Origin of the sequence: Mesorhizobium sp. B2-5-11 (assembly GCF_006440835.1) — a bacterium.
Taxonomy (GTDB): domain Bacteria; phylum Pseudomonadota; class Alphaproteobacteria; order Rhizobiales; family Rhizobiaceae; genus Mesorhizobium.
Window position 1 is genome coordinate 1 of sequence record NZ_VFUK01000003.1, and the last position, 455656, is coordinate 455656.

The 455656-nt window shown below is 63.6% G+C and carries 408 protein-coding genes, 4 tRNA genes, 2 other RNA genes, 7 pseudogenes and 2 riboswitches (1 of these 423 cut by a window edge); of the genes and pseudogenes, 257 read left to right on the forward strand and 164 right to left on the reverse strand.

The features are described 5' to 3' along the window. The 4 genes from cysT to FJ490_RS11050 all read right to left on the reverse strand — a co-directional run. Positions 1 to 666 (reverse strand): sulfate ABC transporter permease subunit CysT (gene cysT, locus FJ490_RS11025; protein WP_140767658.1); only part of this gene is annotated, 666 nt, incomplete at its 3' end. A gap of 21 nt (positions 667 to 687) precedes the next feature. Next, positions 688 to 1713: a sulfate ABC transporter substrate-binding protein gene (locus FJ490_RS11030; RefSeq protein WP_140521250.1), complete on the reverse strand. Its 1026-nt coding sequence runs from the start codon at positions 1711 to 1713 to the stop codon at positions 688 to 690. A gap of 560 nt (positions 1714 to 2273) precedes the next feature. Further along, entirely contained in the window at positions 2274 to 4367 is a 2094-nt protein-coding gene (gene pbpC, locus FJ490_RS11040) for a penicillin-binding protein 1C (RefSeq protein WP_140729203.1), read from the reverse strand. A 212-nt stretch (positions 4368 to 4579) separates the two neighbouring features. Further along, positions 4580 to 10078: an alpha-2-macroglobulin family protein gene (locus FJ490_RS11050; protein ID WP_140729202.1), complete on the reverse strand. Its 5499-nt coding sequence runs from the start codon at positions 10076 to 10078 to the stop codon at positions 4580 to 4582. Positions 10079 to 10351: 273 nt separating this feature from the next. On the opposite strand from FJ490_RS11050, the gene FJ490_RS11055 reads away from it, so the two are divergent. The 6 genes and pseudogenes from FJ490_RS11055 to FJ490_RS11080 all read left to right on the forward strand — a co-directional run. Then, on the forward strand, positions 10352 to 12277 hold the full coding sequence (locus FJ490_RS11055) for an autotransporter assembly complex family protein (protein ID WP_140656770.1): 1926 nt from the start codon (positions 10352 to 10354) through the stop codon (positions 12275 to 12277). Between the two features lie 2 nt (positions 12278 to 12279). After that, complete coding sequence (locus FJ490_RS11060) at positions 12280 to 18333, forward strand: translocation/assembly module TamB domain-containing protein (RefSeq protein WP_140729201.1); 6054 nt, start codon at positions 12280 to 12282, stop codon at positions 18331 to 18333. Between the two features lie 262 nt (positions 18334 to 18595). After that, positions 18596 to 20254, forward strand: coding sequence for an ABC transporter substrate-binding protein (locus tag FJ490_RS11065; RefSeq protein ID WP_140495085.1), 1659 nt, complete (start codon positions 18596 to 18598; stop codon positions 20252 to 20254). Positions 20255 to 20405: 151 nt separating this feature from the next. Beyond that, positions 20406 to 21440 (forward strand): ABC transporter permease, encoded by a 1035-nt coding sequence (locus tag FJ490_RS11070; RefSeq protein WP_140521245.1) that lies wholly within the window; start codon positions 20406 to 20408, stop codon positions 21438 to 21440. 12 nt (positions 21441 to 21452) lie between these two features. Further along, positions 21453 to 22610 carry an ABC transporter permease gene (locus tag FJ490_RS11075; RefSeq protein WP_140495091.1) on the forward strand — a complete coding sequence of 386 codons (1158 nt, stop codon included), beginning with the start codon at positions 21453 to 21455 and terminating at the stop codon, positions 22608 to 22610. Between the two features lie 53 nt (positions 22611 to 22663). After that, positions 22664 to 24865: pseudogene (locus FJ490_RS11080) on the forward strand (ABC transporter ATP-binding protein); the annotation flags it as partial. A 544-nt stretch (positions 24866 to 25409) separates the two neighbouring features. Here FJ490_RS11080 and FJ490_RS11085 read toward each other — a convergent pair. Together FJ490_RS11085 and FJ490_RS11090 are read right to left on the reverse strand one after the other, a co-directional pair. Continuing rightward, complete coding sequence (locus FJ490_RS11085; protein ID WP_140521244.1) at positions 25410 to 26000, reverse strand: transglycosylase SLT domain-containing protein; 591 nt, start codon at positions 25998 to 26000, stop codon at positions 25410 to 25412. Positions 26001 to 26016: 16 nt separating this feature from the next. After that, positions 26017 to 26220 carry a hypothetical protein gene (locus FJ490_RS11090; RefSeq protein WP_140516680.1) on the reverse strand — a complete coding sequence of 68 codons (204 nt, stop codon included), beginning with the start codon at positions 26218 to 26220 and terminating at the stop codon, positions 26017 to 26019. On the opposite strand from FJ490_RS11090, the gene FJ490_RS11095 reads away from it, so the two are divergent. Both FJ490_RS11095 and FJ490_RS11100 read left to right on the forward strand, forming a co-directional pair. Beyond that, the gene (locus tag FJ490_RS11095; protein WP_140729199.1) at positions 26219 to 27757 is read left to right on the forward strand and encodes a trimethylamine methyltransferase family protein; all 1539 of its coding nucleotides are present in this window, start codon (positions 26219 to 26221) and stop codon (positions 27755 to 27757) included. The two genes, FJ490_RS11090 and FJ490_RS11095, sit on opposite strands and share 2 nt — an antisense overlap. A 66-nt stretch (positions 27758 to 27823) precedes the next feature. After that, a complete protein-coding gene (locus FJ490_RS11100) occupies positions 27824 to 30250 on the forward strand; it encodes an FAD-dependent oxidoreductase (RefSeq protein ID WP_140685477.1) in 2427 nt (808 codons plus the stop codon). Positions 30251 to 30271: 21 nt separating this feature from the next. On the opposite strand, the gene FJ490_RS11105 is transcribed toward FJ490_RS11100, so the two are convergent. Then, the gene (locus FJ490_RS11105) at positions 30272 to 30664 is read right to left on the reverse strand and encodes a DoxX family protein (protein ID WP_140516674.1); all 393 of its coding nucleotides are present in this window, start codon (positions 30662 to 30664) and stop codon (positions 30272 to 30274) included. A gap of 200 nt (positions 30665 to 30864) precedes the next feature. On the opposite strand from FJ490_RS11105, the gene FJ490_RS11110 reads away from it, so the two are divergent. Continuing rightward, positions 30865 to 31353 carry a hypothetical protein gene (locus FJ490_RS11110; RefSeq protein ID WP_140495103.1) on the forward strand — a complete coding sequence of 163 codons (489 nt, stop codon included), beginning with the start codon at positions 30865 to 30867 and terminating at the stop codon, positions 31351 to 31353. 73 nt (positions 31354 to 31426) lie between these two features. On the opposite strand, the gene FJ490_RS11115 is transcribed toward FJ490_RS11110, so the two are convergent. Next, complete coding sequence (locus tag FJ490_RS11115; protein WP_140567426.1) at positions 31427 to 32203, reverse strand: VOC family protein; 777 nt, start codon at positions 32201 to 32203, stop codon at positions 31427 to 31429. A gap of 300 nt (positions 32204 to 32503) precedes the next feature. Here FJ490_RS11115 and FJ490_RS11120 point away from each other — a divergent pair, with 300 nt between their 5' ends. From FJ490_RS11120 to FJ490_RS11140, 5 genes are all read left to right on the forward strand, one after another. Beyond that, a complete protein-coding gene (locus FJ490_RS11120; protein WP_140495107.1) occupies positions 32504 to 33868 on the forward strand; it encodes an NAD(P)-dependent oxidoreductase in 1365 nt (454 codons plus the stop codon). Between the two features lie 2 nt (positions 33869 to 33870). Beyond that, on the forward strand, positions 33871 to 35184 hold the full coding sequence (gene preA / locus FJ490_RS11125) for an NAD-dependent dihydropyrimidine dehydrogenase subunit PreA (RefSeq protein ID WP_140495109.1): 1314 nt from the start codon (positions 33871 to 33873) through the stop codon (positions 35182 to 35184). 109 nt (positions 35185 to 35293) lie between these two features. After that, positions 35294 to 35812, forward strand: a complete 519-nt coding sequence (locus FJ490_RS11130; protein WP_140623098.1) for an Rrf2 family transcriptional regulator — start codon at positions 35294 to 35296, stop codon at positions 35810 to 35812. 11 nt (positions 35813 to 35823) lie between these two features. After that, positions 35824 to 36282: a carboxymuconolactone decarboxylase family protein gene (locus FJ490_RS11135; protein WP_140495113.1), complete on the forward strand. Its 459-nt coding sequence runs from the start codon at positions 35824 to 35826 to the stop codon at positions 36280 to 36282. Between the two features lie 69 nt (positions 36283 to 36351). Next, complete coding sequence (locus FJ490_RS11140; RefSeq protein ID WP_140516666.1) at positions 36352 to 36729, forward strand: DoxX family protein; 378 nt, start codon at positions 36352 to 36354, stop codon at positions 36727 to 36729. A 9-nt stretch (positions 36730 to 36738) separates the two neighbouring features. On the opposite strand, the gene FJ490_RS11145 is transcribed toward FJ490_RS11140, so the two are convergent. Then, positions 36739 to 37461 carry an SDR family oxidoreductase gene (locus FJ490_RS11145; protein WP_140729198.1) on the reverse strand — a complete coding sequence of 241 codons (723 nt, stop codon included), beginning with the start codon at positions 37459 to 37461 and terminating at the stop codon, positions 36739 to 36741. Then, positions 37458 to 38300 (reverse strand): SDR family NAD(P)-dependent oxidoreductase, encoded by an 843-nt coding sequence (locus FJ490_RS11150; RefSeq protein WP_140729197.1) that lies wholly within the window; start codon positions 38298 to 38300, stop codon positions 37458 to 37460. The genes FJ490_RS11145 and FJ490_RS11150 overlap by 4 nt, the downstream gene beginning before the upstream one ends. A 101-nt stretch (positions 38301 to 38401) precedes the next feature. On the opposite strand from FJ490_RS11150, the gene FJ490_RS11155 reads away from it, so the two are divergent. Next, complete coding sequence (locus FJ490_RS11155) at positions 38402 to 39274, forward strand: helix-turn-helix transcriptional regulator (protein ID WP_140729196.1); 873 nt, start codon at positions 38402 to 38404, stop codon at positions 39272 to 39274. Positions 39275 to 39289: 15 nt separating this feature from the next. Here FJ490_RS11155 and FJ490_RS11160 read toward each other — a convergent pair whose 3' ends face one another. Next, positions 39290 to 39925, reverse strand: coding sequence for a TetR family transcriptional regulator C-terminal domain-containing protein (locus FJ490_RS11160; RefSeq protein ID WP_140495120.1), 636 nt, complete (start codon positions 39923 to 39925; stop codon positions 39290 to 39292). A 227-nt stretch (positions 39926 to 40152) separates the two neighbouring features. Between FJ490_RS11160 and FJ490_RS11165 the strand changes: the two genes are divergently transcribed. From FJ490_RS11165 to hydA, 4 genes are all read left to right on the forward strand, one after another. Further along, positions 40153 to 41481, forward strand: a complete 1329-nt coding sequence (locus FJ490_RS11165) for an aspartate aminotransferase family protein (protein WP_140495122.1) — start codon at positions 40153 to 40155, stop codon at positions 41479 to 41481. A gap of 139 nt (positions 41482 to 41620) precedes the next feature. Then, positions 41621 to 42034 carry an endonuclease domain-containing protein gene (locus FJ490_RS11170; RefSeq protein WP_224680270.1) on the forward strand — a complete coding sequence of 138 codons (414 nt, stop codon included), beginning with the start codon at positions 41621 to 41623 and terminating at the stop codon, positions 42032 to 42034. Next, entirely contained in the window at positions 42035 to 43285 is a 1251-nt protein-coding gene (locus tag FJ490_RS11175) for a Zn-dependent hydrolase (RefSeq protein ID WP_140729195.1), read from the forward strand. It begins immediately after the preceding gene. Positions 43286 to 43349: 64 nt separating this feature from the next. After that, positions 43350 to 44801: a dihydropyrimidinase gene (hydA, locus tag FJ490_RS11180; protein WP_140729194.1), complete on the forward strand. Its 1452-nt coding sequence runs from the start codon at positions 43350 to 43352 to the stop codon at positions 44799 to 44801. Between the two features lie 328 nt (positions 44802 to 45129). On the opposite strand, the gene FJ490_RS11190 is transcribed toward hydA, so the two are convergent. Next, the gene (locus tag FJ490_RS11190; protein WP_140495129.1) at positions 45130 to 45534 is read right to left on the reverse strand and encodes a cupin domain-containing protein; all 405 of its coding nucleotides are present in this window, start codon (positions 45532 to 45534) and stop codon (positions 45130 to 45132) included. 130 nt (positions 45535 to 45664) lie between these two features. Between FJ490_RS11190 and FJ490_RS11195 the strand changes: the two genes are divergently transcribed. From FJ490_RS11195 to FJ490_RS11220, 5 genes are all read left to right on the forward strand, one after another. After that, entirely contained in the window at positions 45665 to 46456 is a 792-nt protein-coding gene (locus FJ490_RS11195) for an ABC transporter ATP-binding protein (RefSeq protein WP_140495131.1), read from the forward strand. 367 nt (positions 46457 to 46823) lie between these two features. After that, positions 46824 to 47702 carry an ABC transporter permease gene (locus tag FJ490_RS11205; RefSeq protein ID WP_140495135.1) on the forward strand — a complete coding sequence of 293 codons (879 nt, stop codon included), beginning with the start codon at positions 46824 to 46826 and terminating at the stop codon, positions 47700 to 47702. After that, a complete protein-coding gene (locus tag FJ490_RS11210; RefSeq protein WP_140580026.1) occupies positions 47699 to 48853 on the forward strand; it encodes an ABC transporter permease in 1155 nt (384 codons plus the stop codon). The genes FJ490_RS11205 and FJ490_RS11210 overlap by 4 nt, the downstream gene beginning before the upstream one ends. 38 nt (positions 48854 to 48891) lie before the next feature. Beyond that, positions 48892 to 49863, forward strand: coding sequence for an ABC transporter substrate-binding protein (locus FJ490_RS11215; protein WP_140729193.1), 972 nt, complete (start codon positions 48892 to 48894; stop codon positions 49861 to 49863). 182 nt (positions 49864 to 50045) lie between these two features. Then, entirely contained in the window at positions 50046 to 50495 is a 450-nt protein-coding gene (locus FJ490_RS11220; protein WP_140557483.1) for a CHRD domain-containing protein, read from the forward strand. An 87-nt stretch (positions 50496 to 50582) separates the two neighbouring features. Here FJ490_RS11220 and FJ490_RS11225 read toward each other — a convergent pair whose 3' ends face one another. From FJ490_RS11225 to FJ490_RS11235, 3 genes are all read right to left on the reverse strand, one after another. After that, on the reverse strand, positions 50583 to 52232 hold the full coding sequence (locus FJ490_RS11225; protein ID WP_140729192.1) for a thiamine pyrophosphate-binding protein: 1650 nt from the start codon (positions 52230 to 52232) through the stop codon (positions 50583 to 50585). Further along, the gene (locus FJ490_RS11230; protein ID WP_140516648.1) at positions 52229 to 53401 is read right to left on the reverse strand and encodes a CaiB/BaiF CoA-transferase family protein; all 1173 of its coding nucleotides are present in this window, start codon (positions 53399 to 53401) and stop codon (positions 52229 to 52231) included. Before FJ490_RS11230 ends, FJ490_RS11225 begins: the two co-directional genes overlap by 4 nt. A gap of 80 nt (positions 53402 to 53481) precedes the next feature. Beyond that, a complete protein-coding gene (locus FJ490_RS11235; protein ID WP_140521230.1) occupies positions 53482 to 54414 on the reverse strand; it encodes an alpha/beta hydrolase in 933 nt (310 codons plus the stop codon). 186 nt (positions 54415 to 54600) lie between these two features. On the opposite strand from FJ490_RS11235, the gene FJ490_RS11240 reads away from it, so the two are divergent. The 4 genes from FJ490_RS11240 to FJ490_RS11255 all read left to right on the forward strand — a co-directional run bounded on the left by FJ490_RS11240 (position 54601) and on the right by FJ490_RS11255 (position 59668). Continuing rightward, positions 54601 to 55608, forward strand: coding sequence for a ribonuclease (locus FJ490_RS11240; protein WP_140521229.1), 1008 nt, complete (start codon positions 54601 to 54603; stop codon positions 55606 to 55608). Positions 55609 to 55781: 173 nt separating this feature from the next. After that, positions 55782 to 57431 (forward strand): energy-dependent translational throttle protein EttA, encoded by a 1650-nt coding sequence (ettA, locus tag FJ490_RS11245; RefSeq protein ID WP_140567404.1) that lies wholly within the window; start codon positions 55782 to 55784, stop codon positions 57429 to 57431. 115 nt (positions 57432 to 57546) lie between these two features. Beyond that, the gene (gene tam, locus FJ490_RS11250) at positions 57547 to 58329 is read left to right on the forward strand and encodes a trans-aconitate 2-methyltransferase (protein WP_246681921.1); all 783 of its coding nucleotides are present in this window, start codon (positions 57547 to 57549) and stop codon (positions 58327 to 58329) included. A gap of 217 nt (positions 58330 to 58546) precedes the next feature. Next, positions 58547 to 59668, forward strand: a complete 1122-nt coding sequence (locus FJ490_RS11255) for a beta-ketoacyl-ACP synthase III (protein WP_140559509.1) — start codon at positions 58547 to 58549, stop codon at positions 59666 to 59668. A 15-nt stretch (positions 59669 to 59683) separates the two neighbouring features. Here FJ490_RS11255 and FJ490_RS11260 read toward each other — a convergent pair whose 3' ends face one another. After that, complete coding sequence (locus FJ490_RS11260) at positions 59684 to 60250, reverse strand: isoprenylcysteine carboxylmethyltransferase family protein (protein ID WP_140557515.1); 567 nt, start codon at positions 60248 to 60250, stop codon at positions 59684 to 59686. Positions 60251 to 60430: 180 nt separating this feature from the next. On the opposite strand from FJ490_RS11260, the gene FJ490_RS11265 reads away from it, so the two are divergent. Further along, entirely contained in the window at positions 60431 to 61057 is a 627-nt protein-coding gene (locus FJ490_RS11265; protein WP_140685479.1) for an MOSC domain-containing protein, read from the forward strand. Positions 61058 to 61105: 48 nt separating this feature from the next. Here FJ490_RS11265 and FJ490_RS11270 read toward each other — a convergent pair whose 3' ends face one another. The 4 genes from FJ490_RS11270 to tsaA form a co-directional block, all read right to left on the reverse strand. Then, on the reverse strand, positions 61106 to 61945 hold the full coding sequence (locus FJ490_RS11270; RefSeq protein WP_140559512.1) for an SDR family oxidoreductase: 840 nt from the start codon (positions 61943 to 61945) through the stop codon (positions 61106 to 61108). 135 nt (positions 61946 to 62080) lie between these two features. Then, entirely contained in the window at positions 62081 to 63037 is a 957-nt protein-coding gene (locus tag FJ490_RS11275; RefSeq protein ID WP_140559513.1) for an aminotransferase class IV, read from the reverse strand. 131 nt (positions 63038 to 63168) lie between these two features. Then, positions 63169 to 63483 (reverse strand): DUF2293 domain-containing protein, encoded by a 315-nt coding sequence (locus tag FJ490_RS11280; RefSeq protein WP_140495859.1) that lies wholly within the window; start codon positions 63481 to 63483, stop codon positions 63169 to 63171. Then, on the reverse strand, positions 63483 to 64004 hold the full coding sequence (tsaA, locus tag FJ490_RS11285; protein ID WP_140516630.1) for a tRNA (N6-threonylcarbamoyladenosine(37)-N6)-methyltransferase TrmO: 522 nt from the start codon (positions 64002 to 64004) through the stop codon (positions 63483 to 63485). Before tsaA ends, FJ490_RS11280 begins: the two co-directional genes overlap by 1 nt. 179 nt (positions 64005 to 64183) lie before the next feature. Between tsaA and FJ490_RS11290 the strand changes: the two genes are divergently transcribed. Both FJ490_RS11290 and metF read left to right on the forward strand, forming a co-directional pair. After that, positions 64184 to 65206, forward strand: coding sequence for a metalloregulator ArsR/SmtB family transcription factor (locus tag FJ490_RS11290; protein WP_140567399.1), 1023 nt, complete (start codon positions 64184 to 64186; stop codon positions 65204 to 65206). Next, positions 65206 to 66123, forward strand: coding sequence for a methylenetetrahydrofolate reductase [NAD(P)H] (metF, locus tag FJ490_RS11295; protein WP_140521221.1), 918 nt, complete (start codon positions 65206 to 65208; stop codon positions 66121 to 66123). Before FJ490_RS11290 ends, metF begins: the two co-directional genes overlap by 1 nt. A gap of 372 nt (positions 66124 to 66495) precedes the next feature. On the opposite strand, the gene FJ490_RS11300 is transcribed toward metF, so the two are convergent. Beyond that, positions 66496 to 67425, reverse strand: coding sequence for a DMT family transporter (locus tag FJ490_RS11300; protein ID WP_140567395.1), 930 nt, complete (start codon positions 67423 to 67425; stop codon positions 66496 to 66498). A 207-nt stretch (positions 67426 to 67632) separates the two neighbouring features. Here FJ490_RS11300 and FJ490_RS11305 point away from each other — a divergent pair, with 207 nt between their 5' ends. Continuing rightward, the gene (locus tag FJ490_RS11305; protein WP_140630895.1) at positions 67633 to 68853 is read left to right on the forward strand and encodes an alanine racemase; all 1221 of its coding nucleotides are present in this window, start codon (positions 67633 to 67635) and stop codon (positions 68851 to 68853) included. A gap of 45 nt (positions 68854 to 68898) precedes the next feature. Here the strand turns inward: FJ490_RS11305 and FJ490_RS11310 are convergent, their stop codons facing one another. Together FJ490_RS11310 and FJ490_RS11315 are read right to left on the reverse strand one after the other, a co-directional pair. After that, positions 68899 to 70077: a lytic murein transglycosylase gene (locus tag FJ490_RS11310; protein ID WP_140729190.1), complete on the reverse strand. Its 1179-nt coding sequence runs from the start codon at positions 70075 to 70077 to the stop codon at positions 68899 to 68901. A 185-nt stretch (positions 70078 to 70262) separates the two neighbouring features. Then, positions 70263 to 71057: a GH25 family lysozyme gene (locus FJ490_RS11315; protein ID WP_140516622.1), complete on the reverse strand. Its 795-nt coding sequence runs from the start codon at positions 71055 to 71057 to the stop codon at positions 70263 to 70265. Positions 71058 to 71373: 316 nt separating this feature from the next. On the opposite strand from FJ490_RS11315, the gene FJ490_RS11320 reads away from it, so the two are divergent. After that, positions 71374 to 72753 (forward strand): serine hydrolase, encoded by a 1380-nt coding sequence (locus FJ490_RS11320; protein WP_140729189.1) that lies wholly within the window; start codon positions 71374 to 71376, stop codon positions 72751 to 72753. A 4-nt stretch (positions 72754 to 72757) separates the two neighbouring features. On the opposite strand, the gene FJ490_RS11325 is transcribed toward FJ490_RS11320, so the two are convergent. Together FJ490_RS11325 and FJ490_RS11330 are read right to left on the reverse strand one after the other, a co-directional pair. Next, on the reverse strand, positions 72758 to 73423 hold the full coding sequence (locus FJ490_RS11325; RefSeq protein ID WP_140630900.1) for a class I SAM-dependent methyltransferase: 666 nt from the start codon (positions 73421 to 73423) through the stop codon (positions 72758 to 72760). Then, positions 73420 to 74667: a DUF3419 family protein gene (locus FJ490_RS11330; RefSeq protein ID WP_224680971.1), complete on the reverse strand. Its 1248-nt coding sequence runs from the start codon at positions 74665 to 74667 to the stop codon at positions 73420 to 73422. Before FJ490_RS11330 ends, FJ490_RS11325 begins: the two co-directional genes overlap by 4 nt. A 235-nt stretch (positions 74668 to 74902) precedes the next feature. Between FJ490_RS11330 and FJ490_RS11335 the strand changes: the two genes are divergently transcribed. The 5 genes from FJ490_RS11335 to rnpB all read left to right on the forward strand — a co-directional run bounded on the left by FJ490_RS11335 (position 74903) and on the right by rnpB (position 78139). Beyond that, on the forward strand, positions 74903 to 75112 hold the full coding sequence (locus FJ490_RS11335) for a hypothetical protein (RefSeq protein ID WP_140495184.1): 210 nt from the start codon (positions 74903 to 74905) through the stop codon (positions 75110 to 75112). A 153-nt stretch (positions 75113 to 75265) separates the two neighbouring features. Beyond that, complete coding sequence (locus FJ490_RS11340) at positions 75266 to 75985, forward strand: DnaJ family molecular chaperone (protein ID WP_140495186.1); 720 nt, start codon at positions 75266 to 75268, stop codon at positions 75983 to 75985. Then, a complete protein-coding gene (locus FJ490_RS11345) occupies positions 75982 to 76737 on the forward strand; it encodes an N-acetylmuramoyl-L-alanine amidase (RefSeq protein WP_140630903.1) in 756 nt (251 codons plus the stop codon). Before FJ490_RS11340 ends, FJ490_RS11345 begins: the two co-directional genes overlap by 4 nt. 210 nt (positions 76738 to 76947) lie before the next feature. Beyond that, on the forward strand, positions 76948 to 77664 hold the full coding sequence (locus FJ490_RS11350) for a lytic transglycosylase domain-containing protein (RefSeq protein WP_140630905.1): 717 nt from the start codon (positions 76948 to 76950) through the stop codon (positions 77662 to 77664). 65 nt (positions 77665 to 77729) lie between these two features. Next, an RNA gene (rnpB, locus tag FJ490_RS11355) (RNase P RNA component class A) lies at positions 77730 to 78139 on the forward strand. A gap of 168 nt (positions 78140 to 78307) precedes the next feature. Here the strand turns inward: rnpB and FJ490_RS11360 are convergent. Then, positions 78308 to 79423, reverse strand: a complete 1116-nt coding sequence (locus FJ490_RS11360) for a cystathionine gamma-lyase (protein ID WP_140729188.1) — start codon at positions 79421 to 79423, stop codon at positions 78308 to 78310. Positions 79424 to 79831: 408 nt separating this feature from the next. On the opposite strand from FJ490_RS11360, the gene mraZ reads away from it, so the two are divergent. From mraZ to FJ490_RS11475, 23 genes are all read left to right on the forward strand, one after another. Beyond that, positions 79832 to 80290, forward strand: coding sequence for a division/cell wall cluster transcriptional repressor MraZ (gene mraZ / locus FJ490_RS11365; RefSeq protein WP_140495198.1), 459 nt, complete (start codon positions 79832 to 79834; stop codon positions 80288 to 80290). Beyond that, the gene (gene rsmH / locus FJ490_RS11370) at positions 80287 to 81318 is read left to right on the forward strand and encodes a 16S rRNA (cytosine(1402)-N(4))-methyltransferase RsmH (RefSeq protein WP_140567380.1); all 1032 of its coding nucleotides are present in this window, start codon (positions 80287 to 80289) and stop codon (positions 81316 to 81318) included. Before mraZ ends, rsmH begins: the two co-directional genes overlap by 4 nt. 4 nt (positions 81319 to 81322) lie before the next feature. Then, positions 81323 to 81718: a hypothetical protein gene (locus FJ490_RS11375; protein WP_140495202.1), complete on the forward strand. Its 396-nt coding sequence runs from the start codon at positions 81323 to 81325 to the stop codon at positions 81716 to 81718. Beyond that, on the forward strand, positions 81715 to 83424 hold the full coding sequence (locus FJ490_RS11380) for a penicillin-binding protein 2 (protein ID WP_140630908.1): 1710 nt from the start codon (positions 81715 to 81717) through the stop codon (positions 83422 to 83424). The genes FJ490_RS11375 and FJ490_RS11380 overlap by 4 nt, the downstream gene beginning before the upstream one ends. Positions 83425 to 83478: 54 nt before the next feature. Continuing rightward, positions 83479 to 84933, forward strand: a complete 1455-nt coding sequence (locus FJ490_RS11385) for a UDP-N-acetylmuramoyl-L-alanyl-D-glutamate--2,6-diaminopimelate ligase (protein WP_140729187.1) — start codon at positions 83479 to 83481, stop codon at positions 84931 to 84933. Further along, positions 84930 to 86411, forward strand: coding sequence for a UDP-N-acetylmuramoylalanyl-D-glutamyl-2,6-diaminopimelate--D-alanyl-D-alanine ligase (locus FJ490_RS11390; RefSeq protein WP_140729186.1), 1482 nt, complete (start codon positions 84930 to 84932; stop codon positions 86409 to 86411). The genes FJ490_RS11385 and FJ490_RS11390 overlap by 4 nt, the downstream gene beginning before the upstream one ends. 24 nt (positions 86412 to 86435) lie before the next feature. Further along, entirely contained in the window at positions 86436 to 87518 is a 1083-nt protein-coding gene (mraY, locus tag FJ490_RS11395) for a phospho-N-acetylmuramoyl-pentapeptide-transferase (protein WP_140495211.1), read from the forward strand. 9 nt (positions 87519 to 87527) lie between these two features. After that, positions 87528 to 88928 (forward strand): UDP-N-acetylmuramoyl-L-alanine--D-glutamate ligase, encoded by a 1401-nt coding sequence (murD, locus tag FJ490_RS11400; RefSeq protein ID WP_140729185.1) that lies wholly within the window; start codon positions 87528 to 87530, stop codon positions 88926 to 88928. Then, positions 88928 to 90079 carry a putative lipid II flippase FtsW gene (ftsW, locus tag FJ490_RS11405; RefSeq protein ID WP_140516599.1) on the forward strand — a complete coding sequence of 384 codons (1152 nt, stop codon included), beginning with the start codon at positions 88928 to 88930 and terminating at the stop codon, positions 90077 to 90079. The genes murD and ftsW overlap by 1 nt, the downstream gene beginning before the upstream one ends. Before the next feature lies 1 nt (position 90080). Continuing rightward, positions 90081 to 91208, forward strand: coding sequence for an undecaprenyldiphospho-muramoylpentapeptide beta-N-acetylglucosaminyltransferase (gene murG / locus FJ490_RS11410; protein WP_140567372.1), 1128 nt, complete (start codon positions 90081 to 90083; stop codon positions 91206 to 91208). Beyond that, entirely contained in the window at positions 91205 to 92605 is a 1401-nt protein-coding gene (gene murC / locus FJ490_RS11415; protein WP_140495219.1) for a UDP-N-acetylmuramate--L-alanine ligase, read from the forward strand. The genes murG and murC overlap by 4 nt, the downstream gene beginning before the upstream one ends. Beyond that, a complete protein-coding gene (gene murB, locus FJ490_RS11420) occupies positions 92602 to 93567 on the forward strand; it encodes a UDP-N-acetylmuramate dehydrogenase (protein WP_140495221.1) in 966 nt (321 codons plus the stop codon). Before murC ends, murB begins: the two co-directional genes overlap by 4 nt. A 301-nt stretch (positions 93568 to 93868) precedes the next feature. Continuing rightward, positions 93869 to 94795, forward strand: coding sequence for a D-alanine--D-alanine ligase (locus FJ490_RS11425; RefSeq protein ID WP_140495223.1), 927 nt, complete (start codon positions 93869 to 93871; stop codon positions 94793 to 94795). Further along, a complete protein-coding gene (locus FJ490_RS11430; RefSeq protein WP_140495225.1) occupies positions 94783 to 95724 on the forward strand; it encodes a cell division protein FtsQ/DivIB in 942 nt (313 codons plus the stop codon). The genes FJ490_RS11425 and FJ490_RS11430 overlap by 13 nt, the downstream gene beginning before the upstream one ends. Next, positions 95721 to 97028, forward strand: coding sequence for a cell division protein FtsA (gene ftsA / locus FJ490_RS11435; protein WP_140553117.1), 1308 nt, complete (start codon positions 95721 to 95723; stop codon positions 97026 to 97028). The genes FJ490_RS11430 and ftsA overlap by 4 nt, the downstream gene beginning before the upstream one ends. Before the next feature lie 66 nt (positions 97029 to 97094). Next, positions 97095 to 98777 carry a cell division protein FtsZ gene (gene ftsZ / locus FJ490_RS11440; protein WP_140729184.1) on the forward strand — a complete coding sequence of 561 codons (1683 nt, stop codon included), beginning with the start codon at positions 97095 to 97097 and terminating at the stop codon, positions 98775 to 98777. A gap of 283 nt (positions 98778 to 99060) precedes the next feature. Further along, a complete protein-coding gene (gene lpxC / locus FJ490_RS11445; RefSeq protein ID WP_140580005.1) occupies positions 99061 to 100011 on the forward strand; it encodes a UDP-3-O-acyl-N-acetylglucosamine deacetylase in 951 nt (316 codons plus the stop codon). 262 nt (positions 100012 to 100273) lie between these two features. Further along, complete coding sequence (locus tag FJ490_RS11450) at positions 100274 to 101143, forward strand: outer membrane protein assembly factor BamD (protein ID WP_140495233.1); 870 nt, start codon at positions 100274 to 100276, stop codon at positions 101141 to 101143. A 13-nt stretch (positions 101144 to 101156) separates the two neighbouring features. Beyond that, positions 101157 to 102830, forward strand: coding sequence for a DNA repair protein RecN (gene recN, locus FJ490_RS11455; RefSeq protein WP_140495235.1), 1674 nt, complete (start codon positions 101157 to 101159; stop codon positions 102828 to 102830). 211 nt (positions 102831 to 103041) lie between these two features. After that, complete coding sequence (gene ligA / locus FJ490_RS11460; RefSeq protein WP_140521206.1) at positions 103042 to 105246, forward strand: NAD-dependent DNA ligase LigA; 2205 nt, start codon at positions 103042 to 103044, stop codon at positions 105244 to 105246. Next, the gene (locus FJ490_RS11465; RefSeq protein ID WP_140729204.1) at positions 105246 to 105938 is read left to right on the forward strand and encodes a TIGR02453 family protein; all 693 of its coding nucleotides are present in this window, start codon (positions 105246 to 105248) and stop codon (positions 105936 to 105938) included. Before ligA ends, FJ490_RS11465 begins: the two co-directional genes overlap by 1 nt. Before the next feature lie 104 nt (positions 105939 to 106042). After that, positions 106043 to 106771, forward strand: a complete 729-nt coding sequence (locus FJ490_RS11470) for an AzlC family ABC transporter permease (RefSeq protein ID WP_140495239.1) — start codon at positions 106043 to 106045, stop codon at positions 106769 to 106771. Continuing rightward, positions 106768 to 107064 carry an AzlD family protein gene (locus FJ490_RS11475; protein WP_140495242.1) on the forward strand — a complete coding sequence of 99 codons (297 nt, stop codon included), beginning with the start codon at positions 106768 to 106770 and terminating at the stop codon, positions 107062 to 107064. Before FJ490_RS11470 ends, FJ490_RS11475 begins: the two co-directional genes overlap by 4 nt. Positions 107065 to 107110: 46 nt before the next feature. On the opposite strand, the gene FJ490_RS11480 is transcribed toward FJ490_RS11475, so the two are convergent. From FJ490_RS11480 to FJ490_RS11490, 3 genes are all read right to left on the reverse strand, one after another. Further along, on the reverse strand, positions 107111 to 108955 hold the full coding sequence (locus tag FJ490_RS11480) for an aminopeptidase P family protein (RefSeq protein WP_140729183.1): 1845 nt from the start codon (positions 108953 to 108955) through the stop codon (positions 107111 to 107113). Between the two features lie 86 nt (positions 108956 to 109041). Then, positions 109042 to 109914 (reverse strand): 50S ribosomal protein L11 methyltransferase, encoded by an 873-nt coding sequence (locus FJ490_RS11485; protein WP_140729182.1) that lies wholly within the window; start codon positions 109912 to 109914, stop codon positions 109042 to 109044. Positions 109915 to 109923: 9 nt separating this feature from the next. Next, positions 109924 to 110502, reverse strand: coding sequence for an SCO family protein (locus tag FJ490_RS11490; protein WP_140495247.1), 579 nt, complete (start codon positions 110500 to 110502; stop codon positions 109924 to 109926). Positions 110503 to 110722: 220 nt separating this feature from the next. On the opposite strand from FJ490_RS11490, the gene FJ490_RS11495 reads away from it, so the two are divergent. The 3 genes from FJ490_RS11495 to FJ490_RS11505 all read left to right on the forward strand — a co-directional run bounded on the left by FJ490_RS11495 (position 110723) and on the right by FJ490_RS11505 (position 112727). Beyond that, complete coding sequence (locus tag FJ490_RS11495) at positions 110723 to 111226, forward strand: CreA family protein (protein WP_140630936.1); 504 nt, start codon at positions 110723 to 110725, stop codon at positions 111224 to 111226. Between the two features lie 85 nt (positions 111227 to 111311). Beyond that, positions 111312 to 111953: a DapH/DapD/GlmU-related protein gene (locus FJ490_RS11500; protein WP_140729181.1), complete on the forward strand. Its 642-nt coding sequence runs from the start codon at positions 111312 to 111314 to the stop codon at positions 111951 to 111953. A 333-nt stretch (positions 111954 to 112286) separates the two neighbouring features. Next, on the forward strand, positions 112287 to 112727 hold the full coding sequence (locus tag FJ490_RS11505) for a low affinity iron permease family protein (RefSeq protein WP_181165307.1): 441 nt from the start codon (positions 112287 to 112289) through the stop codon (positions 112725 to 112727). 79 nt (positions 112728 to 112806) lie between these two features. Here the strand turns inward: FJ490_RS11505 and FJ490_RS11510 are convergent, their stop codons facing one another. After that, positions 112807 to 113673: an SDR family NAD(P)-dependent oxidoreductase gene (locus FJ490_RS11510; RefSeq protein ID WP_140516569.1), complete on the reverse strand. Its 867-nt coding sequence runs from the start codon at positions 113671 to 113673 to the stop codon at positions 112807 to 112809. A gap of 158 nt (positions 113674 to 113831) precedes the next feature. Here FJ490_RS11510 and FJ490_RS11515 point away from each other — a divergent pair, with 158 nt between their 5' ends. Then, positions 113832 to 114113: a hypothetical protein gene (locus tag FJ490_RS11515; RefSeq protein ID WP_140521198.1), complete on the forward strand. Its 282-nt coding sequence runs from the start codon at positions 113832 to 113834 to the stop codon at positions 114111 to 114113. Positions 114114 to 114117: 4 nt separating this feature from the next. On the opposite strand, the gene FJ490_RS11520 is transcribed toward FJ490_RS11515, so the two are convergent. After that, on the reverse strand, positions 114118 to 114693 hold the full coding sequence (locus tag FJ490_RS11520) for a TMEM175 family protein (RefSeq protein ID WP_140495258.1): 576 nt from the start codon (positions 114691 to 114693) through the stop codon (positions 114118 to 114120). Between the two features lie 237 nt (positions 114694 to 114930). Here FJ490_RS11520 and FJ490_RS11525 point away from each other — a divergent pair, with 237 nt between their 5' ends. Continuing rightward, complete coding sequence (locus FJ490_RS11525; protein WP_140495260.1) at positions 114931 to 115335, forward strand: SH3 domain-containing protein; 405 nt, start codon at positions 114931 to 114933, stop codon at positions 115333 to 115335. A gap of 196 nt (positions 115336 to 115531) precedes the next feature. Continuing rightward, positions 115532 to 116740, forward strand: a complete 1209-nt coding sequence (locus FJ490_RS11530) for an MFS transporter (RefSeq protein WP_140675374.1) — start codon at positions 115532 to 115534, stop codon at positions 116738 to 116740. Between the two features lie 12 nt (positions 116741 to 116752). Here the strand turns inward: FJ490_RS11530 and FJ490_RS11535 are convergent, their stop codons facing one another. Both FJ490_RS11535 and FJ490_RS11540 read right to left on the reverse strand, forming a co-directional pair. Next, the gene (locus FJ490_RS11535) at positions 116753 to 118225 is read right to left on the reverse strand and encodes an MATE family efflux transporter (protein WP_140579999.1); all 1473 of its coding nucleotides are present in this window, start codon (positions 118223 to 118225) and stop codon (positions 116753 to 116755) included. A 167-nt stretch (positions 118226 to 118392) separates the two neighbouring features. Beyond that, entirely contained in the window at positions 118393 to 119883 is a 1491-nt protein-coding gene (locus tag FJ490_RS11540) for an esterase-like activity of phytase family protein (RefSeq protein WP_140656812.1), read from the reverse strand. A gap of 311 nt (positions 119884 to 120194) precedes the next feature. On the opposite strand from FJ490_RS11540, the pseudogene FJ490_RS11545 reads away from it, so the two are divergent. The 3 genes and pseudogenes from FJ490_RS11545 (at position 120195) to FJ490_RS11555 (ending at position 124608) form a co-directional block, all read left to right on the forward strand. Further along, a pseudogene (locus tag FJ490_RS11545) lies at positions 120195 to 122605 on the forward strand (FAD-dependent oxidoreductase). A gap of 12 nt (positions 122606 to 122617) precedes the next feature. Beyond that, on the forward strand, positions 122618 to 124171 hold the full coding sequence (locus FJ490_RS11550) for a trimethylamine methyltransferase family protein (RefSeq protein WP_140567339.1): 1554 nt from the start codon (positions 122618 to 122620) through the stop codon (positions 124169 to 124171). A gap of 122 nt (positions 124172 to 124293) precedes the next feature. Next, complete coding sequence (locus tag FJ490_RS11555) at positions 124294 to 124608, forward strand: hypothetical protein (protein WP_140495272.1); 315 nt, start codon at positions 124294 to 124296, stop codon at positions 124606 to 124608. A gap of 186 nt (positions 124609 to 124794) precedes the next feature. Here FJ490_RS11555 and FJ490_RS11560 read toward each other — a convergent pair whose 3' ends face one another. Continuing rightward, positions 124795 to 127479 carry a UvrD-helicase domain-containing protein gene (locus FJ490_RS11560; RefSeq protein ID WP_140516559.1) on the reverse strand — a complete coding sequence of 895 codons (2685 nt, stop codon included), beginning with the start codon at positions 127477 to 127479 and terminating at the stop codon, positions 124795 to 124797. 182 nt (positions 127480 to 127661) lie between these two features. On the opposite strand from FJ490_RS11560, the gene FJ490_RS11565 reads away from it, so the two are divergent. After that, a complete protein-coding gene (locus FJ490_RS11565) occupies positions 127662 to 129977 on the forward strand; it encodes a glucose/quinate/shikimate family membrane-bound PQQ-dependent dehydrogenase (RefSeq protein WP_140729180.1) in 2316 nt (771 codons plus the stop codon). 29 nt (positions 129978 to 130006) lie between these two features. Here FJ490_RS11565 and FJ490_RS11570 read toward each other — a convergent pair whose 3' ends face one another. Further along, positions 130007 to 130441, reverse strand: a complete 435-nt coding sequence (locus FJ490_RS11570; protein ID WP_140516555.1) for a hypothetical protein — start codon at positions 130439 to 130441, stop codon at positions 130007 to 130009. A gap of 9 nt (positions 130442 to 130450) precedes the next feature. Continuing rightward, positions 130451 to 130600, reverse strand: coding sequence for a hypothetical protein (locus tag FJ490_RS32655; protein ID WP_181165306.1), 150 nt, complete (start codon positions 130598 to 130600; stop codon positions 130451 to 130453). Between the two features lie 243 nt (positions 130601 to 130843). Between FJ490_RS32655 and FJ490_RS11575 the strand changes: the two genes are divergently transcribed. Further along, positions 130844 to 131740, forward strand: coding sequence for a dienelactone hydrolase family protein (locus FJ490_RS11575; protein ID WP_140729179.1), 897 nt, complete (start codon positions 130844 to 130846; stop codon positions 131738 to 131740). Between the two features lie 8 nt (positions 131741 to 131748). On the opposite strand, the gene FJ490_RS11580 is transcribed toward FJ490_RS11575, so the two are convergent. Beyond that, positions 131749 to 132648, reverse strand: a complete 900-nt coding sequence (locus FJ490_RS11580; RefSeq protein WP_140623152.1) for an EamA family transporter — start codon at positions 132646 to 132648, stop codon at positions 131749 to 131751. An 89-nt stretch (positions 132649 to 132737) separates the two neighbouring features. On the opposite strand from FJ490_RS11580, the gene FJ490_RS11585 reads away from it, so the two are divergent. Beyond that, entirely contained in the window at positions 132738 to 133217 is a 480-nt protein-coding gene (locus FJ490_RS11585; protein WP_140729178.1) for an Lrp/AsnC family transcriptional regulator, read from the forward strand. A 50-nt stretch (positions 133218 to 133267) separates the two neighbouring features. On the opposite strand, the gene FJ490_RS11590 is transcribed toward FJ490_RS11585, so the two are convergent. Further along, on the reverse strand, positions 133268 to 133465 hold the full coding sequence (locus FJ490_RS11590) for a hypothetical protein (protein ID WP_140495286.1): 198 nt from the start codon (positions 133463 to 133465) through the stop codon (positions 133268 to 133270). Positions 133466 to 133612: 147 nt separating this feature from the next. Further along, positions 133613 to 134098 carry a thioesterase family protein gene (locus FJ490_RS11595; RefSeq protein WP_140495288.1) on the reverse strand — a complete coding sequence of 162 codons (486 nt, stop codon included), beginning with the start codon at positions 134096 to 134098 and terminating at the stop codon, positions 133613 to 133615. 215 nt (positions 134099 to 134313) lie between these two features. Between FJ490_RS11595 and FJ490_RS11600 the strand changes: the two genes are divergently transcribed. Next, positions 134314 to 135729 (forward strand): FAD-linked oxidase C-terminal domain-containing protein, encoded by a 1416-nt coding sequence (locus FJ490_RS11600; protein ID WP_140630943.1) that lies wholly within the window; start codon positions 134314 to 134316, stop codon positions 135727 to 135729. A gap of 99 nt (positions 135730 to 135828) precedes the next feature. Next, entirely contained in the window at positions 135829 to 136350 is a 522-nt protein-coding gene (locus tag FJ490_RS11605; protein ID WP_140521184.1) for a hypothetical protein, read from the forward strand. A 112-nt stretch (positions 136351 to 136462) separates the two neighbouring features. Here the strand turns inward: FJ490_RS11605 and FJ490_RS11610 are convergent, their stop codons facing one another. Next, positions 136463 to 137446 carry a Dyp-type peroxidase gene (locus tag FJ490_RS11610; RefSeq protein ID WP_140516541.1) on the reverse strand — a complete coding sequence of 328 codons (984 nt, stop codon included), beginning with the start codon at positions 137444 to 137446 and terminating at the stop codon, positions 136463 to 136465. Between the two features lie 224 nt (positions 137447 to 137670). On the opposite strand from FJ490_RS11610, the gene FJ490_RS11615 reads away from it, so the two are divergent. After that, positions 137671 to 141543, forward strand: coding sequence for an AsmA family protein (locus FJ490_RS11615; RefSeq protein ID WP_140729177.1), 3873 nt, complete (start codon positions 137671 to 137673; stop codon positions 141541 to 141543). Between the two features lie 70 nt (positions 141544 to 141613). Here the strand turns inward: FJ490_RS11615 and FJ490_RS11620 are convergent, their stop codons facing one another. The 4 genes from FJ490_RS11620 to FJ490_RS11635 all read right to left on the reverse strand — a co-directional run bounded on the left by FJ490_RS11620 (position 141614) and on the right by FJ490_RS11635 (position 143838). Further along, positions 141614 to 142501, reverse strand: a complete 888-nt coding sequence (locus FJ490_RS11620; protein ID WP_140729176.1) for a sigma-70 family RNA polymerase sigma factor — start codon at positions 142499 to 142501, stop codon at positions 141614 to 141616. A gap of 33 nt (positions 142502 to 142534) precedes the next feature. After that, positions 142535 to 142840 carry a hypothetical protein gene (locus tag FJ490_RS11625; protein ID WP_140495300.1) on the reverse strand — a complete coding sequence of 102 codons (306 nt, stop codon included), beginning with the start codon at positions 142838 to 142840 and terminating at the stop codon, positions 142535 to 142537. Between the two features lie 267 nt (positions 142841 to 143107). Beyond that, positions 143108 to 143353 (reverse strand): DUF982 domain-containing protein, encoded by a 246-nt coding sequence (locus tag FJ490_RS11630; RefSeq protein ID WP_140495302.1) that lies wholly within the window; start codon positions 143351 to 143353, stop codon positions 143108 to 143110. Positions 143354 to 143367: 14 nt separating this feature from the next. Further along, positions 143368 to 143838 carry a MarR family winged helix-turn-helix transcriptional regulator gene (locus FJ490_RS11635; protein WP_140516535.1) on the reverse strand — a complete coding sequence of 157 codons (471 nt, stop codon included), beginning with the start codon at positions 143836 to 143838 and terminating at the stop codon, positions 143368 to 143370. Between the two features lie 148 nt (positions 143839 to 143986). Between FJ490_RS11635 and FJ490_RS11640 the strand changes: the two genes are divergently transcribed. Further along, complete coding sequence (locus FJ490_RS11640) at positions 143987 to 145780, forward strand: chloride channel protein (RefSeq protein WP_140579988.1); 1794 nt, start codon at positions 143987 to 143989, stop codon at positions 145778 to 145780. Positions 145781 to 145792: 12 nt separating this feature from the next. Here the strand turns inward: FJ490_RS11640 and FJ490_RS11645 are convergent, their stop codons facing one another. The 4 genes from FJ490_RS11645 to FJ490_RS11660 all read right to left on the reverse strand — a co-directional run bounded on the left by FJ490_RS11645 (position 145793) and on the right by FJ490_RS11660 (position 147606). Next, on the reverse strand, positions 145793 to 146014 hold the full coding sequence (locus tag FJ490_RS11645) for a ribbon-helix-helix domain-containing protein (RefSeq protein ID WP_140495308.1): 222 nt from the start codon (positions 146012 to 146014) through the stop codon (positions 145793 to 145795). A 7-nt stretch (positions 146015 to 146021) separates the two neighbouring features. Further along, on the reverse strand, positions 146022 to 146219 hold the full coding sequence (locus tag FJ490_RS11650; RefSeq protein ID WP_140495310.1) for a DUF4169 family protein: 198 nt from the start codon (positions 146217 to 146219) through the stop codon (positions 146022 to 146024). Positions 146220 to 146237: 18 nt separating this feature from the next. After that, positions 146238 to 146771, reverse strand: coding sequence for an SspB family protein (locus FJ490_RS11655; RefSeq protein ID WP_140495312.1), 534 nt, complete (start codon positions 146769 to 146771; stop codon positions 146238 to 146240). Positions 146772 to 146916: 145 nt separating this feature from the next. Next, positions 146917 to 147606, reverse strand: coding sequence for a TetR/AcrR family transcriptional regulator (locus tag FJ490_RS11660; protein WP_140495314.1), 690 nt, complete (start codon positions 147604 to 147606; stop codon positions 146917 to 146919). A 186-nt stretch (positions 147607 to 147792) separates the two neighbouring features. Here FJ490_RS11660 and FJ490_RS11665 point away from each other — a divergent pair, with 186 nt between their 5' ends. Further along, complete coding sequence (locus FJ490_RS11665) at positions 147793 to 148998, forward strand: multidrug effflux MFS transporter (protein WP_140516527.1); 1206 nt, start codon at positions 147793 to 147795, stop codon at positions 148996 to 148998. A 64-nt stretch (positions 148999 to 149062) separates the two neighbouring features. On the opposite strand, the gene FJ490_RS11670 is transcribed toward FJ490_RS11665, so the two are convergent. Continuing rightward, on the reverse strand, positions 149063 to 149614 hold the full coding sequence (locus tag FJ490_RS11670) for an AAA family ATPase (protein WP_140516525.1): 552 nt from the start codon (positions 149612 to 149614) through the stop codon (positions 149063 to 149065). A gap of 115 nt (positions 149615 to 149729) precedes the next feature. Next, positions 149730 to 150090, reverse strand: a transfer-messenger RNA (tmRNA) gene (gene ssrA, locus FJ490_RS11675). 167 nt (positions 150091 to 150257) lie between these two features. On the opposite strand from ssrA, the gene FJ490_RS11680 reads away from it, so the two are divergent. From FJ490_RS11680 to FJ490_RS11705, 6 genes are all read left to right on the forward strand, one after another. Continuing rightward, positions 150258 to 150569: a DUF2853 family protein gene (locus tag FJ490_RS11680; protein WP_140495320.1), complete on the forward strand. Its 312-nt coding sequence runs from the start codon at positions 150258 to 150260 to the stop codon at positions 150567 to 150569. A 303-nt stretch (positions 150570 to 150872) separates the two neighbouring features. Further along, a complete protein-coding gene (locus FJ490_RS11685) occupies positions 150873 to 151667 on the forward strand; it encodes a thymidylate synthase (RefSeq protein WP_140648961.1) in 795 nt (264 codons plus the stop codon). Between the two features lie 730 nt (positions 151668 to 152397). Beyond that, positions 152398 to 153192, forward strand: coding sequence for a molybdate ABC transporter substrate-binding protein (modA, locus tag FJ490_RS11690; RefSeq protein ID WP_140729175.1), 795 nt, complete (start codon positions 152398 to 152400; stop codon positions 153190 to 153192). A gap of 15 nt (positions 153193 to 153207) precedes the next feature. Next, positions 153208 to 153912, forward strand: coding sequence for a molybdate ABC transporter permease subunit (gene modB / locus FJ490_RS11695; RefSeq protein ID WP_140495324.1), 705 nt, complete (start codon positions 153208 to 153210; stop codon positions 153910 to 153912). Beyond that, on the forward strand, positions 153909 to 155021 hold the full coding sequence (gene modC, locus FJ490_RS11700) for a molybdenum ABC transporter ATP-binding protein (RefSeq protein WP_140729174.1): 1113 nt from the start codon (positions 153909 to 153911) through the stop codon (positions 155019 to 155021). Before modB ends, modC begins: the two co-directional genes overlap by 4 nt. A 92-nt stretch (positions 155022 to 155113) precedes the next feature. Then, positions 155114 to 155455: a winged helix-turn-helix domain-containing protein gene (locus FJ490_RS11705; protein ID WP_140559548.1), complete on the forward strand. Its 342-nt coding sequence runs from the start codon at positions 155114 to 155116 to the stop codon at positions 155453 to 155455. Between the two features lie 119 nt (positions 155456 to 155574). Here FJ490_RS11705 and cobF read toward each other — a convergent pair whose 3' ends face one another. Then, positions 155575 to 156339 (reverse strand): precorrin-6A synthase (deacetylating), encoded by a 765-nt coding sequence (gene cobF / locus FJ490_RS11710; RefSeq protein WP_140559549.1) that lies wholly within the window; start codon positions 156337 to 156339, stop codon positions 155575 to 155577. A gap of 124 nt (positions 156340 to 156463) precedes the next feature. Between cobF and FJ490_RS11715 the strand changes: the two genes are divergently transcribed. The 8 genes from FJ490_RS11715 to FJ490_RS11750 all read left to right on the forward strand — a co-directional run bounded on the left by FJ490_RS11715 (position 156464) and on the right by FJ490_RS11750 (position 162834). Next, the gene (locus FJ490_RS11715) at positions 156464 to 157474 is read left to right on the forward strand and encodes a DUF4424 domain-containing protein (protein WP_140630962.1); all 1011 of its coding nucleotides are present in this window, start codon (positions 156464 to 156466) and stop codon (positions 157472 to 157474) included. Further along, a complete protein-coding gene (locus FJ490_RS11720; RefSeq protein ID WP_140729173.1) occupies positions 157474 to 157992 on the forward strand; it encodes a dihydrofolate reductase in 519 nt (172 codons plus the stop codon). Before FJ490_RS11715 ends, FJ490_RS11720 begins: the two co-directional genes overlap by 1 nt. A gap of 166 nt (positions 157993 to 158158) precedes the next feature. Next, a complete protein-coding gene (gene hflK, locus FJ490_RS11725) occupies positions 158159 to 159280 on the forward strand; it encodes an FtsH protease activity modulator HflK (protein ID WP_140630967.1) in 1122 nt (373 codons plus the stop codon). Further along, on the forward strand, positions 159280 to 160248 hold the full coding sequence (locus FJ490_RS11730) for a protease modulator HflC (RefSeq protein WP_140521174.1): 969 nt from the start codon (positions 159280 to 159282) through the stop codon (positions 160246 to 160248). Before hflK ends, FJ490_RS11730 begins: the two co-directional genes overlap by 1 nt. A gap of 6 nt (positions 160249 to 160254) precedes the next feature. Beyond that, positions 160255 to 160443 (forward strand): DUF2065 domain-containing protein, encoded by a 189-nt coding sequence (locus FJ490_RS11735; RefSeq protein WP_140559552.1) that lies wholly within the window; start codon positions 160255 to 160257, stop codon positions 160441 to 160443. Positions 160444 to 160581: 138 nt separating this feature from the next. After that, the gene (locus FJ490_RS11740; RefSeq protein ID WP_140559553.1) at positions 160582 to 162096 is read left to right on the forward strand and encodes a DegQ family serine endoprotease; all 1515 of its coding nucleotides are present in this window, start codon (positions 160582 to 160584) and stop codon (positions 162094 to 162096) included. Positions 162097 to 162151: 55 nt separating this feature from the next. After that, positions 162152 to 162577 (forward strand): putative toxin-antitoxin system toxin component, PIN family, encoded by a 426-nt coding sequence (locus FJ490_RS11745; protein WP_140495343.1) that lies wholly within the window; start codon positions 162152 to 162154, stop codon positions 162575 to 162577. Beyond that, on the forward strand, positions 162574 to 162834 hold the full coding sequence (locus FJ490_RS11750) for a toxin-antitoxin system HicB family antitoxin (RefSeq protein WP_140495345.1): 261 nt from the start codon (positions 162574 to 162576) through the stop codon (positions 162832 to 162834). Before FJ490_RS11745 ends, FJ490_RS11750 begins: the two co-directional genes overlap by 4 nt. On the opposite strand, the pseudogene FJ490_RS11755 reads toward FJ490_RS11750, so the two are convergent. Beyond that, a pseudogene (locus FJ490_RS11755) lies at positions 162835 to 163101 on the reverse strand (GNAT family N-acetyltransferase); the annotation flags it as partial. 28 nt (positions 163102 to 163129) lie between these two features. After that, on the reverse strand, positions 163130 to 164017 hold the full coding sequence (gene serB / locus FJ490_RS11760) for a phosphoserine phosphatase SerB (protein WP_140559556.1): 888 nt from the start codon (positions 164015 to 164017) through the stop codon (positions 163130 to 163132). On the opposite strand from serB, the gene miaA reads away from it, so the two are divergent. After that, on the forward strand, positions 164001 to 164972 hold the full coding sequence (gene miaA / locus FJ490_RS11765) for a tRNA (adenosine(37)-N6)-dimethylallyltransferase MiaA (protein WP_140648739.1): 972 nt from the start codon (positions 164001 to 164003) through the stop codon (positions 164970 to 164972). The two genes, serB and miaA, sit on opposite strands and share 17 nt — an antisense overlap. Positions 164973 to 165078: 106 nt before the next feature. Next, positions 165079 to 165870, forward strand: a complete 792-nt coding sequence (locus FJ490_RS11770) for a GGDEF domain-containing protein (protein WP_140516501.1) — start codon at positions 165079 to 165081, stop codon at positions 165868 to 165870. Between the two features lie 221 nt (positions 165871 to 166091). On the opposite strand, the gene FJ490_RS11775 is transcribed toward FJ490_RS11770, so the two are convergent. After that, positions 166092 to 167924 carry an ATP-binding protein gene (locus FJ490_RS11775; RefSeq protein WP_140516706.1) on the reverse strand — a complete coding sequence of 611 codons (1833 nt, stop codon included), beginning with the start codon at positions 167922 to 167924 and terminating at the stop codon, positions 166092 to 166094. Positions 167925 to 168078: 154 nt separating this feature from the next. On the opposite strand from FJ490_RS11775, the gene FJ490_RS11780 reads away from it, so the two are divergent. Genes FJ490_RS11780 through FJ490_RS11790 form a run of 3 tightly spaced genes read left to right on the forward strand, consistent with a single transcriptional unit; the run spans position 168079 to position 169526 of the window. Next, the gene (locus tag FJ490_RS11780) at positions 168079 to 168642 is read left to right on the forward strand and encodes an XRE family transcriptional regulator (RefSeq protein ID WP_140579979.1); all 564 of its coding nucleotides are present in this window, start codon (positions 168079 to 168081) and stop codon (positions 168640 to 168642) included. Positions 168643 to 168646: 4 nt separating this feature from the next. Beyond that, positions 168647 to 168955, forward strand: coding sequence for a hypothetical protein (locus tag FJ490_RS11785; protein ID WP_140516495.1), 309 nt, complete (start codon positions 168647 to 168649; stop codon positions 168953 to 168955). Positions 168956 to 169004: 49 nt separating this feature from the next. Then, a complete protein-coding gene (locus FJ490_RS11790; protein WP_140656823.1) occupies positions 169005 to 169526 on the forward strand; it encodes a GNAT family N-acetyltransferase in 522 nt (173 codons plus the stop codon). 3 nt (positions 169527 to 169529) lie between these two features. Here the strand turns inward: FJ490_RS11790 and FJ490_RS11795 are convergent, their stop codons facing one another. Continuing rightward, entirely contained in the window at positions 169530 to 170417 is an 888-nt protein-coding gene (locus tag FJ490_RS11795) for a LysR family transcriptional regulator (RefSeq protein WP_140630982.1), read from the reverse strand. A 118-nt stretch (positions 170418 to 170535) separates the two neighbouring features. Here FJ490_RS11795 and FJ490_RS11800 point away from each other — a divergent pair, with 118 nt between their 5' ends. After that, complete coding sequence (locus FJ490_RS11800) at positions 170536 to 171687, forward strand: gamma-butyrobetaine dioxygenase (RefSeq protein ID WP_140656825.1); 1152 nt, start codon at positions 170536 to 170538, stop codon at positions 171685 to 171687. After that, positions 171684 to 172274, forward strand: coding sequence for an HD domain-containing protein (locus tag FJ490_RS11805; protein WP_140516488.1), 591 nt, complete (start codon positions 171684 to 171686; stop codon positions 172272 to 172274). The genes FJ490_RS11800 and FJ490_RS11805 overlap by 4 nt, the downstream gene beginning before the upstream one ends. Positions 172275 to 172347: 73 nt before the next feature. On the opposite strand, the gene FJ490_RS11810 is transcribed toward FJ490_RS11805, so the two are convergent. Next, the gene (locus FJ490_RS11810; RefSeq protein WP_140559561.1) at positions 172348 to 174150 is read right to left on the reverse strand and encodes an NAD(P)/FAD-dependent oxidoreductase; all 1803 of its coding nucleotides are present in this window, start codon (positions 174148 to 174150) and stop codon (positions 172348 to 172350) included. A 445-nt stretch (positions 174151 to 174595) separates the two neighbouring features. On the opposite strand from FJ490_RS11810, the gene FJ490_RS11815 reads away from it, so the two are divergent. From FJ490_RS11815 to FJ490_RS11855, 9 genes are all read left to right on the forward strand, one after another. Further along, complete coding sequence (locus FJ490_RS11815; protein WP_140664654.1) at positions 174596 to 176377, forward strand: acetolactate synthase 3 large subunit; 1782 nt, start codon at positions 174596 to 174598, stop codon at positions 176375 to 176377. Between the two features lie 82 nt (positions 176378 to 176459). Then, positions 176460 to 177032 (forward strand): acetolactate synthase small subunit, encoded by a 573-nt coding sequence (gene ilvN / locus FJ490_RS11820; protein ID WP_023676680.1) that lies wholly within the window; start codon positions 176460 to 176462, stop codon positions 177030 to 177032. A gap of 109 nt (positions 177033 to 177141) precedes the next feature. Then, positions 177142 to 177738: a LysE family translocator gene (locus FJ490_RS11825; protein WP_140516483.1), complete on the forward strand. Its 597-nt coding sequence runs from the start codon at positions 177142 to 177144 to the stop codon at positions 177736 to 177738. Between the two features lie 216 nt (positions 177739 to 177954). Then, entirely contained in the window at positions 177955 to 179241 is a 1287-nt protein-coding gene (locus FJ490_RS11830; protein WP_140728992.1) for an efflux RND transporter periplasmic adaptor subunit, read from the forward strand. Continuing rightward, positions 179238 to 182399: an efflux RND transporter permease subunit gene (locus FJ490_RS11835; protein WP_140554980.1), complete on the forward strand. Its 3162-nt coding sequence runs from the start codon at positions 179238 to 179240 to the stop codon at positions 182397 to 182399. The genes FJ490_RS11830 and FJ490_RS11835 overlap by 4 nt, the downstream gene beginning before the upstream one ends. 73 nt (positions 182400 to 182472) lie before the next feature. Further along, positions 182473 to 183096 (forward strand): nitrile hydratase subunit alpha, encoded by a 624-nt coding sequence (gene nthA / locus FJ490_RS11840; protein ID WP_140559564.1) that lies wholly within the window; start codon positions 182473 to 182475, stop codon positions 183094 to 183096. Further along, positions 183093 to 183752 carry a nitrile hydratase subunit beta gene (nthB, locus tag FJ490_RS11845; RefSeq protein ID WP_140728991.1) on the forward strand — a complete coding sequence of 220 codons (660 nt, stop codon included), beginning with the start codon at positions 183093 to 183095 and terminating at the stop codon, positions 183750 to 183752. The genes nthA and nthB overlap by 4 nt, the downstream gene beginning before the upstream one ends. Further along, positions 183739 to 184101, forward strand: a complete 363-nt coding sequence (locus FJ490_RS11850) for a nitrile hydratase accessory protein (RefSeq protein WP_181165305.1) — start codon at positions 183739 to 183741, stop codon at positions 184099 to 184101. Before nthB ends, FJ490_RS11850 begins: the two co-directional genes overlap by 14 nt. Positions 184102 to 184240: 139 nt before the next feature. Further along, positions 184241 to 185368 carry an ATP-dependent RecD-like DNA helicase gene (locus FJ490_RS11855; protein WP_140516474.1) on the forward strand — a complete coding sequence of 376 codons (1128 nt, stop codon included), beginning with the start codon at positions 184241 to 184243 and terminating at the stop codon, positions 185366 to 185368. On the opposite strand, the gene FJ490_RS11860 is transcribed toward FJ490_RS11855, so the two are convergent. Further along, the gene (locus tag FJ490_RS11860) at positions 185361 to 185762 is read right to left on the reverse strand and encodes an STAS/SEC14 domain-containing protein (RefSeq protein ID WP_140521265.1); all 402 of its coding nucleotides are present in this window, start codon (positions 185760 to 185762) and stop codon (positions 185361 to 185363) included. The two genes, FJ490_RS11855 and FJ490_RS11860, sit on opposite strands and share 8 nt — an antisense overlap. A 112-nt stretch (positions 185763 to 185874) precedes the next feature. On the opposite strand from FJ490_RS11860, the gene FJ490_RS11865 reads away from it, so the two are divergent. The 3 genes from FJ490_RS11865 to FJ490_RS11875 all read left to right on the forward strand — a co-directional run bounded on the left by FJ490_RS11865 (position 185875) and on the right by FJ490_RS11875 (position 189719). Further along, on the forward strand, positions 185875 to 186615 hold the full coding sequence (locus FJ490_RS11865) for a pyridoxine 5'-phosphate synthase (protein WP_140728990.1): 741 nt from the start codon (positions 185875 to 185877) through the stop codon (positions 186613 to 186615). Between the two features lie 103 nt (positions 186616 to 186718). Then, positions 186719 to 188638 carry a potassium transporter Kup gene (locus FJ490_RS11870; protein WP_140495382.1) on the forward strand — a complete coding sequence of 640 codons (1920 nt, stop codon included), beginning with the start codon at positions 186719 to 186721 and terminating at the stop codon, positions 188636 to 188638. Positions 188639 to 188678: 40 nt separating this feature from the next. Next, entirely contained in the window at positions 188679 to 189719 is a 1041-nt protein-coding gene (locus tag FJ490_RS11875) for an aldehyde reductase (RefSeq protein ID WP_140728989.1), read from the forward strand. Positions 189720 to 189761: 42 nt separating this feature from the next. Here the strand turns inward: FJ490_RS11875 and FJ490_RS11880 are convergent, their stop codons facing one another. Further along, positions 189762 to 190655: an SDR family oxidoreductase gene (locus FJ490_RS11880; protein ID WP_140728988.1), complete on the reverse strand. Its 894-nt coding sequence runs from the start codon at positions 190653 to 190655 to the stop codon at positions 189762 to 189764. 134 nt (positions 190656 to 190789) lie between these two features. Here FJ490_RS11880 and FJ490_RS11885 point away from each other — a divergent pair, with 134 nt between their 5' ends. Together FJ490_RS11885 and FJ490_RS33055 are read left to right on the forward strand one after the other, a co-directional pair. Beyond that, positions 190790 to 191200 carry a helix-turn-helix domain-containing protein gene (locus FJ490_RS11885; RefSeq protein WP_140728987.1) on the forward strand — a complete coding sequence of 137 codons (411 nt, stop codon included), beginning with the start codon at positions 190790 to 190792 and terminating at the stop codon, positions 191198 to 191200. Between the two features lie 71 nt (positions 191201 to 191271). After that, positions 191272 to 191432, forward strand: a pseudogene (locus FJ490_RS33055) (FAD-dependent monooxygenase); the annotation flags it as partial. Here FJ490_RS33055 and FJ490_RS11895 read toward each other — a convergent pair. After that, positions 191380 to 192117, reverse strand: a complete 738-nt coding sequence (locus FJ490_RS11895; protein WP_140728986.1) for a glutathione S-transferase family protein — start codon at positions 192115 to 192117, stop codon at positions 191380 to 191382. The pseudogene FJ490_RS33055 and the gene FJ490_RS11895 sit on opposite strands and share 53 nt — an antisense overlap. A 100-nt stretch (positions 192118 to 192217) precedes the next feature. On the opposite strand from FJ490_RS11895, the gene FJ490_RS11900 reads away from it, so the two are divergent. From FJ490_RS11900 to ilvC, 3 genes are all read left to right on the forward strand, one after another. Next, positions 192218 to 192676 carry a MarR family winged helix-turn-helix transcriptional regulator gene (locus tag FJ490_RS11900; protein ID WP_140516702.1) on the forward strand — a complete coding sequence of 153 codons (459 nt, stop codon included), beginning with the start codon at positions 192218 to 192220 and terminating at the stop codon, positions 192674 to 192676. 150 nt (positions 192677 to 192826) lie between these two features. Further along, positions 192827 to 193480 carry a TetR/AcrR family transcriptional regulator gene (locus FJ490_RS11905; protein ID WP_140516455.1) on the forward strand — a complete coding sequence of 218 codons (654 nt, stop codon included), beginning with the start codon at positions 192827 to 192829 and terminating at the stop codon, positions 193478 to 193480. A 25-nt stretch (positions 193481 to 193505) separates the two neighbouring features. Next, a complete protein-coding gene (gene ilvC, locus FJ490_RS11910) occupies positions 193506 to 194525 on the forward strand; it encodes a ketol-acid reductoisomerase (protein WP_140495398.1) in 1020 nt (339 codons plus the stop codon). 69 nt (positions 194526 to 194594) lie between these two features. Here the strand turns inward: ilvC and FJ490_RS11915 are convergent, their stop codons facing one another. Next, entirely contained in the window at positions 194595 to 195164 is a 570-nt protein-coding gene (locus tag FJ490_RS11915; protein WP_140495400.1) for a BA14K family protein, read from the reverse strand. Positions 195165 to 195352: 188 nt separating this feature from the next. Between FJ490_RS11915 and FJ490_RS11920 the strand changes: the two genes are divergently transcribed. The 3 genes and pseudogenes from FJ490_RS11920 to FJ490_RS11930 form a co-directional block, all read left to right on the forward strand. After that, the gene (locus FJ490_RS11920) at positions 195353 to 196465 is read left to right on the forward strand and encodes an endonuclease/exonuclease/phosphatase family protein (protein ID WP_140516451.1); all 1113 of its coding nucleotides are present in this window, start codon (positions 195353 to 195355) and stop codon (positions 196463 to 196465) included. Between the two features lie 3 nt (positions 196466 to 196468). Beyond that, positions 196469 to 197185: a hypothetical protein gene (locus FJ490_RS11925; protein ID WP_140516449.1), complete on the forward strand. Its 717-nt coding sequence runs from the start codon at positions 196469 to 196471 to the stop codon at positions 197183 to 197185. Between the two features lie 85 nt (positions 197186 to 197270). Continuing rightward, positions 197271 to 197519: pseudogene (locus FJ490_RS11930) on the forward strand (PIN domain-containing protein); the annotation flags it as partial. Positions 197520 to 197543: 24 nt separating this feature from the next. Here FJ490_RS11930 and FJ490_RS11935 read toward each other — a convergent pair. Genes FJ490_RS11935 through FJ490_RS11945 form a run of 3 tightly spaced genes read right to left on the reverse strand, consistent with a single transcriptional unit; the run spans position 197544 to position 200768 of the window. Beyond that, complete coding sequence (locus FJ490_RS11935) at positions 197544 to 198761, reverse strand: ABC transporter permease (protein ID WP_140521160.1); 1218 nt, start codon at positions 198759 to 198761, stop codon at positions 197544 to 197546. Between the two features lie 2 nt (positions 198762 to 198763). Further along, entirely contained in the window at positions 198764 to 199471 is a 708-nt protein-coding gene (locus FJ490_RS11940) for an ABC transporter ATP-binding protein (RefSeq protein WP_140564194.1), read from the reverse strand. Positions 199472 to 199475: 4 nt separating this feature from the next. Beyond that, positions 199476 to 200768 carry an efflux RND transporter periplasmic adaptor subunit gene (locus FJ490_RS11945; protein ID WP_140728985.1) on the reverse strand — a complete coding sequence of 431 codons (1293 nt, stop codon included), beginning with the start codon at positions 200766 to 200768 and terminating at the stop codon, positions 199476 to 199478. A 130-nt stretch (positions 200769 to 200898) separates the two neighbouring features. Here FJ490_RS11945 and FJ490_RS11950 point away from each other — a divergent pair, with 130 nt between their 5' ends. Beyond that, positions 200899 to 201831: a PhzF family phenazine biosynthesis protein gene (locus FJ490_RS11950; protein WP_140728984.1), complete on the forward strand. Its 933-nt coding sequence runs from the start codon at positions 200899 to 200901 to the stop codon at positions 201829 to 201831. Positions 201832 to 201938: 107 nt separating this feature from the next. After that, positions 201939 to 202014, forward strand: a tRNA-Lys gene (locus tag FJ490_RS11955). Positions 202015 to 202143: 129 nt separating this feature from the next. Here FJ490_RS11955 and FJ490_RS11960 read toward each other — a convergent pair. The 8 genes from FJ490_RS11960 to cbiE are packed head-to-tail and all read right to left on the reverse strand — an operon-like array spanning position 202144 to position 208772. After that, the gene (locus FJ490_RS11960) at positions 202144 to 202407 is read right to left on the reverse strand and encodes a hypothetical protein (RefSeq protein WP_140516441.1); all 264 of its coding nucleotides are present in this window, start codon (positions 202405 to 202407) and stop codon (positions 202144 to 202146) included. A gap of 39 nt (positions 202408 to 202446) precedes the next feature. Next, positions 202447 to 203457, reverse strand: a complete 1011-nt coding sequence (cobT, locus tag FJ490_RS11965; RefSeq protein WP_140728983.1) for a nicotinate-nucleotide--dimethylbenzimidazole phosphoribosyltransferase — start codon at positions 203455 to 203457, stop codon at positions 202447 to 202449. 24 nt (positions 203458 to 203481) lie between these two features. Further along, a complete protein-coding gene (gene cobS / locus FJ490_RS11970) occupies positions 203482 to 204258 on the reverse strand; it encodes an adenosylcobinamide-GDP ribazoletransferase (protein WP_140554992.1) in 777 nt (258 codons plus the stop codon). Positions 204259 to 204261: 3 nt separating this feature from the next. After that, positions 204262 to 205575: a cobyrinate a,c-diamide synthase gene (locus FJ490_RS11975; RefSeq protein WP_140728982.1), complete on the reverse strand. Its 1314-nt coding sequence runs from the start codon at positions 205573 to 205575 to the stop codon at positions 204262 to 204264. Then, positions 205572 to 206390: a uroporphyrinogen-III C-methyltransferase gene (gene cobA, locus FJ490_RS11980; RefSeq protein ID WP_140675303.1), complete on the reverse strand. Its 819-nt coding sequence runs from the start codon at positions 206388 to 206390 to the stop codon at positions 205572 to 205574. Before cobA ends, FJ490_RS11975 begins: the two co-directional genes overlap by 4 nt. Next, positions 206387 to 207151 (reverse strand): precorrin-4 C(11)-methyltransferase, encoded by a 765-nt coding sequence (cobM, locus tag FJ490_RS11985; protein WP_140495563.1) that lies wholly within the window; start codon positions 207149 to 207151, stop codon positions 206387 to 206389. Before cobM ends, cobA begins: the two co-directional genes overlap by 4 nt. Beyond that, complete coding sequence (locus FJ490_RS11990) at positions 207148 to 207534, reverse strand: cobalamin biosynthesis protein (RefSeq protein WP_140728981.1); 387 nt, start codon at positions 207532 to 207534, stop codon at positions 207148 to 207150. Before FJ490_RS11990 ends, cobM begins: the two co-directional genes overlap by 4 nt. Further along, positions 207531 to 208772, reverse strand: a complete 1242-nt coding sequence (cbiE, locus tag FJ490_RS11995; protein WP_140728980.1) for a precorrin-6y C5,15-methyltransferase (decarboxylating) subunit CbiE — start codon at positions 208770 to 208772, stop codon at positions 207531 to 207533. Before cbiE ends, FJ490_RS11990 begins: the two co-directional genes overlap by 4 nt. 1 nt (position 208773) lies before the next feature. Between cbiE and FJ490_RS12000 the strand changes: the two genes are divergently transcribed. After that, positions 208774 to 209535: a cobalt-precorrin-6A reductase gene (locus tag FJ490_RS12000; protein WP_140521150.1), complete on the forward strand. Its 762-nt coding sequence runs from the start codon at positions 208774 to 208776 to the stop codon at positions 209533 to 209535. Here the strand turns inward: FJ490_RS12000 and FJ490_RS12005 are convergent. The 8 genes and pseudogenes from FJ490_RS12005 to FJ490_RS12040 all read right to left on the reverse strand — a co-directional run bounded on the left by FJ490_RS12005 (position 209499) and on the right by FJ490_RS12040 (position 219881). After that, positions 209499 to 210263: a precorrin-3B C(17)-methyltransferase gene (locus tag FJ490_RS12005; protein ID WP_140521149.1), complete on the reverse strand. Its 765-nt coding sequence runs from the start codon at positions 210261 to 210263 to the stop codon at positions 209499 to 209501. The two genes, FJ490_RS12000 and FJ490_RS12005, sit on opposite strands and share 37 nt — an antisense overlap. Further along, the gene (locus tag FJ490_RS12010; protein ID WP_140521148.1) at positions 210260 to 211030 is read right to left on the reverse strand and encodes a precorrin-2 C(20)-methyltransferase; all 771 of its coding nucleotides are present in this window, start codon (positions 211028 to 211030) and stop codon (positions 210260 to 210262) included. Before FJ490_RS12010 ends, FJ490_RS12005 begins: the two co-directional genes overlap by 4 nt. After that, complete coding sequence (locus tag FJ490_RS12015) at positions 211027 to 211659, reverse strand: precorrin-8X methylmutase (RefSeq protein WP_140495569.1); 633 nt, start codon at positions 211657 to 211659, stop codon at positions 211027 to 211029. Before FJ490_RS12015 ends, FJ490_RS12010 begins: the two co-directional genes overlap by 4 nt. Further along, positions 211583 to 213152: pseudogene (cobG, locus tag FJ490_RS12020) on the reverse strand (precorrin-3B synthase). Before cobG ends, FJ490_RS12015 begins: the two are co-directional and overlap by 77 nt. Continuing rightward, positions 213149 to 216892, reverse strand: coding sequence for a cobaltochelatase subunit CobN (locus FJ490_RS12025; RefSeq protein ID WP_140579850.1), 3744 nt, complete (start codon positions 216890 to 216892; stop codon positions 213149 to 213151). The pseudogene cobG and the gene FJ490_RS12025 overlap by 4 nt, the downstream one beginning before the upstream one ends. Before the next feature lie 16 nt (positions 216893 to 216908). Further along, on the reverse strand, positions 216909 to 217961 hold the full coding sequence (cobW, locus tag FJ490_RS12030) for a cobalamin biosynthesis protein CobW (RefSeq protein ID WP_140495572.1): 1053 nt from the start codon (positions 217959 to 217961) through the stop codon (positions 216909 to 216911). A gap of 2 nt (positions 217962 to 217963) precedes the next feature. Beyond that, positions 217964 to 218410 carry a DUF1636 family protein gene (locus tag FJ490_RS12035; protein WP_140495573.1) on the reverse strand — a complete coding sequence of 149 codons (447 nt, stop codon included), beginning with the start codon at positions 218408 to 218410 and terminating at the stop codon, positions 217964 to 217966. 37 nt (positions 218411 to 218447) lie between these two features. After that, a riboswitch (cobalamin riboswitch) is annotated at positions 218448 to 218652 on the reverse strand. A 29-nt stretch (positions 218653 to 218681) separates the two neighbouring features. Beyond that, the gene (locus FJ490_RS12040) at positions 218682 to 219881 is read right to left on the reverse strand and encodes a winged helix-turn-helix domain-containing protein (protein WP_140495574.1); all 1200 of its coding nucleotides are present in this window, start codon (positions 219879 to 219881) and stop codon (positions 218682 to 218684) included. 333 nt (positions 219882 to 220214) lie between these two features. Here FJ490_RS12040 and FJ490_RS12045 point away from each other — a divergent pair, with 333 nt between their 5' ends. The 23 genes from FJ490_RS12045 to FJ490_RS12155 all read left to right on the forward strand — a co-directional run bounded on the left by FJ490_RS12045 (position 220215) and on the right by FJ490_RS12155 (position 245396). Beyond that, positions 220215 to 220580, forward strand: a complete 366-nt coding sequence (locus FJ490_RS12045) for an NADH-quinone oxidoreductase subunit A (protein ID WP_140495575.1) — start codon at positions 220215 to 220217, stop codon at positions 220578 to 220580. Then, positions 220571 to 221152 carry an NADH-quinone oxidoreductase subunit B gene (locus tag FJ490_RS12050; protein WP_140495576.1) on the forward strand — a complete coding sequence of 194 codons (582 nt, stop codon included), beginning with the start codon at positions 220571 to 220573 and terminating at the stop codon, positions 221150 to 221152. The genes FJ490_RS12045 and FJ490_RS12050 overlap by 10 nt, the downstream gene beginning before the upstream one ends. Positions 221153 to 221156: 4 nt before the next feature. Continuing rightward, positions 221157 to 221759, forward strand: coding sequence for an NADH-quinone oxidoreductase subunit C (locus tag FJ490_RS12055; protein WP_140495577.1), 603 nt, complete (start codon positions 221157 to 221159; stop codon positions 221757 to 221759). Further along, a complete protein-coding gene (locus FJ490_RS12060; RefSeq protein ID WP_140495578.1) occupies positions 221759 to 222949 on the forward strand; it encodes an NADH-quinone oxidoreductase subunit D in 1191 nt (396 codons plus the stop codon). The genes FJ490_RS12055 and FJ490_RS12060 overlap by 1 nt, the downstream gene beginning before the upstream one ends. Then, complete coding sequence (locus tag FJ490_RS12065) at positions 222950 to 224227, forward strand: NADH-quinone oxidoreductase subunit E (protein ID WP_140495579.1); 1278 nt, start codon at positions 222950 to 222952, stop codon at positions 224225 to 224227. A gap of 10 nt (positions 224228 to 224237) precedes the next feature. Continuing rightward, positions 224238 to 225542 (forward strand): NADH-quinone oxidoreductase subunit NuoF, encoded by a 1305-nt coding sequence (gene nuoF / locus FJ490_RS12070; RefSeq protein WP_140495580.1) that lies wholly within the window; start codon positions 224238 to 224240, stop codon positions 225540 to 225542. A gap of 75 nt (positions 225543 to 225617) precedes the next feature. Next, on the forward strand, positions 225618 to 226313 hold the full coding sequence (locus FJ490_RS12075) for an NADH-ubiquinone dehydrogenase (RefSeq protein WP_140495581.1): 696 nt from the start codon (positions 225618 to 225620) through the stop codon (positions 226311 to 226313). A gap of 73 nt (positions 226314 to 226386) precedes the next feature. Continuing rightward, entirely contained in the window at positions 226387 to 228468 is a 2082-nt protein-coding gene (nuoG, locus tag FJ490_RS12080; RefSeq protein WP_140521141.1) for an NADH-quinone oxidoreductase subunit NuoG, read from the forward strand. Positions 228469 to 228470: 2 nt separating this feature from the next. Next, on the forward strand, positions 228471 to 229514 hold the full coding sequence (gene nuoH / locus FJ490_RS12085; RefSeq protein ID WP_140553632.1) for an NADH-quinone oxidoreductase subunit NuoH: 1044 nt from the start codon (positions 228471 to 228473) through the stop codon (positions 229512 to 229514). Continuing rightward, positions 229514 to 230005 (forward strand): NADH-quinone oxidoreductase subunit NuoI, encoded by a 492-nt coding sequence (nuoI, locus tag FJ490_RS12090; protein WP_140495584.1) that lies wholly within the window; start codon positions 229514 to 229516, stop codon positions 230003 to 230005. The genes nuoH and nuoI overlap by 1 nt, the downstream gene beginning before the upstream one ends. Positions 230006 to 230231: 226 nt before the next feature. Further along, on the forward strand, positions 230232 to 230852 hold the full coding sequence (locus tag FJ490_RS12095; protein WP_140728978.1) for an NADH-quinone oxidoreductase subunit J: 621 nt from the start codon (positions 230232 to 230234) through the stop codon (positions 230850 to 230852). 1 nt (position 230853) lies between these two features. Further along, complete coding sequence (gene nuoK, locus FJ490_RS12100) at positions 230854 to 231162, forward strand: NADH-quinone oxidoreductase subunit NuoK (protein ID WP_019858930.1); 309 nt, start codon at positions 230854 to 230856, stop codon at positions 231160 to 231162. Between the two features lie 10 nt (positions 231163 to 231172). Then, positions 231173 to 233146 (forward strand): NADH-quinone oxidoreductase subunit L, encoded by a 1974-nt coding sequence (nuoL, locus tag FJ490_RS12105; protein ID WP_140767659.1) that lies wholly within the window; start codon positions 231173 to 231175, stop codon positions 233144 to 233146. After that, positions 233146 to 234651 carry an NADH-quinone oxidoreductase subunit M gene (locus tag FJ490_RS12110; RefSeq protein WP_140495587.1) on the forward strand — a complete coding sequence of 502 codons (1506 nt, stop codon included), beginning with the start codon at positions 233146 to 233148 and terminating at the stop codon, positions 234649 to 234651. Before nuoL ends, FJ490_RS12110 begins: the two co-directional genes overlap by 1 nt. A gap of 19 nt (positions 234652 to 234670) precedes the next feature. Beyond that, on the forward strand, positions 234671 to 236107 hold the full coding sequence (nuoN, locus tag FJ490_RS12115; protein ID WP_140495588.1) for an NADH-quinone oxidoreductase subunit NuoN: 1437 nt from the start codon (positions 234671 to 234673) through the stop codon (positions 236105 to 236107). A 4-nt stretch (positions 236108 to 236111) separates the two neighbouring features. Beyond that, positions 236112 to 236933 carry a biotin--[acetyl-CoA-carboxylase] ligase gene (locus FJ490_RS12120; RefSeq protein WP_140516406.1) on the forward strand — a complete coding sequence of 274 codons (822 nt, stop codon included), beginning with the start codon at positions 236112 to 236114 and terminating at the stop codon, positions 236931 to 236933. Between the two features lie 94 nt (positions 236934 to 237027). Next, complete coding sequence (locus tag FJ490_RS12125; RefSeq protein ID WP_140495590.1) at positions 237028 to 238698, forward strand: ribonuclease J; 1671 nt, start codon at positions 237028 to 237030, stop codon at positions 238696 to 238698. Positions 238699 to 238808: 110 nt separating this feature from the next. Further along, the gene (mce, locus tag FJ490_RS12130; protein ID WP_140495591.1) at positions 238809 to 239213 is read left to right on the forward strand and encodes a methylmalonyl-CoA epimerase; all 405 of its coding nucleotides are present in this window, start codon (positions 238809 to 238811) and stop codon (positions 239211 to 239213) included. Then, entirely contained in the window at positions 239210 to 239494 is a 285-nt protein-coding gene (locus FJ490_RS12135; RefSeq protein ID WP_140728977.1) for a DUF1467 family protein, read from the forward strand. Before mce ends, FJ490_RS12135 begins: the two co-directional genes overlap by 4 nt. 631 nt (positions 239495 to 240125) lie before the next feature. Continuing rightward, positions 240126 to 241454, forward strand: a complete 1329-nt coding sequence (gene proS, locus FJ490_RS12140; protein ID WP_140664608.1) for a proline--tRNA ligase — start codon at positions 240126 to 240128, stop codon at positions 241452 to 241454. Beyond that, a complete protein-coding gene (locus tag FJ490_RS12145) occupies positions 241451 to 242737 on the forward strand; it encodes a lipoprotein-releasing ABC transporter permease subunit (protein ID WP_140495594.1) in 1287 nt (428 codons plus the stop codon). The genes proS and FJ490_RS12145 overlap by 4 nt, the downstream gene beginning before the upstream one ends. Then, positions 242734 to 243417, forward strand: coding sequence for an ABC transporter ATP-binding protein (locus FJ490_RS12150; RefSeq protein ID WP_181165304.1), 684 nt, complete (start codon positions 242734 to 242736; stop codon positions 243415 to 243417). Before FJ490_RS12145 ends, FJ490_RS12150 begins: the two co-directional genes overlap by 4 nt. A 731-nt stretch (positions 243418 to 244148) precedes the next feature. Next, positions 244149 to 245396, forward strand: coding sequence for a site-2 protease family protein (locus FJ490_RS12155; RefSeq protein WP_140728976.1), 1248 nt, complete (start codon positions 244149 to 244151; stop codon positions 245394 to 245396). A gap of 16 nt (positions 245397 to 245412) precedes the next feature. Here the strand turns inward: FJ490_RS12155 and lipB are convergent, their stop codons facing one another. Further along, positions 245413 to 246156 carry a lipoyl(octanoyl) transferase LipB gene (gene lipB / locus FJ490_RS12160; RefSeq protein ID WP_140555005.1) on the reverse strand — a complete coding sequence of 248 codons (744 nt, stop codon included), beginning with the start codon at positions 246154 to 246156 and terminating at the stop codon, positions 245413 to 245415. Positions 246157 to 246336: 180 nt separating this feature from the next. Between lipB and FJ490_RS12165 the strand changes: the two genes are divergently transcribed. The 3 genes from FJ490_RS12165 (at position 246337) to FJ490_RS12175 (ending at position 248547) form a co-directional block, all read left to right on the forward strand. Further along, positions 246337 to 246421, forward strand: a tRNA-Leu gene (locus FJ490_RS12165). Between the two features lie 195 nt (positions 246422 to 246616). Next, positions 246617 to 248035 (forward strand): magnesium transporter, encoded by a 1419-nt coding sequence (gene mgtE / locus FJ490_RS12170; RefSeq protein WP_140728975.1) that lies wholly within the window; start codon positions 246617 to 246619, stop codon positions 248033 to 248035. Positions 248036 to 248160: 125 nt separating this feature from the next. Beyond that, positions 248161 to 248547 (forward strand): MerR family DNA-binding transcriptional regulator, encoded by a 387-nt coding sequence (locus FJ490_RS12175; protein ID WP_006203215.1) that lies wholly within the window; start codon positions 248161 to 248163, stop codon positions 248545 to 248547. A gap of 299 nt (positions 248548 to 248846) precedes the next feature. Here the strand turns inward: FJ490_RS12175 and FJ490_RS12185 are convergent, their stop codons facing one another. Next, positions 248847 to 249323: an isoprenylcysteine carboxylmethyltransferase family protein gene (locus FJ490_RS12185; RefSeq protein ID WP_140728974.1), complete on the reverse strand. Its 477-nt coding sequence runs from the start codon at positions 249321 to 249323 to the stop codon at positions 248847 to 248849. Further along, complete coding sequence (locus tag FJ490_RS12190) at positions 249320 to 250324, reverse strand: DUF1624 domain-containing protein (protein ID WP_140559586.1); 1005 nt, start codon at positions 250322 to 250324, stop codon at positions 249320 to 249322. Before FJ490_RS12190 ends, FJ490_RS12185 begins: the two co-directional genes overlap by 4 nt. Before the next feature lie 231 nt (positions 250325 to 250555). Between FJ490_RS12190 and FJ490_RS12195 the strand changes: the two genes are divergently transcribed. Continuing rightward, entirely contained in the window at positions 250556 to 251755 is a 1200-nt protein-coding gene (locus tag FJ490_RS12195) for an MFS transporter (RefSeq protein WP_140495600.1), read from the forward strand. 3 nt (positions 251756 to 251758) lie between these two features. Here FJ490_RS12195 and FJ490_RS12200 read toward each other — a convergent pair whose 3' ends face one another. Then, entirely contained in the window at positions 251759 to 252928 is a 1170-nt protein-coding gene (locus tag FJ490_RS12200) for an aromatic ring-hydroxylating dioxygenase subunit alpha (RefSeq protein ID WP_140728973.1), read from the reverse strand. Positions 252929 to 253062: 134 nt separating this feature from the next. Beyond that, positions 253063 to 253259, forward strand: a riboswitch (cobalamin riboswitch). Between the two features lie 35 nt (positions 253260 to 253294). On the opposite strand from FJ490_RS12200, the gene FJ490_RS12205 reads away from it, so the two are divergent. The 4 genes from FJ490_RS12205 to cobO are packed head-to-tail and all read left to right on the forward strand — an operon-like array spanning position 253295 to position 255411. Continuing rightward, complete coding sequence (locus tag FJ490_RS12205) at positions 253295 to 253474, forward strand: CbtB domain-containing protein (protein ID WP_140495602.1); 180 nt, start codon at positions 253295 to 253297, stop codon at positions 253472 to 253474. Between the two features lie 15 nt (positions 253475 to 253489). Then, complete coding sequence (locus FJ490_RS12210; RefSeq protein WP_140728972.1) at positions 253490 to 254287, forward strand: CbtA family protein; 798 nt, start codon at positions 253490 to 253492, stop codon at positions 254285 to 254287. Next, positions 254280 to 254795, forward strand: a complete 516-nt coding sequence (cobU, locus tag FJ490_RS12215; RefSeq protein ID WP_140521135.1) for a bifunctional adenosylcobinamide kinase/adenosylcobinamide-phosphate guanylyltransferase — start codon at positions 254280 to 254282, stop codon at positions 254793 to 254795. The genes FJ490_RS12210 and cobU overlap by 8 nt, the downstream gene beginning before the upstream one ends. A 1-nt stretch (position 254796) precedes the next feature. Next, a complete protein-coding gene (cobO, locus tag FJ490_RS12220; RefSeq protein WP_140495605.1) occupies positions 254797 to 255411 on the forward strand; it encodes a cob(I)yrinic acid a,c-diamide adenosyltransferase in 615 nt (204 codons plus the stop codon). Positions 255412 to 255741: 330 nt separating this feature from the next. Here the strand turns inward: cobO and cbiB are convergent, their stop codons facing one another. Next, on the reverse strand, positions 255742 to 256710 hold the full coding sequence (cbiB, locus tag FJ490_RS12225; RefSeq protein WP_140728971.1) for an adenosylcobinamide-phosphate synthase CbiB: 969 nt from the start codon (positions 256708 to 256710) through the stop codon (positions 255742 to 255744). Between cbiB and cobD the strand changes: the two genes are divergently transcribed. After that, positions 256709 to 257755, forward strand: coding sequence for a threonine-phosphate decarboxylase CobD (gene cobD, locus FJ490_RS12230; protein ID WP_140728970.1), 1047 nt, complete (start codon positions 256709 to 256711; stop codon positions 257753 to 257755). The two genes, cbiB and cobD, sit on opposite strands and share 2 nt — an antisense overlap. Beyond that, entirely contained in the window at positions 257752 to 258261 is a 510-nt protein-coding gene (locus tag FJ490_RS12235) for a tyrosine phosphatase family protein (RefSeq protein ID WP_140675264.1), read from the forward strand. Before cobD ends, FJ490_RS12235 begins: the two co-directional genes overlap by 4 nt. A 2-nt stretch (positions 258262 to 258263) precedes the next feature. Here FJ490_RS12235 and FJ490_RS12240 read toward each other — a convergent pair whose 3' ends face one another. After that, a complete protein-coding gene (locus FJ490_RS12240) occupies positions 258264 to 259067 on the reverse strand; it encodes a creatininase family protein (RefSeq protein ID WP_140728969.1) in 804 nt (267 codons plus the stop codon). Between the two features lie 54 nt (positions 259068 to 259121). Continuing rightward, entirely contained in the window at positions 259122 to 259505 is a 384-nt protein-coding gene (locus tag FJ490_RS12245) for a RidA family protein (RefSeq protein WP_140555017.1), read from the reverse strand. A 269-nt stretch (positions 259506 to 259774) separates the two neighbouring features. Between FJ490_RS12245 and FJ490_RS12250 the strand changes: the two genes are divergently transcribed. The 7 genes from FJ490_RS12250 (at position 259775) to FJ490_RS12280 (ending at position 266620) form a co-directional block, all read left to right on the forward strand. Next, complete coding sequence (locus tag FJ490_RS12250; RefSeq protein WP_140495611.1) at positions 259775 to 260779, forward strand: ABC transporter substrate-binding protein; 1005 nt, start codon at positions 259775 to 259777, stop codon at positions 260777 to 260779. Positions 260780 to 260790: 11 nt separating this feature from the next. Further along, entirely contained in the window at positions 260791 to 261621 is an 831-nt protein-coding gene (locus tag FJ490_RS12255) for an ABC transporter ATP-binding protein (RefSeq protein ID WP_140623229.1), read from the forward strand. Next, the gene (locus tag FJ490_RS12260) at positions 261608 to 262456 is read left to right on the forward strand and encodes an ABC transporter permease (RefSeq protein WP_140675258.1); all 849 of its coding nucleotides are present in this window, start codon (positions 261608 to 261610) and stop codon (positions 262454 to 262456) included. The genes FJ490_RS12255 and FJ490_RS12260 overlap by 14 nt, the downstream gene beginning before the upstream one ends. A gap of 4 nt (positions 262457 to 262460) precedes the next feature. Further along, positions 262461 to 263762, forward strand: a complete 1302-nt coding sequence (locus FJ490_RS12265; RefSeq protein WP_140728968.1) for a cytosine deaminase — start codon at positions 262461 to 262463, stop codon at positions 263760 to 263762. Continuing rightward, positions 263762 to 265165: an FAD-binding oxidoreductase gene (locus tag FJ490_RS12270; RefSeq protein ID WP_140728967.1), complete on the forward strand. Its 1404-nt coding sequence runs from the start codon at positions 263762 to 263764 to the stop codon at positions 265163 to 265165. The genes FJ490_RS12265 and FJ490_RS12270 overlap by 1 nt, the downstream gene beginning before the upstream one ends. Before the next feature lie 286 nt (positions 265166 to 265451). Next, positions 265452 to 266033 (forward strand): NAD(P)H-dependent oxidoreductase, encoded by a 582-nt coding sequence (locus FJ490_RS12275; RefSeq protein WP_140664585.1) that lies wholly within the window; start codon positions 265452 to 265454, stop codon positions 266031 to 266033. Continuing rightward, positions 266033 to 266620 (forward strand): NAD(P)H-dependent oxidoreductase, encoded by a 588-nt coding sequence (locus FJ490_RS12280; RefSeq protein ID WP_140728966.1) that lies wholly within the window; start codon positions 266033 to 266035, stop codon positions 266618 to 266620. Before FJ490_RS12275 ends, FJ490_RS12280 begins: the two co-directional genes overlap by 1 nt. 46 nt (positions 266621 to 266666) lie before the next feature. On the opposite strand, the gene FJ490_RS12285 is transcribed toward FJ490_RS12280, so the two are convergent. Genes FJ490_RS12285 through FJ490_RS12300 form a run of 4 tightly spaced genes read right to left on the reverse strand, consistent with a single transcriptional unit; the run spans position 266667 to position 273330 of the window. Next, positions 266667 to 269126 carry an FAD-dependent oxidoreductase gene (locus tag FJ490_RS12285; RefSeq protein WP_140728965.1) on the reverse strand — a complete coding sequence of 820 codons (2460 nt, stop codon included), beginning with the start codon at positions 269124 to 269126 and terminating at the stop codon, positions 266667 to 266669. Beyond that, the gene (locus FJ490_RS12290; protein ID WP_140728964.1) at positions 269123 to 270304 is read right to left on the reverse strand and encodes a pyridoxal phosphate-dependent aminotransferase; all 1182 of its coding nucleotides are present in this window, start codon (positions 270302 to 270304) and stop codon (positions 269123 to 269125) included. Before FJ490_RS12290 ends, FJ490_RS12285 begins: the two co-directional genes overlap by 4 nt. Beyond that, positions 270304 to 272757, reverse strand: a complete 2454-nt coding sequence (locus FJ490_RS12295; RefSeq protein WP_140728963.1) for an FAD-dependent oxidoreductase — start codon at positions 272755 to 272757, stop codon at positions 270304 to 270306. The genes FJ490_RS12290 and FJ490_RS12295 overlap by 1 nt, the downstream gene beginning before the upstream one ends. A 30-nt stretch (positions 272758 to 272787) precedes the next feature. Further along, on the reverse strand, positions 272788 to 273330 hold the full coding sequence (locus tag FJ490_RS12300) for an XRE family transcriptional regulator (protein WP_246672701.1): 543 nt from the start codon (positions 273328 to 273330) through the stop codon (positions 272788 to 272790). Between the two features lie 223 nt (positions 273331 to 273553). Between FJ490_RS12300 and FJ490_RS12305 the strand changes: the two genes are divergently transcribed. After that, entirely contained in the window at positions 273554 to 274258 is a 705-nt protein-coding gene (locus tag FJ490_RS12305; protein WP_140516370.1) for a nitroreductase, read from the forward strand. 24 nt (positions 274259 to 274282) lie between these two features. Here FJ490_RS12305 and FJ490_RS12310 read toward each other — a convergent pair whose 3' ends face one another. From FJ490_RS12310 to FJ490_RS12330, 5 genes are all read right to left on the reverse strand, one after another. Continuing rightward, on the reverse strand, positions 274283 to 275725 hold the full coding sequence (locus FJ490_RS12310; protein WP_140664577.1) for an MFS transporter: 1443 nt from the start codon (positions 275723 to 275725) through the stop codon (positions 274283 to 274285). Positions 275726 to 275885: 160 nt separating this feature from the next. Beyond that, positions 275886 to 276473: a sarcosine oxidase subunit gamma gene (locus FJ490_RS12315; RefSeq protein ID WP_140664574.1), complete on the reverse strand. Its 588-nt coding sequence runs from the start codon at positions 276471 to 276473 to the stop codon at positions 275886 to 275888. Then, positions 276466 to 279459 carry a sarcosine oxidase subunit alpha gene (locus FJ490_RS12320; protein WP_140728962.1) on the reverse strand — a complete coding sequence of 998 codons (2994 nt, stop codon included), beginning with the start codon at positions 279457 to 279459 and terminating at the stop codon, positions 276466 to 276468. Before FJ490_RS12320 ends, FJ490_RS12315 begins: the two co-directional genes overlap by 8 nt. After that, complete coding sequence (locus FJ490_RS12325; protein ID WP_140728961.1) at positions 279456 to 279752, reverse strand: sarcosine oxidase subunit delta; 297 nt, start codon at positions 279750 to 279752, stop codon at positions 279456 to 279458. Before FJ490_RS12325 ends, FJ490_RS12320 begins: the two co-directional genes overlap by 4 nt. Positions 279753 to 279806: 54 nt before the next feature. Then, the gene (locus FJ490_RS12330; RefSeq protein ID WP_140495627.1) at positions 279807 to 281066 is read right to left on the reverse strand and encodes a sarcosine oxidase subunit beta; all 1260 of its coding nucleotides are present in this window, start codon (positions 281064 to 281066) and stop codon (positions 279807 to 279809) included. 452 nt (positions 281067 to 281518) lie between these two features. Here FJ490_RS12330 and FJ490_RS12335 point away from each other — a divergent pair, with 452 nt between their 5' ends. The 15 genes from FJ490_RS12335 to FJ490_RS12405 all read left to right on the forward strand — a co-directional run bounded on the left by FJ490_RS12335 (position 281519) and on the right by FJ490_RS12405 (position 299448). Continuing rightward, on the forward strand, positions 281519 to 284008 hold the full coding sequence (locus FJ490_RS12335) for a mechanosensitive ion channel family protein (RefSeq protein ID WP_140728960.1): 2490 nt from the start codon (positions 281519 to 281521) through the stop codon (positions 284006 to 284008). A gap of 154 nt (positions 284009 to 284162) precedes the next feature. Further along, positions 284163 to 284426, forward strand: coding sequence for a hypothetical protein (locus FJ490_RS12340; protein WP_140521120.1), 264 nt, complete (start codon positions 284163 to 284165; stop codon positions 284424 to 284426). A gap of 205 nt (positions 284427 to 284631) precedes the next feature. Continuing rightward, entirely contained in the window at positions 284632 to 286065 is a 1434-nt protein-coding gene (locus FJ490_RS12345; RefSeq protein ID WP_140728959.1) for a UbiA family prenyltransferase, read from the forward strand. A gap of 2 nt (positions 286066 to 286067) precedes the next feature. Beyond that, complete coding sequence (locus FJ490_RS12350; protein WP_140656982.1) at positions 286068 to 287420, forward strand: FAD-binding oxidoreductase; 1353 nt, start codon at positions 286068 to 286070, stop codon at positions 287418 to 287420. A 123-nt stretch (positions 287421 to 287543) separates the two neighbouring features. Further along, a complete protein-coding gene (locus FJ490_RS12355; RefSeq protein WP_140521117.1) occupies positions 287544 to 287993 on the forward strand; it encodes an EamA family transporter in 450 nt (149 codons plus the stop codon). Beyond that, positions 287990 to 288997 (forward strand): NAD(P)-dependent oxidoreductase, encoded by a 1008-nt coding sequence (locus FJ490_RS12360; protein WP_140656984.1) that lies wholly within the window; start codon positions 287990 to 287992, stop codon positions 288995 to 288997. Before FJ490_RS12355 ends, FJ490_RS12360 begins: the two co-directional genes overlap by 4 nt. Before the next feature lie 104 nt (positions 288998 to 289101). Further along, positions 289102 to 290532 (forward strand): aspartate aminotransferase family protein, encoded by a 1431-nt coding sequence (locus FJ490_RS12365; RefSeq protein ID WP_181165308.1) that lies wholly within the window; start codon positions 289102 to 289104, stop codon positions 290530 to 290532. Between the two features lie 11 nt (positions 290533 to 290543). Then, positions 290544 to 291776 carry a DUF2029 domain-containing protein gene (locus FJ490_RS12370; RefSeq protein WP_140656988.1) on the forward strand — a complete coding sequence of 411 codons (1233 nt, stop codon included), beginning with the start codon at positions 290544 to 290546 and terminating at the stop codon, positions 291774 to 291776. Then, a complete protein-coding gene (locus tag FJ490_RS12375; RefSeq protein ID WP_140495635.1) occupies positions 291773 to 292531 on the forward strand; it encodes an FkbM family methyltransferase in 759 nt (252 codons plus the stop codon). The genes FJ490_RS12370 and FJ490_RS12375 overlap by 4 nt, the downstream gene beginning before the upstream one ends. A 148-nt stretch (positions 292532 to 292679) precedes the next feature. Continuing rightward, on the forward strand, positions 292680 to 295241 hold the full coding sequence (locus FJ490_RS12380) for an FAD-dependent oxidoreductase (protein WP_140521113.1): 2562 nt from the start codon (positions 292680 to 292682) through the stop codon (positions 295239 to 295241). 100 nt (positions 295242 to 295341) lie between these two features. After that, positions 295342 to 296187: a DUF1194 domain-containing protein gene (locus tag FJ490_RS12385; protein ID WP_140495637.1), complete on the forward strand. Its 846-nt coding sequence runs from the start codon at positions 295342 to 295344 to the stop codon at positions 296185 to 296187. A gap of 210 nt (positions 296188 to 296397) precedes the next feature. After that, positions 296398 to 296742: a peptidase inhibitor family I36 protein gene (locus tag FJ490_RS12390; RefSeq protein ID WP_140495638.1), complete on the forward strand. Its 345-nt coding sequence runs from the start codon at positions 296398 to 296400 to the stop codon at positions 296740 to 296742. Between the two features lie 140 nt (positions 296743 to 296882). Further along, positions 296883 to 297827: an ABC transporter substrate-binding protein gene (locus FJ490_RS12395; RefSeq protein WP_140555034.1), complete on the forward strand. Its 945-nt coding sequence runs from the start codon at positions 296883 to 296885 to the stop codon at positions 297825 to 297827. A 62-nt stretch (positions 297828 to 297889) separates the two neighbouring features. Beyond that, complete coding sequence (locus FJ490_RS12400; protein ID WP_140495640.1) at positions 297890 to 298666, forward strand: ABC transporter permease; 777 nt, start codon at positions 297890 to 297892, stop codon at positions 298664 to 298666. After that, positions 298663 to 299448, forward strand: coding sequence for an ABC transporter ATP-binding protein (locus tag FJ490_RS12405; protein WP_140685530.1), 786 nt, complete (start codon positions 298663 to 298665; stop codon positions 299446 to 299448). Before FJ490_RS12400 ends, FJ490_RS12405 begins: the two co-directional genes overlap by 4 nt. Positions 299449 to 299457: 9 nt before the next feature. On the opposite strand, the gene FJ490_RS12410 is transcribed toward FJ490_RS12405, so the two are convergent. From FJ490_RS12410 to FJ490_RS12420, 3 genes are all read right to left on the reverse strand, one after another. Then, complete coding sequence (locus FJ490_RS12410; RefSeq protein WP_140495642.1) at positions 299458 to 300459, reverse strand: GlxA family transcriptional regulator; 1002 nt, start codon at positions 300457 to 300459, stop codon at positions 299458 to 299460. A 271-nt stretch (positions 300460 to 300730) separates the two neighbouring features. After that, the gene (locus FJ490_RS33520) at positions 300731 to 300865 is read right to left on the reverse strand and encodes a hypothetical protein (RefSeq protein ID WP_127853696.1); all 135 of its coding nucleotides are present in this window, start codon (positions 300863 to 300865) and stop codon (positions 300731 to 300733) included. Positions 300866 to 301223: 358 nt separating this feature from the next. Next, positions 301224 to 301409, reverse strand: a complete 186-nt coding sequence (locus tag FJ490_RS12420) for a hypothetical protein (RefSeq protein WP_140495643.1) — start codon at positions 301407 to 301409, stop codon at positions 301224 to 301226. Positions 301410 to 301626: 217 nt separating this feature from the next. On the opposite strand from FJ490_RS12420, the gene FJ490_RS12425 reads away from it, so the two are divergent. Beyond that, positions 301627 to 302526 carry a LysR substrate-binding domain-containing protein gene (locus FJ490_RS12425; RefSeq protein ID WP_140495644.1) on the forward strand — a complete coding sequence of 300 codons (900 nt, stop codon included), beginning with the start codon at positions 301627 to 301629 and terminating at the stop codon, positions 302524 to 302526. Here the strand turns inward: FJ490_RS12425 and FJ490_RS12430 are convergent, their stop codons facing one another. Continuing rightward, the gene (locus FJ490_RS12430) at positions 302527 to 303507 is read right to left on the reverse strand and encodes an alpha/beta hydrolase (RefSeq protein WP_140728957.1); all 981 of its coding nucleotides are present in this window, start codon (positions 303505 to 303507) and stop codon (positions 302527 to 302529) included. A gap of 246 nt (positions 303508 to 303753) precedes the next feature. Further along, complete coding sequence (locus tag FJ490_RS33620; RefSeq protein ID WP_348640084.1) at positions 303754 to 304113, reverse strand: hypothetical protein; 360 nt, start codon at positions 304111 to 304113, stop codon at positions 303754 to 303756. Positions 304114 to 304245: 132 nt separating this feature from the next. Between FJ490_RS33620 and FJ490_RS12440 the strand changes: the two genes are divergently transcribed. Next, a complete protein-coding gene (locus FJ490_RS12440) occupies positions 304246 to 305274 on the forward strand; it encodes an acyltransferase (RefSeq protein WP_246672698.1) in 1029 nt (342 codons plus the stop codon). 41 nt (positions 305275 to 305315) lie between these two features. Here the strand turns inward: FJ490_RS12440 and FJ490_RS12445 are convergent, their stop codons facing one another. From FJ490_RS12445 to FJ490_RS12500, 11 genes are all read right to left on the reverse strand, one after another. Beyond that, complete coding sequence (locus FJ490_RS12445; protein WP_140728955.1) at positions 305316 to 307445, reverse strand: ASKHA domain-containing protein; 2130 nt, start codon at positions 307443 to 307445, stop codon at positions 305316 to 305318. Continuing rightward, a complete protein-coding gene (locus FJ490_RS12450; protein ID WP_140564154.1) occupies positions 307396 to 308370 on the reverse strand; it encodes a methyltetrahydrofolate cobalamin methyltransferase in 975 nt (324 codons plus the stop codon). The genes FJ490_RS12445 and FJ490_RS12450 overlap by 50 nt, the downstream gene beginning before the upstream one ends. Positions 308371 to 308451: 81 nt before the next feature. Beyond that, positions 308452 to 309543: a methylenetetrahydrofolate reductase gene (locus tag FJ490_RS12455; RefSeq protein ID WP_140675233.1), complete on the reverse strand. Its 1092-nt coding sequence runs from the start codon at positions 309541 to 309543 to the stop codon at positions 308452 to 308454. Beyond that, positions 309540 to 310163: a methylenetetrahydrofolate reductase C-terminal domain-containing protein gene (locus FJ490_RS12460; protein ID WP_140555039.1), complete on the reverse strand. Its 624-nt coding sequence runs from the start codon at positions 310161 to 310163 to the stop codon at positions 309540 to 309542. The genes FJ490_RS12455 and FJ490_RS12460 overlap by 4 nt, the downstream gene beginning before the upstream one ends. Continuing rightward, a complete protein-coding gene (locus tag FJ490_RS12465; protein WP_140555040.1) occupies positions 310156 to 310458 on the reverse strand; it encodes a virulence factor in 303 nt (100 codons plus the stop codon). Before FJ490_RS12465 ends, FJ490_RS12460 begins: the two co-directional genes overlap by 8 nt. Positions 310459 to 310600: 142 nt before the next feature. Continuing rightward, positions 310601 to 311131 (reverse strand): GNAT family N-acetyltransferase, encoded by a 531-nt coding sequence (locus tag FJ490_RS12470; protein WP_140728954.1) that lies wholly within the window; start codon positions 311129 to 311131, stop codon positions 310601 to 310603. Next, positions 311119 to 311385: a DUF6290 family protein gene (locus FJ490_RS12475; protein ID WP_140521108.1), complete on the reverse strand. Its 267-nt coding sequence runs from the start codon at positions 311383 to 311385 to the stop codon at positions 311119 to 311121. The genes FJ490_RS12470 and FJ490_RS12475 overlap by 13 nt, the downstream gene beginning before the upstream one ends. Positions 311386 to 311441: 56 nt before the next feature. After that, positions 311442 to 312224 carry a formyl transferase gene (locus FJ490_RS12480; RefSeq protein WP_140728953.1) on the reverse strand — a complete coding sequence of 261 codons (783 nt, stop codon included), beginning with the start codon at positions 312222 to 312224 and terminating at the stop codon, positions 311442 to 311444. Between the two features lie 93 nt (positions 312225 to 312317). Then, a complete protein-coding gene (locus FJ490_RS12485; protein ID WP_140728952.1) occupies positions 312318 to 312893 on the reverse strand; it encodes a DUF4893 domain-containing protein in 576 nt (191 codons plus the stop codon). 249 nt (positions 312894 to 313142) lie between these two features. Then, positions 313143 to 313769: a DUF1638 domain-containing protein gene (locus tag FJ490_RS12490; protein WP_140564151.1), complete on the reverse strand. Its 627-nt coding sequence runs from the start codon at positions 313767 to 313769 to the stop codon at positions 313143 to 313145. A 285-nt stretch (positions 313770 to 314054) separates the two neighbouring features. After that, complete coding sequence (locus FJ490_RS12500; RefSeq protein ID WP_140495658.1) at positions 314055 to 314753, reverse strand: B12-binding domain-containing protein; 699 nt, start codon at positions 314751 to 314753, stop codon at positions 314055 to 314057. A gap of 289 nt (positions 314754 to 315042) precedes the next feature. Here FJ490_RS12500 and FJ490_RS12505 point away from each other — a divergent pair, with 289 nt between their 5' ends. The 6 genes from FJ490_RS12505 to FJ490_RS32660 all read left to right on the forward strand — a co-directional run bounded on the left by FJ490_RS12505 (position 315043) and on the right by FJ490_RS32660 (position 321536). Continuing rightward, positions 315043 to 316617: a trimethylamine methyltransferase family protein gene (locus tag FJ490_RS12505; protein ID WP_140728951.1), complete on the forward strand. Its 1575-nt coding sequence runs from the start codon at positions 315043 to 315045 to the stop codon at positions 316615 to 316617. An 89-nt stretch (positions 316618 to 316706) separates the two neighbouring features. Next, positions 316707 to 317396 carry a 4Fe-4S dicluster domain-containing protein gene (locus FJ490_RS12510; protein WP_140728950.1) on the forward strand — a complete coding sequence of 230 codons (690 nt, stop codon included), beginning with the start codon at positions 316707 to 316709 and terminating at the stop codon, positions 317394 to 317396. A gap of 105 nt (positions 317397 to 317501) precedes the next feature. Continuing rightward, positions 317502 to 318239 (forward strand): dienelactone hydrolase family protein, encoded by a 738-nt coding sequence (locus FJ490_RS12515; RefSeq protein ID WP_140685536.1) that lies wholly within the window; start codon positions 317502 to 317504, stop codon positions 318237 to 318239. 146 nt (positions 318240 to 318385) lie between these two features. Then, complete coding sequence (locus FJ490_RS12520) at positions 318386 to 318946, forward strand: RNA polymerase sigma factor (protein ID WP_140495662.1); 561 nt, start codon at positions 318386 to 318388, stop codon at positions 318944 to 318946. Between the two features lie 2 nt (positions 318947 to 318948). After that, the gene (locus FJ490_RS12525; RefSeq protein ID WP_140728949.1) at positions 318949 to 321063 is read left to right on the forward strand and encodes a VWA domain-containing protein; all 2115 of its coding nucleotides are present in this window, start codon (positions 318949 to 318951) and stop codon (positions 321061 to 321063) included. Positions 321064 to 321272: 209 nt separating this feature from the next. Beyond that, positions 321273 to 321536, forward strand: coding sequence for a hypothetical protein (locus tag FJ490_RS32660; RefSeq protein ID WP_181165302.1), 264 nt, complete (start codon positions 321273 to 321275; stop codon positions 321534 to 321536). Positions 321537 to 321552: 16 nt separating this feature from the next. On the opposite strand, the gene bmt is transcribed toward FJ490_RS32660, so the two are convergent. Both bmt and FJ490_RS12540 read right to left on the reverse strand, forming a co-directional pair. Further along, the gene (gene bmt / locus FJ490_RS12535) at positions 321553 to 322575 is read right to left on the reverse strand and encodes a betaine--homocysteine S-methyltransferase (protein WP_181165301.1); all 1023 of its coding nucleotides are present in this window, start codon (positions 322573 to 322575) and stop codon (positions 321553 to 321555) included. Between the two features lie 115 nt (positions 322576 to 322690). Then, positions 322691 to 323548: a helix-turn-helix transcriptional regulator gene (locus FJ490_RS12540; RefSeq protein ID WP_140495665.1), complete on the reverse strand. Its 858-nt coding sequence runs from the start codon at positions 323546 to 323548 to the stop codon at positions 322691 to 322693. Positions 323549 to 323777: 229 nt separating this feature from the next. Here FJ490_RS12540 and FJ490_RS12545 point away from each other — a divergent pair, with 229 nt between their 5' ends. Then, positions 323778 to 324785: a fatty acid desaturase gene (locus tag FJ490_RS12545; protein WP_140648802.1), complete on the forward strand. Its 1008-nt coding sequence runs from the start codon at positions 323778 to 323780 to the stop codon at positions 324783 to 324785. Positions 324786 to 324876: 91 nt separating this feature from the next. Next, positions 324877 to 325707 (forward strand): PhnD/SsuA/transferrin family substrate-binding protein, encoded by an 831-nt coding sequence (locus FJ490_RS12550; protein ID WP_140675224.1) that lies wholly within the window; start codon positions 324877 to 324879, stop codon positions 325705 to 325707. Here FJ490_RS12550 and FJ490_RS12555 read toward each other — a convergent pair. The 4 genes from FJ490_RS12555 to FJ490_RS12570 form a co-directional block, all read right to left on the reverse strand. Beyond that, the gene (locus tag FJ490_RS12555) at positions 325672 to 327027 is read right to left on the reverse strand and encodes a Xaa-Pro peptidase family protein (protein WP_140728948.1); all 1356 of its coding nucleotides are present in this window, start codon (positions 327025 to 327027) and stop codon (positions 325672 to 325674) included. The genes FJ490_RS12550 and FJ490_RS12555 overlap by 36 nt on opposite strands. A gap of 9 nt (positions 327028 to 327036) precedes the next feature. Then, on the reverse strand, positions 327037 to 329619 hold the full coding sequence (locus FJ490_RS12560) for an FAD-dependent oxidoreductase (RefSeq protein ID WP_140728947.1): 2583 nt from the start codon (positions 329617 to 329619) through the stop codon (positions 327037 to 327039). Continuing rightward, entirely contained in the window at positions 329616 to 330101 is a 486-nt protein-coding gene (locus tag FJ490_RS12565) for a DUF559 domain-containing protein (RefSeq protein ID WP_140728946.1), read from the reverse strand. Before FJ490_RS12565 ends, FJ490_RS12560 begins: the two co-directional genes overlap by 4 nt. Before the next feature lie 164 nt (positions 330102 to 330265). Further along, positions 330266 to 331843, reverse strand: a complete 1578-nt coding sequence (locus FJ490_RS12570) for a trimethylamine methyltransferase family protein (protein WP_140521093.1) — start codon at positions 331841 to 331843, stop codon at positions 330266 to 330268. Positions 331844 to 332059: 216 nt separating this feature from the next. Between FJ490_RS12570 and FJ490_RS12575 the strand changes: the two genes are divergently transcribed. From FJ490_RS12575 to FJ490_RS12605, 7 genes are all read left to right on the forward strand, one after another. Continuing rightward, positions 332060 to 333949, forward strand: a complete 1890-nt coding sequence (locus tag FJ490_RS12575; RefSeq protein ID WP_140728945.1) for a phospholipase D-like domain-containing protein — start codon at positions 332060 to 332062, stop codon at positions 333947 to 333949. Between the two features lie 165 nt (positions 333950 to 334114). Next, positions 334115 to 335290 (forward strand): MFS transporter, encoded by a 1176-nt coding sequence (locus FJ490_RS12580; protein WP_140555057.1) that lies wholly within the window; start codon positions 334115 to 334117, stop codon positions 335288 to 335290. Between the two features lie 94 nt (positions 335291 to 335384). Beyond that, positions 335385 to 336545 carry an MFS transporter gene (locus FJ490_RS12585; protein WP_140728944.1) on the forward strand — a complete coding sequence of 387 codons (1161 nt, stop codon included), beginning with the start codon at positions 335385 to 335387 and terminating at the stop codon, positions 336543 to 336545. A gap of 104 nt (positions 336546 to 336649) precedes the next feature. Then, positions 336650 to 338710, forward strand: a complete 2061-nt coding sequence (locus FJ490_RS12590) for a prolyl oligopeptidase family protein (RefSeq protein ID WP_140728943.1) — start codon at positions 336650 to 336652, stop codon at positions 338708 to 338710. Between the two features lie 67 nt (positions 338711 to 338777). Continuing rightward, entirely contained in the window at positions 338778 to 338918 is a 141-nt protein-coding gene (locus FJ490_RS12595; protein ID WP_140495676.1) for a capsid protein, read from the forward strand. Between the two features lie 49 nt (positions 338919 to 338967). Continuing rightward, positions 338968 to 340347 (forward strand): aspartate aminotransferase family protein, encoded by a 1380-nt coding sequence (locus FJ490_RS12600; RefSeq protein WP_140559631.1) that lies wholly within the window; start codon positions 338968 to 338970, stop codon positions 340345 to 340347. A 122-nt stretch (positions 340348 to 340469) separates the two neighbouring features. Beyond that, positions 340470 to 341114, forward strand: coding sequence for a cytochrome c oxidase assembly factor Coa1 family protein (locus FJ490_RS12605; protein WP_140495678.1), 645 nt, complete (start codon positions 340470 to 340472; stop codon positions 341112 to 341114). A gap of 271 nt (positions 341115 to 341385) precedes the next feature. Here the strand turns inward: FJ490_RS12605 and mmsB are convergent, their stop codons facing one another. Then, a complete protein-coding gene (mmsB, locus tag FJ490_RS12610; protein WP_140728942.1) occupies positions 341386 to 342270 on the reverse strand; it encodes a 3-hydroxyisobutyrate dehydrogenase in 885 nt (294 codons plus the stop codon). A gap of 26 nt (positions 342271 to 342296) precedes the next feature. Further along, on the reverse strand, positions 342297 to 343463 hold the full coding sequence (locus FJ490_RS12615; RefSeq protein ID WP_140728941.1) for an isobutyryl-CoA dehydrogenase: 1167 nt from the start codon (positions 343461 to 343463) through the stop codon (positions 342297 to 342299). Between the two features lie 144 nt (positions 343464 to 343607). Between FJ490_RS12615 and FJ490_RS12620 the strand changes: the two genes are divergently transcribed. Next, positions 343608 to 344222, forward strand: coding sequence for a dimethylsulfonioproprionate lyase family protein (locus FJ490_RS12620; RefSeq protein WP_140495681.1), 615 nt, complete (start codon positions 343608 to 343610; stop codon positions 344220 to 344222). 3 nt (positions 344223 to 344225) lie between these two features. Beyond that, positions 344226 to 345701, forward strand: a complete 1476-nt coding sequence (locus tag FJ490_RS12625; protein WP_140728940.1) for a cobyric acid synthase — start codon at positions 344226 to 344228, stop codon at positions 345699 to 345701. Here the strand turns inward: FJ490_RS12625 and FJ490_RS12630 are convergent, their stop codons facing one another. The 4 genes from FJ490_RS12630 to FJ490_RS12645 form a co-directional block, all read right to left on the reverse strand. Continuing rightward, positions 345702 to 346118, reverse strand: coding sequence for a VOC family protein (locus tag FJ490_RS12630; protein WP_140648825.1), 417 nt, complete (start codon positions 346116 to 346118; stop codon positions 345702 to 345704). 85 nt (positions 346119 to 346203) lie between these two features. Next, positions 346204 to 347043, reverse strand: a complete 840-nt coding sequence (locus tag FJ490_RS12635; protein WP_140559635.1) for an AraC family transcriptional regulator — start codon at positions 347041 to 347043, stop codon at positions 346204 to 346206. 82 nt (positions 347044 to 347125) lie between these two features. After that, positions 347126 to 347296, reverse strand: coding sequence for a hypothetical protein (locus FJ490_RS12640; RefSeq protein ID WP_140728939.1), 171 nt, complete (start codon positions 347294 to 347296; stop codon positions 347126 to 347128). 56 nt (positions 347297 to 347352) lie between these two features. Continuing rightward, a complete protein-coding gene (locus tag FJ490_RS12645) occupies positions 347353 to 348138 on the reverse strand; it encodes a TSUP family transporter (protein WP_140517245.1) in 786 nt (261 codons plus the stop codon). A 185-nt stretch (positions 348139 to 348323) separates the two neighbouring features. Between FJ490_RS12645 and FJ490_RS12650 the strand changes: the two genes are divergently transcribed. Continuing rightward, complete coding sequence (locus FJ490_RS12650) at positions 348324 to 348755, forward strand: TerB family tellurite resistance protein (RefSeq protein ID WP_140495687.1); 432 nt, start codon at positions 348324 to 348326, stop codon at positions 348753 to 348755. Positions 348756 to 348850: 95 nt separating this feature from the next. On the opposite strand, the gene FJ490_RS12655 is transcribed toward FJ490_RS12650, so the two are convergent. The 5 genes from FJ490_RS12655 to FJ490_RS12680 all read right to left on the reverse strand — a co-directional run bounded on the left by FJ490_RS12655 (position 348851) and on the right by FJ490_RS12680 (position 355424). Next, positions 348851 to 350473, reverse strand: a complete 1623-nt coding sequence (locus tag FJ490_RS12655) for a dipeptide ABC transporter ATP-binding protein (protein WP_140517243.1) — start codon at positions 350471 to 350473, stop codon at positions 348851 to 348853. Next, on the reverse strand, positions 350470 to 351339 hold the full coding sequence (locus tag FJ490_RS12660) for an ABC transporter permease (RefSeq protein WP_140517241.1): 870 nt from the start codon (positions 351337 to 351339) through the stop codon (positions 350470 to 350472). Before FJ490_RS12660 ends, FJ490_RS12655 begins: the two co-directional genes overlap by 4 nt. After that, positions 351336 to 352283 (reverse strand): ABC transporter permease, encoded by a 948-nt coding sequence (locus FJ490_RS12665; RefSeq protein WP_140495690.1) that lies wholly within the window; start codon positions 352281 to 352283, stop codon positions 351336 to 351338. Before FJ490_RS12665 ends, FJ490_RS12660 begins: the two co-directional genes overlap by 4 nt. A gap of 229 nt (positions 352284 to 352512) precedes the next feature. Further along, positions 352513 to 353991, reverse strand: coding sequence for an ABC transporter substrate-binding protein (locus tag FJ490_RS12675; RefSeq protein WP_140728938.1), 1479 nt, complete (start codon positions 353989 to 353991; stop codon positions 352513 to 352515). 158 nt (positions 353992 to 354149) lie between these two features. Continuing rightward, complete coding sequence (locus FJ490_RS12680; protein WP_140728937.1) at positions 354150 to 355424, reverse strand: acetylornithine deacetylase/succinyl-diaminopimelate desuccinylase family protein; 1275 nt, start codon at positions 355422 to 355424, stop codon at positions 354150 to 354152. Between the two features lie 217 nt (positions 355425 to 355641). Between FJ490_RS12680 and FJ490_RS12685 the strand changes: the two genes are divergently transcribed. Further along, positions 355642 to 356070, forward strand: coding sequence for a L,D-transpeptidase (locus FJ490_RS12685; RefSeq protein ID WP_140728936.1), 429 nt, complete (start codon positions 355642 to 355644; stop codon positions 356068 to 356070). A 44-nt stretch (positions 356071 to 356114) separates the two neighbouring features. Here FJ490_RS12685 and FJ490_RS12690 read toward each other — a convergent pair whose 3' ends face one another. From FJ490_RS12690 to FJ490_RS12715, 6 genes are all read right to left on the reverse strand, one after another. Continuing rightward, a complete protein-coding gene (locus FJ490_RS12690) occupies positions 356115 to 357083 on the reverse strand; it encodes a lipid A biosynthesis lauroyl acyltransferase (protein ID WP_224519172.1) in 969 nt (322 codons plus the stop codon). Between the two features lie 12 nt (positions 357084 to 357095). Next, positions 357096 to 358124 carry a zinc-binding dehydrogenase gene (locus tag FJ490_RS12695; RefSeq protein WP_140517233.1) on the reverse strand — a complete coding sequence of 343 codons (1029 nt, stop codon included), beginning with the start codon at positions 358122 to 358124 and terminating at the stop codon, positions 357096 to 357098. Between the two features lie 37 nt (positions 358125 to 358161). Continuing rightward, complete coding sequence (locus tag FJ490_RS12700) at positions 358162 to 359433, reverse strand: beta-ketoacyl-ACP synthase (protein ID WP_140728935.1); 1272 nt, start codon at positions 359431 to 359433, stop codon at positions 358162 to 358164. 41 nt (positions 359434 to 359474) lie between these two features. Next, positions 359475 to 360662, reverse strand: coding sequence for a beta-ketoacyl-ACP synthase (locus FJ490_RS12705; RefSeq protein ID WP_140521073.1), 1188 nt, complete (start codon positions 360660 to 360662; stop codon positions 359475 to 359477). 17 nt (positions 360663 to 360679) lie between these two features. Then, positions 360680 to 360961, reverse strand: coding sequence for an acyl carrier protein (locus FJ490_RS12710; protein WP_010909964.1), 282 nt, complete (start codon positions 360959 to 360961; stop codon positions 360680 to 360682). A gap of 303 nt (positions 360962 to 361264) precedes the next feature. Further along, entirely contained in the window at positions 361265 to 361813 is a 549-nt protein-coding gene (locus tag FJ490_RS12715; RefSeq protein ID WP_140517227.1) for a histidine phosphatase family protein, read from the reverse strand. A gap of 263 nt (positions 361814 to 362076) precedes the next feature. Here FJ490_RS12715 and FJ490_RS12720 point away from each other — a divergent pair, with 263 nt between their 5' ends. The 3 genes from FJ490_RS12720 to FJ490_RS12730 all read left to right on the forward strand — a co-directional run bounded on the left by FJ490_RS12720 (position 362077) and on the right by FJ490_RS12730 (position 365821). Beyond that, positions 362077 to 363027, forward strand: coding sequence for an AEC family transporter (locus tag FJ490_RS12720; RefSeq protein WP_140564125.1), 951 nt, complete (start codon positions 362077 to 362079; stop codon positions 363025 to 363027). A gap of 228 nt (positions 363028 to 363255) precedes the next feature. Further along, positions 363256 to 364713 (forward strand): NAD-dependent succinate-semialdehyde dehydrogenase, encoded by a 1458-nt coding sequence (locus tag FJ490_RS12725; protein WP_140564124.1) that lies wholly within the window; start codon positions 363256 to 363258, stop codon positions 364711 to 364713. A gap of 85 nt (positions 364714 to 364798) precedes the next feature. Further along, positions 364799 to 365821, forward strand: coding sequence for an aldose epimerase family protein (locus tag FJ490_RS12730; RefSeq protein WP_140517222.1), 1023 nt, complete (start codon positions 364799 to 364801; stop codon positions 365819 to 365821). 3 nt (positions 365822 to 365824) lie between these two features. Here the strand turns inward: FJ490_RS12730 and FJ490_RS12735 are convergent, their stop codons facing one another. Next, entirely contained in the window at positions 365825 to 366745 is a 921-nt protein-coding gene (locus tag FJ490_RS12735; RefSeq protein WP_140495702.1) for a sugar kinase, read from the reverse strand. Between the two features lie 151 nt (positions 366746 to 366896). Here FJ490_RS12735 and FJ490_RS12740 point away from each other — a divergent pair, with 151 nt between their 5' ends. Together FJ490_RS12740 and FJ490_RS12745 are read left to right on the forward strand one after the other, a co-directional pair. Continuing rightward, positions 366897 to 367346 carry a FixH family protein gene (locus tag FJ490_RS12740; protein WP_140495703.1) on the forward strand — a complete coding sequence of 150 codons (450 nt, stop codon included), beginning with the start codon at positions 366897 to 366899 and terminating at the stop codon, positions 367344 to 367346. 7 nt (positions 367347 to 367353) lie between these two features. Then, positions 367354 to 368553, forward strand: coding sequence for a cytochrome c peroxidase (locus FJ490_RS12745; RefSeq protein ID WP_140656534.1), 1200 nt, complete (start codon positions 367354 to 367356; stop codon positions 368551 to 368553). A gap of 1 nt (position 368554) precedes the next feature. Here FJ490_RS12745 and FJ490_RS12750 read toward each other — a convergent pair whose 3' ends face one another. Beyond that, positions 368555 to 369007 carry an Lrp/AsnC ligand binding domain-containing protein gene (locus FJ490_RS12750; RefSeq protein ID WP_140728934.1) on the reverse strand — a complete coding sequence of 151 codons (453 nt, stop codon included), beginning with the start codon at positions 369005 to 369007 and terminating at the stop codon, positions 368555 to 368557. A 164-nt stretch (positions 369008 to 369171) separates the two neighbouring features. Between FJ490_RS12750 and putA the strand changes: the two genes are divergently transcribed. Next, a complete protein-coding gene (putA, locus tag FJ490_RS12755; protein WP_140728933.1) occupies positions 369172 to 372783 on the forward strand; it encodes a bifunctional proline dehydrogenase/L-glutamate gamma-semialdehyde dehydrogenase PutA in 3612 nt (1203 codons plus the stop codon). A 28-nt stretch (positions 372784 to 372811) separates the two neighbouring features. On the opposite strand, the gene FJ490_RS12760 is transcribed toward putA, so the two are convergent. The 3 genes from FJ490_RS12760 to FJ490_RS12770 all read right to left on the reverse strand — a co-directional run bounded on the left by FJ490_RS12760 (position 372812) and on the right by FJ490_RS12770 (position 375833). Beyond that, positions 372812 to 373126, reverse strand: coding sequence for an antibiotic biosynthesis monooxygenase (locus FJ490_RS12760; protein ID WP_023763446.1), 315 nt, complete (start codon positions 373124 to 373126; stop codon positions 372812 to 372814). A gap of 71 nt (positions 373127 to 373197) precedes the next feature. Then, positions 373198 to 373641: a hypothetical protein gene (locus FJ490_RS12765; protein WP_140495707.1), complete on the reverse strand. Its 444-nt coding sequence runs from the start codon at positions 373639 to 373641 to the stop codon at positions 373198 to 373200. Positions 373642 to 373643: 2 nt separating this feature from the next. After that, on the reverse strand, positions 373644 to 375833 hold the full coding sequence (locus FJ490_RS12770; RefSeq protein ID WP_140728932.1) for a TonB-dependent hemoglobin/transferrin/lactoferrin family receptor: 2190 nt from the start codon (positions 375831 to 375833) through the stop codon (positions 373644 to 373646). Between the two features lie 202 nt (positions 375834 to 376035). On the opposite strand from FJ490_RS12770, the gene hemP reads away from it, so the two are divergent. From hemP to FJ490_RS12795, 5 genes and pseudogenes are all read left to right on the forward strand, one after another. After that, complete coding sequence (gene hemP / locus FJ490_RS12775) at positions 376036 to 376242, forward strand: hemin uptake protein HemP (RefSeq protein WP_140555090.1); 207 nt, start codon at positions 376036 to 376038, stop codon at positions 376240 to 376242. 18 nt (positions 376243 to 376260) lie between these two features. Next, positions 376261 to 377323: pseudogene (locus tag FJ490_RS12780) on the forward strand (hemin-degrading factor). Positions 377324 to 377333: 10 nt separating this feature from the next. Beyond that, on the forward strand, positions 377334 to 378242 hold the full coding sequence (locus FJ490_RS12785) for a hemin ABC transporter substrate-binding protein (RefSeq protein WP_140555093.1): 909 nt from the start codon (positions 377334 to 377336) through the stop codon (positions 378240 to 378242). Positions 378243 to 378247: 5 nt separating this feature from the next. Further along, positions 378248 to 379348 carry an iron ABC transporter permease gene (locus tag FJ490_RS12790; RefSeq protein ID WP_140555095.1) on the forward strand — a complete coding sequence of 367 codons (1101 nt, stop codon included), beginning with the start codon at positions 378248 to 378250 and terminating at the stop codon, positions 379346 to 379348. Positions 379349 to 379357: 9 nt separating this feature from the next. Beyond that, positions 379358 to 380146, forward strand: coding sequence for a heme ABC transporter ATP-binding protein (locus tag FJ490_RS12795; RefSeq protein WP_140555097.1), 789 nt, complete (start codon positions 379358 to 379360; stop codon positions 380144 to 380146). Between the two features lie 60 nt (positions 380147 to 380206). Here FJ490_RS12795 and rirA read toward each other — a convergent pair whose 3' ends face one another. Next, entirely contained in the window at positions 380207 to 380668 is a 462-nt protein-coding gene (gene rirA, locus FJ490_RS12800; protein WP_140495713.1) for an iron-responsive transcriptional regulator RirA, read from the reverse strand. A gap of 398 nt (positions 380669 to 381066) precedes the next feature. On the opposite strand from rirA, the gene FJ490_RS12805 reads away from it, so the two are divergent. From FJ490_RS12805 to FJ490_RS12815, 3 genes are all read left to right on the forward strand, one after another. Then, positions 381067 to 382362, forward strand: coding sequence for a DUF445 domain-containing protein (locus FJ490_RS12805; RefSeq protein ID WP_140728931.1), 1296 nt, complete (start codon positions 381067 to 381069; stop codon positions 382360 to 382362). Between the two features lie 70 nt (positions 382363 to 382432). After that, positions 382433 to 382861 carry a phasin family protein gene (locus FJ490_RS12810; protein ID WP_140517196.1) on the forward strand — a complete coding sequence of 143 codons (429 nt, stop codon included), beginning with the start codon at positions 382433 to 382435 and terminating at the stop codon, positions 382859 to 382861. Positions 382862 to 383109: 248 nt separating this feature from the next. Beyond that, the gene (locus FJ490_RS12815; RefSeq protein WP_140728930.1) at positions 383110 to 383607 is read left to right on the forward strand and encodes a MaoC family dehydratase; all 498 of its coding nucleotides are present in this window, start codon (positions 383110 to 383112) and stop codon (positions 383605 to 383607) included. 35 nt (positions 383608 to 383642) lie between these two features. On the opposite strand, the gene cml is transcribed toward FJ490_RS12815, so the two are convergent. Beyond that, the gene (gene cml, locus FJ490_RS12820) at positions 383643 to 384845 is read right to left on the reverse strand and encodes a CmlA/FloR family chloramphenicol efflux MFS transporter (RefSeq protein ID WP_140728929.1); all 1203 of its coding nucleotides are present in this window, start codon (positions 384843 to 384845) and stop codon (positions 383643 to 383645) included. A 238-nt stretch (positions 384846 to 385083) separates the two neighbouring features. Next, a complete protein-coding gene (locus FJ490_RS12825) occupies positions 385084 to 386544 on the reverse strand; it encodes an MFS transporter (protein WP_140728928.1) in 1461 nt (486 codons plus the stop codon). Between the two features lie 136 nt (positions 386545 to 386680). On the opposite strand from FJ490_RS12825, the gene FJ490_RS12830 reads away from it, so the two are divergent. After that, positions 386681 to 387571, forward strand: a complete 891-nt coding sequence (locus tag FJ490_RS12830) for a LysR family transcriptional regulator (protein WP_140728927.1) — start codon at positions 386681 to 386683, stop codon at positions 387569 to 387571. A 23-nt stretch (positions 387572 to 387594) separates the two neighbouring features. Here FJ490_RS12830 and FJ490_RS12835 read toward each other — a convergent pair whose 3' ends face one another. After that, a complete protein-coding gene (locus FJ490_RS12835) occupies positions 387595 to 388995 on the reverse strand; it encodes a PLP-dependent aminotransferase family protein (RefSeq protein WP_140728926.1) in 1401 nt (466 codons plus the stop codon). A gap of 108 nt (positions 388996 to 389103) precedes the next feature. Here FJ490_RS12835 and FJ490_RS12840 point away from each other — a divergent pair, with 108 nt between their 5' ends. Continuing rightward, positions 389104 to 390003: a DMT family transporter gene (locus FJ490_RS12840; RefSeq protein ID WP_140555108.1), complete on the forward strand. Its 900-nt coding sequence runs from the start codon at positions 389104 to 389106 to the stop codon at positions 390001 to 390003. Here the strand turns inward: FJ490_RS12840 and FJ490_RS12845 are convergent. From FJ490_RS12845 to FJ490_RS12855, 3 genes are all read right to left on the reverse strand, one after another. Beyond that, complete coding sequence (locus tag FJ490_RS12845; protein ID WP_140495721.1) at positions 390000 to 391040, reverse strand: zinc-dependent alcohol dehydrogenase family protein; 1041 nt, start codon at positions 391038 to 391040, stop codon at positions 390000 to 390002. The genes FJ490_RS12840 and FJ490_RS12845 overlap by 4 nt on opposite strands. A 135-nt stretch (positions 391041 to 391175) precedes the next feature. Continuing rightward, entirely contained in the window at positions 391176 to 391826 is a 651-nt protein-coding gene (gene maiA / locus FJ490_RS12850; RefSeq protein WP_140623322.1) for a maleylacetoacetate isomerase, read from the reverse strand. 4 nt (positions 391827 to 391830) lie between these two features. Beyond that, positions 391831 to 392529: a fumarylacetoacetate hydrolase family protein gene (locus FJ490_RS12855; protein ID WP_140728925.1), complete on the reverse strand. Its 699-nt coding sequence runs from the start codon at positions 392527 to 392529 to the stop codon at positions 391831 to 391833. A 224-nt stretch (positions 392530 to 392753) separates the two neighbouring features. Here FJ490_RS12855 and FJ490_RS12860 point away from each other — a divergent pair, with 224 nt between their 5' ends. After that, on the forward strand, positions 392754 to 393437 hold the full coding sequence (locus tag FJ490_RS12860) for a response regulator transcription factor (RefSeq protein WP_140495724.1): 684 nt from the start codon (positions 392754 to 392756) through the stop codon (positions 393435 to 393437). A gap of 9 nt (positions 393438 to 393446) precedes the next feature. On the opposite strand, the gene FJ490_RS12865 is transcribed toward FJ490_RS12860, so the two are convergent. Next, on the reverse strand, positions 393447 to 394787 hold the full coding sequence (locus FJ490_RS12865; RefSeq protein ID WP_140495725.1) for a hybrid sensor histidine kinase/response regulator: 1341 nt from the start codon (positions 394785 to 394787) through the stop codon (positions 393447 to 393449). Positions 394788 to 394795: 8 nt separating this feature from the next. Further along, the gene (locus FJ490_RS12870; RefSeq protein ID WP_140656516.1) at positions 394796 to 395932 is read right to left on the reverse strand and encodes an FIST signal transduction protein; all 1137 of its coding nucleotides are present in this window, start codon (positions 395930 to 395932) and stop codon (positions 394796 to 394798) included. A gap of 304 nt (positions 395933 to 396236) precedes the next feature. Between FJ490_RS12870 and FJ490_RS12875 the strand changes: the two genes are divergently transcribed. From FJ490_RS12875 to FJ490_RS12895, 5 genes are all read left to right on the forward strand, one after another. Continuing rightward, the gene (locus FJ490_RS12875) at positions 396237 to 396725 is read left to right on the forward strand and encodes a (2Fe-2S)-binding protein (RefSeq protein WP_140495727.1); all 489 of its coding nucleotides are present in this window, start codon (positions 396237 to 396239) and stop codon (positions 396723 to 396725) included. 89 nt (positions 396726 to 396814) lie between these two features. Continuing rightward, positions 396815 to 399166, forward strand: coding sequence for a xanthine dehydrogenase family protein molybdopterin-binding subunit (locus tag FJ490_RS12880; protein WP_140555120.1), 2352 nt, complete (start codon positions 396815 to 396817; stop codon positions 399164 to 399166). A gap of 151 nt (positions 399167 to 399317) precedes the next feature. After that, positions 399318 to 400115, forward strand: a complete 798-nt coding sequence (locus tag FJ490_RS12885) for a xanthine dehydrogenase family protein subunit M (RefSeq protein ID WP_140555122.1) — start codon at positions 399318 to 399320, stop codon at positions 400113 to 400115. Positions 400116 to 400307: 192 nt separating this feature from the next. Continuing rightward, a complete protein-coding gene (locus tag FJ490_RS12890) occupies positions 400308 to 401330 on the forward strand; it encodes an acyltransferase (protein ID WP_140517169.1) in 1023 nt (340 codons plus the stop codon). A 239-nt stretch (positions 401331 to 401569) separates the two neighbouring features. Continuing rightward, positions 401570 to 402949: an OFA family MFS transporter gene (locus tag FJ490_RS12895; protein WP_140623331.1), complete on the forward strand. Its 1380-nt coding sequence runs from the start codon at positions 401570 to 401572 to the stop codon at positions 402947 to 402949. 155 nt (positions 402950 to 403104) lie between these two features. Here FJ490_RS12895 and FJ490_RS12905 read toward each other — a convergent pair whose 3' ends face one another. Both FJ490_RS12905 and FJ490_RS12910 read right to left on the reverse strand, forming a co-directional pair. Continuing rightward, on the reverse strand, positions 403105 to 403599 hold the full coding sequence (locus FJ490_RS12905; protein ID WP_140495733.1) for a GNAT family N-acetyltransferase: 495 nt from the start codon (positions 403597 to 403599) through the stop codon (positions 403105 to 403107). After that, positions 403596 to 404354, reverse strand: coding sequence for a copper homeostasis protein CutC (locus FJ490_RS12910; protein ID WP_140631159.1), 759 nt, complete (start codon positions 404352 to 404354; stop codon positions 403596 to 403598). Before FJ490_RS12910 ends, FJ490_RS12905 begins: the two co-directional genes overlap by 4 nt. A gap of 199 nt (positions 404355 to 404553) precedes the next feature. Between FJ490_RS12910 and FJ490_RS12915 the strand changes: the two genes are divergently transcribed. Both FJ490_RS12915 and FJ490_RS12925 read left to right on the forward strand, forming a co-directional pair. After that, the gene (locus tag FJ490_RS12915) at positions 404554 to 404982 is read left to right on the forward strand and encodes an SRPBCC domain-containing protein (protein ID WP_140495735.1); all 429 of its coding nucleotides are present in this window, start codon (positions 404554 to 404556) and stop codon (positions 404980 to 404982) included. A gap of 122 nt (positions 404983 to 405104) precedes the next feature. Next, positions 405105 to 405560 carry a carboxymuconolactone decarboxylase family protein gene (locus FJ490_RS12925; protein WP_140631160.1) on the forward strand — a complete coding sequence of 152 codons (456 nt, stop codon included), beginning with the start codon at positions 405105 to 405107 and terminating at the stop codon, positions 405558 to 405560. Between the two features lie 69 nt (positions 405561 to 405629). Here FJ490_RS12925 and FJ490_RS12930 read toward each other — a convergent pair whose 3' ends face one another. From FJ490_RS12930 to FJ490_RS12945, 4 genes are all read right to left on the reverse strand, one after another. Further along, complete coding sequence (locus tag FJ490_RS12930) at positions 405630 to 406076, reverse strand: hypothetical protein (protein WP_140521047.1); 447 nt, start codon at positions 406074 to 406076, stop codon at positions 405630 to 405632. Positions 406077 to 406305: 229 nt separating this feature from the next. Continuing rightward, positions 406306 to 406737 carry a cupin domain-containing protein gene (locus FJ490_RS12935; RefSeq protein WP_140495738.1) on the reverse strand — a complete coding sequence of 144 codons (432 nt, stop codon included), beginning with the start codon at positions 406735 to 406737 and terminating at the stop codon, positions 406306 to 406308. A 107-nt stretch (positions 406738 to 406844) separates the two neighbouring features. Continuing rightward, on the reverse strand, positions 406845 to 407195 hold the full coding sequence (locus FJ490_RS12940; RefSeq protein ID WP_140517162.1) for a RidA family protein: 351 nt from the start codon (positions 407193 to 407195) through the stop codon (positions 406845 to 406847). A gap of 70 nt (positions 407196 to 407265) precedes the next feature. Continuing rightward, positions 407266 to 408612, reverse strand: coding sequence for an FAD-binding oxidoreductase (locus tag FJ490_RS12945; RefSeq protein WP_246672745.1), 1347 nt, complete (start codon positions 408610 to 408612; stop codon positions 407266 to 407268). Positions 408613 to 408826: 214 nt separating this feature from the next. Here FJ490_RS12945 and FJ490_RS12950 point away from each other — a divergent pair, with 214 nt between their 5' ends. Together FJ490_RS12950 and FJ490_RS12955 are read left to right on the forward strand one after the other, a co-directional pair. Then, entirely contained in the window at positions 408827 to 409828 is a 1002-nt protein-coding gene (locus FJ490_RS12950) for an ornithine cyclodeaminase family protein (protein ID WP_181166218.1), read from the forward strand. Positions 409829 to 409970: 142 nt separating this feature from the next. Next, positions 409971 to 410975, forward strand: coding sequence for an aminotransferase class V-fold PLP-dependent enzyme (locus FJ490_RS12955; RefSeq protein ID WP_224519170.1), 1005 nt, complete (start codon positions 409971 to 409973; stop codon positions 410973 to 410975). A gap of 6 nt (positions 410976 to 410981) precedes the next feature. On the opposite strand, the gene FJ490_RS12960 is transcribed toward FJ490_RS12955, so the two are convergent. Continuing rightward, positions 410982 to 411986 (reverse strand): LysR substrate-binding domain-containing protein, encoded by a 1005-nt coding sequence (locus tag FJ490_RS12960; RefSeq protein ID WP_140495740.1) that lies wholly within the window; start codon positions 411984 to 411986, stop codon positions 410982 to 410984. 153 nt (positions 411987 to 412139) lie between these two features. Beyond that, positions 412140 to 413435 carry an amidase gene (locus FJ490_RS12965; RefSeq protein ID WP_181165332.1) on the reverse strand — a complete coding sequence of 432 codons (1296 nt, stop codon included), beginning with the start codon at positions 413433 to 413435 and terminating at the stop codon, positions 412140 to 412142. A 554-nt stretch (positions 413436 to 413989) separates the two neighbouring features. Here FJ490_RS12965 and FJ490_RS12970 point away from each other — a divergent pair. From FJ490_RS12970 to FJ490_RS12980, 3 genes are all read left to right on the forward strand, one after another. Next, the gene (locus tag FJ490_RS12970) at positions 413990 to 414775 is read left to right on the forward strand and encodes a transporter substrate-binding domain-containing protein (RefSeq protein WP_140495742.1); all 786 of its coding nucleotides are present in this window, start codon (positions 413990 to 413992) and stop codon (positions 414773 to 414775) included. A gap of 74 nt (positions 414776 to 414849) precedes the next feature. Next, positions 414850 to 415572 (forward strand): ABC transporter permease subunit, encoded by a 723-nt coding sequence (locus tag FJ490_RS12975; protein WP_140517154.1) that lies wholly within the window; start codon positions 414850 to 414852, stop codon positions 415570 to 415572. Position 415573: 1 nt separating this feature from the next. After that, positions 415574 to 416260, forward strand: a complete 687-nt coding sequence (locus tag FJ490_RS12980; RefSeq protein WP_140728922.1) for an ABC transporter permease subunit — start codon at positions 415574 to 415576, stop codon at positions 416258 to 416260. Positions 416261 to 416709: 449 nt separating this feature from the next. Here FJ490_RS12980 and FJ490_RS12985 read toward each other — a convergent pair. Beyond that, a tRNA-Asn gene (locus tag FJ490_RS12985) sits at positions 416710 to 416784 on the reverse strand. Positions 416785 to 417004: 220 nt separating this feature from the next. On the opposite strand from FJ490_RS12985, the gene FJ490_RS12990 reads away from it, so the two are divergent. Then, positions 417005 to 417265 carry a hypothetical protein gene (locus FJ490_RS12990; protein WP_140495745.1) on the forward strand — a complete coding sequence of 87 codons (261 nt, stop codon included), beginning with the start codon at positions 417005 to 417007 and terminating at the stop codon, positions 417263 to 417265. Between the two features lie 54 nt (positions 417266 to 417319). On the opposite strand, the gene FJ490_RS12995 is transcribed toward FJ490_RS12990, so the two are convergent. Beyond that, positions 417320 to 417571, reverse strand: coding sequence for a hypothetical protein (locus tag FJ490_RS12995; RefSeq protein ID WP_140495746.1), 252 nt, complete (start codon positions 417569 to 417571; stop codon positions 417320 to 417322). Positions 417572 to 417792: 221 nt separating this feature from the next. Here FJ490_RS12995 and FJ490_RS13000 point away from each other — a divergent pair. The 4 genes from FJ490_RS13000 to FJ490_RS13015 all read left to right on the forward strand — a co-directional run bounded on the left by FJ490_RS13000 (position 417793) and on the right by FJ490_RS13015 (position 421275). Beyond that, positions 417793 to 417866, forward strand: a tRNA-Cys gene (locus tag FJ490_RS13000). Between the two features lie 90 nt (positions 417867 to 417956). Further along, positions 417957 to 418625, forward strand: coding sequence for a protein-L-isoaspartate O-methyltransferase (locus FJ490_RS13005; RefSeq protein ID WP_140728997.1), 669 nt, complete (start codon positions 417957 to 417959; stop codon positions 418623 to 418625). 178 nt (positions 418626 to 418803) lie between these two features. Continuing rightward, entirely contained in the window at positions 418804 to 420183 is a 1380-nt protein-coding gene (locus FJ490_RS13010; protein ID WP_140495878.1) for a TolC family outer membrane protein, read from the forward strand. A gap of 258 nt (positions 420184 to 420441) precedes the next feature. After that, a complete protein-coding gene (locus tag FJ490_RS13015) occupies positions 420442 to 421275 on the forward strand; it encodes a PopZ family protein (protein WP_140728921.1) in 834 nt (277 codons plus the stop codon). 52 nt (positions 421276 to 421327) lie between these two features. Here FJ490_RS13015 and FJ490_RS13020 read toward each other — a convergent pair whose 3' ends face one another. After that, on the reverse strand, positions 421328 to 421969 hold the full coding sequence (locus FJ490_RS13020) for a VOC family protein (protein ID WP_140728920.1): 642 nt from the start codon (positions 421967 to 421969) through the stop codon (positions 421328 to 421330). Positions 421970 to 422301: 332 nt separating this feature from the next. Here FJ490_RS13020 and FJ490_RS13025 point away from each other — a divergent pair, with 332 nt between their 5' ends. From FJ490_RS13025 to FJ490_RS13040, 4 genes are all read left to right on the forward strand, one after another. Further along, entirely contained in the window at positions 422302 to 425085 is a 2784-nt protein-coding gene (locus tag FJ490_RS13025; protein WP_140728919.1) for a valine--tRNA ligase, read from the forward strand. A gap of 359 nt (positions 425086 to 425444) precedes the next feature. Next, positions 425445 to 426674: an OmpP1/FadL family transporter gene (locus FJ490_RS13030; RefSeq protein ID WP_140728918.1), complete on the forward strand. Its 1230-nt coding sequence runs from the start codon at positions 425445 to 425447 to the stop codon at positions 426672 to 426674. A gap of 307 nt (positions 426675 to 426981) precedes the next feature. Beyond that, positions 426982 to 428706, forward strand: coding sequence for a dihydroxy-acid dehydratase (gene ilvD, locus FJ490_RS13035; RefSeq protein WP_140495754.1), 1725 nt, complete (start codon positions 426982 to 426984; stop codon positions 428704 to 428706). Next, on the forward strand, positions 428693 to 429520 hold the full coding sequence (locus FJ490_RS13040; RefSeq protein ID WP_140517142.1) for a tetratricopeptide repeat protein: 828 nt from the start codon (positions 428693 to 428695) through the stop codon (positions 429518 to 429520). The genes ilvD and FJ490_RS13040 overlap by 14 nt, the downstream gene beginning before the upstream one ends. Before the next feature lie 36 nt (positions 429521 to 429556). On the opposite strand, the gene FJ490_RS13045 is transcribed toward FJ490_RS13040, so the two are convergent. The 4 genes from FJ490_RS13045 to erpA all read right to left on the reverse strand — a co-directional run bounded on the left by FJ490_RS13045 (position 429557) and on the right by erpA (position 431488). Further along, positions 429557 to 429874, reverse strand: coding sequence for a hypothetical protein (locus tag FJ490_RS13045; RefSeq protein WP_140564102.1), 318 nt, complete (start codon positions 429872 to 429874; stop codon positions 429557 to 429559). Between the two features lie 64 nt (positions 429875 to 429938). After that, positions 429939 to 430733: an exodeoxyribonuclease III gene (gene xth / locus FJ490_RS13050; RefSeq protein ID WP_140728917.1), complete on the reverse strand. Its 795-nt coding sequence runs from the start codon at positions 430731 to 430733 to the stop codon at positions 429939 to 429941. Positions 430734 to 430740: 7 nt separating this feature from the next. Then, positions 430741 to 431133 carry a VOC family protein gene (locus FJ490_RS13055; RefSeq protein WP_140495758.1) on the reverse strand — a complete coding sequence of 131 codons (393 nt, stop codon included), beginning with the start codon at positions 431131 to 431133 and terminating at the stop codon, positions 430741 to 430743. Positions 431134 to 431140: 7 nt separating this feature from the next. Continuing rightward, positions 431141 to 431488 carry an iron-sulfur cluster insertion protein ErpA gene (erpA, locus tag FJ490_RS13060; RefSeq protein ID WP_140495759.1) on the reverse strand — a complete coding sequence of 116 codons (348 nt, stop codon included), beginning with the start codon at positions 431486 to 431488 and terminating at the stop codon, positions 431141 to 431143. Between the two features lie 127 nt (positions 431489 to 431615). On the opposite strand from erpA, the gene FJ490_RS13065 reads away from it, so the two are divergent. From FJ490_RS13065 to FJ490_RS13130, 14 genes are all read left to right on the forward strand, one after another. After that, positions 431616 to 432830: a deoxyguanosinetriphosphate triphosphohydrolase gene (locus FJ490_RS13065; protein WP_140728916.1), complete on the forward strand. Its 1215-nt coding sequence runs from the start codon at positions 431616 to 431618 to the stop codon at positions 432828 to 432830. A 62-nt stretch (positions 432831 to 432892) separates the two neighbouring features. After that, entirely contained in the window at positions 432893 to 434650 is a 1758-nt protein-coding gene (argS, locus tag FJ490_RS13070) for an arginine--tRNA ligase (protein ID WP_140728915.1), read from the forward strand. A 103-nt stretch (positions 434651 to 434753) separates the two neighbouring features. Further along, positions 434754 to 438122 carry an SPOR domain-containing protein gene (locus tag FJ490_RS13075; RefSeq protein WP_140728914.1) on the forward strand — a complete coding sequence of 1123 codons (3369 nt, stop codon included), beginning with the start codon at positions 434754 to 434756 and terminating at the stop codon, positions 438120 to 438122. A gap of 125 nt (positions 438123 to 438247) precedes the next feature. Further along, positions 438248 to 439267, forward strand: a complete 1020-nt coding sequence (gene nagZ, locus FJ490_RS13080) for a beta-N-acetylhexosaminidase (protein ID WP_140728913.1) — start codon at positions 438248 to 438250, stop codon at positions 439265 to 439267. A 60-nt stretch (positions 439268 to 439327) separates the two neighbouring features. Beyond that, positions 439328 to 440131: a ScpA family protein gene (locus tag FJ490_RS13085; protein WP_140495879.1), complete on the forward strand. Its 804-nt coding sequence runs from the start codon at positions 439328 to 439330 to the stop codon at positions 440129 to 440131. Further along, positions 440128 to 440907, forward strand: a complete 780-nt coding sequence (gene scpB, locus FJ490_RS13090) for an SMC-Scp complex subunit ScpB (protein WP_140555278.1) — start codon at positions 440128 to 440130, stop codon at positions 440905 to 440907. Before FJ490_RS13085 ends, scpB begins: the two co-directional genes overlap by 4 nt. A gap of 179 nt (positions 440908 to 441086) precedes the next feature. Then, positions 441087 to 441308 (forward strand): twin-arginine translocase TatA/TatE family subunit, encoded by a 222-nt coding sequence (locus FJ490_RS13095; RefSeq protein WP_015317533.1) that lies wholly within the window; start codon positions 441087 to 441089, stop codon positions 441306 to 441308. A gap of 86 nt (positions 441309 to 441394) precedes the next feature. Continuing rightward, positions 441395 to 442138, forward strand: a complete 744-nt coding sequence (tatB, locus tag FJ490_RS13100; protein ID WP_140555280.1) for a Sec-independent protein translocase protein TatB — start codon at positions 441395 to 441397, stop codon at positions 442136 to 442138. Continuing rightward, positions 442135 to 442998, forward strand: coding sequence for a twin-arginine translocase subunit TatC (tatC, locus tag FJ490_RS13105; RefSeq protein WP_140495766.1), 864 nt, complete (start codon positions 442135 to 442137; stop codon positions 442996 to 442998). The genes tatB and tatC overlap by 4 nt, the downstream gene beginning before the upstream one ends. A 375-nt stretch (positions 442999 to 443373) precedes the next feature. After that, a complete protein-coding gene (gene serS, locus FJ490_RS13110) occupies positions 443374 to 444678 on the forward strand; it encodes a serine--tRNA ligase (RefSeq protein WP_140517124.1) in 1305 nt (434 codons plus the stop codon). Beyond that, positions 444678 to 445436 (forward strand): 5'/3'-nucleotidase SurE, encoded by a 759-nt coding sequence (surE, locus tag FJ490_RS13115; RefSeq protein ID WP_140517122.1) that lies wholly within the window; start codon positions 444678 to 444680, stop codon positions 445434 to 445436. Before serS ends, surE begins: the two co-directional genes overlap by 1 nt. Continuing rightward, a complete protein-coding gene (locus tag FJ490_RS13120; RefSeq protein ID WP_140495769.1) occupies positions 445433 to 446086 on the forward strand; it encodes a protein-L-isoaspartate(D-aspartate) O-methyltransferase in 654 nt (217 codons plus the stop codon). Before surE ends, FJ490_RS13120 begins: the two co-directional genes overlap by 4 nt. A gap of 177 nt (positions 446087 to 446263) precedes the next feature. Beyond that, a complete protein-coding gene (locus FJ490_RS13125; protein ID WP_140555282.1) occupies positions 446264 to 447793 on the forward strand; it encodes a LysM peptidoglycan-binding domain-containing M23 family metallopeptidase in 1530 nt (509 codons plus the stop codon). A gap of 436 nt (positions 447794 to 448229) precedes the next feature. Continuing rightward, complete coding sequence (locus tag FJ490_RS13130) at positions 448230 to 448535, forward strand: hypothetical protein (protein ID WP_140521031.1); 306 nt, start codon at positions 448230 to 448232, stop codon at positions 448533 to 448535. Between the two features lie 84 nt (positions 448536 to 448619). Here FJ490_RS13130 and FJ490_RS13135 read toward each other — a convergent pair whose 3' ends face one another. Beyond that, positions 448620 to 449495 (reverse strand): ATP-binding protein, encoded by an 876-nt coding sequence (locus FJ490_RS13135; RefSeq protein ID WP_140656488.1) that lies wholly within the window; start codon positions 449493 to 449495, stop codon positions 448620 to 448622. A gap of 287 nt (positions 449496 to 449782) precedes the next feature. Between FJ490_RS13135 and yajC the strand changes: the two genes are divergently transcribed. The 6 genes from yajC to FJ490_RS13165 form a co-directional block, all read left to right on the forward strand. Next, positions 449783 to 450121 carry a preprotein translocase subunit YajC gene (yajC, locus tag FJ490_RS13140; RefSeq protein ID WP_140495773.1) on the forward strand — a complete coding sequence of 113 codons (339 nt, stop codon included), beginning with the start codon at positions 449783 to 449785 and terminating at the stop codon, positions 450119 to 450121. A 76-nt stretch (positions 450122 to 450197) separates the two neighbouring features. Next, positions 450198 to 451244 (forward strand): hypothetical protein, encoded by a 1047-nt coding sequence (locus FJ490_RS13145; protein ID WP_140728912.1) that lies wholly within the window; start codon positions 450198 to 450200, stop codon positions 451242 to 451244. Between the two features lie 89 nt (positions 451245 to 451333). Continuing rightward, on the forward strand, positions 451334 to 453886 hold the full coding sequence (gene secDF, locus FJ490_RS13150; protein ID WP_140495775.1) for a protein translocase subunit SecDF: 2553 nt from the start codon (positions 451334 to 451336) through the stop codon (positions 453884 to 453886). Between the two features lie 29 nt (positions 453887 to 453915). Then, a complete protein-coding gene (locus FJ490_RS13155; RefSeq protein ID WP_140495776.1) occupies positions 453916 to 454305 on the forward strand; it encodes an Mth938-like domain-containing protein in 390 nt (129 codons plus the stop codon). A 25-nt stretch (positions 454306 to 454330) separates the two neighbouring features. Continuing rightward, entirely contained in the window at positions 454331 to 455146 is an 816-nt protein-coding gene (locus tag FJ490_RS13160; protein ID WP_140495880.1) for a phytoene/squalene synthase family protein, read from the forward strand. An 81-nt stretch (positions 455147 to 455227) separates the two neighbouring features. Beyond that, a protein-coding gene (locus FJ490_RS13165; protein WP_140517113.1) for a type II secretion system protein crosses the window boundary here: on the forward strand, positions 455228 to 455656 show its 5' portion. It continues 6 nt past the right edge of the window; the window shows 429 of its 435 coding nt (coding positions 1-429); its start codon is at positions 455228 to 455230; its stop codon lies off the right edge, out of view.

A 455656-nucleotide genomic window follows, 5' to 3' on the forward strand; every position in this document is an offset into this window, starting at 1 on the left:
CGAGCCGTATTCGCCGACGCCGCGCGCGAAGGCCAGCGCGAAACCGGTGACGATGGCCGGCGCCAGGCCCGGGAACAGCACCCGGGTGACGATCTGGAAGCGGCTGGCGCCGAGCGTGGCGGCGGCCTCCTCCACCTCCTTGTCGATCTCCTCCATGATCGGCTGCACGGTGCGCACGACGAAGGGCAGGCCGATGAAGACCAGCGCGATGACGATGCCGAGCGGGGTGTAGGCGACCTTGAGCCCAAGCGGCAGCAACAGTTTGCCGATCCAGCCATTGGGCGCGTAGAGCGTGGTCAGCGCGATGCCGGCCACCGCCGTCGGCAGCGCGAAGGGCAGGTCGACCATGGCATCGACGATGCGGCGGCCGGGAAAGCGGTAGCGCACCAGCACCCAGGCGACCAGCGTGCCGAACACGACATTGACGGCGGCCGCGACAAAGGCGGTGCCGAAGCTGATGCGGAGCGCGTTGATGGTGCGCCGGTCGGTGGCGATCGCCCAGAAATCGGTCCAGCCGAGCGCCGCAGAGCGCCAGACCAGCCCCGACAGCGGAATGAGGATGATGAGGGTAAGGTAGGCAAGCGAGAAGCCGAGCGTCAATCCGAAACCCGGAATGACGCTCGGCTGTCGAAACCGCCAACCCGCCCGAGCGGGTGCTGTGATCATATCGTCCTGAATATCGACTGCTTACTGGGGCTTGTAGATCTGGTCGAATATACCACCATCGCCGAAATGGTAAGGCTGTGCTTTCTTCCAGCCGCCGAATTGTGGGTCGTCGATGGTGACCAGCTTGATCGGCGGTAGCTTGGCCAGGTCCTCTGCCGACACCAGATCGGGCTTGGCCGGACGATAGTGGTTCTTGGCGATGATCGTCTGCGCTTCCTTGGAATAGAGCCAGCCCAGATAGGCTTCGGCGACCTTGCGCGTGCCCTTGGCATCGACATTGGCGTCGACCAAAGCGACCGGCGGCTCGGCCAGGATCGAGGTCGGGGGATAGACGATATCGAAATTTTCGGCACCGAACTCGTCGAGCGCTAGATAGGCCTCGTTTTCCCAGGCAATCAGCACGTCGCCCAGGCCCTTTTGCGCGAAGGTCACCGTCGAGCCGCGCGCACCGGTATCGAGCACCGGAGCGTTGGCATAGAGCTTGCCGACGAACTCCTTCGTCTTGGCCTCGTCGCCACCGTCATTGGCGTTGGCATAAGCCCAGGCGGCGAGATAGTTCCAGCGTGCGCCGCCCGATGTCTTCGGGTTGGGCGTAATCACCTGGACGCCGTCCTTGACCAGGTCGTTCCAGTCGTGGATGCCCTTGGGGTTTCCTTTGCGGACGAGGAAGATGATGGTCGAGGTGTAGGGTGCCGAATTGTTCTCGAATTTCGTGCGCCAGTCCGGATTGATCTTTTTCGACTTGGAGACGATGGCGTTGATATCGCCTTCGAGCGCCAGCGTCACCACGTCGGCGTCGAGGCCGTCGATCACGGCCCGGGCCTGTGCGCCCGATCCACCGTGCGACTGCTGTATGGTGACCGTTTCCCCTGTCTCGGCTTTCCAGTGAGCGGCGAAGGCCTCGTCATAAGCCTTGTAGAGCTCGCGTGTCGGATCGTACGACACGTTGAGAATGGTGGTATCGGCGAACGCGAAACCGAGCGTGCCGAACTGGACAGACGTGGCGACCAGTGCGCCGAGCAGTCTCCTGAAACGAGGTTTGGTCATTTCTGCCTCCGTTGAACCCACGTCAAATCTACCGAATTGGTAGAATTTAGATGCATTAAATGTTGCCTTTTTTGTCGTTTTGGAGAAAATCTTGGACCTGATTTCGCGGTGCGGAGAAACATTTTCCCTCAAACGTCCCCTTGGCGAATCCCCATCGACCTATCTAGGAACAAGCGGTGCCGAAGCAAGGCTGTGGCATTTGGTCGGCACGCTATCCGGCTGGACTGGGAAATCGAAGCGCTGCTTGGCGGAGGGATCGTGGTTCAGCGTGAAGGTGCCGCCATTCGCGTGCATAGTTCTTGAATCCGGCCGAGTGCATCGCGCCGAGCAGCAGCTTGCGGTTTGCCGTCGCTTCGCTTGCGGTACAGGAAAATTGTCCGTTCCGGCGTAACGGATATCCTGGCGGATCGAGGGGCCGGCAACGCGGACGAAGTCGGCGGGCAGGGCGTCGGCGCGGGCTGGGAGGAGATTGCGGGTAAAGGAACTGGCGTCGCGAGTATTGTCGCGAGGCGCCGTACCTCAGGCGAAGAAGCGCAATCCCCTGAATCGCTTGCGCAATCTTATTCAACAAACACCTTCACACTTGCCGCGCGTCCCGCCGCATCGATTACGGTCAAGGTCGAGTAGCCGGTGCCGTCCGGTTGCCATGTCGCGGTGCGCCGGCGGTCGATGCCGGTCAGCGGCTTGCCGTTGGCCAGCCAGCGGAACGGCGCGCGCCCGCCTTGCAGCTTCATTATCAGCGGCGAGGCGTCGGCCGAGTTGGTGGCGAGATCGACGCGGGCGCCGTCGGGCGGAAAGATAATGGTCGGCGCGGGCTCTGTGGGGGTCGAGGCCTGAACCAGCCCGTCGGACCCGGCGCCGAAGCGGGCAAGCGTCACAGGCAGGTCGTTACGTCGAGGAGTGAAGGCGCCGGGGGGCTTGCCCGGCAGCGGCACGGTGGCGAGACCCGAGCGGACAAAGCCCTCGAACAGAATTGGGGCTGCCGACACATAGCCGGACAGGCCAGGCACCGCGCCGGCATCGGCCCGGCCGACCCAGACGCCCAGCACGTAACGGCCGTCGAAGCCGACCGACCAGGCATCGCGGTAGCCATAGGAGGTGCCGGTCTTGTAGGCGATGCCGCGCTGCAATGCACCCTCGGGCGGCTTGACGCCCGACAGAATGTCCATGATTTGCCAGCTCGCCTGGTCATCGAGGATGGTCGCGGTGGTGCGCTCGGCATCGACCGGCTCGGTGCCATCATGCAGCGTGTGCGTCTTGCCGCCATTGGCGAGCCCTGTATAGAGCTGGACGAGATCGCGCAGCGTAATCCCAACGCCGCCAAGGCCGATGGCCAGGCCCGGCGCCTCGTTGACCGGCAGGATCGGGTTTACCCCAGCCTGGCGGAATCGGGCCGTCAGCCGCGCGGGACCGACCGCGTCGAGCACGCGGATCGCCGGCACGTTGAGCGACAGTTGCAGCGCCTCGCGGATGCTGACGTCGCCCTGATAGCCCATATCGAAATTCTTCGGCCGGTAGCCGCCGAAATCGGCCGGGCTGTCCTCGATCAGCATTTCCTGCGCCACCAGTCCCTGTTCGAAGGCAAGACCGTAGATGAATGGCTTCAGCGTCGAGCCCGGCGAACGCACGACCTTGGTCATGTCGATCCAGCCGGAGCGGCTGGCGTCGAAGAAATTGGCCGAGCCGACTTCGCCCAGAATATCGCCGGTGCGGGAATCGGCCAGCACCATGGCGACGGAGAGACGCGCCCCAAGCTTGGCGGCGGCGTCGCGCGCTACCTGTTCCAGCCCTTCCTGGACGCTCTTGCGGATCGTCAGCTTGAGCGGCTGGCCGGGAACCGCCTTGGGCAGCATCGCATAGGCGGCGTGCGCGGCGAGCGCCGGCAAGCTACGGCGCAGGCCAGACACATCGTCGAGCGCGGCGCGCGCGGCCTCGCGTTCGCCAAGCAGGCCAGCCGAGGCCATGCGGGACAGCACGCGGTCGCGGGCGGCGTGCGCGATCGCGAGGTTGCGGTCGGGCCGGCGCTTCTCCGGCAGCTGCGGCAGGGCGACGAGAAGCGCGGCTTCCGAGACGGTGAGCCGCTTCGGCTCCTTACCGAAATAGGCGAGCGAAGCGGCGCGCACGCCTTCGAGATTGCCGCCATAGGGCGCCAGCGTCAGATAGCGTTCGAGGATCTCGTGCTTGGACAGCCGCCGCTCGATCTGGATGGCGCGCAGCATCTGCTTGAGCTTGGAGCCGAGGCTGCGGCTGTCGCGCGGCTCGATCAGGCGGGCGAGTTGCATCGACAGCGTCGAGCCGCCGGACACGATGTGGCCACTGGTGGCGAACTGGCCGGCGGCGCGGGCAAGCGCCAGCACATCGACGCCTTCATGGTTCCAGAAGCGCTTGTCCTCATAGGTGACCAACATGTCGACGAACTGCTTGTCGACCTGGTCGAGGCGGGTTTCGAGCCGCCAATAGCCGTCAGGCGTGGCGAAGGCGCGCAAAAGCTGGCCGTCGCGGTCCTGGACTTCCGTCGAGACGGTAAGCTTTTCAGGAAGCGGAGGCGGGAAGGCGCGGTCGAGCTGCCACAGGGTAGCGGCGGAAACAGCAATAACAGCCACCAAGGAGGTGCTAGCGATAGCCGCGCGGCGCAGGAATTTTCTTGAGGGCATGGCGCTGCCCCTCATCCGCCTGCCGGCACCTTCTCCCCGCATAGTGGCGGGGAGAAGGGAGCTGTCGCAATCGTCGGCGCCTTTTCTGTAACGTTGAAAATTGGCGAAAGCCTTGGTGCAGGCCCCTTTCTCCCCGTCACTAAACGGGGAGAAGGTGCCGGCAGGGCAATGAGGGGCAGCGCAAACTTCACGTTCATGTCCGCCGCGACACCTTACGGCGCCTTGACCTCCATCATGCCGGTGGCGGTACGGGCCGAATATTGCGGCCGGTACATATCCTCCACCGTTGCGGCCGGATGGGCGTAGATGCCCGGCGTCACGGCGCGCACGACATAGGCGAGCGTCAGATTGTGGTCGTGGTCGCCGTCGCTGGGGTTGAAGGCGGCGACGAAACGGTCGTCGCGGAATTCCAGATGCGCGGCGTCGGTCTGCGCCAGCCAGGAGAAGTTCGACAATTGCGCGCTGGAGACCAGGCCGGGATTGTCGATCTCGAAGCCGGCCGGCAAAAGGTCGGTAATCAAAAGGCGCGAAGGCCAGTTGTTCTGTTCGTTGACCTTGAGTACGACGACATAGCGTTCGTTCTGGGTTGCCTCCGTCACATTGGCTTCGGTGCCGTCGAGCTTGTAGTAGGTGCGCTCGATAGTGAAGCCGTCACCTCCCGCCGGCAAGGGCTGTACCGGCGACGCCACGGTGGTGACGACGGCCTGCAGCGGGGTCTTGCCGGTGTTGGCGATGGTGAGCGGGCTGTCGGCCACATCGCTGCCGTTGATCTGGCTGGAATAGCCGCCGGAATGCGGTGCACCGTTGACGGAAAGCGTGATCGAATCATTGCCTTGTCTGAGGGCGCGGGCCGCCAGCAGCATCCAGGATTCATCCTGGGTGCTGGTCCAGCGGACCTCGGCGCGTTCCCTGGTCACCAGCTTGATCAGCTCCGGTACGACCGACGGCACCGGCTTCGATTCCGCCGCAAGCGCCAGCATTGCCGCCCCGTCGCGCAGCGCCGAGCCGTAGTCGGAGCGATAGTAGTCATAGGCTGTGCTCGACTTGGCGAGCCGCAGCGCCGTCTGGAAGGTCGCTTCCGAACGCTGGGCGTCGCCATAGAGCGCCAGGCTCGCCGCCAGCTGGGCGACAGCCATCGGGCTGGTGAAGGCCTCGAGCTGGGTGTCCGCGTAATAGCGCAGATCGCCGATCGAGGCCTTCTTGTTGCGGGCAAGCACGTAGAGCGCGTAAGCGATCTCGCTGCCGCGGTCCTGTACGCCCTGGTCGTAGCCGAGCGAGTTCTGCAGATTGCCCAGCGCCTGGTTCATGGCGAGCGCCGGTACATCGTATTTCTGCTCGCGCGCCCTGGTCAGGAAGTCGGTGACATAGGCGTCGAGCCACAGATCGCCGGAGCCCGGGCCCCACAGGCCGAAGCTGCCGCCCGAAGCCTGGTAGCTCAGCACCTTGTAGATCGCGTCCTGGATGCGGCCATGCAGGTCGGGATCGCTCTGCATGCCGACGCCCGAGGCCATTTCGTTGACATAGAGCAGGGGCATCGCCCGGCTGGTGGTTTGCTCGGCGCAACCATAGGGGTAGCGGTCGAGCGTCATCAGGAGCGAAGGCACATCGAAGGCCGCCGCCTGCGAAACGCCGACACTGACCGAAGCGCCGTCGAGCAGGCTTGCCGCCAAAAGCTCCTTGTCGACGCGCAGCGCGCCGCCATTGCCCTTGAGGTCGACCACCAAGCGGGTGGTGACCGGCAATTGCGCCGGACGCACCGGCACGTAGAGCGTCTGCTCGACCTTGGTGCCGTCGGCGTGCGCCAGCTTGATGGTGAGCGAGGCATTGCCTGCCGTCTGTGCGATCAGCGGCACGGTCAGGGTCTGGCGCTTGCCCTGCGCCAGCGTCAGTTTCTGGGGCAGGGGCTTGTCGCCCGTCGAGAGGTCCCCCGTCGTGTCGATCGACAGCGCATAGTCGCCGGCCGGACCGTCGGTGTCCGCAATGTCGAGCCGCATGACGGCGGCGTCGCCGGGCGCCAGGAAGCGCGGCAGGCCGGCGGTGATCACCACCGGATCGCGCACGATCACGTCCGACTGGGCGTGGCCGACCGCTTCCTTGGTCCAGGCGACGGCCATGACGCGAACCGTGCCGTTGAACTGCGGAATATCGAAGTCGACGCGTGCTTTGCCGTCGGCATCGAGCTGCACCGGGCCGGAGAAGAAGGCGACCAGCTTTTCGGTCGGCGGACTGCCCTGCGCCTGCATGTTGGCGCCGTCGCCGCCGGTCCTGAGCTTGCCCATAGTACCGAGAGAGCCGTCGATCAGGCCGCCGTAGAGATCACGGATTTCCATGCCCAGCATGCGCTGGCCGAAAAACCAATTCTCAGGATCCGGCGCCTTGTAGTTGGTCAGGTTGAGGATGCCGACATCGACGGCGGCGACAGTGACATAGGCGTTGCTGCCGGGCTCTACGCCGGCGACCGCGACCGGGATCGACAGCTGCTGGCGCGGCATGGTCTTGTCCGGCGGGGTAAGGGTGACGGCGAGCTTCTTCGAGCCCGGATCGACCTTCAGCCATTTCACGCCGATGGCGCGGGCCGGCATGCGGCTTTCCTGCGCGTCGCCAGGCCGGAACAGGGTTGCCGTGACATAGGCGCCGGCGCCCCAGTCGTCGCCGACCGGGATGTCGACCGTGCCGCCGCCGGCCGGCACCGATGCCGTGACGGTCTTCAACAGCTTGTCGGAACCGATGTTGACCAGAAGTTCGCCGGCAAAATGCGGCGAGACCTTGAGCCTGGCCACTTCGCCGGCGGCATAATTGCCCTTGTCGAGGGCGATCTCGAGACCATCAGGCGTTTCGGTGGTGGTGGAGGAGACATACCAGCCGCCATCGAACTCATAACTGGTCGCGGGTCCTTCCGGATCCGCTGTCTCGACCTCGAGCCGGTAGCGGCCCCAGTCGACCGGGATCGACACTGTCGCCTCGCCGTCGGCGCCAAGGTCGACTTGGCCATTGGCGATCGATTTGGTGAAGGTGACGGGTTCGTAATTCCATGAGTTGTTGGAGCGGTACCACTGGTAATTGCGCTCGACCTTGACCAGCGACCATTGCGCACCTTTCAGCGCCTCGCGCTGGCCGTCGGGGTCGACGGCGATCAGGCTGAATTTCGCCGTGCCGCCCTGCGGCACTTCATCATCGGCAAAGTCCGGCCGGATGCCGATCATGTGGCCTTGCGGGCGGATGCCGATATTAAGCGAGCGCTCGATTGCGCGGCCGCCGGTCTCACGCATACGGACCGTCACCTTGGCGTCGATGAGCTTCGTGGTCGACGGCAGTTGCTCGACGGAGACCGGGAAGGTCGCCTTGCCATCCTCGCCGACCACCGGAAGATCGGTGAACGGGGTGACGGTCGGTTCCGACGACTGCTCGTCGGCAAGGCCAAAGGAATAGCCGTTGAAGCGGTCCCAGTCACGCGCGGTCGACAGGGTCAGTTCGCCTTCGAGCGCGAGGCCAGCAGCCGGTGCGCCATAGAGAAAGCGGCCGTCGACGGTGATGTTGGCGGTTTCGCCCTGCGCGATCTCCTGCTTGTCGGCCTTCATGTCGAATTCGATGCGGTCCGGCACGAAATCCTCGACCAGGAACATCTGGCTGGCGACGGCCGGTTGCTTGGGATCGGTATAGATCGATACCGACCAGGTGCCGCGCATGGCGTTTGGCTGGAGCGGCAGATCGACGGCGTGCCCGCCGGCTGACGCGCCATCGCTGACGACGCGGCGATCCTCGACGCCGTCCGGGCGCGAGAAGATGAAGGTCAGCGGCAGGTTCTCGACCGCCTTGGCGGCGCCGTCACGGGCAAGAGCCGCAACATGCACCTCCTCGCCGGCGCGGTAGATGCCGCGCTCGGTCCAGGCGTAGATATCGAGCGCGCCCGGCGCTGCGCGTCCAGTGACGCCGCGGTCGGACAGGTCGAAACCGGCGCGGGCCATGTCGAGGAAGACAAAGTCGTTATCGCCCTGCCTGGCCATCAGCACGGCCGGCACCATGCCGCCGTCGCCGCGTGTTAGGCCGGGATTGAACACGGCATGACCATCGGCATCCGAAGTCGCGGTGCCGAGGATCTCGTTGTTGCGGGCAACCAGCGTCAGTTCGGCGCCCGCTATCGGCTTGGCGCTGCCCAGCGAACGGGCATAGACATTGAGCCCGTCCTGACCGGTATAGGTCGAGAGGCCGATGTCGGAAACGACGAACCATTGCGTGGCCATCGAGTTGTAGTCGTCGCTCTTCTCGCTGACAGCCTGGGCAGTCAGCACATAGACGCCGGGCTTGCGCCGCGGCAGCGCCTCGTCGACCGGGAAGGAGGTGGTGACCTCCTTGTTCAGGTCGTTGGCGATGTCGAGCTGGCCTTCCCAGACCGGCTCGCCCATCTGCTCGGAAATGTTTGAGATGTCGTAGCTGTCGAGCTGATGCAGGAACTGGTAGCCGGACAGAAGCTGGGCCAGCGAGCGGTCGCCGATGCGATAGAGCTTCATCTCGGCGGCGTTCATGTTGACAGTGACGACGGGGATGCCGCGGCGCGCGCCGGCCGGCAGCACGAAGCTGTCGCCGGTGAAGCGGGCCGAAGGCGCACGGTCCTGCACATAGATCGACAGCACGACGGGCGCGGCGGTCACTTCGCCGATGGCGGCCGGCAGGCCGGCGCGGAAGGTCACGTCATAATGCTGGCCGTGTTCCAGTCCTTCGACGCAAATCTGCTTGTCCTTGGCTTCAACGCCTTTGGGCGGCTGGTTGTCGACGGTGACGAATTGTGCGTAATCGACGCCGGTCTTGACCAGTTCCTCGGAGAATTGGGCGCAGATGCGCGGGGCGCTGGTGTCGGCATCGACGGTGTGGTCGATGACGCGGAAACCCTTGCGAGCCTTGAGATCAGAATAGTCGGCCTGGACCGCAGGCGAAGGTACCAGGGCAAGGCTGGCTTCATAGGCCTGCAGGGCGGGGCGATAGAGGTCGCGCTTGTCGAGGCCGGAGCCGATGAGCGCCAGCGTCTCCGCCCGCGTCCTGGCTGTACGCAGGAGCTTGTAGGCATTGAAGGCGGCCGACGTACCGTTTGCCGGCAAGGTGGAGGCCTCGGATGTGTTGGCCGCCGGCTGCACGGCAAGCGTTTCGCGCGCCAGGTTGAGCCAGAGCTGGCCATCGTCGGGCATGACAGAGACCGCGGCCTCGTATTTCTGCACGGCAGTGCGATGATCGCCGGTGAGCACCGCCTGCTCGGCCGCCGTGGTCAGCGCGGCCATGCCCTCGGTCGGCCTGTCATAGGCCGGGCCGAGCAGCCGGTTACGGTATTGCTGGGCCTGGTCAGCCATCCAGTTGGGGAAGAAGGCGAGTTCCGGCGGCGCGCCGATGTCGGGGTCGCCGTCGATATTGACGACCTTGCCCGCGACCGCGCCGTTGAAGGGCTTCAACTGGTTATAATCGGATTTGAGGAAGCACCATTTGGCCTTGGTGTTATAGGTGAAGGCGCGGCAGGCGGGATCGCCCAGGCAGGTGGTCTTGCATTGATCGAGCGTGACGTTCTGGTCGGACCGGAGGTCGAAACCGAAATAGTCGGAATTGTCGGTCGTTGCGACTCGCCGTGCTTCGGCCGCTTGCGCGACGTTACCCCAGGCCAAGACATTGGCCCAGGCGAAGAAGAGAAGGATCAGGAAAGACAGACGACGAGCCGCGCGCATTGCCATAACACCCTCCAGACAATTTGCAGACGTCCGGGCATGTTCAAGCTTCACTCAGGCTTGTCAACATGAGGACGCGGCAGGGTTCCGCCTGCCAACGGTTTCCTTTCCGGCCAACAGCCGGTAGTACCTCCATAGGACAGGGGATCACGCATTCTTGCGGCAATGCAAAAGGTGTGAATTCCAAGCCCGTCCTATTTCAGACAATTGGATTGTGGCCCCTTTACGAGCGCTTCAGAACTTCATTCCAATTTTAGGTTTGTAAAGTAGGTTGTCTTAATGCCGGCGTATGAAAGGCAGATGTCAGGGGGTACCGAGCCAAAGCGCGTGCTTTCGCGCGCGCTGCTTCTGGCCGTGATCTGCTGCTCGCTGATCGCCGGACTGGGACCGGCGGCCGCCTTCGAAATCTTCGGCATCAAGCTGTGGGGCTCATCGAGCGACGAGGATGCCGACATCGTCGATCCGATGCGCTACGCCGTGACCATCTCCGCGCCCGACGCCGACAAGGACCTGGTGAAAAAGCTCGAAAACGCCTCGGCGCTGAAGAGCGACGAAGACCATCCCGTCTCCGGCTCGCTCGGTCTGATGGCCAAGGCGCGTAGCGATCGAGAACAGCTTGTGGCGGCGCTCTACGCCGATGCCCGCTACGAAGGCGTCGTCACCATCACCATCGAGGGCAAGCCGCTGGACGAATTGCCGCCGGACGCCGAATTCAAGGGTCCGCAGCCCATTCCCGTGGCCGTCAACATCGCCGCGGGTCCCAAATTTACCCTCGGCGATATCCGGCTGGAGGGTGACGCCGCTGGATTGATGGGCGCCGACTACGGCCTGATATCAGGCGGCGACGCTGGGTCTGGCGCGGTGCTCAAGGCCGAGGCGCTGATCGTGCGCACGCTGAAGGAGCAGGGCAGGCCGCTGGCCGAGGTGACCAGCAGGCACATCGTCGCCGACCATGACACGTCGACCCTCGACGTGACGCTGACGGTTGCTGCCGGGCCAGTCGCCGGCTACGGCGCGACCACGGTGGAAGGCACCGAGAAGGTCGACCGCGACTTCACCGAATACATGACCGGGCTGAAACGTGGCCGGCAGTACTCGCCTCAGGAGATCGACGATGCGCGCGACAGGCTGCTGGCGCTCGAGGTCTTCAACAGCGTGACTTTCAAGGAGGCCGACAAGCTCGATGCCGAGGGCAACATTCCGATCGGTGTCCAGGTCAGCGAGCGCAAGCCGCGTTATTTCGGGCTGGGCGGCACCTTCTCGAATACGGAAGGGCTGGGGCTGGAGGGGTATTGGGGCCATCGCAACCTGTTCGGCCGGGCCGAGAAGCTGCGCATCGACGGAGCCATCAGCGGCATCGGCAGCAATGACCTGTCCGAATTGAACTACAATGCCGGCATCATGTTCGAGAAACCCGGCGTGATCGGGCCGGCATCTAAATTCTTCGCCGGCATCAAGACCGTGCTCGAACATCCCGACGCCTACGACCATTTCTCGGTCAAGGGCAACACCGGCCTGTCCTATGAACTGACCAAGAACCAAACCGTGTCGGCCGAGGTCGCGCTCGACTATTCACGCATCCACGATTCCTTTGGCAAACATAAATACCTGATCGCCAGCATCCCGCTGCAATATGTCTATGACAACAGGGACGTCAGGCTGAACCCGACCAAGGGTTTCAGGTTGCTGGCCTATGCCGAGCCGAGCTACGACATATTGAGCGGTGCCGCCTTCCTCAAGCTGAAGGGCGAGGGATCGGCCTATCAGTCGCTGGATACCGCTTCGAAATTCGTGCTGGCGGAACGTGTCGCACTTGGCTCGATCGTCGGCACCAGCCTGCAGAACGTGCCTGCCGACCGGCGTTTCTATTCCGGCGGCGGCGGCTCGGTGCGCGGCTATGCCTATCAGGGCATCGGCCCCAAGGATTTCACCGGCCAGCCGATCGGCGGCCTGTCCTTCTTCGAGACCTCGGTTGAAATGCGTATCGCCATCACCGACACGATCGGCATCGTGCCGTTCGTCGATGCCGGCACGGTATCGACCAAGTCGTTCCCCGATTTTTCCGACGTCAAGGTGGGCGCCGGCGTCGGCTTGCGCTATGTGACGCCATTCGGGCCGCTGCGTATCGACGCCGCCGTGCCGCTCAACCGCGACCCAGGCGACCCTCATTTCGGCATCTATGCCGGCATTGGCCAAGCGTTTTGAACATGAAGACGGTCTGGCGCATCCTTCGCATTTTTCTCTACACGCTGCTGATCGTGGTAGCAGGCGCCATCGGCGCGCTTTTCGTGCTGACCAAGACCGAGCGTGGACGCGACAATCTCGCCGGCATCATTTCGCGCCTGGCCTCGAGCGACGAGCGTAAGGTCACCGTCAGCGGCATCGACGGTATCTGGTCGGGCGCGCTCAGTGTCGACCATGTCGTGCTGGAGGACCGCGAGGGCGCCTGGCTGGTGGCGCGCAAGGTGGCCATCGACTGGTCGCCGCTGGCACTGTTGTCCAAAAACTTCAGCGCCGACCGCATCGCGGCGGAGCGCATCGAACTTGCGCGTCTGCCGGTGGCCGGCACGCAGCAGCCGGCGCAAGGCGGCGCGACGACGCTGCCGGTTTCCATTGATATCAAGCAGATCGACTTGCCGGAAGTCGCGCTTGGCCAACAACTGGCCGGCAGCGGCATCGCCGAACTCGCCGCCAAGGCCTCGGTGAAGGCCGACGCCGCACCGCTGTCGGTCGAGACGGTGCTCAACATTACCCGCCATGACGGCAAACAGGGCAATGTCGACGCGCAGATCCATTTCGCGCCAGCGGACAACAAGCTCGACCTCAACCTCAAGGCGTCGGAACCGGCCGGCGGCATCATCGCCAATCTGCTCAATCTGCCGGATACGCCGCCGGTCGACATCGTCGTCTCGGGCACCGGCCCGCTGGCCAACTGGAGTGGCGTCGGTACCTTCCTTGTCGATCATCGGATCGTAACCCAGCTCACCGGCCGCCATCAGCTCACCGACAAGGGTAACTATCTCGAAGCCAAGGGCGACGGCGATTTCGCCCGCTTCCTGCCGGAGAACCTGAAACCATTGTTTGCCGGTAAGACCAGCTTCGATATGGCGGGCACCGCCACGACGGCGGGCGGGATCAGTGTCGACCGGGCCAACATCGACAGTGATGCCGTGCACGGCACCGCGACCGGTATCGTCGATCCCGCCGGAGCCAGCGATCTTTCGGTCGAACTCGCCGCCAAGGGGCCACCCGTGGTGGTTAGCGTCGGCAGCAAGGCGCAGCCGATCACGCTGGCGATCAAGAATGCCACCGCCCGGGCGTTCGGCGACGGCAAGGCGCCGGTCGTCGATATCGGCGCCTCCTTCGTTTCGATCGTCGTCGGCGGCACGCGGCTAGACGACCTGGCGGCGCAGATACACTCCGACGGTTTCGACATCCAGAACCGCACCGGGCCGGTTACCGTCAAGCTTGGGGCCGGTGGCCTGAAAACCGACGTCGCGACGCTGGCGCCGCTGGTCACTGGCAAGGTCGATGTCGGCCTGGCTGGTTCCCTCAGCAAGGACGCCATTGTCATCGATCAGGGCACGCTCCGGTCCGATGCGCTCAATGCCTCGCTGACGGCGACCGTGGCGCTCGCCGACCTGTCGATGCAGCTCAAGATGAATGCCGATGCCGTGGCGACCGCCTTCCCGCAGCAGATCGCCTCGGTGCTCGGCGGGCGGGTGAAGTTCTCGGCCACAGCGTCGCGCGATCCGCAGGGCTCGTTCGCCGCCAACTCGATCGAACTCACGTCCGGTTCGCTCAGCGCCAGCGGTACCGCCAGCATGCAAGGTACCGACATCCTGGCCGATATCAAAGGCAGGCTGGGGGATGTTTCGGTGCTGTCGCCGACGGTCGGCGTCCCGGTCGAGGGCGGTGTCGATTTCGCCCTGTCGGCAAGCGGCGCCATGACCGCGCCGGATTTCACGGTTTCCGCCAACAGCGATAGCCTGACGGCCTCGGGCCGCACGGTGAAGTCGATCAAGCTGACCGCGAGCGGCAAGGCCGACATTGCTAGCCCTTCCGCCAATGTTTCGCTGACCGGCGCCGTCAACGACCAGCCGCTCGACATCAAGGCGGCGCTGGTGACGAGCGAAGGCAAGCGCTCGATCAATGGCTTTGCGGTGTCGCTGGGTGACAACAAGGTGTCGGGCGATCTGGCACTGGATGACAAGTTCATGCCGCTGGGCACGCTCATTCTTTCTGCGCCTGCAATCGATCAGCTTGCGGCGCTGGCCGGCCAGGCGGTGACCGGCGACATCAACGGCACCATTCGCTTTGCCAAGAGTGGCGACGCGCCCTCCGTTGCCATTGACGCGAAGAGCACGTCGATCGCGCGCGGTGAGGTGACGGCCAGCACAATCGCCGTCAATGCCTTGATTGCCAACTATCTCAAGGCGCCGGCGATTTCAGGCTCGATCAAGGCCGATGCTGTGACGTCAGGGACCACCCAAGTCGGCGGCATCATCGTCGATCTGAAGCGCGACGGAGACTGGACGAATTTTGCCGGCGGCGCCACCGTATCCGGTATTCCAGCGAAGGCGGCGGGGCGCGTGAAGATCGCCGATGGCGTCACCAGCGTCGAGATCGCCTCGGGCGAGGCTACGATTCGCGGCATCAAGGCGGCAATTGCCGAGCCATCTATGCTCAGCATCGCCGATGGCACCACCAGCATCGAAAAATTAGCGCTCGATGTCGGCGGCGGCTCGGTGGCGCTGTCCGGTACAGCCGGCCAGACGCTCGATCTCGCGGCAAAGGTCTCCGCCTTGCCGGCTGCCCTTGCCGACGGCTTTTCGCCCGGCCTCGATGCCGCTGGAACGCTTAATGGCAGCGCTGAGGTAACGGGCTCGCCGTCGGCTCCGGACGTCCGGTTCAATGTGCAACTGGCCGGTGTCGAAACAACCCAAACCCGCCAGACTGGGCTTGGGCAGCTCGCAGTCGACGCGGCCGGCAGCTACACCATGGCCGGCGGCGTCGTCCTCGACCACGCGACGCTCTCCGGTGACAAGGTTTCCGGTCAAGCCGCCGGCACGATCAATCCGAACGGCGCCAGCGATTTCGCCCTTGACCTCGTCTCATCCGGTCCAAGTCTGCCGCTCACGATCGGAAGCGCCGAGAGTCCCATCAAGATCGAGGTCCGGTCGCTGTCGGCAAAGGTGGCGGGCGAGAGCACGCGGGCCCGATTGGATATGTCCGCGATCCTGCCCTCGATCGCCACGAGACCGGCGAAGGTGGACGGGCTGAGCCTGGCATTGCACTCGGATGCGTTCGATCTGAAGAACCGCGCCGGGCCGGTTTCGGGCACAGTTTCGGTGGATAGGGTTGGGCTCGACAATCCCACCATCGCGCCGCTGATCGCCGGCAAGGTCACGGCCGCGCTCAGCGGGCGCCTGTCAGCCGACGCTGTCGCCATCGACAGCGGCTCGCTCAAAAGCGATGCGCTCAACAGTGAGGTCGCCGGCCTGGTGTCGCTGCGTGACGGCGCCATCGACCTCAAGCTGAAGGCGGATGCTCCATCGTCGGCCCTGCCGGCCGCAGCACGCGGCATGCTTGGCGAACGGGCGCAGTTGAGCGCCACGCTGAAGCGCGAGCCCAACGGTAATATCGCCATAGGCGGATTGACGCTGGCCTCCGGCGCGCTGACCGCACAGGGGCAGGCGAGCCTTGCCGACAATACGCTGGCCGCCGACATCAAGGGCGTGCTGAGCGATGTTTCGCTGCTGTCGAAGGATGCCAAAGGCGCTATCGCCTTTGCGCTGAATGCGCAGGGCCCGGCGACCGCGCCGGATCTGTCGCTGACCGTCGACAGCGACAAGCTTTCGGTGGCGTCGCGCGAGATCACCGGGCTCAGACTAACCGCCACCGGCAAAGCCGACGCGGCCAAGCCGGCGGCCAATGTGCAGCTGACAGGCAATGTCGCGGGCCAACCCTTGCAAGGCAGTGCGGTGCTGGCGACCGCGGACGGCAAGAGCGCCATCAATGGCCTGCTTTTGTCGCTGGGCCAAAACAGGATTTCCGGCGACCTGGCGCTGGACGACAAGTTCATACCCGAAGGCACGATCTCTCTCGACCTGCCCGATATAGGACCGCTTGCCGCACTGGCGCTGGAAAAAGCGGAAGGCGATGTGCGCGGCACGATTGCGTTCTCGAAGAACGGTGCCGCACCGCAGGTCGCCATCAAGGCTACGACCGCCTCGGTCACGCGCGGCGATCTTCAGGCGAAGGCCGTGTCGATCGACGCATTGATCGCCAATTACCTCGCCGCTCCGGTCATCTCCGGAAAAATCCATGCCGACACCGTCACGTCGGGCGGCACGGTGATCGGCGGCATCGATGTCGACCTGAAGCGTGACGGCGACTGGACCGGCTTTTCCGGCGGCGCGACGGTGAAAGGAATTCCGGCGAGGGCCGCGGGCCGCGTGAAGGCGGCAAACGGCACGACGACCATAGAGCTTGCTTCCGGCGAGGCGACCGTCCAAGGCATAAAGGCTGCCATCGCGCAGGCTTCGACCGTCACCATCGCCAATGGCACGACGACGCTGGACAGGCTGGTGCTCAACCTGGGCGGCGGCACGGCGACGGTGACCGGCAAGATCGGGCAGGCGCTCGACATCAACGCGGCGCTGGCGCGGGTGCCGATCTCGCTTGCCAACAGTTTTTCGCGGGGTCTCGATGCCGCCGGTTCGATTTCGGGCACGGTGAAGGTCACCGGGGCACCAGCCAGCCCCAGTGTGGCGTTCAACCTCGACGCTGCCGGCGTGCAGACCTCCCAGACCCGCGGCGCGGGGGTCGGTGCGGTGAGTGTCTCTTCCTCCGGCACCTTTGCCGGCAACAAGCTGACCTTCAACGCCAATGTCAGCGATGGGGCCGGCCTTGGTCTCAAGGGGGGCGGCACGGTGACGACATCAGGCACGCCGGCGCTCGCGCTCGACTTCAATGGCGCCGTGCCGTTCGGCATCCTCAGTCAGAAGCTCGCCGCGCAAGGCCTGTCGCTGACGGGGACCGCGAGTGTCAATGTGCAGGTACGCGGTCCCGCGACATCGCCGGTCATCGGCGGCAGCATCAGCACGTCGGGCGCCCGCCTGCTCGACGCGCGTTCCGGGCTTGCGGTCAACGACATCGCAGCCGAAATTTCCATCGGCAATGGCGTCGCCAGGATCAACCGGCTGACCGGGACGCTGTCGACGCGCGGCAGCCTGTCGGCCAGCGGCACGGTCGGTATCAATCCGGCGCAGGGGTTCCCGGCCGATCTGTCGATCAAGCTCACCGACGGCCGCTACACCGATGGGCGGGTGGTCACCGCCAATCTTGGCGGCGACCTGACGATCAAAGGGCCGCTGACGTCGGCGCCGGTGATTGCCGGCACCGTCAACCTTGCCAAGACCGTGATCACCGTTCCGGACAAATTGCCAGGTTCGCTTTCGGCGCTCGATGTCAAACACAAGAACGCGCCCGGCGCGGTGAGGGCGCAGGACAAGGCATTGCGCCCGGCCACGACCAGCGGCAAGACGGGTGGCAGCGGCCTTGTGCTGGATGTCACCGTCAACGCGCCGAACCAGATCTTCATCCAGGGCAGGGGCGTGGACGCCGAACTCGGCGGCTCGCTCAGGCTGACCGGTCCGGCCTCATCGCCGCAAGCGGTCGGCACTTTCACGCTGCAACGCGGGCGGCTGTCGATTCTCGGCAAGCGGCTGACCTTCACCGAGGGCACGGTCGGCTTTTCTGGCTCGCTGGTGCCCTATCTCAACCTGACCGCGACAACGACCACGAGCAGCGCAACCGTCACCATCGTGGTGTCGGGCGAGGCGACCAATCCGAAATTCACCTTCACCTCGGTGCCGGCGCTGCCCGAGGACGAGGTGCTGGCGCAACTGATCTTCGGGCGGTCCATGTCGAACCTGTCGCCGCTGCAGATCGCGCAACTGGCCGAAGCCGCCGGGCAACTCGCCGGTGTCGGCGGCTCGACGTCGCTGCTGGAAAACCTGCGCAGCGCGATCGGCGTCGACGATCTCGATGTCACCACCGACGAAAAGGGCGGCACGGCGGTTTCTGCCGGCAAGTACCTCAACGACCGCACCTATGTGACGATCCAGAAAGGCGACAAGCCGGGCTCGGGCAAGGCCACGATCGACCTCAACGTGGGACGTGGCGTCAAACTGCGCGGCGAGGCGACGGACGCCGGCGAAGCCAAGGGCGGCATCTTCTACGAGAAGGAATATTGAAGCGGAGACTTGGGCTGGCCCTCATCCTGGCGAGGGCTGGTCCTGTCGCAAACCGCGCCAATGTCTCAGTTTAATCGCCTGAAGAGATTTAGTGGAAATCCGTCGCGCACTAGCAATTTTGCGCCAAGACTGTCGCTATCACGCGAACCGCTCCCCCTCCAAAGTTGCACATTCGTCAATATGTTCCCAACCATGCCGTCTTTGACATCATGGCCTGGATGCGGAATGTTAATCGGCGGAAAGCCAACAATGGGAGTTAGTCATGACAATCTACAAGAGTAATGGCGATAGCGTTCCGGATCACATCCTGGCCATGGCCGAAGAGGCCAAGTCGGGTAAGGTCGATCGCCGCGAATTCCTCGCGCTCGCCAGCGTCTTCGGCGCTTCGACGGCCATGGCCTATGGCCTTCTGGGGCTCGCCGCCCCGACGCCGGCCAAGGCCGAGGACGTGCAGGGTAAGAAAGGCGGCGTGCTCAAGGTGGCAATGTCGGTCAAGGATCCCAAGGATCCGCGCACGGCCGACTGGTCGGAAATCTCCAATGCCGAGAGGCAGGCGCTCGAGCCGCTGGTGAAATACACCCACCAGTACACATTCGCGCCCTATCTCCTGGAAAGCTGGGACATCAATGACGACGCCACCGAGTACACGCTGCATGTGCGGCCGGGCGTCGAATGGAACAATGGTGACAAGTTCACCGCCGACGACGTGATCTACAATTTCACCCGCTGGGCCGACAAGGCCGCGGAAGGCAACTCCATGCCGGGCCGTCTCGGCAGCCTCGTCGATGACAAGACCAAGAAATTGCGCGAAGGGTCGGTCATCAAGGTCGACGACATGACCGTCAAGCTGAAGCTCACCAAACCCGATATCGCCATCATCCCCAACCTGACCGATTATCCGGCACTGGTGGTGCACAAGAGCTTCGACGAGAAGGGCGCCAACTTCAAGAACTGCCCGATCGGTACGGGTCCGTTCGAGCTCGTCTCCTACGACGTCGGCCAGAAGGTCGTCTACAAGCGCCGCGAGACCGGCAAGTGGTGGCAGGGCGAAGCCTTCCTCGATGGCGTCGAGTTCATCGATTACGGCACCGATCCGGCCGCAACGGTTTCGGCCTTCGAATCGGGCGAAGTTCAGACCAACCATGAGACGACCGCCGACTACGTCAAGATCATCGCAGACGTCGGCGCGCCGCCTTCCGAGGTCGTGACCGCCGCCACCGTGGTGTCGCGCTTCAACGTCAACGCCAAGCCTTATGGCGACCAGAAAGTGCGTCAGGCGATGTGTCTGGCCGTCGACAACTCGGTGGTGCTGCAGCTCGGCTACGGCAATGCCGGCACGCCGGCCGAGAACCACCATGTCGCGCCGATCCATCCCGAATATGTCGAGCTGCCCAAAATCAAGCGCGACATCGCCAAGGCCAAGCAGATGCTGACGGAAGCCGGCGTGATCGATTTCGAACACGAGCTGATCAGCAACGACGAGGACTACCACAAGAACACCACGGACGCGATCGCGGCCCAACTGCGCGAGGCTGGCATCAAGGTGAAGCGCACCGTGCTGCCGAGCTCGACCTTCTGGAACGACTGGACGAAATATCCGTTCTCGGAAACCAACTGGAACATGCGTCCACTTGGCATCCAGGTCATCGCCATCGCCTACCGCTCGGGTGAAGCCTGGAACGAGACGGCCTACGCCAATCCGGACTTCGACAAGAAGGTCAACGAGGCGCTCGGGATCGCCGACGCGGAGAAGCGCAAGGTGGTGATGAAGGACATCGAGCAGATGCTGCAGGATTCCGGCATCATCATCCAGCCTTACTGGCGCAAGCTCTACATCAACATCAAGCCCGAGGTGAAGAACCACTCGATGCACCCCACCTACGAGCACGACTTCGGCAAGGTCTGGCTCGATCAGGCGTGACCCACAGCCTGTCGGGAGCGGGGCGCCAGCGCGCCTTTCGCTCCCGCGGCATCGCCGCCGTTGCATTGGATGCAGCGGCGGCGTGACGTCACAAGGTTTTTGATACAGGGTTGAACCTATCTGACCCCAACCCGGCCGGCAGGGGGGTACAATGTTCTCATTCATCGCCAGACGCATCGGCACGATACTGCTCACGATGCTGTGCCTGACGCTGGTCGTCTTCTTCCTCGTCAATCTGGAACCCAACCTGAAGAAGCTGGCGATCAGCCAGACCGAGATGCACACCTCGGCCGAACAGCTGGAAAGCTGGCTGGTCAATCACGGCTACCGGCAGAACTTTTTCGTGCGCTACGGCCAGTGGCTCGGCGTCGTGCCCAAGCAGCCGGTAACCGATCCGGCGACCGGTAAGCCGGCGCAGCGCTTCTCTTTCTGCAATGATCCGGCCGAGCCGAAGTTCTCCGGCGTGCTCCAGGGTGATTTCGGCTGCTCGACCAAATTCAAGACCACGGTGGGGGCCAAGCTATTCCCTGCGCTCGGCGCCACGGGCATCCTGATGTTCTGTGTGCTGGCGGTGATGGTGCCGGTCTCGCTGCTGATCGGCATCCTGGCCGGCATGCGCGAGGGGTCGCGCACCGACCGGGTGCTGTCGGTCGCCTCGATCGCCTCGACGGCGACGCCCGAATATGTATCGGGCGTCATCTTTACCGTCATCTTCGCCTCCTGGCTTGGCTGGCTGAACGGATCCGCCGCATCGGCAAGCCAGGGCATCACCTTCTATAACTTCACGCTGCCGGTGATCACGCTGGCCATCTACGGCATCGGCTACATCGCGCGCATGACGCGTGCCTCGATGGTCGAGGTGATGACGCAGCAATATATCCGCACCGCCCGGCTGAAGGGTCTTTCCTTCAAAAGCGTGGTGGTCAAGCACGCGCTGCGCAACGCTCTGATCGCGCCCTTCACCGTGATCATGCTGCAGTTTCCGTGGCTGCTCACCGGCGTCGTCATCGTCGAGGTGATGTTCCGCTATCAGGGCTTCGGCTACACGCTGGTCGAGGCCGCAGGCAACAACGACATCGACCTTTTGCTCGGCTGCTCGCTGGTCTCGGTGTTCATCGTCCTGATCACGCAGCTCATTTCCGATGTCGGCTACGCGTTCCTCAATCCGCGCATTCGGGTCCAGTAGGGGAGACGGCGCATGCAAGCCCAATATATCGGCGCCTCCACCGTCGTCCTCGAAGTGCTCTGGCGCTTCTGGCCGGTCTGGCTCGCGCTTCTCATCGTCATGGGCGCGAGCTTCCTCTACAAGAAGAAGCTGGCTCTCTACGGCCAACTGTTCGACAGCGGCGTCGGCATAGCGGGGGTGGCCATCTGCCTGTTCTGGCTGTTCACGGCGATCTTCGCCTCGACCATCTCGCCTTTCGATCCGCTCGGCCAGATTCCCATCATGAAGGATACACTGCCCGGAGCCATCGAACCGCAATCGGGCCTCGCTTATCTATTCGGTGGCGACAAGCTCGCCCGCGATGTCTTTTCACGCATGGTCTATGGCAGCCAGATCGTCCTGATCATCGCGCCGGCGGCGACCGGCTTCGCGCTTATGGTCGGCATCACGCTCGGCCTGCCGGCCGGCTATTATGGCGGCAAGATCGATACCGTTTTGTCGTTCCTGGCCAATCTCGTGCTGGCCTTCCCGGTTATCCTGCTGTTCTACCTCCTGGTGACGCCGGGCATCATGGACACGCCGATCCCCTACGCGCTGGCCGGCGTTTTCTTCCTGTTCCCGATTATTTTCTTCTGCGTGCTGTTCTGGACGCGCTACAAGAACCGTTCCGACCGGATCTACATCCTGCTCGGACTGACGCTGGTGGTCGGCGGCTGGATCTATGCCGGCCTGGTGTTCGATGCCGACCCGCTGAAGATCGTGCATATCGATCCCAACCAGCTCAACATCTTCGTGGCGGTGGTGTTCGCCTCCAGCCCGGGCGTGTTCCGCATCGTGCGTGGCCTGACCATGGATATCAAGACGCGGGACTATGTGGCGGCGGCCCAGACGCGCGGTGAATCGCCATGGTACATCATGCTGTGGGAGATCCTGCCCAATGCGCGCGGACCGCTGATCGTCGATGCCTGCCTGCGCATCGGCTACACAACCATCCTGCTCGGCACGCTGGGCTATTTCGGCCTCGGGCTGGCGCCGGAAAGTCCCGACTGGGGCACTGCGATCAAGGATGCCAGCCGGCTGCTGCGTTCCTTCATCCACCCGGCACTGCCGCCGACGATCGCGCTGATGTCGTTCGTGCTGGGGCTAAACCTGCTCGCCGACTCCCTGCGCGAGCAATCGATGAAGGATTGATGGCGGGGTCCTCGACCCTACTTGCCCGGAAAAACCAAGGATTGGAGCGACCCATGAACGAGGCAGTTCGAAATCCGGCCAGGCCGAACAATGGGCCGATCATCGAGATCGAGAACCTGTCGATCTCCTTCTTCACCCGCAAGGGCGAGATACCGGCCGTGATGGATTTTTCCTGCACGGTCATGCCCGGCGAGGCGATGGGCATTGTCGGCGAATCCGGCTGCGGCAAGTCGACCGTGTCGCTCGGCATCATGCGTGATCTCTCCAACATCGGGAAGATCGTCGGCGGCAAGATCAAGTTCCAGGGCAAGGACATGGGCGAGCTCTCCGAGGAGGAGCTGCGCAGCATCCGTGGCAACAAGATCGCCATGATTTATCAGGAGCCGATGGCGAGCCTGAACCCGGCGATGAAGATCGGCCAGCAGCTAATGGAAGTGCCGTTGATCCACGACAAGGTGTCGAAGGAAGAGGCCTATAAACGTGCGCTCGAAATGGTGCGCTCAGTGAAGCTTCCCGATCCGGAACGCATGATGCGCTCCTATCCGCACCAGCTTTCCGGCGGCCAGCAGCAGCGCATCGTCATCGCCATGGCGCTGCTGTCGAAGCCGGCGTTGCTTCTCCTCGACGAGCCGACGACGGCGCTCGACGTGACGGTGGAGGCGGGTATCGTCGAACTGGTCAAGGGGCTGGGCGAGAAGTTCGGCACCTCGATGATCTTCGTGTCGCACAATCTTGGCCTGATCCTGGAGACCTGCGACCGCATCACGGTGATGTATTCGGGCGAGGCCGTCGAGACCGGCAAGATCAAGGACGTGTTCGACCGGATGCGCCATCCCTATACGCAGGGCCTTTTCCGCTCGATTCCACTGCCGGGCGCCGATAAGAACTCGCGGCCGCTGATCTCGATCCCCGGCCAGCTGCCCCTGCCGCATGAAAGGCCGAAGGGCTGTAATTTCGGTCCGCGCTGCCACCATTTCGTCGAGGGCGTCTGCAACGCCGCCGAAATCCCGATGATCGAAGTCGCGGGACATGAAGGTCATTTCTCGCGCTGCGTGCGCTTCAACGAAATTGATTGGGACGCCCTGCCGCCCGGCGCCAAAAAGGTCAATGAGAAGGTCGTGCCTGGCGCACCGGTACTCAAGATCGAGGACTTGAGAAAATACTACAAGGTTGGCGGCAGCGAGGTGTTCGGCTCAAGCGAGGGACGCGTCGTCAAGGCCAACGAGACGATTTCGTTTACGGCGCGCGAATCCGAAACCGTCGCCATTGTCGGCGAATCCGGGTGCGGAAAATCGACGCTGGCCAAAGTACTGCTCGGGCTCGAGACGGCGAGCTCCGGCAAGGTCACGCTCGCCAACAAGGAAATCCAGTCGACCGGCATCGAGAGCCGCAGCGTCGACACGGTGTCGTCGATCCAGATGGTGTTCCAGAACCCGTTCGATACGCTCAACCCCAGCCATTCGGTCGGCTCGCAGATCATCCGCACACTGGAAAAATTCAACGTCGGCAAGACCGTCGCCGACCGGCGCAAGCGCATGCTGGAATTGCTTGACCTGGTGAAGCTGCCGCGCGCCTTCGAGAGCCGCAAGCCGCGCCAGCTTTCGGGTGGCCAGAAGCAGCGCATCGGCGTGGCGCGCGCCTTTGCCGGCGATGCCAAGGTGGTGGTGGCCGACGAGCCGGTCTCGGCGCTCGACGTGTCGGTGCAGGCGGCGGTGACCGAGCTGCTGATGGACATCCAGCGCAAGAACAAGACGACGATGCTGTTCATCAGCCACGATTTGTCGGTCGTGCGCTATATCGCCGACCGGGTCGTCGTCATGTATCTCGGCTATATCGTCGAGCAAGGTACGACCGACCAGATCTTCGCGCCGCCCTATCATCCCTACACCGAGGCACTGCTTTCGGCGATCCCGATCGCCGACACCAGCGTGGTCAAGAAGCACATCGTGCTGGAGGGCGACATACCCTCGGCAATGAACCCGCCGACAGGCTGTCCATTCCAGACGCGCTGCGGCTACAAGAGACTGGTGCCGGATAATCTCTGCGAAACCAAGGTGCCGCCGGTAAAGAACCTGGGCGGCGGGCACATGAGCCTGTGCTGGCTCTCGGACGACGTTCTGGCGACGATGGAGCCAGTGATCAAGTTCGACAAGCAGCATGCCGACCATGAGGGCGTGCCGGACGACGCGCCGCATGGGGCCGGCCCGGGCTTTGCCGGTCAGCCACCCAACCGACCACATGGCAAGACCGCCAGTGCGGAAGCCAGCGCGGTGGGAGAGGACGCCGAGGAGACAGAAGCCGTGTGGCGAGCCCGCCGCCACGAGGTGCGCGACGAGGTCTCCGAAACAGGTGCACCGGCGACCGATGCCAACGCGACCTCCGCGCCTTTCAGGCCGAGAACGCTCGGCGAGGGCCGCCAGGCAGAGAATGCGCGTGTCGCACCAATTAGCGGCCGTGCGGCCAGACCAGGCGCGGCGCGTGATGGCGCGGCCGACAGGAACCGACCCGCCGGCATCTCCAAGCCTGCCAAGCCGGACGACTTGAAATTGATATCCGGCGTGGGTCCGAAGACGGAAGCCATCCTCAATGGCCTCGGTATCTTCACCTACGCTCAAATTGCCTCGTGGAAGAAGGCCGAACGGGAGTGGGTCGACGACCATTTGAGATTCCAGGGCCGCATCGAGCGCGAGGACTGGGTCAAGCAGGCGAAGGCGCTCGCCAAGGGCGGCGAGGCGGAATACATCAAGGTGTTCGGCAGGAAGCCGCGCTGACAGGCGCTGTCGTTGTAGCGGGAGCCCTTTAGCTGCCGCACTGCCTTAGCTGTTCGGCATAGTCGCGGGCCATCTTGTCGGTGGCCCGGGCATAGCTCTGGACGCCGGAATCGCCACGATTGCCGCGGCCATAGGCGGTCCAGCCGAGATAGTAGGCAAGGTAGAGATTGTAGGTGTCGTTGCGGGCGACGCCGTAGGTATCCGCTGTCTTGGAATGGTACCAGCCGACGAAATCGACGGCGTCGGCGAATTTGGTCCGGCGCGCCGCCCAGTTGCCGGTTTCGCTCTGATATTGCGACCAGGTGCCGTCCAGCGCCTGCGAGAAGCCGGTGGCCGACGAGACGTGCTTCCATGGGATGAAACCGAGCAGTTTGGTGCGTGGCGGCCGGGCGTTGCTCTTGAATCCCGATTCCTTGCGCACGGTCGCCATCAGCACGGGGACGGGCACGCCGTATTTCTGCTCGGCGCGTTCGGCGGCCGACTGCCAATTGTCGAACCAGCCGTCATTCTGGTCGAAGACGGCGCAGACATTGTTGATGTGGCTGGGGGCCGTCGCACAGGCCGAAAGTGCCAGCAGCATACCAACCGCTACAATTTTACTAAAACTCGACCTACGCATCGGCAGAGCAATAGGCTCAAATCATAAAGGGAATCTTGCTGCCCTCGTTAACGGGCCGCCGATGCGGGCGCTTCAGAAAAATGCCATATTGATCACCCGACATATCTTGTCGCTTTTCATAAATCGATGTTTCGAAAATGCCGCCTCGGTTAAAATCGCGCCCGCAAACGGCGTATTTCTGACAGCTGGCGCGGTTTGCCGAGGCTTTGATGCCTGGCATGAACGAACCAAGACGCAAGCGCGGCGCCGAGCGCACCAGCAACCGGGGACCAGGGCCTATCCCGCAGCTGCCGGCGAGGCGGGTGACCAATCCTTATCCGCCGATGGCCTTGCTGTCGCCCGACCAGATCGAGGCGATCCACCAGGCGTCGATCCACATATTGGAGAATTTCGGCATCGAGGTGATGAGCCCGCGGGCGCTCTCGCTGTTCGAGCAGGCCGGTGCCAGCGTGGACCACGCGTCCGCGAACGTGCGCATTGACCGCGGCATGGTCGACGAGGCGCTGAAGACGACGCGGTCCAATTATTCCCTTACACCGCGCAATCCGGCCAACGCCGTTCATCTCGGCGGCAACACAATCAATTTCACGCTCGTTGCGGGGCCGCCCAACGTGCACGACATGGCGCGGGGCCGCCGCCCCGGCAATTTGCGCGACTATGCGGACCTGACCCGGCTGGCACAGCATTTCAACTGCGTGCACATGCTCGGCAACCAGGTCTGCGCGCCGGTCGAATTGCCGGCCAATTCGCGCCATCTCGACACCTATTTCACCAATCTGACGCTGACCGACAAAAGCTTCCATGTCTCGGCGATCGGCCGGGGCAGGGCGCTGGACGGGATCGAGATGATGGCGATCGCGCGCGGGCTGACGCTGGACCAGTTGCGCGACGATCCCGGCATCGCCACCATCATCTCGGTCAACTCGCCGCGCCGTTTCGACGAGATGATGGCCGAGGGGCTGATGACGATGGCCGAATTCGGCCAGTCTGTGGCAGTGACGCCGTTCACGCTGATGGGCGCGATGAGCCCGGTGACGCTGGCGGGTGCGCTCGCGCAGCAGAATGCGGAAGCACTGTTCGGCGTAGTCCTGACGCAACTTGTGCGTCCGGGCGCGCCGGTCATGTATGGCGCCTTTACCTCCAATGTCGACATGAAGTCGGGCGCGCCGGCCTTCGGCACGCCTGAAAACACCAAGGCCAACATCGCGTCGGGGCAATTGGCACGGCGTTACGGGCTGCCCTACCGGACAACACCGGGCTCGGCCTCCAACGCCGCCGATGCGCAAGGCGCTTACGAGACGTTGATGGCGCTGTGGGGCGCTGTGCTCGGCCACGGCAACCTCGTCTATCACGCCGCCGGCTGGCAGGAGGGCGGGCTGACGGCGTCGTTCGAGAAATTCATCATCGACGTCGAAATGATCCAGCACATGATGGAGTTTTTGCGCCCGATCGTGGTCGACGAGGCCGAGCTTGCCGTCGAGGCGCTGGGCGCGGTGCCGACCGGCGGCCATTTCTTCGGCGAGCCGCACACGCTGGAACGTTATGCGACGGCCTTCTATCAGCCGATGCTTTCGAACTGGCAGAATTTTGAAGCCTGGCAGGAAGCCGGCGGCCTCGACGCAACCGCGCGCGCCACGCGGTTGTGGAAGAAGGCGCTCGAAGACTATGTCGAGCCGCCGATGGACGTCACCGTGCGCGAAGCGCTGGAGGCCTACGTGACCAAGCGCAAGGAAGAGATTGGGGCGGGCGAGCCGTGATGCGCCACGAACGTCCCGTTTTGAATCATCTAGCCCATCCAACTCACTGATATCAGAGAAGAACCCATGAAATCGCATGCAAAGGTCGTGGTCATTGGCGGCGGGGTTGTCGGGTGTTCCGTGCTGTTCCATCTCGCCCGCCATGGCTGGACCGACGTCGTGCTTCTGGAGCGAGACGAGCTGACTTCAGGCTCGACGTGGCACGCGGCCGGCGGCATGCACACGATCAATGGCGATCCCAACGTCGCCAAGCTGCAGAAATACACGATCAACCTCTACAAGGAGATCGAGGAGCTTTCCGGCCAGGCGACCGGCGTGCATCTGACCGGCGGCGTGCTGCTGGCGGCGACCGAGGCACGGCTCGACTGGCTGCGTGGCGTCGTCGCCAAGGGTCGCTATCTCGGCATCGATCTCGAAGAAATCTCGCCGAAAGAAGCGGCCGAACTGATGCCTCTGCTCGACCCCAAGCAGTTCGTCGGCGCTGTCCGCAACAAGGAGGACGGCCATCTCGATCCCTCCGGCGTCACCCATGCCTATGCCAAGGCTGCGCGTAAGCTGGGCGCCGAGGTCGAGCGCTTCACCAAGGTCGAGGACATCGTGCGGCGTCCCGACGGGCTGTGGCGCGTCATCACCAACAAGGGCGAGGTCGTGGCCGAGCATGTCGTCAACGCCGGTGGCCTTTGGGCGCGCGAGGTCGGCCGCATGGTCGGGCTCGAACTGCCGGTGCTGGCCATGGAGCACATGTACCTGATCACCGAGGACATGCCGGAGGTCGCCGCCTGGAACGCCAAGACCGGCACCGAGATCATCCACGCCGTCGATTTCGACGGCGAGCTCTATCTGCGCCAGGAGCGCGGCGGCATGCTGATGGGCACCTATGAGAAGGCCAACAAGGCATGGTCCGAGCACCAGACGCCGTGGAATTTCGGCCATGAATTGCTGGAGCCGGACATCGACCGCATCGCGCCGTCGCTGGAAGTCGGCTTCCGGCATTTCCCGGCCTTTCAGAACACCGGCATCAAGCAGATCATCAACGGACCCTTCACCTTCGCGCCTGACGGCAACCCGCTGGTCGGGCCGGTGCGCGGTTTGCCGGGCTTCTGGGTGGCCTGCGGCGTCATGGCCGGTTTCAGCCAGGGCGGCGGCGTTGGGCTCGCGCTGTCCAACTGGATGATCGAGGGCGATCCCGGCGCCGACATCTGGGCCATGGACGTGTCGCGCTATGGCGACTGGGCGACGATGGCCTACACCAACGCTAAGGTGCGCGAGAACTATTCCAGGCGCTTTTCGATACGCTTCCCCAATGAGGAATTGCCCGCCGGACGGCCGCTGAAGACCACGCCGGTCTATGACCTGCTGTCGGCCAAGGGCGCGCAATGGGGCGTGTCCTATGGGCTGGAAGTCCCGCTCTGGTACGCGCCCGAAGGCGTCAAGGACGAGTTCTCGTGGCGTCGCTCGAGCGATTTCGCGCATGTCGGCAGGGAGGTTGCAAACGTTCGCGGGGGCGTCGGCCTCGCCGAGATTTCGAATTTCGCCAAATACGGCGTGACAGGCGAGGGTGCTGCCGCATGGCTCGACCGGCTGCTCGCCTGCAAGCTGCCGAGGCCAGGCCGCATGACGCTGGCGCCTATGCTGAAGGAGGACGGCAAGCTCATCGGCGATTTCACGCTGGCCAATCTCGGCGGCGAGGAGTGGTTCATCGCCGGTTCCGGCATTGCCGAGCAGTACCATATGCGCTGGTTCGAAGAGCATCTGCCCGCTGATGGTTCTGTCCGCATCGAGGCTTCGGGCGCGAAACTCACCGGCCTTGCCGTCGCCGGGCCGAAGGCGCGGGACGTGCTGGCCAAGGTCACGCGGACGGATGTCTCGAACGCCGCCTTTCCCTTCATGGCCATCGGCAAGATGGATATCGGCATGGCGCCGTGCCTGGTAGGCCGCGTCAGCTACACCGGTGATCTCGGCTATGAAATCTGGGTGGCGCCGGAATATCAGCGCGCGGCGTTCCAGGCGCTGATGGCGGCGGGCGAGGAGTTCGGCATTGGTCTGTTCGGCTCCCGTGCGCTGAACGCACTGCGGCTGGAAAAGAACTATGGCTCGTGGGCGCGCGAATACCGGCCGATCTACGGACCGCTGGAGGCAGGGCTCGATCGCTTTGTCGCCTATGGCAAGGAAGCCGATTTCATAGGCAAGACCGGGGCGTTGGCAGAGCGCAGGCAGGGCGGCAAGCTCAGGCTGCGCGCCTTCATCGTCGAGGCTGCCGACGCCGATGTCATCGCCGACGAGCCGATCTGGTTCGGCGGCACGGTGCGTGGCTGGGTGACGTCAGGCGGCTATGCGCATCATTCAAGGAAATCGGTGGCCATGGGCTACGTGCCGAAGGAGATCGCCGAGGAGAGCGAAGGCTTCGAGATCGAAATCCTCGGCAAGCGCCACGCCGCACGCATGCAGCCGGTGCCGCTGTTCGACGCCAATTTGGAGCGGATGCGGGCGTGAACAATCCGCATCCGGCTCGCATCAGGCAGCGCGGCGATTGTCGAGCGCAAAGGCGCCAGGACCGGCGAAGAACAGATAGAGGAAGATGAAGCAGAACGAGATCGCCAAATCGCCGCCATTGTTGACCGGGAAGAAGCCGCGCGGCATGTGCGCCATGAAATAGGCGATCGCCATCTCGCCGGCCAGAAGGAAGGCGACTGGGCGGGTGAACAGCCCCAGCGCGAGCAGGATGCCGCCGGCGAACTCGAGAATGCCGGCTGTCAGCGTCAACCCGCTGAGGGCGTGGGGTTCGGCGCTTGCCGGGAAATTGAACAGCTTCTGGCTGCCATGCTCGATGAACTGCAGCGCAGTCATGATGCGCAGAACGCCGAGCGCCTGTGGCTGGTATCGGGCCAAGCCTTCGAAAAGCGCCATCTGAAACTCCGTTTTCGCCCTCCTGGCCCGACCTAGATTATCGCCCTGAAATGGACCATTCACTTCCCGCTACCTAACATCAACAATCGGTGATGCGAGACGTTCCGCAACGCGTCGATATTTTCTCCCTAAGGTTGCATTATTATCCCTATGGTTGTATCGATTTGTAGATAGTTGAAATCGTTTGGGGGTCTCTCGCCATGAAAAAAGTCGTCATCAGCTTTTTCGCAATCCTTGCAGGTACCAGCTTCGCGATGGCCGAGGATGCCGGCTGCGAGGCTTTCAAATGGCCGGTAACGCGCGAGCAGGCGCTGTTCGCCGCGCCTCCTTCTGCTGCGTCGGGGACGACGCTGGCGGTCGGCGCTGCCGCCGATCTGGTTCTGGTGCCGGCCGAGACGGCGGAATTCGCCCTCCCGCCGGAACGTGCCCCGGCGCCTGGCACGTTCGGCGCTGTCGCCAGCATGGTTGTGCCGCCGGAAGGGGGCATCCAGATAAGCCTGTCGGGCGAAGCCTGGATCGATGTCATTCAGGACGGCCATACCGTGAAATTGGCCGGCTACAGCGGGGTCAAGACCTGTCCGGACATTCGCAAGAGCGTTCGGTTCAAGCTTGCGCCCGGCCCGGCCACCGTCCAGTTCAGCGGTGCAAAAAAGGCAGGCCTGAAAGTCGCGGTGCTGACGCCGGAATAGCTCGGCGCCAGGCTGGGGGACGGCCTTCAATCCCTTGGTCAAAAGGCCGTCCTCCTGTGCGACGTTGAGCCCCTTACCGTCCGGGCGCCATCAAGGCGAAATGGGCGCCTTGCGGGTCCTGGCATTGCACGATCCAGCTGCCGCCGGGGACCTCCATCGGGCCCATCAGGATCTTGCCGCCATTGTCGGTCACCCGTTTTGCCGCCGCGTCGATGGCGGTTACGTTGAAATAAAACTGCCAGACCGGCACCGGGATCTGTTCGGGTTTGTTCATGATGCCGCCACCGGATTCGGGGCCGGCCGCGAAGGTTTGATAGGTTCCCATCGGCCCCATGTCGAAATCGCCGGCATTGGTCCATCCGAACTGGCTGGAATAGAAGTCGAACGCAGCCTTCCAGTCGGTTGTGTAAAGCTCGTGCCAGCCGATATGGCCCGGCGTGCTGGCCGGCACGACCGGCTGGTCGGGCCCGTTCGGCTGCAGGAACATGAAGGTCGCGCCTTGCGGATCGGCGACGACGGCAAAGCGGCCGACGCCCGGAATGTCGTCGGGCTGGCGATGAACGGCGCCGCCGGCTTTCTGCAGCGACGCCGTGGCAGCATCGACATCCCTGGTGTGGATATAGCCAAGCCAGGCGGGAGGCATGCCCATCTTGGCGGCATCCTCAGGCATCGTCATCAGCCCGCCGACGCCACGCTCGCCGACATTCATGACGATGTAGCGCGGCATGCCGGGAGCCTTGTCGAAGGCTTGCGCGGTCCAGCCGACCACCTTGGTATAGAACGCCTCGGCGGCGTCGAGGTCTGATGTCATCAATTCGTACCAGAAGAAGGGCATTGGGGATTTCGGCATCGTCGGTCTCCTCACCTTTTGCGTCGATCGTCCTTCGATCCATCATAGGACGATCTTCGAGACGGAAATCCGACAGCGGAGGAAAAATTGCGGCTCGACAGGCATGCCATGATTGCGGCCTGCCGCTTAGCGGACCGTCCTTCCTCGAAAGTTCGACATTCGCGCATTATGATATTAAACGTGAACCAAATTATCATGTTTTATTCGAGCCTTTTCAGAGGCTTATGTAGAAAATTGACCAATTGATAAAAAAATAAAACGTGCTAGCCTTCCCTAAAACGAAAACAAGGGGAACTGACGATGGCAGAAGGCCAGTTCAGGGAAGGCATTGCAGGCGGCCGGCTGCCTGCCGATCAGTATGCGGACAATTTTTCCGACCTGCATCCGCCGCTCGATCACCACGAGGCGCTGGTCGAAGCGGACCGCTGCTATTTCTGCTACGACGCGCCGTGCATGAACGCATGCCCGACCTCGATCGACATTCCGCTGTTCATCCGCCAGATCTCCACGGGCAATCCGATCGGCTCGGCCAAGACCATTTTCGACCAGAACATTCTGGGCGGCATGTGCGCCCGCGTCTGCCCGACCGAGACGCTGTGCGAGGAGGTCTGCGTGCGCGAAGTGGCGGAAGGCAAGCCGGTGCAGATCGGTCGGCTGCAGCGCTATGCCACCGATATCGCGATGAGCGAGAACAGGCAATTTTATCCACGTGCCGCACCGACAGGCAAGGCGGTCGCCGTGGTGGGCGCCGGGCCGGCCGGCCTTGCCGCCGCACATCGGCTCGCCCGCCATGGCCACGACGTCACAATCCTGGAAGCGCGCGCGAAGGCGGGCGGGCTCAACGAATACGGCATCGCCGCTTATAAGAGCGTCGACAATTTCGCCCAAGCCGAGGTCGAGTACGTCACCTCGATTGGCGGGATTGATATCCAGAACGGTAAGGCGCTCGGCCGCGACTATCAGCTCTCCGACCTGATCCGCAATTATGACGCGGTGTTTCTGGGCATGGGGCTCGGCGGCGTCAATGCGCTGCGCGCCGATGGCGAGGCCGCCGTGGGCGTCACCAACGCCGTCGAGTTCATCTCCGAGCTGCGCCAAGCCAGCGATCTCTCCGGCCTGCCGGTCGGCCGCCGCGTCGTCGTCATCGGCGGCGGCATGACGGCGATCGATGCCGCGGTGCAGTCGAAGCTGCTTGGCGCCGAGGAGGTGACGATCTGCTACCGGCGCGGCCAGGAACATATGAATGCTTCCGAATTCGAGCAGGACCTGGCGGCCGCCAACGGCGTCGTCATCCGACACTGGCTACAGCCGAAGCGGGTGATTGCCGAAGGCGGCAAGGTCAATGCCATCGAGCTTGAATACACCGCCATGAACGGCGACAGTCTTGCCGGCACCGGCGAGACGCTGACCCTCGTTGCCGACCAGGTGTTCAAGGCGATCGGACAGAGTTTCGTCCCCGCTGCGCTCAATGGCAGCGGTGCTGCGATCGAGCTCGAGGCCGGGCGCATCAAGGTCGATGCGGAAGGGCGCACCTCGCTGGCCAAGGTCTGGGCCGGCGGCGACTGCATATTCGGTGGCGACGACCTGACCGTCTCGGCCGTGGCGCAAGGGCGTGATGCGGCGGAATCCATTCACCGGGCACTGACCTCGAACGGGAGGGCATGAGCATGGCAGATATCAGGAATAATTTCGTCGGCATCAAATCGCCCAATCCGTTCTGGCTGGCCTCGGCGCCGCCGACCGACAAGGCCTACAATGTCGTGCGCGCCTTCAAGGCCGGTTGGGGCGGTGTCGTCTGGAAGACGCTGGGCGAAGAGGGCCCGCCGGTGGTCAACGTCAATGGCCCACGCTACGGCGCGATCTGGGGCGCCGACCGCCGTCTGCTCGGCCTCAACAACATCGAGCTGATCACCGACCGCGACTTGCAGACCAATCTGCGTGAGATGAAGCAGGTCAAGATGGAGTGGCCCGACCGGGCGCTGATCGCCTCGATCATGGTGCCTTGCGTCGAGGAAAGCTGGAAGGCGATCCTGCCGCTTGTCGAGGAAACCGGCGCCGACGGCATCGAGCTCAATTTCGGCTGCCCGCACGGCATGTCGGAGCGCGGCATGGGCGCCGCCGTCGGCCAGGTGCCGGAATATATCGAAATGGTTGTGCGCTGGTGCAAGCAGTACACGCGCATGCCCGTCATCACCAAGCTGACGCCCAACGTCACCGATATCCGCAAGCCGGCGCGAGCAGCACATGCCGGCGGCACCGACGCGGTGTCGCTGATCAACACCATCAACTCGATCACCGGCGTCGATCTCGACAGCTTCGCGCCGATGCCGACCATCGACGGCAAGGGCTCGCATGGCGGTTATTGCGGCCCTGCGGTGAAGCCGATCGCCATGAACATGGTGGCCGAGATCGCGCGCGACCCCGAAACGCAGGGGCTGCCGATCTCCGGCATTGGCGGTATCACCACCTGGCGCGACGCTGCCGAGTTCATGGCGCTCGGCGCCGGAAACGTGCAGGTGTGCACGGCCGCGATGACCTACGGTTTCAAGATCGTGCAGGAGATGATCGCCGGTCTCGAAAACTGGATGGACGAGAAGGGCCATCGCTCGCTCGACGACATCATCGGCCGTGCCACGCCCAATGTCACGGACTGGCAGTATCTCAACCTCAACTATGTCGCCAAGGCGCATATCGACCAGGATGCCTGCATCAAATGCGGCCGCTGCCACATCGCCTGCGAGGACACCTCGCATCAGGCGATCACCAGCATGGTCGACGGCGTCAGGCATTTCGAGGTGATCGAGGCCGAATGCGTCGGCTGCAATCTTTGCGTCAATGTCTGCCCGGTTGACAACTGCATCACCATGGAGCCGCTGGCCGCCGGGGTGATGGACCAGCGCACCGGCATGCCTGTGTCGCCGGTCTACGCCAACTGGACCACGCACCCGAACAACCCAATGGCCAAGGTGGCGGCGGAGTAGGGCGGAACAATCAAGGAAAAAGCGGCGTCCTCGGGCGCCGTTTTCATTTTGCTATTGTAGATAATAAAAATCCACGATATAGATTATCCATGAACAAGAGGCCAACACCATGAAGCTGGGCGATGGCGTCGAAGCGGCCATCCACTGCGCGGCGACGCTGGCGGGCGTCGATGGCGACAGCACCATGCCGGGTGCGGCCCTGGCGGAGGCGTTTGGCCTGTCGCCGAGCTATCTCCTGAAACATCTCAACATGCTCACCGCTGCGCGCATCCTGGAATCGGTTCCGGGACCAGCGGGCGGCTACCGGTTGGCGAAACCGGCCGAACGCATCACGCTGCTGGACATCGTGCTGGCGGTCGAAGGGCGCGAGCCGGCTTTCCGATGCGGCGAAATCCGCCAGCGCGGCCCGACGAAACTCGATGCATCGGCCTATGTCAGGCCGTGCGGCATCAATGCTGCGATGCTGAAGGCGGAGCGCGCCTATCGCGCGGCGCTGGCCGAGGTCAGGCTGTCCGACATCGTGGCGGACTTCATGAAAGGCGCCGATCCGCGGTCGGTCGCGGCAAGCTGCGCTTTCACCGAGCGCCACCAGCGGCAGCAGAAATCCAGTTCAACCAAGCAAACATGAAAGGAAAGATGATGAGACAGAGGCTCCAGTTCTTCGCCAAGGCGCCCGAGATCATGAAAGCGGTATCGGCGCTCAACAAGGCGGTCGACGAATGCGGGCTCGAGGAAAGCCTGCTGCACCTGATCAAGCTCAGGGCCTCACAGATCAATGGCTGCTCCTTCTGTGTCGAGATGCACAGCCGCGAGGCGAGGCGCGACGGCGAGACCGAACAGCGGCTTTATCTGGTTTCAGCCTGGAAGGAATCGCCGCTGTTTTCGGAGCGCGAGCGCGCCGCTTTGGCCTGGACCGAGGCCGTGACGCTGATCGCCAACAATGGTGTTTCGGACGAACTCTATGCCCGCACGCTGGAACATTTCTCGGAAGAGGAGTTGGTCAAGCTCTCCGTGGCGCTGGGCATGATCAATACCTGGAACCGGCTTTGCATTCCGTTCCACGCCATTCATCCGATGCCTGCCGCCAAGGCCGCCTGATTGTTCGATCACGATCGGAGCGCCGCCAAGGGAGGCGGCGCTCCCATTATTTCAAAGGGAGAGCGTTTGATGCTTGCCGATTTACCCGCCGCCTTGTTGGTTCTCGGCCGGCTGTTGCTTGGCGGCGGGTTTGTCTTCGCCGGCTTGCGCAACATCCAGAACGCGGGCTTCTTGACGGGGCTGATGGTCGCGCGCGGTGTGCCGCAGGCGCGGCTGGCACTTTGGGCCGGCATCGTGTTGCAGATCGTCGCCGGCGTGCTGGTGGTGACGGGCTTCTGGACCGCCACTGCCTGTGCGGTGCTGGTGCTGTTCCTGATCGTCGCCACGCCGATGTTCCACAATTTCTGGGATCATCAGGGACAGGAGCGTGCGTCGCGTATCAATGGTTTTGTTGGCAATGTCGCGCTGAGCGGCGGCTTCCTGACACTGATCGCCCAGTCGCTTTGACGGTTGCAGCTAGGCCGCGAACCGCAAACCACCATCGCAGGTTAATACCTGGCCGGTCATGAAGCCGTTGGAGACGAGGAAGGCTATGGCCGAGGCGACGTCCTCGGCGTGGCCGATGCGGCCGACCGGTGTCTTGCCGGCATAGTCGGCAAAGATCGCCTGCCGCTGCTCGTCCGGCAGAAAGTCCCACCAGGGTGTGTCGATGACGCCGGGCGCCACGACGTTGACGCGCAGCGGCTTCAGCTCGACGGCCAGGATCGGTGCCACCGTCAGGAGCATGCCATTGACGGCGCCGATGCCGGCGACGCCCGGCGTGGCGAGCTGGGCGGATACCGCCGAGATGAAGGTGACCGATCCTGATTTGTCCAGCGTTGGCAAGGCCGCCTGCAGGCAGGACAATTGCGGCCGCACCTTTTCGTCGACGCCGCCAGCGATATCGGCAAGGTCGAGTGTTTCGAACGGGCCAAGGCCCTTGCCGCCGCTCGCCGCCAGAACGAGATGGTCGAACGGGCCGATGCGCTCGAAGAATTGGCGCACCTCGTCGGGCTTGGCAGCATCGAACGCCGCTTTGTCAGCGGCGCCACCGAGACTTTTCCATGCGCTGACGAGCTTGTCCTGATTGCGCCCGGTGATGGTCACCTTCATGCCGGGGCCGAGCAGTTTGCGCGCCGTCGCCAGGCCGATGCCGGACGAGCCGCCGATGACGACTGTGTGTTCGATCTTGTCGGTCATGAATGTTGTTCCTTCTTTACTGTAGCCTGCCCGACTAGGTCGAGGCTCAAGTCGCGCAATTGTTGTCTTGCTCTGGCGTCGTAAGCCTGGGCGTCGGCGCGGGATTCGCGCAGGCCGTCGAAATAGAGGCCGCTGCGCGCTTCGAGCGCGGGGGAGGTGGCGAGATTGACAATGGCCTCGGCGCCGGTCTCCACCGAGCTCCATGGCGTGACGCCTGCCTGGCGGACCATCGTTGTGTTCATGTAGCTCGCCGGGTGCAGGGCGTTGACAGTAACCCCGCTGCCCTTGAGCTGCTCGGCGAGATCGATGGTGAACAGGATCTGCGCCAGCTTGCTCTGGCAGTAGGCGCGCACGCCGCTGTAGCCATGGGTAAGCATGACGTCGCTAAAGTCGATGGCCTGCTGGCCCGCCGAGGCGACGTTGACGATACGCGCCGGCGCGCTGGCCTTCAGCAGGGGCAGCAATTCCTCCGTAAGCAGGAAGCCGGCGAGATAGTTGACGGCGAAGCGCAGTTCATAGCCGTCGGCGCTGACCTGCCTTTTGGCGTTTTGGCCAGCCGTGCCGACGCCGGCATTGTTGATGAGGATGTCGAGCCGAGCGGTTTTTTCACGCACGGGCTCGGCGAGCCGGCGCACCTCGGCCAGCGAGGCGAGGTCGGCTGCGAAGAACTCGGCCTTGCCGCCGGCCACCTCGATGTCCGCGACCGCCGCCTTGCCGCGCGCTGCGTCGCGCCCGTGCACCAGCACCCGGGCGCCACCTGCGCCCAGCCGTTGCGCGACGACCCGGCCGACACCATCGGTCGAGCCGGTGATCAGGATTGTCTTGTCTTTCAGGTCCATGTTTGAGCCTCCATTCGTCGCTCCCGACAGAAGATGGGGCAGCGGGTGCGCGCCAAACAGTTCAAACTTTATCCTGGTATTGGTACTGCTATAATAGGATCATGGATGCTCCTTCTCATTCCGCTGAAGACAGCCGCCGGCGCGAGCTCGGCGCCTTCCTGCGCTCGCGCCGCGAGAGGCTTTCGCCACAGGCCGCCGGCATTGCCTGCGGCGCGCGGCGGCGCACGCCGGGCCTGCGGCGCGAGGAGGTGGCGATGATCGCCGGTGTCGGCACCACCTGGTACACCTGGCTGGAACAAGGCAGGGATGTCAGGCCCTCGGTGGAGGTGCTGGCGGCGCTCTGCGAGGCGCTGCGCCTCGACGCTGTCGAGAAGCGGCATTTGTTCATCCTCGCCGGCCGCCAGCAGCCGGAGCGTCGTGGGGCAACGCCCGAAAAGGTCGACGGGCCGTTGCTGCACATGCTGCAAAGTCTTGTGCTGCAACCCGCTTATGTGGTTGGCCGGCGCTGGGACGTGCTCGCCTGGAACCCGGCAGCCGTCGCGGTGTTCGGCGATTATGGCTTGCTGGAAGGCGACGCCCGCAACATCGTCCACATGGTGTTTACAAGCCCGCAGCACCGTCGCCTGCTCGTCGACTGGGAAGAGCTTGCTCGCGTGGTGCTCGCTTCGTTTCGCGCTGAAAGCGCCAAATATGTCGGTGATCCCGATTTCGACCGGCTGGTCGCGCTGATGATGCGCTCGAGCCCCGAGTTCCGCGATTGGTGGCCCCGACGTGACGTGGCGCGAAAGCTGACGGGTCTGAAGCACGTCCGCCATCCGACGGCCGGCGCCATGGCCTTCGAGCACATGAGCCTGTCGATCGACGATGGATCCGACATGCGGCTGGTCGTCTACACGCCGCTGGCCGAGCAGAACTCGATCGCCAAGCTGCAGAGCTTGCTTGATGCGCTGCCGGCCGAGCGGCGCAGCGCGTGAGCCTTCAGGGCAGGGTCAGGCCTTCGGCTTCAATCCGTCGAGGAACAATTGCTCCAGGAACCTCGCTGCGTCCTCGAAGCGGCCGTCGCCGCCACGGTTCGGGCCGAGCACGGCGCGGACCTGGACGTCGAAATCGGCATAGTGCTGGGTCGTCGCCCAGATCGAGAAGATCAGGTGCCAAGGATCCGTCCTGGCGATCTTGCCGGCGCGCATCCAGCCCTTGATGACGGTTGCCTTCTCGTCGACCAGCGTCTTCAGTTCGCCGGTCAGCAAGGGCATGATGCGTGGTGCGCCCTGCAGAATCTCGTTGGCGAACAGCCGGCTCTCGCGCGGAAAATCGCGCGCCATTTCAAGCTTGCGCCTGATGTAGCTCCTGAGCTCGGTCAGGGGATCGCCGATGTCGTCGAGTTCCCTGAGCGGCGCCAGCCATGTGTCGAGCAGGCGCTGCATCAGCGTCTCGTGAATGTCTTCCTTGCGGCGAAAGTAATAGAGCAGGTTGGGCTTCGACATCCCAGCGGCTTCGGCGATCTGGTCGATGGTCGAGCCGCGGAAGCCATTGGTGGAGAACACCTCGAGCGCGGCTTCGAGAATGAGTTCGCGCTTCTCCTGCTGGATGCGGGTGCGGCGAGGGGCTTCCGTGCTGGTGTTCACCGTTGCGCGCCCTCGTGTTGAAAGCGGTCTGGCCCAATTCTCTGGACCAGTTTTTCCCCGGCCTGTGGAACGCACTTCAGGAGCCGCATTTCCGCTAGTAATCCCTTGACCGCCGACAGGGCGGTGCTAACGTTTGTCCAATCGGTCAAAAATTTGCGTAGCACGAAAGCGCGGCAAAGACCAAGCGTTGGACGTACCGAAACAGGTTACAAGGGGAAGTCTTGGTCATGTCCAACCGGCTGAAAGTCACGCCGAACGATCTCAGTGCATTCTGGATGCCGTTCACGGCAAACCGGCAGTTCAAGCAGGCGCCGCGCATGTTCGTGTCCGCCAAGGACATGCACTACACGACCAGCGACGGCCGCAAGGTGCTGGACGGCACCGCCGGCCTCTGGTGCGTCAATGCCGGCCATTGCCGGCCCAAGATCACCGAGGCGATCCAGCAGCAGGCCGCCGAGCTCGACTACGCTCCGGCCTTCCAGATGGGCCACCCGATCGTGTTCGAACTGGCCAACCGCCTGGTCGACGTCGCGCCGAAGGGCATGGATCACGTGTTCTTCACCAATTCCGGTTCGGAATCGGTCGAGACCGCGTTGAAGATGGCGATCGCCTATCACCGCGTGAAGGGCGAGGGCTCGCGCACCCGCCTGATCGGACGCGAGCGCGGGTATCACGGCGTCAATTTCGGCGGCATTTCGGTCGGCGGCATCGTCACCAACCGCAAGATGTTCGGCACGCTGCTCGGCGGCGTCGACCATATGCCGCACACGCACCTGCCGGAGAAGAACGCCTTCTCCAAGGGCGTGCCGGAACATGGCGCGGAGCTGGCCAATGAGCTGGAGCGCATCGTGGCGCTGCATGACGCCTCGACCATCGCGGCCGTTATCGTCGAGCCGGTCGCCGGCTCCACCGGCGTCATCCTGCCGCCCAAGGGCTATTTGCAGAAGCTGCGCGAAATCTGCACCAAGCACGGCATCCTGTTGATCTTCGACGAGGTCATCACCGGTTTCGGCCGTCTTGGCGCGCCGTTCGCGGCCGACTATTTCGGCGTCACGCCTGATATCATGACCACCGCCAAGGGCGTCTCCAACGGCGTCATCCCGATGGGCGCGGTGTTCGTGAAGAAGGAAATCCACGACGCCTTCATGACCGGCCCCGAGCACATGATCGAGTTCTTCCACGGCTACACCTATTCCGGCAATCCGATCGCCTGCGCCGCGGCGCTCGGCACGCTCGACACCTACAAGGAAGAGGGCCTGCTCACACGCGGCGAGGAACTGGCGCCCTATTGGGAAGACGCGCTGCATTCGCTGAAGGGCGAGCCGCATGTCATCGATATCAGGAACATCGGCCTGATCGGTGCGATCGAGCTGGCGCCGATCGCCGGGCAGCCGACCAAGCGTGCCTTCTCGGCCTTCGTCAAGGCGTTCGAGCGCGGCGCGCTGATCCGCACTACCGGCGACATCATCGCGCTGTCGCCGCCGCTGATCATCACCAAGGGCCAGATCAACGAACTGATCGATCATGTGCGTGAGGTACTGAGGTCGATCGATTGAAGAACTGGGCGCGGATATCCCTCCCCCTCGAGGGGAGGGTGGCCGCGAAGCGGTCGGGTGGGGTCGGTGCGACGGGGTGCCGACCTGATCTGTTGCCGCGAGGCTGCCGTTGATGCCCCGCACTCGCGTGAGCTACGAAATGCGCCAAAAGGCGCGCGCGCTTCGAGTTCACGCAACCAGGGGTGAATCCTTGCTCTGGTATGAACTGCGCGAGCTGAAATCGGCCGGCATCAAGTTTCGTCGTCAGTGTCCGATCGGGCCTTATATCGTTGACTTTGCCTGCCTCGCCGTGAAGCTGATCGTTGAAGTTGATGGCGATCTGCACGAACACGAGAAGGGCAAGCGGCATGATGCCGTTCGTGATGCCTATCTGCGCTCGCTCGGCTTTGATGTCTTTCGCGTCGATGAGCCCGATGTCATAAACAACCCTTGGCATGTTGCGCAGGTGGTCAAAGGGAAGGTCGAGCGCATGTCCGGCGATCCCACCCGACCGCTTCGCGGCCACCCGCCCCTCGAGGGGGAGGGGAACGCCACGCAATTGGAGAGGTTTTGAATGGCCGCACCCGGCGAGAATCTGCGAATCAATTCAGACCGTTTGTGGGATTCCATCATGGAGATGGCGAAGATCGGCCCCGGCATTGCCGGTGGCAACAATCGCCAGACCGTGACCGACGAGGACGGCGAGGGCCGGCATCTGTTCAAGCGCTGGTGCGATGCCGCCGGGCTCGAAATGGGCATCGACGAGATGGGCACCATGTTTGCCAGGCGCGAAGGCGCCGATCCCAGCCTGCCGCCGGTCTATGTCGGCAGCCATCTCGACACGCAGCCGACCGGCGGCAAATATGACGGCGTGCTCGGCGTGCTCGGCGGCCTGGAGATCGTCCGCTCGCTCAATGATCTCGGCATCAAGACCAAACATCCGATCGTGGTCACGAACTGGACCAACGAGGAAGGCTCGCGCTTTGCCCCGGCGATGATGGCGTCCGGCGTATTCGCCGGTGTGCTCGACCAAGCCGACGTCTACGAGCATACGGACAAGAACGGCAAGAAATTCGGCGAGGAACTGGAGCGTATCGGCTGGAAGGGCACGGAGAAGGTCGGCGATCGCAAGATCCACGCGTTTTTCGAACTGCATATCGAGCAAGGGCCTATCCTCGAGGACGAAGGCATCGACATCGGCGTCGTCACCCATGGACAGGGGCTGAAATGGCTGCAGGTGACGCTTACCGGCAAGGAGGCGCATACCGGCTCGACGCCGATGCCCAAGCGCCGCAATGCCGGGCTCGGCATGGCGCGCGTGATCGAACTGGTGCACGAGATTGCCATGGACTACCAGCCGGACGCCGTCGGCGCGGTCGGCCACATGGAAGTCTATCCGAACTCGCGCAACATCATCGCCGGGCGCACGGTCTTCACCATCGACATCCGCTCGCCGGAGAAGGAAGTGCTCGACGCCATGGATGGGCGCATCCGCGAAGGCATCGACACGATATGCGAGGCGCTCGACATCCAGTACAAGATCGAGCAGGTCGGCCATTTCGATCCGGTCACCTTTGACAAGGGCTGCGTCAAGGCGATCCGTGATGCCGCCGACCGGCTCGGCTACACGCACCGCAACATCGTCTCGGGCGCGGGCCACGACGCCTGCTGGATCAACCGCGTCGCGCCGACCGCCATGGTGATGTGCCCCTGCGTCGACGGTCTCAGCCACAACGAGGCCGAGGAGATCTCCAAGGAATGGGCGGCGGCAGGAGCCGACGTGCTGTTCCATGCCGTGGTGGAGACAGCGGTCATCGTGGAGTAAGCTGGAAAGCTGGATTTCCAAACGCTGCTCGCAAGAAGCGCGAAGGAACAAGGGAACGAGAAAAATGACCAAAGTCATCAGAAACGGCACCATCGTTACCGCCGACCGCACATCGAAGGCCGACGTGCTGATGCAGCACGGCAAGATCGTCGCCATTGGCTCCGACCTGCACGGCGACCATGAGTTCGACGCCACCGGCTGTTATGTCATGCCAGGTGGTATCGATCCGCATACTCATCTCGAAATGCCGTTCATGGGCACCTATTCGGCCGACGATTTCGAGTCCGGCACGCGCGCGGCACTAGCCGGCGGCACGACGATGGTGGTCGATTTCTGCCTGCCGTCGCCGCAGCAGTCGCTGCTCGAGGCCTTGCAGATGTGGGACAACAAGACCTCGAAGGCGTCCTGCGATTATTCCTTCCACATGGCGATCACCTGGTGGGGCAAGCAGGTGTTCGACGAGATGGCCACCGTCGTCGACAAGGGCATCACCTCGTTCAAGCATTTCATGGCCTACAAGGGCGCGCTGATGGTGGACGACGACGAGATGTATGCGTCGTTCCAGCGCTGCGCCGAGCTCGGCGCGCTGCCGCTGGTGCATGCCGAGAATGGCGACGTGGTCGCGGCGCTCTCGCAGAAGCTGCTTGCCGCCGGCAACAATGGCCCGGAGGGGCACGCCTATTCGCGCCCGCCGGAAGTGGAAGGCGAGGCGACCAACCGCGCCATCATGATCGCCGACATGGCCGGCGTGCCGCTCTACGTCGTGCATGTTTCCTGCGAGCAGGCGCACGAGGCCATCCGCCGGGCGCGTCAGAAAGGCATGCGGGTGTTCGGCGAGCCACTGATCCAGCACCTGACGCTGGACGAGAGTGAGTATTTCGACAAGGACTGGGACCATGCGGCGCGCCGCGTGATGAGCCCACCCTTCCGCAACAAATTACACCAGGATTCGCTGTGGGCCGGCCTGCAGGCGGGATCGTTGCAGGTGGTGGCGACCGACCACTGCGCCTTCACCACGGACCAGAAGCGCTTCGGCGTCGGCAATTTCACCAAGATCCCGAACGGCACGGGCGGCCTCGAGGATCGCATGCCGGTGCTGTGGACCAGGGGCGTCAACACCGGGCGGCTGACGATGAACGAATTCGTCGCCGTAACCTCGACCAACATAGCCAAGATCCTCAACATGTACCCGAAAAAGGGCGCCATTGTCGAAGGCGCGGATGCCGACATCATCGTGTGGGATCCCAAGCGCAAGAAGATCATTTCTTCGAAGAAGCAGCAGTCGGTCATCGACTACAATGTCTTCGAAGGCGTCGAAGTGACAGGCCTGCCGCGCTATGTCTTCTCGCGTGGCGAATTGTCGATCGAGGAGACCGAGGTGAAGGCCAAGCCTGGCCATGGCCAGTTCGTTGGCCGCGAGCCGAACGCGGCGGTTAACCGGGCACTGTCGACCTGGAAGGAGATCACCGCGCCGCGCAAGGTGGAGCGGACAGGCATTCCGGCGACTGGGGTTTGAGCTTGCGCAGCTCGAAAAGCGCCAAGAAACTGATGATCGCCGACAAGGACGGCACCGTCTGCGGGGAAGTTTCCGGGTGCTGATGATTGCCGAAGTTGGTGCTGCCCCTCATCGCCCTGCCGGCACCTTCTCCCCGTATAGGGACGGGGAGAAGGGAACTGAACGCAATCTTGGCGCCCTTTCCGGCAACGCTGGAAATCGGCGAAATCCTTCGCGAAATCGTCCTTCTCCTCGTCCCTATACGGGGAGAAGTGCCCGGCAGGGCGATGAGGGGCAGCGCAAACCTCAAGCAATTGGCCGATGGGCGCTTAGCCCCGCAAGGCCGGCTTCAGGCGACCAATGCATCCAGTTCCGGCAGCAGGACGACGCTTTCCTGCTCTTTGGGATCGGTGCGGGCAATGACGGCCGAAGACGGGGCCCCACTCAGATTGGCGGGCAGATGCGGCACGCCGGCCGGAATGTAGAAGAGGTCGCCGGCTTTGGCGACGATGTGGTTCTCAAGCCGGTCGCCGTACCAGGTATGGACCTCGCCGGAGAGCACGTAGATCGCCGTTTCATGGTTCTCATGCAGATGCGCCTTAGCGCGGGCGCCGGGCGGCATGGTGAGCACATGCATGCAGATACCAGATGAGCCGACCGACTCGGTGGCGATACCGGCGAAATAGGTCAATCCCTGCTTGCCTTCATAAGAGCTTTCAGGGCGGATAAGATGGCAAGTGGGTTGAGGCGACATCGGGGAAACTCCGGGCGTCGAATGAGTGGAACAAGACCAATGGGACTGGGCGAGTGGAAAACAACATCGCGATAAAAGCAATCGGAATCGGGCCGGCACTAAAGGGGCAGGAACAGGCAGGCCGCGGCCGATGACGGGGATTTCGCCAGCCGTCGTCGCGGCAAGCAAGCTTGGCCTGACCTTCCAGACCAATGACGGGCCGGTACAGGCGCTGTCCAATGTCGACCTGACCATCGGCAAGGGTGAGTTCGTTTCCTTCATCGGGCCGTCGGGCTGCGGCAAGACGACCTTGCTGCGGGTCATCGCCGATCTTGAGAAGCCGACCTCGGGGACCATTTCGGTCAACGGCATGACAGCAGAACAGGCGCGCGAGAAACGCGCCTACGGCTATGTCTTCCAGGCCGCCGCCCTGTTTCCCTGGCGCACCATCGAGCGCAACGTCGCGCTGCCGCTGGAGATCATGGGTCTGTCCGGGGCGGAGCAGGGAGAGCGGATCAGGCGCACGCTCGATCTCGTCAACCTTTCCGGCTTCGAGAAGAAGTATCCTTGGCAGCTTTCCGGCGGCATGCAGCAGCGCGCCTCGATCGCTCGCGCGCTCGCCTTCGATGCCGACCTTCTGTTGATGGACGAGCCGTTCGGCGCGCTGGACGAGATCGTGCGCGACCATCTCAACGGGCAATTGCTGCAATTGTGGGCGCGCACCAACAAGACCATCTGCTTCGTCACGCACTCCATTCCCGAGGCGGTGTATTTATCGACGCGCATCGTCGTCATGTCGCCGCGTCCGGGCCGCGTCAGCGACGTCATCGAATCGACGCTGCCGAAGGAGCGGCCACTCGACATCCGCGAGACGCCGGAGTTCCTGGCGATCGCCGCACGGGTGCGAGACGGCTTAAGGGCAGGGCACAGCTATGATGATTGAGCGGGGGCAGGATGGACTGGCGGCAGCGCCCCGAAAGGCGCCTCCACCTCACGAAGGAGCGGCCACCTACGCCTTCGTCATTCTAGGGCGGAGTAGCCGCGAAGCGGCATACGTAGACCCTAGGATCCATGCCGTGACGCCTGCCGAAAGGCGCAAACAGTCGAGAATATTCGGCAGGCTAAGCGGCGCGGAGGGAGCCATATTCCGAATGGTCGCGGAGCGGAGAGGTAACGGCATGAATTCTAGGGTCTGCGCCGCGTCGCTTCGCTCCTTGCTTCGCCCTAGGATGACGAAGGCAAGGGCCCCCGACCTCCGCTTCGCTCCGGCCACCCTCTCCCCGGTGGGGAGAGGAGAAGGGCGGCGCTAGATGGACACCTTCCGCTCAAAGGTCATCCCGGTAACCTCCATCCTCGCCGGCGTGGTCGTACTCTGGTACGTCTTCGCCGTCATACTCAACACGCCGTTCCAGCGCGATCTCGACCAACGTGCCAACGAAACGCCCGGCACCGTCGAGTTCATCGGCAAGACGCTCTCGCAGCCGAAGCCGACGCTGCCGGCGCCGCACCAGGTGGCGGTGAACTTTTTCGAGAACACGTTCCTGCGCAACGTCACTTCGAACCGCAGCCTGGTCTACAATGCCTGGGTGACGCTGTCCTCGACGCTGCTGGGCTTTGCCTTCGGCACGGCGCTCGGCATCATCATCGCGGTGGGCATCGTACATGTGGCGACGCTCGACCGCAGCCTGATGCCATGGATCATCGCCTCGCAGACCATCCCGATCCTGGCGGTGGCGCCGATGATCATCGTGGTGCTGGCGGCGATCGGCATCACCGGCCTGATCCCGAAGGCGATGATTTCGACCTATCTGTCGTTCTTCCCGGTGACGGTTGGCATGGTGAAAGGCCTGCGCTCGCCCGAGATCATGCATCTCGACCTGATGCACACCTACAATGCCAGCCGTGCGCAGACCTTCTGGAAGCTGCGCGTGCCGGCCTCGGTGCCGTTCCTGTTCACCTCGATGAAGGTGGCGGTGGCGGCCAGTCTGGTCGGCGCCATTGTCGGCGAACTGCCGACGGGCGCCGTCGCCGGCATCGGCGCCAAGCTGCTCGCTGGCGCCTATTACAGCCAGTCCATCGACATCTGGTCGGCGCTTGTCGCGGGCTCGATCGTGGCCGCGCTGCTGGTCATGGTGGTCGGCATTGCCGGGCGCCTCGTCGACCGCGCCATGGGCGGGAGGCCGGCATGAACCGGCTGAAGCCTTCCTGGCAGGCTGTGCTGGCCATCGTGCTGTGCCTGATGGCGGTCGCACTCGGCGCCATGTCGAAGCCGGAAGCGGCGGCGCTAGCGGACCCGACAACCAGCGCCAACTATCCCTATCTCGGAACGAAGGGCCTGATGTTTGGCCTTGCCATGCTGACGGCCCTGGTCTCGATGATCAGGATTTCGCGCTTTGTGGAAGCGGTCGTACTGTTCGTCGGCGCCCACCTCGTCGCCTGGCTGCTGATCTCAGGTATCGCTGGTTTCGAAGGCACGGCACTGGCGCCGTATTTCGTGCTGCTCACGGCCGCCTGGCTGCTTGGCTGGCGCTGCGTCGCGGTGCTATCGGGACTGCACCCCACCGCAAGCTGGATGCGCACGGCGCTGCGCCTGATCATCCCCGCCATCTTCGGCGCCTGGATCCTGATCATCTGGGAAGCGGTGACGCGTGGCGCCGGCATCCCGTTCATCCTGTTGCCGCCGCCGAGCGCCATCGGCGCGCGCATCGCCAGTTCGCTGCCGATCCTTGGCGCCGATGTCCGGCAGACCATCTTCAAGGCTGTTATCTTCGGCTATATCGTGGGCAGCGGCGCCGGCTTTGTCACGGCCATTCTCGCCGACCGGGTGCCGTTCCTGCGGCGCGGCTTGCTGCCCATCGGCAACATGGTCTCGGCGCTGCCGATCATCGGCGTGGCGCCGATCATGGTGATGTGGTTCGGCTTCGACTGGCAGTCCAAGGCGGCTGTCGTCATCATCATGACCTTCTTCCCGATGCTGGTGAACACCGTCGCCGGTCTGGCCGCGTCCGGCCATATGGAGCGCGACCTGATGCGCACCTATGCGTCGGGCTACTGGCCGACGCTTATCAAGCTCAGGCTGCCGGCCGCCGCTCCCTTCATCTTCAACGCGCTGAAGATCAACTCGACGCTGGCGCTGATCGGCGCCATCGTCGCCGAGTTCTTCGGCACGCCTGTCGTCGGCATGGGCTTCCGCATCTCGACCGAAGTCGGACGGATGAACATCGACATGGTCTGGGCCGAAATCGCAGTTGCAGCCCTTGCGGGTTCGGTCTTTTATGGTGTGGTCGCTCTTGTCGAAAGAGCCGTCACGTTTTGGCATCCCTCTGTCCGTGGTGGATAGGGGCGGTGGGTTTGGGCACTAACTCCAGAGGGAAAAAAATGAGAAGACTGATTGTTCCTGTACTGGCCGGCGCGATGTCGCTGGCCGCGTTCCAGGCAATGGCCGCCGACAAGGTGACGTTGCAGCTGAAATGGGTCACGCAGGCCCAGTTTGCCGGTTATTACGTCGCCAAGGCGAAGGGCTTCTACGAGGCCGAGGGTCTCGACGTCGACATCAAGCCGGGCGGTCCCGACATTGCGCCCGAGCAGGTGATCGCCGGCGGCGGCGCCGATGTCATCGTCGACTGGATGGGCGGCGCGCTGGCAGCCCGCGAAAAGGGCGTGCCGCTGGTCAACATCGCCCAGCCGTTCAAGAAGGCCGGCATGGAACTGGTCTGCCCGAAAGACGGCCCGATCAAGACCGAAGCCGACTTCAAGGGCCACACGCTCGGCGTCTGGTTCTTCGGCAACGAATATCCGTTCTACGCCTGGATGAACAAGCTTGGCCTCAAGACCGATGGCGGCCCGGATGGCGTCACCGTTCTCAAGCAGAGCTTTGACGTGCAGCCGCTGATTCAGAAGCAGGCGGATTGCATCTCGGTCATGACCTATAATGAATATTGGCAGCTGATCGACGCCGGCTACAAGCCGGAGCAACTCACCGTGTTCAACTACTCGGCGATGGGCAACGACCTGCTCGAGGACGGGCTTTATGCGTCGGAGGATAAGCTCAAGGATCCGGCCTTCGAGGACAAGATGGTGCGTTTCGTGCGCGCCTCGATGAAGGGTTGGAAATACGCCGTCGACAACAATGACGAAGCGGCGGAGATCGTCATGGACGGCGGCGGCCAGGACGAGAACCACCAGAAGCGTATGATGAGCGAAGTCGCCAAGCTCATCGACAATGCCGACGGCAAGCTCGACCCGGCGACCTATGAGCGTACCGCCAAGGCGTTGCTCGACCAGAAGATCATCACCAAGGAGCCGAAGGGCGCCTATACCACCGCGATCACCGACAAGGCGATCAAGTAGGCCTCAACGGCCTCGTGACGGGGCTTGATGGACGATGTTGGAGGGGCGGGCGACCGCCCCTTTTTCATGCGGCCAAATCACAAAAGCGTGTGCCTGGATACATTGGGGCGGCCGAGCGTTGCGTCGGAGGCATGCGCGTGCGGGGAGCCACGGCGGATGCTACAGCCAATCGGAGGTTCTTCATGCGCACACAGACCGTCTTGCCGACGCTTTCGGCGCTGGCCATTTCGACCGCTTTCCTGTTCGCGTCGCCGGCCCTGGCCGACATGATGAAGTTCAAGGCGACGCTCGATGGCAGCCAGCAGAGCCCACCCGTTACCACCAAGGGCAAGGGAACCGCCACATTCACCTTTGACACCGCCAAGAAGAAACTCAGTTGGAACGTCAAATACTCCGGCCTCAGCGGGCCGGCGACGGCCGCACATATTCATGGCCCGGCCGCGAAGGGGGAAAATGCGGACCCCGTAATCCCGTTCAAAAAACTCAAGAGCCCGATCAAGGGATCGGCGACATTGACCGATACGCAGGTGACCGATCTGGAGGCCGGCAAGTATTACGTCAACATACACACCGCGGCCAACAAGGACGGCGAGATCCGCGGTCAGATCGAAAAGGCGGCGGCGTCGATGTAACGCGACGTCGCTCGGGGCGCGCGCCCGTATTTGCTTGCGAAAGCTTTGCGGGACAGCGCCGCCCTTTCTCCTGCCGGAAACCGACTTTCAGGCCTTGTCTCTTATTTGCGTCATCGTTCGGGTCGGGGTGATTGCCTCCGGATCGAGCCGGATTTCGACGATTGCCGGCTTGCCGCTGGCGCGAGCACGCTCGAAGGCAGGGGCGAAGTCGGCGGTTTTCTCCACCGTTTCGCCATGGCCACCATAGGCACGCGCCAGGGCGGCGAAGTCCGGATTCTTGAGGTCCGTGGCCACCACCCGCCCGGGGTATTCACGCTCCTGGTGCATGCGGATGGTGCCGTAGATGCCATTATTGACGACGATGACGATGATCGGCAACCCGTATTGTACGGCGGTGGCGAATTCCTGCCCGTTCATCAGGAAGCAGCCGTCGCCGGCGAAAGCGACTACGGTGCGATCCGGATAAAGCGCCTTGGCCGCTACCGCCGCCGGCGTTCCGTAACCCATCGAGCCTGAGGTCGGCGCGCCCTGTGTGGCAAAGCGGCGGAAGCGATGGAAGCGGTGCACCCACGTGGCGTAGTTGCCGGCGCCGTTGGTCAGGATGGCATCGTCGGGCAGCACCGTTTCGAGATAGGTCATGATCAGCCCCATCTGGACGGCGCCCGGACCGCTTTCCGGTGGGGTCGACCAGTCGAGATAAGCGGCATGGAGCTTTGCCGTCTCCGCCGCCCAGCCCGGCGATGCCGGTCCCTTCCGGTTGGCGAAGGCGCGCACGAAGGCGGCGGGCGAGGCGTTGATCGCAAGCGTTGGACGGTAGACGCGGCCTAGTTCGCCGGCATCGGGGTGGACATGGACCAGCGTCTGGTCAGGGTAGGGGCTCTTCAGCAGCGTATAGTCCGAGGACGGCATCTCGCCCATGCGGCCGCCGATCAGCAGCACCAGATCGGCCTGCTTGATTGCTGTCGCCAGCTTCGGGTTGATGCCGATGCCGACATCGCCGGCATAGTTCGGGTGCAGATGATCGAACAGCATCTGGCGGCGGAAGGAGCAGCCGACCGGTAGCGACCACGCCTCGGCGATGCGGGTGATTTCCTGAACAGCCTGGAAATCCCAACGTGTGCCGCCCAGGATCGCGATCGGTCGTTTGGCGGCATTGAGCAGCGCCTCGAACCGGTCGAGTTCGGCTTCGGCGGGGCTGGTCTCGACCGGGGTGTAGGCGATCGCGGCCGGTGCATCGACGACACTGGTCAGCATGTCTTCCGGCAGCGAGATGACGACGGGACCTGGGCGTCCGGAGGTCGCCACGGCAAAGGCGCGGGTGACGAATTCGGGAATACGCGACGCATCGTCGATCTCTACCACCCATTTTGCGATGTCGCCAAAGAACCTGACATAGTCCACTTCCTGGAAGGCCTCGCGCTGCTTGGCGTGGCTGGCGACCTGGCCGATGAACAGGATCACGGGAACTGAATCCTGCATGGCGATATGGATGCCGGCGGAGGCATTGGTGGCGCCGGGGCCGCGGGTGACGAAGCAGATACCGGGTTTGCCGGTCAGGCGGCCTTGGCAGTCGGCCATCATGGCGGCGCCACCCTCCTGGCGGCAGACGATGGTGCGGATCGCCGAATCGTGCAGCGCGTCGAGCACCGCGAGGTAGGATTCGCCTGGCACGCAGAAGATACGGTCGGTGCCGTTGGCCTCGAGCGCGTCGACGATCAATTGTCCGCCGGTTTTCATTTTGCTCTCTCCAGTTCGGCAAGGATTTCGTCAGTATGTTCGCCCAGGCGGGGCGAGGGGCGCTCATAGACGAGCGGTGTTTCGGACATGATCATCGGTGCGCGAACCGAGGGCAGAAGATTGCCATGGCCGTCGTCGAGATCGAGCCGCATGCCGCGCGCGATCGCCTGCGGGTCGGCGAACATCTGTCCGATCGTGTTGATCGGGCTCGCCGGCACGCTGGCCGCTTCCAGCTTGGCCAGCAGCGGGTCGCGATCCTTGGTCTTCAGCGCCTCGACGATCCGCTCGCGTAGCGCCGCCCGGTTGGCGACGCGGGCCGGATTGGTGGCGAAATCGGGATTGCCGGGCAATTCGTCCAGCCCGACCACCGCGCAGAACCTGGCGAACTGGCCGTCATTGCCGACCGCCAGGATGATGTGACCGTCCCGGACCGGCAGCACCTCGTAGGGCGCGATGTTCATATGCGCGTTGCCCATCTGCACAGGCGACTTGCCGGAGACGAGATAGTTGAGGTTCTGATTGCCGAGCGCCGAGATCTGGGTGTCGAACAATGCCATGTCGATGTGCTGGCCTTCGCCGGTTTTTTCGGCGTGGCGAAGGGCCGCCTGGATGGCGATGACGGAATAGAGGCCAGTGAAGATGTCGGAGATGGCGACGCCGGCCTTCTGCGGCTCGCGTCCCGCCTCGCCGGTGATCGACATCATGCCGGCCATGCCCTGGATGATGAAATCGTAGCCGGCGCGCGGCGCGTACGGACCGTCCTGGCCGAATCCGGTGATCGAGCAATAAACGAGGCGCGGATTGATCTTGCGCAGGCTGTCATAGTCGAGTCCGTATTTCTTCAAACCGCCAAGCTTGAAGTTTTCGATCAGCACGTCAGACGTTGCCACCAGCCGGCGCACGGTTTCGGCGCCCTCCGGTGTCGAAAAATCGATGGCGATGGAGCGCTTGCCGCGATTGCAGGAATGGTAATAGGCGGCCGACAGGTTCTCGCCATCCTTGCCCATGACGAAGGGCGGGCCCCATTTGCGGGTGTCGTCGCCGCCGTCCGGGCTTTCGACCTTGATGACGTCGGCGCCGAGATCGGCAAGCAACTGCCCGGCCCAGGGCCCGGCAAGGATGCGGGCGAGTTCGACGACGCGGACGCCTTTCAGCGGGGGCTCAGCCATAAATCACCAGAATTGGTCGGAACCGAAGCCTCTATCAACAGAGATTGCCGCTGTCACGGCTCTTGCAATGGGCCAACGCTTCATCGCGTCAGGATCGTCTCGGCCCATGCCGCGAAATCGTCCATGACGATGTCGCGATTCACCTCGTTCAGGCTTTCGTGGCGGGTCTCGCTGTAAACCTTTGAAACGAGATTCGAAAAGCCCATTTTGCGCATGCGTCCGGCAAGCTGGATGATCCCTTTGCCATAATCCGAGGCAGGGTCTTTTTCGCCCCCCACGACGCTGACGGGGAGGTCGCGCCGAACGCCGACGAAACCGGCGTCCCTGCCGCCATTGAGCGCCATCTGCACGACATCGCGCCACATCGACACCGAGGCGTCCCAGCCGCATAGCGGGTCGGCGATGTATTTGTCGACCTCGGCGGGATCGCGTGACAGCCAGTCGAACAAGGTGCGGTGGTTGGGCACCGCCTTACCCCAGGCCTGGAAGGTGAGTTTCGGCAGCAGGCGCGATGGGACGTCCGAGCCGAGCCGCATCCTTTCCCATGCAAGGATGCCGAGCGCCACCTGCCCGAGCAGGCCAGCTGAAAAATTGCCATTCCAGATGGCGGCGGCGTGAACGCGGTTCGAATGGGCCAGGAGAAAGTTCAGCGCCACGGACGCGCCCATCGAATGGCCGAACAGGATGACGGGCAGGCCCGGCTGCTCCCTGGCGATGAGATCATGGATGGCGCCGACATCGGCGATGACCTTGGCGGGGCCGTCCTCATGCGCGAACCTGCCCAGCGGTGCGTCGGGCGCCTTCGTTGCGCCATGGCCGCGATGATCGTGAACATAGACGCTAAAGCCGCGCGCGCCCAGGAAATCGGCAAAACGATCATAGCGCGCCGCATGTTCTGCCAGACCGTGATTGATCTGGATGACGGCGCGCGGATGGCCGTCGGCCTGCCGGACCAGAAGATTGAGGTCGGCGCCGGTCGGCGAACGGACCATGCGCTGCTGGCTGAATGACATTCAGTGATTTCCACCCTGGCCCGCCTCGGTGGCGCCGGCCTTGTTTGCGCCGGGGCCGGTTCAGCGTCAATCCGCCATTCCGGATTTCTCGCGATGATGTTTCTTGCGTCTGGCCGGTGGAATATCGCAATTCTGACATGGAGACAGCTTCAGTCTGTCGCCCACCTTTTTCATCCAGGGATTCCCATGCGCATTGCTGTTGTTTTCGGATTGGCCATGTTGGCGGCATCGTTAACGGGTGCGGCCCATGCCGACGTCAGGATGAGTGGCACCTTCGTTGCCGACGCCTCCTGTCCAGCGACGCAAGCCATCAAGAACGGCAAGAATCCCGGCAATGTCTCGACTGATGCCGGACAGAGCTATCAGCTGCTGGCGGGCAACAAGGATGCGCCGACGCACTATCTCATCCTGGTGCCGAGCGCAGATCCGGATCGGCGCTGGGTGAAGGTCAGTTGCGGACATCTCTCCGGCAGCAGCGCAGCAACGCTGCCGGCGACCCCCGGCGGGCAGGGCAAGCCTGCGGCGTCAGGAAAACCCGAATATGTCTTCGCGCTGAGCTGGCAGCCGGCTTTTTGCGAGACCAAGTCCAGCAAGAGCGAATGCAAGGCACAAAACCCGAATGAATTCGATGCCAGCAACTTCACCTTGCACGGCCTGTGGCCGCAGCCGAACGGGAACTTCTATTGCCAGGTACCGGCCAGCGACAAGGCCAACGACAGTCCGGCGCACTGGAAGGATCTTCCGCCTGTCAATTTGGACGCCGGCACGCGCACGGAACTCGACAAGGTGATGCCGGGCACTGCTTCGCAGTTGGAGCGGCATGAATGGATCAAGCACGGCACCTGCTACGGCAAGAACCAGCAGGAGTACTTTTCCGACGCACTCAGCCTGATGCGTGCGGTGAACGGCTCAGCGGTGCGCGATCTCTTCGCCAAGAACATCGGCGGCAAGCTGACGGCGGATCAGATCCGCGGCGCCTTCGACCAGGCCTTTGGCGCCGGCGCCGGCGATCGCGTGCGCGTCTCCTGCGTCATCGATCCGTCGAGCGGCCGGCGGCTGATCGGAGAGTTGACGCTTGGCCTTGCCGGTCCGATCGGCCCAAACAGCTCGCTCAAGGACCTGCTGCTGGCCTCGGTGCCGACCAACAAGGCCGGTTGCCCGACCGGAACCGTCGACGCAATCGGGTTCCAGTAGGTCCTGAGCTCATTCCAGCCGGCAGGCAGGCCGGGGCGCCAACGCCCGTTGTTGTGCGGCCTGTGATCGGTTCGATGCGGCGAAAGCGATTGCCGTTCGGCTCCGCATCGCCTACATAGCGGCCAACCTCCATTCAGATCGACAAATCAGTCAGTTTTTCAGGGAAAGCGCGCGTGGCACGCCAGTTCATCTATCACATGTCAGGCCTGTCAAAGGCCTACGGCACCAAGAAGGTGCTCGATAACGTTCATCTGTCCTTCTACCCGGACGCCAAGATCGGCATTCTCGGTCCTAACGGTTCGGGTAAGTCGACCATCCTGCGCATCATGGCCGGGCTCGACAAGGAGTTCCAGGGCGAGGCGTGGCTGGCCGAAGGCGCCACGGTCGGCTACCTGGCGCAGGAGCCGCAGCTCGACAACAGCAAGACCGTGCGTGAAAACGTCATGGACGGCGTCGGCAGGAAGACCGCCATCATCGAGCGCTACAACGAATTGATGATGAACTATTCCGACGAGACGGCGGACGAGTCGGCCAAGCTCCAGGACGAGATGGATCGGCTCAACCTTTGGGACCTCGAGCAGCAGGTCGAGATGGCGATGGACGCGCTGCAGTGCCCGCCGGCCGATTCCGAGGTGACCAATCTGTCAGGCGGCGAGCGCCGCCGCGTGGCGCTGTGCCGGCTGCTCCTGGAACAGCCCGACCTGCTTTTGCTCGACGAGCCGACCAACCATCTCGACGCCGAGACCACGGCGTGGCTGGAAAAGCACCTGCGCGACTATCCGGGCTCGGTGCTGATCATCACCCACGACCGCTACTTCCTCGACAACGTCACGGGATGGATCCTCGAGCTCGATCGCGGCCGCGGCATCCCTTACGAGGGCAACTACACCAAATATCTCGACGCCAAGGCCAAACGCTTGATCCAGGAAGGCCGCGAGGACGACGCCCGCCAGAAGTCGATCTGGCGCGAGCGCGAGTGGATCCAATCCTCGCCGAAGGCGCGCCAGACCAAGTCCAAGGCCCGTATCAAGGCCTATGAGGAACTGGTCGAGCAGTCGCAGAACCGCAAGCCGACCGACACGCAGATCGTCATTCCGTCGGGCGAGCGGCTCGGCAATGTCGTCATCGAGGTTGAAGGGCTTACCAAGGGCTTCGGCGATGAGCTTTTGATCGAGGACCTGTCGTTCAGGCTGCCGCCGGGCGGCATTGTCGGCGTCATCGGCCCGAACGGCGCCGGCAAGACGACGCTGTTCAAGACCTTCACTGGCCAGGAAAAGCCTGATGCGGGGTCGATCCGCATCGGCGAGACGGTCAAGCTCGGCTATGTCGACCAGAGCCGTGACGCGCTGGACCCGAACAAGACGGTGTGGGAAGAAATCTCCGGTGGCGCCGAAGTCATCAAGCTTGGCAAGCACGAGGTCAACAGCCGCGCCTATTGCTCGTCCTTCAACTTCCGTGGCGGCGATCAGCAGCAGAAGGTCGGCAACCTTTCGGGCGGCCAACGCAACCGAGTGCATCTGGCCAAGATGCTCAAAGGCGGCGGCAATGTGCTTTTGCTCGACGAACCGACCAACGACCTCGACACCGAGACGCTGAGCGCGCTCGAAGACGCGCTGGAAGCCTATGCCGGCTGCGCTGTCATCATCAGCCACGACCGCATGTTCCTCGATCGCATGGCGACCCACATGCTCGCCTTCGAGGGCGACGCGCATGTCGAATGGTTCGAAGGCAATTTCGAGGAGTATGAGAAGGACAAGGTTCGCCGCCTGGGCGCGGAGGCGGCGGCCCCGCACCGCATGACGCATAAGAGGCTGACGCGGTAAGGGCCGTTATTGCAGTGGCGGTTCCGGGTCGGCGACGACGGGATCGTCATCCAATTGGGATAGCCGGCTTGTCGCGCCGGTCATGGAAGGTGGCAACCGCCGCGAGGTCTTACCGTTGAACAGCCCAGCAAAGCCCGATTGGTCCGCCGCCCAATATTTGAAGTTCGAGGACGAGCGCACGCGTCCTGCGCGCGACTTGGTGGCGCAGGTGCCGTTCGACTTCCCCCGCAGGGTTGTCGACATAGGCTGCGGGCCGGGCAATTCGACGGAGCTTCTGGTCGCGCGCTGGCCGGATGCACAGGTGAGCGGCTTCGACACGTCTCCCGACATGATCGAGAAGGCTAGGGCACGCCTGCCCAATGTCAGCTTCGACCTTGCCGATGCCTCGACATGGGCGCCGGCTCAACCGGTCGATGTGATCTTCGCCAATGCCGTGTTCCAGTGGCTGCCGGAACATCCTGATGTCTTCCAGCGGCTGATGGGGTTTCTTGCGCCCGGCGGCGCGCTCGCCGTGCAGATGCCAGACAATATGGGCGAGGATTCCCACAGGCTGATGCGCGAGACCGCCGCCGAAATGCCGTTCGCAGCCAAGCTGAAAGGGGCGGCGCGCGCGCCGCTGCCGCCGGTGTCGTTCTATTATGATCTGTTGTCGCCACTCTCGGACCGGCTCGACATCTGGCACACGGTCTATAACCATCCGCTGGCCGACGCCGGGGCGATCGTGGAATGGGTGAAGTCGACGGGCTTGAAGCCTTTTGTCGACCCGCTCGATGCGGACGAGAAGATGCTGTTCCTCGAAAGCTACACGGCCAGGATCGCCAAGGCCTATAACAAGACCGCAAATGGCAAGGTGCTGTTGCGTTTCCCGCGCATTTTCATTGTCGCCAAGCGGGCTTGAACGACAACGTCGATGAGGAGCCGGGGCAGTTCGTGTGCAGCCGCGACGGTGCATGCTGGAACAACTCACAGACTAACACCAAACTGTGCGCATGGTGAGGGGACGTGGGAACCGGTTTAAGCTGGCATAAACCGGCTCAATGCGACAAGGGTTGCGCCGGGCCTCCCTTACGCCCACATCAAAGCCCCTGAACGCCTGCGGATGGGACGGACTGGACATGCATCGCGTCATCATCAGCGGTATCGGCGTCGAAATCCCCGAGCCAGAGATCAGCAATGAGGAACTGGTCGCCAGTTTCAACAGCTGGGTCGACACGGAAAACGCGCGCCGGTCGGGCACGGACCAGCCGCTGCTGCAGAAATCGGACAGCGACTTCATCGTCCACGCCTCGGGCGTGCGCAGCCGTCATGTGATCGAGCGCGAAGGCATACTCGACCCGACCCGTATGGCACCGCGCATTCCGGCGCGGCCGGACGATGCGCTGTCGCTGGAGGCCGAGTTCGGCATCGCTTCGGCCCGCAAGGCGCTTGACCATGCCGGGTTGCTGCCCTCCGATATCGACCTAGTGATCTGCTCGGCCTCGCACCACCAGCGGCCCTATCCGGCGATCGCCATCGAGATGCAGCAGGCCCTGGGCACCAAGGGGGCGGGCTTCGACATGGGGCTCGGCTGTTCCTCCGCCGCGGCAGCATTGCACATGGCGGTCAATCTCGTGCGTGCGGGCGCCCACAAGCGCATCCTAGTGACGACGCCCGAGATCATCACCGGCCATCTCAATTTCCGCGACCGGCAGACGCATTTCATCTTCGGCGACGCCTCGGTGTCGATGGTGGTCGAAGGGCTGGCACTCGGCGAGAAACGGCCGGGACGTTTCGAAGTGCTCGACACGCGCATCTGGACGCAGATGTCGAACAACATCCGCACCAATCTCGGCTACCACACCCGCACCGCACAGGACGATCCCTACAGGATCGATCTGGAGGGCAATCTGATCAAGCAGGTCGGCAACAAGGTGTTCAAGGAAGTCACCGTCGCCGGGCACAAATTCATCGTGGAGTTCCTGGCCGAGCACGGCCTGACGCCGCAGGCGGTGCGACGCTTCTGGCTGCACCAGGCCAATGCGCGCATGAACGCCATGATCCTGAAACTCTCATTCGGCCACGAGGTCGATCATGACCGCGCGCCCATGGTGCTGGAGCGTCTCGGCAACACGGCGGGCGCCGGCGCCATCGTCGCGCTGTCGGAGAACCATGCCGACATGAAGGCGGGCGACTTCGGGCTGATCTGCGCTTTCGGCGCGGGGTATTCGATCGGCGGCGCGCTGCTGCGGATGCTGTAGGACGCGCTTGCCGCTTCAGGCCGGCGAAAAGGGAACGAGCATCGGCACGCGGCGCGCGTAATCGTCATAGGCGGGCCCAAGCTCGCCGCGCAGGAAACTTTCCTCCAGCCTCGCCTTGATGACGATCCCGACAAGCAGCAGGGCGGCGCCCGCGACGCCCCATACCGTGCCCTTGACGGCCATGGTGGCGAGGACCGAAAGCAGCAGGCCGGTATAGATCGGATGACGGACAAGCGCGTAAGGGCCGGTGTCGATGATGCGATGATCGGCCTTGGCCGTTACCGTGCTGGACCACAGCCGGCCGAGATGCAGGCGGGCCCACCATGCACAGGCGATGCCGATGGCGATCAGGGCGACGCAAATCCAGGCTTGGGTGAGCGTCGGCGTCCAGAGCCGAAGCCGACCCACATAGCCGTGCGCCGGAACGAACAGCAGGACGGTACCGGCGAGCCAGAGAACCCGATATCGCGCCTCCGCCCTGAAATCCGCCCGCTTGCGCACGGGATCGGCCCATGATGCGGCAAGGATCCACGATACCAGCCAGAACAACCAGAGCGCGGCAACGGCGTGTCCCACCTGCATGACCCGAACCTCCTCCCGATCTGGCGCCATCGTCTATGCCCGCGGCGCGGCGGCAATGCGGCGCGCTGAGGACGGCAACGGCGTTTCCGGTAAGAAAGTCGTGATCGGCATCAAACGGCGTGATCGGATCATCAGCGCTTTCGACTGGACCGCATTGCGGAGGGCCTCTAGACGAGACTGATGCAGGAAACCAACCTCGACCTTTTTCCGGCGGACCTGACGGTCGACATCGTGCCGGGCCGCAAGCTGGCGGCAAGAGCGGCGGCGCTCTATGCCGCTCCGTTCGACCATTTCGAAACCAAGGCGGTCGAGGAATTGCAGTTGGGCTTCGACGGCATAGCGGGCGATTTTCATGCCGGGATAACGCGACGCTCCGGCGGGCGCGAACCCTGGTATCAGCGCGGCACCGAGATGCGCAACGAGAGACAATTGTCGCTGGTGTCGGCGGACGAACTCGCGCTGGTCGCCGAACGCATGGGCCTCAAGGAGATCAAGCCTGAGTGGATCGGCGCCAACGTGCTGATCGAAGGGATACCGCATCTTTCGATGCTGCCATCCGGCTCGCTGCTGTTCTTCAAGGGCGGCGTGACGGTCAAGATCGATGCCCAGAACAAGCCATGCCGCGTCGCCGGACACTCGATCTCCGAGCATGTCCGGGCGGCGGACCGCGACGCCACCGCGCTGCTCTTCCCGAAAGTCGCCAAGCGGCTGCGGGGCCTTGTCGCCTGGGTCGAGAAGCCCGGAATCGTCAGGTCCGGCGAGGAAATCTCCGTGCGGGTGCCCGAGCAGTGGATTTATCGCGCCTGACGAGGCAGCCTCGCCGCCGCTCGAAACGGCGTGGGCTGAGTGATCTGACTAGGCCTTGCGGTTCTTGTTGGCGCCTTGCGCCATGACGGAGACATGGTCCCACTTTTCCCAGGTGGCGATGCGGTTGGCGTATTCCTGTTTGATCATCGGCAGCCCGCCGTCGCCGAAGAATACCCTGAGAGGCGGCTCGGCCGCGTCGACGATGGCCAGCATCGCCGGTCCGGTGGCCTCGGGATCGCCGGCCACCGCGCGGCTGCGGCGCTCCGCCATGGCGGCGCGGACGGGCGCATAGGCGTCAAGCGCTTTCGAGACCTTTGCAGACGGACCGGCCCAGTCGGTGGAGAAGCCGCCGGGCTCGACCAGCGTGACATGGATGCCGAACTCGGCGACCTCGAGGCTCAGCGACTGGCTGAAAGCTTCCAGCGCCCATTTCGAGGCGTGGTAGAGGCCAAGCGAGGCGAAGGCATTGACGCCGCCGATCGAAGAGATCTGGATGATGTGGCCGGAGCGCTGCGCACGCATGATCGGCAAGGCGGCCTGGGTGACCCACAGCGCGCCGAACACATTGGTTTCGATCTGGTCGCGGGCTTCCTGCTCGCTGACCTCCTCGATGGCGCCGAAATGGCCATAGCCGGCATTGTTGACGACGACGTCGAGCCGGCCAAAGCGCTTGTGCGCCCCGGTGATTGCGGCATCGACGGCTTTCTTGTCGGTGACGTCGAGCTCTATCGCGGCGATGTTGTCGCCATATTTCTCGACGAGAGCGGCGAGTGTGCCGGCATCGCGGGCGGTTGCCGCGACGCGGTCGCCGCGGGCGAGCGCGGCCTCGGCCCAGACGCGGCCAAAACCTTTCGACGATCCGGTGATGAACCAAACCTTGTTTGTCATGATGAAGTCCTTGCCCGTGCAAGCTGGAATTTTTTCAGAGATAAGTGGAGGCCTCTCCGCTTTGTGCCATATACGGTGCGTCCCGCGACTTTCCAGAGGCGGTGGCGGAATTATTTGGACGGGAGCGGCGACCGGTCAGGGGTAGCGTACAGCGCTCGACCAGGCCGGATCCTTATGCTTGTCCCAATAGAGCGCCATCAGTCGGCCGGTAATCGCGCCGGGCCTGCCGTCCGCGACTGGGCTGCCGTCGATCATCGTGACCGGCATGATGCCGCCGGCGGTAGAGGTGATGAAGACCTCGTCGGCCTCGCGCAATGCCGCGACACTGACGTCCGCCGGGGTGGCGAAGAGGCCTTCCAGCGCACAGAGATCGAAGACAGTGCGGCGGGTTATGCCGGGTAGCACGCCGATCGCCGGCGTCGAGAGCTTGTTGTCCTTGATACAGAAGACGTTGAAGCCCGGACCTTCGGCGACATTGCCGTTGAAGTCGAGAATGAGCGCTGTCTCGGCGCCGCGGTCATAGGCATCGTAAAGGCCGCGCACCAGGTCGAGCCAGTGGTAGTTCTTGATCGCCGGGTCGATCGAGGCCGGCGGAATGCGCACCTTGTCGCTGATGGCGACATTGAGGCCGCGCTGTAACTGCTCGGGATTGGCGACCGAGCCGAACGGCACGGCAAACGCCATGAAGCGGTTGATCGCCTGGCGCGGATCGCGGCTGAAAGTAGGGGAAGCGCCGCGCGTGCACAGCATTTCGACATAGGCGGCGCTGTGTCCCGACAGTGCCACGCAATTGTGCAGGATCTCCGTCACGCCATCGCGGTCGAACGGGATCGTCATGCGCAATTTCTCCAGTCCGCCGAAGAAGCGGTCGAGATGCAGGTCAAGCCGGAAGAAGCAGCCGTTCCAGACATGCACCGTGTCGTAAGTGGCATCGGAATGCAGGAATCCCCAATCCAGCACCGAGATCTTGGCCTGCGACATCGGCAGGTACTGGCCGTCGAGGAAGGCGATGCCGTCGGGATAAGCATGCGGGTCGACGTGGCGGTCGCTCACCACAGGCAGCGGCCGTGTATCCTGTGCGGTCTGGCTCATCGGCACCTCCTTGCATCACAGGCTATCGGTGTCAGGCAGAGGGCATAGAGCCAGTCATCCGGCGTCGTTCGTCCTCGAAGTGAAAAGCTGCCAGCCATGCTACCGAGCGCCGTGCCGGACCGGCAACAGCTTCAATCATCCTCGTCGTCGGCGTCGAGCAGGCGGGTGGCGCGCCAGCGGGTAAGTACGACATTGGTCTGCTCGATGACGAAGAAACGCGCCGAGTCGCGGTCATAACCTTCGGCGAGCAGCTTTTCGTAGTCGGTATGGGCGTGGCGGATATGGGCAACCGTCGCCAGCCACACGGCAATGGTCGGCGGCAAGGTCTTCATGTGGACGGAGCCGGCATCCGCTCGGATCTTCTCCATATCGGCATAGGGCGCCAGCGGCAGAAGCGCGGTCAACGCCTTGGCGACGGCGCGCCGACGGCCGGTCGGCGCCTTCATCATTCGTCGCGCCCTTCGATGGTCGCCTCGGCAAAGGCATCGGTCGATGCGAAATAGGGTTTTATGTCGACCACCGGGGTGCCGTCGAGCACGTCGATGGCGTCGATCTCGATGCGCCCGGTGGCGAGGTCGAGCGCAACCAGTTTCGCCACATGCAGGCCGATCGGGTTCGGTCGGGCAGGGGAGCGCAGGCCGAATACGCCTTTTGCTTCAGCCGCATGGCGCGGTTTCTGCACGATCAGAGTCCGCGGCGCGTGGTGGAGCCACGACAGGATGACGAGATGGCTGGTGCGCTCCAGCCCTTGCAGGCCGGCGCGGTAGGGCGGGTCGATCGTCAGTGCTGCCGGCTGCCCGGTCTCGCGCGCCGCGCGCATGTTCTTGGGGCAGGTTTCGCGCGTCGTCCATGGTGAGGCGATACGGCCGATGAAGACGACGCCGCCATCCGCCGGCATCAGCGCCGGATCGATCTCGAGCCTTTTTTCACCCTCCCGCACCTCAAACATCTCACGCCGCCCGGTCATTTTATCCATCTTTTTGTTGACGCATGTCTTGCCCTGAAACCGCTACACATTTTTAGGCGCGACATGCACCGAGAAATCACGCCTGCGGCATTTTCTTGTCCGGAAGCGACATAGCGCTTGCAAGGCTGTGAAAATCGACATAAACATATGTTTATATCTTTTTCAAAGAGAATACGCTGATGCATGTCGCGCTCGACACCATGGTGGACACATTGAAGGCGGCGGCCGAATCGAGCCGCTTGCGCATACTGGCGCTGCTGTCGCGCGGTGATCTCACCGTGTCCGATCTTACCGAGATTCTCGGCCAGTCGCAGCCGCGCGTGTCGCGGCACCTGAAGCTGCTCCTGGAGGCCGGGCTGATCGGCCGTTACCAGGAGGGGTCGTGGGCTTTCTTCCGGCTGTCGGATACGGATTCCGCGCGCGACTTCGTGCTGCGGCTGGTCGCCGGCATTCGCGGCGCCGATCCGCAGGTCGAGCGCGATCTCGAGCGGCTGGCCTCGGTCAAGCGCAAGCGGCAGGACCGCGCGGCGGAGTATTTTTCGCAGAACGCGGCAAGCTGGGACCATATCCGCTCCCTGCACGTGCCTGACCGTGCGGTCGAGGCAGCGCTCATGAAGCTCGTCGGCAAGCGGCCGTTCCAGTCGATGCTCGATCTCGGCACCGGCACCGGACGCCTCTTGGAGATATTCTCGCCGCTCTACCGGCGCGGCATCGGCATCGACATGTCGCGCGAGATGCTGACCGTCGCGCGCGCCAACCTCGACAAGGCCGGCGTCTCCAATGCTCAGGTGCGGCAGGGCGACATCTTCTCGCCGCCGGTCGAGCGCGACGCCTTCGATCTCGTCACCATCCATCAGGTGCTGCATTATCTCGACGATCCTGCGCGCGCCGTCCATGAGGCGGCGCGGCTGCTGCGCCCTTCCGGACGGCTGGTGATCGTCGATTTCGCGCCGCATACCCTGGAATTCCTGCGCGACGAGCACGCGCATATGCGCCTCGGCTTTTCCGACCGGCAGATCGGCGAGTGGTTCTCCGAAGCGGGCCTTGATCTCGAAGATGCCCAGGAGTTCGAGCCGCGCGGCGGCACCGAGGCCAGGCTCACGGTCAAGCTCTGGCTTGGCCGCGACCGGCGCCTGCTGATCGCCGATCCTGCCAATGACAGCCAGCAGACCAAAGTGAGTTCGATAGGGGAAATCGCCTGATGAACCAGTTCCGCTTTTCCCGCCGCCCCGACATTGGCGACAAGGTCAGGGTTTCCTTCGAATTCTTCCCGCCAAAGTCCGACGAGATGGAAGCGAGGCTGTGGGACACGGTCACCCGACTGGAACCGCTGAAGCCGAAATTCGTCTCGGTGACCTATGGCGCCGGCGGTTCGACTCGGGAGCGCACGGCACGCACCGTAGGCCGCATCCTGAAGGAGACCAGCCTGACGCCGGCAGCGCACATGACCTGCGTCGACGCCCCGCGCCCTCAGGTCGATGCGGTGATCCAGGAATTCGCCGAGATGGGTGTGAAGCGGTTCGTCGCCCTGCGCGGTGATCCGGCCGCGGGCGTCGGCACCGCCTATCGTCCGCACCCGGACGGCTATGCCAATGGCGCCGAGCTGGTCGGTGCGCTGAAGAGCGCCGGCGATTTCGACATCTCGGTCTCGGCCTATCCGGAAAAGCATCCGGAAAGCCCCGACTTCGCCACCGACATCGACATGCTGAAGCGCAAGGTCGATAATGGCGCGACGCGGGCGATCACCCAGTTCTTCTTCGACAACGATCTCTACGAGCGCTATGTCGAGCGCGCGCGTCGAGCCGGCATCTACATTCCGATCGTGCCGGGCATCCTGCCGGTGCACAATTTCACCCAGGTCGCCAATTTCTCGGCGCGTTGCGGCGCGCTGGTGCCGGCATGGCTGGCCGAACGTTTCGACGGCCTGCAGAATGATCCGCAGACGCATGCGTTGGTCGCGTCGGCGGTGGCGGCCGAGCAGGTGCTGGACCTGGTCGAGCGGGGCGTGGGCGATTTCCACTTCTATACGATGAACCGGGCCGACCTCGTCTTTGCCGTCTGCCACATGATCGGCATCCGCTCGCATGAGGCGGAAGTGGCTGGCTCCGCAGCCGCCTGAACCGGGCTTGAGATGCAGAAAGGCCGGGTAAAAACCCGGCCTTTCAAACTGGTTGATTATTGGGTGCTGGTCTTCCCCGTTTTTGGCGGGTTCAGGGAAGAACGCCTATAATGAGGGCGCCGATGAATGCAAACGCAGCACAGATCATCAATGCGTTGATTGGCCTCGTAAGTCCCATGACATAGCCTCCTCTTAAAGAGCTATGCCCGGAGTCTAGGGTCATTTGTGCCACAGGCAAGCGGAAAATGTGCTGCATTGCGACGCGATTGTGGAGTTTGCGACCTCATTTTCGCCGTTAGGCGTTGAAACTTCTAGGCAAAAACCAGATACGAACCTGTGAATAAATTATGGCGGCTTCGTGTCGTTGGCATGTCATGGCAGCGCTACCCTGCGGATGAACAGGCGCCCGTCTATGATCACCAGGCCGAGACCGATCAGCATCATGCCGCCGATTTCGAACAATTCCAGCCGCTCGCCGAGGAACAGGAAACCGAGCAGCATGGCACTGACCGGCACGATCAGCGTCACCAGGGAGGCGTTGGTGGCGCCGGCCGAGGCGACGAGGTTGAAATAGAGGATATAGGCGAAGGCGGTGGACAGCAGCGCCAGCGCCAGCACCGCCGCCCAGACGGGCGGGGAGGCCGAGAATAGGCCGGCGGGACCGTGCGCAAGCAGCACGACCGGGATCATGATGATGGTCGAGGCGGTCAGCTGCCCGGTGGCAATGACCGGCGAGGGCACGCCCTTGAAGCGACGGGCGACCATCAGTGCGACGCCGTAGGACAACGATGCTCCGATCAGCGCGAATTTGGCCCAGACCGGGCCGCCGAGGCCGGCAACCAGGCCGGGGCCGATCATCACAGCCGTGCCGGCGACGCCAAGCGCAATGCCGGCCAGCTTGTTCCAGGAGAGCTTCTCGTCCGATGTCAGGGCGTTGGCGAGGATCAGCGTCCAGAACGGCGTGGTCGCATTGAGCACCGAGGCGACGCCGGCGCCAAGCTCGGTCTGGCCGGCGAAGATCAGCGAAAAAGGCACGACGTTGTTGGTGAAGGCCAGTAGGAAGAACAGTCCTGCATGAGGAAGGGCAAGGCGGGAGGATGGGCCGCGCAGGAAGAGATAGAGCTGTAAAGCGAGTGCCGCGATGGCGACGCGAAACAATACCAGCACCAGCGGGTGAAGCTCCGCCACGGCAATGCGGGCGAAGAAAAAGGAGCCGCCCCAGATCGCGCCGAGCAGCAGAAGCTGCGCCCACTCCTTGAGCGCCATCGGTCCGCGCGGTGCTGATGTCGCGGCTATTGCCATGTGATGCGTCCTCCCCGGACGGCCGAATGCAGGCAGCCAGACAGAAGCCATATCGGGTTCGCAGGCAAGAACCACCCGAAACCTGCCCGATGGCCTGTCTCCCCTGACAAAGCCTAGCGCCCTGCCGTCAGGCGCACGAGACACAGAATTGTTTTCATTGGCCGCTAGCTGGATTAATTGTGCGCAGGCTAGGTCAAGGATTCGTCCATGCAGCGATTCGAGAATGCCCGCGAGGCGGCACTGGCGCTTCGCCCGGACGATCCGGTCTACTGCTTCCGCCCGCAGGTGCTGAAGGCCGATGCCTTGCAGTTCATGGGCATGTTCGCCGGCAAGACGGCCTATGCGGTCAAGACCAATGGCGAGCAGATCGTGCTGAAGACGCTGGTCGAGGCCGGCGTCTCCGCTTTCGACGTGGCCTCGCCCGGCGAGTTCGCCGCCGTGCGCGCGGTCTCGGCCGATGCCGAGATGCTCTACATGCATCCTGTCAAGGCGCAGTCGGACATCAGGCTGGCGCTGGAGAAATACGGCATCCGCGTCATTGCGCTCGACCACGAGGACGAGATCACCAAACTGACGCGGGTGGTCAGGGCGCTCGACATCGACCCGGGCGCAATCAGCGTGTTCGTTCGAGTGCAGACCAAGGGCCATGCGGCCTACGAGCTGTCGAAGAAGTTCGGCGCCGGCCCGGCCTATGCGGTCGAGCTCGCCGAACGGCTGAACCGCACCGGCTACAAGGTCGGCCTGTGCTTCCATGTCGGCAGCCAGATCGAGGACCCCGACACCTACGAAAGGGCATTGGCTTCCGCCGACTGGGTGCGCAACCGGCTGACCTTCGACCTGGCCGGTCTCGATGTCGGCGGCGGTTTTCCGGCCGAATACGGGCATGATCCCAACCGCAAGCAAGTCGCGATGCCGTCGCTCGGCCAGATCATGTCGCGGCTTTCTGGAGACCTCAAGGAATACCAGTTCGACCAGATGCCGCTGGTGGCCGAGCCCGGCCGGGTGATCGTGGCGCGCTGCCTGTCGCTGATCGTGCGGGTGCTGTTGCGCAAGGGCAAGCGGCTCTACATCAATGACGGCATCTGGGCGTCGCTGTCGGATTCATGGACCGGCAAGATCACGCTGCCGGCACGCTTCATTCCCGATCCGGCGATCCGCACGCGCAATGGCGACGAGAAAACCATCGTGCCGTTCAAGGTCTGCGGCGCGACCTGCGATTCCGTCGACATATTGTCGCGGCCGTTCTGGCTGCCGGAAACCGTCGACACCGGCGATTGGATCGAGATCGGCCATATCGGTGCCTATTCGCTGTCGCTGAGAACCCGCTTCAACGGCTTTTATCCCGACACTTTCGTCGAGGTGGCGACGCCGTTCGACGAAGGCGACGCGCCGGTGGGATTGGCGAGTCTGGAGACGATGGCGGATTAAGTAGGGAGTAGGGAGTAGGGAAATGGCTCCGTCACTACTTACTACTCACAGCTTCGCTAAAAGCTCCGGCGTCGGCCAGCCGTCCACGGGCAATCCCAGCCGCGTCTGCTCCTTGCGGATCGCTTCGCGGGTGTTGGTGCCCAGGATCCCGTCGACCGTGCCAACATCATAGCCCTTGGCCTCCAGTTTGGTCTGCAAAGCCTTCATCTGCTCGTTGTTGAGGCCTGGTTCAGGATTGCGCGGGTCGATCGGTGGCGCGCCGGCAAGCCGCGCGGCAAGATTGGCCGCGGTCAGCGCGTAGGTGAAGGACTGGTTCCATTCGAGATAGACGTCGAAATTTTCGTAAGTGAGGAAGGCCGGCCCCTTGCGGCCCATGGGCAGCGCCAGCCCGGCCTTCAGGCCCTTGTCGACCAGCGGCGAGCCGTCGGGATTGGTAACACCCCTCTGCGTCCACTGTGTCAGCGGCAATTTGTTTGTGCGCCCGGTCTGTTCCCATGGCATCTCGTCGGGCACGCGCACTTCCTGGATCCAGGGCTCGTCGCGTTTCCAGCCGCGCGACAGCACCTTGTTGGCCGTCGTCATGATCACGTCCGGCACGCTGCCCCGCAGGTCGATCTTGCCGTCGCCGTCGCCGTCGACGCCACGCGCAAGATAATCCGAAGGCAGGATCTGCGTCTGGCCGATCTCTCCAGCCCAGGCGCCGTTGACGTCGGCCGGCAGCACGCCATGGTCGATCAATTCCAGCAGTGGCACCAACTGCTGCCGGAACAGCTGCGGGCGGCGGCAGTCATGGGAAAGCGTCACCAGCGCGCTGAGCGTATGGAAATCGCCCTGCACGGCGCCGAAATCGGTCTCCAGGGCCCAGAAGGCGGTGATGACCGGCGCCTGGACGCCGAACTGCTGGTCGGCGCGGGCGAAGATATCGGCATATTTCTTCATGTTCGCCGCGCCCTGCTTCAGCCGGTAGGCCGAGATCATCCGGTTGGAGAATTCGATGAAGGTCTGGGTGAAGACGCCCTGCGCACGGTCGCGCGCCAGGGCCCTCTCGTCGAAGCTGGCATCCTCGAGCGCTTCGAGGCCGACAGGGCCGACACCCGCCGCCTTGGCTTCCGCAGCCACGCCCTGCTTCCAGGTTTCGAAGTCGCCGCCACATTCCTGCGCCATTGCCGGCAAGGCCGTGGCGCACAGGAACAGCACCGCGAGGGCTTGGGGACGCAGTCGCATAAACTTCCTTTCGACATTCAGGATTCCGGGCGGCCTGGCTGTCCATCTGGATGCGCGTCGCCCCGGAACACCGGCGGCTGCACTCTTGGCCGCCGGCCGTGTCGAAAGCAGGCGGCAGGCCCGGTGTCAACGGGTGTTCTGCAGCAACCCTTCCTCCGGGCGGCTTGGCACCCGTTGACACGGTGTCAACGGGTGTTCTGCCTCAACCATTTGTCCCAGGCGGCTTGGCTGCCGTTGAAGACGTTTATATCGGACTTGCCGATCATGCCGGGAACGATGCCGGTTCCCGTATACTGCCAGAAGGTGAAGGGGTGGCTGCCATATTTCTGACGCGGGTGGCCGGCGACGGAGCGTAGCCAGTAGGGATAACCGCGGAAGGTCGACAGCTCGTTGTCTTCAAAGAAGTCTACCGACGTGTAGATGATCGGCTTCTTGCCGTAATGCCGCTCGACGATTTCGAGGAAGGTGGTCATCTCCGCGCGCACGGTGGCCGGGTCGGGGCGCAGCCTGCAGGTCGGCGATTTCGGGTTCCATTCCATGTCCAGCACCGGCGGCATGGCCGAACGGTCGACGGGGACGTTGCGGATGAACCAGCGCGCCTGTACCGCCGCCGGAGTGCAGAAATAGAAGAAATGATAGGCGGCACGAGGAACGCCGGCGGCTTTGGTGCGCGCCCAATGCTCGTTGAAATAATCATCGAAACGGTCGCCGCCCTCCGTCGCCTTGATGAAAGCGAAGGAAATACCGCTGGCCTTGGCGGTCGGCCAGTCGACCGAGGTCTGGTATTTTGAGACGTCGGTGCCGTGAACTGCGTAATTCCAGGGCGCGCCGCTGTCCCATTCATGCGGCTTGGAATCGGCGAAGCGGGGCGCGCGCACCGCAACCGAAGGGGTGCTGGATGGCGACAGTGGCGACAGATCCTCCACGGTCGAGCATGCGCCGAGCAGCGTCAGCATGAAAAGGGCCGCAAGACGGCGCATCGCAACTCCCGAGCCGGTTGCAGCCGGTCGCTGATGGGTCTGTGCACTGATGGCCGGCGCTTGGTCTGGCCCCCGCCGGACGATCGCCCCACAGCATCGCCCGGTATATCGCCAAAACGCGCATTTTTTCGGCGCGCTTTGATTTTGTTTCCTGCCGTGATCCCAAAAACGCGGCGCGCTGTTGGGCGACATGCACCTGTGATCGCCGATCATGGTTGATATCTGGTTGACGACGCTCGACAAGGCCCATGATTTTGCGGAAGCAATGGCGGCAAATCGATGACATGGATCGAGCCTGGATTCGGGGGCGGGAAAGATGCGGATCATTGCCAAGATCGTCAAACGGCTGCTCGGCCTGGTGGTGCTGGCGGTCGTGGCGCTGTTTGGGTGGCTTTATTTCGCGCCGCCCGAACTGATCCGGGTCGGCTCGGGCTATTCGGCAAAGATCGTCTGCTCCAACGTTTTCATCGCGGGGCGCGACGCCAACGAGGTGCTTGCCATCGACGTGCAGGCGCCCGGTCATCCCTTGCTCAAGCTGATGCGGGTCTCGGTCGACAAGAACCGGGGCACAGTCTCCGCCGGCCTGCTTGGCTTCCTCGGCAAGAGCATCGCGGTTTTCCGCGACGGGCTGGGCTGCGCCTCGGTTCCGGATGGCGATGTCGGCAAGGCGCGGCGCACGGCGATCCATGTCGAACCCTCGGCGGCAAGACAGGATGCGCTGTGGCCGGAAGGCGAGCGGGTCGAAGCCTCGCAGAACTCGGAGGTGGCGAAGATCGTCGACGATGCCGCCATGACCGGCGCCGGCATGCGCGCCGTGGTGGTGGTCAAGAACGGCCGCGTCATGGCGGAACGCTATGGCGAGGGCTTTTCCGCCCGAACGCCGTTGCTCGGCTGGTCGATGACCAAGACGGTCAATGCCGCCATGGTCGGCACGCTGGTCAAGAACGGCAAGATGGCGATGACCAACCAGGGCCTTTTCGCGCCGTGGAAGGCCGATGGCCGCGCCGCGATCAGCCTTGCCGACATGATGGCGATGTCGAGCGGGCTGGAATTCAACGAAGACTATGGCGACGTCGCCGACGTGACGCGCATGCTCTATCTCGAACCCGACATGGCGGGCTTTGCCGAAGCCAAGCCGCTCACGGGCGAGGGGGGCAAGGTGTTCTCCTATTCGAGCGGAACGGCGGTGATGCTGTCGCGGCTCTGGCAGGATGCGGTCGGCGACAAGGCCAAGGCGTTGACGTGGCCGCGCACCGCGCTGTTCGAGCCGCTGGGCATGCACAGCGCCGTGCTCGAGACCGACGAACAGGGCACGTTCGTCGGCTCATCCTATCTCTACGCCACCGCCCATGACTGGGCCCGCTTCGGCCAGTTCCTGCTGCAGGGCGGGGTCTGGAACGGCAACCAGATACTGCCGGCCGGTTTCGTCGACTGGATGCGCGAACCTGCGTCGGCCTCGAAAGTCTACAGCAAGGGGCAATTGTGGATCGAGGCGCCGGGCGACGAGGAAAACCCCGGTGCCGGCGTGGCGGCGGGCCTGCCCAAGGACACCTATTGGATGGAGGGACATGATGGGCAGACCGTCGCCATCATTCCATCCGAGCAATTAGTGGTGGTGCGGCTCGGCCTGACGCCGGCCAAGCTGGGCTACAGGCCGCAGACCATGGTCGGGGCATTGGTGAAGGTGCTGCGCTAGCCAATCAGCTGCTCGGCCGGACCACCGCCAGCCAGGCGTAGCCGCGATAAAGTGTGCGGAAACGGAAGGTTGCGCCGATTTTTCGCGATTCCGATTCCAGCACCTCGCGCAACATTTCACGGGGCGTGACGTGGAATTTTCTGAGCCAGCCGCGAAGCAGGGTCCGAAACCAGTCCGGCAGGCCTTCCTGCTGGCCGAAGTCGACGATGTGCAGGGAACCGCCCGGAGCGAGCGTTGCCAGCGCGGCGGAGACCGTCTTTTCCCAGCCTGCGATCATCGACAATGAATAGGACACGAAGACACGGTCGAAGCTGTCGCGGCCGAACAGCGCCTTTGCGTCGAACTCCGTGGCGTCGCCCCTTGCCAGCATGACGCGATCGGACAGGCCTTCGCGGGCAATCGCGGTGCCCGCGGTCTCCAGCATCTCTGCCGAAATGTCGAGGCCATAGAAGCGCGCGCCGGGAAAGCTGCGGGCGGCGAGGATGATGTTTCGCCCGGTGCCGCAGCCGAGCTCCAGCACCGTGCCGCCCGGCGGAACGTCCAGCCCTGATATCAGCCGGTCGCGGCCGAGCAGATAATATTTGCGGGTCAGGTCGTAGATGTGACGCTGCCAGCGGTAGACACCGTCCATCAGTTCGGCGTGATTGGTCGGCAGCTCGGTAGTGCTCATGAGGCGCGCTTCACGTACAGATGAAAGCCGCCATAGATTGCCGAGCGGTCGCGGGTGGAGAATTCGCGCGAGGCATCGCTCTCGTAGCTCCACTGGTCGAGCAGGGAAGCGGAGACGCGGCCCGGCAGCAGACTTGGCTCGGCCGCAGTGCGGAAGATGACACGCGCGCCGGCGGAGGCGGTGCGGGTGATTTCCGACCACAGCGCATTGAGCTGGTCGTCGGTCATCCAGTCCTGCGCGTCGAGCAGGATGAAACGGTCGACGGAACCCGCGTCCTTGCCTGCCAGGAATTCGATCAGATTGGCATGATGAATGGCGACGCGGTCTACATTGCCGCGAATGGCCTCATAGTTCTGCCTTTCAAGATAGGCGGGCAGGGCGGCTTCGCCGGGTTGGGGGTAGCGCCTGGCAAAGGCTTGCCAAGCGAAATAGTTGTTTTTCAATGGAAAATCGCAGGCGAGCTTTTCCAGCCGGGCTTTCAGCACACTGGCCATGGTACCGTCGCCGGACGTGATGAGAGAGTCATATTGCGCCGGCGGGATGCCGAGGCCGAACAGCGAGGCCTTGCGCGAGGTCGCCCATTTCAAAAGCGGCTTTTCGAACACCGGGGCCAGTTCCTGGTGGAAGAAGCGGCGCTGCTCGCCAATGTTCCTGGCCTGCATGATGCCGGCGGGGTCGACGCCGAAGAATTTAGCCGTGCGGTGGCCCATAGCGATGAACAGGCCAAGCAGGCCGGTCTGGTAGAAATTGCGGTCGAAGACGGCGATGCGCCTGATGCCGCGCCAGTTGCGGCGCTCCCAATAGTGGCGGCTGACCGGATCGAGATGCGGCGCGATGAAGCGGTCGTAAGCCTGAGAATTGTGGTTGTTGCCGGCGGCACCGAAGAAGCGAAACAGGTCGCCCTGCGAAGGCAGGTGGCGCACCGCCTCCAGCTTCATGCGGTTCAGGGCTATGTGAGCGGCATTGAGATCGACGGCGTCGATCCTGGCCGGCGACCGGGTGAGATAGGCCAGGATATTGCAACCGCCGGAGGCAATAGTGACGACGCGGTGGCCTTCGCCAAGCTGCATTGCGTCCATGTCGACATCGGGATCTTCCCAGATCTGCGGATAGACCAGGCCCGAAAACAGGAAGGCGAACAGCCGTTCGGAAATTCCTGCCTTCGACAGGGGGCGGTTCTGGTAGACGGCTTTTCCAACTTCCTTGCCACGGCGAAAGATCAGATCTGCGGAAACGTCCGTCATGGCAAGGTGATTCCCCATTTGCTTTGCCGCAAGCGGGTAACGCCCGGCTATGACAGGTGGATGACAGCGATCCGCACAGGGGAGCGCAAAGCTGTTTCACCCCCGGGGAGGCGCAAGGGGAGGATGCGAGCGATGTTACATGCGGAAACGCATCGTTACGAAACCCATGGCTGAGTGATGCATTTCCTTCTCGACCGTTCACTGCAACGTGAGCGTGTGTTGAAGGAGAGATATCATGAAAAAACTCATTCTTGCGTCGGTGTCCGCGCTTGCGCTGCTCGGCGTCGCTGCATGCAGCGACAGCGGCACGGGGACGGATAACACCACCACCCAGAGCACCAATCCGCCGGCCGAGCAGCCAATGAAACCTGCTGCGCCCGCGGATAATTCGACCAAGCCTGCCGAGCCGGCTCCGGCAACGCCCGCTCCTGCGCCCGCGCAGTAGTCATTAGTACCTGTGTTCTGGCGAGGGCCGGCGTCTTGCCGGCCCTTCGCCCAGGCGGGTAGTGGTTCCGACACGAGTTCGATTGTCGTCGGAGGTATGATGCCGGCCGTTATTGGCTTGATAGCGGGGACCGGTTGGCTCTAAGAAGCGGCCATGTCGATTTGGGACCGCCTCGGCGACTTCATCACGCGGATTTCGTCCTCAGCCTCGTCGGGCGTCGCCGACGTGGTCGAGGCTGTACGCACCGTTTTTTCCGGCGATGCGGATTTGCGCCGTCGCGTCGCTTTCTCGGTGGCGATGATTGCGCTCTCGGCCAAGATGGCCAAGGCCGACGGGGTCGTCACCCAGGACGAGATACGCGCCTTCCAGGAAATATTCGAGGTGCCGCCAAAGGAGACGCGCAACGTGGCGCGACTCTACGATCTGGCCAAACGTGACGTTGCCGGCTTCGAGACCTATGCCGAGCGCATGGCGCAGCTTTGTGGCTCCGGCCATTCGAACTGCATGATGCTGGAGGATATACTCGACGGCCTGTTCCACATTGCCAAGGCCGACGGGCTGATCCATGAGCGTGAAGGCCAGTTCCTGCACCGCATCGCCGAAATCTTCCGCATAGACGAGGTGCACTACGAGGCGATCCTTGCCAGGCACGTCAATCTTGGTGCGGCCGACCCCTATGTCGTGCTCGGCATCGAGCGCGGCAAGCCGTTCGAGGAGGTCAGGAAACGCTACCGCAAGCTGGTTTCCGACAATCATCCGGACCGGCTGATCGCGCGTGGCCTGCCGCAGGAATTCATCAAGATCGCGACGACGAGGCTCGCGGCGATCAACACCGCCTATGAGATGATCGAGCGGGGCCTGCGGCACGCATGAGCGGCTTCCTGCCCGACGAGCCGAGCGCCGAGGTCAGGGTATCGCCGAATTTCGGGCCACGGCGCGAGACGCTGAAGCCCGAGATGATCGTGCTGCACTATACCGGCATGCCGACAGGCGCCGGGGCCGAGGCGTGGCTGTGCGACCCGGCCAGCGAAGTCTCCTCGCACTATCTGGTGCATGAGAACGGCCATATCGTGCAGATGGTCCGGGAAAGCGACCGCGCCTGGCATGCTGGGAAGAGTTCGTGGTTCGGACGCACCGACATCAACTCCTGTTCCGTCGGCATCGAGATCGTCAATCCGGGACATTCACTGGGTTATCCCGATTTTCCCAAGCGGCAGATCGATGCGGTGATCGGCCTGTGCGCCGGAATAGCCCGCCGGCATGCGATTGCCCCCCCGCGGGTGCTGGCGCACTCCGACGTGGCGCCGGGGCGCAAGATCGATCCGGGCGAGAAGTTTCCTTGGCGGGCCCTGTTCGAGGGCGGCGTAGGCCATCTCGTGCCGGCAGCACCGATCAGGCGGGGCGCCGTGCTGAAGACCGGCGACGCCGGCGCCGATGTCGAGGCGCTGCAATCGATGCTGGCGCTCTACGGCTATGGAGTCGAAATAACGGGTGTTTTCGACCAGCAGACGCGGGTCGTGGTCGAGGCTTTCCAGCGTCATTTCCGGCCACGCCGGATCGATGGAGTGGCGGACGGATCGACGATGCGCACGCTTCAACGGCTGCTCGCTTCCCACCGAACTTGACCCTGGGTCAGGATGCCGTCCAAGTAATGCTTTTCCGACATTAAGTTACAAACTGTCACTTAAAGTGACTTGCCCCGCCTTCATTGCGCGCAATTCGGGCCTCAAAGGGCAATCCGTACAGTTTGTCGGGCGTCTAACCCCCGGATGGTCCGACATTAATCAAGCAATGCCGCGCGGAGATCTTCGCGCGTTCAGACAGAACAGGATCACATGCAGAAATTGACCGTTGTAACGGCAGCTCTTGCTGCCGGCGTAATGACTTTTGCCTTCGGGGCGGCGAGCGCCGCGCCGCTGAGCCCACGGGCCGATCAGGGCCTCGCCGCAGCGACCGCCAAGGGCAAGGCCATTTCGGCCAAAAGCAGCAAGGATGTGAAGGCGGCGAAGCGGTCTTCCGCGAAAGTGGAGAAGGCGAGCTGGACCAAGGCCAAGAAGCCGAGCACAAAACAGAAGACCAGACGAGACCGCAAGGCCCTCGACAAAACGACGACGGCATCGATCGGGATCAAGGAAGCAGTGGCCTCGACGGCAGCGGTGGCCAGTGGCGATCAGTATTCGGCCATCGTGGCGCGTTACGCCGCAAGCTATGGCGTGCCGGCGTCGCTCGCTCACGCCGTGATCAAGATCGAGAGCAACTATCGGCCGAACCTCGTCGGCGGCGCCGGCGAAATCGGCTTGATGCAGATCAAGCCGGCGACGGCGCGGATGATGGGCTATAGCGGCTCGGCCAATGGGCTCTTCAATCCGGACACCAACATCAAATACGGCATGAAGTATCTTGCCATGGCGCGGGATCTCGGCGGCGGCACGACGTGCGGCACGATCCTGAAATACAATGCCGGCCACGGCGCCACCCGAATGAACCCGGTCTCGGCGGCCTATTGCAGCAAGGTCAAGGTGCAACTGGCGGCTGTCGGGTCGCCGGCGTGACAAGAACCGGTCGTAACCGGCTTTTTTAGTTGCGTTTTGTGGCGTGAACCCCTTTATACGCCTGGCCAGCTGGCCGGGCGGCCGCACCAGCAAAAGCCGAAAGGCCGCGGGTGAGGAAAGTCCGGGCTCCATGGAGACACGGTGCCGGCTAATGGCCGGCGGGGGCGACCCCAGGGAAAGTGCCACAGAAAGCAAACCGCCACGACTTGGCTTTGCCGGGTCGGGGCAAGGGTGAAAGGGTGGGGTAAGAGCCCACCGCGCGACTGGCAACAGGAGCGGCACGGTAAACCCCACCGGGAGCAAGACCGAATAGGGGCGGTGCGAGGGGAAACCCTCGAGGGCTGTTTCCGGCTCACCGTCCGGGTAGGTTGCGTGAGGCGCATGGCAATATGCGCCCAAGATGAATGGCCGCCACGTTCTCGCGCCGCAAGGGGCGAGGGCCATACAGAACCCGGCTTATAGGCCAGCTGGCAGTTTTTAAGCTGCCCGAGAAAGTTCTTTGAGATCGGCAGGTTGCGCCCTCCGGCGCGCCTGTCGATTCAGGTCTTTTGATTGGTCGCCCGTGGACGCGATCGAAATTCTTCGCGTGCTGCACGGCCATCGCAATATCGAAGCCGAGGACCTTGGATCATAACCGATCCGGTCAGCCGCCGATCCTGTCCAGCGACGCCTCTATCGCCTTCCAGAGCTCTTCCACCGGCTCACAGCCTACAGAAAGGCGAACGAAGCCGGGCGATACCGCATCGCCTCGTTTCGAACGCCGCTCGGCGGAGGTGTGGACGCCGCCGAAGGATGTCGCGGCCTGCATCAATTCGCAGTTGTTGATGAAATCCTCGGCCTTCTGCTCCGAAGCGAGTTCGAAGGAAACAAGGAAGCCGAAGCGTTCCATCTGGGCACGGGCAAGATTGTGCGAAGGATCGCCTTCCAGGCCGGGATAGCGCAGGCCCGTGATCGCCGGGTGACCTTGCAGGCGCCGCGCGATCACTTCCGCCGAGGAGCACATGCGGTCGAAGCGCACGTCGAGCGTTTCGAGGCCACGATGCACAAGCCACGCTTCGAACGGCCCTGGAATGCCGCCGGACGTTTCGCGCCAATCCGTCACCGCGGCGATGATGTCGGCGTTGCGGCTCGCGACATGGCCGAACAGCACGTCGGAGTGGCCGTTGGGCGCCTTAGTGTCCGCGGCGATGACAATATCCGCGCCATGGTCGAGCGGGCGCTGGCCGAAAGGCGTCATGGTCGTATTATCAACGACAAGCTTTGCGCCCGCTTTGTGTGCGGCCGCGGCCACCGCCGCGATATCGCATATGTCCAGCCCCGGATTAGCGGGCGTCTCTACGAAAGCGAGACGATAGCCTTCGAAACCGCCATCGAGGAAGGTCGAGGTTGGCCTCACATCGTAGGCGATGCCGAGTGGTTTCAAGAAGCGTTCGGCCAGTGCCCTTGTCGTGTGATAGCCATCCGAAGGCAGAAGAATGCGGTCGCCGGTCTTGAGGACAGCGAAAAATGCCGCCGAAATCGCCGCCATTCCGGAAGGAAAGGCGACGCAGGGCGCGTCTTCCAGATGCGCCAGCATATGTTCTACCGCATCCCAGGTCGGATTGCTGAAACGGCCATACTGGTTGAAACCGGTGGCGTCGCCAGGCGCGTGAAAGATGGCAGCCATGGTGAGTGGCAGGGGGATGGAATCGCCGACGGCAAGTGCGTTGCGACGGAGGTGGGCAAGAGCCGCGGCGCGCGACCGTGCTGTTTCAGACATCGACATTCCAACCCTCTTGGTGACCCTGGACGTGTGGTGAGACGCTATGCCCGGCAACAGCTCGCGACAAGGCGCGTCCGGTTGGGCCAAGCGGCTCTAAACGCTTCGTTAGGCTTAATGATCCATAAAGACGAGACGTGTTTTCAAAGCCGCTTCCATCGGTCGCGACTGCATGTTGTGAAGCCTGTTCCCGTTGACGCCCATAACACCCCATGATATCCCATATCGATACCAAAGCCTTCGTTCCGCGTCAGAGTGAAGCGTACGCCAATCGGGCAGCCGCGGCGGCTGCGCGTTTGCCGGTTTTCGCCCCTGTCACGGAGGCGGGTTCAGGGCAGGGAACGCGTAGCGGTGGCGCGTGCAACACGACGAAGAGGGGTGCGGCGGCGCAAGCGGCCGTGACGTGTGATGGACCGGTTTCTGTCGAACACGGTGAGCAGGATCGATGCGAAGGGGCGGGTGTCCGTTCCTGCGCATTTTCGCGCCGTCGTTCAGAAACGCGGCTATTCGGATCTCTACGCGCTGCGTTGCCTGGATCTGCCGGCCATGGATGTCGGCGGGCCCGACCTGCTCGACCGCTACGAGCAGCGCATCGCGCTCGAGGATCCGTTCCAGCAGACGGCGGACGACATGTCGTTCTTCTGCCATGGCGACGGAACATTCCTGAAGCTGGACCAGGATGGTCGCATCACGATCAGCGACTTCATCCGCGAACATGCCGGCCTTTCGGCGGAAGTAGCCTTTGTCGGGCGCGGCAATTTCTTTCAGATCTGGGAGCCGGGACGGCTTGCGGCCTACGGAGCGCAGGCGCGGGCCCGGCTTTTGCAGCTTCGGCAGGGGACGAAGCCTGGGGAGCGACCGGAATGACGGTGGGCCACGGCGATGATATCAACGCCGTTGGCGGACCGGCCCGCCACATTCCGGTCCTCCTTGCCGAAGTGTTGCAGGCGCTCTCGCCAGCGGAAGGGGACGTCATCGTCGACGGCACGTTCGGCGCCGGCGGCTACACCAAGGCCATCCTGGCGGCCGGCGCGTCCGTGGTTGCCATTGATCGCGATCCGGATGCCATAGCGGCTGGTCGCAATCTCGAAGCCCAATCAGGCGGCCGCCTGCGATTGGTGCAGGCGCCATTCTCGATGCTGGACCAGCATGTCGAAAGTGCCGACGGCGTCGTGCTCGACATCGGCGTTTCCTCGATGCAGCTCGACCAGGCGGAGCGCGGGTTTTCGTTCCGCGTCGATGGGCCTCTCGACATGCGCATGGCGCAGGCGGGCCTCAGCGCCGCAGATGTCGTCAACAACTTCAAGCCGGGCGATCTTGCCCGCATCTTCGGCTTCCTCGGGGAGGAGCGCCACGCCGGGCGCATCGCGCGCATGATCGAAGCGCGTCGCGAAAAGCGTCCGTTCGAGCGCACGCTGGAGCTTGCCGACGCCATCGAGACGCATATCGGCCGGGCGCCGAAGGACAAGATCCATCCCGCCACCCGCGTCTTTCAGGCGCTGCGCATCTTCGTCAATGACGAGCTCGGTGAGTTGGCCAAGGCGCTGTTCGCCGCCGAGCGGGCGCTGAAGCCGGGCGGACGACTTGCCGTGGTGACATTCCATTCGCTGGAGGACCGCATCGTCAAGCGCTTCATTGCCGATCGCTCCGACGCCGCGAGCGGCTCGCGCCACATGCCGGAGGCACGGGCACGCAGTGCCACCTTCAGCAAGTCCGGCGGCGGCGTGACGCCGGGTGATGCCGAGACTGCGGCCAACCCGCGCGCCCGCTCGGCAAGGCTGCGCGCCGCCATCCGCACCGATGCGCCGGCGCGTGCCGTCGATTTTTCGATTTTCGGCCTTCCAAAACTTCCCGGCCCAAAACTTCCCGGCATCGAGCGGCCGGGGGAGAGGTAAGCACGTGTTTCGTTCCAGCGACATCGTCCTCATCGCCGTCATGGTCTCGGCGGCGGCCCTGACCTACAAAACCAAGCGCGAGGCCGAGGACCAATTGGCTGCAGTGCAGAAGATCCATGCTGAGATACGCTACGAGGAGGACACGATCGACCTGCTCAAGGCCGACTGGAGCCTGCTCACCCAGCCATCGCGGCTACAGAAGCTCGCCGAGCTCTACAAGTCGCAGCTTGAACTGGAGCCGGTCAGCGCGCACCAGATCGTCGGCCTCGGCGACCTGCCAGCCAAAACCCTCGACATCCAGGACATCCTGAACGGGCGCCAAGGCGGCATGGCAGACAATTCCGGCAACACACCCTCGGACGGCAAGGATCCCATCGTGACCGGAGGCATCGCCCAATGATCGGCAAACTGCTGAAACGTCGCCCCAGGGCCACCGAGGACGGTTCGATCGTGGTCGATGGCGCCCGCAAGGCGACCGGAGGCAAGGGCAAGGCGCGCATCGTCATGACGATGGCGGTGTTCTTCGGTATCTTCTCGATCATTTCCGGGCGGCTTGTCTATCTCGGCTTCCAGACCCCCGACATGTCGGGCGGCCCGCAGAGCCGGGTGACGGCCTCGCGACCCGACATTGTCGACCGCAACGGCGAGGTGCTGGCGACGGACATCAAGACGGCATCGCTGTTTGCAGAGCCGCGCCGCATCGTCGACGCCGACGAGGCGATCGAAAAGCTGTCGACGGTGCTGCCGGAGATCGATTACGAGCAGACCTACCATAAGCTGAAGAGCGGCGCCGGCTTCGTCTGGCTGCAGCGGCAGCTGACGCCCAAGCAGCAGGCCGACATCATGCAGCTCGGCATTCCCGGTTTCGGCTTCCGCACCGAGAAGCGCCGTTTCTACCCCAGTGGTGAAACCTCGTCCTACATTGTCGGCCTGACCAATATCGACAATCAAGGCATCTCCGGCATGGAGAAATATATCGACGAGCAGGGCCTGAGCGATCTGCAGGCGTCGGGCCTGGCGGTGGCGAAGGATCTCAAGCCGGTGAAGCTCTCGATCGATCTGCGCGTCCAGCATGTGGTGCGCGACGAGATTGCCGCCGGCCTGGAGCGCTATCGCGCCATGGGCGCGGGCGCCGTCGTGCTCAACGTCAAGACCGGCGAAGTGGTGGCCATGGCCTCGGTGCCGGATTTTGATCCGAACAATCCCTACAATGCACAAGACAAGGACCGGCTGAACCGGATGTCGGCGGGGCTCTATGAGATGGGCTCGACCTTCAAGAGCTTCACATCGGCCATGGCGCTCGATTCCGGCAAGGCGACGATGGCGAGCCGCTTCGACGCTTCGCATCCAATCCGGGTCGGCCATCAGGCCATTCACGATTTCCACGGCAAGAACCGCGTGCTGTCGTTGCCGGAGGTGTTCCTCTATTCATCCAACATCGGGTCGGCCAGGGAGGCCGAACTGGTCGGCATCGAGGCGCACCGCGAATTCCTGCATCGTCTTGGCATCTTGGACAAGATGCAGACCGAACTGCCGGAAGTCGCCCGTCCGACTGAACCGAAGGTCTGGAAACAGGTCAACTCGTTCACCATCGCCTTCGGTCATGGCGTGTCGACGACACCGTTGCAGGCGGCTGTCGGCTGCGCGGCGCTGATCAATGGCGGATATCTGATGGAGCCGACATTCCTGGTCCGCAGCCAGCAGGACGCGATGGCGGCGGCCAAGAAAGTGGTAGCCGACAAAACGGTCGAGGGCATGCGCTATCTCTACATGCTCAACGCCGAGAAGGGCTCGGCCAGAAATGCCAGGGTCCCCGGCTACCGCGTTGGCGGCAAGACCGGAACAGCCGAGAAGGTCATCAATGGCCGCTACTCGAAGGAGTTGAATTTCAATACGTTCGTCGCCGCATTCCCGATGGACGATCCGCAATATCTCGTGTTTACGATTGCCGATGCTCCGCACCCGGAAAAGCCGGGCATGACGGACGTCGCGGCCGCGAATGCCGGGGTCATGGCCGGCAATATCATCAGGCGTTCCGCGGCCATGCTTGGCGTGAAGCCAGATTTCAGCCATGAAAATGGTGCAACGCTGGTTTCCTATCAATGATTCTTAGGGCGCGCCGGCAACTGCGCGCTATTTTGTTGCGGTGAACGGAACTCGATGAAGCTCAAAAATCTAACCGGTATCCTGCCAGTCGAAGGAACAGCTTCCGTCGATCTGGAGGTTACCGGCATCTCTTCGGATTCCCGCCAGGTTAAACCCGGCGTCGTCTTTTTCGCGCTCGCTGGAAGCAAGGCGGATGGCGCCGTCTATGCCGCGGAGGCCGCCGCACGAGGGGCTGCCGCGATCGTCGCGGGCAAGGACAGCGCCCTTGGGGAACTGCCGGTTCCCGTGTTGACCGTCGATGACCCGCGCCTGGCGCTGGCCCTGAGCGCGGCCCGTTATTTCGGCAAACAGCCGCAGACGATGGTGGCCGTCACCGGCACCAGCGGCAAGACCTCGGTCGCCGCTTTCGTCAGGCAGATCTGGGAGCAGGCCGGCTTTGCCGCGGCCTCGATCGGCACCACCGGCGTGGTGGCGCCGGGCCGCAACGATTATGGCTCGCTGACGACGCCAGATCCCGTCGCCTTGCATCAGCTGTTGCTTGAACTGGCGGACGCCGGCGTCACCCATGCCTCCATGGAGGCCTCCAGCCATGGTCTCGACCAGCGCCGTCTCGACGGCGTCAGGCTGGCCGCCGGCGGCTTCACCAATCTCGGCCGCGACCACATGGACTACCATCCGACGGTCGAGGACTATCACCGGGCCAAGCTGCGTCTGTTTGATGCGCTGCTGCCGAAGGGCGCGCCGGCCGTGATCTTCGCCGACGATCCGTGGTCGGCGCCAACCATCCAGGCGGCGAAGGTCGCAAGGCTCGACGTGCTGACGGTCGGCCGCCACGGCGATTTCCTGACGCTGAAGCGGGTCGAGCATGAGCGCCACCGCCAGCGTGCCGAGGTCGAGGCCGACGGGATGCTCTACGAGATCGACCTGCCGCTGGCCGGCGATTTCCAGATAGCCAACGCGCTGGTTTCGGCCGGGCTTGCCATCTCCACGGGAACGCCAGTCGCCAAGGCCTTGAAGGCGTTGGAGAAACTCAAGGGCGCACCCGGCCGGCTCGACCTTGTCGGGACGACTGCAAACGGCGCGCCGGTCTATGTCGATTATGCGCATAAGCCGGACGCGCTGGAAAACGTGCTTGCCTCGGTGCGCCCGTTCACCACCGGCCGGGTCATCGTCGTGTTCGGCTGCGGCGGCGACCGCGATCGCGGTAAGCGGCCGATCATGGGCGAGATCGCGACGCGGCTCGCCGACGTCGTCATCGTCACCGACGACAATCCGCGCTCGGAAGTGCCGGAGACGATCCGGGCCGCGATCCTTGCCGCCGCTCCCGGCGCGATCGAGATCGGTGACCGGCGCGCGGCGATCCACGAGGCCGTTGCCATGTTGCATGCCGGGGACACGCTGATCGTGGCCGGCAAGGGTCATGAGGAAGGCCAGACGATCGGCACCGAGACCCTGCATTTCTCCGACCACGAAGAAGTCCGTGCCGCGCTGCTGGAGCGTGCCGCATGAATTTGCTGTGGACATCCGAGACGCTGGTCGCCGCCATGGACGGGCGACCGATCGGGCCGATGCCGGACGGCATATCGGGCATTTCGATCGACAGCCGCAGCCTTCAGCCGGGCGACGCTTTCTTCGCCATCAAGGGCGAGGCGATGGACGGCCATGATTTCGCGACCGCCGCCATCAAGGCCGGAGCCGGGGTGCTGGTCGTGGCCGAAGGCAAGCTGCCGTCGCTTGGCCGGCTGACGGCGCCGATGATCGTCGTCGAGGACGTGCTGGTGGCACTGGAAAAGCTCGGTGTCGCATCGCGCGATCGTTCCCAGGCCAGGATCATCGCGGTGACCGGTTCGGCGGGCAAAACGACCACCAAGGAAGCGCTGCGCCACGTGCTGTCGGCGGTCGGCAAGGTGCATGCCTCGGTGCAGTCGTTCAACAACCATTGGGGCGTGCCGCTCACCTTGGCGCGCATGCCGGCCGATTGCGACTATGCCGTGTTCGAGATCGGCATGAACCATCCCGACGAGATCAGGCCGCTGGTCAAGATGGTAAGGCCGCATGTCGCCATCGTCACCATGATCGCGGCCGCGCATCTCGGCTTCTTCCGAAATCTGGACGAGATCGCCAAGGCGAAGGCCGAGATTTTCGAAGGGCTGGAACCTGGCGGCGCGGCGATCCTCAACCGCGACGACGCGCGTTTCAAGCTTCTCGACAAGATGGCGCACGCCGCCGGCGTCGAGCATGTCTATGGGTTCGGCGAGAACGCGCGCTCAACCTTCAGACTGGTCAAATGCGAAGTCCATGCCGATCATTCCGACATTGCCGCCAGGATCGGCGGTCACGAGGTGACGGCTCGCATCGGCGCGCCCGGCCGCCACATGGTGCAGAACATTCTGGCAGTCCTCGGCGCGGCCCGTCTGGTCGGTGCCGATCTCGACAAGGTTGCCCTAGCGCTGGCCGATCTCTCGGCCGAGCGCGGCCGCGGCAAACGCTATGTGCTGCGTCATCCCGGTGGCTCGACTTCGAGCCATCCCGGTGGCCCGACTTCAAGCCACCCCGGTGGACCGATCACGCTGATCGACGAAAGCTACAACGCCAACCCCGCCTCGATGGCGGCCGCCATGGCGCTGCTCAACGCGACGCCGGTGACGGGCGAAGGCCGCCGCATCGCCGTGCTGGGCGATATGCTGGAGCTCGGCGAGTATTCGGCCAAGCTGCATGCTGCACTTGCCGGTCTCATCGTCGGCACCGGCACGCAGACCGTCTTTCTCGGCGGTCCGGAGATGCGGGCGCTGGCGGAAGCGCTGCCGGGCGAGATCAGGACAGAATACCGCGCCAACGTCGAGGAATTGAAGCCGGTTCTGTTTGCCGCACTGAAGCCAGGCGACGTGGTGATGATCAAATCGTCGAAGGGCATCGGCTTTGCAAAGCTGGTCGATGCGTTGCTGGGCAAGTTCCCGGCTGAAACGACAATCGGCAAACAGACCTAGGGTCAAGTCGGGGACGAAAAGCGCATGTTCACACTGCTCGTCGATTTCGCGGACAAGATCTCGGTCTTCAATGTCTTCCGCTACATCACCTTCCGTACCGGCGGGGCGCTGATCACCTCGGCGCTGATCGTCTTCATCTTCGGGCCGACCATCATCAATTCGCTCAGGTTGCGCCAGGGCAAGGGCCAACCGATCCGCGCCGACGGGCCACAGACCCATTTCAAGAAGGCCGGCACGCCGACCATGGGCGGACTGATGATCCTGTCCGGCATCATCGGCTCATCGTTGCTGTGGGCGAACCTGTCGAGCATCTATGTCTGGGTGGTGCTGTTGGTGACGCTGGGCTTCGGCTCGATAGGTTTCTACGACGACTATCTGAAGGTGACGAAGCAGTCGCATCTCGGCTTTTCCGGCAAGGCGCGGCTGGCGCTCGAATTCGTCATCGCCGGCATCGCCGCCTGGGCGATCATGCATAATGGCCAGGCGCCGTTCTCCTCGTCGCTGACATTCCCCTTTGCCAAGGAATTCCTGATCAATCTCGGCTGGTTCTTCGTTCCGTTCTCCTGCTTCGTCATCGTGGGAGCGGGCAATGCGGTGAACCTCACCGACGGCCTGGATGGCCTGGCGATCGTGCCGATCATGATCGCGGCGGCGTCCTTCGGCGTCATTGCCTATCTCTCCGGCAATGCCGTATTCGCCGAGTATCTGCAGATCCATTTCGTGCCCGGCACCGGCGAACTGGCTGTTGTGCTTGGTGCTGTCATCGGCGCCGGCCTCGGCTTTCTCTGGTTCAACGCGCCGCCGGCGGCGATCTTCATGGGCGACACCGGCTCGCTGGCCATGGGCGGGCTGATCGGCACCGTTGCGGTCGCCACCAAGCACGAGATCGTGCTGGTCATCGTCGGCGGTCTGTTCGTGGTCGAGATCCTGTCCGTCATCATCCAGGTCGGCTACTTCAAGATGACCGGCAAGCGTGTGTTCCTGATGGCGCCGATCCATCATCACTTCGAAAAGCTCGGCTGGACCGAAAGCCAGGTGGTGATCCGCTTCTGGATCATCGCCGTCATCCTGGCGCTGGTCGGCCTTTCCACCCTCAAGCTCAGATAGGCGCGCCCCGTGATTCCCGCCGCATCCTTTGCAGGCAAGCGTGTTTCGCTCTTCGGGCTCGGCGGCTCGGGGATCGCGACGGCACGCGCGTTGATCGAGGGCGGTGCAGAGGTGCTCGCCTGGGACGATAATCCAGGCAGTGTCGCCAAGGCGGCCGAAGCGGGTATTGCAACCGCCGACCTGCGTGGCGCCAACTGGGCCGGTTTCTCAGCTTTCGTGCTGTCGCCCGGCGTGCCGCTGACGCATCCCAAGCCGCACTGGACGGTGGAACTGGCGCGCGGTTCGGGTGTCGAGATCATCGGCGACGTCGAGCTTTTCTGCCGCGAGCGGACACTCGGCGCGCCAGCAGCCCCATTCATCGCCATCACCGGCACCAACGGCAAGTCGACGACCACGGCGCTGACGGCGCATATATTGAAGGCTTCCGGCCGCGACACGCAGATGGGCGGCAATATCGGCCGCGCCGTGATGACGCTCGATCCGCCGCAACCCGACCGGCACTATGTCGTCGAATGCTCGTCCTACCAGATCGACCTCGCACCATCGATCAATCCGACGGCCGGCATCCTGCTCAATTTGACGCCGGATCACCTCGACCGTCACGGCACCATGCAGCATTACGCTTCGATCAAGGAGCGGCTGGTTGCCGGCAGCGAGACCGCGATCGTCGGCATCGACGATTCCTGGTGTGCGCAGATTGCCGAACGGCTGGAGCGGGCGGGGCGGCACGTCATCCGCATTTCGAAGCGGCTGCCGCTGACCGACGGCTATTTCGCCGATGGCACCAATTTGATGGAAGCGGTGCATGGCCGCTACAGCCGGGTCGCCTTCCTCGAAGGCATCGGCTCGCTGCGCGGGCAGCACAATGCGCAAAACGCGCTTGCCGCGGTGGCCGCCTGCCTCAAGGTCGGGCTCGACCTCGGCGAGATCCAGTCCGGACTGGAAAGCTTTCCGGGCCTGGCGCATCGCATGGAGCAGGTCGGCCGCAAGGACCACGTGCTGTTCGTCAACGATTCCAAGGCGACCAACGCCGATGCGGCGGCACCCGCCCTGTCGAGCTTTTCACGCATCTACTGGATCGCCGGCGGCCTGCCCAAGGAAGGCGGCATCGAGCCGCTGCGCGGCTTCTTCCCGCGTATCGCCAAGGCCTATCTGATCGGCGAGGCAGCGCCGGCCTTTTCGGCGACGCTGGGCGAGGCGGTGCCGTATGAGATATCGGGCACGCTTGCAGCCGCGGTCGAGCATGCCGCGCATGATGCGGCCAAGGACGATGGCGGCGAGGCGGTGGTGCTGTTGTCGCCGGCCTGCGCCAGTTTCGACCAATTCAAGAATTTCGAGGTCCGCGGCGAAGCCTTCAGGCAAGCTGCGAATGCTATCGAGGGCGTCAAACCCATCGGAGGGGCACGATAATGCAGAGCCGTCTCGACAAAAGCCCGGTTGCGACCTGGTGGTGGACCATCGATCGCTGGTTCCTGGCGGCGTTCCTGTCGCTGATGGGGCTGGGCATAGTTTTGTCCTTCGCCGCAAGTCCCGCGGTCGCCGAACGCATCGGCCTCGACAGTTTCCATTTCGCGACCAGGCAGATCATCTTCACCGTGCCGGCGCTCGGCGTGATGCTGGCGGTGTCCTTCCTCGATTCCAGAGAAATCCGGCGCATGGCGCTGATCATGCTGTGCCTGATGCTGGTGCTGATGGTGGCGGTGCTCTACATCGGCGTCGAGGTGAAAGGCGCGCGGCGCTGGGTGTCGCTTGCCGGCCTGTCGATCCAGCCCTCGGAGTTTTTGAAACCCGCCTTTGTCATCATGTGCGCCTGGCTGTTCGCCGAACACAAGCGCCAGCCCGACATTCCGGGCAATCTCTTCGCCATGTTGCTCTTGGTACTGGTCGTATCGCTGCTGGTGGCGCAGCCGGACCTCGGCCAGACCATGCTGACGACCGGCACCTGGGGCATCATGTTCTTCATGGCGGGGCTGCCATGGCTGTGGATCGTCGTGCTCGGAGCGGCCGGCGTCGGCGGCGTCTTTGCCGCCTATACGGTATTTCCGCACGTCGCCCTGCGTATCGACAAGTTCCTCACTGGCGAAGGCGACACGTTCCAGGTCGATATGGGCCGCGACGCATTGATCAATGGCGGCTGGTTCGGCGTCGGGCCGGGCGAGGGCACCGTCAAGCGGGTCATCCCCGACAGCCATGCCGATTTCGTCTTTTCGGTCGCGGGCGAGGAATTCGGATTGATCATGTGTTTCTTCATCATGTCCATCTTCGCCTTCATCGTGCTGCGCGGCCTCAACACGGCGCTGAAGGAGCATGACGATTTCACCCGCTATGCGGTCGGCGGCCTCGTCACCGTGTTCGGCCTGCAGGCAGTCATCAACATGTGCGTCAACCTGCAGCTGGTGCCGGCCAAGGGCATGACGCTGCCGTTCATCTCCTATGGCGGCTCTTCGCAGATTGCCATCGCCATCTCGATGGGAATGGTGCTGGCGCTGACGCGCAAGCGACCGGAAAAGCGCAAGCAGGTGGGCTTTGCCTTGCCACAGCGCGCCATGCCGGCGGAGTGACATGGCCAGAGGCGTTATCCTTCTCTCGGCGGGCGGAACCGGCGGACATCTGTTTCCGGCCGAGGCACTGGCGCATGAGTTGAACGCGCGTGGCTGGACGGTGCATCTGGCGACCGACGACCGCGCTGAGCGCTTTGCCGGCCACTTCCCGGCCGCCGCCATCCACCCGATCCAGTCCGCGACGCTGGGCTCCAAAAATCCTGTTGCCCTGCTTGGCGCTTTCTGGAAAATCTGGCGCGGCGTGCGCCAGGCGTCCGCCATCATCGGCAGGATCAAGCCCGATACCGTGGTCGGCTTTGGCGGCTATCCGACCTTGCCGCCGCTCTACGCCGCGACGCGGCGCAAGGTGCCGACGCTGATCCACGAGCAGAACGCGGTGATGGGACGCGCCAACCGGGCGCTGGCCAGCCGCGTCGATGCGATTGCCGGTGGCTTCCTGCCGCAAGACGAAAGCGCCGTCGGCGCCAAGACGGTGACGACAGGCAATCCGGTCCGCCCACAGGTGCTCGAAGCCGCAAAGACCGCCTACGCCGCCTCGGCCGGGAACGATCCCTTCCGCCTGCTGGTGTTCGGCGGCAGCCAGGGCGCGCAGTTCTTCTCCGATGCGGTGCCGGCGGCCGTCGCCTTGCTCCCCGACGCACTCCGCAAGCGGCTGGTGATCACGCAGCAGGCTCGGGCCGATGATGTCGGGCGGGTGAAGGCGGCCTATGCAGCGCTCGGTGTCGTTGTCGAGGTCTCGCCCTTCTTCAGCGACATGGCGGCGCGTATAGCGGCCGCACAGCTGGTTATGTCGCGCTCCGGCGCGTCGACCGTCTCGGAAATCGCCGTCATCGGGCGACCGGCGCTGCTGGTGCCCTATCCCTATGCGCTCGATCACGACCAGGCCGCGAACGCAGCCGCTCTTGCGGCCGCCGGCGGTGGCGAGGTGGAGCCGCAATCCTCACTTTCGCCCGAGCGCATCGCGGCGTTGATCGGCGCCCTGATGGCCGAGCCCGAACGGCTCACGGCAATGGCTGCCGCGGCGAAGTCGGTCGGCAAACCGGATGCCGCACGGTTGCTCGCCGATCTCACAGAGGCTATTGCGTCCCGCAAAACCGTTTCGGATTTCAGGAAGGGGGCGCACCCATGAAGATGCCGCAGACCATAGGCCTCGTGCATTTCATCGGCATTGGCGGCATCGGCATGAGCGGCATCGCCGAAGTGTTGCACAATCTCGGCTACAAGGTGCAGGGGTCCGACCAGGCCGACAGCGCCAACGTGCAGCGGCTGCGCGACAAGGGGATCGAGTGCTTTGTCGGCCACAGGGAAGAAAACCTCGGCGATGCCGAAGTGGTGGTTGTCTCGACGGCTATCAAGAAATCCAACCCCGAACTGAAGGCGGCACGGGAGAAATTGCTGCCGATCGTGCGCCGCGCCGAAATGCTGGCCGAACTGATGCGCTTCCGCCAGGCAGTGGCGATCGGCGGCACGCACGGCAAGACGACGACGACCTCGATGGTAGCGACGCTGCTCGAAGCCGGCGGGCTCGACCCGACCGTCATCAATGGCGGCATCATCAACGCCTATGGCACCAATGCGCGCATGGGGGACGGCGAGTGGATGGTGGTCGAAGCCGACGAGAGCGACGGGACCTTCCTCAAGCTGCCGGCCGATATCGCCGTCGTCACCAATATCGATCCCGAACATCTCGATCACTACGGCAGTTTCGAGAAGGTGCGCGAAGCCTTCCGCCAGTTCGTCGAGAACGTGCCGTTCTACGGCTTCGGCGTCATGTGCACCGACCACCCGGAGGTGCAGGCGCTGGTCGGCCGAATCGAGGATCGCCGCGTCATCACCTATGGCGAGAACGCGCAGGCCGACGTGCGCTTCACCAACCATCGCATGGCCGGCGCGACCTCGGAATTCGACGTGGTGATCCGCGACCGCAAGGGACGCGGCCAGACGACGATATCGGATCTGCGCCTGCCGATGCCCGGCCGCCACAACGTTTCCAATGCGACGGCGGCGATCGCGGTGGCGCATGAGCTCGGCCTGTCGGCCGAGGCGATCAAGAAAGGCCTGTCGTCCTTCGCCGGCGTCAAGCGTCGCTTCACCCAAACCGGCTCCTGGAATGGCGTCGAAGTGTTCGACGATTACGGCCACCATCCGGTCGAGATCGCTGCGGTGCTGAAAGCCGCGCGCAGCGCCACCAAGGGCCGCGTCATCGCCATTGCCCAGCCGCACCGTTTTACCCGGCTGCATGATCTGTTCAATGAGTTCTCCGCCTGCTTCAACGACGCCGACACGGTGATGGTGGCGCCGGTCTACGCCGCCGGCGAGGAGCCGATCGAAGGCGTGACCTCGGATGCGCTGGTGTCGCGCATCCGCGCCGGGGGCCATCGCGACGCGCGCTACATCGAGGGTCCGGAAGCAATAGCGCCTGTTGTCCGTGATCTGGCCAGGCCCGGCGACTTCGTCGTCTTCCTCGGCGCCGGCAACATCACGCAATGGGCCTATGCGCTGCCCAAGGAGCTGGCCGTCTCATGATGCAGGGCCAGGCGCTGATCGACAGACTTGGCGGCCGGCTTGCCGGCCTGCGCGGCCGCATCACGCCGAATGCCGAGATGGACAAGATCACCTGGTTCCGCGCCGGAGGACTGGCCGAGGCGCTCTTTCAGCCAGCGGACGAGGCGGATCTCGCTGCTTTCCTGAAAGCGGTTCCCGAAGAGATACCGCTGACCATAGTCGGCGTCGGCTCGAACTTGCTTGTGCGCGATGGGGGTATTCCGGGTTTCGTCATAAGGCTGTCGGCCAAGGGGTTCGGTGAAACCGAAATTGTTTCGCCGACATCGATCAAGGCTGGCGCGGCCACGCCCGACAAGCGCATCGCCGCGGTGGCGCTGGAAGCCGGCATCGGCGGCTTCCATTTCTACCACGGCATACCGGGCGCCATCGGCGGGGCGCTGAGGATGAACGCCGGCGCCAATGGCGTCGAGACGCGCGAGCGCGTCGTCGAGGTGCGTGCGCTCGACCGCAAAGGCAACGTCCAGACGCTGAGCAATGCCGATATGGGCTATGCCTACCGGCACTCGTCGGCACCGTCCGGGCTGATCTTCACCTCGGCGATTTTCGAGGGCTTTGCCGAGGACAAGGCAGTGATCAAGGCGGCGATGGACGCGGTGCAGAACCATCGCGAGACGGTGCAGCCGATCCGCGAGAAGACCGGTGGCTCGACCTTCAAGAATCCTGAAGGCACCTCAGCCTGGAAAGAGATCGACAAGGCCGGGTGCCGCGGCCTGCTGATCGGCGGCGCGCAGATGTCGCCCATGCACTGCAATTTCATGATCAACACCGGGACAGCGACCGGCTACGAACTCGAATATCTCGGCGAAACGGTGCGCACGCGGGTGCTCGAACATTCCGGCATCCGGCTGCACTGGGAGATCAAGCGCATCGGGGACTTCCGCCCCGGACACGCCGTGCAGGAGTTTCTTGGACAGCTGCTCTAGCCGCGGTTGAAGTTCATGTGACGCATGAACTTCAACCGGTCCGGAACGACCGCGCAACCGTTGCTCCAAAGACTCAACAGCGCGGTTTTCGCATCCATTTTCTCAGAAAGTGAATCTCCCGGAATCATAAGCACTTGCCAGTGAATCAACTCTCTGATTCTCTGCTCCAAAGCGTTTCCTGATTTGAGTCGTTCGACGCGTTTCCCGCGTTTTCCGTCTGGGGGGCAACCTGCCGGGAGACTCGGACTCAATGTTGCGGAAATCTTGGTTTTTGATCCGCCGTGAGAGGGGATGACGGGGAATGAAAAACAAGCATGTGGCCGTCCTGCTGGGTGGTTTCTCGTCCGAGCGGCCCGTGTCCCTGTCTTCGGGGAAGGCCTGTGCCGATGTGCTTGAGACGGAAGGCTATCAAGTCACGCGCGTCGATGTCGGGCGCGACGTCGGCTCCGTGCTTGCCGATCTCAGGCCCGATGTCGCCTTCAATGCGCTGCATGGTCCTTTTGGCGAGGACGGCACCATTCAGGGCATTCTCGAATATCTCGGCATTCCCTACACCCATTCCGGCGTGCTCGCCTCGGCGCTTGCGATGAACAAGGAGCAGTCGAAGAAAGTCGTGAAATTGGCCGGTGTCCCCGTCGCCGAATCGAAGGTCGCCAATCGCTTCGCCATTCAGAACAACCATCCGATGAAGCCGCCTTATGTGGTGAAGCCGGTCAATGAGGGGTCGAGCTTCGGCGTCGTGATCGTGCATGAGGGGCAGTCGCATCCGCCGCAGGTCATCGGCTCGTCCGAGTGGAAATATGGCGATACCGTCATGGTCGAGCGTTACATCCATGGGCGCGAGCTGACCTGTGCCGTCATGGGCGACGTGGCGCTTGGCGTCTGCGAGATCATCCCGACGGGCCATTCGTTCTATGACTACGATTCAAAATATGTCGCGGGCGGATCAAAACACGAATGCCCCGCAAAAGTTTCACCGAATATTTACCAAAAAATACAGACACTGGCGCTCAAGGCTCACCAAGCTGTCGGCTGTCGGGGCGTTTCCCGGTCGGACTTCCGTTATGACGATCGTCACTCCGAAAATGGCGAGGTTGTATGGCTCGAGGTCAATACCCAGCCGGGCATGACGCCGACGTCTCTGGTGCCTGAAATCGCCGCCCAGGCAGGGCATTCGTTCGGCGATCTGTTGAGTTGGATGGTGGAGGACGCTTCGTGTCTGCGTTGAAATGGGGGCAGGGCAAGGGGAAGGGCGTGGCCGGGCCGGCGCTGTTCAGCCTGCCATTGTCGTTCGACCATTTCGTGCTGCCGCGCGTGCTTCGCCGCCCGGTGCGTATCCTGGCGCGTCTGGGCGAGGGCGAATTCCAGGCGCCGCGCTTCTCCGCCGCGATCATGTCGGCAGTGCTCATTGCTTCGAGCGGCGCCTATGGCGCCTATCTCGGCGGTCATGCCGACGGCATCGTCCAGAGCATCACTGCCCGGACCGGCTTTGCCGTCGACCAGGTCAAGGTGGTCGGCAATCGCCAGACGTCCGAGATCGATATTCTCGACAGGCTCGAGCTCGATGGCTGGACGTCGCTGATCGGCTTCGATGCCGAGGCGGCGCGGGAACGCATCGCCACCTTGCCCTGGATCGAGGTCGCCGCGGTGCGCAAGGTCTATCCGCACACGTTGGAGGTGCGCGTCGAGGAGCGTCAGGCGTTCGCGCTTTGGCAGCAGGGCAGCGATCTCTCCGTCATCGAAAAAGACGGTGCCGTTATCGCGCCGTTCTCGGGTGGCAAGCAGGTGCTGCTGCCATTGCTGATCGGAGCCGGCGCGCCGGCCAAGGCGCCGGAATTCCTGGCGAAGATCGAAAAATACCCGGATCTCGCGACCCGCATCAGGGGCTATGTCCGTGTCGGCGATCGGCGCTGGGACCTGAAGCTCGACAACGGCATCACTGTCAAGCTTCCCGAGGATGGCGAGGATCAGGCACTCGCCGAACTCGTCGGCATGGACCATGACAAGGGGCTGTTGTCGCGCGACATCGCTGCCGTCGACATGCGGCTGTCCGACCGGCTGGTCGTGCAACTGACGCCGGAGGCGGCGACCCAGCGCGAAGCCGCGCTCAACGAGAAGCCGAAAATGCTGAAGCGCAAGCCGGAGACGAAGATATGAGCTGGCTTGGCGGTTCAGGCGATGCCTCTTCGCGCCGCTCCGGCACCTTGACGGTACTGGATGTCGGTTCGAACAAGGTCTGCTGCATGGTGGCGAAGCTGAAGCCGTGCGATGACGGCAAGCTGCTGCGCGGACGCTCGCACCGCATCCAGGTGATCGGCATCGGCCATCAGAAGTCGCAGGGCGTCAAATCGGGCGTCGTCATCGATCTCGATCGTGCCGAACATGCCATTCGTCTCTCCGTCGACGCCGCCGAGCGCATGGCCGGGCTGACGGTCGATTCGCTGATCGTGAACATGACCGCCGGCCGGCTGAAGAGCGAAGCTTTCTCGGCAACCATCAATCTCGGCGGCCATGAGGCCGACGAGGCCGACATCAAGCGGGTGCTCGGTGCCGGCGCCAAGCAGGCGCTGAAGACCGAGCGCGAGGTGGTCCATTCGCTCCCCGTCGGCTTCTCGCTCGACGCTGAGCGCGGCGTGCGCGATCCGCGCGGCATGGTCGGCGACACGCTTGGCGTCGACATGCATGTGCTGACCGGCGACGCCGCTCCGATGCGCAACCTGGAGCTCTCCATCAACCGCTCGCATCTTTCGGTCGAGCGCATGGTGGCGACGCCCTATGCCAGCGGGCTGGCGGCATTGGTCGACGACGAGCTGGAACTGGGCGCCGCCTGCATCGATATGGGCGGCGGCACGACGACGATCTCGGTGTTTTCGGAAGGCAAGTTCGTCCATGGCGACGCCATCGCCATCGGCGGCAACCACGTCACGCTGGACATGGCCAAGGGACTGTCCACCTCGCTCGATGCCGCCGAACGGCTGAAGGTGATGCACGGTTCGGCGTTGCCCGGCAGCGCCGATGACCGCGACCTGGTCTCGATCCAGCCGATCGGCGACGAGGGCGAAGTGCCGCTCCAGATTCCGCGCTCCGTCATGACGCGTATCGTGCGCGCCCGCATCGACGAGACGCTCGAGCTTTTGCGCGACCGGCTGAACAAGTCCGGCTACGGCAATGCGGTGGGCAAGCGCGTGGTGCTGACCGGCGGCGCCAGCCAGCTTGCCGGCCTGCCGGAAGCGGCGCGCCGCATCCTGGGGCGCAATGTGCGCATCGGCCGCCCGCTCGGCGTGGCGGGCCTGCCCGAAGCGGCGAAGGGGCCGGCCTTCTCGGCGGCCGTCGGTTTGTTGATCTATCCGCAGATGGCGAGCTTCGAGAGCCATCCGGCGAAAGGAATTTCCGGTCTCAGGATGACTGGAACAGGCGGAAAACTGCATCGCATGAGTCAGTGGTTGAGAGACAGTTTCTAATTGACGGGGACAGCCCCATAAGTGGCCGCGGCGGCGAAGCGGCAGGAAAGGCAAAGGACGGAGACAATGACCATCAATCTGCAAAAGCCGGACATCACCGAGCTTAAGCCACGCATCACCGTGTTCGGCGTCGGCGGCGGCGGCGGCAACGCCGTCAACAACATGATCACCGCCGGTCTGCGCGGCGTCGAGTTCGTTGTCGCTAACACCGACGCGCAGGCGCTGACCATGTCGAAAGCCGACCGGCTGATCCAGCTCGGCGCGCATGTCACCGAGGGGCTGGGCGCCGGATCCCAGCCTGAAGTGGGCCGCGCGGCAGCGGAAGAATGCATCGACGAGATCATCGATCACCTGTCCAACACCCATATGTGCTTCGTCACCGCGGGCATGGGCGGCGGCACGGGCACGGGAGCGGCGCCGGTCGTGGCGCGCGCCGCCCGCGAGAAGGGCATCCTCACTGTCGGCGTCGTCACCAAGCCGTTCCATTTCGAAGGCCAGCGCCGCATGAAGACGGCGGATTTCGGCATCGAGGAGCTGCAGAAATGCGTCGACACGCTGATCGTCATCCCTAACCAGAACCTGTTCCGGCTGGCCAATGACAAGACCACCTTCGCCGACGCGTTCGCCATGGCCGACCAGGTTCTCTATTCGGGTGTAGCCTGCATCACCGACCTGATGGTCAAGGAAGGCCTGATCAATCTCGACTTCGCCGACGTTCGTTCGGTGATGCGCGAGATGGGCAAGGCGATGATGGGCACCGGTGAGGCCTCGGGCGAGGGCCGCGCGATGGCGGCCGCGGAAGCCGCGATCGCCAACCCGCTGCTCGACGAGACCTCGATGAAGGGCGCCAAGGGCCTGCTGATCTCGATCACCGGCGGCCGCGACCTGACGCTGTTCGAAGTCGACGAAGCGGCGACCCGCATCCGCGAGGAGGTCGACCAGGACGCCAACATCATCCTGGGCGCCACTTTCGACGAGGAGCTCGAAGGCGTCATCCGCGTCTCGGTTGTGGCCACCGGCATCGACAAGTCGGCGGCCGAAATCGCCGCCGCGCCGATCTCGATCCGCACCGCGCCGCAGAAGCCGGCCGCCCGCCCGGCCGTTGCCGCGGCGGAAAGCCGCCCCGCGCCGGTCCAGCAGGCTGCGTTCGAACCGCGCGCCGCCGATCCGGTCGCGGAAGCGATCCAACTGGCCGAAGCAAACGCCGCGGCGATGGCGCAAGCCCGTCCGGCGCCGGTTGCCCATGCGGATGATTTCCGTCCGCAGAGCAAGATCTTCCAGGCTCCGCCGGCGCAGCCGCAACCGATGGTGCAGCCCGTGGTCCAGCAGATCCAGCCGGCGCCTCAGCCGCGCGAGATCCTGCGCGAAGTCCAGCAGCCGGTCGCGATGGCTCCCCAGCGCATGCCGCGCGTCGAGGACTTTCCGCCTGTCGTGAAGGCCGAGGTCGACGCCAAGAGCCGCCCGGCCGACCATGAGAACAGCGGACCGATGGGGCTCTTGAAGCGTCTGACCAACGGCCTGACGCGCCGCGAGGAAGAGCCTGCACGCCTGCAGCCGGCGCAGCCGCGCGAGCCCAAGCTGCGTCAGGCCGCACCGGAAGTGCGCCGTCTGGCAAGCCAGGACGCGCAGCTCTACGCGCCTCGTCGCGGCCAGCTCGACGACCAAGGCCGCCTGACGCCGCAGGCCAGGGCGACTCAGGAGGACGACCAGCTGGAAATTCCGGCGTTCCTGCGTCGCCAGGCCAACTGAGCGGTTAACGGGCTGTAACAATTGTTAACAGGCAAGCAAGGAATTGCTTGCCTGTTAACGTTTAAAAGAATGCAAATTCAAGCACTTAAGAGGCTATCCATATGTCGGTTGCGGTTACAAAGAGTAAGAAACCGTGATTTGGACTATCCCTGACGGGACATTATCTTCGCTGCCTACCGTCGTCGGTTTGCCGGGATTTCGGGGGAAGTGACCTGGCCTGCCGATTTTTACAAGAGAGCCGCGCCCCTCGGGCTGGAGAAGCGGACCTAGGCATTTTGGGCTTATGGGGATTGTCTTGCACGACTATCAGACGACAGTGAAGACGCGCGCGTCGCTTACGGGCACCGGCGTTCACAGCGGCAAGGAAGTTTCCATCAGCTTTCTCCCGGCGGATGCCGAGACCGGCATCGTTTTCCAGCTTTTTAGTGAGAACGGGCAAGGTCGCGAGTTCCGCGCCCTGTTTTCCGAGATCGGCGCAACCGATCTGTGCACCATGCTCGGTGACCCCTCTGGCGAGCACATCGCCACGGTCGAGCACATCATGGCGGCGCTGTTCGGGCTCGGCATCGACAATGTCATCATCGAGATCGACGGCCATGAGGTCCCTATCCTCGACGGCAGCGCCATGGCGTTCGTCGAGGCCATAGACCAGGCCGGCATCGAAACGCTGTCGGTCAAGCGGCGCTACATCCGGATCGTCAAGCCGGTCCGCATCGAGAACGGCGCCTCCTGGGCTGAGTTCAGGCCCTATGACGGCACCCGCTTCGAGGTCGAGATCGATTTCGAAAGCCCGGCGATCGGCCGGCAGCTGTTCGCGTCCGACATCAATGCGGACATTTTCCGCCGCGACATCGCGCGCGCCCGCACCTTCGGCTTCATGAAGGACGTCGAGCGGCTGTGGGCCGCCGGCTATGCGCTGGGATCCTCGCTTGAGAATTCGCTGGTCATCGGTGACGACAACCGCGTCATCAACATGGGCGGCTTGCGCTACCCCAACGAGTTCGTACGCCATAAGACGCTGGACGCCATGGGCGACCTGGCACTGGCCGGGGCCCGCTTCATCGGCTGCTTCCGCTCCTATCGTGGCGGCCATAGGCTGAATGCGGCCGCCTTGCGGCGCGTGCTGTCGGACCGTACCGCGTTCGAGATCGTCGAAACGACCCGCCGCGAGCGCGGCCGTGCGGCCGAGATGAGCGCCGTCAACGCGCCTCTCTATGCGCCCTGGATGATCTGAGTCGCCGCCACTTTCCGGATACCATCGCAGCTCGCTGGTGTTGCATGAATGCATCATTTGCCGGCGAAATCGCAGGGATGCTCCGGCGCGGCCCGGCCGCCACAAAAATGTTCGATTGCCTAGACATAGCGTTGCCGGGCAAGGCGGTTATGGTTTATGGCTGCTGCCGTCGATAGTGCATGTCGCCTGGAAGTGGGGACCAGTTTTGGGGAAACGATATGCAACAGGCACTGAAATAACGCCGAAAGGGCGCAATCCAATCATGTTCTTCAAGCGAGTCGGTCAATTGAAAGCGCCGCAGCGGTCCGTTTTCCTGGCGCTTTCGGTGGTTGTTCCATCGCTCTTCCTGTCTGCTTGCATGTCGTCGGAAAAAGATATCGACCTGTCGACCTATGTCGATCAGACCGAGCCGGCCGACGTTCTCTACAACCAAGGGCTCGCCAATCTGAATGCCGGACGCCTCGACGAGGCGAGCAAGAAGTTCGACGCGGTCGACCGCCAGCATCCTTATTCGGAGTGGGCCCGCAAATCGATGGTGATGGGCGCGTTCGCCGACTATCGCAAGGGCAGCTACGACGAAGCGATCTCGTCGGCCAAGCGTTATCTGACGCTGTATCCGTCAACGGATGACGCGGCTTATGCGCAGTACATCATCGGCCTTAGCTACTACCGCCAGATCAAGGACGTGACGCAGGATCAGAAGGAAGCGCGCCAGACCGTGCAGACCATGCAGGATCTCGTGACGCGCTGGCCTAATTCAGAATATGTCGATGACGCCAAGGAAAAGATCCGCTTCGCCAACGACCAACTCGCCGGCAAGGAGATGCAGATCGGCCGCTATTATCTCGAACGCCGCGAATACATCGCCGCGGTCAAGCGCTTTCGCAATGTGGTCGAGAATTATTCCAACACCCGGCATGTCGAGGAGGCGCTGGCGCGCCTGACCGAGAGCTATTATGCGATGGGCCTGACTTCGGAGGCGCAGACCGCTGCCGCCGTTCTCGGCACCAATTATCCCGACAGCCCATGGTACAAGGATTCCTACAAGCTCCTGCAGAGCAACGGGCTTGCGCCGCGCGAGAATGCCGGCTCGTGGATATCCAAGGCCGGGAAACTGATCACCGGCGCCTGATGCAGGCGTAACGATGCTTTCCAGGCTGTCGATCCGCGATATCGTCCTGATCGAGAAGCTGGATATCGACTTCCAGCCCGGTCTCTCGGTGCTGACGGGCGAGACCGGCGCCGGAAAATCCATCCTGCTCGACGCTCTGTCCTTGGCGCTTGGGGCTCGCGGTGACGCTTCCCTGGTGCGCCACGGCGCGGCACAGGGCCAGGTGATTGCCGTGTTCGACGTGCCGCGCAACCATCCGGTGCGCGCGTTGCTTGCCGAGAATGCCATCGAGGACGACGGCGACATCATCCTGCGCCGCTTGCAGACTGTGGACGGCCGCACCCGCGTCTTCGTCAACGATCAGCCGTCCAGCGTGACGCTGATGCGCGACGTCGGCCGCGCGCTGGTCGAGATCCACGGCCAGCATGACGAACGCGCCCTTGTCGATCCCGGCGCGCATCGCGACGTGCTCGACGCCTTCGGCGGCCATCTCGGCGCCGTCCGGTCGGCGGCCGAGGCCTGGCGGCACTGGCGCGCCTGCGAGCAGGAGCTCTCGCGCCATCGTGCCAAGGTGGCGGCGGCGGCGCGCGAAGCGGACTACCTGCGCGCAGCGGTCACGGAGCTGACCAAGCTCGATCCGCAGCCGGGTGAGGAGACTGAGCTTGCCGACTTGCGCGCCCACATGATGCGGGCCGAGAAGATCGCCTCCGAAATCCACGACGCGCAGGACGTGCTTTCGGGTCCATCCTCGCCCTTGCCGCAACTGGCCAGCCTGCTCAGGCGGTTGCAGCGCAAGGCCGGCGAGGCCCCCGGGCTGCTCGACGAAGTGGTCAAGTCGCTGGATGAGGCGATGCTGTCGCTCGACGCGGCGCAGTCGGGTGTCGAGGCGGCTTTGCGCGCCACCGAATATGATCCACAGCGGCTGGAAAAGGCGGAAGAGCGATTGTTTTCGCTGCGCGCGGCATCGCGCAAGCACAGCGTTGCCGTCGATGATTTGGCGCAATTGCGCGACACGATGGTTGCCGATCTTGCCGATCTCGATGCCGGCGAGGAGCGCCTTCATGGGCTGGAAAAGCAGGCGGCCGCAGCGCGCGAAGCCTATGATATCGCCGCCGCGCAGTTGTCCTCGCTTCGCCATGCCGCGGCGGTCGGGCTGACCAAGGCGGTGATGGCCGAACTGCCGGCGCTTAAGCTCGAACGCGCCGCCTTCATCGTCGAGATGAAGAGCGAGGCCGAGAGCCGCATGGAAGAGGGCATCGACCAGATCGAGTTCTGGGTGCGCACCAATCCCGGCACGCGACCCGGGCCGATGATGAAGGTTGCTTCCGGCGGCGAGCTTTCGCGCTTCCTACTGGCGCTGAAGGTGGCGCTGGCCGACCGGGGCTCGGCGCCAACGCTGGTCTTCGATGAAATCGACACAGGGGTGGGCGGCGCCGTCGCGGATGCCATCGGCCAGCGGCTGGCAAGATTGTCCAGGCGCGTGCAGGTGCTCTCGGTCACCCATGCGCCGCAGGTGGCGGCCCGCGCGGCGACGCACTTCCTGATCTCCAAGTCCGGCAGCACCGACAAGGTCGCGACCGGCATCGCCGAAATGGACCGGGCGGCGCGCCAGGAAGAGATCGCGCGCATGCTGGCCGGCGCCACCATCACCGACGAAGCGCGCGCGGCCGCCGAGAGATTGCTGCGGGAGAATACGGCGGCTGCCTGAAAGCTCGTTTCCCGTGAAGGCGAGTCAGGATATGGCTGCATCCTGCTGTTCAGGAATGATTTTTTCGCAGGCCGGCTCCCTCCTGCCAAATCCTGATTTATAGTGGCGCCCAACCAAAGTGCGCTGCGCCTTGGTTATTGTTTTGTGCATGTCGTTGCCCCAAAATCGCACCATATTTTGGGCGGCGTGCATTGGTCAGGGAAGCCGTGCGATGTCTGAAAGACCAGTCGATTCACTCAGTGAGAGCGAAGCCGAAGCGGAGCTGAAGCGCCTGGCGCAGGAGATCGCGGAGCACGACCGCCGCTACCATACCGAGGACGCGCCTGTTATCACCGACGCCGCCTATGATGCGCTGACCCGGCGCAACTTCGCCATCGAGCAGCGCTTTCCCGCCCTGGTGCGCGAGGATTCGCCATCGCGCAGGGTCGGTGCCGCGCCGGCGGAAGGCTTTGCCAAGGTGCGCCATGCCGTGCCCATGCTCAGCCTCGCCAAGGCCTATACCGACGAGGACGTCGCAGATTTCATCGAACGCGGCCGGCGCTTCTTCGACCGCGACAAGGATCTCGACATCGCCTTCACGGCCGAACCGAAGATCGACGGCCTGTCGGCCTCGCTGCGTTACGAGAACGGCGTGTTCGTGCAGGGCGCAACGCGCGGCGATGGCGCTGTCGGCGAAGACATCACCGCCAATCTGAGGACCATCGCCGATATTCCCGGCAGGCTGAAAGGCTCGGGCTGGCCCGAAATCATCGAGATACGCGGCGAGGTCTACATGACCTATGCGGAATTCGAGGCGCTGAAGCAACGCTCGGCGGCCGCCGGCGGCCAGGACTATGTCAATCCGCGCAATACGGCGGCTGGGTCGCTGCGCCAGAAGGATCCATCGGTCACCGCCAGCCGGAACCTCAAATTCTTTGCCTATGCCTGGGGCTACACGACAGCCGACCCCGCTCCGACACAATACGATTCGGTGCAGAAATTCGCGGAATGGGGCTTCAAAGTCAGCCCGCTGATGGTGCGGGCGAGGTCGGTCGGCGAGCTGATCGCGCATTATCACCGCATCGAGGAACAGCGTTCTTCCTTGGGCTACGACATCGACGGCGTCGTCTACAAGGTCGACCAACTGGAGTTGCAGCGCCGGTGGGGCTTCGTCACCGGCGAACCGCGCTGGGCCATCGCGCACAAATTTCCGGCCGAACAGGCGATGACGACCGTGCAGAAGATCGATATCCAGGTCGGGCGCACCGGCACGCTGGCGCCGGTAGCGAGGCTTGCGCCCGTGACAGTCGGGGGCGTCGTGGTCGAGAACGTCACGCTGCACAACGAAGACTATATCAAGGGTTTCGACAGCAACGGCCAGCCGATCCGCGACGGCATCGACGTGCGCATCGGCGACACCGTGGTGATCCAGCGGGCAGGGGATGTCATCCCGCAGATCGTCAGTGTCGTCGTCGACAAGCGTCCGCCGGATGCCGTGCCTTACGAATTCCCACATACTTGCCCGATCTGCGGCTCGCCGGCGACGCGCGAAATCAACGAGAAGACCGGCAAGGAGGATTCCCGCAGGCGTTGCACGGGCGAACTGATCTGCCCCGCGCAAGCCGTGGAAGGGCTGCGCCACTTCGTGTCGCGCGGGGCCATGGATATCGAGGGACTAGGCGCGGAAAACATCGACCTGTTCTTCAATGCGGGCCTGGTCAAGACGGCCGCCGACATCTTCACGCTCAGGGATCGGCGTCCCGCCGTCACCAAGGCGCTGGCCGAGCGGCGCGAGGAGCAGGCGAGGCAGCGCGAGGCGGCGTCGGGCAAGACGCGCAAGAACGTGCGCAGCGTCGAGGACCGCAACTATGAAGGGTTGGACAAGCTCTTTGCGGCGATCGATTCGCGCCGCGAACCCGAGCTCGACCGCTTCATCTTTGCGCTTGGGATCCGCCATATCGGCGAAACGACGGCGGCCGTGCTTGCCCGGACGTTTTCGACAATCGAGGAACTGATCCGCGTCGGCAAGGAGACCGCGGCGGCTGACGATCCGCATAGTGTCTTCCCGTCGATCAACGGCATCGGCGATACGGTGATCAACGCGCTGGCCGATTTCTTCGGCAATGAGCGCAATGACGACGTGCTTGAGGCGTTGCTTAAACAGGTCAGGCCGAAGCCGTATGTCGTCACCGTCTCGGCCGACAGCGTGGTCGCGGGCAAGACCGTCGTGTTCACGGGCTCGCTGGAAAAGATGACGCGTTCCGAAGCCAAGGCGATGGCCGAACGGCTGGGCGCGAAGGTGGCGGGCTCGGTTTCGGCCAAGACCGATCTGGTGGTGGCGGGGCCCGGCGCCGGCTCGAAACTCAAGCTTGCCAGTGAACTCGGCATCGAGGTCATAGACGAGGACGCGTGGCTGCAGCGGATCGGCAAGGCATGATGTCAGGCGAATTCAAGGGGTTCGGCCAGAAGGCTATTCCGTTCCTGAAGGCACTTGATTTCCACCAGAGTCGCGAGTGGTTCGTAGAGAATCGCGACCTGTTCGAACAGGAATTGCGCGATCCGCTGGGCGATCTGGTGGAGACGCTCACACGCCGTTTCGGCGAGGCCGGGCTCGGCCTCAAGGGCGACCGCAAGAAATCACTGTTCCGGATCAACCGGGACGTGCGCTTCGCCAAGGACAAGCGGCCTTACAACCGGCATCTGTCGGCGATCCTGTCGCCCGACGGCACCAAGATGGAGCAGGGCGTGTTCTATGTCCACGTCGGGCTGGAACGCTGCTTCGCCGACATTGCCTGGTGGCAGCCCGCCCCGGAACTGTTGCTCGCCATGCGCAAGGCCATCGCGGCAAGGCCCGACAGGTTCCGCGCCCTGGTGGCCGCCTTGAAGAAGAATGGTCTTGAGTTCGAGACGGAGGGCCGCATGAAGCGCACGCCGCGGGGCTTCGAGCATGTCGGTGATTCCGATCTGGCCGAGGCCATCCGCAACCGTCATTTCTACGTCCAGCATGTCATCGATCCGGCGGGGATCCACACGGCGGCGCTGGTCGACGAGCTGGTCGATTTCACCATGCGCGCCAAGCCGCTGCTCGATTGGGGGAGGGCGATCGAGGGCAAGATGGCGCAGGGCTAGGATTGGTCCTGGCAATCATTTCCGCTGATTGTTGGGCTCAACCGAATTCGTGTGACAAGGCGGGCCACGCTACCTAGATCAGGCCATTCTCCTGGGAGTTATCCATGGTGTCGGATGCAATTTCCGAGAACGGCGCAAAGAGCGATTTCTGGCAAGGCGTGCGGCTTTCCATGCCGGTCGTTGTGGCGTCGGCGCCGTTCGGGGTGCTGTTCGGGGCGCTGGCCGTCGACAATGGCTTCTCGGTGTTCGAAGCCTTCCTGATGAGTGCGATGATTTTCGGCGGCGCCAGCCAGATGGTCGGCATCGAGCTGTTCGGCCAGCATGTCGCGCCGTGGCTGATCGTGCTGTCAATCTTCGCCGTCAATTTTCGCCACGTGCTCTATTCGGCCGGTATCGGCCGGCGCATAGCGCACTGGCCTGTGGTCAGCCAAGCGCTCGGCTTCTTCATCCTCACCGATCCGCAATTCGCCGTCGCCGAGGCGAGGGCGCAATCCGGCGAGACGGTCGGCTTCGCCTGGTATCTCGGGCTCGGCCTGCCGGTCTATGTATTCTGGGTGATCGAAAGCGCGCTCGGCGCGGTGTTCGGCAAGCTCATCCCCGACACGCATGCGCTGGGCATCGATTTCCTGCTGCCGATCTATTTCCTTGGCCTGGTGATGGGCTTCCGCAAGCGGCCGTTGTGGCTGCCGGTGGTCGTCGCCAGTGCTTGCGCCTCGATCGTCGCCTACAAGACGGTAGGTTCGCCCTGGCACGTCTCGATCGGCGCCATCGCCGGCATGCTGCTGGCCGTCATCCTGCCGCCCCACCACTCAGGCGTGAAGGCACGGCCATGAGCACGACGTTCTGGATCATCATCGCCGGCGCGATCGCCACTTATCTTACGCGCATCGGCGGACATCTGGTCATCTCGCGCTTCGACAATATCCATCCGCGCGTCGAGGCCGGCCTCAACGCGGTGCCGGCGGCGGTGCTGACGACATTGGTGGCGCCGGAACTGTTGAATGCCGGACCGGCGGAATGGGCGGCGTTGGTTGTCACCGCTGTGGTTTCGCTGCGCGGCGGGCTGATGGCGATGTTTTTGGCTGGTGCGGCGATGCTGATCCTGGCGCGGCAGTTCGTGGGGTAGAGTTCCGGGCGCGATCGTTCGAACGCTGGCGCCGCCTTAGACGTACTCAAATCTTAGCGCCATGCGGTAACGGCGCCGTTGCCTTTTCCAGCCAGGCCAGCGTCTCGCCGTCGAGCATCGGCCCGATCTCGGCCAGCACGCGGGCGTGGTAGGTGTCGAGCCAATGCAGCTCGTCGCGGGTCAACAAATCCGAGCGCACCAGCCTGACGTCGATCGGCGCCAGGGTCAGCGTCTCGAAACCGTGCATGGCGATGTCGCCGCCGTCGATCTGCTCGGCCGGCGTCACCAGGATGAGGTTCTCGATGCGGATGCCGTAAGAACCTTCCTTGTAATAGCCCGGCTCGTTGGACAGCATCATGCCTTCGAGCAGCTTTTCGGTGCCCGTGCGGGCGATGCGTTGCGGGCCTTCGTGCACCGCCAGATAAGAGCCGACGCCATGGCCGGTGCCGTGGGCGAAGTCGCAGCCGTGCTTCCACAGCGCCATGCGGGCGACGGCGTCGATTTCCGAGCCGCGCGTGCCGGCGGGGAAACGCAGCGTGGAAATGCCGATCATGCCTTTCAGCACGAGCGTGAAGCGTTCGCGCATTTCCTCGGTCGGCTGGCCGATCGGCACGGTGCGGGTGATGTCGGTGGTGCCGTCCTGATATTGGGCGCCGGAATCGAGCAGGAACAGCTCGCCGGCCTGGAGCTTGCGGCTGGTGGCGCGTGAGACGCGGTAGTGCATGATGGCGCCATTCGGGCCGGCGCCCGAAATGGTGTCGAAGGAGACGTCGCGCAGCGGCATTTGCGTTTCCTCGCCGGTCTGCCGGCGCGTCTCTTCCAGCCGGGTGACGACCGCGATCTCGTCGAGCGAGCCGGGCTTCTGGCGGTCGAGCCAGCACAAAAGCTTCGCCACCGCCGCGCCATCGCGCCGATGCGCGGCGCGCGAGCCGTTGATCTCGGCCTGGTTCTTGGTGGCGCGCGGGATGCGGGCCGGGTCGGGAGCGGCAATCACCTCGCCGCCATTGTCCTCGACCAGCATGCGCAGCCTGTCGGCGGCCAAAACGGGGTCTAGCGCGATTTTCGCGCCGCTCTTGGCCAGCGCCACGACCGCGGCCTCGAATTCACCGGGCTCATGGGGCTCGGCAAGCTGGGTGAGATACGCCGCAACCTGGCGCGAGAATTTTCGGCTGTCCATGAATAGCCGGTGCCGTCCGTCGGCGGCGAGGACAGCGAAGCCGAGCGCCAGCGGCGTGTGCGGTACGTCGCCGCCACGGATGTTGAAGGCCCAGGCGATCGAGGAGGGATCCGTCAGCACCGCATGGGTGGCGCCCTCCTTGCCGATCGCCGCCGCCAGCCGCGCCAGCTTGTCCTTGGCGAGCTCGCCGGCAAAACCGATGGGATGGAGTTCGACGGGAGCGACCGGTGCATCCGGCTGATCCTTCCAGACGATGTCGATCGGGTTCGTCTCGAGCGGCACCAGCACGGCGCCGGTCTTTTCGGCCGAGGCCTGCAGCGCCTTGACCTCGCCGATCGTGTGCAGCCATGGATCGAAGCCGACCCGCGCGCCCTTGCCAAGGTTGTCCTTGAGCCAATTTGCAGGCGGATTGTCGACCAGGCTCTCGATCGAGAAGATACTGAGATCAACCTCGCCGCGCACCTGCAGCGTGTAGCGTCCGTCGACGAAGATGAAGGCGCGGTCGCGCAGGATGATGGCAACGCCGGCGGAGCCGCTGAAGCCGGTCAGCCATTTTAGCCGCGCCGAGCGGTCGGCGACATATTCGCCCTGATGCTCGTCGGCGCGGGGAACGACAAATCCATCCAGGCCGTTTTCCGCCAGCCATTGGCGCAGCAGCGCCACGCGCGGTCTGCCGACGGCCGGATTGCCAGCGGAATCAAAGGTCTGGAACATGGTGACGTCTCCCTCGGATAGTGCCCGACCGTAGCGCATGGAGCTGGAAACCGGAATCGATTTCAGCAGGGCCAGACGGGGCTGCGTCACCGTTTGAGATGGATCGTCACCCAGCCTTCGCGGTGCAGCGTTCTGACATGGCGAAAGCTCTGGCCGACATAGGCGGAGATCACCGCATCGCGCTGCCGGTCGAGGATGCCTGACAGCACCAGCGAGCCGCCGAGGCTGATGTGTCGCGCCATTTCCGGCGCAAGCCGCATCAGCGGCCGCGCCAATATGTTGGCGACGATCAGGTCGAAGGGCGCACGCCTGGCAAAGATCGGATGGTGGAATCCGGGCGCGGTCACCGTGTCCACCAGCGCCTTGACGTGGTTGAGCCGCGCATTGGCGGCGGCAACGCTTACGGCCACCGGATCGATGTCGGTCGCCAGCACGGGAATATGGAAGAGCTTGGCCACAGCGATGGCCAGCACCGCGCTGCCGGTGCCGAGGTCGAGCGCGTTGCGCGGCCGCTCGCGCCGCGTCACCTTTTCCAGCATTTCCAGGCATCCGGCGGTGGTGCCGTGGTGGCCGGTGCCGAAGGCCAGCCCCGCTTCGATCTCGATGGCAAGCTCGCCACTGTGGCGTTTGCGGCGATCATGCGCGCCATGCACGAAGAAACGGCCGGCACGCACCGGTTTCAGCCCTTCCAGCGACCGCGCCACCCAGTCGATATCGGGCAAGGTCTCGCGCTCGACCGGCCTGGACAGGGCTAGCCCTGCCAGAACGTCCTTCACCCGCGCCTCGACCGCATCGACATCGCCGTCGGCATAGAGAGAGACTTCATGAATGTCCGCGTCCTCATCGACCTCCAGCACGGCTATCGGCAAGCCTTCGTCCTCAAAGGCGGCATCGAGGGCGGCGAAAATTCTGGTGGATTCGATCTTGCCGGCGGTGAAATGGAGCCGCGTCTGGGTCATGGATTCGCATCAGCCCTTGGCCGCGAGGCGTTTGAGCTTTTCCACCGCGGTGTCGGCGCTTTCGCCATAGGCGATCGTGCCGGCGAAATCGCCCTTGCCGTTGAGCAGCAGCACCGAGGCGGTATGGTCCATCGTGTAGTCGCCGTCGCCGGTGTCGACCTTCTTCCAGTAGATGCCGAAGGACTTCGCCATGGCGTGGACTTTGTCCGGGTCGCCCGATATGCCGGTGATGCGGTCAGAGAAATTGCTGACATAGGCGTTCATGACCGCGGGGGTGTCGCGCTCCGGATCGACCGAGACGAAATAGGCATGCAGGTTCTTGCCATCGTCACCAAGCGTCTTCAGCCAGCCGGACAGTTCGAACAGCGTGGTCGGGCAGACCTCTGGGCAATGGGTGAAGCCGAAGAAGACGACGCTGGGGTGGCCCCGGAAGGCGGCTTCGGTGATCGGCGCGCCTTTCTGGTCGACCAGCGTAAAGGCGGCACCGAAAGGCTCGCCGCCATAGTGGCCGCGATACCAGTCGAAGGTCAGCCAGCCTATGCCGGCCGCCATCAGGACGAGAATGCCGACCAGTATTGAGCGCATCATCAGTAGGATTCCGTCTTGTAATTTCATCGGCATGCCGGCCATGGCCAGGCAGCCCTTGGTTCGGCGAACAGTCTTAGCGGTTCGACCGGGTACACGCAAAGGTGCCGCGTTGACGCAACCGGCCGTGACCTATCCCGGCGTTTTGATCGGGACCGGCGGCTTGCAATGCAATGTCCTTCGCCCCACCTGAGACCGGCAAACTCGAACCTCGGAGGCTATCTTGCAACGACTGATTGGGCGAAATCTGATCGGCGGCGCTCTGGCCGCGTGCCTTGTCCTTGGCGCCGGTGCCGCAGTCGCCGATGAAGTCGGCAAGGTCGGCGTCGACTGGCTCGGCAACGACATCATCGTCGAAGCGATCAAGGACCCGAAGGTGGACGGCGTCACCTGCCACGTGTCCTATTTCGACCGCGGCATCATCGACCGCCTGCACAAGGGCAACTGGTTCGAGGATCCTTCCGATTCCTCGATTTCGTGCCGCCAGACCGGTCCGATCACCATCGGCGACATCGACATGAGCGAAGGCGGCGAGGAGGTGTTCAAGCAAGGCATCAGCCTGATCTGGAAGAAGCAGGTGGTGAACCGCATCTACGACAAGGCCAACGAGACGCTGATCTACCTCTCGCATTCGCGCCAGGTGCAGAACGGCTCGGCCAAAATGTCGGTCACCACCGTGCCACTCTACGGCCAGAACGTGGTGTGGACCAAGGGCAAACCGAAATAGATGGATCCGTTTTTCCGTGCAATTGACCCGACCGACAATTGCTCCCGACTTGCGGGAGCTATTGCCCTGACGTAAAGCCGCCCGTATGGACCGTTCCGAAAATCTCGTGCTGAAAGATCCTGAGCCGCGTATCCATCCGACGGCGGAGCTGAAAGCATGCAAGCTCGGTCGCTACGCCTCGATCGGCGAGCGGGTGGTGCTGCGCGAAGTGAGCGTCGGCGATTTTTCCTATTTCGAGCGGCACGCCGAGGCGATTTACACGAACATCGGCAAATTCTGCTCGATTGCCGCCAACAGCCGCATCAATGCGCTGGATCATCCGATCGAGCGGCTGACCCAGCACAAGGTCAGCTACCGGCCCAACGAATATTTCCGCTGGCTGGGCGTCGATGCCGCATTCCGCGAACGGCGCCAGGCGAAGGCCGTGAGCATCGGCCATGACGTGTGGATCGGCCACGGCGCCGTCATCATGCCCGGCCTCACCATCGGCAATGGCGCCGTCATCGGTGCCAATGCCGTCGTCACGCATGACGTGCCGCCCTATACGATCGTCGCCGGGGTGCCGGCCAAGCCGCTTCGGCCGCGTTTCGCAGCCGATGTCGCGGCGCGGATCGAGGCTCTCGCCTGGTGGGACTGGCCGGTCGAAAAGCTCGCCAGCGCCGTTCCCGACATGCAGGCCATGACCATCGAGACCTTCCTGGACCGCTGGGAAAATCACGCCGCGTGAGTGACGCCGGCGCGGCTGAAGAGCACGCGCATTTGCGCCAAAGGCGCGCTTCAGGGAACCACTGTGCGAGCGCTCCGGACTGAACCCCTTCCGTCATGCGGGGGTGGCGCAACGGAAGGGGCTGGAGGTAAACCGCTGTGAAGCGGAAGGAACAGGCCTGTTTTGCCTGCACCGTTACTGTGACACCAAACCGATAAAGTGTGTTGTCCTTCCGATTCCCTTGATGCGTGCATTCGATTGCGGCGGTTGTATTTCTTTCCGATGGGAACCCGATATGGCCGCCGGTTGTTCCTTCCGGCGTACCGCACGGCGCGGCGCTGTTTGAGGGACCCCATGATCGAGAAGCTCTTCACCAAAATCGCCAACCGGGTAGCCCACCTTGCGGGGCTGTCGCCGACATTCGCACTCTGCTGCCTGATCGTCATCATCTGGGCAGTAAGCGGCCCACTCTTCGCCTTCTCGGACACTTGGCAACTGGTGATCAACACCGGGACGACGATCATCACCTTCCTGATGGTGTTTCTCATCCAAAACACCCAGAATCGAGACGGCGCGGCAATCCAGGCCAAACTGGACGAGTTGATCCGGGTCAGCGAAGCCAAGAACACCTTCATCGGTATCGAGCATCTGACCGAAGCCGAGGTCCAGGAGATCCGTGCCAAATGCGAGCGGGCAGCGAAGCGGCATGACGAGAAAATCGCGGCCGTAGCTGCCAAGAAAGCCGTGGCGTCAAAGAGCAAACCGAAAAAGCAGGTGGCTCGAAGCACCGGCTGAAACCGGTTAACCCCCAAGGGTTCCGTCGTTGCTCGAATGCGACCCGATCCGAACACCGGCTCTCATTTTTCGGACATGCTCATTGCTTCATGAATGCCGCGAAGGCATCCTTGTGGTCGGGGTGCCAGCGCGACAGAGCAGGGCGGTTTTCGATGATGTCGCCGATCGCCCAGGCCATGCGTTTCTCATCCAGCGGACGCGTCACCTCGTTGTCAGGGCACAGGATGTAGAAGTCGCGCTTTGTCAGGGATTCCAGCATGAAATCAATGACCTGTTCGCCGGTCCAGGCGCCGGCCGGCTTCTCGGTCGCACCCTCGGTCAGGCCGGTATAGGTGAAGCCCGGGATCAGCAGATGCGCCGACAGATGGGCACCCGGTTCGTTGCGCAGGGCATGCGCCAGTCCCTCGGTAAAGGTCTTCACGCCGGCCTTGGAGACGTTGTAGGCAAGGTTTCCAGGCGGCGTGGTGATGCCTTGCTTGGAGCCGGTGTTGACGATCAGACCCGGCTGGCGGGCTCCCAGCATGCGGGGCACGAAGGCTTCGACGCCATGCACGACACCCCAGAAATTGATGTCCAGCAGCTGCTTCCAAGCGTCGCGGTTCTCCCACGGCTTGCCCGGGTTGTTGCCGACACCAGCATTGTTCATCAGCAGCGACACATTGCCGAAGGCGCCAAAGGCTCTTTCGGCGAGACGATCCACGTCTTGTGCCTTCGAAACGTCGGCGGCGACGGCCAGCACGGCATCGTCGCCGGCGATCGCGGAAACAACACGGGCCGCATCCTCAAGACGCGGGCCGGCGATATCGGCGAGCACGATCTTCATGCCCATGAGAGCCAGCCGCTTCGCGGCCGCAAGACCAATGCCGCTGGCAGCACCGGTAATGACGGCGGCATTGCCCGAACCAAGCGCGGGCAAAGCGGTCTGGAGTTCTGCGTCGGTCAGCATGGGCGGCGGATTCCTTCTTGCGATGGCGCCGAACTTAGCGCCGGAGCGGGCTGGCGCAAGCCTCCACGCGCCTGGCTGCGCTTCAGCAGCCTGCTGGGGCGGGTTGACCGGTCCAGCCGAGACTGCGCATGGTGCCTCGCAAAAAGGAGATTTCCCGATTGATGGACTGGATCGAAATCCTGAAGCAGCAGACCACCATTGGCGATCAGATGAGCCGCGAAGTGCCGCAGATGCTGGCAAACCCCGAGATCAACGAAGCACAGGTGAAGACGCTGTTTTCCGCCTTGGAAAAACAGGCGGATTTCGTCGAGAAGCTGCGCATGGCGCTGGAAAAGTTCGGCCATGACTTTGCGGTCATCAAGGCGGCGGAACGGCTGGAAGAGCGCTACGCCGATCTTGCCGCGTCGGTGGCCGAGAAGCTGAAAGCGATGCGCGAATAGATCCCTATTTTTCGATCACGCGTGCGAAACGCCGGTCCGGCACAAGCCAGACCAGGGCAACCAGTACATAGATCGCGACGCCGATCCACTGGCTGATGAAGGTCAGCGGGATGGCGCAGAGATAGGCGACAAGCGAGATCTTGCCCTTGCGGTCGTTGCCGATCGCCCTGGCAAAGGCCGTATCGTTGCCGTGCAATCGGTGAAGCGTCACGACGAGAATGAAGTAGGCGATGGCGCACAGCGCAAGATCGGCGCCGTAGACGGCGACCGGCACCGGCGCGAAATGGTTTTCGCCCATGAAGGCCGTCGTCACCGGCATCAGCGACAGCCAGAACAGGAGATTGAGGTTCGCCCACAACACGCGGCCGTCGACCCGCTGCACGGTGTGGAACATATTGTGCAAATTGTTCCAGTAAAGGCCGACGTTGATGAAGGACAGCACGTAGCTGAAGAAGATCGGCCATAGCGGCAGCAAGGCCGAGAGATCCTCGCCATGCGGCACCTTCAGTTCAAGCACCATGATGGTGATGATGATGGCCACGACGCCGTCGGTGAATGCCTCGACCCTGCCTTTGCCCATGATTTGCGCCCTATGTCCGGTGTCGATCGTTGAAGATGGTAAATCGTTAGCTGATGTTGTCAGGCCGATAAACGCCATCCGGGGAATTTCTCAACTATATCAGGGGAAACTCTCCCGCCAGGCCGGCTCGCGGCAATGGTTTGCTGTGGCAAATTGTTGACTTTTCTTGCCACAGTCCTCCATCGAAGACAGGCTCGGCTGAACCACATACGGCCGAGCGATCGAATGGAGTGACGGATGAGATTTCGATTTCTGCTCTGCCTCGCGACCATTCTGGCCGCCATCCTCGGCACGTCGGCCGCCGCGTTCGCCTACAGCGCCCACACCACCACCAACCTCAACGTGCGCTCCGGGCCCGGGTCGGGATATGCCAAGGTGGGGACGCTGCCAGCCGGCTACAGGGTGAACGTCACCGGCTGCCAACCGGGTTGGTGCAGAATCCATGGCGGCGGCTTCAGCGGCTGGGCCAGTTCCGGCTATCTCTCGCGGGCCCATGTCGTTCGCCCGCCGGTGATCATCGTGCGCCCGCCGCATGGTCCGCCGCACTGGCAGCATCGGCCGCACCGTCCTCCGCACCATCGCCCACCGCACAAACCGCGTCCCGGGAAGTGCAAGATCGCACCAGGTTTCTCCTGCAAATAACGGATTGCAGCGGGGTCACACGACAGGATGTCGTGACGGATCGGAACCATCGGCTCCGACACGAGCCTGTTCAGCCAACGGGTTTCCCGGTCCAGACAACGTCCGTCATGCTGTCAGGAGCCCGCCGGCCGGCCGGAACGTCGGGAGTAAGGGCGCGTTAAGGTCGCGATCCCTGAACCGATGAAGAGGTTTGGCCATGGCCATTCGTGACTTGGCGCATACGCGCAACGAAGCAGGCGGCGAGGCTCTCGCAATTCCGGTGGTTGCCACAATGATCGCCGTTCTGTTTGCCGGCAGCACGGTGCTGACGCCGCTGTACATCATCTACAAGCAGCAATTCGGCTTTTCACAGATCACGCTGACGCTGGTCTACGCGGTCTATGTCGTCGGCAATCTCGGCGCCCTGCTGATGTTGGGCGGCGCGTCGGATGTCGTTGGGCGCCGGCCTGCCGCTCTCGCGGCCATGATCGTCGCCGTCGCCAGCGCGCTTGTCTTTCTGTTCGCCAACAATGTCGTTCTGCTCGATGTGGCGCGCGTCCTGAGCGGGCTTGGCATCGGTGTCGGCGCGGGGACCGGAACGGCATGGATCGCCGAGCTTCTCCCCGGCGCTGACAAGGCGCGCGCCAGCGTCATTGCCACCAGCACCAATTTCCTGGGCCTCGGTTTCGGCGCACTCGTTTCGGGACTGTTGGCGCAGTATGAACCGTGGCCCTTGCGCCTGGTCTTCATCGTTTATCTGGCGGCGCTTGTGATCGTCTCCATCCTGGTCTGGCGTACACGCGAAACGGTGGCGGAGCCTGGCGGCCTCGGGCAGATTTCCATGCGGCCGCACTTTGCCGTGCCGGATGAAATCCGCGCGCGCTTCGTCGCGCCGGCGGTGACCGGTTTCGGCGCCATGGCGCTGGTCGGCTTCTATGCCGCGGTGGCGCCAAGCATCCTGGCGCAGCAACTGCATGAGACGAACCATGCTGTCGCCGGTGCGCTGTTCTTCGAATTGGCGATCGTCACCGCGCTCAGCATCGTAGCGCTGAAGCAAATGCGGAGCGGCAAGGCCATGCTGACCGCGCTGGCGTTGATGATTCCCAGCATCCTCATGGTGGTGGCGGCGCAGATGCTGGCGTCGATGGCGCTGATGATCGCCGCCACCGCCTGCTGCGGCGTGACGGCCGCACTCGGCTATCGTGGTAGCCTGCAGGTGGTGAACGAGATCGCACCGGAGGATCGCCGCGCCGAAGTGGTATCCAGCTTCTTCATTTGCTGCTTTATCGGCAATGCCTTGCCCGTCATCGGTATTGGCATCATCTCGACCTATGCCAGCCCCATCGCGGCCAGCCTGGCGTTCGCCGGCATGATCATCGTGTTTGCGCTGGTCGCGCTGGGCTTTGGGTTGAAAAACAGGCCTTGAGAGCGGCCAGCTTCAGCCGTTCGGCGTCTCTGGGGAAAAATGCGCGCGCTGGCGCGGCACGCCGAGCCCGGTGTCGGGCGGCTCGCCGGCGGCCGGCCGGTTCTCGATCATGTGCAGGGTGCGCCAGCCGCCGAGACGGTAGTAGGCCGCGGCCAGCAGCAGGGAGGTGATCGAGCCGGCCGGGAAACTCCACCACAGCGCTTCCTCGCCGATCACATCCCGCATGAAATAGGCAAAGCCGGTGCGCACGACCAGCACCGAGATCACCAGGATGACCAGCGGCGGCATCACGGCGCCCGTGGCGCGCACGGTGGCGAACAGCACGATGGTGACGCCGAACAGGATGAACGACCAGGACGCGACGTTGTTGATGTGAGCGGCGATGTCTATCGCCGCGCTGTCGCGGCTCAGGAACAGGCTGAGGATCGAGCGATCGAAGACCCATAGAAGTGCCACGAGAGCACCGGTCAGCACCAGGTTGAAGCCGACGCCTGACGCTGCGATGCGGCTGATGCGGTCCCAGCGGCCGGCGCCGACATTCTGCGCCGCCATCGAGGACACGGCCGCGCCGATGGCGAGCGCGGGCATCTGGATGTAGGTCCATAACTGCGCGGCGATGCCGTAGGCGGCGGCCACCTGCGAACCGTAGGAATTGACGATGCCCATCACCGTCAGGGCCGCGGCCGAAATCACGATCATCTGCAAACCCATCGGAACGCCCTTGAAGACGACGACGCGCAGCAAGGCGGGGTCCGGCCGCAGCAGCGCCAGATTGGCGCCGGCCAGACGCAGCGGATGCTTGCGGACATAGAGCACGATCAGGATGGCAATGACGCTCACTGTCTGGCCGACAAGCGTCGAGGTCGCCGAGCCGGCGATGCCGAGCTCGGGGAACGGCCCGATGCCGCGGATGAGCAGTGGGTTCAAGATGATGTCGAGCACGACGGCGAGCGCCATGAAAAAGAACGGCGTGCGCGAATCGCCGGCGCCGCGCAGCACCGTCATGACAAAGGACAGAAGGTTCATCATCGGCACGGCGACGAAGATGATGCGCAAATAGGAGCGCGCCAGCGGCAAGGCGTCGGGCGGTGTGCCGAGCGCGCCCAGAATGGTGTCGACCCAGATCCAGCCGCAGACGGCGAACAGCACCGAGACGAAGAAAAAGAAGGTGGCGCTGGTGCCGACGATGCGGCGTGCCTCGGGGAGATCGCGGGCGCCGACCGATTGCGCCACCAGTATGGTGGCCGCCATGCCGATGCCGAATACCGTGCCGAGGATGAGGAACAGCACCAGATTGGCATTCGAGGTGGCGGTAAGCGCGGATTCGCCGAGGAAGCGGCCGACCCAGACAGCGTTGACCGAGCCGTTGAGCGATTGCAGCACGTTGGAGCCGAGCACCGGCAGGGCGAACAGCAGGAGCGTGCGCGGAATGGGGCCGCTGGTCAGGTCACCGGTGCGCCGGCGCGCGGGCATCTTTTCATCCATGGCGGGCATCCGGCAAAGCTGGTTCTTTTGAGTCCGGCACGCAGGATACCGCAGGCCCGACCGGGATGCACCCTTGCGAAAGGAGCGACGGCGGGCAAGGCACGCCGTCGTGCATCCGATCAAGCTTGTCGGGCAGGAGGCGCCAGGCGGCGCCTGCTGCAAGATGCTTACTTCCTGGCGAGGCCGGGAAGCGTGACCTGATAGACAAGGAACATGGTGTCGACATCGGCGCCGTCCTCGGCCTTGTAGGGCGCGCCGACCTGGAAACCGTCCTGGGCGAGGAAATCGTTGTCGTTGGCGACGAACAGGAAATAGTCGTCGGGCAGCTTCGGATCGAGCACGCTCGCCAGCGACATCGCTTCCCACTTTTCCGAGAGGTTGTCCTTGTCGTTGGGCGCGCCATTGTGCAGCCCGAAGCGGGCAAGCTCGGCCTTGTCGTTGATGTCGATGAACGGCATCAGCCTTGCCGGCGTGACCGACGGATCGAGCACGCCCTTGCGCGCCACCGGCTTGTCGGCGGCATCGAAGGGACCGCCGGCGATGTCGGTCGCGCCGGAAAGGTCGACAATGTCGATCTTGCGATACAGCGACTCTTCGCCCTTCAGGCCCTGGCCATTGCCGCTGTCGCGCGCCAGCATCAGGAAAGCCGTGTCCGACAGCGCCACGATCTCGCTTTGCGCAGCCACCTTGGTCTTGCCCTTGGCGTCCTTGAACACCGGCAGCGGCACGACATATTCATGTGCCAGCTTGAGATGGGCAAGATCGGAGGCGTCATAGACCAGCGCCCTGGTGTTCTGGCGCGTCGAGGCCGAATCGCCGCCGTCCTGCCGGGTCGCCGACTGCAAAACCGCGATCACGAACTTGCCGTCCGGCGTCATTGCCATGCCTTCGAGGCCCTGATTGTTCTGGCGGCCGGTCTCAGGATCCTTTGGGTCGGGTTCGGCAGCACCTGGGCCCGGATTGTCGGAAGCAAAATTGGCCGTGCCGTGGCGCATCGGCACGAGCGCGGCCGGAGGCTGGGTCGCCGACATCAGACGGCCGTCGGCGGAGAAGCGGTAGATGTCGGGACCGTATTCGTCGGAGACGAGCATGGTGCCGTCGGGCAGCCGCACGATCGCCTCGTTGTCGAGCGCGAGCTTGCCATTGTCGGCCTGCGGCAGGACAGGCATGTCGCCGGCGGCGGGACGCACGCCGTTCAGCGGGTCGAGACCGGTGACGTCGGCACCCTTGTCGTCGGTCAGGAGCATGGTGTCGGCGAGCGTCGCCTTGACGCCGGTCTGCTCCTGGCCGGCCGCGGGCGCGGCACCTGGTGCCACCGGGGCGAACTCGATGTTGATCGTGTTGAGGCGCGGCCGGTAGTCGGTGGTACCGACGACGTTATAACCGCGGTCGGGCAGCAGCCACAGCGAGCCTCTGTAGGTGCCGGCATCATGCGTCCAGCCCGCGGTGTCGATCGACATGCCGGAGCCGGAGCCGAAGGTCTCGCCGAACCTGTCGCGCTGGCCGGCCGGGATGCGGCCAACCCCCACCAGCCCCTTGTTGACGAAACTGGCGCCGCCGACGCTGGCCGAGCTGTCGGCGAAGGCAGGCAGCGAAACGGCCGAGGCCACCAGCGCGGCGGCCAGCAGCCGCAACGAGAACGAGCGTAAATGCGTCATGGATATCCCCTTGATGACAAAGCGCCGGGACGGCGGAATTCCGAGGTTGCCTGGGGGCGGCGAGGCTGCCGCCCTGGAGGGCGGCTATGCCCTCGCCAAGCGGTCTAAGGCGCGAACATGATGCTTGCATGACAGTTGGTGACGCATTCGCGTCGGCCCGCCGCGACGCTGCTGGGGAAGTGCGGCCGCGCCAAAAAATCGATCGTTCCGAGACAGGTTCGACACCGTCCAGGAGCTGTTCGCAGTACTAGACACTCATGTACAGTACGTATATGGTTCCGGTTTCGAACAGTCCGTGGAGGAGGGAAGCCTTGAAGTCTCACTACCGCGCAGTCGTCATCGGGGGAGAGTGGTGGGCGCTTCGGTGCTCTATCACCTGGCGCGGTTCGGCTGGTCGGATGTGGCGCTGATCGAGCGCGCCGAACTGACGGCGGGCTCCACCTGGCATGCGGCGGCAGGGTTCCACGCGCTCAACGCCGATCCCAATGTCGCCGCGCTGCAGGATTACACCATCAACCTTTACCGCGAGATCGAGGCCGAATCCGGCCAGGACGTCGGGCTGCACATGACCGGCGGCGTCAACATAGCCAGCGATCCGGCGCGCTGGGAGTGGCTGAAATCGGCCTGGGCGGTATTCCAGTCGGTCGGCATCGAGACCGCCCGGCTGGTGACGCCTGACGAGATCAAGGCGATCTGCCCGATCGTCGACGTCACCGGCGTGCTTGGCGGCCTCTACGATTCCAACGAGGGCCATCTCGACCCTTACGGCACGACGCATGCGTATGTCGGTGCCGCCAAGAAGCGCGGCGCCGACGTGATCCTGCGCAACCGCGTGGTCGAGCTGAAGGCGCGGGCCGATGGCCATTGGGACGTGGTCACAGAGCAACGCACCATCACCACCGAGCATGTCGTGAATGCCGGCGGGTTGTGGGCCAAGCAACTCGGCCGCATGGCCGGGGTTGAACTGCCGGTGACGCCGATGGAGCACCATTATTTCGTCACCGAGGACATTCCGGAAGTCGCTGCCCTCGACAAGGAGATCGGCCTGGCCGTCGATCTCGACGGCTTTTCCTATCTGCGGCAGGAGCGCAAGGGCGTGCTGCTCGGCGTCTACGAGCAGAACCCGAAGCACTGGAACATGGACGGCGCGCCGTGGGATTACGGCATCGAGCTCATCCCCGAAGACATCGACCGCATCGGCCCGGAACTTGCCAAGGCGCATGAGCGCTTCCCTTGCCTGGCGACGGCAGGCATCCGCAAATGGGTCAACGGCGCCTTCACCTTCACCCCGGACGGCAATCCGATCGTCGGGCCGGTCCGCGGCCTGAAGAATTACTGGGTCGCCTGCGGCGTCATGGCCGGCTTCAGCCAGGGCGGCGGCGTCGGCAAGTCGCTGGCCGAGTGGATGATTTACGGCGAGCCGCAGGCCGACATTTTCGGCATGGACATCGCCCGCTACGGCGCCTTCGCCGCAAACCGGGAATATCTCAGGCAGACGACGCGACAGTTTTATTCTCGTCGTTTCGTCATGACCTTTCCCAACGAACGGCTGCCTGCGGGCCGGCCGCTGAAACGCCCCGGCGCCTATGACGGCATGAGTGCGGCGGGCTGCGAATGGACGGCTTCCTGGGGGCTGGAAATCCCCGCCTATTTCGCGCCGATGGGATTCCGCGAGGAGACGACGCTCAGGCGCTCCAACGCCTTCGACATCGTCGGTGACGAGGCGCTGCAAGTCCGGCGCGCCGCCGGCCTCATCGATATCTCGGCCTATGCGCGCTACGCGATCACGGGACCGGGCGCGGAGGCCTGGCTCGACAGGCTGCTGGCCTGCAGGCTGCCGAAGGCGGGACAGGCGAGGCTGGCGCCGATGCTCGGGCCGGACGGGCGGCTGAAGGGCGATCTCACCGTCTTCAACTGGGGCAATGGCGACTACTGGCTGATGGGCTCCTACTATCTGCGCGAATTCCACATGCGCTGGTTCGAAGCGCATATGGCTGAAGGCGTTTGCGTCACCGATATTTCAGATGCGATGTCGGGCTTTCTGGTCACCGGCCCCAATGCCAGAAAGATCGTCGAGCGCACGACGCACCAGGACATCTCCGCCAAAGCCTTGCCATTCATGGCATGCGGCGAATTCGACATCGGCATGGTGCGGGCAAGGATGGCTCGCCTCTCCATCGCCGGCGAACTCGGCTTCGAGATCAACTGCCCGGCCACCATGCATGCCACATTGCGCGAAACGCTGCTTGCCGCCGGCGAGGATCTCGGCCTCGCCGAGATTGGCTATTACGCACTCAACGCGCTTCGGCTGGAAAAGAGCTTCGGCATCTGGTCGCGTGAATTCACGCAAGGCTACACGCCCGGCCAGACAGGGCTCGACCGCTTCATTGCTTTCGACAAGGGCGATTTCATTGGCCGCGAGGCGGCGCTGAAGGAACGCAAGGCCGGTGTTGCACGACGGATCGTGACGCTGGAAGTCGATGCCATCGACGCGGACGCCAGCGGCTTCGAGCCGGTCTGGCACGGCGCTCGGCGCGTCGGCTTCGTCACCTCCGGCGGCTTTGGCTACACGATCGGCAAGAGCGTCGCGCTGGCGTTGGTGGATGACGATTTTGCCGAGGAAGGAACGGCGCTTTGCGTGCACATTGTCGGCACCGAGCGGCCGGCGCGTGTCATTCCGGCTTCGCCCTACGATCCCTTGGGCAAGGCGATGCGGCAATGAGGAGGTTTCCGGATGATCGATGACGCGGCACGCGAAGGCAGGCGCGAGCGCCGGCGAGGACGCATCGGCGAGGCCGGCAGCGAGAGCAGCCGCCGGCCCAATTACCGCTCTCTGAAGAACCCATTCCTGCCGCAGCCAATCTTTTCGGACGACCACGTCGCCTCGATCCACGACACGGCGCTGCGCGTGCTGGAGGAGCTGGGCATCAAGGTTCTGCTGCCGCAGGCGCGCGACCTGCTCGCTCGCGCCGGCGCCCTGATCGACCCCGAAACCGACATGGTGCGGATCGGCCGCGACATGGTGGCGGCCGCACTGGCCTCGGCGCCAAAATCGATCCAGACCCATGCCGGTGACCGCTCCCGCGATCTGACGCTGGAACTCGGGTCGATGACCTTCCTGGCAGGGTGCGGCGCGCCGAACGTCACTGACCTCGAACGCGGCCGCCGACCAGGCACACTGGCGGCCTTCGAGGAGTTCATCAAGCTGGTGCAGCATTTCGACGTGCTGCACATGCTGGGACCTTGCGTCGAGCCGCAGGACATCGACAACCGTTTTCGCCACTACGCCGTCAACCGGGCGCAACTGACCCTGTCGGACAAGCTTCCCTTCATCTTCGCGCGCGGCACCCCGCAGGTCGACGATAGTTTCGACATGATCAGGTTGGCGCGCGGGCTGTCCGAGGACGAGTTCCGCTCGGGCGCCCATTGCTACACCGTCATCAACACCAATTCGCCGCGCCAGCTCGACATCCCGATGGCGCAAGGCATCATCGACTTCGCCAGGGCGGGCCAGGTCCTGATCATCACGCCCTTCTGCCTGGCGGGTGCGATGGCCCCGATCACGGTGGCCGGCGCGCTGACGCTGCAGCATGCCGAGGCGCTGGCCGGGTTGACGCTGGCGCAGATCGTGCGGCCGGGCGCGCCTGTCGTCTACGGCTCCTTCTCCTCCAATGTCGACATGAAATCGGGCGCGCCGGCCTTCGGCACGCCGGAACATATCAAGGCGACGCTGGGGGCCGGCCAACTGGCGCGCTTCACCGGCCTGCCGTGGCGTTCGGGCGGCGGCAGCGCGGCCAACATCTCCGATGCGCAGGCGGCGCATGAGACGCAGTTTGCGCTGTGGGGCTCGGTGCTGGCGGGCGCCACCGTGTGCATCCATGCCGCCGGCTGGCTGGAGGGGGGGCTGAGCGTTTCCTTCGAAAAGCTGGTGACCGACATCGAGGCGTTGCAGACGGTGGCTGAACTGTGCGCCGCCACGCCCGGCGACGACGATGCCATCGGCTTCGAGGCAATCGCCGAAGTGCAGCCGGGCGGCCATTTCTTCTCGGCCGGCCACACCATGGCGCGCTACCGCACCGCTTTCTACGAGCCGCTGGTGGCCGACTGGTCGAATTTCGGCAACTGGACGCAGGCCGGTTCCAAGACCGCAACCGAACGCGCCACCGGTATCTGGAAGCGCATCCTCGCCGATTTCGAGCCGCCGGCGACGGCCATTGCCACGTCGGCTGTGCTCGATGATTTCATCGCGCGCCGCACCGAACAGGGCGGGGCGGCGCCGGTGTCGTGAGATAGCTTATTCCTCTCATCGTCCTGAATTGTGGGTGCGATCCGGAACCCGCTGCACCTCTCATGCATTCATGGCACGGCCGGTGCCTGCTCGCATTGCGAGCCATTGAGGAGGACGACCACATGGGTTTCGATCAGTACCACGAACCGCCCGAAGAATTGTCGCAGGAGGTGCGAACCTTCGCCCGCATGATCACCTCGCTGATCGAGGAAGCGGAAGCGATCTCCTGGTATGAACAGCGCATGTCGGTGGAGAAGGACCCGCAGGCCCGCGCCATCATGAAGAACGCGCAAGGCGAGGAGTTCAAGCATTTCGGCATGGACCTCGAATTCCTGCTGCGTCAGAAGCAGGACTGGCGCGCGGAACTGAAGGAAATCCTGTTTACGACCGGCGATATCGTCAAGGCTGGCGAGGCGGGCGAGAAGAAAGTGGACTGAGCGGTCCGGCCCGGGTGACTACCGAAAGTTCCGTTCACTTCGGACGTCCACGCCATTGGAATTCATTCCAATCAATTTTGGCTGTGAAATCGCAAATAGAATTAGGGTCAAAATCTACTTCGATTTTCACAAGAAAACCTCAGGATTTTTGACCAGCTCCTTACGCGAGTGAGTGTCCATTTTTTCTCACACAGCCGCGACAAACCCATCCAGCACGCGTTTCTGGCCGGCCTTGTCGAAGTCGATGGTCAGCTTGTTGCCTTCGATGGCCGCGATGTTGCCGTTGCCGAATTTCTGGTGGAAGACGCGGTCGCCGACGTTGAAGGGGGACGGCGTGTCGGCGACGGATTTGGCGACCAACTCGCCATCGATGGTGCGGCCCTTGATGCTCGTGCGGCCGGCGCCGTAGCCGCTGTCGGTCTCGCCATAGCCGATGCGCTCGATCTGGTGGCCGGAGCGCGAGCCCCAGTTGCGATCGGTCGCCTCGGTGCGGTTCTGCTGCGCCCGCTGCCAGCCCGGCGTGGCGTAGCTGTTGGCGAAGGCGCCGGATTTTTCGGCGCCGACATTGTCGAAGCGCGAGGCGCCATAGGGGTTCTGGCGGCCGCCCCGGCCGGAAGCGAACGAGCCGCCGCCATAGGAATTGCCGTAGCCGCCATAGGAGTTGCCGCTTTCGGCGACTTCGACATGGGTTTCAGGCAGTTCATCGAGGAAGCGGGAGGGAATCGTCGATTGCCACAGGCCGTGGATGCGGCGGTTGGAGACGAACCAGATGTGCAGGTTCTTCTTGGCACGGGTGACGCCGACATAGGCCAGCCGGCGCTCTTCCTCCAGGCCGGAACGGCCGCCTTCGTCCAGCGCGCGCTGGTGCGGGAACAGGCCTTCCTCCCAGCCCGGGAGAAAAACGGTCTCGAACTCGAGGCCTTTGGCCGAATGCAGCGTCATGATGTTGACGGCGTCGAGTTCGGCGTTCTGCTCGGCATCCATGACCAGAGCGACATGTTCGAGGAAGGAGCGCAGCGATTCATACTCCTCCATGGAGCGGATCAGCTCCTTGAGGTTTTCCAGCCGGCCGGGCGCCTCGACCGAACGGTCGTTCTTCCACATGTCGGTGTAGCCGCTCTCTTCCAGGATGGTCTCGGCGAGCTCAGTATGCGGCGTGGTTTCCAGCGCCTTCTGCCAGCGTTCGAAATTGGCGGCGACCTCGCGCAATGCGGCGCGCGGCTTGGGCTTCAATTCATCGCTCTCGGCGAGCTTGGCAGCGGCTTCCAGCATCGGTACACGCAGCGCGCGGGCCGTGTCGTGGATCTGACGGATGGTGGTTTCGCCGAGGCCGCGCTTGGGCACATTGACGATGCGCTCGAAGGCGAGATCATCGGCGCCTTGCGCGACGACGCGGAAGAAGGCAAGTGCGTCGCGGATCTCCATGCGCTCATAGAAGCGCGGGCCGCCAATGACGCGGTAGTTGAGACCGAGCGTGACGAAGCGGTCCTCGAACTCGCGCATCTGGAAGGACGCGCGCACCAGGATCGCCATGTCGTTGAGATTGTGCTTCTGGCGCTGATAAGCCTCGATCGTCTCGCCGACGGCGCGTGCTTCCTCCTCGGAATCCCAGGCGGCGTGGACGTTGACCTTGCCATCCTCGGGGTCGTCGCGATCGGTGAACAGCGTCTTGCCGAAGCGACCTTCATTGTGGGCGATGAGGTGCGAAGCGGCGCCGAGGATATGCGCGGTGGAACGATAATTGCGCTCCAGCCGGATGATGGTGGCGCCGGGAAAATCCTTGTCGAAGCGCAGGATGTTGTCGACCTCCGCGCCGCGCCAGCCATAGATCGACTGGTCGTCGTCGCCGACGCAGCAGATGTTTACTTTGTTTTCGCTCACGGGCTGTTCCGCGCCTGCCGGCGCGGGCCCGACCCCTCTTTTCTGCGCGCCTTCGGCGTCGCGGGAGGGGCCTCGCAAAGGCTCGGACGCCCGGTCGGGCTTGCGGCCTTCGGCCGAATGCAAATCCGTAGACGTCGCGCTACGTCCGCTATTTGGCCGCTGCGCCAGGAGCCGCAGCCACATGTATTGCGCGGTGTTGGTGTCCTGGTACTCGTCGACCAGGATGTATCTGAACCGCTTGTGATACTCCTTCAGCACGTCCGGATTGGCGCGGAAGATGCGGATAGGGTGGCAGAGCAGATCGCCGAAATCGCAGGCGTTCAGCGTCTGCAGGCGCTCCTGATAGGCCTTGTAGAGCTCGCGGCCCTTGCCGTTGGCGAAACTACGCGCATCGCCCTCGGCAATGTCGTCCGGGCCTTGCCCCTTGTTCTTCCAGCCGTCGATCATCTGCGCGAACTGCTTGGCCGGCCAGCGCTTGTCGTCGAGGCCCTCGGCCTGGATCAATTGCTTGATCAGCCGCACGACGTCGTCGGTGTCGAGAATGGTGAAGTCGGATTTCAGCCCGGCAAGCTCGGCGTGCCTGCGCAAGAGCTTGACGCCGATCGAGTGGAAGGTGCCGAGCCAGGGCATGCCCTCGACATTGCCTTCGCCGATCAGGATGCCTATGCGCTGCTTCATCTCGCGCGCGGCCTTGTTGGTGAAGGTCACGGCCAGGATCTGCGAGGGAAAGGCTTTTCCGGTCGCCAGGATGTGGGCGATGCGGGTGGTCAAGACGCGCGTCTTGCCGGTGCCGGCGCCGGCCAGCACCAGAACGGGACCTTCGGTGGTTTCCACCGCCAGCCGCTGCTCGGGGTTCAACCCCTTGAGATAGTCGGGCGCGTTGTTGTGGCCGCCGCGGGCAGCCATGGCGCGCGCGGCGATGCCCGACGGGGCGGTGGGCCGCGCATCGGGTTCATCGAAAAAGGGCATGTCTTCGGAAAAGCCGGACATCGCCCCCGAATGTAGTGATTCGGTGGAGAAAGACCAGAACTGTCTACGTTTTGTTCCACTCCTGATTGTTTCCGGCCTGCTTGACAGGCAGGGCGGGTGAGGGAAAGCTGCGCAAAGGGCAGGGAGGGGATCCTGTTGCCCACGGCCGCCTCGAGGCGCGCAACAGTCGAAGGAGTATCATCTTGGCTGTCACCATCACCTCCCTCATTCTCCTCCTCATCGGCCTCGCGCTTGGCGCCGGCGGCATCTGGTTGGCTTCACTGGGAGGCAGCTGGTACTACATCATATCAGGCATCGCCTTCCTCATCGCCGCATGGCTGCTCTACCGGCGCAGATCCACCGCGCTCTGGCTCTACGCCGCGATCGTGCTGGGCACGCTTGCCTGGGCGGTCTGGGAAATCGGCTTCGACTGGTGGGAACTCGGGCCCCGCGGCGGCATCATCGTGCTCGTCGCGCTGTGGCTGCTGACGCCGTGGGCGAGGCGGGGCCTTATTGGTCCCGATGGCCGCGCGCCGCTCATTCTCGCCGTGTTGGCGTCGCTGGCGGTCGCCGGCTATTCAATGACGACCGATCCCAAGGATATTGCCGGCAATCTCGACATCGACAAGGTGACCCCGGCGGCCGATCTCGGCGGCGACATACCTGCCGGCGAATGGCACTTCTACGGCCGCACGCCCTATGGCCAGCGCTATTCGCCGCTCGACCAGATCACGCCGGAGAACGTCGCCAACCTGCAGCCGGCCTGGACTTATCGCACCGGCGACGTGAAAGGTCCCGACGACGTCGGTGAGACCACCTATCAGGTGACGCCGCTGAAGATCGCCGATACGCTCTACATCTGCACGCCGCACAATTTCGCCATCGCCATCGACGCCGCCACGGGCAAGGAGAAGTGGCGCTACGATCCCCAGGTCAAGCTCGACAAGGACCGCCAGCACCAGACCTGCCGCGGCGTCTCCTATTACGCCGATGCCAAGATCGGTGCCGGGCAGCCTTGCGCCGCGCGTGTCTACCTGCCGACTTCGGATGCGCGGCTGATCGCACTCGACGCCGCCAACGGTCAGGTCTGTCAGGCGTTTGCCGAAGGCGGTACGCTGAACCTTCTGACCGGCATGCCTTATCCCAAGTCCGGCTATTACTATTCGACATCGGCGCCGCTGATATCAGGCGACAAGATCGTCGTCGGCGGCGCGGTCAACGACAATTATTCCACGCAGGAGCCCTCCGGCGTCATCCGCGCCTTCGATGCCTCCACGGGCGCGCTGATCTGGAACTGGGATTCCGGCAATCCCGAGCAGACCACGCCGCTAGCGGCAGGCCAGACCTACACCGCCAATTCGCCCAACATGTGGTCGACGCCGAGTGCCGACGAAAAGCTCGGCCTGCTCTACATACCGCTCGGCAACCAGACGCCGGACCAGCTCGGCGCCGGCCGCAGCGCCAATGTCGAGAAATTCTCCTCCTCGATCACCGCGCTCGACCTCAATACGGGGCAATTGAAATGGGTGCGCCAGACCGTGCATCATGACCTTTGGGACATGGATGTGCCGGCGCAGCCGAGCCTTGTCGACATCACCAAGACCGACGGAACGGTCGTGCCGGCGCTGGTCGGGCCGACCAAGCAGGGCGACCTCTACGTGCTCGACCGGCGCACCGGCGAGCCGGTCATCCCGGTCAAGGAAGTGCCGGCGCCCGGCGGCGCCATCGAAGGCGACTACACATCGCCCACGCAGCCGGTGTCGGACCTTTCCTTCAATCCGCCGCCGCTGACCGATGCCGACATGTGGGGCATCACCATGTTCGACCAGTTGGCGTGCCGGATTGCGTTGCACAGGCTGCGCTATGAGGGCCGCTACACGCCGCCATCGCTGCAGGGCACGCTGGTCTATCCCGGCAATTTCGGCGTCTTCAATTGGGGCGGCGTGGCGGTCGATCCGGCCCGGCAGGTGCTGTTCGGGATGCCGACCTATCTCGCCTTCACCTCCAGGCTTGTGCCCCGCGCGGACGTGCCTCCGCCAGGCGACGCCAAGGGCAGCGAGCAGGGGCTGAACCGAAATGACGGCGCTCCCTATGCGGTGGTGATGGGACCGTTCCTGTCGCCGCTCGGCATTCCGTGCCAGGCGCCGCCATGGGGCTATGTCGCCGGCGCCGACCTCAGGACCGGACAGATCGTTTACAAGCACAGGAACGGCACGGTCTATGACATGACGCCGCTGCCTTTGCCGCTGAAGGTCGGCGTGCCCGGCATTGGCGGGCCGATGATCACCGCCGGCGGGGTGGCTTTCCTCGGCGCCGCGGTCGACGACTACCTGCGCGCCTACGACCTGACCTCAGGCAGGCAGCTCTGGCAGGCGCGCCTGCCAGCCGGCGGGCAATCGACGCCGATGACCTATACGGTGGCTGACGGGCGCCAGTTCGTGGTCATCGTCGCCGGCGGCCATGGCTCGGTCGGCACCAAGCCCGGCGATTACGTGATGGCGTATGCGCTGCCGAAGTAGGAACGGGTGCGGTCTCGCAGGATCGCGCCCTAACTGATTCCGAGATGGCTCTTCAGGCTGGGTACCGAGCCGAGCACTTCATTGGTGAGATCAGGCCCGGCGGCGGCTTCGGCCTGCTGGATCAGCGTGGCGCCGGCCTGCCTGATCTGCGCCATGTCGAGGCCGGAAGCCTTGAGCGCGGCGACGCCGTTGATCAGTGCGCCGGCCTTTTCGCCGAGAACACCGCCCAGCGCGCCTTGCAGCGACGACAGCAGGCCACCACCGCCGGCCGCGCCGGCGGCCATGACGTCGTATTGGCGGGCGAGATCATCGGCGCCGGGAATCTTGGCGAAGAAACCCGAAACCTTGGTGCCTTCCGCCTCGTGCTCCAGCACCGAGAAGATGGTGCCGACGACTTTCTCGGTCGTTGCCTGGTCGAGGCCCGCCTTTTGCGAGACGGTGTTGACGATATCCTGGACGTTCATGGTCTCACCTCAAATTTGGGATTTCGGGTCTGGGCGGCGGTCCCGGCCGATGCGAAGCTCGATCATCGACCGCCTGCCTGCGTCCACAAGCCGGAAGCGTAATGCCTGAGCGGCAGCCAGGGCAAGGACGAACGCGCTGGTGAGGATAGGCACGATCATCGGCGGGTGTCCTTCTGGTCGGGACGGGATGGGACGGGCATCGGTAGCACGCAGCTTCCCTTACCATTGTGGCAGTGCCGGCAGGATTTATCGGCGATGACCAAAAAGTGATGGGGCGGGCGCCGGCGTTGCCGGCTTCACTGGCTGCGGCCGATGCTTGCCGCTGCGCTCATCCAGGCTGGACCGGGCCGGCCGCGCCCCTATCTAGCTCCGGTGTTGAAGCCTGAAGCCGAGGAATGCGCCATGACCAAAGCAGCCGCCAGACCAGCAAAGCTTGGGATCACCCAGGCGATGATCGACGCCTATGACGAATACACGCATCTGACACTCGATCGCCGCCGCTTCATGGAGCAACTGACCCGGCTTGCGGGATCCGGGGCGGCGGCCGCGGCGATCGCGCCGATGCTGGCTGCCAACTCTGCCCAAGCGGCCATCGTCGCCGAGAACGATCCCCGCGTGAAAGGCCAGGACATCACCTATCCCGGCGCCGGCGGCGAGATGAAGGGCTATCTGGTCAAGCCGGCGGACCAGGCGGGCAAGCTCGGCACCGTCATCGTCATCCACGAAAACAGGGGGCTCAACCCGCATATACGCGACGTCGCCCGGCGCGTGGCGCTGGAGGGGTTCGTGGCGCTCGCTCCGGATTTCCTATCGCCACTCGGCGGCACGCCCGCCGACGAGGACAAGGCGCGCGACATGTTCACCAAGCTGGATCCGGCGCAGACCGTCGCCAATGGCGTCGCGACGGTGGCTTTCCTCAAGGCCGACAAGGACGGCAACGGCAAGGTCGGTGTCGTCGGTTTCTGCTGGGGCGGCGGCACGGCCAACATGCTCGCCGTGAACGCGCCTGATCTGGCGGCAAGTGTCGCCTATTACGGCATGCAGCCGAAGGCCGCGGACGTTTCCAAGATAAAGGCGGCGCTGCTGCTGCACTATGCCGGATTGGACGAACGGACCAATGCCGGCATCGACGCCTTCAAGAAGGAACTCGATGCCGCGCATGTCGAATACACAGTCTATGTCTATGAAGGCGCCAATCACGCCTTCAACAATGACACTTCGGCAGCGCGCTATGACAAGAAGGCGGCTGATCTCGCCTGGGGCCGGACCGTCGCCTTCCTGAAGGAGAAACTGGCTTAGCGGAGGATCTACTGCGTGCTCGCAGGCCTATGCAAGGCGACGCCGGCCACCACCAGCGCAATACCGATGCAGTCGCTGATGCCGGGGATCTGGCGCAGCACGAGAATGCCGATCAGCGTCGCGGTGACTGGCAGCAGCGACAGCATCAGCGCGAAGCTCGACCGCGGCAGCCGCGCCATGGCGAGCTGGTCGCAGATATAGGGGATGACCGAGGAGCAGATGCCGACGCCGATGGCCGCCAGCAGCAGCGGCGCGGAGAAAAAGGCGGGCAACGCGTCGGTGAGGCCGATCGGCAGCACGACCAGGAAGGCCACGGCCATCGCGGCGCCGAGCCCGGCAATGCCGCCGCCGGCGCCTGAAGCGGCGACGCGGTGGCCAAGCACGATATAGCCCACAAACAGCGCGCCGTTGAGGAAGGCCCAGAACAGGCCGATAGGATCGCTGGACCATTTGACGTCGATCAGCAGCAAGGTGCCGGCCACGGCGACGGCAAGGGCAGCGAGATTGCGCGCGCTTCGGAGACCGACCAGCGCGACGCCGATGGTGCCGACGAATTCGATCGCGGCCACCAGCGAAATCGGCAGGCGGTCGAGCGCCAGATAGAAGGAGCAGTTCATCACTGCCAGACAGACGCCGAAGGCGAGCAGCAGCAGCCGTGTCGACCGATCGGCCTGGGCGAAGGTTCGCCACGGACGCGTCAGCGGCGCGAAGATCAACGCGGCGGTGGCGATGCGCAGCCAGGCCATGCCAAGCACGCTGATCTGCGCAAACAAAAGCACGGCGAAGGCAGGGCCGAGATAGTGGAACACGGCGCTGACGCAGAACCAGACATGCGGCGGCAGCGATGTCGGCAGGCTGGTAAAGGCCGCACCTGTGGGCGAGGTTTGGACTTGCGTCCGATCGTTCATCGGATCAGTATCGCAGGTATTTTTTCCGTCTGATATGGGCAGTGGTCGTTCAGGGACCTCGGTCGCTTTCCGGATGCAAGGAGTTTTTGATGAAGCGCCTTCGAAACGAAAATCTCGACCTCGACGCGGTCGATCTGAAGATACTGCGCCTGCTGGAAAAAGATGCGCGCGCCAGCACGGCCGAGCTGGCGCGCGCCGTCGGCCTGTCGGCGCCGAGCGTGTCCGAGCGCATCAAGCAGCTTCAGGAGAGCGGCGTCATCGAAGCCTATTGCGTGCGGATCAATCCGGCGGCGCTTGGCCTGAACCTGTCGGCATGGCTGCGCATCAGGCCGGTGCCGGGGCAGCTCGCCGTCGTGGCCGAGATCATCCGCGACCTACCCGAGATCGCGCAATGCGACCGGGTAACCGGCGAGGACTGTTTCATCGCGCTGGCGCATGTCGGCTCGGTGGTCGAACTCGAACGGGTGATCGACCGTATCATTCCCTACGCGATGACCAACACGGCGATCATCCAGTCTTCGCCGGTGGCGGCGCGCTCGCCGCTGGCGGCGATCAGGCGGCAGGGTTGAGGTCAAACGCCCGGAATGTCGTCAACGGAGTGGCCGCTCTACCCGCAGCGTCAGGCGTGGCCGCGCTTCATGCGGGCCTGCTTAAGGATGACGCGCCAGCGGATCATGTCGAAGGGGATCGGCTCATTGTTGTTGGCGATGTGGAAGATCTCGTTGTTGACGTTCTTCAGCGAGCGCCAGAAATCATAGTCGGTAATGCGCGGATCGGCGGCGAGCCTGTCCACCTCGACTTTGATATCGGTTTTCATGCACGTCCCCCGAATCGGCTATGCCCCGCCGCCCGTGTCGCTACTTCGATGCGGATCGTTTTCGAACGGCCCGCTGAGTCGCGCAACGGTCCAATCGGCTTGTTCCCGTTAAAACCTCGGTAAGGTTAACGCGGGCCCCGGGCGGGTTCAAGCCGTCTTGCGTTTGATGCCGATCGAGCGGCCTGCGCGTTCGGGCATCGGCAAGGCTGCGTGAGCGGCGCGCATCGCTTCGATCTTGGCCAGCACGTCGGCGGGAAAGGGGGCTACCTTGGGGCCGGACATGTCGACATGCAGTGCAAGCTGCTCGGACGTGGCGGCGAGCCAGCCGTCGGCATGGCGGATTTCCTGGTAGAACCGCAGCCGCTTCTCGTCATGGTCGATGAGCTGGAAGGAGACCGTGACCTTGTGGTCGAGATGCAGTTCCTGCACGTAGCAGACATGGACTTCGGCGGTGTAGATGGTGAGGCGACGGTTCTTGACATAATCCAGCCCCATGCCCATCGCCTCGAAGGCTTCATCCGAACAGCGGTCGAACAGGACGTTGTAGTAGGCCATGTTGAGATGGCCGTTATAATCGATCCAGTCCTTCTCGATAGCCATTGGCTGAGAAACAAAAGGGGCGGGGATCGGCATGGCAACTTCCTTGTTCTGGTGCTGGACAGAGCGTGGTTGTAAGAGCGGTTCATCGTTTCACGGAAACGTCGGACCGCCTCTTTGATACAATTCCCCAGGGAAAGCGCTAGGCGCTTTTCCGGGGAAAACCGCTTCACACTTTTCCTGGAATTGCGTTAGGCATCATCCATAAATGCATGACAAGCATGGACACTGGTCCATTCGCGGAGGAATTCATGGCCCTGAGCGACCTCAATCCGGTCGAGCGCAACGAAGAAGGCATCGCCGCCGTGCTCGGCATCCTCAAGCAGCGGTTTGGCGAGCGCTTTCAGACCGGCCAGGCGGTTCGCTCCCAGCATGCGCATACGACAACCTACATCCCGACGCAGGCGCCGGACGGCGTCGTCTTCCCGGAAACGACCGCCGAGGTACAGGAGATCGTGCGCGCCTGCGCCGCGCACCGCGTGCCGGTGATCGCCTTCGGCGTCGGCTCCTCGCTCGAAGGCCACACCAACGCGCCGGGCGGCGGCATCTCGGTCGACACTTCCCGGATGAACCGGATCCTCTCGGTCAATCCGCAGGATCTCGACTGCACGGTTGAGCCCGGGGTGACTCGCGAGGATCTCAACCGGCATCTGCGCGACACCGGCCTGTTTTTTCCAATCGATCCCGGCGCCAATGCCTCGCTGGGCGGCATGGCGGCGACACGGGCCTCAGGCACCAACGCGGTGCGCTACGGTACGATGCGCGAGAACGTGCTATCGCTGACGGCCGTCATGGCCGATGGCGAGGCGGTGACCACTGGCAAGCGGGCAAAAAAGAGCTCGGCCGGCTATGACCTGACACGGCTGGTGGTCGGCTCGGAAGGCACGCTCGGCATCATCACCTCGCTGACCTTGAGGCTGCAAGGGATTCCGCAGGCGATTTCCGGTGGTGTCTGCCCGTTTCCGAGCGTCGAAGCGGCTTGCAACGCCGTCATCGCGACGATCCAGATGGGCATTCCGGTGGCGCGCATCGAACTGGTCAACGCGCTGCAGATGCGGGCGATGAAGACATATTCCAAGCTCGACTATCCCGAAAGCCCGTGCCTGTTCGTCGAATTCCATGGCAGTGATGCCGGCGTTGCCGAGCAGGCCGAGACCTTCGGCATGATCGCCGAGGAGAATGGCGGCGGACCGTTCCTGTGGACCAGTGTCGCCGAGGAGCGCACCAAACTTTGGAAGGCCAGACATGACGCCTATTGGTCGTCGCTGACGCTGCGGCCAGGCGCCAAGGGCCTGTCGACCGACGTCTGCGTTCCGATCTCGCGTTTTGCCGAATGCGTCACCGAAACCGAGGCCGATATCGCCGAAATGGGGCTTGTCGCGCCGATCGTCGGCCATGCCGGCGACGGCAATTTCCACGTCCTGGTGCTGATGGACGTGAACGACCCGAAGGAAATCGCGCTGTCGGAAAAGTTCGTGGCGCGGCTCAACATGCGGGCCATCGCCATGGAGGGCACCTGCACCGGCGAGCACGGCATCGGCCAAGGCAAGATCGGCTTCCTGCGCCATGAGCTCGGCCACGGCGTCGACATCATGCGCACGATCAAGCAGGCGCTCGATCCGCTCGATATCATGAACCCGGGCAAGATCCTGCCGGCTGCCGAGTAGACGCCGTCATCGGCTCGTCTTGACCCCACCTCCAATCGGGCCGAGACTCCGTGTGCTGAAGGCCCAGAAGACGGGCAACCCAAGCGGAGGAGTGGTGTCATGGCGATTTCACGCAAGGAAGAAGCGCGCGCGCTGAGTGCCGACGAACACGAGCTGGTGGAAAAATCGCACCATCCGGCGGTCCAGGACCTTTCCGACGCCGATCTGTCCGGCCTCGTCAAACGCCTGCGGGAGCGGCGCGACAAGGCGCAGACCGAGGCGCGTCGACGCCGGCGCGAAATCCGGGGCAAGGGCACACCGAAAGGGGCTGTCGCTTCAAAGGCCGATGGCGGCTCTCAGTTGAAGCTTGCGGTGCTGGCGATGGCCATGCGGCGGTTGAATGGCGAGGCCGAACGGCGCCGCCAGTTGACGGCGCGCGTCTCATTGGTCGACAGCGCGCGCAAGGCGCTGGCCCTGAAGCAGAAAGCGCCGACGGATGGTCCAGCGTTCAACGCGCGCACTGCGCACAAGGGCATGCGAGCGGTGGCAAACCAGAGGACGCCGAATCTGGTTCGGCCGGCCGAGCTCGGCCGACAACGCAAAGCGGCCAAGGTGGCGCAGGCAAAGCGCGACGCGCGTTGAATTCGCACTGATGACGCCGATGATCGCGTGCTGATCTCCGCAGCACGCCGAAGCACGACAAACGCTTCTCCGCCGGCACGTGGTCGGTAGGCCGCTTTGCTGTGTGCGTCGTTTACCGAGTGGCCAACTTCTCTGGCGCTGCTTCGGCAAGCACCTGCAGCATCGGCCGTGTCGGTGCGAAGAATGTCGTGCCGGTGTGAGGGGTGGAGAAATCAAGCAGCCGGTCGTAGGCGCCGGGCGGATCGCCGACATACATGCGCTGCAGCATCTTCTCGATCACCCAGAGATATCTCGAATAGCCGATGAAGTAGGTGCCGAATTCCCGTTGCCCCGGCCGGCCGAACGGCATGTTGTCGCGCAATATGTCATGTTCGGTGCCGTCGGCATCCTCGATGGTGGCGAGCGACTTGTGCGATTTGCGCGGCGCTTCGTCATCATCGATTTCGATGTTGTCGATCTTGGTTCGGCCGATGATCGCCTCCTGCACGGGCGTGGGGATTCGCGCCCACGCCTGGAGATCGTGCAGGTATTTTTGAACGACGACATAGCTGCCGCCGGCAAAATCGGGATCTTCGTCGCCAACGAGCGCCGAGGCGGGCAGATCGAGGCCGGTGGGGTTGGCTGTGCCGTCGACGAAACCGAGCAGGTCGCGGGCATCGAAATAACGGAAGCCCGAGACTTCGTCGACGACGGTCACGCCGGGACCAAGCCTGTCCAGCAGGATACGCTCGAACTCGAAGCACATGTCGGGCCGCTCGGAGCGGATATGGAAGAGAAGGTCGCCCGGCGTCGTGGGCGCGGCGTGAACCGCACCCTTGATCGGCGCGAACCGCTTCAACTCCGCCGGCCGCCGGCCGGGGTTGAGCCGGTTCCATAGATCGTGGCCGATGCCGGCGATGCAGGACAGGCGGCCGCCGAGGTCGCGGAACCCGACAGTCTTGACCAGGTCGTCAAGGTCGCCGAGTACGGAACAAACCTTTCCGAGAACCGCCTGTTCATCGGCTATGGTGACGACAAGGAAAATCGCTGATTGCGAAAGCGGCGCATCGACGCTCTGCGCATCGATCGGCACACGGTCCCAGTTCTTCCCCGACATCCCCAATTCTCCGCTTTTCCAGGATTGTTTCAGACGATCCCGGATCGGAAAACGCCGCGACCGGAACAGGGCGAGGACGCCCAAAGCAAGGTATCGCGATCAAGAGCGACCGCGCAACATCGAACGCCGTCCATGGTTGTCGCCGACGACGATCGAATTGCCTCTTTATCGACACGCGGATGCAGGTAGAGTGCGGCTGATTTCAACCAAACCGTTCGGAACTGATGCTCGCACGCCTGTTCGTGATCTTTGGTGGCCTGTTCGTGCTGGTGCTGTGCGCGGCGCTGGTGGGGCCGTATTTTGTCGACTGGTCCGGCTATCGGGCGCAGTTCGAGCGCGAAGCGAGCGCCATTCTCGGCCGCAAGGTGACCGTGCAGGGCGACGCCACGGCGCGCTTGTTGCCGTTTCCGTCGGTAACCTTCTCCAATGTCGCCGTTGCCGGCGGCCCCGCCGGCCAGCCGGCGATGACCGTCGAGACGTTTTCGATGGATGCGGAACTGGCGCCGTTCCTGCGTGGCGAGGTGCTGATTTTCGACATGCGGCTGGTGCGGCCGAAAGCGACGATCGACATCGCCGCCAATGGTACCGTCGACTGGGCGATGCGGCCGTCCTCGCCCTTCAACCTCAACCAGATCTCGATCGAGAAGCTGACGGTGACGGAAGGGCAGATCGAGTTGCGTCATGCCGCCGGCGGACGCAGCCACACCATGTCCGAGATCAATTCGACCATTTCGGCCAAATCGCTGGCGGGCCCGTGGCGCATGGATGGCACGTTGAGGTTCGACGGCCTGCGCACGACGGTTGCCGCCACGACCGGCAAGGCCGAAGCCAACGGCCAGATGCGGTTTCGGCTCAAGGCCGATCCCGACGCCTATCCGCTGGTCATCGAAACCGACGGCAATGCCGGCATCGTCAACGGCGCCGCCATCTACTCCGGACAGTTCAAGATTTCCGGCGCCGATAAGAACTCAGCCCAGTTGCGGGGCACCGATGGCGAGACGGTGAAGGTCGGCACCGGCAAGTCCGATCCCGGCTTTCGGGTTAACGGCAAGTTCGCGCTCGATCACCAGAAGCTCGGCATCGATGAATTCCGCTTCGAGACCGGACCCCTCGACAATCCCTATACCGCCGACGGCAAGGCCTCGATCGATCTCGGCCAGAAGCCGAGCTTCGCCATCGAGGCCAATGGCGCGCAGGTGCAGTTCGACGAGGCCGTGGGTGCGGCGGCAGGCGCCGGCCTGACACTGGATCAGCGCATTGCCGGACTGGAACAGGCCTTGCTCGACCTGCCTAAGCCGACCATTCCCGGAACGGTCGAGGTCAGGTTGCCGGCCGTGGTGGCCGGTGACACCACGGTTCGCGACGTTCATCTTTCCGCCGAGCCGGTCGATGGCGGCTGGTCGGTGAAATCGCTCGCCGCGACACTGCCCGGCCGCGCCACGCTGGAGGCCGACGGCCTGCTCAGCGTCGAGAACCATTTCGGCTTCACCGGTTCGCTGCTGCTGGCCGTGGCGCAGCCTTCCGGCTTCGCTGCCTGGTTGTCCAAGGACGTCGACGAGGCGATCCGGCGTCTGCCCGCCGCCGGCTTCCGGGCTAAAGTCGATCTCTCCGAAAAGCGCCAGGCCTTCAGCGATCTCGAACTGGTCCTGGGCAAGGCGATGTTTTCCGGCCGCATCGATTCCAGCCAGCCCGACGACGGCAGGCCCTCGGTGCTGATGCGGCTGGAAGGCGGCGATCTCGATGTCGACGGGCTGGCGGCCTTCGCTTCGATCTTCATCAGTGACAAGGGCGCCAACCGATTTGCCGACCGCGACCTCGATTTCCAGATCAAGGCGGGACCGGTCAGTGCCGGAGGCTTGTCCGCCGACACGGTCGACACCGCGCTCAGGCTGCGCGACGGGCTGCTTGAGATCGACCGGCTGTCGGTGGGCGGGCTGGCTGGCGCGTCGATCAGCGCCACAGGCCGGATCAAGGATTTCCCAGCAAGCCCGACCGGCAAGCTTGACGCCTCCGTGGTCGCCGTCGACCTGAAGCCGCTGATAGACGTGGCGGCGCAGCACTATGCCGACAATGCCGTGCTCAAGGGACTGGCAAGCCGCGCCGCTGCTTATCCCGACCTGTTCCAGGACTCGCGCGTCGATCTTGTGGTGAGTGCTGCCGACAATGGCGACGGCACAACAGGGCTTGCTGTGAGCGGGCAAGGCAAGGCCGGCGGATCGTCCTTTTCCGCCTCGCTGTCGGGGAAGGGAGCGGTCGACAAGCTTCTTGAAGCGCCTGTGGCGCTGACCTTCAATGCCAGGAACCCCGACGCCACAGCGCTGCTGGCACTTTACGGCTTGCCGGCACTGCCGCTCGGCATGCTCGGCGAGGCAAGCACCGACATCCAGGCCAAGGGCACGCTGGGCGGCGGCCTTGCGACGAGCTTCAGCCTTGCCGGCAACGACTTCAACGCCGGTTTCGACGGCACCGTAGCCGACACGCCCCAAGGTCCGGTCGCGAAGGGCAAGGTCAGCCTCGATGCGGCCGACATCGAGCCCTGGCTGATGACATCGGGCATAGGCCTGCCGGGCATGGGGACAGGCACGTCGACGTCGCTCACCGCGCAGGCCGATTACGGCAACGGCCTACTGGTGCTCTCCGGCCTCAACGCCGCCATCAACGAAGCTGCGGTGTCGGGTGACGTGAACATCGACGTCAAGGAGGGGATTGACGGCAAGGATGGCGTGCCGCATCTGGCCGGCTCACTGGCGCTCGACGAACTTGATCTCGACCCGATGGCGGTGGCGCTGTTCGGCGATTCCGCGTTCACGGACAAGAGCGGAGACAATAAAGGCGGTGTGTGGCCGTCGGCCCCGTTCAGCCAGAAATCCAGCCTTCCATTCACGGCCGATCTCGACTTGACCACGGCTTCCCTTGCCGCAGGGCCATTCGCGACCGCCTATGACGCGGCCTTGTCGCTGAAGCTCGACCAGGAAGGCATCCGCGTGTCCGATCTCAAGGCGAAATTCCTTGGCGGTGCGCTGACCGGCCTGTTCGAATTGAAAAACAATGACGGCACTGGGCTTTTCACCGGCCAGATGAAGCTCGCGGACGCCGATCTGCCAGCCGTGCTGCCGGATGCCGGCATCGGCGGCAAGGGGGATGTCTCCGCGGCGTTTTCGACAAGCGGCAAATCGGTCGACGCGATGATCGCCGCTCTGTCGGGTTCGGGCACGGCGGCGCTGAAGGGCGTCACGGTCGCCGGCGTCAATCCCAATGCGTTCAGCACCTTCCTCGCCAAGGCGGACGCGATCGGCCGCGATATCGATGCAGCCAAGACCGCCGGCTTCGCGCCCGCTATCGCGGCAGATGGCAGTTTCGCGGCAAAGGATACCGACATCGCCTTCACCATTGCAGGTGGCACGCTGCGAGCGCCGCCGATCAGCCTCGAAAATCCTTCGGCGACCTTGTCCGCCGACATCACGGCGGACCTCAATGCCGATACGGTCTCCGCCAAGGGCGCGGTCACCTACCGGCCCGGCGACGAAGCGCTCGTCGGTTCCGAACCGGCGATGAATTTCAGCGTCGAGGGGCCGTTCGGCGCCGTCAAACGGCAGTTCGACAGCGAACCGCTGGCGCAGTTCCTGACCCAGCGCGCGCTCGAGAAGGAGCAGCAGCGGGTCGAGGCGATGCAGGCCGCGTTGCTGGAGAAGCAGCGGCTGCGGCGCGAAGTGCGTTACTACGCTGCGTTGCAGGACCAGCGCGACAAGGCGGCCGAGGAGCAGCGACAGCGGGAGGAGGCGGCGCGGCTGAAGGCCGAGGCCGACGCCAAGGCGAAAGCCGAGGCGGAAGCTCAGGCGCAGGCCGAAGCAGAGGCCAGGGCCAAGGCGGATGCCGAGGCAAAAGTCAAAGCCGAGGCGGATGCCAAGGCAAAGGCCGAGGAGGCGATGCGGACCTCCTCGCAGGAGAAGGCAAGGCTGGAAGCAGAGCGCAAGGGCGCCGAGCAGACGCCGAACCCGGAACCGGCGGCACCGCCGGTGGCCAATGACAATCCGCCTCCGGCCAAACCGCAGTTCAATCCGTCTACGATCGACAATTTGCTGAAGTCTTTGCAGTAGGGCAGTAGGGCAGTAGGGCAGTAGGGCAGTAGGGCAGTAGGGCAGTAGGCAGGGGATTTCCCTCGATCGTTCAAATAACGAGCAGTTCGGCGCTGTCGGCGACGTAGCGGGCGTGACGAAAATCGCGGATGGCGGCAAGCTTGCCCTCCTGCCAGACCAGCAGGATGAAATAGGCTGGTCGCGCAGCCGGATCGTTGCCGTCGTGAACGAGGACCACCGGCCTGTCCTCGACGAATCCCGGCACGAAACGCCAATCGCGGAGGCGGGAATAGTTGTGGAAATAGGTGGCCACTTCCTTGGGTCCGGTAAACCGCGTCCTGGCCACCAGCTCCAGGCGAACTTCATCGGCGAGCATGTCGCGCACGGCGTCGAAATCACGGGCGTTGAAGCGATCGATATAGGCTTCGAGCAACAGGCGTTCGGAGACGCCCAACCTGGGAACCGGCCGATCCTCGGGCTCGGCGGCGAGCTGGCGCAAGCGGCCGCGGCCACGATGCAGCGCCGCCTTGACGGCCGGGACGCTGGTGTCCAGCGCGGCGCTGATCTCTTGCAGCGAATAACCCAGAACGTCCATCATGATGACGCTGCTGCGCTGCGCGACGGGCAGGCGCATGAAGGTGTGCAGGCCGGCGGCAGCGGCCTGACGGTCGAAGGTGGCGTTGGCCGGGTCGACGATCATGTCCAGATCCTCATCGGAAAAGGCCTTTTCGCGGGCTCGCCGGCGCAGAAAATCGAGTGCCGTGTTGTGCGCGATGCGGAACAGCCAGCCCTCCGGATTTGCGATCTGGCCGGCGTTCGGCAAAGCCTCGAACGCCTTGGCCAGCGCTTCCTGCAACACGTCCTCGCCGTCGAAGACGGAACCCGTCATGCGCGCGCAATAGCGGTGCAGCTTTGGGCGCAAGTCCCCAAGCAGGCGTTCGATGAGCGCGCGGTGCCCGCCAGGAATGAGGATGTTCATACGCCCGCCGTTCTCCACATCGCTTGACCGCGCCTAGTGGTCCAGCATCCGGTAACTGCCCACTACCGTCATCGCCTCGCGATGCGGAGGCTCGATGCAGCGATCCCTGATGCCGTTCTGAAAAGTCGCGAATGCCGCTAGCCCCGGAAGGGTGCCGGCCTGCTCCTCGGTTGCCGCCTCGACCAGATGGAAGAAGGTACCGTCGCCGGACCGCCATGTCATGTAGCGAAACCCTTCGGGCGATTTATCCCGCAATTCCTGGAACACGGCCTTGACCAGCCGCTCGTTCTCGTCGACCAGCTCCGGTTTGGTCCTGTAACGTATCAAATGGTGTTTCATCTTGTCTGTTCCTTTGCCGGCCCTGCACCTTGCAGGTCGCTCATGTCCGAGACGAAGCGGCGGAGCCAAAGGATTCGGGGTTTCCGGAATTTTTTTATGCGGCCCCTTATGTCCCATCTTCCCTATGGTAGCCGGGCTTCGCAAAAGTTGAATGGACGACGGCGCGTTGCTGACGGCTGTCGCGATCTCATCGTGCGCTCACCGTCGATCGAGGACGGTATGTCGGGCCTGTGGTTGGGCCAACAACGCCCAGGACATGCGCGGCAGTTATTCGACCAGAATGCGCGCTTCCCTCGCGGCTTCGACAAAAGCATCCCTGGCGGTATCGGCCGATACGCCGCCGTTCATGGCCTGTCGGCACGCCCGCAGCGCAGCCTTATGCTTGATGCTTCCCGCATCGCGCCAGTGATTGGTAAGAAGGTCGAGAGCTTGTTCGGCATTGGACAGATTTCGAACGTCGCCAGTAACGCCTGTGGAAACCGGGACTGCCTTGGAAAACCAGATGTTGTACATGGCATAGCCTCCATTCAGCTAGGTTGCGAAACTTGTCTCTGGAGCGTGTCGCGGTCCTTTCGGGCGAGCACGCTCCTCAGCATGGGTTCGATGCGCGAAAGCTCGTCGAGATGCACGGCCGACAAGTCGGCGAGGCAGGCATCGGCCCGCTCGGTCAGTTGCAGCAGCACCTTGCGCTGGTCGTCCTTGTCCTGATCCCTGACGATCAGCCCGGCCTCGCACAGGCGGTTGACCAGTTCGACGGCGCTATGATGACGGATGCGCAAGCGTTCGGCGAGGTCGCCGATGGCTACCGGGCCTCCGCCCGGAAAACCCTTGATGGCGAGCAGTGCCTGATGCTGGCGCGATGTCAGACCGGCGTCTTCGGCCTGTAGCTGGCTGAATTCCAGGAAGCGGCGGATCAGATAGCGGAACTCCGACAGCCGCTGGTAGTCGGCCTGGCTGATGGCGGGGCGGGGTTTTTGCGGATGCGACATATCAGACATGTGTTGTCATTCCAGCCAAAGCTCAAACGATTTCGGGCCAAGTCCGCTTGAATATTTATATCGTATTACGATACATAGCCGCCGGCAAAGCCGTTTTGACGGTTTGCCGATCCTCCAACAGCGACACGCCACGGAAAGCAGGCAGGCAATGAAGACCGAACAGGGCAGTCCCGGACATCTGCGCGATTTCACCACCGACGCCAGGGTGTTGCTGATCGCTGGCATCGCGGTGGTGGTGGCGACGGCCGCGCTGTTTGCCGGCATCATCCTGCTGAAATTGATCCGGCTCGCCACCAACGTCGCCTATTTCGGTCAATTCACGCTCGCCGATCTGAGGCTGGAGGACACGCCGCTTGGCTATGCCGCCGTCGCCGTGCCGGTGATCGGCGCACTCATTATCGGCCTGATGGCGCGCTACGGCAGCGAGAAAATCCGTGGCCACGGCATTCCAGAAGCGATCGAAGCGATCCTGCTCGGGCGCTCGCGGCTGGACGCCAAGGTCGCAGTGCTGAAGCCGCTGTCGTCGGCGATCTCGATCGGCTCCGGTGGACCGTTCGGCGCCGAGGGCCCAATTATCATGACCGGCGGCGCCATCGGCTCGCTGATCGCGCAGATGCTGCCGGTCAGCGACAATGAGCGCAAGACGCTGCTGGTGGCGGGCGCCGCCGCGGGCATGACCACCGTGTTCGGAACGCCGATCGCCGCCATCATGCTGGCGGTGGAGCTGCTTCTGTTCGAATGGACGCCGCGCAGCTTCATTCCGGTGGCGGTGGCTGCCATCGTGGCGGAGGTCGAGCGCACCATGCTGCACATGCCGGGACCGATCTTTCCGTTTCAGGGCGGCATGGCGATTTCCTTTGCCGGTCTTGGCGGTTGGGTCCTGATCGGTATTGCGGCCGGCCTCCTGTCTGCCTTGCTGACGCAGATGGTCTATGCCTGCGAGGACGGTTTCCAGAAACTGCCGATCCACTGGATGTGGTGGCCGATGCTCGGCGGCCTCGTCGTCGGCATTGGCGGCCTGATCGAGCCGCAGGCGCTCGGCGTCGGCTACGACAACATATCCAACATGCTGGACGGCCGCACGATTGCGACGGCAGCACTCCTGTTGTTGGTGGTGAAAGCGGTCATCTGGTCGGTGGCGCTGGGCTCGGGAACGTCGGGCGGCGTGCTGGCGCCACTGCTGATCATGGGCGGCGCGATGGGCGCGGTGCTCGCCGGCTTCCTGCCGGCGGCCGATCCCGGCTTCTGGGCGCTGCTGGCGATGGCGGCGACCATGGGCGGCACGATGCGCGCGCCGCTGACGGCGACCTTCTTCGCGGTCGAATTGACCGGCAACACGCATGTGCTGGTGCCGCTGATCGCGGCCTGCGCCGCCGCCCATGCGGTGACGGTGCTTTTGATGAAACGTTCCATCCTGACCGAGAAGATCGCCAGGCGAGGGCATCATCTGGTGCGCGAATACCGGGTCGATCCGTTCGCGCTGACCAGGGTGCACGAAGTGATGACCACGCAGGTCCAGAGCGTGCCGGCGACGATGACGCTGCATGGCGCAGCGGCATTCCTGACTGCGCCGGAGACGCGTCATCCGAGCTTCCCGGTCATTGACGGCAACAGGCAGGTGCTCGGCCTCATCGATCCACCGGCGATTCTGCGCTGGCGGCGTGCCGGCAAGCACCGGACGACGACGCTCGGCGACTTGCTGGCCGGCAGCAAGGTGACGCTTGCCTATCCCGATGAATATCTGGAAGGCCTGTCGGACAAGCTCCTGACGGCCAACGTGTCGCATCTGCCGGTCGTGGCACGCGACGACGGAACGCTGGTCGGTTACGTCGGCTGGAAGGACCTGATGCGCGTCAGATCCAGGAAGCAGGCGGAAGAGCGCGATCGCACGGCCCTCCTGGGGTTCGGCACCCGCCGCGGGAAACAGGAAGGCACTGCCTGACGGAGCCAGGCGTCAGGCGCGGCCGCGCTTCGCCCAGGCCAGTACATGGATCCGGAGCGCCGAGGACAGATTGGTGTCACGCGGCCGGTTTTCGTCGACTTCCGCGACCAGCGCGGCAAGGGTCAGATTGCGCGCGGCGGCGATGGCGACAAGGTCGTCAAAAAACGGCTTTTCGAGCGAATAGCTGGTGCGGTGGCCACGGATCGTCACCGAGCGTTTTTCGACCGGGCTCACCTGGAGCTCATTTGGGGTCCGGATCGGGCGACGGTTGACGCCGATGGCCCGCGACGAAGAACTCGGCCTTTTCGGCAACCAGGCGGTCGCGTTCCTTCTCTGCCCCGGAGCGGCCGTACAGGGCGCGGTTCTGGCTGGCAGTGCGTTCCTTCTCCAGCCTTGCCTTCTGCTTGCGAGCCTGGCGCAGATTGACGATGTCGGCCATGACGCGCGACCCGAAGGCTTATTTCTTGCGGAAGGCGTCGAGCGAGACGACTTCGGCGCCCTTGGCGGCATCGGCATCGGCCGCCTTCTTCTCGGGTTCGGCGGCCTTCTTCTCCGCCTTCGGCTTTTTCTCGGAGACGATGGCGAGCGGTTCGGACGCCGGCTGGGAAGCTGGTTCGTCATCTGACTGGCCTTCGGTCTTGACGTCGAATTCGAGTTCGAAGTTAACCGACGGATCGTAGAAGCCGCGCACCGCCGAGAACGGGATTTCGAGTTTTTCCGGCACGTCCGAGAAGGAGAGCCCGACCTCGAAACCGGTCTCGGTGACCTTCAGGTCCCAATACTGGAACTGGATGACGATGGTCATCTGCTCCGGATAGCGCTCGCGCAGCCGCGAAGACACGCGCACGCCCGGCGCGCCGGTCAGGAAGGTGATGAAGAAATGATGGTTGCCGGGGAGGCCGGTGCGCGCGACCTCGGCCAGGACCTTGCGCATGACGCCGCGCAACGCCTCCTGGGCCAGAATGTCATAGCGGATGTGGTCGTCGGCCATGTGGCGGTCGGGTTCCGTTGAATCGTCCGCATAGCTGTAATCAAGCTTGAGCGCGGCGTAAACCGCATATAGACCGCCGCCGCGAGGAAGCGAGGACGATTGCCGAGATTTGATCGCGGAAGCCGGCTTGCGTCACCCGCAAATGTCACGCGTTGGCAAGCGCGGCGTGTTTCTTGACGCTGGTCGGGGAGGGGCGCTTGCCGAAAGCGCGCAGGAAGGTGCGCACGCCATTTGTCGCCGATTGCACGACCTCGTCCTCGGCCGGGGTGCCGCCGAGCATGAAGGTCGTCTGCAATTCAGCATTGACGAGGCCGAGGAACTGCCGCGCCGCGACGTCGGGGTCGTCGATCGCGAGGTAACCGCCATAGGCAAGGCGGGCGAAGCGGGCGGCGATTGCCGGCCAGGTCCGCCCCGGGCCCTGTTCGCGCCATTCGGCGAACAATTCAGGGTAGCGTTCGCCTTCGGTCTGGATCAGCTTGCGCAGGAATTTTCCGTCGCGGTTGCAGATGCAGTTCTGGTTCAGGCGCACGGCAAAGCCGATCAGATCCGCTTCCAGATCCCTCGGCTGGTCCGGGAACGTGGCGATGGTGGCGAAGATGCCGGCATTGCAGCGCTCGGTGAGATCGCGGACTACGGCGATGAAGAGCTTTTCCTTGTCGCCATGGTGGTTGTAGACGGTCTGGCGCGAGACACCCGCCTCGGCGGCGATCAGGTCGATATTGGCGCCGGCAAAGCCCTCGCGGCAGAACACGGAAGCGGCTGCGTCGACCACCGAGATGCGCTTGGCCTCGTGGCTGCGTGGCGGGAAACTGTCAGGAGAAACACCCGGTCTCATGAAAATCTATATAGAGGTGATTGACGATTTAGACAAGACTGTCTAAATTTGTGGACACGCTATAAGAGGTTCACCTCTGGACAGGCGAACAATTCGCTCTCGGAGAGTCGGAATCCCACGGGATCGAACGTCCTGGGGTCAGACGTCGCCTTGCGGCGGCAACCAGATTCGAAAGAAGCCAACATCATGAGTCCCAAATTCCTCCGCATCGCGGTCGTGCTCGGCCTGTTGTCCGCCATCGGGCCCTTCGCCATCGATATGTATCTGCCCGCATTGCCCTCGATCGGCGCGGATCTCAACGCCGGCACCGCAGCCGTGCAGATGAGCCTTTTGATCTTCTTCCTGTCGATGGGCTTCGGCCAGATCGTCGTCGGGCCGATCTCCGATATGGTCGGACGCAAGCTGCCGCTCTATGGCGGTCTTGCGCTGTTCATGGTCGGCGGCGTCGGTTCGGCATTGGCGCCGACCATCGAATGGCTGATCGCCTTCCGTTTCCTGCAGGGCCTTGGCGCCAGCGCCGGCATGGCCATTCCGCGCGCGATCGTGCGCGACCTGCACACTGGCAACGAAGCCGCCAAGCTGATGTCGTTGCTGATGCTGGTGTTCTCGGTATCGCCGATCCTGGCGCCGCTGACCGGCAGCCAGATCATCGAGAGTTTCGGCTGGCGCGCCGTGTTCTGGACCGTCACGGCCGCAGCGGTGCTAGCAACCATCCTGCTCGCGACCTCGCTCAAGGAGACGCGGCCGGCTGAAGAACGCGCCGGTTCTTCCTTTGGCACCGCCCTTTCAGGCTACCGTTTCCTGATGGGGGACCGCAATTTCCTCGGCCTGGTGGCGATCGCGGGCTTCGGCATTGCGAGCTTCTTCGTCTATCTGTCGAGCTCGTCCTTCATCCTGATCGACCATTACGGCCTGTCGCCTTCGGTCTATAGCGTGTTCTTCTCGATCAATGCCGTCGCCTTCATCGGCATGTCGCAGCTCACCGGCCTGCTTTCCGAGCGTTTCGGGCTCAAGCGGGTGGTGTGGGTGGCGGTGACCGGCTACGCCACGACGATGGTGGCACTGTTCGCTGTCATGGCTTCCGGTGTGGACCGGCTGGATGTGATGGCGGCGCTGCTGTTCGTCGGCTATGGCTTTCTCGGCCTGGTCATTCCGACCACCTCGGTATTGGCCATGGAGGAGCATGGCGAGATCGCGGGCACGGCTTCGGCGCTGATGGGCACGCTGCACTTCGCCATCGGTGCGCTCGCCATGGGTGTCGCGGGCATCTTTTTCGACGGCACGCCGTTGCCGATGGTCGCCGGCATCACGCTCTGCGCGGTGATCTCCTTCACCCTGGCCAAGATCACGCTCGGCCGTTCGCGCGAGGCCGTCGAAGCGCCGGCGGAGTAGGCAATCGCCAATAAATTGAAAGAGGCCGGGAAATTGAAAGAGGCCGGGGCGATCCCGGCCTTTTTCATGCCAATCCCGTTTCGTCCAGCATGAAGCGCAGCCGTGTCTCGACAGGCGCCAGGGGCAGCCGTACCAGTTCATAACCGAGTTCGGCATAGACGCCGACCAGCGCGTGACAGGTACGCTCGGCTTCGTCGAGCGTTTGCTTGCGTTCTTCATCCTGCGTGAAGATTTCGGGCCAAGGCGGGGCAACGAAGACACGAGGGTTGTAGCGGCAACGCTTCGCTGCGATGCCGACGTGATCGGGCACCGGCAGACCGCTGAGGCGGAGATAGCCCAGCGTGTCGGGCACGCCACGATCGAGGAAGACCGGTCCTTCCTGTTCGATCGCGGCTTGGTACGAGCGCATCTCCCAGGACAGCATCAATTCGGCAAACAATGCGCGATCGCTCCAAGGCAAAGCGGAGCCGCCAATGGCGGACTGGTCGCGAATGATGCCGCGTCCGGCCTCGACCGAGGTGGCGAACCCTGCACGGCGCAAGGCTTCGATCAGTGTGGTCTTGCCGGAGCCCGGACCGCCGGTCAGCACGAAGAATCGGTCGGAATTGTTTTGCATTTTTTACCCATGTCGAAGGAGGCACGCGGCTCCACTGCGTCGCCTCCCATGGGCCGAACGAAGTCTGGCCGGCGCGAGCGTGCCGTTGTGCGTGATGCCGATGAAAAAGGGGAGAAGTGGAGGTTTCTGTTGCCAGGTACCTCCGAACCCCGCCTAGAAGTGCGAACCCCTAGGGCTTGATTTGAAGCTATCGCACTGCATTAAGCAGCGAGACGTGCTTCCGCATAGTTGTCGTTGGCAACTATAAGTTTAGCCCGATGACGGTGGTACAATGCCGGGCAAAAGTACGATCTTTACACCTTCGTCGATCCTATTTCGCCCCCAGCAAAAGCCGCTCCGTCTTCCAGAGCGGTTTTTGGTGGAGGCGCCGGGTACCGCCCCCGGGTCCGAACGGCTTATTTCATCGCCAGTTTATCGCCATAGTCGGTCAAGCCGACGAAGCGAATATAGGGGTCCATCGCCAGAAATGAAAGACCGCAATGTGCTTTGTCCCTGTGTCAAAATGCGACGCGGCAGGGTTGACTTGGGAACGGTCTCAACCGAAGCTTTGCCGCGGTGAGGAGTTACCGACCGAGCGCACGAGTTGCGGAGCGCGCCACAGCCCTCATCGACCGGATCCGTGGCGCCGACGAGGGGAATTTTGATGGCCGACTATCTTGCAGACGTGAAGAAATACGACGCCGCGGCGAGTGCGGAAATTGTTGAGAAGATCGTCAAGCATCTGGGCATCGCGCTCAGGAACCGCGACTCCTCGCTGGTGTCCTGCACCGATCCCAAAGAACTCGAGCGCGTCCGGGAAAACTGGGTCGGCAAGAAGCTCGGCGTCGCCGATGCGGCGAAGGCAGATGCTGCGATCGAGAAGACCTGCAAGGCGATGGCCGCAGACAACACCAAGAATCGAGTGACTTTTTACTACCTCGTTGCCAAGGACCTGGGAAAGCTCGGTTCGCTCTGAGAATTCCGTGCTCGCGCGGCTGCTGAAGCGCGCCGCTGGTTTGTAACGGGCACGGCTTGTGCTGCCCCTCATCTGGCTGCCGCCATCTTCTCCCCGTATAGAGACGGGGAGAGGAATGCTGTCACCGATGGTTTCGCCAATTGCCGGGGTTGCAAGACGGACACCGAGGCTGCGGCCAGTTTGCTTGGATGTCGGCGCAGACGCCGAAACGGTGATGAGGCAAGCGTCGCCTGCGCCGTTTTGATGTGTTCGGCCGCCTGTCTAGCAGCTATAATGCTCGCACAATCGAATCGAGCCGAACCGATGCGCCAGTATCTCGACCTTCTGCAGCACGTGCTGGATCATGGCGCCGACCGCGGCGACCGCACGGGCACGGGCACGCGCTCCGTGTTCGGCTACCAGATGCGCTTCGATCTGGCGCGCGGCTTTCCCGCCACCACCACCAAGAAGCTGCACCTGAAATCGATCATTCATGAGCTTTTGTGGTTCCTGGCCGGCGAAACCAATATCAAATATCTGACCGACCATGGCGTTTCCATCTGGGACGAATGGGCTGACGAGAATGGCGACCTTGGCCCCGTCTATGGCAAGCAGTGGCGTTCCTGGCCGGACGGCCATGGCGGGTCGATCGATCAGATAACCAATCTTGTGAAAGAGATACGCCGCAATCCTCAATCGCGGCGGCTGATCGTTTCGGCCTGGAATCCGGCCGAGGTGGAGGCGATGGCGTTACCGCCATGCCATTGCCTGTTCCAGTTCTACGTCTCGGAAGGCCGGCTTTCCTGCCAGCTTTACCAGCGTTCCGGCGACATCTTCCTCGGCGTTCCGTTCAACATCGCCTCCTACGCCCTGCTGACGCTGATGGTGGCGCAGGTGACCGGCCTGAAGCCCGGTGATTTCGTCCATACGCTCGGCGACGCACATCTTTATTCGAACCATTTCGAGCAGGCGCGCGAGCAGCTGCGGCGCACGCCAAGAACGCTGCCGACCATGTGGATCAACCCTGAAGTGAAGGATCTCTTCGCCTTCCGCTTCGAGGATTTCCGGCTGGAAAATTATGTCGCCGACGCGACGATCAAGGCGCCGATCGCGGTCTGAACCGCCGGCGCAACCTTGCCGACCTGATGTCTCGAGGCCGTGGCGATGGTGGTGCCTCGCCGGTACGTCGTTTTGATATCTTTTCGACAAGATCGGTCGACCTTACCCTCAGGCCAGGAGATTTCCGGGGAGGCGTCCATGCGACTGCCAGCAGCGGTATTTGCGCTCGTCTTTGTCTTCGCTTTCAATGGCCGCGCATTTGCCGAGTGCGGGTGTGAATGCATCAACAACAGCATGAAGCCGTTCTGCGACGATCCAGCTGCGAAGCTGCCAAACTGTCCCCGCGCGACTTGCAAGCCCGCTGACGCAGAGGGGAATGACCTTCCCGCAAGCGCCATATCAAGCGAGACGCGGTATGTCTGCAAAGTGCGGATGGTGAAGACGCCGGAAGGCTCGTTTCGACACACACTTATCTGCATTTAGACATTGTCTCGCCTCTCCCAATAGATCACGGCGGCGACAGCTATGTCGCCCAAAAGTGACCGCGGTTTTGGGGGAACGACGCGCTTTAGAAGATTTCAGCCTTGGTTCCGTCGAGGGCAACGGGCGCCGATTTTCTTGTGACGTCTTCGTCTGCCTTTCGCTGTATCCGTGCTGGTCTATCGCAGGTCGCGATGACGCCGCGCATTCAATGGCGACGCTGGGCGAAAAACCTTTCCTTGTTATATTCATCCGGATATATCGGATGGCAGGCTTCGAGCAGGCCGGATGCCAACTCAGGGAGAGCTTCATGACGCGCAACGGTTTTGCAGTGGCGGCGGTCGCCATTGGTGGCTTCGCGGCGGCGTGGACGGCAGCAGTGCCGGCGGCGCGCGCGCAAGACGAGGTCGTGGTGTTTGCGGCCGCCAGCCTCAAGGACGCGCTCGACGCGGTCAACAAGGCCTGCGCGGCTGATGTCGGCGAAGCGGCGACCATCTCCTACGCGGCGAGTTCGGCGCTCGCCAAGCAGATCGAAAGCGGCGCGCCGGCGGACGTCTTCATCTCGGCCGATCTCGACTGGATGAAGTATCTTTCCGACAGGAAGCTGACCAAGCCCGATACCGAAGTGAAGCTGCTCGGCAACCAGATCGTGCTGGTGGCGCCGAAGGATTCGGGCGTTGAAGCCAAGATCGAAAAGGGTTTTGATCTGGCCAAGCTGGTCGGCGACGGCAAGCTCGCCATGGGCGACCTCAAGGCTGTGCCGGCTGGCAAATACGGCAAGGCCGCGCTTGAATCGCTCGGCGTCTGGTCCTCGGTCGAGGGCAAGGTGGCGCAGGCCGAGAATGTGCGTGCGGCACTCAAGCTGGTCTCGACGGGCGAAGCGGCTCTCGGCATCGTCTATGCCACGGACGCGCATGCCGAAAAGGGCGTCAAGGTGGTTGGTGTTTTCCCCGAGGATTCACATCCGCCGATCATCTATCCGGTTGCCCAAACGGCTGATACGAAGGACAAGGACACGCCTGCCTTCCTGAAGTGCCTGCGGACGGCAAAGGCCTCGGATCTATTCAAGGAGCAGGGTTTCACGGTCCTTGCGCCTGTCAACTAGGATAGCCACCTGCGCATGAACTGGCTGCTGGACCTCACTCCCGACGAATGGAATGCGGTCCGGCTGTCCATCAAGGTGGCGACAGTGGCGATGATCGCCAGCCTGCCGCCGGGCATAGCGATAGCGCTGCTCCTGGCGCGCGGCCGATTCTGGGGCAAGACGCTGCTCAACGGGCTGGTGCATCTGCCGCTGATCCTGCCGCCCGTGGTGACCGGCTATCTCCTGCTTCTGACCTTCGGCAAGCGCGGGCCGGCCGGCGCATTCCTGGCCGAGCATTTCGGCATCGTCTTTTCCTTTCGCTGGACGGGTGCGGCTCTTGCCTGCGGCGTCATGGGTTTTCCGCTGATGGTGCGGGCGATCCGATTGTCGATCGAGGCCGTCGACCGCAAGATGGAGGCGGCGGCCGGAACGCTCGGCGCCAGCCCGCCATGGGTGTTCGGCACCATCACCTTGCCGCTGATCCTGCCCGGGCTGATCGCCGGTGCCATCCTCTCCTTCGCCAAGGCGATGGGCGAGTTCGGAGCGACGATCACCTTCGTCTCCAACATCCCGAACGAGACGCAGACGCTGCCATCGGCAATCTACACATTCACCCAGGTGCCGGGCGGCGATGCCGGCGCGCTTCGGCTGACGCTGATCTCGATCGTCATCTCGATGGCCGCCCTGGTGGCCTCGGAAGTGTTGGCGCGGCGCGTCGGCCGGCGGATGGACATTGAATGACGGTCCTTGTCGACATCCGCCATCGGCTCGGCGATTTCCCCCTCGACATCCGCTTCGAGAGCGCCGGGCGGCTGACGGCGCTGTTCGGGCCCTCCGGCTCGGGCAAGACGACGCTGATCAATATGATTGCCGGGCTGATCCGGCCCGACCAGGGACGCATCGAGGTCGATGGCCGTGTGCTGGTCGACACGGCCAAGGGCATTTTCGTGCCGAAGCACAGGCGCCGGATCGGCATGGTGTTCCAGGACGCGCGTCTGTTTCCGCATATGAGCGTGGCGAGCAATTTGCGCTACGGCCGCTGGTTCACGCCGGCGGCGGAGCGTTATGCCGAGATCGACGCCGTCGTCGAATTGCTCGGCATCGAGCCGCTGCTGGCGCGGCGGCCGGCAAAGCTCTCGGGCGGCGAGAGGCAGCGCGTCGCGATCGGCCGGGCGCTGCTCGCCAGCCCCCGGCTGTTGCTGATGGACGAGCCGCTGGCCTCGCTCGACGAGGCGCGCAAGGCCGAAATCCTGCCCTACGTCGAGCGGCTGCGCGATGAGACGAAAATCCCGATCGTCTATGTCAGCCATTCGGTCGCCGAGGTGGCGCGGTTGGCGAGCGACGTGGTGATGCTGGCGCAAGGCAAGCTTGCCGCCAGCGGCCCGACCACGGCTGTCATGCAAAGGCTGGACCTTCTGCCGGCGGAGGAGCGCGGCGAGGGCGGCGCGGTGCTGGACACCAGCGTACTTCATCATGACGAGGTTTTCGGCATGACGGTGCTTGGCTCGAACGTCGGCGAGATACGCGTGCCCAAGCTGGCCGCGATGGTGGGCGCGCCGGTGCGCATACGCATCCGCGCTCGCGACGTCATGATCGCCACCGAACAGCCGTCGGGTCTCAGCGCGCTCAACATCCTGGCCGGCACGATCGTCGCGATCAGACCGGGCGAGGGGCCGACGGTCGAGATCGGTATCGACTGCAACGGCGCGACCGTGCTGGCACGGGTCACCGAACAGTCGCGGCAGGTTCTGAAGCTGCGGCTCGGCGGACAGGTCTTCGCCGTGATCAAGACGGTGAGTTTCGACCAGGCAAACACCGGGGGCGGGCTCCCCGCGGAGGCGGATGGCTGAGACGGCGAGTGGGTCTTTGCGCTATATCTATTTGGAATAGCGATGCCGCCAAAGACGCTCTAACATGGCAGGCGTGATCGCGGAGGAAGAAAATGCCGTCGCTGAGCTTGCGGATAAATCTCGACCCCGACGGGCGCATCGGGCCGGGCAAGATCGAATTGCTGGAGCAGATCGCCGCCTTCGGTTCGATCTCGGCCGCCGCGCGCGGCATGGAGATGTCCTACAAGCATGCGTGGGACTTGGTCGAGGACATGAACCGGGTGTTCGGCAAGCCGCTGGTGGCCGCGCAGACCGGCGGCCGCAAGGGCGGCGGCGCACAATTGACGGCGGTGGGCCTGGCCGTGGTCAGCCGCTTCCGCGCCATCGAACGCGCGGCGGCTTCGGCGGCCGCGACGCATATGGAGGCGTTGCAGGCGGAGATTGAGGAGGAGTAGGGCAGTAGGGCAGTAGGGCAGTAGGGCAGTAGGGCAGACCAACTCGGGCGCGTCGAATTTTTCGTGTGCTTTCTTGTGTTCCGGCTCCTGATGTCTCGTTCACTTACTGCCTTACTGCCCTACTCCCCTACCTTCCTCAGCACGTACGTATCCATGATCCAGCCCTTTTCTCTGCGGGCCTGCTCGCGGATTTTCTCGATTTCGGCGCCGACGTCGCGAAGGCGGCCGGAGACGATGATTTCGTCCGGCGTGCCGAGATAGGCGCCCCATTGGATGAAAAGATCCTGGTCGGCGAGCGTGTTGAAGGCGCATTTGCCGTCAAGCATGACGACGGCGCTGCCGGCATTTTGCGGCATACCTTCTTCCGTCAACCGGCGGCCGGTGGTGATCAGGATGGAATCGCCGATGCGGTTCAGCGCTGTCGCGTGGCTGGCGGCGAGCGCCTGGATGGCGGTGATGCCGGGAATAACCTCCAGTTCGAAGGCGACGTTGCCCCTGAGGCGTACGCGCTCCAGAATGCGCAGCGCGCTGTCGTAGAGCGAGGGGTCGCCCCAGATCAGGAAGGCGCCGCAACCATCCTCGGCGATCTCTTCGCGGATCAGGTCTTCATAGATGGCGGCGATTGCCTCGTGCCAGTCATCGACAGTCGAGCGATAGGAAGGCGCCGGTTCGGCCCGCACGGGCACGTCGAATTCCACGCGGCGTGAATTCGGGTTGGTGACGAAGCGGTCGCAGATGTGACGGCGCAGTTCGGCAAGATCGTTCTTCTTCGCACCCTTGTCGGGGATGAACAGCACGTCGGCCCGATTGAGGCCGTCTATGGCCTGCACGGTCATATGGTCGGGATTGCCGGCGCCGATGCCGATGACGAGAAGCTTGCGCATGAAGCGAACTCCTGCCCGATCGCAACCCTTTAGTCCAGACTGGCGTGGCGCGGATGCGGAAGGGCTTTGAAACGCCACGTTGAAACCGCTAGGGTCATCGCGACATTCTCGCCGAGGGGCTTTCATGTTGCGATATGTTCTGACGGCGGTGCTGGCCTTGTCGGCCGCACCCGCGTTCGCCAATGATTCCGTTGCCGAACTCGGCACCGGCGGCCTGGTGCTGTCGCGCAGCGATGCCGTGGCGATGCAGAGCGAGGACCTCTTCATCTCGCCGGAAAAGGTGACCGTGGATTACGTCTTCCACAACAACACCGATAAGGACGTCGACGCGATCGTCGCCTTCCCAATGCCCGACATCTCCGGCGATCCCGAGGAGATGCCGGCGATCCCCGAAAACCAGAGCGACAATTTCCTTGGCTTCGAGGTGACGATCGACGGCGTGGCGGCAAAGCCTGAGCTCGAGCAGAAGGCGCTCGCGCTCGGCATCGACATCGGTGCCGACCTGAAGGCGCAGAACGTGCCTTTCAACCCATTCGGCGAAGCGGCAAAGGCGGCGCTCGCGAAGCTGCCGCAAACGGTGGCGGACGACTGGGTCACCCGCGGCATCATCATCGAGGACACTGTCGATGACAGCCCTGGCGCGAAACCCAATTATGCACCGTTCTGGCAATTGCGCTCGACCTATTGGTGGCGCTCGACCTTTCCGGCCAACAAGGACGTCCACGTTTCCCACCGCTACAAACCGAGCGTCGGCGGCACCTCGTCGGTCAGCTTCTTCTACGACGGCAAGTTCCAGGGACAGTACGCCGCCTACAAGTCCCGCTACTGCATGGACGACACGTTCGAGAGCGCAGTGCGCAAGGCTGCCAAGAACGACCCCGACGGCTATCCAAAATATTACGAGAGCCGCATCGCCTACATCCTGACCACCGGCGGCAACTGGGCGGCCGGCAGCATCGGCAAGTTCAAGCTGACCGTCGACAAGGGCAATCCCAAAGCCCTGGTCTCGTTCTGCGGCGACAATGTCAGGAAGGTCGGGCCGACGAGTTTCGAGATGACGGCTGAGGACTTCTATCCAGAGCGCGACATCGACATCCTTATCCTCGATCCATCCGACAATGGGAACGGCAACTGATGCACGTGGCAATCTATGTCGCCATCGCCGAGAACGGCGTCATCGGGCGGGACGGGGGGCTGCCCTGGCGGCTTTCCACCGATCTCAAGCGCTTCAAGGCAGACACGATGGGCAAGCCTATCATCATGGGACGCAAGACCTATGAAGGCATCGGCCGGCCGCTGCCGGGCAGGCTGAACATCGTTGTCACCCGTGACAAGACCTGGCGCGCCGACGGCGTGGAGGTGGCGCATACGCTCAAGAACGCGATCCAGCTGGCTGATGTGCGTGGGCGCTGCATGAGCGGGGTGAACGAGGTCTGCGTCATCGGCGGCGGCGAAATCTATGCGCAGGCGCTGCCGCTGGCTGACCGGCTGCACGTCACCCATGTGCTGGCCGCTGTCGACGGCGACGCGCATTTCCCACCGATCGATTCGAAACGCTGGCGCGAAGTCACTTCGCAGGAGATACCAGCCGGCGAAAAGGACAGCCACGCGACGCGCTATACGGTTTACGAGCGACGCCGCGAGAGGCATTGAAAGAAAAAAGGCATTTAAAGACGACAAAGGGTCGCGACCGGCCCAAAACCGATGATGCTGGCAGAGCATCGCGTTGAAAGCATGCCGTGGCGTCCCTATAGAAGAACAAGACTGGATTTGCGCCGAAATTCCGGCGCTTGAGGGAATTCCAAGCGAAAGGACATTCATGCCCTGGAACGACAAAGGTGGCGGTGGCGGCGGCCCGTGGGGCGGCGGCGGCAACAATCAAGGACCCTGGGGGCAGGGACCGAAGGGGCCAAGCGGCCCGCAAGGCTCGCCTCCCGACCTCGAGGACATCATCCGCCGCGGCCAGGACAGGCTGCGGCGTGCGCTGCCCGGCGGTGGCGGCGCCAGTCCGGCCATATTCGGCCTGATCGGCGCGGCGCTGGTCGTGCTATGGGCGTTCCAGGCAATCTACACCGTGCAGCCCGACGAGGTCGCAGTCGAGCTGCGCTTCGGCAAGCCGAAGGCCGAGCTGTCGCAGCCCGGCCTGCATTTCCACTGGTGGCCGCTCGAAACCGTCGAAACGGCCAAGATTTCCGAGCAGCTCGTCGACATTGGCGGTGGCGCCTCCAGCGGCAACACGTCGGGGCTGATGCTTTCGGGCGACCAGAACATCGTCAACGTGCAGTTCTCGGTCGCCTACCAGGTCTCCGATCCCCGCGCCTATCTGTTCGACGTCTCCGACCCGGACGGCATGCTGAGGCAGGTCGCCGAGAGCGCGATGCGCGAGGCCGTCGGCCGCAGGCCGGCGCAGGACATCTTCCGTGACGACCGCCAAGGCATAGCGGCTTCGGTGCGCGAGATCATCCAGACCACGCTCGACGGCTACAAGGCCGGGCTTCAGGTCAACGCCATCTCGATCGAGGACGCGGCGCCGCCGCGTGAGGTCGCCGACGCCTTCGACGAGGTGCAGCGCGCCGAGCAGGACGAGGATAAGTTCGTCGAGCAGGCCAACCAGTACTCCAACCAGAAGCTCGGCCAGGCACGCGGCGAGGCCGCACAGGTCCGCGAAGACGCGGCCGCCTACAAGAACCGGGTGGTGCAGGAGGCCGAAGGTGAGGCCCAGCGCTTCATCTCCGTCTATGACGAATATGCCAAGGCGCCCGACGTGACGCGCAAGCGGCTTTACCTGGAAACGATGGAGAAGGTGCTGAAGGACTCCGGCAAGGTGATCGTCGAGCAAGGCAACGGGCAGGGGGTCGTCCCCTATCTGCCGCTGCCGGCATTGCAGCAGAAAGCGCCGGCTCCGGCCCCGCTTGGCGCGACGACGGGAGGTAACCAGTGATGGCCAACCGTCTTCCCGTCATCGTCGTCATCGCGGCGGTCATCCTGTTCCTGCTCTATTCGTCGGTCTTCGTGGTCAATGCGCGCCAGCAGGCACTGGTGCTGAGGTTCGGCGAGATCGTCGACGTCAAGACCGAACCCGGCATCTACTTCAAGGCGCCGTTCTCGTTCTTCGACGCAGACACGGTGCAGTTGATCGAGAACCGGGTGCTGCGCTTCGACCTCGACAACATCCGCGTCCAGGTCTCGGGCGGCAAGTTCTATGAGGTCGATGCCTTCATCGCCTACCGAATCTCGGATCCGCGTGTCTTCCGAGCCGCGGTATCAGGCCAGATCGAGCTCGCCGAAGCGCGGCTGAGGACGCGTCTCGACGCTGCCTTGCGCCGGGTCTACGGTCTGCGCGACTTCGAGGCCGCCCTTTCGGAGGAGCGCGCGGTGATGATGCGCGAAGTGCGCGATCAGCTACGGCCCGACGCCACCTCGCTCGGCCTGCAGATCGAGGATGTCCGCATCCGCCGCACCGACCTCACGGCCGAAGTCTCGCAGCAGACCTTCGATCGCATGAAGGCGGAACGTCTGGCTGAGGCCGAAAGGCTGAGGGCGCGCGGCAATGAGGCGGCGCAGCGCATCAAGGCCCGCGCCGACCGTGAGGTGGTCGAGATCATCGCGGAAGCGCAGAAGGAGTCCGAAATCCTGCGCGGCGAGGGCGAGGCGCAGCGCAGCGCCACCTTTGCCGAGGCTTATCAGCGCGATCCGGCGTTCTTCGATTTCTACCGGTCGATGAACGCCTATGGCACGGCGCTGGACAACACCGGCACGACAATGGTGCTGTCGCCGAATTCGGAGTTCTTCCGTTTCTTCCGCGACCCTGACGGAAAGGAGGCGCCGGCAAGGCCGGCGGCTCCGCAACCGGCACCTCCTGCCGCACCGGCGACCGCACCCGCAACTTCGCCCGGCACCGGCCAGTAGCGGCCGGTGCAGGATTTCTTGGCGGCAATAGGCCTGGTCCTCGTCATTGAGGGCTTGGTCTATGGCGGCTTTCCCGGTTTCGCCAGGAAACTGGCGGGCGAGGTGCTGTCATTGCCGGAGAATGCATTGCGGATTGCCGGGCTGGTGGCGATTGGCGCCGGCGTCGGTATCGTCTGGCTGGTCCGCGGCGGCTAGGGGGGTGTGCAAAAACGCGGGATTTACACTCTGCCAATAGCCATAGCCGCAAACGTGCCCTATTTCTTGCCATCATGGCGCGACACGGCGTTTCCGTCGAAGCGCTTTTCTCTTTCAGAAGTGCCGGGAGGCTTCTCGATGACATCCAACACCCTTTTGCGCGCGGTTCGACGCACGTTCGTCGCTGGCGCGGCAGCGCTTCTTCTGGGCACCGTGGCCGTTCCGGCCTTCGTGACGTCGACAATGGCCGCCGACGGGCCTGCTTCGGTGGCCGACCTGGCGCAAGGCCTGCTCGGCGCGGTGGTCAACATCTCGACGTCGCAGACGGTGAAGGGCACGGAAGGTCCGGGCGCGGTGCCGATGCCGCAGCTTCCCGAAGGCTCGCCGTTCCAGGATTTCTTCGACGATTTCTTCAAGAACCGTGGCGGCGACAAGGACAATGGCTCGCAGAAAGTGCAGTCGCTCGGCTCCGGTTTCGTCATCGACGCCGAGCAGGGCATCGTCGTCACCAACAACCATGTCATCGCCGATGCCGACGATATCGAGGTCAATTTCTCCGATGGAGTCACGCTGAAGGCGACGCTGGTCGGCACCGACACCAAGACCGATGTCGCGGTGCTCAAGGTCGATCCGAAGGGCCACAAGCTGACGGCGGTGAAGTTCGGCGATTCCACCAAGATGCGCGTCGGCGACTGGGTGATGGCGATCGGCAATCCGTTCGGCCTCGGCGGCACGGTCACGGTCGGCATCGTCTCGGCGCGTAACCGCGACATCAATTCAGGCCCCTATGACGATTTCATCCAGACCGATGCCGCGATCAACCGCGGCAATTCGGGCGGGCCGCTGTTCAACAGCGCCGGCGAGGTCATCGGCATCAACACGGCGATCATTTCGCCGTCCGGCGGCTCGATCGGCATCGGCTTCTCCATCCCCTCGCAGCTCGCATCGGGCGTTGTCGAGCAACTGCGCCAATATGGCGAAACGCGGCGCGGCTGGCTTGGCGTGCGCATCCAGCCGGTGACCGACGACATTGCCGAGAGCCTCGGCATGGCGACCGCCAAGGGTGCGCTGGTCGCCGGCGTCATCAAGGGTGGACCGGTCGACAACGGCACCATCCAGGCCGGCGACGTGATCATCAAGTTCGACGGCAAGGACATCCACGAAATGCGCGACCTGCCGCGTGTGGTCGCGGAGAGCCCGGTCGGCAAGGCGGTCGACGTGCTGATCGTGCGCAAGGGTGTCGAGCAAACGGTGAAGGTAACACTTGGCCGGCTCGAGGACAGCGAGAAGCTCGCCAGCGGCGAAAACGGCAACACCGACCAGGACAAAGGCGACAAGGCGCCGGCGGTTTCGACGGCCTCGGTGCTCGGCATGACCGTCGGCGAATTGAACGACGATACGCGCAAGAAGTTCAGCATCGCCGCCGATGTTTCGGGCGTCGTCATCACCGATGTCGCCAAGGATTCGGCCGCGGCTGAACGCGGCATCCAGCCGGGCGAGGTGATCACCGAAATTGCACAGGAATCGGTTGCCACGCCCAAGGATGTGATGGACCGGATCGGCGCGCTGAAGGAGCAGGGACGCAAGAACGCACTGTTGATGCTGGCGTCCAAGACCGGTGAGCTGAGGTTTGTGACGATCCGGATGGACTGAGGATCGCTAACGATGGTCATATTGTAACATCCCATGGGATGTACTATTTTGACTTGTGAGGCGGATCGTACTGGACACAAACGTTTTGACGGCAGGCTTGCGAAGCAGGAATGGCGCGTCTTTCGCCATCCTGCAGCTGATTGCGGATCGGCAAATTCGCCCATTAGTGACGACAGCGCTGTTTCTTGAATATGAAACCGTGCTGGCCAGACCCGAGCAGGTGGCGGCTCACGGGTTGTCCGCGCCGGATCTGGGCCGTTTGCTGGCCGGCTTTGCATTGCTGGCTGAGCCGGTCGAGCTGCACTTTCTCTGGCGGCCGCAATTGAACGATCCGAAGGATGAGATGGTGCTTGAAGCAGCGATCAACGGCCGGGCCGATGCGTTGGTGACTCACAATCGCCGGGACTTCCTAGCTGCGGCAGGCCGTTTTGATGTACTGCTTGTGAGCCCGGCCGAGTTCTTGGAAGGACTTCGTACATGAGCAAAGCGACTTATCCGCTGAAACTGCCACAGTCGGTTAAGGAAGCAGCCGCGCGCCTCGCGAAGGCCGATGGCGTGTCGCTCAATCAATGGATTGCGTCGGCTGTGGCGCAAAAGGTCGGGGCAATGGAAGCGGCAGCTGACTTCCTGCGTCGTCGTGCCGGCGACGCGTCACCGGGCGATTTCGCGAAAATGCTGGGGCGGGTCGCAGACAGATCGCCACAGTCCGGCGACGAATTTCCACCTGACAGGCATTGATCAGCGACGATTCTTCCGCCAATCCGCGCTCGTCAGCCTGTAGAACACATGCCTCTTCAGCTCCGGGTGGCTGTCGGGAATGCCGGGGTGGTCGAAGTTGGCCGAGGGATCGGCGGTCATGCCGAGGCGCTTCATGACGGCAGTGGAGCGGCGGTTGTTCTCGACCGCGAAGGAGACGATCTCGCCAAGGCCGAGTTTTTCGAAGCCGTAGGCCAGCCATGCCTCGGCAGCTTCCGTGACATAACCCTTGCCCCAGAATTCGGGCGCAGGATCAGGCGCTCGGTGCGCATTGGTTTCATTGGACGAACTCTTCCTGCCCGTAGCCTTGCAGATAGAGCAATGCGGTCAGGTCGCCATGGTCGATGCGAACCTTTGCCTGTGCAGCCACCATCGGTTTGGCATGCAGCGCAACACCGGTGCCGGCAAGGCGGATCATGTCGAGATCGTTGGCCCCGTCGCCGACAGCAATGGCATCGGCCGGGGTGAGGCCGAGACGCGCCGTGATCTCGATCAGCGCCTCGGCCTTGGCGGCGCGGCCGAGGATCGGCTCGCCGACCAACCCGGCAAAGAGGCCATCCTGTTCGAGCAGGCGGTTGGCGCGGTTTTCATGGAAGCCGAGCATGGCGGCGATGCGTGAGGTGAAGACCTCGAAGCCGCCCGAGACTAGCGCGGTCCAGGCGCCGTTGGCCCGCATCGTTTGCACCAGCGCGCGACCGCCGGAGGCCAATGTCAACCGGTTGGCAACGATCAGATCGACCACGGCCGCATCGAGCCCCTTGAGCAACGCCACGCGCTCGCGCAGGGCGGGCTCGAAGGCGACCTCGCCATTCATCGATCGTGCGGTGATCGCCGCGACGTGCTCCTTGACGCCAATCTCGTCGGCCAACTCGTCGATGCATTCCTGGTCGATCATGGTCGAATCCATGTCGGCGATGAGGATCTTCTTGCGGCGCGTTGCCGACTGCTGGACGATCACGTCGATCGGCTCGGCGGCCAGCGCCGCGCGCAGATTGGCGGCCGCCTCGTCGGCTTGTGCATTCGCCGGCAGTGCGAGATCGCAGGCAATGTCTTCGGCCATCCAGCGAACTGTGCTTGCGCCCACCGACCGTGAGGCCATATTCGCAAGCGATGGTGACAAGGCACGATCGGCGGGATGGGAAACAAGCGTGGCGACAAGCGGCATCGATAATTCCGGTGCGGATGCGGGCGAAGGCCGCGTGAAGAATGCGATCCTGATAGCCGGGCCGACCGCCAGCGGCAAGTCGGCGCTGGCGGTCGGCCTGGCCGAACGTATAGGCGGCGTGATCGTCAACACCGATTCCATGCAAGCCTATTCGGTTCTCGACGTGTTGACTGCCCGGCCGGAGGCGGCGGACCTCGCTCGGGCACCGCATTATCTCTATGGGCATGTCCATCCCGGCACCGCCTACTCGACCGGGGCGTGGCTGCGCGACGTGACGAGGCTGATCGAAGACGGCGCGCTCTCGCGGCGACCGATCTTCGTCGGCGGCACCGGCCTTTACTTTCGCGCCTTGGCCGAGGGCATTTCGGAAATGCCCGACATTCCGCGGCAGGTACGCGACCGTTGGCGCTACGAGTTGAAGGAGCAAGGCGCCGTCAAACTGCATGGCATCCTGCTGCGCGAGGATTCCAGGGCAGCCATGCAGTTGAAGCCAACGGACAGCCAGCGCATCGTGCGGGCGCTCGAAGTGCTCGACGCATCCGGCCGCTCGATCCTGGACTGGCAGGCCGCGCGGGGCCGGCCGCTCATCGACAGACAGACGGCCCGCTTCTTCGTCATCGAGCCGGACCGGGCCGCGCTGGTCGGACGCATCGAAAGGCGTTTCGACCAGATGCTGGCCAAGGGCGCACTGGACGAAGTCAGGCAACTCGCATCGCTTCGTCTCGATCCGCAATTGCCGGCGATGAAGGCGATCGGCGTTCGCGAACTGCAAGCGGCGATGGCCGGACAATCGGGTTTTCCCGAGGCGATTGAGCGCGCCAAGATCGCAACCAGGCAATATGCCAAGCGGCAGACGACCTGGTTTCGGCACCAGCTAGGACCGGAATGGCAAAGATTGCATCCTGGTGACGATATCGAAACCACGATCCAAACGCTTGTTGCTAATGCAACCTAGAAAGCCTTTCCTTCACGGAAAGGTTCTCGTTGTGGTTGTCCAAATTAACCCTCCGTAAGGCCCGCCATGCCATAAGGTCGATGGGCATTTTTCCATCGGGGAGCAGATGCGTTTCCACAAGGCGGAATCGGCGTTTTTCGTCTTTATCTTCGTGATCCTGGCCGCCGGCCTGGTGACGCTGCATGCCTATGGACTGCTGCAATCCTTTGCCACCGAACTGCACACGGCCTCCGGCCTGGACAAGGTCATCTACCTCAACAAGCTGCTTTTCGCGACGGGCGTGCTGCTCGCGACCGCGCTGTTCTTCGGCATCTTCTTCATCTACCCGCTGATCCGCAGGCAGGCGACGGAGGAAGGCAAGCTGCGCGCCATGACCGTGTCACTGAGCGCCCGCTCCGAGACGTTCGAACATGCGGCGCTGACAGATAGCCTGACCGGCATGCAGAACCGGCGCTATTTCGACGACGCGCTGAAGGAATATCTCGACGAGTTCAAGCGCATCGAGAAACCCGTCGGGCTGATGATCCTCGACCTTGATCATTTCAAGCAGGTCAACGATACACATGGCCACGACGTTGGCGACGAGGTACTCAAGGCCGTCGCCAGCTGTCTCAAGGACATGACGCGCTACCATGACGTGGTGGCGCGATTGGGTGGCGAGGAATTCGCCGTGGTCACGCCCAACATGGAGGCGGAATTGTTGTCGAAATTCGCCGAGCGTATCCGCAAGGCGATCGCCAACATGTCGGTTCTTTCGGGCAATGTCCGGCTCAAGATCACCACCAGCGTCGGCCTTGCCGTCTGGGACCGCAAGGAGACGGCGGAAGAATTCTATCGCCGCGCCGACCGCCAGCTCTACGAGGCCAAGAGGCAAGGCCGCAACCGCGTCTGCGCCTGAAATCCCGAAGAAGAATTCACGAGGCCGGTTGCCTGACGCGGCTTTTTCGACTTCCGGTGCTCACGGACTGAATGTCCGCTCCGCTCCGGCTTCTTGAAAACCACGCCATCAATCCGGCCTGATGAATTCCCTTTCGGGATTTGACCAAGCTGGTTCGATGATGTGAAGCCTTTGGAAGCTTGTGTGCGGCTTCCCGGCCGGTCGTCAGAGAGCTTGCAGGCTCAATCGTTCTGGGGGCGCATGCCGAAGGTGGCGGGCTTTAGGCCGTAGCGCATGTCGAAATCATCGTCCGATTGCACGCGTGCGGCCGGCGGCTTGCGGTAGTCGGGATCGCCGGCCTGGCGGCCAGAATCGACCACTTCGGCAAAGGCCATCGCCTGCTGCTGCGGCTTTGGAACGTTGCGAAGCCGTTCCACGATCGTCACCAGATCGACATCGTCTCCGGTTTTCGACGACATGGCTTGTTCGCGCTTTGCCGTGCCGGGGATCAGTTCAGCCGGCAGTCTCTCGAACTTCAGCCGCATCGTCGTCGCCACGCCTTCGCCGAAGGCGATCGCTTCGCGCTGGCCCATGGACGACAGGAAAGCAAGCGTGGAGGCGGACGAGTCGGCGATGGCCGAGCGGATGATCGCCTGGTCCTGCTCATTGGCGAGCCGCATGGCGAAAAAGGTCGAGCACTGCGACAGGATGGTCGGGTCGAGTTCGCCCGGGCGCTGGGTGACGACGCCGAGATAGCAGCCGTATTTGCGGCCTTCCTTGGCAATGCGCGACAGCGCGTGCCTTGTCGGCGCGAAGCCGAGGCGCGCATCGGCCGGCATGTAGCGATGCGCTTCTTCGCACAGCAATAGGAGCTGCAGCTTGCCCTCGCTCCACAGCGCAAGGTCGAACGCCAGGCGCGCCAGCACCGAACAGACGGAATTGACCACTTCGGACGGCATGCCGGCCATTTCGAAACAGGTCACCGGGCGGCCGTTATGCGGCACGCGGAAGATGTTGCCTATGGTCTCGTGGATGGTGTCCTCGATCAGGCGCGAGTTGAACATGAAACGGTAGCGCGGATCGGCTGCCGCCGATTCGATGCGAGTCTTCAGCGATTTGAGCGTCGGGCGCTCGTTCTTGCTTTCAAGCATGCCCATGCGCTCGTCAATCTGCTTGAGCAGATCGGCAATGCGGTAGGGCACTGGCGTATCGGCGGTCAGCGCATCGCTGCCGCGCCTGAGATAGGCGCCGGAATTGGGGTTGCGATAGAGGTTTTTGGCGAGCGGAATGAGGTCGCGCAGCGCATCGATCTCGTCGGGCACGGTCTCGCGGCCGCGAAACAGAACCTCGGCGAATTCCTCGAGCCGGAACATCCAGAACGGAAGGTCGAGCGTCTTGGAATCGACCTTGACGCAATATTCGGGCAGCGACGCGGCGAATTCATTGTGCGGATCGAGGATCAGGATGCGCAGATCCGGCCGCGCCGCGATCGATTTGCGCAGCAGCAGCGAGACGGCGGTGGACTTGCCGACACCGGTGGTGCCGACAATGGCAAAGTGGCGCGCCAGCGTGTCGTCGATGGCGATGTTGGCGGCGATCGCCTCGTCCTGCGACAGCGAGCCGATGGTGATCGAATGACGCCCGGCCAGATCGTAGACGGCCTGCAGGTCACGGCTGCGGATGCGGTGCGCGATGGCGCCGATATGGGGATAGGTGGTGATGCCGCGGTCGAAGATCGGCTTGGAGCCGGGCTCGGCGCCGTCGCGCACTTCGCCGATCAGCTCGATGCTGACCTCGATGGCGTTCTGGCCCTCGCTGTTCCAGGCGCGATCCGACTTGCCGATCGCATAGACCAGGCCGACGGTGCGCGTGCTGCCGAGATTGACCGAGATCATCTTGCCGACCGTCCACAGGCCGGTCACCGCGCCGTCGACGTCGTCCGCAAAGGCGCTGATAGTGGCGCGCGCACCGTCGCATTGCACGACATTGCCCAGGATGCGCCTGTCGTTCTGTTCGGCGTTGCGGCGCTCCTGCGATGTCGGTTCTCCGACCGAGGCTTCGCGTTCGACATACATGGACAGGCCAATCCCCATTTTCCCTCACGTCGAGCCTACAGGAACTGGGTTAAGGTCGAGTGTGGCCGGATGGTGTAGGGAGGATTAAGAAGCTGGTGAAAATTGTCGCGACAAGGCTCTTTTCCAGCTGTCGGATTTTCGCTATAATAAACGAATGAATGATATAGCGAACGATATCTCCTCCACAATCGGCAGACGGATACACGCCGAGAGGACGATACGGGAATGGTCCCTGGCCGAACTCGCCGAGCGCTCCGGCGTCTCCAAAGCCATGCTGAGCACGATCGAGCGCGGCATGACCAGCCCGACGGCAGCGCTCCTGGTGCGGATCGCCGCCGCCTTCGGCATGACGCTGTCGACCCTTATCGCACGCGCGGAATTGCAGGGCGGCGGCTTGCTGCGGGCGAGCGACCAGCCCGTTTGGCGGGATCCCGATACCGGCTATGTCAGGCGGCATCTTTCGCCGGCCGGCGACATGCCGCTCGAACTGATCAGGGTTCATCTGCCGGCGGGCGCCAAGGTCAGTTTGCCCGCGGCGTCCTACGCCTTCATCAAACAGCAGATATGGCTGATCTCCGGACGGCTGGAATTCATCGAGGGCGATCTGGTGCACAGGCTCGAGCCCGGCGACTGTCTGGCGCTCGGCGCGCCGTCGGACTGCACCTTCCATGCGCTCGAGGCGGGCGCCGACTATCTCGTCGCGCTGGTCAGGGCCTGACATCATGCCGAGACGTCCAAAGCGCTCCCACAATGGGGGACCGCCGCTCGACGACTACAAGGGGCCGCCATGGGGCAAGGGCGATCCTTATATTTTCCTGGCCTGGCAGGCCGCGCATGCCAAGGCGTGGAAAGCACCGAGCCGCGACGTCATGCTGATGCGCGTGGACAAGGCGGAACGGCTGGGACTTACCTATGAGGAATACACGCTCGAACTCCTCGAACGCGGACGCCACCTTCAGGAAGAGGACACCGAACGCATCGCCGCGATCAAGGCGGCGCGCAAGGGAAAGCGATTCAGCGCTTTCGATTGACGCCAGTTCGACCGTATCGATCCTTCCATCTCAGCCAGGCAGAACGAGCATGCATTCCATCGAGATCAGAATGTTGACGCAGGACGCGCGGACACAGGCGTTGCTTGGCGATCTTCTGGTCGAAACGGTTGCCGCGGGCGGGTCGGTGAGCTTCATGCATCCGCTGGCGCCGGAAACCGCCCGCAGGTTCTGGGACACGTCGCTGACGGCGGCCGCAAGAGGTGAGCGGGTGGTGCTTGGCGCGTGGGAGGCAGACACGCTGGTCGGCACGGTCACGCTGCTGCTCGACTGTCCGCCCAACCAGCCGCACCGGGCCGAAATCGCCAAGCTGATGACGCGCCCCGATTGTCGAGGCAAAGGCGTGGCGACCCGCCTGATGCAAGCGGCCGAGGCCCTTGCGGTGGAGAGGGGCCGCACACTTCTGGTTCTGGATACGGCGACCGAAGAGGGGGCGTCCGGGCTCTATGAGAGGCTGGGCTTCACGCTGACCGGGGACATACCGGACTATGCATTGAAGCCCCATGGCGGGCTGACCGGCACGCTCATCTACTGGAAGCGCATCGGCCGGTGAACGTCATGTCGGAGATGGCTCGCCGAGGCGCGACAGCAGCCATTGGCGGAAATCCTGCTCGGCACCGGTCAGTCGCGCGATCGGTGCCTTGGTCAGAAAATGCCCCGATGTGCTCGGGAGCTCGAAATCGGAAAGCCTGGCCAGGGCCTTGCTTTCGAGTGCCTCGTCAATCAGCGGCCGCGAGCCCAGAAGCACGCCCGCGCCGGCTCGCGCAGCCTCCATCGCAGCCACGAAGCTGTCGAAGCGATGCGAGCGCCTGGGGTGACCGGCCAATCCCGCCGCGGCGAACCATTCCGCCCACATCTCGCGCGCACCGGCGACCAGGAGCAGCGGCAGGGATGTCCAGTCGGCATCACTGGCCAAGGCCGGGGCGGCCACCGGCACAAGCCGCTCGGCGGTCAGCCTGTCGGCCAGGCGTCCGGGAAAGGATCCGTTGCCGAAACGGATGTCCAGCGCTGAGCCCGGCAGGTCATAGTCGGTCGGGCGATGGATCGTCACCAGGTCGACATGGATGCGCGGCAGCGCCTTGGCAAGGTCGGGCAGCTTCGGAACGAGCACCAGCAAAGCGAAAGAGATCGGCGCCCGCAAGGTGACGGTCTCGACGGCGCGGGGCTCGAACAGTTCCGCCGTGCTGCTGCCGATGGTGGCGAAGGCTGATTGGATGTGGGGCAAGTAGGCGGCGCCCTCCGGCAACAGTGCGACGCCCCGCGCCAGCCGTGAGAACAGACGCGTCTTCAGCCGATCCTCGAGGAGCCGGACATGCTGACTGACGGCCGCCTGGGTCAGGCCGAGTTCGGCGGCCGCCGCCGTAAAATTCGAAAGCCGCGCCGCTGCCTCGAAGCTGCGCAGCCAGTCGAGTGGGGGCAAGGTGGGGATGGTTCTCGCAGGCATTACGATTTTGCAGCCATTGACCGAAAAATGATAATTTCAATTGTACCTTTCGCTCGATCAACATGCAATCGAGGCCCCGCTGAGCGGACTGCGGGGCGCAATGGACAGGAACATCTCCATGTTGACCGATGCGCTGATAGGCGACGCAGGAAGAATGATCGAACTGGGCTGGAACGACGGCACACGCTGCCGGTTCCATGCCATGTGGCTTCGCGACAACGCACTCGACGACAAGACACGCAGCGCCGGCAACGGCCAGCGACTGATCACCATCCTCGATATTCCAGCCGAGACGCGGATCGGTGCCGCTTCGATCAAGGGCAATGCCGTGGAGATCAGATTCGTGCCCGAGAAGAAGACGGTCAGCTTTCCCGAGGCGTGGCTTCGAGCCAATGCCTATGATCGCGCCGAGGCCCGTCAGTCCGGATGGACCGCCGACGCGGTGCAGCGCTGGACAAGGGCGACGATGCAGAATTCGGTGCCGCGCGCCGGTTATCCGAAGGCAAGCCGCAGCCGCAGTGTGCTGCGGGAATGGCTCTTGGCGGTGAGGGCCTACGGTTTTGCAGTGATGGACGGACTGCCGGCCGAATCCGGCGCTCTGTGCAAGGTCTCCGACCTGTTCGGCTACATCAGGGAGACCAATTACGGGCGCTGGTTCGAAGTGCGCGCCGAGGTCAATCCGAACAATCTGGCCTACACCAATCTCGGCCTCCAGGCGCACACCGACAATCCTTATCGCGACCCGGTGCCGACGCTGCAGATCCTGTCCTGTATCGAGAACACGGTGGAGGGTGGTGAGTCCAGCGTGGTCGACGGGTTCGCCGTGGCGGCCGCCCTGCAGGCCGAGAACCCCGAAGGCTTCCGACTCCTGAGTTCGCATCCTGCCCGGTTCGAATATGCCGGATCGACCGGCGTGCGGCTGCAGGCGAAGCGGCCTATGATCGAACTCGGGCCGGACGGCGAACTGATCTGCATCCGCTTCAACAACCGCTCGCTGGCGCCGACCGTCGACGTGCCTTTCGCCGAGATGGATGCCTACTACGCCGCCTATCGCCGCTTTGCGGAGTTGATCGAGGATCCGGCCTTCGAAGTAACGTTCAAGCTCGAGCCGGGGCAAGCCTTCATCGTCGACAACACCCGCGTCATGCATGCGCGCAAAGCGTTTTCGGGAACCGGGAAACGCTGGCTGCAGGGCTGCTATGCCGACAAGGACGGCCTGCTGTCGACGTTGGCGGCGATCGAGCACGGTTTCAAGGAGGCGGCGGAATGAACCCACATGATCTGAACGCCGGCAACATCGTCGAATTCATCGCCGATATCTTCGAGCGCCGGGGAGCCGAATCCTATCTCGGCGAGCCGGTGACGATGTCCGAGCATATGCTGCAGGGCGCCTGGCTCGCAGAGCAGGATGGTGCGCCGGAAGAACTGGTGGCAGCAGCCCTGCTGCACGATATCGGCCACTACACCAGCGAGTTCGGTACCTATTCGCCCGATGACGTCGAGGACAAGCACCATGACGAGGCCGGCGGCGAGGTGCTGGCGCCGTTCTTCCCGCCGGTCATCGTCGAATGCGTCAGGCTGCATGTCTCGGCCAAGCGCTATCTCTGCGCCACCGACCCGACCTATTTCGACAAGCTGTCGCCGGCTTCGGTTCATACGCTGTCGTTGCAGGGCGGGCCGATGAGCCCGGACGAGGTGGCCGGGTTCCGCAAGAACCCGTTTCACGAAGAGGCGGTGCGCGTCCGCATCTGGGACGAGGGCGGCAAGGTCGCCGACATGAGGACGCGCACGTTTCGCGACTATGTGCCGTTGCTAGAACGCGTGGTGGCGCGGTTCGCGGCCGACCAGGCGGCGTAGCCGATCGCACCGATCAGGAAAGGGAGGCGCGGTCCAAAACCGCGCCTCCCTCGGTTTTTCGCCACGATCTGGCTTATCCCTTGTGGTGAACCTGCTGCAGCCCATAGACGGGCGTCGCAATGCCTTCCTGCCTGGCCTTCAACTGCAGCGACAGGAACTGCGAATAATGGCGCGACTGGTGCAGGTTACCGCCATGGAACCAGAGCGCCTCCTGCTGCGTCGGCTTCCACATGTTGCGCTGCTCACCTTCCCATGGGCCGGGATCCTTGGTGGTGTTCGAGCCGAGTCCCCAGCATTTGCCGACCTTGTCGGCAACCTCCTTTGAGATCAGCTCCGCCGCCCAGCCATTCATCGAGCCGTATCCGGTGGCGTAGACGATGACGTCCGCCGGCAGTTCGGTGCCATCGCTGAGCAGGACGGAATGTTCTTTGATCTCGGCCACATCGACGCCGCTCTTGAGCTTGATGGCGCCATCGATGATCAGCTGCGAAGCGCCGATATCGATGTAGTAGCCGGAGCCACGCCTGAGATATTTCATGAACAGGCCGGAGCCGTCGTCGCCCCAGTCGAGCATGAACCCCGCCTTTTCCAGGCCCTTGTAGAACGCCGCGTCGCGCTCCTTCATCTTCTCATAAAGCGGAATCTGGAACTCGTGCAGGATCTTGTAGGGCAGGGAGGCGAAGATGAGGTCGGCCTTGGCGGTGGTCATACCGTTCTGCACCGCCTGCTCCGAGTAGAGCGCGCCAAGCCCGATATCCATCAGCGTGTCGGATCTGACGATGTGGGTGGTCGATCGCTGCACCATGGTGACGTCGACGCCGGCTTCCCACAGTGCTGCGCAAATATCGTGCGCGGAATTGTTGGAGCCGATGACGACAACCTTCTTGCCGGCATATTGGTCGGGGCCGGGGTGCTTGGAGGAGTGGTGCTGATCGCCCTTGAAATTCTCCATGCCCTTGAACTTCGGCAGATTGGGACGGCCGGACATGCCGGTGGCCAGCACCAGCTGCTTCGGCTTCAGCGTGATGTCCTTGCCGTCGCGGTGGACGACAACCGTCCATTCCTTGTTCTCCTCGTCGTAGGAAGCGCTCTTGGCCTCGGTTGAGGACCAGTAATTCAGCTCCATCACCTTGGTGTACATTTCCAGCCAGTCGCCGATCTTGTCCTTGGGCGAGAAAACCGGCCAGTTCCGGGGAAAATCGATGTAGGGCAAATGGTCATACCAGACCGGGTCGTGCAGGCAGAGCGACTTGTAGCGCTTGCGCCAACTGTCGCCGGCACGTTCATTCTTCTCGATGATGATCGTCGGCACGCCGAGCTGGCGGAGCCGCGCGCCAAGCGCGATGCCGCCCTGGCCGCCGCCGATGATGACCGTATAGGGCTGCGTCTTGAAGCCAAGCTCGGCCGCTTCCTTTTCGCGCTCTTCCTTCCAGGTCGGGCGGTTCTTGCCGGAGCCGTGCTTGGCGCCCATCGGCCGGGCGAAGCCGGCCGGCTCTTCATGCCCTTTCAGCTCGACCATCGTGGTCAGCAGCGTCCAGATCTTGCCGTCCTTCAACCTGATATGGCCGAAGCCGCGCGCCACATCCGTCTCGAAGCTGATCCAGCCGTCGATCACCCCGTTCGCCTCGGTCGCGTCCTCGCCCCTGGCGATGGCGAAATGTGATGGCTTCGTCTTCGACAGCTGGCTTTCCAGCATGTCACGCACCTGATCGCGGCCTTCCATGGTCTTGATATTCCAGGTGAAGGTGACGAGGTCGCGCCAATAACAATCTTCCTGGAAGCATTCGACCGCCTTGTCGACGTCGCCGGCGGCAAGGGCCGCGCCAAATCGTTCGAGAAGGTCGGAAAGCTTCCTGTTCGGGGCCTTGTCGAGCATCAGTTTCCTCCGCGTTTTTGTTGATCGGCCTCGTTGCGAGCTGCCTTTGCCGAGCTTGGGGTCCGGCCTTGGACAGTATCGCGGCAAACCATGGGCCGCGTCACGTCGCCAAATAGTTCGCTTTGTTTTCAGAGGTTTGACCAGCGACCCGACGTCGAGCCGGGTCTAAATGACGGCGTGCGCGTGCTTCGTGCCATGCACCGGGCAAGCCGGCATGAAAGCGGAATCGACCCCATTGACGAACGGCTGCTTTCACCCTTATGGTTCGCCACCATGAAAAAGGCACTCATTCTCGTAGGAAGGCGCGTGGGCAAGGCGGTGTAACCGCCGGGCGAAAACCTCCCATGCGCAACACACAGGCTCCCTCGGGGGCCTTTTTTATTGCCTGAAACACGACTAAACGACCAGCAAATCGCCAGATGGCGGACAGTACGGGACCAAACCGATGAGCAACGGACAGAGCGAGCGGCGCGAAATGACTGGCGCCGAAATGGTGGTGCAGGCGCTGAAGGATAATGGCGTCAAGCATGTCTTCGGTTATCCGGGCGGCGCGGTTCTCCCGATCTATGACGAGATATTCCAGCAGGACGACGTCGAGCACATCCTGGTGAGGCACGAGCAGGGCGCCGGCCACGCCGCCGAGGGCTATGCGCGCTCGACCGGCAAGGCAGGCGTCATGCTGGTGACATCGGGTCCGGGCGCGACCAACGCGGTGACGCCTTTGCAGGACGCGCTGATGGATTCGATCCCGCTGGTGTGCCTGACCGGGCAGGTGCCGACCTCGCTGATCGGTTCGGACGCTTTCCAGGAGTGCGACACGGTCGGCATCACGCGCCCCTGCACCAAGCACAATTGGCTGGTCAAGGACGTTAACGAGCTTGCCGCAACCATTCATGAGGCCTTCCATGTCGCCACCACCGGCCGTCCCGGTCCTGTCGTGGTCGACATCCCGAAGGACGTGCAGTTCGCCAAGGGTTTTTATGTTTCTCCGCAAACCGCGCCGCGCACCAGCTATCAGCCGAAGGTGCAGGGCGACCTGGAGAAGGTCAAGGCGGCGGTCGAACTGCTGGCCGGTGCCAGGAAGCCGATCATCTACAGCGGCGGCGGCGTCATCAACTCCGGTCCGGAAGCGAGCCATCTGCTGCGCGAACTGGTCGACCTCACCGGTTTCCCGATCACCTCGACGTTGATGGGGCTCGGCGCCTATCCGGCATCGGGCAAGAACTGGCTCGGCATGCTCGGCATGCACGGCACCTACGAAGCCAACATGGCCATGCATGATTGCGACGTGATGATCTGCATCGGTGCGCGCTTCGACGACCGCATCACCGGCCGGCTCAACGCGTTCTCGCCGAACTCGAAGAAGATCCATATCGACATCGATCCGTCCTCGATCAACAAGAACGTCCACACCGACGTGCCCATTATCGGCGATGTCGGCCGGGTTCTGGAGGATCTCGTGCGGCTGTGGCGGGCAACCGCCAAGGCCGACAAGAAGGCGCTCTATCCCTGGTGGGAGCAGATCGCCAAATGGCGCGCGCGCGATTCGCTCGCGTACAAGATGAACAACGACGTGATCATGCCGCAATATGCCATCCAGCGGCTCTATGCCCTGACCAAGGACATGGACACCTACATCACGACGGAGGTCGGCCAGCACCAGATGTGGGCGGCCCAGCACTACCATTTCGAGAAGCCGAACCGCTGGATGACGTCCGGGGGGCTCGGCACGATGGGTTACGGCCTGCCGGCGGCACTGGGCGTGCAGATCGCGCATCCGAACGCGCTGGTCGTCGATATCGCCGGCGACGCTTCGGTGCAGATGACGATGCAAGAGATGAGTGCCGCGGTGCAGTTCGACGCGCCGATCAAAATCTTCATTCTCAACAACCAGTATATGGGCATGGTGCGGCAATGGCAGCAGCTGTTGCACGGCAACCGGCTGTCGCATTCCTACACCGAAGCCATGCCTGATTTCGTCAAGCTGGCCGAAGCCTATGGCGGCCACGGTATTCGCTGCGACAAGCCGGACGAGCTGGACGATGCCATCAAGGAGATGATCTCGGTCAGGAAGCCGGTGCTGTTCGACTGCCGCGTGGCGACGCTCGCCAACTGCTTCCCGATGATCCCGTCGGGCAAGGCGCACAATGAGATGCTCTTGCCGGACGAGGCGACGGACGAAGCGGTGGCCAACGCCATCGACGCCAAGGGCAGGGAACTGGTTTAGCAGCGGACAGAGGCAGGGCTGTCGCGAGAAGCCGTGCGTAAACAGAGACTAGATCCAAGAGTTTGAAGTCGAGATTCACATCATGAACGCACAGCTACAACCGACCGGCTCCGCCTATTTCATCGCCAAGGAAACGGAAAAGCCCGAGAACCACACGCTTTCAGTGCTGGTCGACAACGAGCCGGGCGTGCTTGCCCGGGTCATCGGCCTGTTTTCCGGGCGCGGCTACAACATCGAGAGCCTGACGGTCTCGGAAACCGAGCATGAGAAACATCTGTCGCGCATCACCATCGTGACGCGCGGCACGCCGCATGTGCTGGAGCAGATCAAGCACCAGCTCGAGCGCATCGTGCCGGTCCACCGCGTCGTCGACCTCACCGTGCGCTCGCAGGAGTTCGGCCAGGAGCGGCCGCTGGAGCGGGAACTGGCGCTGGTCAAGGTCGCCGGCACCGGCGAAGCCCGCGTCGAGGCGCTGCGGCTGGCTGACGCCTTCCGCGCCAGCGTCATCGACGCCAACACCGAGCATTTCATCTTCGAGATCACCGGCAAGGGCTCCAAGCTCGACCAGTTCATCGCCATCATGAAGCCACTCGGCCTGGTCGAAATCTGCCGCACCGGCGTGGCGGCGATGAACCGTGGCCCGCAGGGGATGTAGCACCGGTAAGTTTCTCCACAGCGTGACGACGGGACCGGCCACCGGCCGAGGGTGGCATTTGTGCGGTCGTTGGAAGAGACAATAATACTGGCTTATCTGGGAGGATATCATGTCGCTCGACGCATTCCTCGCCTTGCTTGTCTACGCCTTCGTGACCTCGATCACGCCCGGGCCTAACAATCTGATGCTGCTCGCCTCAGGTGTGAATTTCGGCCTGGTGAGGAGCGTGCCGCATATGTTCGGCATCAGCATCGGGTTTCTTGTCTTGCTGCTGGCGGTCGGCCTTGGTCTTGGCGCCGTGCTGACGGCGTTCCCGGCGCTGCACACCGCGCTCAAGATCGCCGGCGCCGCCTATCTGCTCTACCTTGCCTGGAAAATCGCCATGTCACGCTCGCTCAGCGGCAAAGGCGAGACGAAGGCGCGGCCGATGCGTTTCATCGAGGCGGCGGCGTTCCAGTGGGTCAATGCCAAGGCCTGGGTGATGGCGATCACCGCCATGGCCGTCTACTCCAATCCGGAGCATCCGTTCCTGTCGGTGGCGCTGATCTCGGTGGCCTTCACCATCGTCAACCTGCCGAGCGTTTCAGTGTGGGCGGGATTCGGCACGGCGCTGCGCGGTTTCCTGTCCGATCCAGTGCGGCTGAAATGGTTCAACATCGCCATGGGCGTGTTGCTGGCCGCGACGCTTTGGCCGATGCTGCGGTGAGTTGTCCAGGTTCGCGATCCGCCTTTTGCACGCGATCATGGTGGCCAGCCCATCCATTGTGCAGTGCACATTAAATCTTCGTAATGCCGTGTTTTGGCCCTTTTCCGCCAAAGCCCTGTCCTATTCTATTCAGCGAAATCGCGGCAGGGCGTCGTGATTTGAGCTAGAATACGACCACCTGGCTATGGCGTGTCGGACGGAGAGGGTCTTTTGTCGATGCGTGGAAAAGTCATTCTTTCATTGCTTGCGGTCGCCTGCGCAGGCGCGGCCTGGCTCTATCTGTCTCCCGATGCGCTGAGCAGGGCCCGGCAGATCATCGGTGTAAATCAGGTCGCGTCGGACAAGCCGGCGCCGGATAGCCAGGATCCGCAGGCAGGGGGCAAGCAGGCGGCTGGCGGCACTGGCGCCCGTTCGGCCTCGATCATCTCGGCCACGGCAACGACGGCCGATTTCCCGGTCCGGCGCTACGCCATCGGCTTCGTCTCCTCTCCCGCCGTGGTCAGCATCAACGCGCGCGTGTCCAGCCAGATCGTGTCGATCGACGTCAAGGACGGGCAGATGGTGAAAACCGGCGATCTCCTGTTTTCGCTGGATGACCGTGCCTTGAAGGCGCAGCTCGCCAAGGATCAGGCGACGCTCGCCAAGGATCAGGCGCTGCTTGCCAGTTCGAATTCCGATCTTCAGCGCGCCAAGGATCTTGTCGCCAAGCAGGCCGGTACGCAGCAGACCTACGACCAGGCCGTTGCCGCGCAGAAGGCGGCGGCAGCGACTGTCGATGCCGACAAGGCGACAATCGATGCAGACAATGTCCAGCTTGGCTTTGCCAGGATCACCGCGCCGATTTCCGGCAGGCTTGGCGCGGTCAACGTTGCCGTGGGCGATCTCGTGACCACGAGCAATGGCAGCAGCAGCACCTCGACCCCGCTCGTCACCATCACCCAGATGGATCCGCTGCAGGTGAACTTCAACCTGCCCGAAAGCAACCTTGCGCTGCTGCACAAGGCACTGGCAAAGCCACAGCAAGGGGCAGTGACCCTGACCCAGGACGGCGACCCGACACCCATTGGCAAGGGCACGCTCGATTTCGTCGATTCCAGCGTCGATACCGCTTCCGGCACCATCGCAACGCGAGCCAGCATACCCAACGCCGATCTGTCGCTGTGGCCGGGCCAATATGTGAATGTCGTGCTCGACGCCGGCATCATGCCGCAGATGACGTCCGTCCCCACGGTCGCGGTGCAGCCCAGCCAGAAGGGGCCGTTCGTCTATGTGGTCAAGCCTGACAACACAGTCGAAATGCGGCCGGTGCAAGTGGCGCTGACCGTGGGTCAGAGCGCCGCCATCAGCGATGGCCTGAAAAGCGGCGAGAAGGTTGTTATCGAAGGCCAGACGCGACTGAAGAACGGGGCTGCCGTGCACGAAGGCAACGCATCCGCCGGATCCGGCGACCAGACAGCACCCAAGATCGCGCAAGCGGACAAGGCCGGCGAGGCGGCCCAATGATCTCCGAGTTCTGCATTCGCAGGCCTGTCGCCACCCTCCTGATGTCGTTCGCCCTCGTTCTGGGCGGGCTGTTCGCCTACAAGTTCCTCCCGGTGGCCGCGCTGCCCAGTGCCGAATTCCCTGTCGTCAACGTCTCGGCTCAGCTACCCGGAGCCTCGCCGGAAACGATGGCAACGTCGGTGGCGACGCCGCTGATCAAGCAATTCGCCACCATTGCCGGAATCGATTCGATCTCGACCACCAACTCGCTCGGCCAGACCTCGATCGCCATCCAGTTCGTGCTCAACCGCGACATCGATGCCGCGGCCGCGGACGTGCAGGCAGCGATCGCGCGCACGCAAAGATCGCTGCCGCCGCAGATGACCTCGCCGCCGAGCTATCGCAAGGTCAATCCGGCCGACGCGCCGATCCTTTTGATGTCGCTGGTCAGCGATACGGTTCCGCTGACCGATCTCGATGCTTTCGCCGAAAACGTCATCTCGCCGTCGCTGTCGACCATCGACGGCGTGGCGCAGGTCTCCATCTTCGGCCAGCAGAAATATGCAGTCCGCATCCAGATCGACCCGACCGCGCTTGCCGCGCGCGGCATTTCGATCGACCAGCTGCAGGCGGCGATCGCATCCGCCAACTCCAACACCCCGCTGGGCGTTCTGAAGAACAACAAACAGCAGTTGACGATCACGGCCAATACGCAGCTGACCGACGCCGCCGGATTCTCCAACCTCATCATCGCCACCAAGAACGGTCATCCGGTGCGGCTGGGCGAGGTGACACGCGTCGTCGATTCGGTGCAGACCACGACGACTGCAAGCTGGTATGACGGCACGCGCGCGATCATCATGGCGGTGCAGCGCCAGCCCGACGCCAACACTGTCGACGTCGTCGACAAGGTCAAGGCGATGCTGCCGTCCTTCCAGGACCAGATGCCGGCCGCCGCCCAGATCAAGCTGCTCAACGACCGTTCGACCTCGATCCGCCAGGCCGTGGACGACGTGCAGTTCACGCTGCTGTTGACCATCGCGCTGGTGGTCATGGTGATCTTCGTGTTCCTGCGCCGCGTTACGGCGACCATCATCCCGGCCGTGGCGGTGCCGATCTCGTTGATCGCCACGCTCGGCGCGATGTTCCTGTTCGGCTTTTCCATCGACAACATTTCGCTGATGGGCCTGACGCTCGCGGTCGGCCTCGTCGTCGACGACGCTATCGTGATGCTGGAAAACATCTTCCGTCACATGGAGGAGGACGGATTGTCGGCTTTCGATGCGTCGCTGAAGGGCGCGCGCGAAATCGGCTTCACCATCATCTCGATTTCGATCTCGCTGGTGGCCGTGTTCATCCCGGTGCTTCTGATGGGCGGCGTCATCGGGCGCATCTTCAACGAGTTCGCCGTCGTGGTGACGGTCGCCATCCTGGCGTCGATGTTCGTGTCGCTGACGCTGACGCCGATGCTGTGCTCGCGGCTGCTGTCGGTGACCAAGGCCGACCGCGAGGCGCATGGCGATGGCCACAGGCGCGATTTCATCACCCGCGGCTACGACCGGATCCTGAGCTTCTGTCTGCGGCACACTTTCCTGGTGTTCCTGGTCTTCATAGGCACCGCGGCGGCGTCGGTGTGGCTGATCGAGGTCTCGCCGAAGGGCTTTTTCCCGCAGGAGGATATCGGCCAGATATCGGTGACGACCATTGCGCGCCAGGACATCTCGTTCGACGCCATGGCAAAGCTGCAGGGGCAGGTGGCCAGCGTGTTCTCGCATTCGCCCTATGTCGACCATGTTGCGTGGTCGGCGGGCAGCGGCAACAATGCGCTCAACCAGGGGCAGCTTTTCGTCCAGCTCAAGGGCAAGGACCAGCGGCCCAATATCGAGAAGGTGCTTGCGGATCTACGCAAGCAATTGGCCGGCGTCGCGGGCATCGAGACCTACATGCAGCCTGTGCAGAATCTGAGGCTGGGTTCGCGCTCGTCTGCCAGCGCCTACCAGCTCGTGGTTCAGGGCCTCGACACCGGCCAGACAGACATCTGGGCGCAGAAACTGAATGACGCGATGGCGGCCGATCATGCGACCTTCACCGACGTCACCAGCGATTTGCAGAACAATGCGCTGCAGGCGACGCTGGTGGTGGATCGCGACAAGGCGGCCCAGCTCGGCATCGACACCGACACGCTGCGCTCGGCGCTTTATGGCGGGTTCGGCACCGACCAGGTTTCGACGATCTTCGGCTCCGCCGACAGCTACGAAGTCATCACCGAGCTCGATCCCAAGATCGAGTGGTCGCCGGAGCGGATGCTGGCCATCCAGATGAGGACGGCGAGCGGCTCCCTGGTTCCGCTTGGCGCCTTCGCCCGGGTCGATCGCACGGCCGGCGCCTTGACGGTCAACCAGCTCGGCCAGCTTCCGGCCGTGACGATCTCCTATAATCTGCCGCAAGGCGTGGCGCTCGGCGACAGCGTGAGCCGCATCGACGCGCTCAAGGAGCAGATCGGCATGCCGGAGACGATCTCGACCAGCTTTGCCGGCACAGCCAAGACCTTCCAGGATTCGCTCGCCAACCAGGGCCTGCTGATCGGCGGCGCGATCCTGACCATCTATATCGTGCTTGGCATTCTCTATGAGAGCTTCATCCATCCGCTCACGATCCTCACAGGCTTGCCATCGGCTGTGCTGGGAGCGGTTGTCGCCTTGCGCTTCGCCGGCATGGACCTGTCCGTCATCGCGGTGATCGGCATCCTGATGCTGATCGGCATCGTCAAGAAGAACGGCATCATGATGGTCGACGTCGCGCTCGAATTGCGACGAGAAGGAATGTCGGCCACCGAGTCCATCCACAAGGCCTGCCTGATGCGGTTCCGGCCGATCATGATGACGACGCTGGCCGCCTTGATGGGCACGTTCCCGATCGCGCTCGGCACGGGCGCCAGCGCGGAGCTGCGCCAGCCGCTGGGCGTCGCCGTTGTCGGCGGTCTGCTCGCCTCGCAGGCGCTGACGCTGTTCGTCACACCGGTAATCTATGTCTACATGGAAAATTTCTCGGGCTGGCTGGTCGGGCTGATGCCGAAGCGCAAGCCCGAATTGCATCTGGTCGAAGCGGAGGATCAGCCTTCGCTGTTCGACGATGATGACGAAATCCGAGGCGAGCCGCAAAAGACGGCCGCGGAGTAGTGTATCCGCGTCGCGCCCACTGGCCCAAGTCGTCATGCTTGCGGCCGGCGGATCCCAGCCGTAGTTTATGACCATGTCCCACGATCATGACCACGACAACGAACTCGATCCGTTTGCCGCCCGCGTGCGCGCGCTGGAAACCATTCTCACCCGCAAGGGATTGATCGATCCGGCCGCGATCGATGTCATCGTCGATACCTACGAGACTAAGATCGGTCCCCGCAACGGCGCGAGGGTGGTGGCCAAGGCCTGGAGCGATCCCGCTTTTGCCGACTGGCTGAAGCGCGATGCTACGGCGGCGATCGGATCGCTGGGCTATACCGGCCGGCAAGGCGAGCACATGCAGGCGGTGTTCAACACCGAAGAGACTCACAATCTCGTCGTCTGCACGCTGTGCTCCTGCTATCCGTGGTCGGTGCTCGGCCTGCCGCCGGTCTGGTACAAGGCGCCGCCCTATCGCTCGCGCGCGGTCATCGATCCGCGCGGCGTGCTTGAGGAATTCGGGCTGACGCTGCCGGCCTCGACAAAGATACGCGTCTGGGATTCGACCGCGGAGTTACGCTATCTCGTCGTCCCGATGCGGCCTCAAGGAACCGAAGGCTGGAGTGAGGAGCGCTTGTCCGAATTGGTAAGCCGCGATGCGATGATCGGCACTGTGCTAGCCCAAAAACCGGAAAAAACGGGGGATCCGGCATGAACGGCCCGCAGGATGTCGGCGGACAGATGGGATTCGGGCCGGTGGCGCCGGAACGGGACGAGCCGTATTTCCATACCGACTGGGAGCGGCGGGCGCTCGGCGTGACGCTCACCGCCGGCGCCATGGGCGCCTGGAATATCGATGAGAGCCGGCATGCGCGGGAATCGCTGCATCCGGCCGACTATTATGCCTCCAGCTACTACCAGATCTGGATCAAGGCGCTGGAAACCCTGCTCAAGCGCCATGGTTTCGTCAGCGAGCGTGATCTCAAGGCAGGCGAGGCGATCGATGCGGCGGCGACGCCCAAAAGAGTGCTGAAGGCCGATGACGTTCCGGCCGTGCTGGCCAAGGGCGCTCCGTGCAACCGGCCGGTCGAAACGGCGCCGCGGTTCAGGGCCGGCGACCGCGTGCGGACCAGGAATTTCAATCCGACCGGCCACACCAGGCTGCCGCGCTACGCGCGTGGCAAGCATGGGAGGATCGAAGCGGTGCGCGACGGCTTTGTATTCCCGGACACCAACGCGCATGGGCAGGGCGAGAACCCGCAATGGGTCTATACGGTGGTTTTCGACGGAGCCGAGATCTGGGGCGACGGGGCCGATCCGACGCTGACCGTGTCCATCGATGCCTGGGAGAGCTATCTTGAACCGGCCTGAGGCGAACGGGCCTGCCGGTCTGCCCGCCGGCCTCGATGCGCCCGTCTTCGCCGAGCCCTGGCAGGCCGAAGCCTTCGCGATGACGGTGGCGCTGCACGACAAGGGCGTGTTTTCGTGGAGCGAGTGGGCGCAGGCACTGTCGGCCGAAGTGAAGAAACCCGGCGCCGGGGCTGACGGCCATGACTATTACGAACATTGGTTGGCGGCGCTGGAAGCGCTGCTGGCGTCGAAAGGATTGGCCGCCAAGCCCGATGTCGATGCAATGGCACGGGCCTGGGAGCGCGCCGCGCATGCCACGCCGCACGGCAAGCCGATCCTGCTGGAGAACGATCCGCACGCCGTCGGGTGATCGTGCGGACACGCCGCCCGTTCCCTTTACGTTCCCGTCCTCGCCTGATAGGCTGAAGCGCAGGGAGTTCGCCACCAGGCCGCGTCGATGGCGGTGGCGCTATCTTGTCTTTCTCTCGCGAATCCGGTCACACGATCAGATGGAATTTTCACCCCAACAGGACGAGGCGCTGCAGGCGGTCGCGCGCTGGCTCAAGGCCGGCAAGCCGCAATTGTTCCGGCTGTTCGGCTATGCCGGCACCGGCAAGACGACGCTGGCGCGCTATTTCGCCGAACATGTCGACGGCCAGGTGCAGTTCGCCGCCTTCACCGGCAAGGCGGCGCAGGTGCTGCGCTCCAAGGGCGCGGTCAATGCCCGCACCATCCATTCGCTGATCTACAGGCCCAAGGGGGAGGAATCGGTCGAAGACGAGGTGACTGGCAAGACGTCGATGTCGCCGACTTTTTCGCTCAACCGGCAGAGCCCGATCTCGCGTGCGAAACTGGTCATCATCGACGAATGCTCGATGGTCGACGAGCAGCTTGGCCGTGACCTCTTGAGCTTTGGCACGCCGATCCTGGTGCTGGGCGATCCCGGCCAGTTGCCGCCGATCTCGGGCGGTGGCTTCTTCACCGACCACGAGCCGGATTTCCTGCTCACCGAAATCCACCGGCAGGCGCGCGACAATCCGATCCTGCGGCTGGCGCTCGACGTGCGCGAGGGGCGCGAATTCATGCGCGGCGACTACGGCACGGCGCAGGTGATCGGCAAGGAAGACGTCAACCAGGACCTAGTGCTGAGGGCGGACCAGGTGCTGGTCGGCACCAACCGCACGCGCCGCCGCTACAACCAGCGCCTGCGCGAGCTCAAGGGGTTCAATGCCGACTATCCGCAGGCCGGCGACAAGCTGGTGTGCCTGCGCAACGACCCGGCCAAGGGCCTGCTCAACGGTTCGCTGTGGAAGGTGATGACCTCGTCGCGCGAGACGGTGAAACCTGGCATCAACCTCCTGGTGTCGCCCGAAGAGGATGATCCGGACCGCGGTGTCGCCAAGATCAAGCTGCTCAAGGCGGCGTTCGAGGATCCCGACGCCGATATCCCGTGGCAGCAGAAGAAGCGGTTCGATGATTTCGACTATGGCTATGCGCTGACCGTGCACAAGGCGCAGGGGTCGCAGTGGAACGAGATCGTGCTGTTCGACGAAAGCTGGGCGTTCAAGGAAACGCGCCAGCGCTGGCTTTACACCGCGATCACCCGGGCGGCCGAACGGTTGACGATCGTCAGGTAGCGGAGCCCAGTTGCCTGGCGCCGAGCCATTGCCAGGCATCGGCCTCGTCTTTGAAATGCCTGAGTTCGACCGGCGGCGGGGTAGGGAGGAAGTCTCGCGCCTGCGCCGTCCAGTCCGGCTCGCCGATCGCGGCACAACGGCCGATATGCTCTGCGGCCTGGACCGCGCCCTGTCGCAGCGTCTCGTCCGATATGTCGCTCCAGTCGACGCCGTCATGATCGATCACGCGCACCAGCACATCGATTCGCGGGTGAAGCGCGTAAGCCGCTTCGAGCAGGCCGAACAGGTTTTCCGCGTCGGCCGCCGAGACATGGCCGACGATATCGATGGCGAAGAGATCCTCACGGTCCGTATCGATGCGCCGGATTGCCGGCACGGCTTCGAGGAAATTCAAGGGATCGTATCCTTTCACAAACGTCATCCGATCTTCTGGAACACCGGAAACCCCCTATCTGTTCCCGTCAAAGGCGGTATAGATGCGCCGAAATCGAGCAGGATCCGAAGCCATGCCCGCAAAGCTTTCCGTCAATCTCAACGCCATCGCCATGCTGCGCAACCGGCGCGACCTGCCGTGGCCCGATGTGATCAGGCTTGGCCGCATCGCGCTTGCGGCGGGAGCGCATGGGCTGACGGTGCATCCTCGCCCGGACGAGCGCCATACCCGCCGTTCAGACCTGCCTGAGATCAGGGCCTTGATCGACGATGAGTTCCCGCGGGCCGAATTCAACATCGAGGGCCATCCGACCGAGGATTTCCTGGCTCTCGTGGAAAAGCATCAACCGGAACAGGTGACCCTGGTGCCTGACGATCCCTCCCAGGCAACCTCGGACCATGGCTGGAACTTCATCGCCGATGCAGCGTTCCTGACACCGATCGTGAGACGCCTGAAGAAGGGCGGTTTCCGGGTCTCGTTGTTCTCCGATGCGGATCCTGCCGGCATAAACGCCGCGCGCGATACCGGCGCCGACCGTATCGAGCTTTACACGGGACCTTATGGCAGTTGCCATGCCGATTCCGCCAAGGCGGCCAAGGAGCTGGAAAGACTGGGAAAAACCGCCGATGCGGCCTTTGTCGCGGGCCTTGAGTTCAATGCCGGGCACGATCTGACGGTGAGCAACCTGCCGGCCCTGGCGCGACGCGTTCCGGCATTGGCCGAAGTGTCGATCGGACATGGGTTGACAGCCGACGCGTTGGAGTATGGCATGGCCGGCACGGTGGGCCGATTTCTCAGGGCTTGCGGGTGGTAATGGTGGCAGCCTCGCGTGCAAAGCATGGCAGCCATAACGCGACGGTACTTGATATTGCATCGCAGCAAGCGTAGAGCACCGCCCGCTTATCGGAGTGTCGTTCATGGCCCTTGCCAACACTGGTAGTGAGGCAGAAACCGTCGAACAATCGAGCCATCCTGAGATCGAGCAGCACAGCACCAAGGTGTTGATGCTCGGCGCGCTCGGCGTTGTTTACGGCGATATCGGCACCAGCCCGATCTACGCGTTCCGCGAGGCGCTGGTGGCGTCGTCGGGCGGCGAAGTGGCCGACCGTGGCGACATTCTTGGCGTTCTCTCGCTGATCATCTGGTCACTGACGATCATCGTCACCATCAAATACATCATGTTCGTGCTGCGCGCCAACAACCGCGGCGAAGGCGGCGTGCTGTCGTTGATGGCATTGGCGCGCGGCAGTTTCCCGAAGCGCTCGGCGATCATCCTGGGCATCGGTATCGTCGGCGCCTCGCTGTTCTTCGGCGACGCCGTCATAACCCCGGCAATTTCGGTGCTCTCGGCGGTCGAGGGCATGAATGTCGTCACGCCGACCTTCCAGCCTTATGTCGTGCCGCTGACACTGGTCATCCTGGCGGTTCTGTTTTCGGTGCAGCGCTTCGGCACCGGCGGCGTGGCGCTGATCTTCGGCCCGATCACCGCGGTCTGGTTCCTGGCTATCGGCCTGTCCGGCCTCAACCATATCATCGCCGATCCGGAAATCCTGTGGGCGATCAGCCCGCACTATATCGTCGCCTTCCTGATCAATTCGCCCGATGTCGCCTTCGTCACCATCGGCGCCATCTTCCTTGCGGTCACCGGCGCCGAAGCGCTTTATGCCGATCTCGGCCATTTCGGCCGCAAGCCGATCGTGCTCGCCTGGCTGGCGATCGTGTTCCCTTGCCTGCTGCTCAACTATGCCGGCCAGGGCGCCTTCGTGCTGGCCAAGAACGGCGTGGTCGGACATCCCTTCTTCGAAATGAACGAAGGCTGGACGCTGATCCCGATGGTGGTGCTGGCGACCGCCGCGACGGTCATCGCCAGCCAGGCGGTGATTTCAGGCGCATTCTCGCTGACCAGGCAGGCGGTGCAGCTCAACATGCTGCCACGGCTGGAAATCCTGCACACGTCGGAAAAACAGTCCGGCCAGATCTACATGCCGCGCGTCAACCTGTTGCTGGCGCTGGTGGTGATGATGCTGGTGGTGGGCTTCGGCGAATCCAGCAGGCTGGCTTCGGCATACGGCATCTCGGTGACCGGCAACATGCTGGTGACCACCGTGCTGCTGTTTGTCGTCATGACCCGCATCTGGAAATGGCGGCTGTGGGTGGCTGTCGCGATGACAGCCTTGTTCGGTTTCATCGATGTCGGGTTCTTTGCTTCCAACATCGTCAAGGTGTTCGAAGGCGGCTGGGCCTCGCTGGCGGTGGCCTTCACCATCGTTCTGGCGATGTGGACCTGGGTGCGCGGCAGCCGTTATCTCTTCGACAAGACCCGCCGCAACGAGATCCCGCTCGATTTCCTGGCCGGCAATCTGTTGAAGAAAAAGCCGCAACTGGTATCCGGCACCGCGGTGTTCCTGACCAGCGATCCGCTCAGCGCGCCGACCGCGCTGATGCACAGCCTGAAGCACTACAAGGTGCTGCACGAGCAGAATGTGATCCTCTCGGTGGTGACCGCGCCGCAGCCGGTGGTGCCCGACAGCGACCGGGTCAAGATGGAGACGGTCAACGAGCTGTTCATGCGGGTGACGCTGACCTTCGGCTATATGGAGCAGCCCAACATCCCGCGCGCGCTGGCGATCTGCCGCAAGCAAGGCTGGAAGTTCGACATCATGACGACCTCCTTCTTCCTGTCCCGGCGCTCGCTGAAAGCCTCGCCCAATTCCGGCATGCCGGTGTGGCAAGACCGGCTGTTCATCGGGCTGGCGCGCACGGCGGCCGACGCCACTGAATATTTCCAGATACCGACCGGCCGTGTGGTAGAGATCGGCACGCAGGTGGCGATCTGACGGTCTCGATCGCCTTGGGCTGACGCTTCGGGGGACGGGCATGAGCGGCGAATTGGTGCTTGTGACCGGCGGATCTGGCTTTCTCGGCGCTCACTGTATCCTTGAATTGCTGAAGGCTGGCTACCGCGTGCGCACGACTGTGCGCTCGGCCAGGCGGCAAGCCGATGTCCTGGCCATGCTCAAGGCAGGTGGCGTCGAGCCGGATGACAGGCTCTCCTTTACAATCGCCGATCTCATGAGCGATGCCGGCTGGCCGCTAGCCGCTGCGGGCTGCGACTATGTCCTGCATGTCGCCTCGCCGTTCCCGCCCGGCGTGCCCAAGCATGATGACGAGCTGATCATTCCGGCCCGTGAAGGCGCGTTGCGGGTGCTGCGGGCGGCACGAGATGCCGGTGTCAGACGCGTCGTGCTGACGTCCTCCTTCGCGGCTGTCGGCTACGGCAAGATGCCGCCCGACGGCCGTCCGTTCACCGAGGAGAGCTGGACCGATCCGATGGGAAGGGTCAGCGCCTATGTGAAGTCGAAGACGCTCGCCGAGCGCGCGGCCTGGGATTTTATCGCCGCCGAGGCGGGCGGGTTGGAGCTTGCTGCCGTCAACCCCGTCGGCATCTTCGGGCCTGTGCTTGGCCCGGACCATTCGACCTCCACCGAATTTGTCCAACGCATGATGAATGGCGCCATGCCGGGGCTGCCGCGCCTGTCCTTCGGCGTCGTCGATGCACGCGACGTGGCGGACCTGCATGTCCGCGCCATGACCGATCCAGCTGCCAATGGCGAGCGCTTCCTGGCGGTCGCCGGCGATTTCATGACCGTGCGGGAAATCGCGCAAACCTTGAGAAAGCGGCTCGGCAATGCGGCGAAGCGCGTTTCGACCAGAGAGCTTCCCGATTGGCTGGTGCGCATGGTGGCACTGTTCAATCCGGAAGTCGCGCAGCTCGTGCCTGAGCTGGGCAAGGTCAAGAATGCCACCAATGCCAAGGCGGTGCGCATGCTCGGCTGGAAGCCACGTTCGCGCGAAGATGCGCTGGCGGCGACCGGAGAGAGCCTTATCCGGCATGGCCTGATCAAAACATCGAAGTAGGGGCGGCGGGAAGTCGAGAACAGACTTCCCGCCGCGTGGATTTCAACCGGCCAGGACAGCCTTGTTCGCCTCGAGGAATTGTCTCAACGTCCTTGGCGTCCTGCCGGAAAGCATCTCGATCGCATCCGTCACCATGGCGATGCGGCCGGCGCGCGTGTTGACGTCGAAGGAAACGATGACGCCGGCAAAATCCTCGGGAACGCCTGATGCCTTTACCCCTTCCGTCAGGACATCATCCGAAACCTGCATGACATCGAGCGGCTTGCCGGTGACTTCGCTGACGAGGGCGGCGATCTCGGCCGTCGTGTACGCTTGCGGGCCAGTCAGCGTGTAGGTTTTGCTGTCGGTCGAGCCGGAAGCGACACCGGCGGCGATCGCCGCTGCCATGTCGTCGCGTGCGCCATGGGCGATGCGGCCTTCGCCGGCGGACGTGTACCAGTGCCCCGAGGCGATCGCGTGCGGCAGCGCCATGAACAGGTTCTCCTGGTACCAGCCGTTGCGGAAGATCGTGTAGGGGATGCCGCTAGCCTTGATTGCCTGCTCGGTGCTGTAGTGGTCACCGGCAAACAGGACCGGCGACACCGGTTCCGGGTTGGGCATCGAGGTGTAGAGCAGATGCGAAACGCCGGCGTTTTTGGCCGCCGCGACTGCATTCTCGTGCTGCTTCAGGCGCTTGCCGTTTTTGAGATCGAGATCGCCGGTCGAAATGATCAACGCCTTGTCAGCACCCTTGAACGCGGTTTCCAGCGAAGCGGCGTCGTTGAAGTCTGCGGCCCTGACAACGACGCCGCGCACCGCCAAATCTGCCAGGCTTTCGGGATTGCGCGTGGTGGCGATGATCTTTGCAGGCGGAGTTTCATGCGCGTCTAGGAGATAGCGGATGACGCCGCGGCCAAGCTGGCCGGAGGCGCCGGTGACGAGAAGGGTTTTGGTCATCGGAGATCCTGATTTGTGCCGAAGCGGCGGGTGCTCTAGTGGTCTCAGAAAGAGACCAGCACTAAAATAGGAATTGACCTGTCGCCGTAAAGAAGGCAGTTTTTCGGGAGGTAGGCACATCCAGGGAACCAGCGATGGACGGCAAGGTCATCAATCTGAAGTCGAAGCTGGAGGTCTACAAAGCGATGAGCGGGGGCGGCAATTTTGCCGATTGTCCGGTTCGCAATGTCATCCACGGCGTCAGCGGCAAATGGAGTTCGCTGCTGATGATGGCGCTGGCCGAGAGGCCCTATCGGTTTGGCGAATTGCGCAGGCTGGTGCCTGACATCTCGCAGCGCATGCTGACCCAGACGCTCCACGATCTGCAGCGCGACGGCTATGTGCATCGCGAAGTGTTCCCAACCAAGCCGCCGAGCGTCGAGTACAGCCTGACCGATCTCGGACATTCGATGTTCGGCGCCTTGCACCAATTCATCCTATGGGCCGAACTCAACCATGATGCGGTGCGTGAAGCGCGCGCCGATTTCGATGCCGCCCAGGCATAAGCCGCGGGGCGGCGCCGCGACTTGATTTCACCCGGCCGCCGAAGGATTGTCCCGGCCTATTCGGCTTGGGGGCATTGGCGCTGCCCTTCATCCGGAACAGGCTGGTGGCGACGGTGGCGAAAATCCCCCGGCGCCGCAGTTCCTCGCCTCAATGGTGGCCGGCACGGTGGTCCATCCGTTCAGGCGAACTGGGCTGGCGGAAGCGCGCTGGCCGGATCGTTCTTGCGAATGACCGTCGAAAGATACGATCCCTTCGCCCGCAGGAAGGCATGCAGGCGCAGTGGATAGTCCTGCGCCACGGCATGCTTGACGGACGGGCGTCCACTCAATGCCTGGCGCCAGGCCTGGACGAGCGGTTTGCCGTCCAGAATGCCGAAATCGCCGATCCGGTCGAAGGTATCGATGTAGCGGAAGACAGGGCCGTAGACTGCGTCGACGAGCGAAAAGCGCCCGCCTTCGAACCATTGTCCAGTCCGGCCGGCTTCGCCCGCCAATTCGGTCTCCACACGATCGAACATTTCCGACAGCGTCCGAGACTCGGCAAGGAATCCTGCCTCGGTCGACGCCGAATAGAACCGGCCGACGGCGTTGAGGATGGCTGAGCCGTACTCGATCCAGGCACGATGCCGGGCACGGGCATAGGGGTCGGCCGGGTGGAGGGGATTGGCCTCAGTTTCTTCGAGGAATTCGAGGATGACGGCGGATTCGAAGATCACCGTCTCATCGTTCCCCCGCTGCACGCGCAGCAGCGGCACCTTGCCGAGCGGCGAGACCGCCTTGAACCAGTCAGGCTTGTTGGCGAGGTCGATGTCGACGCGCTCGAACGGCACGCCTTTTTCGGTCAGCGAGATCGCCGCACGCTGGACATAGGGGCAAAGGGGATGGCTGACGAGAATGAGGGTGTTGGCATGCTTCATCGGATTTGCCTCTCAATATCGATGCATTCGCATCTATCTAGATGCAAATGCATTGGTCGTCAAGCTTGATGCAATTGCATCTATCTCTTATGATGCCGTCATGATCGAGACAGCCATGCCATCGCCGGAGGCCATCAAGACCTGGGCACGCCTGATGCGGGTATCACGCCAGCTGGTGGAACGTGCCGAAGACGCGCTGAAGGAAGGCGGCCTGCCGCCGCTTGCCTGGTATGACGTGCTGCACGAACTCGCTGAGGCGGGCGAGGGCGGCTTGCGGCCGTTCCAGCTGATCGAACGAACCCTGTTCGCGCAGTATAATATTTCGCGGCTGCTGGCCCGACTTGAAGCCGATGGGTTTGTCGAGAAGCTGCCGGTGGCTGATGACGGCCGCGGCCAAACCGTCCGCATCACGGCCAAGGGACGAGAGACGCGCCGCCGTATGTGGGCCGTCTATGGCAGGTCGATCGCGGAGCTGGTTGGCGACAAGCTCTCGCCGCAAGAACTGAACACGGTATCGGCCTTGCTCGGGCGGTTGCGCGATCCGCCAGCCGGCGACTGAACATACGCGTTGCGCGGCTGCGGGGACACGGGAAAGACATTTCGTCATTTTGGCCTTGCGCCGATCTTCGGATTGCGCAATATGCCGAACCGTAACGTACGGTACTGAGCTCGGGCGATCTACGGCTCTACCATCAAACGGGAACAGAGCGTGTTGCAGGCAAATGCCGATATCGACAACGGCGAAGCGCTGACGGAGCGTCAGAAGGCGGTCCTGGATGCAGCGCTCCGCCTGCTGGTCGAAGAGGGCGACAATCTGACCATGACCGCAGTGGCGCGGCGGGCGAGCTGCTCCAAGGAAACGCTCTACAAATGGTTCGGCGACCGCGACGGACTGCTGACGGCGACGGTGCAATGGCAGGCCTCGAAGGTGCGGGTGACGGCGGTCGACGGCAGGGGGCTCGACCTTGCGTCGTTGGCCGCGAGCCTGGAGCGATTTGCTTCCGACTGGCTGAAGGTCATTTCCAGCGACACTTCGATCGCACTCAACCGGGTGGCGGTCGGCCATGCCGGTTCGGGCAAGGATGATCTTGGCGCGGTGGTGCTGGAGAACGGGCGCTTTGCCCTCGCCAAGCGCCTGAAGCCGGTGCTGGAGGCCGGCCGCCAGGCCGGGCTGCTCGATTTCTCGGACGCCGAGACGGCGTTCCGTACGTTTTTCGGGCTGGTCGCCCGCGACGTGCAGATCCGTCTCTTGCTTGGCGACCGGCTGGAATTGACTGAGGCGGCGATCGGCGGTGATGCCGTCCGCGCGACGCAGCAGTTTCTCGCTCTTTTCGGAGCAAAAACCGGGCCGCAAGGCCTCTGATCTTCAAACGGGAAGGAAGACAAAAATGCGCGTCTATTACGATCGTGATGCCGATCTCAACCTGATCAAGGGCAAGAAGGTCGCCATCATCGGCTATGGCAGCCAGGGCCGGGCGCATGCGCTCAACCTCAAGGATTCCGGCGCCAAGGAGATCGCCATCGGCCTCAAGGCCGGATCGGCGACCGCCAAGAAGGTCGAGGCCGACGGGCTCAAGGTGATGAGCGTGGCCGACGCCGCCAAATGGGCCGACCTGATGATGATGGCGACGCCCGACGAATTGCAGGCCGACATCTACAAAAACGAGATCGCGCCGAACATCCGCGACGGCGCGGCAATCGCCTTCGCGCATGGCCTCAACGTGCATTTCGGACTGATCGAGCCGAAGTCGACGGTCGACGTCGTCATGATCGCGCCGAAGGGGCCCGGCCATACGGTGCGCGGCGAATACCAGAAGGGCGGCGGCGTGCCGTGCCTGGTCGCCGTCAACCAGGATGCTTCGGGCAACGCACTCGACCTCGCGCTCTCCTACGCCTGCGGCGTCGGCGGCGGCCGTTCGGGTATCATCGAGACCAATTTCCGCGAGGAATGCGAGACCGATCTGTTCGGCGAGCAGGTCGTGCTGTGCGGCGGCCTGGTGGAGTTGATCCGCGCCGGGTTCGAGACGCTGGTGGAAGCCGGCTATGCGCCCGAAATGGCCTATTTCGAGTGCCTGCACGAGGTCAAGCTGATCGTCGACCTGATCTATGAAGGCGGCATCGCCAACATGAATTACTCGATCTCGAACACCGCCGAATGGGGCGAATATGTCTCGGGGCCGCGCATCATCACCGCAGAGACAAAGGCCGAGATGAAGCGGGTGCTGAAGGATATCCAGACCGGCAAGTTCACCTCGGAGTGGATGCAGGAATACCGTGCCGGCCTGTCGCGTTTCAAGGGCATCCGCCGCAACAACGACAGCCATCAGATCGAGGAAGTCGGCGCCAAGCTGCGCGCGATGATGCCGTGGATCTCCAAGAACAAGCTGGTCGACAAGGCGAAGAACTGAGCGATCCACGCTCCAAAAGAAACGGCGCCGCGCGGCGCCGTTTTTTATTGCAGGATTGTGCGGCCTGGCTCAGCGATAGGGCGAGTAGCACTGCTGGCGTGGGCCGTTATAGGGCTGGAAGGTGTTGTCGTAAGCGCGATACGAGCGGTATCTGTTGTAGCACCACCGGACATGGGCGCTCGACAGCCGGCCGGCGCGATAGTAGCGGCGCGGCGGTGCATCGTAGTAATTGTAGTTGTTGTACATGCTGCCGAGGCCGAGCCCCAAGCCAAGCCCCAGGATCGCGGCGCCGGCGCTGTCATCATAGTAGCGGCCGCGATAATGGTGGCGGCGCCAACGCCAATCATCGCCGCCGTTCCAGTGACGACCGCTCCAGTGACGGCCGCCCCAATCGCCGCGGTTCCAATTGCCGTGGTTCCACCCGCCCGACCGGCGCCATCTCCAGTCGTTGTTGAAGCTCCGGTTGTTGCCGCCGGCCCAGCTGTCACGCACAGGCGTGACCGTCGGCGCCGCGGTGCTGGCTGGGATCGACAGCTCCGGCTGAAGGATTGGTCCGGCAGCGGATGGTGCCGTGATGCCGGAGAAGATACCGAGCGCTATCAGCCCGGATTTGACTGTGGAAGAAAAGAGCGCGTTCATTGCACTTCTCCAAGAGAACAGGCCCCACGCCGACCCTGGGATGGGCCCACTGTGGGTCTTTGCGTCTGAACGGCGGATGAACGGAAAGGTTCCCTCAACCATGGCGCGAGGCGCGCCAGGATCAATCGATTCCAGCTGGTGGTTGCCCGGCCTTGTTTTCTGCCGCGCTTGCGGGCAAAGGTCATGATATGTCGCTGCGTCTTGCAACCTTCAATGTCGAGAACCTGATGAACAGGTTCGATTTCTCCGGATACCGCAACCAGCTCAACGAGGACCGGACGCTGGCTCTCTTCGATATCCAGAGCGAGGCCGAGTACAAGATGCTGGAGCAGGCCCGCGCCATCGCGCAGTCGGACGACATGCGGCAGCTGACGGCGCTGGCCATAGCGGCCACGCGCGCGGACATCATCTGCATGCAGGAGGTCGACAATATCGAAGCCCTCAAGGCGTTCGAATATGGCTATCTTTTCAAGATGGTGGGGCAGGGCTACCGCCAGAAGTACACCGCTGCCGGCAATGATTCGCGCGGCATCGACGTCGCCGTGATGATGCGCAGCGAGACCGCGCAGGGCCAGCCCATCGAATTCGTGCGCATGACCAGCCACGCCTATGTGACCTATGAACAGTTCGGGCTGCACACGCCGGAGCTGGCGGCGCTCGGCAACCAGCCCAATGAACGTATCTTCCGGCGCGACTGCCTGGAAGTGGACATTACCGTTGGCGGTTCGCCGCTGACACTCTATCTCGTGCACTTCAAGTCGATGGGCTCGCCCCGCAACGGGCTCGACGGGCGTGAAGCGACGATGCCGGTCCGCATCGCGGAGGCGCAGGCGGTGCGCCGGATCATCGAGGAGCGCTTCGGGGCGGATCATGCAGCCAACAAGCGCTGGGCGATCTGCGGCGACATGAACGATTACCGCCAGCGCGTGAAGATCGCCGGCGACGAATTCGACGGCTATCGTTTCGAGGTGGTCGACGAGAACCTGTCCTGCATCAACGTGCTGACGGCTGGCGGTTTTTGCGAAAACGTGGTCGAGAGGCGGCCGGAAATGAACCGCTGGACCTTCTACCACACGCGTGGGCCGCAAGAGCGGCATTTGTGCCAGCTCGATTATATCCTGCTGTCCAAGGGACTGGCGGCTAAGAACGCCACCGCCGTCCCGGACATCATCCGCAACGGCCAGCCCTGGCGCACGATCTTCCCCGCCGGCCAGGAAGTGGAGCGCTTTCCGCGCGCCGGCTGGGACCGGCCCAAGGCATCGGACCATTGTCCGGTGGCGATCACGCTGGACATGGCCTGAGCCGTGAGCTTCGACCTGCCGCGCAACGTTATTTTGCCGGTCGACGCCGTCGATGTCCGGCTCGACCCTGGCCCGCATCCTTTTTCGCTGGATAATGCCGAGGCGATCGCCGCGAACTGGCAGCATGAGATCGCGGCCAACCCCGCGCTCTTCGACGGCCCCGTGGTGCTGCTCTCGCGACTGGCCTGGCGCGACAATCGCCTCGTCGGCCGGTGCCACGCGGTCAACTACTCCACGTTCATGCTTTGGCGTAAACGGCGCGAGAATTCCGGCGCCGAGCACGCCTATGCCCATGCCATGCTTGTGGCCGGCGACAATGCGCTGGTGGCGATTCGCATGGCCGCCCACACCGTCACTGCCGGCCGCGTCTATTTCGCCGCCGGTTCATTTGAACCGGCGGATTTTCGCGATGGCCTCGTCGATGTCGATTTCAACATGATCCGCGAGGTGCGGGAAGAAACCGGCCTCGACATTTCAGGCGCCGCACGCGGCCTGCATTACCATGCCCTGTCGACGGAAAGCGGCACGGTGATCTTCCGCCGCTACCGGGTTCCCGAGCCCGCCGAGGAGATCGCGCGGCGCATCTCGGCCTTCGTCGCAACCGAGGCCGAACCGGAGATCGTGGGTCCGGTCATCATCCGCCACGCCGCCGACCTGCCGCACGGGCTGATGCCGCACATGAAGCCGCTGATCGAGTGGCATTTTGCGAACGCGGACTAAACCTTACCTTCCGTGCTGATCGCCAATGCCGGCATACGAAGGTCTGAGTGGCTGCCTGCAACCCCAAACATCGGGTGCGTGCGCGGACAATCGTCTCGATCAGGATGTGTTGCCACTGTTTGCAGGCCGCATTCTGCCTTTCGACCTCGACGCGTCGCGCGCCTATGCCGACCTCATGGTAAAGGCGAGAGCCTCAGGAAAGGCGATCGGCAATGCGGATGGCTACATCGCAGCCACGGCCGCAGCAAACGGTCTTACGGTCGCCACCCGCGACACCAGTCCATTCGCGGCCGCCGGATTGAATACCATCAATCCCTGGGAAACAGCGTCGTAGCCGCGCCTTTGCTTTCCAATCGCCTTATTCATGCCGCAGCGCGTCGATCGGGTCGAGCCTGGCGCCGCGCAGCGCCGGGAAGAAGCCGAAGACCATGCCGATCAGCGCGGAAAAGCCGACGGCGAGCAGGATGACTGCCGGGCTCGGCGCAAAGGGAATGGCCAGCGTCGCCGAGGCGAGACCGGCCAGCGAGAGCCCGATCAGGATGCCGATGATGCCGCCGAGCAGCGACAGCACCGTCGCCTCGACCAGGAACTGGATGAGGATGTGCTTTTCATGCGCGCCGATGGCGAGCCTGATGCCGATCTCGCGGGTGCGCTCGGTGACCGACACCAGCATGATGTTCATGATGCCGATGCCGCCGACCAGCAGGCTGACGCCGGCGACCGCGCCCAGCATCCCGGTCATGGTGGTGGTGGCGCTGGCCATGGCGTCGGCGATCTGGGTCATGTCGCGGATCGCGAAATCGCTTTCGCGGTCGGGCGTGAGGCGTCTGGCGTCGCGCAAAATATCCTCGACGCGCGGCTGCAGCTCGCTGGTGGGCGTGCGGTCGTCGGCGGCGACGTAGATGTTGTCGATGTTGCGGTTGCCGGCAATGCGCCGCTGATAGGCATGCAGCGGCATCAAGACGACATTGTCCTGGTCCTGGCCGAAGCCGGTATAGCCCTTCGGCTCGAGCAGGCCGATGATCTTGCAGGAGGTGCGGTTGACGCGGATGATTTCGCCCTCAGGGTCGCCAGCGCCGAAGAACTGCTGGCGCACCGTCTCGCCGATCAGGCATACGCCGGTGCCCGAGCGGGTCTCGGACTCACTGAACGAACGGCCTGAGACCAGTTTCCAGTCGCGAGCATCGAGATAGGCACTGTCGGTGCCGGTGACGCCGGAGGTCAGGCTCTCGGTACCGAAGATGACGCGGACCTGCTTCTGCGAGGCCGGCGAAATGGCGCGTGCGCCTGTCAGATGGGCAATGAGCGCGGCAAGATCCTTTTCGGTGAGCGGACGGACGACCTGGTCGAGCCCGCCCGGGCCGCCGGGACCGGCCGGGCGGCCGGAGCGCACAACCAGAAGATTGCTGCCGAGCTTGGCGATGTCGTCCTTGACCTTGGCGGTGGTGCCGGCGCCAATGGTGAGCATGGCGATGACCGCGGCGACGCCGATGACGATGCCGAGCAAGGTCAGGAACGAGCGCAGCATGTTGCGGCGGATCGAGCGTAAGGAGAGGCGGACGGTTTCCCAGAGCATTGTCAGGCCACCTCGACGGTCATGGTGTCGGAGGCGACATGGCCGTCGAGGAAGCGCACCGTGCGCTCGGCATATTCGGCGACGTCGGCCTCGTGGGTGACCATGGTGATGGTCAGGCCAAGCTCCTTGTTCAGTTGCGTCAGCAACTCCATGATCTCGTGCGTGCGGGCAGTGTCGAGATTGCCGGTCGGTTCGTCGGCGACGAGCAGCGTCGGCCTCGTGACGATGGCGCGCGCGATCGCCACGCGCTGTTGCTGGCCGCCGGAAAGCTCGGCCGGCGTGTGATGCTCGCGACCGACAAGGCCGACTTGCGCCAGCGCCTGCATGGCAAGATCGCGGCGCTCGCGGCCGGCCACGCCGCGATAGATCAGCGGCAGTTCGACATTTTCCGCCGCCGTGGTGCGCGCCAGCAGATTATAGCCCTGGAAGACGAAGCCGACATAGAGGTTGCGCAGCATGGCGCGGCGGTTGCGGTCGAGCCGGCCAGCATCGACGCCCATGAAGGAATAGGTGCCGGCGGTCGGCGTGTCGAGGCAGCCGATGATGTTCATCGCCGTCGATTTGCCGGAGCCGGACGGGCCCATGATGGCGACGAATTCGCCGCGCCGGATCGCCAGGTCGACGCCGGCCAGCGCGTGCACCTTGGCTTCGCCATGGCCGTAGCTCTTCCAGACCTTGTCGAAGGTGATGAGGGGGGCGCCCATCGCCACGGCGTCAGCTCCGCTGCTGCGAGGCCGTGATGACCTGCGCCCCCTCTGACAGGCCCGAGGTGATCTCGGTCAGCTCGCCGTCGGTCGAGCCGATCCTGACGTTGACCGGATGCGGACGGCCTTTCTCCAGCACGTAGAGCATGCGTAAGCCGTCGGTCGGCGGCGCTGCCGCCTGGCGCTGGCGATTGCCGCCGGGACGTCCCATGCGGCCGGTGAACAGGTCGCTCAGGTTCCAGCCGCGGGCGGCCTGCTGCGCAGGACGATAGCGGAAGGCGGAGGAGGGGACGGTCAGCACGTCCTTGGCCTGCCGGGTGACGACCGAAACAGTGGCGGTCATGCCGGGGCGCAGCAACAGCTCGCTGTTGTCGACCTCGAGCCGCGCATTGTAGGTGACGACGCCGTCGGTGGTGACCGAGGCGTAGGAGATGTCGCGGATCTCGGCGTCGAACGGCCGCTCCGGGAAGGCATCCACGGTGAAGCGGGCATGCTGGCCCGGCTTCACCGCGCCGATATCGGCTTCGTCGACCGCCGCCACCAGTTCCATGTTCCTGAGATCGGCGGCGATGATGAACAGCACCGGCGCCTGCAGCGATGAGGCGACCGTCTGGCCGGGGTCGACAGAGCGCGTCAGCACGATGCCGTCGATCGGCGCATAGATGGTGCTGTTGGCAAGGTCGGTCTGCTGCGATTTCAGGTCGGCGTTGGCGATGGCGAGATTGGCCTCGGCGCTATCGAGCGCTGCCTTCGAACGGTCGCGGGTCGCGGTCGCCGCTTCGAGCGACTGGTCGGTGGCCATGCCGCGCTTGGTGAGGGCGGCGGCGCGCACGAGCGCGCTTTCATTCTCGGCCAGCGTCACGGTGGCGTCCGCGACATTGGCGGCGGCCGCCTTGGCGGATGCCTCGGCGCGTTCGATCTGCACCTGCAGCTTGGCGGTGTCGAGCGCGGCCAGCACATCGCCCTTCTTGACCTGCTGGTTCTCGTTGACCGAGACTGAACGGATGATGCCCGAGAGCTGGCTGGAAATGTCGACCTGGGTGAGGGGCTGCAAGGTGCCGGTCGCCGAAACCTCGACAGTGAGGTCGGCCTTGGCGGCGGGCGCCGTCGTATAGTCGATCTTGACCGGCGAGCCGGCATACCACTGGTAGCCGGCAAAAGCCGCGACAAGGACGATCAGCGCCAGCAGCGCATAGAGCCAGCCGCGGCGGCGATTCTTGCGCCGCCCCGTCTGGTCGAGCCCGAGCGCGGTCTCGATGGCGGAATCCGATTCCGTCTTTGGCAGATTGACAATCTGGTCCACGCCGGACCCCCTGAAGCGCAATAAGTCCCTATGAGTGCACAGATCAGTGCTAATGGTTCGAATATCAAATTAAATTTCGCTCATGTTGGGATTGAGGCAGAAATTCGGATCAAAGCGGAAGGTTTGCTCCATGAGACGCGATTACTTGCTTTACGATGTGTTTACGACCGATCGGCTGGCCGGCAACCCGCTGGCGGTGGTGTTGGACAGCGGCGGACTGGACACGGCTGCGATGCAGGCCATCGCGCGAGAGTTCAACCTGTCGGAATCGGTGTTCGTGCTGCCGCCGGACAATCCCAAGCACCGCGCCCGCATCCGCATCTTCACGCCCGACTATGAAATGCCTTTCGCCGGCCACCCGACCGTGGGTTCGGCGATCGCGCTGGCCGAACTGGCCGATATCGCGCTCGCTGAAATGGCCGACAATGATGGCGCTGCGAGCATTTTCGTGCTGGAGGAAAACATCGGCCCGGTGCGCTGCGCCGTCAGCAAGCATGATGGCGCGACATTCGCCGAATTCGACCTGGCGAAGTTGCCGGAGCCGCTGAAGCTCGAAGCCGACCCGGTGGCGATCGGCGCCGCCCTTGGCCTGGCGCCGCACGAGATCGGTTTCGAGAATCACCGCGTCGCGTTCTGGTCGGCGGGCGTGCCCTACGTGACCATACCGGTGGCCAATCTGGAGGCGGCCGGCCGGATCCGGCTCGACAATCAGGCCTGGTCGGAACTGGCGCCGCGCAAGAGCGAATGGGCCTTTGCCAGTCCCTATGTCTATTGCCGAGAGACGGTGAACCACGAGAGCGCCTTCCATGTGCGCATGGTCGTGCCCGGCACGCCTTCCTACGAGGACCCGGCGACCGGCTCGGCGGCGGCGGCTTTCGCCGGCGCCGTCATGCATTTCGACGCTCCGACGGATGGCGTTTCGCAGCTGTGGATCGAACAGGGGCTGGAGATGGGGCGGCCCTCGCGTATCCGCCTGGAACTAAGTGTACAGGGCGGAAAACTGGTCTCGGCGCGCATCGGTGGCAACGCGGTCAAGGTGGCGGAAGGCAAGCTGTTCGTCTGACCATCTGCGTCACTTCGGCGATTTGTCGGGAAATGATTCCGGCAGGGCTGGACAGGACCGGCATCGGCGGCTATATGCCCGCCAACGCCGGTTTTTGCCGGCCGAGTGGGTGCGTAGCTCAGTTGGTAGAGCAGCTGACTCTTAATCAGCGGGTCCACAGTTCAATCCTGTGCGCACCCACCAAATTCTTCAAAGACTTGGTGGAAAGACCTGAATGGGCCGGTTCAATTGCCGCGCTCGTTCATCGGCTGCTTTCGCCGCCGGGCCGCCTTTGGCCAGGAGAGATGTAGGATTTTGTAGCTTGGTCAAAGACTACGATTGGCCGCGCCGAAAAACGCGGCTCAGAAACCTGCCGAACCGAAAAGCCATGCCGTTGTCCGCGCTCCGACCGTCGTCGGCATCAATGGCGGCCTTTCCGCCTGAGAAATCGCTGATGAGCCACCAGAAGAAAACCAGAAAAACAACGAGAATTGCGGTGTCGATCGGGCCGTAAGTTGAATATCCACTGTGCCGAAGCACACCAGCAAGCAGCACGGCGATAGTCATAGCAGCGGCAGCCGGGTGAAGCTTTTTCATCCACCAGATCTATTCGAGAATCGCTACAACCGGAAGATGTTACTTCTCCGACACGCCGGCCTCGGCAAAGCTCGCCATCCTCGCATGGCACTCCAGCGCCGAGCGGACGATGTTGACGGCGAGGCAAGCGCCGGAGCCTTCGCCGAGCCGCATGCCGAGGTCGAGCAGCGGCGGCAGGTCGAGCGCTTCGAGCAGGCCGCGGTGACCCGATTCAGCCGAGACGTGGGCGGCGATCGTATGAGCAAGGCCTGTGGAGTGCAGCTTTGCCAAAGGTGCTGCGGCTGCGGTGCAGACGAAGCCGTCAAGCAGCACCGGTATGCCCATGTGACGGGCGGCAAGCGTGGCGCCGAAGATGGCGGCGAGTTCGCGGCCGCCGAGCGCCGCGGCAACCCCCAGGGGGTCGGCAAGAATGGCGGCGTGGCGCTTCAAGCCCGATTCGATGGCAACCACCTTGCGCTCGAGGCCGGCATCGTCGACGCCGGTGCCGCGTCCGGTCCATTTTTCGGCATCGCCGCCGAACAGCGCCGCCGAGATCGCGGCGGCCGGCGTGGTGTTGCCGATACCCATCTCGCCGAAGCAGACGAGATCGAGATCATCAGTCATCGCATCGTAGCCGGCCGAGACGGCGGCAAGAAATGCCTTGTCGTCCATCGCCGGCGTTTGCGTGAAATCGCCGGTCGGATGGTCGAGATCGAGCGGAATGACGTCGAGTTCGGCGCCCGCGATGCGGGCGAGCTGGTTGATGGCCGCACCGCCGCCGGCGAAATTCGCCACCATCTGCACCGTGACTTCCGAAGGATAAGCCGACACGCCTTGCGCGGTAACGCCGTGGTTGCCGGCGAAGACGAAAACTTTCACCCGCTCGAGCCTAGGCATGTCGCGGCCCTGCCAGCGCGCCAGCCACGCGGCGATGGACTCAAGCCGGCCGAGGCTGCCCTGCGGCTTGGTCAACGTGTCCTGGCGGCGAGCGACCGCGCTCGCGGCGGCGTCATCGCCATCAGGCAGGTCGAGGCAAGCAGCGCGCAATTCATCTAGGGATTTGAAAGGCATGGAAGGAAATTCTCCGAAACAGAGTCAGGAAAGGGCTACGGAAGCGACGAGCAGCACCGCGATTTCGCTCACCTGTTGCATAGCGCCGATCGTGTCGCCGGTCTGGCCACCGATCTGGTTGAGGCAAAGCGCGTGGAAGGCGGCAAACAGCAGTCCGAGCAGGATAAGCGCCGCGATGGCGCCGCCAAGCCCGAGCAGGAGGAGCGGGATGGCGCCGAGCACGGCGCCGGCGAGGGCAATTTCCCGCGAGACGGTGCCGGCGCCGGCCGAGAGGCCATCGTCGCGCGCCGGGGGCAAGAGATGCATGAAGGCGCCGAATACGCCGCGCGAGGCCGCATGGGCGGCCAGGAGCGCGAAGAGAGCTTGTGTGGGATCGACGAATTCCGACAGCGCGCTCCAGCGGATGAGCAGCGACAGCGCCAGCGCCATGGCGCCGTAGGCGCCGATTCGGCTGTCGCGCATGATCTCCAGCTTTCGACCGCGCGTGTTGCCGCCGCCAAAACCGTCGGCGACATCGGACAGCCCGTCCTCGTGCAGGCAGCCGGTGGTGACCGCGGTTGCAACCAGGGCAAGGGCTGCCGCCGACCCGATGGCAAGGCCAAACCGTTCCGCCGTGGCAAAGACGATGGCGCCGATCAGGCCGACGACGAGGCCGGCGACCGGGGCGGCCCAGATCGCGGCGGCAAGGCTGCGGCCGCGAAAGTCGATGACGGGCAAGGGCAGCCTGGTGAAGAAGACCAGGCAGAGGGCAACATCGCTGGGGATTTGCCGGGGCGAAAGGGTGACCTTCGGGAACTTCATGCCTCAGCCCCTTGCGATGGCATGGAAGAAGGTGCCGCTGACTTGGCCGCGCCGGTAGCCCGAGGCGCCGATCGGATTGCCTTGCCCGTCTGCGAGGTCGGCCAGGGGCTCGTCATCGCCGGTCGCCGTCATCTGCGCATAGTGGAATTCGTGCCCACGGATCAACGCGCCCCGCGGGCCGAGCGGACAGTCGGCGCGCAGCCGTGCTTCGCGATAACCGAGGTTCATCTTGCGCTTGGCGAAGCTGGTTGAATGGCCGAGCAGGCCGAGCATTTTGTGTGTTTCGCCAGATGCATCTTCCAGAGCTTCGCCAAGCACCATGAAGCCACCGCACTCACCATGGATGGGCTTCGTCCCGGCAAACCTTGCCATTCCTCTCCGAAAATTCGCAGCAGCGGCGAGACGGCCGGCGTGAAGCTCGGGATAACCGCCGGGCAGCCAGCAGACGTCGCAGCTGTCGTCGGGCGCCTCGTCCGCGAGCGGCGAGAACGGAACCATCTCCGCGCCGGCCTTGCGCCAGTAGGCCGCGACGTGCGGATAGAGGAAGGTGAAGGCGGTATCCTCGGCAAGTGCGACGCGCTGGCCGGGCGGCTGCAGCGCATCGTCGAAGCTGCCGGGCTCCGGGGCGAGAGGTGTTGCCAGCGCCATGACGGCGTCGAGGTCGAGCGACTTTTCCGCCATGTCGGCCAACCGGTCGAGATGCGCCATCAGGTCATCATATTCACCGGCCTGGACGAGGCCGAGATGGCGTTCGGGCAGGTTCAAGGTGGGATCGCGCAGGATGGCGCCGACGACCGGCAGGCCGATCGCCTCGATGGCGTCGCCGGACAGCCGGCGGTGGCGCTCGCTGCCCAGCCGGTTGAGCACGACGCCCGCCATGCGAACCTCCGGATCATAGGTGGCGAACCCCTTGGCGACGGCCGCCGCCGTGGTCGACTGGCCGGAAACGTCCAGCACCAGCAGCACCGGCAGGCAGTAGAGCCGCGCGAGATCGGCCGCCGAACCGCTGCGGCCCGGCGCGGCCGGAATGCCGTCGAACAGGCCCATGGCGCTTTCGAGGATGACAAAATCGGCGTCGTCGGCGGCATTTACGGCCAGTGCGTTGAGCAGCGACGGCGACATCGCCCAGCTGTCAAGATTGACGCCGGACAGGCCGGTGGCGGCGGTGTGGAAGCCGGGATCGATGTAATCGGGGCCGGACTTGGCGCCGCGTACTTTCAGGCCGCGCCGGGTGAGTGCGCGTAAAATACCGATGGTGACGCTGGTCTTGCCCGAGCCGGAGCGCGGCGCGCCGATGATGATCGCGCGGGCGCTCACGACGCACCCGCCAGCGCCGCGCGCATGGCGACGATGCCGCCGACGACGATCAGCGCCGGTGCGGACAGGCCGGCGGCGGCGGCTTCCTCGGCGATGGTGGCCAGCGTGGCGACGACGATGCGCTCCTGCGGCGTCGTCGCGGCGACGATCACCGCCGCCGGCGTCGATGGCGCCAGCCCGCCGTCGAGCAATGCGGCCGATATCACAGGCAGATTGGCCATGCCCATGTAGACCACAACAGGCTGGCCGGTGCGCGCGATCGCGGCCCAGTCGAGATCGTCATCGGTGCCGGCGGCATGGCCGGTCGCCAGGATTACCGCCTTGTTGATGCCGCGCATGGTCGCGGGGATGCCGGTGGCGGCCAGCGCGCTGAGGCCCGAGGTGAGGCCGGGCAGGACGCGGAACGGGATGTTTTCCCGCGCCAGCGCCAGCGCCTCTTCGCCGCCACGGCCGAAAATATAGGGGTCGCCGCCCTTCAGCCTGACGACGCGGCGGCCCTGGCGCGCCAGCCGGACCAGCAGGGCGGTTATGTCGTCCTGTTTCATCGAGGGTTTTCCGCCGCGCTTGCCGGCAAAGAAAAGGTCGGCGTTTTCGGCAACCGCGACGACGTCCGGGGAGACCAGCGCATCGTAGACCAGCGCATCCGCCTCACTCAGCGCCGCCAGCACTTCCAGCGTCAGGCAGCCGGGATCGCCGGGGCCGGCGCCGGCGAGCCAGACATGGCCGGGCTCAAGCGTCCGCGGCTTGAAGTTCAGCCGGGCAAGCGCCTGTTGGAGCGCGGCGTTCTCGCCCTTATTTTTGGTGCTGTCGCTCACAATCCGTCCCGTCCGCGAAAACGCCGCTGGTAATGCGCGTCGTACAATGAACTCTCGCCAAAGCCTTCCGCCGCCAGCGAGCGGCCGACGAAGATGATGGCCGTACGCTCCATCGGGTCGGCGGCCAGTTGTGCCTCGATGGTTTCCAGCGTGCCGGTCAGCACGCGCTCGTCCGGCCAGGAGGCACGGAAGACGACCGCCACCGGGCAATCGCGGCCATAGAGCGGCGTCAGCTCGGCGACGATGCGATCGATGGCGTGGATGGCAAGATGAATGGCAAGCGTGGCGCCGGTGCGGCCGAAGCCGGCCAGCGTTTCGCCAGGCGGCATTTTTGAAGCGCGGCCGGAGACGCGGGTCAGCACCAGGCTCTGGGCGACTTCGGGAATGGTCAGCTCGCGCCGCAGAGCAGCCGCCGCGGCAGCGAAAGAGGGAACGCCCGGCGTCAGCGTGTAGGGAATGCCGTGCCTTTCCAGCCGGCGGATCTGTTCGGCAACCGCGCTCCATACCGACAGGTCACCGGAATGCAGCCGCGCGACATCATGGCCGGCCTTGTGGGCGGCCAGATATTCGGCCTCGATCTCGTCGAGCGACATCGGCGCGGTGTCGATCAGCTTCGTTCCCGGGGCGCAATGCTGCAGCAATTCGGGCGCCACGATCGAGCCGGCATGGAGGCAGACCGGGCAGCTTGCCAGCAGCCGCGCGCCGCGCAGGGTAATGAGGTCGGCGGCGCCCGGACCGGCGCCGATGAAATGCACGGTCATGCCGCGTCTCCGCTGATGGCGATGGCGCAGGTGACCGGGCCGAGCACGATGCGTGGTCCCAGCAGCCTGGCGCCTTCGCCGGCGACGGCCAGCGCCGATGCTTCGGAAACCGACGGTGTGCCGGCCAGATCCTGCGAGAGGCTGGAGTTGCTGAGCGCCTTCGTCGACGCTGCTTTAAGCGCTGCCTCATCGACAACGATGACGGGAAGGTTGAGTGTGCGACCTGCGGCAGCGATCGCCTGTTCATCTTTCTTGAGCGTGACGGTGGCGAGCGACGAGAGCGCCGTCATCGCCAGCCCGTGCGCTTCGAGCGTGGTTTCTATCGCGGCAAGCACGTCCTCGACGCTCACGCCCTTTCGGCTGCCGATGCCCGCGACCATCATGGCTTGATCCAACTCCATTGGGTAACCGGCATCGCCGGCCGCCAGGCCTGCATCGAACCGACAGGCGCGGCGCGGGATATGGCGATGCGGGTGAGATCGCCCCCGAGCTCGGTATGACGGGCAAGAAGCAGCATCTCCATTTCCAGCGTCACGGCATTGGCAACGAGGCGGCCGCCGGCGCGCAGCGCCTTGATGGCGGCGGCCAGCACGCCGGCGTCGCTGCCGCCGCCGCCAATGAAAATCGCATCTGGCGTATCGAGCCTTGCAAGCGCCTTGGGTGCGCTGCCTTCGACCACGATGAGGCCGGGAACGCCACAGGCAGCAGCGTTGTGGCTGATGCGGGCGGCGCGGATCGGGTCGGCTTCGATGGCAACAGTGCGCATCGAAGGGTGGGTGAGCATCCATTCGATGCCGATGGAACCGGAGCCGGCGCCAATATCCCACAGCAGTTCGCCGCGCCTCGGCGCCAGCGCCGACAGCGTGATGGCGCGGATGTCATGTTTGGTGATCTGGCCGTCATGGTCGAACAGATGATCGGCGAGGCCTGATGTCAAAGGCAGGATACGCGCATCCGGACCAGATTCAATTTCGAGCGCCAGTACATTGAGCGGATTGATGTTTTCGAGGTTGAACGCATCGGCGCGGGCCGAGCGCAGGTTCTCCTTTGGCCCGCCAAGCGCCTCCAGAACCGTCAGCCGCGAGGCGCCGAAATCAAGCTCGGTGAGCAGGCGGGCGATCGCCGCCGGTGCATCGGCATCGGATGTCAGGGCCAGGATGCGTGCGTTGGGTTGCAGCAATGGACGAATCAGGTCGACGGGGCGGCCATGCAGCGAGACGGTTTCGATGTCCTGCAGCGCCCAGCCAAGGCGAGCGGCCGCTAGCGAAATGGCCGACGGCGCGGGAATGACATGCATCTCCCTAGGCTTGACCTTGCGGGCCAGGGTGACGCCGACGCCGTGGAAAAAGGGATCGCCGGAGGCAAGGACGCAAACGCGCTTGCCGGCGAGCGCCAGCACGTCGTGCATCTCGGCATCGAAGGGAACCGGCCATGGGCGCGGATCGCCCTTGGCGAATGATGAAACGAGCGCAAGGTGCCGCTTGCCACCGAAGATGATTTCCGCATCGGCAATCCGCTGCTTGGCCTCGTCGCCGAGACCCGCTAAACCGTCCTCGCCGATGCCGACGATGGTGAGCCATTTCTGGTTGAGCTTGGCGCCGCGCGGACCCTTAGCAGGCATGATGACCCACCGCATTCTGATCCTCGGCGGAACCACCGAAGCCCGGCAACTGGCTGGAAAACTGGCAGCCGGTCACTCGGTGATGCTGTCGCTGGCGGGCCGCACCGAAAGCCCGGTGGCGCAGGGCGTGCCGGTACGCAGTGGAGGGTTTGGTGGCGCCGATGGTCTGGCCGTCTATCTCAAGGAGACAAGCATCGAGCTGCTGATCGACGCCACGCATCCCTACGCGGCGCGAATTTCCGCCAATGCCGCGCAGGCCGCGCGCATGGCCGGGGTGCCGATCGTCGCTCTGCGCCGTCCCGGCTGGGAGCCTGTCGAGGGCGATCGCTGGACGCAGGTCGATACGACAGGCGATGCCGTGCAGGCGCTTGGACCGGCGCCGCGCCGTGTATTCCTGGCTCTCGGCCGGCAGGAGGTCGCGGCTTTCGAAGCCGCGCCCCAGCACCACTATCTCATCCGCAGCGTCGATCCGGTCGAGCCGAAGCTGGCAGTGCCCGATGCCACCTATCTCCTGGCGCGCGGGCCGTTTCGCGAGGCGGAGGAACGCACGCTGCTCCAGCGGCACGGTATCGACATCGTTGTATCCAAGGACAGCGGCGGCACGGCGACTTATGGCAAGATCGCCGCGGCGCGGGCGCTTGGCCTCGACGTCGTCATGGTGCACAGGCCTGCGCTGCCGGAGGTTCCTTCGGCTGCGACCGTCGACCAGCTTGCCGACATGGTCGATCATCTTGTCGAGCCTGCCGCGGAGCGCGGCGTGTAGACCAGCGCCGGCCTGTTACCGCGCCTGATGATCCGGGTTTCCGGCGAACCGATGATGATGCAGGTTGCCATGTCCGCCTTGTCGGCATCGGCATCCGCCAGCAGGAACACCTCGATGCGCTCGTCAGGCCGGCCTGCGGCGCGGCCGAAGATGACGGGCGTGGTGCCCGGCAGAATGGCCTTCAGACATTCGAAGGCGCGGCCAAGCTGCCAGGGGCGCGCCTTGCTGATCGGATTGTAAAGCGCGATGACGAAGCCGGCGCCGGCGGCCGCCAGCAGGCGCAGTTCGATCAGGTCCCATGGCTTCAGATTGTCGGACAGCGAGATGGCGCAGAAATCATGGCCGAGCGGTGCCCCGATGCGGGCAGCGACAGCGAGCATGGCGGTGACGCCAGGCACGATTGCGAGGTCGATGGCGCGCCATTCGGAGGGGCCGGCTTCGATCGCCTCGCAGACGGCCGCCGCCATGGCGAAGACGCCTGGATCGCCCCCGGAGACGACGGCGACATTGTGACCTTCGGCCGCCTTCGCCAGCGCCTCGTTGGAGCGGGCAAGCTCTTCGCGATTGTCGGAGGCGATGCGGGTCTGGTCCGGGCGCAATTCCAGCCGGTCGAGATAGGGCTTGTAGCCGTAGAAGAAGCTTGCCTCGGCGACGGCGTGGCTCGCCTGCGGCGTCACCTGATCGGCGTTGCCGGGTCCGAGCCCGATGACCGTGAGGCGGCCGCTCATGCGCCACCCGCCGACGCGACAGGGCGTCCGGACCAGCCGGCAACGAGCACAATGGCGAAATAGGGCGCCTTGTCGTCCGGCTTGTCGGTGAGCCGCATCGAGACGCTGCCCGGCATGGTGCCGCGCTCGACATAGACGGCGCGTGTCAGCTTGCCGGTGGCCTCCAGCGCCCGCCGGATTTTGGGCAGGTTGCGGCCGACCTTCATGATAACGGCGGCATCGGTGTCGGCGAGGCGCCGGGTCAGTTCGAACTCGCTCATCGTGCCCGGCAGCACGGTCAGCACGTCGTCGCCCTGGACGATCGGCAGGCCGGTCGCCGACCAGCAGCCCGACATGGCGGTAACGCCGGGAATGACCTCGGTCGGAAAACGATGGGCGAGGCGCACATGCAGATGCATGTAGGAGCCATAGAAGAGCGGATCGCCTTCCGACAGCACGGCGACCATCCTACCGGCATCCAGATGACCGGCAACGGTCTCGGCGGACTCCTCGTAGAAGGCCGATATCTGCGCGCGGTAATCGTCGTGATCCTTGTCGATCTCCGTGGTCACGGGATAGAGCAACGGCAGTTCCAGCATGTCGGGCCGGAAGCGCGTTTCGACGATGGCGCGCGCATTGCTGTTGTTGCCGCGCTTGGCGAAATACGCCACCACATCGGCCTCGGCCAGCGCACGCGCGGCCTTCAGCGTCAACAGTTCCGGGTCGCCGGGACCGGTACCGACGCCGACCAGGCGGCCCCTCGAGCCGGTTTTGGGGAGCGCGTTCACAGGCCGGGCCTCGCGAGAGAATTGAGGGCTGCCGCGGTCATGGCGCTGCCGCCAAGCCTGCCGCGCACGATTGCATAGGGTACGCCGTAGGAATTCTGCGCCAGCGCGTCCTTCGATTCGGCGGCACCAACGAAGCCCACCGGCATGCCGATGATGGCGGCCGGTTTCGGCGCACCGTCGCGCAGCTTCTCCAGAAGATAGAAGAGTGCGGTCGGCGCATTGCCGATGGCCACCACCGAACCGGCGATGCGCTCGCCCCACAGGTCGATCGCGGCGGCAGAACGTGTGTTGCCGATCGTCCTGGCGATTTCATGCGTGCGCGGGTCGCGCAAGGTGCAGATCACCTCGTTGCCGGCAGGCAGGCGGGCGCGGGTGACGCCGTGCGAGACCATTTCGGCGTCGCAGAAGATCGGCGCGCCGGCGGCAAGCGCGGCCCGTGCGGCGGAAACGAAATCGCTGGAGAAGACAAAATTCTTGGCGGCTTCCACTTGGCCGCAGGCATGGATCATGCGGACCGCGACATCGGCCTCTGCTTCGGAAAAGCGCGCGAGATCAGCCTCGGCGCGGATGATGGCAAAGGAGCGTTCGTAGATCGCCGTGCCGTCGTGGATGTAGTCGTAGGCGACCATTGTCATTCCTGTCGATAAGCCTCTGCGATGCCGGCCGGCCCCAGCCTTGTCAGGCAGGCGGCGGCGGTCTCGCCCTGATAGCGTGCGCTGCGGATTGCCGCCGCGACGCGGCCGATGCCGCGCGCGGCGTCATAGCCCGGCCTGTAACCGGCAGGAAGGGCCTTTGCCGTCGCGTTCACGACAAGTCCGGCTCCATTTTCGCCGCCGACCACGGTCAGCGCCGCTGGGCCGGGATGCGCGCAACCCTTGGCGCAGCCAGAAACATGCAAGGTGAAGTCAAGACTATCGGCGTTTTCGGTGGCGATCGCCTCGGCAATGTCGCGCGTGGCGATGCGACCCGAGGCGCAAGCCGGCGCGCCGGGACAAGCAGCGATGCGCGTGCGCGGGTCGGTGGGGGCGGTGACGAAGCCGAGGGTGGCGGCTGTTTGCTGGAGGGAAGGATTGGCGGCTGGTGGCTGGCCGAGGAAGAGCAGGGCGCGGCCCGGGGCGAGGCGGATTTCTGACGTGCCGAGAGTGACGGCGCTTTGAGCGAGGGCGATGAGCCTTTCGGTGGGCATGCTGCCGTAGGGGAGACCGATGCCGAGAGTGGGGACGTCGCCGGCTAAGGGGAAAAGGCCGATAGGTTTGCGCGAGGCGCCCCCCTCTGTCCTGCCGGACATCTCCCCCTCGAGGGGGGAGATCGGCGGCTTCGACGTCGGCTTTTCTTTAGCAGCACCGGAAATTGGCGAAACCGTCGGTGACCACGTAATCTCCCCCCTTGAGGGGGAGATGTCCGGCAGGACAGAGGGGGGCGCCTCGCGCAAACTTGTCAGGCATAGCCAACCCGCCAGAGACACCAACTGCCGCTCCGACAAATCCCTTGCGTGAGCATCGCGGCCTTTCTCGGCGATCATCCTTAGAGCCGCGACGGCTATATCACGAGCCACACCTTCATCAGCAACCGCGAGCAGCCTTGCATTCCGCCCGTCACCGGCAACCGACACCCGCCAGCGGATTCCCGCCTCGGTGCTCGCCGCCTTCAGCCGCATGTCGGCCGTCACAGCATCCATCGTGAGTTGCCCGCCACCGTCGACAACGACCGAAACCTTCGGCCCGAGCCGCTGCGTCAGCCCGGCGTCCTCGACCGCTTCCCTGATCCGATCAGCCAGCGGCCTGGGGTCGGCGATCTCCTGCGGATCGATGCCGGCCAGTGGTCCGGTCTCCACTGGTACGCCAGTGCGGACCACAATGCCCAGCGCATCGACTTCCTTCGCCAGCAGGGTTGCACTTTGCGTGGTCAATCCGCGTATTTGCAAGCTGCCGCGCGCTGTCACTTCCATGATGCCGTTGCCGTGCCGCAGGGCGGATTCTGCCAGCCCGATCAGAAGCTTCGGCGACAATCCGCCAGAAGATGGGCCTCCGGCGACCGGGTTGAGCCGCACCAGCAGGCCGTCGCCGGTCTGCATCGGCGCCGAAAGGGCCGGGCAGGCGCCGCGGCGGGAGTAGGCGTTCATGCCGCCAACTCCCGTGCCTCGGCAATCAGTGCCGCGAGGTCGTCGTCGATCGAATTGCGCAAGGGATGCCAGAGGCCTCGCCGTCGCGCCGACAGGAGGCGTTCGGCAATGGCTTTCGCGGCGGCCGGGTTTTCGCGCAGGATGAAGGCGCGGACGCCCGCATCGCCGAGATAGGCATCGTGCACGGCGTCTATCAGCGCGCCCGGTATGGCCTGCGTGGTTTCGGCGAAGCCAACCAGCCGGTCGACGGTTTCGGCGAATTCCGAGGCGCCGCGAGGGCCGTGGCGCATCTGGCCCGCTATGAAGCGGGCGTTGACGGCGCGGGCGCGCACGACGCGCGTCACAGCCTCACTAAGTGAACGCGGCTTCGGCCTCTGCGGGTCCGTCGTGTCCAGCACGATAACGTCGGCATTCCTGCCAAGCGCTGCAAGGGCGGCTGAAAAGCCGCCGATAAAGGCGACATCGGCGGAGCCTTCGAGGATGTCGCGGCCGGGATCGTCGCCGGTGTGGACGAGAAGATCGGCCTCGGCGATGCGGTTCTCGAAAGCGCCGGGCGCGGCGATCCCTTCACCGCCGGCGCCGCCATAGGCATGCGATGTGGCATCGAGATAGGCGCGGCCGATTTCCTCGCGCGCCGCCCAGTCGCCGCTCGACAGGATTTCCTCGACGCCAGCGCCGTAAGTGCCAGGCGAGGTGCCAAAGATGCGCGGGCTGATCTTGCCCTCGGCGCGGGTCCTTGCGGCGAGCGGATTTTCCGAATCGTCCTCGTCGCGCGCGGCAACGGCGTTGGCAGCGGCATCGATCAGCGCGATCTGGGTCGGGAACATGTCGCGGAACAGGCCCGATATGCGCCAGGTGACGTCGACGCGCGGGTGGCCAAGCGCTGCCGGCGCCAACACCTCGATGCCGGTGACGCGGCCTGTGGCGGCATCCCATTGCGGGCGGCAGCCCATCAGCGAAAGCCCCTGCGCGATCTCCTCGCCGCCGGTGCGCAAAGACGCCGAACCCCAGAGGTCGATGATCAGCGAGCGCGGCCAGTCGCCATGCGATTGCATATAGGCGCGCACCACTTCCTCGGCGGCAGCCTTGCCGATGTCGTAAGCCGTCGGCGTCGGCATGGCGCGCGGGTCCGACGTGAACAGGTTGCGGCCGGTGGGCAGAACGTCGGAACGCCCGCGCGCGGGCGCGCCGGCCGGGCCCGCGGTGACATGACGACCGTCGAGCGCGGCAAGAAGGGCGGCCTTTTCGGCCTCGGCGCTTTGCCGGCGCATAAGGTCGGGCTCTTCGTCGGGCGCGCGGCCGTAGACATGCAGCCCATCCTTGATAGCGAAATCCTTCAGGTCGCAGAGCCAGGCATCGATGCGGCGCAGGGCCTCGTCCGGCGCGTCGGTGCGGGCAACGCCGGCCTCCGCGGCGAGGCCCGTCGTCTGCGCGGTTTCGACGATCAGACTGGCCAGACGGTCGCGGCGGCGGCGGTCGAGACCGTCAGCCTGGGCGTATTCGTCGACCAGCCGTTCGAGCCTGTGCTGGTTCTTGTCCAATCCGGCGCCGGTGAGCGGCGGCGGCAGATGGCCGAGCGTGACGGCGGCGATCCGCCGCTTCGCCTGCGCCGCCTCGCCGGGATTGGAGACGATAAAGGGATAGATGACGGGCAGGGGACCGGTGACGATCTCGGGGAAGCAGCTTTGCGAAAGCGCAACCGTCTTGCCCGGCAGCCATTCCAGCGTGCCATGCGCGCCAACATGGATGAGCGCATGGACGCCGAGCAATTTGCGCAGCCACAGGCCGAAGGCGAGCAATGCATGGCGCGGCGGCAGCGTCGGGTCGTGATAGTCGGCGCGGCGGTCGGCCGAGCGGCCGCGATCGGGGGCGAGGGCCACGGTGATGTTGCCGAAGGTCGCGGCGCGGAAGGGGAATTTGGCGGCGGGCAGCGCTTGAACACCCCCCTCTGTCCTGCCGGACATCTCCCCCGCAAGGGGGGAGATTGGCAGTTTAGACGCTGGAGCTACTCTTGCAACGTTGGAGATTGGCGAAGACAGAGATGACGGCGTAATCTCCCCCCTTGCGGGGGAGATGTCCGGCAGGACAGAGGGGGGTGCCTCGCGCAAACCTGTCTCGCCTTCGGCTTTGCCCCAAGCTGCTTCTACGGCAGCAATTGCTGCGCCCGGCAATTCCGTTGAGAAGGCAAGGTACTCATCCAACTCCAACCCAGCCTTGCTGCGCTCCAGCGCATCCAGCAACGCACGCGACGTTTGGGGAATTCCCTCAACTACATAGCCCTGTTCCTGGAGGTCGTGCAGCATCGCCAGCACGCTGGATGGCACATCCAACCCGACCGCATAGCCGGTGCGGCCGGGAGCGCTCGGGTAATCGGGGATCAGAATGGCGACCTTGCGCTCGGCGCGCGGCGTTTCCCGAAGCCTGATGAAGGCCGCGACCCGGTCCGCCACCTGTTCGACGCGATCGGGCTCCGGCCGGTTGGCAAAGGCGCGGTGGCCGAGCGCCGGGTCGGTCTCGCTTTCGCCCTTGAACGAAACGGCGCCGGCGAGGATGCGGCCGTCCAGTTCGGGCAGAACGACATGCATGGCGAGGTCGGCGGGGGCCAGCCCGCGCTGGTTCTTCTCCCATACGTCGCGGCGGGTGGTGGCGACGATGACCTGGAAGACGGGAACGCCGGCGCGGTCGAACAGGGTTTCGACGCCGGGTTCGGCGCCGGACGCGAAAGCGGTCGCGGTGATGATGGCGGCGGGCTTGGGCTGGGCAATCGCGGTTTCAACAAAAGCCAGAGATTCCGGGTCTTTCAGGCTGGAGACAAAGATCGGCACCGGCAGCATGCCGCGCTGCCGTAGCGCCTCGAAAAGCGCGTCGATGGGCGCGACATCGGCGGCGAGCAGCATCGAGCGGTAGAAGAGGATGGGAATCACGGGTGGGTTGACGTTGCCGGCGTCGAGTTCCGTCACACCCCCCTCTGTCCTACCGGACATCTCCCCCGCAAGGGGGGAGATTGCTCTTTCATCGACGATTTCGCCTATCGCGGATGGTCGAGATAAATCCCTGTCCAAGGGGACAGAAGAGGAGCCGGCCTTGATGACAGCCGATCTCCCCCCTTGCGGAGGAGATGTCCTGCCGGACAGAGGGGGGTGTGAAGGATCGTCAACATTCGATAAGTCCGGCTTCTCCACGACTCCGCGCCCCGGCTCATAAAACCCGGCTTTCGGCACGCTTACCGGCTCGGCAATCTCGCCATCAGACCCCGCCAACCGCGCCAGCCTGCGCACCAGCGCGCTCATATTGGCCGGGCCGCCCTGGCGGAAATAATTGAGCAGCCCGTCCAGTTCCTCGCGCGGCAGCGTCGAGGCTTCGATCAGCCTGATATCCTCGTCGTGGCTTTCACCGGGAAGTAGTGCCAGCTTTATGCCACGCTCACGGGCAACCACGGCCAACTGGTCGCAGCCGTAGCGCCACCACTCGTAACCGCCGAGAATACGCACCAGAATGACTTTGGCGTGACGGGCGACGCTGTCGATCCAGAGGTCGACGGACATGGGGTGGCGCAGGTCGCGCAGCGCGGCCAGCCGCATCGTGGGCAGCCGATCGGCGTCGCCTTTCCAGGCCGCTGCCAGTCCGGCCAGGTCGCTGTCCGTGAAGGACAGCGCCACCATTTCCGCCGGCGTCTGCCGCAGATCGACCGGCTCGGCGAGATCGTCGAGCGAGGCGGATGTGGTGGTGAGGATGTGCATCGCGGTCGGTGTTGCCTCAGCCGGCGAGGATATGCTCGATCGCCGGGCGGTTCAGCCCCTTGAGGCCGATGACGACCAGGCGCGAGCGGCGGTCGTCGTCAGCCGTCCAGGCGCGGTCATAATAATGATTGACGCGCGGACCGACCGCCTGCAGCAACAGCCGCATCGGCTTGCCGCCGACCTCGACGAAGCCTTTCACCCGCAGCACGTTCTCCTGTTCGGCGGCGGTCGCGACGCGCTTTGCCAGGTCGTCCGGGTTGGCGATCGAGGGGATGTCGACGATGAACGTATCGAAGTCGTCGTGCTCGTGGTCGAAGGCGCCGTCATGATGGGACTTGCGGTTCTCGATGTCGTCCTCGACGGCGAGGCCTAGCCCGAGCAGCACGGACGGATCGACCTTGCCATGAGCCGTCGGCACGACCTTCACGGCGCGGGCGGAGTGTTCGCCAATGATGGCGTTGGCGCGAGCCGAACCTGCGGCATCCATCAGGTCGCTCTTCGACAGGATGATGAGGTCGGCGCAGGCGATCTGGTCCTCGAACACCTCCTCGACGGGGTCGTCGTGGTCCAGTGTCTGGTCCTGCGCGCGTTGCGCCTGCAGGGCGTCCATGTCGTTGGCGACGCGCCCCTCGGCCAATGCCGGACCGTCGACCACGGCGATTACGCCGTCGACTGTCACCCGGCTCTTCACTGTCGGCCACTGGAAGGCCTGGACCAGCGGCTTGGGCAGAGCCAAGCCTGAGGTCTCGATCAGGATGTGGTCGACCTTCGGCGTCAGCGACAGGATCTGGTCGAGCGCCGGGACGAAATCGTCGGCGACGGTGCAGCAGATGCAGCCATTGGCCAGTTCGACGATGTTTTCCTCCGGGCAGGTGTCGATGCCGCAGCCCTTGAGGATCTCGCCGTCGATTCCGATGTCGCCGAATTCGTTGACGATGATGGCGATCCGCTTGCCGCCCGCGTTCTCCAGGAGATGGCGGACCAGCGTGGTCTTGCCGGCACCCAGGAAGCCGGTGACCACGGTACAGGGGACGCGGGAGAGAGTGGCGGCGGAAACTGCGGCGGTCATGATCAGTCCTTCAGCATGTCGAGGGGAGGAATGCGGGCGACGAGGCCGCGCTTGAGGGAATCCGGGCGACCACGCCACGGAATGAGGCCGTTGGTCGAAGCGGCGAAGAGTTTCGCGCCGGTGACGAGATCGGCGCCGCTGGCGATGTTCAGGTCGCCGAAGACATAACTCCAGCAGCCGTCGCGAAGAATCGCGGCACTGAGACGGCGCTTGCAGTTGCCGAGGCATTCGACGGTGCGGACACGGACATTGTCGGCCGTTGCGGCTTGGCGCGTATCTTGAGCCAAAACTTCGCCGGCGCGGGGATGGGCATCGGAACCGGTCTCGTCGCGGCAGGAAGCGCAGATGATGACAGTGACGCCGGCCAAGGCGTCGCTATCGCCAGACAAGTCGCTATCGCCAGACAAAATGTCCGCTGTTTCAGCCGGGAAACTGCTGTCGCGTTCCAAATTGGGCTCCTTGCCCGGAAAACCCGCCGGGCGATCGGATTCTTATGTCTCAGACGGCAGGTCTCCTGGCTCGCGGGTCATCGCCTTCGTGCCGCCTTCCCGGGACCGTCCCAGTGGTTTTCGGCCTTGGCTCGTCGCTTACAGTTGCGGGGACAGCCGCGGATTTGAAATCGAAATTTCGCACCGCATTCCCTCTTGGCTCCTCCCTTTGCCGAGAGGAGACCGTCTGGAATGGATTTAGGCTCTTGCAGGCGGCGGTGTCAACGCGCGTCTACGACACGGCAATGTCGGCGAGCGGCTGCCCAAGGTCGCCGGCGGGCGTAACCTCGATCCGTTCGAGGCCGAGCCAGCCCTGCATCTGCGTCAATTCCTGGAAGAGTTGCGCGGCGGTTTCAGGCGGCGCGCCGGGCTCGGCATAGGCCGCGTGGACGCGTAGCACGCTGGCCGGCCGGTCGGCCTTGAGGTCGACGCGCGCCACGATCCTGTCGCCGAGCAGGAACGGCAGGACGTAATAGCCGTATTGCCGTTTTTCGGCAGGGGTGTAGATTTCTATGCGGTAGTGGAAATCGAACAGCCGCTCCGTGCGCGAGCGCTCGAAAACGACCGGATCGAACGGCGCCAGCAAGGCGCGGGCCTCGATTTTTCGTGGAATACGAGCCTCCTTATGGAGGTAAGCCGGTTTGTTCCAGCCCTCGACACGCACCGGCACCAGCTCGCCTGTTTCAACCAGCTCCTCCAGCCGGCCCTTCATGTCGGCCGGCGACAGGCGGAAATAGTCGCGCAGGTCGCTTGCTGTCGCGACGCCATGAGCGCGGGCGGATATCCGCAGCAATTCCCGATGCGCGTCCTCGGCTGACGGCACCGGCAGATCGAGGATCGCCTGCGGCAGCACGCGCTCGGGCAGATCGTAGAAGCGTTCGAAGCCACGGCGGTGCGCGGTGGTGATGCGTCCTGCCCAGAACAGCCATTCGAAGGCATGCTTGGCGTGGCTCCAGCCCCACCAGCCGCCGGACCCTTTCTGGCCTTCGAGCGCGGAGGCGGCGATCGGGCCGCGCTCCGCGACCTCGCGGTAGATCTCTTCGATATAGGCGGCGTGCTCGCGGCCCCATTTGGCGAGACCCAGATACATTTCATCGCCACGCTCGGCGCGCTGCATGCGCCAACGCATCAGGGGATAGGTCTCGACCGGCAGGAAGGAAGCCTCGTGCGCCCAGTATTCGAAAACCGTGCGCTTGCGCGTGACGGCGGCGTTGTCGAGCAAGGCGAACGGGTAGGGGCCAAGGCGCGAGTAGAGCGGCATGTAGTGAGCGCGCACCACCGCGCTGACGGAATCGATCTGCAGCAGGCCGGTGCGCGAGAGCACGCGGGCGAAGTGGCGTCGGTCGGGCGTGCCGGCGGGGCGGGGATCAGTGAACCCTTGGGCGGCGAGCGCGATGCGCCGGGCCGTGGCAAGCGAGATCTTTTCCTTCATTCGGATGCGACTCTGATGGCTTGTTGAGCGTCGTTCGGACAGTTGATTCCGGCCATGCTAGCAGGGTTTTGGCGGCAACTCTGTCAGGAGAGAAAAGTGGAGTAAAAAGCGAAGGAAATCAGACAGGAGCGGATCGGACCAGTTTCTTCCCTTATGCCGTCCAGGCCAGTGTTTTGAACAAGGTTTGACTTGCTTCGCCGGAAGCGCTGCGCTAACCCTCGCCGCGTTGCAGCAAAGGCCCCTTAAAACGGTTCAGCGGTTAAACTGTCACGCTTCCGAAATGGGGTCTGGTGCTGTAATCAAAATGGATTGGCGCCAACGGAAAGCCGCAGCATGAACGCACTTCTCAGTTCGTACCTGCCCATCGTCCTGTTTATCGCAGTGGCGGCGGCTGTCGGCGTCGCGCTTATCGTGGCGCCGTTCCTGGTGGCCTACCGCAATCCCGACCCGGAAAAGCTTTCCGCCTACGAATGCGGGTTCAACTCGTTCGATGACGCCCGTATGAAGTTCGACATCCGCTTCTACCTGGTGTCGATCCTGTTCATCATCTTCGACCTGGAAGTGGCCTTCCTGTTTCCGTGGGCGGTGTCGTTCTCGAAAATCGGCATGCTCGGTTTCTGGTCGATGATGGTGTTTTTGGCGGTGCTGACCATCGGCTTTGCCTATGAATGGAAAAAAGGAGCGCTCGAATGGGATTGAGCGACAGTTCCGGCACGCTCGTCGCGCCGAAGCCCAAGGGTCTGATCGATCCCAATACCGGCAGGCCGGTTGGGTCCGATGATCCGTTCTTCCTCGAAATCAACAACGAACTCGCCGACAAGGGCTTTCTCGTCACCTCGACCGAGGCGCTGATCACCTGGGCGCGCAGCGGCTCGCTGATGTTCATGACCTTCGGCCTCGCCTGCTGCGCCGTCGAGATGATCCACACCTCGATGCCGCGTTACGATTCGGAGCGGTTCGGTGTTGCTCCTCGCGCGTCTCCGCGCCAGTCCGACATCATGATCGTTGCCGGCACGCTGACCAACAAGATGGCCCCGGCGCTGCGCAAGGTGTACGACCAGATGCCGGAGCCGCGCTACGTCATCTCGATGGGCTCCTGCGCCAATGGCGGCGGCTATTACCACTATTCCTATTCGGTGGTGCGCGGCTGCGACCGCATCGTGCCGGTCGACATCTATGTGCCCGGCTGTCCGCCGAGCGCCGAAGCGCTGCTCTATGGCATTCTTCTGCTGCAGAAGAAGATCCGCCGCACCGGCACGATCGAACGGTAAATCCATGGCCGCATCCCTGAGCGAACTGTCGACCTATCTCGGCGAAAAATTGATTGGCCGCGTCAATGAAGCAGTGTTCGCCTATGGCGAACTCACCATCCATGTCGAACCGCGCGATCTGATCGAAGTGGTGACTTTCCTGCGTGACGATCCGCGCTGCCAATTCATCTCGGTCATCGATGTCTGCGGCGCCGATTATCCGTCGCGGGCCAAGCGCTTCGACGTCGTCTATCACCTGTTGTCGCCGAAGCAGAACGTGCGTATCCGCATCAAGGTGCAGGCCGACGAGGAGACGATGGTGCCGTCGATCACCGGCGTCTATCCCGGCGCCGACTGGTTCGAGCGCGAGACCTACGATCTCTATGGCGTGCTGTTTTCGGGTCACCCCGATCTGCGGCGCATTCTCACCGATTACGGTTTCGACGGTCACCCGCTGCGCAAGGATTTCCCGCTGACCGGCTTCGTCGAGGTGCGTTACGACGACGAAGCCAAGCGCGTCATCTACGAGCCGGTGGAACTGAAGCAGGAATTCCGCAATTTCGATTTTCTGTCCCCATGGGAAGGCACCGATTACGTGCTGCCAGGGGATGAGAAGGCAAAGCAGTAATGGCTGAAACCTCCGTCCGCAATTTTAACATCAACTTCGGACCGCAACACCCTGCCGCGCATGGTGTTTTGAGATTGGTTCTGGAGTTGGACGGCGAAGTGGTCGATCGTGTCGATCCGCATATCGGGCTCTTGCATCGCGGCACCGAAAAGCTGATCGAGCACAAAACCTACCTGCAGGCAGTGCCTTATCTCGACCGGCTCGACTATTGCGCGCCGATGAACCAGGAGCATGCCTTCGCACTGGCCGCCGAGCGCCTGCTCGGCATCGAGGTGCCGAAGCGCGGTCAGCTGATCCGCGTGCTCTACTGCGAGATCGGCCGCATCATGTCGCACATCCTCAATGTGACGACGCAGGCGCTGGACGTCGGCGCGCTGACGCCGCCTCTGTGGGGCTTCGTCGAGCGCGAAAAGCTGATGGTGTTCTATGAGCGCGCCTCGGGTTCGCGCATGCATGCCGCCTATTTCCGTCCGGGCGGCGTTCACCAGGACCTGCCGCAGAAGCTGCTCGAGGACATCGGCAAGTGGATCGATCCGTTCCTGAAGTCGATCGACGACCTCGATCAGTTGCTGACCGGCAATCGCATCTTCAAGCAGCGCAATGTCGATATCGGCACGGTTTCGCTGGCCGACGCCTGGGCCTGGGGCTTTTCCGGCGTCATGGTGCGTGGCTCGGGCGCTGCCTGGGACCTGCGCAGATCGCAGCCCTATGAATGCTATTCGGAGCTCGATTTCGATATTCCGATCGGCAAGAACGGCGACTGTTTCGACCGTTACCTCGTGCGCATGGAAGAGATGCGCCAGTCGGCGAAGATCATGCGCCAGTGCATCGATCTCCTGCTCGGCAAGGAAAGCGCCGGGCCGGTGTCGAACCTCGACGGCAAGGTCGTGCCGCCAAAGCGCCAGGCGATGAAGCGCTCGATGGAAGCGCTGATCCACCACTTCAAGCTCTACACCGAGGGCTACCGCGTGCCGGCCGGCGAGGTCTATGCGGCGGTCGAGGCGCCCAAGGGCGAGTTCGGCGTCTATCTGGTCTCCGACGGCACCAACAAGCCTTATCGCTGCAAGCTGCGCGCGCCCGGTTTCGCGCATCTCCAGGCCATGGATTTCCTGTGCCGCGGTCACATGCTGGCCGACGTCACCGCCGTCCTCGGCTCCCTCGACATCGTGTTTGGTGAGGTCGATCGCTAAATGTCAGTCCGTCGTCTCGCAGAAGCCAGCGTCCAGCCAGCATCCTTCGCCTTCAACCGGGCGAACGCGGCCGCGGCCAAGCAATGGATCAAGAAGTACCCGAAGGGCCGGGAACAGTCTGCGATCATTCCACTGCTGATGCTGGCGCAGGAGCAGGAAGGCTGGGTCACCAAGGCGGCGATCGAGACGATTTCGGACATGCTCGGCATGCCGCGCATCCGCGGGCTCGAGGTCGCGACCTTCTACACGCAGTACCAGCTGAATCCTGTCGGCACGCGGGCGCACATCCAGGTTTGCGGCACCACGCCCTGCATGCTGCGCGGCTCGGAAGCGCTGATGGACGTGTGCCGCTCCAAGATCCACCATGACCAGTTCCACACCAACGACAAGGGAACGCTGTCGTGGGAAGAGGTCGAATGCCTCGGCGCCTGCGTCAACGCGCCGATGGTCATGATCTTCAAGGACACGTTCGAAGACCTGACGCCGGAACGGCTGGCCGAAATCATTGATCTCTACGATGCGGGCAAGGGGGCCTCGGTGACGCCGGGGCCGCAGAACGGCCGCACCGGCTCGGAGCCGGCCGCCGGCCTCACGACGCTGAAAAGCGAGAAGGCGATCCTCAAGTCGACCCGTGACAGGGAGGCCAGGGAAGCCGCCAAGGCCGCCAAGGCGGCACCCGACGCGATCATCGCGGCGCCGGTGCCAACGCCGGCCGCCACCCCTGTCGCGCCGTCCAATGCCAGCAAGCCGAAAACCGATGCGGCTGAAACCAGCCCGGCGCTGAAAACGCCGTCGCCGGCCAAGGTCGCGTCGGCAACGGAAAAAGCGGCGAGCGTCGCGGCTCCCCGCCACTCGGCGACAAACGCCAACAAGGCGGCGCCCGAGGTCGAGAAAGTTTTGAAGCCGCGCAGCGGCCCCCTGAACAAGGCTGAGCCGGCTTCCGCGTTCAAGTCGCCGGAAACCAAGCTTCCCGCCAAAGCGGCCAAGCCTTCGTTGGAAGACAAGAACCGGCCGGCCGGCATCGCCAGGCCGGCGCTGGTCGACGATCTCAAGCTGATCTCCGGCGTCGGCCCGAGGACCGAGAGCATCCTGCATTCGCTCGGTATCTTCACCTTCGCCCAGGTTGCGTCTTGGAAGAAGGCCGAACGGGAGTGGGTGGACAGCTATCTCTCCTTCCGCGGCCGCATCGAGCGAGACGACTGGGTCAAGCAGGCCAAGGCGCTCGCCAAGGGCGGCGTCGCCGAATATATCCGCGTCTTCGGCAAGAAGCCGGTCTGAGGGACGAACAATGCTTCAGGACAAAGACCGCATCTTCACCAACATCTACGGCCTCTTCGACAAGTCGCTGGCCGGCGCAATGGCGCGAGGCGCCTGGGACAACACGCCCAGCATCGTCGCCAAGGGGCGCGAGTGGATTGTCAACGAGATGAAGGCGTCGGGCCTGCGCGGCCGCGGCGGCGCCGGTTTCCCGACCGGCTTGAAATGGTCGTTCATGCCCAAGCAGAGTGACGGCCGGCCGAGCTATCTCGTCATCAATGCCGACGAATCCGAGCCCGGTACCTGCAAGGACCGCGACATTCTGCGCAACGATCCGCACACGCTGGTCGAAGGCGCCTTGCTCGCCGGCTTCGCCATGGGCGCGGTCGCGGCCTACATCTATGTGCGCGGCGAGTTCATCCGCGAGCGCGAGGCGCTGCAGCGTGCCATCGACGAGGCCTATGAGGCCAAGCTGATCGGCAAGGGCAACACTTCAGGCTACGATTTCGACGTCTATATGCACCATGGCGCCGGGGCTTATATCTGCGGCGAGGAGACGGCGCTGCTCGAAAGCCTCGAGGGAAAGAAGGGCCAGCCCAGGCTGAAGCCACCATTTCCGGCCAATGTCGGCCTTTATGGCTGCCCGACGACGGTCAACAACGTCGAATCGATCGCTGTGGCGCCGACGATCCTGCGTCGGGGCGCGGCCTGGTTCTCATCCTTCGGCCGGCCCAACAATGTCGGCACCAAGCTGTTCTGCGTCTCCGGCCACGTCAACAATCCGTGCACCGTCGAAGAGGCGATGTCGATCCCGTTCCGCGAGCTGATCGAGACGCATTGCGGCGGCATCCGTGGCGGCTGGGACAATCTTCTGGCGGTCATTCCTGGCGGCGCCTCGGTGCCGCTGGTGCCGGCCGAGCAGATCATCGATACGCCGATGGATTTCGACGCGCTGCGCGACCTCAAATCCGGCCTCGGCACGGCGGCCGTCATCGTCATGGACAAGTCGACCGATGTCGTCAAAGCCATCGCGCGGCTGTCCTACTTCTACAAGCATGAGAGCTGCGGCCAATGCACGCCGTGCCGTGAAGGCACCGGCTGGATGTGGCGGGTGATGGAACGGCTGGTGCGCGGCGAGGCGCAGAAGCGCGAGATCGACATGCTGCTCGACGTGACCAAGCAGGTCGAAGGCCACACGATCTGCGCGCTGGGCGACGCGGCCGCTTGGCCGATCCAGGGCCTGATGCGGCACTTCCGCGGCGAGGTGGAGCGGCGCATCGACGAGTTTTCGCGCAACGCGCACCGGGCCGAGCCGGTGTTGGTGGCGGCGGAATAGAGAAGCATTGAATGGCGATAGCCCGGAGCGAGAAGAACGGGGCGGGGCGAACGAAGAAACGACCAGGAGAATTCTATGGCGCCGTATTCGACACCCCACCCGTTGATGCCCAATTTGGACCAGATCGAGAAGATGAACCAGGACCTGACCAGGATGATGCCGAAGGAGATGGCCGGCGCCGTCAACCTTCTGGCGCACCCTGTCGCGGGCGCGGCGGCGATGTCGGCTCTGGGACTTGGGCTCGCCAACCACGCTTTCGGCGTCTGGTTGGGCGCGCTGTCGGGCGCAGCCGAGGCGTCGCAACGCCTCATGCAGCCGCTCATCGAGGATTTCGAGGCGCGCGTGGAACAATTCGAGGATGCGAGCCTTTCATCCACCAGAGCGCGGGCGACGGCCAAGACCCTGATTGCGGAGGCGCAGTCCTTCGCGCAGGAAGTCACCGACATTGCCGCCAGGGAGGCCGCCACCACGGTGCCGGCGGCACAGGCGGGGCGGTCAGCGGACGAGCTTTCGGATGTGCTGCTGCCCGAGGATTTCCGGCAGCCCAAGGCTATCGAGAGGCCGGCGAAGCCTTCGGATCTCAAGAAGATATCGGGCATCGGCCCGAAGCTGGAGACGGTGCTCAACGGGCTCGGCATATGGACGTTCCGCCAGATCGCCGACTGGTCGCCCGAAGAGATCGCCTGGGTCGACGACTACCTGTCGTTCAACGGCCGTATCGTGCGCGACGACTGGATTGCCCAGGCGGCTGTGCTGGCCGCGAAGAAGTGAGTGAAATGCCGGGCGCCGCGTCTGTCGCGCCCGGGAAATGAGATTGCGGGAAATCCGCAGAGGTTTGAGGCGAATGGCAAAGCTCAAGGTCGACGGGAAAGAAATCACTGTACCCGACCATTACACGCTGCTGCAGGCGGCAGAGGACGCGGGCGCGGAAGTGCCGCGCTTCTGCTTCCACGAGCGGTTGTCGATCGCCGGCAATTGCCGCATGTGCCTGATCGAGGTGAAGGGCGGGCCGCCCAAGCCGCAAGCGTCCTGCGCCATGGGCGTGCGCGACCTGCGTCCCGGTCCGAACGGAGAAGCGCCGGAAATCTTCACCAACACGCCGATGGTCAAGAAGGCCAGGGAAGGCGTGATGGAATTCCTGCTGATCAACCATCCGCTGGATTGCCCGATCTGCGACCAGGGCGGCGAATGCGACCTGCAGGACCAGGCGATGGCCTTCGGCGTTGATTCCTCGCGCTATCACGAGAACAAGCGCGCGGTCGAAGACAAGTATATCGGCCCGCTGGTCAAGACGGTGATGAACCGCTGCATCCACTGCACGCGCTGCGTTCGCTTCACCACCGAGGTTGCCGGCATTTCCGAACTCGGCCTGATCGGCCGCGGCGAGGATGCCGAGATCACCACCTATCTCGAGCAGGCGATGACCTCGGAGCTGCAGGGCAATGTCATCGACCTGTGCCCCGTCGGCGCGCTGACCTCCAAGCCTTTCGCCTTCCAGGCACGGCCGTGGGAACTGACCAAGACCGAATCCATCGACGTCATGGATGCCGTCGGCTCGGCGATCCGCGTCGACAGCCGCGGCCGCGAGGTGATGCGCATCCTGCCGCGCGTCAACGAGGCGGTGAACGAGGAGTGGATCTCCGACAAGACCCGCTTCATCTGGGACGGCCTGCGCACGCAGCGTCTCGACCGGCCCTATGTACGCAAGGACGGTAAGCTGGTCCCGGCGAGCTGGGCCGAGGCCTTCACGGCGATCAAGGACGCCGTGTCGAAGACTACGCCCGAGAAGATCGGCGCCATAGCGGGCGATCTTGCCGCGGTCGAGGAAATCTACGCGCTGAAGCTCCTGATGGCCGCACTCGGTTCGAAGAACATGGATTGCCGCCAGGACGGCGCCGCGCTCGACCCGTCGCTTGGCCGGGCAAGCTACATTTTCAACCCCACCATCGAAGGCATCGAACAGGCGGACGCGGTGCTGATCATCGGCGCCAATCCGCGCTTCGAAGCCTCGGTGCTCAACGCCCGCATCCGCAAGCGCTGGCGGGTCGGCAATCTGCCGGTCGGCGTCATCGGCGATGTCGGGGATACACGCTATGACTACGAACTGCTGGGCGCAGGACCGGAATCGCTCAAGGATCTGGCCGACGGTGATGGCAAGTTCTTCCAGGTGCTGAAGAAGGCCACGCATCCGCTCATCATCGTCGGCCAGGGCGCGCTGGCACGCCCCGATGGCGCGGCGGTGCTCGGCCAGGCAGCGAAGCTCGCCATGGCCGTGAACGCCGCGCGCGCGGACTGGAACGGCTTTGCCGTGCTGCACAATGCGGCTGGACGCGTCGGCGGCCTCGACCTTGGCTTCGTGCCGAGCGAGGGCGGCAGGAACGTCGCCGGCATGCTGGGCGAGACGGACGTGCTGTTCTTGCTGGGCGCCGACGAAATCGACATGGCAAAGACCGGCGGCGCTTTCGTGGTCTATGTGGGCACCCATGGCGATGCCGGCGCGCACCGCGCCAACGTCATCCTGCCGGGCGCTGCCTACACCGAGAAGTCGGGCACCTATGTCAACACGGAAGGGCGCGTGCAGCAGACCAACCGCGCCGGCTTCGCGCCGGGCGACGCGCGCGAGGATTGGGCCATCATCAGGGCATTGTCGGATGTACTGGGCAAGAAGTTGCCGTTTGATTCACTGCCGCAGCTGCGCGCTAAACTCTACGGCGAGTACCCGCATCTTGCCCGCATCGACCAGGTTGCTGCGGGCAATGCCGAGGATATCGCCAATGTGGCGAAGCTCAGCGGACGGCTGAACAAGGGCACGTTCACGTCGCCGGTCCAGGACTTCTACCTGACCAACCCGATCGCGCGGGCCTCTGCCGTGATGGCGGAGTGCTCTGCGCTGGCCAAGAGCGGCTTCAAGCAGGCGGCGGAATAAGCATGGACACCTTCTTCTCCTTTTACGTGCTGCCGGCGCTGATCATCGTGTTGAAGTCGGTCGTGCTGATCGTCGTGCTTCTCATCGCCGTCGCCTACCTGCTCTATGCCGACCGCAAGATCTGGGCGGCGGTGCAACTTCGCCGCGGCCCGAACGTCGTCGGCCCCTGGGGCACGCTGCAGGCCTTTGCCGATCTGTTGAAGTTCGTCTTCAAGGAGCCGGTGATCCCGTCCGGCGCCAACAAGGGCGTGTTTCTTTTGGCGCCGTTGGTATCGGCGGTTCTGGCGATCTCAGCCTGGGCGGTCATTCCGGTCAGCCAGGGCTGGGCCGTCGCCAACGTCAATGTCGGTATCCTCTATGTCTTCGCCATCTCCTCGCTCGAGGTCTATGGCGTGATCATGGGCGGCTGGGCGTCCAATTCGAAATATCCGTTCCTCGGGGCGCTGCGTTCGGCAGCACAAATGGTGTCCTACGAGGTCTCGATCGGCTTCGTCATCGTCACCGTGCTGCTTTGCGTCGGTTCGCTCAATCTGTCCGACATCGTGCTGTCGCAGCAGGATGGGCTCGGCACCAAGCTCGGCCTGCCCAACACGTTCCTCGACTGGCACTGGCTGTCGCTGTTGCCGATGTTCGTCATCTTCTTCATCTCGGCCCTGGCCGAGACGAATCGCCCGCCTTTCGACCTCGTCGAAGCCGAATCGGAACTGGTCGCCGGCCACATGGTCGAATATTCGTCGACGCCGTTCCTGCTGTTCTTCCTCGGCGAATACGTCGCCGTCGTGCTGATGTGCGCGTTGGCCACCATCCTGTTCCTCGGCGGCTGGCTGCCGCCGTTCGACTTCGCGCCCTTCACCTGGGTGCCGGGGGTGATCTGGTTCGTGCTCAAGATCTGCCTGATGTTCTTCATGTTCTCCATGGTGAAAGCGTTCGTGCCGCGTTACCGCTACGACCAGCTGATGCGGCTTGGCTGGAAGGTGTTCCTGCCGATCTCGCTGTTCATGGTGGTGCTGACCGCCGCCTTCCTCAAGATCACGGGGTTTGCGTGATGTCCGCTCTGTCCCAGGCCGCCAAATCGCTGCTGCTGAAGGATTTCGTCAGCGCCTTCTTCTTGTCGATGCGCCAGTTCTTCGCGCCGAAGGAGACGATCAATTATCCGCACGAGAAAGGGCCGGTGAGCCCACGCTTCCGGGGCGAGCATGCCTTGCGCCGTTATCCCAATGGCGAGGAACGCTGCATCGCCTGCAAATTGTGCGAGGCGATCTGTCCGGCGCAGGCCATCACCATCGAGGCCGGCCCGCGCCGCAACGACGGCACGCGCCGTACCGTGCGCTACGACATCGATATGGTGAAGTGCATCTATTGCGGCTTCTGCCAGGAAGCCTGCCCGGTCGACGCCATCGTCGAGGGGCCGAATTTCGAATTCGCGACCGAGACGCGCGAGGAACTCTACTACGACAAGGACAGACTGCTGGCGAATGGCGACCGGTGGGAGCGCGAACTGGCGCGCAACATCTCGCTGGACGCACCGTACCGCTGATATCGCATGGACAGGGGCGAGGGCCCTTGTCCGGGGATGACCCGAAGCATTTCAGGCAAGGTCATCCCTCAGGACTTCAGAGTTGCCCATGTTTCTTTGCGCCGGGTCTTTCAACCCGGTTGGAACATGGGCTAGGACAACGCGGCTTCGCACCGGAGGCGGAACGAAGCCACAGACAACAAACAGGACGAACGTCCTGTTTGGACAGGAACCCGGGGGAACCCCAATGCTGAGTGGACTAGAGGCGGCCTTTTTCTACCTCTTCGCCTTTGTCGCCGTGGCGTCGGCGTTCATGGTCATTTCGTCGCGCAACCCCGTGCATTCGGTGCTGTTCCTGATCCTGACCTTCTTCAACGCCGCCGGCCTGTTCATGCTGACAGGCGCCGAGTTCCTGGCGATGATCCTGCTCGTCGTCTATGTCGGCGCTGTCATGGTGCTGTTCCTGTTCGTCGTCATGATGCTCGACGTCGACTTCGCCGAGATGAAGGAGGGCGCTCTGCAATATGCGCCGATCGGCGCGCTGGTCGGACTGATCCTGGCGGCGGAACTGATCGTGGTGCTCGGCGGCTATACCTTCGCGCCGCAGCTCGCCTCGACGGTATCGAAGCCGATTCCCGATCTCGCGGCGCGCTCGAATACGGCAGCGCTCGGCGACATCCTCTATACGGACTACCTCTACTACTTCCAGATCTCGGGCCTCGTGCTGCTGGTGGCCATGATCGGTGCCATCGTTTTGACGCTGCGCCACAAGGAAGGGGTCAAGCGGCAGTCGATCACAGCCCAGGTCGCCCGCACGGCGGCGACGGGCATGGAAATCCGCAAGGTCAAGTCGGGCGAAGGAGTCTGAGATGGTCGTCGGCATCGCACATTATCTGACCGTATCGGCGATCCTTTTCACGCTCGGCGTGTTCGGCATCTTCCTGAACCGTAAGAACGTGATCGTCATCCTGATGTCGGTCGAGTTGATCCTGCTTGCGGTCAATATCAATTTCGTCGCCTTTTCGGCGGCTCTCGGCGACCTCGTCGGCCAGGTGTTCGCGCTGTTCGTGCTGACGGTCGCGGCGGCGGAGGCCGCCATCGGACTTGCCATTCTCGTCGTCTTCTTCCGCAACCGCGGCTCGATCGCGGTCGAAGACGTGAACATGATGAAGGGTTGACGGAACCACCATGTACCAGGCCATCGTCTTCCTTCCGCTGCTCGGCTTCCTGATCGTCGGCCTGTTCGGCACGTCGCTCGGCGCCAAGGCGTCCGAATACATCACCTCCGGCTTCCTGGTGATCGCGGCGGTGCTGTCGTGGGTTGCTTTCTTCACCGTCGGCTTCGGCCATGGCGAGGTGTTCACCGTGCCGGTGCTGCGCTGGATCCAGTCCGGCGGACTGGAGGCGTCCTGGGCGCTCAGGATCGACACTCTGACGTTGGTCATGCTGGTGGTGGTCAACACCGTGTCGGCGCTGGTCCATATCTACTCGATCGGCTACATGCACCACGATCCGAACCGGCCGCGTTTCTTTGCCTATCTGTCGCTGTTCACCTTCGCCATGCTGATGCTGGTGACGGCCGACAACCTCGTGCAGATGTTCTTCGGTTGGGAAGGGGTGGGCCTGGCGTCCTACCTGCTGATCGGCTTCTGGTACAAGAAGCCCTCGGCCAACGCCGCGGCCATCAAGGCCTTCGTCGTCAACCGCGTCGGCGATTTCGGCTTCGCGCTCGGCATCTTCGGCGTGTTCGTGCTGTTCGGCTCGGTCAATCTCGGCACCATCTTCGCCAATGCGGCGACGTTCATCCCGGCTGAAGGCGCCCCGCAAGGTGCTGCGGTGCTGACCTTCCTCGGTTATGCGCTGGATAAGCAGGCAGCGATGACGATCGTCTGCCTGCTGCTGTTCATGGGTGCCATGGGCAAGTCGGCGCAGGTGCCGCTGCACACCTGGCTGCCGGACGCCATGGAAGGCCCGACGCCGGTCTCGGCGCTCATCCATGCCGCCACCATGGTGACGGCCGGCGTGTTCATGCTGGCGCGGCTGTCGCCGCTGTTCGAGCTGTCGCATTCGGCGCTGACGGTGGTGACCTTCATCGGCGCCTTCACCGCCTTCTTCGCGGCGACCGTCGGCCTCGTCCAGAACGACATCAAGCGCGTCATCGCCTATTCGACCTGCTCGCAACTTGGCTACATGTTCGTGGCGCTCGGCGTCGGCGCCTATGGTGCGGCGATCTTCCACCTGTTCACGCATGCCTTCTTCAAGGCGCTGCTGTTCCTCGGCTCGGGCTCGGTCATCCATGCGGTTTCCGACGAGCAGGACATGCGCAAGATGGGCGGCCTGAGGACGCTGATCCCGACGACCTACTGGATGATGGTAATCGGCACCCTGGCGCTGACCGGCGTCGGCATTCCGGTCACCGTTATCGGCACCGCCGGGTTCTTCTCCAAGGATGCCATCATCGAGACGGCCTTTGCCGGGCATAATTCCGTGGCGGGCCTCGCCTTCGTGCTGCTGGTGATCGCCGCCGGCTTCACCTCCTTCTATTCCTGGCGGCTGATCTTCATGACCTTCCACGGCAGGCCGCGGGCGAGCCATGAGGTGATGCACCATGTCCATGAATCGCCGCCGGTGATGCTGGTGCCGCTGTTCGTGCTGGCGGCGGGCGCGCTGTTTGCCGGCATCATCTTCCACGGTGCCTTCATTGGCGAAGGCTATGCCGAATTCTGGAAGGCGTCGCTGTTCACACTGCCGGACAATCACATCCTGCACGACATTCACGAACTGCCGCTATGGGTCGAGCTGTCGCCGTTCATCGCCATGCTGATCGGCCTGGCGCTGGCGTGGAAGTTCTACATCCGCTCGCCGGAAATGCCGGTCAATCTGGCCGCCCAGCATCGCGGGCTCTATGCCTTCCTGCTCAACAAATGGTATTTCGACGAGCTCTATGACTTCCTCTTTGTGCGGCCGGCCAAACGCCTCGGTTCCTTCCTGTGGAAGACCGGCGACGGCACCGTCATCGATGGTCTCGGGCCTGACGGCATTTCGGCACGCGTCGTCGATGTCACCAACCGCGTCGTCAAGTTGCAGACCGGCTATCTCTATCACTATGCCTTCGCCATGCTGATCGGCGTTGCCGCATTCGTCACCTGGATGATGCTCTGATGACCGCTTGGCCAATTCTCTCGCTGGTCACCTTCCTGCCGTTGGTTGGTGTGCTGCTCATCCTGTTCATCAACGACGACAGCGAAAACGCACGCCGCAACATCCGCGCCATCGCGCTGCTGACGACGACGTTCACCTTCATCGTCTCGCTGTTCATCTGGACCGGCTTCGACAATTCGCAAGCCGGCTTCCAGTTCGTCGAGAAGGTCGCCTGGCTCGATTCCGGCATCTCCTACCATATGGGCGTCGACGGCATTTCGATGCTGTTCGTCATTCTGACCACATTCCTGATGCCGCTCTGTATCCTGGCGTCGTGGGAAGCGATCGAGAAGCGCGTCAAGGCCTACATGATCGCCTTCCTGCTGCTCGAAACGCTGATGATCGGCGTGTTCTGCGCGCTCGACATCGTGCTGTTCTACGTCTTCTTCGAAGCCGGCCTGATCCCGATGTTCATCATCATCGGCGTCTGGGGCGGCAAGCGCCGCGTCTATGCCTCCTTCAAGTTCTTCCTCTACACGCTCGCCGGCTCGGTGCTGATGCTGCTCGCCATCATGGCGATGTTCTACCAGTCCGGCACGACCGATATCCCGACGCTGTTGACGCACAATTTCCCCGCCAACATGCAGACATGGCTGTGGCTCGCCTTCTTCGCCTCCTTCGCGGTGAAGATGCCGATGTGGCCGGTGCATACCTGGCTGCCGGATGCGCATGTCGAGGCGCCGACAGCCGGTTCGGTGATCCTGGCCGCCATTCTGTTGAAGATGGGCGGATACGGCTTCCTGCGGTTCTCCTTGCCGATGTTCCCGCTGGCCTCCGAGATGTTCGCGCCGCTGGTCTTCGCACTTTCGGTCGTCGCCATCATCTACACCTCGCTGGTGGCGCTGATGCAGGAGGACATGAAGAAGCTGATCGCCTATTCGTCGGTCGCCCATATGGGCTTCGTGACCATGGGCATCTTCGCCATGAACCAGGAAGGCGTGCAGGGCGCGATCTTCCAGATGCTCAGCCACGGCCTGGTCTCGGGCGCGCTGTTCCTGTGCGTCGGCGTCATCTATGACCGCATGCACACGCGTGAGATCGCCGCCTATGGCGGCCTGGTCAACAACATGCCGAAATACGCCACCGTGTTCCTGATCTTCACCATGGCCAATGTCGGCCTGCCGGGCACGTCAGGCTTCGTCGGCGAGTTCCTGACCATGCTCGGCGTGTTCCGGGTCAATACCTGGGTGGCGTTCTTCGCTGCCACCGGCGTCATCCTGTCGGCCGCCTACGCGCTTTGGCTCTACCGCCGGGTGATCTTCGGCGCGCTGACCAAGGACAGCCTCAAGGGCCTGCTCGACCTGTCGACACGCGAGAAGGCGATCATCTATCCGCTGGTTGTGCTGGTCATCTTCTTCGGCGTCTATCCCGCTCCCGTCTTCGACGCGACGGCCCAGTCGGTCAAGTCGCTCGTCACCAATGTCACCGCATCCATCGGCGCCGCGCAGACCGCGGCGGCGAACTGACCCAGGGGTTTTGCGAACCATGACGCCGGACCTTCTCTCCAGCCTGTCGCTCTCGACGCCCGAGCTGATCCTTGCCATCGGCGCGCTCGCGCTGCTGATGGTCGGGGCCTATTCGCGCGCCAACACCGCCAACACCGTGACCGGCCTTGCCGTTGCCGTGCTGGTGATATCGGGCGCCTGGCTGATCTTCTCCACCGGGCAGGGCAGCGCCTACGGCAATGCCTTCATCCAGGATTCCTTTGCCCGCTTCATGAAGCTGCTGGCGCTGGTGGGCTCGGCGGTGACGCTGATCATGTCGATGCGCTTCGCCAGGGCGGAGCGGTTCGACAAGTTCGAATATCCGGTGCTGATCCTTCTGTGCACGCTCGGCATGATGCTGATGATCTCCGCCAACGGCATGATCGGGCTCTATCTCGGCCTCGAGCTTCAGTCGCTGGCGATCTATGTCTTGTGCGCGATCAACCGCGAGAACCTGCGCTCGACCGAGGCGGGCCTGAAGTACTTCGTCCTCGGCGCGCTGTCGTCGGGCATGCTGCTCTATGGCATCAGCCTGGTCTATGGTTATACCGGCAACACCGGGTTCCAGGAGATCGCGACGGCGCTGGGCGGCGGAGAGCGCCAGCTTGGCCTCGTCTTCGGCCTGGTCTTCGTGCTGGCCGGCCTCGCCTTCAAGATCTCGGCGGTGCCGTTCCACATGTGGACGCCCGACGTCTATGAGGGTGCGCCGACACCGGTGACGGCTTTCCTGGCGGCGGCACCCAAAATGGCGGCTATGGCGCTGATCGTGCGCGTCACCATGGGCGCGTTCAAGCCGATCGCTTCCGACTGGCAGCAGATCATCGTCTTCATCTCCATCGCCTCGATGGCGCTCGGCTCTTTCGCGGCGATCGGCCAGACCAACATCAAGCGCCTGATGGCCTACTCCTCGATCGGCCACATGGGCTACGCGCTGGTTGGCCTTGCCGCCAACAGCCAGGCCGGCGTGCGCGGCGTCGCGATCTACATGCTGATCTATCTGGTGATGACGCTCGGCACCTTCGCCTTCATTCTCGCCATGCGGCGCAAGGAAGGCAATGTCGAGCAGATCAGCGACCTGGCAGGCCTGTCCTCGACCAACCCGATCATGGCGACGATCCTGACCATCCTGATGTTCTCGCTGGCCGGCATCCCGCCGCTCGCCGGCTTCTGGGGGAAGTGGTACGTCTTTCTCGCCGCCATCAATGCCAACCTCTACGCGCTGGCGATCATCGGCGTGCTGGCCTCGGTAGTGGGCGCCTATTATTACCTGCGCATCATCAAGATCATGTGGTTCGACGAACCGGTCGGCGGCTTCGTGCCGATGGCCAGTGAATTGCGCCTCGTACTCGGTGTCTCCGGCGCTTTCGTGCTGTTCTATGTGCTGATCGGCGGTCCGATCGGCACCTATGCCGAAGCCGCCGCCAAGACATTCTTCTGACGGGATGGCATTTCGGCTGGCTCCAACCTCGGCGTCGGAAGGATTCCGGCTGGAGGCGCATGACAGCGTCGGCTCCACCAATGCGCTGGCGCTGGATCACGCCCGGGCCGGCGACCCCGGCAGATTGTGGGTCGTTTCCAAGAAACAGGAAAGCGGGCGCGGGCGGCGCGGCCGCGTCTGGGCGACACCCGAGGGCAATCTGGCGGCGACGCTGCTCGTCCTCACCGGGGGCGAGCTTCGCCTCGCCGCGACGCTCGGTTTCGTCGCCGGCCTGGCGCTGGCCGATGCGCTCGACGCCGTGGTGCCGGCGGGCCGGATCGCCATCGGCCTCGACGGCGGCAATGAAGGCAAGAACCGTTTCGAGCTGAAATGGCCGAACGACGTGCTCGCCTCCGGCGCCAAGCTCGCCGGCATCCTGCTGGAATCGGCCATGCTGGACGGCGGCCGTTTCGCGGTGGCGGTCGGCATCGGCGTCAATGTTGTGGCGTACCCTGAGGATTTGCCGTATCCCGCGACGTCGCTTCACGCACTGGGTGCGGCATGCGATGCCGAAACGCTGTTCCTGGCGCTGTCGGATGCCTGGAGCGAGAATGCCCGCCTGTGGGACGACGGGCGGGGACTTGCCGCCGTCAGGCGGCGCTGGCTGGCACGCGCGGCAGGGCTTGGCGGCGAGGTTGCTGTCAGAATTGACGGTAATGTGGTGCGCGGGGTGTTCGAGACCATTGACGAGGACTGCCGTTTCGTGATCCGCGACGATGAGGGCTCGGTTTTGACGATCGCCGCCGGCGATGTGCATTTCGGCGCGGTCGCATCCGCCCGGGTATAGTTTTGTTTTTGCGCAATTCCAGACGGAAAACCGTTACAGACTTTTCCCGGAATTGCTTCAATGGCTTGGCCTGAGGGCCAGGAAGGAAAAAATCATGGCGAAAGCGGAAAACGCCGAACTCGTCTTCGTGCCGCTGGGCGGCGTCGGCGAGATCGGTATGAACTTCGCTCTCTACGGCTATGGTCCGCCGAGCGCGCGCGAATGGATCGTCATCGACGTCGGCGTCACCTTTCCCGACGCGGCGCATCCGGGCGTCGACCTGATCCTGCCCGACACGCGCTTCATCGAAGAGAACATCGCCAATTTGCGCGGTATCGTGATCACCCACGCGCATGAGGACCACTATGGCGCGCTGCTGGATATCTGGCCGAGGCTCAAGGCGCCGGTGTGGATGACGCCGTTCAGCGCCGGGCTGCTGGAAGCCAAGCGCCAGGGCGAGCAGGGCGCGCCGAAGATCCCGCTGACCATCTACCGCGCGGGCGAAAAATTCACTGTCGGTCCGTTCGAAATCGAGGCGATCCCGGTCGCGCATTCGATTCCCGAACCGATGTCGCTGGCCATCACCTCGCCGGCAGGCACCGTCATCCACACCGGCGACTGGAAGATCGACCCGGCGCCGACGATCGGACCCAAGACCGACGAAGCACGGTTCCGCGCCTATGGCGACAAGGGCGTGCTGGCGCTGGTCTGCGATTCGACCAATGCTATGCGCGAAGGCGAATCGCCATCGGAAGTCGCGGTCGGCGAGGGGCTGAAAGGGGTTATCCAGGCCGCCAAGGGCCGCGTCGCCGTCACCACCTTCTCGTCCAATGTCGGCCGTATCGTTTCCATCGCCAAGGCGGCGCGCGATGCCGGCCGTCAGTGCCTGGTGCTCGGCCGGTCGCTGAAGCGCGTCATCGATGTCGCCGGCGAACTCGGCTACATGGACGGTCTGCCTGAGTTCATCGCCGAGGAGGATTTCGGCTTCATTCCGCGCGAAAACCTGGTCGTCATCTGCACCGGCAGCCAGGGCGAGCCGCTGGCGGCGCTTGCCAAGCTCTCGCGCGACGAGATGAAGTCGGTGTCGCTGACGGCCGGCGACACGGTGGTGTTTTCCTCGCGCACCATTCCCGGCAACGAGAAGGCGATCCTCGAAATTAAGAACCGCCTCGTCGATCTCGGCATCAAGATCATCGAGGACGGCGATGCGCTGGTTCATGTCTCCGGCCATCCGCGGCGCAGCGAATTGCGCAAGATGTATGAATGGGTACGGCCGCAGATCGGCGTTCCAGTGCATGGCGAGGCCGCGCATCTGGTGGCGCAGGGCTCGCTGATGTCGACGTCGGGCATCGGCCAGGTGGCGCAGGTGCGCGACGGCGACATGCTGCGGCTTGCTCCCGGCCCTGCCACGATCATCGACCAGGTGCCGTTCGGCCGCATCTACAAGGACGGCAGGTTGATCGGCACCGACCAGGCGATGGGCATTCGCGACCGTCGCAAACTGTCCTTTGCCGGCCATGTCGCGGTCAATGTGGTGCTGGACGAGAAGTATGAGCTCGCCGGCGATCCCGATCTGGTCGCAATCGGCGTCGCCGAGGCCGACGCCAGAGGCGAGACGCTGGAGGACCTGATGATCGATGCGGCAATCGGCGCGGTGGACTCCATCCCCCGTCAGCGCCGAAAAGACCTCGATCTGGTGCAGGAGGCGGTACGCCGTGCCGTACGTGGCGCCGCCAACGAAGCCTGGGGCAAGAAACCGCTGGTGACTGTATTTGTCACGCGGTGACGAATAGGGGAATAGGGGAATAAGGCAGTAGGGGAGTAGGGGAGAATGAGCCGTTGCTTTTCTTCTGTCTTGTTTCCCTACTCCCTTACTCCCCTAAAGCGGAGCGCTCTATGCTTGGACGCCTGAACCATGTCGCGCTTGCGGTGCCGGATCTGGCTGCGGCTGTCGCTTGCTATCGCGACACGCTAGGCGCCGAAGTGAGCGAACCACAGGCGCTGCCCGGGCATGGCGTCACCGTGGTGTTCGTCAATGTCGGCAACACCAAGATCGAGTTGCTGGAGCCGCTCGGCGAGGGTTCGCCGATCGCGGCTTTCCTCGAGAAGAACCCGTCGGGCGGCATGCACCATCTCTGCTATGAGGTCGACGATATCCTTACCGCGCGGGACCGGCTCCAGGCGGCCGGCGCCCGGGTTCTGGGCGACGGCAAGCCGAAGACCGGCGCGCATGGCAAGCCTGTGCTGTTCCTGCATCCGAAGGATTTCTTCGGCACGCTGATCGAACTGGAGCAACCATGAGCTGGGTTTCGTTCACCGCACTGTTTTTCGCGACCTGGTGGGTGGTGCTGTTTGCCGTTCTGCCGTTCAGCGTCAGGACGCAGGATGACGATCGTGACGTGACGCTGGGCACGGTGCCGAGCGCGCCGCGCGGACCACATATGCTGCGTGCGGTGACCCGCACCACCGTCGCCACGGCGGTGCTCATGGGCATTTTCTACGGCCTGACGCACGGGCTGGGATATAGCCTCAACGACATCCCGCACATCGTGCCGGAATTCGGCCAGGCCACGGCAAAATAGCAGCATTCAAACCGGCTCTTGCGCTTCGGGCGAGGTCATGCCGCCATTCGGCGCCGGCTCATCTGTTCAGGCTTCAAAAATCATGACGCAGGGTAAGGTGGTTTGGCAACGCATTGCGCTAAGCAGGTGATTGCACAAAAAAAATGCAAGGCACAAGGCCTTGCAATTTAAACGCGTCCGATCTGTTTCCGGTTTCCGGCGGCAGCGAGTAACCGCGCCTAGATCGCATCCTCCCAAGACTTTGACCGCGTAGGAGAACAGATTTTTCTCTGCTCTCTCGGTTATCGGGGCACATTAGCCCAACGGAAATGAAAATGTCACGAAGAATTTTGCCTTGAAACGGGCATTCTCGTGCTGCACTGCACAATAGTACGGCAGGCTTTGCTTGGGAAACCACCAGCCGGGCGTTTTATGCAACCGTGGCTCCTTCGATCGTCCAGCATTCGCGGCGCGCGCGAGGGGTGCTCAAAACGTTTTCATTCCGCGCGCCACGCCGTTCGAAAGCTGAATTTCCGATTTCCGGGTCGATGCGTCCGGGTTCCCATTGCGCCATGAAATGGCTATGAAGCCGGGGCAAGCAAGCCTGCGTCGCACCGATTCTGGCGCGGCCTCCTCATTCACGGACCAGTCCATGCGTTTGTCGCGCTATTTCCTGCCCATCCTCAAAGAGAATCCGCGCGAGGCGGAGATCGTCTCGCATCGGCTGATGCTGCGCGCCGGCATGATCCGCCAGCAGGGGCAGGGCAGTTTTTCCTGGCTGCCGCTGGGCAAACGGGTCCTGGACAAGGTCTGCCAGATCATCCGCGAGGAACAGAATCGCGCCGGCGCGCTGGAAATCCTGATGCCGACCATCCAGTCGGCCGACCTTTGGCGCGAAAGCGGCCGCTATAACGACTACGGCAAGGAGATGTTGCGCATCAAGGACCGCCAGGACCGCGACATGCTTTACGGCCCGACCAACGAGGAAATGGTCACCGAGATTTTCCGCGCCTATGTAAAGTCCTACAAGGACTTGCCGCTCAACCTCTACCACATCCAGTGGAAGTTCCGCGACGAGGTGCGGCCGCGCTTCGGCGTCATGCGCAGCCGGGAATTCCTGATGAAGGATGCCTACTCCTTCGATCTCGACTTCGAAGGCGCGAGAGCCGCCTACAACAGGATGTTCGTGTCCTATCTCCGGACCTTCACCCGCATGGGCCTACAGGCGATCCCGATGCGGGCCGACACCGGTCCGATCGGCGGCGATCTCAGCCATGAATTCATCATCCTGGCCGACACCGGCGAGAGCCAGGTGTTCTGCCATCGCGATTATCTGTCGCTCGGCGTGCCCGGAGCCAACACCGATTTCTCCAACGACGCCGAGATATCAGGCATCGTCAAGACCTGGACGACGCCTTACGCCGCGACCGACGAAATGCATGACGAAGCGGCCTGGGCTGAGGTTCCCGACAGCGACAAGGTTTCGGCGCGCGGCATCGAAGTCGGCCATATCTTCCATTTCGGCGAGAAATACTCCAAGCCGATGGGCGCCAAGGTGACCGGGCCCGACGGCAAGGATCATTTCGCTTCCGGCGGTTCCTACGGCATCGGCCCGTCGCGGCTGGTTGCGGCGATCATCGAAGCCAGCCATGACGAGAACGGCATCATCTGGCCGGAAGCGGTGGCGCCGTTCGACATCGGCCTGATCAACATGAAAGCCGGCGATGCCGATTGCGACCGCGTCTGCGATGAACTCAACGCAGCTTTCACTGCCGCCGGCAAGGATGTGCTCTATGACGACACCGACCAGCGGCCGGGCGGCAAGTTCGCCACCGCCGACCTGATCGGCCTGCCCTGGCAGGTGATCGTCGGACCGCGCGGCGTGGCCGCCGGCGAGGTCGAGATCAAGCACCGCAAGACCGGCGAGCGCGTGACGCTGCCGATCGCCGATGCGAAAAAACGCTTCGGTGCCGCCGCATGAGCGAGGCGGCGGCAGCGAGACCGGCAGGCGCCGGACCGTTTTCCATCTTCGAACGCACGGTGGCGTGGCGCTATCTGCGCTCGCGACGCAAGGAGACGGTGATCTCGGTCATCGCCTCGATCTCCTTCCTCGGCATCATGCTGGGAGTGGCGACGCTGATCGTGGTGATGGCCGTCATGAACGGGTTCAGGGCCGAGCTGCTCACCCGCATCCTCGGCGTAAACGGCCATCTGATCGTGCAGCCGCTGGATTCGCCGCTTGAGGACTATGCGCAGGTCGCCGGCCGCATCAACGGCGTGGCCGGCGTGAAATACGCCATTCCGCTGATCGACGGCCAGGTGCTGGCGCAAGGTAATGTCGGCGGCGGCTCCGGCGCGCTGGTGCGCGGCATCAGGGGCGAGGACCTGGGCAAGATTGCCATCGTCGCCAACAACATCAAGCAGGGCTCGATCGCCGATTTCGACACGGGCGAGGGCGTCGCCATCGGCAAGCGCATGGCGGAGAATCTCGGCCTAGCGCTCGGCGACACGATCACGCTGATCTCGCCGGACGGCGACGTGACGCCGCTCGGCACGACGCCGCGCATGAAAGGCTACAAGATCGCGGCGATCTTCGAAGTCGGCATGTCGGAATATGACGCCTCCATCGTCTACATGCCCTTTTCCGAGGCGCAGCTCTATTTCAACATGGATGGGCGAGCCCAGACGATCGAGATCTATGTCGACAATCCCGATGATGTCGACGCGCTGAAACCGAAGGTGGAAGAGGCGGCGCAGCGACCCATCGACCTCGTCGACTGGCGGCAGCGCAACGAGACCTTCTTTTCCGCCCTGCAGGTGGAGCGCAACGTCATGTTCATGATCCTGACCCTGATCGTTCTGGTGGCGGCGCTCAACATCATCTCCGGGCTGGTCATGCTGGTGAAGGACAAGGGGCACGACATCGCCATCCTGCGCACCATGGGCGCCTCGCGCGGCGCCATCCTGCGCATCTTCCTGATGACGGGCGCGGCGATCGGCGTCACCGGCACCATCGCCGGCGTGCTGCTCGGCGTGGTCATCTGCCTCAACATCGAATCGATCCGCGAGTTCTTTTCCTGGATGACGGGCAAGGTGCTGTTCAATCCGGAGCTCTATTTCCTCAGCCAGTTGCCGGCGAAGATGGATCCGCGCGAGACGACCTATGTCGTCATCATGGCGCTCGGCCTGTCCTTCCTGGCGACGTTGTTTCCGGCATGGCGGGCGGCCCGCCTCGATCCGGTCGAAGCGCTGAGGTACGAATGATGGCGCAGGCCATTATCGAGTTGAAGAGCGTCGAGCGGCACTATGTCCAGGGACCGCGCAAGCTCACCATTCTGAACGGCGCGGACTTCTCGCTGAAGCGCGGCGAGATGGTGGCACTGGTGGCGCCGTCCGGCACCGGCAAATCGACGCTGCTGCATACGGCAGGGCTCCTGGAGCGGCCCGATGCCGGCGACGTGATTCTCTCCGGCCGGGCCTGCGGCCGGCTATCCGACGACGAGCGCACCTCGATCCGCCGCAACGATGTCGGCTTCGTCTACCAGTTCCACCATCTGCTGCCGGAGTTTTCGGCGCTGGAAAACATCATGATGCCGCAGCTCATCAAAGGTCTGCCGCGCAAGGAGGCGGCCGAGCGCGCGGCGCAGCTGCTCGACTATATGCAGATCGGCAAGCGCGCATCGCACCGGCCGTCCGAACTGTCGGGCGGCGAGCAGCAGCGCGTGGCAATCGCACGCGCGGTCGCCAATGCGCCGCTGGTGCTGCTGGCGGACGAGCCCACCGGGAATCTCGACCCGGTCACTGCCTCCTATGTGTTCGAGGCGCTGGAGGCATTGGTGCGGCAATCCGGCCTCGCGGCGCTGATCGCCACCCACAATCACCAGCTGGCAGCGCGCATGGACCGGCGGGTCACCCTGGCCGAGGGCAAGGTGGTGCCGCTCTAAGGGGTACCTCGATGTCCGCTGCGAGATTGGGTTCAACCTTAACAACGTCCAGCGAGATTTCCGCGGGTTTAGTTTGCCTTCGGGGATACTGATCCCTCCGGGAGTCCTCTGGATCAGAACCGCCAGTGAGCCTTCAGTGCGATCAGGGCGGAAGAGATCGCGGTCATCACCAGGATGAGCAGCCAGGGTTACAAAGTTGCGCGAGAGGCGCCACCGGCGGCCTTGCCTCATGCGCTTTCGCCAGCGATCAGCTTGATTGGCGCCTTGGTGTTGCCTCACGTCATCACTCGGCAGTCGTAGCTTACCCACTATTGTCTCGACTGAGATTGAGGGCAGCAGGCGCTCATCCCATACGCTAACTGACGATAGCGTCGCCGACATCTTCCTGACCTGTTGATAGGTCCCGCGCCGTCAACCTTTTCTTAACCCTGCCGGTTTGATCGCTCGAAAATTCCGGCTGCGGACGGATGCCGCTCGTTGACTTTGAAACAAAATTAGAACAAATTGCGAACATATCAACAACAGGAGAGAGTTATGACCGATCTGGTTCAGGATGTCATCTCGCTGGTTTGCATGAGCACCTTCCTCATTTCCATGGCGATCTGGATCGGAGCCATGTGAGGTGACCGTCTCTGCAGTCGCTGTTCCGGCGGACGAAAGTCCGCTTTGCCGTTAAGCCTTTCTTGCCGCCCATGGCGCTAGGGTGTCGCTCCTGAAAGCAGGAGCGCCGCGTGTCGCCCATCGTCGCCGCCTTCCTCGTGGCCAGCAATCTCGGGCTGATTTTTCTCCTGATGAGCGTGCCGCTTGGTTTGCGCACAATCAGGCTCAGCCGCACGGTCGCGGCCGACCGGCAGCGTCTGTGGCAGGCGCTGTGGCCGCTCGGGAGCAATGCCGGCTGGTCCGGCGAAATCCTCTCGGCGGAGATGCTGGGCGAGGGAGTGGTCCGCACCAGAATGTCCTGGGAGGGCCGGGACGGCCTGCCGATCGAACGCAAGGCCCTGCTCGAGAATGTCGTGCATGGCAGGTGCTTTTCGATGCGCGTCATCGAGGACACGGCGCTCGATCCGTCTTTCTGGGCGCATTATCGGGAAACCGCGCAGTTGGTCTCGATTGGCGAGGCCACCCGGGTTACGCTCACCCAGACCGACCGTTACCGCGGCGTGGCCTTCCTGGCGTTCCGCTATTTCGCCATGCGCCGCGAACTCGCCAAGCTGGATGGCTGGGCCAGGACAGGGCGGTATCGCAAGGGCGGCTGGTTCGAACATCCGCTGAGTCAGCTCGGCTTCGCCGCTCTCTCGGCATTCATCCTGTGGCCGTTCTTCGGGCTTCACCGCGGCGGGCTTGCTCTGGCCGCGATCCTGACTTCCGTTGTCGCCCTGCACGAGCTCGGCCACATGGCGGCATTCCGCCTGATGGGCCACCGCAGGGCGCGCATGATCTTCATCCCGCTGCTCGGCGGCCTCGCCATTGGCGGCCGGCCCTATGACAGCCGTTTCGAAGTTGCGTTCGTGGCGCTGATGGGCGCTGGGTTCTCTGCTTTCCTGGTGCCGTTGGCGATGATGGGCAGCACGTTTGCAAGCGCGGAAGGGCACTGGCTTGCCGCGACATTGCTGGCGACACTGGCGGGCTGTGCTGCCCTGTTCAACATCGCCAATCTGGTGCCGGTGTGGAAATTCGATGGCGGCCAGGTGCTGCGCCAGATCTGCCCGGGGCCGGTCGCGCTGGCGCTGGCCTCCTTCTTCCTGCTCTCGGCGTTCCTGGCGCTTGGCTGGCGGGCCGGCTTTTCCATCGGCTTTCTGCTCGTGGCCGGCGCGGTCTTTGCAATCCTCAGCCTTCTGACAGCGGGCAGCGGGGTGAAGCCGCGCCACGAACTGAAGCCGATCCGCACGGCCGACCGTTTCGTCATCGCGGGCGCGCTGCTGGCGGTGTTCCTCATCCACGGTTATGGAGTGCTCTGGGCGTCGGCACGGCTGATCTGAGCTGTCCGGGAAGCGTTCAGCCGGCCTCGCGGGCTGTTTCCACGGGCAAGGCCGTGGCTGGGCCGAAGACATCCTCGAACGCTGATTTCAGCGCCAGGTCGAGATCGGCCATCGTCACCGGCAGCCCGAGATCGACGAGGCTGGTGACGCCGTGGTCCTGCACGCCGCACGGCACGATACCGCTGAAATGGCCGAGGTCCGGCTCGACATTGATGGCGATACCGTGAAAACTCACCCAGCGCCTGAGCCGAATGCCTATTGCCGCGATCTTGTCCTCGGCGGCAGAGCCGTCCGGCAGGGCAGGGCGATCGGGCCGTACCACCCAGACGCCGACGCGATCCTCACGGCGCTCGCCATTGACGTTGAAGGCGGCGAGCGTGCCGATGATCCATTGTTCGAGGGCGGCGACGAAGGCGCGCACATCCTCCCGGCGGCGTTTCAGGTCGAGCATGACGTAGGCGACGCGCTGGCCCGGCCCATGATAGGTGTATTCGCCGCCGCGGCCGGCCGAAAACACCGGGAACCGGTTGGCGTCGATCAGGTCCTCGCTGCGCGCACTCGTGCCGGCGGTATAGAGCGGCGGATGTTCGACCAGCCAGACCATCTCGCCGGCGGCCCCGCTGCGGATCGCTTCGGCGCGCGCCTCCATGAAGGCAAGCGCCTCGGGGTAGGCGGTGAGGCCGGGCTCGATCGCCCATTCGACGGGCGCCGAACCGGGCAAAGGCAGGAACGACGTGGCGATCTGGCTGCGTTCTGGCATGGGATGTCTCTTGTTGTACTCCATATGGCGATATCGGGCCGAAACGTCCAGTTCGCGGTGCATTTTGGCGCTTTGATCCGTTATGGCAATTCCCAGCGATTAAATGCTCGGGGCGCACTTGTTTCGCCGGAAACGATTTGCTACACGCCGCGAGCCGGTCGGTTCCGGCTCCTACCACGTGCGGTCGTGGCGGAATTGGTAGACGCGCAGCGTTGAGGTCGCTGTGGGGCAACCCGTGGAAGTTCGAGTCTTCTCGACCGCACCATTCTCTCTCCCCAGAATCTGATTTGTAGCGGCACCTCCAGCCCTACGGGCACCGCGCATTTCGTTTGATATTCCCGCGCGTTACGCCAGTTTCTTTTTGGGCGTCGGATTTTCCCGAAACCGGTTTCCACTTTCGGGTCCGATGTTCTAGACCTGAGATGCACCTTTTCCAGGATTGCAATGGCGGGAGGCGCTGGTGGAAGGCCAGGACGAACGGACGACCGGCGCTGGGGTCGCTGACGAACACCGCGCCGACATCTACGGTGAGGACGGCGCTGTCCTTTCGTCCTTTCTCGCCCAGATCGGCGCGGCGATCGCCGACCGCGATACGCTCACGCTCAAGCGTGAGGTCGACGACCTGCACCAGTCGGAAATGGGCGACCTGATCGAGGCGCTGCATCCCGACCAGCGGCGCGCCCTTGTCGAGCTTTTGGGGGCCGACTTCGATTTTTCCGCGCTGACCGAGGTCGACGAGGCGATCCGCATGGACATCGTCGACAATCTGCCCAACGCGCAGATTGCCCAGGCGGTGCAGGAACTCGATTCCGACGATGCGGTCTACATCCTCGAGGATCTCGAACCGGAGGACCAGGACGAGATCCTGTCGCAGCTGCCGTTTACCGAGCGCATCAGGCTACGTCGCTCGCTCGATTACCCCGAGGAGACCGCCGGGCGGCGCATGCAGACGGAGTTCGTCGCGGTGCCGCCGTTCTGGACGGTCGGCCAGACCATCGACTACATGCGCGAGGACAAGAACCTTCCCGACCGCTTCAGCCAGATCTTCGTCATCGATCCGAGCTTCAAGCTGCTTGGCGCCATAGACCTCGACCAGATCCTGCGCACCAAGCGCTCGGTCAAGGTCGAGGAGGTCATGCATGAGACGCGGCACGCCATTCCGGCCACGATGGACCAGGAAGAGGCCGCGCGGGAGTTCGAGCAATATGACCTTCTGTCGGCCGCCGTCGTCGACGAGAACGAGCGGTTGGTCGGCGTGCTGACCATCGACGACGTCGTCGACGTCATCCAGCAGGAAGCCGAGGAAGATCTCCTGCGCATGGGCGGCGTCGGCGACGAAGAGCTTTCCGACAGCATCTTTTCGACCTCGCGTTCGCGTGTGCCATGGCTGCTTGTCAATCTCCTGACCGCCTTCCTTGCGGCATCGGTGATCGGCCTGTTCGACCACACGATCGAGCGCATTGTGGCGCTCGCCGTGCTGATGCCGATCGTGGCCGGGATGGGCGGCAATGCCGGTTCGCAGACCATGACCGTCACCGTGCGGGCGCTGGCGACAAGGGATCTCGACATCTACAATGCCGGCCGCATCATTCGCCGCGAGATAGGCGTGGGCTTCATCAACGGCATGGTTTTCGCCATATTGATCGGCATCGTAGCCGCCGTCTGGTTCCGCGATGCCAATCTGGGCGGCATCATCGCCGCGGCCATGATCATCAACATGTTCGTTGCGGCCCTTGCCGGCATCCTGATCCCGCTGCTGCTCGACCGCTTCAAGGTCGATCCCGCGGTCGCTTCGGCGGTCTTTGTCACCACGGTCACCGACGTCGTTGGTTTCTTCGCCTTTCTCGGCCTTGCCACGTGGTGGTTCGGCGTCCATTGATCAGGCTCAATTGACTTTTACGTAAATGCCGTGCGAGGCTCGGCGACAGGCAGACTGCGGCCTATTCCGGCAGGTCTGCCGCGGACGGAGAGCAGCAATCGCCAATCTCCGGCTATGGGGCGAGAATGCGGGAATATTATTCGATCACCGAGCTGACGCGCGAATTCGACGTGTCGACACGGACGTTGCGCTTCTACGAGGACGAGGGCCTGGTGCAGCCGGTGCGGCGGGGCCGCACGCGGCTGTTTCGTCCATCCGACCGACACCTGATCCGGCAGATCATGCGCGGAAAACGGCTCGGCTTCTCGATCAACGAGATCCGCGAAATCATCCAGATGTACAAGGAACCGCCCGGCGAGGTCGGCCAGCTCAAGCTGATGATCAAGCGCATCGAGGAAAAGCGCGAGGATCTGAGGCAAAAGCGCCGCGACCTCGAGGAGACATTGGCAGAGCTGGACCAGGCAGAGGAATCCTGCGTCGAGCGGCTGGTCGAGCTCGGGGTTAATACGTAGCGGCCTTCCAGGCAGGACAATCGCTTTAGAGTCGGCGCCGCCCCTCATCGCCCTGTCGGGCACTTCTCCCCGTATAGTGACGGGGAGAAGGGGGCTGACCGTGATCTCGGTCTCTTTCCTGCAACGCTGGTGGCTGGCGAAACCGCTGATGACAGCGCCCCTCTCCCCGTCACTATACGGGGAGAGGATGCCGGCAGGCAGGTGAGGGGCGGCGCCGACATCGACAAATTGTTGGTCTCCGCCACAAATCGGAAACCGTTATCTTCCCGATATGGCTCTGGCAGCCGGCGTTCAGATGCTCAAATCCAGCGCCGCACTCTTTTGGCATAGTCGCGGTATTTTTTGCCGAACTTTGCCGACAGCATCTTTTCTTCCTTTTCCACCGCGACCTTCTGCGTGACGAAGGCAGCGACGAAGGCGAGCGGCAGGAACCAGACGATCCCGGAGATGAAGGCAACGCCGATCAACAGCAGCGTGTTGGCGAGGTACATCGGATTGCGGGTGATGCCGAAAGGACCCGTGGTGACCAAATGGTCCGGCACGGCGTTGGGGTTGAGCGTGGTCTTGGCCCGCGTCATGGTGCGGATGGCGGTGAACCAGAGTGCGGCGACGCCGAACAGCGCCACCCAGCCGGCCGCGTAGAGGAGGTCGCCCAGGAGGTCGCCGATCCAGGGCAGGGGAAAGAGCAGGCCGAGCGCGATGCTGATGGCGATGGCGGCGATGTAGATCAGCGGCGGCCACGGTATCAGCCCAGGTTTGGGCAGGGTCTCGGTCATTCGACACCTTCCTCCGTCATCTTGCTGTCGGTCTGGGCCGTGCAGGTGCCGGCGAGATCCGCCAGATGCGCTCTCCATTCGGCGGTCTGGTCGTTCTTGTAGAGCCGATCAAGCGTTGCCTCGCCCTCCAGCGTGTCCAGCATGCACCCACAATAGCTCGAACAGAACTTGCTGTCGCGCTGCTGCTCGCACGAGATCTGGCAGGTCTTGAGAAAGTTCACCTGCGGGGTTTCGACCTTGGCCGGCATTACTTGCGAGAACAACCAGACACTGCCGATCAGCAGCGGCTGGTGAATCAGGTAGAAGGCCAGGCTGTGCCGGCCGATGAAGCCCAGCGGGTTGGACCAGCGCCCGGGTGCCACATCTGCCAGGCGCGCCAAGGCGCCGAAGCCGGAGGCAAGCTTGGTCGCTCCGAGGCCCACAAGCACCGCACCGAACCACGGGAACAGCGGGACATAGTCGTTGGAGTGTGGGTTGACCGCGGAAAGGCCGACCCACCACAGCCAGGGGTGATCGAACGATTCCAGCCGAAAATAGAAGGGAATGGCGATGACCGCCGCGGCGATCGGCAGTGTGAGCAGCGCCGGCAGGCGCAGGAATGCCAGCCCGAGCAGGCTCGCCAGCGCGATCTGGTGCAGGATGCCGAAGAAGATCCACCCGTCCGGCGTGGCGATACGGGTGGCGACCGAAATGGCGATCGCCGCTCCGGCGACCATGGCGAAGCGTCTCCAGAAGCCGTTCCAGCGGATCTCTTTGCCATGGGCGAGATACAGGCTGACGCCGACCAGGAACAGGAAGGTCGAGGCGATGCAGCGAGCATAGAACTTCCACCAGCCGAAGGCGGTCAGGCCGGGATCGGTGTAGCCGAAGAATTCCAGGTCCCAGGTGAAATGGTAGCTCGCCATGGCGATCAGCGCGATGCCGCGCAGCATGTCGATGGCGACGATGCGCTTGGTCTTCGGCAACTCCGCGGCGGGCATGGTCGGCGTCTGGATGCTCATGGTCTCGCGATCTGATTCAGCCCCGCACGAGGACTATCACGGTTACGCCGGACAAAAGAAGGCCGTGAGCTTCGATACGGACGATCAGCCGGCGCTGCATCAGGCACCCCTTTAGGCCAGCACCGGAAAGCCTTTGACCGGCTTCGTTTTAACCGGGGCACGTCGGTTTCCTGTTACCGGTCGCGAAATGATGGCCGCAGATTTGGCTGGTGATTCTGCTTTGGGGAAGCAATGTCCACGCATGTGCGCCATCCGATCTGGCTACCGGCCCTCAAGGCCGCGGATGCCCGCACCTTCGCCTCGCTCTACGCGGTCGAATCCTTCGCTCGCGCCACGGTGTCGAGCGTCATCCCGATCCAGGCCTACGAGATCCTCCACAACGAGCAGATCGTCTCGATCCTCTACACCATAGTGGCGATGCTCGGCCTGTCCGTGACCTTGTTCATGCCGATGCTGATCCAGCGCTTCGCGCGGCGCTGGGTCTACACGGCGGGCGCCTGCCTGCTGGCGATCGGCTCGTTGTTCTTCGTCACGCATACGCTCGCAGGGCAATTGGCCGGCATGCTGTGCCGTGTCATGGGCGCCAGTGCGCTGTCGATCACGCTCAACCTCTACATCATGGACCACATCCGCAAGACCGATTTCATGCAGGCCGAATCGCTGCGCATGGCGTGGTCGATGTTTGCCTGGACGGGTGGGCCGACGCTCGGCATCTTTCTCTACACGCGCTTCGGCATCTATGCCGCGCATGGCGCGGTCGCCGTATTCGCCTTGGCCCTGCTGGCGTTGTTCTGGACCTACCGGCTCGGCGACAATCCCTCGATCCGGCCGGGCAAGACGCGCCCGGTCAACCCGCTGGCCAATATCGGCCGCTTCGTCGCGCAGCCGAGGCTGAGGCTGGCCTGGCTGATCGCCTTCGGCCGCTCCTGCTTCTGGACGACATTTTTCGTCTATGGTCCGCTGTTCATGGTCATCACCGGTGAGGGCGAACTTGCCGGCGGCATTCTGGTTTCGGCAGGCAACGCGCTTTTGTTCATGGCGATTTTCTGGGGCAAGGCCGGCAAGCGCTTCGGCGGCCGCAGGACCATGACTTTTGCCTATTTCGCCATGTCGGTGGTGCTGCTGGCGGCGGGTGCCGTCGGCGAAAGCGCGCCGCTCGTCACCGGCGCCTTCCTGCTGTGCGGCGCCTTCTTCACCATCGCGCTCGACGCGCTGGGCTCGACCGCCTTCATGCGCTCGGTCCGCTCTTATGAGCGGGCGCAGATGGCTGCGGTCTACCGCACTTATCTCGACTTTTCCGAACTGACGCCGCCGCTGGTCTACTCGGTGGTGCTGGCCTTTTTCGGACTGGGCTCGGTTTTCGTCACGCTCGGCCTGCTTGCGGCGGTCTGCGGTTATGTCACCTGGCGGTATCTGCCGAAGTCGCTGTGAAGCTTACGGCACAAGCGCAGCATGTCGTTCGCGTACCCAATCGTGGAAGCGGTGGAGGTCGTACTCCTCCGGCATCAGCACGCCGGCCTTATGGCGCATGGAGCGCAGCCCTTTCTGGTTGACCTCGCAGATCGCGGCATCCTCCTCCAGCACCTGGGTGCCGAATCCGACGATGTTGTCGATGTCGGTGGCGGCGAGCGCGTCGGGCGCGAACAGCCATTCGGCGGTCAATTCGGTCTGCTCGGGGCCAAGCGGCACCAGCCGTACGGACCTGACATAGTCGACGTGGCCGACGATGAACATCGAGGGCAGGCTGGTGGTGTAGGTCTGGCCGGCGGCGTGCTCGGCCGGCGTCAGGCCCGAAAAGACCGGCCCATGCGCCTGGCCGTCACGTGACCATGTTTCGGCACCCGCCCGCAGCCCGCCGGAAAATTCCGGCGCGTCATTGTCGGCATGGCGGGTCCATTCGGGGTCGTCATGCCGGCCCATCAGGCCCCGGCCGTAGATCGGCACCAGCCGCGACAGGTCCTTGTGGACGCCGGGGCAATGCAGGCACTCGTTGAAGTTTTCCCAGAAGATTTTCCAGTTGGAGTTCATCATTTTGCGCAGCACATGGCCCGATACCAGCGATTCCAGCGGCCAGTTACCGAGATCGCCGGAGGCCGGGTCGAAGGATGATTGCGCCGAGCCGGCGGCATCTTCCGCGAGATTGACGAAGACGAAGCCGCGCCAGACCGACAGCGCGACGCGATAGAGCGGATGGTCCGCCTTGTCGAAACCTTCGGGCAGCGTTTTCGACGGCACGCGCACGAGATCGCCGCGCAGCGAATAGGACCATGCGTGGTAGGGGCAGGTGATCAGCCGCGCCTTCAGCCGGCCCTCGCGTTCCTGGTAAAGCTGCGAGCCGCGATGCCGGCAGGTGTTGTGGAAGGCGCGCAGTTCGCCGGTATCGTCACGCAGCACGACGATCTCCTGGGTGCCGACACGGAAGGTGCGGAAAGCCAGCGGTTGGGCGAGATCAGCTTCACGGCAGACGAGCAGCCAGTTCCTGTACCAGATGGCGTCGAGGTCGCGCTGGTAGGCCGCCGCATCCCAATAGGCCGAGGACGGCAATGTCGGCTCGGCCCGGGTGAGGCCGTTATAGGGGGCGTGCTGGCTCTGGACGGGCTGCATGGCTGGCCTCCTGTGAGGATGGCAGCCGACACCCGGCCACGGAAATTGTCAATTGCAGCGGAGCAAGCGGCCGGACGGCGCTAAAGCGCTTGTCGCCGTCGGAATTTGGTTTGCCGGATGCGGCGATTTTCCCTATAGTCACCTTCGTCGTCGGTTCCGATTGGAGCCAAGAGGGAATGCGGTGCGGGCAGATTTGTTGCCCAATGCCGTGGCTGCCCCCGCAACTGTGTGCGGTAGTCCTCTCCATATGCCACTGAAGATTTTCTTCGGGAAGGTGGGGAAGGGCGCTGATCCGCGAGCCAGGAGACCTGCCGGCGACAGGAAACTGACTTCGATGCCCTCGGGTGGAGGGTGAAAGGACAAGACATGAATACCGCTTCCGTCTCCCTCGGCGCCTCCATCTCCTCGCAGTCGCGCCTCCTGCAGCTCGCGCTCGCGGCGCTGCTCGGCGTTTTCGTCGTAGGCTTTGTCGGTTTCTCGCATATCGACGCGGTCCACAATGCCGCGCACGACTATCGCCACTCGATGGCGTTTCCCTGCCACTGATAGGGATTTGACATCATGAACCTGTTTCGCAACGTCGTGTTCATCGCGGCGATCGCAGGGCTCGTGGCCGGTGTCGTTCTCGCCTGCATGCAGGCCTATGCCACCGTGCCGTTGATCCTGAAGGCGGAAGTCTACGAACAGGCCGGCGGCGGCCACCACCACGACCATACCGCACCGGCCCCGACCGACAACAACGCCATGAACTCTGCCGCCCCGGCGGGCAATGCCATGAGCTCCGCCGCGCCGGCAGCCGCTGAAGCTGTTCCGGCTGAAGAGGAAGGCTGGGCGCCGGCCGACGGCTTCGAGCGCTTCGCCTTCAGCGTGCTTGCCAACATCGTCACCGGCATCGGCTTCGCGCTGGTCCTGGTCGCGGTTTCGGAATTCGCCGGCGGCATCGGCAACTTGCGCCAGGGCGTGTTCTGGGGACTGGCCGGCTTTGCCGTGTTCACGCTGGCGCCGGGCCTCGGCCTGCCGCCGGAACTGCCGGCCATGCCTGCCGCCGAGCTTCTGCCACGCCAGATCTGGTGGACGGCGACGGTGGCGGCGACGGCGATCGGCCTTGCCCTGATCGCCTTCCGCAAATCACTGCCGCTGGCGATTCTGGGCGTGGTGTTGATCGTCGCGCCGCATATTGTCGGCGCGCCGCAGCCGGACAGTTTCGAGACGCCGATTCCGGAAGGCCTGCACCATCAGTTCGTGGTGGCGGTAACCGTGACCAATCTGGTGTTCTGGCTCGTGCTCGGCGCTGTCGTCGGCGTGGTGCGCGGACGCTTCACCGGCAGCGCGACGAGCCTGCGCGACAGCTTTGCCTGATCGCGGAAGACTGACCTTCATCATCGGCGGTGCGCGCTCCGGCAAGAGCGCGCACGCCGAAACGCTGATGACGGCCTTGCCTTCGCCATGGACCTACATCGCCACGGCGCAAGCCTATGACGACGAGATGCGGCAGCGCATCGCGTTGCACCGGTCGCGGCGCGGCGAGGGCTGGACGACCATCGATGCACCGCTTGGCCTTGTCGGTGCACTCGAGGCCCTACCGGAGGACCAGCCGGTCCTTGTCGACTGCCTGACGCTCTGGCTGACCAATCACATGCTGGCCGATCATGATGTAGAGGCCGAATGTCGGCGGCTGGCTGACATGCTGTCGCGGCCGCGCGGACCCTGGTTCGTGGTATCCAACGAGGTCGGGCAAGGCATCGTGCCCGACAATGCGCTGGGGCGCCGGTTCCGCGACGCCGCCGGCCGGCTCAACCAGCAGGTCGCGGCGATTGCCGAGACCGTGCTTTTGATGGTGGCGGGGCTGCCGCTCAAGGTGAAGTGACATGACCGACATCGACGAAAAGGACGAAGAGCGCCACCGCGCCAAGATGGCCAAGCGCAAGGCGGTCCAAGACGCCGAGGTGGCGAGCAAGACGGTCGAAAAGGGGCTGCTGATCGTCAACACCGGTCCCGGCAAAGGCAAGACCACGGCTGCCTTTGGCCTGGCGTTGCGCATGCTCGGCTATGGCAAGCGCGTCGGCGTCGTCCAGTTCATCAAGGGCAAATGGCATACGGGTGAGAAGGAGGCCTTCGCCGCCTTCGGCGACCGCGTCGTGTGGCACGCGATGGGCGAGGGGTTCACCTGGGAGACACAGGATCTGAAGCGCGACATCGCGGCGGCCGAGGCCGCCTGGGCCAAGGCGCTGGAGCTGATGGCCGATCCGTCGATCAGTCTCGTCGTGCTCGACGAACTCAACATCGCGCTGCGCTACGAGTATCTCGATCTGGACAAGGTGGTTGCCGCGCTGAAAGCGCGCCGCGAGGGCCTGCATGTCGTCGTCACCGGTCGCAACGCCAAGCCGGCGCTGGTCGAGGCGGCCGACCTGGTGACCGAGATGGGGCTGACCAAGCACCATTTCGCGGCGGGCGTGAAGGCGCAGCAGGGGGTGGAGTTTTGAGAGCTGTTGTCCCCTTTTGTGGATGAGCATTCAAGTCTGGTCGCCAAACGCTTCCAGCAGGGCTCACTTCCTTTTCCTCCGGAGGGGGAAAGGTGGGGCTGCGAAGCAGCGACGGATTGGGGGAAGGCGGTTATCGAACGCGCGGTCCGCAGACAGGCAGGCGCAACCCGGCGGGTGCGAGAAACGCGACTGCCGAGCTCGTCGACCCCCACTCCGTCTCGGCTTCGCCGAGCCACCTCTCCCCCGATCGACGGGGGAGAGGAAAGGCGCGAACCTGTTGCAGCCCGGCTCCCTTCCTCCCCTTCGAGAGAGAACTCACGGGGGGTGAGATCATGCCAGAATGACGATCGCCGAAAGCACGCCGAACAGCGCAATCAGCAAATAATCGGCGACGCGGTAGAGTTTCAGCGCCCGCCTTATGTCGATGCTGTCGGCTTCGCGCCGGCCGCCTTCGCCCATGAACGCGTCGTCGACAACGACGCCGCCATAGCTGCGCGGCCCGGCGAGCGCCAGGCCAAGTGCGCCGGCCATCGCCGCCTCCGGCCAGCCGGCATTGGGCGAGCGGTGTTTTTTCGCGTCGCGCCGCACCGCCTGCCATGCGGCTTTCGCGTCGGCGCCTTTCACCAGGAAAGCCGCCAACGTGATGAGCAACGCCGTCAGCCTCGACGCCGGCAGGTTGATCCAATCGTCGAAGCGTGCGGCTGCCCTGCCGAACGTTTCGTGGCGCGGCGTGCGATGGCCGATCATCGAATCGGCGGTGTTGGCGGCCTTGTAGGCGGCGCCGCCGGCGAGGCCGCCGACGCCCGTCCAGAAGGCGGGGGCAACGATGCCGTCGGAAAAATTCTCGGCCAGGCTCTCGATCGCCGCGCGGCAGACGCCGGCCCTGTCGAGGGTTTCGGGATCGCGGCCGACGATGCGCGAGACGGCGGCGCGGCCCATGTCGAGGCCGCCCGAGTCGAGCGCATCGGCGACGGCCTCGACATGCTCATAAAGGCTCCGCTGCGACAGGAACGATGTTGCCAGAAGGGCGGTGATGAACAGTCCCAGGGGAATGAACCAGAGCAGGATCTGCACGCACAGGCCAATTAGCGCCGGCACCAGCACGATGACCAGAAGCGCCTGGACACCACGTTGGCGACGCAGTGCGTCGGGATCAGTGGCGCGGTTGAGCCTGCGATCGAGAAAGGATATCAGCCTGCCAAACCACGTCACGGGATGGCCGATGGCGCGAAACAGCCAGTCGGGGTAGCCCAGCGCGGATTCGATGGCCAATGACAGGAAAGCGATCAGGACTGACATGAAGCTTCTTGAAGGAGCGGTGGACCATGGTGGAAGTCTCGGCCGGGCAAGGGCGCTTTTCCCCAACGCCCCCCAGCCTTTCGTCGACCTCTCGACCGGAATCAATCCGCACTCCTACCCGCTTTTGGAGCTGCCCGCCACCTCGCTGTCGCGATTGCCGGAAGCGGGGCGGGCGCGTGAGCTGACGGCGATCGCGGCCAGTAGCTATGGTGCGCCCTCGCCAGCCAATGTCGTCGCTGCGCCCGGTACGCAGATCCTGCTGCCGCGCGTGGCATCGCTGGTCGCGCCGGGCAGGGCGCTCGTTCTAGGGCCGACCTATGCCGAACATGCCCGCGCGGCGGCGATCGCGGGGCACGAGGTGACCGAAGTCAGCGATTTCGCTGATCTGGCGAATGCCGACCTTGCCGTCGTGGTCAACCCGAACAACCCGGATGGGCGCATCGTCGAGCGCGACCGGCTGCTGGCGCTGGCCGCCGGTTTGCGCGCCAAGGGCGGGCTGCTGGTCGTCGACGAGGCGTTCATGGATGTCGGCCCGCGCGAACACAGCCTTGCCGGCGATGTCGGCCAGGGCGGCATCGTCGTGCTGCGCTCTTTCGGCAAGTTTTTCGGGCTGGCCGGTTTGCGGCTTGGATTTGCGCTTGCCGACGCGCCGGCGGCCCAACGGCTGGAAACGCAATTCGGACCTTGGGCCGTCGCCGGCCCGGCGCTCGAATATGGCATTCGCGCACTTGCCGATATCGGCTGGCAGGACGCGATGCGCGCGTCGCTGGCGGAGGTATCGGCTCGGCTCGACGGGCTGTTCGGTCGTTTCGGCGTGCCTGCCGCGGGCGGCACCACATTGTTCCGCTATCTCAGGCTGTCGGATGCCGCCGGCTTGTTTTCTGTGCTTGGGGAACGCGGCATCCTGCTTCGCCATTTCACCGACCGCCCGCATGTCCTGCGGGCCGGCCTGCCGGGGAACGGGGAGGAGTGGCTGCGGCTTGAATCCGCCCTTGCCGAATGGGCGGCCCGGCGCGAGGATCGAGCGGAAGGTATCAAACCATGATCCATGTCTGCTCGCTGGCAAAGGTCGAGGAAACGGTGGCGAGGACCGGCGCCGAGCGGCTGCTGTCGCTGTTGGCCGCCGGCACCGATGTGCTCCGCCCGGCCTCGATCATGAGGGAAAACCATCTGCACCTGGTCATGCACGACATCGCGGCGGCGCAGGATGGCATGACCATGCCGGGCGAGGAGCATGTGCGCAATCTGCTCGATTTCGCGCGCCGCTGGGACCGCGCAAGGCCGATGGTCGTGCATTGCTATGCCGGCATCAGCCGCTCGACGGCCTCCGCCTATATCATCGCTGCCGCGCTGGCGCCGAAACGCGACGAGGCCGAGCTGGCCCGGACGTTGCGGACGCTGTCGCCTTCGGCGACGCCAAATCCGCGGCTGATCGCGGTGGCCGACGCGCTGCTTGGTCGAGGCGGCCGCATGATCGCGGCAATCGAAGCGATCGGGCGCGGCGCCGATGCCTTTGAAGGCACACCGTTCGAACTGAAGATCGATATGTAGGGCTACTTCAGCCAATCGGCGAGCTTCGCCTTGCGTACATCCCTAAGCAGGCTGACAAAACCATCAGCCTGATGTTCCGCTGTCAGCCGACCTTTTTCAGCCGTGGCAATGCTGGCGTCGCCGACCACGCCGTTCGGATTGAGATCGCTGGCGATCCAGGCGAAGGCGTGGGTGCCGGTGTGGCGCAGGAGCGAAAATTCCTGCTCCGCGTTGGCGACGTTGGAGACGAAATTGTCGGCCTTGGTCATGTCGACGAGATCCGGCCGGAAATGCAGCATCAGCGAGGTCTCGACGTCGCCGCCATGGATGCCGTGGCGGTCCTCGAGTTCGGTGTACATGCCGGCCGGGCGGCCGAAGCGTTGCCAACTGGTCTTCACCGCCAGCATCTTTTCGCGCACCCGCAATTCGCGCGTGACGATGCCCATGATCTCCTCGTTGCCGCCATGCGAGTTGACGACGACCAGCTTGCGCACGCCTGCCCGCGCAATCGACACGCCAAGCTCGGTCCAGGCGTCCGCCAGCGTCGTTGCCGGCAAAGTAAGCGTGCCCGGCGCGTGAAGATGCTCGTTCGATTTGCCCACCGCCTGGACCGGAAGGATGCGGATGTCGAGATCGTCGGGCAGGCGGGCGATCACCGTGTCGAGCATGCCGTTCATGATCGAGGTGTCGGTCGAGACAGGCAGATGCGGTCCATGCTGCTCGATCGCCGCCACCGGCAGCACAGCGATCGTCGCTTCGGGATCGATCGAGGCATATTCCGTGGTCCGATAGTCACCCCACCACACACGTCTTTTTGGTACGGTCATGTCATGCCTCTTCGATGAACGGTGAGACCTAGCGCGAGATACACGGCGTGTCGATCACCCGGCCGCGATGGCCTCGACCTCCACCTTGAATTCAGGCCGGGCAAACCCGCTGACGATCATCAGGGTCGAGGCCGGCGCGGGGTTCGAAAAAAGCCGGTCGCGGACATCCATATAGGGTCTCAGATGCGCGCGGTCGGTGACATAGGCGTTGATGCGAACGATATTGCCGAGCCCCAGCCCCGCCTCGCCGAGGATCGCGGCGATGTTCTTGAAGCAAAGCTCGGCCTGGGCGCCGGCGTCTTCGGGGATCTGGTCGTCCGCCGTGATCGCGACCTGGCCTGAACACAACACCAGCCGCTTGCCCGGGGGCACTTCGACGCCGTGACTGTAGCGGGCAAAAGGCGGCTTGATCGACTTCGGGGTGAGGAACTTGAACATGGCAATCTCCTGGATACCGCCAGCCTAAGACTGGATTCATCACAGCTTCAAGATGGCGGTGCATGTCGCCGGTGCGATTGTGGACAGGCGTTTAAAAAATAGGCACGATGCCTCCGGTGCAGCACGACCTTTCCGGCGTTCGCAGATGGCTGTGGTGCAGGCGGGCGGGTCCCGGCGCGAGACGCCGGTGGCATGTGTCTTGCTTCTTGAATCTCTGGTGTCGAGCCTGGCGCGTGGCGCGCCGGAGCAAACAAAGGGTGGTGGTGTCGATGTACGGAAAACTGAAGATGTCGGTAGCGGCGGTGGCCGTGCTTGCAGCGAGCACGCTTGGTGCCGCGGCAAATGAAAAAGTCACCTTCGGCACCAACTGGCTGGCCGAGCCGGAACATGGCGGCTACTACCAGGCCGTGGCCGACGGCACCTATGCCGCCTGCGGCCTCGACGTCACCATCATGCAGGGCGGCCCGCAGGTCAGCGGCCGGCCGATGCTCCTGGCCGGCAAGATCGATTTCTACATGGGCGGCAACCTGCTGTCGGCCTTCGACGCCGTCCAGCAAGGCATTCCGATGCGCGTGGTGGCGGCGGACTTCCAGAAGGATCCGCAGGTCATCATGTCCCATCCCGGCGAGGGGCTGGACAAATGGGAGGACCTGAAGAACGCCGAGCAGTACATTCTGGGTGACGAGGGCGCGCAGACCTTCTTCCAGTGGATGATCATCGAGCTCGGCTTCGACGCGGCCAAGCGCGTGCCCTACACCTACAACACTGCTCCCTTCCTCGCCAACAAGAAGTCGATCCAGCAAGGCTATGTCACGTCCGAGCCGTTCGCGGTCAAAAAGGAAGGCGGCTTCGTGCCCAACCAGTTCCTGCTCGCCGACTATGGCTGGGACACCTATTCGACGACGATCGAGGTGATGCAGGACACGATCGACAAGAAGCCGGAGGTGGTCCAGTGCTTCGTCGATGGCTCGGCCAAGGGCTGGTACAAATATCTCTACGGCGACAACAAGGCCGCCAACGACATGATCAAGAAAGACAATCCTGACATGACGGATGAGCAGATCGCTTTCTCGATCGAGCAGATGAAGAAGTTCGGCCTAGCCGATTCCGGCGACACCGAGAAGCTCGGCATCGGCGCCATGAACGAGGCGCGGATCAAGAGTTTTTACGACAAGATGGTCAAGGCCAAGGTCACGCCCGCCGGCATCGACATCACGAAAGCCTACACGCTGGCCTTCGTCAACAAGGGCGTCGGGCTCGAGCTGAAGAAATAGGCCGTCCCAGCATGATGCGGGAACAGGTAGCGCAGGCGCCGGCGAACGGGTCCGACACGGCTCCGGCATTGTTGGCGCTGCGGGGCGTCGGCAAGGTCTTTTCCAATGGCGTGACGGCGCTCGCCGACGTCGACCTGACGATCCGGGAAGGGGATTTCCTCAGCCTGCTCGGGCCGTCCGGCTGCGGCAAGTCGACGGCGCTGCGGCTGATCGCCGGCCTGTCAACGCCGACCTCCGGCATGCTCGACTGGCGTGCGGGCGGTTCGCTCGACCGCTCGAACATCGGCTTCGTGTTCCAGGAGCCGACATTGCTGCCCTGGGCCAGCGTTTTCGACAATGTCTGGCTGCCGCTCAGGCTGAAGGGCGTCAGCCGCGCCAAGGCGGCACCGGTGGTGACCGAGATGCTGGCAAGGGTTCATCTCACCGGTTTCGAGAACGCGGTGCCGCGCGAACTGTCGGGCGGCATGAAGATGCGCGTCTCGATCGCGCGGGCCCTGGTGACCAAACCGCGCGTGCTTTTGATGGATGAGCCGTTCGCGGCCCTCGACGAAATCACCCGCTTCAAGCTCAACAACGATCTGCTGGAGTTGTGGCAGGACGAGCGCTTCACCGTCGTCTTCGTCACGCATAGCGTCTTCGAAAGCGTGTTTTTGTCCAACAGGGTTGTCGTGATGGCGGCGCGGCCAGGCAGGATCTTCGACGAGCTTGCCATCGATGCGGCCTATCCGCGCGACGAGGCCTTTCGCACCTCCCCCGATTATGCAGCGCTGTGCCGGCAGACGTCCGACGTGCTGGCCAAGGCCATCAATTCAATTGCAGGCTCGCATCATGACGACCCTTGACGGTGCATTGAAACTCGACCCCGAGGAAGCACGCCGCGCGCGCCAGGAGCGGCTCGAGCGGATCGGCCGCTGGGTTCTGCCGCTGGCGATCATGATCCTGGCGATCTGGCTGTGGGACCGTATCTGCGTGTGGAATGAAATTCCGCAATACATCCTGCCGCGTCCCGGTGTGGTGCTGGCAACGCTCTACAACGACGCCGGCCTGCTGTTCTCCGCACTGCTGGTCACCTTGCGCATCACCTTCCTCAGTCTGCTCCTTGCCGTCATCGGCGGCGTCGGGCTGGCGGTGCTGTTCGCGCAGTCGAAATGGGTGGAGATGTCGTTCTTTCCCTTCGCCATCGTGCTGCAGGTGACGCCGATCGTGGCCATCTTCCCGCTGATCAACATCTATGTCGACAACCAGACGACCAAGCTTCTGCTCTGCGCCTGGATTGTCGCCTTCTTTCCGATCCTCTCCAACTCCACCCTCGGCCTGAACTCGGTCGACCGCAATCTGCGCGACCTGTTCAAGCTCAACGGCGCAACGCGCTGGCAGCAATTGCGCTATCTCAGGCTGCCGGCGGCGATGCCGTATTTTCTCGGCGGGCTGAAGATCGCCGGCGGCCTGTCGCTGATCGGCGCGGTGGTGGCCGAGTTCGTCGCCGGCGCCACCGGCCAGTCTTCGGGCCTCGCCTCGCGCATCATCGAGGCCGGCTACCGGCTGAACGCGCCCAGGCTGTTCGCGGCGCTGTTCCTGATCTCGCTGACCGGCATCCTGATCTTCCTCGTGCTGTCGCTGATTTCGCATCTCATCTTACGGCGCTGGCACGAGAGCGCGCTGAAGCAGGAGCGGTAGCGCCTTGATTCCGAACACAGGTTCATACCGGCTCGCCAACGCACGCGTTCATCGGTCCGTCACGCCTGGCCTTGCCGCGCCCTTCGACGGCGACGGTTTCGCACTTGCCGACATCGCGGTGGGCGACGGCAAGATTTCCAGCATTGCTGTTCCTGGCAGATCGAACGCACCTGCCGATGCGATCGACCTCGGCGGGCGGATTCTGCTGCCGTGCTTCATCGATTGCCACACCCATATCGACAAGGGCCATATCTGGCCGCGAAAACCCAATCCTGACGGCACTTTCATCGGGGCGCTGAATGCCACAGGTGCCGACCGCACTGACCGCTGGAGTGCCGAGGACGTGGCGCGGCGCATGGATTTCTCGCTGCGCTGCGCCTACGCGCATGGCACCAAAGCACTGCGCACGCATCTGGACAGTGTCCCGCCGCAGGAGGAAATCTCCTGGCCGGTGTTCGAGACGATGCGCGAGAGGTGGCGCGGCCGCATCGAGTTGCAGGGCGCCTGCCTGATTGGCGTCGAGGGCGTGCGCGACAAGAATTGGTTCGACAGGCTGGCCAAAAGGGTGGCCGCCGCCAAGGGCGTGCTTGGCGTCGTCACCTACATGGTGCCGGATCTGGAAGAACTGCTCGACCATGTCTTCTCCCAAGCCGTCAAGCATGGCCTCGATCTCGATTTCCATGCCGACGAGACCGACGACGTCGCGGCGATCTCGCTGAAGAAGATCGCCGAGGCGTCGCTGTGGAACGGCTTCGAGGGCAAGATCCTCGTCGGCCACTGCTGTTCGCTGGCGCGCCAGCCGGACCTCGACGTGCTGGACACTCTGGACAAGGTGGCGAAAGCCGGGCTGGCGATCGTCTCGCTGCCGATGTGCAATCTCTATCTGCAGGATCGGCGGCGCGATCAGACTACGCCGCGCTGGCGCGGGGTGACGCTGCTGCACGAGATGAAGGCGAGGGGCATTCCGGTCGCGGTCGCTTCCGACAACACGCGCGATCCCTTCTATGCCTATGGCGATCTCGACATGCTGGAGGTCTACCGCATGGCGACGCGCATCCTGCATTTCGATCATCCGGTCGCCGATTGGCCGCAGGCCGTCACGGCAACGCCGGCTGATGTGATGCGGCTCGATGGTTTCGGCACGCTTGCCGCCGGCGGGGATGCCGATTTCATTGTCTTCAAGGGCCGCAGCTGGACGGAATTGCTGTCGCGGCCCGAATCGGATCGCATCGTCGTGCGCGCCGGGCGCGCAATCGACCGGCAATTGCCCGACTATGCCGAACTCGACGAGCTGATGGTGGACTGATGGATATCGCCGCGCTGAAACGCGATCTCGACGGGATAAAACTCGACGACAATCCGGCCATCGTCCAGCAGAAAAGCCGCGATTTCTACTGGTACAGCCCGGTGCTGAAGCAGCAGCTCGATCACGTCACCGGCGACCTGGTCGTGACGCCCAAGAACGAGGCCGAGCTGATCCGCGTGCTCGCCGCCTGCCACCGGCATGGCGTGCCAGTGACGCCGCGCGGCAGCGGCACAGGCAATTACGGCCAGGCGATGCCGCTCTCGGGCGGCGTCGTGCTCAATCTCGCCGAGATGAACGAGATCAAGTCGATCGCGCCGGGGCGTGTGGTGACCGGGCCGGGCGCGGTGCTGGCCGACATCGACAAGGCAACGCGGGCGCATTCAGGGCAGGAACTGCGGCTCTCACCCTCGACCTACAACACCGCCTCGATCGGCGGCTTCATCGCCGGCGGTTCGGGCGGCGTCGGTTCGATCAATTTCGGCGGCTTGCGTGATTTCGGCAATGTGCTGCGCCTGCGCGTGGTAACCATGGAGGCCGAGCCGAGGGCGCTCGAACTCACCGGCGAGGATCTGCACAAGGTGACGCATGCATACGGCACCAACGGCATCATCATGGAAGTCGAAATGCCGCTGACCGCGGCCTATGAGTGGATCGACATCATTGTCGGCTTCGACGCCTTCATGAATGCGGCGCGCTACGCCAACGCGCTGGCCTGCCAGGACGGCATCCTGACCAAGCTGATCACGCCGATCGCGGCACCGGTGCCGCAGCTCTATTTCAAACGGCACCAGAAATTCCTGAAGGATGGGCAGAGCATCTGCGTCGTCATGGTGGCGCGGCATGGGCTGGACGCCTTTCTCGCTTTCACGCGGCGGGCTGGAGGCGAGGTGGTATTCAATGCCGCGACGGCGACGCCGGAGGAGAAAAAGGGTCTGCCGCCGGCCTATGAGCTGGCCTGGAACCACACAACGCTCAGAGCGCTGCGGGTCGACCCCGACATCACCTATCTGCAGTCGCTCTATCCCTTTCCCAACCAGCTGGCGCTGGTCGAGAAGATGGACGCGATGTTTCCGGGCGAAGTGTTCTCGCATCTGGAGTTCGTGCGGCTGGATGGCAACGTCACCTGCTTCGGCCTGCCGCTGGTCAAGTTCACCACCGAGGCGCGGCTCGACGAGATCATCCGCCTGCATGAGGAGAATGGCTGCCCGATCTTCAACCCGCATCGTTACACGCTGGAAGAGGGCGGCATGAAGCAGACCGATGCGGTGCAACTCGCCTTCAAGCGCCAGACCGATCCGCAAGGACTGCTCAATCCCGGCAAGATGATCGCCTGGGAAAACCCGGATTATGATTACCGTTCGGGACGAACTTTTCTGTTCAAGGGGCTGCAGAGGACGGGATGAGGAGAGGTTCGCGCTTGAACACCCCCCTCTGGCCTTCCGGCCCGGGCCCTTCGCTGTCGCTTCGGGCGTTCGTCGCTCGGAAAGCCAAGAAATCGGCTTCCCGTCCGCTGCGCGGACCACTCCTCACCCCCCTCAAGGGGGGAGATTGGCAGCTTAAGCGCTGCCGCCAACCTGCCGCGCTGACAATTGGCGAAAGCAAGGAGATAGTCCGATCTCCCCCCTTGCGGGGGAGATGCCCGGCAAGGCAGAGGGGGGTGCCTCGCGCTGACCCAGGCAATGCCTCGCCATGAACATCCTCGTCCTCCACGCCCATCCGGTCGAAACCAGCTTCAATGCCGGCCTGCACCGGACGATCGTCGAGCGACTGACGGCTGCCGGTCATGCGATTGACGACTGCGACCTCTATGCCGAGGATTTCGACCCGCGGCTCTCTCGCCAGGAACGGCTAGACTATCACAATCCGCGCGGCTCCGCCGACCCTGCGGCGCCGTATGTCGAGCGCCTGTTGCGTGCCGATGCGCTGGTGCTTTCCTATCCGGTCTGGAATTACGGCTTTCCGGCAATTCTGAAAGGGTTCTTCGACCGCGTCTTCCTGCCCGGCGTGTCGTTCAAGCTGGTCGACGGCAAGGCGCAGCCGTCGCTGCACAACATCGGGAAGATCGCGGCGGTCACCACCTATGGCGGCAGCCGGTTCCGCGCCATGCTGATGGGGGACCCGCCGCGCAAACTGGTCCAGCGCATGCTGCGCGCCACAGTCAAGCCGGGCGCTTCGGTTTCCTACCTGGCGCATTATTCGATGAACATTTCGAGCGACGAGACGCGCAAGGCGTTCTTGGCCAAGGTCACGGCCAGCATGGACAGATTCTGATGCGCGCGCTGGTGGTTTATTGCCATCCGGTGCCGGAGAGTTTTTGCGCCGCTATCCGCGACACCGCCGTGGAGGTGCTGACGCGAAAGGGCTGGGAGGTGCGGCTGCTCGACCTCTATGCCGAGAAGTTCGATCCGGTGATGAGCTGCGAGGAACGGCGTTTCTACAACACCCAGGCGCCGCAGGACCTTGCGCTGAAGCCGCATTTCGAGCTGCTCAACTGGGCCGAGGCAATCCTCTTCGTCTATCCGACCTGGTGGTACGGGCTGCCGGCGATGCTGAAGGGTTGGCTCGACCGGGTGTGGGCGACGGACGTCGCCTTCAAGCTGCCGGCCGGCAAGGGGCGGATCAAGTCGCTGATGCGGCATGTGACCAAGGTCGGCGTCATCACCACCTGCGGCGCGCCGACATGGTGGAGCGTCGTCGTCGGCCAGCCCGGGCGCAAAACCTTGCTGCGCGGCATGCGCGCGCTGTGCGCCACGCGCTGCCGGACTTTCTTCATGGCGCACTATCTGATGGACGCCTCGACGCCGAAGACGAGAGCCGCGTTTCTGGCGAAGGTGCGGGCGAAGCTGGAGCGGTTTTGAGGGGGCGAACTTCCCTTCTCCCACAAGGGGAGAAGGGAAAAACGCGCTACATCTTCACCCGTTCCGATTTCGGATCATACATCGGCTTCAGCGATGCCTCTGCCGCAAACCGCTCGCCGGCGATCTCGATCTCATAGGACGAGGCCAGCACATCCGCCTCGGTCTCGCCCTGGCAGGGCACATAGCCCAGCCCGATCGCGCCGCCGAGATGGTGGCCGTAATTGCCTGAGGTGATCGGACCGACGATCTTGCCGTCGCGCAGGATCGCCTCGTTGTGGAAGAGCAGCGGTTGCGGGTCCTTCAGCCGGAACTGGACCAGCCGGCGGCTCAATCCGGCTTCCTTCTTCTTCAACACCGCGTCGCGGCCGATGAAATCGCCCTTGGCCGTCTTCACCGCGAAGCCGAGGCCGGCTTCCAGCACATTGTCTTCGTCGGTGATGTCGTGACCGAAATGGCGGAAAGCCTTTTCGATGCGGCAGGAATCGAGCGTATGCAGCCCGCACAGCTTCAGGCCGACATCGGCGCCGGCCTGCTCGATGGCCTCGAAGACATGGGCCGCCTGGTCGGTCGAGACGTAGAGCTCCCAGCCGAGTTCGCCGACATAGGTGACACGGTGGGCGCGGGCGAGGCCCATGCCGATCTCGATCTCCTGGAACGTGCCGAATGGGTTGTTCTCGTTGGAGAAGTCGTTGGGGCTGACCTTCTGGATCAGTTTTCGCGCATCCGGGCCCATCAGGCAGAGTACGCTTTCGGCAGCGGTTACATCGGTGATGACGACGAACTCATCTGTCAGGTGCTTGCGCAGCCAGGCGAGGTCGCGCTGCAGCGCGGCGCCGGGCACGACGAGGAAATAGGCGGTGTCCGACAGGCGCGACACCGTGAGATCGCTCTCGATGCCGCCGCGCCGGTTGAGCATCTGCGTGTAGACGATCTTGCCCGGCGCTACGTCCATGTCATTGGCGCAGAGTTTTTGCAGGAAGGCGCAGGCGTCGCGGCCTTCGACGCGGATCTTGCCGAACGAGGTCATGTCGAACAGGCCGACCTTGTTGCGGACGGCGAGGTGCTCCTCGCGCTGGTTGTCGAACCAGTTCTGCCGCTTCCAGGAATAGCGGTACTCGCGCTCCTGTCCCTCGCGCGCGAACCAGTTGGCGCGCTCCCAGCCGGCGACCTCGCCGAACACGGCGCCGCGCGCCTTCAGATGCTCATGCAGGGGTGAACGGCGCACGCCGCGCGACGTCGCCATCTGGCGATAGGGGAAATGGTCGGCATAGAGCAGGCCGAGCGTTTCGGAGACGCGCTCCCTGAGGTAGCGGCGGTTCTTCTGGAACGGCTGGGCGCGGCGGATGTCGACTTCCCACAGGTCGAACGGTGCCTCGCCGTCGTTGATCCACTGCGCCAGCGCCATGCCGGCGCCGCCTGACGAGACGATGCCGATCGAATTGTAGCCGGTCGCCATCCAGTAGCCACGCAGTTCCGGCGCCTCGCCGAGATAGTAGCGGTCGTCGGGCGTAAAACTCTCGGGGCCGTTGAAGAAGGTGTGGATGCCGGCGGTCGCCAGCATCGGCATGCGGTTGACGCCCATTTCGAGGATGGGCTCGAAATGGTCCATGTCCTCGGGCAATTGGTCGAAGCAAAAGTCCTCGCGGATGCCGTCCATGCCCCAGGGCTTGGCGACCGGCTCGAAGGCGCCGAGCATCATCTTGCCGGCGTCTTCCTTGTAATAGGCGCACTCGTCGGGCACGCGCAGCACCGGCAGGCGGCTCAGCCCCGGGATCGGCTCGGTGACCAGGTAGAAATGCTCGCAGGCGTGCAGCGGGATGGTGACGCCGTTCTGGGCGCCCAGTTCGCGCGCCCACATGCCGGCGCAGTTGACGACGATGTCGGCCTCGATCGTGCCTTGCTCCTCGCCCTGCGCCCAGGACACGCCGGTGACGCGGCCGTCCCTGGTGTGGACCTTGGTGACCTTCACATTCTCCACGATGGTGGCGCCGCGTTGGCGCGCGCCCTTCGCCAGCGCCATGGCGATGTTGGCGGGGTCGCACTGGCCATCGAGCGGCAGATGCACGGCGCCGACGACGTCGGACACGTTGAGATGCGGGTACATCTCCTTGACTTCCCTGGGCGAAATCTCGCGCACGTCGACATCGAAGGCGCGGGCGAGTGACGCCTGACGGTAGATCTCGTGCTTGCGCTCCTCGGTCAGCGCGACGGTGATCGAGCCGACTTGGCGCATGCCGGTGCCGACCTCGGTCTCGGCTTCCAGCTTGACGTAGAGGTCGGCCGAATATTTCGCCAGCCGCGTCATGTTCTGCGAGCCGCGCAACTGGCCGATCAGGCCGGCGGCATGCCATGTCGTGCCCGAGGTCAGCTGCTTGCGCTCCAGAAGGACGATGTCGGTCCAGCCGAGCTTGGCCAGGTGATAGGCGACCGAGCAGCCCGAAACGCCGCCGCCGATGATGACGGCTCTTGCCTTGGCGGGAATGGTTCTGGGGGAAGGGGTGTTCATGCGGCCTCGCGGCGGTAGCTGGAGACAAAGCGGCGCAGCCGGAGCGCTGCTTCCCGCAAGACGGGTTCCGGCTGGCACAGGCTGACGCGGATATGGCCGGCCGCGGCCTCGCCGAAACTGGAGCCGGGCATGACGCCGACCTTCTCCTTGTCAAGGAAGGCGAAGGCGAATTTCTCGTCGTCGGATTCGACGGCCGATATGTCGAGCATGACATACATGCCGCCTTCGGAGCCGCGCACGCCGACATTGTTCATGCCGCGCACGGCGTCGAGCAGGACGGCGCGTCGCGCCGCATAGCGTTCGGCGATTTCCTTCACGCCATAACCCTTCTCCAGCGCCTCGGTGCAGGCGATCGAGATGAAGGCCGGCAGGCCGTAGGTCGTCACCAGATTGAGGTTGGTCAGCAGCGAGATCATCTCGCTCGGGCCGGTCAGCCAGCCCATGCGCCAGCCGGTCATGCCATGGCTTTTGGACATGGAATTGATGACCAGCGTGCGCTCGGCCATGCCGGGCAGGGAACGCGGCGAGATGTGCTCGCCACCGCCGAGCGTCCAGTAGACTTCGTCGGACAGCAGCCACAAATCGTGCTCGCGGCAGACCTCGGCCAGCTGTTCCAACCGTTCGCGCGAATAGACGGCTCCGGTCGGGTTGTTCGGCGTGTTGATCAGGATGGCGCGCGTATTCGGCCGAAGTGCCGCCCGGATCATGTCGGCGCGGGGCTGGAAACCGTCCTCGGCCGGCGTCTCGACAACCGTGAAGGTCGCGCCCGCGGCGCTGAAGGTGTTGGGGTAGGTCGCGTAGTATGGCGCGACCACGATGGCGTGGTCGCCCGGGTCGAGCACGGCCTGTACGGCGGCGTAGAGCGCCGCCTGGCCGCCCGGCGTGGCGATGACCTGGTCCGGCGTCGTCCCGACGCCCGTGCAGGCGACCGAAGCCGCCGCCATCGCCTTGCGCAGGCGCGGCAGGCCGGGCAACGGGGTATAGTGGTGATTGCTGCCGCGAACCGCGGTCACGCAAGCCTCGATTGTTTCGGAAGGCGTATCGAAATCGTGATCGCCGACCGACAGCATGATGATGTCCTCGCCGGCCTCCTTACGGGCCCATGCGGCGAAGTGGACTTCCCAGCCATCCTTGCCCGACGGCACGATGCCTGAAATGCGCGATGATGGTTTTGGCATCAGGCTCTCAACCTTTCGTTCTTCGGATCCCACAAGGGCTCATCGTTCTGCACGACCGCCTTGAAACGGTCGCCGAAGATCTCGATCTCCACGGCGGTGCCGGGCTCCGCCAGATCGGCACGCAGCATGCCGAGCGCGATCGACTTGCCAACGCGATGGCCCCAGCCGCCCGACGTCGTCTCGCCGACGATCTGGCCGTCATGCCACAGCGTCGACATGTAGGGCGCGTCGCAATCGCCGGGGTTTTCGACCACCAGCGTGACGAAGCGCTTCTTGACGCCCTGCTGCTTCTCGTTCTGGAGCGCCGCCTTGCCGCGGAACTCGGGCTTGTCCCATTTGACGAACCGCTCGAGCCCGCCTTGCAGGATCGAGTAGTCGGTCGAGAGGTCGCCTTTCCAGGTGCGATAGCCCTTTTCAAGCCGCAACGAATCCAGCGCGTACATGCCGAATGGTTTCAGGCCGTGCGGCTGTCCCGCCGCGCAGATGGTGTCGAAAACGGCGGCGGTGTCGTCGACCCTGGTGTGGATTTCCCAGCCGAGTTCGCCGGCGAAGGAGACGCGGACCAGCTTCGCCCAGCGCCCGGCGATCTTGGTTTCCTGATGCGTGAGCCACGGCAAGGTCAGGTCGGCCTCACAGACGGCGGCGAGGATTTCCCGCGACTTGGGTCCGGCCAGGATTTGGGTGGAGAATTCCTCGGTCCGGTCGATCAGCTTGAAAGTCGCATCCACGGGCATGTGCGATTTCAGCCATTCGAAATCATGCCATTGCGCCACCGCCGCTGTGATCAGCGTCATGGATTCCTCGCCGTGGCGCACCACCGACATTTCGGTGACGATGCGGCCCTTGTCGTCGGAGAAATAGACGAGACCGATGCGGCCGGGCTTCGGCACGAGGCCGGTCACTTGCCGGCTAAGCCATTCGGCGGCGCCCGGACCTTCGAGGTTGAAGCGCGAAAAACCCGGCAGGTCGAGGATGCCGGCGGCGTCGCGGACGGCCAGGCATTCCTCGCGCACGCGGTGCTGCCACGGCCCGTCGCGACGGAAGGTGAGCGTTGCTTCCTCCGAGACGTCGTCGCCATCCTGCGCATACCAGGTGGCGCGCTCCCAGCCATTATAGGCGTCGAAGCGCGCGCCGAACGCCTTCATGCGATCATGGATCGGCGACAATTTCCTGTCGCGTCCCGCCGGCCAGGCATGGCGCGGAAACTGGATGGCGTATTCGTTGCCGTAGATCTCCATGCCTTTGGCAACGCAGTAATCCGGAGCCGAAGCGAAGGACGTGAAGCGGCGCGGGTCGCAAGACCACATGTCCCATTCGGTCTGGCCTTGCGTGACCCATTCGGCCAACACCTTGCCTGCACCGCCGCCTTGCGCGATGCCGAAGGTGAAGACGCAGGCCTCGAACGCATTGGGGACGCCCGGCATCGGCCCGATCAGCGGATTGCCGTCCGGCGCATAGGGGATCGGGCCGTTGATGACCTTGGACAGGCCGGCGGTACCCAGGATCGGCACGCGGGCGACGGCGTCTGCCAGATAGTGTTCCAGCCGGTCGAGATCGTCGGGGAAAAGCTGGAAGGAAAAATCCTCCGGCATCGGGTCGTTGTGACCAGCCCAATGCGCGCGGCAATTGCGCTCATAGGGACCGAGATTCATGCCGTTCTTTTCCTGGCGCAGATAATAGGAGGTATCGACGTCGCGCAGCAGCGGCAACTTTCTGCCCTGTTCCTTCGACCATGCCGCGAGTTCGGGGATCTCCTCGAACAGGATATACTGATGGCTCATCACCATCATCGGCACCTCGCGGCCGAACATTTTTCCGACTTCGGCGGCACGGTAGCCGGCGGCGTTGACGACGATCTCACAGCGGATCTCGCCTTGGGGCGTCACGACCACCCACTCGTCCTTGTCGCGGCGCACGCCTGTCACCGGGCAGAAGCGTATGATCCGGGCACCCATGTCGCGCCCGCCCTTGGCCAGCGCCTGGGTCAGCTGCGCCGGATCTATGTCGCCGTCGCTCGGGTCGTAGAGGGCGCCTTTCAGCTCATGCGTTTTGATGAAGGGATAGCGGCGCTTGATCTCGTCCGTGCCGACGATATCGATGTCCATGCCCTGATAGCGGCCCATGCCCTTGGCGCGCTGGAACTCCTGCATGCGCTCTTGCGTGTGGGCAAGCCGCAGGGAGCCGGTGACATGGTAGTTCATGGGATAGTCGACGGCCTCGGCCAGCCCGCGATAGAGCTCGGTCGAATAGCGCTGCATGTTCATCAGCGACCAGGACGAGGAGAAGGTCGGCACGTTACCGGCGGCATGCCAGGTCGAGCCGGAGGTGAGTTCATTCTTTTCAAGGAGAACGCAGTCGGTCCAGCCCGCCTTGGCGAGATGGTAGAGCGAGGAGGCGCCGACGACACCGCCTCCGATGATCACCACGCGTGCCGTGCTCGGCAAACCGGCCATGTTCTTCTCCAACCCTTGGTCCAATTTCATTCAATAAACTGGCGGCGAAACCACCCAGATGACGACCGCCGGCTCCAATCCCGGATTGCGCCAGCGGAAAGGCTTGCCCTCGAAGCGAAAGGAATCGCCTTCGCCGAGCCGGTGCCATGTCCCCGATATTTCGATGTCGAACGTCCCCGACACGACATATCCAGCCTCTTCGGTTGGCCGGCGCGCCTCGCTCTTGAGCTCAGCGCCCGGCGCGAAGACGGAACGCAGCATCTCGAAGCTACCGCCGAGATCGGGCGACAGAAGCTCCTCCATGAGGCCGGATTCGCTTGTGCCAAGGGTGCGGCGGCTGCCGGCCCGCACGACCGCGCCGCGCTCGCCTTCGACAGGCACGTCGTGGCCGAAGAACAGGCTGACCGGCACGCCGAACAGTTCGCCGAAAGCCCGGAGATCACTGAGCGACGGTGTCGACAGGCCGCGTTCGACCTGGCTGACCCAGCCGACCGACCGGCCGAGTTTCAGGGCGATCTCGGCGAGCGTCAGCCCACGCGCCTTGCGCAGCGCCCTGATATCGCTGGCCAGCAATCGCTCGTAATTTCCCTGCAATGCTTTCGCTGTAGCTGGAGGCAAATCGCGCTCTCGTGAAAAAATCCCATCAAATTTCATGAGATGCCGGAGCGGTGAAAAAATCAAGCGGATTTTCACGGGTGCACAAGATTTGCTTGCGCGATTTTGGCGGTTCATGCAAAGGCTCGGCCGCGAGCGGCGAGTGGGGACGTCCGATCGGGACACAGGGTAAGGACGGCCCATGCTTGGAAAGAAGGCTCGAATCACGGTTGATGCCGAGATCGTCGACGACGCGATCGTATCGCGCCGGTCGGTGCGCGCTTTTCTGCCCGACATGGTCGACGACAACACGATCCGCGACATACTGGCGGTCGCGGCACGCGCCCCTTCCGGCACCAATATGCAGCCATGGCGGGTCTATGTCACCAAGGGTGACACCAAGCAGCGGATATCGGATGCCATCCTGAATTCCGGCATCCGTGCTGAAAAGGCCGATTGGGACGAATATCGCTATTATCCCACGCAGTTCTTCGAACCCTACCTGACCCGCCGCCGCGCCAACGGTTTCGGGCTCTACGGCGCGCTCGGCATCGGTCGCCGCGAGGTCGACAAGATGCGTGCCCAGCACGACCGCAACTTCGTCTTCTTCGACGCGCCGGTCGGCATGATCTTCACCATCGACCGCCGGCTTAACCAGGGTTCCTGGATCGACTACGGCATGTTCCTGCAGAACATCATGGTTGCCGCGCGGGGCAGGGGCTTGCACACCTGTCCGCAGGCGGCGTTCGCGCCCTATCACCGGCAGATCAGGCCGGTGCTCGGCATTCCCGACGAGGAGATCGTCGTCTGCGGCATGGCGCTCGGTTATGAAGATACGTCGAAGCCCGAAAACGCCTTCCGAACCGACCGCGTGCCGCTGGAGGAATGGGTGACGTTCAGCGAGTAGGCCGCTGCTGCGCTGCGACATCCGCTATTCCGTGTTCATCTGGGCGCCATGGCCGCTGACATGGGCGCCATCCTGCGGCGTCAGCTTGAGATAGGCTGATAGCGCGCACAGCGTGATGACACCCTCGATTACGAACAATATCCGGAAGTGATTGGCGACGGCCGGGCCGCCGCCGGCCAGAAACGATAGTGCAGCGGCGGCGAGGCCGACGCTGATCGCCACCGCCAGTTGCCACAATATGTAATAGAGCGCGCTGAAGCGGGCGAGCTGCTCGGGCGCGATGTCGGAATAGGCAAGGTTGCCGGTCGACGCCCATTGCGCGGAGCGGAAGACGCCGAAGATGAAGATGTAGGCAAGCACGATCCACACCGGCGTGGTCGCCTGCATCAGGGCAAAGCCCGCAACCATGGCCGCGACGACGGGCGTGTTGAAAACCAGCACGCGGCGGAAACCGAAGCGGTTGAGCAGGCGAGGCATGAAGACACGCATGACCACCGACCCGACCGCGGCGACGAAGGTCAGCGATCCCGCCTGCACGGCGCTCATGCCGAAGCCGAGCTGGAACATCAGCGGCAGCAGGAAGACGACGGAGCTGAGGCCGATCGTGTCCAGACCGCCGCCGGTCAGGAAGGAGATGCGGAAGGTGCGGATGCGCAGGAGCTTGAGGTCGAGCAAGGGATTGCGCACGCGCAGGCAATAGAACGAGGCGACCGTCAGGATGACCAGCGCCAGGGCAAGCTCGGCCGCGATCACGCCGGCGGCCGCATCTTTCGCCGCCAGCGAATCCATGCCGAAGACAAGCAGGACCATGCCGCTGCCGACCAGCAGGAAGCCCGGGAAATCGAACGGTGTGCGCACGGGTTTGGTCACCGTCGGAAACAGCGAGGCGGCAAGGACAGCCGCGGCCAGCGCGAAGGGCACGTTGATGAAGAAGATCCAGCGCCAGGAAATGTAAGTGGTCAGCGCGCCGCCGACGAGCGGACCGACGAGCGGGCCGGACTGGCCGGCCAGCGAGATATACATGTTGATCTTCAGCGTCCGGCTTCGAGGGAAGGTCGACAGGATGACGACCTGACCGAGCGTGCCCATCAGCGCGCCGCCGAAGCCCTGCAGCGCGCGGGCGCCGACCAGCGTCCAGATGTTGTCGGACAGGCCGCACAGCGCCGACGAGGCGGCGAATACCAGCAGCGCAAAGCAGTAGACGTTGCGCAGGCCGAAGCGGTCGGCAGCCCAACCGCCGAGCGGCATCGAGATGATCAGGCTGGCGACGTAGACCGTGATCAGCAGGCCAAGCTGGCTCGGTGGGCGGCCAAGGCTTTCGCTGATGCCGGGCAGCGCCGTCACCACGACATTCTGGTCGAGGCTGGTCATGAACACGCCGCAGGCGACCGTCAGCGGCAGCAGGAGCAGGGCTCTGGCTGGCACATCGGCGCGATCGGTGGCGCCGGCGGATATTTCTGCGGTCATGGAGATATTCGAACCAAACGGATGCGCGGATTCTGGAGACGGGTTTTGTTACCCTTCGGACCGGCTTGACGGCCATGTCATGCCAGTATGACGGCCGCCGGCGCATTGCTGTAGCGTCAGAGCCGGCCGGCCTTGATGCCAGAATTCGTCGACCCCGAGCCTACTGTACCTCGTAGCCGACTTCCTCGCTGGCGTGACACAGCGCCTTCCAGAAGGAGCGCGCGAAAGAACGGAAGACGTAGATGTCGAACTGGTCGCCGCCGGTGCGCTGGACCTGGGCGAAGATGTCGTGATGGGTGGTCGACCGGCCGGCGTCGAGTGGGAAGGCCGGCAGCGTGAAATCGATGGCGAAGAACTTCGCCAGCACCCATTCGGCCTTCGGACCGGCGATGCGGATCGCGGTGCGGCCATGCGAAAGATCGGTCACCGTGCCGATGGCGGGGGTCACCACGCCCGCGAAAGCCGCGGCCAGCCCCTCGGCTTCGTCGGCTACGGTGAACTTTCCCGGTGCGAAACCGAATGCCGATTTGGCGCCATTGGTGGCGCCACCGCCGGCACCGTCGGGCAACGTAAGCCCGGTGACGGCGCGGATGCCTGATATCAGTTTCTTCTCTTCGCCCGGCCAGGCGGCGAGCTGCACGATCGAGCCCGGTCTCGTCTCGGTCAGGATGACCTCGACACCATGTTCGAAATTGCCGTGCGAGCCGACATGGAATTCCGGTTCCAGCGGTGAAAGGCGCTCAACCATGCATGCGGCTCCCGTCCGGATCGTAGAAGTGGTTGGAAACGATCTCGACCGGTCCGAACCGGTTGCGCAGCGGATCGGAGACATGGGCGCGCGAGCCGTGCCTGGCCTTGCCGCCTTTGACCAGCGCCAGCGCGATGTGCTTGCCGAGCGCCGGCGAATAGCAGCATGCCGTGATGTGGCCGATGGAGCCGTGCGGGTTGGACTCGTCAAGCTCCTCGACGATATGCGCGCCGCCGTTGAGCGGCCTGTTGTCGAGCGCGACCAGGCCGACAAGTTCCAGCCGGTCGGGCGAGATGAGGCCCTCGCGGTCCATCATCGCCGAGCCGATAAACGGTTTCTTCTTCGACAGCATCCAGTCGAGATGCAGGTCGCGCGCCGTGGTGCGGCCGTCGATCTCGGCGCCCGTCACATGGCCTTTCTCGATGCGCATCGTGCCCAGCGCTTCCAGTCCGTAGGTTGCCAGGCCGAACGGCTTGCCGGCCTCGACAAGCGTTTCCCAGACATGGGTGCCATGGTCGGCGCCGCAATAGACCTCGAACGCCATTTCGCCGGAGAAGGACAGCCGGCAGATCATCACCGGCACGCCAGCGATCTGGCCATGCACGATGCCCATGAACGGCAGCGCCGCATTGTCGACAGCGGTGCCGGCGACGCAGCCGGCCAGGATCTGCCTGGCTTTCGGCCCGCCGATCGCAGCGCCCGCCCACTGGTCGGTCACGGAGGTGACATGAACCTTGAGCTCCGGCCAGACCACATCGAGAAAATATTCCAGATGCTGCATCACCTTGCCGGCATTGGCCGTGGTGGTGGTCATCAGGAAATCCTGTTCGCCGAGCCGCCATGTGGTACCGTCGTCGAAGGCCAGTCCGTCCTCGCGCAGCATCAGCCCGTAGCGCGCCTTGCCGACGGCCAGCGTGGAAAACATGTTGGTGTAGATACGGTCGAGGAATTCGGCCGCGTCCGGACCTTGCACCGCGATCTTGCCCAGCGTCGAGACATCGACGATGCCGGCGCTTTCGCGCGTCGCCCTGGCCTCGCGCACATAGGCCTGCTCGACCGTTTCGCCGGCAAGGCCGTAGATCATCGGCCGGTACCACAGGCCGGCGGAATACATGGTCGCGCCATTGGCGACATGCCAGTCATGCATCGGCGTCAGCCGTTCGGGCTTGAGGTCGCCGAAGCGCTCCGCTGCCAGTGATCCGATCGAAACCGGTGCAAAGGGCGCCCGGAAGCGTGTCGTGCCGACTTCCGGGATCGGCTTGCCGAGCGCCTCGGCCATGATGGCCAGGCCGGGGACGTTGGAATTCTTGCCCTGGTCGGTGGCCATGCCGAGCGTGGTGTAGCGTTTCAGATGCTCGACCGAGACGAAGCCTTCGCGGTGCGCCAGCCGCACGTCCTCCGACGTCACGTCGTGCTGGAAGTCGACGAAGCTCTTGCCGCTGGCCCTGATCTCGAACACCGGCGCCGGATCGGGATCGCAAGCTACGGATTCGACCGAGGGCAGTGCGGCCGGCGTGGCTTGCGCGCCTGCCGCGGCAAGGCCCGCGGCGCGGCCCTCGGTCATCGCTTCGGCGGTGGAAAAGCTGCCGGTGAAGGCGCCTGCGCCAATCCAGTTCTGCGTCGGCTTCGGCGGCAGGAAGGCTTGTCGGGCGGCATTCCACTGCGCCTTGGCGCCGGCCTGGCTGGCCAGATGGATGGTTGGCGACCAGCCCCCCGACATCAAGAGGCAGTCGGCATGGATGCTGCGGGCGTCGCCGGTGAGCGTGCCGTTGGTCATGTCGAAGCGCTGCAGCTTGACGCCGGAGAGCGCCTTGCCGCCCTCAGTGGCGATCACGGCATGGCCGGGAAAGATCTCGGCTTCGGTCTCCTCGGCCAGCTTGCGCATTTCGCCAGAAAGCTCGGGGCGGACATCGACAATCGCGGCAATCCTTGCGCCGGCCTTCTTCAGCGCCAGGGCGCAGCGATAGGCGCTGTCATTGTTGGTGAACAGCGCGACCGTCTGCCCCGCCAGCACGCCGAATTCGTTGGCGTAGCGCTCCGCGGCATGCGCCAGCATCACGCCCGGGCGGTCATTGCCCGGAAATACGAGCGGCCGTTCGAAAGCGCCGGTGGCCAAGACCACCGATCGGGCGCGGATCGCCCAATAGCGATGGCGCGGTTCGCCCTTGCCGGGTGTCTCCTTGTGATCGGTGACCCGTTCAAGGGCGGCAAGCGTATTGCTGTCGTAGTAGCCCCAGACCGTGGTGCGCGGCAGAAGCCGGACATTGTCATAACCTTCGAGCTGGGCCACGGTTCGCCTGGCCCAGTCGGCCGCCGGCAAGTCATCAATCGTCCCGTTCGACCAGTTGGCCGAGCCGCCGAAACGCGGATCGAGTTCGGCAAGAATGACGCGCGCGCCCTGGTCAGCAGCAGCCTTGGCGGCCGTCAGCCCGGCAGGGCCGGAGCCGACCACCAGCACGTCGCAAAAGGCGTTCATGCGCTCATAGCGCGCCGGGTCGGCCGCAGAACCGGCACGGCCGAGGCCGGCGGCGCGGCGGATGAAATGCTCGCAGAACATCCAGAAGCGCGTGCCCTTCAGCGGCCCGATCACCGGACCCATGAAGGTCTTGTAGTAGAAGCCGGCCGACAGGAGCTTGCCGCCGAGCTGGTTGACGGCGCTGACGTCCCAGGCCAGCGACGGAAAACGGTTCTGGCTGACGGCGACCAGCCCGTCATGAAGCTCGACCATGGTCGCCGCGACGTTGGGCTCGCGGACCTCGCCCTTCAGCACCGTCACCAGTGCGTTCGGCTCTTCCACGCCTGCTGTCAGGAGGCCGCGCGGGCGGTGGTATTTGAACGAGCGTCCGTAAAGCGTGACGCCGTTGGCCAGCAGCGCCGAAGCCAGCGTATCGCCGGCATGGCCGGTGTAGGACGCGCCATCAAAGGTGAAGCGGATGGTCTTCAGCCGGTCGATGCGGCCGCCGGTCTCGGTCCGGCGCGGGCTCACGATCTGCCCTCCGCCTTGCGACGCGCGACCGGGCCGTGATCGCCGCGTGTGAAGGCGACGCTGGAAATCTCATGCGTCAGCGTGTTGCGCACGACCCTGAGATGCGAGCGGCAGCCGCCGGAATGCTGCCAGATCTCGTTGTGGTCTCCGGCCGGGTTCAGCCGGTCATAGACATAGGCGTTCCAGGCTTCGAAGTTCTGCGAGGCGGGGTCGGGACGCTCGCGGTTGCCGTCACCCTGGTAGGTGAACTCGATGACGTCGCGCGGGCCGCAATAGGGACAAGTGATCAACATCGGATATTCCTGGTGCAGCCTTGCTTGGTGAAGCCTTGCTTGGAGAGATATTGTTCAGTGCAGTCTGGGATTGGCGCCCTGGCCTTTGTCGTCGATCACCAGGCCGCGATGGAAGCGGTCGAGCGTGAAGGGGGCGTTGAGGTCATGCGGCTCGTCCTTGGCGATGGTCCAGGCAAAGCACCAGCCGGAGGCGGGCGTCGCCTTGAAGCCGCCATAGCACCAGCCGCAGTTGAGATACATGCCGGGCAGGGGCCCGGTGGTGATGATGGGCGAGCCGTCCATCGACATGTCGCAGACGCCGCCCCAGGAGCGCAGCATGCGCACGCGGGCAAGCCCCGGGAACAGCGCCAGCATCTCGCTCATCACCTCGTCGACGATGGGCAGGTTGCCGCGCTGGGCGTAGCTGTTGTAGCCGTCGATGTCGCCGCCGTAGACGAGGCCGCCCTTGTCCGATTGCGACATGTAGAAATGGCCCATGCCGAACGTGACGACCGTATCGATGAAGGGCTTCAGCGATTCGGTGACGAAGGCCTGCAGCACATGGCTCTCGATCGGCATCGTCTCGATGCCGGCAAGCTGCATCACCCGGCCGGTGCTGCCGGCCACCGCGACCGCCACCTTCTTGGCGCGGATGTCGCCGCGTGATGTGGTGACGCCGGTGATGCGGTCGCCGTCGCGCAGGAAGCCGGTGACCTCGCAATTCTCGATGATGTCGACGCCGCGCCGGTCGGCGCCGCGCGCATAGCCCCAGGCCACGGCGTCGTGGCGGGCGGTGCCGGCGCGCCGCTGCATCAGGCCGCCGACCACGGGGAAGCGTGCATCACTGGAAATATCGAGCGCGGGGATCAGGCGCTTGATTTGCGCCGGCGTCATCAGTTCGGCGTCGACACCGAGATGGCGCATGGCGTTGCCGCGCCGTGCATAGTCGTCGAACTGGGCCGGCGTGTGCGCCAGGTTCAGGCAGCCGCGCTGCGAGAACATGACGTTGTAGTTGAGATCGTGCGACAGGTTCTCCCACAGCTTCATCGAATGCTCGTAGAAGCGGGTGTTGGCGGGCAGCAGATAGTTGGAGCGCACGGCGGTGGTGTTGCGGCCGACATTGCCGGAGCCGAGCCAGCCTTTCTCCAGCACCGCGACATTGGTGATGCCGTGTTCCTTGGCGAGATAATAGGCGGTCGACAACCCGTGCCCGCCGCCACCGATGATGATGACGTCGTAGGATGCCTTCGGGTCCGGCTTGCGCCAGGCCGGCTTCCAGTCCTTGTTTCCCTTGAGCGCATTCGCGAGCAGCGAAAGGGCCGAGTACTCTGCCATGGATATGATGTCCGTTTCGGGCGATGCGGCAGACTATAGAGCAGGCCGCACGCGCAAAGCCAATATTGCGCCATCGCCTTTCGACTGGCCGACGCTCCGGCCACCGCCAGATCAGCGCAGGTGCGGTCGGATCAGGCGACGAGTCCGGGTGACGGGGTCCTTCGCCGGCGCGCTGTTGATGGAGCATTGAACGAAAAAACCCGCCTGTGCGGCGGGTCGTTGGCGCAACTCAGCACCATGACTGAATATCTACCATAGCTGCCTTCACCCAGTCAAGAAAAAATTCCTATCATAAAGCTGCCGGCACAACGGGACTGGCGGTCGTCAGGTCTTTGTTGCCCCGAGTTCGGAGCCCTGGCGGTCGGATGCGACGGCTTGCCCCATGATATGGCCGTCTTTATCAAGGACAGGCAAATTCAATTGCCATTGCCGCCTTGAGTCGCCAACAAATCATGTTTTTCAAATTGCTTCGTCTCGTCTTGATGTTCGCGCTTGTCGTTTCGGCGCCGCTTTCGTTCGATGCGTCGGCGCAAGGGCTTGGCCAGGCGCCTGCCGGACTGGTCGCCGACCAGCAGAAAATCCTTCAGGACCTGACGACCAAGACCGATAATTTCGACAAGAAGATCCAGCAGGACGGCGACGACGACGCCACTCTCGTCGATATCCGCCTGCAACTCGAGGAACTGTCGCGGCAATCGCTGAACAGCGCGCTGGCCTTCCGCACCCGCCTTAGCGAGATCAACAGCCGGCTCGAGCAGCTTGGCCCGGCACCCGCCGCAGGCCAGCCGCCGGAACCCGACATCGTCAGCACCGAGCGCCAGGCGCTGGTCTCCGAAAAGGCCGAGATCAACGCGGTCATCGCGCAGGCGCAGACGCTGTCGATCCGCATCAGCGGGATGATCGACAAGATCGGCAACATGCGCAGCGCGCTTTTCCGCAATCTTCTGACCAAGCGCTATGTGCTGTCGGATGCGCTGAGCCCACAGGTCTTTTCCGACGCCCGCGACGAGTTCGGCAATTTCTACAAGGCGGTCTCGTCCTGGCTGAGCTTCGCCTTCAGGTTCAAGTTCCAGGCCATTCTGGCGGCAACCTTCGTGGCGCTCGGGCTGGCCCTGGTGCTTCTGGTCGGCGGCAGGCGGTTGTTTGGACGGGTGTTCGAAGCCGATCCGTCCAATGAGGACCCGTCCTATCTCAGCCGCCTGTCGGTGGCCTTCTGGTCGACATTGCTGCCGACGCTGGCGGTCGGCGCCTTTCTTGGGTCGACGATTTTCTTTTTCAACTATTACAACGTTTTGCGCGGCGACATTGGCCTTTTCCTCAACGCGCTGGCGACGGTCATCGGGGTGGTGTTCTGCGTCAATCGGCTGGCCAATGCGGCGCTCGAGCCACGGCTGCCGAACTGGCGCCTGATCCCGGTCGAATCCGGCCCGGCGCGCTGGCTGGTGCGCCTGACTACCGCCATGGCCGTGGTCATCAGCGTCAACACCTTCCTGTCCGTCATCAACGACAAGATGGGATCGCCGCTGTCGCTGACGATCGCGCGCAGTTTCGTGGCCACCATCGTCGTCGGCATCATCCTGATCCTGATGGCGATGCTGCGGCCGTTCAAGGCCCGTGACGGCAGCTGGCGGCCTTGGCCGGCATGGCTGCGCTACCTGGCGCTGGCTCTGGGGCTCTTCACCATCATAGCCGCCTTGCTTGGCTATATCGGCCTTGCGCTGTTCGTCTCGCTGCAGGTGGTGGTCACCGGCACGGCGCTCGTCACCGCTTATATCGGCTTCCTGTCGGCACAGGCGATCGGCGACGAGGGCGCCTTCGCCAACACGTCGGTCGGGCGCTGGCTGTCGGCCAATTCCAGCTACGAGGACACCGCACTCGACCAGCTCGGCCTTGTCGTCAGCGTCGCCATCAATGTGATGATCGTGCTGGTCTTCCTGCCGCTGATCCTGTTGATGTGGGGCTTCCAACCGGGCGACATCCAGGCCTGGGCTTACAAACTGGCGACTGGGATTAATATCGGTTCGGTGACGATTTCGGTCACCGGCATCCTTTCGGGCATCGTCGTCTTCATCATCGGCTATTTCCTGACGCGCTGGTTCCAGGGCTGGCTCGACGGTTCGGTGATGGCGCGCGGCAAGGTCGACACGGGCGTGCGCAACTCGATCCGGCTGGCCGTCGGCTATGCCGGCGTGGCACTCGCGGCACTGATCGGCATCTCGGCGGCGGGCATCGATCTGTCCAGCCTGGCGCTGGTCGCCGGCGCGCTTTCCCTCGGCATCGGCTTTGGCCTGCAGAACGTGGTGTCGAACTTCGTCTCGGGCCTGATCCTGCTGGCCGAGCGGCCGTTCAAGGTCGGCGACTGGATCGTCGCCGGCGACATCAGCGGCACCGTCAAGAAGATCAGCGTGCGCGCCACCGAGATCGAGACCTTCCAGCGGCAGTCGGTGATCCTGCCCAATTCGAACCTGATCAACAACGCCGTCGGCAACTGGACGCACCGCAACAAGCTCGGCCGCATCGACATCAAGGTCGGCGTCGCCTATGGCAGCGACGTCAAGCAGGTGCACGCCGTCCTGCTCGAGATCGCCCGCGGTCATCCGCTGGTGCTGAAGAACCCCGAACCCTTCGTGCTGTTTTCCAATTTCGGGCCTGCCGCGCTGGAATTCGAGATCCGCCTGTTCCTGGCGGATGTGATGAACGGCAACATCGTGCAGAACGATATCCGCTTCACCGTGCTGGAGACGTTCAGCGACCAGCATATCGAGATACCCTCGACGCCACGCGCGGTCGTCGAGCCCAAGCATGCGAAGGCCTGGCCGACCGACGACGACAAGATCGAGGCCGATTTCGCCGAGCAGGAACGGGCAAAGGCGGAAGCCGCGGCCGAGGCCAAACGTCTAGCCAGATCAGGACGCAAGGCGAAGAAACCTGATCCGGATTAGATCGGCGATCGGAAGGTTTCAGGCCGTCGAAACCAATTGCGGCATGAATGCGGCATTCAGTTGCGGTTCAGCTTCCATCTCATATAAGCTCCCATGCAAAGGCGAGAATGCCTTGCGAAATGCAACAGAGGCGGTGGGAACACCGATATTGCACATGTGGAAGTCTCTCGTCGCTGCCGTCGCCTTGCTCGCCGTGAGCGGCTCGGCCCATTCCGCCAGCGCGGTCAACAAGGACGCCGAGACCCGCACGCTGATCGTGACGGAAGGTGGCAGCAAGACCGACCTGGCGTTGGCCGCCGGCGAAACCGTGGAATTTTGCCCGAATGGCTGTTTCGTCACCTTGCCCAATGGCGACCTCGAAGCCCTGACCGGCTCGGAAACGGTCGAGATCTCGGGCGGCGTCGCCCGCATCAAGTAATTTCGACGGCATGCCTTGAAAGGCCGGACATTTGTCCGGCCTTTTATTGTTTTCGGTAGCGGTTGTTTAACAATGACGCCGGAAATACCGCGGCGACAGCCGCCCACAACCGGGCGTTTTAACGTTCGTTACGCCATCTCCCCGCTATACGTCTTGCGAAGACGCCGACAAACGGCGCGGCGGGTTCGAGGCAGGGCAGGACGACATGGACGCGCGGTCCGACGGAAACGCAATACCGCTTGCGGTCGATCTCGACGGCACGCTGATCGCGACCGACCTGCTATGGGAAGGACTGTTCATCCTTCTCAAGAAGAACCCGCTCTACATTTTCCTCGTGCCTTTCTGGGCCGCCGCCGGGCCGGCCCGGCTGAAGCAAGCCATCGCCCAGCGCGTCGATATCGATCCCGCGTCGCTGCCTTACCGCGCGCCATTGCTCGACCGCATACGGGCCGAGCATGCCGAAGGCCGCAAGATCGTGCTGGCGACAGGCACGCCGCGCAAATTCGCCGACGCCATCGCTCGCCACCTCGGTGTCTTCGACAGGGTGCTGGCGACGGACGGGGTCGACAATCTGACTTCCGGCAAGAAGCGTGCCTCGCTTATTGCGGCCTATGGCGATGGCGGCTTCGATTATGCCGGCAACAGCCGCCATGATCTCAAGGTTTTCGATGCGGCACGCAGCGCGATCGTGGTGGCGCCGGATCGCCACGCCGCGCGCTGGCAGGCTGCGCATGGCGCCGAAACCATGTCGGCGCCGAAACCGACACTGCGTACCATCGTCAAAATGCTGCGCGTGCATCAGTGGCTGAAGAATTCGCTGATCGCGGTGCCGATGGTGCTGTCGCACGAATATTTCAACGCCGGCATGATCTGGGAGTGCGTGCTGGCGTTCATCTCGTTCAGCGCGGTGGCGTCGGCCATCTACATCCTCAACGACTTCTTCGACCTGGCGCTTGACCGCAAGCATGCCACCAAGCGTAACAGGCCATTCGCCAGCGGCGCGCTCTCTATCCCGTTCGGGATCGGCGCGATCGCGGTGCTGCTGGCGATCGGCATCGGCACAGGGCTGTTTCTGTCGCCCGAATTCCTCGCCGTGCTCGGCGGCTACATGGCTGTCACCACGGCTTATTCGCTGTCATTCAAGCGCATGCTGCTGGTCGACGTGCTGACGCTGGCCGGCCTCTACACGATCCGCGTTCTGGCGGGCGCGGCCGCGACCGGCGTCGAGGTCTCGTTCTGGCTGCTCGCCTTCTCGATCTTCTTCTTCCTGTCGCTGGCGCTGGTGAAGCGCTTCGTCGAATTGCGCACCACGGCCATTCCACCCGGCGAGCGCATTGCCGGGCGCGGATATCGCACCGAGGACCAGGAGATCGTCGCTCAGGCCGGCATGGCTTCGGCCTTCTCCTCGGCACTGGTGCTGGCGCTCTACATGGATAGTGTTGCAGTGCGTGAGCTCTACCCGCATCCCTGGCTGATCTGGCCGCTGCCGCCGATCGTGCTTTATCTCACCATGCGGGTCTGGATCCTGGCGCGTCGCGATGAGATGCATGACGATCCGGTCGTGTTCATCATCCGCGACTGGCGCAGCCAGATCGTGGTGCTGATCGGCGCCGTGCTGCTGGTGATCGGGGGCTGGTAGACATGGCCGGCGAGCGCTTCGACAGCTTCGGGCGCGCGACGCCGCCCGCACCGCGCGCCATTGGCATTGATGACGCTATCGTGCTGCTGAAGGGCGGTCAGGCCAGGCACGCCTCGCTGCTTGCCTATGGCAATGGCAGATCCTACGGCGATTCCTGCCAGAACGAGGCCGGTGCCGTCGTCGACATGCGGCCGCTGAACCGCATCCGCGCCTTCAATGCCGAGACTGGCCTTCTCGAAGCGGATACGGGCGTGCTTCTGTCCGACATCATTGCCCACGCCGCGCCCTACGGCTTCTTCCCGGCAGTCGTTCCGGGCACGCAGTTCGTCACGCTCGGCGGCGCCATTGCCAACGACGTCCACGGCAAGAATCATCACCGGCGCGGCACGTTCGGCTGCCATGTCGAAAGTTTCACGCTACTGCGGTCCGATGGAAGGACCTACCGCTGCTCCGCGACAGATAATCCGCGGTTGTTCCGGGCGACGATCGGCGGCATGGGGCTGACAGGCCTGATCCTGTCGGCCTCGATCCGGTTGATGCGGGTGCATTCCCTCGACATCATCGAGAAGGTGACGCCGTTTCGCGACCTGGGCGAATTTTTCGAGCTGGCCGAGGCGGCGGACCAGGCCAATGAATATGCGGTCGCCTGGATCGATCAGCTCGCCGGCGGCAGGCGCAGCGGGCGCGGCCTGCTGTTCACGGGCAATCACGCCGAGCATGGCTCGCATACCGCCGCGCGCGCCGGCGGCAATTTCGCGGTGCCGTTCCAGCCGCCGTTCAATGTGCTCAGCCGACCGTTCCTGAGCGCCTTCAATGCGGCCTACCGATGGAGGAAGGGCCGCTCTGCCGCGCCGCGCCAGGTCGGTTACCAGGGCTTCTTCTTCCCGCTGGACGGCGTGCGCGATTGGAACCGGCTTTACGGTCCGAACGGGCTGTTCCAGCACCAGAGCGTTGTGCCGGAAGAAGCCGCGCGTGAAGCGGTGCCGATGCTGCTCGCGGCTGCCAGGCGGGCCGGGCAGAGCTCGTTCCTCACTGTTCTGAAACGCTTCGGCGGCGTCCGATCCCCGGCGCTGCTCTCCTTCCCGCGACCTGGCTACACGCTGACGCTGGATTTCCCCAACAGGGGAGCCGCGACCCTGGCGTTGCTGGACGAACTCGACCGCATCGCCATCGGAGCCGGCGGGGCAGTCAACCCCTACAAGGATGCGCGTATGAGCGCCGCGACCTTCGCCGCGTCCTTTCCGGAGTGGTCACGGCTGGAGGCGCAGCGCGACCCGGCCTTCATGTCCGGCTTCTGGGCGCGCACAGCCAAAAACATCGACCTGCGAAGACGGGGCGCCGAGGCCGCCGAATAGATAAAATTGAAATGGATCGTGGTTAGCGATCGGTTAACGAGAAGATTTACTCAAAACGTCCTTGTGAGTTCACGAAATCTTTTCGGGTTTGTAATAGAAGGCGTCACGGGTGGGTGAGCTGACATGAAATATATCGTCTTCATTCTCTTTACGGTCATGACGAATGCGGCCGCGCAGCTGATGCTGAAGCAAGGCATGATGTCGCTTGGGCCGATCTCGTTCGAAGGCGCCAACCCGCTTATCAGGCTGTTGCAGATCGTCTTCAGCCCCTGGGTGTTCCTCGGCCTGTGCACCTTCGTCATTTCCATGGCCTCGCATCTCTACGTGCTGTCCAAGGTCGAGCTTTCCTTTGCCTATCCGTTCCTTAGCCTCGCCTATGTCGCCGTCGCGGTCTTCGCCTATTTCGTCTTTCGCGAGGACCTCAATGGCTGGCGCATCGCAGGTATCGGCTGCATCTGCGTGGGCACAGTGCTAATCGCCCAAAGCGGCCGAGACCTGGGTGACCACGGGCATGACGAGCAGACCGTTTCCATCACCTCCGACAAGATCGGCACCAGCGAGATCGTTCGATGAGACATGTGATTTTCGGCGGCGACGGCTTTGTCGGTCGCCACCTTGCCCCGAAGCTCGTGGCGGATGGCGAGGAGGTTGTCGTCGCCGACATCGTCAAGAGCGACCTGGCGCATTATCGCAACGCCGGCTTCATCCATTGCAACGTGACCGATCCAGCATCGGTGGCGGCGGTTGGGCTAAAGGCCGACGACATGATCTACAATCTGTCGGCAAAGATGCTGTCGCCGATCCAGGTGCGCGCCAAGCGGCACGATTTCTTCTTTCCGGTCAATTTCCATGGCACCGAGCATATCATGCAGGCGATGGACAAGGCCGGCGCGCCCCGGCTCGTGCATTACACGACCGACATGATCTACGGCCATACGGTCACCTTCCCGATGACCGAGGAACATCCGGTCGCGCCGCTCGGCGAATATGGCTGGTCGAAGCAGAAGACCGAGGAACTGGCCGCCGAATGGCGCAAGCGCGGCATGTCGATCTCGCTGTTTCGTCCGCGCCTGATCATCGGTCCCGGCCGCCTCGGCATCCTTGAAAAGCTGTTCAAGCTGATCGACTGGAACCTTCCGGTGCCGATGATCGGCTCGGGCCGGAATCCATACCAGTTCATTTCTGTTTTCGATTGTGCCGAAGCTGCCCGCGCGGCCTGGAAAGCCGGCGTACCGAACGAGGCCTATAATCTGGGTTCGCTCAACCCGCCGCCGGTCAGGAAATTGCTCGGCCACCTGATCAGGCATGCCGGTTCGAAATCGATCCTGATCCCGACACCGGGCTGGGCGGTGAAGCGCACGCTGGACCTGCTCGACCTGATGAACCTGCCGATCATGGATCCGGAGCAATATCTGATCGCCGACGAGGAGTGCGTGCTCGACGTCTCCAAAGCGGGACGCCAGCTCGGCTGGGTGCCGCAACATCGCGACGAGGACATGCTGATCGCCGCCTACAGCGAATACCGCGCCAGGAAGGCCGGCCACGCCGTCGCCACCAAACATGTGCCCGCCGAATAGCAGCCCGCCAACAGTTTCATTTGCGCACGATCCCCGATCCTGCGCGCGGACAGGAGATTGAAATGACCGTCATGGCCAAGCCCGATCAGGCGAGCGCACGCACCATGGTCAGCGCGCCGGCGCTGTCGCCAGCCACCATCGCTAAGCCTGACCTGATCAGCGTCGAGCAGGCCAAGGCGATGGACGTCGCTGCGATGACGGACCTGTTCAAGGCGCATCTCAACCCGGGCCAGCTGCATTTCATGAAGCTGCTCGGCTTCCACAAGGTCAAGATCGAGCGCGCCGAGGGCATGTTCTACATCGACCAGAACGGCCGCAAGATCCTGGATTTCTTCGGCGGCTTCGGTTCGCTGGCCTTCGGCCACAACCATCCGCGCATCCTCGAAGCGCGGAAAAAATTCCAGGAGGAGAAGCGCCAGGAGATCGCCATCGCCTTCATGTCGCAATATGCGGCCGCGTTGGCCCACAACATCGCCAAATGTTCGCCCGGCGATCTCGACATGGTGTTTCTGGGCTCGTCCGGCTCGGAAGCGATGGAAGCGGCGGTAAAAGTCGCCGAGCGTGCCGCCGGCCCGAAGCGGCCGAAAATCGTCTATGCCGAGAATTCCTTCCACGGCAAGACCAAGGGTGTGCTGGCGATCACCGACGGCCAGCTCTACCGCGCCGATTTCAAGGTGGCGGACAATGCGGTCCGGATTCCGTTCGCCGACATCGAAGCGGTCGAGCGCGCATTCCGCGCCGATCCCGAGATCGGCGTCATCGTGCTGGAAACCATCCAGGGTGGCGGCGGCATCATCCAGGCGCCCGCGGAATATTGGCGGAAGCTGCGCGCATTGTGCGATCAATACGGTGTGCTGTGGGTGGCCGATGAAGTGCAGTGCGGCTATGGCCGCTCCGGCCGCTTCTATGCTTTCGAACATTATGGCGTCGTTCCCGACGTGACGGCGCTCGCCAAGTCGCTCGGCGGCGGCAAGGCGGCGGTCGGCGCGATGGTCGCCAGGCGCGAGATCTATATGAAGGCCTACGGCACGCCGAAGACGGCGATGATCCATGCCATGGCGACTTTCGGCGGCATGGGCGAGGCCTGCGTCACCTCGATCGAAGCGCTCAACGTTCTCTATGACGAGGGCCTGATCGACAATGCCGCCGCTACCGGCGAGTACCTTTTGCAGCGCCTCCAGGCACTGAAGGACAAATACCCCAAGATCATCAAGGACGTCCGCGGCAAGGGGCTCATGATCGGGCTCGAGTTCCATGATTTCTCGCAGACATTGCCGACCGTGTTGCGGCCGGTGGTCAGCGTGCTTGACGACAAGCTGAAGGGCTCGCTGTCGGGCTTCATCGGCGCGCTGCTGCTGCGTGACTATGACGTGTTGGTCGCCTTCACCGAGTACAACCGCAACGTCATCCGGCTCGAGCCGCCGCTGATCTGCCTGCGCGAGCATGTCGACCGGTTTGTCGACGCTTTCGACAGCCTTTTGTCGCGCGGCATTGTGGGAATCGTGAAGGATTTCGTCAAAAGCCAGGTTCGTTGAGCCCCACGACGATGCTGACCAAGTCGCCCACTCCGCAAAACCCGCTCGACCGGCTCACAGCGGCCGGCCTGGCGTGGGGTGAGGGGACCTATGCGCGGCTGGCGGCACCCATCGGCGCGGCGGCTTTCGCGCTCTACATCCTTTTGACGGCGCTGACGGCCTGGTTGATGCCCGATTCTAATTGGGACATGCTTCCCTATCTCGCCATATCAGAGGAAGGCACATACCCCGATGCGCAGGCGCTGCATGATTATGCCTACAACACCGTCAAGGCCGGGGTCTCGGCAGGTGACTACAAGACGCTAACCGATGATGGCGGCGGCTTCCGCAGCCACATGGCGGAGAATGCCGCCGACTTCCATTCGCTGCTCGGCATGTACCGGATCAAGTTCCTCTACGCCGAGATCCTGTCGACGCTGAGCGCGGCGATGTCGCCGGTCGAAGCGATGCGGCTGGTGCAGGTGGCCTCGGTGCTGCTGTTCGGCGCGATCACGCTGCTCTGGCTGCGCTCGGAAAAGGCCTTGGCGCTGGCGCCGGTGATCGGCGCGGTGTTGATCATGGCCGATTTCGGCGATGCGGCGCGCGCCTCGACGCCGGATCTGCTGACTTCGGCGCTGCTGCTCGGCGGGCTTTACGCCTATGTCAGGGGCCGCGAGGCGGCGACGGCGATCCTGCTCTTCCTCGCCTTCATGGTGCGGCCGGACAATATTGTCTTTCTTGCCGTTTTCGCCGTTCTGCTCATCGCCTTCCGGCAGCAGGCATGGGGTGCGCTGGTCGGTTTTGCGGCGTCCTTCGTCGCCTATTTCGCCATCTCGCACTGGGCGCATCATCCTGGCTGGTGGCCGCATCTGTGGTTCTCCAGCGTCGAGCAGCACTACAATATGGACGGGTTCGAGCCGCCGTTCTCCGTCGTTGCCTATCTCAAGGCATTTGCCGCATCGCTGCTGCGCGCCGTCAACCTGAACAGCTGGGTCGGCGTCTCGGTGCTGGCGCTGGCCGGCTGGTACGCGGTCGGCCGTGCCGGCTTCCGGCTCGACCGACGCGCCGGCATTCTGTTCGCGGCGCTCGTGCTCGGCGCGCTGGCTAAATTCACCGTCTTCCCGATCCACGACACGCGCATCTATTTCCCGCATCTGGTTCCGCCATTCCTGTTGCTGGCCACCCCTTTCATGGCGCTGTGGGCGACAGTCGCCCGTGACCAGCACCGCGCCGTCTTGCATGTCATTCCCGGAGACACGCCATGAGTTCGCTGTCCAGCCTGACGCGCATCGCGCTGTCGCTTGGCCTTCCGGCCGGTTTGCTCGACCGGGGGCCGTCGCTGCGCGGCACGAAATTCCTGGCCGGGGCGGCATTGAAAGCGCGCCTCGGCGGGACAAGGCGGCCCTTCCAGATGGTCAATGTCGGCGCCTGCGACGGCGCGCTGTTCGACGACGTCACGCCCTGGCTGCATCGTATTCCAGGCGCCCGTGCCCTGCTGGTCGAGCCGATCCCCTATAACCAGAAGCGCCTGCGCGCCAACTATCCCGATACCAACCGGTTCATCATCGAGCCGGTTGCCGTCACGAAAACAAGGGGGACGATCACCGTCCACACCTTCGATGCCGCCGCGCTCGAGGCCGGCACGCTGCCGATCGAGTTCATCGGCTGCTCCTCGGTTACCGACACCAACCTGATGTCGGGCAAGAATGCCTGGGGCGAGGATGACGTGAATTTCAACAAATTCGCGCCCTATCTCAGGGACATCGAAGTGCCGTCCGAGACCTTGCAGACATTGCTCGACCGCAACGGCATCAGCCATATCGACGCCTTCCTCGTCGATTGCGAGGGCGCAGACTGGATGGTCTTCGAGCAACTCGATCTCCAACGCTACCGTCCGGGCATGATCAAGGTCGAGGTCGGCGCACTGCCCGCTCCGGAGATCGGCCAGGTCGTGGTCAAGCTCAAGACCGCCGGCTACCAGGTCGGTTTCCAGGCCGAGGACATCTGGGCCTTCGCCTGACGGCAGCGATTTTCCTGATCCAAATCGGGTCGCGACGCATTCGCGGCGTGTCGCAAACAGGCGGTAGCGCGCTCATCGTCGTCTGCATATTGTGCGCCGATCAGACGGGCGCCGACGCCGCCCGCAACAGCACCTGGAGTCGCGGGCAATGGCAGAGTTTCCGAACAAGGCGAAGGTCGTCATCATCGGCCTGGGTGGCATTGTCGGCGCGTCGATCGCCCATCACCTGATCGAACGCGGCTGGGACGACATTGTCGGTATCGACAAATCAGGCATCCCGACCGACATCGGCTCGACGGCGCATGCTTCCGACTTCTGCTACACCACCAGCCACGATTTCCTGTCCTGCTGGACGACGCTCTACTCCATCGATTTCTACGAGAAGATGGGCCACTACGCGCGCATCGGCGGCCTCGAAGTCGCGCGCGTCGGCGATGACAGCCGCATGGACGAAATCAAGCGCAAGATCGCCTCGGCCAAGGCTTTTGGCACGCGCGCCCGGCTGATCGAACCGGCCGAGATCAAGGAGAAATTCCCGCTCATCGAAGAGGCAATGGTGCAGGGCGGCCTGTGGGATCCCGACGCCGGCCTGGTCATCCCGCGCTCGCAGACGGTCGCCGGCAAGCTCGTCGACCAGGCGGAAGCCTCGGGCAAGCTCAAATCCTTCGCCAACACGCCGGCCCGGTCGCTCGTTGTCAAGGACGGCCGCATCAGCGCCGTGGTGACTGACCGCGGCACCATCGAGGCCGACTACGTCATCGTCTGCGCCGGCATCTGGGGCCGGCTGATCGCCGAGATGGTGGGCGAGGACCTGCCCGTCATGCCGATCGACCATCCGCTCACCTTCTTCGGCCCCTACAACGAGTTCGCTGGCACGGGCAAGGAGATCGGCTGGCCGCTGCTGCGCGACCAGGGCAATTCCGCCTATATGCGCGACACCGGTGATCCCAAGACCGCCGAGGGCGGGCAGATCGAGTGGGGTTACTACGAAGAGACCAATCCACGCCTTTGCCATCCGCGCGACCTGCTCGAGAAGGACCAGGCCCGGCTTTCGCCTTCGCAGCGCGACCTCGACATGGAGCAGATCCTGGCGCCGCTGGAGCGCGCCATGGAACTGACGCCGATCCTGGGCGAACTCGGCTACAACGAAAGCCATTCCTTCAACGGCCTGCTGCAGGTGACGGCGGATGGCGGTCCGTCGATGGGCGAGAGCCAGAAGGTGAGGGGGCTGTGGTATGCCGTCGCCATCTGGGTCAAGGACGGCCCCGGCATGGGCAAGCTCATCGCCGACTGGATGACGGACGGCCGCACCTCGATCGACCATCACGCGATCGACTATGCGCGCTTCTATCCGCACCAGACCAAGGAGCAGTTCATCTGGGATCGCTGCACCGAGACGGCGATGAAGGTCTACAATCCTGCCGTGCATCCGCGCGAGCCCTTCTCCAAGGGCCGCAATATCAGGCGCTCGCCGTTCTGGGAGCGCGAGAAGGAACTCGGCGGCTATTTCATGGAGCTGGGCGGCTGGGAGCGCGCGCACGGCTATGCCGCCAACGAGCATCTTCTGGAGAAATACGCCAACCGGGTGCCGGTGCGCGAGAACGAATGGGACAACCGCCATTTCTGGCGCGTGTCCAATGCCGAGCATCTGGCGATGAGCGAAGACTGCGGCATCGTCAACCTGTCGCACTTTTCGATGTATGACATCGAGGGACCCGACCACGTCGCGCTGCTGGAGTGGCTGTGCGCGGCCAAGATCGGCGGCGACAACAATATCGGCAAGGGCATCTACACCCACTTCCTCGACGAGGAAGGCATGGTGCGCGCCGACTTCACGGTCATCCGCATGGCCGACCGCTGCCGTTTGATCGATGGCGCGGACGCCGGCCCGCGCGACTTCCAGTACATGCGCCGCACCGCGCAGGATAAAGGTTTCGATGTCACCATCACCGATGTGACGGAAAAATACGTCACCATCGGCATCTGGGGCCCGAACGCGCGAGCAACCCTGCAAAAGGTGGTCGAGAATCCCGAGGGCCTTGCGCTGGAGAATTTCCCGTTCGCCGCGATCAAGCCGATCCGGATCGCCGGCAAGGACGTCACCGCCTTCCGCATCTCCTATGTCGGCGAACAGGGATGGGAACTGCACATGCGCTACGAGGACGGCCTGGCCGTCTGGGATGCGCTGCGCTCGACCGGCGTCATGCCGTTCGGCGTCGAGACCTATGCCAATACGCGGCGCATGGAAAAGAGCCTGCGTTTGCAGAATGCCGATCTGCTCACCGAGTACAACCTGCTCGAGGCCGATCTTGCCCGCCCGAAAGTCAAGGAGAACGACTTCTGCGGCAAGGCCAAGCACCTGGAATACCGCGCCCGCGAGCACCAGCCGGCGATGCTGTGCACGCTGGTGATGACCGAAAACACCGATTCCAAGGGTGTGGCGCGTTATCCGGTGGGCACGATGCCGGTGCTGGACCCCGAGACCGGCGAGACGCTGGTCGACGAACTCGGCCGCCGTTCCTTCACCACGTCGGTCGCTTACGGCCCGACCATCGGCAAGAACATCGCGCTCGCCTATCTGCCATGGGCCTATGCCCAAGAGGGCCGCAAGCTGAAGGTGGAGTATTTCGGCGAGACCTATCCGGTCGAAGTCGCTGGTGTCGGCTACAAGCCGCTCTACGATCCGGAGAATTTGAAGCCGAGAAGCTAGGCAACCTCCCAGCAGGGCTCGTGAGCAAATTTTGATAAGCCCGGCGGCTATGGTCGGGCTTTTCTCTTTTTCGGCTGGCGATTCTGGCTTACCCTGCGGCATGTCTGCTTTTGCTCGCGCAAGACATCTGCTTTCAGGCGCCGCCGCCCTGGCGCTGATGCTGTGGCTGGCCCCGGTGTCGCTCGCGGACGAACCCGTCGACGTCGAACTGGTGCTGGCGGTCGACGTCTCGCTGTCCATGTCGGCGGACGAGCTCGAGATCCAGCGTCGCGGCTACGCTGCTGCATTGACGCACGATCATGTGCTGCAAGCCATCGCCGCCGGCGCTTATGGCAGGATCGCCGTTACTTATGTCGAATGGGCTGGCACCAACTCGCAGCACGTCATCGTGCCGTGGACGGTGATCTCCACTCGCGCCGACGCCGAGCAGGTGGTGGCGCGGCTGTCCGCCCAGCCTCCCAACAGCGCGCGGCGCACGTCTATCTCCGGCGCGCTGGAATTCGGCGCGGACCTTTTCGCCGAAAGTGGCTTTCAAGGGACGAAGCGGGTCATCGATATTTCCGGCGACGGCCCCAACAACCAGGGCGCGCCGGTCGATATCATCCGCGACGAGGTGGTCAAGCAAGGCATCGTCATAAACGGCTTGCCGCTGATGACCCGCGGCGGCTTCACCAGCGCCTACGATGTCAACGATCTCGACCGCTATTACAGCGACTGCGTCATTGGCGGTCCCGGAGCCTTCATGGTTCCGGTCAACGACTGGACGCAGTTTCCCGAAGCTATCCGCCGCAAGCTTGTGCTTGAACTCGCCGGCCCGGCCTCGCCGCGGCCGGTTGACCAGGCCGATCGTCCGCCGGTGGTGCTGGCGCAGGCCGAACAGGCCAGCGATTGCCTGGTCGGCGAAAAGATGTGGCGCAACCGCAATTGGATGCTCGATAGCCGCTGAGAAATTCCAGAAAAAGCGCATAGCGCCTTCCCGGTACGCGCGTAACGCTTTCCCTTTGGAATTGATTGAAAAAAATAGTCAAAGCGGTTCGGCGTTTCCGTGAAATGCCGAACTGTTCCAGGCTTGCCAGTCCGGCAGAAGCAGTGGCAAACTGGCCTTGCCGCGCCATCCGGCGGGCGGGGTGACGCGGTCAAACCGAGGAAACACCAGATGAGACGTCTAGCTATCCTGACTGCGGTCGCGTCCATGCTTTACGCCGACGGCGCCAGCGCCCAATACGACGATCAGGCCGCCTGCATCATGTTCGAAAATGGCAATTTTCGCGGACGGTCGATCGCGCTCGGGGCCGACGATTCGGTCAATTTTCGCGGCCGCGAGTTCTGGAACGACCGCGTGTCGTCGGTGATCGTTCGCCGAGGCTGCACTCTCGTTGCCTATGAGGATTCGCGCAGGGGAGGCCGATCGATCGAGATCAGGCGCAGGGTCCGCGATTTCGGCGGTAGCGACTGGAACGACCGAATCTCGTCCGCGGAGTGCTACTGCGACCAGTATTGACGACAAGGTCCTCGGCCTTGCCGTTTTGTGGCGGCAAGGCGAACCTTCGTCGCCGACGATGTGGGCAAACACGGCCCTGTTCATTGACAGCCGGGCGGCGTCCGTGAACATTCCCCCAGAGAAAACAAAGGGGAACTGACATGAACAGGACCATTATCCTTACGCTGGCGCTTGCCGCCGGCTTGTCCGCGCCGGCGACGGCCGCCACATCGGTCACTATCGGGATCAGCGGCTGGACCGGCTTCGCGCCGCTGACGCTCGCCAAACAGGCGGGACTCTTCGAGAAGCACGGCCTCGACGTGACCTTGAAGAAAGTGCCGCAGGCCAGCCGCCCGCTCGCCATCGCCAGCGGCGACCTGCAATGCGCCGCCACCACGGTCGAGACGTGGCAGGTGTGGAACGCCAGCGGCGTGACCACCAAGCAGATCTTCCAGCTCGACAAATCCTACGGCGCCGACGGCATCGTGGTGCGCAACGACATCAAGACCGTCGCCGACCTCAAGGGCAAGACTGTCGCGTCCTCGGCGCCGGGCACCTCGCCCTATTTCCTGCTGGCCTGGGTGCTGAACAAGAACGGCATGTCGACAAAGGATGTCACGGTCGTCAATCTCGAGCCGGACGCGGCGGCGCAGGCCTTCCTTGCCGGCCAGAACGACGCGGCCGTCACCTATGAGCCGTTCATCTCGGCGGTGCGCGACAAGGCCGACCAGGGCCACATATTGGCGACCACGCTCGACTACCCGATGGTGCTCGACACGGTCGGCTGCACGCCCGAATTCCTCAAAGCCAATCCGGACGCCGCCAAGGCGCTTGCCGACAGCTATTTCGACGCGCTCGACCTGATCAAGAAGGACCCGCAGAAATCCTACGGCATCATGGGCGCGGACGTGAAACAGTCGGCCAAGGAGTTCGAGGATTCGGCGAAGTACCTGAAATGGGCCGACCGGGCGGAGAACAAGCAGTTCTTCACCAAGGAGTTCCAGGATTTCTCCAAGACCGCCGGCGAGCTTCTGCTGCAGATGGGGCTGATCAAGGAAGCGCCTGACGTCTCCACGCTGGCCGATACCAGCGCCGTGGCGAACTGAGCGGCCGCTGTCTTGCGGCGGCGCCCCGCGCCGCCGTTTCGCTTCCACAAGGACCGTTGTAAATGCCGCGCCCCCTGCATCCGATCTCGCCGGGCACGCGAACCGTGCTCGGCATTTCCTTCTTCGTGCTGTTCGTCGTTTTCTGGGCGTGGATCACGCTTGGCGGCCACGTCAACCGCATCTTTCTCGCCGATCCGCTGTCGATGCTGCGGGATGGCTGGCGGCTGCTGGTCGAGGACCGGTTCTGGCTCGACATACTGATCACCATCTGGCGCGTCTTCGGCGGCTTCGTGCTGGCATCGGCCGTCGCCGTGCCGCTGGGCATAGCGATGGGCGCGTGGAAACCTGTCGAGGCGTTCCTGGAGCCGTTCGTCTCCTTCGCCCGCTACCTGCCGGCCTCGGCCTTCATTCCGCTGCTCATCCTTTGGGCCGGCATAGGCGAACTGGAGAAGCTGCTGGTCATCTTCGTCGGCTCCGTGTTCCAGATCATCCTGATCATCGCGGTAAAGGTCGGCTCAACGCGCCGCGATCTCGTCGAGGCGGCCTACACGCTCGGCTCCACGGACAACGGCATCGTCAAGCGTGTAATCATGCCCGCCAATGCGCCCGAGATCGCCGAGACGCTGCGGCTGGTGCTCGGCTGGGCTTGGACCTATGTCATCGTCGCCGAACTGATCGGCTCGTCGTCGGGCATCGGCTACATGATCATCAACAGCCAGTCGCGACTGGCAACCGGCCAGATCATCTTCGGCATCATCGTCATCGGGCTGATCGGGCTGTTGTCCGATCTTGCCTTCAAGGCGCTTAATCGCTGGCTCTTCCCATGGAGCCTGGCATGAGCAAGCTTCTCATCGAGGGCGTCTCGCGCACGTTCGCCGGCGTGCGCGGCGGCTCACCGGTCCAGGCGCTGATGCCTGTCGACCTGGCGGTCGCGGCCAATGATTTCATCACCATCCTGGGACCTTCGGGATGCGGGAAGTCGACGCTCTTGCGCATCGTCGCCGGGCTGGAGGCGCCGAGCGAAGGGCGCGTGCTGCTCGACGGCAAAGCGGTGACCCGGCCGGGGCCGGATCGCGGCATGGTCTTCCAGTCCTATACGCTGTTCCCATGGCTGACGGTCGCCGAAAACATCGCCTTCGGCCTGCGCGAACGCGGCATGGCCGAGCGGGAGAGGGGCGAAATCGTCGCCTCCTATATCGACCTCGTCGGGCTGAAGGGCTTCGAGAACCACTGGCCGAAGCAACTTTCCGGCGGCATGCAGCAGCGCACGGCGATCGCCAGGGCGCTCGCCAATGACCCCGCGATCCTTTTGCTGGACGAGCCGTTCGGCGCGCTCGACAACCAGACGCGCGGGCTGATGCAGGAACTGCTGCTCGGCATCTGGGAACGGCGCAAGAAGACGGTTCTGTTCGTCACCCACGACATCGAGGAGGCGATCTTCATGGCATCGCGCGTGGTGGTGATGACGGCCAGGCCCGGCCGGATCAAGTCGGACGTCACCATCGACCTGCCGCACCCGCGCCACTACACGCTGAAGACCAGTCCGGAATTCTCCGTGTTGAAGGCGCGGCTGACCGAGGACATCCGCGTCGAGGCGATGCGGTCGACAGAGGTGCTCTGAGGCGCGCCTCTATGCCGCCAGCAACTGCTTGCGGTCGACGCGCTCCTGCTGCGGCGAGCGGGCGTAGAGCTCGCGGTAGCATTTCGAGAAATGCGAGGCCGAAACGAAGCCGCAGGCGACCGCCACCTCGACCACCGGCATCGAGGACTGAATCAAGAGATGCCTTGCACGGTCGAGGCGGATTTCGAGATAGTAGCGGGCCGGCGAGCGTCCCATCTCGGTGCGGAACAGCCGCTCGATCTGGCGACGCGACAGGTCGACATGGTCGGCGATCTCGATCAGCGACAGCGGCTCCGACAGATTGCCTTCCATCAGTTCGATGATGGTCAGCACTTTCGAGTTCTGTACGCCGAGCCGGGCGCGCAGCGGCAGGCGCTGGCGGTCGGTTGGGCTGCGCACACGGTCGGTCAGCACCTGTTCGCAGACGCGGTTGACGAGATTCTCGTCGAAATCGTCGCCGATCAGCTTCAGCATCATGTCGAGCGCGGCGGTGCCGCCGGCGCAGGTGTAGATGTTCTGGTCGATCTCGAACAGGTCGGCAAAGACATTGGCTTTCGGGAATGCCTCGGAGAAGCCGGGCAGGTTCTCCCAATGGATGGCGCAGCGCTTGTTGGACAACAGGCCGGCAGCGGCCAGAACATGCGCTCCGGTGCACAGGCCGCCGACGGAGACGCCGCGATTGTATTCCTCGCGCAGCCAGGCAAAGGCGGACTTGTTCTGGTAGCGCTCGACATTGGTGCCGCTACAGACGATGGCCATGTTGGGGCGATCCGGCCCTCCCATCTTCCTGCGCTCCTCCTCCAGCGAGGTGTTGACCGCGCATTCGACACCGTTCGAAGCGCGCACCGGCTTGCCGTCGATGCTGGCGAGGCGCCATCGATAGGCCTCGTAGCCGAGCATGCGATTGGCCGAGCGCAGCGGGTCGAGCGCCGTCGCAAACGCGATCATGGTGAAGTCGGGAATGAGAAAAAATACAAACGATCGCTTGATCGGATGCTTAACGGCGTTCACGGGAACCTCACGCAGCCATGGCGCGAACAGAATGTCGCGAATAGCATAGCGACAACAGGAAAAACCATCCTTGTCAATCGGCTAAGGAGCTTTAGCAAGATTTAATTTGCGACATGGGTCGCAAATGGGCAATCGTGTTGCGATGCCGCGCAGCCGCGGCGCCGTTCGTGATGGAAGCGCCGTCAGGGTGTGCAAACAAACGCCGCCTCGGCGGAACCGGGCGGCGTCATCTATTCAGGCAGCGCGAGGGAGCGCTGCCTGCGGGATCGGTTCAGGCGACGAAACCGAGGCGTGCGGCAGCCATGGCGCCGGTCTGGCCGGGCATGGTGTTGGCGAGGCGCTGGCGCTCGAGGGCCGTGGTCAGGTTCATTTCGCGGCGAGGGAAAAGGCGGGCAAAAAGCTTCATGTTCATCTCCAATCGGTTGCTCAGACGGGTCGCCTTCGCTTGATGGAGTGGGGCAGCTCGTTTGCTGGCGTGGATATAGGCTTGTGTAAGTAAAAACTAAATCGCAAAAGCGAAGCACTTGATATGAAAAGCGACACGCAAGGCGGGAGCCTTTGTAGGCACTCCCGGATTTTTCGTTAGCTTACAAAGCGTTAGCTCAAAACCCAGCCGCTATGCGGCTTGTTCATATGCGCCATGCAGCGGCAGCATGGCTCCGAAATTCATGTGAACGCAAATAAAACGGCAAAACAGGTCGGTAAAACAAGAAGACCTGCCCGGCGGTTTGCGCGGCAGGCCTTCAATGCATGATACACACGGTTTACTTTGCTCCAGCCCAGGATCCGACGCCGGCGCGTATGCCGGCCTTCGTGTCGGCCGCTTCAGGCCAGCCAATATCCTTCTGCAGCTCGATCGGCAGGGAGCGGATGGCGCGTTCGGTCTGGTAGCGGGCGCGGGCCGCGCTGAATTCGGTCGCAAGCCGACCGATGGATGACAGGATAGACATTTCGATCTCCTCATGTCGGGGCGGAAGTGCCCGGCAATGCCTTACGTCAGGTCTGTATCAGCTTCATTGCATGTCGAAGGCAGGTCTGTGTCGTGATCGTTTCGTGGCTGCCTTGGCAGCATCCTGCTTCGATGGAGTTGACTATGCGCTCGAACTGATGTTCAATCAAACGAAATGGAATGATAGTTTGCATCAGAAAAATTGAAGGTCGATCGTCATGAACGCCCCACTCAATCATCCGCTGCCGCTGCTGGACCTCGACGTGCTGCGCACTTTCGTGGCGATCGCCGAAACCGGCAGCTTCACCACCGCGGCCAATGCGGTCTTCCGTACGCCCTCGGCGGTCTCCATGCAGATCAAGAAGCTGGAAGATATTCTGGGCCGCTCGGTGTTCGCGCGCGATGCGCGCTCGGTGACGCTGACCACCGACGGGGAAATGCTGCTGGGCTATGCCCGTCGTCTGCTGTCGATCAATCGCGAGGCGGTGTCCAAGTTCATCATTCCCGATATTGTCGGCGTGGTGCGGCTGGGTTCGCCGGACGATTATGGCGAGCGCGTGCTGCCGCATGTGCTGAAGCGTTTTGCGCAGTCGCATCCATCGATCGCCGTCGACGTCACCATCGACCAGAGCAGCAATCTGCGCCGGCGCATGGATGACCGGGCGCTCGACATCACGCTGCTCACCAATTCCTACAAGACCAGCGCGCTCGGCGCCGAGGTGCTGTTGACGGAGCCGATCGTCTGGGCCGGCGCCAAGGGCGGCTGCGCGCATCTGCGCGAACCCTTGCCGGTGTCGCTGTGGGAAGAGGGCTGCGCCTGGCGGGCAGGGGCGCTCGAAGCGCTGAGCCGCGAGGGCCGCAACTACCGCATCGCGTATATGAGCGCGCATACGGCCGGCCAGCGCGCCGCCATCATGTCAGATCTCGCCGTGGCGCCGCTGCCGAAGTCTTTCCTCGGCAACGACATGGTCGAGCTCTGCCCCAAGGACGGCATGCCCGATATCGGCACCTATAACCTCGCCATGGTGGTAGCGCCGGACGCCAGCGCGCCGGTCAAGGCGGTGGCCGACCACATCCGGGCGACGTTCGAAGTCTTCCGGGAAACCGGCAAGTTCTGATCAACCGGGGTGCTCTGACTGGAGGCTCTGCCCCGAAGCCTCGGTGGACGGCGCTTCGAAGCTTGCGCCGGCGCCTTCAACAAGGGGCGAGGGGTTCTCGGTCAGAAACGCCACGATCCGTTCGCGCGCGCGGCGCGATTCCGGCATGTCGATCAGCGGCCAGACGTGGAACATGCCTTCCTCGTGCACGAGCTCTACCTCGACGCCAGCGGCCCGTGCTTTTTGTGCGAAGATCAGATTGTCGGGCGTGAGAAGATCGCGAGAGCCCGCCAGGAGCAATGTCCTGGGCAGCACCGAGAGGTCGCCATAGACGGGGCTGATATGCCAGTCCGTCGGGTCTATTCCGGCACTGTAGAGCCGGATAGCCTCCCGTCCGCCCGCGATGCCCAGCCAGGGATCGTTCCGCTCCGCCTCGAACACCTCGGGGTTTGCAAGCGAGACGTCGAGACCGGGTGAGATCAGCACATGGCGCGACGGCAAGGGCAGGCCTTCTTCGGCAGCCATCATGGTCAGCACCACGGCCATGTTGCCGCCCGCGGAATCGCCCATGAAGATGATGTCTTCCGCCTCCGTCTCGCCGAGCATCCGGCGATAGACGTCGCCGACCATGCCGAACATGGCGTGGAAGTCATGCTCGGGCGCGATGGGATAGATGGGCACAGTAAAGGCATAGCCCAGCCGGTCGGCCATGTCGGCGATCAGGTGCCAATGATAGGGCGTGATTTCAAAGACATAGGCGCCGCCGTGCAGATAGAGAACCCGCTTGCGCTCGCCGGCCCTGGGGGCGATCTCGTAGACGGGAAAGCCGTCGACGGTGCGCGTCTCGATTTTGAAGCGCTGCTGCACTGACACCGGAGGGTGATGGTCCTCTGTCCGGCGCGCCGCAGCGATCCAGCGCTGCAGGTTTTCCGGGCTGGAAAACGCCTTCTTGCGACTGTGCCTGAGCACGAAGGATACGACGTGGCTTTTCAAACTTGGCATGCGGATACACGAACTTCGGCGGCTGCCGACTAAGAGAAGTCCCCTTCATATTTGAAGATCGTGCCCTGGTCGAAGATGTCAAGATTTACGCTGTGTGCACACGTCGCTGTGATGGGCCCTGCATTTCTCGCGGGAGGGATCAGCGCTGCGGCAGAAGGGCTGCGCGCAGGCGGTTGCTGGTGACGGCCGGAGCCCCGCGCGGGCTCCGGCGCGTGCCGAGCAGTTTGCACTTTTCGGCGAAGGTCATCAGCGCGTAAAGCCCAAAAGCAGGGCGGAAAGCGCCGCCTGCGGGTCGCTGGGCGGCGAGGCCGGCCAGCCGATGTCTTTCTGGACATGCGCCGGCAGGCTGTTCAGGGCGCGGACGGCCTTGTTCCTGGCACGGGCCTGCCTGATGGTCGCACCGTAGCGGCCGAGATTTTCGAACATCGACATTTTCATCTCCCTTGAAGAACGGCGGCGGCCGAGGATTATCTTCGACCGCCGTTCGATGCCGGGTAAATGCGCCTGCCATGTATCGGTCGGATTTCGCGAAAACGGTGATTTGGTTTCCGGATCAGTCATTCCGGAAACATTTGCATACAAATGAAATTGCAGGGCGATTGACACCCCCGAGCGATCGCTTCTTGGCCGCGTCCAAGAGGGCGTGCCGCGATCCTACCTAGCTTGCCCGTTGACAGCAGATGGCGGATGTCTGCTATTGTGCATTGCAGCATCGGGGGTGCGGGTAAGGAGTATGGCGTGAATGACATTCACAGTATCCAATACCTTCGAGGACTCGCCGCTTCCGCGGTAGTTTGCTTTCACATCAACGAACAGTTCGGCGGTCCGTTCGCGGTCGGTGCTGCTGGCGTCGACCTGTTTTTTGTCATCAGCGGTTTCATCATGTGGGTGACCACGGCCGATCGCCCTGCCAATCCACGGCGTTTCATATGGCGTCGGATTGTTCGCATCGTGCCGCTCTATTGGATCGTCACGGTGCTGACCGCGCTGGCAATTTTCCTCAAGCCGCAATTTCTCTACGGACATGTGCTGAGCCCGGAAAATTTTTTCGGCTCGCTGGTGTTTCTTCCGATCGTGCAGGATGGGGTACTTCATCCCGTGGTGATCCAGGGCTGGACGCTGTGCTATGAAATGATGTTTTACGTCATTTTCGCCTTGGCGCTCTTTTTAGGCGAGAAGCAGCGTTTTGCCGCGCTGATCGGCGTGCTGACGGTGATGGTCGCATCGAACTTGCTGCTCAAAGGCTACCGCTTTACCTCTCCCCTCATGCTCGAGTTCGCGGCCGGCATTGTTATCGGGCGGCTGTGGATGGAGGATATTCGGCTCCGGCTTGTGCTGGCGCTGGCGCTGGTTGTTGGCGGATTTCTCCTGTTGATGACGATCCAGATGCTTGACCCCGAGCTGCCTCGTGTTCTGCGTTGGGGTATTCCGGCGACCCTGATCGTTGCCGGAGCGGTTTTTGCCGAGCGTGCCAGACCGTTCAACCCCGTGGCCCTGCTTACATTTTTTGGTAGTGCCTCGTATTCGATCTACTTGTGGCATGTGCTGGTGGTTGTCGTGGTAACTGGCATCATGCTGCGGCTTGGGGTTCCGCCAAATTGGCAGCCGGCGCCGATTGCCTTGATCAGCATCGCGCTTTCCGCGATGCTTTACCTGTCGATTGAAAAGCCGCTGACGGGCTTTCTCAACCGGTCGCGCGTCAAAAGCATGCCGTTGCTGGCTCAGCGGCCCAGCTTGCGCTTGCCATCGAATGAGGCAAACGACTGACAAGCGGCCAAGGCGCCTCGGCGTTGCATTGTGCCCTAATTTTATTCCCGGCCACGTCGCGCGGCGTGGCCTTCGCGCGAGCGCCGGCGCGGGGTGGCGTCGCCGGCGATGCCGTCTTCGCTCACCGTCTTGCGCGGCGGCAGCTTCACCGCCGCCGACAGTTTCGGGAACGGATCGACCTTGTTCGGCAACGCCATCGCATAGACGAAGTGCTCCTGGAATTTGGGCTCCAGTGCGGTCTCGATCTTCTCGATCTGGCTCACCGTCTCCTCGATCTCGCGACGATAGCCGCGATTGAGCAGCGCCATGCGCGCGCCCGCGCCGGCGGCGTTGCCGACGGCCGAGACCTTGTCGAGGTCGCAATCGGGGATCAGGCCCAGCACCATGGCGTATTTCGGATCGATGAAGGAGCCGAAGGCGCCGGCGAAGTGGATGCGGTCGACATGCTCGGTGTTCTGCTTTTCCATCAACAGCTTGGTGCCGGCATAAAGTGCTGCCTTGGCGAGTTGGATGGCGCGCACGTCGGTCTGGGTGATGGTGATTTTCGGCTCGCCTTCCTTCAGCACGTAGGAGAAGGTGCGGCCGTTGGCGACGATACGCGGCGAGCGCATGCTGAGCGATCCGTCGACGACGCCGTCTTCGGAAATGATGCCGGCCAGATACATCTCCGCAACGATCTCGATGATGCCGGAGCCGCAAATGCCGGTGACGCCGGTCGCCTGCACGCTGTCGAGGAAACCCGGCTCGTCGGACCACAGTTCAGAGCCGATGACGCGGTATTTGGGCTCCAGCGTGTCGGGATCGATGCGCACGCGCTCGATGGCGCCGGGCGCGGCGCGCTGGCCGCCGGAGATTTCGGCGCCTTCGAAGGCCGGGCCGGTGGGCGAGGAAGCAGCCACGACCCGCGCACGATTGCCGAGCACGATCTCGGCATTGGTGCCGACGTCGACGATCAGCATCATCTCGTCCTGACGATGCGGGCCCTCCGACAGCGTCACCGCCGCGGCGTCGGCGCCGACATGGCCGGCGATGCAGGGCAGCATGTAGAGACGTGCGCCCGGGTTGAGCTTGAGACCGATATCCGATGCCTTGATGCGCACCGCGCCCGAGACGGCGAGCGCGAAGGGCGCGCCGCCGAGCTCGGTCGGATCGATGCCGAGGAACAGATGGTGCATGATCGGATTGCCGACGAAGACGGAATCCAGGATGTCGTTGCGCTGGACACTGCCTTCCGCGCAGACCTTGTCGACGAGGCCCGAGATCGCCTCGCGCACGGCGACCGTCATGCCTTCGCGGCCATCCGGGTTCATCATCACATAGGAGACGCGGCTCATCAGATCCTCGCCGAAGCGGATCTGCGGGTTGGACGTCCCGGAGGAAGCGGCGACGCGGCCCGACAGCAGCGATACCAGATGCATGGCGATGGTGGTCGAGCCGATATCACAGGCCAGCCCATAGGCCTCGTTCTTGAGGCCAGGCCACAAAGCGATGACGCGCGCGATATCGCTGTCGGCATCCTTGTGGATGGCGGCGGTCGCGGTCCAGTTGCCCTTGCGCAAGATGCCCTGCACCTGCGGCAGCAAATAGAAGTCGAATTCGAGGTTCTTGAAGTTCCAGTCCTTCATCAGCGCGATCTTGAGCCGGTCGAGGTCGCCTGAAGGATTGTGCATGTCGGGTTCTTCGATCTCGACATAGCACATGCGGATCGCCGTATCGCGCGCGATCACCCTGGTGTCGGCATCCTTGCGGATGGTCTGTGCGTTGATGACCGTGTCCTGCGGCACGTCGATGACAAGGTCGCCGAGGATCTGCGCCGAGCAGGAGAGGCGGCGCCGTTCCGGCAGGCCGCGCACGCGCTCATAGCGCTCTTCCTTGGGCCCCTTGGACGAGATGTGGTCGTTGGAGGAGACGATCTTGTGCTTGGCGAAATTGCCTTCCTGCACCTCGATCTGGCAGCGCCCGCAAGTGGCGCGCCCGCCGCACACGCTTTCGACATAGACGCCGAGCTGGCGCGCGGCGTCGAGCACCGGCGTGCCGACCGGAAACCGCCCGCGTTTGCCCGACGGCATGAACAGCACGAGCGGATCGGTGATGTTGGTATGCGAATTCACGATTGCGCGCTTATCCCCTTGCCATGCGGGCTTCACGACCGCCACGACGGCGACCGCCATTGCCGCCGCCTTCGCCTGGTGCATTGACCGCCGTCGGAGCGGCGACCGCCTGGCCGCCTTCGGCCGGCTTGTAATCCTTATAGGTGCGAATCCAGTTGGTGCAATTCTCGTCGGTGCCGTTCAGAACGTTGGCGCCGCGCACGGCTTCCATTTCCTGCGGACGCACCGGGTTCATGATGGCCGATGTCATGCCGGCGCCGATCACCATCGGGATGAAGGCGGCGTTGATGCCGTGGCGGTGCGGCAGGCCGAAGGAGATGTTGGACAGGCCGCAGGTGGTGTTGACCTTCAGTTCCTCGCGCAGGCGCCGCAGCAGGGCGAACACCTGGCGGCCGGCGTCGCCGAGCGCGCCGATCGGCATGACCAGCGGGTCGACGACGACGTCATGCGCCGGAATGCCGAAATCGGCGCAGCGCTGCACGATCTTCTTGGCGACGGCGAAGCGCACATCCGGATCCATCGAAATGCCGGTCTCGTCATTGGAGATGGCGACGACCGGCACGTTGTATTTCTTGATCAGCGGCAGGATGGCTTCGAGTTTTTCCTCCTCGCCGGTGACGGAGTTGACCAGCGGGCGGCCCTTGGCGACCTTGAGCGCTGCCTCGATCGCGGCGGTGACCGAGGAGTCGATCGACAGCGGCAGGTCGACCAGGCCCTGCACGATCTCCAGCGTCTGCACCAGCAGCGCCGGTTCGGTCGCGTTGGGGTCGACGGCGGTGACGCCGGCATTGACGTCGAGCATGGTGGCGCCGCAAGCGGCCTGTTCCAGCGCGTCCTTGATGACGGTTTCGAAATTGCCGGCGACCATCTCGGCGGCGAGCTTCTTGCGGCCGGTCGGGTTGATGCGCTCGCCAATCACGCAGAAGGGCTGGTCGAAGCCGATGATGATTTCTCGTGTCGCCGAGGCAACGATGGTCCGGGTCATGAAATCTCTCCGTCGTGATATAAAGAGTTCTTTATATCGTTATCTCTTGTCGATCAAGCGAATGGTGGCTGTCCGCGCAAGTCAATGCGCGGTCTTCACCATGTCCACCTGGGTTTCGGTAACATCGTCGTGCAGGATATGGTCGAGCCGGTCGGCGACCATCTGGTCGTCGCGGCGGATTTCGCGCTTCCACGGCTGGCGGCCCTTCAGCACGCCCGATTCATCGACGATCTCGGCGACATACTCCTCCTGGCGGTAGGCCATCACATGGACGCCTGAAACGCCTGGGATTTCCTTCACCTCGTTGATGATGTCGATGCAGAGCTGCTTGCCTTCCTTCTTCTGGTCCTGGGCGCCTTCCAGCCGCTTGATGACGGTATCGGGAATATGGATTCCCGGCACGTTGGAGCGGATCCATTTGGCGGTCTTGGCCGAGGCGAGCGGTCCGACACCGCACAGGACGAACACCTTCTCCGTGTGGCCCAGATCGCGTGCCTTTTGCATGAAGGCCTTGAACATCGGCACGTCGAAACAATACTGCGTTTGAATGAACTGCGCGCCGGCGGCGATCTTCTTGCCGAGATGGATCGGGCGGAAATCGAAGGGCGGCGCGAATGGATTGACGGCCGCGCCGAGGAACAGCTGCGGCGGCGTGGTGAGCTTGCGTCCCGACAGGAACTTGCCGTTGTCGCGCATGATGCGGATGGTTTCGAGCAGCGACATGGAATCGAGGTCGAACACCGGCTTGGCGCCGGGCTGGTCGCCGGCCTGCACGCCGTCGCCGGTCAGGCACAGCATGTTGGCGACGCCCATGGCAGCCCCGCCCAGCACGTCGCCCTGGATGGCAATGCGGTTCTTGTCCCGGCAGGCGATCTGCATGATCGGTGCGTAGCCCATACGGGTCAGGAGCGCGCAGATGCCGACCGACGACATATGGCAATTGGCGCCCGACGCATCGACGGCGTTGATGGCATCGACCCAGCCGTCGAAGATCTTCGCCCTGTTGTAGACGTCTTCGGGATCGGCGCTGTCGGGCGGGTTGAGCTCGGTGGTGACCGCGAATTCACCGCGTCGCAGGACGCGTTCGAGCCGGCCGCGCGAGGTGTGGCCGGGCAAGGGGTCGAGCGGCAGATGGATGCCGGCCGGGTTCTCGTCACGCTGGCGGGCGATCATGCGGCCGCTCCGGTCTTCGCATCGGCCGCGGCTTCACGGGCGGCTGCCGCCTGAGCGGTGACGCGCAGCCAGGCGGACGTTTCGCGCAGCGACTGGTCGACCGGCTTCTGCACGGCGAGAATCCTGTCGCCGTGCTCCATGTTGCGCGCCCCCTCCCAGGCCTTGACCCAGACGCAAGGCATGTCGGGCTCCACCTCGCAATTGCCGTTGGCGCGCACGCCGCCACAGGGGCCGTTGCGCAGCTGTTTTGGGCAGTTCATCGGGCACGACATGCCGGTCGAGGACAGGATGCACTGGCCGCACATGCGGCAGTCGAACATGAAGCCCTTGACGCGCTTTTCGACGAACTTCACCGGGGCCTCGACACGGCTGTAGCCGATGCCTTTCCACAAGGGATGCAGCAGGAGGAACGTGTCGGCGAAGCGGGCATAGAACCATTCGAGCAGGCGCGAGTGCCGGACCGACCATAATCTCACCGCGAAAGAACGCTGCACGCGGCGCTGCGGCGACACATCGGCCGGCTTGTAGTCGGATTTCGGTGCTGCCTTCTTGACCAGGGTGGCCTGGGTGACCGGCTGGAGGGCCGCCGGGCTCTCCTTGGCGGGAATGGTTTCAGACATTTTCTTTGCCGCCCGCCTTCACCAGAGCGACCAGCCGCTCGCGGTCATATTTCGCGTCGAGGTCCTGGAATGCCTTCTCGACCTCGGCTTCGAGGTCGTCGCCGACCGGAACCGGATCGGCCTTGCGCCATTCGGCCAGATAGTCGTCGGTGCCGCCGGCGCCGGTGCGCATGGCGCACATGTCGATCGCCTCGGTGAAGCGCAACGGCAGTTCGCGCTTGGCGTTCTGGCGGCCTTTCCTGACGATGACCTGGGCAGGGATGTCGCGCCAGTAGACGACGATCAGATCGGCCATGAATTCTCACTCCTCGATCTGCGAGCATTGCCGCATGCGCAATTGGGCCGCTTGTTATGGGACGACGCGCGCGCATTCAAAAGCGACGCATTTGGATGTCGTAAAATGAAAGGCAATCTTCAATGTCGGCCTGAGGCAGAAATCAGCAGGAATGATCGATGCTGCCATCGAAGCCATTGTGCCTCAGATCGGCAATGCGGACGATGATGCTCCGTTTGGGATCGAATGGAAGATCCTGAAAAGCGAAGTCGCGATAGAAGTCTCTTACGCCTTCGTCCAGCGGGTGTGTGATGACGCCGAAGCAGCCGATATTGCTGGAAAACCGCACCGCCGTCCTGAGCGCAAACAGGAGAAGGGAGCGCCCGCAGCCGCGTCCCTGATATTTGCGATCGACGGCCAACTGGCCGAGCAGGATTACCGGAATAGGATCAGGCCGATTACGCTGTGCCGATTTGGGCAGGTATGCGCGTTCGATCTGGCCAGCGCTCAGCGCAACGTAAGCCGCTATCCCACCGGTTCCGGAATCACAGACGAGGCTCGTCCGCGACAATCCATCCTGCTGGTTGCGCCATGCATGACGGCGAAGCCAGTTGTTCAACGACTCGCGACCGCAATCGAAAGCGTCCCAGTCGTCATCCCCGGCGAGCGGACGGGGTGGCGTCAGTCCCGCCATACTGGCCTGGACGCAGCAAGCCTTTGCAGTCTGGGCTCGGTCTTTGGTGTCGATTTCGCCCAGGCCTCGAATTGTTCCCAATCGACGACGGGAATAACGACGACACGACCGCCCAAAACCTCCATCTCGGCGGCCTCAACAGCCTTGCGCCGAATGAAGTCGCTCAGATTTGTATGAGCCTGCTTGGCGGCGGCCTCGAGAATGTCACGCTCGTCCGAGGTGACGCGAACGCTGACAGGCGCCATGCTGGACATCGATAGGGCTCCATATTTTGTATGACAATAGCATACGATCGCCCGTATCGCCAGCGCTACCAGATGCCGGTTCTGAGCCCGGTCCAGAGATAGAACCAGATCGTCGGGTGGTACCACTGTTTAGATGGCAGGCTTGGATCGAACGTCACGAGTTTTCCGGCCAGAGCATCGCTGACCGCCTCGACGCAGATGTCGCGCGAAAACGCCGTTTGGCGCAGCGCATAGCTTGAGATCGTGTCGCCTGGTTTCGGCTGGCCGTATGCCTGTTTCAGCACGCCGCCCGTGTCCACGCCGGCATCGACCAGATGCACCGTGGTGCCGAAATTCGCGGAATCGCCGGATGCCAAAGCCCAGTAGCCGCCGTTCATGCCGCGATATTTCGGCGTGATGCCTGCGTGATAGTTGAGCACCGGGCAAGGCATCCTGGCCAACACGTCCTTCGACAGGAGTCGGCAGCCGTTAAGCAGGACGACGCCTGGCTGGATTCTCTGGATCGCCGCGAGACACTCCGGCCCATTGGCCGAGGCAACATGGATGATCTCCTGGCCCGGCCGCGGCTCGGTATCGAGCTTCTCCTGCGCAATCAACCGGGCGGCATGGCTGGCGTAGAGCCGCTTGCCCAGCCTGCTCAGCACCATCGTGCCGAACTGGCCGATGGCCTGCAGCCAGCCCTGGCGACGGGCACGGCCAAGCAGCAATCGCTTTTTGGATTCAGGGACTTCCAGGATCACGATGACTGGGCCGACACGATCGGCAATGGCGTTGACCATTGCCCATACGTGCTGGCCGCCTCCGGTGACAACCACGATCGGTCTCGGATTGGTTTCCGGTACTGCCATTGATCTTGCCACCCCCGGGACCAACTGCCACGGCCGGAGCTTAGACGAGGCGGGTTAATCCTTGGTATGCCGGAGTCGTCAGGAAGGCTCCGCTCAGCGCTTGAACTCCATGATGTCGAGCTTCGATTCGTAATAGGGAGCGGGGAACTCGATGCGCCATTCCCCGGCGCTATTGCGGAAGGCGTAGCCGACCTGGTCGGTCCGGGGGCCGCTGCCATAGGGTTTTGCCTGATCGTTGTTGACGGAACCGGAGCCGAGATAGATCGCGCGCTTTTCGCCGTCGTCGAAGAAGCGGCCCTTGGTGCGCTGCGAGCCGGTGAGCTTTTCCAGCCGCCAGCCGGAGCCGTCGTCGGTCACCCTGCATTTGAACCAGCCATAGATAACGAGCGGGCTGAGCCCGCCCACCTTGATTGTGCGGCATTGCCATTTGCCGGTGAGGTCCTTGTCGGAGAAGGCAACCAGCGGCTTGGCCAGCAAGGCCTCGAGCTGCCTGACCTCGCCAGGATTGCCCGCCTTCGCCTCGGCAAGAGCCGCCTTGCGCGTCTCGCCATATTTGTCCAGCCGCGCCTTGTCGGCGGCGGTGATCAGCTTCTGCACCTCGCCGTCAGCAAGCGCGGGCAAGGTGCAGCAGAGAAGGCCGGCAACGGCAAGCATCGGGCGAAGGGTCATCGGCATTCCTCGTCGGTGTCCGGCAGCCGACCACTGGACGGCGCCTTTGCATGGCTTGCGCGCAATTTACCCATTCGCGGCAGGCTGTCATCCGTGCTTAACAACGAAACCACGCCGCGATCCAAATTAAGGCAATTGGCCTGGGAACAGATCAATCTCCAGTAGAAGGCGGCGATCCGTCCTGTCTTCGCCTTCGGAAAGGGCGATAATCGCCAATCGCCGCGCAAGAGGGCCGCAGCCCAGCCAGCGTCAGACGTCAGCCGCGGCCTTGGCCAGCCCAGCCGTCAGATCGCCATAGCCTGTCGCGCGCCGCTCATAGACGAGGCCAAGCAGTTTCGCGGCCCTTTCCGCGACCTTGTCGAGCTCCGGATCGTCGGTCTGGGCCAGGTAGATCAGCTTCTCGTAATTGCCGAAATAGTCCTTGATCAGCTCCGGATGCCTGTCGAGGCCGAGCGGCTTCATGAAGAAGGCATCGAATTGGCGGCAGAGGAAATCGGTCATGTAGAAGGACATCATGTCGTCGTCGGCGACCTTCGCATAGGCATCCATGCCCTGGTAGAAGGCGAAGCAATGCGGACCGGCCATGCGTTCGACGCCATGCTTCTCGCAGACCCGATCGAGCAGGCCGCCGGTGCCGCAATCGGCGTAACCGACGAAGATGTTGCTGTAGCCTTCCGCCTTGGCCTTTTCGATGGCCTTGTCCATCGCCGGCGCGATGCGGTCCGGATAGAAATGAAACTCGGCCGGGAGGCATGTCAATTCGAGGTGATGGAGCCCGAGCTGTTCCTTGACGGCCAACACCTCGCGCGCAATCATCCCGCAGGCGATGATGAGCAGCTTGTCCGCTTGATTCTGCTTGGGTCTGGGCATCTTCATGAAACCAGCCGAGCCGGCTTTCGTTGCTGTGGGGCGATCTACCGAGAGAGGGATAAACCGTCGATGAAACTGTTACGCATTGCGCCAATCGCAATCCTGGCTTGTGCCCTGGCCCTTTCGGCCTGTGCCAACACCGTTCGCGGCGTCGGCAGGGATATCAAGTCTACCGCCAAAGCCGTTGACGATACCGTCAAGAAACCCTGACCGCCGCTCCCGACATCTGGGAACAAAAAAGCCGCGCTGCAAGGCGCGGCTTCGTCTGTTGAGCGTCCGCCTTGCCTTGTATCAGGCGGAAGCGCGCACATTGTGTTTACGCTTCATGTAGTCCTTGGCCGTCTCGACCGCCACAGCGGCGTCGCGGCAATAGGCGTCGGCGCCGACCGCCTTGCCGAATTCCTCGTTCAGCGGCGCGCCTCCGACCAGGACCACGTAGTCGTCGCGGATGCCCTTTTCCTTCATCGTGTCGATGACGACCTTCATGTAGGGCATGGTCGTGGTCAGCAGCGCCGACATGCCGATAATGTCCGGCTGGTGCTGCTCGATGGCATCGAGATATTTCTCGACCGCATTGTTGATGCCAAGATCGATGACGTCAAAGCCGGCGCCTTCCATCATCATGCCGACGAGGTTCTTGCCGATGTCGTGGATGTCGCCCTTGACGGTGCCGATCACCATCTTGCCCTGCTTGGGCGCGCCGGTGGCGGCGAGCAGCGGGCGCAGGATGAACATGCCGGCCTTCATCGCATTGGCCGACAGCAACACTTCGGGAACGAACAGGATGCCGTCGCGAAAATCCTCGCCGACGATGCGCATGCCTTCGACCAGCGCTTCCGTGAGCACCTTGTAGGGTGCCCAGCCGCGCTCGAGCAGGATGCGCGTGCCTTCCTCGATCTCTTCCTTCAGACCGTCGTAGAGATCGTCGTGCATCTGCTGCACCAACTCGTCGTCGGAAAGCTCGGAGAGGATAATCTCGTCGTCGGACATTGTTTCTCAGGCTCCTTGCTGCCGGGAACGACCATGGCAGCTTAAAATCAACGCGCCAATACCTAACCCGCAAGGGGCGGGTATCCATAGCTGATTTGCGACTTCCCGCAAAAGGAAAGCGACTGAAAAATCTATCGGTTTTCTTGTCGATTTTGCGACAGGCGTTGGCGCGGACGGGCCGTTTCGAATAGGGTGCATGGCTACGATCCGCCGGAAGCCGCGATAGGCGGCCACAACGGTTCCGGGCCGGGCGCTAGTCAAGCCGGTCCAAATTCAGGGAAGAACGATCATGAGCGAACACGCGGCAGTGGACCAGGAAGCGTCAAACGCGCGACGTGGACGCGGCGCCAGCGGTGGGGCGGCGGCAAGGCGGGCGGCACGTTCGGGCGGCGGTCCCGGCACCCAGCTCACCTACATCAAGCGCAAGATCAACGTCTATGAAGTGCTCGACGAGGAAGGCCTGGCGCTGATCGAGAAGAACACCGACACGGTGCTCGAAGAAATCGGCATCATCTTCCGCGACGATGCGGAGGCGTTGCAGCTGTGGAAAGAGGCGGGCGCCGACGTCAAGGGCGAACGCGTGCGTTTCCCGAAGGGGCTCTGCCGTTCACTCTTGAAGACCGCGCCCCCCATCTACACCCAGCATGCCCGCAATTCCGAACGCTCGGTGCAGATCGGCGGCAATGCCACCGTCTTCGCCCCGGTCTACGGACCGCCCTTCGTGCGCGACCTCGACGGCGTCAGGCGTTACGCGACGATCGAGGATTTCCAGAATTTCGTGAAGCTCGCCTACATGGCGCCTTCGATCCACCATTCGGGCGGCACCGTGTGCGAGCCGGTCGACGTACCGGTCAACAAGCGCCATCTCGACATGATCTACGCGCACATCAAATATTCCGACAAGCCGTTCATGGGCTCGGTCACGGCGCCGGAACGTGCTGAAGACACGGTCGCAATGGCCAAGCTGGTGTTCGGCGACGACTTCGTCGAAAACAACACGGTCCTGACCAGCCTGATCAACGCCAACTCGCCGATGGTGTTCGACGAGACCATGCTTGGCGCGCTGAAGGTCTATGCGCGCCACAACCAGGCCTGCATCGTCACGCCGTTCATCCTCGCCGGCGCGATGAGCCCCGTGACGGTCGCCGGCACGCTGACGCAAGTGCTGGCCGAGGTGCTTGCCGGCGCTTCGTTCACGCAGCTGATCCGGCCGGGCGCGCCGGTGCTGTTCGGCACGTTCGCCTCGTCGATCTCGATGCAGTCGGGCGCGCCGACCTTCGGCACGCCGGAGCCGTCGCTGGTATCGTACGGCGCCGCACAGCTCGCACGGCGCCTCGGCCTGCCGTTCCGCACCGGCGGTTCGCTCTGCGCCTCGAAAATCCCCGACGCGCAGGCAGCTTATGAAAGCGCCAACACGCTGAACTCGACCATTCTGGCCGGCACCAATTTCGTCCTCCATTCGGCCGGCTGGCTCGAGGGCGGGCTGGCGTCCTGCTACGAAAAATTCATGATGGACATCGACCAGCTCGGCATGACGCAAAAATTCTCCGAAGGCGTCGACCTGTCGGAAAACGGCCAGGCGATGGACGCCATCCGCCAGGTCGGGCCGGGCAGCCACTATCTCGGCTGCGACCACACGCAGGCGAATTTCCAGACTGCCTTCTATCGCTCCAACATCGCCGACAACAATTCCTACGAGCAGTGGCTGGCCGAAGGCGAGAAGACCGCGCCGCAACGCGCCAACGAACTCGCCCGCCGCTGGCTGGAATCTTATGAGGCGCCGCATCTCGATCCGGCGATCGACGAAGCGCTGAAGGACTTCATCGCCAAGAGGAAGGGGTCGATGCCCGACGCCTTCACGTGAAAGGAGCCCGAGTCAGGCGGGGCTAAAGTCGCCAACATCATCCACAAGGAAGTCTGGCGGAGCGCTTTCTCCGATCCGGTCAAGAAGGGATGATTCTTTCGCGCGGCAGGATGGAGGAAATTGCGGCCGCGCTTGGGGCCAACGGTCTCATCCTACGTGGCAGCTTCACCTTTGAGGATGGCGAGGCGGCGCCTTGTGGCCGCTCCGGTGCACCGGCCAGGTCGGCGCTTCTGGTGGGGCAGGCGGGGGCGGCACCCTGGCCGCATTTCCTGCGCTGGCGCGACAGTCAATCACAGGCCATCGCCAATCCGCTCGACACCTGGTCCCGGCAGGTCATTGGCGCGGTCGCGGGAGAATTCGGCGCACGCGCCGTGTCGCCCTCCGACAAGCCCTATCTGCCGTTCCAGCAATGGGCAATGCGGGCCGAGGGCCTGAAGCCGTCGCCGCTCGGTATCCTCATGCATCCGCAGTACGGGCTTTGGCATGCCTATCGCGGCGCGCTGCTTTTCGAGGACGAGATCGCGCTCCCGGAGGCTCGCGAGGCGATCCATCTTTGCGACACCTGTGTCGACAAACCCTGCCTGAAAGCCTGCCCGGTCGATGCCTATTCCGCGGAGGGGTTCGCCCATCAAGCCTGCCTGACGCATGTGCGCGGGCCGAGTGGCGACCCCTGCCGTGACGGCGGCTGCCTTGACCGCAATGCCTGCCCTTATGGCGTGGCCTATCGCTACCCCGCGGACATGCAGACCTTTCAGATGGCAGCGTTCGCAGGCCTGTAAGCTCGTCGGGCAGCCGCACGAAATGTTGACTGCCAAAATCTGGCAATAGCTTGCCCTGTCGGCGTGCCCGGATATGTATCGCCCAGCAACCGAACGGAGCTGGCGATGCCGAAACAGGACCTTCAGATCAAGACCAGGGACGGCACGGCGAGGGCGGGGCTGTTCCGCCCGGCCAACGCTTCCCCGCCCAAGGCCGGCATCATCCTCTATATGGATGCCTTCGGCCCGCGCCCTGCGCTCGACGGCATGGCCGAGCGGCTGGCGGAGGAGGGCTACGCGGTTCTGGTGCCCGATCTCTTCTATCGCAACGCGCCCTACGGTCCTTTCGATGCCAAGACCGCCTTCGTCGAGGAGAGAACCAAGGTGCCGCTGATGGCGCTGATCAGCGGCACGACGCAGGAGATGACGATTGCCGACAGCGGCGCCTTCCTCGACGCACTCGCTGCCGAAGGCGTCACCGGGCCGATCGGCGTTGTCGGCTATTGCATGGGCGGCGCGCGGGCGCTGAACGCAGCCGCCTCCTATCCGGATCGCATCAGGGCGGCGGCCAGTTTCCACGGCGGCAATCTCGCCAGCGACGCGGCCGACAGTCCGCACCGCAAGGCGGGGTCGGTCAAGGCACGCGTCCACGTCGGCATGGCCGGCGTCGACAGGAGTTTTCCGCCCGAACAATCAGCGCGGCTGGCCGAGGCGTTCAGGGCGGCGGAAGTCGATTACGTGCTGGAGAATTATGTCGGCATGGCGCATGGCTGGTGCGTGCCGGACCACAGCGTCTACAACGAAGATGGCGCCGAGCGGCATTGGAACCGGTTGATCACCCTGTTTTCCGAGACGCTCGGGTAAAGCCAATCTTCGAGAGGTCGGCGCCGCCCCTCATCCGCCCTTCGGGCACCTTCTCCCGTAGAACGGGGAGAAGGAAGAGGTACCAGTAAAAAAATCTTTCCCTCACCCCAAGGATTGGCCATTAGCCTTCGTCCAACAGGCAAATGATGGCGATGATGCTGGATGAGAGCGAAGCCTCCGACGCCGAACTGATCGGGCGGGCGAAGGGCGGAGACAGGGGAGCTTTCGGCGCGTTGCTCGAAAGGCACTATGACTTCGTCTATCGCGCCGCCTACCGCTGGTGCGGTCGGAAGGCGGATGCCGAAGACATCGCCCAGGAAGTCTGCGTCCGGCTCGGCAAGGCGATCCGCGACTATCGCGGCGGCAGCGCCTTCACCACGTGGCTCTATGCCATGACGCTGAACGCCGCGCGCGACATGATGCGCAAGAGCGCCCGCGAGACGGTCAAGACCGAAGCCTATGGCGTCCATGCGCTGATTTCGGGCGAGGATCCTGCCGAGAACGAGGATCCTGCCGAGGCGATGTGGGTCGCGGTGCGGCAACTGCCCGACAAGCAGCGCGACGCCGTGCTGCTGGTCTATGGCGAGGGCTTGAGCCACGCCGCCGCCGCCGAGGCGATGGCGATCTCGGAGACGACGGTTTCCTGGCACATCCATGAAGCGAAGAAACGGCTGAAGACGCTCATGCGTTCAGCCGGGGAAGTGTGACCATGGTCGACGAGAACGAACTCAAGAGGCTGCGCGACATAGTGATCCCGGCTCCCGGCGAGAGCGCGAAGGCGCGCGCCTTCGAGGCCGCCTTGCGCGCCTATGATGAGGAAAATATTTCCGCCGTCAGCCAAGGATCGGCCGGCGGCCTTCGTCTCACAGAGCGAGCACGAAAGCTCTGGAGCGAAATCATGCAAAAGAAACTCATTGCCACGCCGGCTATTGCCGGGCTCGTCGCGCTGCCGATCGCCGGATACGCCACTTTCCATGTGCTGAGGGAACAGCCGTCCACTTTCGGCGGCGGCGAAAAGATCACCGAGACGCTGGCCGACAAGCCCGCCACGGTGAAGCCGCTGGCTAAACAGGCCACGGGCGATCAGGCGATCGACAAACCGCTCGCAACGAGCGCGCCTGAGAAAGACAAGAAGACCGACGCGGAAAGCCGCGACGAAACGGAGGCCTTGGCGGCGCCGAGCAAATCCGAATCGGCCGTTGCTGGAGGCCTGGCGCCGCAGAATGCGCAGGAACAGGTTGCGCCGGCGGAACCTGCGCCACCTGCGCCAACGGGCGAGTTCGCCCTGGATAGCACTGCCGCGCCCAGCACGTCGCGAGCCGCACGCATGTCCAAAATGATAGCACCGCAGCAGCCCGCCATGGCGCCGGCGGACCAGATCGCACCACAGGAGGAAAACCGCGATCGCGTCCAGGATTTTAAGACCAATCCGGTACATTCGGCACTCGAGGACCCGGTCTCGACCTTTTCGATCGACGTCGACACCGCCTCCTATTCCTTCGTGCGCCGTTCGCTGAAGGAGGGCTTCCTGCCGCAGGCCGACACGGTGCGGGTCGAGGAGATGATCAACTACTTCCCCTATGACTGGAAGGGGCCGGATGCGGCGTCGACGCCGTTCAATTCGACCGTCAGCGTCATGCCGACGCCGTGGAACGCGCACAGCAAGCTGATGCATGTCGCCATCAAGGGTTTCGACGTCAAGCCGGCCGAGCAGCCCAAGGCCAATCTGGTGTTCCTGATCGACGTCTCGGGCTCGATGGACGAACCGGATAAATTGCCGCTGCTCAAGGCGGCATTCCGGCTGCTGGTCAGCAAGCTGAAGGCCGACGACACCATCTCGATCGTCACCTATGCCGGCGATGCCGGCACGGTACTGATGCCGACAAAGGTTGCCGAGAAGGACAAGATCCTCAACGCCATCGACAATTTGCAGCCGGGTGGCTCGACGGCCGGCGAGGCCGGCATCAAGGAGGCCTACAAGTTGGCCGAGCAGTCCTTCATCAAGGACGGGGTCAACCGCGTGATGCTCGCCACCGACGGCGACTTCAATGTCGGCCAGAGCGACGACGACGATCTCAAGCGCCTGATCGAACAAGAGCGCAAGAGCGGCGTCTTCTTGTCGGTGTTCGGCTTCGGCCGCGGCAATCTCAACGACGAGATGATGCAGACCATCGCCCAGAACGGCAATGGCACCGCCGCGTATATCGACACGCTGGCCGAGGCGGAAAAGGTGCTGGTGGAGGATGCCTCCTCGACGCTGTTCCCCATCGCCAAGGACGTGAAGATCCAGGTCGAGTTCAATCCCGCCAAGGTCTCGGAATATAGGCTGATCGGCTATGAGACCCGCGCCTTAAACCGCGAGGATTTCAACAATGACCGGGTCGATGCCGGCGAGATCGGCTCGGGCCATTCGGTCACCGCAATCTACGAGATCACGCCCAAGGGCAGCGGCGGCGAACGGATCGATCCGCTGCGCTATGGCCAGGCCGCGATGAACAATGGTGGCGTCGCCAATGCGGACGAATACGCCTTCGTCAAGATACGCTACAAGCTGCCCAACGAGGACGTCTCGAAGCTGATCACCACGCCGGTGACGTCAGCCAACGAGGTGGCATCCTTCGACCAGGCCGGCGCCGACCAGCGTTTCTCCGTCGCCGTCGCGGCGTTCGGCCAGAAGCTGCGCGAGGAGGATGCAACGGCGAAGTTCGGCTACGACAAGATCTTGGACATCGCCACAGCCGCCCGGGGAGCCGACCCGTTTGGGTACAGGTCCGAGTTCCTCTCGCTTGTGCGCCTTGCCTCGGCGCTGGGCGGCAACCGCTGATGTTGATGACGGTCGGTTTCTTCCAGATGGGGTCGTTCTGATGGGAAAACCGGCCACGGGCGGGTGAGGCGAGGCCGGCGAGGGGGCATTCCCTGCCGGCCCGTTTTTTGCGGGAATTTGCGATCGTTAAATTGCGCGGCATTTCCGGTACCGGATCGCAATTTCCTCTTGTTACGCCGGATAGGTGTGTGGGGCTGAGGGAGCCGGAATTGCAGATCAGGACTACCGCCAACTCGACACCGCCGGCACGGGACGCTTCGGCGGCCGCCCAATCAGCCGAATCCAGGCGCATCGGCGACGATGTCGCGCAGGCGCGCCACACCGCCATGTCGGCTCTGACCAACGACCGTTTCCGCATCATGCTGGAGCAGATCACCGATCCGGTTTCATCCGGAGCGCTGATGACGATGCGCGGCGCCAATGTCGTCGATCTTAAATCGGCGCAGTCGAGCTACGCCGACAACAGCGAATAATTAGAAAGCGGTGGCTTCAGGCCCGGCTGCGACGACGCTCGCGTCGGGCCTCACTGGTCTCGGCGGTGTTCGCCGTGGCCACCTTGTTGCGCATCGGACCGATGCGCTCGACGATCGTCTCGACGGTCGGACGATCCGCCTTGGTGTGGGCGTCGAGCGCCTTGCGCATGGCGGCCAGGTGCTGGAACGAGGTGCCGCAGCAGCCGCCGATGATTTTCGCGCCGCCGTCGACGGCAAGGCGCACATAGTCGGCCATCAATTCGGGCGTGCCGGAATAGTGGATCTCGGTGCCGCGGAATTCGGGAATGCCGCAATTGCCCTTGACGATCACGGTTGCCTCCGGTTTCGCCTGCGTCATGTCGAGCAGCGAGGCGAGGATGTCGGAAGCGCCGACGCCGCAATTGGCGCCGACGCCGAGAGGGGCTTGCGACAAGCCGTCGGCGACGCCGTGTATGTCCTTCGGCAGCAGGCCCATCATGGTGCGGCCGGCTGTGTCGAAAGACCCGGTATAGGTATAGGGCAGGCCGACGCGGATCGCCGCTTGGGCCGCGGCACGGATCTCGTCGGGCGCCGACATGGTCTCGATCCAGGCGACCTCGGCGCCGCCCTCCTTGAGGCCTTCGATCTGCTCGGCGAAGGCGTCTACCGCCTCGTCATAGGTCATGGCGCCAAGCGGCACCAGCAACTCACCAGTCGGGCCAACGGAGCCGGCAACGATCACCTTGCGGCCGGCCTTGTCGGCGACCGCGCGGGCGATCTCGGCGGCGCGCTTGTTCAGGGCGTGCACGCGGTCCTGCGCATGATGCAGCTTCAGCCGGTGACGGGTGCCGCCGAACGAATTGGTCAGGATGATGTCGGCGCCGGCGTCGACGAAATTCTGGTGCAGGCGGGTGATGGTGTCGGGCGCGGTCTCGTTCAGCAACTCAGGCGCCTCGCCAGCCTCCAGACCCATTGCGAACAAATTGGTGCCCGTGGCGCCGTCGGCCAAAAGCACGCCTTTTTGCGCCAGCAGCGCGTCGATCGGGTTGGTCGTCGTCATCGGATTGGCTTTCACATTCTGAAGTCGAATAAGGATATAAAGAAGTCTTTATGTCCAGTCAATGAAATAGCGACGGCGGAGTCGCAGTTGAAGGGCGCGGTTACGGGTGCCGCTGTCATGCGGAACCTGATGGAAACGACAGGCCAGCCAGATTGCGCGCGAAGCTTGCTGCCTCATGCGGGTTGACGTCGGCGGCCCGGATCAGATTGTCGAAATGCCGGGTCAAGGCCTGGACCGGCTGGGTGGCATTCAGCACGACGTACATGTCGCCGACATAGATGGCGGCGCGGTAAGGTCCGAAAATGGTGAGCGGGATCGAATAGCGCATGCGGCCGTCGTAGAGAAACAGCCGGAAAGTTGGATAGAGATCGTCAAGCAGCGTCGCCATATGGGCGAGTTGCTGCCGACGGTCGGCCTCCGGAAAGCGGTCCCAGACGCCGAGGCCGCGTGCAAAAATCTCCAGCGTGTGACGCGGCATGCAGACTTCCATGTCGGTTTCCGGGCGCCGGTTGTATTCGATGCGGTATTGGGTCTCGCTGGCCTGTGCGAGCCTGCTCCTGTTGGTGATGTTTGCCTCATAGTCGACCAGCGCGTGGGTCCGCAGAAGATCGGGGATGCCGGCCGGCACATAGCGGATCTTGGTGCCCGCGGCCTCGGCGAACCATCTGGCCAGAAGCGTGCGGTCGAAACCGTCGGGGGCTTCCTCGATCTCCAGGCTTTCGCGGATTTCACCGGTGACGCCCTCGTCCTGGCTGAGGCCGAGCAGCCAATCCAGCGACACTTTGAACTCGGCCGCGATGTTGAGCAGCGTTTCGGCCCGCGGCAAGCGCGTCGACGCGCCCGACATCAGCTGCGACAGCGCCGACCGATCGATGCCGACGGCGGTGGCGAAGGCGGACTGGTTGAGGTCGGACCTTGTCAGGAGCAACTTGAGACGCTCCCGAAAGATTGCTGACAGATCTCGTTTGTCCATCTTCCAAGTCTCCGAATCATGAGGAAAAATTTTCGCCGAGACGTCCTGACGAGGCGCTCCAGGCGTAAATGAATCCCTAGGCCTGTTTACAATCTGTAACATGTGCGGTTGAAAATGCGCAATCGCAACATTTTGTACACTTTGTCTCGTTGAGTGGAATCGTTTCTCCTGACACTATGCTGTCAGGAGCCACTGGGGTTCCGGCGACTGAGGGGCAGTGGTCGATAGCATGACTGGCAAGAGCATCAGGCGACGCAATACACCGGCCATCGAGTGGCCAACCGTAGCCCTCGCTTTCTTCTGTTACGGAGCATGGCTCGCCACCGGCCTTCTGCTCTGGCCGTCCTATCCGATCTTCGCGCTCACTCTCCTCGGTTTCATCCTGGCACTTCAGTCGTCGATCATGCACGAAGTGCTGCACGGCCATCCGACGCGCAATGCCCTGATCAACGAGGCTTTCGTCTTCCTGCCGATCGGTCTGGTCTGGCCGTTCCGCCGCTTCAAGACGCTTCATCTGCGCCATCATGCCGACGAGCGCCTGACCGATCCGCTCGACGATCCGGAAAGCTACTACCAGGCGCTTTGGCAGCATGACGACCTGCCGCGAGCAATGAAATTCCTGCTCAGGATCAACAACACCATGGCCGGCCGGTTCTTTCTCGGTCCCTGGCTGTCCTGCATCGGCTTCTTCATCGACGACGCCAAACATATGATGGCCGGCGACAAGGCCATCCGCAAAGCCTGGCTGCTGCATGCGATCGGCCTCGCCGTCGTGGCGCCGATCGTGCAGTTCGGCTTCGGCATTCCGCTCTGGCTCTATATTCTGCCGGTGTGGCTCGGCCAGTCGCTGATCGCGATCCGCACTTTTGCGGAGCATCAATGGTCCGAGCATCCGGAAGGCCGCACGGTGATCATCGAGCGCTCGCCGCTGTCGTTCCTGTTCCTCAACAACAATTTGCACTTCGTCCACCACAAGACCCCGACGGTGGCCTGGTACCGGCTGCCTCAGCTGTTTCGCGAGCGTCGCGAGGAATGGCTGCGGATGAACAATGGCTATGCCTATCCCAGCTATTTCGCGCTGATCAGGTCCTATGCTTTCAAGGCCAAGGAGCCGATCGTGCATCCGGTGTTGCGGCGCCAGCCGGAGCCGGGCAGGGCGTTCAAGCCGCGCGTCAGGGCGCGGAGCATCAGCGGGCTCGGCACCGCGCCAGTCCCGGCCGAGCCGCCCAAGGAATGAAGCCCGCGACACGACGGACGGTGTCGGCTAACTCAAATCCGACGCCGCGTTTTTGTGAACCTCTCTCCAGATTTAATGGTCAGATCCCGGCATGAGCGAATTCGTTGCAGCGCTGCCGATGTATGACTGGCCGGAAGTGCGCCGCGAGGTCGACGACCAATGGGCACTGCTGCGCGATGCCTTCCGTCAAGGGGGGATAATCGATGCGCCGGAGACCGTCATTCGCCGCAACGGCGATCTGCCGCCGGTGCCGGGCGGCATTCATAGTGGCACCGGCGTTCTGATCGCGCCCGACCCCGCGACATTGCCGCCGGACGCGCTCGATTTTCACCAGCTCTGGCTGCATCCCGCACTGCTGTTCGCGCAGACTTGCTGGGGGCCGATGGAGCTTGGCCTGGCCGGCCATGTGCAGGTTGTCGGCCAGCCGAGCTATGACGTCTACGAAGGCGGCCAGGGCGAGCTTTATTCGAGCGCGCTTGTCATGCGGGCGGACGGCAAGGCGTCAGTGCCTGCGCCTGGCAATGGCAGGCCCGTCATCCCGCTCGATCTGATCCGGGGCAAGCGCTTCACCTTCAACAGCCTCGATTCCATGTCCGGTATCATCGCGCCGACGCGCGACCTGGAGGCGTTGGGCGAAAGCCTTGATGTGTTTTCCTCGCGCAGCGAAAGCGGCGGACATCGCGCTTCGATCGTCGCCGTGGCCGAGGGCAGGGCCGATGTCGCGGCGATCGACTGCGAGAGCTGGGCGCTGGCGCAGCGCTTCGAGCGGGCCGCCCGGCAAGTGAAGGTCGTCGGCTGGACGGGCCTGCGTAAGGGCCTGCCCTTCATCACCGCGAAAACGACGCCGGAAAAAACGGTTGCCGCGATGCGCGAGGCCCTTGCCGGCTTAGCCGAGCAGCCTCGCATCCAGCGGATAGGTTGAAAGCTTTTCGTTGCCGGTGCCGGTGACCAGGATCTGTTCCTCGATCTTGACACCCTCGCGCCCGCCGAGCCTGCCGATATAGCTCTCCACGCACAGCACCATGCCTGGCTCGATCACGCCGTCGGGCGTATCCGATGTCCAGTCGTCGGCATGCGGCAAGGTCGGGTATTCGTCCGCCAGCCCGACGCCATGGTAGAGCACACCATAGCGGATCGGGAAACAGTCGCCGGGCGGCACCGCCGAGCGGTCGACAAGGTCGCGGAAGGAGGTGCCCGGCTGTATCAATTCGGTATTGTGCGCGATCTGGTCGGCAGCGATGCGGAAAAGATCGCACTGTTCGTCGGTTGGCTTCACATCCCCGCACAGCCAGGTGCGCGACAGGTCGGCGCAGAAGCCGTAGGGGCCGATCAGGTCGGTATCGAAGGCGACGAGATCGCCCGCCTCGATGAGGCGCGAGGAGCATTCCTGGAACCATGGATTGGTGCGCGGGCCGGATGCCAGCAGCCGCGTCTCGATCCATTCGCCGCCGCGGGCAATGTTGCCGCGGTGCAGTTCGGCCCATAATTCATTCTCAGAGATGCCGGGCTTCAGCGCCTGTTCCATCTCGCCCATTGCCGCCTCGCAGGCGACGATGGCGCGGCGCATGGCAAGGATCTCGTCCGGCGATTTGACCAGCCGGGCATTCTCCATCACCGCTTCGCCATTGCCGATGGAAATGCCGCGGCGCGCAAGTTCCTCGGCGCCTTCCGGATCGATGTGGTCGACCGCGATGCGGCTGTTGCCGCCGCCATGTTCCCGCACCAGATCGGCGATCCCGGCCGCCCAGCGGCGGACCTTCTGCTCGGTGAGTTCGCCGCTGTAGAGATACATCCACGAGACGGCGGGGCGAACCTCGTCGACGACGCCAGAATGGTCCGACAGATGTTCGCAGGAGAAATAGTCGAACAGCACCACCGGCCCTTCGGTGGCGACGAAACAATGCCGTGTCGGGTTGTGCGCCACCCAAAGCTGCATGTTCGTGGAATCGGCCGCATAGCGGATGTTGACGGGATCGTAGAGCAGCGCGCCGGCGTAGCCCCGGCGCCTCAGCTCCGTGCGGATGCGCTCCAGCCGATATTTGCGCATTTCGGCCAGGTCGGGGGCGGCAATGCCTGCCGCCGCCCATTCCGCTTCGGCTGTCGCGCCGTAGCCCAGCACATGCTGGTTGAGATCAGCCGCCTTCCGGCGGGAGGCCTCGCGCAGCGCCTCGATCGAGCCCGGCACAAACGGCATGATCTTGCGGTGGCGGCCGAAGCTCCCCTTTGGCGCCGCGCTGTCCATGGCGAAACCTCAGCTCCGCATCTTCTCGCCGCTCGGGTCGAACGGCGCCTCGACATTGATGCGGGCCGGACGGCGATGGCCGAGGATTTCGATCTCGAACAGGCCGGCGCTTTCATCCTGGGCCAGCGCCGCCGGCACGTAGCCCTGCGCCATCGACTTCTGGACGTAGTGGGCATAGCCGCCGGAGGTGACCCAACCGACCACGCGCCAGTCGCCGTCGACGATGCCGCGTACGGCGGATGCGCCTTGTGCCGCCTTGGAGCCCCGCACTTCCTTGCCGGCCGCATCGAAGCGCGGCGCGCCAAAGCCATGCGGCTTTTCCACCGTACCGTAGTCCTTGCCGACCTTGGCCCAGATCGGCTCGTCACCCATCACGTCGGCGTCGGCCGCCTCGACGATAAAGGACACGCGGCGCAGCTTCGGTCCTTCGGCCCGTTCCCTGGCGGCCGCGTCGCGGCCGATAAAGTCGTTCTTCTCCAGCTTGATGAAGCGGTCCATCGAGCCTTCGAACGGTCCGTAGATCGGGCGCAATTCGCGGAACCAGGTCGGGAAGTTCTTTTCCAGGCGCATGGAGAGCAGGGCGCGCATGCCGAAATCGACCAGGCCGAATTCTTCGCCTGCGTCCCTGATCGCCTTGTAAACCAAGCGCTGATAGGCCGGCGCCATCCAGATCTCGTAGCCGAGGTCGCCGGTATAGGTGATGCGGTTGACCATGCAGGGCGCGCCGCCGACCGCCATTTCGCGGAAATCCATGAAGCGGAAGGCCTTGGTCGAGATGTCGACATCGACCAGCTTCTGCAGGAGATCCCGCGACTTCGGTCCGGCAATCGACAGGCCGACAAGCGTCTGGTCGAAGCGGTGGATGCGCACCTCTGACGCGCTTGGACCATCCTTCGGCAGGTGCTTTTCGAACCAGCGCATGTGATATTTCTGCGCGGCCGACGAGCCCCAGATCATGAAGCGGTCTTCCGCGGCCTTGGCGATTGTGAAGTCGCCGATCAGCTTGCCGAATTCGTTGATCATCGGGGTCAGCACGATGCGGCCGGCCTTCGGCATGCGGTTGGTCATCAGCCGGTTGAGGAAATCCTCCGCCCCCGGTCCGGAGACTTCGTATTTGGCGAAGTTGGCGATTTCGGTGACGCCGACGCGCTCGCGCGTGGCGCGCACTTCCTCGCCGATCGGCCCAAAATCGTTGGAGCGGTGGAAGGACACGATATCCTTCGGCTCCTTGCCCTTCGGCGCGAACCACAGCGGGGTCTCGAGGCCCCAAGAGTCACCCATGACGGCGTTGTTGGCGAGCATGGTGTCATAAAGCGGCGTCGTCTGCGCCGGGCGCGCTGCCGGCAGTTCCTCGTTGGGGAAGCGGATCGAGAACCGGCGCGAATAGTTCTCGCGCACCTTGGCGTTGGTGTAGCGCAGGCTCGCCCATTCGCCGAAGCGGGCGACGTCCATGCCCCAGACGTCGAAGCCGGGATCGCCATGCACCATCCAGTTGGACAGCGCCAGGCCGACACCGCCGCCCTGGCTGAAGCCGGCCATGACGGCGCAGGCGCACCAGAAGTTGGTCAGGCCCTGCACCGGGCCGACCAGCGGATTGCCATCCAATGCGAAAGTGAAGGGACCGTTGATGATCTGCTTGATGCCGGCCTTCTCGATGCCGGGGAAATGCTTGAAGCCGACCTCCAGCGACGGGGCGATGCGGTCGAGGTCGGGCTGCAACAGCTCGTGGCCGAAATCCCAGGGCGTGTTGACCGGCGACCACGGCTTGCACGCCTTTTCGTAAGTGCCAAGCAGGATGCCGTTGCGCTCCTGGCGGGTGTAGATCTCGCCCTTGAAATCCATCACGCCGATCATCTCGCGGCCGGTCGATTTGTTGAATTCCTCGACCTCCGGCATGGGTTCGGTCAGGAGATACATGTGCTCCATGGCGAGCACCGGCAGCTCGAGGCCGACCATGCGGCCGATCTCGCGCGCCCACAGGCCGCCGCAGTTGACGACATGCTCGGCGTGAACCGTGCCTTGTTCCGTGATGACGTTCCAGGTGCCGTCGACCTGCTGCGTCAGTTCGACGACGCGGTTGCGCAGCACGATCTCGGCGCCGAGTTTCTTCGCCGCCTTCGAGTACGCAATCGTGGTGCCGGACGGATCCAGATGGCCTTCGACCGGATCCCACATGGCGCCGACGAAATTCGTCTCGTCCATCAGCGGGAACATCGCCTTGGCCTCGGATGGCGTGATCAGCTCGGTATCCATGCCGAGGTAGCGACCCTTGGCGTGGGCAAGCCGCAGGAAGTCCATGCGCTCGGGCGAATCGGCCATCATCACGCCGCCGGTCAGGTGCAGCGAACAGGACTGGCCGGAAAGCTCCTCGATCTCCTTATAGAGCTGCACGGTGTAGGCCTGCAGCTTGGCGACGTTGGGATCGCCGTTGAGCGTATGGAAGCCGCCCGCCGCGTGCCAGGACGAGCCGGAGGTGAGCTCCGAGCGCTCGATCAGCATGATGTCTGTCCAGCCGGCCTTTGCCAGGTGATAGAGCACCGAGCAGCCGACGACGCCGCCGCCGATGACAACCGCTTTTACATGGGATTTCATGAAGCTAGGTCCGTTTTTGAAGAGATTGAATCGGGTGAGTGCGGTGTGAAAACAAAGCGGAGGTCGGATGCAGCGATGTTTTCGACCAGCCTGTCGTCGAGCGCGGCGAGGATGGTTTCGCACACGGGAGTACGGTGTTTCAGGACTTCATAGCTCCAGAGGCGCAGGATCGAGTAGCTTTGGGCGCGCATGAAATCGTCGCGGCGGCGGTCATAGGGACTGTCGGCGTGCTGTGAGTCGTCGATTTCAACGACCAGCCATTTTTCGCGGCAACAGAAGTCGGCGTAGTATGGTCCGATAGAGAACTGGCGTGTGAACTTGTAGCGACCAAGTCTGCGGGCTTTTAGTTCGAGCCAAAGCAGTGCTTCGGCCTGATTGTTGCCTTGCCTGAGTTTCCTGGCTCTCTGGGTTGTAACTGACTTTCGGCGACTGCGGGTTTTACGAGCGGCTTCCCCCACTCCGTCGCTGCTTCGCAGCGCCACCTCTCCCCCCTCCGGAGGGAGAGGAAGGGAGCCAGCCCGGCCAAGCTCACGCCCTTCCTCTCCCCCGTCGATCGGGGGAGAGGTGTCGAGCGCAGCTCGACGGAGTGGGGGTCGACCGTTCATCGAATCCATACGCGTGATCAGTTCATCGACAACGCAGACGATCAAAAATCGGTCGGGGCGCCGCCTTCGGCGCGGCGCTTCTGGACGAAGGCGTTGAGCTCTTCGCGGATCGCCGGGTCCATGTAGGGCTCGTCATAGGAGGCCAGCCGCTCCTTCCACACCTTGTTGGCCTTTTCGAGCGCCGTCGGCGAGCCGGCTTCGGCCCAGGTCTCGAAATTGCGCCAGTCGGACAGGATCGGCGAGTAGAAGGCGGTCTTGTAGCGATCCTGCGTGTGCTGTGTGCCGAAGAAGTGGCCACCGGGGCCGACCGACTGGATGGCGTCGAAGCCAAGCGCCTGTTCGGACAGGTCGAGCGGGGTCAAGAATTCCGCCACCATCTGCAACAGGTCGATGTCGAGGATGGTCTTCTCGTAGGAGCAGCGCAGGCCGCCTTCGAGCCAGCCGGCGGCGTGCATCATCAAATTGCCGCCGCCCTGGATGGCGCCCCACAGCGAGAACACGCTTTCATAGGCGGCCTGTGCGTCGACCGTGTTGGCGGCGCAAGTGTTGGAGGTGCGGTAGGGGATGTTATAGCGGCGGGCGAGCTGGCCGCCGACGAGCTGCGCCTTCATGTATTCGGGCGTGCCGAAGGCGGGCGCACCGGACTTCATGTCGACGTTGGAGGTGAAGCCGCCATAACCGACCGGCGCGCCCTTCCTGACCATCTGGGCAAACGCGATGCCGGACAACGCCTCGGCGTTCTGCTGCACCAGCGCGCCGGCAATGGTCACCGGCGCCATGGCGCCCGACAGGGTGAACGGCGTGACGATGACGACCTGGCCCTTGCTCGACATCTGGATGATGCCTTCCATCATCGGCACGTCGAGTTTCAGCGGCGAATTGGTGTTGATGATGGTGAAGACGGACGGTTCTTCGAGCAACTGCTCGTGGCTGATGCCGCGCGCGATACGGGTGATCTCGATGCCGTCGACATTTCGTTCCTTGCCGAGCGAATAGATGTGGAACACCTTGTCGGTCAGCGTGGCGAGGTCGCGGATGCATTCGAGGTGCCGGACGGAGGGGTGGATGTCGATCGGCTCGACCGGATAGCCGCCCGTGCAGTTCAGTATGTTGTGCATCTGCGCCAGGCGCAGGAAATTGCGATAGTCCTGCTGGTTGCCGGGCCGGCGGCCACGATCGATGTCCGAGCAATTGGGCGCCGAGGCCATCATCGAGATGATCAGGTTGTCGCCGCCGAAGCGCACATTGTGCGCGGGGTTGCGGGCATGGATGGTGAATTCAGGTGGGCAGTGCGACACCAGATCGAGGATCATGTCGCTGTCGAAGCGCACGCGCTCGCTGCCTTCGCGCACGTCGGCGCCGTGTTCCTTCATGATGCGGCGGGCTTCGTCATGCAGGACGTCGACACCGATCTCCTTCAGCACGCGCAGCGAGGCCAGGTGGATCGATTCCAGCTCGTCGTCGGAAACCAGCTTGGTCGGCTGGAGCGGGATTTTCAGCTGGCGGAACGGCGGCTGCTCGAACGCGGCCGAGCCGCCTGCGCGTTTTCCGGCGCGGCCGCCGCGGCGGGCACGATCGGTTGCCAATGCCGGTTCGGCGGGTTGAAGGGCGGCGGTCATGAGGGGCCTCGTACGATGCGAAAGTGGGCGGCATAATGGACCGGCGGCTGTCCGGCCATTGCGGAGGCGGCGACCACTAGAGCGAGGGAAGCGACATGCCGGAACGGCAGCTGCGTGGTCCCGAGGCGGGCCCGCGGATAAGGGGGCGCCATTCGTTGCAGTATCGTCTTTTGCTTCTGATAAACTTGTGCGTCGAATATCTCCGGAGGGAGAGCCATGCCTGACGTCGTCAAAGTGCGTGCCGCCACCAACAACGAAGTCGCGTTCCTCTCCTGGGACCTCGACGGGATGATCCCGGGCTGCCTGGGCTTCGAGATCGTTCGCCTCTATCCCGACACCGGCGAGGAGCGTTGCCTGGCTTCCTGGGTGCCCTTCAAGGGACAGCGCAACAAGGATTGGATCCCCCAGGATACCGGCGTCTGGCCGGTGCAGAAGACATTCTGGCGCGATCTCACTGTCCGGCGGCGCCGCGACAGCCTGGATGTCAGGCCAGACGGCCAAATGATAGCCTACCGGGTGCGTCCGGTCGGCGACATGAAGGCCGGGCTCGATCCCGTGCCGGTGCGCCCGGAAAAGACCTATACCGGTCCAGCGCGGCCGCTGGGCTATCTCGGCCGGGGCGCGGTCAGTCCGCCGATCTTCCTCGGCCAGATGTTCGGCAAGGCGCGCGTCGCCTTCACGAATGGCGTATTGTCGACGCAATGGATGTCGCGCGCGCTGGCCGAGGCCGGCATCAAGGTCGGGCAGCGCGACAAGATCAGGGCTGTGCTGCAGGATCCGACCAGCAAGATACGCGCCTACCTGCATGGCGACGTGCCTGATGTGCTGATCAGCCTGCTGAAGCGGGCCAAGGCCGAAGGCGGCACGGTCAGGCTTGCGCTCTACGAGCTTGGCGACGACGAACTGTGCGACGCAATCATTGCCGCCAGGGATGTCGTGGAGGTCATTCTTTCCAACTCGGGCAGGGATGACCAGACGAAGGCCTGGGACGCTGGCAACGCGCCTTACAGGAAGCGGCTGCACGACGCAGGCGTCGCGATGACGGATCGCCTGTTCAACAACAACCATATCGGCCACAACAAGTTCGCCGTCTATCGCGATGCCCAGGGAAAGCCGCAATCGGTGATGACGGGCAGCACCAACTGGACCTCGACGGGCATTTGCGGGCAATCCAACAACGCCTTCATCCGCGACGACCCGGCGATGGCCGAGATATTCGACGCCTACTGGCAGCGCATGAAGGCCGACCTGTTCCCGCCGCCGCTCACGGAAAGCGCCGCCGGCCATGTCGCGCAGACGCAAGGCGTGCCGTTTCGCAGGGAGAACCACAGGCCAAACCCGCTCAGCGGCGCCACGGCGGCGCTGGACGGCATGACGGTGTGGTTCTCGCCCAATGATCCCGAGCGCAACAAGAAGGACATCTCGGTGCGGCCGATCGATCTCGAGGACCTCTTCGCCCGCATCAAGGCAGCCAAGCGTGCCGTGCTGTTCCTGGTGTTCAATCCTTCGCGGCTCGGCGACAATTCGATCGTCGACCAGGCGGTGGCGGCGGCAAGGGCCGATCCGAAGCTGATCGTGCAAGGGGCAATCAGCGATGAGACCGCCATGCCCAACTATGTCGCGCCGACCAAGGATCCGGTCACCCATAAATCAAACAGGGACGGCAAGTCGCCCTTCGTCTATCCGGAGAAGGTCTGGGAGGCGCCGAACGTTTCCATCGTGCGGGCGGCGAACCTGACCGGCGCCACGATCGCCCGCGATTTCCAGGCGGAGGTGCTGACCGTCGGCCATGCCATCGTGCACGACAAGATCGTCATCATCGATCCGATGGAGGACAACGCAACGGTCGTCACCGGCAGCCACAATCTCGGCTACAAGGCTTCCTACGAGAACGACGAGAACATGGTGATCGTCGAAGGCGACAAGACCTTCGCCGCGGCCTATGCCGTGCATATGCTCGACGTGTTCGACCACTATAAGTTCCGCGCCTGGCGCAGGACCATCGGCAAGGGACCTTCGGATGACGATGGGCTGTCCATCGACGACAAGTGGCTGAAGCCTTACGCGCAAGGCAGGAAAGGCGCGATCGCACGGTATTTTCCATAGCGCTGCCGGCGGGTGCTGACGGCTTTTGACGCGAGCCTTCCGGTGCACGGCGCCGGCCGTTGGCGCAAGCGGATTTCGCTGTCCGGCCCTTCCTTTCCGGTGATCGAACCGGTAGCTGATGGCTTGCCGATCCGCTGGTCGGCGATTCACTCATGGAACGGCAGCATGGTCGCGACCGGCTCGAGCCAAGGCGAAGCGGCAACGCAGTGGGCAGCGCTCGCCGGCGTCACCGCAGCGCTGGCGATGTTCGGCGCCGCGCAAGGGCTGAGCTCGCCGCTGTTCACGCTGCTGATGCAGAAGCAAGGCATGTCGCCGGGCCTGATCGGCCTGTCGGCGGCGATGATGCCGGTTGGCTTGATCCTGTCTGCCTCGTTCGTGCCCGCCGCCGTGCGGCTGGTCGGCGCCCGCACGCTCGCCGTCGGCTGCTCGCTGATCGGTGCGCTGTGCTTCCTGGGCATCGGCTATCTGCAGGACTGTGTGGCGTGGTTCGTCCTCCGTTTCATCATCGGCGTGGTCATCAACCCGCTTTATATCCTCGGCGAGGTGTGGGCGCTGTCGCTGGCGCCGCCGGCGCGACGCGGCCGGGTGATGGGCGTGTTCAACACGCTGATGGGGGCCGGCTACGCGGCCGGGCCTTTCACACTGACCCTGCTCGGCACGTCGGGCTGGGCTCCCTTCAGCGTCGGCATTGGCGGGTTCGTGCTCTGCGCCGTCATTCTGCGCCTTGTCTCCTCAAAGCTCACCGGTTTCGAGGATGACGGCCAGCCAGCCGGCAGCTTTATCGGTTTTGCCCGGCTGGCGCCGGCGCTGCTGCTGGCGGTGCTGGTCTCGGCAGCGGTCCAGCAAAGCACCTATGCGCTGGTTCCGGTCTTCGGCGCCGGCTATGGCTTGCCGGAAGCCGTGCTCGCCGCTCTGGTGATGGCGTTATCCTTGGGCAATATCCTGCTGCAGATCCCGCTCGGCCTGCTCGCCGAACGCTTCGGCGGCCGCCCCATGATCCTGGCCTGTGCGGTGGCGACCACCGTTTGCGCGCTTCTGCTGCCGCTGCTGATCACGACGCCGCTGATCTGGGCGGTGCTGCTGGTGATGGGAGCGGTCGGCTATGGCGTCTACACGATGGCGTTGGTGGAACTCGGCAGCCGCTTCAAGGGCTCGCTGCTGGTCACCGGCAACGCCGCTTTCGCCTTGTTGTGGGGCGTTGGCGGCATTGTCGGTCCGCCCAGCGCCGGTCTGCTGATGCAGGCGATCGGGCCTTTGGGATTGCCGGCGGTGATCGTCGGCCTGGACGCGCTGCTGGTCGCCTTCGTGCTCTACAGATCGGCCAGCCGCAGAGGCTCCTGACAGGGTTTGGCCGGAACAAGCGTGGGTTCGGGCTTTGGGGCTTACGGCTATCGGGTCGAAACGCTAAGCCTGCAGCCGAGAGGCGATGTGGATCATGGACCGGGTGGAACCGAAGCGCGACGAGACGATGCAGTGGGCAGCGATCACCGGTGTGATCGCGACCGTGTCGGTGTTCGCCATCGCGCAGGGACTGTCCTATCCGCTCTTGAGCTTCATCCTGCAGCGGCAGGGCGTTTCGCCTGTCATGATCGGCCTGTCGGCGGCGATGACGCCGATTGGCTTCATCGTCTCGTCGCCGCTCATCCCGTCACTGGCGCGGCGGTTCGGGGCAGGGCGCACGGCGCTGACCTGCGCGGCGCTTTCGGCGGTCGTGCTGGCGCTGATCGGCTGGACACAGGATCTCTATCTCTGGTTTCCGCTGCGGTTCCTGATCGGCGCGGTGACCAATCCGCTCTATGTCTTAAGCGAAATCTGGGTGATCGCGCTGGCGCCGCCGGCCCGGCGCGGCCGCATCATGGGCGTCTATTCCACGATCATCTCGGCCGGCTTCGCCGCCGGGCCGCTTTGCCTGCTGGCCGTCGGTACGGAGGGCTGGCCGCCATTCCTGGTCGGCATTTCCGCTTTCATCTTCTGCGGCGGCTGCCTGGCCCTGGTGGTCGGGCGCCTGCCTAAGGTCGACGAAGCCGGGCATCGGCTTTCGGTGATGGGCTTCATGCCGCTCGCCTGGCTGCTTTTGTCGGCAGTAATCGTGGCTGCCGGCTTCGAGCAGGCGGTGCTGGCGCTGCTGCCCGTCTACGGCACGCATTATGGCATCGCCGAGAACCGCATGTCGGCGCTGTTGTCGACGATGATCGCCGGCAACATCGCCATGCAGGTGCCGCTCGGCGTGCTGGCCGAGCGGCTGACGGCGCGCCTGGTGCGGTTCATCTGCCTGGTGCTGACGCTGCTCGGCTGTCTGCTGCTGCCGCTATTGATCGAAACGCCGCTGGTCTGGCCGATGATCTTCGTCTGGGGCGCGGTGTCCTACGGCATTTATACGATGGCGATCATCGAACTCGGCGAGCGTTTCAGCGGCTCGGCGCTAATTGCCGGCAATGCCGCTTTCTCCCTGATGTGGGGCGTCGGCGGCATCCTCGTTCCGCCGCTTGCGGGCGGCGTGATGGACGGGATCGGCGCGAGCGGCCTGCCGGTGACGCTCGGCGCGATCTGCCTGGCGCTGGCGGCTGCAACCGTCATCCGGCGGCGGATCGTGTGACGGCCTGAAGCGATCTGCCGCGATGACGCGGCTTCAACACCTTGAATCCGGCGCCCTTTGACGCGATGTAGGCAGGGCCGCCCCCCGACTTCCCGGAGACCCGCATGACCATTTCGACGACAAAGCCTGGCTTGGCGACCGATGATCCCTTTCTTTGGCTGGAGGAAAGGACGAGCAAGGAGGCGCTCGACTGGGTACATCGCCAGAACGAAGTCACGGTGGCGCAATTGCAGGGTGATCCGTCCTACCAGGCGTCGTTCGAAACCGCGCTCGATCTGATGACCGCCGAGGACAACATAGCCGCCGGCTCCGCGCTCAACGGCTACGTCTATAATTTCTGGCAGGACAAGAGCAATGTGTTGGGCCTGTGGCGCCGCACGACGGTGGCTTCCTACAAGACCGACAGACCGGACTGGGAAACCATCATCGACTTCGACCAGCTCGCGGCGAAGGAGGGAGTGAAATGGGTGTTCGGCGGCGCCAGCCGGCTCTACCCCGATTTCAACCGCTGCCTGGTTTCGATGTCGCCTGATGGCGGTGACGCCAGCGAGATGCGCGAATTCGACATCGCCGCCAAATCGTTCGTCGAGGACGGTTTTCGCGCGCCCGCTTCCAAGTCCGGTTTCGGCTGGTTCGACAAGGATACGGTGATCGTCTCGGCAGCCTTCGAAGAGGCCGACAAGACCGAATCCGGCTACCCGCGCGTCGTCAAATTGTGGACGCGCGGCACGGACCTTGAAGACGCGACGCCGATCTTCGAAGCGCAGAAGGAAGACCTCGCCGTCGGCGCCGGCCTGGAGTTCGATGGCGAGAAGCGGCATTTGTTTCTAACGCGGACGCTCAACTTCTTTGCATCGCACAGTTTCCTGCGTCTCCCGTCAGGTGAAAACAGACGCATTCCGTTGCCTGACGACGTTACCGACACGGCGCTCTTCAAGGACCAGATGGTGTTTGGCGTGCGTACGCCTTGGACGGCGCAGGATGGAACGGCCTGCCGGCCGGACGGGCTCTATTCGTTCGATTTCGCTCATTGGATCGAGACCGGCAGTTTCGGCGCCATCGAGACCTTGCTCGCGCCGGCGCATCGCGTGTCCATCGCCGCTCTCGCCAGGACGCAGGACCACCTGTTCATCAGCCTGATGGACAATGTGCGCGGCAAGGTTGTGGCCTGCGAACGCAGGGACAGCGCCTGGTCGCTGAAACCGGTCGCATTGCCGGAAAACGGCACGGTAGGCATCAGCCATGCCGAACATTTCGGCGCCAGCGTCTCCTTCTCTTTCACCGATTTCCTGACGCCGAGCTCGATCATCTGGTCCGACGACAATGGCGAGACGCTCGCCACAGTGAAGTCGCAGCCGTCGCGATTCGATGCTTCGCAGCTCGTCTCGGAACAGTTCGAGGCGCGCTCGAAGGACGGCACGATGATTCCCTATTTCGTCGTCAGGCGGCGTGACCAGAAGGGCCCGGTGCCGACGCTGCTCTACGGCTATGGCGGCTTCGAAGTGCCTTTGCTGCCTGGCTATGCCGGCGTGCGCGGCAGGCTGTGGCTGGAGAAGGGCAATGCCTATGTGCAGGCCTGCATCCGCGGCGGGGGCGAGTTCGGCCCGGCCTGGCACCAGGCAGCGCTCAAGGGCAACCGGCAGAACGCTTTCGACGATTTCGCGGCGGTCGCGCAGGATGTCGTCAGGCGCGGCATTGCGACAGCTGCCTCGCTCGGCATCCAGGGCGGCTCGAATGGCGGCCTGCTGACGGGCGTCTCGTTGACGCAGCATCCGGAGCTGTTCGGCGCCGTGATCATGGAGGTGCCGCTGCTCGACATGCTGCGCTACACCGAATTGCCGCCCGGCGCGTCGTGGATGGCCGAATATGGCGATCCGTCGAAGCCGGAAGATGCGACCTGGCTGGCCGCCTACTCGCCTTACCAGCATGTCGAGGCCGGTGCCTATCCGCCGGTGCTGCTCACCACCTCGACCGCCGACGACCGGGTGCATCCCGGCCATGCGCGCAAGATGGCCGCCCGCCTGCAGGAGGCCGGCCACGCCGGGACGCTCTTCTTCGAAGAGACCGAGGGCGGCCATGGCGGCCGCGGCGACCGCCGGCCGCAGGCGGCACAGGCCGCGATGAAGTACGTTTTCCTGCAGAGGACGCTGGGCGGGAAGGGCTGAACCGGAAGCCTTCGGACCGGAGCGAAGGGTGGTTCACCTCGAACCTTCTTTGCTCTAAGGTGCCTTCATGGCTCCCGTGGTGACATTGGCCGGCCTTTTCGGGGTTCGGGCATTTGGGGGCGCGGTGACGCCGTCGCTGCGCACGTTGCGCGCCGAGCTTTTGCGGCTTTGCGCCCGCATAGGCTATTCGCCACCCGCTATCCTCTGAAGAATCCGCCCCGGCGCAGCCGGATTGGTTCCAGAGGAAGATCAGATCCATGACCTATCAAAATTATTCGCTGAAGCAGCTTCAGCAGATCGACGCCGCGCATCATCTGCATCCGTTCACCGACCATAGGGAATTGCGCGAGGCCGGATCGCGCATCATCACCCACGCCAACGGTCCCTTCATCTACGATTCCGAAGGGACGGAACTGCTCGACGGCATGGCGGGGCTGTGGTGCGTCAATATCGGCTATGGCCGCGACGAGCTCGCCGAGGCTGCCTATGCGCAGATGAAGGAGCTGCCTTACTACAATTCCTTCTTCAAATGCTCGACGCCGACGCCTGTGCTTCTGTCGAAGAAGCTGGCGGAGATCGCGCCGAAGAATGTCAACCAGGTGTTCTATGGCTCGTCCGGCTCGGAAGCCAACGACACTGCGCTCAGGCTCGTGCGCCACTATTGGGTGCTCGAAGGCAAGCCGCAGAAGAACCGCGTCATCTCGCGCAAGATGGCCTATCACGGCTCGACCATCGCCGGCACGTCGCTCGGCGGCATGGACGCCATGCACAAGCAGCTCAACGGAGAGGTGCCCAACATCGTCCATGTGATGACGCCGTACGCCTATGAGCTGTCGCTGCCGGGCGAGAGCGATCATGATTTCGGACTGCGCGCGGCAAAGGCGGTCGAGGACGCCATCCTCGAAGCCGGCGCCGACAAGGTCGCCGCCTTCATTGGCGAGCCGGTGATGGGAGCTGGCGGCGTGAAGATACCGCCGGCAAGCTATTGGCCCGAGGTACAGCGCATCTGCCGCAAATACGATGTGCTGCTGATGCTGGACGAGGTCATCACCGGCTATGGCCGCACGGGCGAATGGTTTGCCGCGCAGACGCTTGGCATCCAGGCCGACACCATCACCACCGCCAAGGCGCTGACGTCGGGCTACCAGCCGCTGTCGGCGCTGCTGGTCGGCGATCGCATTGCCTCGACGCTGATCGAGAAGGGCGGCGAGTTCAATCACGGTTATACCTATTCCGGCCACCCCGTGGCTTGCGCCGTGGCGCTGAAGAACCTGGAGATCATGGAGCGGGAGGGTCTGGTCGACCGCGTCAGGAGCGACACCGGGCCCTATTTCGCCAAGGCGCTGCAAGAGCGCATCGCCGGGCACGAGCTGGTCGGCGAGGTGCGTTCGATCGGGCTGATGGGTGCGATCGAGATCGTCAAGGACAAGGCGACCAAGGAGCGGTTCCTGCCGGCTGGAAGTGCCGCGGTGACCGTGCGCGACCATGCGATCGCCAACGGCATGATGCTGCGCGCCACCGGCGACACAATGATCCTGTCACCGCCGCTGATCTGGACCCGCGACACGATCGATATGGCCTGCGAGCGTATCGGCAAGGCGCTCGACCTGGCGCAAGCGGATCTGCGCAAACGGTAAAAGAAATGGCCGGGCGTTCGTGATCGAGACGCCCGGCCGCTGGCCCCAGACAGACTGAGGGTTCCGGTCGCCGGCGCTATCGGTTACAACCCGCCAAGGCAGTTTTGCCGACGGGGAACGCGATGGCCGGACAACCGCTCAACCAGCCCGCCGAAATCCCGGCTGAGCTCGATCGCTGGAATTGGGGCGCCTTCTTCCTCAACTGGATCTGGGGCATCGGCAACTCCACCTTCATCGCCCTGCTGGCGCTGATCCCGATCGTCAACATCGTCATGATCTTCGTGCTCGGCGCGCGCGGCAGCCGCTGGGCATGGCGGAACCGGGTGTGGCGCGATGCCGAGCAGTTCCGCAGAACGCAGCGCAACTGGGCGATCGCCGGTCTTGCCGTCTGGGTGCTTAGTATCGGGGGCTGCGCGACGATGGTCGGCGGCATCCCTTTCATGATCAAAGGCAGTGACGCCTATCACATGACCATGGAGGTCGTTCGCGCCGATACCCGGGTGAAAGCCGCTATCGGCGACGACGTGACCGCCAATTTCTGGGTCGGCGGCCATCTCAACGTCAACGCAGATGGGACGGGTGACGCGCAGTTCAGCATTCCCATCCACGGCGCCAAGGGAAAGGGCACGGTGTTTTCGCATCTTGTTCGCAATGCAGGCACGTGGAGCACGCACCTGCTCGTGGTCCGGGTCGAGGGCGCCGATGCGCCGATCGTGCTGACCAATGAAGATCACGTGCCGATCCCGAACGCGGCAATCGGAATATGAGGGATGTCGGATCCTGGAACGCAAAAACCGCGCCCCACCGGGAACGCGGCTTTGCCAGATACGCTTGGCGTTTCGCTACGCAAACACTTGGCGAAACTTACGGGCTCCGGTACGCGAGACCTGATCCGGAGCGCCGGGCGGACGCGATATCCGCCTCGCAGTCCGTTTTATAGGGACATCGTTACCGCGGAGTTATCGAGAGCTTAAGCAAACCTAAATTTTGCGGTTCTCCGGCGAGGCGTACGAAAGAAAAACGAGCTTTATCAATTGCTTATTGATTGGCGCCGCGCAGAAAATTTATGATCCCGGAAAAATCGGCGCCGGCATTCCCTTGCGCGTTGAACAGGCCGTAGAGCTGTGTCGCTTCGGCGCCAAGCGGTGTCACCGCGCCCGCGGCTTGCGCGGCTTCCTGCGACAGCTTCAAATCCTTCAGCATGAGCGCGGCGGCGAAGCCGGGCTTGTAGTCGCGGTTGGCGGGCGAGGTCGGCACCGGGCCGGGCACCGGGCAATAGGTGGTCAGTGACCAGCACTGGCCTGAAGAGGTCGAGGCAACGTCGAACAGGGCCTGGTGCGCCAGGCCGAGCTTTTCGGCCAGCACGAAGGCCTCGGCGACGCCGATCATCGAAATGCCGAGAATCATGTTGTTGCAGATCTTGGCCGCCTGGCCGGCGCCGTCGCCGCCGCAATGGACGATGCGCCCGGCCATGGGCTTCAGGATCGGCTCGGCGGCGGCGAAGGCATCGTCCGAGCCGCCGGCCATGAAAGTCAGGGTGCCGGCGGCGGCACCGCCGGTGCCGCCCGAGACCGGCGCATCGACCGACAGCAGGCGGTGCCTTGCGGCAATGGCATGCGCCTTGCGCGCCGACTCGACATCGATGGTCGAGGAATCGATGAAAAGCGCGCCCTTCTTTGCCTTGGACGCGATCTCTTCGTAGACCGACAGGACATGCTTGCCGGCGGGCAGCATGGTAATGACAACATCCGCATCTTTCACTGCGGTCAAGGCATTGGCCATGATCGTAACGCCATGTTCTTTGGCGACGGTGAGGTTTTCGGACATTAGGTCGTAGCCGTGCACGGCATACCCCGCTTTGACCAGGTTCGCCGCCATTGGATTGCCCATATTCCCAAGGCCGATGAAGGCGATTGTGGTCATTGTGTCTCTCCCGGAGTTTGCACGCTTCAGCGACCGATCAACGCACGGGCGATGATGACGCGCATGATCTCGTTGGTGCCTTCGAGAATCTGATGCACACGCAGGTCGCGCACCAGTTTCTCGATGCCGTAATCGTGCAGGTAACCATAGCCGCCGAGCAGCTGCAGCGCATCGTTGGCGACGTTGAAACCGGTGTCGGTGACGAAGCGCTTGGCCATTGCCGACCATTTCGAGGCATCCGGTGCCTTGCGGTCGAGCTTGGAAGCGGCGGCATAAAGAAAGATGCGCGCCGCCTGCAACTCGGTTTCCATATCGGCCAGCCGGAACTGCAGCGCCTGGAACTGGTTGATTCTGGAGCCGAATGCCTTGCGCTCGGCGGTGTATGACAGCGCCTTATCGAGCGCCGACTGGGCCCCACCAAGCGAACAGGCGGCGATGTTCAGCCGGCCGCCATCGAGCCCGGCCATGGCGATGCCGAAACCGGCGCCTTCACCCGACAAAAGGTTCTCGGCCGGCACCTTGCAATCCTCGAAGATGACCTGGCGGGTCGACTGCATGTGCCAGCCCATCTTGTGCTCATTGGCGCCGAAGGAGAGGCCGGGAGCATCTTTCGGCACGACGATGGTGGAAATGCCTTTCGGTCCCTCGGCGCCGGTGCGCACCATGACGGCATAGATATCGCTGTCGCCGGCGCCGGAGATGAACTGCTTGGCGCCGTTCAGCACGTAGTCGCCGCCGCTCTTCACCGCCCGCGTCTTCAGGGCAGCGGCGTCCGAGCCGGAACCCGGCTCGGTCAGGCAATAGCTCGCCAGCCATTCCATGGAGGTGAGCTTCGGCAGGAAGCGCTGGCGCTGGCCGTCGTCGCCGAAACGATCGATCATCGAGGCCACCATATTGTGGATCGAGATGAAGGAGGAAAAGGCCGGGTCGGCGTGGGACAGCGCTTCGAAGATCAGCACGGCGTCGAGCCGGCCGAGCGCGGAGCCGCCGACATCGTCCCTGACATAGATACCGCCGAGGCCCAGCGGGCCAGTCTCGCGGATCACGTCGGCGGGGAAATGCTTGTTGCGGTCCCAGTCTAGCGCATTCGGCGCGACGCGATCGGCGGCGAAGCCCTGAGCCATTTCCTGGATGGCGCGCTGGTCCTCGTTGAGTTCGAACTGGCTGGTGCTCGCATCGACCGCGGCGTCCATGGCGTGCTCCCTATATACTGGCCAGCTGGCTCGCTGGCCTGTCGTTTTTGGCTTTGCGCGCGCACCAATCTAGACCAATGATGCCGCCGCGCAACCCGAGCCGCCGCGGAGCGGCTGTGCGTCAATGCATGTCCGGAGCAAGATGTGACGACAAAATTCGATGAGCTGCTAGAGCGGTTCCACGCCTATCTCGCTTCCGTGGGTGACTTCCTGGTGCAGGATGCGGTGGCGCGCATAGGGTGGGATATGCCCGCCCGCGAGCTTGAACCGCACTCACTCGGCTGCCTGCGCCATCTCGATCGTGCCGCCGAATTGACGCCGGCGCGGACCAAGCAGTTGGTGCAATTTCTGGCGCAGGAGCGCGGCGAATTGCGCTGGGGCCAGACCTACGGCGAGTCGGATTTCGGCAAGGCGTTCATCGACAATTATGGCTGGCTCGAAGTATTCGGCACCCGCGGCCACTTCGCCAACGACGAGGTCGCCGCCGGCGTGCTGATCCTTGGGCCTGATATCGTCTATCCCGACCACCATCATGTCGCCGAGGAGATCTATATCCCGCTGACCGGCGGCACCGAGTGGCGCATGGGCGAGGACAGCTTTCACAAGCGAGAGGCCGGCGAGGTCGTGTACCACGCTTCCAAGGTCAATCACGCCATGCGCACCGGCAAGGAGCCGTTGCTGGCGCTCTATATCTGGCGCGGCGGGCCGCTGGCGCAGAAATCCACGATCACCGGGACCGTGACGCAGGGCAGGGGCTGAGCCATGGCCAAAGCCATTATGCTGCAAGGCACGGGTTCGGATGTCGGCAAGACCGTGCTGGCCGCAGGGCTGTGCCGCGCCGCAAAAAAGCGTGGGCTGAAGGTGCGTCCGTTCAAGCCGCAGAACATGTCGAACAATGCCGCCGTTGCCGATATTCCCGGCGACAACAGGGCTGGCTGTGGCGAGATCGGCCGCGCGCAATGGCTGCAGGCGATCGCCTGCGGCGTGCCGCCATCGGTTCACATGAACCCGGTGCTGCTCAAGCCGCAGACCGATGTCGGTGCGCAGGTCATCGTGCAAGGCAAGGTGTTCGGCGAGGCGCGGGCGCGCGACTACCAGGCGTTGAAGGGCCGGCTGATGGACGCCGTTCTGGACTCCTGGGGCAAGGTCGGCGAGGGCGCCGATCTCGTCATCGTCGAGGGCGCGGGTTCGCCGGCGGAGATCAATCTCAGAAACCGCGACATCGCCAATATGGGCTTTGCGACGCGGGCCGATGTGCCTGTCGTACTGGTCGGCGACATCGATCGCGGCGGCGTCATCGCCTCGGTCGCGGGCACGCATCTGATCCTGCCGGAGGAAGACCGGCGCATGATCGTCGGCTACCTCATCAACAAGTTCCGCGGCGACGTCTCGCTGTTCGACGACGGCATCAAGGCGATCGAAGGGTTCACCGGCTGGCGCTGCTTCGGCGTCGTGCCGTGGCTGAAGGCGGCAGCGCGGCTGCCCTCGGAGGATTCGGTGGTGCTGGAACGGCTTGCCTCCGGGGAGGCGCGCGCGCTGAAGGTGGCGGTGCCGATGCTCGGCCGCATCGCCAATTTCGACGATCTCGACCCGCTCAAGGCCGAGCCGCAGGTGGAAGTGGTGTTCGTGCCGCCTGGAAAGCCGTTGCCGCAGGATGCGGGACTGGTGGTCATTCCCGGCTCGAAGTCGACGATCGGGGATCTGCTGAAATTTCGCGAAAATGGCTGGGACCGTGATCTTCTCGCCCATCGCAGGCGCGGCGGCCATGTCGTCGGCATTTGCGGCGGCTTCCAGATGCTTGGCCGCATCGTGCGCGATCCCGACGGCATCGAGGGCAGCGTCACCGAAGCGGAAGGGCTTGGCCTGCTCGACATCGAAACAGTGATGGAACCGGAAAAGACGGTGCGCAACGTCAGCGCCCGCTCGGTGCCGTTCGACCTGCCGCTCGAAGGCTACGAGATCCATCTCGGCCGCACCACCGGCCCGGACATGCTGCGGCCGTCGGCGATCATCAATGGCGCCGAGGACGGTGCGGTCTCGGCGGATGGCAAGGTGGTCGGAACCTATATGCACGGGCTGTTTGGCGCCGACGCCTTTCGAGGGAGGTTCCTCGAAAGCCTCGGCGTCAAGGGCGGCGGCATCGACTATCGCGCCGAGGTCGAGAGGGCTCTCGACGAGGTCGCGGCCCAGTTGGAGAGCCATCTTGACTGCGACGCGATCTTTTCGCTGGCGCGGTAGCTAGCTGCTCTTTTCTCCCGCCTTCGGCCAATAGGTGCCGAAGGACCAGACATTGCCCTCCGGGTCGCGGCAGATGAACTCGCGACTGCCATAGTCGCGGTCGGTCAATTCCTGGAGGATCGTGGCGCCAGCCTTCTTCGCTTTGGCGTAGGCGGCGTCTGCGTCGTCGACGGTGATGTAGATTGACTTGCCGCCGCCTGTGCCGGGTTCGCCAACCATTTTGCCGTAGTCGTCGTCGCGCGCGCTGCCGAGCATGATCATCGAGGAGCCGAAGACCAGTTCGGCATGGTGCACGACATCGCCTTCGCCGTAGCGAGCACGGATGCTGAAGCCGAAGGCTTCGCACAGCCAGTCGATCATTTTTGCGGCGTTCCTGTAACGCAAGGCGGGGTAGAGGCGGGGGGCTTCAGCGGGCATGGCAACTTCCTTCATTCGAGCTCATCGATGAACCCAGTCTGAGCGACAGCCGTTCCGGCGTCTTGAAGAAATGTTACCCGGGACTTCAGGCCTGTGCCGAACCCTCGATCGCGGTCGGTGTCTCGCCGGCAAGGTCGCGGAACTCACGCACCAGATGCGCCTGGTCGGCATAGCCGCAATCGGCCGCGATGTCGGCCCAATCGCAGGCTTGCTGCCTCGACAGGCCAAGCGCACGGTTGAAGCGGACGATGCGCGACAGCGTTTTCGGGCCGATGCCGGTCGCGTCCGCGAATTTCCCCGCCAGATGCTTGCGGCTCCAGCCCAGCCTGTCGGCCAGTGACGAGACGCGCACGCGGCCGCCGGAGGCGAGGATCCTGTCATAGGCCCAGGCAACCCCGGCCTGCGTTTCCGGCGCATCGGCCAGCCGGGCGGCGACGAACATCTCGACAAGGGCAAAACGTTTGCTCCAGTCCGCCGCGTTGCCAAGCCGCTCGCGCAAGGCGACGCCTTCGATGCCGAGCACATCGTCCAGGCTGACCATGCGGTCGGTCAACCCGCTCATCGGCTGGCCAAAGAATCGGCGTGCGCCAAGCGGGGTGAAATTGACCTGGACGCAGCAGGCGCCGCCGAAGGATTCGATCATCACGGGTCCGGCATAGAGGCCGGCGGCGAAACTGGCGAAGCGATCATTGTCGCCGGGCGGCTTGCCAAGGCCGATGGCGAAAGGTTCGGCGAAGCTGATGACCAGAGGCACGGTAAGGGAGGCATATTCGACATTGCGGTAATGGCCGGGCGCCGTTTCGCGATAACCGCAAATGTCTGACACAATGCCCGCGAGGGCAGGGCTGGGAAGGCGCCGCCGCATCTCGAACCGCCCGGGGACTGACCGGTCCTGTTCCTCCTGACATGGCATCTCGATTGGCATCGACAGGACTCTAGCAGAGCCCGGACCCGAATCAAAAGCGCCCGGCTCGGCCGGGCGCTCCGAATTGCCTGAGATTTGAATGTCAGGCGCCGCGCATCAGGCAGCCGCCGGCAAGCACGAGGTAAGCAATGAGCACGATCCACACCGATGCGAGTGGGATGAACGAAAGAAGGCCGAGGGCGGCGAGAATGCCGATGAGGGCGATGACAAGGGAGATGATGAAAACAAACTCGGTAGGTGCGCTGAGATTCATGTGCGGGTCCTCTCCTCGACATGATTCGAACAGCGGCATTCCATCAGGCGCGCGGGTCACACACCAATCAGGACGCGCAGCGGGTTCGCCGGGTCGGCCAGGAGCTTCGCCGCCAGAGCGACGCAGACGATGACAAGCAGCGGCTTGATCAGCCTGGCGCCGATGCGCATGGCCAGGCTGGCGCCGAGGCGGGCGCCGAGGAACTGGGCGACGCCCATCATCAGGCCGATCTTCCAGGAGATGACACCGACCGCGGCGAAGACGACGAAGCCGCCGATGTTGGAGGCGAAGTTGAGCAGCTTGGTGTGGGCCGTCGCCTTGAGTACGCCGTAGCCGGCAAGCGCGACGAAGGCCAGCATGTAGAAGGACCCGGCACCCGGCCCGAACAGGCCGTCGTAAAAGCCGATGGCCGGCACCAGCGTTATCCCGAACAGGAAGGGCGTCATACGTTCGGCGCGGTCAACGTCGGTCATGTTGGGCTTCAGGGCGAAATAGAGCGCGATGGCGATCAGCACCAGCGGCAGAAGCGCCCGCAGCAGATCGCCGGGCACGACCGTTGCCAGCAAGGCGCCGACGGCACCGCCGGCAAGCGCCAGCAGCGCAGAAGGCAGTTGCCGGCGAAGGTCGACATGGCCTTTCGCGGCATAGTGGATGGTCGCAGATCCCGAGCCGAACATGCCCTGCAGCTTGTTGGTTCCCAGCGCCTCGACCGGCGAGAAGCCGGCCAGCAGCAGTGCGGGAATAGTGATCAGCCCGCCGCCGCCGGCAATCGAGTCGACAAAGCCCGCGGCAAAACCGGCGAAGGCGAGCATGGCGACGGATTCTAAGGTGAAGTCGATCATCAGGGAGAAATCAAGCCAGAGATGCTCCGGCTTCGATCACGAACACCCCGTTTGCGCAAGACCGATTTCACGCTACTTCTATCCAAGCGCGTCGCGCCTGGATTTCGCGTTGTGCTGTCATTATCCCAAAACCGCTGCGCTTTTTTGGGCTACATGGATTAGAGGAATCGGCAAAGGGGCTCCCGATGGCATTCGAACTGCTCGACCAGATACGCTCGATCTTCGATGGCGACCCCGGGGTGCGCAAGGTGGCGGACGACCCCGTGTTGTCGGCGGAACTTCTGATGCTGTTCCGCATGATCCTGGCTGACGGAACGGTCAGCGAGAGCGAGATGGTTGCCTTCCGGCGCATCTGCAAGGATGCCTTCGGCATTCCGGAAACCAGCATCGACGCCGTCATCGAATATCTCAACGAATTCGGCTACGAAACCAATGGCTCACAGGCCATCGCGCTGTTCCGCGACCTCGATGTCGAGCGGCGCAAGCAACTGGCGCAGCATATGGCCGAGATCGCCAAGGCGGACGCGCAATTGGCCGAGACCGAGGTGCGCCTGCTGCGCCGCACGCTCGACCTGCTCGACATCAGCCCGGTCGACGTGGTGAAATCTGAGCAGTAGGTTGATGGGATCCCAGCCGGGCCGGCTGTCTACGGCAGCCTCCGGCATTTGCGGCCTTTCACTCACACGGCGGATTCGCTTCGCGAACCGATCGCTCACCCCTGCTCCTGCATACGGCGTGCAATTGCCCTGTGCAGGTCCGGCGCTGCGGCGACAAGCGCCTTGGCCGCCTCGGATTGCGGGTGATCCAGCACCTCGCTCGTCCGGCCACGCTCGACGATCTGGCCGTCATGCATGACCAGCACTTCGTCCGTTATGGCGCGGGCGACGGTGAGGTCGTGGGTGATGAAGAGATAGGCGATGCCGAGTTTCTGGTTGAGCTCGGCGAACAGGTCGAGGATCTGAGCGCGGATCGAAACATCGAGCGCCGAAACCGGCTCGTCGGCGACGACCAGTTTTGGGCGGGTGATGATGGCGCGGGCGATCGACAGGCGCTGGCGCTGGCCGCCGGAAAATTCGTGCGGATACTTTTCCATGTCGTGCTGGTCGAGGCCGACCTCGTGCAGCGCCTGCGCCACCATCTCGCGGCGCTCGGCGCGCCCCGGTTTCCTGTCCAGCACGTGCAGCGGCTCGGCGACCAGTTTCTCGACCTTCTGGCGCGGATCGAACGAGCCATAGGGGTCCTGGAACACCACCTGCATGTCGCGCCGCGCCGGCTTCAGGTCCGCCTCGCTCTTGCCGGTGAGGGGCTCGCCGCGAAAGCGGATGGTCCCCGAACTCGGCCGGTCCAGCGCCAGGATCATGCGCGCCAAGGTGGACTTGCCGCAGCCGGAGCGGCCGACCAGCGCCACCGATTGGCCCGGCGCCATCGACAGCGACACGCCGTCGACGGCGCGGATATCAGGCGCGCGCCGGAACAGCGAGGTGCGCCGGCCTGGATAGTCGCGCGTCACGCCCTCCACCTCGAGCAAGGGCCGGGCTGCCGAGGCGCCATGCGGCCGGGCGCGGGCCGGCACGTGCATCGAGGCCAGCGCCAACTGGCGGGTATAGGGGTGGAGCTGTTCAGAGAGCGTGCGGGCCGTATCGCCGGCTTCCATGACTTCGCCCCGACGAAGAATGGTGATGCGATCCGCCATCTCGGTGACCACGGCGAGGTCATGCGAGATCAGGAGCAGGCCCATGCCGCTCTCCGCGACAAGGTCGCGCAAGAGGGTGAGGATTTGCGCCTGCAGCACCACGTCGAGCGCCGTGGTCGGCTCGTCGGCGATCAGCAGCTTCGGCTTCAGCGCGCAGGCCATGGCAATGACGACGCGCTGGCGCTGGCCACCGGACAGCTCGTGCGGATAGCGCGACACCGGGAATTTTGCCGATGGCAAGCCAACCCGGTCGAGCATTTTTCGCGCCCGCTCTTCCGCCTCGGCACGTGTTGCCTTGGCATGCCAGCGTATGCCTTCGGCGACCTGCTCGCCGATGGTCTTGAGCGGGTTCAGCGCGGTCATCGGTTCCTGGAACACCATGCCGATATCGTCACCGCGCAGGGCGCACATCTGATCCTCGCTTGCCGCAAGGATGTCGATACCGTCGAAGGTGACGCGCCCGCTGGCACGCGCGGCATATGGCAAGAGCCGCATGACGCTCAGAGCCGTCATCGATTTGCCGGAGCCGGATTCGCCGACCAGCCCCATTACCTCGCCGGGCGCGATGGAGAACTCGATGCTCCGGAGGATCGGCGTGTCGCCGATCGCCAGCGACAGATTGTCGATTTCCAGAAGGCTCATCGTTGCCGCCGCGATTTCGGATCGAGGATGTCGGCGATGCCGTCGCCCAAAAGGTTCAGCCCAAGCACGGTGATCACGATCGCCATGCCGGGAAAGATCGCCATCCAGGGCGCCACCACCATGCGGGTCTGGGCGTCGAACAGCATGCGGCCCCAGCTCGGCATCGGCGGTTGGGCGCCAAGGCCCAGATAGGAAAGCCCGGCCTCGGCCAATATGCCGAGCGCGAACTGGATAGTGCCTTGCACCAGGAGCAAGGTGGCGATGTTGGGCAGCACATGTTCGATGGTGATCAGCGCCTTGCCCTTGCCCGCGGCGCGGGCGGCGAGGATGAATTCGCGCGGCCAGATCGCCAAGGCGCCGGCTCGGGCGACGCGGGCAAAAACCGGGATGTTGAAGATGCCGATGGCGATAATGGCATTGATGGCGCCGGGGCCGAAGATGGCGGTGATCATGATGGCCGACAAAAGCGCAGGGAAGGCGAAGACGAGATCGTTGATGCGCATCAAGGCCTCGTCGACGAGGCCGCCGCGCGCCGCGGCGAAAGCACCGAGCGGCACGCCGACGCCCATGCCGATGCCGACCGCGACCAGCGCCACCGCGATCGAATTGCGGGCGCCGACCATGATCATCGACAGGATGTCGCGGCCGAAATGGTCGGTGCCGAACCAGTGCGCCCAGGACGGCGCCAGCGTCTTGTCGGATATCACCAGCCGGGTCACGTCATAGGGCGTCCAGAGATAGGAGAGGATCGCCACCGCCGCCACGAACAACGTGACGGCGAAGCCGGCAAGAAACGAGCGGTTGCCGAACGCCTTGACGAGGATGCCGCCCAGCGTCTCTTCGGGGATGTCCGGATGCAACATCATTGCCGGCTTCGGAGGCGCGGATCGACGACGGCATAAGAGAGGTCGACGACGAGGTTGACGGCGATGACCGCGGCGACCAGCAGCATGACGACGCTTTCCACGACGATCAGGTCGCGCTGGGTGATCGCCTGGAACACCAGCCGGCCGAGGCCGGGCAGGTAGAAGACGTTCTCGATGATGATGGTGCCGGCGAGCAGGAAGGCGAATTGCAGGCCCAGAATGGTCAGCACCGGGATCATGGCGTTGCGCAGTGCGTGCCGCCACAGGACCGCGCGATAGGGCAGGCCCTTGGCGCGGGCGGTGCGGATATAGTCCTCGTTCAGCACCTCGATCAGTGCCGAACGGGTGACGCGTGCCAGGATCGCGGCCTGCGGCAATGCGAGCGCCACAGCCGGCAGCAGCAGTGATTTCAGCGCCGGCCAGGCACCGGCCCCCCAACCGGGAAAGCCGCCGGCCGGAACCAGCCGCAGCCAGACCGCGAAGAGATAGATCAGCATCAGCGCGAACCAGAAATTGGGAATGGCGACGCCGAGCTGCGCGGCGCCCATCGCCGCTGTGTCACCTATCCGCCCGCGATGGTTCGCTGAAAACAGGCCGACCGGGATGGCGATGAGGGTGGATAGGGCGAGCGCGATCAGCGCCAGCGGCAGCGAGACGACGAGACGCTCGCGCACGAGGTCGATGACCGGCACCGAATAGGTGTAGGAGCGGCCGAAATCCAGGCAGAGCAGGCCGCCGGCCCAGTGCAGGTAGCGCCAGGGCAGGGGCGCGTCGAGGCCCATCTGGTTGCGCAGCAGCTCGACCTGGTCGGCGCTGGCATTCATGCCCAGCATCAGCCGCGCCGGGTCGCCGGGCAGGATCTCCAGCACCGCGAAGACTACCATGGAGGCCAGCGCCAACGTGGCGGCGGCGATCGCGAGACGCCTGAGGAGGTAGGCGGTCATGGGCGGTAGACGGGCGGGCGAAAGTCGAGTTCCCGCGCACCCCCCTCTGTCCTGCCGGACATCTCCCCCGCAAGGGGGGAGATCGGCAGTTTCCATGTCGTCGACCAGCATTCAACGTCGGCGATTGGCGAAAGCATAAAGGAGGGTGCAATCTCCCCCCTTGCGGGGGAGATGCCCGGCAGGGCAGAGGGGGGTGCGGAGCGCAAGCGTCGCCTCTTGGCCAACGGCTTCACTCGTTCCACTTCACCTTGGTGAGATCATTGGCCTGGATCGGCGCGTTTTCCCACAGGCCCTGCAGCTTGGCGTCCCAGACGCCGACCTTGGGCAGTTCGTAGAGGAAGCCGACCACGGCGTCGTCGGCCAAGATCTTCTGTGCCTGCCCCAGCAATTCCTTGCGCTTGGCTTCATCGGAGGTGACGTCCAGATCGGCGATCACCTTGTCGAAGGCCGGATTGTCGTAGTTGAAGTAATAATCCTTACGCGCATAGATACCGATGTCGTTGGGCTCGGTATGGGAGACGATGGTCAGGTCGTAGTCCTTCTTGGTGAACACCTGGTCCAGCCACTGCGCCCATTCAACCGGGATGATCTCGAGGTTGATGCCGACGTCACGGAGCTGCGAGGCGATGATCTCGCCGCCGAGCCTGGCATAGGTGGGCGGCGGAAGCTTCAGCGTCGCCTTGAAACCGTTCTCCAGGCCTGCTTCCTTCAAGAGTTCCTTGGCCTTGGCGACATCGTGCGGATAGCGGCCGGTGAGGTCGACGTAGTCCTTGTTGGCCGGCGACATATGCGAGCCGATCGGCAGGCCGAGGCCGGCCGAGGCACCGTCGATGATCGCCTTGCGATCGAGCGCGTAGGAGATCGCCTGCCTGACCTGCAATTTGTCGAAGGGCGGCTTCTTGTTGTTGATCGACAGGATGGTTTCGCCTTCGGTCGAACCGATCACCACCTTGAAACGCGGATCGTCCTTGACCTGCGCGAGACTGTCGGGATCGAAGAATGGGAACGCCTGGATATCGCCGGAAAGCAATGCCGGTACGCTAGCGGCGGCATCGGGCACGATGCGGAACTCGACCTTGTCGAGGTAAGCCGGCGTGCCCCAATAGCTGTCGGATTTCACCAGTTTGATCGAGGATCCCTTGGCCCAGCTCTGGAATTTGAACGGGCCGGTCCCGACCGGCTTTTCCTTGTTGGCGTCAGCGGATTTCGGCGAGACGATGACAGCATCGCCCCAGCCCATATTGTAGAGGAAGGATCCCTGCGGGTTCTTCAACGTCACCTTGACCGTTGCCGGGTCGACCACGTCGACCGTATCGATGGCTGCGAACAGGGCTTTTTGCGCATTGACCGAATTGTCGGCGCGGGCGCGGTCGAGCGAGAATTTCACGTCGTCGGCGCTGAAGCCGGCGCCGTCGTGGAATTTCACGCCGGGGTGCAGCTTGAAAGTGTAGGTCTTGCCGTCGTCGGAGATGGTCCAGCTTTCGGCCAGGTCCGGCAGCACTTCGCCGTTTGGCCCGATGCGGGTCAAGCCTTCGAACACATTGGCGTAGAGAACCTCGTCGATTGCGGCGGCGGCGCCGGCGGTCGGATCGAGATGCGGCGGTTCGAGCGGGATGCCGATGACCAGATCGGTTCGCGCCGCCAGCGCGGGAGCGCCGGCGATCAGCGCCAGGACGGCGGCTGCCAGGATGGTTTTCCACAATTTCATCGTGCTACTCCCCGTGTGGTCAAACATGCGCTCAAACCGGGCGAATAGAAGCGTGATTTCGCACGGGAGTAAATTGCGTTTCGTGCCGCGCGGCGGCGTAGCCGGGAATGTTTTTCTCCGGACGGCCGCGTCGACCGTTGGCTCTTGCCCGTGCGGCGCTATCGGGCGCCGCGCAGCAGCACGTTGAGCCCGAACGCCATCACCTTGGCCGATTCCACCATATCCGAGATGCCGACCCATTCGTCAGGCCGGTGGGCGAGATCGAGAATGCCCGGGCCATAGGCGATGCAATCATAGACATGGCCGATGCGGGCAATGTGCTTCTGGTCGTAGGTGCCCGGTGAAATGACGTAGTCGGGCTCGCGATCGAAGATCGCGTGGACGCCCTGCGCGATTGCCTTGACGACCGGAGCGTCGCGTTCGGTCATCAGCGGCAGCACCTCCATCAGGTCACGGATCTCGTAGTCGAACTTTTGCCGATCGCGCTTCAGCCGCTCGAGAATGCCGATCACCTCGCCCTTGACCGTGGCGAGATCCTCTTCGAGCAGGAAGCGGCGGTCGATGGTCAGCCGGCAGGAATCGGGCACGTTGGGCGAGGGCAGGCCGGGCCGGAAATCCTCGGTCTGGCCGCCATGGATGGAGTTGATGTTCATGGTCGAACGCTTCGCCCCTTCGGGCACGACCGGCATGCGCGTCATCTTGCGGTCGAGCGCGGGGAACAATTCGTCCTCGAAGGCCTGCAGCACGGCGCCCATATGGCGCACCGCATTGTCGCCGAGAAACGGCATCGAGCCATGCGCGATCTCGCCCTTGGTCTCGATCTCGGCCCACCAGACGCCGCGATGGCCAAGGCAGATGCGGTCCTTGTTCAGCGGTTCGGGAATGATGACGTGGTCGACCCTGGGTTTCGAGAAATAGCCGAGCCTCGCCAGATGCGCGACACCGCCGAAGCCGCCGGATTCCTCGTCGACCGTGCCTGATATCTCGATAGCACCGGGAAAATCGGGAAATACCTCCATGAAGGCTTCGGCCGCGATGATCGAGGAAGCCAGGCCGCCCTTCATGTCGCAGGCGCCGCGGCCGTAGACCTTGCCGTCCCTGACGATGCCGGCGAAGGGATCGACGGTCCAGCCGTCGCCGGCCTCGACGACATCGATATGCGAGTTGAAGTGGACGCAGGCGCCGGGCGAGCGGCCCTCGAAGCGTGCGACGACATTGACGCGCGGGTAGCGGTCGGTGTCGCCGGGCGTGCCTTCGGCGCGGATGAACTCGGTTTCGAAGCCGCTCTTCTTGAGCCGCGCGCCAAGAAATTCGGCGCATGGCCGGTACGCTTCGCCGGGGGGGTTGATGGTGGGAAAGCGGATCAACTCGGCGGTCAGCGCGACGAGATCGTCACGCCGGTCATCGATCGCTTGGAAGAGTCGCTCGTTCATGGCCCGAGTTGAGCAGCGATCGGCGTCGTTTTGCAAGTCCGCTGGCAATTGGGCCGTTGCGGCGTGTCGTTACGGCAACTCTTGCGGGAATTCGTTCAAATTCGCTGCTTTGGATTGGCGAATTGGTCAATGGTATATGTTATGCCGTTCACCTGCCATTAAAGAGATGAAAAACGACGTGAAGGCAGGCAAGGGGCAATCAAAGGGGGTTGATCGCATGAAAAAGACAGTTCTCATGGCAGCAGCACTTATCACGATGCTGTTGGGTGCTTCGGTGCAGAGCTGGGCAGCCAGCCTCATTGCAAACATAGACGTGTCGTCGCAGACGATGACGGTCAGGTACGGCCAGGAGGTCTACCGGTGGAGCGTGTCCACGGCTCGGTCCGGCTACTTCACGCCACGCGGCACCTACCGGCCGCAGCGAACGGCCCGGATGTGGTATTCGCGCAAATACGACATGTCGCCGATGCCTTATTCCGTGTTCTTCCACGGCGGCTATGCCATCCACGGAACGGGCGCGGTGAGGCAGCTCGGCCGACCGGCGTCGCATGGCTGCGTGCGGCTGCATACGGCCAATGCGGCGGCTTTCTACTCGATGGTGCGAGAAGTCGGCTTCGGCAACACGCGCATCGTCGTGAGGAACTGACTGCTAAGCCGGCTTGTGGCGGAGGCGCATCGGACGGATTCAGGCTAGGCGCTTCGGGTCTTTGCCTTGCGTCGCTTGCGGCTGATGTCCCATCTCTTGTGGAACCACATCCACTGGCCGGGATCCTCGCGCACCCAGCGCTCGACCACGTCGTTGAGAAGCTGGGTGGTGGCGCGCACGTCGACACTGCCATCGGCGGTGCGGGGCAATGTCAGCTTCTCTTCAATCTCGAGCCTGAAGCGGTTGCCCGGCAGCCTGACGCAGCGCGCCGGGTAGACGTCGCAATCATAATGACGGGCAAGTGTGCCGAGCACGCGATTGCTCTGGCAGGGGCGGCCGAAGAATGTCGTTTCCAGGCCGCCCGTGAACTTCTGGTCGACGAGGACCCCGATATTGCCGCCGTTTTCCAATACCGAGGCGAGCGCGAACGAAGCGCCCGCCATCGAGGGCAGCAACGATCCCATGGTCGCGCGGCGCGTCGAGAGGATGTAGTCGGCCAGGTACGGATTGTTGGGCGGGCGAAACAGCGCGGTGATATTCATGCCGAAAGTAGCCGCCGCCACCGGCAGCAATTCAAAATTGCCGAGATGTCCGGTGAAGACGATGTGCGGCTTCTTTTCGGCCGCGATCTCGACGAAATGGTCTACTCCCCTGACCTCGACACGGCCGGGACTGGTGGCGGCTGGATCGTAGTCGAACAAGGCGTCGAGAAAGATGTATTCGGCGGCGAGACGCGCCATGTTGCCCCACATGTCGGAGGCGATGGCCTGGATCTCGGCTTCGCTCTTGTGCGGATAGGCCTTGCGCAGATTCTCGACGGCCACATTATGGCGTCCGACCCATGGACCGATGCGGCGGGCGACGCGGTCGGCGAAATTCAGCGCGCTGTCGGGGGGCAGCAGGCGCAGCACCGAGATGATGATCATCGCAATGCGCGCGACCAGCCAGTGCTCGAACCGGCGCAATTGCCGGCCGTAGCGGAACATCAGGTCGCGGCGAAGCTTCTTCAACACAGAAGTCAGGGCCTAGACGACGCGTAGGATGATCTTGCCAAAGACGTCGCGGCCTTCCATGCGCTTCAGCGCGGCGTCGATGTCGTCGAAGCCGACTTCGGTATCGATGACGGGTGCGACCTGTCCCGCCGCCATCTTCTGCATGGCGTCAGCCATGTTCTCCATGCGGCAGCCGAAGGAGCCGAGCAGCTTCAACTGCTGCTGGAAGAGCTGCATCAGATTGACCTGCGCCGACACGCCGGACGTCGAGCCGCAGGTGACGAGCCGGCCACCGCGCTTCAGGCACAGCATCGAGCCGGCAAAAGTGTCGGCGCCGACATGTTCGAAGACGACGTCGACGCCCTTCTTCTTGGTCAGCTTGCGCACGACGCCCTCGAACCGGTCGTCACGGTAGTTGATGACATGATCGGCGCCGAGCGCCTTGGCCTTGTCTATCTTGTCGTTCGAGCCGACCGTGGTGATGACCGTGCAGCCCATCCGCTTCGCCAGCTGGATGGCGGCCGAGCCGATGCCGGATCCGCCGGCATGGACTAGGATCGTCTCGCCGGGCTCGAGCCTGGCATTGTCGAACAGCATGTGTTCGACGGTGCCGAAAGTGACGGGGGCGACAGCCGCGCCGATCTCGCTCACGCCTGGAGGGACGGGGACCAGCAGGCGCGCCGGCAGGTTGATCTTCTCCTGCGCGAAGCCGTCGAGGTGGAAGCCATGAACGCCCGAGACGTGTTCGCAAAGATTGTCGCGGCCTTCGCGGCAGGCACGGCAAAGGCCGCAGGTGCGCGCGCCGTAGATCGAGACCAACTGTCCCGGTAGCAGGCCGGAAACGCCGGGACCGACGGTCTCGACCTCGCCGGAGGCTTCCGCGCCGACGACCAGCGGCAGCTTGCGCTTGGCGAAAGCCATGCCGCGCCAGCCCCAGACGTCAATGTGGTTCAGCGCCACTGCCTTGATGCGCAGCGTCACCTCGCCGAGCGCGGGCGGCGGCGGGGGCGGCAGGTCCACCGTTTCAAGACGGCGGTCCTCGATAAGTTGCAGTGCGCGCATGGAGCCTGTCGGTTCTGTTCTAGCGGAAGTGGCTCGCTTAGACCGGTTCCCGCGCCATGACAAGGCAAGTGTTCTGGCCGCCAAAGCCGAAGGAGTTCGAAAGCACGGTGCCAACCTGCGCATTGCGCTTCTTGTTGGGCACGACATCGAGCACGATCGCCGGATCGGGATTGTCGTAGTTGATGGTCGGCGGAATGACGCCTTCGCGCATGGTCATGAGAGAAAACGCCGCTTCCACCGCGCCGGCGGCGGACAGCGTATGGCCGATCATGGACTTGTTGGACGAGATCGGCATCGAGCCGATCCGCTCGCCGAACACCGTCGACAGCGACAGGTGCTCCATCTTGTCATTTTCCGGCGTCGAGGTGCCATGCGCGTTGACATAGTTGATCTCGTCCTCGCCCAGGCCGGCATCGGCGAGGGCGGCGCGCACCGCCGCGATGGCCGGCGAACCATCCGGCTTGGAGCGGGTGCGGTGGAAATCGTCCGCCTTTTCGCCGCAGCCGCGCAGAATGCCCAGAACGCTTGCTCCACGGGCGAGCGCTGCCTCCAGCGATTCCAGCACCAGAGCGCCGGAACCTTCGGCCAGCACGAAGCCGTCGCGGTCCTTGGAGAAGGGCTTGGAAGCCTTTTCCGGGATGTCGTTGTGGGTCGAAAGCGCCGACAGCAGCGAAAAACGGATCAGCGCCTCGGCGGTCGCCGAGCCGTCCGCGCCGATCGACAGCGCCCGGTCGCATTCGCCTCTGCGGATTGCCTCGACCCCAAGCTGGATGGCCGTGGCGCCGGAGGCGCAAGCGGTCGACAGCGTGATCGGCAGGCCGCGCGTGCCGAAACGGTCGGCGAGCCGGTCGGCGATCGACCCGAACTGCGTGGTCTCGAAAGTATCGAGCTCCTTCAGGCCGCGCGCCACCCGAAGCAGCCTTTCGGCACCGGCGTCGTGCTTGTCGGAATTATAGAGCGCGAACCGCTCATGCCAGTCGAGTTCGACCGGCGGCGAGGCCAGAAACAGCGGTCCGCCGAAGTCGCTGGAATTGAGGCCGGCTTCGGCAACGGCTTCCTGCGCGGCCGTCTCCGCCAGTTCGTATGTGAGGGGGCTGGCGCCCTTCGAGCTCGACGCAAGGAAATCGACCATGCCGGAAATGCGGGTGTTGAGGTGGTCGACAGGGAAGCGGGTGATCGGGTGGATGCCCGATCTGCCCGAGGTCAGCGCCGTCCAGTTGTCTGATTTGCCGGCTCCAAGGGAAGTAACCACGCCGATGCCTGTGACGGCAACGATCGGCCTGCCCATGTGATCTCTGAGATTGGCCATCCGGAAGCCCTAACCTTTGTCGTTGTATGTGGCTGGCCGCTCTATGCGGCGTTGACCAGCGCCATGCCCTCGAATTGGTGGTAGCCGATCGCCGTTGCAAGGACGCTTCTTGGAATGCCTTCGAACGGTTTCTCGGCAGCGGCATCGAAAACGGGATAAGCGGCCTTGCGGTCGACGGCGAGCGCCGCCAGCGCCACGGCGAAGGGAAACTGCGCTTCCTTCATGTGGCCGGTCAGCGTCGCGAAGCCGCGCACCGCGATCGCGGGATTGCTGTCGAACGCCGACTTCTCGGCGGCGGTAGCCGCGTGAGCGCCTGAGGCGCCAGACAGGGAAAGCAAGCCGCCATTCGGCACGGCGGTCTTCTTGAGCAGCGCGGCGATCTCGGAATCGAGCTCGCCCTGCCGCCGCCTGGCACGGCCGGAGACGACCGGGCCGAGCTCGGCATAGATCTTGCGCCCCCGGCTTGCCGCGTGTTCGCGCTGCTCCAGCACCAGGAAAGCGCCGCCGGATCCCGACACCACGCCGCCACCTTCGGCGCCTTGCCGCTGCCAGACGGGCTTCCAGGCGCCGCGATGCAGGTAGCCGGCAAGCTCATAGCCGAGCAACATATCGGAATGTTCGGTCTGGAAAGCGCCGCCCACCAGTATATGCGTCGACTGGCCGGAACGAATGCGCGCGGCAGCCGTCTCGACGGCGGCTACGCCGGCGCCTTCCTCGCCCATGAAGGTCCTGGACGATCCCGTCACCTTGTGGACGATGGAGATGTTGCCGGCGAGCAGATTGGAAAGCTGTGCCAGGAACAGGGTGGGGCGCAGTTCGGTGGTGAGCTTCTCGTTGAGCAGCACGTCACGGTCGTTGCGGCTTTCTGAGGCGGCCAGGATGGCGGCATCGACCGCTTCGTCGCGCTCGCCGCCGCCGGCGGCCACGACCATGTCCATGGTCGTGCAGAGCTCGTCATTGCCCTTGATGCCGGCATCGTCCAGCGCAAGACCCGCGGCATAGGTGCCGAGCCTTTGCCAGGTTTCCATCTGGCGCTGGTCGCCGCGCTTGGCGATCTGCAGGTTCCAGTCGATCTCCGGCAGCGGATGGACGGTGTAGGGCGCGAAACGCTCGGCTTCGAGCACCGGCTTCTGACCCGGCTGAGTGAGCTTGCGCCAGTGTTCATCGGGGCCTTCTCCCAACGAGGAGACAAGGCCAATGCCGGTGATGACGACGTCGCGGGGGCTCATGGATGATCGGGTACGGATCAGGCGGTCTTGGCGGCGACCAGTGCGTCGATCTTGGCGCACAGGTTCTTCATGACAAAGTAATCGTCCGTCGAGGCCTTGCCGTCATTGACTTCCTGGGTCCATTTTTCCAGCGGCACCTTGATGCCGAATTCCTTGTCGATGGCGAAGACGATGTCGAGGAAATCGAGGCTGTCGATGCCGAGATCGTCGATCGTGTGGCTCTCGGGCGTGATGGTGTCGATATCGATCTCGCTGGTGTCGGCAATGATCTTGGCGACTTTGTCGAACGTGGTGGACAAGGGCTTTTCCTTCGGTTGCGGGCGGAATCTGTCCGCATCTTGTTTGGGCGCTGTCTAATCGGTTTTTCCCGGCAGGAAAAGGCCTGATACGCCGGGCGCAGATGGGTAGCGTGCCCAAGAAACGCAAGACGGGCCGCCGGTCAACCCGGCGGCCCCTCCATGGCTGGCGACCGCGGATGATGTTGGCCTCATTGTCGCGGCCCTAGCGCGGCATCTTTTTTGGGTGGTATTTTGGCAACATTACCTCTGTCGCAAGTCCTCATCGACGCGCGGCTGCTCGCGGATGCGCCGGTCGGCCCCGATTTAGAACGTAACCCGGCCGAGCACACGCAGACCGTCGCCCTGCGGCTCGACGACAACGGCTTCGCCCTCGCGCGGCGAGACGCCGGTCAACGCAGCGATATTTTCCAGATGAGTGACCATGACCAGGTTGTCAGAGCCGGAATAGGCGCGGATTTCCTTCATGATCGCGGCGATCTGGGCCGCCTTTTGCGCCGCGTCGCCCTTCAGCAGGTCGAGCGGCGCGAAAGGCTCCGGCTCGGTCTCGAAGGCGATGCGCGCGGTGTCGAGGCAGCGGCAATAGCGGCTGGACAGCACGCGCTCGATCGGCGCGGCGCGGGCGGCAAGCAAGGCGCCGATCTTGCTCGACTGCTGCTTGCCGCGTGCGGACAGATTGACCTGGGTGGCGCAGCTGTCGATATCAAAATTGGCGGGATCGGTGGTGCCGGTGACCATGGCATGGCGCAAAAGCACGACATGGCCGCCATCGCGCAGCAGCGCCCAGCCGGCATCCGTCGCATGCGCTGCAGCCGGAACGCCAAACAGGAACAACGCCAAGGCAAATCGGATCATCGTAATCCTTCCAGAAGCCGGGTACCGGCCATCCGCATATAGGGATCGGAAAGCAGGTACAAAGACAAGCGAAAGGCCTGCGGTCTCCGCGGTCTCACTTCTCCTTCGTCATCCGCTGCTTCACCAGATCGGTCTTCCGGTCGTGAGCGGGATGGGAAAAGTCCAGCCGCCTTCGGCGATGCCCCGCTTGGCAGAACAAATTCGGGGTCGAAGAAATTCGGGCGCGATTGCACCGCGACCTTGGCTCGCCTATCCCTGGAAAAATGTCTCCGCTTACCGAAACCGTCCTTTTCGTCTTCAGCCTCGTGGCGCTCGGCTACCTCGCCGGGTTCACCGGTTATATGAAGCCGGCGAGCGGCGAGGGGATATCCGATTTTGCGGTCAGCGTTGCGATGCCGCTGCTGTTGTTCCAGACGATGGTGAATGCCGATTTCCACGGGGTGGCACCGTGGTCGCTATGGGGGGCCTATTTCGCGGCGGTGGCAATCACCTGGGCCGCCGGCCATGTCGTTACCACGCGGATATTCGGACGCGACGCACGCGCGGGTGTCGTCGGCGGGGTGTCGTCGGCCTATTCCAATGTTGTCCTGCTCGGCGCGCCGTTCATTCTCGGCATATTCGGGCGGGATGGATTCGAGGTGCTGTCGCTCCTGGTTTCCGTGCATCTGCCTGTCATGATGATGGCTTCGATCGTGCTGTTCGAGATGTTCGGCCGCGGCGGCGGCGAGCATGTGCACCCCGTGCGCGTCGTCCGCAATTTCCTGAGGCGGCTGTTCATCAATCCGCTAATCATCGGCATTCTTTTGGGTCTCGCATGGCGCTTCAGCGGCATCCCGCTGCCCGAACTGGTCATGCGGCTGGTGGACGCGCTGGCCGGCACCGCCGGGCCGGTGGCGCTGTTCGCCATGGGGCTCAGCCTGCGCCGCTTCGGCATATCAGGCAATGTCCGCCCGGCGCTGGCGCTATCGACGCTGAAGCTGTTCCTGATGCCGGCGCTGGTTCTGATCTTCGTCTGGTTGCTCGGCCTGCCGCCCTTGACCGCCAAGGTAGCGGTCGTGGTGGCGGCGCTGCCATCCGGCATCAATTCCTATCTCATTGCCGTGCAGTTCAACACCGGCCAGGCGCTGGCTTCGAACCAGATGACCATCGCGACCGCGAGCGCGGTCGTCACCACGGCTTGCTGGCTCGCGGTGAGCGTGCACGTCTTCGGCTGACATGAATAAAACCGGGGTCTGAGCCGCTCGCGTGAATCCGGTTTGACGCGATGTCTCAGCGGTGAAATCAAACCTCGGCTCTCGCCTTGCACTGGCATAACCCCTATATGCCATCTTGCGATTGCTTGCGGGGCTTTCCCTAGGATAAGAGCAATGGCCCCAGCGCCGATGCGCTAATCGAAGACATCCAGATAGCGGCCCGTCAGTGCGCCGAACGGAGGCTAGACCATGCTTCAGAAAACCAGCCATTTCATGCGCCAGGCCAATCTCATCAACGGCGAATGGGTGCAGGCCGACAGCGGCCAGACGGTCGACGTCACCAATCCGGCAACCGGCCTCAAGATCGGCACCGTGCCCAAGGCAGGCAAGATCGAGACCCGCCGCGCCATCGAAGCCGCCGACGAAGCTTTCAAGACCTGGCGCAAGACCACCGCGCTCGAGCGCTCGAAGCTGCTGCGCAAGCTGCACGATGCCATGATGGACAATCAGGACGTTCTGGCGGAGCTCCTGACCATTGAACAGGGCAAGTCGCTGTTCGAATCGAAGGGCGAGATCGGCTCGGCCGCCTCCTACATCCTGTGGTTCGCCGAGGAGGGCCGCCGCACCTATGGTGATGTCGTGCCGTCGCCGTGGGCGGACCGCCGCATCCTGGTGACCAAGGAACCGGTCGGCGTCATCGCCGCCATCACGCCGTGGAATTTCCCGTCCTCGATGCTGGCCCGCAAGCTCGGCCCGGCACTCGCCGCGGGTTGCACCGCCGTGGTCAAGCCCGCCTCGCAGACGCCTTACTCCGGTCTCGCCTGGGGCGCGCTGGCCGAGGAAGTCGGCTTCCCCAAGGGCGTAATCAACATCCTGACCGGTGCGGCCGGCGAAATCGGCGATGAGATCTGCGCCAATCCGCTGGTCAAGAAGATCACTTTTACCGGCTCGACCGAGGTCGGCAAGATCCTGATCCAGAAGTCGTCCGTCACCGTGAAGAAGGTGTCGATGGAGCTCGGCGGCAATGCGCCGTTCATCGTCTTCGACGACGCCGACATCGACCGCGCCGTCGCCGGTGCGATCACGGCCAAGTACCGCAATTCGGGCCAGACCTGCGTCTGTACGAACCGCTTCCTTGTCCAGGCCGGCGTCTATGACCGGTTCGTCGAGAAGCTGGCTGCCGCCAGCGACAAGCTGAAGGTCGGCTCCGGCCTGGAGGAGGGCGTGCAGCAGGGGCCGCTGATCGACGAGAAGGCGGTCGAGAAGGTCGAGGAACTGATCGCCGATGCGACTTCGAAGGGCGGCAAGGTCGTCGCTGGCGGCAAGCGCCATGCGCTCGGCGGCTCGTTCTTCCAGCCGACCGTCATCGCCGATGCGACGCCCAAGATGCGCTTCATGAAGGAAGAGATATTCGGGCCGGTGGCGCCCGTCTTCAGGTTCGAGACCGAGGAAGAAGCGATTGCGCTTGCCAATGACACCGAATTCGGCCTCGCCTGCTATTTCTACACCGGCGATCTCGGCCGCGCCTTCCGCGTCATGGAAGGGCTGAAATATGGCATGGTCGGCGTCAATGAAGGCCTGATCACCACGCCGGAAGCACCGTTCGGCGGCGTCAAGGAGTCCGGGCTCGGCAAGGAAGGCGGACATCAGGGTATCGAGGATTACCTCGACACCAAATATGTCTGCATCGGCGGCCTCGGCCTCTGATAGACTGTCGCCGGGACAGGCAGGCCTATGATCTGCCTGCCCCGGCTACGAAACGGGCCGTCTGGATCAACTGACGTTTGCGGGCATGGCAATGAAGGACGGCGAGGTTTTCGGCACCACCCAGGCGGGCGACCCGATTCGCCGCTTCACCATCAGAGGCGGCGGACTTAGCGCCAATATCCTTGGGCTCGGCGCGATCATCCAGGACCTGCGCCTGGCCGGCCACGATGCGCCTCTCGTGCTCGGCTATGATAATCTATCATCCTATGAAACCGACACGGCTTTCTTCGGCGCGGTCGTCGGCCGCTATGCCAACCGCATCCGCGACGGCCGTTTCACCATCGCCGGCAAGCGCTACCAGACCGAGCGCAATTTTCTCGACAAGCACACGCTGCATGGAGGCTCGCAAGGCTTTTTCCATCGGCCGTGGACGGTTTCGCTGCACGGGCGGGACTTCGTCACGCTGACGCTGCACGATCCCGACGGCACGATGGGCTTTCCCGGCGCACTCGACGTCACCTGCACCTACCGGCTGAAGATCCCCGGCACGCTCAGCGTCGAGATATCAGCCACATGCGAGGAGCCGACGCTGTGCAATCTCACGCAGCATTCCTACTTCAATCTCGATGATGGCGGGACGGGCGACATCCTCGATCACCGGATGATGCTCAATGCCGGCGCCTATCTGCCGGTGGATGGCGAGATGATTCCAACGGGCACGGTGAAGCCTGTCGACGGCACGCCTTTCGATTTCCGCCAGGCACGGCCGCTGCGCATGGAGATCGAGGGCGAGCAGCTTGCCTATGACCAGAACTTCTGCCTCGCTTCGGCGCGCGGGCCGCTCAAGCAGGCGGCGTGGGTGCAAGGCGCGAGCTCCGGCGTCGAGATGGAACTGTGGACCACGGAGCCCGGCGTCCAGCTCTATACCGGCCAGTATGTGACGCCGCGCACGGGGCTGGAAGGGCGAAACCACAAAGCTTTCTGCGGTTTCTGCCTGGAGCCGCAAATATGGCCGGACGCGCCGAACCGGCCGTATTTCCCGCAGGCGACGCTGTGGCCGGGTGCGATCTACCATCACGTGACGGAATATCGGTTCCGGCTGCCCTGACCCTCAATCCGTTTCGAATGCCGCACGCAACGTCTCGAATGGCGCCAATGCGCCGCGAACCTGCACCACGCTGGCCGCGACACGGTGCGCGCGCTTTGTAGCCTCCGCAGGGGTGTGTCCGGCGAGACGCGCGGCGAGATAGCCGCCGTTGAAGGAATCGCCCGCGCCCGTGGTGTCGACGGGCGTGGCCACATGGATCGCCTGAACGTCCCGCAGCGTCCCGTTCTCGACGATCAGCGCCGGCTGTTCCCCGTTCTTGACCACGACTTCGCCGACCAGTTGCCCGAGCCGCCCAGCCGTTGCCTGTGGCGCTTCATCGCCGAACAGCATCTGCTCGTCCGGGAAAGTCGGCAATGCGATGTCGGTGACGGCGAGCGCCTCCAGGATCGCGGCTTGCGCCTCCTCGCGATCGCGCCACAGCCGTGGCCGGTAGTTGGGATCGAAGGCGATCAGCGACCCCGCGGATCGCGCCTCGGCCACGGCCGATAGCAACGTGGCGCGCGCAGCGGAGTCCAGAATTCCCAAAGTGATTCCGGAAAAGTAGACAAGCGCCTGCTTTTCAAGGCTTTTTGCCAACGCAGCCGGATTGGAGGCAAGCTGCCTGGCAGCCGCATCGCCGCGCCAATAGGTGAAGGAGCGTTCCGCGCCGGTCAGCGTGATGGCATAGAGGCCGGGCCGCGCCCCCGGGATAACAGGGCTTTCGCCAATGCCGATGCCATTGTCCGCGAAGAAGCCGATCTGGTCTTGCGAGAAAGGATCGTCTCCGAAAGCCGAGACGTAGGTCGCTGGCCTTCCACTCAGCGCATGCAGGGCCCACAGCGTGTTGAACGTATCGCCGGCAAATCCCATGCGCCAGTTCGAACCCGTTTGGCCCGAAAGCTCGATCATGCATTCGCCGATCGAGGCGACACCTTTGCCGATCATGATCCATCCCCTGTTACGATGCTGCTGTAGCTTTTTGGAGAGTAGAGCGCCATGCTTGGCAAGGGCGGTTTTTTCCGTCACCTGCGATTCCAACAGGTTTGGCGGGATGCGATCGGTGCGGCAAAACGTTATCCCCTGAAGAGGAACCGGCTTGGCTTCGATATGGCGTTATCTTTTGGCGGGTCTTGGTCTGGCAGCCTTGCTGGCTGGCATCCTGGCAGTGGTCTATCTGACCGCACCGCGAACCGCGCAGGTTGCCGGCCCGGATATCTCCCGAACCAAAAAGACCGAGAACGGATTGTTCATGGCGAGCTTCGCGCCGGAACGCGGCGTCGTCCGTCAAGGCGAACTGGAAGCCTGGCTGTTGACGTTGAAGACGATAGCCGGGACGCCGGTGGAAGGGGCCGCGATCGCGGTATCGGGAGGCATGCCGCAGCACCGCCACGGCCTGCCGACCAGCCCGCAAGCGACGGACTATCTCGGCGACGGGCGCTATCGCATCGAAGGCGTGAAATTCACCATGAGCGGCTGGTGGCAGCTGCATTTTGCCATCTCCGCGACGGCTGGGTCGGATACGGTCGTCTTCAACGTCGTGCTGTGAGCCGCAGATGAGGCGTCTTGCGCGCTTTTTCGTCTTGATGGCGATGGCCGTCCTTGCCGGCTGCGGCAAGCCGGACTTTTCCGATGCCGAGAAGAAGACCATCGCCTCGCTGGCGCTGTCGAGGCTGCCGGCCCTGAAACCCGACACCACCAACCGGTTCGCCGATGTCCCGGCCGCCGCTGCCCTTGGCTCGACGCTGTTCTTCGACGCCAGCATGAGCCGCGACGGCACGGTGTCCTGCTCGACCTGCCACAAGATCGACCGGCAGTTTCAGGACGGCTTGCCGCAGGCGGTTGGCGTCGGCCGCACGAACCGGCGTACCATGCCGCTCGCCGGCATCGCGCGCGATCCCTGGTTTTTCTGGGACGGACGGCGCGACAGCCTGTGGGCGCAGGCGCTCACGCCGCTGGAGAACCCGCTGGAGCAGGCGGGAAACCGTGCCGCCTATGCGCATTACATCAAGGCGCGCTTCGGCGACCGCTATGAGCGCATCTTCGGCCCGCTGCCCGATCTGTCCGACATACCAGCCAATGCCAGTCCGCTCGGCAGCGATGCCGAGAAGGCTGCATGGAGCGCCATGAGCGACCAGCAGCGTGACGCGATAAACCGGGTGTTCGCCAACATCGGCAAGGCAATCGCTGCCTTCGAACGCTCGATCGAGCCGCCGCAGACCCGCTTCGACCGGTTCGCGCTGGACCTGGCGACCGGCGCCGAGCCGAAAGGCGACGCCGCCTTCTCCCGGGAGGAAATCCTCGGCCTGAAACTGTTCATCGGCAAGGCCAATTGCGTGACCTGCCACAATGGGCCGCGCTTCACCGACAATGGGTTCCACAACACCGGCGTGCCGCCGGTCAAGGGCCTGCCGCCGGATCGCGGCCGCGTCGATGCGGTAGGCCAAGTTCAGGCCGACCCGTTCAACTGTTTCGGCGCCTACCGTGATGGCGACGTCGACGCCTGCGGCGAATTGCGGTTCATGGTCAAGGATACGCCGGAATTGGTGCGCGCCTACAAGACGCCTTCGCTGCGCGGCGCGGCGACGCGGCCGCCCTACATGCACGCCGGTCAGTTTGCGTCGCTCGACGAAGTGGTGGCGCACTACGCGAAGGCAGCCCCCAGCGTTGAGGGTACATCCGAAATTCATCCGCTTGAGCTGTCGGACCGCGAGCGCGCGGCGCTGGTGGCGTTTTTGAAGACCTTGGCGGAGTGAACTATCGATCCTTCACAGTCTCCATCGCCACGAAGGTCGAGGTCTGGGCGACATGGGGCAGGGCGGAGATGCGCTCGCCCAGCACGCGGCGATAGGCGGCGATGTCGCGGGTGCGGACCTTCAGCAGATAATCGAAGCTCGACGCCATCATGTGGCACTGTTCGATCTCCGGAACGGCTTGGACAGAGCGGTTGAAAGCGTCCAGCGCGGCGGACCGGGTGTCGGACAGTTTCACCTGGACGAAGGCGACATGGCCTTCGCCCATGCGCTCGCGGTCGATAATCGCCTGGTAGCCCCTGATGTAGCCTTCCTTCTCCAGCCGCTTCACCCGCGCCTGCACCGGCGTCTTGGACAGGCCGACCTTGGCGGCGAGCTCCGACATGGAAAGCCTGCCGGCGCTTGCCAGCGCCGACAGGATGTTCCTGTCGATGCGGTCCAATTGGTCTTCCCTCATCGAAAATGCAGCCTTCTTCGGGTAGTTTGCGGCGATATGATAGATCGATCGAACTGCAATGTCGATTTCTTCAGACCGCCTGAAAATCGGGACTTGTGCTAGCTTGCGCCATTCGGTCCGGTGACCGCCGGCCCGCTCCCTTGTGCTTGCCCGTAGGACCCGCCATGCCAGCGCTCGACGCCATCCGCCAGCAAATCCGCGCCAACTATCTGCCCGACGAGGATCAGGCCGTGAAGCGGCTGGCCGAGGCGAGCGGCCTCTCGGCGGAGGACCGCCGGGCGATCTCTGCTCGTGCCGCCGATCTGGTGCGGGCGGTGCGCGGCTCGTCCGATCCGCGGCTGATGGAGGTTTTCCTGTCCGCCTATGGCCTCTCCACCAAGGAAGGCGTGGCGCTGATGTGCCTGGCCGAGGCGCTGCTGCGCGTGCCCGATACCGAGACGATGGACGACCTGATCGCCGACAAGATCGCGCCGCACGACTGGTCGGCGCATTCGGGCGGCTCGAGCTCCATCTTCGTCAATGCCTCGACCTGGGCGCTGATGCTGACCGGCCGCGTGCTCGATGAAGGCGAGGGCGGCATCGAAGGCACGCTGCGCGCCATGGTTCGCCGGCTGGGCGAGCCCGTCATCCGCAAGGCGGTGGCGGCGGCGATGCGCGAGATGGGCGAGCAGTTCGTGCTCGGCCGCACCATCGCCGAAGCGGTGAAGCGCGGCCGGCCGATGACGCAGAAGGGTTATCTCTATTCCTTCGACATGCTGGGAGAGGCGGCCCGCACCGAGGCCGATGCGCTGCGTTACCACAAGGCCTACGCCGATGCCATCTCGTCACTCGATGCCGGTTCAAACGGGCCTGATATCCGCCACAACCACGGCATCTCGGTGAAGCTCTCGGCGCTGCATCCGCGCTACGAGGAAGCGCAGAAGGAAGAGATGCTGCCTGTCATGGCCGAGCGGCTCCTTTCGCTGGCGCTCGCGGCGCGCCATTCGCGCATGGGCCTCAATATCGATGCCGAGGAGGCCGATCGCCTCGACCTCTCGCTCGACGTCATCCAGCGCGTGCTTGCCGAGCCGGAGCTTGCAGGCTGGAACGGCTTTGGCGTCGTCGTCCAGGCCTATGGTCCGCGCGCTGCCTTCGTCATCGACTGGCTCTATGCGCTTGCCACGAAATACGATCGCACCATCATGGTGCGGCTGGTGAAGGGTGCCTATTGGGATACCGAGATCAAGCGGGCGCAGACGCTGGGGCTCGCCGGCTACCCCGTCTTCACCCGCAAGGTCAACACCGACGTTTCTTATCTCGCTTGCGCGAGAAAGCTTTTGTCGATGACCGATCGCATCTATCCGCAATTTGCCACCCACAATGCCCACACTGTCGCCGCCATCCTGTCGATGACGAAGAACCGTGAGAGCTTCGAGTTCCAGCGCCTGCACGGGATGGGCGAAGCGTTGCACGAGACGGTGCGTAAGGCCGAAGGCACGCGCTGCCGCATCTACGCGCCTGTCGGCGCGCATTCCGACCTGCTCGCCTATCTGGTGCGCCGGCTGCTGGAGAACGGCGCCAATTCATCTTTCGTCCACCAACTTACCGACGAGGATGTCGAGCCCGAAGACATCGCGCGCGACCCGCTAGAAGCGGTCGAGAGCCAAGGCCCCGCCGCCAATCCCGCGATCCCCCGGCCTGCCGTCATCTTCGGTGCAAGCCGCCGCAACTCGAAAGGGTTCGACATCACCGATCCGGTGACGTTGGCAGCGATCGACAAGGAGAGGACAGCCTTCGCGGGCCCTAACCGCTGGCACGCCAAGCCGATCACGCGCGCGGCCGGCTATGGCGAGCAACGCCCGGTCGTCAATCCGGCCAGGCCTTCGGAAGTGGTGGGCATGGTCAGCGAAGCCACCGCCAAGCAGGCGGCAACCGCCGTGCGCATCGCCGTCGAAGCGCAGCCAGCCTGGGCAAAGCGTCCGGTTGCCGAGCGCGCGGCCATCCTCAATCGCGCCGCCGATCTCTACGAGGCCAATGCCGTCGAATTCTTCGCGCTGGCCACCCGCGAGGCCGGCAAATCGCTGGCCGACGGCGTCGCCGAAGTGCGCGAAGCGGTGGATTTCCTGCGCTATTACGCGGCCGAGGCGAGCAATGCCGAAGCGGGCACCGAGGCGCGCGGCGTCATTGTCTGCATCTCGCCGTGGAATTTCCCCCTCGCCATCTTCACGGGCCAGATCGCCGCAGCGCTCGTCACCGGCAATTCGGTAATTGCAAAGCCCGCCGAACAGACGCCGCTGATCGCTTTCCGAGCCGTCGAAATGCTGCGCGAGGCCGGCGTGCCGGAAGACGTCATCCAGCTTCTGCCGGGCGATGGCCCCTCGGTCGGCGGACCGCTGACTTCAGATCCGCGCATTGCCGGCGTCTGCTTCACCGGCTCCACCGACGTCGCCAAGCTGATCGAGAAGCAACTGGCCGAGACAGCCGCGCCCGACGCCATGCTGATCGCCGAGACGGGCGGCCTGAACGCCATGATCGTCGATTCCACCGCGCTGCCCGAGCAGGCGGTGCGCGATATCCTCGCCTCCGCCTTCCAGAGTGCGGGCCAGCGCTGTTCGGCGCTGCGCGTCCTCTATGTGCAGAAGGATGTCGAGAAGAAGATGCTGGAGATGCTGAAGGGCGCCATGGAGGCGCTCAAGGTCGGCGATCCCTGGGCTATCTCGACGGATGTCGGTCCCGTCATCGACGACGAGGCGCAGGGTTCGATCCGCGATTACTGCACGACGATGGGTTTGCAGGGACGGCTGATCGCCAAGCTCGAAGCACCCAGGGATGGCCGCTTCGTCGCGCCGCATGTGTTTCGGGTCAAGGGTATCGAGGAGATGGAGCGCGAAGTGTTCGGGCCGGTGCTCCATGTCGCCAGTTTCGACGCCGATGAGATCGATGCGGTGATCGCCGCCATCAACCGCAAGGGCTACGGCCTGACGTTCGGTCTGCACACCCGCATCGAGGGTCGCGTCCAGCATTTCGTCGACTGGATCCATGCCGGCAACATCTATGTCAACCGCAACCAGATCGGCGCGGTCGTCGGCTCGCAGCCGTTCGGCGGCGAGGGGCTGTCCGGCACCGGACCCAAAGCCGGCGGACCGCATTATCTCCGGCGCTTTCGCAAGGGACCGGAGGCAGGCACGCCTGTTGGCGACGGCCACAAGGTGACGGCGACCGAACTCGCCGACAATCTGTCCGATCCCGCGCTTGGCGGCTGGTCGACGCGGCCGGACCGCATCGCCATCCTGCGCAAGCACCTGCGAGGCAAAGGTGCCGCGGCGATCGGTGCCGCCGCCGCAATCGATTTCGGCCAGGTCGACCTGCCCGGGCCGACCGGCGAGGCCAATACACTGTCATTGGCGCCGCGCGGCCGGGTGCTGTGCTTGGGACCGGACGGCGACACGCTGCTTGCGCAGACGATCCAGGCGCTCGCCGCCGGCAACGCGGTGCTGGCGGTGGCGCCAGGCGCGCCGGCGGCGCTTTCGGCGCTGACCGGCAAGGGCCTGCCGCTGGCGGCGATCGACGGCCGCCCCGATCCGGTTGAGGCGCGTTCGTTACGCGTCGACGTCGTCGCCTTCTCGGGGACGCCGGAGGCGGCGCGCATCGTGCGCAAGGTGATCGCCGAACGCTCAGGGCCGATCGTGCCGCTGGTCAGCGAAGTGCTCAACCCCGCGGCCTATGCGCATGAGCGGGCCGTCTGCGTCGACACGACCGCGGCGGGCGGCAATGCCAGCCTGCTTGCTGCCGCTTGAGGACGCCTTTCCGGCGGGCGAGGTCGTTTCAGGCGCCCTCGACGACCGAAAAACCCTCGAACTGGGGATGGCCGAGATAGTGGACCTTCGTCGTGCCGACATTCCTGTGGGCCGCGCGAAAATTCTCCGACTTGGTCCAGGCGACGAAATCGTCGTGGCTTGCCCAGACCGTGTGTGAGGCAAACAGCGTATAGCCTTCGGTCTCGTTGACTGGGCCGCGCAGCAGATGGAACTCCCGGAAGCCCTTCATTTCCGCAAGGCTGGAATCACGGTTTTTCCACACGGCCTCGAAATCGGCTTCCGAGCCGTTCTGCACCTTGAAGCGGTTCATGGCGATGTACATGGAGTTCCTTTCGATTTCCTGGACTTAGACGGGTGGTGCCGCAGGATGCCACGTGCGGCCCCACGCCGTGCTCAGACCCCGAAGGCGATGCCGGTCTTGGCATCTGTCTTGAGTTTTCGCATGCAGGTGTTCGGCTCGACGCCGGTGCCGACGCATTCGGTCGCGCTGTTGATCAGCACGCGGCTGACCTTGGCGCAGTTGGTGCCAGCGAGATCGAAGCGCGTCACCTTGGTCTTGCCGGCCGGCAGGTCCTTGAAGTCGAGCACGGTCAGGCGGTCGACGACGCCGGCGTCGTTGAACAGCGCGATCTCGAACGCCGCCCTGGAAAGGTCGGCGCCGAGATTGTTGGTGACCACGAAGGTCAGGCGGCAGCCCTTTTCAGACGGTTGCGCGCCATTGAGTTCGAGGGAGAGAGCAGGCGCCGGCGCGGACTCTTGTGCCCACGCCGGAACCGCTGCGAGCGACATCGCCAGCGCCGAGGTCAGCAGACGAAGGGATGCCGTCAAGTTCGTCATCATCATCCTCCAAATCGCATCGTTGCCGCCAGCTTCAGCGTTATGCCCGGTTCATAGACCGCGACCGTGGTGCTGCCGTTCAACGGATTGGCGTATTTGACATCGAACAGATTGTCGGCGCGGAAATCAACCTTCAGATTGTCGGTCGCCTGGTAGCTGGCGAAAGCGTTGACCAGCGTATAGTCCTTGGCGATCGGGTTACCCTTGGGCTTGCCATTGTACTGCACCTCGCCGCCGACAGTGAGTTTGTCCTCGAGGAAGCGCAGGCCGAGCTGCACGGTGACCTGCGCGGACGGTATCGTGGCAAGGTCCGCCCGATCGCCTTCGTAGGATATGGTGTGACCATTGATGATGGAGGCGGAAAGTCCGGCGTAGCCCCATGCTGCATCATAAACGCCTTCCATCTCGAAGCCGTTGATCTTTGCCTTGGCGAAGTTCTGGTACTGGAAGCAGATCGGAATGCCCGGCCCGAAGGGGCACCCACTGGTCGGATCGAAGGCCGACAGCGTAACGCCGTCAATATAATCGTCGACGTCGTTGTTGAAATAGGCCGCCTTCAGCCGAAACGCGTCGCCGGACTCGAGAACGTCGTTCTGCTTGTAATTGACACCGAATTCGACGGTCTTGCCGGTTTCGGGCTTTAAATTGGGATTGGGCAGGAACGGGAAGCTGACGCCCGCCGGATGGTTGCCGCTGATCAGGGTTTCGGTCAGCGAAGGCGACCGGTAGCCCTCCGCGTAGGTGCCGTAGAATTGCAGGCCGGCAAGGCCGGCGCTTTCGAAAGGCGAGACGCCGACGGTGACGCGCGGCGACAGGCGGTCGCCCGACGTTTCGTGCGTGTCGTCCTCGAGGCTGTAATTGTCATAGCGCAGCCCGGCAATGACTTCGAGCCAATCCCAGCTGAGCTTGTCCTGGACGTAGGCGCCAGAAACGTTGCGCTTGCCGGAAGGCGTGTAGAAGCTGTCGCCGCCTGCCGTGCCGCCAGTCTCGACGTCGTCATTCACCCAGTCGCCGCCATAGGTCAGTTCATGCGCGAGGCCGCCTGTCTCGAATCGCGACGTGTTCCAGATGTCGATGGCGGCTGTGCCGACATCGAAGGTCGACGTCGAACCTGCCGGCAACATCACGGGAAGGCCGGTGACGGGATCGAAGCGGCGCTGCGGAACAAGGCCGGTCAGGTCGAGATTGGTCTTGTTGTAGGAGGTGTTGACGTGGAGGTCGAGCCAGCTCCTGTCTTCGTCCGTGACATTGTAGCGAGCCGTGAAGGTGTTCGATTTCAGGTCGACGTCATTGACCGGCATGCCGCCGCTGATCTCGTTCCAGCCGTCGCTCGAACCGACCCAGCCGAGCTTCAGTTCGCTATTGTCGCTCGGGCGGATCGTGGTCTTTAGCAATCCGCTCAGCACGTCGAAGCCGGTGCCCTTGACGGTGTCGCCGTCGCCATCCTTGTAGTCGTCATAATTGCGGTAGACGATATTGCCCAGCGCATCCAAATTGTCGTTAAAGCGATAGGCGCCGGATGCGCTGGTGGTCCAGCCCTTGCCGTTGCTCTCGTAGCGTCCGGTGACGGAACCAGCCCATGTCTCGTCCGGCTTGAGGATGTCCTGGGCGTCCTTGGTGTCGAAGAAGACCACGCCGCCTATCGCGCCCGAACCATAGGTGTTGGCGACCGGACCACGGATGACGTCGACGGATTTGATAAGCTCGGGGTCGACGTAGAAGGTCGATTGGGTGCCATGGTCGGAACGCTGGAAGTTCTGCCGCGCGCCGTCGACGATGATCGCGACGCGGCCGAAATCCTGCAGGCCGCGGATATTGACGCTGGTGCTGACGCGCCTGGCATCGGCCTGCGCCGCGACGCCGGGCACGCCGAACAGCATTTCGTTCGGCGTCGTCGCCATGCGGCGATCGAGCTGTTCCTGGTCGATATGGCTGGCCGAGGCCAGCGATTGGATGGCCGTTTCTCCGGTGCGGCTAATGACCAGAACCTTGTCGAGCAGTGTTGCGCCCGCTGGCGCCGGCTTTTCCTGCTCAGCCTGCTTCGATTGATCGGCCTGCTCTCCCGCCGCCTGTGCTGATTGCTGAGCGTTGGCAGGTGGCACGAACAAGGCAATCGCCGCCACGCCCGCCAGCAAAGCCGCTGCACCGTTCGGCCCCGACCAGCCGCGCCGTTCCCAAATCGCTAACCCCATGTGCCCCAACTCCAAAGTTTCCAGGTTCGATGCGGGCTGGCCTGGGGCTGGCTGGCATTTGTGATCGTATTCGCGTCTTAAATCTTGACTAATTTAATCCGGTATTGCACTGACTAGTAAACATGATTATTCAAGTCAAGAATGAATCGGATTACGCAAAACGCCTAGCCAGACGCCCGGCACAGGAAAGGGACCGATCCACATGAACACGCACAATCCCAACGACTTCCGCTATCGCATCCGCCGTTCCGACGATGCCTCCGCCCGCTTCGACGGCGTTCCGCTGGCGGTGCGGACGCTGTCGAGCAACACGCTGTTCCAAGGTGAGCACGAGATCGGCATCGAGCATCACGGCGCGCTCTACCGGCTCAAGATCACCCGTCAGGGCAAGCTCATCCTCAACAAGTAAGCGCAAGGCAGCAGGACAATGGACCAGCGCGTAAAACCCACCCCGCACGAAATCCGGCGGGCGCGGACGGATAATCCGAAAACGCGCGAGCGCGATCTGGCCGCACAGCTTGGCATTTCGGAGGCTGAGTTGGTGGCCGCGCATTGCGGCGACGGTGTCGTTCGCGTCGAGCCACGCGTCAACGATCTTCTGACCGGCCTCGAAGCCGTCGGCGAGGTGATGGCGCTCACCCGCAACGAAAGCGCCGTGCATGAAAAGATCGGCGCCTACGACAAGGTCGTCACCGGCAATCACAATGCCATGGTGCTGGGCGAGAACATCGACCTGCGCATTTTCCCGAAAATATGGGCGCACGGCTTTGCCGTGGAAAAACGCGACGGCGACGACATCCGCCGCAGCCTGCAATTCTTCGACGCGGCGGGCGAGGCGGTGCACAAGGTGCATCTGCGGCCGGGGTCAAACCTCTATGCCTATCAGAAAACTGGTCGCTTCGCTGGAATCGCCGAACCAGGAGCCACTGGTCGCCATTTCGGGGCCAGCCGCCGAGAACGAAGGCGAGGCGGTGACAACGACCGCGAATCTCGACGATCTGCGCGATCGCTGGAGCCGGCTGACCGACGTGCATCAGTTCTTCGGCATGCTGAAGACGTTGAAGCTCAGCCGCCGCCAGGCAGTGCGCATGGTGGGCCAGGACTATGCATGGCTGCTCGACAATGATGCGGTGAGAGCCATGTTCAATCGTGCCGCCGAGGGCGAGATGCCGATCATGTGCTTTGTGGGAAACCGTGGCTGTATCCAAATCCATTCCGGTCCGGTCAAGTCGGTCAAGCCAATGGGGCCGTGGATCAATGTGCTGGACGAGACCTTCCATCTGCACCTGCGCACCGACCACATCCATGAAGTCTGGGCCGTGCGCAAGCCGACCAAGGACGGCCATGTCACGTCGCTGGAGGTCTACGACGCCGACGGCAACATGATCATCCAGTTCTTCGGTAAGCGCCATGAAGGAGAGGGCGAGCGCGACGACTGGCGCTTCCTGGCCGAGAACCTGCCGCGCATTCCAAGCCCGACCGCAGCCTGAGGAAACAACGATGGGTCTTCTCACCGGATTGACGGCTGTGCGCGGATCGATGCTTGGCCCGATGCTCAGCTTTTCCCTTGCTTTCGGCGCGCTGCAGCCGGCCGACGCCGGCGACGGTGTCTCCGTCTTCGCCGATCCCGCCAGGATCGCGTCCATCGGCGGCTCGATCACCGAGATCGTCTATGCGCTCGGCGAGGAAAAGCATCTTGTGGCGCGCGATTCCACCAGCCGCTATCCGAAAGCAGCTCTCGACCTGCCAGATGTCGGCTACATGCGCCAGCTGTCACCGGAGGGTGTGCTGTCGGTAAACCCTTCGGGCATGCTGGCGCTGCACGGTAGCGGCCCCAAGGAGGCGCTCGATGTGCTGAAGAAGACGAGCATCCCCTTCATCGAAGTGCCTGACCGGTACGACCGTGAGGGCATCCTCGAAAAGGTCCGCGTGGTCGGCAAGGCGCTCGGCGCCGACGCCAAGGCCGAAGCGCTGGCCAGGGAGATCGATGCCAAGCTGCAGGCGGCGGAAAAGCAGACGGCCTCGATCGAGGAGCGCAAGCGCGTTCTGTTCGTGCTGTCGATGCAGGGCGGCAAGATCATGGCGGCCGGCAGCGATACCGCTGCCAACGGCATCATCAAGCTGGCCGGCGGCGTCAACGCGATCGAAGGCTTCTCCGGCTACAAGCAACTGTCTGACGAGGCTGTTGTCACCGCCAGGCCGGACGCGATCCTGATGATGAGCAATGCCGGGCCGCCGGTATCGGACGATGAACTGTTCGGCAACGCATCGATCGCCTCGACGCCGGCCGGAACCGCGCGCAAGCTGATCCGCATCGACGGCGGGTATCTGCTCGGCTTCGGACCGCGTACGGCCGACGCCGTCCACGACCTTGCCGTCGCGCTCTATGGCACGCAGATTACGGACTGAGCGGCATGGTCGACCAGTCGATCGCCGGGCCGGCGGAGAGGAAGATGGCCAGCGCCGGTGACCGTTCCGGGCGCGCCCGTCTGGTCATCGCGCTCGCCTGCGTCATGCTTGCGGCAGCGGTATTGCTGTCGCTGACCTCCGGCGCCTCGGATGCGTCCGCCGTCAAGGTGGTCGGCGACTGGCTGTTCGGCGCAGCGCCTGGCGACGTGGCGATGAGCGCGCGAGATCGCCTCATCGTCTATGACATAAGGCTGCCGCGCGTCGTGCTCGGCGTGCTGATCGGGGCCGCGCTCGCGGTCTCCGGCGCGGTCATGCAGGGGCTGTTCCGCAATCCGCTTGCCGACCCCGGCCTTATCGGTGTTTCGGCGGGCTCCAGCCTCGGCGCGGTGGCCGTCATCGTGCTCGGCACGACCGTGCTGTCGCCGGTGACCGCCTCGCTCGGCGCGCTGATCCTTCCTCTGGCGGCCTTCGGCGGTGGTTTGTCGGTGACGTTGCTGCTCTACAAGGTCGCGACGCGGCAGGGCCGCACATCCGTCGCCACCATGCTGCTTGCCGGCCTGGCGCTGGCCGCACTTGCCATGGCGCTGACCGGTATCCTGATCTTCATGGCCGACGACCGGCAACTGCGCGACCTGACCTTCTGGCAACTCGGCTCGCTGGCCGGTGCGACATGGCAGAAGATCGGCTCTGTCGGCCCGGTCATCGTGCTTTCGCTGGCGGCGATGCCGTTCCTGGCTCGCGGCCTTAATGCGCTGGCGCTGGGCGAGGCGACCGCCGGCCATCTCGGCATTCCGGTGCAGCGGCTTAAGTACACGGCCATCGTCGGCGTCTCGGCGGCGGTCGGCGCCTCCGTCGCCGTCAGCGGCGGCATCGGTTTCATCGGCATCGTGGTGCCGCATCTGCTGCGCCTGCTGATCGGCCCCGACAATCGCTATCTGCTGCCGGCCTCGGCGCTGCTCGGCGCCTCGCTGCTGCTTTTGGCGGACGCGGTCGCGCGCACCATCGTGGCGCCCGCCGAACTGCCGATCGGCATCGTCACGGCGATCGCCGGAGCGCCGTTCTTCCTCTGGATCCTGCTGCGCAAGCGCGGCGTCATCGACCTGTAGGGGTGTTTCATGATCGAAGCGCGCGATGTTTCGGTGGCGATCGGCAGGAAAGGCATTGTCGCCGGCGTCGATTTCGAGGTCAGGCCGGGTGAGATTTCGGCCATTGTCGGCCCCAATGGGTCGGGCAAGACGACCTTCCTCAAGGCGCTGTCGGGGGAACTCGCGCATACCGGCCGGATTGCCATCAACGGCCGCGAGCTCTCGACGATAACGCCAGTCGAGGCGGCGACGCTGCGCGCGGTGCTGCCGCAGGCGACGACCTTGTCGTTTCCCTTTACTGTGCGCGAGATTGTCAGGCTCGGCCTTGTCGGAGGCTGCTCGGGTGTGCTGCCGGGCGAGGACGAACGCCTGCCGGAACGGGCGCTGGCGCGTGTCGACCTCGACGGTTTCGCCGGCCGCTTCTATCAGGAGCTTTCCGGCGGCGAGCAGCAGCGCGTTCAACTCGCCCGCGTGCTGTGCCAAATCTGGGCGCCGGTGCTCGACGGCAAGCCGCGCTATCTGTTCCTGGACGAGCCGGTGTCCAGCCTCGACATCAAGCACCAGCTGATCATCATGAACATTGCCCGCGACTTCGCCAGAAGGGGCGGCGGCGTGGTTGCCATCCTGCACGACCTCAACCTGACGGCGATGTATGCCGACCGGATTTTCGTCATGCACCGCGGCCGGCTTGCCGCCACCGGTTCGCCGCAGGATGTGCTGAGCGACGATCTGATCGAAAGGGTATTCGGTTGCCGCTTAAAGGTTGGAGTCCTGCCAGCCGGCAATATGCCGTTCGTGCTGCCTCAATCAGCGGCCTAGATTCTGGCAGCGGCCTAGATTCTGGACGTTCGCCGCAGGTCCAGCCTGCGGCAAACCGGATCAGGCCGCCGGTGCGCGGCGCTCTAGCAGGTCAATGCCGAGCAGGTTGCGCACGTTCGGACGCGCCGCCACGAGATCGGCGATCGTATAGCGGGCAAGCACCGCGAAGAAGGCGTTGAGCGCCTCGCGCAATGCCGAATTCAGCGCGCAACTGTCGACCAGAGGGCATTCCGCGGCGTCGTTCTCGAAGCACTCGGCCATGGCGAAGCTTTCCTCCGTCACGCGCACGACGTCGAACAGGTTGATCGATTCAGCGGCGCGGCCAAGCCTGACGCCGCCATTGCGGCCACGCACCGTCTCGACAAGGCCGTTCTCGACCAGTGGCTGGAGGATCTTGAACAGGAAAAGCTCCGACACCGAATAGGCGGCGGCGATCTCGGGGATGCGGCTCAGCCGATCGGTATTGGCCGCGCAATACATCAGGATGCGCATGGCGTAATTGGTCTGGCGGGTAAGCCGCATCTTGTCCTCACAAAGCGCCGGCGAGTTGCGATCACGCCAGATTTTGAACTTTGCTGGTGCGGCTTTGCTCCGAGCTTTCGGATTCGCCACACTGGCCTCGGCGGAATATGCCCTATACCTTGGAATAATTCCAGACTAGCTTCGCATAATAGCTGAATATTCTCGTCAACTTTGTGTGCGCAATGCGGCAAGACGCGGGCCGAATCGGCTGTTACGCGCATTTCCTCGGGCGAAACACCAGAGCGGTCCAGTGATTGGCAGAATGGCCGACCGCCCTAACTCTTTGTTTTCACGCAATTCCGTGGGGAAAGCGCCAGGCGCTTTTCCAGGGACCAGCGTTACACACCTTTCCTGGAATGCTCTAAATAGGTCCGAGATCGACGAGGAGCGGCTCTGCCATGTCACAATCAGCCACGGCCCTGGCTTCCGGCGGATATGATGCCGACGCGCATGCCAAGACTGTAATGCTGCGGCGGACCAAATTCGTCGCCACGGGGGCACTTGCGCTTTGCGTCGTCGTGTTCGCCCTGGCCAAGTCCTTCGAGAGCACCTATCCTTGGCTCGGCTTCGTCGCCGCTTTTGCCGAGGCGGCGACCATTGGCGGCCTGGCCGACTGGTATGCGGTGGTCGCGCTGTTCAAGCGGCCTCTCGGACTGCCGATCCCGCACACCGCGATCATCCCCGAGAACCAGAACCGCATCGCCGACAATCTCGGCCGTTTCATCGAAGTCAATTTCCTTGCCCCCGAGCCGGTGCGCGAGAAGCTGGCCGAGGTCGATTTCTCGGCGCTCGTAGCCGACTGGCTGGCCGATTCCGAGCGCGCAGCGGGCCTGTCGCGTTTCGTCGTGCGGCTGATTCCGCAGACGCTTGCCGCGGTCGAGCAATCGGGGCTGCGCGGCTTCGTCACCGGCCGGATGCTGGAGCAGATCGAAAAAGTGCCGCTGGCGCCGTTGGCGGCCGAATTGCTCTCGGCCCTGACCGACGACCGCCGTCACCAGAGGCTGTTCGATGAGTTCATCAAGGTGATCGGCCGATTCCTCAACGATGAACAGGCGCTGACGACCATGCGCGAAAAGATCCGCGAGGAACTGCCGTCGCTGTTCAACCTGTTCAGGGCCGACGCCTATCTCCTGAAGAAGATCGTTGCCTCGGCCGGTTCGCTGCTCGACGAGGTGAGAGCCGATCCCGACCACCCGATGCGCACCGAATTCGACCGTTTCGCGCAAGCCTTCGTCGAGCGGTTGAGAACGTCGAAGCAGTATGCAAGGCGCGCCGAGAAGCTGAAGCGCGATTTCCTCGCCAGGCCGGAAGTCAAGGCGCTGGCCGGCGACATGTGGGAAAGCCTCAGGCTGTTCATCGAGCAGGATGCCAAGGCGCCGCGATCGATCATCCGCGCGCATCTTGCCAACATGTTCGTCGAGGTCGGCCGGCATCTGGCCGGAGACGCCAAGATCAGGGCCGACATGAACCAGGGATTCGTGGTGGCGCTGTCCTCTTTCGTCGAGAGCCAGAAGAGCGGCGTATCGAAATTCATCGCCGACCAGGTCAAGCGCTGGGACCTGGCGCAGCTGACGCGGCTGATCGAGATGAATATCGGCCGGGACCTGCAATATATCCGCTTCAACGGCATGATCATCGGCGGTCTGGCCGGCATCGTGCTTTACACCGCGGAGCGGCTGTTTCTCGTCAATTGACGGGCGCACGCCATGCCCTATTCTCATGGGCGGGGCATCAGCAGTCGCGGCAACAGGGGAGCAGATGAGCATGGCCAAACAACCGGATTCCGATTCCTTCACGGACATGTTCGGCCGGTTCGGCCGCGATCTGAAACTGCCCAATGTCGATGTCGAGGCAATCCTCGCGCACCACCGCAAGAACCTTGAAGCGCTGGAGAAATCGGCGCGGGCAAGTGCCGCCGGCGCGTCGTCGCTGTTCTCCAGGCAACGCGAGATGCTGCAGGACACACTGCGCGAAATTGCCGACATGACGCAAGGCTACAGAGCGCCCGGCACGCCGCAGGACCTGATGGCCAAGCAGACTGAGTTCGCCAGGAAATCCTTCGAGACCACGCTGAAGAATGCCAGCGAAGTGGCCGAACTGGTCAGGACATCCGGCACCGAATCGGTCGACATCCTGCGCATGCGCATCAAGGAGGCGATGGAGGAAATCCGCGCCGGCTACGAGAAGAAGTAGCTTGCGTGACAAAGACCGGTTGCCTGCCAACCCTGCGCCAGGCGTAGTTTTGTTCGGATGCTCTTTCATCGGCCGCCATGCTTTTACACCATGGGTACCCTCAAATGCCAAGGCCGGGCGAACACGGCTTGACGTAGGACCATGCCAGGATTCGCGTCGGTCCCGGCGGAACGGAATCATGCAGGGCGAATTGACAGAGGCCGCCGGTTCGTGGTCCGGAAGCGTTGGAAGCCATCGGGAAAACAGGAATGACCGAAATACGGCCTAAGACGCCGCCGACCTACGAGCAGTTGAGGACGATGTCCGGGCAGGAGCTTGGCGTCTCGGAATGGACGACAGTCGACCAGAACCGTATCAACCAGTTCGCCGAATGCACCGGCGACCATCAATGGATCCATGTCGACCCCGAACGGGCGCGGCGGCAAAGCCCGTTCCGCACGACGATTGCACATGGCTATCTGACGCTGTCGATCATCGGCGCGCTGGCGCTCGGCATGGGAATCGTGCCCGAGAACACGCAGGCCGCCTTCAATTACGGCTTCGACAAGGTGCGTTTCCTGGCACCGGTCAAGGTGGGCGCACGCATCCGGTTGCGCACCACGCTGCTGTCCATGGAGGACAGGGGGCCGGGCCAATACCTGATGAAGGCCGCCAACACCGTCGAGATCGACGGCGAGGAAAGGCCGGCGTTGACGGCCGAAACGCTGGTCATGCTTTATGAGCGCCGCAAGCGGGCAGGGGCCTGAACGGCATTCGCCCAAGCCTCCTGAATCGATCTTCGTCAGGCGTTCTCCGCCCGCCGGCTCGGCAAGAGGCTGAGCGCGCACAGCGTCATTGCCGCAAAAACAGCGGCATAGAAGACCAACGGCCATGCGGTGTCGCCACCCAGCAGGAGGACGAAGGACGTTCCAGCAATGCCGACGATCAGGCTCTGGGCGCAGAAATAGAGCGCCACGGCGGTTCCCGCGACATCGGAGAACGCCTCGAGTGCGCCATTGGCCGTGACCGAGGCGGCAAAAACTATGCCCACCGCCATCACCCACATCGGCAGGATGAAAGTCGCGAAGGAGGGCGCGGCGGACAACTGCCCAATCGCCAGCATTGCGGCGCCGAAAAGCAACATCGCCATGCCGCGCGCCAGGCTGCCCGCAATGCCCCAGCGGCTGGTAAAGGCTTTGACGAAGCGGGTGGTTGCGATCATCACCAATGCCGCCGTGGCAAAGGCGAAGCTGAAACCGATCTGCGAGAAGCCGGCGCCATCGATCAGAACCCGGGGTGCCGTCGAGAAGAACACGAAGAACGTGCCCATCGCCGCAGCGAAGCCGAGCGTGTAGGTCCAAAAGGCAAAGCTGCCCAGGATCGACCGGAATGCGGCGTGCGGCCGGTTACCATTCAACGGCTTCGTCTCATGCCATCGCAGCCACGCCTGGAGCGTGGCCAGCATGGCCAGAACGGCGAGCGTGATGAAGATCGCGCGCCAGCCGAAGCTGTCGGCGATCAAGGCGCCGGCGATCGGCCCCAATGCCGGCACGAAGGCCAGCATCGAGCTGAACAGGCCGTAGATCACCGTGCCTTCGTGCCGCTGCGCGTAGACGTCACGGACCGTTGCAAAGGTCGCGACCAGAACAGCCGATGCGCCGATGGCCTGCAGGACGCGCAGGGCAACGAAGGCTGTCGCCAACGACGTGCCGGCCAGCAGAAACGAAGCGCCTGCAAACAGCAGCCCCCCGCCGATCAGTACCGGACGCCGGCCGATCCGGTCGGAAATCGGGCCGAACACGACCTGGCCGAGGCCAAGCGTGACCATATAGAGGCTGAGCGTCAGCTGGACAACATCAGGGGTCGTGCCAAGAGCTGCCGGCATTGCCGGAACCACCGGCAGATAGATGTCCATGGCTAGCGAGGCAAGAATGTCGAAAGGCGCCATCAGCAGCAGCGCCGACGACAAGGAGTAGGCCCATATCGGGCGTTTTGGATAAGACATGATCGAGGATCCGCACAAATGGTGAGATTTGGCGGCGACCTGCCGGTGATTCAGGATGGAAAAATGACGGGGCAGATGGCCGCAACAACGAGATGTTGTCGCGGCTTACTCGTCTGCTGACTTGCTGGCTCCCATACCGCTGCCCCGAATGATCTTGCAGCCGTCCATTCGGCTGTGTGTCGTTCACCTATCAGGCGAGGACCGGCCGGGCAACCTCCAGGCCATGCAGCGCAGCAAGTCAGGGGATTTCGGGCGCAGCACGACCGGCGGCGCGAGCCGAAACCAGCGCCAACACCAGCGCCGCCACCGCCAGTGCCGTTGCCGTCTGGAAGGTCACCTGCATTCCACCGGCCGCCGCCGCTGACGTCAGCATGCCTTGGCCGATGGCTTCGCGTCCTCCGGCCGATGCGGCGGCGAATATGGCGCCCATGACGGAGGCGCCCGTAATGAGGCCAAGGTTGCGCGACAGATTGAGCAGGCCGGAGATGACGCCGCGTTGACCGCCGCCGACGCTGCTCATGACGGCGGCGTTGTTCGCTGTCTGGAACAGGGCATAGCCGAAGCAGGTCACGGTGATGGGGACGACATAGCTGACGATGCCGAGTGTCGTTATCGCCAGGGACAGGAGGAACGTGCCCGTGGCAAGGCCGAGCAGGCCCGCGACCATCATCCTTTTGGCTCCGAAGCGATCGGCAAGGCGTCCGGCAAGCAACGCCGACAGCGCCGAAACCAGCGGGCCTGTCGAGAGCACCAGTCCGGCGTTTGCCGCGTCCAGTCCGAGCCCGCGCGAGAGATAGAACGGCGCGACCACCAAGGTCGCCATCATCACCGTGCCGACGATCAGGTTCATGGCAAGGCTGGTGCTCAGTGAGAGATCGCGGAAGGCGGAAAGCTCGACCAATGGGTTTTTCGCCATCCTTTGCGCCGTGGCGAACAGGAAGATGCCGATGCCAGCCGCGACCAGCAGGCCGATGTTGATGGGGCCGAAACTGCCTCTACCCAGTGTCATCGCCAATGCGTAAGCCGCCAATGCCAGGGCCAGCAGGCCCGTGCCCAAACCATCGAAGCCGGCTTGGCCGGTCCGCACCGTCCGGTTGCCGGTAGGCAAAGCACGCCAGGCCATTGCAAAGGTCAGGATGCCGAGCGGCACGTTGACCAGGAAAATCGAACGCCAGCCGAGAGCGGCGATCAGCAGGCCGCCCATGGAGGGGCCGAGCGTGGTGCCGATGGCCGACATGGCGCCGAGCAGGCCCATGGCGCTGCCGGTCCTGGCCTTGCTCACCGTCTCGGCGACAAGGGCCAATGTCAGCGCCATCATCAGCGCCGCGCCAAGCCCTTGCACCGCCCGCGCCGCGATCAGCAGCCACAAAGCCGGCGAGAGGCCGCAGAGCACCGACGCCGATGTGAACAGCGCGATGCCGAAAAGCAGCAGCGGCCGCCGCCCGAGCATGTCGGCGAGGCGCCCGGCACTGACGATCAGGATGGTGATGGCGAGCAGATAGGCAATCACGACCCATTGCACCTGTTGGAACGAGGCATCGAATGCCTGCATCAGCGCGGGAAGGCCGACGCTGGCGATGCTGGTGCCGAGCGACGACAGCAGCGTGGCCAGCGACAGGCTCGCGAGCGCCCATCCAGCCGATGGGATTTTCTGTGCGACCGATGCGTGCTCGTTGCGATGTTGCTCAGTGACTGCCACGGCGATCTCCCTTTGTCGGCTTCAGGTCGAAGCTTCGAAGATCTAATCGTTTGCATGATGTGGCGGAACGCGCAGCATTTGCATTCTATTCGTGCGTTGCACGCCACATCAGCGGATTTCGTGCTAGGATCGAACCATGTCGCCGCCCGATCTCAACCTGCTCGTCGCCCTCGATGTCCTGCTGGACGAAGGCAGCGTGGCGCGTGCGGCGACGCGATTACGGCTCAGCCCCTCGGCGATGAGCCGCACGCTGGCGCGCCTGCGCGCGGCGACGGGAGATCCGCTGCTGGTGCGGGCCGGTCGCGGTCTGGTTCCAACGCCACGCGCGCAGGAACTGCGCCAGCAGGTCGGTCGTGTGGTTCAGGATGCGGAAACGCTGCTGCGCCCGGCGAGGCTGCTTGATCTGCCGGGCCTGGAGAGGACCTTCACGCTGCGCACCAATGAAAGCTTCGTCGAGGAGTTCGGGCCGCGCCTGATCGCCCGCATCCAGGCCGATGCGCCGGGCGTGCGGCTGCGTTTCGCGCCGAAGTCGGACAAGGACATGGCGTCACTGCGCGAAGCGGCGATCGACCTGGAAGTAGGTGTGGCCGGCGAGACCGGGCCGGAGGTGCGCATCCAGGCGCTTTTTCGCGACCGTTTCGTCTGCGCGGTGCGCAGCGGCCATCCGCTGGGCCAGGGCGCGATGACGCCGGAACGCTATGCGGCCGGCCGCCACATCAATGTTTCGCGGCGGGGCCGCGAAAGGGGGCCGGTCGACGAGGCCTTGAGCCGGCTCGGATTGCAACGAATGGTCGTGTGCATGGCTTCCGGTTTTTCGGCCGCGCTCGCGATGGCGCGCGCCTCGGAGTTGATCGCCAGCGTGCCCGAGCGGCATACGCAAGGCGCGCGCGCCGGCATGCAGACTTTTTCCCTGCCGGTCGACATTCCGGCGGTCACCATTTCCATGCTCTGGCATCCGCGGCTCGATGCCGATCCGGCGCAGCGCTGGCTGCGGAGTTGCGTGCGCGACATTTGCGTGAAGTCCTGATCGCGCAAGCCGCGCCGCAGCCGTCAGCGCGGCATGGCTGCCTCCAGCACCTTGAAAATCCGCTCGTCTTCGCATTGTGCAACGTTGAAGCGCAGGAATCGGCTGGCTGATCGCGACAGGCTGAACGCGTTCCCGGGCGCCAGCACGACATTGGCCGCAAGCGCGCGGCGGGCAATCTCGGCTGCGTCCACTGCATCCGGCAGGCTGCACCAGAGGAACAGACCGGCGGGCTGCTCGATCCAGGGCGTGATCCCGATCGCCTTCAGCCGAGCGCCTGTCTCGATCATGGCGCGTGAGAGCCGGGCGCGCAGCAGGTCCATGTGCTTGCGATAGCTGCCATCCCTGAGCAGGGTCAGCACCAATTCGGCCGCGAGCCGCCCGCCGCCGAAGGTGGTGGCGATCTTGAGGTCGGCCAGCCCTTCCATCCAGTCACGGGGCGCGGCGATGAAGCCGCAGCGTATCGAGGCCGAAAGCGTCTTGGAGAAACTACCGATATGGACGACACGCTCGAGACCGTCGAAAGCCGCGAGCCTTGGGGCAGGAGCGTGTTCGAAATCGGCGAAGATGTCGTCCTCGACGATGGTCAGGTCCGATTGATCGGCGAGCTTGAGCAGCCGGTGCGCGGTGACCGGCGACAGGATCGCGCCGGTCGGGTTGTGGATGGCGGAGTTGGTGATGTAGAGGCGCGGCCGATGCTCGGCCAGCGCCTGCGCAAACAAGTCGATATCCGGCCCCGATGGCGTATAGGGGACGCTGACGACCTTGGCCTGATGGGCACGCAACAGTGCGTGGAAATTGAAATAGCAGGGATCGTCGACCAGCACTGTATCGCCGGGTTCGAGCAGGAACCGGCACAGGAGGTCGATGGCCTGCGTGCCCGATTCCGTCAGCATGACCTGTTCGGGGGAAGCCTCGATGCCATGCGTGGCCATGCGCCGCGCCAGCAATTGGCGCAGCGGCGGCAGCCCGAGCGGCGTGCCGTAGTCGGCAAGGGCCACATCATCGGCGCGCGCCACGTTGCGCAGCGCGCGACGTAGCGCTGCCTGCGGCATCCACGAGGCGGGCAGCCAGCCGCAGCCGGGCTTCAGCATCTCATCGCCCGCTTCCAGCGACTGCCGCGAAACCCAGAGCGGATCGACGGCGCGATCGAGTCGGGGGCCGATCTCGGCCAGCGACAGCGGCGCCAGCGATCCGGCGGCATAGAAGCCGGAGCCTGGCCGGGAACGGATCGCGCCTTCCGCCGCCAGTCGCTCATAGGCCTCGACCACTGTCGATTTGGAAACCTGCATGGATTTGGCGAAGGCGCGGATCGAGGGCAATCGGGCGCCGGGCGTGAGGCTGCGCGCGGCAATTCGCTGGCGGATGGTGGACATGACGCCTTCGACAAGGGTTCCGCTGTTGTCGAATCTCGCTGATACGTTCATCTGTACCTTCCGGCAAACCATTACAGTTTTGTTGAATTGTACTGCATTGTCTCTGGTGACGCCATGGGTATGGGCCCGATAGAGGGCGCAACGGATGGAGTGCCTGCAATGGACAAGACGACGAGCGGCTGGGTGAGCGGATTCATCGGCGTGTTGATTTTCAGCGGCTCCTTGCCGGCAACGCGCGTGGCGGTGATGGATCTCGATCCGACATTCCTGACGTCGGCGCGCGCGGTGATAGCAGCTTTGCTTGGCCTCGCGCTGCTGCTCGTCTTCCGCGAGAAGCGCCCGGAGCGTCATGACCTGATGTCGCTTGTCATCGTCGCGTTGGGTGTGGTGGTCGGCTTTCCCTTGCTGACAGCCTTGGCGCTGAAGCATGTCACCTCTGCTCATTCCATCATCTTCGTCGGCCTGCTGCCGCTGGCGACCGCGATCTTCGGCGTGCTGCGCGGGGGCGAGAGGCCGAGACCGGCCTTCTGGCTGTTCTCATGCCTCGGCAGCGCGCTGGTGGGCGGGTTTGCCCTTGCGCAAGGCGTGACGGCCTCGCCGGTTGGCGATGCACTGATGCTCGCCGCAATCGTCGTTTGCGGCCTGGGCTACGCAGAAGGCGCCGCGCTGTCGCGCAGGCTGGGCGGTTGGCAGGTGATCTGCTGGGCGCTGGTGCTGTCACTGCCGGTCATGCTGGTGGTGACCCTGGTCACCTTGCCACCGTCCTTCGCCACGGTCGGGACCAATGCATGGATCGGGCTTGCCTATGTCTCGCTGTTCAGCATGCTGATCGGCTTCGTGTTCTGGTATCGCGGCCTCGCGCAAGGCGGCATCGCCGCCGTGGGGCAGTTGCAACTGCTGCAGCCCTTCTTTGGCCTCGCCCTGGCGGCGTCCCTGCTGCATGAACAGGTCAGCCCCCTGATGGTCGTCATCACGCTCGGCGTGGTGCTGTGCGTATTCGGCGCCAAAAAGTTTGCCAGGCGGGATTTGCCACGGCCCGCAACCGGCGCCGCTGGCTAAAACTTCGTCACCACACCGATGCCGATGCCTTCGAAGCCGCCCATCGCCATCAGGGCGGCGGGCGCTTCCTCAAGGCTGATCTTCTTTCCGACCAGAAGCTCGGGTTTCAGCTTGCCGGTGCGGATCATCTCCATCATCGCGGGGTAGCGGTAGGCCTGCATGCCGTGGCTGCCGAGGATTTCGAGCTCGAACGCGATCACCTTGTCCATCGGCACCTGCGGGCGGGCGTGATCGCCCAGCATCAGGCCGACCTGCACATGGCGTCCGCGCCGGCGTAGATTGGCGATCGAATTGAACGAGGTCGTGGGATGACCGAGTGCATCCATGGACATATGCACGCCGCCATTGGTGATCTGCTTGACCGCCTTGACGACGTTCGGGGTCGTCGCCGCGTTGATGGTCGCCACCGCGCCGATCTTCCTGGCGAAGTCCAGCTTCTCTTCGGTGAGGTCGATGGCGATGACATTGGCACCCATGGCGCTGGCGATCATGATCGCCGACAGGCCGACACCGCCGCAGCCATGCACCGCTACCCATTCGCCCGGCGTCACCCGGCCCTGATCGACGATGGCGCGGAACGAGGTGACGAAGCGGCAGCCGAGGCTGGCGGCAGTGGCGAATTCCATCTCGTCGGGCAGGCGCACGAGGTTTGTGTCGGCGTGCTCGATGGCGACATATTCGGCGAACGAGCCCCAGGCGTTGAAGCCCGGCTGGGACTGGTGCTCGCAGACCTGGTGATTGCCGGACGTGCATTCGAAACAGTGGCCACAGCCGACGGCGAACGGGACGGTGACGCGCTCGCCAGCCTTCCAGCGGGTCACCTGCTTGCCGGCGGCTACCACGACGCCGGCCAGTTCGTGACCGGGGACATGCGGCAAGCGGATATCGGCGTCATGGCCCATCCAGCCGTGCCAATCGCTGCGGCACAGGCCTGTCGCCTCGACCTTGATGACGACGCCGTCCGGCGCCGGCTTCGGATCGGGAACGGTCTGGATCGTCGGCGCCTCGCCGAATTTTTCGAAGACGACGGCTTTCATCGGCAACTCCACCTTGCGCGCACTTCGGGAAACGATAGCCGATTCCCTGGCCGGTCAAGCGGAAATCGATTCCGCCAGACAAGTCGGCCGTTTGGGCATACGCCGATGGCGACGCTGCGCGTTGCCGAATGAAGGTTACTCGGCATCGATCTGGTTTTGCGGCGCGGCGTTCTGGAAGGCCGGCAGGGCCATGCAAGCGGCGTTGATGCGCGAGATCGTTGGGTAGGGCGCCATATCGACGCCGAAACGGGCATTGCTGGTGACTTGTGCCGCCAGGCAGATATCGGCCAGCCCCGGCGTGTCGCCGTGGCAGAACGTGCCGGTCTCGGGCGAAGCCCCCAACAGGTTTTCGAGTGGCTTGAAACCCTCTTTGACCCAGTGCCGGAACCAGTTAGCGACATCCTCGTCGCCGGCGCCGAACAGGGTTCGCAGCGCGGTCAGGATACGCAGATTGTTCACCGGATGGATATCGCAGGCAATCATCTGCGCCAGCATCCTGACGCGGGCGCGCCCAACTGCGTCCTTCGGCAGCAGAGGCGGTTCGGGCGTCGTCTCGTCGAGAAATTCGATGATCGCCAGCGATTGCGTCAACAGGGTGCCGTCGCCCAGGATCAGCGCCGGCACCAGGCCCTGCGGGTTGACCGCGAGATAGGCCGGTTCGAGATGCTCGCCATGGCGCAGGTGATGCGGCACGTAGTCATAGGTAAGCCCCTTCATCTCCAGCGCAATCCGCACCCTGTAGGAGGTGGAGGAGCGGTAGTAGTTGTGAAGGACGATGTCGCTCATGCATTCACCGATTTGGCTGGCCGATGGTCACTTCGATCGTGCCGATGCCGTCGACGCCGCCGGTCATCGTCTCCCCAGGGTTGACCTTGCCGACGCCGGCCGGCGTGCCGGTGAAGATGAGGTCGCCTGGCTGCAATTCCATGCCTTCGCTGCAGATCGAGACGATGTCGGAGATCGGCCAGATCAACTCGGCGAGATCGGCGTCCTGCCGGATCTTGCCGTCGACAGCCAGCCAGATACGGCCCTGGCTCGGATGGCCGGATTTTTGCGCGGGAACCAGAGGACCGCACGGCGCGGAGAGGTCGAAAGCCTTCGACCAGTCCCAGGGCCGCGCTGCTTTCTTGGCTTCGTCCTGGAGATCGCGGCGGGTGAGGTCGATGCCGACGGCATAGCCCCAGACATAATCCAGCGCCTGGGCGCGCGGGATGCGGAAGCCCGGCTTGCCGATCGCGACCACCAGTTCGATCTCATGGTGCAGGTTGGTCGTCAGCGGCGGGTAGGGGATCGTGGCGCCGGAGTCTGCCAACGCATCGGCGGGCTTGGTGAAGAAGAAGGGTGGATCGCGCTCGTCATTGCCGAACTCCCTGATATGCGCGGCGTAGTTGCGCCCGACGCAGAAGATGCGGCGCACCGCAAATCGCTCGTTCGAGCCGGCCACTGCGACCGAGGGCGTTGGCGGAGCGGGGAGGACAAAGGCGGTCATGGTCTGTCTCTGCAGTTGGATGTCGGGCCGCGGGCACCTTCGGCCGAATTGAGAGGCCGGGCAAGGCGTCGCTTTTCATAAAGCATTGGCCGGCCGGCCGTATAAGGAATCCGGAGTTTCCATCACTTTCGCGGCGATGCATCGTCCGCTGGGATAGACTATTTGCCAATAAGTCAGCCGTGGTCGCGGGATTATGCTGCGGCCGGCAAACCGAAACGAGCCACATGACAGCAGCCACTGACAGCGCCCGGTTCCTGATCATCGACGATCATCCGCTGTTTCGCGAGGCGCTGCACAGCGCCGTGCAGATGGCCTACCCGGAGGTCGACACGGTGGAGGCGCGCTCGATCGCCGAGGCACTCGACCTGCTGGCCGGGACAAAGCCGTTCGACCTTGCCCTGCTCGATCTCAGCATGCCCGGGGTGCACGGCTTCGAGGGGTTGCTGCAGCTTCGGACCCGCTATCCGCGCCTGCCCGTGGTCATAGTATCCGGTTACGAGGAGCCCAAGATCATCTCCGAGGCGCTGTCCTACGGTGCTGCCGGCTTCATCCCGAAATCGGCGCGCAAGAGCGATCTGGCCAACGCCATACGCTCGGTGATGGAAGGTGCCATCTATGTTCCGGAAACTTATGAGGGCCGCCCGCCCGACGCCGACAGCACCGACCGCGCCGACATGGTGCAGCGCCTTTCGACATTGACGCCGCAGCAGTTGCGCGTGTTGCAGATGCTACGCCAGGGCCTGCTCAACAAGCAGATCGCCTATGAGCTGCAAGTGGGCGAGACCACAGTCAAGGCGCACGTCTCGGAGATCCTGCGCAAGCTCAACGTCTACAGCCGCACGCAAGCGGTGATCGAGGTTTCGAAGCTTGATAATGCGGAGCTTTTCAGGGATCAGGCGGGGTTTTGAGGGGCAGGTCTAAGCCAGCAGATGTGCCAGCAGCGCCCTTAGTTGCGCGGGCTTGAGCGGCTTGCGCATCAACTCGATGCCGCCGGCCCGCGCCGCCTTGGCGACGGCTTCGGAACTGTCGGCGGTGACGATCAGCGCCGGCACCGCGCGGCCGAGATAGCGGCGGACCTTCGATATGGTGGCGGTGCCGAGATCGCCGCCGTCGAGATGCTGGTCGGCTATGACGATGTCGGGCACCCAGTCCGTGTCGCCGAGCATGTCGAGCGCGTCGTCGGTCGAGGTCGCGGCGCGCACCAGGCATTGCCAGCGTTCGAGCAACGAGGTCATCGCCTGCAGCACCTCGACATCGTTCTCGACCAGCAGAACCTTGGTGCCGAACAAGCCATAGCCGCGCGGCCGCTCCAGGCTTGCAGCGCTGGCGACGGCGTCCGCCGTGGCACCGATGCCGACGGGGACATCGATGTGAAAAATCGTGCCGCGACCGACCTTCGAGGAAAACGTCACGGGATGGCCGAGCGCGCCGGCGATGCGCCGCACGATGGCCAGCCCAAGGCCGAGGCCGCCGCCGGCGAGTTCGGCATTGGCAGGCATGATGCCGCGATGAAATTCCTCGAACACCGCCTCGCGCTGGTCGTCGGGAATGCCGCAGCCGGTGTCGGCGACATCGATGCGGATGGCATCGCCGCGGTGCCTGGTGCCGACAAGGACACCGCCCGAGCGGGTGTAGCCCAGCGCATTGGAGAGGATGTTCTGCAGGATGCGGCGCAGCAGCGTGCGATCGGAGCGAACCACGGCGTTGACGGCGCGGAATTTCAGCGACAGGCCCTTCAGTTCGGCCACAGGCTGGAAATCCGACCGCAGCGACGAGAACAGCGCCTCCAGGCTGACGTCGCCAATGTCGGGCTGGACCACACCCGCATCGAGCTTGGAGATGTCGAGCAGCGTGCGCAGCAGGTCCTCCATCGTCTCCAGCGAGCGCTCGACCTGCCGTACCAGTTTCCGGCCCTCGTCGCTGGTCTGCACTTCGGCAAGGGCGGAGACGGACAGATGCGCCGCATTCAACGGCTGCAGCACGTCGTGGCTGGCCGCCGCGAGAAAGCGGGTCTTGGACAGGTTCGCCTGCTCGGCATTTTCCTTGGCGGCGCTGAGGTCGATGTTCGATTGTTCCAGCCGCCGCAAGGTCGAGTGCAGTTCCTCGGTGCGGGCGCGTACCCTGCTTTCCAGTGAGATCGCGGTCTGGAACAGCGAGAAGGCGTTGCCTTGCTGGTCCATCGAGCGCTCGACGCGGCTGACCAGCGCAGCGTTGATCTTCTTCAGCCTGTCGGGATCGTCTATGTCCTTGAGGGGCACGGCAGCGCTCACTCGGCGGCCGGGCGCTCGCCGAAGGCGATGCCGGTGAAGGTCTGGTTGAGATGCATCGACCGGTATTGTTCGCCATAGGTGCCGAAGCCGATGACGTTGTTGACCCGGTAGAGTTCGGAAATCTCGCGAAAGACCTGGCGGTTGCGCGCATCCAGCCGGCGCAGGACACAGTCGAAGCCGATGATCATGTCGATGCCGCCAAGCCTCGCCTCGACGTCGAGCAGAGCCGCGCGGGTCGATTCCACCATGTCCTTGGGTTGGGCGATCGACAGCACGACACCATCGTCGATGGCGCAGAAGAACGACAGCGAGCCGTCCGCATGCATCTTCTGGATGGAGCGGCAGTAATATTCACCGCCTACCTTCACCACCACCGGATGCGAGGCGAAGCTCAGCGGTGTCAGCGTCTGCGCGACGATGCCGACCGAAGCGGCATATTCCTCGGCCGCATTGGTGGCATTGAACTCGCGCACGATGCGGTGATCGGGATCGGACGCGGTGACCACCAGCTTTTCGTCGGTGGGAACGAAATTGTCGGTCTTGAAGACATGGAAAGGGATTTCCGTGGCGACCAGCACGATGATGGCGCTGTCGGAGGTGACCTTGCCGTTGGAGATCAGGCTCGTCGTCTCGAATTTCAGGTCGTCACCGGCGGAACCGCCGAGCAGCGGAATGTCGTCGAGGCCCCAATGGATGGCTGAACTCACAGCTTCCTCGGCATAGGACAGTCCGTCGATGAAACAGAGCGCGAAGGTGTTCCCAGCCCGCTCGCCGCCGATGCGCCCATGCAGCGTGCGTCGCAGATCCTCGACATCACCAGTGACCCTGTCCAAGCCCGATGACGACAGGTTGTCGACCGTGGTGCTGACCGCGGTAAACGACGCCGAAGGGAGCAGCATGGCGAGGATATGGCCCTCCTCGAGGCCCTGCGGCGTGATTTCGCCGGCGGTCGAGCAGCCGGCGTAGTGTAGCGCCGGCGCATGGGCCGCGATTGCGCGCGAAAGGGCGCCGGCCTCGACAAGGCGCTGGGAAAAGAACAACAGGGCGAAGCCGGCCTCGATGGCGGCCGCCTCCGCCGCCACCGCGCGTGCGAAGACGTCCGGGTCGGGCTCGTCCGTGGTCAGCGCCGACAAACCGCATGCGTAGCGCGTCCGTGAAACGGTCAGCGACGTTCTCCCGCATTTCCTCCGACGCTGCCTGTGCGCGGCTGTTGATGTGCTTCTTGCGCCAACGTCGAAAGCCATTGTTGCCGCCAATCGGCATTTTGGCAATGGGGCGAGGGGAATGCGTGTTTCGCCCTGCCATGGCCGAAAGTACAATGATCCGGCTTTTGCGCCGCGCTGTTTTTTACGGCTTGTGCGGTGTACGAATAACGCATGGCCGAAGCCAACACCGCGTCGGCAGCGTGATGACCAAGGTGATACCCAGGGAGGATTCATGTCGGACGTTTCGTTGATGGTGAACGGAAAACAGGTCCGCGGTGCGGCCGAGGACCGGACGCTGCTGGTTCACTTCTTGCGGGAGAATCTCGGTCTCACCGGTACCCATGTCGGTTGCGACACCTCGCAATGCGGCGCCTGCGTCGTCCATGTCGACGGCAAGGCGGTGAAATCCTGCACGATGCTCGCGGTGCAGGCGTCCGGATCGAGCGTGGTGACGATCGAGGGGCTTGCCAATGGTGCCGACCTGCATCCCGTGCAGACGGCGTTCAAGGAGCATCACGGACTGCAATGCGGCTTCTGCACGCCGGGCATGATCATGACGGCGACCGACATGATCAAGCGCCACCCCGAAGGCCTCGACGAAGCGACGGTGCGCGCAGAGCTCGAGGGCAACATCTGTCGCTGCACCGGCTACCACAACATCGTCAAGGCGATCCTCGCCGCATCGGAGGGGATGAGCGGCAAGGTCAGGCAAGCGGCGTGAGAAAAGTTGAGTAGTGAGTAGTCGGTACGAACCGGCGCCGATCTCCACCACTCACTACTTCCTACTCACTATTTCGGGAGGAATTTCTGATGGGCATTGAAGGTGTTGGCGCTCGCGTGGCGCGCAAGGAAGACAAGCGGTTCATCACTGGTGCCGGCCGCTATGTCGACGACATGGTGGTGCCCGGCATGAAGCATGCGGCCTTCGTGCGCAGCCCGCACGCGCATGCCCAGATCGTGAAGATCGACGTCGACAAAGCTCAAGCCATGCCGGGTGTTATCGGCGTGCTGACCGGCAAGGAGCTGAAGGCCGATGGCATCGGCAATCTCATCTGCGGCTGGATGATCCATTCCAAGGACGGCTCCCCGATGAAGATGGGAGCCTGGTCGCCGCTGGCGGTCGACAAGGTTCGCTATGTCGGCGATGCGGTCGTCGTCGTGGTCGCCGACACCAAGGGCCAGGCGCGCGACGCCGCCGAAGCGGTCGAGATCACCTACAATGAACTCGAGGCGGTGGTGGATGCGACGAAGGCGCTCGAAAAGGGCGCTCCGCAACTCCATCCGGAAGCCGAAAACAACCTGATCTTCGACTGGGAGATCGGCGACGCCAAGGCGACCGACGCGGCGATCACCGCGGCTTCCCACGTCACCCGCATGAAAATCGTCAACAACCGGCTGGTGCCCAACGCCATGGAGCCGCGGGCAGCGCTGGGCCACTATGACAGAGCGGAAGACCACTATACCTGCTGGACGACCTCGCAGAACCCGCATGTCGCGCGGCTGGTGATGAGCGCCTTCTATAACATCGCGCCGGAAAACAAATTGCGCGTCATCGCGCCCGATGTCGGCGGCGGCTTCGGCTCCAAGATCTATATCTATCCGGAAGAGATCGTCTGCCTGTGGGCGTCCAAGAAAACCGGCGTGCCGGTGAAGTGGGTGGCCGACCGCACCGAAAGCTTCCTCTCCGACGCACATGGCCGCGATCATGTCTCGACAGTGGAAATGGCCTTCGACAAGAACAACAGGATCACCGGTCTCAAGGTCGACACGTTGGCCAATCTCGGTGCCTACATGTCGTTGTTCTCGTCCTGCGTGCCGACCTATCTCTACGCGACGCTGCTGTCGGGTCAATACAATATCCCGGCGATCCACGCCAATGTCCGAACGGTCTATACCAACACGGCACCCGTCGATGCTTATCGCGGGGCAGGGCGGCCGGAAGCCACCTATCTCATCGAGCGCACGATGGAGACCGCGGCGCGGGAACTCGGCGTGTCGCCGGCGGAGCTTCGGCGAACCAACTTCATCACCACGTTTCCGCACCAGACGCCGGTCATCATGAACTATGACGCCGGTGACTATGGCGCCTCGCTCGACGCGGCCATGGAGGCCGCCGACTATGCCGGCTTTGCCGGGCGCAAGGCGGAGGCCGCCAGGAACGGCAAGCTGCGCGGCATCGGCATGAGCTGCTACATCGAAGCATGCGGCCTGGCGCCGTCGGCCGCGGTGGGCTCGCTCGGCGCGGGCGTCGGCCTTTGGGAATCGGCCGAGGTGCGCGTCAATGCCGCCGGCACCATCGAGGTGCTGACCGGCTCGCACAGCCATGGCCAGGGCCATGAGACGACCTTCGCGCAACTGGTCAACGAACGGTTTGGGGTGCCGATCGACAGCGTCTCGATCGTCCATGGCGACACTGACAAGGTGCAGATGGGTATGGGTACCTACGGCTCGCGCTCGGGCGCGGTCGGAATGTCGGCGATTGCCAAGGCGCTGGACAAGGTCGAGGCCAAGGCCAAGAAGATCGCGGCGCACCTGCTCGAGGCCGACGAGGGCGACATCGTCATCGAGAACGGCGCGCTGAAGGTCGCCGGCACCGACAAAAACGTGCCGTGGTTCCAGATGGCGCTGGCGGCCTATACCGCTCATAATTTGCCCGGTGGCATGGAGCCGGGATTGAAGGAGACGGCGTTTTACGACCCGTCCAATTTCACCTTTCCGGCCGGCTGCTACATCTGCGAGGTCGAGATCGATCCGGAGACCGGAACGACCGAGATTATCCAGTTCGTCGCGGCCGACGATTTCGGCAACATCATCAACCCGATGATCGTCGAGGGCCAGGTGCATGGCGGCATCGCGCAGGGCATCGGCCAGGCACTGCTCGAAGGCGCCCACTATGATGCCGACGGCCAGCTTCTGACAGCGAGCTACATGGACTACACCATGCCGCGCGCGGATGACCTGCCTTCGTTCAAGGTCTCGACCTCGAACACGCCGTGTCCGGGCAATCCGCTCGGCATCAAGGGCTGCGGCGAGGCCGGCGCTATCGGCTCGCCGCCGGCGGTGATCAACGCCATCACCGACGCCATAGGAATCTCTGACATCGCCATGCCGGCTTCGCCGTCTACGGTGTGGGCCGCGATCCGTGCGGCGGCGAAGCACTGAAAGGAGAGTGAGTAGTGAATAGTGAGTAGTGAACAAAAACGCGGTTGCCGCGGCAATTGATCACCCGCTATTCACCAAATTACCGACCAATGCTACTCACTAATCACTACTGACTACTGACTATCCACTCTTCACCAGGGAGAGCCTCCAAATGTACGCAGTCAATTACCACCGCGCCGCCTCAGTCGCCGATGCCGCGAAGCTCGTCACGGGCGGCGACGCCAAGTTGCTGTCGGGCGGCATGACCCTGATCCCGGCCATGAAGACGCGGCTGGCGGCCCCCTCCGATGTCGTCGACCTGTCGCGGATCAAGGAATTGCAAGGGGTGACAGTGTCCGGCAGGGCAGTCACGATCGGCGCCGCCACCACGCATTTCGATGTTGCCAGCGACGACAAGTTGAAACAGGCCTGCCCGGCGCTCGCGCATCTGGCATCGCTGATCGGCGATCCGGCAGTGCGCTATAGGGGCACGATCGGCGGCTCGATCGCCAACAACGACCCTGCGGCCGATTATCCAGCGGCCATGCTGGCGCTAAATGCCACCATCATTACCAACACGCGCCAGATCGCGGCCGACAAGTTCTTCACAGGCCTGTTCGAGACGGCGCTGGAGGACGGCGAAATCCTCACGGCCGTCACCTTCACCGCACCGGCAAAGGCAGCCTATAAAAAATTCCGCAATCCGGCCTCCCGCTACGCCATTGTCGGCGTGTTCGTGGCCAAGGGTGAGGACGGCGTCAGGGTGGCCGTGACCGGGGCCGGCGACGATGGCGTCTTCCGCTCGAAGGAGATCGAGGCCGCGCTCGCGAAGGACTTCGTGGCTTCGGCGCTCGACGGCGTCAAGGTGCCGGCGACCAAGCTGATGAGCGATATCCACGCTTCCGCCGACTACCGTGCCAATCTGGTCGCGGTCATGGCTAAGCGCGCGGTGGCCGCCGCCAACGCCTGATTCCTTCCTGCTCCTGTCAGGCAGGAGAGGGACTTCTCGCCCCTTTTCCGCAGATGGGCGCATTGTGGCAATCTCGCACTTGCACAAAGCGATATTGCACTGCACTATGCCGGCGATCAAACGCGAGCCGGGTTCGGAGTGTTCATCACGACCTGCGACCCTATTCGCATGTTTCAATGCGAAGGGAGCGGCATGACCGACATCTCCGCGACGCATGTTGTGCCGCCAAGATCCGTCGCCGACAGATCCGCCAGGACAAGACTGGCCTATCTCGACGGCTGGCGCGGACTTTCGATCGCGCTGGTGCTCATTGGCCATTTCTTTCCCGTTGCAGGGATCAATCTCGGCGTACTGGGCGTCGAATTCTTCTTCGTGCTCAGCGGCCGGCTGATGGCCGAGATCCTGTTCGTCGAGCGCTACCCGCTGAAGAAATTCTTCAAGCGCCGCTTCTCCCGCATCTATCCCGCGCTGCTGGTGTTCGTGATCGTTTCGATGATTGCGCTGTCGGGCACGTTCGTCGCCTTCAAATGGAAGGCGGCGCTGACGGCGCTGACATTCACCTACAACTATGCCGGAATTCTCGTGAACCGCGCCGGCGCGCTCGACCACATCTGGTCGCTCTGTGTCGAAGAGCATGCCTACATCATCCTGGCAGCGATCAGCGCACTTGTCGCAAGCCGTAGCCGCGTCATCCCGCTGCTCCTGGTGCTGGCGGTGCTGGCCATGGCAAACGGTGCGGTTTCGTACTGGTTCCTGCACATGGACTACGAGACCACATACTGGCGCACCGACGTGCATATTGCGTCGATCCTGCTGTCGGCCGCCATCTGCCTGCTGAAGACCGACGGCAAGCTGCCGGCCCTGTTGAAGGGCCCTTATGTGGCGGTGGCGGCGGCCATCGCGGCGGTGCTTCTGTTCATGGACCCGGTACCAACCCCGATCCACTATCTGGTCGCCGTGCCGCTCCTGGCGCTTGCCGTCAACGCTCTCGATTTCAGCACGAGATTGTTTTCTGGACTGCTGTCGTCCTGGCCTATGGCGACGTTGGGTCTATGGTCCTATTCGCTCTATCTGTGGCAGCAGCCATTCTACAAATTCGTCTATGAGCGAGGCAGCGACCCATGGCTGATGCTGGCTGGGGTCTTTGCCTGCGCGCTCTGCAGCTATTATGTCATCGAGCGGCCGTCGCGTGAGTGGCTGAACCGCAACTGGTGAGTGACGCCGCAGTGTCCCTCCCTTGCGTTGCCTAGCGGCCAAGGTCAGCCTCGCTCGATGCCGCCTGTCCGGCAGCTTGTTTGGTAAGTTCGTCCTAATATAGCCAGGGGTGACCTGGCGATCTGCTTGCCGGATAGCCCAATGTCCTTAGACATTGGTATTATGGCAGCTATTCCTTGTTGTCCCGCCCCGTGCTCCGCCTAGTTTATTCGAATCGGAGCATTGCATGGGAGGATGGAATGGCAACGACCAGGGAAAACGCCGGCGGCTGGCTCGACCGCTCGCGCACGATCGCCGAGCCCGGTTTCAGCAGATGGATGGTGCCGCCGGCGGCGTTGTGCATTCATCTTTGCATCGGTCAGGCCTACGCGTTCAGCGTCTTTAACCTGCCGATGTCGAAACTGATCGGTATCACCGATTCGGCGCCCGACGACTGGAAGCTGACCGGACTCGGCTGGATTTTTTCGATCGCGATCCTGTTTCTTGGCCTCGCGGCAGCCTTCGGCGGCGGTTGGCTGGATCGCGTCGGCCCGCGCAAGGCGATGGTCGCGGCCGCCTGCTGTTTCGGCGGCGGTTTCATCGTGTCGGCGCTCGGCGTCACCTTGCATCAACTGTGGATCATCTATCTCGGCTACGGCGTCCTGGGCGGCATCGGCCTCGGGCTCGGTTACATCTCGCCGGTCAAGACGCTGATCACCTGGTTTCCCGACCGGCCGGGCATGGCGACCGGCATGGCGATCATGGGGTTTGGCGGCGGAGCCTTCATCGCTTCGCCGCTTTCGGTCTATCTGCTGAAGCTGTTTTCGACCCCGCAGCATATCGGTGTCGCCGAAACCTTCATCATGCTGGGCATTGTCTACTTCATCTTCATGCTGATCGGCGCTGTCATCGTCAGGGTGCCGCCCGATGGCTGGCGTCCGGCCGGCTGGACGCCGCCGACGACACAAAACACGATGGTGACAACCGCCAACGTCCATCTCGACGACGCGTTGAAGACACCGCAGTTCTGGCTGTTGTGGGGCGTGCTGTGCCTCAACGTGACGGCCGGCATCGGCGTCCTCGGCCAAGCCTCCGCCATGAGCCAGGAGATGTTCCCGGGACGCATCACGCCGGCCGCCGCCGCCGGCTTCGTCGGCCTGCTATCGATCTTCAACATGCTCGGCCGCTTCTTCTGGGCGTCGACCAGCGACTATATCGGCCGCAAGACGACCTACGCGGTCTTCTTCGTGCTGGGCGTGATCCTTTATGCAGTGGTGCCGTGGACGGGCCAGTCGGGCAACGTGTTCCTGTTCGTGCTGTTCTATGGCGTCATCTTGAGCATGTATGGCGGCGGCTTTTCCACCATTCCGGCCTATCTGCGCGATGTCTTCGGCGTGCGGTATGTCGGTGCCATCCATGGCCGCCTGCTGACGGCGTGGTCAGTGGCGGGCGTGCTGGGGCCGGTCCTGGTCAACTACATCAGGCAGTACCAGATCGATGCAGGAGTAGCGAAGGCCGATGCCTACACGGTCACCATGTACATCATGGCCGGCCTGCTCGTCGTCGGTTTCCTGCTCAACCTGATGATGCGGCCGGTGGATGCACGGTTCCACATGAAGGCCGAACCGGCTGCAGCGTAAGGAGAGTGATCATGGCGCAAGACAACAGCAATTCTGTCAAATTGGTCCTTGCCTGGCTGCTGGTCGGCATCCCGCTGTTGTGGGGGTTCTGGACGACGCTGGTCAGTGCAGCGGCGTTGTTCCAGTAGTGGCAGAGACCTGGAAAGGAGCAGCGCTCAGGCGATGATCCGCCTGACGTAGTAGCGCACCGCCTTCTTGCCGCCATGGATCACCGCGTCGCCGACCTCGGTGAAGCCGAGCGCTGCATGGAAGGCGTCCGAAGCCGGGTTGGGCGGGTCGGCATTGACCTCGCATGTGACCAGTGCATGGCCGGCGCGCGTGGCGTGCTCGAACAGGTCTTGGTAGAGCAGGCGGGCATGGCCGCGGCCACGAGCTTGCGCCGCCACCACGACGCGATCGACATAGACGAAGCGCTCGTAGCGTTCGCGAAACCAGAGAAAATTCGGACTGTCGTACCGAGCCCCTTGATCGAAGGTCATGATGAAGGCTTCGAGCGCGCCGATGCGGCGCGCATAGAACGCCTCGCCAAGCAGGAAAGACAGGCGCTCGGGCTCAAGCCACGACAATTCGGCGGCATGCTCGTTGTTGAGCGCGAGTATGGCCGCTTCGTCGCTTTGCCTGACACGGCTGATCGGGGAGAGGGCGGTCATGCCTTGGCCGCCCCGATCGTCGCTGCCACAAGCGGCGTATCGGTGAGCGTATTGCGATACTCGCGGTCGAGATCGGAGCCACCCATGCCGACCTTGGGATTGCGGTAGCGCATGGCGCTGGGCACGTCCTTAAGGACGGCGAAATGCATTTCGGACAGTCCGGTCCTTTGCCGCACCTCGGCAATGTTGCCGAGATCGAGCCCGCCGCAGCCGAGAATGACGATGCGGTCGCCCCCCTGTCGCACCAGGTCCGCCAGCAGCGACAGGCCCTCCATCGCCGTGTCGCGTTGGCCGCTGGTCAGCACGCGGCCGACCTTGCAACGGATCAGCGCTTCCAAAGCCTCGGCCGGGTCGCGCGTCATGTCGAAAGCGCGGTGACACGTGACGTTAAGGCCGCCGGCGGCCTCCGTCAGTTCGCTCATGCGGCGCTCATCGATGGTGCCTTCGGCGGTGAGGCAGCCGAACACCACGCCGGGCACGCCGAGGTCGCGCAGGGCGGCTACGTCGGCCAGCATCGAACGGTACTCGGTTTCGCTGTAGAGAAAATCGCCGCCACGCGGCCGCACCATGACATGGAACGGCACAATCGCCTGGTCGAGCGCGGCGCGCACGGTTCCCAAGCTCGGCGTGATGCCGCCTTCGACGAGGCTGGCGCACAGTTCGACCCTGTCGGCGCCGCCGGCCTGTGCGGCCAGAAGGCCATCAATGCCCTCGACACAGATTTCGATCAGCGGCGGGCGGGCTTCTTCAGTCAAGGTGTGATCCTGTCCATGATGTTGTGAGAAGCCCGTAGCACCCGCGCGGCGGGCGCGAAAGCAGGAACGGCACGGCGCATTGGACCAGGGGGCATTTCCCTGCTTGACAGTCTTATAACTACATGGTTATGAGTTAACCCATAGCCATCGAGTTATTGATCGCGAGCGGTGGCTCGACGACGACTAAGAGGAGCACGGCATGACACAGACCAAATCGATCGTCGTTGAACGGCTGATTCCGCATTCGGCGGAGAAGATATGGCGTGCGCTGACAGTGCCCGAACTCGTCGCAGAATGGCTCATGCAGAATGACTTCGCGCCGCAAGAGGGGCATCGCTTCACGTTCCGCGCTTCACCGGTACCGGGCTGGTCCGGGGTGACGAACTGCGTCGTGCTGAAAGTCGAGGCGCCACGCCTGCTTGCCTATAGCTGGGGCGACGGAAGCGAATCCGACAGCGGACTGAAAACCGTGGTGACCTGGTCGCTCACGCCTGAGGGCGCGGCGACCCGGGTGCGGATGGAGCACTCGGGGTTCCGGCCGGCCGACGAGCGTGGATATGTCGGCATGGGAAGCGGCTGGCCGCGTATTCTTGAGCGACTTGAGCAGGTGGCTGCGAAGCAAGGCTGAGCGCCGACTCTCCTCGACCAACCGGTCGCCATGGCCGGCGAACCACAACAAGTCTCCCGGATGCGCCGCTCCCGGGCATGGCAAACTGCGCCCTGACCAAACTTTTCAAACGGAGAAACACCATGGAAGCCAGGCTCAAGAACCCCGTGATGCTCATCCCCGGCGCCCTGCAGGCGCTGCTGGCGCTGGACAAGTCGACCGAGGCGGCCGATTTGCCCTATGTGACGCGCAAGCTCGTCCATCTGCGCGCCAGCCAGATCAATGGCTGCTCGGTCTGCGTCGACATGCATGCGCGCGAACTCAAGAAGGCCGGCGAGAAGGACGAACGCATCTTTGCCTTGTCGGCCTGGCGGGAGACGCCGTACTTCACCGATGCCGAACGCGCCGCGCTTGCCCTTGCCGAGGCCGGCACAAGGCTGGCCGACAGAACGGATGCCGTGACGGACGAGGTATGGAACGAGGCCGCCCGGCACTATGACGAAAAGGCGCTTGCCGGGCTCGTCATCCAGATCGCCGTGATCAACGCCTTCAATCGGCTGAACGCCACGACACGCCAAATGGTCGGCGCCTGGGGCTAAGGCCGCGCGAAGGCGAGCCGTGCCACGGTGCAATGGCGGCTGGACTCGCGGTGCACCAAACCTGCTTGCCTAGCCCGGCCGGGTCGCGGCCGGCGGCAATTCGAACAGTTTGGCGCCATTTTCCTCGCCGCGTTCGACATAGCCGATGGTGCGAAACCATTTTGCGATTTCCGGTCCCGTGAGCCAGCTGCGGGAGTGAATAGGGAGATTGCCGGCGAGCGCCTGGATCTGCCTGATATGCCGCCTGCAGAAACGCACGGTCGCGGCCCTGAAAAAGCCCTCGCGCGCCGCGAACAGCGTGTCCGCGGCGTCGCCATGCTCGTGCCAGGCGACGATCGCTACGGTCCCGTCGTTGTCGACAAGGGCATGGGCGCGGCCCTCCTTCAGGTTCATCATCAGATTGTCGTAGGCGACCTTGCTGTCCTTGCCGGCGGCGATGTATTCGTCGGACATCCGCTTGGACAAATGGCGAAACACGTCTTCCAGATCGCCGACCGTCGCTGTTCGTGCTCTCATTTCTGCTCCTTGAGCCCCGGCAGGGAGTTTGCTCCAGGAAAAGGCATTCACCAAGCAAAGGGATTTCGCGAAAAACCCAACGGGGGGAATCCGGTTCCGCCGGTAAGGCGGGCAACCGGCATAGCATCGTCAGCCCGGTCGTGCGGAACCGGATGTGAAGAGCTGGGCCAACGCTTAACGCGGCGCGCTCCCGTGGCGAGACAGTTCGAGGAGCCGGAGCAGCGGTGGCTTACTGGCGCAAAACCGTGTTCTTGGTGCCTTCCTCGACCTGGTCGATCACCAGCAGCTTGACCGGGCCTTCACCGATATTGGTGGCCTGATGCCACTGCCCGATCATCTCGATGATGAAATCGCCAGTCTTGTAGGTGTTGCTGTTGCCGGTCTCGACATTGGTGACCTTCAACGTGCCGGCCTCGACATAGGCGTAGCGCGGGAACGGATGCTTGTGCACCGGCAAGGTCGCGCCCGGCGCTATGTCGTAGGTCGACACCAGCACCTGCACGTTCTTCTGCGGCAGCGTGATCGGCTGGCCGGAAGCGGTGGTCGTGCGCGAGGCGAGGGGTGTCACGACGACGGGTGTGCCGCTGCTGTCCAGCGCATGAGCGCCGGTCGCGAACGCCGCAGCCGCCAGCAGCAATGCCGATGCCAGGACTTTTCGCATGATTCCTCCCCAAACCGCCGCATCTATCGCGCCGCGAAGGCCGGTGCGCAAGCATGTCCCTGACGAATCTGATTGGACTCGCTGGCCTGGACGTGGCGTGCGACGTGTCAAATCGCTGCGGTAAGCTGGATCTCGACACGGATCTCGGGCAAGGCGAAGCTCGCCCCGACCGTGGCGCGTGCCGGGGGCTCCACGCCGTCGAGCCATGTGACCCAAGCCTTGTTCATCGCGTCGAAGTCTTCGACATCCCTCAACCAGATCTGCGCGAACAGCAGCTTCGATCTATCCGAACCGACGCTCGCCAGAAGGCGATCCGCCTTTTCCAATATCTCCTTCGTCTGGTCAGACGTGCCGGTTTTCTTGTCATCGGCCGTCAAGCCCGAGAGATAGGCCGTGCCGTTGTGAACGACGATACGGCTAAGCCGTTCGTTCTTGTCGAATCGTTCGATGTTCCCCATGGCGGAGGCCCCTGGTTGCGTTGGTCAAAAGCAGGCCGCCGTACGCAATCCAGCGGTCTGCTGAGCGGGATCAGACGTGCGCGACAGCGGAGCGCTGGGCGTGGGCCTGGAAGAAGCGTTGCGGACGAAACGTTTCCATTTCGTCATGGATTTTGCCGCGCACGACTTCGTCGGCGACCACCTTGCCCAATTGCGGGCCGATGGTCACACCACTGTGCGTTACGGCCATGTAGTGGCCGACGATATCCGGCATGGCGCCGGCACAGGTGTAGCCGTCCTCCGGGAACGGCCGGACCGTCGTGCGAATGGCTTCCACACCTGCGTCGCGGAGCGAAGGCAGGACCTTGGTCGCCGCATCCAGGAGCGTCGCCGCCTCGTTCCCGGCAGGGCTGAGCACCTCCGGCTTCTCCAGGGTCATGTCCACCGAGACCTTATGGATCATGATGCGGCCCGCTCCGTCGGGACGGATATCCAGATCGTCGGCATGCAGCTGGCTGCGGAGCGTCAGGGCCACCGGCGGGGTGAAGGCGAGCACGCCTATGGTCGAGGAAAGTGGAATACCCTGGGCATCGCCGAGCCTCTCACTAGACCAGCCGCCGGTGCAGCTCACGACGGCATCCGCAGGGTGTCGGTCTCCGTTCGCCGTCCGAACTGCCCGTACGCGCCCGCTTTCGGTCTCGATCTTGGTCACGCGTGAACCGAGTTTGACCTGTGCTCCCCAGCGCTCCTTCGCCGCCCGCAAAAGCCAGGCCGAGTAGAGCACCGGATCGACCCAGCCTTCTTCCGGATAGTAGGAGATTGGACAATCACCGAAGGCAGAGACATCGATATCGGGCTCCATCTCGGCGACGCGCTTCTTCTCGATCCACTCGACGCCGTAGCCCCATTCCTTCATCTGCCTGAAGTTCTCGAAATAATCGTCCATCGACTCCGGCACTGTTCGCCAATCGAAACTGCCGGTCTGGGTGAACCAGGGAGCGACGCCGAAGTCGCGCTTGAGTTCAAGATGGGCGCGCATTCCCGAGACGTTCAGATCGAAATACGGCCGGGGCTGCTTGGTCGTCGCATTTGTCCAGGCAAAGCTTACCGCCGACGTGCCGCCTGCTATCCGTCCGGCCTCCAGCACGACGACGCTTGCTCCCGCCTTGGCGCATTCATAGGCGGCGGAACTGCCGACGATACCGGAACCGATGACCACGACACGCATAAAGATGACCTCCAAAAATTCCCGGGCTAATGACGTCATCCGATACGAGTAATCTCTGAAAGACGAATCGATGCAAATGCCGCTATATCGTTGAGAGATGTTGCTGGAGTTCTTGACAGTACTGCTGACGCCGCTCTTCTTAATTCGATCGGCGCCTGCGATGTGTTTGCAACCCCGCACAACATCCTCGGTTGCCTGAAAACATTGCAATGGGTGCCAACTGCGGTCAATTGAACTGGTCGCTGCCGTTCATGGCCAAAAGTTATGAACCAATGTCCCAGCCATCTGCGGCTGCCCAGGTCGGCCCATTAGCCCGCACGGGCAACTTCTCGTGCGAAGTTATCAAATTCGGGCGCAACCGTTTGCGAGAGCAATGCTACGCTTATCGGCGCATCGGGGATCGCGGAATGGAAGAGACTGCACGGTGAGTGGCGAGCCGGAATTCCTCCTGATCGACAAGAACGCGATCCGGGACATTTTGAGCCTATCCCTGGCTCTTGAAGCGACCGAGGCCGCACTGCGCAAAACATCGAGCGGCATGGCGCGCCAGCAGATCAGGCGCACACTTGAGCTGCCGGGTGCGGCCGGGAGTTGTCTGTCGCTTATGTATGCTGCGCTGGATGACCGGCCGCTGTTCGGGGCGAAGGTGCTTTCCGTGTTTCCTGACAATTTCGCGCATGGGTTCGCGTCTCATCGCGGCGGTGTCTTCCTGTTCGACAAGGATCATGGACGGCCTGTAGCCTTGATCGACGGGGGAGAGCTTACGGCTTGGCGGACCGCGGCGGCCAGTGCTGTCGCGACGAGGGCACTTTCGCGCGAAGACAGCACCACGCTGACACTGTTCGGATATGGCGAGCAAGCGCGCCGGCATGTCGCGGCTATTGCGGACGTCCGGCCGATCCATGCGATCCATGTTTGGGGTCGCGACTTTGCAAAGGCGCAGCACTTCGCCGAGGAGCAGTCAGCCGCCGGATTCCAGGCGAAGGCACATCGCGACCCTGGCGAGGCCGTTCGCGAGGCCGACATCATCTGCACCACGACATCTTCCGAAAAGCCGGTGCTGTGCGGCGAATGGCTTCCGCCTGGTGTCCATATCAATGCGGTCGGGGCGAGCGTCGCTTCATGCCGCGAGCTCGACCTCGACTGTGTGCGCAGAGCGCAGATCTGGGTCGACTACCTGCCTATGGCGCTGACGGCCGCGGGAGAACTGATCGAGGCGATTGAAACCGGCGTGATCGGCGTCGATCATATCCGTGGCGAGGTCGGCGACGTGCTGGCAGGTGCGAAACCCGGCCGCACTGGCGACGATCAGATCACGCTTTTCCGGTCTCTCGGCGTTCCCGCGCAAGACATCGAGCTTGCCAATCTTGTCTATATCTCCGCCCGCAACGCCGGACTCGGCACCTCAATTGATTTCAGGTTGTGATGCCATGCTGAGCTGCCAACGAGATCTCTTCTCCATTCCCCGCGAGACAGCTTATCTGGATGTCGCATACATGTCTCCGATCCCGACCGCCGCCGTCGCGGCCGGCGAGGCCGGCGTCAGGGTGAAAGCCGAACCCTGGAAAATGACCATCGCCTCCTATTACGACGAGGTGGAAGAGGCTCGGCAGCTCGCCGCATCAATGGTGGGCGCCGATGCCGATGAGATCGCCATTGTGGCCGCCACCAGCTATGGCATGGCTATCGCAGCCGCCAACGTTTTGGTTGCGGCAGGTTCGGCCATCCTTCTGATGGAGAACGAACACACCTCGCACAGATATGTCTGGTATGACCTCGCGCAACGCGCCGGCGCCTGCGTTGATATCGTCCCGCAACCAGCCGACGGCGACTGGACCAGCGCGATCGTATCGGCAATCCAAGACTCGAGCCGTCCCATCGCGGTCGTTGCGGGGACGCTGGTGCATTGGTTCGAGGGCGTGGCGATCGACCTGGAGGCGGTGGCCGCCGCCACACGGGCAGCGGGCGCCAGTCTTGTCGTTGACGGAACCCAGTGGGTTGGCGCGATACCCTTCGATGTCCGGCGCGTCCGACCGGACTTTCTCGTCTTTGCCACCTACAAGTTCCTTCTGGGGCCATATCGCCTCGCATTCCTTTACGCCGACCGGCGTTGGCACACAGAGGGGCGCACTCTGGAGCATCATTCATGGAACCGGATGGGCGGCGACAAATCTGACTTCTACAAGGTGGCCGTGGCCGAGTTTCTTCCCGGCGCGCGGCGGTTCGACATGGGGGAACGCTCCGATTTCGCGGTCCTGCCCATCGCAATCGCCGCAATGAAGCTCATCCGCGGCTGGACCGTCGGGCGCGTGTTTGAGCGCCTGCGTCACCTTAATGAGCTTGTCTGGGCGCAGGCGGAAAGCAGAGGGCTGCCGGTCGCGCGTCCGCGACACCCAACGCCCCATATCGCGATCCTCGACATAGGGGGCCGTCTCGCGCCGAATGCGGCACAAGAGCTGAAGCGGGCTGACGTGCACGTCACGCTGCGCGGCACGAAGATGCGCGTGTCGCCGCATGTCTACAATGACGAAGCCGATATCGGCCGCCTGTTCGAATGCCTGCCGCTCCGCTAGAGGCTTTCAGCGGTGAATGAAAACAGTTCTGTCGGCCTGGCGGCGAGGACCCAGGGCGGTGATTCCTGCCTCTACGCCGTTCATAAAGCTTCGCGTCGTCTGGATAAGATGCTCGGTGAAGGCGTCCGCCGCCGTCGATGCAATGACACCCCAAGGCCGGTAGACGCTGAGGTTCAGATCGAGACGTGGCCGGAAATCCCTGATCTCGATCGGCAGGTCGCGTGCCAGCCACGCCGAAAGCCTGTCGACGACGCTCACGCCCGCCCCGGACGCGACAAGGGCGATGCACGCACTGGACAGACTGGCCTCTATCTTCAACAGACGTCCCACTCCGCGTTCTTCGCACAAGGCATCGAGCTGCTGCCGCATCGGATCAGCGGAGCCCATCGAGATGAAGTCGAGACCGTCGAGATCTTCTGCCTGCACCACGTCGAGCTCGGCCAGACGGTGACCCGCCGGCATGACGCAAACCGGTGGGGTCGCTGTCAGCGCTCGCCTGACGATTGAAGAATTCTCGTCCGATGCCGTTACGCCTATTCCGATGTCGAGCTGATTGCGGCTCGCCCGCTGCACCACCGTGGCGGAGCTGCGGATATCCAGGGAAATCGACACGGATGGATGCTGTTTTGAGAAGCTCGTGATGATGGATGGCAGCAGCGTGGACCCGAAGGCCGGGAGCGCGCAGATATTCAACCTGCCACTTCGTAGCTCGCGTATCTCCCTCGCGGCGCGCGAGATGCCGCGCGCGGACTCGAAAACGCGCTTCACCTCGGCATACAGCATGTGCGCTTCAGGAGTGGGGATCAGCCGCTGCCGGCTTTTCCTGAACAGCTGGAAATCCGCCTTCTCGCTGAGTTGCTGGAGCATCTTGCTGACAGCCGGCTGCGTGATGTCAAGTGCGTCGGCCGCCTTGGTGGTTGTTCCATGCAGCATGACCGAAGCGAAGACCTCGATCTCGCGAGGCGTAAACTCTGCCTCCTTCGTGACGGTGTCCTTTTCGCCAAATTTCATGCCCGCTTACCTTGCCAGGCAGCTGGATCGCTGTGCCGAAACAGCGAGCTGCGAACGCCAAGATTAATGGGAAGGGTCGGATGTTCCAAGAGGCGCGCGAAGGAAGTTTATTCCTGGAGGTTATGAACTTTCAGCGATTTGGCGGAACTGATTTCAGTTGCTTGTCAACATTTCGGCGAGATCGAGCAAACCGGCGTCCTGACCCGGACCTGCGGCCAGTTGCACCGACACCGGAAGCCCGTCAGGAACCGGCAAAGGAATAGCCAACGCCGGCATGCCAAGCATATTTGCCCAGCGGCGGAAGCGGCCGCCGGCCAGTCCCCACGGCACCATTTCCCCATTCACCTCGGTAAGTTCGTCGGAAAGCCGCGGCGCCGATCCAGGCGCCGTAGGAATGGCAAAAGCGTCCAGGCCCGCGATTTTTTCCAGAAACCGGCCTCGCACGCCGTTACGGATTTCGATGGCGCTATCATAGGCGCCGGCATGGATGCGAATGCCGCCCTGCAGGAATGAGTGAACCGCGTCGCCGACCATGTCCGGCTTCTGCTCGATTGCATTGCGGTAGATTCGCGCGAACTCACATTGGAGGATTGTCAGTCCCGCGGCAACGAACGCCTCCCTGTCGTCGAAGGTGATCTCGACCGTGCGCACTTCAGGACGATCGAGCATGGTAGCCAACGCGATATCGACTGACGTGTCGACGTGAGCGCCAAGCAGTTCGGGGCAGATGCCGATCGTGATGCCCGTTGTCGTTTTGCTGCCCCCGCTTGCCGACGGGGCGAGCCGTTTTCCGGCAAGCGCCTCGGTCACCAGGCGAACGTCCCTGACCGAGCGTGCAAGAACGCCGACGCAGTCCAGCGAACGCGCTATGCTCATGACGCCCTCCACGGCGATCAGATCATTCGTCGGCTTGTAACCGAACAAGCCGGTAGCAGCAGCCGGGGATCGGTTTGACCCGCCGCTGTCCGTGCCAACCGCTGCCAGGCAAAAACCGGCTGCGACCGCTGCGGCCGACCCGCTGCTCGTGCCCCCTGTCCCACGGTCCGGATCAAGCGGGTTGGCGACCTTGCCGTACCAAGGGTTGTCATGACCGCCGACGCACAGTTCGTGCAGGTTCGTCTTGCCGATGATGATGGCGCCGGCCGCCTGAAGATTGGCAATGCATGTTGCCGTTTCCGTCGCGACGTGATCCCGAAACAACCGGGAGCCAGCCGTTGTCGGCCAATCCTTGACATCGATAACGTCTTTGACCGCGATCGGCACGCCATGCAGCGGACCGCGCCTGTGACCGGATCTGATTTCGCGCGTGGCCTGAAGCGCGGCGTCCAGGGCATCAGCTTCGGCCACGAATATCATCGCCTTGATGTGTTCATTCAGTTCCTGGATGCGCTCGAGGCAGCCCTCCACGATTTCCACGGGCGACAGGCCGGCAGCGATCTTTTCGCTCATCTCCTCGATGGACCGGCAAGGGCTGCTATTCATGTGACCACCTTAGAGCGAACGGGCCGCGGGCCGACTGCATTGCGGCCGGCCATCCCGGAACCGGCCGACGATGCCACATCAGAAATTTGGTGGACAGTCGCGAGCTTATTCCCGTGGACGCGGGACTATCGCTGAAAACTCATAGTCGCGATCAATGGCGGCGTCGTGAACCGTTCAATTCAGCCCTGTCCTCGCACGCGCGGATCAACGAGCGGCGATCGTTTGCCAGTCGCCGGACTGCGTCACTCGAAGGGGCTATCGTCATAACTATTGGTGATGAACCGCACGGCAGGGGGCATTAGATCGAGATCATTTGAACTGTTAGCGTTTTCAAACACCGCCCTGAAAGAAGGTCGACTGAGCCGAATGGCCAAGTTCGCATCGCCGACATCCGAACCAGTCCACGATGCTCGATGCTGCCGGCTGGCCACGGGCCGACGTCGAAAGATCGGCAGATGCCCGGCTACCAGCATCATCATTGCGGAAGATACAAATCCACATAAACAAAAAGGGGAACAATCATGAAAAAGCTTGCACTCGCCTTGTCACTGATCGTGGCGGTATTTGGCGCCGCCAATTCATCGTCGGCGGCCGACGATGTCATCCGTTTCGGTGTCGCCGCGGAGCCATACCCGCCTTTCTCGGTCAAGGATGCCAGCGGCACCTGGCAGGGCTGGGAAATCGACCTGATGAATGCCGTTTGCAAAGAGATGAAGGCGAAATGTGAGATCGTCGATATCGCCTGGGACGGCATCATTCCCGCGCTGTTGGCCAAGAAGTTCGACGTCATCTGGAGCTCGATGTCGATCACGGACAAGCGCAAGGAGGTGATCGATTTCACCGACAAGTACTACTATTCGCCCAACGTGCTTGTCGGCGCCAAGGCGGATACGCGGCAGTTCGACGTGACCAAGCCGGAGACATTCAAGGGGATTGCGGTCGCGGCACAGAGTGCCAGCCTGCAGGCGACCTACATGCAGGATAAGTTCAACGGCATTGCCGAAGTGAAGATCTATCCAACACTCGATGACGAAATCGCGGACATCCAGGCCGGACGCGTGGATCTCATGGCTGCGGCAGGCATCCAGATCCAGGATTTCTTGAAGAAGCCGGAGGGCCAAGCTTATGAAATCAAGGTGACGCTGCCGCATGAGAAAATGTTTGGATACGGCGACGGCGGCGGCCTGCGCAAGGAAGACACCGCTCTGAGGGACCGCCTCAATGCAGCACTCAAGGCGGTGCGCGCCAGCGGCGAGTACGAGACGATCACCAAGCGCTATTTCGATTTCAACATTTACGGCGATTGATCATCTGGTTCAGGCCCGGGGGACGGCCGGCCCGGGGCGGCCGTCGCCATCTTCATTGAACTGGAACGCGCTGTATGAACTCGACCGTGTCTTGGGCAACCCTGCTCAGCTTCGGGGACAAGGGCTGGGGCGACGAATTGCTTCTTGGCGCTTGCCTGAGCCTTGGAATTTCGATCAGCGCCTATCTCGTGGGCCTGACCCTCGGCCTCATGGGTGCGGTGGCCAAGATCTCGAAGAACCGCGTGGCGGTCTCCGCAGCCGTTGCCTATACGACAATCATCCGGTCCGTACCGGACATTCTCATCATATTCCTCGTCTACTATACCGCGACGGACGCGTTGCGCTGGGCCGTGAGCCTGGCGGGACTGACTTCCGAATTCCAGGTCAATGGGTTTGTCGCCGCGACCCTGTCGCTTGGGATCGTTCAAGGCGGCTACAGCACGGAGGTCCTGCGTGGCGCGATCGTGGCCATCCCGCGAGGTCAGGTCGAGGCAGCCTATTCACTCGGTCTGACACGGCGCCAGACCTTCTTCCTGGTGACCGTGCCGCAAATGGTTCCCCTGGCCTTGCCGGGGCTTGGCAATTTGTGGCTGGTCGTCTTGAAGGAAAGCTCACTGGTCAGCCTGATCGGTTTTACCGAGCTCGTTCTCGCCGGCAAGATGGCTGCCGGCGCGACGCGCGATTACTTCATGTTCTATTGCGCGATCGCGTTCGTGTTCCTCGCCATGTCGGGCATATCGGCGATGCTTTTCCATGCCCTCGAAACAGCCACCGTCCGTGGCGGGAGGCGGGGCTAGCGTGACTGAGTTTGGAGCCTACCTCGCCAATCAGCTTCTGGCCGGCGCCCAGGTCACCATAATCCTGTTCCTCGGCTGTGCGGTGGTCGGCAATTTGCTTGCTATCCCGGTTGCACTGGCCCGGTTATCCAACAGGAAATGGCTGCGATATCCTGCGGTTGCGTTTATCCTCGCGTTCCGGGGGACCCCGCTCCTGGTCCAGCTTTACCTCTGCTACTTCGGTATCGGCCAAATTCTCTCGGGGATCCCCTCGATCCGCTACAGCCCGCTCTGGCCCATTTTGCGAGGCGCGGACTTCTATGCGTTTTTTACCCTTTCCCTGAACACCGCGGCCTATTGCGGCGAGATTTGGAGAGGGGCGATACAGGCCATTCCAGAAGGGCAGTGTGAGGCCGGCCAATCGCTTGGCCTGTCGAAAACACGGATCATGATTTCCGTCCTTCTCCCGCAGGCTTTCAGGTTGGCTTTGCCGGCGATCGGCGGCCAGAACATCCTGCTTTTGAAGGGGACCGCACTGGCGTCGACGATCACGGTCTTCGAACTGATGGGCGCGGCGAACCTCGTTCGCGCGCAGACATTTCGGGTCTACGAGCCTCTGTTCGCCGCCGCGCTAGGATATTTCCTGCTGGCGGCATTGATCACTATCGGCTTTGGTTTCTTCGAGAGACGGCTTGCTCGACAACATTGAGCGGAACGGATCGGTGTATCGAGCCGCTGCGTGGAAGGCGACGTGACCTTCAGGCACGCCGAATTCGACATAGAATCGCGCCGCTTCGATGACCTCGCCAAATCCCGTTTTGCAAGCAGCGGCTATTTCGTCGCGGAACTGATCCCACGCTGTCGGGGCCGTTCGCGCGCTTGACCGCGTCGGACAAAAAACTTCTCGGCCCCTACATGAACCCCAGGGTATTTCTTGAGGGCCTCCTGGTCAGTGGCGCCAAGCGGGCACGAGGTGTTCTCGCGTGCCCAAAATAACCCGAAGTTCTCCAGGGATTTTGCGCCTGTAGCGCCATCCGGCCTTGCCGCGTTTCTGAATGTGGTTCACGCCGATCGTCATAGCCCAGTGTACCCCGCAGTGTACCTCTGGGAGGCGGAAACCCTTGCAGTGCTTGGGTTTAAAGACATTTCTGGATTAAGTGGCTCCCCGGGCCGGATTCGAACCAGCGACCAACCGGTTAACAGCCGGTTGCTCTACCACTGAGCTACCGGGGAACAGAGGCTCTCATGCGAGTGGCGCAGCCTATAGCAAACCCTTTTCGGCTTTGCAAAGAACCATTTCGCATTTTTCCGAGACTTTTTCGCTCAGGCGTTTCTCGCAATCGGCGGCGTTCGTCCTCATATTAGCCGTCTTGCGAGGGCGCGGAACCGAATGCGCGGTCGCGGCTTTCGTCAAGTGACATCCTCAAACCACCAGACGGACCGGCCATTCGAGATGACGGCAGCAGAAGAAAACCAGGCACCGGCGCGAAAGATATCGGTCTTCGGGCGCAAGTTCACCATGCCGCGTTCGCGCGGCCTCAGGATTGCAATCGGCGTGCTTTTGACGATTGGCGGCATTCTGGGGTTCTTGCCGATTCTCGGTTTCTGGATGGTGCCGCTCGGACTTTTGGTGCTCTCCTACGAATTCGCCATGGTGCGCCGCCATCGGCGCCGGTTCGTCGTCTGGTGGGAACGGCGGCGCCGGCCGGATTGATCGGCCACGCCGGGGACCTTGCCCGGCTTCGTCGCGGCGGCCTTTGGGCCCGAATCAAATCGCAGCGCTATCCTGCGTTCCAGTGCTCGCCTCCTCCGGGGCGTCCTGCTGGCCTGCTCTCAGATCCTCGCTGATTTCCTTCAGGACGGCGGAAGCCGAGGCAAGGCGCGCGCGGTCGCGCGGTGAAAGCCGGCCGGTGCCTTCTATCTTGAGGCAATCCATGGCGTAGCGCACCAGCTCCTCGCACCCCAGCAGCGGCGAGCTGTCCGCGTTGTTGGTCGACTCGTCCGGTTTGGCCAGCTGCATGGCGCAGTCCTCCTCGGCCTCAACGCAGCCCGGTGCGCGGAGTTTCTCCCGATCATCCGCCATGCTTAACGGCTTGCTAACGCAGCTCGAACCGCCCTGTCTCGCATTTAGGGCGGGGTGCGGGGACTGGCGCAGGCGAAACCGTCGCGAATGCATTGTCGCCGCTTGACGGCTTTTTCGCCGCAACCTATTGGAACCGGGTGGAACGCCGGGAGTAACGAGGCCTCGTGGCGGAGTGGTTACGCAGAGGACTGCAAATCCTTGCACCCCGGTTCGATTCCGGGCGAGGCCTCCAATCTCCGGGCTCCCGCGCGTCAGCGCAGGGAGCTCGCCGTTCCCGTCTAAATGAACCGCGATGTGGCGCGGCAAGCGGATTGGTTGGGACATGAGCGCTGATTTCTCCGAGCTTCGCGTCAAGATGGTCGATGGCCAGATCCGCACCACCGACGTGACCAGCACGCCGCTGCTCGACGCCATGCTTTCCGTGCCCCGCGAGCTTTTCGTCGACGAACGCCAGCGCAATCTCGCCTACATCGACGAAGACATCCGCATCGCGGACGGCCCCGGCGGCGCGCGATATCTGATGGAGCCTTCGCCGCTGGCCAAGCTGATGCAACTGGCCGAGATCAGTCAGGCTGATTCGGTCCTCGATGTCGGCTGCGGCACCGGCTATGCCTCGGCCATCCTGTCGCGACTGGCGGGCTCCGTGGTGGCGCTTGAAAGTGATTCGGCGCTGGCCGAAACCGCAAAGTCGGTGCTCTCATCGCTGGGCTGCGGCAATGTGACCGTGGTCCAGGGCCCGCTGCCGCTGGGATATGCGGCCAAGGCGCCCTACGATGTCGTCTTCGTCGGCGGCAGCGTCGGCAAAGTGCCGGCGGCGCTGCTCGACCAGCTCGCCGAAGGCGGCCGCCTCGTCGCGGTCGAAGGGCAGGGCAATTCTGGCGTGGCGCGGCTTTTTTTCAAAGCAGGGGGGGTTGTAACCGGTAGACGGGCATTTAATGCGGCAATTAAGCCACTACCCGGGTTCGAACGTGAGCATGCTTTCGAATTCTGAATGATTTGGCCTTGCAGCAGAGGCTTTGTCATGGTCGCTTGCATTTGAACAATCGTTGCTGATCCCAATGGGGGCACTTTGGGCCGAGCGACAGGGAACATTCTGACACGCCGCTCCGGTTCTCCAAGGAGAAGCTGGTGCGGCGTGGTTCCCATGGAAAACGAATGAGGGTTTAATGGTGCCGTCTCTACGCAAGTCACTTTTCACCGCCGTCCTCGTTTCGGCGACCGCGCTTTCCCCGCTGGCCGCCTCGGCCGAAACCATCTCCGGCGCGCTTGCAAAGGCCTATCAATACAATTCCTCGCTGAATGCCTCCCGAGCCGGCGTACGCGTCACCGACGAGAGCGTGGCCATAGCCAAGTCCGGCTGGCGCCCGACCATCACCGGGACGGCCGACACGAATTATGTGAATACCCGTGCCAGCGGCGCCAACGTCAAGACGGGGTCGGCCAGTGTGGCCATCGTCATAAACCAGAGCCTGTTCGACGGCTTCCAGACGAGAAACAATGTGGCGGCAGCCGAATCGCGGGTCAAGGCATCCGTCGAAAGCCTGCGCAACACCGAGGAGAACACGTTGTTGAGCGCGGCCACGGCCTATATGGACGTGATTCGCGACCGGCAGATCGCGGTGCTGACGGAGCAGAATCTGCAGTTCCTGACCGAGCAGGCGCGCGCCGCGCGCTCGCGGTTCGAGGTCGGCGAAGGCACGCGCACCGACGTTGCGCAGGCCGATGCGTCGCGCGCTTCCGCCGTGGCGTCGCTCAGCGCCGCCCGCGCGCAGGCGCTGGCAAGTGCGGCGAGCTATCACCAGATCGTCGGTGACGAGCCGGGCAAGCTCAGGCCTGCCTCGCCATTGGCCAGGCTGCTGCCGCCGAGCCTCGATTCGGCGATAGCCATCGCCTCGGCCGAGCATCCGGCGATCCTCGCCACCCAGCATCTGGTCGATGCGGCCGCGTTTTCGGTGAAGTCGTCCGAGGGCGCATTGCTGCCGCAGCTTTCCGCATCGGCCGGCATTTCGGAGGATTATCTGCATCGCAATCCCGACCTCCAGGGGAGCAACGGCGGTTCGACCTCGGCCAACATCGGTGCGACACTGACGATCCCGATCTATTCGGGCGGCCGCACCTCGGCGGTCGTGCGACAGAACAAGGAATCGCTTGGCGAGGCCCGCATCCAGGTCGACGTCAGCCGCGACCAGGTGCGCCAGGCCGTCGCCTCGGCGTGGTCGCAATACACCGCCGCGCAGCAGAGCGTCGCCGCCAACAGGCAGGTGATCGACGCCGCTCAACTGGCGCTGAACGGTGTCATCGAGGAACGCAATGTCGGCCAGCGCACCACGCTGGATGTGCTCAACGCGCAGGCCACCGTCATCACCGCCAAGATCAACCAGGCAAATTCCGAGCACGACGTTGTGGTGGCGAGTTATGCCATCCTGTCGGCGATCGGCCGCCTCTCGGCCGAGCGCCTTGCGCTGCAGGCGACGAAGTACAGGCCTGAAGAGCACTACAATGCCGTCAAGGACAAGTGGATCGGCCTGCGCACGCCGGATGGCCGCTAAACTCCACAGATTCGAGTAGTTCTCTCGAAGCGACCCGACGTTCGATCGAAACGCCTTGCCGCTTCATTGTTTGCGCAACTGCGCCGGCAACCCGTCACATGCTTTTCGACGAATTGCGCTAATCTGTTGAAATCCCACATGTCCCCAGAATGGGGATTCTCGTACGGCGCTCCGTCGGTTACGCTGTCGCCATGATTCGAATCCGGCGTTTACCGGAGCGGAAGTCTGTAACAGGTCACAAGGGCGGCGGATGTGACGATGGCAACGGCAAGCAGCGCACAGCGCGAACCTTCCATGGAAGAGATACTGGCTTCCATCAGGAGGATCATCGAGGACAGCGACAGCGGCCGCAAGCAGCCGGACGATGCCGATGACTTGCGGCAGGATCTGAAGCCGGCGGCGGGCGCTGCTCCCGACGTCGATGCGTTCCGCGCCGAATTGCATGCCGCTCCCGAGGTCAGGAAGCCGGTCACGCTGGCGGAGGTGCAGGCACAGACATCGGCGGCCGAACCAACGGTCGCGCGCATGGAAGCGCCGGAGCGAACCGATCCCGTGGCACCAAGGGCGTCGATGACGCTTGCCGAGGTGAGCGCCCGGATCGCCGCCGAGCCGCTGCCCGCCGAAAGGACCGACAGGCCCGCGACGCCCGAGGCCGGCGCGGCAAGCGATGCCATCGTCGCCGATTGGCGCCGCGAGATCGCGGCGGTCGGCGAGCAGGCGAAGGCGATACCAGGCATTCGCAAGCCGGTTGTTCAGCCCGAAGCGCCGGTGGACGAGCCGATGCCGGAGCCGGCGTTCGAGCGGACCCCTTCGATCGCCGCCCCGGCGAGCACCGACGAGGCGCGCAAGGCGGCGGATGAAACGCCTGCGGCCCGTCCGGCAATCCTTTCCGAGCATACGGGCCGGCAGGTCGCCGCGGCCTTTGGCGAACTCTCCGACGCCTTTGCCAGCCGCAGCAAGAAGACATTCGACGAGATGGCCGAGGAGATGCTGCGGCCGATGCTGCAGGACTGGCTGGACAACAACCTGCCAACGCTGGTCGAGCGCCTGGTGCGCGAGGAGATCGAGCGCGTGGCGCGCGGCGCGCAGTAAGGCTCACAGCCTGCATCAAAGCGCCCCGTCGAGCCGGCGCTTTTGCCGGGGCTCAGCTCGCCGCCGACGTTGAGAACGAGAGCAGATTGCCGTCGGGATCGTTGACAATGAAGGTGCGGGCGCCCCAAGGTTCCGTGCGCAGCGTTTGATGAAAACTGACACCTGCCGCCTGATACTCAAGAAACAACGGCTTGATCGCCTCGATGATGATCGTCGCCGAGAGCAGGTCCTCCTTGGCTCGCAGACCGCTATCGACAAGAGGCCGGTCGACATGGCGCAGGTTGAGCCGTGCACCGTCCCTAAACACCTGCGCGTAGAAGGGCGGCTCGCCATAGGTGAAGCGTGTGATGAAGCCGAGTTTGTGTTCGTAGAAAGAGCAGGCGGCTTTGATGTCGGAAACGAAAAGCTGCGGCTCGGCCACGGCGAGAAACGGCTGCGAGGCATCGGCTGTGGTGCTGTCGATCATGGTCTGAAGGCCTTTCTTCAGCGCCTGCCATGTCTCGAAACCCGCCTTCTTAGCGACCAGTTCCTGGGCATCGGCAAGCTTGAAGTCATGATCGAGGATCTGGCTGTCGGTCAGATGGCGGAAGCGCGGCAACATCCATCCAATCACAGCGGCGACGGGATAATACCGCTCGCGATGCCATTTGAGATAGAGCTTGGCCTGTTTCTTATGGTGCTCGAGTGTCGGCATGGGCGCATTGAGGTTGGGGAGGCGTAGGCGGGCAATGCCCCTCCGGCCGGAAGCCGATGCGCCCTACAGCAGCGATAGCAACTTAGGCGACGCTGCCATGCGCGGTCAAGCTGCGCTCCGCGTCGCGTGATGACATCCGGCACCGTTGCCGTCCTCCTCGCAGCCGCACCTGATGGAATGCGCGGCCGGCAGCGCTGACGCCATTGCCAGCGACCTTGAGGCACCTATCTCTAGGCTGGCGGGTGTCCGCCAGCCGTCCTACGGTTGACTCGGTCAAAGCCTTCCGATTTACACCGGACCAGCAAAAATCCGACAGCGCGGACCATTTTCCCATGCTTGAAAAGACCTACGACGCCAAAACCGTCGAACCGAAGATTGCCAAAGTGTGGGAAGAGGCCGACGCGTTTCGCGCCGGCGCCGGCGCCGAGGAGGGGGCCGAGGCCTTCACCATCGTCATCCCGCCGCCCAACGTCACCGGCTCGCTGCATATGGGCCACGCGCTCAACAACACGTTGCAGGATATTCTCGTTCGCTTCGAGCGCATGCGCGGCAAGAACGTGTTGTGGCAACCGGGCATGGACCATGCCGGCATCGCAACGCAGATGGTGGTCGAGCGGCAGTTGATGGAAAAGCAGATCCATCGCCGCGACCTCACCCGTGAACAGTTCATCGAGAAAGTGTGGGAGTGGAAAGCCGAATCCGGGGGCGCGATCCTCAACCAGCTGAAGCGGCTCGGCGCCTCGGCCGACTGGTCGCGCGAACGCTTCACCATGGACGAAGGCCTGTCCAAGGCCGTGCTCGAAGTGTTCGTCACGCTCTACAAGGAAGGCCTGATCTACAAGGACAAGCGCCTTGTGAACTGGGATCCCAAGCTGCTCACCGCGATCTCCGATCTCGAGGTCGAGCAGCAGGAGGTCAACGGCAATCTCTGGCACTTCCGCTATCCCGTCGAAGGCGTGGCCTTCGATCCGGAAAACCCGAAGACCTTCATCATCGTGGCGACGACGCGCCCCGAGACGATGCTGGGCGATACGGCCGTCGCCGTGCATCCGGACGACGAGCGCTTCCGGCACCTGGTCGGCAAGAATGTCGTCCTGCCGATCGTCGGCCGCAAGATTCCCGTGGTGGCGGATGAGTATTCCGACCCCGAGAAGGGCTCTGGCGCGGTTAAGATAACGCCCGCGCATGACTTCAACGACTTCGAGGTCGGCAAGCGCCACAAGCTGCCGGCGATCAATATCCTCACCGTCGAGGCGGCGGTAAACCTCAGGGACAACGAGGATTTCCTCGCCGGGCTCGAGGTGACGCCGGAGCGCCAAGCCGTCTGGGATGAACTCAACGGCCTTGACCGCTTTGTCGCGCGCAAGAGGATCGTCGAATTGATGGAAGAAGGCGGCTTCCTCGACAAGGTCGAGCCGCATCGCCACGCCGTGCCGCATGGTGATCGCGGCGGCGTGCCGATCGAGCCGTTCCTGACCGAGCAGTGGTATGCAAACGCCGCCGAACTGGCCAAGCCGGCGATCGCCTCGGTGCGCGAGGGGCGTACCAAGATCATACCCGCGAATTGGGAAAAGACGTACTTCCAGTGGATGGAGAACATTGAACCCTGGTGCATCTCGCGCCAGCTTTGGTGGGGCCACCAGATTCCGGCATGGTATGGGCCGGACGGGCGCGTCTTCGTCGAGAAGACAGAGGAAGAGGCGCTGAGTGCCGCGATCGAATATTATCTGGCGCTCGAAGGACCCTGGAAGGCCTGGGTCGAGGACAAGCTCCAGAATTTCCAGCCGGGCGAAATCCTGACCCGTGACGAGGACGTGCTCGATACCTGGTTTTCCTCGGCGCTGTGGCCGTTCTCGACGCTGGGCTGGCCGGATGAGACGCCGGAGCTGAAAACCTACTACCAGACCGACGTGCTGGTGACCGGCTTCGACCTGATCTTCTTCTGGGTCGCGCGCATGATGATGATGGGCCTGCACTTCATGGACGAGGAGCCGTTCCACACCGTCTACATGCACGCGCTGGTGCGCGACAAGAACGGGCAGAAGATGTCGAAGTCGAAAGGCAATGTCGTCGACCCGCTCGACCTCATCGACGAATATGGCGCCGACGCGCTGCGCTTCACGCTGACGGTGATGGCGGCGCAGGGGCGTGACGTGAAGCTCGACCCGGCGCGCATTGCCGGCTACCGCAATTTCGGCACCAAGCTTTGGAACGCGACGCGCTTCGCCGAGATGAACGAAGTCGCGCGCAACGACGATTTCTGGCTGAACGACGCCAAGCTGGCGGTCAACCGCTGGATCCTGACCGAGCTGACGCGCGCCGCGCGAGAGGTCACGGACGGCATCACCTCATATCGCTTCAACGAGGCGGCGGGGGCGGCCTACCGCTTCGTCTGGAACCTGTTCTGCGACTGGTATCTGGAGCTGCTGAAGCCGGTGTTCATGGGCACGGACGAGGCGGCCAAGGCCGAAAGCCGCGCCTGCGTCGCCTTCGTGCTCGACGAAATCTACAAGCTCCTGCATCCGATGATGCCGTTCATGACCGAGGAACTTTGGGCGCAGACCGCGGGCGAGGGCAAGGAGCGCGCTTCGCTGCTTTGCCATGCCGCGTGGCCGTCGCCGGATTTCGAGGACGCTGAAGCGGCCGCCGACATCAACTGGCTGGTTGATCTCGTCTCCGGCATTCGTTCCGTGCGTTCGGAAATGAACGTGCCGCCGGCAGCCATCGCGCCGCTGATGGTGATCGGAGCCAACACGCTTACCCGCGAACGGCTGGAGCGCCACGCCGCCGCGATCAAGCGGCTGGCGCGCGTCGGCGACATCTCGCAGGTTGACGCCGCACCCAAGGGCTCGGCGCAGATCGTGCTCAACGAGGCAACGGTCTGCCTGCCGCTCGGCAGCCTGATCGATCTCGCCGCCGAGGCCGCGCGCTTGCAGAAAGAACTGGCCAAGGTGACCGAGGAGATCGCACGCCTGCACAAGAAGCTGTCGAACGAAAGATTCGTCGCCAGCGCGCCGGCCGAGATCGTGGAAGCCGAGCGTGAAAAGCTGGCCGAATACCGCGAGGCGCAGGGCAAGCTTTCGGTGGCGCTGGCCAGGGTTCGCGAAGCTGGTTGAGGGCAGATTCGGGAGACTTTAGGGCCCTCTAAAATGGGGTGGCTTTTTGCCTCGAAACCGGCATTCCGTAGCGTTAATGTTGACGTAAACGGAAGTTTTCGCCCCATTGTTGCCATAATGTAACAATGGGGCATTCGACTGCTCAAAACTGATTATTTTTGGCCTTTTTGGCCGATTTTCTCCCGTTTTTCTGAGTGAGACACGCCCGGCGAACCGTTTTTCTGCCTCGCTGCGCTGGTCTGCATTTTGTCCGGAATGCGTCCGGTGGACATGTACATGTACGCCCCAAGAATTCGTTGTTGCACCGTTAACCCGAATTGGTTCTAGCTGGATGCACTGACTATTCGGGGAGGACATCCATGAACAATCTGCGTTTGAAAGCACTGCTGGGGGCAGGGTGCTTTTCGCTGGCTTTGCTGGGGACGGCAATGAGCTCGGCACATGCCGGCGGCCTGGAACGTGGCGGCTACGATATCGACCTGCTGTTTGATCCGGCGCCGTTCGCGACGGACGCGGAAGCGACCTATGTGATGCCGGACCGTAAGTACGAGAATGCGCGTGGTCCCGGTGGAGCCGATCTCGGCCTTGGTACCTCGGCCGACGGAGCCGAGGGCTATTGGGTACCGCGCATAGGAATGAAGGCCCAGGTTGTGCAGGGCGTCGACTGCATGGTCGATTATTCGCAGCCTTGGGGCGCGCATACCGCACCAGGTATGTGGAACGGAGCGCTTTCTAACGTCGAGACCGATATCAAGAGCAACAATTACGCCGGCACCTGTTCCTACAAGTTTGATGCTGGCAAGGGCCAGCTCCGCTTTATCGGCGGGTTGTTCTATCAGGACATTTCAGGCTTCAAGGAAAGCTTGGTCGGTTTTACTCCCCTCGGACAACCGCTGCTTGGTCGTGTCGATCTGGAGGCTAACGGTTGGGGCTGGCGCGCCGGCGTTGCCTACGAAATCCCTGATATCGCGCTCCGCGCCAGCTTGGTCTACAATTCGAAAGTCAAGCTAGACAACATTTCGGGCACACTCACCTTACCAGCTATTCTTGGAGGTTCTCGGCCGATCTATGGCGCAGAGGAGTCGATGCCGGATTCGCTGGAACTGAAACTGCAGTCCGGTATTGCGCCTGACTGGCTGGCCTTCGGCTCAATCAAGTGGGTCAACTGGAGCGTGCTGCAGAGCGTTCCGATCTGTCCAACAATTGCGCCTGGGGCGGCTTGCTTCACGAACGGCCCGGGTCAGGTGACGTCGCTCGACCTGATGTATCGTGACGGCTGGACCGTTTCAGGTGGTATCGGCCACAAGTTCAATGATCAATGGAGTGCCGCCGGTCAATTGACCTGGGATCGTGGCACCTCGCATGGCTATGGTGCGCAGACCGATACGTGGACCCTGGGCGGCGGCGTCGCCTATACGCCGCAGCCCAACATCGAAGTGCGGCTCGCTGGAGCGGTCGGCGTTTTGACCAGCGGCCACTCGGGGACATTGGCTGGTGAGAACGGCTATGTTGCAGGCGAGGATGCCAGCTATGATTTCGGGAATGATCTGATCACGGCGATCTCTGGTGGTGTGAAGATCAAGTTCTAAGTCTCTGTAAAATCAAATGAAAGGCCGGGCAATGCCCGGCCTTTTTCGTTCCGGGGCTGTGGCCGAGCCTGTCGGCCCCAGGGCTGCGTTGCAGATAAACCGCACCAGCTCCGCCTCGTGTCGTTGTGATGTTTTGGCAACACTTTCTGAACAACCCCTGCGCTAGAAGTCAGGCCGACGAAATTGCCCATTTCCCGCCATAAACCCGGCGCACCTCGATCTTGTCTCGGGACACGCGCCAAAAGGCTCGGCGATGGGAGCAGGCCGCACCGCCCTCTTGCGAGGAAGATGTGGGGCAAGGAAGAGTATGGACGCCAAAGTCATCTCCAAGGCTAAGCTCCCCAGCCGCTATGTGACCGTCGGTCCGGCGCGTGCGCCGCATCGCTCCTATCTCTATGCCATGGGCCTGTCGGCGGCCGAGATCGCACAGCCGCTGGTCGGCGTCGCCTCCTGCTGGAACGAAGCGGCGCCCTGCAACATTTCGCTGATGCGCCAGGCGCAAGTGGTCAAGAAGGGCGTCGCGGCCGCCAACGGCACGCCGCGCGAATTCTGCACCATCACCGTCACCGACGGCATCGCCATGGGCCACCAGGGCATGAAGTCGTCGCTGGTGTCGCGCGAGGTCATCGCCGATTCGGTCGAGCTCACCATGCGCGGCCATTGCTACGACGCGCTGGTCGGGCTCGCCGGCTGCGACAAGTCTCTGCCCGGCATGATGATGGCCATGGTGCGGCTCAACGTGCCGTCGATCTTCATCTATGGCGGCTCGATCCTGCCCGGCAGCTATCGCGGCCGCCAGATCACCGTGCAGGATGTGTTCGAGGCAGTGGGGCAGCACTCGGTCGGCACGATCGGCGATGCCGAACTGCTTGAAATCGAGCAGGCCGCCTGTCCCTCGGCCGGCTCCTGCGGCGCCCAGTTCACCGCCAACACGATGGCGACCGTGGCCGAGGCGATCGGTCTGGCACTGCCCTATTCCTGCGGCGCGCCGGCGCCTTATGAAATGCGCGATCGTTTCAACTTCGCCTCCGGCGAAAAGATCATGGAACTGATCGCCAGGAACATCCGGCCGCGCGACATCGTCACGCTGAAAGCACTGGAGAACGCGGCGACGGTGGTTTCGGCCACCGGCGGCTCGACCAATGCGGCGCTGCATTTGCCGGCCATAGCGCATGAGGCCGGCATCAAGTTCGACCTGTTCGATGTCGCCCGGATTTTCGAGAAGACGCCATACATCGCCGACCTCAAGCCCGGCGGCAAATATGTCGCCAAGGACATGTTCGAGGCCGGCGGCATTCCGCTGTTGATGAAGACGCTGCTCGACCACGGCTACCTGCATGGCGATTGCCTGACGGTCACTGGCCGCACTTTGGCCGAAAATATGGAGCATATTGCCTGGAATGAACACCAGGATGTGGTCCGCCCGGCCGACAGACCTATTACCCAAACCGGCGGTGTCGTGGGCTTGAAGGGAAACCTTGCCCCCGAAGGCGCGATCGTGAAGGTCGCGGGCATGACGGAGTTGAAGTTCTCCGGCCCGGCGCGCTGCTTCGATTCGGAAGAGGAATGTTTCGAAGCGGTGACGCATCGCAACTACCGGGAAGGCGAAGTTCTCGTCATCCGCTACGAAGGGCCGCGCGGCGGACCTGGCATGCGCGAGATGCTGTCGACGACGGCGGCACTCTACGGCCAGGGCATGGGTGGCAAGGTGGCGCTGATCACAGACGGCCGTTTCTCGGGCGCGACGCGCGGCTTCTGCATCGGCCATGTCGGGCCCGAGGCCGCCGTTGGCGGTCCGATTGGCCTCATCCGGGACGGCGATGTGATCTCCATCGATGCCGTGAACGGCACGATCGATGTGGCGTTGTCCGATAGGGAACTGGCTGCGAGGGCAAAGAGTTGGAAGGCGCGCACAACCGACTATCAGTCCGGCGCGATATGGAAATACGCACAGACGGTAGGTTCCGCCCGCGACGGCGCGGTCACCCATCCGGGCGGTGCGAAAGAAACACACTGCTATGCGGACATCTGAGTTGTTGAGGTCGTCTGTCCTTCCGGCACTGGTCGCGTTAGCGATCTTTGGCGCCGTCGGCCAGGCCATGGCCTTCGACGACAAGGTGTTCGACGACAAGACCGGCGTGAAGCCGCAGTCGAGCCCCTGGGCGGTGTTCCAGTTCGGCTTCTCCGCCTACAAGAACGGCCACAAGGAACAGGCCGCGGAGGCCTATAAATACGCCGCCGAGAACGGCCAGATCGGCGCCACCTGGAAGCTTGCCCGCATGTATGCCGAGGGTGATGGCGTGGCGCGCGACGATTACGAGGCGTTCAAGTTCTTTTCGGAGATCGTCGATCAGGACGTCGAGCCCGGCTCACCGGAAGAAAGCTACGTTTCCGACGCGCTGGTGGCGCTGGGCGACTATTTGCGCAAGGGCATTCCCGGCAGCCCGGTGACCGAGAACGAAGTGGCGGCCCAGGAATATTACATGCGCGCCGCCGCCAACTACCGCAACCCGAATGCCCAGTTCGAGATGGGGCAGATGTTCCTGAAGGGCGAGGGCGGCGTGAAGGCCAGCGTCAAGCAGGCCGGGCGCTGGTTCCAGCTCGCCGCCGAAAAAGGCCATGCCGGCGCGCAGGCGACGCTCGGCCATCTGTTGTTCCAGAGCGGCAAGATCGTGCGCGGCCTGGCGATGATGACGGCAGCACTCGAACGTGCGGCGCCCGCCGACCAGCCCTGGATCCGCGGCATGCAGGAGGAGGCCTTTGCCGCCGCCGGCGAAGCCGACCGCCGCACAGCGATCTCGCTCGCTGACGACATCCTGACCAAGGGCAACAGCGCCGATCAGTAAGGATGATCTCCCCACGAGGAGATCGCTAATCAGACATTAATTCTCGGTCGGCTCCGCCGGCACCATGCTGGGAGCCGGCGCCGAGATCGGCGTCATCCGCCGGTGCGGCGCCAGCGTGTCTTGCGGGCAGCTGTCCCCGACTTTCGTCCATGAGGTGTTGTTGAGCACCATCTCGCAGCGGGCGAGGTGGCTCTTGTCGGCGATCGTCAGACAGGCGACCTGGCCGACCGGGTAGGATTTTCCATTGGCAAGACATTCCTCGGCGGCGAAAGCCGCCGCAGGGACGGCGATAGCGAATGCCAGGCCGATCGGACAAAGGACAAGTCGTATGGTCATGGGAACCCCAGCCGCCATGATGATCTCCCATCATGCGCCTGATTGTGGCGATACGAGGTCCAGCGCGGGCCCGGGGTCTCCCTCAGGCCGGCAGCAAATCGAGATCGATGGCCACCGGCACGTGGTCGGACGGTTTTTCCCAGGCGCGCACATGCTTTTCGATCGAGGCCGATGAAAACCGGTTGGCGGCCTCGGGCGACAGCAGCAGGTGGTCGATGCGGATGCCGTTGTTCTTCTGCCAGGCGCCGGCCTGGTAGTCCCAGAAGGTGAAGGTGTCGCCCGCATCGGTGACCGAACGCACTGCTTCGGTGAAGCCGAGATTCTTCAGCCTGCGGAACGCCTGCCGCGTCTGCGGCTGGAACAGCGCATCATTCAGCCAGTTCTCCGGGAACTTCGCGTCGACAGGTTCGGGAATGACGTTGTAGTCACCGGCCAGCACCAGGGCTTCCTCCAGCCTCAGCCGCTCCTCGGCCCAGCGCTCCAGCCGTGCCATCCAGGACAGCTTGTAGGAGAATTTCCTCTCGTCATCGATCGGATTGCCGTTCGGCAGATAGAGCGAGGCGACACGCAGCGCGCCCTTGTCGGTCGAGAACACACCTTCGATGAAGCGCGCGTGCTCGTCGGCGTCGTCGCCGGGCAGACCTCTGATGACCTCGTCGAAGCGCAATTTCGACAGCAGGGCGACGCCGTTGAAACCCTTCTGGCCGTGGGTTTCCACATTGTAGCCAAGCGCCTCGATCTCGGCGCGCGGGAACTGCTCGTCGACCGTCTTGATCTCCTGCAGGCAGACGATGTCGGGGGCGCCTTCGGTCAGCCAATGGGTGAGATTGCCGATGCGGGCGCGAATGCCGTTGATGTTCCAGGTGACGATCTTCATGGCGGCCTCAATGTTCTTCCGGGGCAAGACGTTCGACCAGGCCGATCGTATTGCCTGCGGGATCCTTTAGAAAGGCCATCCACTCGCTTTCCCCCGCCGGACCGAACTGGCCCTCGGTGTCGCGATGAACAAGCGTTGGAGGCGCGGTGAAGGGAACGCCCGCAGCTTTCGCGCCGGCGTGGAAATCCTCGAGACCTGATATGTCGAGATAGACGGTTCCGGCCGGAATGCCGTCGGTGAACAGCAGCCGCACGCTGCCGGCCATGATGAAGGCGATGCCCGGCGGATCGTAACGCACATGCACGCTCATCCCGAGCACGTCGCACCAGAAGGCCAGAGTCGCGTCGAGGTCTCGCCCGGCCGAGAGCGCGACCTGACGAACCGCGCCAATGGCAGGCATGTTGTTCCTAAATGGAGAAGCTTGTGCCGCAGCCGCAGGAGGCGACCGCATTCGGGTTGCGGATCTGGAACGACTGGCCCATCAGGTCGTCGACGAAATCAATCACCGACCCGCCCATATAGACCAGCGACAGATCATCGATCAGAACCGTGGCGCCGTCCTTCTCGATGGCGACATCGTCGTCGTTGCGCGCGTCGACCAGATCGAACTTGTAGGAAAAGCCGGAGCAGCCGCCGCCTTCGACGGAAACGCGCAACGCCGTCTTGCCGGCCTCGTCCGACACAATCTTGGCGATCCGCCTTGCGGCGGCATCGGTCATCTCGACTTTCATGGCGGTCTTGGCATCCGCGCCCATGGGCGTCACCTTGCTTTCGGTTTCACATGATAGGTATGAAGCGCGAAGGGCCAAGTCAACCGGCCATAGTCTGGCGGCCATAGTCTAGCGGCCAAAGTCAGGCGGCCAAAGTCAGGCGGCATCGACCATGACCAACGAGTTGGGCGACATCGGATTCGGCTATAGGCCCCGCGCGGCCTATGCCAGCGATCCGGCGCGCTCGCGCGGGCGCCTGTTCGAAGAGGTCGAAAGCCCGACCCGTACGCCGTTCCAGCGCGACCGCGACCGCATCATCCATTCCACCGCGTTCCGCCGGCTGAAACACAAGACGCAGGTCTTCATCGCCCATGAAGGCGATCATTACCGTACCCGGCTGACCCATTCGATCGAGGTGGCGCAGATCGCACGCGCTCTGGCGCGGGCGCTGCGCGGCGACGAGGATCTGGCTGAAGCGGTGGCGCTGGTGCATGATTTCGGCCACACGCCCTTCGGCCACACCGGCGAGGACGCCCTCAACGAGAAGATGGCTGATTGGGGCGGCTTCGACCACAACGCGCAATCGCTGCGCATCGTGACAAGGCTGGAAGCGCGCTATGCCGAGTTTGACGGACTGAACCTGACCTGGGAAACGTTGGAAGGCCTGGTCAAGCACAATGGTCCGCTGACCGATGCCAACGGCAAGGGCCTGAAGGGTCCGGTGCCGCAGGCGATCCGCGACTATTCGGAACTGCACGACCTCGAACTCGACCGGTTCGCCGGCATCGAGGCGCAGTGTGCTGCGATCGCCGACGACATCGCCTACAACACGCACGACATCGACGACGGCCTGAGGGCGGGGCTGCTGACGCTGGACATGCTGAAGGCCGTCTCGCTGCCGGGGACCATCCTGGAGGGGGTGCGCGCGCGCTATCCCAATCTCGACGAGGTGCGCACCGGCCACGAGCTGATGCGGCGCCAGATCACCGCCATGGTCGAGGACGTGATCAGGTCGACCACCGCCAACCTGGAACGCACCGGGCCGCGGAGCGCCGATGCGGTGAGGGCGGCGGGCGAGACGATGGTGACCTTTTCCGCCGAAATGGCCATCGCCGAGAAAGAGCTGAAGGCCTTTCTCTACAAACACCTCTACCGGCACAAGGAAGTCATGCGCGTGCGCGCCGATGCGGAGCGGATCGTCAGGGACCTGTTCGACGTCTATTTCGCCGATCCGCGCGCCATGCCGGACGGCTGGCGCGAGGGGCTCGACCGGGCCGAGGATCGCATCAAGGCGCGCAGCGTGGCCGACTTCCTGGCGGGGATGACCGACACCTACGCGCTGAAGGAACACCGCCGTTTGTTTGACCATACGCCGGATTTGAGCTAGGGCGGGCTCGATTTTGCCGGCCAACAAGCCGGATTCCCTGCAAAGCCGCCAGAGTCATACCCATGAACATCTTCGCCGACTTCACCGCGCGAATCATAAAAGCCGTCGAGACGCTTGATCTGAAAGACAATGACGGCGTTTCGCCCGACCTGTCGCGCATCGCCGTCGAGCCGCCGCGCGATGCCAGCCATGGCGATCTTGCGACCAATGCGGCAATGGTGCTGGCCAAGCCCACCGGCCAGAACCCGCGGGTGCTGGCTGAGCGCCTGGCGCTCGCGCTGCGGGACGACAAGGATATCGCGGCCGCCGAGGTTGCTGGCCCGGGCTTCGTCAATTTGCGGCTCAAGGACGGTTTTTGGCAGGCACATCTCACGACGCTTCTGGGCGAGGGCCGCAATTACGGCCGCTCCAGCATCGGCGGCGGCAGGAAGGCCAATGTGGAATATGTATCGGCCAACCCGACGGGGCCAATGCATGTCGGCCATTGCCGTGGTGCCGTCGTTGGCGATGCGCTTGCCAATCTGATGGCCTTTGCCGGTTATGACGTGACCAAGGAATATGTCATCAACGACGCCGGCTCGCAGATCGACGTTCTCGGGCGCTCGGTGATGCTGCGTTATCGCGAAGCGCTTGGCGACGAGGTCGGCGAGATCCCGGCCGGGCTCTATCCAGGCGACTATCTGGTCCCGGTCGGGCAGGCGCTGGCCAAGGAATTCGGCCGGTCCTTGCTCCAGATGCCGGACGAAGAGGCGCTCGCCATCGTCAAGGACCGCACCATCGACGCGATGATGGCGATGATCCGCGAGGATCTGGCGCTGCTCAACGTGCATCATGACGTGTTCTTCTCCGAGCGCACGCTGCACGCCGACAATGCCAGGAAGATCCGCTCGGCGATCAACGACCTGACGCTGAAGGGCCATATCTACAAAGGCAAGCTGCCGCCGCCCAAGGGCGAGAGGCCGGACGACTGGGAAGATCGCGAACAGACCCTGTTCCGTTCGACGGCGGTCGGCGACGACATGGACCGGGCGCTGGTCAAGTCGGATGGCTCGTTCACCTATTTCGCCGCCGACGTCGCCTATCTCAAGGACAAGGTCGATCGCGGCTTCGTCGAACTGATCTACGTGCTCGGCGCCGATCATGGCGGCTATGTCAAGCGGCTGGAAGCGCTGGCGCGGGCGATCGCCGGCGACGAGGTGAAGCTCACGGTTCTTCTGTGCAACCTGGTAAAGCTGTTTCGCGATGGCGAGCCGGTGCGCATGTCCAAGCGGTCCGGCGATTTCGTGACGCTGCGCGAGGTTGTGGAGGAAGTCGGCCGCGACCCCATCCGCTTCATGATGCTCTATCGCAAGAACGATGCGCCGCTCGATTTCGACTTCGCCAAGGTGACCGAGCAGTCCAAGGACAATCCGGTGTTCTATGTGCAGTACGCTTCGGCGCGCTGCCATTCGGTATTCCGGCAGGCGAGCGAGCAGTTGGGAGAGGCCAATTTCGATCGCAACAGTCTGGCGGCTGCCGTGGCGTTGCTGACCGACGAAGGCGAGATCGGCCTGATCAGGAAACTCGCTGAATATCCACGGTTGATCGAGTTGGCGGCACTTGCGCTCGAGCCGCATCGGCTGGCATTCTACCTCTACGATCTGGCCTCAAGCTTCCACGGGCACTGGAACCGCGGCACCGATAATCCGGACTTACGTTTTGTTAAGGTTAACAACCGACAATTGACGCATGCCAGACTAGGGCTGGTGCAGGCTGTTTCGGATGTCTTGACGTCCGGCCTGACGCTGATCGGCGCCGCGGCGCCCACCGAAATGCGTTAGGTTTGACTAAAAAACCTGTCACCTTTTGCCCACATTGCGCTGGTAAGGGCCAACCCTGCGCGACGTCCATGGCGTCCGAATGAGTGCGAGTTCGGGAACAATAATGGCAGACAGAACCCAGCTGAGAATAGCCGACAACAACGACATCGCCAACGATGATCCGTTCGCGGAACTGACCAGGATCATGGGGTTCGACCCGCGCCAGCCGGTCAAGCCACAGGCGCCCGCCCAACCGAAAGCCGCCGCTGATCAGCAGGCGCAGGAGGTCGATTTCGACATCGATCTCGAAAAGGAGTTGATGGGCGACTTCGACTTTGCCGAAGGCAACGCCGCGACGGTCGCCGATGTTGATGAGCCGGCGTTCGACGCCGCCGCTACCGACGGCATGGATGACGAACTCGCCATGGCGTTCGACGACATGCAGCTCGACGATGAGCATGGTGCCGACGACGCTGTTGCCGAGGCCGCGCCAACCGTCGATGCCGCTTTCGATACGGATTTCGACGATGCGGTAGCCAGCTCTCTCGATGGCGTTTCGCCGCTCGATGACGATCTGCCCATGGCGGACGAGCTTGCGGCATCGCTCGATCAGGACTTCCGGCTTGATGACGCGACCGATGCGGCCGAGCCCGCCTTGGCCGCCGAAGTGGCGGAGCCTGTCGCGGAGCCTACCGTCGACCATGAATTCGACGATGGTTTTGCCCTTTCGCTCGAAGACGAACTGATGCTCGATGGTCACGTGGCGGAGCAGCAGCCTGAAGCGGCCGCGGCTCCGGTCGAGCCTCCCGTCGAGGCGGCGCTGAACGCGAACCATGCGGTTTCCGAAGAGGATTTTGGCGATCGCTTTGATGACGCCACGGCTTTCGACGACGGGCTGGCGGATATCGATTTCGATCTGGCTGCCGATCACTCGGTCGCGACCGATGCGCCCGTGGCTGCGGAGACGGATGCGCTTGACGCGCATGACGTGACCGCCGAGACGGCAGATGCGCACGAAATGGAGGACGTGTTCGCCGAGGCGACGGATGCGGAAGGCGAGGCGGCAGACCTGGCCGCCGATGAGCCGCTGGACGATGCTTTCGAGCAGGATTTCAACGACGCGCTTGCCGAAGCGACGGACGAGCCGGCCGCTGAGCCTGTGGCTGCCCCCGTTCATCCGGCCGCCCCGGCTATGGCCGAACCGGTGCATGCCGCCGCCGACGAGCGTAGCCTTGAAGACGAGTTGAACGCGCTGTTGGGCGCCATGAGCGCGCGCCCGGCGCCGGTGGCCAAGGAGGAGGTCGCGGTTCAGCAGCCTGTCGCCGCGACCGCGAAACCCGACGAAGAACCGACGGCCGGTGACCTCGACTGGAACCTGGACGAACCTGCGGCGACGCAGCAGCATCAGGCGGTCTCGACCGCTGACGTCGATCTTGACGATCTCATGCTCGATGAGCTTCAGGACCAGAACCTCGGCGCGCATGCCACTGTCTCTGAAGACGATGATTTCGAAGCGGAACTCGCCGCAAGCATCGACCTGGCTGAAGGAATCGACCGGGATGAAGACCTCGCCGCGGATTCCGCCGCGCCGGAAACTTTCCGCGACGATCCCCTCGATTGGCTGACGACGCAGTCCACTCCGCCCGAGCCGGCCCGCTCGTGGAGCCGGGTTACGCCGGTCCCGCAGCCGCAACAGGCGAGTTTTACCGCCCAGCCGATGGCTTCGGCGGCCCCCATGGCGGCGCCGGCTGCCGCGGTCCCGACCTATCGTGCGGCTGAGCCTGCCGCTTATGCGGCGCCGGCCGCCGCGCAGCGCGAGCAGTCCGCGTTCGATGACGAGATGCCTGACGTCGAGACCGTCGATGTGCCGGAGCGCGTCGTGGCGCTTCAGGATGATCTCGACATTCCGGAATTGCACTTCGAAGAGGACGAGCCGGCCGCGCCCGGCTACGACGATCTCGACGCCGAATTCTCCAATCTGCTGACCGAGATGAATACAGTGGATGTCGCTGCGGCTCCCGCAAACGCCAGCGCGTCCTATGCCGCCGACTCCTACAATCCCGGCTTCAAGCCGGGATACGATGCCTTTGAACCGGGCTATGAGGCTCTCAAGCCGGACTATGAGACGCTCAAGCCGGGCTATGAGGGGCTCAAGCCGGGCTATCAGCCCGAGGCCCGCACCTACGCGGCACGGCCGGCGGAAATGTCTGCCCGCGCGACAGCGCCGGCAGGCTATGCCGACGCCACCAACGGCTTCGACGTCGACGACTTGCCCGGCAGCCAGCCGGTTTCACAGGCCGACGATTTTGCCGTCGACGAGCTCGACTACGATCCCGAGCTGGACGAGGCGATGTCGGTTCCTGGTCTCGCCGAACGCGAGGCCGGCGGGTCGCCGCGCAGGCGCGGCCTGCTCATCGCCGCCATTGTCGGTGCAGTCGTTGTCACCGGAGGCCTCGGCGCCTTCGCGCTGTCTCCGGGCGGCCAGGGCAGCGGTGACGCCCCGGTCCTGGTCAAGGCGGACAATGCACCGATCAAGGTCAAGCCGGAAAACCCGGGCGGCGCCGTGGTGCCGAACCAGGACAACAAGGTCTATGACGCGGTCGCCAAGGGCGCCAAGCCCGCCGAGCCGGTCCAGCAGAAGCTCGTCACCAATGTCGAGGAACCGGTCGATGTGGCGGCGAAAGATCCGGCTCGCGCCGTCGATCTCTCGCCCGACCAGACCGCAGCCGACGCGACCGACGGCGACGGCGGCGATGCTCCAACCGCCGTTGCGGCGCCAGCCGATAACGCCGCGCCCGCAGCCAAGTCCGAGGACCGCATCGCGCAGGTCCTCCAGGATGCCGACAAGGGAACGAATCCCGACGTCGTCGCCGTGGCGCCGCGCAAGGTTAGGACCATGGTGGTCAAATCGGACGGGTCGCTGGTGCCGCGTGAGGATCCGGCGCCCGCCGCACCGAAAGTGGCTGCCGTGGAGCCGGTCGATCCGGCGCCGCAACATGTCGCGCCGTCGGCTCAGGCTGATGCTGACCAGACCGGCACGGTGGCGCCGGACGCCGCGCAGGCGGCCGATGAGCCAGCCCTGAAACCGGTGGCCGAGCCCAAGGCGGAAGCCAAGGCCCAGTCGGCCAACACGCCGGCCAAGGTCCCGGTCGCGCCGCAGCGCCCGTCCGACCAGCCGGTCGACGTGGTCGGCGAGGTCAAGCCCGATCAAGTTGCCTCCATCAGTCCCGCGGCGCCCTCGACCGGCGGCGGTTCGTGGTCGATGCAGATCGCCTCGCAGCCGACGGTCGAAAGCGCGCAGTCGACCTATCAGGATCTGCAGCGTCGCTATGGTGGCGTGCTTTCCGGCCGCACCGCCAACATCGTCAAGGCGGAGATCGCCGGCAAGGGGACTTTCTACCGCGTCCGCGTGCCCGCGCAGTCGCGCAACGATGCTATCAATCTGTGCACCAGCTACAAGGCTGCCGGCGGCAACTGCTTCGTGTCGAGGTAGTCATTCACCTCCCGTGTCGGAGGAGAGCAGTTTGAAAACCGGCGCGGCCTCAACGCCGCGCCGTTTTCTTTTTGCACTTTTCGACGTGATTCCCTTTGGCCGCGGAAGATTCTAGACTCGTCGGCATGACCGAATCAAAATCCATGATCCTCGGCTGTGCCGGGAAATCGCTCACCCGCGAAGAAATCAGTTTCTATCGCAATGAATGCCCGTGGGCCTTCATCCTGTTTGCCCGCAACATCAGCGAGACCGAGCAGATCCGCGATCTGGTCGCCGAGATGCGCGACTGCATCGGACGGCCGGACGCGCTGGTGTTCATCGACCAGGAGGGCGGCAGAGTGCAGCGGCTGCGGCCGCCTCTGGCGCCGAACTATCCAGCCGGCGGCGCGCTCGGTGCGCTGTGGCGCGACGACCATGACGCCGGAGCCCGCGCCGCCTGGCTGATGGCGCGGCTGCACGCTTTCGACCTTCTGCGCTACGGCATCACGGCGGATTGCCTGCCGGTGCTCGACGTGCCGATCGAAGGGGCGAGCGACGTCATCGGCGCGCGCGCTTATGGCAAGGAGCCGCGCCCGGTCATCGAGCTCGGCCGCGCCGCGGCGGAAGGCCTGATGTCTGGCGGCGTGCTGCCGGTCATGAAGCATATTCCCGGCCATGGCCGGGCTTTCGCGGACACGCATTTCGAACTGCCTGTCGTCGACGCTTCGATGAGCGAGCTGCAGCGGCACGATTTTGCGCCGTTCAGGGAACTCAACCACCTGCCGATGGCCATGACCGCGCATGTCGTCTACAGCGCGATCGACCCGAAAAACCCGGCAACCACCTCCGGCAAGGTCATCGACGAGATCATTCGCCGCGAGATCGGCTTCGATGGGCTGCTGATGAGCGACGACACCTCGATGAAGGCACTTTCTGGGGATTTCCCGACAAAGGCGGCCTCGATCCTTGCGGCCGGCTGCGATCTGGTCCTTCACTGCGACGGCGTTTTCGAGGAGATGGCGGGCATCGCATCGCGAACCAAAGGGCTTGAGGGCAAGTCGCTTGAGCGCGCAAACCGGGCAATGACCTATATAGAAAAACGCGACGCGGCTGAAGAAACCGAGATACGCGCCGAATTCGCCACCTATTTCGATGCGGTGGCCTGACAGAGGGAAGAACGGGACGTGGCGGAAGCATTGGAAAGCAAGGCCGGGAAGGCCGCACCGATGGACCGCCTGTGGGCCGAAAGCGATGATACCCGGCTGACCGGCGATCCGTCGCTGGTCGTCGACGTCGCAGGATTCGAAGGCCCGCTCGATCTTCTGCTGCATCTTGCCCGCAACCAGAAGGTCGATCTCGCGCGCATTTCCATCCTGGCGCTGGCCGAGCAGTATTTGGCCTTCGTCGAGACGGCGAGGGCACTGAGACTTGAGCTCGCCGCGGATTATCTGGTGATGGCGGCGTGGCTCGCCTTCCTCAAATCGAAGCTTTTGATCCCGAAGCAGCCGGGCGAGGAAGGCGAAAGCGGCGAGGAACTGGCGGCGGTGCTGCAATTCCGGCTCAAGCGGCTGGAAGCCATGCGCGATGCATCGGCGCGGCTGGTCAACCGGAACCGGCTCGGCCGCGACGTGTTCGCGCGCGGCATGCCGGAAATGGTGATCATCGAGAAGCGCAACGCCTATTCGGCGTCGCTCTACGATCTGCTCACCGCCTATGCCCAGCAGCGGCAGAAGCAGGCAATCACCAATGTCACGATCGCCAGGCGCGGCGTCTGGTCGCTCAAGGACGCCCGCGACATCCTGACCAGGCTGATCGGAAGCTTGCGGGACTGGACGGCGCTCGACAGTTTTCTCGTCCAATATCTGTCCAGCCCTGAAGAACGGCGCACCGCGATCGCCAGCTCGTTCGCGGCGACACTGGAACTGGTGCGTGAGGGCAAGATGGATGTGCGGCAGGACGAGGTGTTCGCGCCGATCTATCTGCGCGATCACCGCGCACCGGCAATCAAGGCAGTCGAGGTGGCATCATGAGCGAACGCGCCAACGCTTCGGTTGTCCCGTTCAAAGTGGACAACGAACCGGAGGAGGGCGAGGTCGACCAGGCTTCGGTTCAGAATCCGACCCAGAATCCGGCGCAGAATCCCGCCGAGCGGCTGCATATGGCGGAGGCGGTGCGCATGGCCGAGGCGATCGTTTTCGCCAGTGCCGAGCCGGTCAGCGAAAAGCAGTTGGCCGCGCGCCTTCCCGATGGCATTAACATCGCCCTCGCGATGGCCGAGCTGCAGCAGATCTATGCGCGGCGCGGCGTCAACCTGGTGCGGGTCGGTGATGCCTGGGCGTTTCGCACCGCCGGCGATCTCGCCTTCCTGATGAGCCGCGACACCGTGCAACAGCGCAAGCTGTCGCGCGCGGCGCTCGAAGTTCTGGCGATCATCGCCTATCACCAGCCGGTAACGCGCGCCGAGATCGAGGACATCAGAGGCGTCGAAACCTCGAAGGGCACGCTGGATACGCTCTTGGAAACGGAATGGGTGCGCATGCGCGGCCGGCGCAAAACGCCGGGCCGTCCCGTGACCTATGGCACCACCGAAACCTTCCTCGACCATTTCGCGCTCGAGGAAATCCGCGATCTCCCCGGCATGGAGGAGTTGAAGGGCGCCGGCCTGCTTTCGGGCCGCATGCCGTCGAATTTCTCCATTCCGCAGCCGCCAGCCGATCCGGATGCGCTGACCGAGGACGAGGATCCGCTGACCGATATCGATCTCGAGGAACTCGGCCTGCTGACGCCGCGCGTCACGGAAGATTGACCACAAGCCCCTGTTCCTGGAGGCTTTCCCGGGCTAGATGCGCCGATTGGTAGCGGACCGCATCGCCGAAAATGCGTGACATCCGACACCCTTTCATAAACTCTGTCGCGGTTGTGTTTGAATCCCAACGCGAAAACGCATAGATCATCGCCAGGGAAACCATTCGAGAGAGAGTTGCTATGGGTTCATTTTCGATTTGGCACTGGATGATCGTGCTGGTCATCGTGCTTCTGGTGTTCGGCCGCGGCAAGATACCCGAGCTGATGGGCGACATGGCCAAGGGTATCAAGAGCTTCAAGAAGGGCATGGCCGACGACGACGTTGCCGACGACAAGCGTACCGTCGAACATCGCGCCGACGAAACCGTTTCGGCAGCGAAGGAAAAGGCCAGCAAGAGCTGAGCCAAGGGTTGTTGCTTTTGTGTGTGTCGTTGTCCCAGAACCGCTTCGCACTTTTGGGCGGCATGCATTAGTCGGAACGGATAGCCATGTTTGAAGTCGGCTGGACCGAAATGCTGGTGATCGCGATCGTTATGATCGTGGTCGTCGGGCCGAAGGATTTGCCCAACATGCTGCGCACCTTCGGCCGCACGACGGCGAAGCTGCGTGCCATGGCGGCCGATTTCCAGAAGCAGTTCAACGAGGCGCTGAAGGAAGCGGAGCTCGACGACGTCAAGAAATCGGTCGACGAGCTAAGGGGGCTCAGCCCGGTTGCCGAGATCAGGAAACAGCTCAATCCGTTCGAGCAGGCGGCCGCCGATGTACGTTCCGGCGTCGACGCGGCGATGAAGCCGAAGCCGGCCGTCGATACGGCAGCGCCCGCCGGCTCGGTACCGCAGGCGGCCGAACCGTTGAAGAACGGCGCGACCACCATGCCGGGGCCCAATGACCGTGATGTCACGCCGGCCGCGGCGATCTTCCCGGTCATGACCGATGAATCGGTGGTGGCGTCCTCAGTGCCGACAGAGCTGGCGCCAAAGACACCCGCGGCAGGGAAAGCGGCCAAGCCTGCCAAGGCTTCGGCAAATGGCGCGAAAGCTTCCACGCCTGCGAAAGCGGCGACCGCCAAACCCGCGCCAGCACCCGAAGCGCCGGCGAAGCCCGTGGCGGCCTCAAAGGCTGCCAAGGCTGCCAAACCGGCAGCAGCCAAGACGGCGATGACCAAGGCCGAGGCGAAACCGGCTCCAGCGAAGAAGCCGGTGGCCAAAAAGACGGCGGGAGCCGCCAAGTGAGCGTTTCGGACAAGGAAAAGGACGAGATCGAGAAATCCTCGGCGCCGCTGATGGAGCATCTCATCGAGTTGCGCCGCAGGCTGATCTGGTCGCTCGGCGGCTTCTTCGCCGCGTTCCTGGTCTGCTTCTTCTTTGCCAAGAAGCTGTTCAACCTACTTGTCGTGCCATTCAAATGGGCGACGCAATGGGCGGGGCTCGACCCGCACAAGGTCGAGCTGATCTATACCGCGCCGCAGGAATTCTTCTTCACCCAGGTCAAGCTCGCCATGTTCGGCGGCATGGTGATCGCCTTTCCGCTGATCGCCACGCAGATCTACAAGTTCATCGCGCCCGGCCTCTACAAGAACGAACGCAACGCCTTCCTGCCGTTCCTGATCGCGTCGCCAATCCTGTTCCTGATGGGCGCCTCGCTGGTCTATTTCTTCTTCACGCCGATGGTGATGTGGTTTTTCCTCGCCATGCAGCAATCGGGCACCAACGACCAGGTGCAGATTTCGCTGCTGCCGAAGGTGTCGGAATATCTCAGCCTGATCATGACGCTGATCTTCTCCTTCGGCCTGGTATTCCAACTGCCGGTGGTGACCAGCCTGATGACGCGCGTCGGCATGCTGTCATCCAAGGCGCTGGCCGAGAAGCGCAAATGGGCGATCGTCATCGCCTTCGTCGTCGCGGCGGTGCTGACGCCGCCCGACCCGATGAGCCAGATCGGCCTCGCCATCCCGACCATCCTGCTCTACGAGGTCGCCATCTGGTCGGCGCGGATGATCGAACGCAGCCAGGAGCGCGAGCGCCTGGCGCGGGAGAAGCAGCAATCCGAGGAAGAGGTGGCGGAAAAGCCGGCAGACGCATCCTCCACATAGGGCAGGCGCGTCGCCCCTGCGGGCTGCCGGCCCCGGAATCGGTGCGCGGCCCGGTGCCGATAGGAATTTTTTCTTGACTTGGTGCCCGCCGCTATGGTACATATTCGGTTATGGTGCTGATTTGCGCCAAGGACCCGCCGCCGAGGCGGGTTTTTTATTTCTGGACTGTCGCGCTATCCCTCACCACTCGAAAGCGGGCTCGCGGCCCCTGCCGTCAGCAAGCCCGATCTTGCATCGATCAGAGATGCGGTTTACCCCCTCTGGCCTGAAACGCATCGCGAAACCGACGATGCGTTTCAGGCTATATTCTTGAGCATATCGTAGCGCAAACCGCCGCGCGCTTTGGCGGCAAGCTACCGCAGGAGCTTTCAGACCATGCTTGACATCAAATGGATTCGCGACAACCCGAAGGCCCTTGTCGAGGCGCTGGTCAAGCGCTCGTGGTCGGTCGAGGAAGCGCAGTCAACCGTCGATGACCTGATCGCCAGGGACGAGGCGCGGCGCGAACATGTTACCGAGCTGCAGACCAAGCAGGAACGCCGCAACGCCGCCTCGAAAGAGATCGGCAATGCCATGCGTTCGGGCGATGCCGCCCTTGCCGAAAAACTGAAAGCCGAAGTCGGCGAGATAAAAACCTTCATCCAGAACGGCGAGGCGCGCGAGCGCGAGCTCGACAAGGCGCTGAACGACGCGCTGGCGGTGCTGCCCAATGTGCCGCTCGACGATGTGCCGGTCGGCAAGGACGAGCACGACAACGTGGTCAAGCATATCATCGGCAAGGTGCCGACCCGCCCGAACTGGGTGAAGGAGCATTTCGAGATCGGCGAAGCGCTCGGCATGATGGATTTCGAGCGCGCCGCGAAACTTTCCGGCTCGCGCTTCACCGTGCTGAAGAGCGGGCTGGCGCGGATGGAACGCGCGATCGGCCAGTTCATGCTCGACCTGCACACGACCGAGCATGGCTATGAGGAAGTCATCCCGCCGCTGATGGTCAAGGACGATGTTCTTTTCGGCACCAACCAGCTGCCGAAATTCGAGGAGGATCTGTTCTTCACCCCGCATGGGGACGGCAGGCTTGGCCTCATCCCCACCGCCGAAGTGCCGCTCACCAACCTCGTGCGCGAGGAGATCACCGCCCATGAGAAACTGCCGCTGCGCTACACCGCGCTGACGCCGTGCTTCCGCTCGGAGGCCGGCTCGGCAGGGCGCGACACGCGCGGCATGCTGCGCCAGCACCAATTCTACAAGGTCGAGTTGGTGTCGATCACCGATCAGGAGTCGTCGCTCGCCGAGCATGAGCGGATGACCGAGTGTGCCGAGGAAGTGCTGAAGCGGCTCGAATTGCCGTTCCGCACCATGGTGCTGTGCACCGGCGACATGGGTTTTGGCGCGCGAAAAACCTATGACATCGAGGTGTGGCTGCCCGGCCAGAACGCCTATCGCGAGATCTCGTCCTGCTCTGTCTGCGGCGATTTCCAGGCCAGGCGCATGGACGCTCGCTACAAGGACAAGGACGGCAAGGGCAACCGCTTCGTCCATACGCTGAACGGCTCGGGCACCGCTGTCGGGCGCGCACTTATCGCCGTCATCGAAAACTACCAGAACGAGGATGGCAGCGTAACCATTCCTGAAGTGCTGCGGCCTTACATGGGCGGGCTGGAAAAGATCGAATCGAAATAATGCGTATTCTCCTGACCAATGACGACGGCATTCATGCCGAGGGCCTGGCGTCGCTCGAGCGCGTCGCGCGCACATTGTCCGACGATGTCTGGGTGGTGGCGCCGGAGCAGGACCAGTCCGGCTATGCGCACTCGCTGTCGATCTCGGAGCCGCTGCGGCTGAGGAAAATCGGCGAGAAGCACTTTGCCGTGCGCGGCACGCCGACCGACTGCGTCATCATGGGCGTGAAGAAGATCCTGCCCGGCGCGCCCGACCTGATCCTGTCGGGCATCAATTCCGGCGCCAACATCGCTGACGACGTCACCTATTCGGGAACCGTCGCCGGCGCGATGGAGGGCGCGTTGCTCGGCATACGCTCGATCGCGCTCAGCCAGGGCTACAGCACTGTCGGCGAGGACCGCGTCGTTCCCTACGAGACCACCGAGGCGCTGGCGCCGGCGCTGCTCAAGAAACTCGTCGCGACGCCGCTGCCGGACGGCGTGCTGCTCAACGTCAATTTTCCGAACTGCCTGCCTGAAGAGGTCGCCGGCACGGTGGTCACCTCGCAGGGCAAGCTCGTACACAGCCTGTGGGTCGAGGAACGCCGCGACGGGCGCGGGCTGCCGTACTACTGGCTGCGCTTCGGCCGCGAACCCGTCGAGGGCAAGCAGGGCACCGACCTTTTTGCGCTGCGCAATCGCCTGGTGTCGGTGACGCCGTTGCAGCTCGACCTCACAGCGCATGAGATTCGTGACCAGCTGAGCAAGGCCCTTGCATGAACCTGCCGATCGATGACCGAGAAGGATTTGCCGCCTTCCTGCTGCGCCTGCGCGGCAGGGGGACCGTGCCGAAGGCGCTGATCGCGGCCTTCGAGGCGACACCGCGGCGCGGCTTCCTGGCCGCCCAATTCCATTCCATCGCCTGGTCGGACCGCATGCTGCCGATCGAATGCGGCGAAGCGATCGAGGGCGCGGACATGCAGGCGGCGGTGATCGCCGCACTCGCCATCGAAGTCGGGAATCGCGTGCTCGAGATCGGTACCGGCTCCGGTTATACGGCAGCGGTGATGTCGCGCCTGTCAGGCCGGGTTGTCACCATCGACCGCTACAAGACGCTGGTCGAACAGGCGCGGCAGCGCTTCGAGGCGCTCGGCATCGGCAACGTCATCGCGCGCCAGGTGGATGGTTCCTCCGGTTTGGCCGCAGAAGGCCCGTTCGACCGGATCGTCGCCTGGGCCGCCTTCGACAGCCTGCCGCGTTTCCTGCTCGACCAGTTGTCGAGCGGCGGCATCGTGATCGCGCCGATCGGACCGGAGGAGGGCGAGCAGGTGCTGGCCAAGCTCACCAAGGTCGGCAGCCGTTTCGAGCGCGAGGATATCGGCCTCGTGCGCCTGCAGCCGGTATTGCGCAGCCTGGCGGCCGTTATCTAGGGATTGTCCATGTCAGCCGGCCTGCAACGGCGGCTGCGCGTGCCTCTATATGGGCAGTCTGGGCGGCCTCAAATATTTTAAGAAATTTTGCGTCTGATTCTAAGGGGTTAACCGACCAGTAACATTAACGCGCTTTAATCCTGTCCAGTTGGTGCAGAGTTTGTGCGGGTTAGTGCGATGCAACTCAGTGTTTTGAAGGCAAACAATCGCAATTTGGCGCGGGGCTGCGCTGTTCTCATGATCGCGGGTGCCGCGGCTGGGTGCAGCTCGCAAGTGTCGCGGTTCAACGGCGTCGACGACGTCTTCACCTCCTCGACAAACAATCAGCGCGCCATCATCAACAAGCAGGATGCCGTGCAGCAGCCCTATCCGGGGGATGTCGCGGCCGCGCCGCTCGATGGCAGCCACACGCAGTCGGTCAGCCGCTCCAGCCTCGAGCCGGTGTCGACGCGGCCGCTGCCGCCACCGGTCGCCCAGGCGCAGCCCGCTCCCGCGCTGGCACCCGCCGCCAATCCGGTGCGTGTTGCATCGGCGCCCGCTCTGGTGCGCCCGGCACCGCATGTCGACCGGACGGCGACCGGCACGGTTGCTCCCGCGGCCAAGCCCTTCAAGGATGCCCAGCCCGACGCCAAGGCAGCCGGCACGGCGCATGCCACCGAAATCGTCGTCAGGGACGGTGAAACGATCTCCGGGCTGGCGCAGCACTACAAGGTGCCGGCCGACGTGATCATGAAGGTCAACGGGCTGAGCGCGACCAAGGGGCTGAAGACCGGCCAGAAGATCATCATTCCGGCCTACGCCTATTCCAGCAAGGCCGAGCCCAAGATGGCCGATGCCAAGCCCGCTAATGGCAAGCGCGACGTGCCGGCCACCGCGCCGGAAAAGGTTGCCGTGCTGCCGCAGCAGCCGAAGCTCAAGGAGGGCAAGTCAGCCGCGCAGGTCGATGCTTCGGCCGCGGCGAACAAGCCCAAAGACAGCAAGCCCGCGCCGCAAACGGCCGCCGCCGCGCCCAAGGCCGGCGCCGGCGCCTATACGGTGCAGTCGGGCGATACGCTTTCCTCGATCGCCAGGAAGACTGGCGTCGGGGTTGTCGCCATCAAGCAGGCGAACGGCATGCAGGACGGCTTGCTGAAGATCGGCCAGACGCTGAAGGTGCCGGCCGGCGGAACGGCCACGGTGGCCGCCGCAAAGCCGGCGACGGTAGACCCGGTGACGACAGCCACGACGCAGCCGACGGCCAAGACGATGCCGTCGCAAACGCTGGCTTCCTACACGCCGCCGAAGAAAGACGCCAAGGTCATCCAGCAGGCCGAGGATGACGACGCTGTGGCGCCGGACGCCACCGGCATAGGCAAGATGCGCTGGCCGGTGCGCGGCCGCGTCATTTCCGGCTTCGGTTCCGGCAAGGACGGCGTCGACATCGCCGTGCCGGCAGGCACGCCGGTCAAGGCGGCCGAGAATGGCGTCGTCATCTATGCCGGCGACGGCCTCAAGGAATTCGGCAATACGGTGCTGGTGCGGCACGAGAATGGCCTGGTCACCGTCTACGGTCACGCCAGCTCGATCGAGGTCCAGCGCGGCCAGAAGGTCAAGCGCGGCCAGGAGATCGCGCTGTCGGGTATGAGCGGCACGACGGACTCGCCGAAGCTGCACTTCGAAGTGCGCAAGAACTCGGCCCCGGTCGATCCCTCCGGCTATCTCGAATAGTCGGGGCTATTTCGAATAGAATAAAAAAAGCGATTTGCGGGCCGCCTGACCTCCAGTCCGGCCCGCCGGCTCAGCCCGCCCCGCAAGGAGCGGGCTTTTTCAGTTGGTTGCTGGATGCACGTCGTTGTTTTCATGCATGTCTAACCAGGATCAAATTTTGAGTGACATGCTGAACCAAAGAGCAGCCCTCAACCGCGCTAATGGCGCGGGGACACATCACGCCAAATAGCTTTTGGGAGTCTAGACGTTTGCCATTGGCGGGCGCCTGAGCAGCGCCCGGAACCGTCGTGCGCACCACGTCTCCGGTGCCGCAGTCGCTCCCTTGGCGGGGATCGGCGCAAGAGCCGTATTGCGACTCGCGTTATCGAAAATGGTTTATCTGCATTTTAACTAATGTAGAGGAAAGTCATTCTCGACGCTCTGCAAGGAGAGTGGAATGATTGAATCTGTCGAAGAGGATGAACTTCCGTCCGCCAGCCCAACGCATCGCTGGCAATCGCATGTACGAGCAACTGCTTTAATCGTTGCGCCGGTCATTTCGATCGCAAGTGCCGCTTTGGCCGGCTATTTCTCCTATGCGGTGATCAATACCAAGCCGCCCACAGACATGTCCGAGCTGGCCATTTCCATCCTGAAATCAGGTGATGCTTCACCAGAAATGCAGGCCTGGGCGACCGATACACTCGGGATACAAACCGATATTCCCATGGTTCTGGGAAGCATAAAGCCTGTGCGGGAATGAACACGATATAGAAACCGGCGTCCCCGGACGGGTCGGCCACGAAACTTTTGTGGCCGGCTCCTGCCGTCACTCGGTGAGCCGCGCCTAATCCTTCAACGGCTTGCCGAGCCGGCCTGCGAGGTCCTGCGTGAACTGCCAGGCGACGCGGCCCGAGCGGCTGCCGCGTGTCGTCGCCCATTCCAGCGCCTCGGCGCGCAACTGCCCGGGGTCGATGTCGAGCCCATGATGGCTGGCGTAGCCGTTGACCATTTCGAGATATTCGTCCTGCGAACATTTGTGGAAGCCGAGCCACAAGCCGAAGCGATCGGAGAGCGAAACCTTCTCCTCGACCGCCTCGGACGGATTGATGGCGGTGGAGCGCTCATTGTCGATCATGTCTCGCGGCAGAAGATGGCGGCGGTTCGACGTGGCGTAGAAAATGACATTGGCCGGGCGGCCTTCGACGCCGCCTTCGAGTGCTGCCTTCAACGATTTGTAGGAGGTATCGTCATGGTCGAAGGAGAGGTCGTCGCAAAACAGGATGAAGCGGTAAGGCGCGGCCTTCAGCAGCGTCATCAGCTTCGGCAGCGTATCGATGTCCTCGCGATGGATCTCTATCAGCTTGAGCGGGCGGTCGAGTTTCGGCGAGGCGTTGATTGCGGCATGCACGGCCTTGACCAGCGACGATTTGCCCATGCCGCGCGCGCCCCACAAAAGCACGTTGTTGGCGGCATAGCCGGAGGCGAAGCGCTCCGTGTTGTCGACGAGGATGTCGCGCACGCGGTCGACGCCGCGGATCAGGCCGATGTCGACGCGGTTCACCTTGCGCACCGGCTCCAGGCAACCCGGATCCGCCTGCCAGACGAAGCAATCGGCTCCGCCAAGGTCGGTTACGGGCACAGGCGGCGGGGCGAGGCGGCTGACCGCCTCGATCAGGCGGTCGAGTTTCTGGTTCAATGCGTCGATGCTGGTATCGGTCATCTCAGGTCTTTTGCTCTGGTTCCGCGAGGGAAGGTGTGGCCGGGTTCGATCCCGACGGTTTCGAAACTCGCTGCAACCGTTTGTTACAGCGCGATCTTTTGCGAAAACCCGCTCGCGCTTTTCGCGGTCATGCTCTAACACGGGTGAACAGGCCGGAAAAGCAGCCGATTTGCCCGGCCACGCAGTTGCATTGGCAACTTTACCGACTATATTCCGGCCAAATTTCGCGGGGCTGCCAAATCCACTGAACCGTTTGGCGGCTGTTTTCAAAATTCAGGAGTACCTCGATGTTCGTGACACCGGCATATGCCCAAGGCATTGGGGCTTCTCCCGACATGTTCATCAGCATTTTGCCGTTCGTCCTGATCTTCGTGATCATGTATTTTCTCATCATCCGGCCGCAGCGCACGCAGCTGAAGAAGCGCGGCGAGATGCTGGCGGCCGTGCGCCGCGGCGACACGGTCGTCACCGGCGGCGGCTTCGTCGGCAAGGTGACCAAGGTGATCGACGACCATGAGCTCGAGATCGACCTCGGTGGCGGCACGAAGGTGACGGCGTTGCGCTCGACGATCGCCGACGTGCGCGTCAAGGGCGAGCCGGTAGCGAACCAGAACGCCAAGAAATAACCAAATTCCAGGCGGAGCGATCCGCGGACGGGGCCCTGACAAGCGACGGCATATGTCTCATTTTTGGCGCCTGAAGATGATGCTGACGTGGCTTGCCGTAGCCACGATGACCGTCTTGGACGCGTCCAGCCTTTCCGCCGCCAGTCCGCATGCCATGCGGCCCGAACGGCCTGCCGATAGTCCGGCAGTCGTTCGAGCAGGCCAAGACGGTTCGCATCTCCTGCTCCATCTGGTGGTGGCTGATGTGATCGACGGCCGGCTGAAGATTGCGCGTGGCGATGTCCGGGCGCTTCTGATGGAGGCCAGGATCGGCTACACGGGGCTTGCTGTGTCGGGCAGGACCTTGCAGGTGCGCATCACGAATCCGGCTCAGCTTGAGGCGGCAAAGACAGCGCTCAAGAGGGTAACGGATGTTGCCCCGGACAGCCGCGTTCAGGAAATGACGCTGGATTCCGGCAAAGCCGGCTTGCTCAAATTCACGCTGACGGATGCGGGTTTGAAGTATCAGACCTCTAACGCGATTTCTCAGTCGATTAAGGTCATCAAAAATCGTCTCCAAGATCTGCGTGTCGCCGGCACGGTGGCCCAACCAGCGGACCAAGACGGCATACTTGTTCAGACGTCAGACATCGCCGATCGGCAAACGCTGGAAAAAATTCTCACCCGGCCTGGTCGCCTGAGCTTCCATTTGGTTGACCTTTCGATGCCGGTGAACGATGCGATCAGCGGTTCCCCGCCTGTTGGCTCGCTGGTGGTGTATACGCAGGACGATCCGCCGGTTCCTTACCTGGTCGAGAATCGGGTCATCCTCTCGGATAAGGACGTGCTCGACGCCCGCCCAACTTACAGTGGGCAGCAAAATGACGAACCGGTTGTCGTGTTCCGGTTTGGCGCCAAAGGCGCGGCACGGTTCAAACAGGTTACAACGCAAAATGTGGGCAGGCCATTGGCTGTGATCCTGGATGACCACGTGATTTCAGCACCTGTCATTCGCGAGCCCATCGATGGTGGTTACGGTCAAGTCTCGGGCAATTTCACTGTCCGGGAAGCCAACACCATCGCCATGCTGTTGCGAACCGGCCCATTGCCGGCAAGATTGACAATCGCTGAAGAAGCACGATAGGGCCGGCCGTGCTCAGAATGAGAAACGGGCCCGCGAACCGAACCGATGGCGGAATGCTGCCGCTTGTACGCCTGAACGGATAAGAACTGATGCTTTATTTCTCGCGCTTCAAGATGATCCTGATCTGGCTGGCCGTGGCCGCCACAGTGGTCCTCGCCGCGCCCAATCTCATTCCCGCAAGCACGCTGGCGCAGCTTCCGAGCTGGGTGCCCAAGCGGCAGATGACGCTCGGCCTCGACCTGCAGGGCGGCTCGCACATCCTGCTCCAGATGGATCAGAACGATCTGGTGAAGGCGCAGCTGGAGACGACGCGTGACGAGATCCGGACACTGCTGCGCGAGGCCAAGATAGGCTATACCGGCCTGGCGGGCACGGGCAGGACCGTACAGGTCCGCATACAGGACCCGAACCAGCTCGATGCGGCCAAGACGGCACTGAAGCCGCTGACCGATCCGGTCGCCGCCAGCCTGTTCACCGGCGGCTCCGTCCAGGAGATGGCGCTGGATGATTCCGAGCCCGGCCTGCTCAAATTCACCGTCACCGACGCCGGCATAAAATATCGCACGTCGGCTGCGTTGGCACAGTCGATCGAAGTCGTGGAACGCCGCGTCAACGAACTCGGCACCACCGAACCGATCGTGCAGCGGCAGGGCGACGACCGTATTCTGGTGCAGGTGCCCGGTTTGCAGGACCCGCAAAGGCTGAAGGAAATCATCGGCCAGACCGCCAAGCTGACCTTCCAGATGGTGGACCAGTCTATGCCGGTGCAGGATGCGCTGAAGGGCCGTCCGCCGGCCGGTTCATCGATCCTCTATTCGCAGGACGATCCGCCGGTTCCCTACCTGATCGAAAACCGCGTCATCGTTTCCGGCGAAGACCTCTCCAAAGCGACCGCAACCTACAACTCGCAGACCAACGAGCCGGTGGTTTCCTTCACCTTCAACTCGCGCGGCGCGACACGGTTCGGGCAGGCGACATCGCAGAATGTCGGCAAGCTGTTCGCCATCATCCTCGACAACCAGGTGATTTCGGCGCCGCAGATCCGTGAGCCGATCCTGGGCGGCAGCGGCCAGATCTCAGGCAATTTCACGGCCGAGAGCGCCAATGACCTCGCGGTCCTGCTGCGCGCAGGCGCGCTGCCGGCAAAGCTGACCGTGATCGAGGAGCGCACGGTGGGTCCGGGCCTCGGCCAAGATTCGATCCATGCCGGCAAGGTCGCCGGCATCATCGGCTCTATCCTTGTCGTCGCCTTCATGTTCGTCGCCTACGGCTTCCTCGGCTTCCTCGCCAACATCGCGCTGGCGGTGCACGTGGCGATGATCGTCGGACTGCTATCGCTGCTTGGCGCGACACTGACCTTGCCAGGCATTGCCGGTATCGTGCTGACCATCGGCATGGCCGTCGATTCCAACGTGCTGATTTATGAGCGCATCCGCGAGGAGCGGCGCGCCGGACGCTCGGTGATCCAGGCGATCGACACCGGCTTCTCGAAGGCGCTGGCGACGATCGTCGATTCCAACGTCACCTCGCTGATCGCGACCGTGGTGCTGTTCTATCTCGGAACGGGGCCGGTGAAGGGCTTTGCCATCACCTACGCCATCGGCATCCTGACCACGGTGTTCACCGCTTTCACCTTTACCCGGCTGCTGGTGTCCATCTGGCTGCGCCGCGCGCGCCCGAAGGAATTGCCGCGGGCGCCGGTAACCTTCATTCCGCCCGGCACGAAGATCCCGTTCATGGGCATCCGCCGCTGGACCTTCGCGCTGTCGAGCCTGCTGTCGGTCCTGTCGGTGGTGCTGTTCATGACCGTCGACATCAATTACGGCATCGATTTCAAGGGCGGATCGCTGATCGAGGTGAAGTCCAAGAGCGGCAATGCCGATCTTGCCGACATCAGAGCCAGGCTCTCGGAACTGAATATCGGCGAAGTGCAGGTGCAGCAGTTCGGCGAGCCGAATGACGTGCTGATCCGTGTCGGCACGCAGGACGGCGGCGAGAATGCCGAGCAGACCGTCATCGACAAGGTTCGTGGCGAGTTGCAGGACAATTACGATTTCCGCCGCGTCGAGGTGGTGGGACCGACCGTGTCAGGAGAACTGGCCAAGCAAGGCACGATCGCCATGCTGGTCGCGCTGGTGGGTATCCTGATCTATGTCTGGTTCCGCTTCGAATGGCAGTTCGCGGTCGGCGCCATCGTGGCGACGGTCCATGACGTGGTCATGACCATAGGCTTCTTCGTTATAACCGGGCTGGAGTTCAACCAATCGTCGCTGGCGGCGATCCTGACCATCATCGGCTACTCGCTGAACGACACGATCGTGGTCTATGACCGCGTTCGCGAGGATCTCAGGAAATACAAGAAGATGCCGCTGCCGCAGCTCCTCAACAACGCCATCAACGAGACGCTGTCGCGAACGACGCTGACCTCGGTGACGACGATCTTGGCGCTCCTGGCACTGGTGCTGTTCGGCGGCGAGGTGATCCGCTCGTTCACGATGGCAATGCTGTTCGGCGTCATCTTCGGCACCTATTCGTCGATCTTCATCGCCGCGCCGCTGCTGATCCTATTCAAGCTGCGGCCGCAGGCCACGAGTTCGGACGAGGAAAAGCCGGTCGGCGGCGGCAAGGCGGTCGCGACCTGACGCGCGACCCGAAGGGCGGATCGGCAGGGATGGCCAAAGGTATCGTCATCCGCGAGGCGCATTTCCCCGGCCGCGCCCCTATCGAGGCGTATGGCAATGGCGGCTTCCGCTTCGCCGACATGTCGCATCGCGGTTCGCTTCTGTGCCTGCCGTCGGGTATCCATGGCTGGGAGCCGGCGGACCCATCTGCGCTGACGGTGGCGGATTTCGAACGGCTGCTGGCCCAGGCCGAGAAGATCGAAATCCTGCTGGTCGGCACGGGCAAGGATTTACGACCCTTGCCGGCGGGGCTTCGCGCCGCCTTGAAGACCGCGGGCATAGCCGCCGACCCGATGGCGACCGGTGCAGCGGTGCGGACATATAATGTCCTGCTCGCAGAGGATCGCGCGGTAGCCGCCGCGCTGATCGCCGTTGACTGACGTGGACCAAAAGGGCGAAATCGTCATGGGCGCCGTGCGCGCCGCCGACCATGACCGCTATCTCAGCGCGCTCTACGCGCCGACGGACAAGCGCGAAGCGCTGTTTTCGCTCTACGCCTTCAATGCCGAAATCGCGGGCATTCGGGATCGCATCCGCGAGGCCTTGCCGGGCGAGGTGCGGTTGCAATGGTGGCGCGATGTCATCGCAGCCGAAGGGTCCGAGACGGGCCATCCGATCGCGGATGTGCTGAAGGCCACGATTTCCAGGTACGGCCTGCCGAAACAGGCATTCGAGAATATGCTCGAGGCCCGGATCTTCGACCTCTATGACGACCCGATGCCGTCGCGAACCGATCTCGAAGGCTATTGCGGCGAAACGGCAGCCGCGCTTATTCAACTGGCGGCAATGGTGCTGGATCCAGGAGTGGCGCCACGTTTCGCCGAACTGGCCGGTAGGGCCGGTTGCGCGCAGGCGATTACGGGACTGTTGCTCCTGCTGCCGCTGCACCGCAGTCGCGGACAGTGTTTTGTTCCGGCCGATATCCTGGCCGCGGCGGGTTCGTCTCCGGAGGAATTCGTCACCGACGATGGTGGACCAGGTGCGCAGCGCGCCGTCGCCGCCATGATCGCGCTGGCGCGGGAGCATCTCTCGGTCTTCGAGAAAGGCGCATCGGATTTGCCGGCTTCACTGCGCCCGGCCTTTCTGCCGCTGGTCCTGTCGCGAGCCTACCTGACGAAAATGGAACGCGGTTCGCCGCTCGACGGCACGGTGCGACTCTCGACCATGCGCCGCCACTGGCTCATGCTGCGTCGCGCCATGGTGGGCTGGCCAGCAGTTTGACGTAAACGTCAATTGTGTTAAGGGATCGCTCAACCGGAACTGTTGCCAAGACAACAGGCCGGCTGGAGGAGATGCCTGTCCATGAGCCTGCCCGTGCTGGTCGTGATCGTCGTATTCGGCATCGCGTTGTCGGTCGCCGCCGTTCATTTCACCGGCGGCAGCCGCAAGGCCAGGCTGGCCGATGCAGAGCAGGCGCGAGAGCGTTTTGCCGAGGATTTTCCGGATGAACCGGCGGCCGCCATCCACCTCACATCCGATGGCCGAACCGCGTTCCTGGAACTCGGGCGAGGGCGCCTTGGCATCGTCCATGCCATTGGAGATCGTTTCCTGACGCGGATCGTCACGCCGCGCGATGTATTGGCACGCAGCGAAGATGATGTCGGCACGATTGTGCTGCGCCTTGCCGATTTCACCTGGAAAGGCGGTCACTTCACCTTCGCTAACGCTGCCGACGCGCACGCTGTGCTAAGAGTTCTTCAGCCGCAGCATCCTAGTTCGACCAAGGAGGCC

Excerpts from the sequence above, each read along its gene's own strand:
- FJ490_RS11030 (WP_140521250.1), bottom strand. The coding sequence starts at position 1,713 with ATGACCAAACCTCGTTTCAGGAGACTGCTCGGCGCACTGGTCGCCACG.
- pbpC (WP_140729203.1), bottom strand. The coding sequence starts at position 4,367 with ATGCCCTCAAGAAAATTCCTGCGCCGCGCGGCTATCGCTAGCACCTCC.
- FJ490_RS11050 (WP_140729202.1), bottom strand. The coding sequence starts at position 10,078 with ATGGCAATGCGCGCGGCTCGTCGTCTGTCTTTCCTGATCCTTCTCTTC.
- FJ490_RS11055 (WP_140656770.1), top strand. The coding sequence starts at position 10,352 with ATGCCGGCGTATGAAAGGCAGATGTCAGGGGGTACCGAGCCAAAGCGC.
- FJ490_RS11060 (WP_140729201.1), top strand. The coding sequence starts at position 12,280 with ATGAAGACGGTCTGGCGCATCCTTCGCATTTTTCTCTACACGCTGCTG.
- FJ490_RS11065 (WP_140495085.1), top strand. The coding sequence starts at position 18,596 with ATGACAATCTACAAGAGTAATGGCGATAGCGTTCCGGATCACATCCTG.
- FJ490_RS11070 (WP_140521245.1), top strand. The coding sequence starts at position 20,406 with ATGTTCTCATTCATCGCCAGACGCATCGGCACGATACTGCTCACGATG.
- FJ490_RS11075 (WP_140495091.1), top strand. The coding sequence starts at position 21,453 with ATGCAAGCCCAATATATCGGCGCCTCCACCGTCGTCCTCGAAGTGCTC.
- FJ490_RS11085 (WP_140521244.1), bottom strand. The coding sequence starts at position 26,000 with ATGCGTAGGTCGAGTTTTAGTAAAATTGTAGCGGTTGGTATGCTGCTG.
- FJ490_RS11095 (WP_140729199.1), top strand. The coding sequence starts at position 26,219 with ATGAACGAACCAAGACGCAAGCGCGGCGCCGAGCGCACCAGCAACCGG.
- FJ490_RS11090 (WP_140516680.1), bottom strand. The coding sequence starts at position 26,220 with ATGCCAGGCATCAAAGCCTCGGCAAACCGCGCCAGCTGTCAGAAATAC.
- FJ490_RS11100 (WP_140685477.1), top strand. The coding sequence starts at position 27,824 with ATGAAATCGCATGCAAAGGTCGTGGTCATTGGCGGCGGGGTTGTCGGG.
- FJ490_RS11105 (WP_140516674.1), bottom strand. The coding sequence starts at position 30,664 with ATGGCGCTTTTCGAAGGCTTGGCCCGATACCAGCCACAGGCGCTCGGC.
- FJ490_RS11110 (WP_140495103.1), top strand. The coding sequence starts at position 30,865 with ATGAAAAAAGTCGTCATCAGCTTTTTCGCAATCCTTGCAGGTACCAGC.
- FJ490_RS11115 (WP_140567426.1), bottom strand. The coding sequence starts at position 32,203 with ATGCCGAAATCCCCAATGCCCTTCTTCTGGTACGAATTGATGACATCA.
- FJ490_RS11120 (WP_140495107.1), top strand. The coding sequence starts at position 32,504 with ATGGCAGAAGGCCAGTTCAGGGAAGGCATTGCAGGCGGCCGGCTGCCT.
- preA (WP_140495109.1), top strand. The coding sequence starts at position 33,871 with ATGGCAGATATCAGGAATAATTTCGTCGGCATCAAATCGCCCAATCCG.
- FJ490_RS11130 (WP_140623098.1), top strand. The coding sequence starts at position 35,294 with ATGAAGCTGGGCGATGGCGTCGAAGCGGCCATCCACTGCGCGGCGACG.
- FJ490_RS11135 (WP_140495113.1), top strand. The coding sequence starts at position 35,824 with ATGAGACAGAGGCTCCAGTTCTTCGCCAAGGCGCCCGAGATCATGAAA.
- FJ490_RS11140 (WP_140516666.1), top strand. The coding sequence starts at position 36,352 with ATGCTTGCCGATTTACCCGCCGCCTTGTTGGTTCTCGGCCGGCTGTTG.
- FJ490_RS11145 (WP_140729198.1), bottom strand. The coding sequence starts at position 37,461 with ATGACCGACAAGATCGAACACACAGTCGTCATCGGCGGCTCGTCCGGC.
- FJ490_RS11150 (WP_140729197.1), bottom strand. The coding sequence starts at position 38,300 with ATGGACCTGAAAGACAAGACAATCCTGATCACCGGCTCGACCGATGGT.
- FJ490_RS11155 (WP_140729196.1), top strand. The coding sequence starts at position 38,402 with ATGGATGCTCCTTCTCATTCCGCTGAAGACAGCCGCCGGCGCGAGCTC.
- FJ490_RS11165 (WP_140495122.1), top strand. The coding sequence starts at position 40,153 with ATGTCCAACCGGCTGAAAGTCACGCCGAACGATCTCAGTGCATTCTGG.
- FJ490_RS11170 (WP_224680270.1), top strand. The coding sequence starts at position 41,621 with ATGCGCCAAAAGGCGCGCGCGCTTCGAGTTCACGCAACCAGGGGTGAA.
- FJ490_RS11175 (WP_140729195.1), top strand. The coding sequence starts at position 42,035 with ATGGCCGCACCCGGCGAGAATCTGCGAATCAATTCAGACCGTTTGTGG.
- hydA (WP_140729194.1), top strand. The coding sequence starts at position 43,350 with ATGACCAAAGTCATCAGAAACGGCACCATCGTTACCGCCGACCGCACA.
- FJ490_RS11190 (WP_140495129.1), bottom strand. The coding sequence starts at position 45,534 with ATGTCGCCTCAACCCACTTGCCATCTTATCCGCCCTGAAAGCTCTTAT.
- FJ490_RS11195 (WP_140495131.1), top strand. The coding sequence starts at position 45,665 with ATGACGGGGATTTCGCCAGCCGTCGTCGCGGCAAGCAAGCTTGGCCTG.
- FJ490_RS11205 (WP_140495135.1), top strand. The coding sequence starts at position 46,824 with ATGGACACCTTCCGCTCAAAGGTCATCCCGGTAACCTCCATCCTCGCC.
- FJ490_RS11210 (WP_140580026.1), top strand. The coding sequence starts at position 47,699 with ATGAACCGGCTGAAGCCTTCCTGGCAGGCTGTGCTGGCCATCGTGCTG.
- FJ490_RS11215 (WP_140729193.1), top strand. The coding sequence starts at position 48,892 with ATGAGAAGACTGATTGTTCCTGTACTGGCCGGCGCGATGTCGCTGGCC.
- FJ490_RS11220 (WP_140557483.1), top strand. The coding sequence starts at position 50,046 with ATGCGCACACAGACCGTCTTGCCGACGCTTTCGGCGCTGGCCATTTCG.
- FJ490_RS11225 (WP_140729192.1), bottom strand. The coding sequence starts at position 52,232 with ATGAAAACCGGCGGACAATTGATCGTCGACGCGCTCGAGGCCAACGGC.
- FJ490_RS11230 (WP_140516648.1), bottom strand. The coding sequence starts at position 53,401 with ATGGCTGAGCCCCCGCTGAAAGGCGTCCGCGTCGTCGAACTCGCCCGC.
- FJ490_RS11235 (WP_140521230.1), bottom strand. The coding sequence starts at position 54,414 with ATGTCATTCAGCCAGCAGCGCATGGTCCGTTCGCCGACCGGCGCCGAC.
- FJ490_RS11240 (WP_140521229.1), top strand. The coding sequence starts at position 54,601 with ATGCGCATTGCTGTTGTTTTCGGATTGGCCATGTTGGCGGCATCGTTA.
- FJ490_RS11255 (WP_140559509.1), top strand. The coding sequence starts at position 58,547 with ATGCATCGCGTCATCATCAGCGGTATCGGCGTCGAAATCCCCGAGCCA.
- FJ490_RS11260 (WP_140557515.1), bottom strand. The coding sequence starts at position 60,250 with ATGCAGGTGGGACACGCCGTTGCCGCGCTCTGGTTGTTCTGGCTGGTA.
- FJ490_RS11265 (WP_140685479.1), top strand. The coding sequence starts at position 60,431 with ATGCAGGAAACCAACCTCGACCTTTTTCCGGCGGACCTGACGGTCGAC.
- FJ490_RS11270 (WP_140559512.1), bottom strand. The coding sequence starts at position 61,945 with ATGACAAACAAGGTTTGGTTCATCACCGGATCGTCGAAAGGTTTTGGC.
- FJ490_RS11275 (WP_140559513.1), bottom strand. The coding sequence starts at position 63,037 with ATGAGCCAGACCGCACAGGATACACGGCCGCTGCCTGTGGTGAGCGAC.
- FJ490_RS11280 (WP_140495859.1), bottom strand. The coding sequence starts at position 63,483 with ATGAAGGCGCCGACCGGCCGTCGGCGCGCCGTCGCCAAGGCGTTGACC.
- tsaA (WP_140516630.1), bottom strand. The coding sequence starts at position 64,004 with ATGACCGGGCGGCGTGAGATGTTTGAGGTGCGGGAGGGTGAAAAAAGG.
- FJ490_RS11290 (WP_140567399.1), top strand. The coding sequence starts at position 64,184 with ATGCATGTCGCGCTCGACACCATGGTGGACACATTGAAGGCGGCGGCC.
- metF (WP_140521221.1), top strand. The coding sequence starts at position 65,206 with ATGAACCAGTTCCGCTTTTCCCGCCGCCCCGACATTGGCGACAAGGTC.
- FJ490_RS11300 (WP_140567395.1), bottom strand. The coding sequence starts at position 67,425 with ATGGCAATAGCCGCGACATCAGCACCGCGCGGACCGATGGCGCTCAAG.
- FJ490_RS11305 (WP_140630895.1), top strand. The coding sequence starts at position 67,633 with ATGCAGCGATTCGAGAATGCCCGCGAGGCGGCACTGGCGCTTCGCCCG.
- FJ490_RS11310 (WP_140729190.1), bottom strand. The coding sequence starts at position 70,077 with ATGCGACTGCGTCCCCAAGCCCTCGCGGTGCTGTTCCTGTGCGCCACG.
- FJ490_RS11315 (WP_140516622.1), bottom strand. The coding sequence starts at position 71,057 with ATGCGCCGTCTTGCGGCCCTTTTCATGCTGACGCTGCTCGGCGCATGC.
- FJ490_RS11320 (WP_140729189.1), top strand. The coding sequence starts at position 71,374 with ATGCGGATCATTGCCAAGATCGTCAAACGGCTGCTCGGCCTGGTGGTG.
- FJ490_RS11325 (WP_140630900.1), bottom strand. The coding sequence starts at position 73,423 with ATGAGCACTACCGAGCTGCCGACCAATCACGCCGAACTGATGGACGGT.
- FJ490_RS11330 (WP_224680971.1), bottom strand. The coding sequence starts at position 74,667 with ATGACGGACGTTTCCGCAGATCTGATCTTTCGCCGTGGCAAGGAAGTT.
- FJ490_RS11335 (WP_140495184.1), top strand. The coding sequence starts at position 74,903 with ATGAAAAAACTCATTCTTGCGTCGGTGTCCGCGCTTGCGCTGCTCGGC.
- FJ490_RS11340 (WP_140495186.1), top strand. The coding sequence starts at position 75,266 with ATGTCGATTTGGGACCGCCTCGGCGACTTCATCACGCGGATTTCGTCC.
- FJ490_RS11345 (WP_140630903.1), top strand. The coding sequence starts at position 75,982 with ATGAGCGGCTTCCTGCCCGACGAGCCGAGCGCCGAGGTCAGGGTATCG.
- FJ490_RS11350 (WP_140630905.1), top strand. The coding sequence starts at position 76,948 with ATGCAGAAATTGACCGTTGTAACGGCAGCTCTTGCTGCCGGCGTAATG.
- FJ490_RS11360 (WP_140729188.1), bottom strand. The coding sequence starts at position 79,423 with ATGTCTGAAACAGCACGGTCGCGCGCCGCGGCTCTTGCCCACCTCCGT.
- mraZ (WP_140495198.1), top strand. The coding sequence starts at position 79,832 with ATGGACCGGTTTCTGTCGAACACGGTGAGCAGGATCGATGCGAAGGGG.
- rsmH (WP_140567380.1), top strand. The coding sequence starts at position 80,287 with ATGACGGTGGGCCACGGCGATGATATCAACGCCGTTGGCGGACCGGCC.
- FJ490_RS11380 (WP_140630908.1), top strand. The coding sequence starts at position 81,715 with ATGATCGGCAAACTGCTGAAACGTCGCCCCAGGGCCACCGAGGACGGT.
- FJ490_RS11385 (WP_140729187.1), top strand. The coding sequence starts at position 83,479 with ATGAAGCTCAAAAATCTAACCGGTATCCTGCCAGTCGAAGGAACAGCT.
- FJ490_RS11390 (WP_140729186.1), top strand. The coding sequence starts at position 84,930 with ATGAATTTGCTGTGGACATCCGAGACGCTGGTCGCCGCCATGGACGGG.
- mraY (WP_140495211.1), top strand. The coding sequence starts at position 86,436 with ATGTTCACACTGCTCGTCGATTTCGCGGACAAGATCTCGGTCTTCAAT.
- ftsW (WP_140516599.1), top strand. The coding sequence starts at position 88,928 with ATGCAGAGCCGTCTCGACAAAAGCCCGGTTGCGACCTGGTGGTGGACC.
- murG (WP_140567372.1), top strand. The coding sequence starts at position 90,081 with ATGGCCAGAGGCGTTATCCTTCTCTCGGCGGGCGGAACCGGCGGACAT.
- murC (WP_140495219.1), top strand. The coding sequence starts at position 91,205 with ATGAAGATGCCGCAGACCATAGGCCTCGTGCATTTCATCGGCATTGGC.
- murB (WP_140495221.1), top strand. The coding sequence starts at position 92,602 with ATGATGCAGGGCCAGGCGCTGATCGACAGACTTGGCGGCCGGCTTGCC.
- FJ490_RS11425 (WP_140495223.1), top strand. The coding sequence starts at position 93,869 with ATGAAAAACAAGCATGTGGCCGTCCTGCTGGGTGGTTTCTCGTCCGAG.
- ftsA (WP_140553117.1), top strand. The coding sequence starts at position 95,721 with ATGAGCTGGCTTGGCGGTTCAGGCGATGCCTCTTCGCGCCGCTCCGGC.
- ftsZ (WP_140729184.1), top strand. The coding sequence starts at position 97,095 with ATGACCATCAATCTGCAAAAGCCGGACATCACCGAGCTTAAGCCACGC.
- lpxC (WP_140580005.1), top strand. The coding sequence starts at position 99,061 with ATGGGGATTGTCTTGCACGACTATCAGACGACAGTGAAGACGCGCGCG.
- FJ490_RS11450 (WP_140495233.1), top strand. The coding sequence starts at position 100,274 with ATGTTCTTCAAGCGAGTCGGTCAATTGAAAGCGCCGCAGCGGTCCGTT.
- recN (WP_140495235.1), top strand. The coding sequence starts at position 101,157 with ATGCTTTCCAGGCTGTCGATCCGCGATATCGTCCTGATCGAGAAGCTG.
- ligA (WP_140521206.1), top strand. The coding sequence starts at position 103,042 with ATGTCTGAAAGACCAGTCGATTCACTCAGTGAGAGCGAAGCCGAAGCG.
- FJ490_RS11465 (WP_140729204.1), top strand. The coding sequence starts at position 105,246 with ATGTCAGGCGAATTCAAGGGGTTCGGCCAGAAGGCTATTCCGTTCCTG.
- FJ490_RS11470 (WP_140495239.1), top strand. The coding sequence starts at position 106,043 with ATGGTGTCGGATGCAATTTCCGAGAACGGCGCAAAGAGCGATTTCTGG.
- FJ490_RS11475 (WP_140495242.1), top strand. The coding sequence starts at position 106,768 with ATGAGCACGACGTTCTGGATCATCATCGCCGGCGCGATCGCCACTTAT.
- FJ490_RS11480 (WP_140729183.1), bottom strand. The coding sequence starts at position 108,955 with ATGTTCCAGACCTTTGATTCCGCTGGCAATCCGGCCGTCGGCAGACCG.
- FJ490_RS11485 (WP_140729182.1), bottom strand. The coding sequence starts at position 109,914 with ATGACCCAGACGCGGCTCCATTTCACCGCCGGCAAGATCGAATCCACC.
- FJ490_RS11490 (WP_140495247.1), bottom strand. The coding sequence starts at position 110,502 with ATGATGCGCTCAATACTGGTCGGCATTCTCGTCCTGATGGCGGCCGGC.
- FJ490_RS11500 (WP_140729181.1), top strand. The coding sequence starts at position 111,312 with ATGGACCGTTCCGAAAATCTCGTGCTGAAAGATCCTGAGCCGCGTATC.
- FJ490_RS11505 (WP_181165307.1), top strand. The coding sequence starts at position 112,287 with ATGATCGAGAAGCTCTTCACCAAAATCGCCAACCGGGTAGCCCACCTT.
- FJ490_RS11510 (WP_140516569.1), bottom strand. The coding sequence starts at position 113,673 with ATGCTGACCGACGCAGAACTCCAGACCGCTTTGCCCGCGCTTGGTTCG.
- FJ490_RS11520 (WP_140495258.1), bottom strand. The coding sequence starts at position 114,693 with ATGGGCAAAGGCAGGGTCGAGGCATTCACCGACGGCGTCGTGGCCATC.
- FJ490_RS11525 (WP_140495260.1), top strand. The coding sequence starts at position 114,931 with ATGAGATTTCGATTTCTGCTCTGCCTCGCGACCATTCTGGCCGCCATC.
- FJ490_RS11530 (WP_140675374.1), top strand. The coding sequence starts at position 115,532 with ATGGCCATTCGTGACTTGGCGCATACGCGCAACGAAGCAGGCGGCGAG.
- FJ490_RS11535 (WP_140579999.1), bottom strand. The coding sequence starts at position 118,225 with ATGGATGAAAAGATGCCCGCGCGCCGGCGCACCGGTGACCTGACCAGC.
- FJ490_RS11540 (WP_140656812.1), bottom strand. The coding sequence starts at position 119,883 with ATGACGCATTTACGCTCGTTCTCGTTGCGGCTGCTGGCCGCCGCGCTG.
- FJ490_RS11550 (WP_140567339.1), top strand. The coding sequence starts at position 122,618 with ATGATCGATGACGCGGCACGCGAAGGCAGGCGCGAGCGCCGGCGAGGA.
- FJ490_RS11555 (WP_140495272.1), top strand. The coding sequence starts at position 124,294 with ATGGGTTTCGATCAGTACCACGAACCGCCCGAAGAATTGTCGCAGGAG.
- FJ490_RS11560 (WP_140516559.1), bottom strand. The coding sequence starts at position 127,479 with ATGTCCGGCTTTTCCGAAGACATGCCCTTTTTCGATGAACCCGATGCG.
- FJ490_RS11570 (WP_140516555.1), bottom strand. The coding sequence starts at position 130,441 with ATGAACGTCCAGGATATCGTCAACACCGTCTCGCAAAAGGCGGGCCTC.
- FJ490_RS32655 (WP_181165306.1), bottom strand. The coding sequence starts at position 130,600 with ATGATCGTGCCTATCCTCACCAGCGCGTTCGTCCTTGCCCTGGCTGCC.
- FJ490_RS11575 (WP_140729179.1), top strand. The coding sequence starts at position 130,844 with ATGACCAAAGCAGCCGCCAGACCAGCAAAGCTTGGGATCACCCAGGCG.
- FJ490_RS11580 (WP_140623152.1), bottom strand. The coding sequence starts at position 132,648 with ATGAACGATCGGACGCAAGTCCAAACCTCGCCCACAGGTGCGGCCTTT.
- FJ490_RS11585 (WP_140729178.1), top strand. The coding sequence starts at position 132,738 with ATGAAGCGCCTTCGAAACGAAAATCTCGACCTCGACGCGGTCGATCTG.
- FJ490_RS11590 (WP_140495286.1), bottom strand. The coding sequence starts at position 133,465 with ATGAAAACCGATATCAAAGTCGAGGTGGACAGGCTCGCCGCCGATCCG.
- FJ490_RS11595 (WP_140495288.1), bottom strand. The coding sequence starts at position 134,098 with ATGCCGATCCCCGCCCCTTTTGTTTCTCAGCCAATGGCTATCGAGAAG.
- FJ490_RS11600 (WP_140630943.1), top strand. The coding sequence starts at position 134,314 with ATGGCCCTGAGCGACCTCAATCCGGTCGAGCGCAACGAAGAAGGCATC.
- FJ490_RS11605 (WP_140521184.1), top strand. The coding sequence starts at position 135,829 with ATGGCGATTTCACGCAAGGAAGAAGCGCGCGCGCTGAGTGCCGACGAA.
- FJ490_RS11610 (WP_140516541.1), bottom strand. The coding sequence starts at position 137,446 with ATGTCGGGGAAGAACTGGGACCGTGTGCCGATCGATGCGCAGAGCGTC.
- FJ490_RS11615 (WP_140729177.1), top strand. The coding sequence starts at position 137,671 with ATGCTCGCACGCCTGTTCGTGATCTTTGGTGGCCTGTTCGTGCTGGTG.
- FJ490_RS11620 (WP_140729176.1), bottom strand. The coding sequence starts at position 142,501 with ATGAACATCCTCATTCCTGGCGGGCACCGCGCGCTCATCGAACGCCTG.
- FJ490_RS11625 (WP_140495300.1), bottom strand. The coding sequence starts at position 142,840 with ATGAAACACCATTTGATACGTTACAGGACCAAACCGGAGCTGGTCGAC.
- FJ490_RS11630 (WP_140495302.1), bottom strand. The coding sequence starts at position 143,353 with ATGTACAACATCTGGTTTTCCAAGGCAGTCCCGGTTTCCACAGGCGTT.
- FJ490_RS11635 (WP_140516535.1), bottom strand. The coding sequence starts at position 143,838 with ATGTCTGATATGTCGCATCCGCAAAAACCCCGCCCCGCCATCAGCCAG.
- FJ490_RS11640 (WP_140579988.1), top strand. The coding sequence starts at position 143,987 with ATGAAGACCGAACAGGGCAGTCCCGGACATCTGCGCGATTTCACCACC.
- FJ490_RS11650 (WP_140495310.1), bottom strand. The coding sequence starts at position 146,219 with ATGGCCGACATCGTCAATCTGCGCCAGGCTCGCAAGCAGAAGGCAAGG.
- FJ490_RS11655 (WP_140495312.1), bottom strand. The coding sequence starts at position 146,771 with ATGGCCGACGACCACATCCGCTATGACATTCTGGCCCAGGAGGCGTTG.
- FJ490_RS11660 (WP_140495314.1), bottom strand. The coding sequence starts at position 147,606 with ATGAGACCGGGTGTTTCTCCTGACAGTTTCCCGCCACGCAGCCACGAG.
- FJ490_RS11665 (WP_140516527.1), top strand. The coding sequence starts at position 147,793 with ATGAGTCCCAAATTCCTCCGCATCGCGGTCGTGCTCGGCCTGTTGTCC.
- FJ490_RS11670 (WP_140516525.1), bottom strand. The coding sequence starts at position 149,614 with ATGCAAAACAATTCCGACCGATTCTTCGTGCTGACCGGCGGTCCGGGC.
- FJ490_RS11680 (WP_140495320.1), top strand. The coding sequence starts at position 150,258 with ATGGCCGACTATCTTGCAGACGTGAAGAAATACGACGCCGCGGCGAGT.
- FJ490_RS11685 (WP_140648961.1), top strand. The coding sequence starts at position 150,873 with ATGCGCCAGTATCTCGACCTTCTGCAGCACGTGCTGGATCATGGCGCC.
- modA (WP_140729175.1), top strand. The coding sequence starts at position 152,398 with ATGACGCGCAACGGTTTTGCAGTGGCGGCGGTCGCCATTGGTGGCTTC.
- modB (WP_140495324.1), top strand. The coding sequence starts at position 153,208 with ATGAACTGGCTGCTGGACCTCACTCCCGACGAATGGAATGCGGTCCGG.
- modC (WP_140729174.1), top strand. The coding sequence starts at position 153,909 with ATGACGGTCCTTGTCGACATCCGCCATCGGCTCGGCGATTTCCCCCTC.
- FJ490_RS11705 (WP_140559548.1), top strand. The coding sequence starts at position 155,114 with ATGCCGTCGCTGAGCTTGCGGATAAATCTCGACCCCGACGGGCGCATC.
- cobF (WP_140559549.1), bottom strand. The coding sequence starts at position 156,339 with ATGCGCAAGCTTCTCGTCATCGGCATCGGCGCCGGCAATCCCGACCAT.
- FJ490_RS11715 (WP_140630962.1), top strand. The coding sequence starts at position 156,464 with ATGTTGCGATATGTTCTGACGGCGGTGCTGGCCTTGTCGGCCGCACCC.
- FJ490_RS11720 (WP_140729173.1), top strand. The coding sequence starts at position 157,474 with ATGCACGTGGCAATCTATGTCGCCATCGCCGAGAACGGCGTCATCGGG.
- hflK (WP_140630967.1), top strand. The coding sequence starts at position 158,159 with ATGCCCTGGAACGACAAAGGTGGCGGTGGCGGCGGCCCGTGGGGCGGC.
- FJ490_RS11730 (WP_140521174.1), top strand. The coding sequence starts at position 159,280 with ATGGCCAACCGTCTTCCCGTCATCGTCGTCATCGCGGCGGTCATCCTG.
- FJ490_RS11740 (WP_140559553.1), top strand. The coding sequence starts at position 160,582 with ATGACATCCAACACCCTTTTGCGCGCGGTTCGACGCACGTTCGTCGCT.
- FJ490_RS11750 (WP_140495345.1), top strand. The coding sequence starts at position 162,574 with ATGAGCAAAGCGACTTATCCGCTGAAACTGCCACAGTCGGTTAAGGAA.
- serB (WP_140559556.1), bottom strand. The coding sequence starts at position 164,017 with ATGCCGCTTGTCGCCACGCTTGTTTCCCATCCCGCCGATCGTGCCTTG.
- FJ490_RS11770 (WP_140516501.1), top strand. The coding sequence starts at position 165,079 with ATGCGTTTCCACAAGGCGGAATCGGCGTTTTTCGTCTTTATCTTCGTG.
- FJ490_RS11775 (WP_140516706.1), bottom strand. The coding sequence starts at position 167,924 with ATGTATGTCGAACGCGAAGCCTCGGTCGGAGAACCGACATCGCAGGAG.
- FJ490_RS11780 (WP_140579979.1), top strand. The coding sequence starts at position 168,079 with ATGAATGATATAGCGAACGATATCTCCTCCACAATCGGCAGACGGATA.
- FJ490_RS11785 (WP_140516495.1), top strand. The coding sequence starts at position 168,647 with ATGCCGAGACGTCCAAAGCGCTCCCACAATGGGGGACCGCCGCTCGAC.
- FJ490_RS11790 (WP_140656823.1), top strand. The coding sequence starts at position 169,005 with ATGCATTCCATCGAGATCAGAATGTTGACGCAGGACGCGCGGACACAG.
- FJ490_RS11795 (WP_140630982.1), bottom strand. The coding sequence starts at position 170,417 with ATGCCTGCGAGAACCATCCCCACCTTGCCCCCACTCGACTGGCTGCGC.
- FJ490_RS11800 (WP_140656825.1), top strand. The coding sequence starts at position 170,536 with ATGTTGACCGATGCGCTGATAGGCGACGCAGGAAGAATGATCGAACTG.
- FJ490_RS11805 (WP_140516488.1), top strand. The coding sequence starts at position 171,684 with ATGAACCCACATGATCTGAACGCCGGCAACATCGTCGAATTCATCGCC.
- FJ490_RS11810 (WP_140559561.1), bottom strand. The coding sequence starts at position 174,150 with ATGCTCGACAAGGCCCCGAACAGGAAGCTTTCCGACCTTCTCGAACGA.
- FJ490_RS11815 (WP_140664654.1), top strand. The coding sequence starts at position 174,596 with ATGAGCAACGGACAGAGCGAGCGGCGCGAAATGACTGGCGCCGAAATG.
- ilvN (WP_023676680.1), top strand. The coding sequence starts at position 176,460 with ATGAACGCACAGCTACAACCGACCGGCTCCGCCTATTTCATCGCCAAG.
- FJ490_RS11825 (WP_140516483.1), top strand. The coding sequence starts at position 177,142 with ATGTCGCTCGACGCATTCCTCGCCTTGCTTGTCTACGCCTTCGTGACC.
- FJ490_RS11830 (WP_140728992.1), top strand. The coding sequence starts at position 177,955 with ATGCGTGGAAAAGTCATTCTTTCATTGCTTGCGGTCGCCTGCGCAGGC.
- FJ490_RS11835 (WP_140554980.1), top strand. The coding sequence starts at position 179,238 with ATGATCTCCGAGTTCTGCATTCGCAGGCCTGTCGCCACCCTCCTGATG.
- nthA (WP_140559564.1), top strand. The coding sequence starts at position 182,473 with ATGTCCCACGATCATGACCACGACAACGAACTCGATCCGTTTGCCGCC.
- nthB (WP_140728991.1), top strand. The coding sequence starts at position 183,093 with ATGAACGGCCCGCAGGATGTCGGCGGACAGATGGGATTCGGGCCGGTG.
- FJ490_RS11855 (WP_140516474.1), top strand. The coding sequence starts at position 184,241 with ATGGAATTTTCACCCCAACAGGACGAGGCGCTGCAGGCGGTCGCGCGC.
- FJ490_RS11865 (WP_140728990.1), top strand. The coding sequence starts at position 185,875 with ATGCCCGCAAAGCTTTCCGTCAATCTCAACGCCATCGCCATGCTGCGC.
- FJ490_RS11870 (WP_140495382.1), top strand. The coding sequence starts at position 186,719 with ATGGCCCTTGCCAACACTGGTAGTGAGGCAGAAACCGTCGAACAATCG.
- FJ490_RS11875 (WP_140728989.1), top strand. The coding sequence starts at position 188,679 with ATGAGCGGCGAATTGGTGCTTGTGACCGGCGGATCTGGCTTTCTCGGC.
- FJ490_RS11880 (WP_140728988.1), bottom strand. The coding sequence starts at position 190,655 with ATGACCAAAACCCTTCTCGTCACCGGCGCCTCCGGCCAGCTTGGCCGC.
- FJ490_RS11885 (WP_140728987.1), top strand. The coding sequence starts at position 190,790 with ATGGACGGCAAGGTCATCAATCTGAAGTCGAAGCTGGAGGTCTACAAA.
- FJ490_RS11895 (WP_140728986.1), bottom strand. The coding sequence starts at position 192,117 with ATGAAGCATGCCAACACCCTCATTCTCGTCAGCCATCCCCTTTGCCCC.
- FJ490_RS11900 (WP_140516702.1), top strand. The coding sequence starts at position 192,218 with ATGATCGAGACAGCCATGCCATCGCCGGAGGCCATCAAGACCTGGGCA.
- ilvC (WP_140495398.1), top strand. The coding sequence starts at position 193,506 with ATGCGCGTCTATTACGATCGTGATGCCGATCTCAACCTGATCAAGGGC.
- FJ490_RS11915 (WP_140495400.1), bottom strand. The coding sequence starts at position 195,164 with ATGAACGCGCTCTTTTCTTCCACAGTCAAATCCGGGCTGATAGCGCTC.
- FJ490_RS11920 (WP_140516451.1), top strand. The coding sequence starts at position 195,353 with ATGTCGCTGCGTCTTGCAACCTTCAATGTCGAGAACCTGATGAACAGG.
- FJ490_RS11935 (WP_140521160.1), bottom strand. The coding sequence starts at position 198,761 with ATGCTCTGGGAAACCGTCCGCCTCTCCTTACGCTCGATCCGCCGCAAC.
- FJ490_RS11950 (WP_140728984.1), top strand. The coding sequence starts at position 200,899 with ATGAGACGCGATTACTTGCTTTACGATGTGTTTACGACCGATCGGCTG.
- FJ490_RS11960 (WP_140516441.1), bottom strand. The coding sequence starts at position 202,407 with ATGAAAAAGCTTCACCCGGCTGCCGCTGCTATGACTATCGCCGTGCTG.
- cobT (WP_140728983.1), bottom strand. The coding sequence starts at position 203,457 with ATGCCTTTCAAATCCCTAGATGAATTGCGCGCTGCTTGCCTCGACCTG.
- cobS (WP_140554992.1), bottom strand. The coding sequence starts at position 204,258 with ATGAAGTTCCCGAAGGTCACCCTTTCGCCCCGGCAAATCCCCAGCGAT.
- cobM (WP_140495563.1), bottom strand. The coding sequence starts at position 207,151 with ATGACCGTGCATTTCATCGGCGCCGGTCCGGGCGCCGCCGACCTCATT.
- FJ490_RS11990 (WP_140728981.1), bottom strand. The coding sequence starts at position 207,534 with ATGATGGTCGCGGGCATCGGCAGCCGAAAGGGCGTGAGCGTCGAGGAC.
- cbiE (WP_140728980.1), bottom strand. The coding sequence starts at position 208,772 with ATGCCTGCTAAGGGTCCGCGCGGCGCCAAGCTCAACCAGAAATGGCTC.
- FJ490_RS12000 (WP_140521150.1), top strand. The coding sequence starts at position 208,774 with ATGACCCACCGCATTCTGATCCTCGGCGGAACCACCGAAGCCCGGCAA.
- FJ490_RS12005 (WP_140521149.1), bottom strand. The coding sequence starts at position 210,263 with ATGAGCGGCCGCCTCACGGTCATCGGGCTCGGACCCGGCAACGCCGAT.
- FJ490_RS12015 (WP_140495569.1), bottom strand. The coding sequence starts at position 211,659 with ATGGTCGCCTACGACTACATCCACGACGGCACGGCGATCTACGAACGC.
- FJ490_RS12025 (WP_140579850.1), bottom strand. The coding sequence starts at position 216,892 with ATGCACATCCTCACCACCACATCCGCCTCGCTCGACGATCTCGCCGAG.
- cobW (WP_140495572.1), bottom strand. The coding sequence starts at position 217,961 with ATGACCGCCGCAGTTTCCGCCGCCACTCTCTCCCGCGTCCCCTGTACC.
- FJ490_RS12040 (WP_140495574.1), bottom strand. The coding sequence starts at position 219,881 with ATGAAGGAAAAGATCTCGCTTGCCACGGCCCGGCGCATCGCGCTCGCC.
- FJ490_RS12045 (WP_140495575.1), top strand. The coding sequence starts at position 220,215 with ATGAACGCACTTCTCAGTTCGTACCTGCCCATCGTCCTGTTTATCGCA.
- FJ490_RS12050 (WP_140495576.1), top strand. The coding sequence starts at position 220,571 with ATGGGATTGAGCGACAGTTCCGGCACGCTCGTCGCGCCGAAGCCCAAG.
- FJ490_RS12055 (WP_140495577.1), top strand. The coding sequence starts at position 221,157 with ATGGCCGCATCCCTGAGCGAACTGTCGACCTATCTCGGCGAAAAATTG.
- FJ490_RS12060 (WP_140495578.1), top strand. The coding sequence starts at position 221,759 with ATGGCTGAAACCTCCGTCCGCAATTTTAACATCAACTTCGGACCGCAA.
- FJ490_RS12065 (WP_140495579.1), top strand. The coding sequence starts at position 222,950 with ATGTCAGTCCGTCGTCTCGCAGAAGCCAGCGTCCAGCCAGCATCCTTC.
- nuoF (WP_140495580.1), top strand. The coding sequence starts at position 224,238 with ATGCTTCAGGACAAAGACCGCATCTTCACCAACATCTACGGCCTCTTC.
- FJ490_RS12075 (WP_140495581.1), top strand. The coding sequence starts at position 225,618 with ATGGCGCCGTATTCGACACCCCACCCGTTGATGCCCAATTTGGACCAG.
- nuoG (WP_140521141.1), top strand. The coding sequence starts at position 226,387 with ATGGCAAAGCTCAAGGTCGACGGGAAAGAAATCACTGTACCCGACCAT.
- nuoH (WP_140553632.1), top strand. The coding sequence starts at position 228,471 with ATGGACACCTTCTTCTCCTTTTACGTGCTGCCGGCGCTGATCATCGTG.
- nuoI (WP_140495584.1), top strand. The coding sequence starts at position 229,514 with ATGTCCGCTCTGTCCCAGGCCGCCAAATCGCTGCTGCTGAAGGATTTC.
- FJ490_RS12095 (WP_140728978.1), top strand. The coding sequence starts at position 230,232 with ATGCTGAGTGGACTAGAGGCGGCCTTTTTCTACCTCTTCGCCTTTGTC.
- nuoK (WP_019858930.1), top strand. The coding sequence starts at position 230,854 with ATGGTCGTCGGCATCGCACATTATCTGACCGTATCGGCGATCCTTTTC.
- nuoL (WP_140767659.1), top strand. The coding sequence starts at position 231,173 with ATGTACCAGGCCATCGTCTTCCTTCCGCTGCTCGGCTTCCTGATCGTC.
- FJ490_RS12110 (WP_140495587.1), top strand. The coding sequence starts at position 233,146 with ATGACCGCTTGGCCAATTCTCTCGCTGGTCACCTTCCTGCCGTTGGTT.
- nuoN (WP_140495588.1), top strand. The coding sequence starts at position 234,671 with ATGACGCCGGACCTTCTCTCCAGCCTGTCGCTCTCGACGCCCGAGCTG.
- FJ490_RS12120 (WP_140516406.1), top strand. The coding sequence starts at position 236,112 with ATGGCATTTCGGCTGGCTCCAACCTCGGCGTCGGAAGGATTCCGGCTG.
- FJ490_RS12125 (WP_140495590.1), top strand. The coding sequence starts at position 237,028 with ATGGCGAAAGCGGAAAACGCCGAACTCGTCTTCGTGCCGCTGGGCGGC.
- mce (WP_140495591.1), top strand. The coding sequence starts at position 238,809 with ATGCTTGGACGCCTGAACCATGTCGCGCTTGCGGTGCCGGATCTGGCT.
- FJ490_RS12135 (WP_140728977.1), top strand. The coding sequence starts at position 239,210 with ATGAGCTGGGTTTCGTTCACCGCACTGTTTTTCGCGACCTGGTGGGTG.
- proS (WP_140664608.1), top strand. The coding sequence starts at position 240,126 with ATGCGTTTGTCGCGCTATTTCCTGCCCATCCTCAAAGAGAATCCGCGC.
- FJ490_RS12145 (WP_140495594.1), top strand. The coding sequence starts at position 241,451 with ATGAGCGAGGCGGCGGCAGCGAGACCGGCAGGCGCCGGACCGTTTTCC.
- FJ490_RS12150 (WP_181165304.1), top strand. The coding sequence starts at position 242,734 with ATGATGGCGCAGGCCATTATCGAGTTGAAGAGCGTCGAGCGGCACTAT.
- lipB (WP_140555005.1), bottom strand. The coding sequence starts at position 246,156 with ATGCCAGAACGCAGCCAGATCGCCACGTCGTTCCTGCCTTTGCCCGGT.
- FJ490_RS12175 (WP_006203215.1), top strand. The coding sequence starts at position 248,161 with ATGCGGGAATATTATTCGATCACCGAGCTGACGCGCGAATTCGACGTG.
- FJ490_RS12185 (WP_140728974.1), bottom strand. The coding sequence starts at position 249,323 with ATGACCGAGACCCTGCCCAAACCTGGGCTGATACCGTGGCCGCCGCTG.
- FJ490_RS12190 (WP_140559586.1), bottom strand. The coding sequence starts at position 250,324 with ATGAGCATCCAGACGCCGACCATGCCCGCCGCGGAGTTGCCGAAGACC.
- FJ490_RS12195 (WP_140495600.1), top strand. The coding sequence starts at position 250,556 with ATGTCCACGCATGTGCGCCATCCGATCTGGCTACCGGCCCTCAAGGCC.
- FJ490_RS12200 (WP_140728973.1), bottom strand. The coding sequence starts at position 252,928 with ATGCAGCCCGTCCAGAGCCAGCACGCCCCCTATAACGGCCTCACCCGG.
- FJ490_RS12205 (WP_140495602.1), top strand. The coding sequence starts at position 253,295 with ATGAATACCGCTTCCGTCTCCCTCGGCGCCTCCATCTCCTCGCAGTCG.
- FJ490_RS12210 (WP_140728972.1), top strand. The coding sequence starts at position 253,490 with ATGAACCTGTTTCGCAACGTCGTGTTCATCGCGGCGATCGCAGGGCTC.
- cobO (WP_140495605.1), top strand. The coding sequence starts at position 254,797 with ATGACCGACATCGACGAAAAGGACGAAGAGCGCCACCGCGCCAAGATG.
- cobD (WP_140728970.1), top strand. The coding sequence starts at position 256,709 with ATGAAGCTTCTTGAAGGAGCGGTGGACCATGGTGGAAGTCTCGGCCGG.
- cbiB (WP_140728971.1), bottom strand. The coding sequence starts at position 256,710 with ATGTCAGTCCTGATCGCTTTCCTGTCATTGGCCATCGAATCCGCGCTG.
- FJ490_RS12235 (WP_140675264.1), top strand. The coding sequence starts at position 257,752 with ATGATCCATGTCTGCTCGCTGGCAAAGGTCGAGGAAACGGTGGCGAGG.
- FJ490_RS12240 (WP_140728969.1), bottom strand. The coding sequence starts at position 259,067 with ATGACCGTACCAAAAAGACGTGTGTGGTGGGGTGACTATCGGACCACG.
- FJ490_RS12245 (WP_140555017.1), bottom strand. The coding sequence starts at position 259,505 with ATGTTCAAGTTCCTCACCCCGAAGTCGATCAAGCCGCCTTTTGCCCGC.
- FJ490_RS12250 (WP_140495611.1), top strand. The coding sequence starts at position 259,775 with ATGTACGGAAAACTGAAGATGTCGGTAGCGGCGGTGGCCGTGCTTGCA.
- FJ490_RS12255 (WP_140623229.1), top strand. The coding sequence starts at position 260,791 with ATGATGCGGGAACAGGTAGCGCAGGCGCCGGCGAACGGGTCCGACACG.
- FJ490_RS12260 (WP_140675258.1), top strand. The coding sequence starts at position 261,608 with ATGACGACCCTTGACGGTGCATTGAAACTCGACCCCGAGGAAGCACGC.
- FJ490_RS12270 (WP_140728967.1), top strand. The coding sequence starts at position 263,762 with ATGGATATCGCCGCGCTGAAACGCGATCTCGACGGGATAAAACTCGAC.
- FJ490_RS12275 (WP_140664585.1), top strand. The coding sequence starts at position 265,452 with ATGAACATCCTCGTCCTCCACGCCCATCCGGTCGAAACCAGCTTCAAT.
- FJ490_RS12280 (WP_140728966.1), top strand. The coding sequence starts at position 266,033 with ATGCGCGCGCTGGTGGTTTATTGCCATCCGGTGCCGGAGAGTTTTTGC.
- FJ490_RS12285 (WP_140728965.1), bottom strand. The coding sequence starts at position 269,126 with ATGAACACCCCTTCCCCCAGAACCATTCCCGCCAAGGCAAGAGCCGTC.
- FJ490_RS12290 (WP_140728964.1), bottom strand. The coding sequence starts at position 270,304 with ATGCCAAAACCATCATCGCGCATTTCAGGCATCGTGCCGTCGGGCAAG.
- FJ490_RS12295 (WP_140728963.1), bottom strand. The coding sequence starts at position 272,757 with ATGGCCGGTTTGCCGAGCACGGCACGCGTGGTGATCATCGGAGGCGGT.
- FJ490_RS12305 (WP_140516370.1), top strand. The coding sequence starts at position 273,554 with ATGCTTGGAAAGAAGGCTCGAATCACGGTTGATGCCGAGATCGTCGAC.
- FJ490_RS12310 (WP_140664577.1), bottom strand. The coding sequence starts at position 275,725 with ATGACCGCAGAAATATCCGCCGGCGCCACCGATCGCGCCGATGTGCCA.
- FJ490_RS12315 (WP_140664574.1), bottom strand. The coding sequence starts at position 276,473 with ATGGTTGAGCGCCTTTCACCGCTGGAACCGGAATTCCATGTCGGCTCG.
- FJ490_RS12325 (WP_140728961.1), bottom strand. The coding sequence starts at position 279,752 with ATGTTGATCACTTGTCCCTATTGCGGCCCGCGCGACGTCATCGAGTTC.
- FJ490_RS12330 (WP_140495627.1), bottom strand. The coding sequence starts at position 281,066 with ATGGCAGAGTACTCGGCCCTTTCGCTGCTCGCGAATGCGCTCAAGGGA.
- FJ490_RS12335 (WP_140728960.1), top strand. The coding sequence starts at position 281,519 with ATGTTTTTCAAATTGCTTCGTCTCGTCTTGATGTTCGCGCTTGTCGTT.
- FJ490_RS12340 (WP_140521120.1), top strand. The coding sequence starts at position 284,163 with ATGTGGAAGTCTCTCGTCGCTGCCGTCGCCTTGCTCGCCGTGAGCGGC.
- FJ490_RS12345 (WP_140728959.1), top strand. The coding sequence starts at position 284,632 with ATGGACGCGCGGTCCGACGGAAACGCAATACCGCTTGCGGTCGATCTC.
- FJ490_RS12350 (WP_140656982.1), top strand. The coding sequence starts at position 286,068 with ATGGCCGGCGAGCGCTTCGACAGCTTCGGGCGCGCGACGCCGCCCGCA.
- FJ490_RS12355 (WP_140521117.1), top strand. The coding sequence starts at position 287,544 with ATGAAATATATCGTCTTCATTCTCTTTACGGTCATGACGAATGCGGCC.
- FJ490_RS12360 (WP_140656984.1), top strand. The coding sequence starts at position 287,990 with ATGAGACATGTGATTTTCGGCGGCGACGGCTTTGTCGGTCGCCACCTT.
- FJ490_RS12365 (WP_181165308.1), top strand. The coding sequence starts at position 289,102 with ATGGTCAGCGCGCCGGCGCTGTCGCCAGCCACCATCGCTAAGCCTGAC.
- FJ490_RS12370 (WP_140656988.1), top strand. The coding sequence starts at position 290,544 with ATGCTGACCAAGTCGCCCACTCCGCAAAACCCGCTCGACCGGCTCACA.
- FJ490_RS12375 (WP_140495635.1), top strand. The coding sequence starts at position 291,773 with ATGAGTTCGCTGTCCAGCCTGACGCGCATCGCGCTGTCGCTTGGCCTT.
- FJ490_RS12380 (WP_140521113.1), top strand. The coding sequence starts at position 292,680 with ATGGCAGAGTTTCCGAACAAGGCGAAGGTCGTCATCATCGGCCTGGGT.
- FJ490_RS12385 (WP_140495637.1), top strand. The coding sequence starts at position 295,342 with ATGTCTGCTTTTGCTCGCGCAAGACATCTGCTTTCAGGCGCCGCCGCC.
- FJ490_RS12390 (WP_140495638.1), top strand. The coding sequence starts at position 296,398 with ATGAGACGTCTAGCTATCCTGACTGCGGTCGCGTCCATGCTTTACGCC.
- FJ490_RS12395 (WP_140555034.1), top strand. The coding sequence starts at position 296,883 with ATGAACAGGACCATTATCCTTACGCTGGCGCTTGCCGCCGGCTTGTCC.
- FJ490_RS12400 (WP_140495640.1), top strand. The coding sequence starts at position 297,890 with ATGCCGCGCCCCCTGCATCCGATCTCGCCGGGCACGCGAACCGTGCTC.
- FJ490_RS12405 (WP_140685530.1), top strand. The coding sequence starts at position 298,663 with ATGAGCAAGCTTCTCATCGAGGGCGTCTCGCGCACGTTCGCCGGCGTG.
- FJ490_RS33520 (WP_127853696.1), bottom strand. The coding sequence starts at position 300,865 with ATGAAGCTTTTTGCCCGCCTTTTCCCTCGCCGCGAAATGAACCTGACC.
- FJ490_RS12420 (WP_140495643.1), bottom strand. The coding sequence starts at position 301,409 with ATGTCTATCCTGTCATCCATCGGTCGGCTTGCGACCGAATTCAGCGCG.
- FJ490_RS12425 (WP_140495644.1), top strand. The coding sequence starts at position 301,627 with ATGAACGCCCCACTCAATCATCCGCTGCCGCTGCTGGACCTCGACGTG.
- FJ490_RS12430 (WP_140728957.1), bottom strand. The coding sequence starts at position 303,507 with ATGCCAAGTTTGAAAAGCCACGTCGTATCCTTCGTGCTCAGGCACAGT.
- FJ490_RS12445 (WP_140728955.1), bottom strand. The coding sequence starts at position 307,445 with ATGGCGGTCGCCGTCGTGGCGGTCGTGAAGCCCGCATGGCAAGGGGAT.
- FJ490_RS12450 (WP_140564154.1), bottom strand. The coding sequence starts at position 308,370 with ATGACCCGGACCATCGTTGCCTCGGCGACACGAGAAATCATCATCGGC.
- FJ490_RS12455 (WP_140675233.1), bottom strand. The coding sequence starts at position 309,543 with ATGATCGCCCGCCAGCGTGACGAGAACCCGGCCGGCATCCATCTGCCG.
- FJ490_RS12460 (WP_140555039.1), bottom strand. The coding sequence starts at position 310,163 with ATGTCTGAAACCATTCCCGCCAAGGAGAGCCCGGCGGCCCTCCAGCCG.
- FJ490_RS12465 (WP_140555040.1), bottom strand. The coding sequence starts at position 310,458 with ATGGCCGATCTGATCGTCGTCTACTGGCGCGACATCCCTGCCCAGGTC.
- FJ490_RS12470 (WP_140728954.1), bottom strand. The coding sequence starts at position 311,131 with ATGGCGGGACTGACGCCACCCCGTCCGCTCGCCGGGGATGACGACTGG.
- FJ490_RS12475 (WP_140521108.1), bottom strand. The coding sequence starts at position 311,385 with ATGTCCAGCATGGCGCCTGTCAGCGTTCGCGTCACCTCGGACGAGCGT.
- FJ490_RS12480 (WP_140728953.1), bottom strand. The coding sequence starts at position 312,224 with ATGGCAGTACCGGAAACCAATCCGAGACCGATCGTGGTTGTCACCGGA.
- FJ490_RS12485 (WP_140728952.1), bottom strand. The coding sequence starts at position 312,893 with ATGACCCTTCGCCCGATGCTTGCCGTTGCCGGCCTTCTCTGCTGCACC.
- FJ490_RS12490 (WP_140564151.1), bottom strand. The coding sequence starts at position 313,769 with ATGAAGATGCCCAGACCCAAGCAGAATCAAGCGGACAAGCTGCTCATC.
- FJ490_RS12500 (WP_140495658.1), bottom strand. The coding sequence starts at position 314,753 with ATGTCCGACGACGAGATTATCCTCTCCGAGCTTTCCGACGACGAGTTG.
- FJ490_RS12505 (WP_140728951.1), top strand. The coding sequence starts at position 315,043 with ATGAGCGAACACGCGGCAGTGGACCAGGAAGCGTCAAACGCGCGACGT.
- FJ490_RS12510 (WP_140728950.1), top strand. The coding sequence starts at position 316,707 with ATGATTCTTTCGCGCGGCAGGATGGAGGAAATTGCGGCCGCGCTTGGG.
- FJ490_RS12515 (WP_140685536.1), top strand. The coding sequence starts at position 317,502 with ATGCCGAAACAGGACCTTCAGATCAAGACCAGGGACGGCACGGCGAGG.
- FJ490_RS12520 (WP_140495662.1), top strand. The coding sequence starts at position 318,386 with ATGGCGATGATGCTGGATGAGAGCGAAGCCTCCGACGCCGAACTGATC.
- FJ490_RS12525 (WP_140728949.1), top strand. The coding sequence starts at position 318,949 with ATGGTCGACGAGAACGAACTCAAGAGGCTGCGCGACATAGTGATCCCG.
- bmt (WP_181165301.1), bottom strand. The coding sequence starts at position 322,575 with ATGACGACGACCAACCCGATCGACGCGCTGCTGGCGCAAAAAGGCGTG.
- FJ490_RS12540 (WP_140495665.1), bottom strand. The coding sequence starts at position 323,548 with ATGGACAAACGAGATCTGTCAGCAATCTTTCGGGAGCGTCTCAAGTTG.
- FJ490_RS12545 (WP_140648802.1), top strand. The coding sequence starts at position 323,778 with ATGACTGGCAAGAGCATCAGGCGACGCAATACACCGGCCATCGAGTGG.
- FJ490_RS12550 (WP_140675224.1), top strand. The coding sequence starts at position 324,877 with ATGAGCGAATTCGTTGCAGCGCTGCCGATGTATGACTGGCCGGAAGTG.
- FJ490_RS12555 (WP_140728948.1), bottom strand. The coding sequence starts at position 327,027 with ATGGACAGCGCGGCGCCAAAGGGGAGCTTCGGCCGCCACCGCAAGATC.
- FJ490_RS12560 (WP_140728947.1), bottom strand. The coding sequence starts at position 329,619 with ATGAAATCCCATGTAAAAGCGGTTGTCATCGGCGGCGGCGTCGTCGGC.
- FJ490_RS12570 (WP_140521093.1), bottom strand. The coding sequence starts at position 331,843 with ATGACCGCCGCCCTTCAACCCGCCGAACCGGCATTGGCAACCGATCGT.
- FJ490_RS12575 (WP_140728945.1), top strand. The coding sequence starts at position 332,060 with ATGCCTGACGTCGTCAAAGTGCGTGCCGCCACCAACAACGAAGTCGCG.
- FJ490_RS12580 (WP_140555057.1), top strand. The coding sequence starts at position 334,115 with ATGGTCGCGACCGGCTCGAGCCAAGGCGAAGCGGCAACGCAGTGGGCA.
- FJ490_RS12585 (WP_140728944.1), top strand. The coding sequence starts at position 335,385 with ATGGACCGGGTGGAACCGAAGCGCGACGAGACGATGCAGTGGGCAGCG.
- FJ490_RS12590 (WP_140728943.1), top strand. The coding sequence starts at position 336,650 with ATGACCATTTCGACGACAAAGCCTGGCTTGGCGACCGATGATCCCTTT.
- FJ490_RS12595 (WP_140495676.1), top strand. The coding sequence starts at position 338,778 with ATGGCTCCCGTGGTGACATTGGCCGGCCTTTTCGGGGTTCGGGCATTT.
- FJ490_RS12600 (WP_140559631.1), top strand. The coding sequence starts at position 338,968 with ATGACCTATCAAAATTATTCGCTGAAGCAGCTTCAGCAGATCGACGCC.
- FJ490_RS12605 (WP_140495678.1), top strand. The coding sequence starts at position 340,470 with ATGGCCGGACAACCGCTCAACCAGCCCGCCGAAATCCCGGCTGAGCTC.
- mmsB (WP_140728942.1), bottom strand. The coding sequence starts at position 342,270 with ATGACCACAATCGCCTTCATCGGCCTTGGGAATATGGGCAATCCAATG.
- FJ490_RS12615 (WP_140728941.1), bottom strand. The coding sequence starts at position 343,463 with ATGGACGCCGCGGTCGATGCGAGCACCAGCCAGTTCGAACTCAACGAG.
- FJ490_RS12625 (WP_140728940.1), top strand. The coding sequence starts at position 344,226 with ATGGCCAAAGCCATTATGCTGCAAGGCACGGGTTCGGATGTCGGCAAG.
- FJ490_RS12630 (WP_140648825.1), bottom strand. The coding sequence starts at position 346,118 with ATGCCCGCTGAAGCCCCCCGCCTCTACCCCGCCTTGCGTTACAGGAAC.
- FJ490_RS12635 (WP_140559635.1), bottom strand. The coding sequence starts at position 347,043 with ATGCCAATCGAGATGCCATGTCAGGAGGAACAGGACCGGTCAGTCCCC.
- FJ490_RS12640 (WP_140728939.1), bottom strand. The coding sequence starts at position 347,296 with ATGAATCTCAGCGCACCTACCGAGTTTGTTTTCATCATCTCCCTTGTC.
- FJ490_RS12645 (WP_140517245.1), bottom strand. The coding sequence starts at position 348,138 with ATGATCGACTTCACCTTAGAATCCGTCGCCATGCTCGCCTTCGCCGGT.
- FJ490_RS12650 (WP_140495687.1), top strand. The coding sequence starts at position 348,324 with ATGGCATTCGAACTGCTCGACCAGATACGCTCGATCTTCGATGGCGAC.
- FJ490_RS12655 (WP_140517243.1), bottom strand. The coding sequence starts at position 350,473 with ATGAGCCTTCTGGAAATCGACAATCTGTCGCTGGCGATCGGCGACACG.
- FJ490_RS12660 (WP_140517241.1), bottom strand. The coding sequence starts at position 351,339 with ATGATGTTGCATCCGGACATCCCCGAAGAGACGCTGGGCGGCATCCTC.
- FJ490_RS12665 (WP_140495690.1), bottom strand. The coding sequence starts at position 352,283 with ATGACCGCCTACCTCCTCAGGCGTCTCGCGATCGCCGCCGCCACGTTG.
- FJ490_RS12675 (WP_140728938.1), bottom strand. The coding sequence starts at position 353,991 with ATGAAATTGTGGAAAACCATCCTGGCAGCCGCCGTCCTGGCGCTGATC.
- FJ490_RS12680 (WP_140728937.1), bottom strand. The coding sequence starts at position 355,424 with ATGAACGAGCGACTCTTCCAAGCGATCGATGACCGGCGTGACGATCTC.
- FJ490_RS12685 (WP_140728936.1), top strand. The coding sequence starts at position 355,642 with ATGAAAAAGACAGTTCTCATGGCAGCAGCACTTATCACGATGCTGTTG.
- FJ490_RS12695 (WP_140517233.1), bottom strand. The coding sequence starts at position 358,124 with ATGCGCGCACTGCAACTTATCGAGGACCGCCGTCTTGAAACGGTGGAC.
- FJ490_RS12700 (WP_140728935.1), bottom strand. The coding sequence starts at position 359,433 with ATGGCCAATCTCAGAGATCACATGGGCAGGCCGATCGTTGCCGTCACA.
- FJ490_RS12705 (WP_140521073.1), bottom strand. The coding sequence starts at position 360,662 with ATGAGCCCCCGCGACGTCGTCATCACCGGCATTGGCCTTGTCTCCTCG.
- FJ490_RS12715 (WP_140517227.1), bottom strand. The coding sequence starts at position 361,813 with ATGATCCGATTTGCCTTGGCGTTGTTCCTGTTTGGCGTTCCGGCTGCA.
- FJ490_RS12720 (WP_140564125.1), top strand. The coding sequence starts at position 362,077 with ATGTCTCCGCTTACCGAAACCGTCCTTTTCGTCTTCAGCCTCGTGGCG.
- FJ490_RS12725 (WP_140564124.1), top strand. The coding sequence starts at position 363,256 with ATGCTTCAGAAAACCAGCCATTTCATGCGCCAGGCCAATCTCATCAAC.
- FJ490_RS12730 (WP_140517222.1), top strand. The coding sequence starts at position 364,799 with ATGGCAATGAAGGACGGCGAGGTTTTCGGCACCACCCAGGCGGGCGAC.
- FJ490_RS12735 (WP_140495702.1), bottom strand. The coding sequence starts at position 366,745 with ATGATCGGCAAAGGTGTCGCCTCGATCGGCGAATGCATGATCGAGCTT.
- FJ490_RS12745 (WP_140656534.1), top strand. The coding sequence starts at position 367,354 with ATGAGGCGTCTTGCGCGCTTTTTCGTCTTGATGGCGATGGCCGTCCTT.
- FJ490_RS12750 (WP_140728934.1), bottom strand. The coding sequence starts at position 369,007 with ATGAGGGAAGACCAATTGGACCGCATCGACAGGAACATCCTGTCGGCG.
- putA (WP_140728933.1), top strand. The coding sequence starts at position 369,172 with ATGCCAGCGCTCGACGCCATCCGCCAGCAAATCCGCGCCAACTATCTG.
- FJ490_RS12760 (WP_023763446.1), bottom strand. The coding sequence starts at position 373,126 with ATGTACATCGCCATGAACCGCTTCAAGGTGCAGAACGGCTCGGAAGCC.
- FJ490_RS12765 (WP_140495707.1), bottom strand. The coding sequence starts at position 373,641 with ATGACGAACTTGACGGCATCCCTTCGTCTGCTGACCTCGGCGCTGGCG.
- FJ490_RS12770 (WP_140728932.1), bottom strand. The coding sequence starts at position 375,833 with ATGGGGTTAGCGATTTGGGAACGGCGCGGCTGGTCGGGGCCGAACGGT.
- hemP (WP_140555090.1), top strand. The coding sequence starts at position 376,036 with ATGAACACGCACAATCCCAACGACTTCCGCTATCGCATCCGCCGTTCC.
- FJ490_RS12785 (WP_140555093.1), top strand. The coding sequence starts at position 377,334 with ATGGGTCTTCTCACCGGATTGACGGCTGTGCGCGGATCGATGCTTGGC.
- FJ490_RS12790 (WP_140555095.1), top strand. The coding sequence starts at position 378,248 with ATGGTCGACCAGTCGATCGCCGGGCCGGCGGAGAGGAAGATGGCCAGC.
- FJ490_RS12795 (WP_140555097.1), top strand. The coding sequence starts at position 379,358 with ATGATCGAAGCGCGCGATGTTTCGGTGGCGATCGGCAGGAAAGGCATT.
- rirA (WP_140495713.1), bottom strand. The coding sequence starts at position 380,668 with ATGCGGCTTACCCGCCAGACCAATTACGCCATGCGCATCCTGATGTAT.
- FJ490_RS12805 (WP_140728931.1), top strand. The coding sequence starts at position 381,067 with ATGTCACAATCAGCCACGGCCCTGGCTTCCGGCGGATATGATGCCGAC.
- FJ490_RS12810 (WP_140517196.1), top strand. The coding sequence starts at position 382,433 with ATGGCCAAACAACCGGATTCCGATTCCTTCACGGACATGTTCGGCCGG.
- FJ490_RS12815 (WP_140728930.1), top strand. The coding sequence starts at position 383,110 with ATGACCGAAATACGGCCTAAGACGCCGCCGACCTACGAGCAGTTGAGG.
- cml (WP_140728929.1), bottom strand. The coding sequence starts at position 384,845 with ATGTCTTATCCAAAACGCCCGATATGGGCCTACTCCTTGTCGTCGGCG.
- FJ490_RS12830 (WP_140728927.1), top strand. The coding sequence starts at position 386,681 with ATGTCGCCGCCCGATCTCAACCTGCTCGTCGCCCTCGATGTCCTGCTG.
- FJ490_RS12835 (WP_140728926.1), bottom strand. The coding sequence starts at position 388,995 with ATGAACGTATCAGCGAGATTCGACAACAGCGGAACCCTTGTCGAAGGC.
- FJ490_RS12840 (WP_140555108.1), top strand. The coding sequence starts at position 389,104 with ATGGACAAGACGACGAGCGGCTGGGTGAGCGGATTCATCGGCGTGTTG.
- FJ490_RS12845 (WP_140495721.1), bottom strand. The coding sequence starts at position 391,040 with ATGAAAGCCGTCGTCTTCGAAAAATTCGGCGAGGCGCCGACGATCCAG.
- maiA (WP_140623322.1), bottom strand. The coding sequence starts at position 391,826 with ATGAGCGACATCGTCCTTCACAACTACTACCGCTCCTCCACCTCCTAC.
- FJ490_RS12855 (WP_140728925.1), bottom strand. The coding sequence starts at position 392,529 with ATGACCGCCTTTGTCCTCCCCGCTCCGCCAACGCCCTCGGTCGCAGTG.
- FJ490_RS12860 (WP_140495724.1), top strand. The coding sequence starts at position 392,754 with ATGACAGCAGCCACTGACAGCGCCCGGTTCCTGATCATCGACGATCAT.
- FJ490_RS12875 (WP_140495727.1), top strand. The coding sequence starts at position 396,237 with ATGTCGGACGTTTCGTTGATGGTGAACGGAAAACAGGTCCGCGGTGCG.
- FJ490_RS12880 (WP_140555120.1), top strand. The coding sequence starts at position 396,815 with ATGGGCATTGAAGGTGTTGGCGCTCGCGTGGCGCGCAAGGAAGACAAG.
- FJ490_RS12885 (WP_140555122.1), top strand. The coding sequence starts at position 399,318 with ATGTACGCAGTCAATTACCACCGCGCCGCCTCAGTCGCCGATGCCGCG.
- FJ490_RS12890 (WP_140517169.1), top strand. The coding sequence starts at position 400,308 with ATGACCGACATCTCCGCGACGCATGTTGTGCCGCCAAGATCCGTCGCC.
- FJ490_RS12895 (WP_140623331.1), top strand. The coding sequence starts at position 401,570 with ATGGCAACGACCAGGGAAAACGCCGGCGGCTGGCTCGACCGCTCGCGC.
- FJ490_RS12905 (WP_140495733.1), bottom strand. The coding sequence starts at position 403,599 with ATGACCGCCCTCTCCCCGATCAGCCGTGTCAGGCAAAGCGACGAAGCG.
- FJ490_RS12915 (WP_140495735.1), top strand. The coding sequence starts at position 404,554 with ATGACACAGACCAAATCGATCGTCGTTGAACGGCTGATTCCGCATTCG.
- FJ490_RS12925 (WP_140631160.1), top strand. The coding sequence starts at position 405,105 with ATGGAAGCCAGGCTCAAGAACCCCGTGATGCTCATCCCCGGCGCCCTG.
- FJ490_RS12930 (WP_140521047.1), bottom strand. The coding sequence starts at position 406,076 with ATGAGAGCACGAACAGCGACGGTCGGCGATCTGGAAGACGTGTTTCGC.
- FJ490_RS12935 (WP_140495738.1), bottom strand. The coding sequence starts at position 406,737 with ATGCGAAAAGTCCTGGCATCGGCATTGCTGCTGGCGGCTGCGGCGTTC.
- FJ490_RS12940 (WP_140517162.1), bottom strand. The coding sequence starts at position 407,195 with ATGGGGAACATCGAACGATTCGACAAGAACGAACGGCTTAGCCGTATC.
- FJ490_RS12955 (WP_224519170.1), top strand. The coding sequence starts at position 409,971 with ATGACCATCGCCTCCTATTACGACGAGGTGGAAGAGGCTCGGCAGCTC.
- FJ490_RS12960 (WP_140495740.1), bottom strand. The coding sequence starts at position 411,986 with ATGAAATTTGGCGAAAAGGACACCGTCACGAAGGAGGCAGAGTTTACG.
- FJ490_RS12965 (WP_181165332.1), bottom strand. The coding sequence starts at position 413,435 with ATGAGCGAAAAGATCGCTGCCGGCCTGTCGCCCGTGGAAATCGTGGAG.
- FJ490_RS12970 (WP_140495742.1), top strand. The coding sequence starts at position 413,990 with ATGAAAAAGCTTGCACTCGCCTTGTCACTGATCGTGGCGGTATTTGGC.
- FJ490_RS12975 (WP_140517154.1), top strand. The coding sequence starts at position 414,850 with ATGAACTCGACCGTGTCTTGGGCAACCCTGCTCAGCTTCGGGGACAAG.
- FJ490_RS12990 (WP_140495745.1), top strand. The coding sequence starts at position 417,005 with ATGACGGCAGCAGAAGAAAACCAGGCACCGGCGCGAAAGATATCGGTC.
- FJ490_RS12995 (WP_140495746.1), bottom strand. The coding sequence starts at position 417,571 with ATGCAGCTGGCCAAACCGGACGAGTCGACCAACAACGCGGACAGCTCG.
- FJ490_RS13005 (WP_140728997.1), top strand. The coding sequence starts at position 417,957 with ATGAGCGCTGATTTCTCCGAGCTTCGCGTCAAGATGGTCGATGGCCAG.
- FJ490_RS13015 (WP_140728921.1), top strand. The coding sequence starts at position 420,442 with ATGGCAACGGCAAGCAGCGCACAGCGCGAACCTTCCATGGAAGAGATA.
- FJ490_RS13020 (WP_140728920.1), bottom strand. The coding sequence starts at position 421,969 with ATGCCGACACTCGAGCACCATAAGAAACAGGCCAAGCTCTATCTCAAA.
- FJ490_RS13025 (WP_140728919.1), top strand. The coding sequence starts at position 422,302 with ATGCTTGAAAAGACCTACGACGCCAAAACCGTCGAACCGAAGATTGCC.
- FJ490_RS13030 (WP_140728918.1), top strand. The coding sequence starts at position 425,445 with ATGAACAATCTGCGTTTGAAAGCACTGCTGGGGGCAGGGTGCTTTTCG.
- ilvD (WP_140495754.1), top strand. The coding sequence starts at position 426,982 with ATGGACGCCAAAGTCATCTCCAAGGCTAAGCTCCCCAGCCGCTATGTG.
- FJ490_RS13040 (WP_140517142.1), top strand. The coding sequence starts at position 428,693 with ATGCGGACATCTGAGTTGTTGAGGTCGTCTGTCCTTCCGGCACTGGTC.
- FJ490_RS13045 (WP_140564102.1), bottom strand. The coding sequence starts at position 429,874 with ATGGCGGCTGGGGTTCCCATGACCATACGACTTGTCCTTTGTCCGATC.
- xth (WP_140728917.1), bottom strand. The coding sequence starts at position 430,733 with ATGAAGATCGTCACCTGGAACATCAACGGCATTCGCGCCCGCATCGGC.
- FJ490_RS13055 (WP_140495758.1), bottom strand. The coding sequence starts at position 431,133 with ATGCCTGCCATTGGCGCGGTTCGTCAGGTCGCGCTCTCGGCCGGGCGA.
- erpA (WP_140495759.1), bottom strand. The coding sequence starts at position 431,488 with ATGGGCGCGGATGCCAAGACCGCCATGAAAGTCGAGATGACCGATGCC.
- FJ490_RS13065 (WP_140728916.1), top strand. The coding sequence starts at position 431,616 with ATGACCAACGAGTTGGGCGACATCGGATTCGGCTATAGGCCCCGCGCG.
- argS (WP_140728915.1), top strand. The coding sequence starts at position 432,893 with ATGAACATCTTCGCCGACTTCACCGCGCGAATCATAAAAGCCGTCGAG.
- FJ490_RS13075 (WP_140728914.1), top strand. The coding sequence starts at position 434,754 with ATGGCAGACAGAACCCAGCTGAGAATAGCCGACAACAACGACATCGCC.
- nagZ (WP_140728913.1), top strand. The coding sequence starts at position 438,248 with ATGACCGAATCAAAATCCATGATCCTCGGCTGTGCCGGGAAATCGCTC.
- FJ490_RS13085 (WP_140495879.1), top strand. The coding sequence starts at position 439,328 with ATGGACCGCCTGTGGGCCGAAAGCGATGATACCCGGCTGACCGGCGAT.
- scpB (WP_140555278.1), top strand. The coding sequence starts at position 440,128 with ATGAGCGAACGCGCCAACGCTTCGGTTGTCCCGTTCAAAGTGGACAAC.
- FJ490_RS13095 (WP_015317533.1), top strand. The coding sequence starts at position 441,087 with ATGGGTTCATTTTCGATTTGGCACTGGATGATCGTGCTGGTCATCGTG.
- tatB (WP_140555280.1), top strand. The coding sequence starts at position 441,395 with ATGTTTGAAGTCGGCTGGACCGAAATGCTGGTGATCGCGATCGTTATG.
- serS (WP_140517124.1), top strand. The coding sequence starts at position 443,374 with ATGCTTGACATCAAATGGATTCGCGACAACCCGAAGGCCCTTGTCGAG.
- surE (WP_140517122.1), top strand. The coding sequence starts at position 444,678 with ATGCGTATTCTCCTGACCAATGACGACGGCATTCATGCCGAGGGCCTG.
- FJ490_RS13120 (WP_140495769.1), top strand. The coding sequence starts at position 445,433 with ATGAACCTGCCGATCGATGACCGAGAAGGATTTGCCGCCTTCCTGCTG.
- FJ490_RS13125 (WP_140555282.1), top strand. The coding sequence starts at position 446,264 with ATGCAACTCAGTGTTTTGAAGGCAAACAATCGCAATTTGGCGCGGGGC.
- FJ490_RS13130 (WP_140521031.1), top strand. The coding sequence starts at position 448,230 with ATGATTGAATCTGTCGAAGAGGATGAACTTCCGTCCGCCAGCCCAACG.
- FJ490_RS13135 (WP_140656488.1), bottom strand. The coding sequence starts at position 449,495 with ATGACCGATACCAGCATCGACGCATTGAACCAGAAACTCGACCGCCTG.
- yajC (WP_140495773.1), top strand. The coding sequence starts at position 449,783 with ATGTTCGTGACACCGGCATATGCCCAAGGCATTGGGGCTTCTCCCGAC.
- FJ490_RS13145 (WP_140728912.1), top strand. The coding sequence starts at position 450,198 with ATGATGCTGACGTGGCTTGCCGTAGCCACGATGACCGTCTTGGACGCG.
- secDF (WP_140495775.1), top strand. The coding sequence starts at position 451,334 with ATGCTTTATTTCTCGCGCTTCAAGATGATCCTGATCTGGCTGGCCGTG.
- FJ490_RS13155 (WP_140495776.1), top strand. The coding sequence starts at position 453,916 with ATGGCCAAAGGTATCGTCATCCGCGAGGCGCATTTCCCCGGCCGCGCC.
- FJ490_RS13160 (WP_140495880.1), top strand. The coding sequence starts at position 454,331 with ATGGGCGCCGTGCGCGCCGCCGACCATGACCGCTATCTCAGCGCGCTC.